Source organism: Polaromonas sp. UC242_47 (assembly GCF_044452385.1).
Taxonomy (GTDB): Bacteria; Pseudomonadota; Gammaproteobacteria; order Burkholderiales; family Burkholderiaceae_C; genus Polaromonas.
This window is the reverse complement of sequence record NZ_JBIOAO010000001.1, coordinates 1682953-2138043: the sequence shown is the minus strand read 5'-3', so window position 1 is coordinate 2138043 and position 455091 is coordinate 1682953. Positions and strand designations below refer to the sequence as shown.

Genomic DNA, 455091 nt, shown 5'->3' with positions numbered 1-455091 from the left:
ACCCGGCTTGGGGAAATTGCGCGGCACATAAAAAGCGGCCTGGCGCGCGTAGTCGAAAGGACTGCCGACGCGCAACACTTGCGCTTCGGCCAAACCACAGGGCTCGGTGAACCAGCTTAATTGCTCGTCATCGCCCAGAGTGGCCGAGGTGAAAATCCAGGACTTGGCCGCAGCCTTGTCATCCGTGAACACCTTGGCCTGGATCGCGTTGGCAATGTCCAGCGGTGACTCCACCAGGCGCAACTGCATGCCCACGTCCAGCCAGCGGACCCCGCCCGGCTCTGCAGGACCCGTGAATGCCTGGGCCCGCGCCGACAGCTCCGTGGCACGCTCCTGCAAGCGAACAAAGTCGGGCGCCATGTCGCTGACGGTATTGAGCGCTTCACAAGCCTCGGTCAAGGCGGTAGACACCGCCGCCAGCGCCGAAATCCAGGCCTCAGGGTCCAGGCTTTCCGGCACCGGCTCTGTCCAGCGCAACTTGCTGCCGGGATAGGCTTTGCCCACACACAGGCGTAGTTCACGCGCGGTGTGTTCGACCGCACCCGCCAGCGACTGCCAGTCCTGCAGACCGCGCGCCAGTTGTAAACCGGTGCCCAGGATGTCGCGTGAAAAATCCAGCAATTGCCCGGTCGAGAGGTTTTTTCCCAGAAACTGCACGCCAGTTTCATTGAGCTGGTGGGCCTCGTCAAAAATCGCGATACGCACCGTCGGCAACAGTTCGGCGACGCCCGATTCGCGTACCGCCATGTCGGCAAAAAACAGGTGGTGGTTGATCACCACCACGTCTGCCGCCAGGGCTTCGCGGCGGGCATGGTTGACATGGCAGGCACGAAATTTGGGGCATTGGGAGCCCAGGCAGTTTTCCCGCGTGGAAGTCACCCAGGGAATCACAGGCGATTTTTCATCCAGGCCGGGAAGCTCCGCCAGATCACCGGTGTTGGTCCCGCGTGACCATTCCTCGACTTTGGTGAGAGCGCGAAGCGAAGTGCGCTCCGGAAAGCCGGCGTCATGGCGGGCCATCTCCATCCGGTGCAAGCAGAGGTAACTGCCGCGCCCCTTGAGCAAGGCGGTGCTGACCGGCACACCCAAGGCTTTCACCAGGGCCGGCAGGTCGCGCCCGTACAACTGGTCTTGCAAGGCCTTGGTGGCCGTGGACAGCAACACACGCTCGCCGCTCAACAGTGCCGGCACCAGGTAGGAAAAGGTTTTTCCGACGCCGGTGCTGGCTTCCACCACCAGAGGGTAAGCACCTTCAATGGCGCGTGCCACGGCCAGCGCCATCTCGGTCTGCCCGCTGCGGGGAACAAAGTGATCGGCGGCACGCGACAACACGCCTTCAGGGTCGAAGGCCGCCAGGACTTGAGACTCCAGGTTCATCAGGCAGGTTCAGGGGGGTCCAGGGAGAGCTCGAGTTTGGATATCTCGTCGCGCAGCAACAGGCGGCGTTTTTTAAGACGCCTGAGCATCAACTCGTCAATCGGGATGGCGTGTGAAGTGAGGTCCACCAGGGCATTGAGGTCCGCGTGTTCGATTTTGAGGTCAATCAGGCGGCGCTCCGGTGAGTGTAAATTTAAGTCCAAGGTTTTTTATCCGCGCAGGCTGCTTCATCTGATAATACGTCGATTACGGAGAGAAATCGAGTCCACATGACTCGACCCATTTCAAAATGTCCAAAGGTCATCGAATCACAGCGTCCACCGGTATCCACAAGGGAGACCGCGACTACCAGCAGGACCAGGTGGCCCTGCTCAGTCATCCGCGTATTGCCGGTTGCATGCTCGGCATCGTCGCCGATGGCATGGGCGGCCGAAGCGGCGGGCGCAAGGCGTCTGACCAGGTCATGCTCACCGCCAAACAGCTGTTTGAACGTTATTCGCCGGCGACGGACGACACGGTCTCCATGCTCAAGCAACTGGTGGAAGAAGCCCACCTGGTGATCAAACTCACGGCGATTTCTTCCGAGCAGGAACCACACAGCACGCTGGCTGCGTTTTTGATCAACCCCGGCGGCGACTGCCACTGGGTGCATACCGGCGACTCGCGCATTTACCACTTCCACGGCGCCAAGCTCGTCTCACGGACCATAGACCACTCCTATGTGCAGACACTGGTCGATAAGGGTGAACTCACCGAAGACGAAGCCAATGTGCACCCGCAGTCCAACATCCTGATGGGCTGCCTGGGCACCGAGGAAGTTCCACCTGTCAGCCAGCATTTCATTCCGCAACTGCGTCCCGGCGATGCGCTGATCGCCTGCAGCGACGGGATCTGGCACTATTTCAGCCCGAATGAAATAGGCTCGGCACTGTCCATGTTGTCCCCGCGCGAGGCCACCGAATTCCTGATCCAGAAAGCCAGGTCACGCGCGCATGGCGCCGGCGACAACCTGTCGCTGGTGATTGTCAAACTTGAAGCGCTGGCTTGACCCGCGCTGCCAACAGGCCGCAGCCCGCGAAGGCTGAGTAAAGACTAGTTGGGTGTTGGCAGGGATGGCGCCGGAGGCTTGGTCTGCTCGCGCCGCTTTTTCTCATTGGCAGCTTTTTTCTCCGCGACTTCCTGCTGCTTTTCATTATATTTTTCACGCTCTTCCGCCGCCGCCGCACGTTTGTCCGCGCGGGCTTGGGCCCTCTCCTGCGAGCCCTTGGCCTTGTCCGCCGCACTGGCGGCATTCAGCGCCTCGTTTTTCTGGAGGTCAAGACGTTCATCCGCCTTTGTTTGCGAGCGTTCGGTGCGCGCCTGCGCATCCTGCAGGGCTTTGGTCCGACGCTCGGCCGCTTGCTGCAAGACTTCGGGTGAAGATTTTTCTTCGATTTTCTGGATTTGCTCTGCCGCTTTTTGCTTGCGCTTCTGGTCGTTGAGTGCAACTTCCTGTAGCCGCAGCTGGGCCATCGCCTCACGCCGCAGGGGCTTGATGGCGTTCAGACACCTGTTGACAGCAAACTTCTTGTAACAGGCCGCCTCTTCCGCATTAAAACGCGCTTCGAGTTCCATGCGCTCCGCATTGATTCGCTCCCGCTCACGGTCAGCCGCGACCGAGGCAAGGTCTTCGCCGGGCTGCGCCATGGCCGAGAAGCCGATGGCACCAGCAAACCACAAAAGAAAGAGTTTTTTCATGTCAACGTTGTATCCACATTTCTGCGCTCCAGCGCCAGAAACTCGGCGGACTGCATTTCATTGAGCCTGGAAATCGTCCGGGGAAACTCATGCGCCAAGGGGCCTTCGGTGTACAACGCCTCGGGCGCCACTTCCGCCGACATGATGAGTTTCACGCGGCGGTCATACAACACATCCACCAGCCAAGTGAAGCGCCGCGCTTCCGAGGCCATACGCACGGGCATATGCGGCACATCGCTGAGCAAGACCGTATGAAACTGGCTGGCGATCTCCAGGTAGTCGTTTTGAGAACGCGGCCCGCCACACAGGGTTTTAAAGTCAAACCACACCAGGCCACCGGCCTTGCGTCTGGCCTGGATTTTCCGGGCCTCGATATGCAAAATCGGCGACTCGTCGTGAGACTCCGCCAGGCGCTCAAAAGTTTCCCGCATCTCTGCATCGGCCTGTGCGCCCAGCGGCGTATGGTAGAGCTTGACCTGTTCCAGCGTGCGCCTGCGGTAGTCGGTGCCGTTGTCGACACTCAATATCTCCAGCTTCTCCTTGAGCAAGGCGATGGCCGGGAAAATGCGGTCACGGTGCATGCCGTTGGGATAGAGGTCGTCGGGATGGAAGTTGGACGTTGTGACAAAACCCACCCCGTTGTCGAACAGCGCCACCATCAGCCGATGCAGGATCATGGCGTCGGTGATGTCCGCCACATGGAATTCGTCAAAACAGATCAGGCGGTAACGTTTGGCAATCCGCTTGCCCAGTTCGTCCAACGGATTGGCCATGCCTTGCAGATCACGCAGTTCACGGTGAACCTCACGCATGAACTCGTGAAAATGCAGGCGGGTCTTGCGTTTGAGCGGAACCGCGTTGTAAAAGCAGTCCATCAGAAAACTCTTGCCGCGCCCCACCCCGCCGTGCATATAAACACCGCGCGGGATCTCCGGCCGATTGATGAGTTTCTTCAGCGCGTTGGAGCGTTTTGCCTTGAACTCGGTCCATTCATTGGCACAACGCTCCAGCGCGTCCACTGCACGCAACTGGGCTGGATCGCTGGCATATCCCCGCGCCTTCAGCTCAGACGCGTACTCTGAACGCACAGACATCGTTGATGATGTTCCGGGCTTCAGAAGTTCAGGGTGCGCTTGTCAACAGCCAGGGCCGCTTCCTTGGTGGCTTCGCTGAGCGACGGATGTGCGTGGCAGATTCGTGCAATGTCTTCCGCGCTGGCCCGGAACTCCATCGCCACCACACATTCGGCAATCAGCTCGCTGGCCATGGGACCCACGATATGCACGCCCAGGATTTCATCGGTCGCGGCATCGGCCAGCATCTTCACCATGCCGGTGGTGTCGCCCAGCGCCCGCGCACGGCCGTTGGCCATGAAGGGGAAGGTACCGGCCTTGTAGGCACGGCCGGCGGCTTTAAGCTGCTCTTCCGTCTGCCCCACCCATGCAATCTCGGGATTGGTGTAAATCACCCAGGGAATGGTGTTGAAGTTGACATGACCGTGTTGGCCGGCGATGCGTTCAGCAACTGCCACACCTTCTTCCTCGGCCTTGTGCGCCAGCATGGGGCCGCGCACCACGTCGCCAATCGCCCAGACGTTGGGCAGATTGGTTTTGCATTCGTCGTCGACCAGCACCGCGCCACGTTCGTCGAGCTTCAGACCCACAGCCTCAGGCGCCAGGCCAATGGTGTTGGCAACCCGGCCAATCGAGATGATGAGTTTGTCGACTTCAAGAGTCTGCGCATCGCCCTTCGCATCCGTATAGGCAACACTGACGCCTTTTTTGCTGTTCTTGACCTCGCCAACCGTCACACCCAGCGCAATCTTCAACCCCTGTTTGTCAAAGGCTTTTTTGGCTTCCTTGGCGATCTGCTGATCAACCGCGCCCAGGAAGGTCGGCAGACCTTCCAGCACGGTGACTTCGGCACCCAGGCGGCGCCAGACCGAGCCCATCTCCAGACCGATCACGCCGGAGCCGATCAGGCCGAGTTTGGCCGGAACCGCGCCCATGCGCAGCGCACCGTCGTTCGACAAGATGTTTTCTTCGTCAAACGGCGTGCCGGGCAAGGCCCGTGCGTTGGATCCCGTGGCCACGATGATGTGTTTGCCGGAGATGGTTTCCTCGGCCGCACCCGCCACCTTGATCTCATACAGGCCATCTTTGGCGGCAGCAAAAGAGCCGCGGCCGTGGAAGAAGGTGACCTTGTTCTTTTTGAACAGGTAGACAATGCCGTCGTTGTTTTGCTTGACGACCGTATCCTTGCGGCCGATCATTTTCGCCAGGTCCAGGCTCAGGCCTTTGACCTCGATGCCATGCTCGGCAAAGTGGTGGCTGGCATGGTCGAAATGTTCCGACGACTGCAGCAAGGCCTTGGAAGGAATGCAGCCGACGTTGGTGCAAGTGCCACCCAGGGCCGGGCCGCCTTTGGCGTTTTTCCACTCGTCGATACAGGCCACGTTGAAACCCAGCTGGGCTGCGCGAATGGCGGCAATATAACCGCCTGGGCCGCCACCGATGACGACCACGTCAAATTGTTTGGACATGTGGTGCTCCTTAGATGTCAAACAACAGACGTGCCGGATCTTCCAGCGCTTCTTTCATGGCCACCAGGCCGAGCACGGCTTCGCGGCCGTCGATGATGCGGTGGTCGTAGGACATGGCGAAGTAGTTCATCGGGCGCACCACCACTTGACCGTTTTCGACCATGGCACGGTCCTTGGTGGCATGCACGCCCAGGATCGCGCTTTGCGGTGGGTTGATGATGGGGGTGGACATCATGGAGCCGAAGGTGCCGCCATTGCTGATGGAGAAGGTGCCGCCCGTCATGTCTTCAATGCCGAGTTTGCCGTCACGCGCTTTCTGGCCGAATTCAGCGATTTTTTTCTCGATATCGGCAAAACTCATCTGGTCGGCATTGCGCAGAATCGGCACCACCAGGCCGCGCGGCGAACCGACGGCGATACCGATGTCGAAGTAGCCGTGGTAAACCACATCATTGCCGTCTACCGAGGCGTTCAGCACCGGGTATTTTTTCAATGCGTGCACGGCCGCCTTGACGAAAAAGCTCATGAAACCCAGCTTGACGCCGTATTCCTTCTCGAACTTCTCCTGGAAGCGCTTGCGCATTTCCATCACCGGCGCCATGTTGACCTCGTTGAAGGTGGTCAGGATGGCGTTGGTCGATTGCGATTGCAGCAGGCGCTCGGCGATGCGGGCACGCAGACGGCTCATGGGCACGCGCTGCTCGGGACGCTCGCCCAGGTCGTTGGCCTTGGTGGCAACTGTCACTTGAGGCAAAGAAGTGGTCGGAGCCCCCGTTGGAATTGCGCTAGCAGCTACCGTTTTAGGAGCAGAACTGGCGGCAACCACACCCAGCACATCACCCTTGGTGACACGGCCATCACGGCCGGTGCCGGGCACCGAGCCGGATGCCAGCTGGTTGTCGGCCATCAGCTTGGCGGCGGCGGGCATGGCCACACCAGCCATGCTGCCACCGGCCACGGCCGTGGCGGCAGCTGGCGCTGCGGCTGCAGCAGATGCCGCGGCAGGTGCAGCTGCGGCGGGCGCGGCGGCAGCAGCCTTGCCTTCGGTGTCGATTTTGGCAATCAGCTGTTCGGCCAGGACCGTGCTGCCATCGGCCATCACGATTTCGGTCAGCACGCCGGCGGCTGGTGCGGGGACTTCAAGCACCACTTTGTCGGTCTCGATTTCGATCAGGATTTCATCGATGGCAATGCTGTCACCGACCTTTTTCTTCCACTGCAGCATGGTGGCTTCGGCGATGGACTCGGACAACTGCGGAACTTTTACTTCTACGATAGTCATTTGACTTCTTTCGTGTGTTGTTTCTGGACGGCCAGGCCTCAGGGCTTGGCCTTTTCATTTATTTGGACAGGACAAAGCCTTTGAGCTTGCTGAAAGCACCGTCGACCAGCGCTTTTTGCTGCTCCTGGTGCAGGTGCGAATAACCCACGGCCGGCGAAGCCGACGCGGCGCGGCCGGAATAGCCGAGCTTCTGGCCTTCGGCCATGTTTTCGTGGATGTAATGCTGCACAAAGAACCAGGCGCCCTGGTTTTGCGGCTCGTCCTGGCACCACACGATCTCGGCGAGATTCGGGTACTTTTTGAGCTCGGTGGCAAAGGCCTTGTGCGGGAAGGGGTACAACTGCTCGACGCGCAGGATGGCGACGTCGTCAATTTCTTTTTCTTCCCGTTTTTTGGCCAGGTCGTAATAAACCTTGCCGGAACAGGCGATCACACGTTTGACCTTGTCGGCCTTGAGATCCTTGTTCTCCGGAATCACCGTCTGGAAGCTGCCCTTGGTGAACTCGCTGAGCGGCGAAGTCGCATCCTTGTTGCGCAGCAGCGACTTGGGCGTCATGATCACCAGCGGCTTGCGCAGGTTGCGCACCATCTGGCGACGCAACACGTGGAAGATCTGGCTGGCCGTCGTCGGCTGCACCACTTGCATGTTGGTGTCGGCCGACAGCTGCATGAAGCGCTCCAGGCGCGCCGAGCTGTGCTCCGGACCCTGGCCTTCGTAACCGTGCGGCAGCATCAAGGTGATGCCGTTGACACGGCCCCACTTGACTTCGCCGGAGGCGATGAACTGGTCGATCACGACCTGCGCACCGTTCACAAAGTCGCCGAACTGGGCTTCCCAAATCACCAGGGTGTTGGGATCGTTGGAGGCGTAACCGTATTCGAAAGCCAGCACGGCTTCTTCGGACAGGATGGAGTCGATGACCACAAACGGGGCCTGGTTTTCGGCGACGTTTTGCAGCGGCACATAGGTGCCGGTATCCCACTTCTCGCGGTTCTGGTCATGAAGCACCGCGTGGCGGTGCGTGAAAGTGCCGCGTCCGCAGTCTTCACCGGACAAACGCACCGGGTAGCCGCTGGCCACCAGCGAGGCAAAGGCCATGTGTTCGCCCATGCCCCAGTCCACAGGAATGTCGCCGCGGCCCATGGCTGCGCGGTCGTCATAAACCTTTTTGACCAGTTGGTGCGCGGTCACGGTGGCGGGAATGGTGCTGACTTTCTCAGACAGGCGTTTCCACTCGGCCATAGGGATCGCGGTGTCGCCAGCGTCGGTCCATTTTTTGCCGAGGTAAGGACGCCAGTCCACCGCGTAATTGCTCTTGAAGTTGGTCACGACCGGGTCAAAGGTGCTCTTGCCGGCGTCCAGTGCGGCGCGTGTGGCCTTGACCATGTCGTCACCCAGCGTCTCACCCATGCCCTGGGCCGACAGCTTGTCGGCGTACAGGCGGCGGGTGCCGGGGTGTTGTGCAATTTTTTTGTACATCAGCGGCTGTGTCAGCGCCGGGGTGTCCTGTTCGTTGTGGCCCAGCTTGCGGAAGCAGATGATGTCGACCACGACATCTTTCTGGAAGGCCATGCGGAAGTCGAGTGCCAGCTGCGTGGCCAACACCACGGCTTCCGGATCATCACCATTGACGTGCAGGACCGGGGCTTCAATCATCTTGACGACGTCGGTGCAATACAGCGTGGAACGGCTGTCGCGCGGATCGCTGGTGGTGAAACCGATCTGGTTGTTGATCACGATGTGCACCGTGCCGCCCGTGGAATAACCACGGGTTTCGGCCAGCGCCAGGGTTTCCATGACCACGCCCTGCCCGGCAAAAGCCGCATCGCCGTGCACCAGCACGGGCAACACTTGCAGGCCTTTGGGGTCGGCGCGACGGTCCATACGCGCACGCACCGAACCTTCGACCACGGGGTTGACGATTTCCAGGTGCGAGGGGTTGAACGCCAGGGACAGGTGCACCGGACCGCCTGGGGTGGTCACGTCGGAGCTGAAACCCTGGTGGTACTTGACGTCGCCGCTGGGCAGGTCTTCCGGCGCGGTGTGGTCGAACTCGGCAAACAGGTCAGCGGGCACTTTGCCCAGCGAATTGACCAGCACGTTCAAACGGCCGCGGTGCGCCATGCCGATGACAATTTCCTTCACGCCGATTTCACCGCCGCGCTGGATCAACTCGTCCATGCTGGCGATGAAACTTTCGCCGCCTTCCAGCGAGAAACGTTTCTGGCCGACGTATTTGGTGTGCAGGAAACGCTCCAGGCCTTCGGCCGCGCTCAGGCGGTCCAGGATGTGGAGTTTCTTTTCCTTGCTGAAACTGGGTTTGCTGCGAATGCCTTCGAGCTTTGTTTGCCACCAGCGCTTCTGCGCCTGGTCGGTCATGTACATGTATTCGGCGCCAATGGTGCCGCAATAGGTTTCGCGCAGAGCATTCATCAGCTCGCGCAAGCTCATGGTGTCTTTGCCGAAGAAGGTGTTGCTGGTGTTGAACACCGTTTCCTGGTCAGCGTCGGTGAAGCCGTAAAAAGACGGGTCCAGCTCAGGAATGTTGTCGCGCTCGGCGCGTTTGAGCGGGTCCAGGTCGGCCCAGCGGGCACCCACGTTGCGGTAGGCCGCAATCAGTTGCTGGACGGCGGTGCGTTTGCGACCCAATTCGGAGTCGGCGCTGGCGACCACCACCTTGGTGCCGCCCTGCTTGGCGCGTTCGGCAAAGGCATTGATGACCGGCAGATGCGGCACGTCTTTGGCGTTGCTGCCATCGACGGCGGGCACATTTTGCAGCGCGTCGAAATATTCGCGCCAGTTGTCGGGCACGCTGCCGGGATTGGCGAGGTAGTTTTCATACATCTCTTCGACATAGGGCGCATTGCCGCCGAAGAGATAAGTGTTGCCTTGATAGGCAGAATAAACAGACGAAGCTGTTGGGCTGGAACTCATATCCGCTGACCTCCGTTTCCCTTTGGGAAACATTAGCTGGTTAAAGCTGGTTAATTAACCTTCCGCAACACGGCTGGACCGATTAGCGGATGCGACTGTGGCAAGGAAGGGCCTGTCAGAAACAGGCCCAATTGTGCCACCAAATGTCGTGTGAACGGCTTGGCCCGCCCCTGTAACCACCTGTTTCAGGGCTCGGCCATCTCCCGCCAACTCATGCGTTTGTAGATCGCGACCAGGGCCTGGCCCTCCGCGCGCTCCAGCGCAATCGCCAGGCGCATGGTGGCCTCACCCAACTGCCAGATCAGAAATGCCGAGAACGCGATTTTTTCGGCATCGGCGCCGGGGGATACCCGCTGCATGGCGGCCGCCAGCAGCGCACCGCAAGCGCGGCTTTCCTCCAGCTCCAGCGCCATGAGTTGTTTGTCGGCCTGCATGCCCGACCAGATATCCCGCATCACCGGCTCCGCCAGCAGCAACTCGTAATACTGATCGACGAGGCTGTCGTAAGCGATACGCAGGCTCTCCAGGTCGTTCACGCTGGCCAGGGCTTCCGCTATGCAGCGGTGGCTTTCGGCGTTGTAACGCTGGGCCAAGGTCCGGACCACAGCACTTTTGTCCGGAAAGTACTGGTACAGCGAACCTATCGAGATATCCGCCAGGGCGGCGATCTCGCTCATCTTGACCCGGTCGCTGCCGGTCCCGGCGATCAGCTCCTTGGCCGCCGCCAGGATGCGGTCCAGCCTTTCCTGGCTGCGCTGCTGGGTCGGCTGGCGCCGGGCACCAGCCGTGGGGGGCTGCGAAAAAGCTTGGTTCATGGGCTTGACAGTTGAATGTGAGTGTTTATCATATTCATAAATATGAGATTTGCTCATATTTTAACTTCAAAGGTGACATCATGACTACCGAGCTTTCAACGGACGCAACAACCCTGGTTCTGGGCGGTACCGGCAAAACCGGCCGCCGGGTGGCGCAACGGCTTCTTCAGGCCGGCCATGCCACGCGTATTGGTTCGCGCCATGCCGCCTTGCCTTTTGATTGGGAAAACCAGGCCACCTGGGCGCCTGCCCTGCAAGGTGTCCATGCGGCTTACGTGGCCTACCAGCCGGATCTGGCGGTGCCGGGCGCCTTGGCCACTGTCCGGGCGTTTTTCCGGCTGGCGGCGGACAGCGGTGTGGGCAAACTGGTATTGCTGTCCGGCCGGGGCGAAGTGGAAGCCGAGCAGGCCGAAGAGGCGCTGCAAGCAACCGGCGGTGTCGACTGGACCATCCTGCGCTCCAGCTGGTTCAGCCAGAACTTCAGCGAAAGCTTCTTTCTGGAACCCATTCTGGCGGGCGAAGTCGCCCTGCCCTCCGGCTTGGCGGCGGAACCTTTTGTGGATGTGGAAGATATTGCCGAGATCGCTTTTCGCGCCCTCACGGAGCCGGGCCACGCCGGTCGCCTCTACGAAATCACCGGCCCCCAGGCCATCCGTTTTGCCGACGCGATTGCCGCCATCGCCAACGCGACCGGCCGCAGCATCTCATTTATCGAGGTCACGCCGCAGGACTACCGGGCGGCGCTGGTGCAGCAACAGGTTCCCGCTGAATACATTGATCTGGTCATGTATTTGTTCACCACCGTGCTGGACGGCAGGAACATTCGCCCCGGCGATGGCGTGCAGCGCGCCTTGGGGCGTGCGCCGCACAGCTTCACGGACTATGTGTTGCGCACGGCCGGCAGCGGCGTCTGGGGCAGCCGCAAGGCAAGCTCGCTATAACTTCCATAGCTGCTTGCGCCCGACCTGTCTGGGCTGGAGGCCTATTTGACCATTAAGCCAGGCCGGGGTTGCCGGCCATGCCGACCAGGCTGGGCACATTGAGCTTGGGCGGCTTGACGACTTTGTGTGCCTGTAAATAGGTCTCGACGACTTCCCAGACCGGCGGGCCGGCATTTTTGCTGGCTTCGGCAACGGGGGCCCAGCCGGCGACCTTGTAGCTCTTGTCGGCCTCGATCAGCTTGCCCTTGAGGCGCATGTCCTGAATCCGCGAGCCCATCTTGGCGCCGGGCTCGCAGCGGTAGCTCAAGCCACCGACCCGCACCATGTCGCCGCCCTGCTGGTAATAAGGATCGGCGTTGAACAGGTTGTCACCCACGTCTTCGAGGATGGTCTTGATCATGTCGCCGCGCATGTCGGTCAACGTGGTCCAGGGGTAGCTGATGGCGGTCTGGTCCATCACGTGTTCACGCGTGATGGCCTGGCCCGGCAACAACGAGGTGCCCCAGCGGAAGCCCGGCGAAAACGCGATGTCGGCGCCGCGCACGTCCATCAGCGCATCCAGGATGAGTTGGTCGAAGCTGCCGTTGAAGTTGCCGCGGCGGAACAAAGTGCCTTCCGTGACCGCCAGTTTTTCGCTGAGCTTGGCTTCGTAAGGCGCACGAATGTTGGTGATCAAGGCACTCATGGCCGCATCGGCGGGCAGGAGCTTGGAGAACACCGGCAACAGGCGGTAGTTGAAACCCACGACCTTTTTGTCTTTCACGTCCAGGTCCAGCACGCCCAGGAACTTGCCGTTGCTGCCGGCATTGGTCACGATGGTCTGGCCGCCCGGGTTTTTGACGATCACCGGCACCGGCACGCCATCATGCGTGTGGCCGCCCAGGATGGCATCGATACCGGTGATACGTGAAGCCATCTTCAGGTCCACGTCCATGCCGTTGTGGCTCAGCAGCACCACGGCTTGCGCGCCCTTGGCGCGGGCCTCGTTGACGGTTTCCTGCATCTCGCTTTCGCGGATGCCGAAGCTCCAGTTCGGCGTGAGCCAGGCCGGGTTGGCAATCGGGGTGTAGGGAAAGGCCTGACCGACGATGGCCACGGCCACGCCGTTCATTTCCTTGATGACATAAGGCTTGAACACCGGGTCGCCAAAATCATTGGTTTTGACGTTTTGCGCAACAAAATCGATCTTGCCGGCAAAGTCTTTTTCGACAATGGTCTTGATCCGTTCTTCGCCATAGGTGAAGTCCCAGTGGCCGGTCATCACATCCACGCCCAGCAGCTTGGCCGCATCGACCATGTCCTGGCCTTGCGTCCACAGCGCGGTCGCACTGCCCTGCCAGGTGTCGCCGCCGTCCAGCAGCAGCGCACCCGGGCGTCCGCCCTTGAGCTGTTTGACCAGGGTGGCCAGATGCGCAAAACCGCCGACCTTGCCGTATTGGCGCGCGGCGCGTTCAAAATTCAGATACGTAAACGCATGGGCTTCGGGTGTGCCGGCCTTGATGTGGGCGGCCTTGAGCAGATGTTCGCCGACCAGGTGCGGCAGCTTGCCCTGCATGGCGCCCACGCCCAGGTTGACCGAAGGCTCGCGGAAATACACGGGCATCAATTGCGCGTGGCAATCGGTCATGTGCAGAAAATGCACATTGCCGGTACGCGGCACCTCGTACAGGCTGCTCGCCTGTGCGGCGCTGGCTTCGCGCTGGATAGGAAAACCGGCGGCCAGGGCGGCGGCCATCACGGTGGAAAACTCTCGGCGCGACAAATTCATGACGTCAAACATCCCGCCCGATATTGCAGGCACAGGTTAAAAATACTATCAATTGAATAGCTGCCTGCGCCCGTGGAATAAGGGCTACAGGCAGAAAAGACACATAACTTGTCAACAAATCACTTGTTGACGGGCGACTTCGGGTCCAGCAGCAAAGCCATCACATCACGCAACTGGTTTTCGCTGAGGATGCCGCCGTGGCCAAAACGCGGCATGCCGGAGCAGGCGTTGTACGCCTTGGCATTCCAGAGCTTGCCCCAGGTGTAGTCGACGATGGGTTTGCTGGCTTCGGCCGCCGGGTCGGTCACACCGCGCAGCTTGCCGTAGTTGTACAGGCTGGGGCCGATGGAGCCGAAGGAGAGTTCTTCCTTGCTGATCTGATGGCAGTTGTAGCAGCTGCCGCCATTGACCGCGTCCGCCTTGTCCGACCAGGTCATGCCACGGCCGTTTTGTGCGATTTTTTCGCCCTCTTTCCAGTCGCCGATCAGTTTGCCGTTGGCCGGCATTTTCACGGTTTTCAGGTTGGCTTCTTCGATGGCTTTGGCCAGCTTTTCGTCCAGAGCGGCGCCCTGGGCTTCCGAACAAGCCTTGTTCGAGGCGTCCTGGTCCAGCCAGCTGACTTTGGCCATGCCTTCATCGCGAAAGGAAGACTTCAGCACTTTTTGCGTGGCTTCGCTCACATCTTGCGGCGATGGACCGGTGGCGCAGCTCGCGAGCAGAACCGTCATGGCCAGCAAACCGGCGTGTTGATAGGTTTTTTTCATGTCGATGTTTCCTGTTCTGATCAACGCTTGAGCGCCGGTGCCGTGGAGACACCACCCTTGCCATTCACACCCATGTAGACGCCCAGCGCAATGGTGACGTCAGAGGCATAACCAGGAAAAGGAAAACGCTGCTGGCGGAAACAATCGTTCAGGCGGCGCTGCATGCTCCAGAGGTCACCGCTGGAAACGCGGTAAGCCGGCCAGGCGCCAAAACCCTCACCCGCACCCGGATTTTTGGTCAGGTTGGGCAGGTCTTGCAGGCGAACCCGCTTGTTGTCTTCGCCATGGCAGGAGGCGCAGGAAAAGTCGTAGGGGCCGCCGCGCTGGTAAAACACCTGCTTGCCGACCGCATACATGAGTTTTTCTTCTTTATGCGCCTGCGGCAGGTTGAAGCTCATGCCGCGGGATTCGCCGGAAATGTAGGCGACCAGCGACTCGATGTTTTTTTGCTCGTCACGGCCAAACGGTGTTTTGGCGATGGTCGCGGCGTTAAAACCCTGCAAGGTTTCCATGCAGGTCAGCAGGCGCGACTCCAGGTCTTGCACCCGGCCGGTATCGGCAAAATAACGCGGCAATTCCACGAAAGCGCCTTTGACGACGCCCGGGCCTTTGCCCAGGTCGCACTGCGCGAGGCTGGCATTTTTTGGGCCGCGGGCCTGTTTCCACAGACCTTCGCCCTTGGCTTCGTACAGCTCGGCCGGGTTGCCGTCGGCCAACATGGCGCGGTATTCGGCAATGCCCTCGGCCGTGCTTTTTTGCGCCGCCGCCAACATAGGCAACAGGCCCAGGGCTGCCAGCCCCAACAGTTTCCATTTCATCGTGCGCTCCTCGTGGTTTTTATGACGTTATTTTGTGATTCGACGAATCAGGAAATGACGGCTTCGTCGGTGCGTTTGTCGCCCTTGTTGTCGACCCAGCTGACAATGACTTTTTCACCGGCTTTGGCACCAGTGAAGCTGAACTGCATGAACGGGTTCTTGGAGACAGCCGGGCCCCACTGGGCGCTCATGACGGTCTTGCCGTTGTGTGTGGCGCTGATGTTCTGAATGAACCAGGCCGGCACGGTTTTACCGGCGGCATCCTTGCGCTGGCCGCTTTCCATTTCGTGGCTGACCAACACACGCACGGTGGTTTTGTCGCCTTGGGCCTGGGCCCGGATTCTCATCGGATCTGACATGATTTATTCCTTTAATTGTTTGTTGATAACGCCTTGCGGCGTAGCGAGGGGCTAGCAGCTTGGGCGCGGGTGACTGGAAACCGGAACGTCCTTCAGGGAGGCTGGCCGGCCCGGCCCGCAGCGCCGACTTAGCCGCCGCAGCCGCCCAGCGTGACCTTGACTTCCTTGACCGCGTAGAAGAACTTGTCGCCGACCTTGGCCAGCGCATAGACGTTGGAGGACTGGCCCATCTTCAGGTTGGTCGACACGTTGGCGTCGGTACCGGCGGGAATGTCAAACAGGGCGGCCAGGGCACTTGGGTTTTTCTCAACCACCAGGGCGACCTGCGTGGTGCCGGGGATGTTGCTCTGGGCGCCAACACGCACCACGCTGCCGTTTTCGGCGATTTCCGGCGCTTGCAGGATCAGATCCTTGCTTTCGACCGGTGCGCTGGTGGCGCCCAGTGCTTTGGCCGCCTCGGCCAGCGTCTTGCTGTCAAAAGCGGCCTTGTTCCAGCCTGCTGCAGCTTGCGCGTGGGCAGGCGACAAGCCGGCCGAAGCCGCCAAGGCCAGCGCGGTGGCGCCTGAACTGGTGGCTAGAAAATGACGACGTTCCATGCTCTGAACTCCTTTGGATATAACTTCAGCTTATTAAAAAACTTGAACTTGATTGGACACAAAAATCGGTGCAACGGACAGGGTGTTTCTCCCAAGCCGGTGCGCACACTCGTTTCGCCTCAGGGCGCAAAATCCCGGGTCAGCCATTGGGCCAACTGCGCGGCTTCGGCCTCACTCAAGGCCTGGGCCGGCATCGGCATGCTGCCCCAGACGCCTTGTCCACCAGCCTTGATTTTGCCCGATAGATACTTCACCCCGTCGGCCTGATCCTTATATTTGTTAGCTATATCTTTGAAGGATGGGCCAACGATTTTGCTGTCCATGCCGTGGCAGGCGACGCAGGCATTTTTTTGCAGCAGCGGCATCACCGCCGCCGTGGCCGATGCCGGCCCCGCAGCCGCCGCTGCCACCTTTTCAGGCGCCGCCTTTGCGGCTGGCGCAAGCGCTGCAACCTTGACAGGCCTCGCGCTACCCGCCGGCTGGCTGGTGTCGGTGCCGCGGCTGCCGCCTATCAGGCGGAACTGCTCGGACAACTGGCCATGGGCATTACGTGTGTAGTCCGGCAAAAAGCTTTTGACCTCCACGTCTTTTTTGCAGTCGCGCACACAGCTTGAGCCCTGCACGTCCGGCTGTTTGGTGCCGCCCAGTTCCGTGGTCGGCCACATCGCATGGGCGGTGGTCGTGCCTTTGCGGTTGGGCAGGCGTTCCTGGACTTCGCGGATATTGCGGTCGGACAGCGTGAAATCCGCGGGAACCACATTACCCAGGTTGAGGATGTAGGCCGTGACGGCATAGACCTCGTCGGCCGTCAGCGACTTGGGCGCGGTCCAGGGCATGGCGCGGTTGATGTAGTCCCACAGGGTGGACAAGGTCGAAACCTTCATCAAAGTTGTGCGCTGCGGCTGGTTGGAGCCCGGCAGCAGGCTGTCGACCTTGCCCGTCTTGATATCTTCGGCCGAGGTGCCGCCGGCAATCGGCGTGAAAATTTCGGACGACTCGCCAAAACTGCCGTGGCAGGATGCACATTGCGATTCCCACACGGCTTCGCCCTGGTGCACAGTCCCCTGGCCCTTGGGCAGGCCCTTGAAATCGGGACGCACGTCGATGTCCCAGGCTTTGACTTCCGTGGTGGTGGCGGTACGGCCTACGCCGGGAAACTTGTCACCCGCTTTTTCGCCGGCCTGCGCCCCGGCCATGAAAGACAGACACAGGAAAAATGCCGCGCTAGTGGTTCGCATGGGTTTAAGACAGCTGGACATTGTTGACCTCGCCGTTTTCGGTCAGCGCCCAGGACTGGATCGCGTTGTTGTGATAAATGCTGCGCGAGGCGCGCACCTTGCGCAACTCGCCATAAGTCGGCTGGATCTGGCCGGTCTCGTCAATCGCCCGGCTCTGGAAAAAGGCCGGTTTGCCGTCCCAGACAAAGTCGCTGTTGAAACGTGTCAGGCACTTGGACAAGACCGGGCCTTCCAGGCGCGCGGCTTTCCAGTTTTTGCCGCCGTCGACGGACACCTCCACCCGTTTGATCTTGCCGCGCCCGCTCCAGGCCAGACCGGTGACGTTGTGAAAACCTTTTTCCAGCAACACCTGGCCGCCGCTGGGCGAAGTGATCACACTTTTGACTTCCTGGATGCTGGTGTACTGGCGGTGCAGACCGTTGGGCATCAGGTCCACGTAGTGGATGGTTTCATCCTTGGTGGCATACGGCATGTCGCCCAGCTCGATGCGGCGCAGGTATTTGATCCAGCTCACGCCTTGCACGCCGGGCACGATCAGGCGCAGCGGGTAGCCGTTTTCGGGGCGCAACATTTCGCCGTTCTGGCCGTAGGCGACCAGCACTTCGCCGTTCATCACCATGCTCATGGGAATGGTGCGTGTCATGCCGGAGCCGTCGGCGCCCTCGCCCAAGACAAACTTGGCGCGTTTGAAGTCAGCGCCGCAGAGTTCGAGAATCGTGCGCAGCGGCACGCCGGTGAACTCGCTGCAACTGAGCATGCCGTGGGTGTATTGCACCGTGGGCACGGCCGCATTGCCCCACTCCATGCCGGTGTTGGCGCCGCATTCGATGAAATGCATGCGGCTCACGCTGGGCAGGCGCATCAACTCGTCCATGCTGAACACCATGGGGCGTTTGAGCATGGTTTCGTCCGAGCCGTTGACCATCAGGCGGTGTTGGGTCGGGTCGATGTCCCACCAGCCCTGGTGATGCCGCTCAAAATGCAGGCCGCTGGGCGTGATGATGCCGAACAGGCCTTGCAGCGGCGCAAAACTCACGCTGGATTGGGGCACACGGGTCAGGCCCGGGCTTTGCCGGCGCTGCAGGTTTTTCTCCCACTCGCTGGGCATGCCGTAAGCACGCGTGGCCACGCCCTGCCCCAGCCCTTTGCTGTGAGCCGGCAAATTGACAATCGCCGGGTCGTCCTGGGCCATGGCGCGTTGCGCCGCCAGGCTGCTGGCGGCGGCAGCGGCCACCGCTCCGGCCAGAAAGCCGCGACGGCCAGCACGAACCGACTTGATGTCGTCCTGGCTCAGAAAGTTTTCCGGCGCGCGCCGGATGAAGCGGCTCAACATGGGCAAGCCTCTGGATGTTTAAGGTTCATAAAAAGGTTCAGGTTGGGTGAGTGGGCGACAGGCTTTGCTCGGCCGAAACCGCGCCGGGCTCATCAAGCTCAATGGCAATCTGGGTGCAGACGCTGCGGCACAAGGCCACGGCTTTTTCGCTCTGCACACGGTAGATCACCTGGGTGCCTTCCTTGCGTTTGGCCAGCACGCCGGTGCGGTACAAGACCGCCAGATGCTGAGACAAATTGGGTTGGGTCGTGTCGATTTCAGACAACAGCTCGGTGACCGACTTTTCGCGGTCACACAAGGCGCTGAGCACACGCAGCCGCATCGGCGTGGCCAGCACGGCGAACAGTTCGGCGGCCAGCTCAAAAACCCGACCCTGCTCGGACTTGGCCCCGGCTTGAATCATGTCGTTCATGGGGGTGAATTCTTAAATATAAGTAATGACTGATATTACAACGATTTCAAGGGCGTTTATTCGTGGGGAATACCCCTAAGACGACAAATACCTGGAAGCGCGATGTGTGATTTCGAGGGCGTGCATGCCGAGCTTGTTAGCCGTCGGAAGCGTTGCCCCAGGCGCAAGACATTCGCCTGCACGCGAGCCAATGCCTAGGCCGCAGATGGCCAGGCTGGCTTCAAAGCTATCAATTCAGTAGCTGATGGTGCTTGTAGGACGAGGGCCAGAAACACATTTCATCAATAAGAACGTGCTTCCGGCCCAACCATCACTGCTCAAACTTGCACCGCCTTCATGCCTTGGCCAGATTCTCATGCAGCGGCAAGGTGCGTATCCGTTTGCCGGTTGCCGCAAACAAGGCGTTGGCCACCGCAGGCGCCACCAGCGCCGTCGCCGGCTCGCCTATGCCGCCTGGCTTTTCCGTGCTGGGCACCAGGGTGATGTCCATCACCGGTATCTCGTGCATGCGAAGCACCGGGTAGTCGCCGAAGTTGCTTTGCTGCACACGGCCCTTGTCCAGCGTGATCTGGCCGTTCAGCGCCGCCGTCAAACCAAACACGATACTGGACTGGATTTGCGCCTGCACCGTGTCCGGATTGATCATGCGGCCCAGGTCGGCCACCACCGTCACCTTGTGCACGGTGATCTGTTTGTCCTTGACCGAAATTTCAGCCACCTGCGCCATGTAGGTGTCGTAACCTTCCATCAGCGCGATGCCGCGAAAACGCCCTGCCGGCGCCGGAGTGGACCAGCCGGCCTTGTCCGCCGCCATCTTCAGCACATTGGCAAAACGCGGCTGTTTTTCCAGCAGAGACATGCGGTAGGCATAGGGATCTTTGCCTGCGCCCGCAGCCAGTTCGTCAATGAAACTTTCATTGGCAAAGGCATTGAGTGCATGGCTGACGGAGCGCCAGTAACCCACACGCAAACCGCTGTCGTGTTTGACGATTTCATGCCGCGTAGCGGGAATCTCGTAAGGCGCCAGTGCCGCCTCGCTCATCAGCGGGTCCATCGCCTCCGGCGGCAGGCCGAAGACACGGCCCGTGACAGACTGCGAGACCATGCGGAAAGTCATGGCGGTTGGTTTGCCGTCTGGCCCCACCGCAGCGGCCAGCTGGTGCACGGACATCGGCCGGTAAAAATCATGCGTCATGTCGTCTTCGCGCGACCAGAGCAGCTTGACCGGCTTGTTGACGGCCTTGGAAATTTGCGCGGCCTGCACGATGAAGTCCAGGTCAATGCGCCGCCCGAAGCCACCACCCAGAAACGTCGTTCGGAGCGTGATGTCTTCCGGCTTCATGCCCAGTGCCTGGGCCACCGCGCCCTGTGCGCCGTCCTGCCATTGGGTCGGACCTATCAGCGCCATCTTGCCATTGCTGTAGCTGGCGGTGAAGTTCATGGGCTCCATGGTGGCGTGCGCCAGCAGCGGCGACACGTATTCGGCTTTCACCACCTTGGCGGCGCCCTTGATCACCGCATCGGCATCCCCCACGGCCTTGAGCGGCAGCGGCTTGTCGGTGGCGTTGCGTATGCCTTCCAGCATGGACGCATTGTTGATAGCAGCCCCCGGCCCCTCATCCCACTGCACCGCCAGGGTTTCGCGCGCCTTCTTGGCATGCCAGTAGCTGTCGGCCACCACGGCCACGCCGTCGGGAATCTGCACCACGTCGATCACGCCCGGCATGGTTTTGGCCTTGGCCCCGTCAAAACTCTTGACCTTGCCGCCAATCACCGGGCATTGCTCCAGCGAGGCGTAAACCATGCCCGGCAGCTTGACGTCGATGCCGAACTCGGCCGTGCCGTTGACCTTGGCCGGTGTGTCCAGCCGCTTCGTCGGCTTGCCCACAATCTTGAACTCGCTCGGGTCCTTGAGCTTCACATCTTTGGGCACCGGCAGTTTGGAGGCTGCCTCGGCGAGCTGGCCGTAGCTCGCTTTTTTGCCACCGGGGCCGGTGACCATGCCGTTTTCGGCCTTGAGCTGCGAGGCGCTGACTTTCCATTTGTCGGCCGCTGCGGCCACCAGCATCTCGCGCACCTGGGCGCCCGCCACACGCAACTTCTCCCAGCCGTCGCGCACCGAGGTCGAGCCGCCAGTGAGCTGCGGGCCGCCCAGCAAGGCATTGCCGTAAACCTTGCCATCGGGCGGCGCGATCGCGACCTTGATGCGGCGGATGTCCACGTTGAGCTCTTCGGCGATCAGCATGGGCATCGCGGTGTACACGCCCTGCCCCATCTCCGAACGGGCGGAGATCAAGGTGATGGTGTTGTCGTCGGCAATGTGCACCCAGGCGTTCGGGGTGTAAAGCGTGCCGGCGGCCTGGCTGGCCAGCGGCAGGCCCAGGGTCACGCCCAACATCAGGCCACCGGTGACGGCGGACGAGCTGATGAGGAAATCGCGGCGATTGAGCGATGCGGCCTGGTCAGAAGCGTCTGTGTGGAAAGTTGTGTTCATGATGGTCTTCCTCAGGCTTTGCGCATGGTTGAAGCAGCATCCTTGATCGCGGCCTTGATGCGGGGGTAGGTGCCGCAGCGGCAAATATTGCCGCTCATGGCTGCATCGATGTCGGCGTCCGTGGGATTCTTGTTGGTGCTCAGCAGCGCTGCAGCACTCATCAACTGGCCCGACTGGCAGTAACCGCATTGCGGCACATCATGTTTGATCCAGGCCACCTGCAGCGGATGGGTGTTGCTCCGCGACAGGCTTTCAATCGTCGCCACCTTCTTGCCCGCCGCCGCAGACACCGGCGTCTGGCAGGAGCGCACGGGCTGTCCGTCGAGGTGCACGGTACACGCGCCGCACAAAGCCACGCCACAACCGAACTTGGTGCCGGTCATGCCCAGCTCGTCGCGTATGACCCACAAGAGAGGTGTGTCGGGTTCAGCGTTGACTGAAACGGCACGGCCGTTCACATTGAGTTTCGTCGTCATGGTGGCGTCCTTTGTTATCGTTGCAAACGTCCAGCGAACCGGATGCCCACAGCATGCGACGACTGCCCCACCACAGGTACTCAGTAGAAACCCTGGGTCGAAACAAAGTCATAACAACTTTTCTCAAGTTGAAACAATTTCAGGCAGGGTAAGGATGAGCCGGCTCGCCACAGCCGGCACCCGAAGGCCCCCCCAATCAGACGGCCTGCATCAGGACCTTGATTTGCTGCAGGGCCGCCGGGTCATCCATCGTGGTCAGGTCGCCCGCATCGCGGCCTTCACACACGGCCTGGATGGCGCGCCGCAGCAGCTTGCCGCTGCGGGTTTTGGGCAGCGCGCTCACAAAATACACACGGGACGGCCGAGCCACCGCACCCAGGTCGCCGTCAACACGTTTCATGATGTCGCCTTCAAGCTTGAGCGAAGCCGTTGCATCATCCAGCACGGAAGAATCCTTGGGCACAACAAAGGCCATGGCGACCTGCCCTTTCAGCGCATCGGCCACGCCGACCACGGCAACCTCGGCCACACCGGCATGACCAGAGACGCTTTCTTCAATCTCGCGCGTGCCCAGGCGATGGCCGGCCACGTTGATCACATCGTCGGTGCGACCGAGGATAAAGAAGTAGCCGTCTTCATCACGTATGCCCCAGTCGAAGGTGCTGTAGACCATCTTGCCTGGCACGCTTTTCCAATACGTGTTGACAAAACGCGCATCGTCTTTCCAGATGGTTTGCATGAAGCCCGGCGGTGTCGGACCGTCGATCACCACCACGCCTTTTTCATTGGGACGGGTCAGTTCCTCGCCGGTGGACTCGTGCAGAATTTTCACGCGGTAACCGTACATGGGCACACCAGGGCTACCGAACTTGCTGGCTTTTTTCTCGACACCGTTGGCAATGGTGATGATGGGCCAGCCCGATTCGGTCTGCCAGTAGTTGTCGATGATGGGCACGTTCAGCCCTTCGCCAATCCAGCGCCCCGTCGGTTCATCCAGCGGTTCACCGGCCAGAAACAAGGCACGCAAGCTGGACAGGTCGTGTTTTTTGAGCAGTGCCGGGTCTTGCTTTCTTAAAACGCGCACCGCCGTTGGTGCGCTGAACATGGCGGTGACTCTGTATTTTTCGACCAGACTCCACCAGATCGCGCCATTCGGCTGGCCGTCCATGCCCTGCGTCGGCAGGCCCTCGTACATGATGGTGGCCATGCCGGCGATCAGCGGGCCGTAGACTATGTAGCTGTGGCCCACGACCCAGCCAATGTCGCTGGTAGAAAAATAGGTTTCGCCGGCGCGGCCGTCGAAGATGTGTTTCATGCTGGCGGCCAAGGCCACGGCATAACCGCCGGTGTCGCGCTGCACACCTTTGGGTTTGCCGGTGGTACCGCTGGTGTAGATGGTGTAACTGATGGCGGTGGCATCCAGCCATTCACACGCAACGTTGGCATCCATGTGTTTTGCACGCAAATCAGCCCACAGATGATCACGTCCGGCAACCAAAGCCACGGGTGACAACTGGCGGTCGGCCAGCAACACCGCCTCGGGCTTGTGGCTGGACAGGCGGATGGCTTCGTCCAGCAGCGGCTTGTAAGCCACGATCTTGCCGCCGCGTGAACCAGCGTCGGCGCTGACAATCACTTTGGGCGTCGCGTCGTCAATGCGCGAAGCCAGCGAACCGCTGGCAAATCCGCCAAACACCACGCAATGGATGGCGCCTATGCGTGCGCAGGCCAGCATGGCAAACGCGGCTTCGGCCATCATGGGCATGTAGATCAACACCCGGTCGCCTTTTTGCACCCCCAGCGCCTGCAGGCTGGCCGCCATGCGTTGTACCTCCCTGTGCAGCTCTTTGAAACTGTAGGTTTTTTCAATACCGGTTTCACTCGACACGTAAATCAGCGCAGCCTGATCCGGTCTATCTTTCAGGTGTCTGTCCACGGCGTTGTGGCAGAGGTTGGTTTGCCCACCCTCGTACCAGTTGGCGAAGGGCGGCTTGTCGTAGTTGCAAACGCGGGTAAAGGGTTGATGCCAATCGATCAGCTTGGCTTGTTCGGTCCAGAAAGCCTCGGGCTGTTCTAGGGACTGGCGGTAAAACTCTGCATAACTCGTCATCTCTTGTCTCCGTTTTTTCTTCTTCAAATTTTCACGATCACGCGGCCTCTCACCTTGCCCGCCATCAACTCGGCGGCTTTGTCCACCGCACGGGCCAGGGGTACCTCTTGCACCATGGTGTCGAGTTTGGCCGGGTCCAGATCCAGCGCCAGACGGTCCCAGGCCTGCTGGCGCTTGGCCAGGGGCACCATCACACTGTCAATGCCGCAAAGTGTGATGCCGCGCAAGATAAACGGCATCACGGTCGCCGGAAAATCGGCCCCCTGTGCCAGGCCGCAAGCGGCCACCACACCGCCATGACGCATCTGCGCGCAGGCGTTGGCCAGGGTGTGCGAGCCGAGCGCGTCCACCACGCCGGCCCAGCGTTCTTTTTGCAGCGGCTTGCCGGACGCAGACAACTCGGCCCGGTCTATCACACTGCTGGCGCCCAGTTGTTTCAAATAAGTTTCTTCACTGGCTTTGCCGGTGGCCGCTACCACGCTGTACCCCAGCTTGCTCAGCAAGGCCACCGCCACGCTGCCGACACCGCCGGTCGCGCCCGTCACCAACACCTCGCCGCTTGCGGGCTTGAGGCCATGCTGCTCCAGCGCCAGCACACACAACATGGCGGTGTAACCTGCCGTGCCAATCGCCATGGCCTGGCGTGTGTCGAAGGCCACCGGCAGCTTCACCAGCCAGTCGCCCTGCAGCCGTGCACGTTCGGCCATCAAGCCCCAGCGTGTTTCGCCCAGGCCCCAGCCGTTGTGTACAAACCGGTCACCGGCTTTCCAGTTGGCATGGGTCGATGCCAGCACCGTGCCCGCACCATCAATCCCCGCCACCATGGGCCAACTGCGCACCACCGGGCTTTTGTTGGTGATGGCCAGGCCATCCTTGTAGTTGAGCGTGGAATAGTCCACCTGCACCAGCACGTCGCCAGGAGGCAAGGCAGCTTCGTCGAGGGTGGTGATGGCGGCCGAAAAACCGGCGTCGGTCTTGTTGAGCTGCAGGGCTTTGAACACGTTTGTCTCCGCTTGATGAGGTAGAAACTGACTTGATCATTATGAGGAACAGACTTGCGACAAGCTGACGTCCACGGTGGGGTCGGCCCGCCTGCCTGCGTACGCAGGAAGACAGCCAGACTGGCCGGCGGTCACTGGCCGATGAAACCAAATCCGACACAGGGCCACGCGGCCCACACGCCCTGAAAATTGCCGCTTACATCCCCGCGTCGTAGAAAAACTCTTCGCGAATGATTTTCCCGTTGCGGACCGTGTACAGGGCGGCTTCGGCCATCTGCATCCTCTTTCCAGAAGGCTTGTTTGTCACGTCGAATTCGAAGCCGACGATAAAACGGTCGCCATGTGGCCAGGGCCCCGTCACCGAGGCGGAATGGACCTCATGATTGTTGACCCACCATTCTCCTTTTGCCCTGACCGCCGCGAGGCCTTTCACCTCCTGCTGCGCCCCGGGCATGGCCACAGCTTCCACGCTCACCACCTCGTCCGCGAAAAGCGTGTCCAGCGCTTCCGCGTTTTTGCCTTGTTTGCAAAGCTCCACCAGTTTTTTGGCAATCTCCATCGTAGTCATGTGATTTCCTTTCGGCTCGTAGCTGCGACGAAACTGTCGCACTTTCCAGTCTACTGACTCCGCCGACCTTCGGCAGCAACGCGCACCTGGTCTTTGTAAAAGTTCCCGCGTGAAAGACAGGCATCGCCGGTCACCGGCGTCATCCCCATGGCCTTCGCGTCGCTCGACTCGGCGATCGCGAAGCCCTGACCGCTCATGCCGTGCCAGCGCCCCGGTATCTCCACGTCCTTGGGCGGCGTCCCCGGTCTCGGGAAAGCGCGCCACGGCAGCGCTGTACCCACCCTGCGGCAAGGTCCAGCTGGTGATGTATTTCATGACAATCTGTTCTTGTTTGTAAGGCGTTCAAGGCCTTCATTCCCTGGGCCTCTCAACCAGCGAATGAAAAGGACTTCCCCGTCTCGGGCTAAGCGCGTGTCGTGAGACTTGTGGTTGGCCGGCGACTTCGACAAACGCAGGGCAGGCCACGCTCAGCACGAACACTGGCGCGTGAAGGGCCGCCGCCTTGCTATGAATTCAATAGCTTCTTGCGTCCATCACATATGGGCCAGAGGCATAAAACTCCTAAAACTCAAGTACAAAATGCATCCGCGGCTCGTTTAAGCGGGCGCCCTCCACGCCGTCAAAGACCGCGTGAGGGGTGCGGTAGCCCTGCAGCGCCTTGACGGGGTCAAGCCGGCGCCAGACAATTTCCCGATGTTTTCCAAGCTGTTATCCGGTGCAGTACCCACCACCGCGTCACTGATGGTTGCCGTGGAATTCGCCCCCAGCCTGCGCCGCCATGTGGCCTGCGCGCCGCAGTCGGTTGCGCCAGGCAGCCTGCGCGAGGTGTTGGAGGCCGCGCTGAAGGCGGCGCCAGAGCTGGCGCACTATGTGTTTGACGACCAGCGCGCGGTGCGCAAACATGTGGCTGTGTTCGTGAACCGGCAGATGGTGCTGGACCGCATCCATTTGAATCAACCCTTGATGCCGGGGGACCGCGTGCTGGTCATCCAGGCCTTGACCGGTGGCTGAGCAGCCGCCGTTTTCACACCCGTCATCGCAAGGAGTCATCATGCACACACTGCTGGTCGCCAGCCGCAAGGGTTTGTTTGTCATCCGTGGCGAAGGCACGCGCTGGGACATCGCGTCGCACCACTTCGCCGGCGACCCGGTCAGCCAGGTGCTGGCCGACCCGCGCGACGGTAGCTGGTACGCCGCGCTGCGCATGGGGCATTTCGGCGTCAAGCTGCGAAAAAGCACCGACCAGGGCGCAAACTGGCAAGAGATTACCGCGCCGGCCTTCCCGAGCAAACCCGAGCAAGGCCCTTTGGCCGATGACCAAACACCCTGGAACGTGGACCTGATCTGGGCGCTGGCCGCCGGCGGCGCGGACCAGCCCGGCACGCTGTGGGCCGGCTGCATGCCTGCGGGCCTGTTCAAGTCCACAGACGGCGGCGCCAGTTGGGCGCTGAACACCGCCCTGTGGGAAGAACCCAAACGCCTGGGCTGGTTTGGCGGCGGTTACGACCACCCGGGCATTCACTCGGTGCTGGTGGACCCGCGCGATGCCAGCCACCTGACCCTGGCCGTGTCCTCGGGCGGCGTCTGGCAAACGCGCGATGGCGGCGCCAGCTGGACGCTGACGGCGGATGGCATGCGGGCCGACTACATGCCCGAAGAAAGCGCGTTCGACCCCAACATCCAGGACGTACATCGCCTGGTGCAGTGCGCGGCCCAACCCGAGGTGTTGTGGGTGCAGCACCATTGCGGCATCTACCGCTCCAGCGACGGCGCGCAGACCTGGCAGGCCGTTGCCGCGCCGCAGCCCTCGGGCTTTGGCTTTGCGGTGGCCTGCGATCCGCACAACCCGCAGCGCGCCTGGTATGTGCCGGCGCAGGCCGACACTGTGCGCGTGCCGGTCGACGGCCAGATGGTCGTCACCCGTACTGACGACGGCGGCGCCACGTTCAAGGTGCTGGCCGAAGGCCTGCCGCAACGCCAGGCCTACCACATGGTCTACCGCCACGCGCTGGACGTCACCAACGACGGCCAGACCCTGGCCATGGCCTCCACCACCGGCGGGCTCTGGCTCAGCGCCAACGCCGGCGAAGCCTGGCATTGCCTGTCGCGTGATTTGCCGCCGCTGGCAGCCGTGCGGTTTGTCAATTAGTCGACGCCGAGAAACCGCGGCGCCGTCCACCATGGCCGACCCTCACGACCTGCAGCGTTTTGTCCTGGCGCAAGACCCGGTTTACACCCAGGTTTGCGCTGAGTTGGCGGCCGGCGCCAAGACCAGCCACTGGATGTGGTTCGTGTTTCCGCAACTCAAGGAACTGGGCCGCAGCGCCACCGCGCAGCATTTCGGCATCGCGTCCAGGGCCGAGGCGCTGGCCTACTGGCAACACCCCGTGCTCGGGCCACGCCTGAAGGCGTGCAGCGAACGGGTCGTGGCCGTCGAGGGAATGTCGGCATGGGAAATTTTTCACTCACCGGACGATCTCAAGTTCCGCTCGTGCATGACCTTGTTTGCGCAGGTCGCACCGCAAGAGCCAATATTCCAGCGGGCGCTGGCCAAGTATTTCGAGGGAGCAGCCGATGCCAGGACGCTTGCCCTGCTGACATAGCGGGTGATTCACCGGCCCATTTCGGCCAAGACCTGCCAGCAACGCCATGGCCCGATTGCCGACCTTGGGGGAAACAGGGCTCCGCGCGCGTTTTGGCTCCTTCGGTGCCCCGCTGCGATGTCTTCAGACCCTCCCTAAAACTGGGTATTGCGCAATTTATTCTTTCTGTTTCAATAAAAACAGTTTCTTTCATCAACTGCTTGTGACGGGAGGTTCAGATGCGATTCGACCTTTTCCATACCCGCGTCGATGCTCACATTCGGAAAGCCCAGGAATACCTGCAACAGGCCAACATTGCCCGGCTGGAGCACCAGATCGCGGCAGACCATCATTCAGCGCTGGCATCCATGTACGCGCAACGCGTCGCCTGGCTTGAACAGGAACTGTCTGACTCGGTTTCTCGTTTTGGCCCGTCGCTGAGAGGCATTGTCTCAACGCCAGCCGATGGAGCGAAACGCGGCCCCGAATCCATCATGACCTTGTCACGAACGCAAAGAGCCGGCGCCATCGACGGCGCATAGCGGGCCGCCATCTCTCCGCAGCCCATGCACCGTCACCTCGCGCGCAAGGGACTCTGCCCCCGCGCCCAAGCCAGCTTGCGGGCTGAGCCACTGGGCCGATCCCGGCCAACGCCGGCTGGTGAGATCAACCCCGGCGCTGGCGGCCGCAGCGTCTATGGGGATGATCCTGATGGCCACAGGCTGGAGATACTCACCCGTCCCCATGGCAGTGGCAGCAGGCGTAGCGGCTGACCCGGCATCAGCCGGGTTCGGCGTCTTCGAGCAGTGAAAACAGCACAGGAAGAGTCTCCCGCGTCGATACCGCGCCACTGGCGTCTTTCTCGACCAGGATAAGTTGCTGTTCATCGGGCAGACCGGCGGGTATCACCATCTTGCCGCCCGGTTTCAGCTGGTAAATCAGCTGTGTCGGAATCAACTCCGGTGCCGCCGTGACCATCACCTTGTCAAACGGCGCGTGTTCGGGCCAGCCGCCGCAACCGTTCCCCATCTTGCAGCTGACATTGCCATGCCCCTGCCGGGCCAGCCGTTGCCGCGCCTGCACGGCCAGTTCTTCAATGATTTCGATGGTGTAGACGTGCTGCGCAAGCTCCGCCAGGATCGCCGTCTGGTAGCCCAGCCCGGTGCCGATCTCCAGCACCGTATCGGTCGGGTGCAGGTCAAGCAGGTCGGTCATGACCGCAACAATAAACGGCTGTGAAATCGTCTTGCCGAAGCCGCTTGGCAGCGGCCTGTCGGCGTAGGCGTAGGGCCGCAGTTCCAGCAGAACGAACTCGTGGCGTGGCACCTTGGCCATGGCGGTCATGACCCGCGGGTCCAGCGCCGCTTTACCCAGGCGCGCACTGTCATAAATCGTCTTAGCGGCGATTTCCGCAAGCATGATCTGGCGCAGCGCCGAAAAATCCGGGTCGGTCATGGTGCCTTCTGAAGGAAGCGGCACAAGGTCTTTATCCTACGCCCGCTCCCGGGGGGAGTACAAGAGCCTGAGCGCATGCGCACGACCAACGCGGCTTCCGGCTGAACTGACTATGATGAAACAAGGGCCAGCAGGAATGGCCAGGTTCTGCACGGACTTGGCGACGCGGGGCCCGGTTCTTCGGGAGCATTGGCCCATGGGCAAGGACGGTCGTCAGTGGGCGGAGTCATCGGAGGTCATTCCGATGTTTCCCAGCCTGGTCTGGAAAACCCAGATTGAGCAAAACCTGCATGAGGCCATGCGCGCGCGCATCCTGGCGGCGCTGGCCGAGATGAGACAGGACGCGCCCCCGCTCAAGCTGGGCCAGGGATGGCAATCGGGACACGATTTTCACCAACACGAGGCCCTGCGGGAACTCGTCTCGTGCATTGACCACTGTGCGGCGGGTATTCTCCGCTTCCTGCGCATAGGCACCGAGGGCTGCGAGATCACGGGCTGCTGGGCCACCGTGCTGGCGCCCGGAGCGTCCCATCAGTTGCACAGCCACCCCAACAACTTTCTCAGCGGCGTGTATTACGTCCGCACCGGCGAAGGCGCCGATACCCTCAATTTCCACGATCCCAGGAAACAGGCCAGCATCATCCGGCCGCCGGTCACCGAACTCACGGCCGAGAACACGGATCAGGTCGTGGTCCGGGTGCGCGAGGGCACGCTGCTCTTGTTCCCCTCCTACCTGGAGCACTCCGTCGATGCCAACAGGAGCGATGACGAGAGGGTCAGCATCAGCTTCAACCTGATGTTCTCCTCGTTCACGCAGCGGCTCAGCAAGCCGCTGTGGTGAGTGCACCCCAAGGCCCGCTGGACCGATCCGAGCCCTGAACCCCTGTCCGCCGTCGCGCAACGCCCCAGGCGACGGCCATCAGCGCCAGGCGCCGCGCACCCGCAGGCGCGACACAGAAACCGGCTGCGCCAGCAACCAGCCCGTGGCAGCATAAACATCCTGGGTGCGTTTGCCGTCCAGCATGTAATGAATCTCCATGCCGATGGCTTCGCCGAACTCGGGCAACAAGACCCGCAGCAGCAAGATGGCGGCAGCGACGTCGGTCACGCTGATGTCGATGCGGATATAGGCCGGCACACGGGCGCCATTGGGTTGCATCTCGCCCAGCGAGTCGCCCCAACCCACCACCCAACCCAGGCCTTTCTCGCGAAGCCCCTGGTCGATGCTGTCTTCCCGTCGGTGGAAGGGGTCGGCGTCCTGCTTGCCCACCGGGATCTTCACGTACACAAAAGGCGTTTCCCCGCGCGACATCGCTTGCGCGGTCTCATCGCCCGACGGAGGCGTGAAAGAAGGTCCGGAGGGAGGCGGCAGACTCATAAAAACTGATTCTAGCGATGCCGCAAAAAAAGGGAGCCTTCCGTGACACCACGCGCAATAGCTATTATTTTGATAGCATTCTTCACCCTAACAGCATGGGCTGGCGGCCTGTTTCACACATAACCCGTCTTCAGGCAGCCCGAACGCGTCTTGCTGACCTGGCGCCTACCGCAGCGACTTCCACCAGGCCACATTTTTCCTAGGCTGGCCCAGCGTCAACACTTCGCCAATCTCAGGTGTCGCCAAGGCAATGCCCTGTTTCCCGGCCAGGTCCGCCACCCGGTCCAGCGGGTCGCGCCAGGTGTGGAAGGCCAGATCGAAGGTGCTGTTGTGTACCAGGTAAAGCAGCTTGCCGCGTACGTCCTTGAAGGCCTGCACGGTTTCCTCGGGCGACATGTGGACAGACGGCCAGTAGTCGTCGTAAGCGCCGTTTTCCATCAGGGCGATGTCGAAACCACCCAGGCGCTCGCCGATTTGTTTGAAGCCCGGGAAATAACCAGAGTCCCCGCTGTAATAAATCCGCTCGGGCCCGCTCTGAATCACCCAGGAAGCCCACAAGGTGCTGTTGCGGTCCGATAAGGTGCGGCCGGAGAAGTGCTGCGCCGGCGCCGCCGTGAGTTCGACCTCCCCGTGCTTGCCCTTTTGCCACCAGTCGAATTCCTCGATGCGTTCTGGCGCCACACCCATGTCCCTGAGCCGGGCGCCCACGCCCAGCGGCACGAAGTAACGCTGCACCTTGCCCCGCAGGGACTCGATGGTGGCCGTGTCGAGGTGGTCGTAGTGGTCGTGCGAAAGAATCAGCCCTTCTATAGGCGGCAAATCGGTCAGCGGCAACGGCGTGGGATGAAAACGCTTGGGGCCAACCCATTGGACCGGCGAGGCCCTGTCGCTGAACACCGGGTCGATCAACCAGTATTTGCCACGCAGCTTGAGCAAATGCGACGAGTGACCCAAACGCACGATGTGGTTGGCAGCCGGGTCGAGCGCGTCAAGCGCGGCCTTGTCGAGCCGGCGCACCGGTATCGGATCGACCGGCACCGTGCCCTCCTTGTTCGCCGTGAAAAAGCGGCTCCAGATTTTCCAGGTGGTCTGGCTCGGCTTGGCATCCGGATTGGGCATGTTGCTGAAGCCGCATTTGCCGTCCGCCTGCGGCGAGGCGGCAAAGCGCGGGTCACAGGCGGTCTGGCTGAGGGCGCAGCCCGAGGCCAGACAGGCGATGCCTGCCAGGAGGCAGAGGAAGAACCCGCGTGGGAGAGGCGTCATGTCGTCGGCTTTCTGGAAGTGGCCTTGCTGTGCTGGATGAAACCACGGCAGCGCTTGGCCATTTTCAAGGCGTGCGTAGGCGTCACTTTCGGTCTTTCGGCGGATTGTGCGCCATCCCCTATGCCAAGCAGGTACGGTGCCTCTAGGCGGCAGCAAGCACCACGTGTACGACCGGATTATTCATTGTGGCGATGCCGGACCAAAGTTTTGATTCAATTTGCAGGCCACTGAGAGTATGCATACACGATGCCCAAGCAAAAGAGGGCTCCGAAGATGGACTTGTTGTGTCTTGCCAGCCACAAGGGAAGATAGATGTCGAAGTTGTCGTGCCGCTCTTCAGTGAAGCGACCGGCCAGCGAGGTAAGTGGGCAGCGCCACCCATTGATTACCAATATAGCGACTTCGACCAGAACGATGCCGATGAGCCAGGCCACCAGTGTGTGCTTGCCCAGCCACGAAGCAACCGGGATGGCCAGAATGCATCCAGCGAAGAACGCCCACGCGATCGTGTGCACGACCTTGACCGCCACCAAGATGCGCGCAGAGTGGGCGAATAGTGAACGAGGTGGCGACATGATCGTTTCGAGGTGCCTAACGTTGGAGCTGCCCGGCGCGCAGTAAGCGCCGCGAAGCGGCATCCTGTAGCTGCGTGTCCGTGCCGAGCGAAATGTTAGACCGCACTGCTGAGGTCCTCCAGTGTGATGTGAGTGCTCATGCCGTCCGTAGTAACGACAAGCTCAAGCAAAACGGACTTGCCGTTGTCTGCGGGCACGAAACATTCCACGAGCGCAAACAGCCCGGTGTCGCTCGCCTTGAAGTAGCTGACGCGAGGGTCCTGGCGATCTGCAGACACAACGGCCGTAGCTCCGAGTTCGGCAAGCGTTGCCGCGAGATCAGCGCGGACTGCATCGGCGCAGTCGCGACCCAGTGCACGCGCGTACCCAAACCGTTCAACGAGGGCATAAACGTTGTCGGCGACAAGCAAGCTTGCGGCGTCGATACCAAACGCGGCAAGCGATGCGCTCTCGGTTTGAATATGGTCGATCTGCACCTGCGGTCTAACGTTGAAGCTGGCCGGCGCTCAGCAAGCGCCGCGAAGCGGCATTCTGCTGCTGGGTGTCCGAGCCGAGTGAGGGTTAGACCGCATTCTTGAGATGCATTGTGCACTGCTCCAACTGCGCTTCGAAGGGAGCCATTGCAGCGCGAGGCAATACGAGTGCCTGCATTGCATCAATGAAGAGATAGTAGTTGACCTCATCTTCCTCGCGAGTGAGCACACCCGACCAAGGAATCTCTGAAATCCCAGTAGCGGAACTTACGTGTATCGATGTGGTCGATAGCGAAACGGTTTGAGGGGAGAGGAAGGCGCCGTTAGGAGCCAACATGTGCTTGCGCAGGGCACCCTGCGCAAGAATGGGTATTGCAACGATGGCAAGAAGAGCGATTGCTACCAAAACAGCTACGGTGACGAGAGGCCGCATGATTTCCGGATAATCGCGTACTACTCGCGCGAACGTAGCTCCAGCCAGGCCAATGCACATCCAAACAAGTACGCGAAGACCAAACTGCAAAGACAGGAGCCCGCGCTTCGTACGAAAGCGTTTGGCAACTACCTTCTGCAAGCGAGCGAAATCATCTACGGTAAGAGTGAAGGTTGTAGTCATGGGTGCGGGGTTGCGGTCTAACGTTCGAGCTGCCCGGCAGGCAACACTCGCCGCGAAGCGGTAACCTTCAGTTGGCTGTACGCGCCGAGCGACGGGTTAACCATCAAGCTCCTATCCACGGGAAGCAACCTTGATACCTTCACCGCCGATGACCCACCCAACATGCCCATCCTTTGTTTCCACTTTGAGCGCCTCAAAGTCTTTGCCATAGCGTACTCGAAGAACTCGCAAGTGCTCGCCTGGTCGCAAGGTTGAAACAAGTGGATTGGAGCTAGGGTATTCGTGCGGTGGAAGGGAGTAAAGCGGCGCCGCAGCAATCACGTCTGCTCGGTATTTCCGGTCACCAAGAACATCGCCGCCCCATAGGACCATGCCTATGACGACTACGAACAAAAGAGCAAAAGCACTGCGCTTCAGCATGGTCTGGCTTGATGGTTAACGTGAAGTTGAGCGGACGCCGTAGGCGGTCCGCTCGAATGGCATGTTATCCCTCATCGCTTTCCTTGCCGAGAGGAACTAAGTCGAAGACTCCTGGCCATGAATATCGCTGCGGGACGTTCGGTGGCGTTGAGCTGTTCGAGGACCAGCACCTCGCATGAGGTTGCGTTAATACAAGTGGACTAATATTGCCACCAAGCTTTTGAAAAAGAGACGCGACCATAAGGCGCCGCCATTTAACGAGAAGCCTCATGCGGCGGGGATAATAACCATCAATGCACTTTCGCTCGGCCACCAAAACCCGACGCAGATAGCGAGCTAACTCCTCACGGGGGAGGCGCTTCCAGCTTGTGCGCAAAATCTGTTCAGGCTTCCACTCAGGAATTGGTCCACGACGGTAGCACTTCATGAGAGATAACGTAATATAGGCCGCAAAGTACTGCGGTATAACGTGGCAACTTTAGGCACAAAAACTGGCATTGACGCCTATCCCACTTAAATAATTTGCTCTATTAAAAATAGCGAGAAACCCCGCAGCATCGTAGCTTTCGCGCCACGGGGCGTCAACCCGAAAACTGGGGTGAGCGGCAGCTTTGTGGGGAATTCGTGAATGGCCGGTTGTGGCCGTATTCTGCCTCACGATTCCGTCACCTTCTCGATGAAAACCGCCACCGCCTTTGCAGTCTCTTCTGGAGCTACCTGCAGGAGGCAATGTGGAGCGTCAAACGATTGAATTGTCATGTCCCGACAATGTTGCGCTACCTCCGCAACAGCAGACGATGGCACTAAACGGTCGCCTGTCGCCTTCATGTATAAAACCGGGACTTTGAGGGCGCGCGCCTGAGCCCGCACATCGACAGAAATTACCGCTCGGAGCCTCGCCCGCAGTACCTCCGGCTTTACGTTGACCAGTGCATCACGCAGTATTTGGCGCAGTCTTGGCGTCGCGAACCGGCCAAGGAGCATCGCGCTAACGATTGGCGATGGTGGAAGAGGTGACGGCATTGAAGCCAAGCCTCTGAGCCAGCGCAGGCCTGGTCTTGGGTTGCGAACGAACGTGCAGCACAGAACAACGCCCACGACACGCTGCGGGTTGGCGGCTGCTAACGAGATAGCTATTGGTCCAGAGAACGATTCGCCCAGCAAGACCACCGGGCCCTCATGCGGCAAAGCCCAAGCAGCTAAGTCTTGTAAGCCAGCATAGGTCTGCAAGCCACCTGAAGGCGGATAGGACACAACGCTAACTGAGCATTTATCCCCCAGCGATGCCACAAACGGCTCGAAGAGAATACCAGTTCCATCCATGCCGGGGAGGAGCACTAAGGTGACCGGCTTTGCCGCCGTAGGAAATGAGGGGGACTGCAAATTGGACCGTATGGTTGGGCGACCGCTTCTGGCCGTATTCTGCCTTTTTCTTAAGGCTCGACGGAGATGCCCTGAAACTTCATCGCTGCAACGAAGTTCTCACGCATTTGGGTTTGTTTGGTGGCCGAATTGGTTAACCGCAGATTGTCCCAGCGAGAGAACGCGTCAGGCTCTATGCTGACCGACGGTCCTCCGCCGAAGCTTCCCGGCTCCACTGCGACGGTCACGACCTGCGCACCCTCTCTATATTCAATGGAGAACCGGCCGACGCTTCGGACCACAAAGCCCTCGCTACTGCTAACGCCTTGCTTATTTAACCAACTGAACATGTTAATTGGGGTGTTTGGTGGAATGACCGCTGTTGGCCGATTTGCGTCATGGCAACTGCCGCTGGGCCGATCCAAATCAGTCATTACTCCTCTAGAGCGACTTGGTCATTTTTCTTATCTACGACAACTTGAATAAATTTACGGCCCGTCGGAGTAGAAAGCCAATAGCGAAACCGAGATCGATCTGCGCCGATCCGAAAGCTAGTGAGTATTGGGTTACTGTATTCGCTTGAGGCTGAGAGTAGGAAGGATTTTGCCCTTTGCGCATCAGTAGACCACCAAGCCGCGCTCCAAACACCAGTAAATGCAATAGTGCCAACGAGTATGGCAATAGCGAGGGGACGTTTCATAAGTTCGATTTAAGGTCCGCTTCTGGCCGATAGTCATCATGACAATGACCGCCTATGGGTAACAGGACCCCGCATATTATTTTCCGTTTGAAGAGTGCCAAAGCGACTTGCGCCCGACCACCCCAAAAACCACGGCGATTGAGCCATAGAAGAAGCCATTTAATATAAATGCCAATGCTGTAGAAAGCCATGACATTTCAATCTCTGGATCGCTAGAGGCAAACGGAAGAAATCCTGGATACACCAGGATGGCTTCAAGCATTGACTCACTGACATACTTGGTCGCAATGGACAGCACTATAAGTAGTGCGGGCACCAGCAGTCCAGCTAGAAATCCAATAGCGAAATGCCGCTTCAACATCATGCTCCTTTGCTTTACTTTGAAAGTCCGCGTCTGGCCGACACAAGGCGTCCATGGTGCAACCCTCGTAGGTCGCTTCCGGCCAAAAGCGGACATTAACCAATATGAAACTCGCGGTACCCAACGCTATCCTCTTTGTTCTTGACCCAAGCAACAAGAAGCTAGCGATTCCGGAATACGAAAACTTGGTATCGCACACCGATAGTTGCGTCAGTGTGGGAACACAGGCGGACGTGGACGGGGAGACTGAAGTCACGCTTGATAGCGTCGTCTCCGAAGGACTCAGTTGTGCTTTTGAAGGGGAAGTTCAGACTCCCGGATGTTCCATCGCCGTGGAGACTTCGGGAGGTACCTCGCTCGAACGCCTAGATGGACTTACGCAGTGCACTCGCATTTCGATTTGGGTCGATGACATGAAGTGGCCGTCGCGCATTTCAGTTGTGGTCAACGCTTAATCATGTCTGCTATTGGCTCACTCCAGCGGCGGGTACCATGACGTAAATCGGCCAGAAACGGGCATTCCGCAGGGGGATATTGATGGGCAAGAATAGAGCCGCAAGTCGGAAATTTGAAGGGGCGCTACAACTGCTGGACGGCGCCATTGGATTCGGATTAATTTCCGGAGCCGCCGTTGCGGTTTTCGTCGGGAAATTCATTCTTGGAGGCATCTTGGCCGTGCTGGCACTCGGCGTAGTCTTTCGATTCACACGGAGAAGCAGCAAGAAGTAATTATGTACATCGAGTACTTCCGGCCAGAAGCGGACGCTCAAGGCGGTCGTCCAACCACATCGATATATGCACGCCCAAGATAAGAACACCTACAACTCAGAAAATGTCATCCCAGGGTCGGAGCTCGATGGGTGGACGCTTGGGTATATCGGCATACCTTGGCCAGGACCTTGGCCAAAGAAGAGTGGCGACCTCGTTGCAGTTGACCCTATAGGCTGGCAAGCCGGTATAGCGTGGGAGTCAGATGGCCCCGACATTCTTCGAATCTCCGGCCCCGCTGAAGGGCGATTGGGTGTATTCCAAGTGCGCTTTCCGCTACCGGTCATGTCGGAGCGCGATTTGGTGTTGAACTTTCACCTTGTGCTGCCACTGCTGCAGAAGCAGCGTTCGCTACTGTCCTGACGGGACAAGCCGGTTATCGGGTTAGTTTCACTGTCCGCGTCAGGCCCAGCCTGCAACAGCTAACATGACGACATTCGGCCAGAAGCCGACATTCGAACATATGAAGACATTTATTGCGGATGCCGAACAGGAAGGCACGTTTGTTCTACCCCTGCAGGTCGAAGGTATCGCTAATGGTACGGGGCCAGTCGTACCACGTTCGGCAGGATGCGGCCAGAAGAGGACATTCGGCTGGCTATAAAACTTAAGTTCCATGACGCGTGAAAAGTTGACTCAATCTTCTTATTATTTAGATGTGCCCGAGCGCGCCTTAACAGAGCAGGAATTTGCGTTGGTAAAGCGTATGGCAGTTGACCTCCCCTCTGCGTTCCGAGACCAGTTGAAGCAGCTCATGGTTGTAGGGCGCTGTGGCTGCGGGAATTGTCCGACGATATTCTTTCGACGCCATACTCATGGAGCGAAAGAGGTTGACCTCGTATCTATGCAAGGCACTGATATTTCGAATGGCTTGGTTGGCGTCGTTCTCATGGCTGACGGCGGCATGCTTACGCAATTGGACTTCTATTCCATTGATGGGCATGAGCCATGGCTGCTGCCAAAGCTGGAAACTTTGTCTTTAATGCAATGACCGCTTCGGGCCTTGAGCTAATCATGAGCTGAGGCAGAATGCGGCCAATACCAGCCGGTGACAGCTAAAGAAAGCGGACGCTTAACGCCGAAGACAAACGGCGCCGAAGGCGTCCGCCTTGGGCGCCCTGTTAAACATCAATTCGACGCCCACGACGACTCCATTGAACAAGAGACAGTAGCTCGGGCCACGTGATGGCCAACAGACCAGCAACGGTCAGAAAAGTAGCAAGGTAAATCCCATGGACCTGCCCGGCTCTTGCGCCGAAATGGTCTACCACGGCGGGCGCGACCATAACGGTGCCGAGCAGAAAGACCGGCAAGGAGAAATACCTCAGTGCTCCTAGGACAACGGACCGCCACATCTGAAGCGGAACTGTCTTGACGGGCAGCGGTGCGACACCGATGAACGCGATGCCAGGAAAGATGGCTACATAGCCAAGCGTGCTGCCGAGTGCCACCGCGTTCGCAATTGATCCAACGTACACACCCAGGCTGCCGAATGCCGCCAAAGACACTGCGAGCCAAAAACGGAGGGACGCTGACATTGACGTTTAACGTCGGAGTTGACCGGCACGCACCGGCAAGGCGCCGCAAGCCGTGCGCGGGAGCATACGTCTTGCGGCGCCTTGCCGGTGCGTGTCCGCGTCGAACGACCTGTTAGACCGCACCGCCGCTCCTCCACTCCCGCTTCAAGAGTGAGTGCAGCATCAAGTCATGATGTGACCCGGCCCAATAGCCAACTTCTCGTAGGCACCCTTCCTCCACAAAACCGAGCCTCCTAAGCAAGGCTAAGGACGCTCGGTTGTCGGGATGCACATTTGCTTCTACTCGGTTCAACTCCATCTCCCTGAATCCCCAAGCAAGAACCGCAGCTAGAGCCTCACTCATATAGCCGCGGCCCTGGTGCAGTGGGGAAATTTCATAGCCCACCACGCACATTCTCCAGTTTCGGTTCCAGCGGAACAGGCCGCAAGTTCCAATCAGGCCGGGGACGCTTCTTAGCTGTATGCCCCAGCGAGTGCCGGACGCAGGTTCCTCACGCCATTTCGCAAACGTCTGGATCAGTCTTCTCGCCCCCTCGATGTCTGTTAAGGGATCTGATCCAAACCACTTCATGTGCTGGGCGTCGCCATGAATGCTCAAAAGATCTTCAGCATCAGTGTCAGCGATCTCCCGCAAAAGGAGATTCTGAGTCTCGAGCTCCGGGAAGTGGCTCATAGTGCGGTCCAACGTCGGAGTTGACCGGCACGCAGCGGCAGGGCGCCGCGAGACGTACGTTCACCTACACGGCTCGCGGCGCCCTGCCGCTGCATGTCCGCGTCGAACGACCTGTTAGGCCTAAACACAAACGTAACTCCGAAAATCTAACGCGCATGCTACTTGCTGCGGGAACGCACAAATGACTGCGGCGATGGAGTAGCTAGGTACCAGGACGTACAGCTTGCGCCAGCCTTCGAGGACACCGACGAGTTTCGGGCCAGCGTACACCGGAATGCGTTTAGTGAAAGTCAAACCAACAGAGACAAGGAGGAAGACAACACCGGAAAGGCGAAAAGCCTCTGCATCGCCCTCCCTCCCGCGTCCATAAAATGCGAGCAGTAAGGCAACCACGAAGATGAGGAATCCCCATAGCTGTGAAGAGGCAGGGCGTCGCATGGTGAGGCCTAACGTTGGAAGTAACCGGCGCCCACCCAAGGTGACCGCGCAGCGGCCGGACGCGTTTGGGCGTCCGGGTTGACTGACAAGTTAGGCGCCATCCGTCCCTCCTTTGCGCACAAGCTCGAATTCATGCGAGAGCAGGTACAGACCTCCGTGCGCGGTGTGTCCTTCGCGTTCCTCCCACGAAATGGAGACACTGACCTTGCCTTCCTCCGGTAGGTCGTCGATCTCGTACTCTTCGTTGAGCATCGATTGAATGTGTGGTCGCTCATCGTCTGCAAGTGATTCGATAATTTCGGGGGCTATCTCCAAAACTCGGACGATATCCCCGACGTCCACCAGATTTCCATGACGATCTCGCATCGATGACGCCTAACGTCGAAGGCAAGGCGACGCCGTAGGCGGTCGCCTCTTGGCCGACCTGTTAAATGGCTTAGTAGGCTGGAAGAAGAATGACCGCACCAACACACACCACCATTTCCAGAAGATGTTGAACTACTGCCCGCCAATATCGCTTGTATGCAAACCAACACAGCGAACCCAAAGCCACGATAAAACCGAAAAACAAAAACTGACCGGAAAAATGATAGACGATGAAATTGAAGGTTGCTGCAGCAAACCCACTATTGTCAAGAAAGCTGGGGCGGTCTAAGAAGTATGCGGACCAGGGCAAGAACACTAAGCCGAAGCACATGAGCGCCGTACTAACGCGAAACCGAAATCGCGGCAGAGTTTGACCTTGTGAGTTTGCCATTTAACGTTTGACTTAAGCGGCGACGTCAGGCGTCCGCTTGAAGGAAGGGTTAGGCATCACGACACCTCGGCCTTGGCGACCACAAAATGCGGCGATGCACCGTCGAATTCTTTCATTCTGTCACCCAGGTGAACGTGGTCGTAGGTATCGCCCATGCGCTCCATTTCAGCGGCGCAAGAGGCCAGGAATTCGCCCATTCGCCGGAGTTCGCTGGGCGTCGCACATAGGGTGATCTCCGCGAGCTGCTCTGGCACAACATGCTGTGGCTCCCAGCCCTGATTCATGTATCCGTAGATTTTCATGGCAGTGAATGATGCCTAACGTCGGAGTTGACCGGCACGCACCGGCAAGGCGCCGCAAGCCGTGCGCGGGAGCATACGTCTTGCGGCGCCTTGCCGGTGCGTGTCCGCGTCGAACGACCTGTTAGACCGCACCGCCGCTCCTCCACTCCCGCTTCAAGAGTGAGTGCAGCATCAAGTCATGATGTGACCCGGCCCAATAGCCAACTTCTCGTAGGCACCCTTCCTCCACAAAACCGAGCCTCCTAAGCAAGGCTAAGGACGCTCGGTTGTCGGGATGCACATTTGCTTCTACTCGGTTCAACTCCATCTCCCTGAATCCCCAAGCAAGAACCGCAGCTAGAGCCTCACTCATATAGCCGCGGCCCTGGTGCAGTGGGGAAATTTCATAGCCCACCACGCACATTCTCCAGTTTCGGTTCCAGCGGAACAGGCCGCAAGTTCCAATCAGGCCGGGGACGCTTCTTAGCTGTATGCCCCAGCGAGTGCCGGACGCAGGTTCCTCACGCCATTTCGCAAACGTCTGGATCAGTCTTCTCGCCCCCTCGATGTCTGTTAAGGGATCTGATCCAAACCACTTCATGTGCTGGGCGTCGCCATGAATGCTCAAAAGATCTTCAGCATCAGTGTCAGCGATCTCCCGCAAAAGGAGATTCTGAGTCTCGAGCTCCGGGAAGTGGCTCATAGTGCGGTCCAACGTAATTTAGACCGCAAAACCTGCGGTTTAACTTGGCAACTGCGGTTTAACCTGGACATAGAAATCTCCCGAAATCCTCTTGTTTATTGGACTGCAGGCAAATATACTGTATTTTTATACAGGTATAAATGCCCTTATGAAACCCGGCACCCCTCCGCTGCAATCAATCCGCTTGCTCGACCAGGTCAGGGAGCGGATTCGATATTTGCACTATAGCCTCAGCACCGAGAAGCTCTATGTGTACTGGGTGCGTTTTTTCATCCGTTGGCATGGCTTGAAGCATCCGCGCGACATGGGGGCCAAAGAGCTTGAAGACTTTCTAACTATGCTGGCCACAGAACGCAAGGTTTCAGCATCCACGCATAACCAGGCTTTAAGCGCGCTGCTGTTTTTGTACCGGGAGGTGCTTGGCGTCAACCTGCCCTGGCTCGACAACATCAACCGGCCCACCCGCGCCCGAAGGATTCCTTCAGTGCTGACCAAAAATGAAGTTGCCGGGTTGCTAGCCGTTCTGGATGGAGAGCCGGCCTTACTGGCCCGCTTGTTGTACGGCACGGGCATGCGGCTGATGGAAGGCATGCGTTTGCGCATCAAGGATGTCGACTTTGACCGCCACGTGATCATCGTGCGTGAAGCGAAGGGAAACAAGGACCGGGTCGTGATGCTGCCATGCTCCCTGGCGCCCGCGCTGCGGCTGCAAATGCTTGCCGCTCGTGCCACCTGGGAAGCCGACCGTCAGGCACAACGCGTCGGCGTGCAAGTGCCCGACGCATTGAGCGTGAAATACCCCAGACTGGGACAAACCTGGGGTTGGTTCTGGATGTTTCCTTCACCCACGCTGTCAACCGACCCGCGCAGCGGCATTGAGCGCCGCCATCATCTGTACGAAGAGCGTTTGCAGCGCAGCCTGAAGCAGGCAGTGGTGCGGGCCGGCATCGTCAAGCCGGTATCGGTACACACGCTGCGCCACAGCTTTGCCACCCATCTCCTGCAGTCGGGCACCGATATCCGCACGGTGCAGGAGTTGTTGGGCCACTCTGACGTGAGTACCACCATGATCTACACCCATGTACTCAAGGTCGCCGCAGGCGGCACGGCCAGCCCGCTGGATGCGCTGCTGGCTTGAAGCTCCTGCATCTGCGGCTTGAAGCTCCTGCATCTGCGGCTTCTTTTATGCTCTCTTTTTTATAGCTATCTGCGCACGCTGCATAAGGGCCAAAGTCCCTTTTCTCTTGAACCTTGGGGCCTGCGTCTTTCTCTGCGCACTACTTCACCAAACGCAGCACGGCATCAAAGTCCGGATGTTCGGCCGTGCGCAGCCACTCAAACGCGACCATCTCGGTGGTCACCAGTTCGGCACCGGCACCGGCCAGGCGATCGAAGGCGGCGTCGCGGTTGCGTTCGGTGCGTGAGCTGCAGGCGTCGGTGACGACCCAGACGTCGAACTCTTCTTCCAGCAAACCTAACGCGGTCTGCAGCAGGCAGACATGGGCTTCGCAGCCGGCGATGACGATGGTGCGGCGGCCTTCTTCTTCGGCCGGCGCGGCGCGTTGCAGGTGTTTGGGCAGGCTGCGGGCATTGCCACCTTGCGTGGGTTTGCGCGCCGGCGGGCGCAACCAGTCGCCCAGACCTTCGTCCACCGCGTTGAAATGCATCTTGCTCAGCGTTTTGCCGCCGGCCGCTTCAATGGCGGCCTGGATCTCTGGCGTATTGGGGCCCAGGCCCTCGGGGTTTTGCACCGTGCCCCAGACCGGCAGCGCCAGCAACTGGGCCATGCGGGCCAGGCGCAAGGCGTTGGCAACAATGAGTTCATTTTCAAAAATGGCGGGCATCAGGCGAACCTGGTAGTCCACCAATACGAGTTGGGAGTCATCGGCGTCAAGCAACATGGTTATTCCTGAAATTCTGAAGGTTGGAAAAATTGATCAAGGCCCGGGGCGTTCATCGCTGCAAGCGCTCCACCAGGCCGATCACATAGATGTCAAACAGCATGGTGGCGTCCTGCCCGAACATGCGGATACGGCCGGTGTGCTGCATCAGCAGCAAACCCACGCCGTGGGCAAACAAGGAGGTATTTTCGCGCAAGGCGTCTTCGGCATTCAGCCCCATGGCTTGCAAGGCCATTTCGCAGGGGCGCAAGGCATCGTGCAGACGGTCGTTCAATTGGTAATTCAGCTCTGCCGTCAGGCCGCGCGGCTGCATGCCCTGCACCAGGTAAAAACCCAGGTCCAGGTCGCGCGGGTTGGCGGCGTAAAAACCAAACCAGGCGCTGGCCTTGGCCTCCAGCAGATCGGCCGGGCTGGCGGCGTCCAGACCCGCCGCATCAACCACCGCATTCAGGCGTTCCAGCGACTCGGCCAGCAGCGCGCCGTAAATCGCCTCCTTGTTTTCAAAATAGGAGTAAATCGCGCCCGGTGTGTAACCGGCCTGTTTGGCGATTTCACGGATGCTGGCGCCCTCGATCCCCAACCGCTCAAACACCGAGCGGGCGGCGTCGAGCATCAGCGCCCGGCGCGAATCATTCATGGCTTGTTGGCGGGCTAGTCTGGCTTGCATCGGATGAATATACCCCCAAAACCCGGGCAATCTGGTTGGCTTTGAACACCAAAACAATGGATTGAACACTGTTTAATTTGTCACTAGAATGGCCAAAACAAACTCGGAGACACCCCCATGAATGCACCCGCCCCAGCCGCCACACTGATGTCCGGCGACGACTTTCGCGAGTCGCTGCGCCGCTACAAACCACGTGTGTTCCTCGATGGTCGGCTGGTCGATAACGTGGTGGACGAGCGTGGTTTTGGCCCGGGCATCAATGCCATTGCGCTGACCTACGATTACGCCCTCAAAGCCCAGTACGCGCCCATCATGACGGCGCTGCAGCACACCAGCGGCAAGCGGGTGAACCGCCTCACCCATATCAACACCAGCAGCGGCGACCTGCTCAACAAACTCGAAGCGGTGCGCCTGGTCTGCCAGGAAACCGGCTGCGCCCAACGTTACCTGACACATGACGCGCTCAACGCGATTGGCCAGGTATCAAGCCGCATCGATGACGCACGCGGCACAACCGAAAACACCGCACGTTTTTTGAACTACCTGCACCGCGTGCAGGACCAGGACCTGACCCTGGGCATCGCCATGACGGACGCCAAGGGCGACCGCAGCCGCCGGCCGCATGAGCAGGCCGATGTCGACAGCTATGTACATGTGGTCGAGCGCAACGCCAAAGGCATCGTTATCAGCGGCACCAAGGCCATCGTGACCGGCGCGCCCTATATGCACGAGTTGCTGGTCATGCCCTGCCGCAACATGGGCAAGGAAGACGCCGACTTTGCCGTCTGCTGCGCCGTGCCGGTGGACGCGCCCGGCATCACCATCGTTGCGCGCCCGGCGGGCCGGCCCGGTGAAAAGGTCGAACACGGCGCCGCCCTGTTCAGCCGCAAATACGGCCAGAGCACGGGCGTGGTGATGTTCGACAAGGTGTTGGTGCCCTGGGACAACGTGTTTTACGCGGGTGAATGGGAACACTCCGGCCACCTGACCTACAGCTACGCCACACACCACCGCCACACCTGCATAGGCGCGCGGGCCGGTTTTGGTGACCTGCTGATTGGCGCCGGTGCGCTGATGTGCGAAGCCAATGGTTTTGACCCGGCCAGGGAAACACATTTGCGCGAGCAGATGGTGGAACTCATCACCATCACCGAAAGTTTTTACGCCTGCGGCGTGGCGGCCAGCGTCTACGGCAAGCCCGACGAGCACAGCCAGACCTTCATGCCCGACCCGGTGTTTTCCAACATCGGCAAGTTGCTGCTGGCGACCAAGATTTACGACATGCACCGCATTGCCCACTACGTCAGCGGCGGCCTGATCGTCACCCTGCCCGGCCCCGACGAAGACCACAACCCCGAGACCGGCGCCAAACTCTCGGAAGTGTTACGCGCCAACCCCGATGTGCCTTATGAGCAGCGCATTGAAACGGCACGCTTCATCGAAGACCTGACGGCCGGTTACCAGGGCGGTTGGTACAGCGTGATCAGCCTGCACGGCGGTGGCTCGCCCGCAGCGATGAAGCAGGAGATTTACCGCAACTACCCGGTGGGCAGCAAGGTCGAACTCGTGGAGCGCATCCTGGAGCGCGGCGTGGCGCACGACCCAGACCGTGCGATTACAAAGAACCGCCAGCCCGGCAAATGCTGCGACACCGGCTGCACCACACCGGGTCAGCCGGTGATGGTGGACTTGCCGGCGGTAGAGGCCACACTGCCGTCCCGGCGCGGCACTTGAGCCCTGTTTGTGCATAAAACAGGCCCCTAGCCGGCGTGGCATGGCCGCAAGAAGCTATTGAAACGATAGCAAGAAGAGCGGCTTGCTTTAACGCCCGCGGCCTGACAGTGCGGCTTTCAGCCCGACAAAGCATGCCACGACAAAACCGTAAGCGAGCAGCAGGCCCACGGCGTTCAGCAGCGCGGTGCGGTAGCCGAGTTTGAAGACATCGACAAAATCGTAGGGATACAAACCGACGATCTCGCCGCGCACAAACACATACACCAGATAGGCCAGCGGGTACACCAGCAACCCTGGCACATCCGACCAGTGCACGGCGCGTGCCGGCGCGGCCCAGGCCCAGAAGAGCACGAACAGCAGGGGCATCAGGTAATGCAGCGTGGCATCGGCCAGAAACTGCGCGCCCTGCGGTTGCCACAAGTGACGCAGGATCAAAAAGTACACCGCGCCCACAATCGTGATGCAGCCCGCCACCGCCGTCATCGCCACCGGGCTGGTTGCCAGCCGGTAGCCCGCAAACCCGGGGCCGGCGCCAAAGGCCGACAGCACCAGTGCGGCCAGCAGGTTGGTCAGGATTGTGAAATAACCGAAGTACAACACCAGGGCCATTGCCGGACTGCGCCCCTGCGCCATCACCAGCGCTACCGTCAGCCAGAGTTGCAACAGCAGCATGGCCCACCCTATCAGCGCGCCGGCAGCGGCAAAGCTGCGCAAAGCCTTGCTGGCGCGGGGATCGGTGCTGGCTGGGATCATGCTTTTGCTATGCCTTTAATAGCTGCTTGCGCTTATCAGGCACCGGCTACAGCCCATTTTTATACAGAATCAGCTTTCTTTGGCAGGCAACTCGGCAAACCGGAGCAAGCGTGTGGCCAGCATGGTTTCAGCCAGAAAGCAGACCAGCGCCGCAAGAAAAACACACCACACCCGACAAAAAGGAGATGGTCGCGATTTTCAGAATCGGCAACTCGGCGGTCTCGCCCAGAAACAGCAAAATAATGGTGACGCCAATCAGCATGGCGCAAAACGTCAGCAAGGCCAGGCAGCTGTTGACCAGCCATCCGCGGTGCCTGAGCGCCCGCAGTTCGGCGTACATCTTGAGGGCACGTGGCGGCGCCACGCCGCCGTCCTCCAGCCGGTTTTCCAGGAAACGGGCACGATCGATGATGCGTGCCAGCCGGCCCGCCACGGCACCAATCATGCCGGCGACCGCCGTCAGAAGAAACACCGGTGCCACAGCCAGCTGTATGCCGTGTGTGACCGTTGAAAGATCAGTCGCAAAGTTCATCTGAAACTCCTCGCGGCAAGCAGGCTGCTCAGCCGTAGTGATAGGGAGGAACAAGGCACAAAGACCGGTTGAGGGCGCATATTCATGTTGTGTTTGTTATTGAATTTTTCAGCCCAAGTGTAGGTGCATGTCTGCGGCCTTTTTTGCCTGGCCTGGCGCCCTCGCTGGCATCAGCGTTCTTTTGAAACGGCGGCTTGACCCAGGTGTACATCGACCTCACTCAGCAGTTGCGGCCAGTGGTCGGCCCAGCAGCATTCGTGGCCATAGCCGGGTTTGACGATGACAGCCGGCCTGTTGTCCAAAGGAAACCGTTGGGCAAAGTCGATGCTCAGTGACGGAGGGATGGTTTTGTCCGCATCACCTGCAAAATGCGTTTGCGGAATGTGTTGCAGTTGAGCGATGGCATCCGCAGGGTTGAGCGAACCGGCCAGCGCTTCTATCTTCATCTTCTGCGTCCACGCGTGATGGTCCAGATTGCCCGCGACGGTGATCACTTGCGCAATATCTGAGCGGCGTGCCGCCAGCAGCAGCGCCACGGCGGCGCCGCCGGAATAACCCACCAGCGTGATTTTCCTCGCGCCAAACTGCTGCTTCACACCGTCCAGCGCCTGGCCGGAAGCCTCAATCACCTCGGGCGCAAAACGCCGGTGTGTCCAGTAGCGTTCGGCGCAGCCGGCGCTATCAGCCCCCACATACTGACAGGGGCGGCCCAGATAAGCGGCGTTGCCCTGGGGATGGGCCAGCGCCAGGCGCAAGGCCAGCGGGTTGTTGGGCGTGGGGTCCGACGACGGCTGCTGGCCATTGATCCAGGCCAGGCCATCGCCCTCGATATACACCGTCAGATGCTCGTCGGCGACATAGCTTGACGGCAGGTAACGCATCAGCCGGAACCTGCCCGCGTTGACCGTTGACGGCAACCACCCCCTGCTTACGGCCAACGTATCAGCACGCTGACTTCGCAACTGTGGCGCCGGCACGCTGCTACACGCGGCCAGCAGCCAGACACACAAGGCCAGGGGAAGGATGCGTTTCACGGTGTCAGAAGTTCCAGCGCAGCTTGAGCGACGCGGTCTGGTTCAAAAAGTGGTTGCGAAACTCGGCATCGTAACGCGCCGTGAGTTCCACGCCGCTGCTGAGCTTTTGCACCAACCCGGCCCCGACACGACCGATCCAGGGGTCTTGCGTCAGGCCATAAGTCACAAACGAAGCGCCGGGTGCGCCCGCAAACGCCGCCGTGATGCTGCTTTGCCTGTTCAAGGCGTCATAACCCACACCCGCATTAGCCGTCAGCGCCGTGCTGGAATTGAGCTGGTGGCTCAGCTTGCCGTCGACGGCCAAAATCATCTGATCGCTGCTGCGTTTGCCCACGGCCAGATTCAGCAGGCCGGCGCCACTTTCTTCGTACGCGCTATCCTTGATCCAGGTGTAGTCGGCACGCACGGATGGCGTGAACACCGTCTTGTCGGACAGCTGAAACACCTGGCCCAGCCCCACGCCGGCGTGGGTGGAGACGCTGCTGTAGTTGGCGCTGGCCACGCTGGACATGAAGCCAATCGTGCGGCGGGCATTGTTCCTGTTCAGGCCCGCATCCACCTGGAAATTCAGGTTGGTGGTCTCGTCCAGGCTGTGGCTGCCGTAAGCGATGAACTGGTAGACATCCACCGAGCTACGCTGCGGGACCGTGGCCGAGTTGCTGTCGACACCGCTGTTGGCATAGGCAAACGCCAGGCCCAGCCGGGTTTTGTCGGAGAAGGTGTCGTCCAGGCCGGCGGCCAGGCCGGAGGTGCTCGCCTTGTAGCCCGACACGCCGCTGACATCGCCCTGCCTGGCCCAGGAGCCAAAAGGCTTGATCCAGAAATGTTTGCCGCTGACCTGCTCGTCGCCGGAGGACAAACCACGGCTGGCCTCAATGCGAGCCTGCACCACGCCGTTCACCCCCGTCAGCGCCGCATTGGCCGACACCATGGAGCCACCCGTGAGCAGCGGCAAAGTCTGGGAGACGGCGTTGGAGACGGCCTGGTCACCAACCAGCCCCGTAAATAGGGCTTGCAGATTGGCATGGCCGTCGATGGCACGCGCCGCGCCGTAACTGGGGCTATTGCTCAAACTGGCGCTCGCTTTGTACACGCTAAAAACGGGACCGACTGCGCCAGGTACCTCTATGCCGAGCTGGCCAAAGTCAGGAAACAGCAGGTCCCAAATCCCCGCGCCGTTCTGCACCAATAGCCAGGTTTGGCCCATGTATTTGCCGGTCAAGGTGCCGCTGTTGAGCAAGGGCGCTGAAATCCCGGACAACACGCTGGTATAGGTCTTGGCCTGGACCGCACCGCTGTCGATGCCGAAACGCATCGGGCCGCTGGCGGACGCCGTGACACCGGTCGCGGCCATTTGCCCATAACTTGCCGCCGTGCTGCCCAGAGCGATGCTGTAGTTCACCGGCAGCTTTCCGCTATAGGTCAGGGCCGTGACATTGCCGCCTTGTCCGTTGATCAGCGTGGTGAGGTTGCCGAGGTTGCGGATCGAGTACCCGCCGACCGAAGAAAGGATGCCGTTGACGTTTCGGATGGTGCCTATCGTGGCCCCAGCGGTGTTACGGATGGCGTAAGCGGAAACACTGGCAGCTGTGACTGCGATCAAGCCTGAATTGTCGATCTGGGAAATAAATCCATCGTTTTCAAGCCCTCGCGATGTTGCACGCAATTGCCCCGTCACCACCAGGTTGGTGATGGCCCCCCCATATTTCGCACACCATAAAAGCTACCGCTGCGGTTTCCGGCGATGGTCAAGGTGCAGATCAGCCTGGGGCCATTGGGAGCGGCCGTGCCGCCGTCAATCACAACATCGTTTTGTACAGCCACGCTGCTGTTGGCGTTCAGCGTCAGATCGGCCGTTCCTGGGCCGGTACAGAAATAGTTCGCACCGCCCACACCGCCGCCATCCCAGAGGACAACATTTACGGAGGGGTCGCAGCTCACGGCGGCCTGGGCCAGGTTGGCGAGCAGCAGGCCGGGAATGGCCAGAGTCAGCGACTGGATGATTTTCAGCAAATGACCTGCGGGGGCTTTGGCGGAACATCGCTTGCTCTGGGCCAATGCGTGCCCATGCGTTTGACGCCGGATGAGGCGTGTGTATTTTTTTCATTCTGACAATTTCAAAGGTTGATGCGCGGATGAACAAAAGCGCGCGCCAGAAAGGCCATGCGGTCTGCGTCATCTGCTTGCGGGTTTAAGCGGGGCACAGCTCCGATAACGGCACGCCGGGCGGGTGACCATAGGGATTCCTCGCCGGAGAAATCTGAGCGAATCTGAGCGCTCAAACCTGCAAGAGCCCAGATCGCTATTTATTTGAGAGCATGTAGTGCACAACTACCAAGGGCTGGAGGCCTATTTCTTATACAAAGAGGAGCATTCAGCAAGCTGCAGCCCAGGCCAGCGCGCCGCAACACGCGCCACAGCCGACAATACAAGGCATGCAAACAATGGCTGGCACACACCCATGAACAAAAGCGGGATTCTTCTCCACATCGCCGGCCTGTGGCTGCTCTCGACGCTGGACGCTTCCGGCAAGTGGCTGGTCATGGCCGGCGTCCCGGTGCTGATGTTGTCCTGGGTACGTTATTCCGTGCACACCGCGCTGATGACGGCCGTGGTCCTGCCTTCACGCGGCCTGGCGATATTCAAAACCCAGTCGCTGGCGCGCCAGATGGTTCGCGGCGTGTTGATGATTGCCACCACCGTGCTGTTTTTTTCGGTGCTGGCCCGGCTGCCGCTGGCCGAAGCCACGGCCATGAACTTCCTGGCGCCGCTGTTCCTGATGGCGATGGCACCCTGGCTGCTGCATGAGCCGCACCGCCTGCACCGCTGGCTGGGTGTCCTGGCCGGTTTTGCCGGGATGCTGATTGTGGTGCGGCCCGGCGCCCAGCTCGACCCGGTCGGTGTGGTGCTGGGCCTGTTGACGGCCTTGACCTTTGCCTTGTTCCAGATCGCCACGCGCCGTGTCGCCCACGACGATCCGCTGACCACCAACTATTACGGCGGCCTGTTTGGCACGGTGGCGCTGACGCTGGCCCTGCCCTGGTTCTGGGAAATGCCGCAGCTGTCGCCCTGGCAGTGGGCGCTGCTGCTCTCCACCGGCCTCACCGGTTTTCTCGGGCATTGGCTGCAGATTGCCGCCTTCCGGAAAAGCCCGGCCAGCCTGCTGGCGCCTTTCAGCTATTTGCAAATTGTGGCCGCCGCCACCTTGGGCTGGCTGGTGTTCGGTCAGTTGCCGGGGCAGATCAGCAGCCTCGGCATCGCGCTGATCTGCCTCGCCGGCTTGGGCGTGGCGCTGACCGAGGCGCGTTTGTCGGTGCTCAGGTCACGCCGCCTGACGCCTTGATTTTTCGCCAGGCGCTCAGGCCGGGAACAGCGGCAAATCGGCCTTCTTCAAGGTGCGCAGCACAAAGCTGGACTTGCTGTGGCGTATGCCCTTGATCTTGTAGAGGCGCTCACGCAGCAGGCGTTCGTAGTCCCGGGTGCCGCTGACCGCAATGCGCAGCAAGTAGTCGTAGTCGCCGGAAACCAGGTAAGCCTCGATCACTTCCGGGATTTTGGCCAGGGTCTCGCCAAACTTTTCCAGGGTGTTGTCGGAGTGGCTGTCCAGCGTGACCTGCACCAGCACGGTGTCACTCAAGTCCAGCGCCGCGGCATTGATGCGCACGGTGTAACCCTCGATCACACCGGACTCTTCCATCTTCTTGATGCGGTTCCAGCACGGCGTGTGGCTCAGGCCCACGGCCTGCCCTATCTCCTGCAGGCTGGCGCGGGCGTTGGCCTGCAAGACCTGCAATATTTTTCGGTCGGTTTTATCCATTTGGCAAACTTTCCTTCATAAACAAGTTACTGAAGGAATTATTGCTTAATTGATTGCCTATCTGAAGAAATACAGAAGCACTTTCTCCGCCTGCACGCCGATACTTCTTTCTGGCAAGCGGATTTACCGATACGTGTTGCAAGGCAAATTCACCAGCGGGTTACCGCCCGCTGGTGTGTTTGGGCATCTCAGGCATGTGCCGGTCATCCCGGACGCCATTAAAAAAACCGTGTATGCATGCAGGTAAGCCCTGCCATGACCAAGCAGCGTTCTAGCCGAACTTGCGTAGCGCATCCAGCGCCAGACCGGCGCCAATGCTGCCGAACAAATCACCTTCGACACGCCGCGCCTGCGGCAGCAGCGCCGCAATGCGCTCGCGCAGCAAAGGCACGCTGCTGGAGCCGCCGGTAAAAAACACCGTGTCCACAGCGTCCGCCTGCAGGCCCGCGTCACGCAGCAGACTGGCCACGTTTTGCGCCACGGTGTCCACCAAGGGGGCAATCGCCGTATCAAAATCGGGCCGCTGCAACAACAAGGTTTCGCCGGGCGCAATGCGGCCCAGGTCCATGCGGGTTTCGGCCGCGCCGGACAACGCGATCTTGGCTTCCTCGACCTGCATCGCCAGCCAGTGGCCGGCGCGTTCTTTCACCAGGTTCTGCAGGCGCCCCAATTTGTCTTTGTCCTGCGCGTCGCGGTGCAGGTCGCTGATCTGCGCCCAGGCCTTCTTGGTGTAGGCGAAGTTGATGGTGTGCCAGGTCGCCAGGTTGAAATATTGGGCCGAGGGCAAGGCCAGCCCGCTTTTCAGTTGGCTGCCCAGGCCCAGCATGGGCATCACGCTGGCCAGGCTCAGGTATTTGTCGAAGTCGGTGCCGCCTATATGCACACCGCCGCTGGCCAGGATGTCGTCGCGCCGCTCCGCCCTGCCCGCACGTTCAGGCGCCAGGCGCACCAGCGCAAAGTCCGAGGTACCGCCGCCAATGTCCACCACCAGCACCAGCTCTTCGCGACTGATTTGCGACTCGTAGTCGAAAGCCGCGGCAATCGGCTCGTACTGAAAAGCAATCTCGCTCAGGCCAACACCGCGGGCGATCTCGGCCAGGGTGTTTTCCGCCTGTTTGTCGGCCTCGGCATCGCCATCCACAAAAAAGACCGGCCGCCCCAACACGGCGCGGCTGAACTCACGGCCGGCGGATGCTTCCGCGCGGCGCTTGAGCTCGCCGATGAACTGTGCCAGCAGCGCGCGAAACGGCAAGGCGCGGCCGGCCACTTCGGTTTGTTCGTCAATCAGCGAGGTGCCCAGCAAGCTTTTGAGCGAGCGCATCAAGCGCCCCTCGTAACCCGCCAGGTAGTCGGCCAGCGCGGCGCGGCCGTAACTCACATGGGCATCTTCGGCGTGAAAAAACACCACCGACGGCAAGGTCGGCTTGCCGTCTTCAAGCGACAACAGCGCCACCTGCCCGCTGGCGCCGACCACACCGCTGCCGGCCGTGGAGTTGGAGGTTCCGAAGTCAATGCCGCAGGCGTCTGGTAATACGCGCATGGCTCAGACCGGCTTTTGGAAATCGTTGTCGGCCCAGGCCGTGGCACTGGTCCGGCTCAGCTTGAAGGCCGGCGACACACGCCACTGCGCCAGTTGCTCACCGGTCTCGTCCTGTGCGCTTAGCGTCGCATAAGGGTTGTCTTCATCCGGCACGATGTCCAGGCAGACCGTGACACGGGCGCCGCGCGAACTCACTTCCACGCTTTGGTGCAGGGTGGCATGCAACTGCTGCTCATGGCGGCGCACAAACTCCGACGCGGTCTTCACCAAGGTGCTGAAAGCCGTGTTGTCCAGTGGTTTGGGATTTTTCTTGTCGCGCCCCATGGTCCAGGGCCCGACCAGCGCAGGCTCGGGTTCGCCGTCCTTGATCATGGCCACGGCCCAGCCGTCGTCGTCTTCGTTCTTGAGGACTTTGGCCGTCCAGCCGTCGCCGCACCACAGGCGGGGCTGCTGGATGGGGGCGTCCGAGTCGGCGGGGAAGTCGGGGGAGGAAGAGGCAATATCGGTCACGAAGGCGTCACTTGGGTCAAGAGGGAATCGGGGGAAGGCAGGCGGGCAGTCAGCCGCCCTCAGAAGAAATAGGCGAAACAGGCCGGCCAGGAGGCCGCCCGGTTCGGGGTCGCTGATTCTAACGGCGTCTCACGGCATCCTCGCGTAAACGCGGATGACGCCGCAGCGACGCGTCTATACGCTGGGGCCTCACATCCGACCCCGTCCACCTTCACGGAGACATTGCCATGACCCAGCGCCGCGATTTTATTGTCCGCACCACCGCAGCCGCCGCCAGCCTGGCACTGCCGGCCTGGGTCGGCGCCCAGAGTTTTCCCTCGCGCCCCATCAAATACATCTGCCCCTGGCCGGCCGGCGGTTCCACCGACGCGGTCATACGCTCCCTGGCCGACAGCGCCGGCAAAACCCTGGGCCAGACCATCATTGTCGAAAACAAACCCGGCGCGGGCGGCATGCTGGGCGCCATCGACATGCTGGGCGCCAAACCCGATGGCTACACCCTGACGCAACTGCCGCACGGCGTGTTTCGCATCCCGCACATGCAAAAAGTGGCTTACGACCCCTTGAAAGATTTCACCTGGATCGCCTGCCTGACCGGCTACACCTTTGGCTTGGTGGTGCCCAGCGACTCGCCGATCAAAACTATCCAGGACCTGGTGGCCTACGCCAAGGCCAACCCCGAAAAATTCTCCTACGGCTCCACCGGCACCGGCACCAGCCCGCACCTGGCGGTGGAAGAGTTTGCCCAGCGCGCCGGTATCAAGCTCACGCATGTGCCTTTCAAGGGCAATGCCGACAACATGCAAGCGGTGCTGGGTGGCCACGTGATGGGCGCCAGCGACGCCACCGGCTGGGCCCCGCATGTGGACAGCGGCAAGCTGCGCCTGCTGGCCACCTACGGCAGCAAACGCACCAAACGCTGGGCCACGGTGCCCACCCTGAATGAGCTGGGTTACCAGACCGTGTCGGACTCGCCTTTTGGCGTGTGCGGCCCCAAAGGCATGGACCCCGCCGTCGTGCGCGCGCTGCACTATGCCTTCAAGAAAACCCTGGACGATCCGGCCGTGCTGGCCACCTTCGACAAGTACGACCAGTCGGTGATTTATATGAACACCGAGCAGTACACCAAGTTTGCCCGCGACAGCTTTGCCTCTGAAAAAGCCACCATGGAACGCCTGGGCATGGCCAGCAAAAGCTGATCCCGGCCGCCAGGCGGTGTCCGCTTAATTCGCAGGCAATCTGTCGCAGGCCACGGCTGGCGTGGCTTTGCGAACTTTTCCCTGCGCTTATCCACAGCTTGACACACAGGATGCGTGGGTAACCTTGGCGACACCAGAGCCTTGTGGAGCTGCAAGCTGCGCCTGGATTGGGCTGGTGATTAAGGACCAGAAGAGAAATGGGATTTAACACCTACACTTCTTGACGGTATGTTTCATGTTGTTGCAAAACTTGCAAAAACACGGAACTTCTTTATTCAATCACCCACCTGGTATTGCTCATGACAAAATTGTTCGCCTCCCTGATTGCTTCGGCATTGATGGCTTTCGCCGCCACCTCGGCCATCGCCGCTGACGAATACAACAAACCACCGGCTGGCGACAAACAATACGCCCAGTGCGTGGTGACGTCCAACAAGAAGTGGGAAGGCGGCAACGACAAGAGCAATGTCAAGGGCCAGACCAACGCCCAGGCCTTCTGCACCTGCCTGTGGAACGAAACACCGGATGACTTCAAGGGCGGCCTGGCCACCTTCTCGGACACCCCCAAAGGCAAGACCATCAGCAAGATCTGCGAAAAGCACTCCGGCTGGGGCGAGTAAGACCCAGGGCGCGCCACAGCGCCTTGAGCGGGCCAGCCACGGCCATTGGCGCCAACAGGTTTTCCTGTTGGCGCTTTTTTTTGCCCCTGCTGCCGGCGTCCATGTTGTGGCACGGCCTGCAGATGCTGGCCATCATTGCGCACTATTCCGATAGACGCTGACCACGTCGCTGGCGTTGACTACTGAATGTCGGCTTCGGAGGAGGATCAAAAACGCCTTAGGGCCCGTTGCAGTCCTTCGGTGCTCCAAGGTAAATGTCGGCTCCGCAGCGGTAGCTGCCGTTGGTCAGTGTCTGCTTTACGGAAGCCCTACTGCGATTTTTGATTGCCGGTCAGATGTCGTTCGTGTCGGCCAGCAAGCGGCCAGATACGGCTGTCCACGAATGCCCGCTCCTCAGAAGAGCCCCGTTGAAGTGCTGCGCCGCTCATCACAGCGCACTCAAGTGGCCCGCGCACCGGTGAAGCTGCCATTAGGCGCGGCACCCTTCCGCGCGCTCGTTACGTTTCCAGTTTCCCTTTCGCCGGAGAAGGAAGTTCAAGGCTCGCGATCCCGAACCAGCCGGTCTATACTGTAATAGTCGGTCTTACCCGAGTACTCTATGAGCCCCGACGAGCACGACCACTCCGAACTGTCGCCGATCCAACTGCGGGTGCGCGCGCTCGAGACAATTCTGATCGAGAAGGGCTACGTTGACCCTGCTGTCCTCGACCTTATTGTCGAGCGATACCAGACCAGGATCGGCCCTCACATCGGAGCTAGAGTGATCGCCCGGGCGTGGGTCGATCCTGAGTTCAAGACCGCGCTGCTGGCAGACGCGACAAAGGCGATCACTTCGCTCGGCGTCGTCAGTCATGTGGGCGATCATCTGATCGCGGTGGAGAACACGCCGGGGCATCACAACATGGTCGTCTGCACGCTGTGCTCGTGCTACCCATGGGACGTACTCGGGCTGCCACCGGTCTGGTACAAATCGGCCGCTTATCGCTCGCGTGCCGTGTTGGATCCGCGCGGCGTGCTGGCCGACTTCGGTGTCGTCCTGCCAGAAAACACGCAGATCCGAGTCTGGGACTCGACCGCGGAGACCCGCTTCCTGGTGGTACCACCCCGCCCCGCCGGCACCGAAGGCTGGCCCGAGGAGCGCCTGGCGCGACTCGTCACCCGTGACTGTATGATCGGCACCGGCTTGCCCCGGCGTCTCGAGGAGATATCGCCATGAGCGGAGTTCATGACATGGGGGGCATGCAAGGCTTCGGCACGGTCCAGCCCGAGGCTGACGAACCCCCGTTCCACGCGCAGTGGGAGGAGCGCGTGCTGGCGATGCAGCGGGCCATGCGTTTCACGCGCGCCTGGAACATCGACATGTCTCGCGACGCGCAGGAGCGGCTGCCTGCCGCGGTCTACCTGTCGGCGTCCTACTACGAAAGATGGGCATTGGGAATCGAGCGCAACGCCGTCGAGCGAGGGCTGATCGACGCCGATGAAATCGCCGCAGGACACGCCCTGCATCCGGGCCAGCCCGTCGAACGGGTCATGACGACGAACGACATCGAGCACGCATTCACCCGAGGCTCTTTCGCTCGTCCGCCCAAGAAGCCGGCCAGGTTCAAACAGGGCGAGCGAGTGCGCACGAAGAACATCAACCCGCCCACGCACACGCGCTTGCCGCGGTACGCACGCGGCCATGAAGGAACGATCGAGGCGATCCGAGGTTGCCATGTTTTCCCGGACTCTGTCGTGATGGGCGCGGGAGAAGACCCGCAGTGGCTCTACACCGTCGTCTTCGAAGGCCGCGAGCTCTGGGGAAAGGACACCGACGCCACGCTCATCGTCTCCATCGAGGCATTCGAGCCCTACCTCGAATCAGCGTGAAATGAAGGTCGATCCAACCGCAGCGCGTGATGCCGCCGAGGCCGTACCAGGCGTTCCCCGTGACCAGGAAGGCCCGGTGTTCCGAGAGCCATGGGAGGCGCAGGCTTTTGCTCTGGCGCTGGTCTTGCACCAGCAGGGCCTCTACACCTGGCGCGAATGGGCAGCAACGCTGGCAGAAGAGATCAGGCGCGCGCGGCTTGCCGGCGATCCGGATACCGGCGAGACCTACTACCGGCACTGGCTTGCCACGCTCGAGAGCCTGGTGGCAAGCAAAGGCATCGCGAGCGCAGAGACGCAGACGCGCTACCGCGAAGCCTGGCATCACGCCGAGCATCGCACGTCTCACGGCACGCCTATCGAACTATCGCATGGCGATTTCACAGGAACCGAGGATTCATGATCCAGCTAGGCTGCCCCGGCGAGGAATAGCAAGCGCATGAACAACTCGCGATCTTCTACCGCGTTTGAGCCTCGATCGGCTGGACGGAGTTGATCTACAACCACATTCGCGTCGAGCAGGTACGGCAGATTCAGGGAATCGTCGAGGCGCTAGAACTCAAGGGCAGCGAGACCGTACGACTGCCGTGAACTGCGCCGCCTGACATCGACGCCCATTGAGCGACCGCTCTCCCGCAGTCGAACCGTCTAGTCGATTGACTGCTTGGGGTCGTGTGCGGGTGGCGGAGTATTCGAAATTCCCGCTATATTGCCGACGGTCAGGGTGCAGAAGTCAATGTCGGGTTTGGAGCGAGCAGGTCGAATGGGTATAGGTCAGCAACCAGTCTGGGCCCGGCGGTCAACGTTCTCCGAACCCGACATGTAGATTGCAGGTCTGCGATGGAACGGGATGCACTTCAGCAATGCAGCGCCTGCGGACGTTCGCCACCGGCAGCTTTCTGGAAGTTCAATTTCTGCGTTTTGCCGAACTGTCAGCAGCCATCCAACGATCGCCCGTATCGTGCCCCGAAACGTTCCCCCAAAACCCCAGCAGGCAGTAATCTGTGGGCTGCTTGCGGCGGAAAAATCCGTGAGGCCCCGAATCCCCAATGTCGAAAAATTTGACAATCGATGCGGAGTTTGCCGGTGCATTGGCCGTAAGAGGCTGATTCATAAGGAATAAATTATCCTGGCACAAAGAGTGCATGCAGCATTTGCCGTCCGTTAACGCCGGATCAGTCGCACCTGTCGTTCCGCAGGATTCATGCGCATTGAGGCGTCGAACTGGTTGCACAAACGGGGAGAGCATCGTGAAGCTGAATAAACTGATCCTTGGTACCCTGTCGTTTGTAATGGCAAACATGGCGCTGGCAGGAGGCGTTACGGTGTTGGGTACGCCATTGGGCATCACTCTGGGCAATGCGTTGGGTGCCGTACTGGGTCTACAACTGGGTACCGCTTTGCCTATCGCAGGCGGGGGCTTGCTGGCCGTCGCTGCAGTTAGTTTGGTGCTGGGTATCCGTATGGTGCGGCGCAAACAGAATCGTTAGGCCGCCATTCAAAGCGAATCGGGTCGCTGAACAATGGCTGAACAATTCGAAGTCCGGTATCAGCTTGTTTTTTTCTCGACCGTGGTTTTGCTTGTGCTGCTGGAAAGAGTGCGCGGATTTCAGCGCCAGCCGGTTCAGATGGCGAGGCGGTGGTCCAGCAATATAGGCTTGTTTCTGATCGGCAGCGTCGTTACCGCCCTCGTCATACCGGTCGGTATTTATGCCTTTGCCCTACATCAGCCACCAGGATTACTGGCACGACTGAGTCTGCCTTTCGTCGCACAGTTGCTGCTGACATTTCTGCTTATAGATTTTTGGCGCTATTGGGAACATCGCTTGTTCCACCGGGTTCCTGTTTTGTGGCGTCTACATCTGGTTCACCACAGCGACACACAGATCGACGTCACCTCGTCGGAGCGCCATCACCCGCTTGAATTTTTGCTCGGTACCGCCGTCATGCTGGCGCTGATCGGTGTCCTTGGCCTGCCCGCCCAGGCAGTGGGGCTGTATCTGTTGACCGCAACCGTGATCGCGCTTTACTCGCACGCGAATCTACGTCTTCCGGCTTCCCTGGAATGCCGCTTGAACCGGTTAATCGTCACGCCCGGCGTGCATGCGGTGCATCATTCTGACCTGCAAGCACAAACCGACAGCAACTATGGAACGGTTCTGACGCTTTGGGATCGCCTGTTTGGCAGCTATGTTGATCCTGCGCACGTCAAAATCCCGCATTTTGGTTTGGGCTATTTTCATCAGCCCAGGGACACCGGCCTGGCAAGGGTGCTGCAGCAACCTTTTTTATTCCATCCCCGCCTTGCGTATCCTGATCGGGACAACATGGATAGTCAGGCCGCCTCGATAGCGGCGGTCTTGGCGGAGCCGTCCGGTTCGGTGATGACTCAAGGCTGGAAAGACGCACTTTGGGGGGGAATGCTTGGCTGCCTGCTGGCAGCGTTGGCGTTGTGGCCCACCCTGTTGGACTTGGTGGCTTCCTGGCGCAATGGCGAGGCCTATCAATATGCCTGGCTTGTCATTCCGATGCTCGTTTATGTACTGGGTTGGCATCATCCTCAGATCGGGTTGGTGGTTAGCCCGCAACCTGATTTCACTGGCGTTTTGGTGACGGTTGGCGCTGCTGCCTGCTGGGGCGCTGCGGCTTTGATGAATATCGATGTTGGCCGGCAATTCGCCCTCGTTCTGACGGTGCAGGGCATCGCCATGTCAATGCTGGGCTGGCGTGCCTATTGGCGCTTGTTCCCGGCCCTGGCTCTGATGTTTTTGATGATCCCCAGTGGCGATTTGCTTCAGCCCCTGCTACGTTTATTGACGGTCAAGGCCATTGAGCTGTTTGCCCTTGTCGCCCATCTGCCCCACACCGTGGTCGGTTTCGTCGTCTACGTTGGCGCCAATCGGTACATTGTGGTGGATGAATGCGCCGGTCTCTCCTATGTGACCCTGGCCATTTTTCTTGGCTACAGCTTTGGTTTATTGTTGTACCGCTCGGTCTTCAAGATCGCGGCCCTCTCATTGTTGGGCGCCTTGCTCGGTATCTTTGCCAACGCGCTACGCGTCAATACGATCGTACTGATTGACTGGGTACGGGGTTCTCAAATGGAGCTGACCGCTCACGGCAATATCCAATGGATCGCCTTGTTCCTGACCTTGGGTTTGCTGTTTTATGTCTTGAGCCAGCTAAAAGCGGACACAGCTGTAGTGGCGCCAGTGATTCCACCACAAGATCAGGTCGGGCCGGTACGCCGGTTTGCCCCGGTGGTGGCCGGCCTGTCGGTGCTGTTGATTACCGGCACCGTGGTGAACTTGCCGACAAATGCACCGCGGTCGCCACGCGAAGCGCAGACTGGTTTGTATCCCCAGAATATATCGGGCTGGGAACTTGTTTCCCCTATAGCGGCTTGGTCCGTGGACCCGCAAAGCAACAATGAAACTTTAACCTTGACCTACCAGCGTAATGGTCAAGAGATGCACGTTGTGATCGTTGAAACTTTGTCGCCAGCGGCAAAACTTCAAGAATCCCGGCTCATCAGTGGCGACAAAAGTATCTGGCGAGAAAGGCGCGTCCAGAAACAGACAAGTTGTGTAGCTTCTGACTGTCTGACTCTGTTGCACACGACTTGGCAGCGCGATAGAAGCCGGGAATTGCGTCATGTTTTTTACGCCTACAGCATTGACAACTTCATCACGGACTCCAGGTTTGCGTTGCGTGCCGCGCATGGCTGGCACCGCTTGACCGGAAGCCGCAGCAATCCGCGTTTGATCGGGTTGGCGTTTGATGACGCCCCACCCGCCATCGATGACCTTGCTGCCGCATTCCGGATGCTCCAGTCCGCACTGGAGGCCGGGAATTCATAGCGGCACAGTCGCAGGAGGGGTTCCATTCCCATTTGCCAGGCTTTTGATAAGAACAAGGATCAACAAATTCATGACGTTCCCAGAATTGCAGAGCCGCCGCCGGCCGCGGCAGCTTTCTGGAAATCCAGCGGCATAGGGTGGAGCACCAGTCGACGGTGCGGTCACGGTGGGCCGCATGGTGCCTTCTTCGGCGTTCGTCGTCTGGAAAAGAAGACACTTATTTCGAGGCCAATGTCCTGATGTGCTGTGTACAGGCTCAGATGGCGAGCAAACCCTCGCTGGTGGCGCGGTGGACGGCCTGCGCGCGGGTCGTGCAACGCAACGCTTTCATGGCGCCAGCAACATGCATCTCGACGGTGCGCGGACTCAAACCCAGTTCGCGCGCAATCTGCTTGTCGGTTTGTCCGTGCGCCACGCTGGCGAGGATTTCTGACTGACGCGGGCTCAACTTGGCCGTGCTGGCGCCAGCCTTCACAGTCACGCCGAGGAAGGCCCGCACCTCGGCAAAAAATTGCACGGCCGCAGGCGCGCCGCCCAATAAAACATGGCTGTCACTCTCCAGCGGAACAAAGTGGGCACCGGCAATCCAGGCCGCCAGTTTGCGGCCTTGCTCAAATACCACCATCTGGTCCCCACGGGCGTGCAACACCAGTACCGGGCATTTCAGCTGTGCACATTCAGCCTTCACATCCATCTCGTAGTTCCTGCGCAGGTGCTGCTCAGCCATTTCCGGCGTCATGGACAGCCGCATGCGTTCGTCGATCCCGCGTCGCATTTCCGGCGTTGCATTACCCAATAACTGAGAAACAAACACTTGGCGGAAAACCGATTTTTCATTGCCCCAGCTGATCCGCGCACTGTTCAGCAAAAGGTTGGCCTCTTCCAACACCGCCGGCTCGGGATGCTTGGCGCTGAAATAGGCTCGCCCAAATCCATTGAGCAAAATAAGTCGGCTCACACGTTCCGGGTGCCGCGCTGCATAGGCGATGGCAACCGGTACACCGCAGGACAATCCGTACAAGGGTACCGGGTCCTGGGAGTGTGCATCCACCACGGCTCCCAGATCGACGACCAAGTCTTCAAACTGCAGCGGTGGAATACGCCGGTCTGACAATCCGCAACCGCGTGAGTCGTAGCGCACATAGGTGTGGTCGCGGCTGAACTCCTGGATGGTGGCCCAGGAATCAGCTTCGCGAACGTCGCACTCCAGATGGCTCAGCCAGGTCCCGACGCGAATCAGTGGAGGCCCTTCGCCAGTGGTGGCTGTCGCGAGCCGCACGCCGTCGGACGTCGTGCAAAAACGGATATCCTGTTTGGGCGCCATGGTGTCGGCCTCCAGAAGGTGACGGCCCATTGTAGGGAGGCGTCTCGTGCCCGACAAGCACCCGTCAACCCATCGCCTTGACACGCACCGTCACGACCTCGGCGCTGGCGCACTCGACGCTTCCCTGGAACACCTGGCATGCGACAACCGTTTTGCGCTCACCCTTGTCCGTGACACGCGCGCGCAGCTCCATCTCGCCGTCAATGACCACAGGCTTGAGGTAGCTGATCGACAGTTTGCCAGTCACGAAGGCGAACGGCGGTGGCCCATTTTCGATGTCATGGCCGACGTCCCGGCAGTATTCATCCATCGCCGTCCAGATGGCATGGCAGTCAACGATGGACGCGATGGTGCCGCCGTAAACGTAGCCGGGGTAGCCCATGTGGAAGGGTTCTGGTCGCCATCGGCAGACCACAACCTCACCTATCCGGTAACTCTTGATCTGAAGGCCGTGCGCGTTGAGCGCACCGCATCCGAAACAGTGGACCTTCAGCACATCTTGCAGCGCTCTGTCCATCATGAACCCTTCGAACATGCGGGTGCAGCCTGGACCACCCTTACCCGCGAGGCCTCAAACGCATGGATCAACGCCCGGCTGTTGCGGTCAGCGCAAAAGCGCTCGCCGGCTTCGATGACCGTGTCCCGAATGTCTCTATCGAACGTGATCCAGACACAGCCATTCAGGCACTCAATGACCGCGCCTTGCGGTTGCAAGACGGTGACGGTGCTGCCCTTGACCAGTTCATAAACATCGCGGCTTGCACCTGAGACAACCATGGGGCGGTGCACCGCCACGAGACGCGCAACACGCAACCAAGCGGCGAAAGGGTTGCCAGGGAGGGCGTGCAGGGGGTTAAGGGCGGGGTTCATGACTTTCTCCTGTGGGATGGTCGATGGAGGAAGTATGGTTTTGCCGGATCCCGCGCGCCAGTGTGTGCATTACGGTGTTCAGTCGCCGCGACTACGGTAGCGGCTACCGTAGTCGCTGCAAATGGGGTCCTCCCGGGTTCCAGGACACACGCATGGACCGCGACAAAAGAAATGACAGAACAGCTGCATCTAGTCGATAGCGGATGCCACCGTCATTGAAGTCACCGCCACATGACCGACTAACCATCTGTAGCCTGCAGTGACCGATTTGGAGCAGGTAGATCGAAAAGGTGTACGTCGGCAGTCAGCGATAGCCGGACATTGATGACCGGGCAATCCAAACTGGGACCTGATTCATGAATCGAAGCAGCCTACTCAGTTTTTAGACGTAAAAGTGGTCACCGGCAGCGCAATACCAACCTGCCCTGTGTGGGCCGCGTGGGTGCGTTATCCTGTGCGCTGTTTTTTCATGAGGCCACCCATGTTTTCCAAATCACGCCGATTCTCTCTCCTCTTCGCCGGGGTCCTGGCCAGCAGCTTGTTTGTCGCCGGCTGCAAGGACGGATCGGATGCCGGCAGTGCAGCCAAAGGCAGCACACCGGTGTCTCTCGCCGCCATCAATGCCGAAGCCACGGGTTTTGCCGTGGGCGCGCCCATGAGCGCACGCACGGTTTATGTGTTTTTTGATGCCCAGTGCCCACATTGCACGGTGTTGTGGGACGCGGCCAAACCACTGAAAAACCAGGCCAAATTTGTCTGGATTCCGGTCGGCATCCTCGGTGCCTCCAGCACCGCCCAGGGCGCCACCTTGCTGGCCGCCAAAGACCCGGTGGCCGCGATGGATGAACACGAAGCCTCGATGAAAGCCAAACGTGGCGGCATCAGCGCCGGCAGTGACATCGATGCGCAAAAAGCCGCCGTGGCGAAAAACACCGCGCTGCTGACACGGTTTGGCTTTGCGTCGATTCCGACCATTGTCGGCACCCACGCCCAGACCGGCGCGCTGGTCACACAGGAAGGCGCCATGCCCACGGCCGCGCTGGCGGGCCTGCTGGGCCTGCAGGTTCCGGCGCCCTGAAGACCAACGCCGGCCTATAGTGCCGGCGTTTGATTTTTATAAGGGAAAAAAGGCCTGCAGCCCAATCAGCATGGGCGCAGGCAGCTTCTGTTTTGATAGCGACTGGTCGCTACTTAGCTGATCAGAACAGGACCCGGCTGCGAATGGTGCCACGCACCTCGGCCAGTTTGGCCAGCGCCATATCTGAGTGTGCCGCGTCGATGTCTATCACCACATACCCAATGGCTTCGTTGGTTTGCAAAAACTGCGAAGCGATGTTGATGTTGTTGTCGGAAAACACCTTGTTGATCTCCGACAACACACCCGGCACGTTGCGGTGAATATGCAGCAGCCGGTGTTTGCCGGGGTGGGCCGGCAGCGCCACCTCGGGGAAATTGACGGACGAGGTCGAGGTGCCGTTGTCGCTGTACTTGACCAGTTTTTCCGCGACCTCGATGCCTATGTTTTCCTGCGCCTCCATGGTCGAGCCGCCCACATGCGGCGTCAGGATCACGTTGTCCAGGCCACGCAGCGGTGACTCGAACATCTCCTTGTTGCTGCGCGGCTCCACCGGAAACACATCGATGGCCGCACCCAGCAGTTTTTTGCCGCGCAAGGCTTCGGCCAGCGGCTCGATCTCGACCACGGTGCCGCGCGAGGCATTGATGAGCACACTGCCCGGCTTCATCGCGGCGATTTCGGCCTGGCCAATCATCCATTGGGTGGCCTGGGTTTCCGGCACATGCAGGCTGACCACGTCGCACTGACCCAGCAAATCGTGCAGTTGGGCCACCTGCCGCGCATTGCCCAGCGGCAGCTTGGTGACCACATCAAAAAACACCACTTTCATGCCCAACGCTTCGGCCAGCACCGACAACTGCGTGCCTATGGAGCCGTAACCGACGATGCCCAAGGTTTTGCCGCGAATCTCGAAAGCGTTGTCGGCCGACTTGAGCCAGCCGCCGCGGTGCGCGACCGCACTTTTCTCGGGCACGCCGCGCAACAGCAGAATCGCCTCGGCCAGCACCAGTTCGGCCACCGAGCGGGTGTTGGAAAACGGCGCGTTGAACACCGCGATGCCGCGCTCACGCGCCGCGTTCAGGTCCACCTGATTCGTGCCTATGCAAAAACAGCCGACGGCCGCCAGCTTGGACGCCTGGGCAAACACCTCGGCGGTGAGCTGGGTGCGCGAGCGGATGCCGACAAAATGGGCGTCGGCGATTTTGAGCTTGAGCTCCTCGTCGGACAAGGCGCCGTTCAGGCTTTCAATCTGCGTGTAACCCGCCGCCGTGAGCACCTCCACGGCAGAAGGATGAATGCCCTCCAGCAGGAGGAACTTGATTTTTTTCTTGTCGATCGAGGTTTTGCTCATGGGTCTGGGGGCGTCGGTAGGTGGTCGGGCATCAAGTATGAAGGAAAGTATTCCGGCCGGCTGCGGCCACCGCTTTTGTCCGCCATGCAGAAGGGTTGAGATCGCGCCGCGTTTCAGTCCACAGGCGCGGGTGCTACGCGTGCGCCGCGGCTGGTGAACTGCGCCAGCGCCACCCCCAGCAAGGTCAGCCCGGCACCGGCCAGCTTGATGCCGGTGTAATGTTCACCCGCAAACAGCCAGGCCACCAGGCCGGCGACTGGCGGCATCAAATACATCAGCGGCGCGGTGCGGGCCACGCCGCGCACCGCGTTGATCCAGCCCCAGACCAGCCAGCCCAGAAAAGCCGACACCGTCACCGACCAAATCAGGCCGGCCCAGACCTGCCAGGAAACGTCACCCCAGGGTACGGCCAGACCGGCCGGCAAGGCGAACAACAACACCGGCACGCTACCGAACAAGGTGGCGTAAGTCATGGTCACGATGCCGCCATGGCGCTCGATCAGCGGTTTGGCCGCCACCGTGTAATAGGAGAAAAAGCTGGCCGCAACCAGCAAAAACAAGTCGCCTCCGGTGGCCAGCCAGTGGCCGCCCAGCAGTTTGTCGGACAGGAAAATCAGCACGCCGGCAAAGGCCACGGTGACGCCGGCGATTTGCGCCCGGTGCAAGCGCTCCAGGCCCATGAGGCGCAGGATCAGCAAGGTGAAGATGGGGCCGCAGGCCAGGATCAACGAGCTTGAAAACGCGGTCGACCAGTGGATACCGTAACTCACCATGCCCACATGCAAAAAGTGGCCGGCCACGCCCAGCCGCGCCAGTTCCCAGAAATCCCGGCGCGAAATCCTGGGAAAATGCCGGCCATAACGCCAGACCAGCAGGGCCAGCGCACACAGCGGCATGATCAGGTAACGGGCAAACAAAAAACCGCCGGGGCCGACCGCATTAAACACAAACTTCTGCAGCGAGAAATTGATGCCCCAGATCACCACCAGCACCAGGGCGGCGGCTAAGGCGAGAGAGGCGTGGTGGCTGGGGGATGAAGGCGTGGGCGCAAGGCTCATGAAGCGGGGTGTCGTGGAGGGTTAACAGTAAAAACTGCCTCCAGCCCAATAAAATAGGACGCAGCCAGCTATCATTTTCGAAGCTTACCAGCTTCACAAGCAGTCTGCAGGCTGCTGCCCCTCACCCAGCCCCTTGCCGGGTCACCCTCGCCGGCGTGATACAAACAGCGCCTGCCTTGAAAGGAACATCTTGAAATTCAAAATGGCTGAAAAGTCACTCTTCGCCATCTTGCTGCGCTCGCCGTGGTGGATCAGTCTGGTCATCGCCCTGGGCCTAGGCTTGGCCGCCGCGGCCTTGCTGCCGCCCAAGTATTTTTTCTTCGGCGCCATGGGCGGCCTGCCCTTTCTGGTGATCACCGTGATTGCCGGCTACCGGCAGTTCAAGGCGCCCAGCACCGCCCATGTGGCCGGCACCCTGGCGCAGTTGGCCACCATGTCCTGGCGCGATTTTTCCAGCGCCATGGAGCAGGCTTATGTGCGCCAGGGTTACGAGGTGGCTCGCCTGGACGGCGCGGCGGCTGACTTTGTGCTCAGCAAGTCGGGCGGCACCACCCTGCTTTGTTGCAAACGCTGGAAGGCGGCCCGCCTGGGCGTGGAGGTGCTGGAAAGCCTGGAAGCCGCCCGCGCCGCGCGCAAGGCGGATGGCTGCCTGTTTGTCACCCTGGGCGAGGTCTCGGACAAGGCGCGCGAGTTTGCCGTCGACCATCGCATAGGCGTGATGCAGGGCACGGACCTGGCGCAGTTTCTCAGGCCCGTGCTCGCCGCGAAATAGGCAGCACAGCCCACTCGCTCTGCTTTTGATAGCTGCCTGCGCCCGATCCCAAAGGGCTGGAGGCCGATTTGACTAGAAAAATCAGCGCGGCGCCCTGCCCGCCACCGGGTAGGCGCTGACCATCCACAGGTATGCCAGCGCGCCGGCCAGCAAGCTGGCGCCGGCAATCTCCAGCGACAAGGTGAACCCTTCGCCCAGGTTGCGGCTGTGTTTGAGCAGCAGCGCCACCAGCGGCGGGCCGGCAATTTGGCCTATGCCATAAGCCGCCGTCAGCAAACCCATGGCGCTGGCCGCGGCCTGCGGTCGCAAACGCCGCACCTCCTGCATGGCAAAAAAAGTGATGGCCGTGAAAGGCATGCCCAGCAGCAAACTGCCAATCGCAAAGCCCGCCAGCGTCGGACTGAAGACACTGGCCGCAATGCCTAAGGCCTGCACCAGGTAACAAACCGCCAGCAGATACCTAAAGTCATGCCGGGCCGGCACGCGGGTCGCCAGCAACGCCCCACTGAACACGCCGAGGCCGAAGATGGGCCAGAAAAAATCTATCCAGATCGAGCCCGGCATGGCTTCGCGCGCAATCACCGGCAAAAAGGTGGCGGTGATGATGTAGCCAAAACCCGCCAGACCGTAAGTCAGGGTCAGGAACACCATCTGACTGGGGCCGGCCGGCGCGCTTGGGCTCGCCGCCGCAGGGGCCGTGGCAGCGCCAGCCCCGATGGCCTGCAGCGGGCGCTCGTTAAACGTGCGCCAGACCATGGCCGTCATCACGGCCGCCAGCCCGCCAAAAATCAGCCAGCCCGCCGCCGCTGTCCAGTGCAAGGCCACCATGCCGCTGGCGAACAGGCCACTCAAGGCAATGCCGGCGCCGGGACCGGCGTAAATCACACCGCCCAGCGTCGGTGCGCCCAGCCTGGCGAGTTGCGACAAACACCAGCCTGAGGTGTAGACAAACACCACCGCACTGGCCACACCGGCCGCAAAACGCAGCAGCGGCCAGGCCAGGGGCAGATACACGGCCATGCCCAGGGTCAACAGCGTGGTGGCGATCAGACCGGCACGCACCCAGGTCGCACTGGCGACCTCCGGCAAAAAGCCGAAACGTTTCCAGATCCAGGGCTGAAAGGTGCACAACAAGGCGCCCACCATGTAACCCAGATAATTGGCACTGGCCAGCCAGCTGGCGGCGGGCAAATCGATCACGCCGTCGCTGAGCATCATGGGCAGCAGCGGCGTGAAAGCAAAGCGCCCTATGCCCATGGCGATCGCCAGCGACAACATGCCGGCGATGGCCACCGTCCAGCGGCTCAGGTCCGTGCTGGCCCGGCTCAAGGCTGGAACCCCGTCGCGCCCGCGGCGGGTGTCTGAACCAGCGCGATACGGCGGCGCAGACGCGCAGCTGCTTCGGCATCCCCGCCCTTGTCGGCCAGCTGCGCCTGCACGCCCAGCCAGGCCAGCAAGGGCCGGCGCCAACCTTGGCTTGACGCGGTATCCACCGCCTCTTGCAACAGCGCCGGACTGGCACGGCCGGACTGGAACAAAACCGCCGCGGCCACCAGTTGGGACAGTGGATCACTGATGTTTTTCACGCCCGCCACATCACCCGCCGCGGCGGCGCGTTGCGGCGCGGGCAACAAGGCCAAGTCTTGCGGCGGCAAACGACCGGCCAGGTAATCGGCATACGCGCGTTCGGCGGCCGGCGCATCCTGCCGCAGACGCTCAAAACCGGCGCAGGGTTCGAACACCAGGCTGGCGACCCGGCTGGCGCAACGCAGCAACTCCACCCGCGCCGTCAGATCCATACGGCCGGTGCTGGACACCTCGCTCAATGCACGCCCGGCCTCCAGGGCCTCGACCCGCGTGTTGCCTTCCATGTAGGCGGCCACGGCCCGCTCCATGGATGATTTGGTCTCCATCTGCCAGTCGGCAGGTTGGGGGCCGCTGCTGCAAGCGGATAGCGATAAAAGCGCGGCCGCGGCAAGCACGGCGCTTGAAAAAGAACTCATGGCAGCTTGATCTCCGTGTCGCGTGCAAACGGCCACTTGCGGTTGATTTCATTGACCAGGCCATCGACCTTGCGCAGGCTGGACTCGACCTCGGCGCGCAGCGCACCCAAGTCGTCGGTGGCGGCGCGGGCATTGGCGCCCACGGCCTGGGCTTCGACCAGCACGGCATCGACTTTTTTCAGGCTGCCCCTGGCCTCACCCAGCAAACCATTGAGCTGTACCACGGTGGCACGGGTTTCCGGCATGACGCCATTGGCGCCAAACACCTGGGTGTCGGTTTTGGCGGCCAGGCCGTCAAGTTTGGCCAGCAAGGCATTGGTGCGGTCCAGCGTCAGCATCAATTTTTTGGCTTCGGCGTCATTGCCCAGCATCACACTCAAGGCCCCGCCCGGGCCGTTGAGCCGTTCGGTCAGCTTCTGCACATTGCCCAGGCTGGCGCCCAACGCGCCTTCGCTGCTGGTCAGGGTGTTGAGGTTTTCCAGCAAATCCTTGGCCGCGGCCATCAGCTTGGGCACCTCGGCGCCGGTGTCGCCGCGCAAAACTTCGCGCACCGCGTCCTTGGGCAGCGGCGGATCGGTCAGGATGCCGCTGTAGGCGCGGATATTGGTGCTGCCCACCAGGCCACGCACCAGGGTGAACACGCTGGAGGTGCGCAGCCAGTGGGCGTCCTTGGTCGGCACATCCACCACGATGCGGGCCTTGCCGTCAGCGGCCAGTTCGATGCGGCGCACGCGGCCAATCGGGAAGCCAGAAAAGGTCAGGTCCATGCCGACCACCACCCCTTCGGAATCGTCGGACACCAGCACCAGGGTCTGGGTTCTTTCAAACACGCCGCGGGCGTACAGCACGTAGAGGGCTGAACCGACCACCAGCGCGACCATGAAGATCAGCAGCAAGACCGCCTTGAACTCCAGGTTGGCCACGGGCGGCATGGCCACCGAGGTGTCGGGCAAGGGCGGGGAGGAAGATGATTTTTCGGGTTCGCTCATGGTGTGGCAGGACGCATGTTTTGGCGCTTGTTGGTTTTAATAATAGTTGCCCACCAGGGACACCACTTCGATGAGCAGGATCACGGCAAACATACGCACCAGCATGCGTAACTCGGCACTGGTACGCACACTGGACTCATGCGGGTCATACAGCGCCGAGGCCATGGGAATCAAGGACACCGCCAGGCTGAAAAACAGGGTTTTCATCACAAAAATCAGCGACACCTCGGGGCTGAACACCTGGCCGAACAGGCGCGTGTAAATCGGCAGGCCGGACAGCTCGAAACCATAGACCGCCAGATAAGCCATCACCAGCGCCACCACGCAACTCAGCGCGGCCAGGGTCACGGTGGAGAAAACACCTGCCGTCACACGCGGCAGCACTTCGCGCCGCACCGGGTCCAGGCCGCGTTGCTGCAGCGCTTCCAGCTCTCCGCGCCTGCGCATCAGCGACAACTCGACACCGCTGGCAATGGCGCAACGCAGCGCCACAAACAGCGCGGCGGTCAACGGGATCAGCTCCAGCACCAACACGCGTATCACCACTTGCAAGGCGTAGTGGGACAAGCCGTAACTCAGCGCGGTGGCAATCACGATGCGTGTGATGACCAGGGTGATCAGCGCACACATCAAGGTGAACCCCATCAGGTTGGGCGCGGTGTTGTGGTAGATGTGCCTGGCCATCACCAGCCGGCTTTGACGGCTGTAGCTGGACGGCGACAACATCAGCACCAGGATTTGCGCACCCAGGTAAACCAGGCGCCACCAGCCCAGCAGCCAAGTTTGCGCCTGGCGGTTCAGTTCCGTGAGAAGGTTAGGCCGGCTATCCAGAAGCGTCATGCGGCCATGATAGCGCTGTGCCTGCGCGGCTTCAGCCCAGCGGGCCGTCTTCCAGCGGTGGCGAGCCGTTCGGGATGCCGCCGGCCACCCCAAGTCTGGCGGCGCAGCGGCTGATCTCTTCGCGCTCACCCTGCCACAGGGCACACACATAAGCGCGATAGTCCGGGTGCCAGCCCTCGGCAGCGGCCAGGGCCGTGATGGCGCCGTCCACGTCCGTCAAGCCCTGCACATGCGCCGCGACTTCGGTGGCCAGGGTGCAGGTGGTGTTGATCACCTTGTCGAAATCATCGTCGTGGGGCTGCAGGGCCGTGATGCCAAACAGCGCCAAAACATTCGCCAAAGAAGCTTCGGACTCGGCGTCCAGTATCTCCAGGCCGGTCTGCGGGTCCCGTATTTTTTCGGCGGGGAAAGCCGCCTGTTCAGCCGCTGCCAGCAACTGCTCGCGAAATATGGCACTCATGCGGAATCTCCAAAATGACGGGGCAGAGCAAACAAGGAAAGGCCGTTCTCAGCGTTTAGGGACAGGGCTTGGTCAGGGACAGGGCTTGACCTCGATGTACAGGTCTTCCAGCGCGCCGGTATAACCTTCAAACGCCAGCAAGCGGGCGGCGACTTCGGCATGTTCCCAATGCTGGATGGCTTTTTTTTTCACCCAGACTGATGTCGGCGCCCGGCGTTTCATCCTGCCGGGTTTTGGCGTTGACCCAGGCGCGGTGCGCGGGCAAGACCTGCTCGGGGCCACCCAGGTGTTGCGCCAGTTCGTGGCTGTAACGCTGCTCGATGGCACGGCGCTGCGCTTCGGGAAACTTCTTTTTATCCATCAATTGGACGCTGTAGTTCATGGTTGCCCTCGCTCCCAGGCCCGCCAGTTGACAAACGGCCTGTTGCTTTGAAGTGGAAAAGATGATCCGGATGTTAATTCATCGGCATCCAGCGGCCAGCCTGGCAAGCTGAGGTTTAGAGATTGGCGCCTAGGAAAAATCATTGTTTCTGATTTTTCTTGAGCAAAAAAGGCCTGCAGCCCAAACCAGACGGGCGCAAACAGCTATCCAATCAATAGCACCTCAAGCTGCAGCGCTGCAGTCCGCCATTTCCTGGCCCAGCCGGACCGCAGCGCCTGGCGCCCAGGCCGGGTTGAAACGGCACGGCCCTTGGGGGAACAACAAAACCACGGTGGAGCCGAGCAAAAAGCGCCCCATCTCGTCGCCCTGCTGGAATTCGATGGGATGCTTGTCGTAAAACCACTCGCGCACCTGCTTGGTCCGCGGCGGATTGACCACGCCGTGCCAGACGGTGGCCATGCTGCCGACAATGGTCGCGCCCACCAGCACCAGCACAAATGGGCCACGCGCCGACTCAAACACGCAGACCACCCGCTCGTTGCGTGCAAACAGCCCGGGCACGCCGCGTGCCGTCGCCGGGTTGACCGAAAACAACTCGCCCGGCACATAAATCATGCGCACCAGGCGCCCATCGGCCGGCATGTGGATGCGGTGGTAATCCTTGGGGCTCAAATAAATCGTGGCAAAGCTGCCGCCCTCAAAACGCGCGGCCAGCTCGCGGTCACCGCCGACCAGGGCGGTGGTCGAATAATGGTGGCCCTTGGCCTGGAAAATCTGATCCCCTTCGATGGCGCCAAACTGGCTGATCGCGCCGTCCACCGGACAGATCAGATCGGCAGCAGCCAGCGGCCGCGCGCCGGGCTGCAAGGCGCGTGTGAAAAATTCGTTGAAGGTCGGGTAACTGGTGATGTCGGGGTTGGCCGCTTCGGCCATGTTGACGCCGTATTTGCCGACAAACCAGCGAATGATGCGCGTGGTGATGGCGCCGCCCCGCATGGAAGCGATGTGGCTGCCGAATTCTGTCAGCGCCTGCTTGGGCAGGAGGTATTGCAAGAGGACATCAAATCGTTCGGACACGCGGGCTCACTCTGGTCTGGAAAAGCGCTCATTCTATCGATGCAGGCGAGGCCTTCGAGATAAACTAAAACCGCAGGTGACACCCAAGGCCTTCAGGCCATCAATTCGGCAATAGCCGCAACAAGCGCCCGCGCGGGCTGTCGGTCAACACATACAACAGGCCGTCCGGACCCTGCCGCACGTCGCGTATACGCTCGCCGCCCTCCAGCAGCTTGTGTTCGCGCACGACCTTGCCCTTGAAAGGCTGCTCCAGCTCCAGCCGGTCCAGGTAGGCAAACTTCAGCGAACCGATGAACAGATTGCCCTGCCAGGCCTTGCCGTATCTGTCGCTGCTCAAAAAAACCATGCCCGAAGGTGCGATCGACGGCACCCAGTAATGCAGCGGCTGCTCCATGCCGGGCTGGGCCGTCAGGCCGTCGCCAATCTTGCCGCCGCCATAGTTTTCGCCGTAGGTGATCACCGGCCAGCCGTAGTTGCGGCCTGGCTGCGGTAAATTGATTTCATCGCCGCCCTGCGGCCCGTGTTCGTGGGTCCAGAAGGTACCGTCAGGCGCCAAGGTGGCGCCCTGCATGTTGCGATGGCCGTAACTCCAGATTTCCGGCAAGGCGCCAGCCCGTCCCACAAAGGGGTTGTCCTTGGGCACACTGCCGTCCTTGTTGATACGGATGACCTTGCCCAGGTGGTTGTCCAGCTTTTGCGCGTCCAACATGCGCGAATAACGGTCGCCCAGGGTCAAAAACAAGCTGCCATCGGGTTTACCATCTTTCAGTACTTCGACAATGCGGCAGCCAAAATGCGCGCTGCTGGCGACCTTGGGTTTCTGGCTAAAGATCACCTGCACCGCTTCCAGCCGGCTGTTGTCCGCCGACAGCGTGGCACGGGCCAGGGCCGTGCTGTTGCCGGGGCCGGACGCGGCCGGTTCTGAAAAGCAGAAATAAATCCGCCGGTTGCTCGCAAAGCCGGCATCCGTGATCACATCCAGCAAACCACCCTGCCCGCCCGCGGCAATGGCCGGTAGGCCGGGCAAGGCCGGACCCAGCCGGCCGTCGGCCTCCACCACACGCAAACGGCCCGGACGCTCGGTCACCAGAAAACGCCCTTCCGGCAAAAAAGCCAGCGCCCAGGGGTGTTGCAAATCGCCGGCGACCAGTTCCGGGCGCACGCTCTGGGCCTGCGCGCCCAGGCTCGCAAACGCTACGAAAACAATAGCTATTTGCGCCCGAAATATAAGGGCTAGAGGCATATTTCTCTCCTAAAAATACAAAAAACAGGCCGCCAACAAAAACAACACCGCCACGCCTGAACAGACCCCAACCAGCACCGCCAAGTGTCCGCCAAAGCGGTTGGCTCCTCGGCCCGTTTTTTCTCGTTTTGTATAAAGTCGTTACAAATCAAGGGCTTAGCACCCATATCTAGAAAAACTTTAGCTTGACGTAGGACAGCACCTTCAAGTACCCTAGCGGCCATGCGTTTAACCCTGCTTGCCACATGCCTTCTGCTTGCCGCCACCGCGCACGCAGCCCCGGATCAACCGGCGGGCGACATGGACAAATTCCTGGCCGACAAAGGCCTGCTCAACAAGATAGACCAGGTGCGCCAGTCGGTCGGTAACAAAACCTCAGAACTGGTTGTCAATGCCATGGGTTTCCTGGGCGTTCCCTACAAACGCGGTGGCAATACCGTCGAAACCGGCTTTGACTGCAGCGGTTTTGTACGCGCCATTTACGAACAAAGCGTCGGCCTGTTGCTGCCGCGCCGCGCCGAACAGCAAGCCGCAGCCACCCAGAACATCGACAAAAACGATCTACAACCCGGCGATCTGGTGTTTTTCAACACCTTGAAACGCGCTTTCAGCCACGTGGGCATTTACGTGGGGGACGGCAAGTTCATCCACTCGCCCAAGCCGGGCGCCGAAGTGCGGGTCGAAAGCATGGGTGTCGCCTACTGGGCTCGCCGCTTTGACGGCGCCCGCCGCGTACCGGTCACCTCGCCCGCCGACAACAACGGCGAATAAGCCGTCCGTCCTGCGGGTTTAGTCGGCCTTGACGCCGGCATCCCGTATCACCTTGCCCCATTTGGCCGTTTCCAGCGCAATAAAGGCGTTGAACTCTTCCGGCGTGCCACCGGCGGCAAAGGTGCCCATGGCGTCCAGCCGAACCCGCGTTTCATCGCTGCGGATGATGCGAGCCACCTCCTCCGACATACGTTTGACAATGTCTTTTGGCGTCGCGGCCGGCGCCAACATGCCGGCCCAGGTGCTGCCGGTGAAACCCGTGAAGCCTTGTTCGATAAACGTCGGCACATCCGGCACGGCCGGCAAACGCCTGTCGCTGGCCACGCCGATCAGCCGCACCTTGCCGGCCTTGCCCTGGTTGATCAGCCCGGTGGCGGCATCAAAAAATAGCTGGATCTGCCCGCCCATCAAATCCGTCAGCGCCGGCACCGCGCCGCGATAAGGAATGTGCACCATGTAGGTCTGGGTCTGCGACTTGAGCAGTTCGCTGGTCAGGTGGGCGGCCGAGCCGTTGCCGGAGGAGCCAAAACTGACCTTGCCCGGATGGGCGCGCGCATAGTCCACCAGCTCTTTCGCATTCTTGAACGGTGCGTCGTTGTTGACGGCGGCCAGCAGCGGCGACACACCCATCAGCGAGACGCCGGTCACGTCCTTGCGCGGATCGTAAGGCAGCTTGGGATACAGCGTGGTGTTGGCCGCGTAGGCGGCGATGACGACCGCAAAAGTGCTGCCGTCGGCCGGCGCCTTGGCCAACATGTCCACGCCGATGATGCTGTTGGCGCCGGGTTTGTTGTCGATGGTGACCGGCTGCTGCAGCCGGTTTTGCAAGCCCACTTGCACCAGTCGCGCCATCTGGTCGGTGAAGCCGCCCGGCGTGTAAGGCACGATGATACGAATCGGTTTGTTCGGCCAGGCCGATTGCGCCAGCAGGGGCGCACACACCGCGCTGGCGCCGGCCGCAACGGCCAGGGTAAAACGGCGGCGCGACAAGGAGGACGGGGACTTGGCATCAGACATGGCTTCTCCAGACAGGGAAGTTCATTCTGGGCCAGCCCCGCGTTCGCCGGCCCCCCGGGTTTGCCCCGAAGCCGACGGTCTTGCCTGCCCGTCTGGCTAGGGCCAGAGCGCGTATTTTCCCGGCCCGGTGATGGCCAGCAGCAGCAATCCGCCCATGATGCTGAGGTTTTTAAGGAAGTTGATCTTGTTCCCCTCGCGCTCCGCGCCCGACTGCGTCCAGAAGTGATGCCCCATCAGCGCCGTCGCCAACGTGAAGACCACATACAACAAGGCCAGCGGACGGGTGTACATGCCCAGAACCAGCGCGATGGCGCCGAAAAATTCCACGGCAATCGCGACCACCGTCGAAAGCTGGGGCAGCGGCGCACCGGTGGAGGCCATATAACCCACGGTGGCGGTGAAGTTTGTCAGCTTCTTCCAGCCGGTCACCAGGAACAGCGCCATCAGCAGCAGGCGTGCCAACAGGATCAGGAGGTCGTTTTGTTGGCGCAGCAGGTCGTTCAACATGTCGCTTCCCCTGAGTTGGGCGTCCTGGTGGACAAAAACACGGATGCAATCTTCGAAGCCGGGAGCGCTTTAAAACGGCACACCTTCGAGTCGCCCCATGGCGCCGCTGGCAAAGTCGCGCTTGGCTTGCGCGAGGCGCTCCGGCGTGTCCATGACAAACGGCCCGCCGAACAAAATCGCGCCTTGCACCGGTGCACCACCCAGCAAGGCCACATCGGCGCCCTCCCCCGTCGCGGCCGTCAGGGTCAGCGACGAACCGGCCGACAAGAGCGCCAGCGCGCCCGATCCCAGTGGCGCACCACCGGCTTGGCCTTCCAGGCGACCGTCCAGCACATACAGACCGAGTTCAAACGCCGCATCGACCGGCAAGGTCACACTGGCGCCAGGGTCCAGGCGGATGTGGGCAAAGACCGTGGGACTGGTGGTTTGCATAGGGCCTGTGACATCGCCCAGGCGGCCCGCGATGACCCGGACCCGCGCGCCGGCAGAGCGGATCTCGGGAATGTCGGCGGCGCGAAACGAGGCGTAGGCCGGGTCGGCCAGCTTTTGTGCCGGCGGCAAGCTGGTCCAGAGTTGCAGGCCGTGGCGCCCGCCGCTGGGCTGCTCCGCATGCAACATACCGCGCCCGGCGCGTATCCATTGCGCATCACCGGCTCCCAGCGTGTCCTTGAAACCCAGGCTGTCGCGGTGCGCTACCCCGCCTTCCAGCAGGTAACTGATGACTTCGATGCCGGCATGCGGATGCGGCGAGTCACCAATGCCGCGCCGGCTCTGGTGCCGGTAGTGGTCGATGAAAACAAAGGGGCCGAGCGAGGTACGCCCGTCCAGGGGCAAGGCGCGCCACAACAACATGTCGCCATCATCGATGATGCGCTCCGAGGGAAAAATGTTTTCAATAATGCGTTGCATGGTGGGCACCCTCGGTTCGTGACAGGACATTCAACCGGACCAAGACCAGTATCTGCCAGATGGGCAGGATATTCAACTCGACAGCCATCGCGCTTGTGACGGCCCAGACATAAAAAAGCCCGATCCGTTGAAGGTTCGGGCTTGGCCTTGCTGCTTGAACGCCTGGCTGACTTGCGCACCGGCGGCAAATCCGTGCAACTGCCATGCGCCACTTCCGCCGCCATGCCAATGCTCTCGCCCAGCGTCGGGTGCGGATGAATGGTTTTACCGATGTCGACCGCGTCGGCACCCATCTCGATAGCCAGCGCGATTTCACCAATCATGTCACCGGCATGGGTACCGACAATGCCGCCGCCCAAAAAATTTGGCCGTGGCCGTGCGCCTCGTCGCTGTCGTCAAACAGCAGTTTGGTGCATCCTTCGTCGCGGCCGTTCCACTTTGGGGTCGGTGTAGGCCACGCTCGGGATCACACGGACGTTGAGGGCCGCGGCAAGTTCCTGCTTGCCCTGCCGTTCACCGGCGATCAAATCAAGGGCAGCACCAGATCACCAAGAACACAGTTGCCTACAGGTAACGGCTCAATGCAGCGACCGCACCGCCCAGCGCAACTTGGCAGACGTTGAGCGGAGGTTGCTGCGCTGCTCGTCATACGAAGCGCGAATCGGGTCGGAGGCCACGCTGCTGAAAGTGCCCTTGCTCTCCGATACATTAGGCGCCGGGGAAGAGTTCAGCATCGAGCCGGGCCTACATCTGTCCATGCCCCCCAGACATGCCCACCGTCTGCGCCGAACTGCTGGCCGATGTGGCGCGGCGCGAAGCCATGGCACGGGCCGCGCAGGCCTTGCTGGAGGCGCGTTTCACGCCTGCCGCTTGGCGCGGGCAGATGCCGACCATGGTCGAGGGCCTGGTTTGAGTGACTCAGGTGATTGACCCCGCTATCAATTAAATAGCTTCCTGCGTCCGCCATGACTTGTCTACAGGCACTTTTCATCTAGAAAAATCTGACGAGAAAGCAACCCAAAGCCGCCGATTGCGATCCGTCTGCTTTCACAAGCCCGGTGCAGCGTAAACCAGCACCTTCAACGCCCTCGCCTCGTCCACATCCGCAAACACCGCCGGATTTGCCACGCGCTCCACAAAGGTCAGCTCGGGCGCCAATTCCCGCATCTGGTCCTGCAAAAAATCCACGCCCAGTTCGGGCGCATTCAGGCACAGCAAGACATGGCCACCCGGCATCAGCAAATCGTGCAATCGGTGCATCAGGCGGGCGTAATCCTTGGTGGCCACAAAACTGCCTCTCTGAAAGCTAGGCGGATCAACGATCACCAACTCATACGGGCCGCTGCGCTTGATCTTGCCCCAGCTGCTGAAGATGTCATGCGCCAGAAAACTGGCGCCACCCGACAGGCCATTGAACTGGTGATTTTGCTGACCGATGGCGATGGCGCCCCGGCTCATGTCCACATTGACCACCTGTTTGGCGCCGGCCTGCAGCGCCACCACCGAGAAGGCACAGGTGTAGGCAAAGAGGTTCAGAATCGTCGCCCCGCGGCCGCCCACCGGATGCGCCGTCACATAGTCACGCACCCAGCGCCGGCCCTCGGCCATGTCGAGGAACAGGCCGTGGTTCTGCCCCTTGAGTACGTGTACGCGAAACTCCGCGCCCTGCTCCGTCACCACATGCGGCTCGGGCACCTTGCCATCCATCAGCCGCGTCTCGGTGCGGCCTTCGTGCCGGCACTGAAACACCCAATTGAGCGGCTCGCCGGGCGCCAGTTGCTGCCAGCGCGTGGCCAATGCCGTGCCCACGGCGGCCAGCTCGTCGTCGCTGGCGGGCTGAAAGCTCGTCAGCACAAAGACCGGAGGGAAAGCGTCCAGCGCCCACTGCTCGCAGCCCGGGTATAGGCCGCCCCGGCCATGGAAGATACGTTGGGCGTCGGTAGGCAGGTCCATCGTGGCGATGGCGTTCAGCAAGGCTTGCATGGAGTTCGGAATCCGGTGTACGGAAAAAATATCAAAGAAAAAGCCGCGCAGCCCTTTCGGAATCTACGCGGCCAGCTACTGATTCAGTAGCAATTGTGCATCAAACCAGCATCACGTCCTGGTTGGTGAAAAATCGGTGCAGCTGCCGTGCGCCACTTCCGCCGCCATGCAAATGCTTTCACCCAGGCTCGGATGCGCGTGAATGGTTTTGCCGATAGCCACCGTATCGGCGCCCATGTCGATGGCCAGCGCGATCTCGCCAATCATGTCGCCGCCATTCAAGGGCCACACCCGATCACCAAGAACACCGTTGCCTATAGGAAAGGGCTCAGTGCAGCGCCCGCACCGCCCAGCGCAACTTGGCGGACGACGAACGCGGGTTGCTGCGCTGCTCGTCATACGAGGCGCGAATCGGGTCGGCGGCCACGCTGCTGAAAGTGCCGTTGCGCTCGCCGGTTTGAAAGCACTTTTTCACGCGCCGGTCTTCCCCGGAGTGAAAGCTCAGAATAGCGACGCGCCCACCGGGCTTCAGACAGGCGGGCAGGTTCAGCAACATCGTGTCCAGCACACCAAACTCGTCATTCACCTCAATGCGCAGCGCCTGAAACGTGCGCTGCAGCACTTTTTTGGTTTCGGCCAAGCGCTCGTCCTCAGGCATGCTGCGCTTGAACGCCAGCGCCATGGTGGCCCGCACTAGGTCCGCGAGCTGCACGGTGGTCTCGAGATACTGGCCTTGCAGGGCTGCGGCCAACGGCTGGGCAAAGGGCTCGTCCGAGTTGTCGGTCAGCAGATCGCGCAGCCGGTGGCGGGTTACGCACAACAGCAGCTCGCTGGCAGACTGGCCGCTGGTCGGGTCCAGGCGCAAATCCAGCGGCCCATCAGCCCTGAAACTAAAGCCCCGTGCCGGGTTGTCAATTTGCATGGACGACACCCCCAGGTCGGCCAGCACAAAGTCGAAGCCACCGCCCGCCTGCGGAAGCAAAGTGGCCAGTTCGCTGAAGTTGGCGCGGTGCACGCTGAGCGTCTCTTCGCCAAAACCCAAGGCACGCAGCCGTGCCGTGGTGCGGGGCAGCTCAATCGGATCAACATCCATGCCAAACATGCGCCCGCCTGGCTGCACCAGCGGCAGCATGGCCAGCATGTGACCGCCAAAGCCCAGGGTGAGATCCACGCCTGTTTCGCCAGGCAAAGGTTTCAAGATGGCGAGGATTTCGTCAACGCAAATGGAGCGGTGCATGCCCGCAGGCGTTTGCCCGCGCTGCATGACCTTGTCGACCTCGGCCGCATGGCGCGTGGGGTCCAGTTCTTTGTACTTTTCTTCAAACTGGCGGGGGTGGGTGCCAGCGTAACGCACGCGGCGCTTGTGGGGAGGGGAAGCATCTGTCATCGGCCATTATGCGGCCGCGCGCTTGCGCCCGTAGCAGAAGGCGATCAAAGCATTCTGCAAGCGCGGTCAAACCGCAAGGTATTTAGCCCCAATAAAAAAGCCACACCGCCCTTGCGGGGTCTGCGCGGCCAGCTACTGAATCAGTAGCAATTTGTCCTTACTGGCGTGTCGGTGGCAAGTCCGTGCAGCTGCCGTGCGCCACTTCTGCCGCCATGCCAATCGACTCGCCCAGTGTCGGGTGCGGGTGGATGGTCTTGCCGATGTCCACCGCGTCGGCGCCCATTTCGATGGCCAGCGCGATTTCACCAATCATGTCGCCGGCATGAGTAGGCGAACTGAGGGACTTTGGCCATGCGGCCACACCTGTTAGCCAGACCGACTATGGCAACTGACTTAACCCCAACTCTTTCAGGAAGCCGTTGTGCTTTTGTTTTGCCGCGGCAATGGCTTTCTCAATCTCCGCCAACTCGCCATGCGCCGCTTTCAGGTCAATCTCTGCTTCGTCCATCGCCGTGCTGATGTAGCGGGAGATGTTCAGGTTATAGCCTTCCTCCGCAATCCGCTCCATCGAGATTCGCTTTGAATATCGCTCCTCTTCCTTACGGAATTGGTAGGTCTCGATGATCTTGGCAATGTGCTCTTCCGTTAGTTGGTTTTGGCGCTTGCCTTTGACGAAGTGCTCGGCGGCGTTGATGAAGAGCACGTCGTCCGGCTTCTTGCATTTCTTGAGCACCAAAATGCAAACCGGGATACCGGTGGAATAAAAAAGGTTGGATGGCAGGCCGATGACGGTGTCGATGTGACCGTCCTTAAGCAGCTTGGTGCGGATGCGTTCCTCAGCACCGCCACGGAAGAGCACCCCATGTGGCAGGATGATGGCCATCACTCCCTCATCTTTCAGAAAATGAAAGCCGTGCAGCAGAAAGGCAAAGTCGGCGGCAGATTTGGGGGCGAGGCCGTGGTTCTTGAAGCGCACGTCGTCGGCCAGGGCGTCGGTCGGCTCCCAACGGTAGCTGAAGGGTGGGTTGGCGACGACGGCGTCAAACGCGGGTTTCCTGGCGGGGTAGGCATTGAAGTAAAGGGTGTCGGCGTTACCTCTGTTTCGACGCTTGCCCGCGTCCTTAAACTCCATAGAGAGGCGCGTCTTCCCGGTACGGTTGGGTTTCGCCTTCACGGGGGAAAAGCTGCTGCATCAGCCCTTTTTTTTTGGTCTTGAGGGCGTCCAGTTTCCGGACTTGCTCGGCAATCAGCTCGTCCACGGAGTTCAAGCACTCGGCGATTTTTTGTTGTTCGTTTCGCGAGTGTGGAAACGGAATTTTGATCTTCGCAAGGCGGCCTCCGGAGAGGCCAAGAACCTTAGTCCCTTGAGACTCTTTTTGAATCTGAGTGCGGACCCACTTGGATTTGAACAGGTGAGGGCCTCGAACTTTTCGCGGAAGTTGCGCTCCAGTGATGCGCGGTCACGAATGTCGGCGCGGTATTCGTATTTGAGACCTTGAAGTTTGCCGATGAAGCCGTATTCGATGTGCTCCTCTCTGACGACGGGACTCGGCGCGCTAGATGGCTGGTCGTAAGTGAACTTGGATGAAGGCATGGGTTGGCGATTGACGTTATCGACTGATTAAAGGCTATTTGCTTTATGGTATCCACGATTGTGACTGCTTGATTCACCACGCCTATGCATATCCGACCCCACAAGGCAAAAAACCCGAACCGGTAAGGGCTCGGGCTTTGCAGGGTAGCTTGGATGCTTGGTCTACTTGCGCGCGGGCGGCAAATCCGTGCAGCTGCCGTGCGCCACTTCGGCCGCCATGCCAATGCTTTCACCCAGCGTCGGGTGCGGGTGAATGGTCTTGCCGATGTCCACCGCGTCGGCGCCCATCTCGATGGCCAGTGCAATCTCGCCGATCATGTCGCCGGCGTGGGTGCCGACAATGCCGCCGCCCAGGATCTTGCCGTGGCCGTGCGCTTCGGGGCTGTCGTCAAACAGCAGCTTGGTGAAACCTTCGTCGCGGCCGTTGGCAATGGCTCGGCCCGAAGCCGTCCAGGGGAACAAGCCCTTTTTGACCTTGATGCCCTGGGCCTTGGCCTGGTCTTCCGTCAAGCCGACCCATGCCACTTCGGGGTCGGTGTAGGCCACGCTGGGGATCACACGGGCGTTGAAGGCGGCGGATGCCAATTCCTTGTTGCCCTGCAGTTCGCCGGCAATCACTTCGGCCGCCACATGCGCTTCGTGCACGGCCTTGTGGGCCAGCATGGGCTGGCCGACGATGTCGCCGATGGCAAAGATGTGCGGCACGTTGGTGCGCATCTGGATATCCACGGGGATGAAGCCGCGGTCGGTCACGGCGACGCCGGCTTTGTCCGCAGCAAGCTTCTTGCCGTTGGGGGTGCGGCCCACGGCTTGCAACACCAGGTCGTAGACCTGCGGCGCGGGCGCGGTGCCGCCCTCTTCTGCCGCGGCAAACGTCACCTCGATGCCTTCGGGCGTGGCCTTGGCGCCCACCGTCTTGGTCTTGAGCATGATGTTGTCAAAACGCGGGGCGTTCATCTTCTGCCAGACCTTGACCAGGTCGCGGTCGGCGCCCTGCATCAAACCGTCGAGCATCTCGACCACGTCCAGGCGCGCGCCCAGCGTGGAATACACCGTGCCCATTTCCAGGCCGATGATGCCGCCGCCCAGGATCAACATACGTTTGGGCACTTCTTTCAGCGCCAGGGCGCCGGTGCTGTCCACCACACGCGGATCGTTGGGCATGAAAGGCAGGCGCACGGCTTGTGAACCGGCTGCGATGATGCAGTTCTTGAACGCGATGGTCTGTGTCTTGCCGGTTTTTTCCTGGCCTTCAGCACCGGTGGTTTCTTCGACCTGCAGGTGGTTGGCGCCGACAAAGCTGCCGATGCCGCGCACGGTGGTGACCTTGCGCATCTTGGCCATGGCGACCAGGCCGCCGGTCAACTTGCCGACGACTTTTTCCTTGTGCGTGCGCAGCTTGTTGATGTCCACCGTGGGTTCGGCAAACCTTACACCCAGCGCTTCAAAATGTTTGACCTCGTCCATCACCGCCGCCACATGCAGCAAGGCCTTGGACGGGATGCAACCCACGTTGAGGCAGACGCCACCCAGGGTGGCGTAACGCTCGACCAGCACCACTTTCAGGCCCAGGTCGGCAGCGCGGAAGGCGGCGGAATAACCACCGGGGCCGGCGCCCAGCACCAAGACGTCGCAGTCCAGGTCGGCCGTACCGGCGAAACTGGCGGCGGCCGGCGCCGCTACTGAATTAGTAGCTGCTTGCGCAGGTGCAGCGGGGGCTGGGACCTGTTTTGACTCTGAAACCGGCGCTGCAGCGGGCGCCGCGGCCCCGGCGGCGTCCAGTACCAGCACCACCGAGCCCTGCTTGACCTTGTCGCCCAGCTTGACCTTGAGCTCTTTCACGATACCAGCGTGGCTGGATGGAATTTCCATCGAGGCCTTGTCGCTCTCCACCGTCATCAGGCTCTGGTCGACCAGGATGCGATCGCCGGCCTTGACCAGCAACTCGATCACGGTCACTTCGTCGAAATCGCCGATGTCGGGAATTTGAATGTCTATCAATGCCATGTTTTTGGTCTCCGCTTACTTTTTCAGCTTGATCGTGAACAGCTCCACCGGTCCGGCGGAGTTTTTGTCGAATTCGCAGCCCGCGGTCACCCCGGCCAGGGCCACTTCGCGGGCTGTTTTGGCCTTGCCCCAGCTGGCGTGCATCGCACCCAGCGCAAAACTGCGGCCCGACCCTATGCCCCAGAACTCCTTGAACTCAAAGATTTCGCGGTAGCTGTAGAGGCCGTAGATGCCACTGGCGTTGGCAATCAGCACGCTGAACTGGCTGGACTCGTAGGGGTCGTTGTCGTCTTCCTTGGTCTGCAGGAAAAACGCGTCCTTGAGCACCGGGTGCAACTTGTGGAAGGTGTCAAACACCTCGTCCTTGCTGCCGAACTTGAGCTGGGCCTTGGGCAAGGTCTCCATGGCTTTGCGCAACACCGGGAAATGCGCCACCGTCCCGGCCATGCCGATGTAGCTGCGCCCCGTCGGCGTGTCCACCTTGAAGATTTTGCTGTTGGCCTCGTAACGGCTGCTCAGGCGTGTGTCGCCGAAAGTGATGAGCGCGTCCGTAGCAATCACGGCCTGCCCGGCTTTCTTGACAACAACCAGGGTGGTCATGCCGGGATTCCCTTCAAGCCAGGGCCGCGGGACTGGCTCTGCCAGACCGCAGGCGCAGCGGCCCCCTCGGGGGGCAGCGCATGACACGAAGTGAAAAGCGTGGGGGTCACAGTAATACGCGACGGAAATCACCCAGGATCTGGCCCAGGTAGGCGTTGAAACGCGCGGCCGATGCGCCGTCGATGACACGGTGGTCGTACGACAGCGACAGCGGCAAACTCAGGCGCGGCACAAACTGCTCCTTGTCCGCGTTCCACACCGGTTTCATCGCGCTCTTGGACAGGCCCAGGATAGCGACTTCAGGCGCATTGATGATGGGGGTGAAGTGGGTGCCGCCTATGCCGCCCAGCGAAGAAATCGAGAAACAGCCGCCTGTCATTTCGGCGGGCGACAGCTTGCCGTCGCGCGCCTTTTTGGCCAGCTCGCCCATCTCCAGGCTGATCTGCAGAATGCCTTTTTTGTCGGCATCACGCAGCACCGGCACCATCAGGCCGTTGGGCGTGTCGGCCGCAAAACCGATGTGAAAATACTGCTTGTAGACCAGCGCATCACCGTCCAGGCTGGCGTTGAACTCGGGGAATTTTTTCAGCGCCGCCACCACGGCCTTGATCACAAAAGCCAGCATGGTGACTTTCACGCCCGACTTCTCGTTTTCCTTGTTGGTCGACACGCGGAAGGCTTCGAGATCGGTGATGTCGACCTCGTCGTTGTTCGTGACGTGCGGAATCATCACCCAGTTGCGGTGCAGGTTGGCGCCGCTGATTTTCTTGATACGCGACAAGTCCTTGCGTTCGATCGCGCCGAACTTGGCGAAATCGACCTTGGGCCAGGGCAACAGGTCCAGACCGACACCGGAGCCGGCTGCGGCGGCAGGCCCCTTGGCGGCTTGGGCCTGGGTGCGCAGCTCGCCGGCCATGACGGATTTGGTGAAACCCTGCACGTCGTCCTGCGTGATACGGCCTTTCGGGCCGCTGCCTTTGACTTCGGCCAGCGGCACACCCAGCTCGCGCGCAAACTTGCGCACCGAGGGCGAGGCATGGGGCAACTGGCCGGTAGGCGCTGCGGGTTCATGCGCGGGCAAGGCGGCGGCTGGTGCCGCGATCGCCACCGGAGCGCTGGTCACGCTGACAGCCGGTGCGACGCTGGCCGCAACGGCGGGCGCAGCAGGCGCGGCCGAACTTTCCAGCACCACCAGCAGATCGCCGATGTTGAGCTTGTCGCCCAGCTTGGCCTTGATCTCCTTGATCACGCCGGCGTGGCTGGACGGAATTTCCATCGAGGCTTTGTCGGATTCGACCGTGACCAGCGACTGCTCGGCGCGTATGGTGTCGCCGACCTTGACCAGCACCTCAATGACCACCACATCCTTGAAATCACCGATGTCGGGGACGTGCACGTCCACACGACCAGCCGCGGCGGTAACCGGAGCCGCTACCGTTTTAGTAGCTTCTTGCGCAGGTGCAGCGGGGGCTACAGCCTGTTTTGGCTCTGAAACCGGGGCTGCGGCAGCGGCCTCAGCCTCCAGCACCAGCACCACCGAGCCCTGCTTGACCTTGTCGCCCAGCTTGACCTTGAACTCTTTCACAACCCCGGCCTGGCTGGAGGGAATCTCCATCGAGGCCTTGTCGCTTTCGACCGTCATCAGGCTCTGGTCGGCCTTGATGTGGTCGCCGGGTTTGACCAGCAGCTCGATGACCGTCACTTCGTCAAAGTCGCCGATGTCGGGAATGGTGATGTCTACCAATGCCATATGTATGTCTCCGTTCTTGCTACGCGTGGTGTTCAGGCGTAGAGCGGGTTGATCTTGTCGGCCTGGATGCCGTATTTGCTGATCGCTTCGGCGACCTTGGCGACCGGCACGCTGCCCTCTTCGCTCAGCGCTTTCAGCGTCGCCACCACGATGTAGTGGCGGTTGATTTCAAAATGCTCGCGCAGCTTGCTGCGGAAATCGCTGCGGCCAAAACCGTCGGTGCCCAGGACCTTGAAGGTGCGGCCCTTGGGCACAAAGGGGCGAATCTGCTCGGCGTAGGCTTTCATGTAGTCGGTCGAGGCGACCACCGGGCCGGCGTGTTTTTCGAGCTGCTGGCTCACAAAAGACACACGCGGCGCTTCCAGCGGGTGCAGCAGGTTCCAGCGTTCGCAGTCCTGGCCTTCGCGGGTCAACTCGTTAAAGCTTGGGCAGCTCCAGACGTTGGCGGCCACGCCCCACTCTTTTTCCAGCAGCTCTTGCGCAGCGATGGACTCGCGCAGGATGGTGCCCGAACCCAGCAGTTGCACGGCGCCTTTGCCGTTGCTTGCTGGCTTGCACAGATACATGCCCTTGATGATCTGCTCTTCGGTGCCGGGCGTGAGGCCAGGCATCGCATAGTTCTCATTGAGCAAGGTGAGGTAGAAATAAACGTTGTCCTGCTTTTCCACCATGCGTTTGAGGCCGTGGTGCAGGATCACGCCGACTTCGTGGGCAAAGGTCGGGTCGTAGGAAATGCAGTTCGGAATCGTGCCGGCCAGGATGTGGCTGTGGCCGTCTTCGTGCTGCAGGCCTTCGCCGTTCAGCGTGGTGCGGCCCGAGGTACCGCCCAAGAGGAAACCTCGCGCCTGCATGTCACCGGCCGCCCAGGCCAGGTCGCCAATACGCTGGAAACCGAACATTGAGTAATACACATAGAACGGCACCATGATGCGGTTGCTGGTGCTGTAGCTGGTGGCGGCGGCGATCCAGCTGCTCATGCCGCCGGCTTCGTTGATGCCTTCCTGCAGGATCTGGCCGGCCTTGTCTTCCTTGTAATACATGACCTGGTCCTTGTCGACCGGGGTGTATTGCTGACCTGCGGGGTTGTAGATGCCGATCTGGCGGAACAGGCCTTCCATGCCGAAGGTACGGGCCTCATCCACCAGGATGGGCACCACACGTGGGCCCAGGGCCTGGTCGCGCAGCAGTTGCGTCAGGAAACGCACATACGCTTGTGTGGTCGAGATTTCGCGGCCTTCGGCCGTGGGCTCCATGACCGACTTGAAGGTGTCCAGCGAAGGCACGGTGAACTGCTCGTCGGCCTTGACGCGGCGGTGCGGCAGGTAACCACCCAGAGCCTTGCGGCGCTCGTGCAGGTACTTCATCTCCGGTGTGTCGTCGGCCGGTTTGTAAAAGGGGATGTCCGCGATCTGGCTGTCCGGAATCGGGATGTTGAAGCGGTCGCGGAAGGCCTTGATGTCTTCGTCGCTGAGCTTTTTGGTCTGGTGAACGTTGTTCTTGCCTTCGCCGATCTTGCCCATGCCAAAACCCTTGACGGTCTTGATCAGCAACACGGTGGGCTGGTTTTTATGTTCGTTGGCCGCATGGAAGGCCGCGTAAACCTTTTGCGAATCATGGCCGCCGCGGCGCAAGTCCCAGACTTCGTCGTCTGTCATGTGGGCGACCATTTCCAGCGTGCGCGGATCGCGGCCGAAGAAATGTTTGCGCACGTAGGCACCGTCGTTGGCCTTGAAGGACTGGTAGTCGCCGTCGTTGCACTCCATCATGATCTTGCGCAAGGCACCGTCCTTGTCGCGCGCCAGCAGGTCGTCCCAGCCCTTGCCCCAGATCAGCTTGATGACGTTCCAGCCCGAACCGCGGAACTCGCCTTCGAGTTCCTGGATGATCTTGCCGTTGCCGCGCACCGGGCCGTCGAGGCGCTGCAGGTTGCAGTTCACCACAAAGATCAGGTTGTCGAGTTTTTCGCGCGCCGCCAGGCTGATCGCGCCCAGCGATTCGACCTCGTCCATCTCGCCGTCGCCGCAGAAGACCCAGACCTTGCGGTTTTCGGTGTTGGCAATGCCGCGTGCGTGCAGGTATTTGAGGAAACGTGCCTGGTAGATTGCCATCAGCGGGCCCAGGCCCATGGACACCGTGGGGAACTGCCAGAAATTGGGCATCAGCTTGGGATGCGGGTAGCTGGACAAACCTTTGCCGTCGACTTCCTGGCGGAAGTTGAGCAACTGCTCTTCGCTCAGCCGGCCTTCGAGATAAGCGCGGGCATACACACCGGGCGACACATGGCCCTGGATGTACAGGCAATCGCCGCCGTGGTTTTCACTCTCGGCGTGCCAGAAATGGTTGAAGCCGGCGCCAAACATGGAAGCCAGCGAGGCAAAGGAGCCGATGTGGCCGCCCAGGTCGCCGCCGTCGGCCGGATGCAGGCGGTTCGCCTTGACCACCATGGCCATGGCGTTCCAGCGCATGTAGGCGCGCAAACGCCGTTCGATGTCGAGGTTGCCGGGCGAGCGTTTTTCCTGCGAGGACTCGATGGTGTTCACATAGCCGGTGTTGGCGGAGAACGGCATGTCAATGCTGCTCTGACGCGCATGCTCGAGCAGTTGCTCCAGCAAGTCATGGGCGCGCGCCGGGCCCTCACTTTCAATGACGGCGGTCAGGGCATCCAGCCACTCGCGCGTTTCCTGTAGGTCCTGATTCTGGGCATCGTTGGCAGCACTGTTCAAAGTATCGACACGTGCTTGTTCCGGATTTGCAGCCATGGTTTGTCTCCTGCTGGTAGCTAGGGTCGCTAGCCTGTGTTGAGTGGCTTCTTCATCACGTTGTAACGCAATTTAGATTCAAGGCTCTAGTTTCTCATAATTTTTTCGTGATTTCAAATAGCGCATATTGATTTCACATTAAGAAATTTCAGATGGGTAGATGCTTTTCAAAGGCGCGAAGAGACCCTGTTTCAGAGAAAAAGAATGCCGCATCCCATACATCGGCGGGGTATCTCTCGTCCCTTAAACTTGAGCACCCACCATGACACCAAGCCCGCCCCCCTCTTCCGCCAGCCCATCCGCCACCGCACCGCTGGCCCGCTGGCGCCACTGGTGGCGCAAACAATCCCCGACGCGGCAGGATCGCTTTGTCACCCTTGGGCCTTTGCTGGCCGTGATGCTGTTTCTGGCGGCCGTGATTGCAGCCTTTGGTTACCTGCGGATTGAAGAGATAGACCGCGAACAACAAGCCGTCAAGCGGGATGCGGAGTACGCCCAGCAAAGGTTGCGCCTGCGTCTGCTGGAGCGCCAGGAGCAGTTGATGCGCCTGGGCCGCGATGTGTCCAACCGCGACGTGGACACCGAAGAATTTATTGCGCAAGCCGAATCGCTGGTCAACCAGTACCCCGAGCTGCTGGCCGTGACCTGGGTGGACGCGCGCCGCAAGGTCAAGGCGGCTTATGTGTCACCCAGCGCCAACGCCACGCAGGTGCGGGCCTCGGGCGAACAGCTCAAATACGGCGAGACCGAAGGCACCTTCGGTCTGGCGCGCGATTTGCGCCAACCGGTCTACTCACGCCCCCTGACCCCCAAGGACGACGCCAGCTACAACGGCCCCAGCCTGCAACTGCAGATCCCGCTGGACGACCAGGGCAAGTTCGACGGCGTGATCATGGGCGAATACGCCATCGACGGCCTGCTGCGTTTTGGCGTGCCGACCGAGGTCAGCGCCAAATACGCGGTGGCGCTGCTGGACGACAAGGGCAAGCTGCTGGCCGGCAGCCTGCCGCCGCCACGCAACAAGGCGGCCAAACTGCTGCCCTGGTCGGACGAGGCGCCAGAGTATGAAATCCCGGTCTCCCCGGTTGGCAACGGTTTGCTGCTCAAGGCCCAGGGTTACCGGGCGTCGCTGGGGGTGATCGGCAGCGGCTTTTTCTGGCTGGTCAGTGCGCTGAGCGCCCTCACGGTCTGGATGCTGCTGGGCACCTGGCGCCACACGCGGCGCCGCGTGCAGGCCCAGCAGGCTTTGATCTCGGAAACCAACTTCCGCCGGGCCATGGAAAACTCCATGCTGACCGGCATGCGTGCGCTGGACTTGCAGGGCCGCATCACTTATGTGAACCCGGCCTTTTGCCAGATGACGGGCTGGAGCGAGGCCGAACTGGTTGGCCGCACGCCGCCCTTTCCTTATTGGCCTGACCAGGACCACGAAGCCCTGGCGGCGCGGCTGGACGACGAACTGGGGGGGCGCGCACCGCCCGGCGGCCTGGAAGTGCGGGTCAAGCGCAAAAACGGCAGCATTTTTGATGCCCGCATGTATGTCTCGCCGCTGATTGATCCCCGCGGCCAGCAAACCGGCTGGATGACCTCGGTGACCGACATCACCGAACCCAAACGGATTCGCGAAGAACTCTCCAACTCCTACGAACGTTTCACCACCGTGCTGGAAGGGCTGGACGCCGCCGTCTCGGTCGCGCCGCTGGGCAGCGAAGAGCTGCTGTTTGCCAACCGCCTGTACCGCTCCTGGTTCGGCGGCGAGGTCTCCGGCCACATGAATCTGATCGCCCAGGCCGGTGTACCGCCCGTCACGGCGACCGAGGACACACTGGATGCGGTCGATGGCCTGGCCGGGTTTCCGACCGACACCCTGACCGCGGCGCAAACCGCCAATGCCGAAATTTTTGTGACCGACCTGTCCAAGTGGCTGGAGGTGCGCTCGCGTTACCTGACCTGGGTCGATGGGCGTCTGGCACAAATGGTGATTGCCACCGACATCACGCCGCGCCGCCACGCCGAAGAACAGGCCGCGCTGCAGGCCGAGCGGGCCCAGTCGGCCAGCCGCCTGATCACCATGGGCGAGATGGCCTCCAGCGTGGCGCACGAGTTGAACCAGCCGCTGACGGCCATCAACAACTATTGCAACGGCATGGTCTCGCGTATCAAAGGCCAGCAGATCAGCAACGAAGACTTGCTGGTCGCCCTCGAAAAAACCGCCAAGCAGGCGCACCGCGCCGGGCAGATCATCCAGCGCATACGTTCCTTCGTCAAACGCAGCGAACCCAACCGCAGCCTGGCCGATGTGGCCACCCTGGTCAGCAACGCGATGGAGCTGGCCGACATCGAACTGCGTCGCCACAACGTGCGGCTCAGCCACTACATCGCGGCGCGCCTGCCGCAGGTGATGGTGGACCCCATCCTGATCGAGCAGGTGCTGATCAACCTGATGAAAAACGGCGCCGAGTCGATTGCGCAGGCACGCCGGCCCACCGCCCGCCGCCGGGTGGAACTGCGCGTGGTGCCCAAACAGATTGAAGAGCAAAGCGTGGTCGAGTTCTCGGTGATGGATTCGGGCAAGGGCTTGTCGCCTGAAGTCATGGGCCGGCTCTACGAAGCCTTCTATTCCACCAAGGCCGAAGGCATGGGCATAGGCCTGAAACTGTGCCGCAGTATTGTCGAGTCGCACCAGGGTCGGATGCTGGCCGAGAACCTCTACAATGGCGACGAAGTGGTGGGCTGCCGGTTTACTTTCTGGATCCCGGTGACCCCCCTGCTTTCTCCAGCCCCGGCTGCGGCGGAAACGCCGTCACCGCCGGCCGGCGTTCACTGACAAGGTCCTTGTATCGTCTACTCAAAAGGTTTGGCATGAGCTTGATTCCCAAAAAAGGTACCGTGTATGTCGTCGATGATGACGAAGGCGTGCGTGATTCGCTTCAGTGGTTACTCGAGGGCAAGGACTACCGGGTGCGCTGTTACGACTCTGCCGAGACCTTTCTGAGTCGTTATGACGCCCGCGAAGTCGCCTGCCTGATTGTTGACATCCGCATGGGCGGCATGACCGGCCTGGAGCTGCAGGACAGACTGATCGAACGCAAATCCCCCCTGCCCATCGTGTTCATCACCGGCCACGGCGACGTGCCCATGGCCGTGAACACCATGAAAAAAGGCGCGATGGACTTTATCCAGAAGCCTTTCCAGGAAGACGCCCTGGTCAGCCTCGTCGAACGCATGCTGGACCAGGCCAAGGACGCCTTCAGCGAACACCAGCAATCGGCCAGCCGCGACGCGCTGCTGGCCAAGCTGACCTCGCGCGAAGCCCAGGTGCTGGAACGCATCGTGGCCGGCCGCCTGAACAAACAAATTGCCGACGACCTGGGCATCAGCATCAAGACGGTGGAGGCGCACCGCGCCAACATCATGGAAAAGCTCAACGCCAACACCGTGGCCGACCTGCTGAAAATTGCCCTGGGCTCGAACGCACCCAAGACCTGAGCCTCACTCTCGGTCGCTATCCTTTCGATAGCTGCTTGCGCCCGTGGTTCCTGGACCAGCGGGCGTTTTTATTTGAAAGAATTGAACCATGACTGCACAACTGATTGACGGCAACGCCCTGTCGAAACAATTACGCGCCGACGTCGCGAAACGGGCCGCCGCCCTGCACGAACGCGGCATTGTTCCCGGCCTGGCCGTGGTGCTGGTCGGCGACAACCCGGCCAGCCAGGTGTATGTCCGCAACAAGGTCAAGGCCTGCCTGGACAGCGGCCTGCATTCGGTGCTGGAGCAATACCCGGCCTCCCTCAGTGAAGCCGAGTTGCTGGCCCGCGTGGACGCGCTGAACCACGACCCGGCCATCCACGGCATCCTGGTGCAGTTGCCGCTGCCGGCCCACATCGACGCGCAAAAAGTCATCGAAGCGATTTCGCCGGAAAAAGACGTGGATGGTTTCCACGTCGCCAGCGCCGGCGCCCTGATGGTCGGCCAGCCGGGTTTCTGGCCTTGCACGCCTTACGGTTGCATGAAGATGCTGGAAAGTATCGGTTACGACCTGAAAGGCAAACACGCCGTGGTGATTGGCCGCAGCAATATCGTCGGCAAACCCATGGCCCTGATGCTGCTGCAGAAGAACGCGACCGTCACCATCTGCCACAGCGCCACGCCAAACCTCAAGGCCATGACCCTGCAGGCCGATGTGATTGTGGCCGCCGTGGGCAAGCGCAATGTGTTGACCGCCGACATGGTCAAACCCGGCGCGGTGGTGATCGACGTCGGCATGAACCGCAACGATGAACACAAACTCTGCGGCGATGTGGATTTTGCGGGTGTCAAAGAGGTGGCCGGCTACATCACACCCGTGCCTGGCGGTGTCGGCCCCATGACCATCACCATGCTGCTGGTCAACACCATGGAAGCCGCTGAAAGAGCCCCCACGGTTGTTCACTCCGTGTAACGCCCTGCCCCCCTAGGGGGCCGCTGCGCCTGCAGGCCGGCAAAGCCGGACCCGCGGCCCCTGCTTGAAAAGAAAAGAGTGGCGCGGCCCCTGGTAGCGCCGGCTATGCAGCGCCATCCTTCGTCGAACGGCTCAGGCGCCACAAGGTCCAGCCTGCGGCCAACCACTGGCCCAGGTACATGGCACTGCCCAGCCCGTGCCAGAGCTGAAGATTGCCGCCCTCGGCGCGCGCACTGACGATACGCGGCGCCACGCCAAACTCCACCAGCACCGCCAGCAGCAGCCCGGCCACTACATATTTCATAGCAGCTTGCGCTGATGGAGAAAGGGCTGAGGCCTTGTTTTTATTGAAAACCAGGAGCAGCAGGAAGGTGCAGGCAATGCTGAGCCAGGTTTGCGCCGTGAAAAGTTTGGCGGCCATGGCGCCGGCCTCGGCCGGACTGCCCAAAAACTTGAACAGCATGGGCACAACCACAAAACCCAAACCCGTCAGGCTGCCCCACCAGAGGGCGGCCAGCAGGATGCACAGGCGTGATTTCATGTGCGCAATCTAGACATTAGATATACATGACCGCGATGATCTCGTAGCGCCGGATGCCGCCTGGCGCCTGCACTTCGGCGGTGTCGCCTTCGTCCTTGCCGATCAGGGCGCGGGCAATCGGCGACCCGATGTTGACCCGGCCAAATTTGATGTCGGCCTCGTCTTCGCCGACGATCTGGTAGGTCACCTTGTCGCCGGTGTCTTCGTCTTCCAGCTCGATGGTGGAGCCGAACACCACTTTGCCACCCGCGTCGAGTTCTGACGGGTCAATCACCTGCGCGGCCGACAGTTTGCCTTCAATTTCCTGGATGCGGCCTTCGATAAAACCCTGACGGTCCTTGGCGGCATCGTACTCGGCGTTTTCGCTCAGGTCGCCCTGGGCGCGCGCTTCGGAAATCGAGTTGATGACCCAGGGGCGGTCCACGGTTTTGAGCTGGTGCAGTTCAGCCTTGAGCTTTTCCGCGCCTTTTTTTGTAATGGGAATGGTTGCCATTGTTTGAGTCCTCCAAAAAGCGAAACCGCCACCAGTCACCTGGCGGCGGCGTCATTGTCCTGCTTTTAGTTTAATGCAAATACGCCCGTCTGGGCTCGGTAATTGCCCCGAGCTCAGGCCAGTTGGGCGTGCAATTCCTGGATCGAATACACGGTCAGGTTGTCCAGGTATTTCATGCCTTCCACGGCGGCTTCCGCGCCCGCGATCGTGGTGAAGGTCGTGACCCGGGCCAGCAGCGCCGAGGTGCGGATTTGCCGCGAATCGGCAATCGCATTGCGGCGCTCTTCCACGGTGTTGATGACCAGCGCAATCTCGTTGTTCTTGATCATGTCCACCACATGTGGCCGGCCTTCGGTGACCTTGTTGACCACGCCGCAAGAAATACCGGCTGCCGTGATGGCTGCCGCCGTGCCCTTGGTCGCGACCAGGTCAAACTTCAGCGCCGCCAGCGCACGCGCCACTTCCACTGCGCGTGGCTTGTCGTTGTTTTTCACCGTCAGGAAAACCCGGCCGGCGGTCGGCAGCTTGGTGCCGGCGCCCAGTTGCGACTTCACAAAGGCTTCGCCAAAAGTCTTGCCCACACCCATCACCTCACCGGTGGACTTCATCTCGGGGCCGAGAATCGTGTCCACGCCGGGGAACTTGACGAAGGGGAAGACGGCTTCTTTGACGCTGAAATACGGTGGCGTGACCTCTTTGGTGATGCCCTGCGAAGCCAGCGACTGGCCGGCCATGCAACGCGCCGCCACCTTGGCCAGCTGGATGCCGGTGGCCTTGCTGACAAAAGGCACGGTACGGGAAGCACGCGGGTTCACTTCCAGCACGTAGATCACGTCTTTGCCATCCACATGCTGGATCGCAAACTGCACATTCATCAAACCCACCACGTTCAAGGCCTGGGCCATGGCGGCGGTCTGGCGCTTGATCTCGGTGACGGTTTCTGCGCTCAGCGAATACGGCGGCAGGGAACAAGCCGAGTCGCCGCTGTGCACGCCGGCCTGCTCGATGTGTTCCATCACGCCGCCAATGAAGGTGGCGCCCACGCCGTCGCGGATGCAATCGACATCACATTCAATCGCGTCGTTGAGGAAACGGTCCAGCAACACCGGCGAGTCATGGCTGACCTTGACGGCTTCGCGCATGTAACGCTCGAGGTCGCGCTGCTCGTGCACGATTTCCATGGCACGACCACCCAGCACATAGCTGGGGCGCACAACCAGGGGGTAACCCAGGGCCGCGGCTTTTTCCAGCGCTTCCGGCTCGGTACGGGCCGTGGCATTGGGCGGCTGGCGCAGCTTGAGTTCGTGCAGCAGTTTCTGGAAACGCTCACGGTCTTCGGCCGCGTCAATCATGTCGGGCGAGGTACCTATGATGGGCACGCCGTTGGCTTCCAGGTCCAGCGCCAGCTTCAAAGGTGTCTGGCCACCGTACTGGACGATCACGCCAAAGGGCTTTTCCTTATCGACAATTTCCAGCACGTCTTCCAGCGTCAGCGGCTCGAAGTACAGGCGGTCGCTGGTGTCGTAGTCGGTGGACACGGTTTCGGGGTTGCAGTTGACCATGATGGTCTCGTAACCGTCTTCGCGCATGGCCAGGGCCGCATGCACGCAGCAATAGTCAAACTCGATGCCCTGGCCGATGCGATTCGGTCCGCCGCCCAGCACCATGATCTTTTTCTTGTCTGTCGGTGCGGCTTCACACTCGCTGCCTTCGGCCTCATAGGTCGAATACATGTAGGCGGTGTTGGTCGCAAACTCGGCGGCGCAGGTGTCCACCCGTTTATAAACCGGACGCACACCCAGTGCCTTGCGCTTGTCGCGAATCGCGGTGTCTGTGGTTTTCAGCTGTTTGGCCAGGCGTCTATCCGAGAAGCCTTTTTGCTTCAAGCTGCGCAGCGTAACGGCGTCGATCTTGTCGAGGGACGTGGTTTCCAGCTCCAGCTCGATCTTGACGATCTGCTCGATCTGCACCAGGAACCAGGGGTCTATCTTGGTCAGCGCAAACACTTCGTCCACGCTCATGCCCATGGCAAAGGCGTCACCCACGTACCAGATGCGGTCCGGACCGGGCGCGCCCAGTTCCTTCTCAAGCACCTCGCGGTCTTGCGTCTTCTCGTTCATGCCGTCCACGCCGACTTCCAGGCCGCGCAAAGCTTTCTGGAAGGACTCCTGGAAGGTGCGGCCCATGGCCATGACTTCACCGACCGACTTCATCTGTGTGGTCAAGCGTGAATCAGCAGCCGGGAATTTTTCGAACGCAAAACGCGGAATCTTGGTGACCACGTAGTCGATGCTGGGCTCGAAACTCGCGGGGGGTGGCACCACCGGTGATTTCATTGCGCAACTCGTCCAGCGTGTAGCCCACAGCCAGCTTGGCCGCGACCTTGGCAATCGGGAAACCCGTGGCTTTGGAAGCCAGTGCCGAGGAACGCGAGACACGCGGATTCATCTCGATCACCACCATGCGGCCATCGACCGGGTTGATGGAGAACTGCACGTTGGAACCACCGGTGTCCACGCCGATCTCGCGCAACACAGCCAGACTCGCATTGCGCAGTATCTGGTATTCCTTGTCGGTCAGGGTCTGGGCCGGCGCCACGGTGATGGAGTCACCGGTGTGTACACCCATGGGGTCCAGATTTTCGATCGAGCAAACGATGATGCAGTTGTCGGCCTTGTCGCGGACCACTTCCATCTCGTATTCTTTCCAGCCGAGCAGCGACTCCTCAATCAGCAGCTCGTTGGTCGGCGAGGCTTCCAGGCCGCGCTTGCAGATGGTCTCAAACTCTTCCGGGTTGTAGGCAATGCCGCCACCCGTGCCGCCCAGCGTGAAGCTGGGGCGGATCACCGTAGGGAAACCCATGAGCTTTTGCACCGCCCAGGCCTCTTCCATGCTGTGGGCAATGCCGGAACGCGCGGAACCGAGACCAATCTTGGTCATCGCGTCCTTGAACTTCAGGCGGTCTTCGGCCTTGTCGATGGCTTCGGGCGTGGCGCCAATCAGCTCGACCTTGTATTTGTCGAGCACGCCGTTGTGCCACAAATCCAGCGCGCAATTCAGCGCGGTCTGGCCACCCATGGTTGGCAGGATGGCGTCGGGCCGCTCCTTGGCGATGATCTTCTCTACCGTCTGCCAGGTGATGGGCTCGATGTAGGTGACGTCGGCCGTGGCCGGGTCGGTCATGATGGTCGCCGGGTTGCTGTTGATCAGGATGACCTTGTAGCCCTCTTCACGCAGCGCCTTGCAGGCCTGCACACCGGAATAATCAAACTCACAGGCCTGGCCGATGATGATGGGGCCCGCGCCAATGATGAGGACCGATTTGATGTCTGTACGTTTTGGCATTATTTTTTCCCTCCATGCTGTTCCATGAGGGCCGTGAAACGATCAAACAAATACGAAATATCGTGCGGGCCGGGGGATGCTTCCGGGTGACCCTGAAAGCAGAAAGCCGGCTTGTCGGTACGGGCCAAACCCTGCAAGGTGCCGTCAAACAGGCTGATATGTGTGGCACGCAGATTGGCCGGCAGATTCTTGTTGTCCACCGCAAAACCGTGGTTCTGGCTGGTGATGCTGACGCGGCCGTTGTCCAGGTCTTTCACCGGGTGGTTGGCACCGTGGTGGCTGGACTGCATCTTGAAGGTGGTTGCACCGCTGGCCAGGGCCATGATCTGGTGACCCAGGCAGATGCCGAAAACCGGGATGCCGGTTTCAATCAGTTCGCGCGTGGCGGTTATCGCGTAGTCGCAGGGCTCGGGATCGCCAGGGCCGTTGGACAGGAAGATGCCATCGGGTTTGAGCTTGAGCACGTCGGCCGCAGGCGTCTGCGCCGGCACCACCGTGATACGTGCACCACGCTCGGCCAACATGCGCAAGATGTTTTTCTTGACACCGAAGTCATAGGCAACCACATGGAATTTCGGCGTGATCTGCACGCCGTAACCCGAGCCGAGTTTCCACTCGGTCTGGGTCCACTCGTAGGTCTGTTTGACCGACACAACTTTAGCCAGGTCCAGCCCGGCCATGTTGGGCGCGCGCCTGGCCGCGGCGATGGCCTTGTCAATGACGGCTTGGCTGACAGCCTCACCCTGGGCCAATGCCAGGATGCAGCCGTTTTGTGCACCTTTGGTACGCAGAAGACGGGTCAACTGGCGCGTATCAATGCCGGCGATGGCGACCGTGTTTTCCTTGACCAGGTATTCCGTCAAGGTCATGGACATGCGGAAGTTGGACGCCAGCAAAGGCAAGTCCTTGATGATCAGGCCGGCTGCGTGGACTTTTTCGGCTTCGACGTCTTCGGCATTGATGCCGTAGTTGCCGATGTGGGGATATGTGAGGGTGACGATCTGCTGGCAATAACTGGGATCAGTCAGGATTTCCTGGTAGCCGGTCATCGCGGTGTTAAACACCACTTCACCGACGGTGGAGCCTGCTGCTCCAATGGAATTGCCAATAAAGACCGTGCCGTCTGCGAGCGCCAAGATGGCGTGAGGGGAATTTCCCTGTAGAGACAAAAGCACTGGGTTCTCCGGGTTGGTTACGGGTACGCCCAAGCGTGCTCAAGAGGTGACTCTTGGTTGCTGCTTTTATTAGGGAGTTGGCTTGAATGCGCTAGGCGTACTGGGGTTTGCGGGAAAGCCCTTGATTATAGCCGAGAGGCGGCCTCTTTGCCTTCGCAGCGGCCGCTTTACCTGCCGCACAGCCCCGCAACATGTGGGCATTTGCCTTTAAATGCGACGCAAAGAACTCGCGTAAAGGCAAATCGCGGCCGCAGCCGCCACGTTCAGCGACTCCTCGCCACCGGGCTGGTCTATGCGCACCTTCAGGCTGGCCCTGGCCATCAAATCGTCGCCGACGCCCTGCCCTTCATGGCCCATGGCCCAGGCACAAGGCATGGGCAGGGTTTGCTGGTGCAGGAAACTGCCCATGTGGGAACTGGTCACGATGATGGGCACCGTCAAGGCTTCCAGCGCCTCGGGCAGCAGGCCTTCCAGCAATTGCAAACCAAAATGTGCACCCATGCCGGCGCGCAAGACCTTGGGCGACCAGAGCGCGGCCGAGCCCTTGAGCGCAATCACCTGGCTGAACCCAAAGGCGGCGGCGCTGCGCAACATGGAACCGACATTGCCGGCATCCTGCACACGGTCCAGAATCAGGGTGGCCGCGCCTGGCTGCAGCAGACCGGGCACCGGCAGTTCCATCACAAAACCCATGGGGGCCGGTGACTCCAGCCCGCTGATCTCGGGCAGCAGCGCATCGGCAATCACTATGTTTTTAATAGCTGCTTGCGCCCATTCGGCGGGGGCCAGAGGCCAAAAAGACTCTGAAAAAATAGCAATCTGGGGTTTCAGGCCACGGGTCAGCGCGGCGCGGCACAAATGGTCGCCCTCCAGCCAGACCCGGCCCTGCTTGCGGTAAGCCGTGCTGTCTTGCGACAAGCGGCGTAAATCCTTGACGAGGGCGTTGTCGCGCGAGCTGACAAAAACCGGCGCGCCCGATGCTGCCGCGCTCAACGCAAGACCTCGGCCACCGGGCTGAAAGACTTGCGGTGCTCAGGACAAGCGCCGTGTTCGCGCAGCGCGGCCAGGTGTTCGGCCGTGCCATAACCCTTGTGACCGGCAAAACCGTATTGCGGGTACTCCAGGTGGTACTGCTGACACCAGTGATCGCGGTAAACCTTGGCGAGAATAGAGGCAGCCGAAATCGCCGGCACCAGGGCATCACCCTTGACAATGGCTTCGGCCAGCATGCTCAGTGTCGGCAGGCGGTTGCCGTCGACCAGCACCTTGTTGGGCTTGAGCCGCAAGCCCTCTACCGCGCGTTTCATGGCCAGCATCGTGGCCTGCAAAATATTCAGTTGATCAATTTCTTCCACGCTGGCTTGCGCGATGGAGAAACACAAGGCCTTGGCACGGATTTCGTGGTACAACTTTTCGCGCCGCAAGGGGGTGAGTTTTTTGGAATCCGCCAGGCCCAGAATCGGCTTCAAATCGTCCAGGATGACGGCAGCGGCCACCACCGGTCCGGCCAGCGGCCCGCGCCCGGCCTCGTCCACACCGGCCATCAGGCCGGGTGTGTCCCAGGACAAGGCGACCTGTTCAGCCTTCAAGAATTTTCTGGATCGCATCGGTGGCTATTTTGGCGGTATCGCGCTGCAGTTCTTCATGCAGCTTTGTAAATCGTTGTTCGACAGCCCGTATTTTTTCGGGAGCCGAGATTTTCGCATCCATCCACTGCAACACACCCGCGGCCAGCGCTTGCGGCGTGGCGGCGTCCTGCAGCAGTTCAGGCACGACAAAGTCCTGGCACAGGATGTTGGGCAGGCCAACCCAGGGCTGCAGTTGTTTGCGCCGCATGATTTGCCAGGACAACCAGTTCATGTTGTAGGCGATCACCATGGGGCGCTTGAACAGCGCCGCCTCCAGCGTGGCGGTACCGCTGGCAATCAAGGTGACATCACAGGCCGCCAGCACCGCGTGGGATTGCCCGGACACGATCTGGACATCGGCCAGCACGCCGGCCGCGCGCGCCGCCTGCTCGATGCGAGCACGCAAGGCGGGCACCGCAGGCACTACGATTTTGATAGCTGCTTGCGCGCGCTTGATAAGGGCTGCCGCCTGAAAGAAGCGATCAGCCAGATACTGGATTTCAGAAGCACGGCTGCCCGGCAAAATCGCCAGCACGTTGTCGTCCGGCTGCAAACCCAGTTGTTGCCGGGCAGCGGCCTGGTCGGGCAGCATCGGGATGACGCTGGCCAGCGGGTGGCCGACATAGGTCGCAGCAATGCCGTGCTCTGCCAGCAAGGCCGGCTCGAACGGGAAAATGCACAAGACGTGATCACAGCTGCGCCGGATTTTCTCCACCCGGTCCGCGCGCCAGGCCCAGACCGAGGGGCAGACAAAATGAACCGTCTTGATGCCCGCGGCTTTGAGCGCGGCTTCCAGGTCGAGATTGAAATCGGGCGCATCCACCCCGATAAAAACATCCGGGCGTTGCTGCAGCAGTTTTTGTTTGAGCTGCTCGCGGATGCCGACGATTTCACGGTAGTGCCGCAACACTTCCACATAACCGCGCACCGCCAGCTTGTCGCTGGGCCACCAGTTCGCAAAACCGCGTTGCGCCATCTGCGATCCGCCAATGCCGCCGGCCCGCAGGTTCGGCCAACGTTCGCGAAAACCGTCGAGCAACAAACCCGCAAGCAAATCGCCAGAGGTTTCGCCGGCCACCATGGCCAAGGCGGGAGAGGTTAGATCACCAGCCACTCCACGGGCCGGCAGAGAGCTGGGTGCGCTGGGCATGAAAGCCTAACGCACGATGCCGCGTTGCGGCGAGGTGTCGGCGAGAAAGGACAACATCATCTGCACATCCGGCGCGGCGTCGGGATGTTTTGCCAGCAGTTCGGCAATTCGCACTTTCGCCTGTTCCAGGGTCAGGCCATCGCGGTACAGGGCTTTGTGCATGCCCTTGACGGCCGCAATGCGGTCCGCGGAGAAACCGCGGCGGCGCAGCCCTTCAAAGTTCATGGAACGCGCTTCGGCCGGCTGGCCCTGGCACATCACAAACGGCGGCAAGTCGGCAAACAACAAGGCGCACATGGAGGTCATGCTGTGCGCGCCCAGACGGACAAACTGGTGCACCACGGTAAAGCCGCCAAGAATCACCCAGTCGCCAACCTGCACATGGCCGGCCAGTTGCGAGTTGTTCGCAAAAATGGTGTGGTTACCAACATCACAGTCATGCGCCAGGTGCACATAAGCCATGATCCAGTTGTCGTTGCCCACCCGCGTCACACCGGTGTCGCCGGGCGAGCCGATGTTGAAGGTGCAAAACTCGCGGACGGTGTTGCGGTCGCCAAGGATCAGCTCGCAAGGCTCACCCGCGTACTTCTTGTCTTGCGGAATCGCGCCCAGCGAGTTGAACTGGAAAATCCGGTTGTCACGGCCTATCGTGGTGTGGCCTTCGATCACGCAATGCGCGCCTATCGTGGTGCCCGCGCCTACCTTGACGTGCGGGCCTATCACCGTGTAAGGCCCCACACTGACACTGCTGTCGAGTTGCGCCTTCGGGTCAACCAGGGCCGTGGAATGAATACCGCTCACGAGAATTTCTTCTTTCAGGAACAGATCAGGCAATGCTGCGCATGGTGCACATCAGCTCGGCCTCGCAAGCCATCTTGCCGTCCACATGGGTCGTGCCCTTGAACTTGAAGACGCCGGCTTTCAGCCGGTCCAGTGTCACTTCCATGATCAGCTGATCACCCGGCTCCACCGGTCGCTTGAAACGTGCGCCGTCGATGCCGGCAAAGTAATACACGGTTTTGTCGTCTGGCGTCACGCCCTGCATGTCGAACGCCAGCAAGGCCGCAACCTGCGCCATGGCTTCCAGCATCAACACACCCGGCATCACCGGACGGTGCGGGAAATGGCCGGTGAAAAAAGGCTCGTTGATCGTGACATTTTTCAGCGCCTTGATACGTTTGCCCTTGTCGAGCTCGAGCACGCGGTCCACCAGCAAAAAGGGGTAGCGGTGCGGCAGCTGTTTGAGAATTTGGTGAATATCCATCATGATTTTTCTTGGGTCTTTCCAGAGGCTTTGACAGTCGTGTGCTCCAGCGCCTTGAGGCGTTCACGCAAACCGTGAAGCTGCTTGAGCGTGGCTGCATTTTTTTCCCACTGCGCATTGTCGTCGATGGGAAACAGCCCTGTGTATTGCCCAGGCTTATGGATGGAGCGCATCACCACCGAAGCCGCCGAAATATGCACATGGTCGGCCAGGCTCAAATGACCCAGCACCACCGCGCCACCACCCACCGTGCAGTGGGCGCCAATGTTGGCGCTGCCCGCCACACCCACACAACCAGCCAGTGCCGTGTGTTGGCCAATCCGCACGTTGTGGCCAATCTGGATCAGGTTGTCCAGCTTGACGCCGTCTTCGATGACCGTGTCTTGCAAGGCGCCCCGGTCGATGCAGGTGTTGGCGCCTATCTCCACGTCGTTGCCGATGTGCACACCACCCAGTTGTTCGATTTTTTCCCAACGGCCTGCATGCTGAGCAAAACCAAAACCGTCGGCGCCTATCACGGCGCCGGGATGCACAATGCAGCGCTCGCCGATCACACAACCGTCGGCCACGGTCACGCGGGCCGACAGACGCGTTTCAGCGCCAATATGGACGCCAGCGCCAACCACAGCATGTTCACCGACACGCACACCCGCGCCCAGCACCGCGTTGGCGCCTATGCAGGCAAAGGCACAGACGGCCACATCAGGCGCCAGCCGGGCCAACGGATCAATAAAAGCACTGGGGTGAATACCGCTCGGCCCGGGCGGTGAATGGTGTTTTTTCCACAGCTGCGTGAGCCGGGCGAAATAGAAATACGGGTCGTCGACAATGATGCACGCGCCGCGCTGCGTGGCGACTTCGGCCGCAGCAGGTGCCACCACCACGCAGGCCGCCGCTGACTGGCTGAGTTTGCCCTGGTACTTCAGGTGACTCAGGAAGGACAGATCGGCAGCGCCGGCGGACTCGATGGGGGCAAGCCTCTCAATCAGAAGCTCCGGGTCACCCACCAGCCTGGCATCAAACTCGCCTGCCAGCGATGCAACCATGTCCCCGAGTCTGAGCGTCACACCGGACCTGTCCTGTGCCGCTTATTTGCTCGCGTTGAGCGCTTTGATGACCTTGTCGGTGATGTCGTGCTTGGGATTGGCATAAACCGCTTCCTGCAACACCAGGTCGTATTTTTCAGCCTCGGCCACCGTCTTGACAACCTTGTTTGCGCGCTCGATCACCTGCTGCAGCTCTTCATTTTTGCGCGCATTGAGATCTTCCTGGAATTCACGGCGCTTGCGCTGAAAATCCCTGTCCTGCTCGACCAGTTGTTTTTGGCGCGTGGCGCGCTGGCTTTCCGACAAGGTAGGCGCCTCGCGCTCAAACCTGTCCGCCTGTGTCTTCAAGGTCGTCCCCCAGGTCGCCAAGCTCTTTTTCACGCTTGCCGAATTCCTGCTCCAGCTTGGCCTGCGCCGCCTTGGCGCTGTTGGCTTCGCGGAAGATGCGATCAATGTTGACGATGCCGATCTTGAACTCCTGCGCACTCGCAGCACACGCAGCCAAGGCCATCACGGCAGCTACAAATAACTTGTATGAAATAGATTTCATTAGAACGATGTACCAATTTGGAATTGCAATCTCTGGATTCTATCGTCTGCCTTCCGACCCAGCGGATTGGCAATCGCGAAACGTAACGGACCCAGCGGCGAGATCCAGCTGATGCCCAGGCCGACCGATTTACGCAGCTCGCCCAGACTGTAGGGCTGATTTTCCGCGAACACATTACCCGCGTCCACAAAACCGAAAAGCCGCAAGGTCCTGTCATTGCCTGCCCCCGGGAACGGGGCCAGGATTTCGGCATTCATCGTAATCTTTTTCGGTCCGCCAAGGGCATTGCCCTGGGCATCACGAGGGCCTAGCGTGCCTGGTTCAAAACCACGCACTGAACCCAGGCCGCCGGAGTAGGAATTTTTAAACACCGGGAAAGGTTGGCCATTCAAACCTTTGCCCCAGCCCAATTCGCCATTCAAGGCGATGGTGAATTGTTTGTTCAGCGGAATGTACTGCTGAACCTGGTAGTTGCCGCGCACAAAGCGGGCATCTCCGGCAATACCCCAATCACCATAAACGCGCTGGTAACGCCCCTTGCTCGGGACCAATGCGCTGTCGCGCTCATCACGCGACCAGCCTACCGTCAGAGGGAGGGACGTACTTTTGGCGCCGAACTTGTTGATGTAATCCTGGTAAACCAGCGGAAGCACGGGACCGGAAATATCGATCTGCTCCACGCCGGCACCGAAATAGACCCGATCGACCTCGCTGAAGGGCACACCGAAACGAATGCTACCCCCCGTCGTTTTGAGGGCATAGTCACCGCCCTGGCTAGAGTACGGACGCGTCGTGCGCGAATAAATATCAAGCGTCCGCGAGATACCATCGGTCGTGAAATAAGGGTCCACGGTGCTGAGCACGAACTGCCGGTTGTACTTACCGGTGTTGACCTCCAGGCCCAGGTAGTTGCCGGTGCCGAATGCATTTTCCTGCTTGAAGCCGAAGATGAAAGACAGCTTTTCGGCACTGGAAAAACCGGCACCGAGCTGCAGGTTGCCCGTTGGTTTTTCAACCACTGTCAGGTTCAAATCCACCTGGTCCGGCGTTCCCGGAACTTCCTGCGTGTCAATATTGACTTCCGTGAAATAACCCAGGCGGTCAACGCGGTCGCGCGACAGGCGAATCTTGTCGCCGTCATACCAGGACGACTCAAACTGCCGGAACTCGCGACGCACCACTTCGTCACGCGTGCGGTTGTTGCCATTGACGTTGATACGCCGGACGTAAGCACGGCGCGAAGGATCACCCTGCAGCACAAAAGCCACGCGGTTGTTGGCCCGGTCAATCTCGGGCCGGGCCTCGACCTTGGCAAACGCAAAACCAAAGCTGCCGTAATAGTCGGTAAAGGCCTTGACGGTTTGCGCGACCTGGTCGGCGTTGTAGGGGTCACCCGGCTTGATGGTGATCAGCGATTTGAACTCATTCTCTCGCTCCAGGAAGTTGCCTTCCAGCTTGATGCCGGACACGATGAAACGCTCACCTTCGGAGATGTTGATGGTGACCGAAATATCCTGCTTGTTCGGCGAAATCGCGACCTGGGTGGAGTCGACCTTGAATTCGAGGTAGCCCCGGGTCAGGTAATAAGACCGCAGGGTTTCGATATCGGCGTTGAGTTTGGCCCGTGAATAACGATTGGACTTGGTGTACCAGCTCAACCAGCCGCCGGTGTTCAGGTCGAACAGATTGCGCAGCGTGGACTCGCTGAACGCCTTGTTGCCGACGATGTTGATTTCCTTGATTTTGGCGACATCGCCTTCGACCATGCTGAAGGTCACATTGACCCGGTTGCGCTCGATAGGCGTGACGGTGGTCACCACCTCGGCGCCATACAGGCTGCGGTTGATGTACTGGCGTTTGAGTTCCTGCTCGGCGCGGTCCGCCAGCGCCTTGTCAAAAGGTCGGCCATCGGCGAGCCCGATATCACGCAAGGCTTTTTTCAACACCTCCTTGTCAAACTCCTTGGCGCCAACGAAATCCACGTCGGCCACCGTGGGTCGCTCTTCAACAATCACCACCAGCACGTCGCCATTGACCTCCAGGCGCACATCCTTGAACAGGCCCAATCCGAACAAGGCCCGGATGGCGCTGGCGCCTTTGTCATCGGTATAGGTTTCGCCCGTGCGAAACGGCAGCGATGCAAAAATGGTTCCTGGCTCGACCCGTTGCAGGCCTTCGACGCGGATGTCGCGCACGGTGAACGGATCCACGGCCCAGGCAGCATGCGCGATTAGAAAACTTGCCACAATCGCGGATACGCTGCGGACCTTGAATCGGTTGATTTTTTTGTGCATGAAAAAAGTAAGGAATTAACCCAAAAGCCGGGAGACATCGTTAAAACAGGGCAACAGACATCATGCCCAGCAGAATTGCAACGCCTCCGCGCTGCAACCGGTCCATCCAAGCGTCAGACACGCTTTTGCCGGTTATCGCTTCCCAAAGATAATACATCAGGTGCCCACCATCCAAAACCGGCAGCGGCAGTAAATTCAGCACACCCAGGCTCACGCTGATCAATGCCAGAAACAGCAAATAGGCACTCAAGCCGAGGCTGGCCGATTTCCCGGCGTAGTCGGCAATCGTCAAGGGGCCACTGAGGTTTTTCAGCGAAGCTTCGCCGATGACCATTTTCCCCATCATCTTCAGCGTCAGCACGGACACGTCCCAGGTGCGAACGACGCCGTTCCACAAACCATCCAGTGGTCCGTAACGCACCGTGAGCATCGCAGGTGCCGCCCCCACATAAGCACCGATCCGGCCCACCGACTGACCGCCATCCAGTTTGATGTCCGGCGTGACGACCAACCGCAGCGCCTGCCCTCCCCGCAGAATTTGCCAGTCCTGAACGCCGACCGACGCGCGTATGGTTTCACGCAACTGCTGACCATCCACGATGGGCTGGTTGCCAATTCGCAGCACCACGTCGCCATGGCGCAAGCCGGCCTTTTCCGCCGCTCCGCCGGGCATCACATCACCAATCACGGCTTGCGTCCACGGACCCAGAATACCGATCTTGCGAAACAGCTGCGCATCGGCGTCAGCGGCAGGAAGCTGACTCAGCGGCAACAACACGCTGCGCTCAGACGCAGAATCCGAAGCACTGTATTTGACCTGCAGGCGCACATCGCGGCCACTCAGCGCGGCCTGGGGTCAGGCGCCAGCGCAAGTCTTCAAAGGAGCGAACATCCTCCAAGGCTTCATCGTCAAACGCGGCTTGTTGCACTCGTTCTCCACCGCGCAGACCGGCACGTTCCGCGATGGAGCCTGCCACCGGGCTGGCCAGAACTGCCTGGGGCTCCTGCAGGCCGCTCCAGTTGACGATGGCGTACAAGACGATGGCCAACAGCAGGTTGGCGGCCGGGCCGGCGGCCACGATGGCAGCGCGCGCGCGCAAAGGCCGGTTGTTAAATGCCAGATGGCGTTCGGCCGGGTCCACCGGCCCTTCCCGCTCATCCAGCATCTTGACGTAGCCGCCCAGCGGCAACAGGCCGATGGAAAATTCGGTCGGGCTGTTTTTCAGCCGCCTGGTGTAGATGGGCTTGCCAAAACCCACCGAGAACTTCAACACCTTGACACCGCAGGCCACGGCCACGCGATAGTGACCGTACTCGTGAACGGCGATCAGAAAGCCAAGCGCAACAACAAAGGCGACCAAGGTCAGCATGGCAAGACTCCTGTCAAGTTTTCAGGTTTCCGGCAATTTGTGTGGCCGTGGCACGCGCTTGCGCATCCAGTGCCAGTAAGTCCCCGATACCGTGAATGGCGGGAACAACCATGACATCGAGTGTGGCGCGGTTGACCTGGTGAATCTGATCAAACCGTATCCGTTTTTCAAGGAAGGCGGCCACCGCCACCTCATTGGCCGCATTCAGCACCGCAGGGGTGCCGGCCGGCGCATTGAGCACTTCCCAGGCCAGTGGCAGACCGGGGAAATGTTCATTATCTGGCACGGCAAAAGTCATGCTGGCCAGCGCTTTGAAGTCAAGCGCCTGAGCGCCTGAGCTGATGCGGCCTGGCCAGGCCAGGCCATAAGCGATAGGCACACGCATGTCGGGCGTACCGAGCTGGGCCACCACCGAGGTGTCGCGGTACTGCACCATGGAATGGATGATGCTTTGCGGATGAATCACCACCTCGATTTGCGCCGGATCCAAGCCGAACAGGTAACGCGCCTCGATCACCTCCAGCGCCTTGTTCATCATGGTGGCGGAATCGACCGAAATCTTGCGGCCCATGACCCAATTGGGATGGGCGCAGGCTTCGTCGGGTGTGACATCGCGCAGGGTTGCCGGTGCGCGGGTGCGAAACGGCCCACCCGAGGCAGTCAGGATGATCTTGTCGATACGCTCGGCCCAGACCGCCGGGTCTTCCGGCAAGGACTGAAAAATGGCGGAGTGTTCGCTGTCAATGGGCAGCAGCTGGGCGCCGCCTTCACGCACCGCCTGCATGAAAACTTCACCGCCCACCACCAGGGCTTCCTTGTTGGCCAGCAACAAACGTTTGCCGGCCCGGGCCGCCGCCATGCAGGGCCCCAGCCCGGCAGCCCCCACGATGGCCGCCATCACGGCGTCGACCCGCTCGTCAGACGCTATGATTTCAAGAGCGTCTTGCGCAATCAGGACCTGGGTTTGAAGCCCACTATCCTTAAGACTTTGGGCCAAAACGTGGGCATGCGGCGTGCTCGCCATGACGGCATAGTGCGGCTTGAAGCGCAGGCATTGCGCCAGCATCAGGTCGGTACGCGTCGCTGCGCTGAGCGCAAAAACTTCAAAGCGATCCGGATGAGCGGCGATCACATCCAGGGTATTGACGCCGACCGACCCGGTCGAACCGAGCACAGTGATTCGTTGTTTCTTGTGTGTCATGGAATCAGCCTAGACGGTCAGCAGCATCATGGCCAGCGGCAGGACGGGTACCAGCGCATCGACCCGATCCAGCACACCACCGTGCCCCGGCAGCAGACCGCTGGAATCTTTGGCACCGGCGCTGCGTTTGACCAGAGACTCGACCAGATCACCGACCACACTCAAGGCGGCCAGGAAAACCACGGCCAGCAAAGTCACGACCAGGCCATGCTGCGCGACCAACCGTGCATACAGGTTTTGTCCCGAGGCATCCAGCGCGAGCCAGGCGAAACACAACACCAGCACGCCCACCATGCCACCCCAGACGCCTTCCCAGCTTTTGCCCGGGCTGATCGCCGGCGCCAGCTTGCCTTTGCTAAAGCGTCCGCCAAAAGCCTTGCCAGCAAAATAGGCGGCAATGTCGGCGACCCACACCAGCAGCAACACCGACAGCAAGAAATTGATACCCATGACACGTGCTTGCGCGACAGCCAGCCAGGCCAGCCAGAGCGCCAGAACGCCAACCACCAGGCGAACGGTTCGCGGAATACGTGGCCAGCCCGTGACACCGCCACGCAACAACCAGGCACCCAGCAACACCCAGGCCGCACCGGCCAGGCGCCAGAGCAAAGGCAGCGGCTGCTCCAGCAGGCCCAAATCCCAGGCCATCACGCACAGCAACACACAGGCAAAGCCGGCCCCCAGCGAAGCCATGGGGCCGTAAGCGTTCAGGCGCGCCCACTCCCAGGCCCCGGCGGCAATCAGCACCAGGGCGACGACGCAAAACGGCACGGCCGTGCGGTAGAAAAGCGCAGGCAGCAGGATGGCCAGCAGCACGATGGCGGTGATCACGCGTTGCTTGAGCATCAGGCAGCCTTCTTGGAGGTTTTTTTGCGGTCCGGGCCGATTTGCGCGGAGGTCTGGCCAAAGCGCCGTTCACGGCTGCGGTAGACGGCAATCGCTTCGTCCAGCGCAGCGTCGTCAAAGTCGGGCCAGAGTTTGTCTGAAAAATGCAGTTCGGAATAAGCCGCCTGCCAGAGCAGGAAGTTGCTGATGCGTAGCTCACCCCCGGTGCGGATCAACAGGTCCGGGTCTGGCACATGGGCCAGCGCCAGCGCGCGGTCCAGCGCCATTTCCGTGATTTCTTCGCCGCGCTCGGCGAGCTTGCGCGCTGCCTGGGCGATATCCCAGCGTCCGCCGTAGTTGAAACAGACGTTGAAGACCAGGCGCTGATTGTCTTCGGTGGCGCGTTCGGCCTGTGCCAATCCGGCCTGGACCTTGTCCGACAGGCGCTGCCGGTCACCCACAAAATGCAGTTGCACCCCGTTGGCCTTAAGCGAAGGGACTTCGCGTCCCGAAGACAGCGCCAGCAACTCCATCAAGCCGGAAACTTCCTCAGCGGGCCGATTCCAGTTTTCCGATGAAAAAGCAAACACCGTGAGCACACCGATGCCGCGGGCAAGACAAGCCTGCACACAACGGCTGAGAGCACCGACACCTTGCTGGTGACCAGCAACACGCGGCAGAAAACGCCGCGTGGCCCAACGGCCATTGCCGTCCATCACGATGGCGACATGGTGCGGGACTTGGCTCATGGCATAACTCGCGAGGAAGTCCTCAGGAGACAAGAAGCCACGTGCATTGAGCGCATGTGGAAGAAGATTTTTCCGCCGGGCCGCCCCAAGGAAAAAATGGCCCCCTCGGGGGGCAGGGAGCTACACGCAGTGAGCGACCGTGGGGGCAAGTCAAACCGCCATGATGTCTGTTTCTTTGCCCGCGACCAGCCTGTCGACGTCTGCAATGAAACGGTCGGTGAACTTCTGGACATCGTCATGGGCGCGGCGCTCATCGTCTTCCGACGCCAGTTTGTCCTTGACCAGCTTTTTCACGCCTTCATTGGCGTCGCGGCGCAGATTACGGATCGCCACCTTGGCATGTTCACCTTCGCCGCGGACCACCTTGGTCAACTCTTTGCGTCGCTCTTCGGTCATGGCCGGCATGGGCACACGAATCAGGTCACCCTGCGAAGCCGGATTGAGTCCGAGGTCGGAGTCACGAATGGCTTTTTCGATTTTGGCGCCCATGCCTTTCTCCCAGGGCGCCACACTGATGGTGCGCGCATCCAGCAGCGACACATTGGCCACCTGGCTGATAGGCACCATGGCGCCGTAGTAGTCCACATGCACCGTGTCCAGCAAGCCGGGGTTGGCACGCCCGGTGCGAATTTTGGTCAGTGCATGCTTGAAGGACTCCACCGATTGCTGCATCTTCTGCTCGGCGTTATTCTTGATGTCAACAATGCTCATGATTCAATCTCCGGATGGATTTTTATGCTTGCAAAAAGTCGGGGAAACCCGGTCGGGTCCGAAGCAGCTTCAGACGTGGACCAGCGTTCCTTCGTTTTCGCCCTGCACCACGCGTTTGAGTGCGCCGTGCTTGAAAATGCTGAAAATCTTGATCGGCAGCTTCTGGTCGCGACACAGCGCAAAAGCCGTGGCGTCCATCACTTCAAGATTTTTGCCCATGGCCTCGTCAAAGGTGATGTTGGTGTAGCGGGTCGCCAAAGGATCTTTCTTCGGATCCGCGCTGTACACGCCATCGACCTTGGTGGCCTTGAGCACGATCTCGGCGCCGATTTCAGCGCCGCGCAAGGCGGCCGCGGTATCGGTCGTGAAAAAGGGATTGCCGGTGCCGGCCGCAAAAATAACGACCTTGCCCTCTTCGAGGTATTGCAAGGCCTTGGGCCGCACATAAGGCTCGACAATCCGCTCGATGCCGATGGCCGACATGACACGCGGCGTGAGACCGGCCTTGTCCATGGTGTCGCCCAGCGCCAGGGCGTTCATCACCGTGGCCAGCATGCCCATGTAATCGGCCGTCGCCCGGTCCATGCCGACAGAACCACCCGCCACGCCGCGAAAGATATTGCCACCGCCGATCACGACGGCCACCTCCACGCCCATGCGTGTGACTTCGGCAATTTCCTCCACCATGCGAACAATGGTCGCGCGGTTGATGCCGAAGGCATCGTCTCCCATCAAGGCTTCGCCTGAAAGTTTCAACAAGATTCGCTTGTAGGCTGGCATGAGGGGAGTTCCTGTCGTTTTTATGGGCGTAAGTTTAGCGGCCTTCCGGTTTGGCGGGGGCAATCAGGCGGCTTTGGCGGCAGCCACTTGGGCGGCAACTTCAGCGGCGAAATCGTCCACCTTTTTCTCGATGCCTTCACCAACCACGTACAGCGTGAACGCCTTCACGGTCGTGCCTTTTTCCTTGAGCATCTGCTCAACGGTTTGCTTGTCGTTTTTAACGAAAGGCTGGTTGAACAAAGACACCTCTTTGAGGTATTTCTGCACGCCGCCTTCGATACGTTTTGCAACAATTTCATCGGACTGCACGGGCTTGCCGGCGGCGGTCGCGACAGCCGCGTCTTCTGCAGCCTTGGCGGCGGCAACCGAACGCTCTTTGGCGACCAGCTCTGCAGGCACCTGGTCGCTGGACAACGACACCGGCTTCATGGCGGCCACATGCATGGCGACGTCTTTGGCTGGGGCTTCTTCACCTTCGAACTCGACCACCACGCCGATGCGTGTGCCGTGCAGGTAAGAGGCCAGCTTGCTGCCTTCAAAACGCTTGAAGCGACGCACGCTCATGTTTTCGCCGATCTTGCCGATCAGGCCCTTGCGCACATCTTCGATCGTCGGGCCAAAGCCGTCGAGCGAAAAAGGCATGGCGCCGACGGCTTCCACATCGGCCGGGTTGTTTTTGACGATGCCTTCGGCAACCGCCTGGGTGAACGCCAGGAAGCTGTCGTTTTTAGTCACAAAGTCGGTTTCGCAATTGACTTCAACCAGCGCACCCACAGCGCCTTCGCTGTGATAGGCGATCACGCCTTCGGCGGTGATACGGGAAGCGGCCTTGCCGGCCTTGTTACCGAGTTTGACGCGCAGGATTTCTTCGGCTTTTTCAAAATTGCCTTCGGCTTCCGTCAAGGCTTTTTTGCATTCCATCATCGGGGCGTCGGTTTTTGCGCGCAACTCTGCGACCATGCTTGCTGTGATTGCCATCTTCAGTTCTCCGTGTGTCGTGTTGACTTCAATTAAATACGTTTTGCCTTGGGTAAGGCTGTGAAAAAGGGGCTACGCGAGCCCCTTTTTCGCGTCAGGCGCAGGGCCGGAACAATCAGGCAGCTGCGTTGTCCACTTCGACGAATTCGTCAGCGCTCTCGGCAGAGACCATCTTGACAACTTCGTTACCCGCGCTGGCGCGGCCTTCGATGATCGCGTCGGCGATGCCGCGGGCGTACAGCGCCACAGCCTTGGACGAGTCATCGTTACCGGGGATGACGTAGTCAATGCCGATAGGGGAATGGTTGGAGTCAACCACACCGATCAGTGGAATGCCCAGCTTCTTGGCTTCCAGCACGGCGATCTTGTGGAAACCCACGTCGATCACAAAAATCGCGTCGGGCAAAGCGTTCATATCCTGAATGCCGCCGATGTCTTTTTCCAGCTTTTCCATTTCACGCTTGAACGTGAGCTGTTCTTTCTTGCTCAGGGAGTCGAGGCCGACTTCCTGCTGGGCCTTCATTTCCTTGAGGCGCTTGATCGAGGTCTTGACCGTCTTGAAGTTGGTCAACATGCCGCCCAACCAGCGCTGGTCGACAAAAGGCACGCCAGCGCGTTTGGCTTCGGCGGAAACCAGCTCACGGGCCTGGCGCTTGGTGCCCACCATCAGGATGGTGCCGCGGTTGGCGGACAGCTGCTTGGCGAACTTCATCGCTTCCTCGAACATCGGCAGCGATTTTTCGAGGTTGATGATGTGAATACGGTTGCGGTGACCGAAGATGTACGGGGCCATCTTGGGGTTCCAGAAGCGGGTTTGATGACCGAAATGGACGCCGGCTTCCAGCATTTCACGCATGCTTGTTGACATAGATTTACTCCAAAGGTTGTGTCTAAAATCAGCGCTTATCGCCGGGAACATCCCGGACAACACCTTGAATGGCTGATTTGCGATTTATTGCACGAAGGCCGAACTGCCTCTCGCACAACCCGCTGAGTATAACATCCCCGCCACTGTTGCCGCAGCCACCGGAGCACTATTTAGCTACCGCCGGTGACAAACACCCACCCAGACCGCTTCGCCAAGCCCTAAAAAATGATAGCTGCCCGCGCCCGTCCGGCGGGGGCCAGCCACCGATTTGACTAGAAACCCCATGAATCCCCCGCCCCTTAGCCTTCTCAACCCCTTGCGCCAGGACGGCACCGCATGAGGGTCGCCGTCATAGGCGCCGGCATCATCGGCATCACCACCGCCTGGGAACTCGCCCTGGACGGCCACGACGTCACCGTGTTCGAGCGCCGCAGCGCGGCAGCCGAAGAAAGCAGCTTTGCCAACGCCGGTGTGGTCGCCCCGGGCTACGTCACGCCGTGGGCAGCACCCGGTATGCCGGGCAAGGTGCTGGGCCACCTGTTCAGCCGCCATGCCCCGGTCAAACTCGGCCTGCCCCTGTCCGCCCGCGAAATCGCCTGGATCTGGAAATGGTGGCGCGCCTGCAAGCTGGAAACCTACCTGGCCAACCGCGCCCGCCTGCAGCGCCTGGCTTTTTACAGCCGCGAACGCCTGCACGCCCTGACCGCCGAGCGACAACTGGTGTACGACGGCAGCCTCGGCTACATGGTGCTGCTGCGCGCCGAGGCCGACGCCAAGCTGGTCGAACCCGGCCTGCAGGTGTTGCGCGAGGCCGGTGTGGGTTTTCGTCAGATTGACTCCGACGAGGCGCGCAAGATCGAACCCGCCCTGAACCCGGATACGCCGCTGTTGGGGGCAATCCACCTGCCCGAGGACGAAGTGGCCAATTGCCGCCAGTTTGCCCTGCTGCTCAAGGCCGAAGCCCAGCGCCTGGGCGTGAAATTTGAATTCAATACGACCGTAGCCCATATAGAACGGGCGCAAGCAGCTAGCCTTTTCATAGCGGGTGAAACCGCGCCGCGACGTTTTGACGCCCTGGTGATGTGCGCCGGCCTGGCGTCGGCGTCCTTGCTCAGGCCGCTGGGCCTGAAAATCCCGCTGGCCGCCGTTTACGGTTACTCGATCAGCGCCCCGCTTCGCGAACCGCTGAACGCGCCGCGCAGCGCGCTGATGGACGAACGTTACAAGGTCGCCATTTCACGCCTGGGCAATCGGGTGCGGGTCGCCGGCAGCGCCGAAATCGGCGGCGCACCTAGCAAAAAACGCGCGACCTCCATCCAAACCCTGTACAAGGTGCTGCAGGACTGGTTCCCCGGCGCGGCCCACACCGCCCATAGCGGCGCCAGCGTGCAGGAGTGGAAAGGCGCCCGCCCCATGCTGCCGGATGGTCCGCCCGTCATCGGTGCCAGCGGTATCCCCGGCCTGTGGCTCAACCTCGGCCACGGCTCCAGCGGCTGGGCGCTGAGCTGCGGCAGTGCACGCGCCGTGGCCGACCTGGTCGCGGGCAAAACCCCGGACATCGACATGGACGGTCTGGGCGTGACCCGACTCCTGGGCTGAGGCCGCACAATCGGCCTATGCAGAAAGTCTCCAGCGCCCTCACCTTGCCGCTGTACGGCGTGGCGGCGACGCGCCGGCTGGAGCAAGGCGCGGCGGCCGCCCTGGCGCCACACACCCTGATGCAGCGTGCCGGTCTGGCGGCCGCACGTTTGAGCCTGGCGCTGGCGCCGCATGCGCAACGTTTCTGGGTCGCCTGCGGACCCGGCAACAACGGCGGCGACGGCCTGGAAGCGGCCATTCACCTGCACCAGTGGGGCAAAACCGTGGTCGTGACCTGGCTGGGCGCCAAAAACGGGCGCCAGGTACCGGCCGATGCGCTGGCCGCGCTGGTGCGCGCACGCACTGCGGGTGTGCCTTTCGCCATGACGGCACCACAAGACTACGATTTCGCCATTGATGCCCTGCTCGGCCTAGGCGCCGCGCCGCGCCCTGCGGTCCTCCCGGCCAAGGCCGATCAGCTCGGCCAGTGGCTGGTTTTGCTGCAGGCCAGCCCACTGCCCGTGCTGGCGCTGGATATCCCCAGCGGGCTGGACGCCGACACCGGCACCGTCTTCGCTCCTGAATCCATAGCTGCCTACGACCGTTCCATCAGGACTGGAGCCCGATTTTGCTTAAGTTTTTTGACATTGAAGCCGGGTTTGTTCACAGCCGCCGGCCGGGACCGGGCCGGCCAAGTCTGGTGGGATGACCTGGGCGTGACGGCGCCAGCGGATCTGGCGCCCGACGCCTGGCTGCTGGGCCAGGAGCGCGCCAGCGCCTCAAGCCGCGCAGAAGCCGCCCATGCCAGCCACAAGGGCAGTTTTGGTGATGTCGCTGTCATTGGCGGTGCATCAGGCGCCGGCACCCACATGGTGGGCGCCGCCCTGCTGGCCGGTCGTGCGGCCCTTCACGCCGGCGCGGGCCGGGTGTTTGTCGCCCTGCTGGGCACGCCTGACATGACCGTCGACCCACAGCAGCCGGAATTGATGTTTCGCAGCCCGGCCGCGCTAGACCTCAAAAATCAAGTCGTGGTCTGCGGCTGCGGCGGCGGTGAGGCCATTCGCGGCGCCCTGCCCCAGGTCTTGTCTACGGCCCAGGCACTGGTGCTGGATGCCGACGCGCTCAACGTTATCAGCCGTGACACGCAGCTGCAAACCCAACTGCTGGCCCGCCAGGGCCGCAGCTGGCGCACCGTCTTGACCCCGCATCCACTGGAAGCCGCGCGCCTGCTGGGCAGCAGCACGGCGGCTGTTCAGGCCAAGCGTCTGCGAGCCGCCCAACAACTGGCCGCGCAATTTCAGTGTGTGGTGGTGCTCAAGGGCTCCGGCACGGTGATTGCCGCGCCAGGCAGCATCCCCTGCATCAACCCGACCGGCAATGCCCGTCTGGCCACGGCCGGCACCGGCGATGTGTTGGCCGGCATGCTGGGCGCTACGCTGGCCGGCGGCGCATCAGCGCTTGACGCGGCCTGCAGCGCCGTATTCCAGCATGGCCGGCTGGCGGATCACTGGACAGCCCGCCATGGCGGGCTGCCGCTGACCGCTTCCGGCTTAGCCCAGAACCATCAGGCCGATCTGCAATAAAAGCAGCAGCGCCAGCGCCGATAAATCGACCCCGCCTATGGCCGGAAGAACGCGGCGCAGTGGTGTCAACATCGGCTCGGCCAGCCGGCCCAACAAACCATACAGCGGCGAGCCGGGCTGCACCCAGGACACAATCGCGTAGGCCAACACCACAACAAACGCGGCCTGCAGGGCCACGCGCACCAGCATCTTGAGGGCAAACAGCAACACGGCGGGCACCAAGGCCGGCCCGAAGCCGGACATGGCCGCCAGCCCGCCGGTCAGCGCCCCGAACAAGACCACCCATAGCAGCCCGTAGACCAGCGCCAGCAGCAAGGCGGCCAGCACACTGGCCCAGTCCACGCGCGACTGCGCCAGGGCCTTGGGCAACACACGCCGTAGCGGCTTGACCAGCCAGTCGGTCACGGCCATCACAAAGTAGCCCGGCTGGGCACGCATGTTGACACGCAGGTAGTTCATCCAGGCCCGCAGCAGCGCCGCCGCGATCAGCACAAAAAACAGGGTTTCAAGAAGAAAAGACAGGATTTGGATCAGCATCGGTTTTCAATCTGCACGGGAACGGGTCGGCTCATCTCATCCACGCCTGGGTTTTTTACTCGACTTGCGCCCTGCGCTGGCCGCCGATTTTTTAGCCACGGCCTTCAGCGCCTGAATCGGCGACTTGGGCGCCCGGCTGTCCGACGAACTGCCGCCACGCGCACCGGCGCGCGAGTCACCCCGTTTGCCCGTGCGTTTCTCGCTGCCGCGTTTGTCGCCCGCGACACGCGGCAAAGCCCGCTCCTGCTCGGGCAGCTCGGCTGTGCGACCGCCGGTTTTGTCTTTCATGGCGCGGCTGATCAGCTCTTCGCCCTCGCGCACCAGGCGGAAGTCAATTTTCCGGCCGTCCAGATCAACCCGGCTGACCTGTACCCGCACCCGTGTGCCTATCGCATAACGGGTGCCGGTGCGCTCGCCGCGCAGTTCCTGGCGCGCCTCGTCAAAGCGGAAATATTCGCCGCCGAGTTCGGTGATGTGCACCAGGCCTTCGACATACATGGCATCCAGCGTCACAAAAATGCCAAAACCAGCCGCCGAGGTGACCACACCGCCGAACTCTTCACCCAGATGCTCGCGCATGTATTTGCATTTGAGCCAGGCTTCGACATCACGGCTGGCTTCGTCGGCGCGGCGTTCGTTGGCACTGCAATGCAGGCCGGCCGCCAGCCAGGCAAGCTGGTCCACGCTGGTTTTCTTCGGCTTTTCCTCCGGGTCTTTCACGCGTGATGCCAGCCGCTTGGACAACTTGGCCACGGCTTCGCCCGGTGTGGGCAAGGTCGGCAACACGTACTTGGTCTTGTTCAGGATGGCCTTGATGACACGGTGCACCAGCAAATCCGGGTAACGCCGGATCGGGCTGGTGAAGTGCGTGTAGGCCTCGTAGGCCAGACCGAAGTGGCCGTTGTTCATGGGCGTGTAAATCGCCTGCTGCATGGAGCGCAGCAACATGGAGTGGATTTGCTGCGCATCCGGCCGGTCTTTGGTGGCCACGGCAATTTGCTGGAACTCGCCCGGGGTCGGGTCGTCGGAGATGGTCATGCCCAGGCCCATGGCCTTCAGGTAGTTGCGCAACATGTCTTTTTTCTCGGCCGTCGGGCCTTCATGCACCCGGAACAAACCCACATGTTTGCTCTGCGCGATGTAGTCCGCCGAACAGACGTTGGCCGCCAGCATGGCTTCCTCGATCAGGCGGTGTGCCACATTGCGGGTGCGCGGCACGATTTTTTCGATGCGGCCGGCGTCGTCGCAGACGATCTGGGTTTCGGTGGTTTCAAAGTCCACCGCGCCGCGCACGCTGCGCTCCTTGAGCAAGGCCTGATACACATCATGCAGGTCCAGCAAATGCGGCACCAACGCCTTGCGCTGGGCAGCTTCCGGCCCCCGGGTGTTGGCCAGGATGGCGGCCACTTCGGTGTAGGTGAAACGCGCGTGGCTGAACATCACGGCCGGATAAAACTGGTAGGCGTGAACCTCGCCCTTGGCGTTGACCAGCATGTCGCAGACCATGCACAGACGCTCAACACTGGGATTCAGCGAACACAGGCCGTTGGACAGTTTTTCGGGCAGCATGGGGATCACGCGGCGCGGAAAATAAACGCTGGTGGCGCGATCGTAGGCGTCCACATCAATCGCGCTGCCGGTTTCCACGTAGTGGCTCACGTCGGCAATCGCCACCAGCAGGCGCCAGCCCTTGCCGCGACCGACCTTGGCCGGCTCGCAATACACGGCGTCGTCAAAGTCCCGGGCATCTTCACCGTCTATGGTGACCAGCGGAATGTCGCTCAGGTCCACGCGGTTCTTTTTGTCGGCGGGACGGACCGTGTCCGGCAAGGTGCGGGCCAGCGCGAGCGCGGCCTCGCTGAACTCATGCGGCACGCCGTATTTGCGTACCGCGATTTCAATCTCCATGCCGGGATCGTCGATCTCGCCCAGCACTTCCTTGACCCGGCCGACCGGCTGGCCAAACAGTGCCGGCGGTTCGGTCAGCTCGACCACCACAATTTGCCCGGTTTTGGCCGCGCCGGTGGCACCTTTGGGAATCAGCACGTCCTGGCCGTAACGCTTGTCTTCGGGTGCCACCAGCCAGACACCGCTTTCCTGCAGCAGGCGGCCGATGATGGGGTTGGGCGAACGTTCGATGATCTCGGTGACCCGGCCTTCGGGGCGATTTTTGCGGTCATGCCGCACGATGCGCGCCTTGACGCGATCCTTGTGCAACACAGCGCGCATTTCATTGGGCGGCAGGTAGATGTCGGCTTCGCCGTCATCACGCAGAACAAACCCGTGACCATCGCGGTGGCCTGACACGGTGCCTTCAAATTCGGCGAGCAGCCCGGCGCCCTGGCCGGTGGTGGTTTGTGTAGTGGTTTTGATAAGTAATCTCTTTTCTTCTTGAGATGGTTATATTGTAAAAATCGCGGTGCCGCTTTTAAAGCCGCCCGTGATTCGTCATGTTGGTTATGTTTTAAGCGTCAAAAAATTAGTCGGCGCAGCATCGGTTCACAGCAAACCCGATCTTCGCGCAATCTTGTGACGAGTGATCACGCAGAAAGATCGAAATTTTTTAAGGTCCGGTCCAGAAAAGCGATTTGGTGATGGTACACTTTGCTGCATGTGCCCGGGTGGCGGAATTGGTAGACGCGCACGGTTCAGGTCCGTGTATCGCAAGATGTGGAGATTCGAGTTCTCTCCCGGGCACCAGATACACCAAGTCAGCGAAAGCTGGCAAACACACAAAAAGGCCACTGCCAAAACAGTGGCCTTTTTTGTTGCCCAAAAGATTTATCAGGCGCTTGCCAAGCGCCTTTCCAAACCGTGCCTTCAGACCGGCACAGCCACCAGATCATGGCCTTGTGTTCCGACAACACGGGCCTTGGTGAATTCACCCACCTTCAATGTTTTGCTGATTTTTTCAGGCGGCAACAATTTCACAATGCCGTCGATCTCGGGCGCATCGGCATAACTGCGGCCTATGCCGCCTTTTTTACCCATACCTGGCGCCGAATCCACCAGCACCTGCATGGTTGCACCCACACGCTCCTGCAACTTGCTGCTGGACACCGCCTCGGCCACCGCCATAAAACGCGCCCTGCGCTCTTCTCGCAACTCCAGCGGCAACATGCCGGGGATGTCATTGGCTTTGGCGCCGTCGACCGGGCTGTAGGCAAAACAACCCGCACGATCTATCCTGGCCTCGCGCATGAAATCGAGCAGGTGCTCAAATTCCGCTTCGGTCTCGCCAGGAAAACCCGCGATAAACGTGCTGCGGATCACAATCTCCGGACACATCTCGCGCCAGCGCGCAATACGCTCCAGGTTTTTCTCGCCGCTGGCCGGACGTTTCATGCGTTTGAGCACATCGGGATGGCTGTGCTGCAGCGGCACATCCAGGTAAGGCAAGACCTTGCCGCTGGCCATCAGCGGAATCACCTCATCCACACTGGGGTAGGGATAAACGTAATGCAGGCGCACCCAGGCACCATAAGGCTCGGCAATCTCGCCCAGCGTTTGCACCAGCTCCAGCATGCGCGTCTTGACCGGCTTGCCGTCCCAGAAACCAGTGCGGTATTTGACATCCACACCATAGGCCGAGGTGTCCTGGCTGATCACCAGCAGTTCCTTGACGCCGCCTTCAAACAAGGCGCGCGCTTCGCTGAGCACATCACCGATAGGGCGCGACACCAGATCACCCCGCATCGACGGGATGATGCAGAAGGTGCAGCGGTGGTTGCAGCCCTCGCTGATTTTCAGATAGGCATAGTGACGAGGCGTGAGTTTGATGCCGGCGATGCCAAAAGAATTTGGAACCAGGTCCACAAACGGATCATGCGGCTTGGGCAGGTTGAGGTGAACCGCATCCATGACTTCTTGCGTCGCGTGTGGCCCGGTCACGGCCAGCACACTGGGGTGCATTTGTCGCACCAGGTTGCCACCATCATCGCCGGCTTTGGCGCCCAGGCAGCCGGTCACGATGACCCGGCCGTTTTCGGCCAGCGCTTCACCAATGGTGTCCAGGCTTTCCTTGACGGCATCGTCGATAAAACCGCAGGTATTGACGATTACCAGGTCGGCGCCTTCAAAGGTTTTCGAGGTCTGGTAACCCTCGGCGTTCAATTGCGTGAGGATCAGCTCCGAATCGGTCAGGGCTTTGGGGCAACCCAGGCTGACAAAACCGACGCGCGGAGCCTTGTTCGGGGTGGAAGAAGGAGTGGAGGAAAGGGCTTGGCTCATACCCTCTATTGTCTCAGAGCCGGCCTGTGATGCGCAGACGGCGTCTAAAAGCACTTTATTACGCTGTCAGCGCTTCAAACCCAGAGCAGCCAGCATCTGCTCGCTTTGTTTTTGCATCTGCTCCTGCATTTGCGTGAACACGGTTTTTGACTGCTCCACATAACTGCCCATCATGCCCTGCATCATCGGCGACTGGGCATTGATGAACTGCGCCCACATTTCCGGCGTCAGCCCCTGGGACTGTTCGGCCATCTTGACCTGCAGATCCATGAAGGACTGGACGTTTTTTTCAAGATAAGCGCCCATGAAACCCTGCATCGCATGGCCGTAGAAACGAATGATGTTGCCCAGCACCGCTTCGGTGAACATGGGGGCGCCACCGGTTTCTTCTTCCAGAATGATTTGCAGCAAAATGCTGCGCGTCAGGTCTTCATTGGTTTTGGCATCGCGCACGACAAAGTCGGCCGTATCCATCACCAACTGCTTGACGTCAGCCATGGTGATGTAGGTCGAGGTATCGGTGTCGTAGAGACGGCGATTCGGGTATTTTTTGATGATGCGCGTCTTGGCGGCCTTGCCGCTCCGACCGCTTGCAGCGGCATCGCCCGAAGGATGCGTCGAGTCAGAAGACTGACTACCCGACGAACTGGTGGGCTTGCTTTTTGACACTGCACGAACTCCTCAGATTTCTGCCTGTGCTGGTTGCACAGGTCTGGTATGCATTCTAGGAAGTATGCATACCTACAATCACCTTGGTTTACCCTGTGTCATCTGTACTGACTACAGATTGACAGAGGAAAACTTCAGGAAATTGGTAGGCGCGATTGGACTCGAACCAACGACCCCCACCATGTCAAGGTGGTGCTCTAACCAGCTGAGCTACGCGCCTAAGGACTGTTCGATCTAGCAATTGTAGCAGGGCAAAACGCCTTCTTTGGCTCCGGGCGAATTTTTTTAAAAAGACTTCAGCGCCTTCGTGCGGAACGAACCCCAGCCACCTCGGCCACCACGGACAAAACCTGGTTGAGTCGGCCCGAGTCCGCGACCTCTACCGTGAAGGTCATCCACGCCGTGCCGCCGCGGTTGTCCTTCACCGATTGGGTCTGCACACCAATCACATTCATTTTTTCCTTGGCAAACACCTCTGAAATATCGCGCAGCAAACCTTGCCGGTCTGCGGCTTCAACAGCCACGTCCACGGGGTAAACCGAACCATCACCACTCTTGGGCTGGCTCCACTGCACCTCGATCACACGGTCCGGGCTACCGCTCGCCATATTTTTGAAGTTGCTGCAGTCGCCGCGGTGAATACTCACGCCTTTGCCCTTGGTCACAAAGCCAACAATGACATCGGGCGGCGCCGGTTTGCAGCACTTGGCCATTTGTGTCAGCAGCGAGGCGATGCCCACCACCAGCACCCCACTCTTGCGTTTGCGCTCACCGCCTTTGTCCAACTGTTTGGCTTTTTTGGCCAGCACGTAATCGTCTTGTGTGGGCGCCGGCTCGGGCGGCTTGAGCATGTTTTCAATGGTGCGCAAAGACAACTCGTCCTTGCCCACCACTTCAAACAAATCTTCGGCGCTTTTGAAGCCGAGTTGTGACGCGAGGTCCTCCAGCTTCATCGCGGTTTTGCCCTCGCGCTGCAGCAGTTTTTCCACCGCCTCACGGCCACGCGCCACGGTTTGGGCCATGGCTTGTGCATTGAACCAGGCGCGCACTTTCGACTTCGCCCTGTGGCTGGCCAGGTAACCCAACTCCGGATTTAACCAGTCGCGCGACGGGCCGCCCTCCTTCGTGGTGACCACCTCCACGGTCTGGCCGTTTTGCAGCGGCGTGTTCAGCGGCACCATGGCGCCGTCAATCCGTGCACCGCGGCAACGATGGCCCAGGCTGGTATGCACGCTGTAGGCAAAGTCCAGCGCCGTCGCGCCTTGCGGCAACTCCACAATGGCGGCATCCGGCGTCAACACATAAATGCGGTCCTCAAACAAGCCCTGGTTCGTATCACGCGCCTTGGCCGCCAGCGGCCCCGACAGATCCCGCTCCCAGGCCAGCAGTTGCCGCAGCACGGCGATTTTGGCGTCGTATTCGCCACTCGCCGAGACGCCGCCGTAACCCTTGGCGCCAGCTTCCTTGTAAGCCCAGTGTGCGGCCACGCCGTGTTCGGCATGGTCGTGCATGGCCTGGGTCCGGATCTGGATTTCCACTGCGCGCTGCTGCGCGTCGCGCACCACGGTGTGCAGAGACTGGTAACCATTGGATTTGGGCTTGGCAATGTAGTCGTCAAACTCCCCTTCCACCGGTGTGAAATGTGAATGCACAAAACCAAGCGCGGCATAACAGCCCTTCACATCGGCGGCGATCACACGCATGGCACGGATGTCGAACACCTGCTCAAAGTCGAGCGACTTGCCGCGCATTTTTTTGACAATGCTGTAGATGTGTTTGGGTCGCCCCTGCACCAGCGCGGCAATGCCGTTGATGTTCAGATCGCGTTCCAGCTGCGCGCGCAAGGCCTCCATGAAGCCTTCGCGTTCGGCGCGTTTTTTCATCCAGCAGGCGGGCAATGTGTTTGTAGGTGTCGGGCTCCAGGAAACGGAAAGCCAGGTCTTCCATTTCCCATTTGATTTGCCAGATGCCCAGGCGGTTGGCCAGCGGCGCAAACACATGCAAGGACTCGCGCGCCACTGCCAGCGGTGCCGGTTGCCGGATGGCCGCAAAGTGGCGCAAGGTCTGCAGCCGGGAAGCCAGGCGCAACATGACCACGCGCAAATCGCGCGAGAAGGCCAGCAGCATCTTGCGCACGTTTTCGGTTTGTGCGGCCGGGTCTTCCGTCAATTGCGCCTTGGCATTGGCGGCCCTGGCCTGCTTTTGCACATTGACGAGTTTGGTGGTTTCAATGGCCAGGGCTGCAAAATTGGCGCCAAACGCCTTGGCGATCACCTCTTGCGGCTTGTTCAGGTGCGCGCAGGCATGCACCAGATAAGTGGCGGCCTGCATGGCTTCGGAGCCGCCAATGGCCTTGAGGATGGCGGCAACCGCGTCTGCGTGGGCCAGAATGTTTTCGCCGGTGTCCAGGACTTCACTGGCGATCAGCGGCTCGGCAAAAGCCCGGGCGCGCGCCAGCGCATGCGGCTGGTCCGGCAGGCTGTCCGCGGTGGCCGTCACGATGGAGGCATTGACAGTGGGCGCTGTGGACGGTGTACCCAGTCCGGCCCCGGTATTTTTCATGGCAACTCAGTCAGATTTCAAAAAAACAATTCAGACAAACAGAAAGTCACTCACCGTGCTGACCTGATCCATCGCCACCAGCGTGGGCGCATGCCCCACCCCGTCGAACTCCACCAGCCTGGCCCTGGGCCCGCGCTGCGTCATGGCCAGCGCCGTCTCGCGGCTGAGCAGGTCCGACTGCGCGCCGCGCATGATCAGCGTGGACGCCTTGATGTTGTCATACAGCTGCCACAACATGGCTTCACCCTGCTGGGCCGCGGTTTCGGTCGTGGCGCGCACGGGCACCGCAATCGCCGGGTCATAGTGCAGCCTCAGCGGCCCATCCGGGCCGTCAGCCGACACCGGTGTCACCATGTGGCGCGACAGCTCCAGCCATTGTTCCGGCGTGTGGGGACGAAAGCTGGTCGACACCGCCCACATTGCATCGGCGGCTTGCTGCAGGGAACTGAAGTGTCCGGCCTTGCCAAGGTAGGCCGCGATACGTTCAATCGCCTGCCAGGCGATGGCCGGACCGACGTCGTTGAGCACCAGTTTGTGGATTGGCGCCGGCAAAAGCGCTGGCGCGCCCGTCGCGGCATCGGAAATACTCAAACCCGGCTGGCCAGCAATCACCATGCCGATCAGCCCCCCCATGCTGGTGCCGACCCAGTCCAGCGTGCGGATCGGCGACTGCTGGTGCAACTGGGTCAGCAGCACCAGCATGTCGGCCGCATACAGCGGCACCTGGTAAGCCATCGAATCTTTGAGCCAGTCGCTTTGGCCGCGGCCCACCACGTCGGGGCAGATCACCCGCGCATCATCCTGGAGGTAACGCGCCAGCGTGTCGAAATCCCGGCCCTGGCGCGACAAGCCATGCACACACATCACCACGCGCGGATTGGCCGGATCGCCCCACTGCCAATAAGCCATGCGGTGGCCGCCCGAGGCGTCAGGACAAGGTACGTAGTTCAGCGTAGGTTCATTCATTGCAGGTGAATCCGGGTTCGAGGCTTGATAATTGCCAAAGCTGCTTTTCAGCGTTTCTTTTGCATCGTAAATCATCCGGAGAAAATTTCATGCTCAAAGGTAAAACTGCCCTCGTGACCGGCTCCACCAGCGGGATCGGCCTGGGGATCGCCAAGTCGCTGGCCGCACAAGGCGCCAACATCGTGCTCAATGGTTTCGGCGATGCCGAAGGACCCAAAGCGGAAATCGCCGCGCTGGGCGTGAAGGTGGCTTACCACGGTGCGGACATGAGCAAACCCGCCGAGATCGAAGACATGATGAAGTTTGCCGCGAGCCAGTTCGGCCGCGTGGATATTCTTGTCAACAACGCCGGCATCCAGCATGTGGCCAGAATCGAAAACTTCCCGGTGGACCGCTGGGACGCCATCATCGCCATCAACCTGAGCAGCGCCTTTCATGCCACACGCCTGGCCCTGCCGGCCATGCAGGCAGCCGACGGCGGCAAGGGCTGGGGCCGCATCATCAACATCGCCTCGGTCCACGGCCTGATCGGGTCGGCGGAAAAAGCCGCCTATGTCGCCGCGAAACACGGCATTGTGGGCCTGACCAAAGTCACGGCGCTTGAAAACGCCACCTCCGGCATCACCTGCAACGCCATCTGCCCGGGCTGGGTGTTGACGCCACTGGTGCAAAAACAGGTCGATGCCAAAGCCGCGGCAGGCGGCCTGTCCAACGAACAAGCCACGCAGCAATTGCTGGGCGAAAAAGAGCCATCGATGCAATTCACCACGCCGGAAGAACTGGGCGCACTGGCCGTATTTTTCTGTTCACCCGCCGGCAACAACGTACGCGGCGTGGCCTGGAACATGGATGGCGGCTGGGCAGCCCAATAAACGGAGAAGGCCGCACTCACAACTGCGGCCTCCTCCCCAATTTTTAATGAAATTGGCCTCTAGCCCTTATACAGTGAGCGCAACCAGCTATTGATTCAATAGCAGATCGCAACCATGCGATGGCGAAGACAGCCTGAACGGCCATCCCCTCAGACGCTGAAAAATACCGTTTGAGTATGGATCGGCCAAAGAAAAAGCCTCAAGTCTTGACGACTTGAGGCTTTGATTCTGGTGGGCGGTGCAAGTTTCGAACTTGCGACCCCTGCAGTGTGAATGCAGTGCTCTACCCCTGAGCTAACCGCCCTATTTGTTCAGCCTTCAATTATAAGCTGTTTTTGAGGGCTTATGCCGCAGCACGCCAGACTGTTTTTCCTTTGCTGGCTTTATCGATGTCGCTCAGCAGGTTTTCGTGGGCGGCGACTTCCTGTTCGTTGGCCAGCAGCAGGGGCAAATCAAAACCGCGGAGATCCATCGCCACGACTTCGCCACCGTCCGGCGTGCTGCTGTCCATGTCCATCACCAGCGAGTTTTGCCCACGCGTCAGGTTGATGTACACATCGGCCAGCAGCTCGGCATCCAGCAAGGCGCCGTGCAGGGTTCGGCCCGAATTGTCGACCTCCAGGCGGTCGCACAAGGCATCCAGCGAATTGCGTTTGCCCGGGAACAACTCCTTGGCCATCATCAGACTGTCGGTGACCTTGGCCACACAATGCTTGATGGGCGGGCGACCTATCAGTTCCAGTTCCTTGTTCAGGAAGCTGATGTCGAATGGCGCGTTGTGGATGATCACTTCGGCATCCTGCAGATAGGCCAGCAATTCATCGACGATGGCGCCGAACTTGGGTTTGTCCTGCAGAAACTCATTGCTGATGCCGTGCACCTTGAGCGCGTCTTCATGGCTCTCGCGCTCGGGGTTCAGGTAGAAATGTTTGTTGTTGCCGGTGAGCTTGCGGCCCAGCAACTCGACACAGCCGATTTCAATGATGCGGTCGCCGTTGGCGGCGGAAAGACCGGTGGTTTCGGTGTCTAGAACAATTTGGCGCATTTTGTAATGGTAACGGAGCGATGAAGGGTCGCCGCCGTAGCTAGCATTGGGGGCTAGTGATTCTCTTTGGCGTGGTTGATCGAGTATTTGGGGATCTCGACCGTGACATCGGTCTGTGCCAGAAAAGCCTGGCAGCTCAGGCGGGAGTTGGGCTCCAGGCCCCAGGCCCGGTCCAGCAGATCTTCCTCGGCTTCATCCAGCTCATTGAGCGACTGCATGCCTTGGCGCACGATGACGTGGCAGGTGGTGCAGGCGCAACTCATGTCGCACGCGTGTTCAATGTTGATGTGGTTGTCCAGCAGTGCCTCGCAGATCGAGGTACCGGCCGGTGCCGACACCTCGGCGCCGTTGGGACAATATTCAGGATGAGGCAGTATTTTGATGATGGGCATGGGGTGCTTCCGTGCGGTCTCAGACCGTCGCGATGTTTTTACCGGCCAGGGCCTGGCGGATGCCGCGGTTCATGCGCTGGGCGGCAAAATTTTCAGTGCCGTTGGCCAGGAGCTTGATGGCCGCTTCGATTTGCGCGGCATCGCCGTTTTGCCGCGTGTCGGCCAGCTCCGCCATCAGGCGGTCGATCTCGGCTTTTTCTTCGGGTGTCAGCAAATCGGCATCGGCGGCCAGCGCACTGCGCGTAGCCAGAATCATGCGGTCGGCATCGACCTGGGCCTCGGCCAACGCACGTGCCTGCATGTCCTGCTGGGCGGTGGAAAAACTCTCCTGCAACATGCGGGCGATGTCCTCGTCGGACAGGCCGTAAGACGGTTTCACGTCAATGCTGGCTTCCACACCACTGCCCTGCTCTTTCGCACTGACGCTGAGCAGGCCATCGGCATCGACCGTGAACGTGACACGGATACGCGCCGCACCGGCCGCCATGGGCGGAATGCCGCGCAGTTCGAAACGCGCCAGGCTGCGGCAGTCGGCCACCAGGTCGCGTTCGCCCTGCACCACATGCAGCGCCAGCGCGGTCTGGCCGTCCTGGTAGGTGGTGAAGTCCTGCGCCATCGCGGTGGGAATCGTCTGGTTGCGCGGCACGATGCGTTCGACCAGGCCACCCATGGTTTCAATACCCAGCGACAGCGGAATCACATCCAGCAGGAGCAGATCGGTGCCGCTGTGGTTGCCGGCGAGCTGGTTGGCCGAAATCGCCGCGCCGAGCGCAACCACTTCGTCCGGGTTCAGGTTGGTCAGGGGTTCGCGGCCGAACAGACCGGCGACGGCGCGGCGCACCTGCGGCATGCGGGTCGAGCCGCCCACCAGCACCACGCCTTTGACATCGTCCTTGGTGAATTCGGCGTCGCGTAAAGCCTTGCGCACAACGGCCAGGGTGCGTTGCGTCAAACCGGCGGCGGCCGTTTCGAAATCCTCGGATTTCAGTTCAAAATTGATCGCAGCCCTTGTCAGACGGGCGGAGAATGCTACGGAATTGGAAGCAGACAGCGCTTCCTTGCTGGCCCGCGCAGTCTGCAGCAAGATGGCCTTGTCGGATGGGGTCAAGGTATCGGCCGCCAAGCCGGCCTTGGCCAGCACCCAGTCGACCAGCGCGCGGTCGTAATCGTCGCCACCGAGTGCAGAATCGCCGCCGGTGGCCACGACCTCGAACACACCTTGCGTCAGGCGCAGGATGGAAATATCGAAGGTGCCGCCACCCAGGTCGTAAATCGCGTAAACCCCTTCACTGGCATTGTCCAGGCCATAGGCAATGGCCGCGGCCGTGGGTTCGTTGATCAGACGCAACACCTTGAGGCCGGCCAGTTGGGCCGCGTCCTTGGTCGCCTGGCGTTGCGCGTCGTCAAAATACGCCGGCACGGTGATGACCGCGCCGTAAACATCGTCGTTGAAGGTGTCTTCAGCGCGGAAACGCAGCGTGGCCAGGATTTCAGCGCTGATTTCGACCGGGCTCTTTTCGCCTGCCACGGTTTGCAGGCTGACCATCCCAGGTTTGTCGACCAGTTGGTAAGACAGTTGCGCGCGGTCACCGATGTCCTGGATGCCACGCCCCATCAGGCGTTTGACCGATGCGATGGTGTTTTGCGGGTCCAACACCTGCGCGGCCAGGGCCTCAGCGCCGATCTGGCGGCTGGTGGCACCGCTGGCGTCCAGCAAATAACGCACCACGCTGGGCAGCAACACACGGCCTTGCTCGTCGGGCAGGCATTCGGCCACGCCGTTGCGCACGCTGGCCACCAGCGAATGGGTGGTCCCCAGATCAATGCCAATGGCAATACGTCGCTGATGCGGATCGGGCGTCTGGCCGGGTTCGGATATTTGCAGTAATGCCATGAATATTCTGGGGGCGAAAGAGGGGGAAAAGCCGTAAGGGCTGTAAAAGTCTATTGTCCCAGCGAGTCGATGCGTGCATCGACCTCACTGCCAAAACGCTCAATAAACATAAGGCTTCTGACCTGCTGGGCCGCTGCCGCGAAGTCTTTTTGCTGGTCCAGGATTCGCTCTATTTTTGATAGCTGCTCACGCTTTCTGGACATGGCCTGGGAGGCTATTTCTTCCAAATTCTCCAGCCCCTCGGCATCTTCCAGCGCTTCGCGCCATTGCATTTGCTGGACCAGGAAGTCCGGCGGCATCGCGGTGTTGGTCTCGGCCCGGATCGGCGCCCCGTGCAACTCGCACAGGTACATCGCTCGTTTCAGGGGATTCTTCAGGCGCTGGTAGGCCTCGTTGATACGCACCGACCACTGCATGGCCAGGCGCTGGGCCGCAGCGCCCTGGGCCGCAAACTTGTCGGGATGGGCTTCGCGCTGCAGCTCTTTCCAGCGCGCGTCGAGGGCGGCCGGGTCCTGTGCAAATTGCACAGGCACGTCAAAGAGTTCGAAATCGTTGGATTGAAGGTTCATGTCAAGAAAATGCCGCCAGCACCGGGGGTGAAGGCGGCATAGGCCGGTGAGGGTCCGGCGCCGTCAAACCCGAAAGCTTTCTCCACAGCCGCAACGATCACGCTCGTTGGGGTTGATGAACTTGAAACCTTCGTTGAGGCCCTCGCGCACGAAGTCGAGCTGGGTGCCATCGATGTAGGCCATGCTTTTCGGATCGACCAGCACCTTCACGCCGTTGTCTTCAAAAACAACGTCTTCAGGCGCGATTTCATCGGCATATTCCAGCTTGTAGGCCAGGCCGGAACAACCGGTGGTTCGCACGCCCAAACGCACACCCACGCCTTTGCCGCGCTTGCTCATGTAGCGGGTGACGTGCCGTGCTGCGGCGTCAGTGAGGGTAACGGACATGGAAGGCTCGCCGGTCAATAAGGATTAATGGGTGTGCTTTTGCTTGTAATCGTTCACGGCTGCCTTGATGGCGTCTTCGGCCAGGATGGAGCAGTGAATTTTCACGGGCGGCAGGGCCAGTTCTTCGGCAATCGCGCTGTTTTTGATGCTCGCTGCTTCGTCCAGCGTTTTGCCCTTGACCCACTCGGTCACCAGCGAGCTGGACGCAATCGCCGAGCCGCAGCCATAGGTCTTGAAACGTGCATCTTCAATCACGCCGGTCAGGGGGTTGACCTTGATCTGCAACTTCATCACGTCGCCGCAGGCCGGTGCGCCCACCATGCCGGTGCCTACCGTGTCGTCGCCTTTTTCAAACGAGCCGACATTGCGGGGGTTTTCGTAGTGGTCCACCACTTTTTCGCTGTATGCCATTTTGTTTACCTCTTTAAGCTGTCTTGTGTTGCTGGCCGGCCTTAGTGGGCGGCCCACTGGATGCTGGAAATATCCACACCATCCTTGAACATTTCCCAAAGCGGCGACAGTTCACGCAGCTTGGCCACGTTTTCCTTGATCGTCGCCACGGCGTAGTCGATTTCTTCTTCTGTACTCCAGCGGCCAATCGTCATGCGCAGGCTGCTGTGGGCCAGCTCGTCGCTGCGGCCCAGGGCGCGCAGCACATAGCTGGGCTCCAGGCTGGCCGAGGTACAAGCCGATCCGCTGGAAACGGCCAGCCCCTTGATACCCATGATCAGGGACTCGCCCTCGACATAGTTGAAACTCATGTTGAGGTTGTGCGGCACACGTTTGTCGGCGTGGCCATTGAGGAAAACCTCTTCCACGTCCTTCAGGCCGGCCAACATGCGATCGTGCAGGGCTTGAATGCGCTTGTTTTCCTCGCGCATTTCAGCCTTGGCGATGCGATAAGCCTCGCCCATGCCCACGATCTGGTGTGTCGGCAAGGTGCCCGAACGCATGCCACGCTCGTGGCCACCGCCGTGCATCTGCGCCTCCAGGCGCACGCGGGGTTTGCGTCGCACGTACAAGGCGCCGATGCCTTTGGGGCCATAGGTCTTGTGCGAGGTCAGGCTCATCAGGTCGACCGGCAAGGTCGAAAGATCGATGTCCACCCGCCCGGTGGCTTGCGCCGCATCGACGTGGAAAATAACGCCTTTTTCGCGACACAAGGCGCCGATCGCCGGAATGTCCTGGACCACGCCGATTTCGTTGTTGACGTACATGACGCTGACCAGAATCGTGTCGGGGCGAATGGCCGCTTTCAACACCTCGAGGTCGAGCAGGCCGTCGGCCTGCACGTCCAGATAGGTCACTTCAAACCCCTGGCGTTCGAGTTCGCGGCAGGTGTCCAGCACAGCCTTGTGCTCGGTCTTGACCGTGATCAGGTGTTTGCCCTTGGACTTGTAGAAATGCGCCGCGCCCTTGATCGCCAGGTTGTTGGACTCGGTCGCACCGCTGGTCCAGACAATTTCGCGCGGGTCGGCACCAATCAGCGCCGCCACTTGTTCGCGGGCTTTTTCGACGGCGGCTTCAGCTTCCCAGCCCCAGGCATGGCTGCGCGAAGCGGGGTTGCCGAAATGCTCGCGCAACCAGGGAATCATGGCGTCCACCACCCGCGGGTCACACGGGTTCGTGGCACTGTAGTCCATATAAATAGGGAAGTGTGGGGTTTCCATTTGGCTAGCTTTTCAGTTCACAGCGCTGGCTTGCAGCATAAAAACGAGCCGGCAAGGCAAAAATGCCGGCGATACCTGATCAGGATTTCGAGAATGCGTTGCCCAGGGCAAACACCGAGTTGGGTGCATTGATACGCATGGGTTTGGCCACCGGCGCGGTAAAGATGGCTTTTTTCACCATGGGGGTGTTTTCCACCACGACACCCTTGGCCAGCTGGTCGTCCACCAGCTTTTGCAGGGTCACGGAATCGAGAAACTCGACCATGCGGCTGTTCAGCGATGCCCACAGCTCGTGTGTCATACAACGGCCACCGTCACCGAGACAGTTTTCCTTGCCACCACACTGGGTGGAGTCAATCGGTTCGTCCACCGACACAATGATATCGGCCACCGTGATGTCGGCGGCCTTGCGGCCCAGCGTGTAGCCGCCACCAGGGCCACGGGTCGACTCGACCAGCTCATGGCGACGCAGCTTGCCGAACAACTGCTCCAGATAGGAAAGGGAAATTTGCTGGCGCTGGCTGATAGCCGCCAGCGTGACGGGACCATTGTTCTGGCGCAAAGCCAGGTCGATCATTGCTGTGACCGCAAAGCGGCCTTTGGTAGTGAGGCGCATTTTCAAGCTCCTTTTGAAGTTGGCTTGACTATCGTTTGGCTCACCCTGTAGAGCTTATGGCTTACAAGGAACTTTTTCTCCACCCACCCCGGCCAATCGGCCTGCTTGGCGACGGGGTCTTTTTTGTCACATGGTTGTTCTTGACTGTTTTCGTCAAGTATAACACAGGTGACTCGCCGACTCGGCCAAGGCGGGTCCGGGACACATGGCCCCGGGGTTCCCTGACACCCAGAGCCGGGTTTGATCCAGTTTCTGGCGGTCTGTTCCGTCGAGGTCGCTTTGCGCCGCTTTCAGGCCCCTCCCCGCCCGCCTGACCAGCCCCCTTAAAGCGGCACGTTGTCTATGCCCGGGGCGCCAAACGCCTGGGCCTTGAGCACATGCAACTGGTCACGGACTTTCGCGGCTTTTTCAAATTCCAGGTTTTTCGCATGCTCGATCATCAGTTTTTCCAGGCGCTTGATCTCTTTGGCGATGTCTTTTTCGCTCATATCCTCGACCAGGGCTTTCTGGATTTCGAGTTTTTCGGCCTCTTTGCCTGATTTTTCGCTGTAAACGCCGTCGATCAGGTCTTTGATGCGTTTGACGATGCTGCGCGGCGTGATGCCATGCTCGAGGTTGAAAGCGATCTGCTTGTTGCGGCGGCGTTCGGTTTCGTCCATCGCCTTTTTCATCGAGTCGGTGATGCGGTCGGCGTACAAAATCGCCCGGCCATTCAGATTACGGGCCGACCGGCCTATGGTCTGGATCAGGCTGCGCTCGGAACGCAAAAAGCCTTCCTTGTCGGCGTCCAGAATCGCCACCAGGCTGACCTCGGGAATATCCAGGCCTTCACGCAGCAAGTTGATGCCGACCAGCACGTCGAACGTGCCCAGCCGCAGGTCACGCAGGATTTCCACCCGCTCCACCGTGTCCACATCACTGTGCAAATAACGCACCTTGACACCGTTGTCGGTCAGGTAGTCGGTCAGTTGCTCGGCCATGCGTTTGGTCAAGGTGGTGATCAAGACGCGCTCGTTTTTATCGACGCGGATGCGGATTTCCTGCAACACGTCGTCCACCTGGTGCGTGGCCGGCCGGACTTCGACTTCCGGGTCGACCAGGCCGGTGGGCCGCACCACCTGCTCGACCACCTTGCCGGCATGCTCTTTCTCGTAGGCGGCCGGCGTGGCCGAGACAAATACCGCCTGGCGCATCTTGGCTTCGTATTCCTCGAACTTCAGCGGCCGGTTATCCAGCGCGCTGGGCAGGCGAAAGCCGTATTCGACCAGGGTGGTCTTGCGCGCGCGGTCGCCGTTGTACATGGCGTTGAGCTGGCCAATCATGACGTGGCTTTCGTCCAGGAACATCAGCGCGTCCTTGGGCAGGTAGTCACACAAGGTCGAGGGCGCCGAGCCGGGCGGCGCACCGCTGAGGTGGCGGGTGTAGTTTTCGATGCCTTTGCAATGGCCGATTTCGCTGAGCATTTCCAGGTCAAAGCGCGTGCGCTGCTCGATGCGCTGGGCTTCGACCAGCTTGCCTTCGCTGACGAACTGCTTGACACGTTCGGACAACTCGATCTTGATCGTTTCCACCGCAGCCATGACCTTGTCGCGCGGCGTGACGTAGTGGCTTTTCGGATAAACCACAAAACGTGGGACTTTCTGGCGAATCCGGCCGGTCAGCGGGTCAAACAGCTGCAGCGACTCGATTTCATCGTCAAACAGCTCGATGCGGATCGCCAGCTCCGAGTGTTCGGCTGGAAACAGATCGATCACGTCACCGCGCACCCGGAAGGTGCCGCGCGAAAAATCCTGGTCGTTGCGCGCGTATTGCATACGAATCAGGCGCGAGATCACATCGCGCTGGTTCATCTTGTCGCCGGAGCGCGCGATAAATCGCATCTGCGTATAGTCTTCCGGTGCGCCTATGCCGTAAATCGCGCTGACGGTGGCCACGATGATGGTGTCGCGCCGCTCCAGCACACTTTTGGTGGCCGACAGCCGCATCTGCTCAATGTGTTCGTTGATCGCCGAGTCTTTTTCAATAAACAGGTCGCGCTGCGGCACATAGGCCTCGGGCTGGTAATAGTCGTAATAACTGACGAAATATTCCACCGCGTTTTTCGGGAAAAACTCGCGGAACTCGCTGTACAGCTGCGCGGCCAGGGTTTTGTTGGGCGCAAACACAATCGCCGGCCGGCCCAGCCTGGCGATCACATTGGCCATGGTGAAGGTTTTGCCCGAGCCGGTCACACCCAGCAGGGTCTGAAAGACCTCACCGTCGTTGATGCCTTCCACCAGTTGCTCAATTGCCACCGGCTGGTCGCCCGCCGGCGGGTAAGGCATGAACAGCTCGAAGGGCGAGTCGGGAAAGGTGGCAAACCTGCCCACAGGTGGGGAATTGGGTGAATCAAACGTATTAGTAATGACGTCCACAGCTTCTGGCATAAAAACCTCAGTCCAGCCCCGCTAAAATTACGGGCAACCGAGCAGCATACGACTTTTTTACTTTTTAAGGATCTCCATGTCTTTGTTCACTGCAGTCGAAATGGCCCCCCGCGACCCCATCCTGGGCCTGAACGAACAATTCAATGCCGACACCAACCCGGCCAAGGTCAACCTGGGTGTGGGCGTCTATTACGACGACAAGGGCAAGCTGCCGCTGCTCAAATGTGTGCAGGCCGCCGAAAAAGCCATGATGGAACACCCCAAACCACGCGGCTACCTGCCCATGGACGGCGTGGCCGCCTATGACGCGGCCGTCAAGGCCCTGGTGTTTGGCGCCGACAGCGAGCCGGTCAAAAGCGGCCGTATCGCCACGGCCCAGGGCATAGGCGGCACCGGCGGCCTGAAGATTGGCGCCGACTTCCTGAAAAAACTCAGCCCCAACGCCAAAGTCCTGATCAGCGACCCCAGCTGGGAAAACCACCGCGCCCTGTTCGCCCAGGCCGGCTTTGTGGTGGAAAGTTACCCTTACTACGACGCGGCCAAACGCGGCGTCAACTTCGACGGCATGCTGGCCGCTCTGAATGCCGCGGCCGAAGGCACCATCGTCGTGTTGCACGCCTGCTGCCACAACCCGACCGGCTATGACATCACCAGCGCCCAGTGGGAGCAGGTGATCGCCGCCGTCAAGGCCCGCAAACTCACGGCTTTCCTCGACATGGCCTACCAGGGTTTTGGCCACGGTATCAAAGAAGACGGCGCCGTGATCGGCAAGTTTGTCGCGGCTGGCCTGAACTTTTTTGTCGCGACCTCATTTTCCAAGAGTTTCAGCCTCTACGGCGAACGTGTCGGCGCCTTGTCGGTCCTGTGCGAAAGCAAGGAAGAAGCCGACCGCGTCCTGTCGCAAATGAAGGTGGTGATTCGCACCAACTACAGCAATCCGCAGATCCACGGCGCCACCGTGGTGGCCAATGTGCTGAACGACCCTGCCCTGCGCGCCCAGTGGGAAGAAGAACTGGCCGAAATGCGTGTGCGTATCAAGGCCATGCGCCAGAAGCTGGTTGATGGCCTGAAAGCCGCTGGCGTGAAGGAAGACATGAGCTTCATCACCACCCAGATCGGCATGTTCAGCTACTCTGGCCTGACCAAGGACCAGATGGTGCGCCTGCGCAATGAGTTCGGCGTCTACGGCACCGACACCGGCCGCATGTGTGTGGCCGCGCTGAACAGCCAGAACATAGACCACGTCTGCGCGTCCATCGCCAAGGTGCTGTAAAGCGCCATGGACGCCTTGCAGCAGCGTTTTGTGCAGGACGCGCTGCACAATAATTGCAACCGCGTCCTGCTGGAGCGTCTGGCCGAGCTGGCTCTGCTGGACGCCTGGCTGGTCGGCGGCTGCCTGTTCCAGACCGTGTGGAACCGGCTGTCCGGCCGGCCGCCGCAAGCCGGTATCCGCGATTACGACATCTTTTATTTTGACCCGGACGATTTGTCCGAAGCCGGCGAGTTGGCCATCAACCAACGGGCCCAGACCTGTTTTGCCGGCCTGGATGCGCAGCTGGAACTGAAAAACCAGGCCCGGGTACACACCTGGTACCCGGCTTATTTCGGCCGGCCCTGCCCGCCGCTGCAAAGCGCCTGCGCAGGCATAGACCGCTTTCTGGTCGGCAGCACCAGTGTGGGTTTGCGCCAGCAAGACGGCCAGACCACGGTGTACGCCCCGTATGGCCTGGACGATTTGTACCAAGGCATGCTGCGGGCCAACCCCTCCGTCGATCACGGTCCCTTGTACGAAAAGAAAGTGCGGGACTATCAGGCGCGCTGGCACTGGCTGCGCATGCCGGATCCGGCCGATACCGCGCCCTCAGCCGCTCTTTATGTATAAAAAATGCCTCTAGCCCTTATCCAACGGTCGCAAGCAGCTACTTAATTTATAGCAAAGGCTACTCCGTCAGCGCGGCGACGGGGTCGTAGAAAAAGCGTTCTTCCACAATTTTGTCGCCCAACCAGCGCTGGTGCGCCAGTTCGTCGATACGCATGGTTTTGCCCGACAGCCGTGTGAACTCGAAGACCCAGTGGATCACCACAAAATCGCCATCGACCAGCCAGGACTCGACCGGCAAGGTACGCATGGCGCTACAGGCCGCCATCACGGCGCGTTCATAAGCCAGCAGCGTCTCCCGGCCACGACGCGGCGGCTGGCTGTTTTCCTGCATGCTGGCGTCAGGCGCGTAAAACTGTTCGATCGCTTCAAGATACTGGCCCTGCTCCACCAGCGCGATGAAGTCCTGAACCGTTTGGCGGCTTGGCATGTGCTTGTCTCCTGCGGGGCGCGGCGCGTAAAGATCAGCCCCAGACCACGGAGCGCATGGAAATCGAACCGCCCTGGAAATTGGTGTTGAAAAAGCGCGGCGGCTCTTTGGCATCCACCGCACCCGCCGCATACAACAGCGGCAGGAAATGCTCATGGGTCGGGTGCGCCATTTTGGCCAGCGAGCCCAGTTTCTGGAAGTTTTGCAAACTGTCCAGGTTGCCCTGCTGCAAATAACCGCCCATGGTCTGGTCGAACTCCAGCGCCCAGTCGTACGCCTGGTTGCCGGCCGCGCCGCGCTGCATCTGGCGCAGGTTGTGCACGATGTTGCCGCTGCCCACAATCAACACGCCACGCTCGCGCAAGGCCTTGAGCTGTTTGGCCAGCGCATAGTGCTCGTCAGGCGCACGGCCGTAATCCATGCTGAGCTGGATCACCGGGATGTCCGCGCCGGGAAACATGGGCTTGAGCACCGACCAGGTGCCGTGGTCCAAACCCCACTCGCCCACGTCCAGGCCCAAAGGCGCGGACGCCCGCTGGCGCACCAGGTGGCTGATGGCCCGCGCGGCCGTCGGATGGCCTGGCGCCGGGTATTGCTGGTCAAACAGCTCCTGCGGGAAGCCGCCAAAGTCATGGATGGTTTTGGGCTTGTCCATGGCGGTCAACCACCAGCCCTCGGTCAGCCAATGCGCCGAAATACACAAAATCAGCTGCGGCACCGGGTATTTGCTGCCGAACTCGGCACCCAGCACCTGCCAGCTGCGCCGGTACTCGTTGTCGCCAATCGCATTCATGGGGCTGCCGTGGCCCACAAACATCACCGGCATGCGGTCGGTTTTTTTCAGGGAAGTCAGCAGGTCTTGCGCGGAAGCGCCGGCGATCTCGGTCATAAACAGTCCATTCGGTACAAGCAGGCTGCCGGCGGCAGCTTTTGTGAAATATCGGCGTTGCATGGTAAGTCTTTATCAGTATTTTCTCAAAAGGCAATAACAAGGGGTGGCGCCATGCCTCCCGCTGAAATCGTGACAAAGCGGACGGATGGCCAGGCGGGTGCCTGTATTGGTGTTTGCCCTCCAAAAATTAATAAGCACACCTGCTATTATTTGCTGCAGCGCAACATATTCCGTTGCATAAAGGTTTTTGCCATGCTTTACCAAGTCTATGAAACCCAGCGTTCGCTGATGGAGCCCTTTGTCGACTTTGCCCAGGCCGCGGCAAAAATCTACAGCAACCCGTCCTCGCCTTTGGGCCAGAACCCCTTCGCCCAGCGCATGGCGGCCGGTTACAACCTGATTTACCGCCTCGGCAAAGACTACGAAAAACCCGCTTTCGGCATCACCACGGTGGAGGCCGAGGGCGCCAACATCGCCATCCACGAACGGGTGGAGATCGACAAACCTTTTTGCGAACTGCGCCGTTTCAAACGTTTCACCGACGACCCGGCCACCCTGACCCAACTCAAGGGCCAGCCCGCCGTGCTGATTGTCGCGCCCTTGTCGGGCCACTACGCCACCCTGCTGCGCGACACGGTCAAAACCATGCTGAAAGACCACAAGGTCTACATCACCGACTGGAAAAACGCCCGCACCGTGCCGCTGTCCGAAGGTGCTTTCCACCTCGACGACTACGTCAACTACGTGCAGGAGTTTATTGCCCACCTGCAGGGCATTTACGGCAACTGCCACGTCATCAGCGTCTGTCAGCCCACCGTGCCGGTGCTGGCAGCGATCTCGCTGATGGCCAGCCGCGGCGAGACCACGCCGCTGTCCATGACCATGATGGGCGGGCCGATTGACGCACGCAAGTCACCCACGGCCGTCAACAACCTGGCCACGAACAAGAGTTACGAGTGGTTTGAGAACAACGTGATTTACCGCGTGCCGGGTAACTTCCCCGGCGCCGGGCGCCGCGTCTACCCCGGCTTTTTGCAACACACCGGTTTTGTCGCGATGAACCCGGACCGCCACGCCAGCAGTCACTTTGACTACTTCGAGAACCTGCTCAAGGGCGACGACGCCAGCACCGAAGCCCATGTCAAGTTTTACGACGAATACAACGCCGTGCTGGACATGGACGCGGACTACTACCTGGACACCATCAAGACCGTGTTTCAGGAGTTCAAACTGGTCCACGGCACCTGGGATGTACGCGCTGTCGACGGCCAGCTGGAGCGCGTGCGACCAGAAGACATCACGACCACGGCCCATTTCACGGTCGAAGGTGAACTCGACGACATCTCCGGCGCTGGCCAGACCGAAGCCGCCCACGACCTTTGCTACAACATCCCAAAAGCCAAACAAAAACACCTGGAAGTTCCGGGTGCAGGTCACTACGGCATCTTCAGCGGCCGCCGCTGGCGCGACGTGGTGTATCCGCAGGTCAAGGCCTTCATTCTTGAGAATAATCAGGCTGCAGCCCCCACCAGCCGTGCGCAAGCAGCTCCCAAAAAGAGAGCACCCAAAGCGGCCGGCAAAGCCTGATGCTGCGCCCTGCTTCTTATATGATGGCCCCGTGAACCTGCTCGCCGAAAGAATCAACGCCGTCCTGCCGCAAACCCAGTGCACCCGCTGCGGCTACCCTGACTGTGCGGCCTATGCCGAGGCGATTGCCGCCGGCCAGGCCGAGATCAACCAGTGTCCGCCCGGCGGCGCCGAAGGTATCAGCCGGCTGGCGGCCATCACCGGCCGGCCGGTGACCGCCCTGAACCCCGAGAACGGCAGCGAAGGCCCGCGCCAGCTCGCCGTTATCGATGAAGCCTGGTGTATAGGCTGCACCTTGTGCCTGGACGCCTGCCCGACCGACGCGATTGTCGGCAGCAACAAACTCATGCACACCGTGATTGAGCCTTATTGCACCGGCTGCGAGTTGTGTATTCCGGTCTGCCCGGTGGATTGCATCAGCCTGGAAAACGTCACGGGCGAACGCACCGGCTGGGCCGCCTGGTCAGCGCCCGAAGCTGCGCAGGCTGGCAAACGCTATGAATTTCATAGCTTGAGGCGCCTACGCAGCAAGGGCGAGAACGATAAAAGGCTTGAAGAAAAAAGCGCAGGCCAAGCTTGCCGACCTGCCGGCCCACACGCAACACACCGATCCGGCCGTGATCGACAAAAAGCGCGCCGTGATCGAAGCCGCCCTGGCCCGCGCGCGCGCCAAGCGCGATCCCGGTACAAGCGGCGGTTAGAGCCTGCGCTCAGCCCAGCGCATCGTTGAGCGAATCCCGAAACTCGGCCAGGCTGGCGGCGCTGTCAATCTCGCGCGGCAAGGCATCACGGATCGAGAAAACACCCAGGATCTGACCCGTCGAAGAAACAATCGGCAAATGCCGGAAGCCGCGCTCCAGCAGGATCAGGACGGCGTCCGACACCGTCATCTCGGGCGGGACACATTGCGGGTGGTGCGTCATCACCTCGGACACCAGCGTCTTCGCCGCATCCAGGGACTTGGCCAGCACGCGGGTCATCAGGTCACGCTCGGTCAGAATGCCCAACATGACGCCTGCGGTATCGATGATCAGCACGCTGCCGCAGTTGGCCCGGGTCATGACGCAGGCCGCCTCCCAAACGTTGGCCTGCGGCGGCAGGCTGACCACATGCCGGTGCGGGATGGATTGAAACACGGTACGTTCAGCCATGGCGACCCTCCTGTCGAGAGACAAGTCAGCGCAGGGATTGGTTGACCTTGTCCAGGGCCTGCGCGCCCGGACACAGCGCGGCGGCGTCCAGCCGGTTCAGCGGCGTCTCGCTGGTGTTCAGCGCCACATGTAAATCGGTCGCCAGCGGGTCCAGGTAAAGCAGGCCGGTGACCACCTCGCCACGGGCCTGGTGCGCATTCATGTAGGCCAGCGCCGCGTAGCGGTCGGTCGGATCGTAGTCCTCCCGCAGCTTGCGAAAACGCAGGCTGGAGCCATCGTGTTGCACCACCTCGACCACCTCGCCCGGCGCATAACTGGTGGTGATCTCGTCACGCGCACTGATGAAATCGATGCGGCTGACCGCCTCGTTGTGCTCGCGCACATAGTCGTAACTCTTGGTGCTGCCCGCATGGTTGTTGAAGGCCACACAGGGGCTGACGACGTCGATGAAAGCCGCACCGCCGTGCGCGATGGCGCCCTTGATCAAGGGCACCAGTTGCGCCTTGTCTCCTGAAAAACCGCGCGCCACATAGCTGGCGCCCAGTTGCAGCGCCAGGGCCACCAGGTCCAGCGGGTTGTCGCTGTTAACCACACCCTTCTTGCTCTTGGAGCCCTGGTCCGCCGTGGCCGAAAACTGCCCCTTGGTCAGGCCGTAGACGCCGTTGTTCTCGACGATGTAGACCATGTTGACGCCGCGCCGCATCGCATGGGCGAACTGGCCCAGGCCAATCGACGCCGAATCACCATCCCCCGACACGCCGAGGTAGAGCAGCTCCCGGTTGGCCAGGTTGGCGCCGGTCAACACCGAGGGCATGCGGCCATGGACCGTGTTGAAGCCGTGGGAGGCGCCGAGAAAATAATCCGGCGTCTTGGAGCTGCAGCCTATGCCCGACAGTTTGGCGACGCGGTGCGGCTCGATATCCAGCTCCCAACAGGCCTGGATGATGGCGGCCGAGATTGAGTCGTGGCCGCAGCCCGCACACAAGGTGGAGATTTTCCCTTCGTAGTCGCGCCGGGTGTAACCGACCTTGTTCTCGGTCAAGGAAGGGTGGTGCAGCCGCGGTTTTGCCAGGTAGGTCATGATGCGCTCGCTTTCGACATTTTCGGCGGGTTCACCCCAGCGCCCTGCAGATGTTGCGAGATGGCCTGGGTGATGAATCGTGCGGTGATGGGTGTGCCGTCGTAATGCAGCACCCGCACCAGGCGGGCCGGCTCCGCGCCGCCCTCGTTGACCAGCAAGCAATGCATTTGTGCATCGCGGTTTTGCTCGATCACAAACACCTTGTCGTGCGCGGCCAGGAACTGCGCCACGCTGGCCGGAAACGGAAAGGCCCGCAGCCGCATGGCGTCCAGATGGATGCCGGCTTCGCCCAGCACGTCCAGCGCCTCATGCATGGCGGGACTGGTGGAGCCGAAATAAATAACACCCAGCCGGGTCTTGCGCGCGGCGAGGCGCAACACCGGCTGCGGCACCAAGGTGGCGGCGGTCTCGAACTTTCTCAACAGCCGCTGCACGTTGTAGATGTAGTCCGGGCCACGCTCGGAATACTGTGCGTAGGCATTACGCGTGGTGCCGCGCGTGAAATAACTGCCCTTGGTCGGATGGGTGCCGGGCAAGGTGCGCCAGGGTATGCCATCGCCATCGACGTCCTTGTAACGGCCGAAGTCCTTGCCCGCCTCCAGTTCCTCGGCCGTCATCACCTTGCCGCGGTCATAGCTGCGGCTGTCATCCCAGTTGAAGGGTTCGCACAGGCGCTGGTTCATGCCGATGTCCAGGTCGGTCATCACAAACACCGGCGTTTGCAAGCGGTCCGCCAGGTCCAGCGCCGCCGCCGCATGTTCAAAACACTCGTGGGGGTCTTCGGGAAAAAGCAGCACATGCTTGGTATCGCCATGCGAGGCATAAGCGCAGGAGATCAGGTCGGCCTGCTGGGTGCGCGTCGGCATGCCGGTCGATGGTCCGCCGCGCTGCACATTGATGATGGTGACCGGTATCTCGGCGAAGTAAGCCAGCCCGAGAAACTCGGTCATCAGCGACACCCCAGGCCCCGAGGTGGCGGTGAAAGCGCGTGCGCCATTCCAGCCCGCGCCCACCACCATGCCTATGGAGGCGATTTCGTCTTCGGCCTGCACGATGGCGTAGTTGTGCTGGCCGGTCTCGGGATCCACCCGGTATTTGGCGCAATAGGACTGAAAGGCCTCGGCCACCGAAGAAGACGGTGTGATCGGGTACCAGGCCGCCACGGTGGCGCCGCCATACACACAGCCCAGCGCCGCGGCACTGTTGCCATCGACAAAAATCTTCTGGCCCACCTTGTCGCTGCGCTGCACACGAATGCCCAGCGGGCCCTGCAAGTGTTCGCTGGCGAAGTCGCGCCCCAAATGCAGGGCCTGCACATTGGAAGCCAGCAGTTTTTCCTTGCCCTTGTATTGCTCGGCAAACAGTTTTTCCAGCACCTCGGCTTCTATCTGCAACAGCACCGACAGCGCACCCACGTAAATGATGTTCTTGAACAACTGGCGCTGGCGCGGGTCTGAATACACCGCATTGGAAATTTCCGTCAGCGGCATGCCTATCACATGAATGTCGTCGCGAAACTTGTCCGGCGGCAGGGGCCGCGTGCTGTCGTAAAACAGGTAACCGCCCGGCTCCAGCTCGGCCAGGTCGGCGTCCCAGGTTTGCGGGTTCATGGCCACCATCATGTCGATGCCGCCGCGCCTGCCCTGGTAACCCCTGTCGGAAACACGCGCCTCATACCAGGTCGGCAGGCCCTGGATGTTGCTGGGAAAAATATTGCGCGGGCTGACCGGCACACCCATGCGCAAAATGGCTTTGGCAAACAACTCATTGGCCGAGGCCGAGCCCGAACCATTGACGTTGGCGAACTTGATGACAAAGTCGTTGACGGCTTCTATTCTTTTCATGCGGGAACCCCTCCTGCGCGAACCACAGGTTTGCTTGCATCGCGGCAGGCCGGACCGGCCTGCACCGGCTCCAGCAAAAACTTCTGCATGTCCCAGGCGCCGGTCGGGCAACGCTCGGCGCACAAACCGCAGTGCAGGCAGACATCTTCGTCCTTGACCATGACACGCCCGGTCTTGAGTTCGCCCGAAACATACAGGTCTTGCGCCAGGTTCAGTGCCGGCGCCTTCAGGCGGGTGCGCAAGTCGGCCTCGTCGCCGTTGTCGGTAAAACTGATGCAGTCCATCGGGCAGATATCGACGCAGGCATCACACTCGATGCAGGCCGGCGCGGTGAACACCGTTTGCACGTCGCAATTCAGGCAGCGCCCGGCTTCCTTGAAGGCCGTGGCGGCGTCAAAACCCAGCTCCACCTCCACCCGGATATTCGCCAGCGCCATTTCGGCCTTGGCCCAGGGCACCTTGAAACGTGCGTCGTTGGAGGTGTCGTTGTCGTAACTCCACTCATGGATGCCCATCTTGGTGGACATCAAATTGGTCATGGGATCCGGCCGCTGGCGGATGTCTTCGCCATTCAGAAAACGGTCTATCGACACCGCCGCCTCATGCCCATGCGCCACCGCCGTGATGATGTTTTTTGGCCCCAGCGCCGAGTCCCCGCCAAAAAACACTTTGGCCACCGTCGACTGGAAGGTCTCTTTGCCCAGCACCGGCAAACCGTGTTTGTCGAAGTTGATACCGCTGTCGCGCTCTATCCAGGGGAAAGCATTTTCCTGGCCCACGGCGATCAGCACGGCATCACAGTCAACCAGCACATCCGGCTCGCCGGTAGGCACCAGGCTGCGTTTGCCCTCTGCGTCATAAACCGCCTTGACCACTTCGAAGGTCATGCCGGTCAACTGGCCATGGGTGTGCTCAAAGGATTTGGGCACGTGAAAATTGATGATGGGAATACCTTCGTGCTGGGCGTCTTCTTTTTCCCAGGGCGAGGCCTTCATCTCGTCGAAGCCGCTGCGCACAATCACCTTCACGTCGGTGCCGCCCAGGCGCCGCGCCGAGCGGCAGCAGTCCATCGCCGTGTTGCCGCCCCCCAGCACAATCACACGTTTGCCTATGCTTGTGACGTGACCAAAAGACACCGAGGCCAGCCAGTCGATGCCGATATGGATGTTGTCCGTAATGTCCCGGCGGCCGGGAAGCTCCAGATCGCGCCCACGCGGCGCGCCGCAACCGACAAACACCGCGTCGTAACCGCCGTCGGTTTTATCCTCCAACAGGCCTTTTATTGACTCGATACGCTGGCCGCTTTTAAAAATCACGCCCAGGTCCAGGATGTAGCCAGTCTCTTCGTCGATCACCGATTCGGGCAGGCGAAAACGCGGGATTTGTGTGCGGATAAAACCGCCGGCTTTGGCTTCGCCATCAAACACCGTGACCTCGTAACCCAGCGGTGCCAGGTCACGCGCCACCGTCAGCGAGGCCGGGCCGGCGCCTATACAGGCAATCCGTTTGCCGTTTTTCGGCGCCAGTTTGGGCATGCGTTTGCTGACGTCGTCTTTCATGTCGGCCGCAACACGTTTGAGCCGGCAAATCGCCACCGGTTCGGGCTGCTCGCCGCCGCCCTCCTCGACCCGGCTGCGCCTGCATGCCGGCTCACAGGGTCGGTCGCAGGTGCGGCCCAAGATCCCGGGGAAGACATTCGAGACCCAGTTGACCATGTAGGCATCGCTGTAACGCCCCTGGCCAATCAGGCGTATGTATTCGGGAACCGGCGTGTGGGCCGGACAGGCCCACTGGCAATCGACGACCTTGTGGAAATACGAGGGCTTGGCTACGTTGGTTGGCTGCAAGTGCGTCTCCTTGCCTCCTGCGGCGGCACAACAAAGGCCAGGAGGCCTGACCAGTTTACGCCTCGCCAGCCGGAAACCGCTCTCGGGTGAATCCCTCAGTGATCGGCCCTCGCCGGCAGGCGCGTATCACCGGCGTTGGGGCGCCCAAACAACCGCCGCCTACATCCAAAGTTGCCCTGCTGCAATGTGTATGCTACCGATGGAAAACCACACGCGATTTGATAAGCTTGCTTAGTAATTCAATCCCTTTGACCCCACCATGCAAGCTTCCCAGGAACCCGCCACCGCCACCGGGCCGGTGCGCCGCTTTATCACCCCCGGTCATGTGCCACAAGCCCAGACCCTGGGCGAGTTGCGCGAAAAAATAGACAGCCTTGATGAACAAATCGTGGCGCTGCTGGCCCAGCGCGCGCTGTGCGTGCGTGACGCCACACGTTTCAAGCTGGACGCGTTCCAGGTCTCCGCGCCCGAACGCCAGGCCGCCGTGTTTGCACGGGTGCGGGCGCTGGCCGCGCCGCACGAGTCCGGCTTTCCGGGACTGCCCGACATCGTCGAATCCGCCTACCGTACCCTCGTCGCTGGTTTTATTGCCGGCGAAGGACGTTTCTTTCACGACACCGAATTGATCCAGCCATGATGCACTTCAAAAAACGCCCCGCCCTCTCCCTGCTCAAAGGCTGCGCCGCGCTGGCGCTGGCCTGCGCAAGCGCAGCTGTCCTGGCCCAGTCGACCGGCTGGCCGAACAAACCCATCAAGCTCATCGTGCCTTACGGCGCCGGCTCATCCCCCGACGTCATTGCACGCATCGTGGGCGAAAAGCTCGGACCCCGCCTGGGCCAGCCCGTGATCATTGAAAACCGCGCCGGTGGCGGCGGCAACAACGGTACCGGCCTGGTGGCCAAGTCGGCCGGCGACGGTTACACCTTTCTGATCAGCACCAACGGGCCGCTGGTTTACAACACCGTGCTTTACAGCAAGCTGTCTTACGACCCGTTCACCGAACTGCGGCCGGTGGTGCTGGCCGGCGGCCAGGCCAATGTCTGCGCCGTGCGCGCCGACTCGGGCATCCACACCTTGCAGGACCTGGTCGCGGCGATGAAAAAGAACCCCGGCAAGTTCAACTTCGCCTCCACCGGCGTCGGTAGCCTGTCGCAACTGGGCGTCGAGCTGCTCAAGGTCAAGACCGACACCTACGCCGTGCATATTCCCTACGCCTCATCGCCGCTGGCCATCCTGGCCATTTTGCAAGGTGACGTGCAGTTTGCCTGTGTGCCCGCCGTGGCCGTGATCCCGCAAGTCAAGGCCGGCAAGCTGCGCACCCTGGCCGTGTCCACGGCCCAACGCAGCCAGCTCACGCCTGACATCCCCACCATGAAAGAAGCCGGTCTGTCCGGGATAGAAAACCTGGCCTGGATGGCCTTGATGGCGCCGGCCACCACGCCAACGGACATCGTGCAGCGCATGAACCAGGAAATCAACACCGTGCTGGCCATGCCCGAAGTTCGTGAAAAATTACATGCCCAATACATGGAGCCGATTGGCGGCTCGGTGGATTCGCTGCAGAAATTCATGCAACAGGAACTGCGCGTGATGACCCCCGTCATCAAACGCACCGGCGTCACCATCGACTGATGCTCAGCCTGCAAACCAGCCGGCGCCCCGCCACCCAGGGCGAAGCCGAACAGGCGCTGGCGCAACTTGACCATCAGGCGGGCGCCTATTTCGGCTGTGATGCCGGTATCGCCGGCCTGCACCCGCTGCAGGCCACCCTGCTGGACCGGCCGGCGCTGTCGCTGCGTTTGTATGGCGACGGGCTGGTCATCCAGGTCCATTCGGCGCTGGGACAAGCACTGCTGGCCCAGCCCGAGTTGTCCGCGTGGGCCGGGACCGCCAGCCGCGGTCAGGGCTGCCACCCGATTCACAGCCTGCGCGCCTTCATGGCGGCGTTTGCACCAACACCCGACGTCATCCTGCTGGGGGCCCTGCCTTTTAACGCGCACCGCCTGGCCGCACCTGAACCGGGCTCTGATGATGAATCGCTGGGCCTGCTGTTTTTCGCGGAGGCTTATTGGCAACGTGCCGCAGACCAAAGCTGGCAACGTATTGAGCTGACGCTGACGGATGTTGCGGTCGCAACGCCAGCGGCCGTGACGCCGACGCGCCGCAAAATCAGTGAAGCAGAACCGCAGGACGACTACCCGCCCGGCGCGTATGCCGAGATGGTGGCGCGTGCGCTGGTGCACCTGCGTGAGCAGGCGCTGGTGTCGCTAACCCTGAGCCAGAGTTACCGGCGCCGCGTGTCACCCAGCCTGTCACCAGCCCAGGCTTTTGCCCGGCTGCGCCAGGCCAACCCGGCACCGGCCGCTTTTTTCCTCAATGACGGCCAAGGCCAATGTTTGTTCGGCGCTTCACCCGACCTGCAGCTGGTGCTGCGCCAGCGTGTTGTCGAGGCCTTGCCGGTCTGCGGCACCGTGGCCCGCGGTGCCGGCCCGGTAGGTGAAGCCGAATCGTTTCGTGAACTGGTCAACGAAGACGTGGATGCGGCTTCGCTGGCGGTGTGTACCGATGCGCTGCGCAACGACCTGGCGCCGCTGTGTGAACCCGGCTCGCTGCGTCTGCTGGACCGGCGCCGGCCCATGTCGCTGTCCACCGTGGTGCATACGGTGGACCGATTCAGCGGGCGGCTGCGCGAAGGCGCGGACGCCTGGGATGCGATTGTGGCGACCGCCGCGCCGGTGATGGTCACGGGCACGCCGCGCCAGCACGCCCTGGCCGCGATTGCGCAACTGGAAGCCAGCCCGCGCGGCTGGTACGGCGGGCTCATGGTGCGTGTGAGTGCCGATGGCGACGCGCTGGCCGGCACCATACTGCGCGCGGCCGCCATCCGGGATGGCATGGCCGAAGTCCGCACCGGTGGCGACCTGATGGCCGACTCCACACCGGCGCGCGAAGAGCAGGAATCGCGGCTCAAGGCGATTTCCTTGTGGCGCGCACTTGGGATAGAGGCAACAGCGCAGGCCAAGTCCAGCATGCCTGCCGCCGTCAAGCTGCCAGCCCGTGTCGCCCTGCACGATGCGGGGGATCCTTTTCCCGCCGCGGTGCGGGAAACACGTCAAGGCCTGGGCCTGCTCATCGATGCGGAAGCGCCGGTCGATGTGCTCATAGGCGCAGATGCTGTGGCCTGTCAGCGCTTGCTGAGCACCCACTCAAGGCGACCCCTGTTGGCCATCGGTGATGCGGCCCTGCGGGTGCTGGAACAAGCCGGCTTCGCCGTGACGGCCATCGCACCCGAACACGGCCGCATCATGCGCGCCACCTTGACGGCGGAGGCGCCGGAAGCCGGCGAACGTGGTTTCATCACGGCGCGTTATGCCAGCCTGGCGCTGGCGAATCACGCCGCCCTGTTGCCGGGGTGGACCGTCTGGGCCCACGATGAACATCAAGGGGCGGTGCTGCTGGCGCATCCACAAGACCGTGTGGTTTGCCTGTTGTACCGGCCGGACTCACTGCTGTCCGGTACCGCAGCGTTGCACAGCTTGCGTGCTGCGCTGGCCTGGGCGGCCGAAGGCCTCTGAGGCCTTTGCTGTACCTGGCCGGCCCACGCCGTGCTTCAGTGCGGCGCGCCCTGCAGGCTGGCAAAAGCAGCCACCACCTCGGGCGGCGCCTGCACCAGTTCGATCAACACGCCTTCCCCGGCGATGGGAAATTCCTCATTCGCCTTGGGGTGTAAAAAGCAGATATCAAAACCTGCGGCCCCCGGGCGAATACCACCAGGGGCAAAACGCACGCCCTGGGCCGTCAGCCACGCCATGGCCTTGGGCAGATCGTCAATCCACAAACCCACGTGGTTCAGCGGTGTGGTGTGCACCGCCGGTTTTTTGTCCGGGTCCAACGGCTGCATCAGGTCGACCTCCACCTTGAACGGGCCGCTGCCTATGGCACAAATGTCTTCGTCGACGTTCTCACGCTCGCTGACGAAGTTGCCAGTGACGTCCAGCCCCAGCATGTCTACCCACAGGGTGCGCAAGCGGTCCTTGCTGGGAGCGCCGATGGCGATTTGCTGGATGCCCAGCACTTTGAAGGGACGCGTCATATTATTTTCCTCAACGAACAATCACAGCCGCGGATCACAAACGCGGGGAATCTCCCACCAAGCAGGGGCCGCGGAACCGGCTTCGCCGGGCCGCAGGCGCAGCGGCCCCCTCGGGGGGCAGCGCAGTACACGCAGTGACAAGCGTGGGGGCCACACCTAGACAAACTCCACAATCGGCTGGTCCACGGTCAGCGATTCGCCCTTGGCGGCCAGCACCTTGCCGACCACGCCGTCGGCCACGGCAAACAACACGTTTTCCATTTTCATGGCTTCAATCACCGCCACACGTTCACCGGCCTGCACCTTTTGGCCCACCTGCACGGCAACATCCACCAGCAGGCCGGGCATGGGTGACAACACATAACGGCTCATGTCGGGCGCCGCCTTGAAAGGCATCAGCCGGTGCAACTCGGCCGCACGCGGCGACAACACCATGGCGTCAAGCCGTGTGCCGTTGTGGGCCACACGGATGGCCAGCGGGTTGCGGCCCACGCCGCGTTCCACCTGCGCGGCAAACGGCTCGCCATTGACGGTGCCGCGAATGCGGGCGCCGCCCAGATGCCAGTTGCTACATATTTCATAGCTGCTTGCGCCCGTGTCTATTCGGCTGGAGCCCGATTCGGCTTGATAATCCCGCACCAAGACCGGTTGCGGCGCATTTTGCCCGTCAGCCCCTAGGCCGATGACCACAAACTCTTCCCCCACCGTCACGCCGTGGCCGGGCAACTGGCCACTGATGCCGGCCGCGCGGCCCAACATGCGGCGGTTGACATAAGCCGCCAGCGCCACCAGGAAGGCCGGATCGGCATGCGGCACGTCTTCGGCATGGAAACCCTTGCCGTAGTTTTCGGCAATAAAACCGGTGTTGAAGTCGCCCGCGACAAATTTCGGGTGTGCCAGCAAAGCCGCCTGGAAAGGAATGTTGCTGCTGATGCCGCGAATCACAAAAGCGTTCAGCGCCTCGCGCATCTTGGCGATCGCGTCTTGGCGGTCCTTGCCGTGCACGATGAGTTTGGCAATCATCGAGTCGTAAAACATCGGAATTTCGCCGCCGTCCTGCACGCCGGTGTCCACACGCACACCCATCAGTTGCGCCGTGTCCGCTGCAAACATGGTTTGTTTGGGCGGCTGGAAACGAACCAGACGACCTGTAGAGGGCAAGAAGTTGCGGAACGGGTCTTCGGCATTGATGCGGCACTCGATGGCCCAGCCATTGCGTTGCACGTCTTTTTGCGCCAGCGGCAACTTTTCGCCGGCCGCCACACGAATCATCAGCTCGACCAGGTCCAGGCCGGTGATGCATTCGGTCACCGGGTGTTCGACCTGCAGACGGGTGTTCATCTCCAGGAAATAAAAACTCTGGTCCTTGCCGACCACAAACTCCACCGTACCGGCGCTCTGGTACTTCACGGCCTTGGCCAGCGCCACGGCTTGTTCGCCCATGGCTTGGCGCGTGGCGTCGCTGATAAAAGGCGATGGCGCTTCTTCAATCACCTTCTGGTGACGGCGCTGGATGGAACATTCACGCTCGTTCAGGTAAATCACATTGCCGTGGCTGTCGCCCAGCAACTGGATTTCGATGTGACGCGGTTCTTCGACAAATTTCTCGATGAACACACGGTCATCGCCAAAACTGTTGCGCGCCTCGTTGCGGCAGGACGTGAACCCTTCAAAGGCTTCCTTGTCGTTGAAGGCCACACGCAGGCCTTTGCCGCCACCACCGGCACTGGCCTTGATCATCACAGGGTAACCAATCCCCTTGGCAATCTCGACGGCTTTCTCGGCAGTTTCGATCGCGTCGTTAACACCCGGAATGCAGTTGACACCGGCCGCGCCGGCCAGCTTCTTGGATTCAATCTTGTCGCCCATGGCGGCAATCGAATAATGTTTGGGGCCAATAAAGATGATGCCCTCTTCTTCGACCCGTTTGGCAAAACCGGCGTTTTCGCTCAGAAAACCATAACCCGGATGCACCGCCTGGGCGCCGGTCTGTTTGCAAGCCGCAATGATTTTGTCGGTCTGCAGATAACTGTCACGACTCGGCGCCGGGCCGATGTTGACGGCTTCATCGGCCAGTTCGACATGGCGCGCGTCTTTGTCGGCATCGGAATACACCGCGACGGTTTTGATGCCCATCTTGCGGGCGGTGAGGATGACGCGGCAGGCGATTTCGCCGCGGTTTGCGATCAGAATTTTGGTGAACATTTCACAACCCATTTTCTTGAATGATTCGTTTGAGCTGTTGGAGAGCTTCTGCACTGAAGCGCAAACTTTGGCTCTTCTTCCCGGGAATAACGCGTTCAGCAGACCCATAGGTATCTAGCTGAAGACACTTTTTTTCATTCACACTCACCACTGTGTATGTGCACTCCACCGTCGAGTGTTTTGACACTGCTTGAAGTGCCTGAGATTTGATATTAGTAACGAAGGCCATTGCAACTCCTTACAGCGGAATGTTGCCGTGTTTACGCCACGGGTTTTCGATCTTCTTGTCACGCAGCATGACCAGCGAGCGGCAAATGCGCTTGCGTGTTTCATGCGGCAGTATCACGTCGTCGATAAAACCACGGGCGCCGGCCACAAAGGGGTTGGCAAAACGTGCCTTGTATTCGGCCTCTTTGGCGGCCAGCTTGACCGGGTCGCCCTTGTCTTCGCGGAAGATGATTTCCACCGCGCCCTTGGCGCCCATCACGGCGATCTCGGCATTGGGCCAGGCGAAGTTGACGTCGCCGCGCAGGTGTTTGGAGGCCATCACGTCGTAGGCGCCACCATAGGCCTTGCGCGTGATGACCGTGATTTTTGGCACCGTGCACTCGGCGTAAGCGTAGAGCAGCTTGGCGCCATGTTTGATGATGCCGCCGTATTCCTGCGAGGTGCCGGGCATGAAGCCGGGCACATCGACAAAGGTGATGACCGGGATGTTGAAGGCATCGCAAAAACGCACAAAACGCGCGGCCTTGATGCTGCTCTTGATATCCAGGCAACCGGCCAGCACCAGCGGCTGGTTCGCGACGATGCCGACCGACTGGCCTTCCATGCGCGCAAAACCGATGACGATATTTTTAGCGTACTCGGGCTGGATCTCGAAAAAGTCGCCATCGTCCACCGTCTTGACGATGAGTTCCTTCATGTCGTAAGGCTTGTTCGGGTTCTCGGGCACCAGCGTGTCCAGGCTCAGGTCCATGCGCCCGGCCGGGTCGGCGCTGGGGCGCACCGGGGCTTTTTCGCGGTTGTTCAGCGGCAGGTAGTTGTAGAGCCGGCGCAGCATCAAAAGCGCTTCGACGTCGTTTTCAAAGGCCAGATCGGCCACACCGCTTTGGTCGTGTGCGTGATGGCGCCGCCCAGTTCTTCGGCGCTCACCTCTTCGTGCGTGACGGTTTTGACCACCTCGGGGCCGGTCACAAACATGTAGGAGCTGTCTTTCACCATGAAGATGAAATCGGTCATGGCCGGCGAATACACCGCACCGCCAGCGCTGGGGCCCATGATCATGCTGATCTGCGGAATCACGCCGCTGGCCATCACGTTGCGCTGAAACACATCCGCATAACCGCCCAGGGACGCAACACCTTCCTGGATACGCGCGCCGCCCGAGTCGTTCAAACCAATCACCGGTGCGCCGACCTTCATGGCCTGGTCCATCACCTTGCAGATTTTTTCGGCATGCGCTTCGCTGAGTGCGCCGCCAAACACCGTGAAATCCTGGCTGAAGACAAACACCAGGCGGCCATTGATCATGCCGTAGCCAGTGACCACGCCGTCACCCGGAATCTTGTTGTCCTGCATGCCGAAGTCGGTGCAGCGGTGCTCGACAAACATGTCCCACTCTTCAAACGTGCCTTCGTCGAGCAGCAGCTCCAGCCGTTCACGCGCCGTGAGTTTGCCTTTGCCGTGCTGGGCGTCAATACGTTTCTGGCCACCGCCCAAGCGTGCTGCTGCGCGCTTTTTTTCGAGTTGTTCGAGGATGTCTTGCATGGTTTACCTTCTGTGTACTTTGGAGACGCTACTTATTTAATAGCTGCTTGCGCCCGTCCCGACTGGGCTGAGAGCAGATTTCTTGCTGCAGTGGAGGCCGGGAGCTGGCCGTTTTCAACCTGCGCCATCAAGGCCGGCAACATGGCACTCACCGCCGGGTCGTGCCGGAAGGCCTGTTTCAGCCCCGCATCTATACGCTCCCACATCCAGGCCAGCGACTGGTGGCGGCGGCGTGCAGCCAGCTGGCCGTTGCCGGTTTGAATCGTCCTGAACTGCGTCACCGCCGCCCAGAAAGCATCCACGCCTTTGTTGTGCAGGGCGCTGAGCTGGACCACCTGCGGATGCCAGAGTTTGTCGTAGTTGGCCGCCTGCTCGCTGCCCATGGCGTTGTTGACCAAGCCAAACAGGCGCATGGCCGAGGTGATCTGCGCCTCGGCACGCGTCGCGGCATCGGCATCAATATCGGCCTTGTTGATGATCACCAGATCGGCGAGCTCCATCACGCCTTTTTTGATGGCCTGCAAATCATCACCGGCATTAGGCAGTTGCATCAGCACAAACATATCGGTCATGTTGGCCACGGCGGTCTCGGACTGGCCCACACCCACGGTTTCGACAATCACCACGTCGTAACCCGCCGCCTCGCAAACCAGCATGGCCTCACGGGTTTTTTCGGCGACACCGCCCAGGGTGCCGCTCGACGGGCTGGGACGGATGTAAGCGCGCTCGTGCACCGACAGGTGTTCCATGCGGGTTTTGTCGCCGAGGATGGAACCGCCGGAGACGGTGGAAGACGGGTCAATCGTCAGCACGGCCACGCGGTGACCCTGCGCGATCAAATACAGGCCCAGCACTTCAATAAAGGTGGACTTGCCGACGCCGGGCACACCGCTGATACCCAGGCGAAAAGCCTGGCCGGTGTGTGGCAGCAAGGCCGTCAGCAGTTCGTCGCCCTGGGCGCGGTGGTCCGCGCGGGTGGACTCCAGCAAGGTGATGGCTTTGGCGATGGCGCGGCGCTGCGCGGCGGCATCACCGCGCAACAAGGCATCCATCCTGGCGTCTGGGCTCACTTCAATGCAGCCCTGATCTGCTCCAGCACATCCTTGGCGCTGGCCGGAATCGGCGTGCCCGGGCCGTAAATGCCTTTGACGCCAGCGTCGTAAAGCATCTCATAGTCTTGCCGGGGGATCACGCCGCCTACAAACACAATGATGTCGTCGGCGCCCTGCTTTTTGAGTTCGGCGATGATGGCCGGCACCAGGGTTTTGTGGCCTGCCGCCAACGTGGACACACCCACGGCGTGTACGTCATTTTCAATCGCCTGGCGCGCGCATTCTTCGGGTGTCTGGAACAGCGGCCCCATGTCCACGTCAAAACCCAGATCGGCAAAGGCGGTGGCGACAACTTTGGCGCCGCGGTCGTGGCCGTCCTGACCGAGTTTGGAAATCATCACGCGCGGGCGCCGGCCTTCGGCATCCGCAAACGCATTGATCTCGGTTTTGAGGGTCTCCCAGCCTTCGGCCGAGTCATAAGCGGCTGCATACACACCGGTCACCTTTTGTGTATCGGCGCGGTGGCGCCCGTAAACTTTCTCCAACGCGTCGCTGACCTCACCCACCGTGGCGCGCAGGCGCACGGCCTTGATGCACAGGTCCAGCAAGTTGCCATCGCCATTCTCGGCGGCGGCGGTCAAGGCGTCCAGTGCCACCTGCACGGCTTGGGCATCACGCTGGGCCTTGATGGCTTTCAGGCGTGTGATCTGCCCGTCGCGCACGGCCACGTTATCGATGTCGCGGGTTTCAATCGCGTCTTCGGTCTTGAGTTTGTATTTGTTGACACCGACGATCACGTCCTTGCCGCTGTCAATCCGCGCCTGCTTCTCGGCCGCTGCCGCTTCAATCTTGAGCTTGGCCCAGCCACTGTCCACGGCCTTGGTCATGCCGCCCATGGCATCGACCTCGGCGATGATGGCCCAGGCCGCGTCGGCCATGTCCTGCGTGAGTTTTTCCATCATGTAGCTGCCGGCCCAAGGGTCGATCACATGCGGAATATGGGTTTCTTCCTGGATGATGAGCTGGGTGTTGCGGGCAATGCGCGAGGAAAACTCGGTCGGCAAGGCAATTGCCTCGTCAAAGCTGTTGGTGTGCAGGCTTTGTGTGCCGCCAAACACAGCGGCCATGGCCTCGATGGTGGTACGCACCACATTGTTGTAGGGGTCCTGCTCGGTCAGGCTCCAGCCCGAGGTCTGGCAATGCGTGCGCAACATCAAGCTCTTGGGGCTTTTCGCGTTGAACTCCTTCATGATGCGGCACCAGAGCAGGCGCGCGGCGCGCATCTTGGCCACTTCCAGGTAGAAGTTCATGCCAATCGCCCAGAAGAAAGAGAGGCGGCCGGCAAAACCGTCGACGTCCAGGCCCTTGGCAATCGCCGTCTTCACATACTCCTTGCCATCGGCCAGAGTGAAAGCCAGTTCCAGCGCCTGGTTGGCGCCGGCTTCCTGCATGTGGTAACCCGAGATGCTGATCGAGTTGAACTTGGGCATGTGCTGCGCCGTGTACTCGATGATGTCGCCAATGATGCGTATGCTGGGCTCTGGCGGGTAGATATAGGTGTTGCGCACCATGAACTCTTTGAGGATGTCGTTCTGGATGGTGCCGCTCAACTGGTCCTGGCTCACACCCTGCTCTTCGGCGGCCACCACATAACCGGCCAGCACCGGCAACACCGCACCGTTCATGGTCATGGAGACGCTGACCTTGTCGAGCGGGATCTGGTCGAACAGGATTTTCATGTCCTCGACCGAATCAATCGCCACGCCGGCCTTGCCAACGTCGCCGGTCACACGCGGGTGATCGGAGTCATAACCCCGGTGTGTGGCCAGATCAAAAGCCACCGACACACCCTGCCCGCCGGCCGCCAGCGCCTTGCGGTAAAACGCGTTGGACTCCTCCGCCGTCGAAAACCCCGCGTACTGGCGAATCGTCCACGGACGCACTGCATACATCGTGGCCTGCGGGCCGCGGATGAAAGGCTCGAAGCCCGGCAGCGTATTGGTGTACGGCAGGTCCTTGATGTCTTCGGCGGTGTAGAGCGGCTTGACGCTGATGCCGTCAGGCGTTTGCCAGTTCAGCGCGTCCACGTCGCCGCCAGGGGCAGACTTGGCGGCCGCCTTGCTCCATGATTCCAGGTTCGGGGTCTTGTTCATGTTTTTTCAATCACATCTGTCATAACCTTGCAATCTTCGCAAAAATAAGGACGATCGACAACGGGTAAACTAAGAATGTACGGGCAATTTTCCGTGTAAATTTGCAAAGTTTGCGAAGATGACCAAAACCTATATGGGTGTCCGCCTCAAGACCTTGCGGGAACAGCAGGGCCTGACGCAGGCCGCCCTCGCCGCCTCGCTCAAGATTTCGCCCAGTTACCTCAACCAGATCGAGAACGACCAACGCCCGTTGACGGTGCCCGTGCTCTTGCGGCTGCAGGCGGCGCATGGCATCGACTTGCAGCTGTTCTCGGACGACGAGAGCGCCAGGCGACTGAGCGAACTGCAGCCGGTATTCTCGGATGGCTCGCAGGCCCATGCGGTGCCGCTCGCAGAAGCCAAGGTCGTTGCGTCGCAGTTGCCCTCGGTCGCCAGGGTACTGCTGAACCTGCACAGGCGCTCGCGCGCCGTCGAGGAACAGCTGTCCTCGATCGTCGCCGACGGCGACCGGCTCGCCGGCGACCCGGCGGCCCGCCTGCAGCCCTATGAGGAAGTGCGCGAATTCTTCTATGCACGCCACCACCACATGGCCGTGCTGGATGAGCTGGCGGAACAGCTCCACGAAACGCTGATGACCGGGCTGCCGCCCGGTACGGTGAGCGCCGCCGAACTGCGCTCCCGCCTGCAGGACAGGCTGCTGAAGCGCCACGGCATCCAGGTGTGCATCCAGGAGCGCCAGGACGCGGCCAACCGCGCCTCGGACCAGGCGCTGCGCAGCTATGACGCGGCCACCGGCACCATGTCCCTGGCGAGCGACATGGACCCGGGGCAGCAGGCTTTCCAGCTGGGCGTGCAGCTCGCGTTTCTGGAGATGGGCGAGCGCATCGACGCCTTCACGACGGCTGAATCGTTCACCACCTCGCAGGCCCGGAGCCTGGCACGGCTCGGTTTCGCCAACCACTTCGCCGGCGCGCTCGTCCTGCCGAACCGCTTGTTCCAGGACGCGGCGCAGGCACTGCGCTACGACATCGAGCTGCTGAGCGCCCGTTTCGGCGTGGGCTTCGAGACCATCGGGCATCGTTTATCGACCATGCACCATGCGCCGGGGTGCGGGATCCCGTTTTTCTTCGTGCGGCTGGACCGCGCGGGCAACGTGTCCAAGCGGCAGTCCACCGCCGATTTCCACTTCTCGCGCCACGGCGGCACCTGCCCGCTGTGGAACGTCTACGAAGCCTTTTCGCAGCCCGGCGCCATCCTCACGCAGCTGTCGCGCATGCCCGACGGCCGCACCTACCTGTGGATCGCGCGCACCGTCGAACACCGGCGCGGCGGTTACGGCACGCCCAGGCGCATGTTCGCGGTGGCCCTCGGCTGCGACGCGCGCTACGCCGATCGCTTGGTCTACGCCAAGGGCGTCAACCTGATCGACCCGGACGCCGCCACCCTGATCGGTGCCGGCTGCAAGGTCTGCGACCGCGCCGATTGCACGCAGCGCGCGTTTCCGCCGCTGGGCCGCACCCTGCAGATCGACGAGAACCAGCGCGGTTTCGCGCCCTACGCCTCCGGCATGTGAAGGACAGCCCGCCATGCGCGACATCGACCCCGTTTCCATCCGTCTCTTCCTCGCCACGCTGGAGGAAGGCAGCATCGCCCGCGCCGCGGCGCGCGAAAACATCGTGCCCTCGGCCGTCAGCAAACGCATCTCCGAGCTGGAGGCCGAGCTGCGCGTGCTCCTGCTGGACCGCAGCGTCAAGGGCGTGCAGGCCACCCCCGCCGGCGAGGCGCTGGCGCGCCATGCCCGCGCGCTGCTGCAGGGCATGGACCGGATGCAGCGCGAAATGGCCGGCTATGTGGACGGCGTGCGCGGCCTCATCAAGGTGCTGGCCAGCGTGACCTCGCTGTCGGGCGAGCTGCCCGACGACATCATGCAATTCCGCGCCCAGCGCCCGCAGATCGAGATCGACGTGGAGGAGCGCACCACACCGGCCATCTACCGCAGCGTGCGCGAAGGCCTGGCCGACGTGGGCGTGGCGTCCGAGTTCGCGAGCCACGAGGGCCTGCAGGTCTTCCCGTACCGGCGCTACGCCTTGGCCGCGGTGCTGCCCGCAGGGCACGCGCTGGCGGGCGCGCCGCAGGTCGTCTACGCCCAGTTGCTGGACAACGACCTGATCGAGCTCAACCGCGACAGCGGCATCAGCCATGTGTTCGACGACGCCGCGCGTGAGGCCCGCACCTCGCGCACGGTGCGGGCGCGCGTCAGCTCATTCGAGACCATCTGCACCCTGGTGGCGCGCGGCCTGGGCGTGGGCGTGGCGCCCTTGTACCTCCAGGCCACCAAGGAAAAGACGATGGGCCTGCGCTTCGTGCCGCTGGCCGATGCCTGGGCCCAGCCGCGCAGCTTCATTGCGGTGCGCGACCTCGACACCCTGCCACTGGCGGCACAGGCTTTCGTCGCCCACCTGCGCGCCAGCGCCCCGGCCACGGACTGACCAGCGGACGAACAGCCGCGGGTTTTCACCAGCCTCTTCAAACGAGAAAGCGACAGTTCCGAACCACCACTTTTGCAATCGTCGCGTCCGGGGGATGATCGCTGGATCAGCACTGCCCCGAACGAAACCCCGACCTTCCTGCCCGATCACGACCTGCCGCTGCGAGGCATCAAGGTGCTGGAGCTGTCGCACATGATCATGGGGCCAGCCGGGGGCCTGGTGCTGGCCGACCTGGGCGCGGAAGTCATCAAGGTCGAGCCGCTGGACGGCGACCGCACGCGCCGGCTCAAGGGCTCGGGCATAGGCTACTTCCCCGTGTTCAGCCGCAACAAGCAGAGCCTGGCGGTCGACCTCAAATCGCCCGAAGGCCAGGCCCTGGTGCGCCAGCTGGCCCTGGGCTGCGACATGCTGGTGGAGAACTTCCGCGACGACAGCCTGACGCAGTACGGCCTGGACTACGCTTCGCTGTCCGCGGAAAACCCCGGCCTCATCTACGTCTCGCTCAAGGGCTTCCTGTCGGGGCCGTACAAGCAGCGCACGGCCCTGGACGAGGTGGTGCAGATGATGGGCGGCATGGCCTACATCAACGGCGGCACCGGCGCGCCGCAGCGCGTTGCGCCGTCGGTCAACGACATCCTGGGCGGCACCTTCGGCGTGGTGGGCGCGCTGGCCGCACTCCACGACCGCCAGCGCACCGGCCGCGGCCGCCACGTGCGCGCCGGCCTGTTCGAGAACAACCTGCTGCTGGTGGCGCAGTTCATCGCGCAATACCAGCTGACCGGCACGCCGCCCATCCCCATGGGCGACAAGCGCACGCCGCCCTGGGGCGTCTACGACATCTTCGACACGCAGGACGGCCGCGTCTTCGTGGCCGTAGTGAGCGACGCCAACTGGCAGACCTTCTGCCGCGACTTCCTGCCCGAAGGCTGGGCCACCGACGAACGGCTGCGCACGGCCGTCCAGCGCGAGGCCGCCCGGCCCTGGCTGGTGCCCGAGGTTGCGGCGATCCTGAAACACTGGAAGACCGCCGATCTGTGCGCCGCGCTGGAGGCTTCCGGCCTGTCCTATGGCCCGATCCGCCAGCCGCACGAGCTGCTGGACGACCCGCACCTGAACGCCGGCGGGGCCTTGATCCCCACCACCATGCCGGACGGGCAGCAGGTGGCGGCCGCGGCGCTTCCCATCGAATTCGACGGCCAGAAGGTCGGCAAGCGGCTCGACCCTCAGCCCATCGGCGCGCAGACGCACGACATCCTGCGCGGCCTCGGCCTGGACGACGCGCGCATCGCACAACTGGTAGATCAGGGCATAGTGGCGGTCAGCCTTCGCCGGGGGGCACCCAGCGGCGCCTTCACGCGGCGAAAGAAGAATGAACCAAGCAAAAAGGACAGGAGACTACTGACATGAAACGACGCAATTTCAACCTGATGGCCCTGGCGAGCGCCGCCGGGAGCTTGGCATCCCTGTCCACCTGGGCGCAGGCCTGGCCGGCCCGGGCGATCCGCATGATCATCCCGTCCACACCCGGCGGCGGCACCGACTTCACGGGCAGGCAACTCGCCACCAAGCTCTCGGAAATGAACGGCTGGCAGGTCGTGCCCGACAACCGCCCCGGCGCCGGCACCGCGCTGGGCTTGGCCGAAGTGGCCCGGGCCAAGCCCGACGGCTATGAGCTCGTGATCGCGCAGTCGGACAACGTCTCGCTGATTCCGCTGCTGATGAAGGTGACTTACGACCCGATCAAAGACCTGACGCCGATCGCGCTGGCCGCCGTCACGCCGCTGATCATCCTCGTCAAGGACGACTCGCCCTTCAAGACGCTGGGCGACTTGATCAAGGCCGCCAAGGCCGAACCGGGCAAGCTGTCGTATGGCACCTCGGGCACCGGTGGCGGTGTGCACATTGCCATGGAGCTGCTGCAGCTCACCGCCGGCTGCACGATGCAGCACGTGCCGTACAAGGGCTCGACGCCAGCGCTCGCCGACCTGATGGGCGGCCACCTGAGCTTCGCGGGCTCGTCGATTTCGTCGGCCGCCACGCTGATCCATTCGGGCAAGCTCCGCGCCCTGGCCGTGACCTCGGCCAAGCGCAACGCCACCCTGCCCGACGTGCCCACCGTCGCCGAGTTCGGCTACAAGGACTTCAACGCCGTCAGCTTTTACGGCGTGATGGGTCCGGCCGGCATCCCGGCACCGGTGGTCGCGCGCCTGAACACCGACGTCAACAAGATCCTGGCCCGCCCCGATATGAAAGCCGCCTTCCAGGCACAAGGCTTCGACGCCGCCCCTGTCTCGCCGGAAGAGTTCGCAGCCCTCATCAAAGCCGACATCCAGAAGTCACGCGAGATCATCACCACCGCCCGAATCAAGGTCGAATAACACCTGCGAGGAGCATTCCATGGCAAAAGCCGTCAACATCTGCGAAGTCGGGCCGCGCGACGGCCTGCAAATGGCCCAGGGCCGAATGGCGACGGACACCAAGCTGCGCTGGATAGCGCAGCTGGCAGCGGCGGGCCTGAAGGAGATCGAGGTCGGCAGCTTCGTGTCGCCGCGCATGATTCCGCAGATGGCCGATACCGGCGACGTGGTGCGCGGCGCGCTCGCCATCGAGGGCCTGACGGTCTGCGCCCTGGCCTGCAACCTCAAGGGCGCAATCGCCGCGCACGAGGCCGGCGCGCACGTGCTGGCCATCCCGATCTCGGTGAGCGACACACACAGCCACGCCAACGTCAACAAGGGCACGGAGGCGCAGGTGGAGATGGTGCGCAGCATCGTCGACTGGGTGCGCGCGCAGCCGCGCCCCATGCGCATCGACGCCGCCACCGCCACCGCATTCGGCTGCTCGATGGAAGGCGGCGTGCCGCTGGACCGCGTGGCCCGGGTGGCCGCGGCGCTGGCCGCCATCGGCGTGGACCGCATCGCCCTGGCCGACACCGTCGGATACGCCCACCCCGCCCTGGTGCGCGACACCGTGCGCGCGGTGCAGGATGCCATTGGCGACCGGCTTCACAAGCTCCACCTGCACGACACCATGGGCCTGGGACTGGCCAATGCGCTGGCGGGCCTCAACGAAGGCATCCGCGACTTTGATGCCTGCCTGGCTGGCCTGGGCGGCTGCCCGTTCGCCCCCGGCGCATCGGGCAACGTGGTGACCGAGGATCTCGTCTTCATGCTGGAGAGCATGGGCTTCCCCACCGGGATCGACTTGCAGCAACTGGTCGGCGTGCGAACCCTGCTGGCCCAGTCGCTTCCCGGCGAAACCCTGCGCGGCGGCGTGGCGATGGCGGGCATCCCCCAAACGTTTCAACCCCAGGCGGCATAGCTGGTAGCTGGCCCCCCCGCCCGGCAAGCTGGTCAGGACGCCTTGCAGCCCAGCTTCTCAAAATCTGCTTTGCCCGTATACGACGAAGACGGGAAATACGGCCCCAGGGTCGCGGCCTCATCACCCGGCTTGCGGGTCGCAAACAGGCTTTGGGTGAAATCAGCCGATGGCATCATGTGCCGGATGGCCAGAAAACCGCCAGCCGCATTCCCCATGCCGTCACCCGCGGCGCCCCAGTCCAGCCACGCCACCCCGCAACTGGCCGTGGCATTGGCCGGGCGCGCTGCGGCCGTGGACACCACCATCGTGTAGCTCCTGTCAGCAGTCAAGGGAATTTGCTCGTCGTACAGGCACCCATCCACCGCCGTATCGGACAGCGAACGGTTTTTGCAGATGGACCAATAACGCAGTTGGGCGGGCTCCATGACCTGGGCGCCGGCAAAGGTGCGCGGCGTAGTGGGCGCCTTGCCCCGCAGCACCAACACCTCGCCGAAGCGGCGGTCTATATATGCCGACATATAAGTGTTGTCCAGCGTGCTGTAAAAACCGCCGCGCCGGCTGGCGTCGAGCCGCGCGCGTATCCCCTCGTAGGGCGTGCCGATCAGCAGGTTGGTCGCCGACAGTGGCGCGTTGAAAAACGCATTCCAGGACGGCGGGTTTTGCGCCGGATGGTAGGCCGAGGTCGCCCCCGCCAGGGCGAACATGGGTTTCAGCGCCTCTGTCGGCACACGCACATCACGAAGCGTGCCCTCTTTGACGACGATCTCGCCGCACACCGCGTCGCCTTCGAGCCGGCGCCCATCGGCCAGTTGCAGCACGGGTACGGGCAGCGGCACAGCCCCCTTGAGGTCTGCGCCCTGGTCGGGCACATAGACCCGGTACCAGAGCTGCACTGCCGCATCCTGAGGCGCGTACAGCGTGTTGGTGGGCCGGCTGGCATCATCGACGCGCGTCCCTGCCGTCACGGCGGCCTGCGTCAAATTCACATGGTAGTCGCGCTGCGCTGCATCGCGCCGGGCATGGGGCCTGAAGGGATTGGCCGAGCCGGCGTTGGGCGCCATCATCAGGTCGTTGAGGCGATCGACCGGCTGGCCGGCTTCGTCATAAGTGTTCAGCGAAATGTGGCGTGCTTTGGGAAACTGGCCGCGCAACGAGAGGCTGGCGCCCGGCGGCAGGCGGTACTGCGAGACCCAGTAGACAACACCGCTGTCGGGGATCAGGATGTTGAACGTGGAAGGACTCACGGTGGCGGGCCAGAAACAGCTGGTCAGGCCGGACTGTTTGCCCACGCGCTCCATGTCCGCCACCGGAATTTTCTCGACACGCGGTCGGATCTTGCTCAGGTCAGGCTGCGCAGCGGCCGTCAGCGCCAGGCTGCACAACACAAGTGCACCCAACTGGCTGCTCATCTTCATGATCTTCATTGCAGCTTCTTTCAAAAAAAGACTCAGGGCTCGACAACATTGAACATGGGCTCAAACTCTTCCAGCATGCCCAGCAGCAAGTGCACTTTGAACAAGTCGCCCTCTACCGATATATTCCCCTGTTCAATACCCTGCGCCATCGCTTGAGCGATACCTGACTCGTGCCCCAGCAATTCGGCCAGCCGGGCATGGGGAACGATCATGGTGGCCTGCGCCGCAACCGGCGCCTGGACACGCCTGTAGGTCAACGCCGAGTGGTCCAGGCTTAACAACCAGCGCTGATCCAGATCGGGCAGATGCCAAACCATCTGCAGGCTGTGGCCCGTCGCACGCGGTGCCACCAGGCGAATCGCCAGGCAATCAAAAAACATTTCCATGGGCACAACCTTGAGCAGGTCGTAACTCATGCCCCGCCGTTTGGTCTGGGGCACACCCTGGCGTAGTTCGCGTGCCGCCAGCAAGTAGGCATTGCGCCAGGTGGCCGATTCGGCGGCAAAACCAAGTTGCTCCAAGGCGTTGGCACACAGCGCCCGCGCCGCCGCATGACCGGGTTCGGCAAACACCAGGTGGCTGGTGACCTCGGCCACCCAGCGGTGTTCGCCGCGTTCAAAATCCAGTGTCGCGCGCGCCAGCAGCGCGTCGGCGCCGCCCATGTAAGCCACATACCGCGGCCCGCTGTCTTCGGGCGGCAAGGCATGCAGGCGCGCCGGGTTGCCGTCGTACCAGCCCAGGTAGTGCTGCACCACGGCCTTGACGTTGTGCACCAGGCTGCCGTAATACCCCTGCACATGGATTACTTCGGCCAGCGCCGGCGGCAGGCGCAATTCTTCGGCAATCTCCACCGCCGTGTGGCCCTGGTTCATCAGCCGCACGGTCTGGTCGTGTGTGTATTTATAAAGGTCGCGCTGCTGGGCGATAAAGCTCGCGATGGCTTCGCTGCCCCAGGTGGGCCAGTTGTGCTGGGCAAACACCACGTCGGCATGCGGCGCAAACTCGTGCAGCGCCTCGTCAAGGTAACGCGACCAGAGCCTTGCATCGCGCACCTGCGCGCCACGCAAGGGACACAGGTTGTGCATGGTGGGCTGGCCGATCTCGGCCAGGTTCAGCGCGCGCAACTGCCGGAAGAAGAAAAAACATCTCCGACGGCGCTTCGCTTTCCGGCGCCAGCGCAAACACAATCTCCACGCCGTCGATCACATGGCGTTCGCGCTCTTTCTCGATGGTGCGTGTGGGCGGAATCAAGGTGATGGTGCCGTTGGGCATGTTTTTACCGAGGCCGCAATCGACCTGGGCGCATGCACCACGCGCCAGGGTGTGGCCAAACTGGAACTGCGAACGCCGCGACATGGCGTTGCCGGCGATCATGTTTTCCGACACGGCGTGCCACAAGAATCCTGCCGGCGCGATGATAGGAATGCCCTGGCGGATCGCCTCCTGCTCATCCAGCACCCCGCGCACGCCGCCGAAATGGTCCACGTGGCTGTGGCTGTAGATCACGGCCGTCACCGGGCGCTCGCCGCGCTGCTGGCGGTACAAGGCGAGCGCCGCCTGTGCGGTTTCGGCGCAGGTCAGCGGGTCAATGATGATGACGCCGCGCTCACCTTCAATCAGCGTCATGTTGGACAAATCGAAACCACGCACCTGGTAAATTTTGTCAGTCACCTGGAACAGCCCATGCGCCAGGTTGCGCCGCGCCTGTTGCCACAGCCCGGGGTGCACCGTGGGTGCCGGCTGCTCGTCCTGCAAAAACTCATACCCTGCCATGGTCCAGACAACACGGCCGTTTGCGCCCCGGATTTCGGCCTGCGGCCAGGTTGCGATAAAACCGCGCAGGGCGGCGTCTTGTTCATCAATCATGTGGGTGCTCGTCATGTTCATGCGGCCTTGTTCATCAATCGAGCTTGGCACCCGAGACCTTGACCAGCCGCTCCCAGACCGGCCAGTCCTCGGCGTAACGCTGGCGGAACTGATCAGGCGTGTTGCCCACACCCACCATGCCCAGGGCTTCGAAACGTTTTTTCAGCTCCGGCGAGTTAACGGCTTGCTGCGCCACCTGCTGCAAGCGGTTAACCACAACACGCGGGGTCGCGATCGGTACCAGCAAGGCGATCCAGCCGGTCACGCGGTATTCGGCATCTGGCATGCCGCCTTCGGCAAAGGTCGGCACGCTAGCCAGCACCGACACACGCTGGTCGCCGCTCACGGCAATCGCGCGCAGCCTGCCGCCGTCCATATAAGGCTTGGCCGAAACCAGGCTGGCCACCGCAAACGTCAGTTGCCCGCCCACCAGGTCTTGCAACATGACTGCTTCGCCCTTGTAAGGCACGTGCGTGATTTCGGTCTTCAGCGAAGACGCCATGTGGGCGCAAGCCAGGTGCGGGTAAGAACCCGCGCCCCAGGAGCCGCAACTGGCCGCCGCTTTGGACGCTTTCAGCATGCGGCTCAGGTCAGCCAGGTTTTGCACCGGTGAATTCGCCGGCACCATCAGCAGCAAGGGCGCGGTGGCGATCAGGGACACAAAGGCAAAGTCCTTGCGCGGGTCGTAAGGCAGCTTGGCATAGAGGAAGCGGTTGGTCAACACCGACTGGGTCAGCCCGACCAGCACGGTGTGACCGTCCGCCGGCGCCTTGGCCACCGCGCTGGTGCCCAGAATGCCGCCGGCGCCGGGTTTGTTGTCGATCACCACGGGCTGGCCCAGCTGTTTCGCCATCTGCTCGCCCAGCGTGCGGGCCACGATGTCGGTGCCACCACCGGCCGGATACGGCACGGTGAAGGTGACGACCTTGCTGGGAAACTCCTGTGCCGCCAGGGACAGGTTGAACAACAGGCCCAGACACAACAGCAAGCCACGCTTGCCGAATCGAAAGTTTCCCATGGCGCGTCTCCGGAATTGTTGGAATGCCCTGATTCTGGAAGCGTATAAAATAAAAATCCAATGCAAAATATTTATCTACTTTTTGCAATAAACGCAAAATGCAATTACGCAAATTGAGCCACCTGGTGGCCCTGGCCGACCAGGGCAGCTTTGGCCGGGCGGCCGAAGCCGTGCACCTCTCACAGCCGGCCCTGTCGCGCAGCATTGAAAGCCTGGAAGAAGATTTCGGCGCGACCCTGGTCGACCGGGCTTATGGCCAGGTGCGGCTGACCGCCGCCGGCGACCTGGTACTGGCGGGCGCGCGCCGCCTGCTGGCCGATGCACAACAAATCCAGCGCGACGTGCAACTGCTGCAAGGGCTGGCCATGGGCCAGTTGCAGGTAGGCCTGGGCCCGTTTGCCGCCGCCATGCTGGGCCAGCCCGCCCTGTCGCGGCTGATCCAGCAACACCCGCAACTGACGGTGAAGATCGAGGTGGCCGACCCCGCCAGTTTGTGTGAACAACTGAACCAGCAACAACTGGACCTGTTTGTGGCGGACACCCGCGACCTGAAAAAACAGCCCGGCCTGCAGTTCAAACGCCTGCCCAATGTGGCCGTGGCTTTTTTTGTGGGTACCGGTCATCCGTTGCTGGCGCTGGGTGAGTTGTCGCTGGAGCAGTTGATGGACTACCCGGTCGCCTGCCCCCAGTTGCCGGACCTGGTGCTGCGCCATTTTGAAGGCCAGATCAAACGCACGGATCGCGCCCTGTTCAGCGTGGTGTGCAACGACATGAGCACCTTGCGGCAACTGGCGCTGTCGGCCCAGGGCGTGATCCTGGCGCCCGACTCGGTTGGATTGAACCACGGCGCCGAGTCCCTGGTGCGGCTGCCGGTCAAAAAACTCAACACCATGCTGACCCACTACAGCATCGTCACCCTGACCCGGCGCACCATGTCGCCGGCGGCACGGGCTTTTTCTGCGCTGATTCATGACATGATGGCATCCAGCAGTGTGGCCTGACAAATTTGCTATTTTTTTAATAGCTGCTTGCGCCCGCTCCTTCTGGGCCAGGGCTCGTTTTTTCTTAAGAAACTGGCTGAGGCCATGTTGGCGGCTTGCGAGGCCAGGCCATGGCAAGGAGATACCACGCGCCCCACTATGATCTAGGGTTTCCCCTGACCCCCAGTCAACACGCCATCCCGATGGCCAGCGCGCCGGCCTGGGACAGCCCGTGCCGCCGCACCCCTTCCTGAACGGTTGAATTCATGACTCCCGCTATCTCCACCATCAACGACGTGCAGACGCTGCCCCAACTGCTGGCTTTTCGCGCCAGGCTCAGTCCGCAGGGCGAGGCGTACCGAACTTTTGACAACAGCAGCGGCCAATGGCAAAGCCTGAACTGGGCGGGCACCCTGGCGCGTGTGGGCCGCTGGAGCCGCGCCCTCGCCGCCAGCGGCCTGCCGAACGCGGCACGTGTGGCCATCCTGCTGCCCAACGGGCTGGAGGCCATGAGCATGGACCAGGCGGCGCTGGCCACCGCTTGTGTGCCTGTGCCTTTGCACGCCATCGACAACCCCGGCAGCATGGCCTACATCCTGGCCGACTGCGAAGCCTCCTTGCTCATCCTGGAGCATGCAGCGCTGTGGGAAAAAATTTGCGCCGTGGGCCTGCCGCTTCCGGACCTGAAAACCGTGGTGGTTGTGGATGGCAAACACTCCTCAGTGGCTACCGGCGGTGATGCCGTCACCGTGCTGAGTCTGGCCGACTGGCTGGCGCTGGGCCAAAACAACACGCCGCTACCGGCGCCGCCCAAGCCGGACGACCTGGCCGCCATCGTCTACACCTCGGGCACCACCGGCAAACCCAAAGGTGTGATGCTGACCCACCACAATGTCGTCGCCAATGTGCAGGCGGTGTTGGCGCGCGTGCACGCCACGACGGAAGACGTTTTCCTGTCCTTTTTGCCGCTATCGCACACCTTCGAACGCACGGCCGGTTATTACCTGGCCATCGCCACCGGCAGTTGTGTGGCTTATGCACGTTCGGTCGCCCAGTTGGGTGAAGACCTGAAAACTGTGCGGCCCACGGTGCTGATCTCGGTGCCGCGCATTTACGAACGGGTGTACGCCAAACTGCAGGAAAAACTGGCGCCATCGCCCCTGAAAATGCGGCTGTTCGCGGCGGCGCAAACGATCGGCTGGCGGCGTTTTTGTGCGGCGCAAGGCCTGCCGGCGCCGGACAGGGCAACGGAAAGCGCAACAGCGCCCTGGACTCTTCTGCCGTGGCCGCTGCTGCAACACCTGGTGGCCAAACCGCTGCTGGCGCAATTGGGCGGCCGGGTGCGTGTGGCCGTCAGCGGCGGCGCGCCGCTGTCGCCGGCCATTGCCCATTGTTTTCTCGGCCTGGGCCTGCCGCTGCTGCAGGGTTATGGGCTGACCGAAACCTCACCCGTGGTGGCCGCCAATGGCCTGGACGACAACGATCCCGCCACCGTCGGCCGGGCGCTGACCGGCATCGAGGTACGCATAGGCGACAAACAGGAATTACAGGTGCGCGGCCCGTCCGTCATGAAAGGTTACTGGAAGCGGCCGGAAGACAGCGCACGCATTCTGTCGGCCGACGGCTGGCTGGCCACGGGTGACCAGGCCGAGGTCACGAACGGACGCATACGTATCCTGGGCCGCATCAAGGAAATCATCGTTACGTCCACCGGGGAAAAAGTGCCCCCTGGCGACCTGGAGCTGGCGATCACCGCCGACCCGCTGTTCGAGCAGGCTTTAGTGGTCGGTGAAAACCGGCCCTTCATCGCCTGCGTGGCGGTGTTGCAGCGCGAGGAATGGCAGCGGCTGGCGCAGGCGCTGGCGCTGGACCCGCAGGACCCGGCCAGCCTGCAGCAGCCGGCTGCCGAAAGGGCCGCACTGGTGCGTATCGAGCGGCAAATGGGCAGTTTCGCGCGTTATGCGGTGCCACGCGCCGTGTGCCTGACCTTGACGCCCTGGACCATAGAAAACACCTTCATGACACCCACGCTCAAGCTCAAGCGCAACAACCTGATGGCGCATTTCGAGTCGCAGATTGATGCGATGTACCAAAGGCCGGCCTCGCGCTGAAATAGGCCTGACGCCTCATTCCGTTTCCAAAGCATTCGTGAAGGCGAAGGCGAAGCGCAGACAGTACAGACGTACGGCCAGCGAAGCCGACAAAGTGCACGGGGGATTTGGGCATGGACTCAGACGTGTGGCGGCTCCGCCTCCCAGTGCCTGAGCACTTTGCCGTGTTTGTCCACACTTTCGAGCTGGACACGGAAGCCCCACAGGCGCGCCACATGTTTCATCACTTCCTGCACGTCGTCGGTGAGCGGCCTGTCGTTGTGGCGGGTGTGGCGCAAGGTCAGGGAACGGTCGCCGCGCACATCCACATTCCAGACCTGGATGTTGGGCTCGCGGTAACTCAGGTCAAACTGGCGTGACAAGGCCTCGCGCACATGGCGGTAACCCGCGTCATCGTGGATGGCCGCCACTTCGAGCTCCAGCTCGGTCGCATCGTCCAGCACGGAAAACAGGCGAAACTCGCGCATCAGGTGGGGTGAGAGGTATTGCCCGATAAAACTCTCGTCCCGGTAGTCGCGCATGACAGCATGGAGGGTCTTGAGCCACTCCGAGCCCGCGATGTCGGGAAACCATAACCGGTCTTCTTCCGTGGGTGTCATGCAGATACGTTTGAGGTCGCTGAACATGGCAAAACCCAGGGCATAAGGATTGATGCCGCTGTAGGCCGGGTGTGTGACCGGCGGCTGGTAAATGACGTTGGTGTGGGAGCGCAGGCATTCAATCATGAAACCGTCGGTCAGCAAACCCTCGTCGTACATGGTGTTGAGCAAGGTGTAGTGCCAAAAGGTGGCCCAGCCCTCGTTCATGATCTGGGTCTGCCGCTGCGGATAAAAATACTGCGCGACCTTGCGCACAATACGCACCACCTCGCGCTGCCAGGGCTCCAGCAGAGGCGCGTTTTTTTCAATGAAGTACAGAATATTTTCCTGCGGCTCAGCCGGAAAACGCCGGCCGACTTTTTCAGCTTCTTTTTCGGCCGACTTGGGCACGGTACGCCACAGGTCGTTGAGTTGCTGCTGCAGATAGGCTTCGCGGTCCTTGCGCCGCGCTTCCTCTTCGGCCAGCGAGAGTTTTTGCGAACGCCGGTAACGGTCCACGCCATGGCTCATCAAGGCATGGCAGGAGTCCAGCAACTGCTCCACCGCATCCCAGCCGTGGTGCTCTTCACACTCCGCGATATAGGCCCGCGCATACACCAGGTAATCGATGATGGAGCTGGCGTCTGTCCACATCCGGAACAGGTAATTGCCCTTGAAAAAGGAGTTGTGGCCGTAACAGGCATGCGCCATCACCAGCGCCTGCATGGGCATGGTGTTTTCTTCCATCAGGTAGGCAATGCAGGGATCGGAGTTGATCACGATTTCGTAGGCCAGTCCCATCTGGCCTCGGCGATAACTTTTTTCGGTGGCGATGAACTGTTTGCCGAAAGACCAGTGCCGGTAGTTCACTGGCATGCCTATCGCCGCGTAGGCATCAATCATCTGCTCGGCCGTAATGACTTCGAGCTGGACCGGGTAGGTGTCCAGGCCAAAGGCCGCGGCCGTGCGTGCGATTTCGGCGTGGTAAATCTCGATCAGCTCAAAGGACCAGTCCGACGGGCTGGGCAGACGCGCGCGCCTGCCCGCGGCACCGGGCAAGCCGGGTGCCGGCACAGGGGTGTGCTTGCGGGATTCCCGGGTCATGTGGTGCTGCTGCCTTTCTTGAACAAATCCCGGAACACCGGGTAAATCTCCGAGGCTTCGTTGATCTTGCGCATGGCGAAGTTGCTGCTGGTGGCCAGGACCTCGGTGTACTCCTGCCAGAGGTTCTGGTCTTCATCACCCACCTGCACATAAGCAAAGTAACGGGAAAGCGGCAGCAGCTTGCCCGTCAGCAACTCGCGGCACTTGGACGAGTCCTGGTGCCAGTTGTCGCCGTCGGAGGCCTGGGCACCATAAATATTCCATTCGCCCGACGGGTAACGCGCCTGGATGATCTGGTGCATCAAGGTCAAGGCGCTGGACACCACGGTGCCGCCGGTCTCGGCCGAGTGGAAAAATTCATCTTCGGAGACTTCCGCCGCCTGCGTGTGGTGGCGGATAAAAACCACGTCGGTACGTTCGTAATGCCGCTGTAAAAACAAATACAGCAGGATAAAAAAGCGCTTGGCGATGTCTTTGCGTGCCTCGTCCATGGACCCCGAAACGTCCATCAGGCAAAACATCACCGCCTTGGCGGTGGGCAAAGGCACCCGAACCCGGTTGCGGTAACGCAGGTCAAAGGGGTCGAAAAACGGAATCCGCCGGAGCCTGCGACGCAGGACGTCGATCTGTTCCTGCAGCGCCGCCACTTCACCGGGCTGGCCGGGGCCGAAACGCAAGACCACAGCCAGTTGCGCCTCCAGTTCGCGCAGTTTGCGCCTGGCTTCACCACTCAGGGCAATACGCCGGCTCAGCGCCACCCGCATGGAGCGCACGACATGCAGATTGGTCGGTGTGCCATCCGTGACAAAACCGGCACGCCTGGAGGTCCACTCCGGCGCATTCGGCAAGAGCTGGGTACGCACCAGGTGCGGCAAGGCCAGGTCATCGAAAAAATACTGCATGAACTCTTCGCGGGTGATGCGAAACACAAAATCGTCCTCGCCGCTCCCGTCCTGACTCGCCCCCTGACCCGACCCGCCCGCACCACCACCCTGCGGGCGGGCTATGCGGTCGCCGCGTATGTATTCCTGGTTACCGGGATGAACGGTTTCACGGGTGCCGCCGTCGCCATGACCAAACACCGGCTCGGACACGTCGCGCCGCGGCAAGGTGATGTCCTCGCCCTGCTCGATGTCATGGATGCTGCGGCCGGCCACGGCGCGGCGAACCGCCTCCCGGATCTGCCCGCGGAAGCGACGCAAAAACCTCTCCCGGTTGCCGATGGACTTGTTCTTGCCCGAGAGACGCCGATCAATGACTTGCTGCAGCATGGTGATCCCCGGTCGGCTACCAATGACGCGTTGGTGCTACATCCCTTGAAGTTCAGGAACTCTTGCGAACCCGCAGGTACCAGTCGCACAACAAGCGCACCTGCCGCGTGGTGTAACCCTTGGAGACCATGCGATTGACGAAGTCCTCGTGTTTTTGCTGCTCGTCCGCGCTCGCCTTGGCGTTGAAGGAGATCACCGGCAGCAGGTCTTCGGTGTTGGAGAACATCTTCTTCTCGATCACGGTGCGCAGTTTCTCGTAACTGGTCCAGGTCGGATTTTTACCCGCGTTGTTGGCCCGCGCACGCAACACGAAGTTGACAATCTCGTTGCGGAAGTCTTTCGGGTTGCTGATGCCGGCTGGTTTTTCAATTTTTTCCAGTTCGGCATTAAGCGCCGAGCGGTCGAAAATTTCACCCGTGTCGGTATCCCGGTATTCCTGGTCCTGGATCCAGAAGTCGGCGTAGGTGACGTAACGGTCGAAAATATTCTGGCCATACTCCGAATACGACTCCAGATAAGCCGTTTGGATTTCCTTGCCTATGAACTCGGCATAACGCGCAGCCAGGGTTTCCTTGATGAAGGCCAGGTACTTCTGTTCGGTTTCCGGCGGGAACTGCTCGCGTTCGATCTGTTTTTCCAGCACATACATCAGGTGCACCGGGTTGGCGGCGATTTCGGTCGAATCGAAGTTAAACACCTTGGACAAAATCTTGAAGGCAAAACGTGTCGAGATGCCGCTCATGCCTTCGTCCACGCCGGCGTAGTCGCGGTACTCCTGGTAACTCTTGGCCTTCGGGTCGGTGTCCTTGAGGTTCTCGCCGTCATACACCTGCAGCTTGCTGAACATGCTGGAGTTCTCCGGCTCTTTCAGGCGTGTGAGCACCGCAAACTGTGCCATCATCTTCAGGGTGCCGGGCGCACAGACGGCGTTCAGCAGCGAAGAGTTGCGTATCAATTTTTCATAAATCTTGACCTCTTCCGACACCCGCAGGCAATACGGCACCTTGACGATGTAGATACGGTCCAGGAAGGCTTCGTTGTTGCGGTTGTTTTTGAACGCTTTCCACTCGCTTTCGTTGGAGTGCGCCATCACGATGCCGTCAAAGGGAATGGCGCCAAAACCCTCGGTGCCCTTGTAATTGCCCTCCTGCGTGGCGGTCAGCAGCGGATGCAAGACCTTGATAGGCGCCTTGAACATCTCGACAAACTCCAGCAGGCCCTGGTTCGCCAGGCACAAGCCGCCGGAGTAGCTGTAGGCGTCCGGATCATCCTGGGCGTAAGTCTCCAGCTTGCGGATATCGATCTTGCCCACCAGCGAAGAAATGTCCTGGTTGTTCTCGTCGCCGGGCTCGGTCTTGGAGATGGCGCATTGTTTCAGGATGGACGGGAAACGTTTGACCACGCGGAACTGGCGCACGTCACCGCCGTATTCCTCCAGTCGCTTGACCGCCCACGGTGACATGACGCGTTGCAGGTAACGCGCTGGAATGCCGTACTGGGATTCCAGCACGGGCACGTCTTCGGCGTTGTTAAACAGGCTGAGCGGCGACTCGTTGACAGGTGATCCCTTGAGCGCGTAAAACGGCACTTTTTCCATCAGCTGTTTGAGCCGCTCGGCGATGGACGACTTGCCGCCACCCACAGGCCCGAGCAGGTAGAGGATTTGTTTTTTCTCTTCCAGGCCCTGCGCCGCATGGCGGAAGTAGGACACCACCTGCTCTATCGGATCTTCGAGCCCGTAAAAGTCGCGGAAGGCCGGGTAGATCTTGATGACCTTGTTGCCGAAGAGCCGCGACAGGCGCTGGTCATGCCGGGTATCGACCATCTCAGGTTCACCCACGGCCGCGAGAATCCGCTCGGCCGCCGTCGCGTAGACAAGGCGATCTTTTTTGCAGGCTTCGAGGTACTCCTCGATGGACAGTTCTTCTTCCCGCGTCTGTTCATAACGCGCCAAAAAATTGCGAACGACATTCATAGGGCCTCCTATGTACGCTGCAACCGAAGCATCACTGACCCGTGGAACAAACCCGCTTCAGCTTACCGCGCGACGACTCGACTGTTAGCTCTGATCGTTGTGCCTGATAGATAGCAGGGTCAGGGGAAAAGTTCCAGCATCTCAGACTACAGCGTACAACGTTATGGCTTGCTCTGCTGTGAAAAAAATCCGGTTCACGCCTTTTATGGCGCCAAAAACAACAAGCTCGAAGTGCCCTGAAAAAGCACACACTCAAGGAAAAACTGTGCGCATCAAAATCGTGATACGCTCCACATTTGATAGCTGCTTGCGCCCGTCCTGTCTGGGCCAGAGGCCTTTTTTTCATAATTTCTCACTTAAAGGCGACCTTCCGCCGCCTGGCCCAGCCACACACCGTCCCGCGACCGCCGCTGACAAGAATGCAGCGGTCTGAAAACTCGGGCTTGACGCCATACACCGGCGCATAAGTTCATAACGCAGCGGCAACTGTTCGCGACGACCTTGGGATACAAACATTTGAGCCTCGCCTGACGGACCTGCGCGCCGAAGCCCTTACACCCTCGCGACACAGCGGAACGACAAACCGGAAACGCCGTCCCGACTTGTCCATAAAATGGAACGTTGATTTATGAAACCCCAACCTGCCCATTCACCGAGTAATGCATGACAGACGACACACCGACCCAGCCCAAAGATGAAGTCAGCGCCCTGGCCCGGGGCCTCGCCGTCTTGCGCGTGGTCTCGCAGGCTGACAGGCCTTTGAGCAACCGCGAACTGGCCGAAGCCACAGGCATCCCCAAGGCCACGGTGTCGCGGCTGGCGGCCACGCTGGTAGGCGCGGGTTTTTTGCGGCAGCTGGCGGACAGCGAACGTTTCAGCCTGAGCGCCGCGCTGCTGGAACTGAGCAATGCCTACCTGCGCAACTTCGACCTGCGCAGCCATGCGCGGCAACACCTGACGGAGCTGGCCGAACAGGCCGGCGCCGCGGTGCACCTGGGCGTGCGCGACGGCCTGGACATTGTGCTGATTGATCACATCCGCCCGCGTTCCGCCGTCATCCTGTCCAACCTGGACGTGGGCTCGCGCATGGCGATTGCCACCTCGGCCTCGGGCCGCGCCTACCTGGCCTCGGTGGATGAACCGGAACGCCAGGCCTTGCTGGAAGGCATACGCACGGCCAGCGGCAGCAACTGGCGCGCCGTGAAGACGCGTTTGGACGCGGCGCTGCTGGAACACGCCCGGCTGGGTTATTGCACGTCTTTTGGTGAATGGCACAACGACATCAACGCGTTGGGCCTGGCGTTGCGCGGCCCGCGTGGGGAGTTGTATGCCGTGAGTTGTGGCGGCCCCGCTTACCTGCTGCCTAAAAAAATGCTGCTCGACAAAATCGCGCCCAAGCTGCTGAAGACGGCCAAACTGATCTCCGAAGAAGCCGGCACCAGCCACTGAGCCGGGCGAACCGCCCGCCGCGGCTCAGGTGGCGGGTACCAGCACGCGTCGCACCACCACCTGGCCCAGCAACACAAAACCAGCGGCCAGCAGCAGCAAGGCCCCGGTCAGCCCCAGGCTGTGCATCAGGGCGCCAAAAGCAGCGGCCCTATGCCCTGCCCCGCAAACAAACCGCAGGCAAACAGCGCCACCGCCGATCCCCGAGCGGAAGGCGCCAGTTCGGTCACCTGTGTCTGCAGCGAGTTGTGGATCATGTAAAAGCTGAATCCCGCGACCAGCATGACCAGCGCATCCACCCACCAGAAGGAGGACAAGGTCAGCGCGGCGTAACAAGCTGCCGCCACCAACGAGCCGATCAAACACATGCGACTCACCCCCAGCCAGCCGATCAAGCGGCGGACAAGGATGGCATAGAGCAGGCCCCCGATGCCGAAAGCCCCCAGGATGAGCCCTGCCCGGCCCGATACCGAGGCGGCGGCCACCGTCGTGTGCTCCAGCAGCAAGGCGCCAACGTAAGGAAAGAAGCTGAAAAACAGCGTGCCTTCGGCCAAAGCACAGGCGTACAGCCAGATCGCCCGCGGGTTCTGGAACACCCGGCCATACAACGCCCCCATGGACAAGGCGGCGCCCTTTGATGCGGTCGACGCACTGGACTCGGGCCTGGCCTGCCACAAAAACACGGCGCCAACGGCAGCTAACAGCGCTGAAATAACCAAGGCACTGTGCCAGCCAAAGGCTTCATTGGACAGACCGGAAACCACGGAACCCAGCATCTGCCCGGCGATGATCGCAAACAACATGCGGCCTATCATGACTTGGCGCTCCGCCATGTCATATTTCTCTCCGAGCGAGGCCAAGACCAAGGGGATCAGGCCGCCAGCGAAAATGCCCGCCACGATACGCGTGCCCACCAGCCAGGTGAAGGATGGCGCCAACAGGCCCAGCACCAGCGCCAGCGTCAGCCCGGTGCAGCAGACCTGCATGCAACGCAGTTTGCTGAAGCGGTCGCCCAGCGGCCCGAGGAACAACTGGGCCACGGCGTAGGGCAAGGCATAGGCGGTGTTCAACATCGCGGCCATCTCGGGCGGCACCGCATAGTGGGCGGCCAGGGGCAACACAATCGGATCAATCACCCGCAGCGCAAAACCACTGGCGAAAACACAAACAGAAAAAACCAGAAACAGCGGCATGGTCAAGCAACAATCCGGCCACCCGCGGGGTGACACTTGAAAGCCGGTCTAGAGGCATAGCCCCTTCGACGCGGCAGAAAACAAAAGGAGCCGCACCCGCGGCTCCAGCGTCAAAACAGGCCCAACTCAATCCATGCGGATGCCGAGCCGGCGGATCACGGCACCCCACTTCTCCGAGTCTTCCCGCATCATGCGGGCATGCTCCGCCGGGGTGCTGGCGACCAGGGTGGAACCGCCACGCAGCAGCAGCTCCGTCACCTCCGGCGAACGCACGGCTTTCATCAGTTCGACGTTGAGCGCATCCGCAATCTTTTTGGGCGTTCCGGCTGGCGCAAAAAACTGTTCCAGACCAGGCAGGTCCAAGCCGGGCACGCCGGCTTCGGTGATGGTGGGCACGTCCGGAATCGACGGCAAGCGTTCCTTGTCCGGTACACCGAGAATTTTTACCAGTCCGGCCTTGGCATTGGTGATGGCCGTGGCCGGCCCGTCGAACACCAGCTGGATCTGGCCGCCCAGCAAGTCGCGCACGGCCTCGGTGCTGCCTTTGTAAGGCACGTGGACAATGTCGATGCCGGCATTTGCCTTGAGCAGTTCACCATTGATGTGGCCCGACGAACCTATGCCGTAGGAGCCGTAATTCACCTTGCCAGGGTTGGCCTTGGCATAGGCCACCATCTCCTTCAGGTTGTTATAAGGTGCATTGGCCGTCGCGACCAGAATGGTACGTGTGCGCGATGCGACGCCCAAAGGTGTCATGTCCTTAAAAACGTCGAAAGGCGGCTTGGCATACAGGTGCGGCAACTGGCTGGTGGTCACCGTGATCGTGTACAGCAGCGTGTAACCGTCGGGCGGCGAACGCATCAGTTCCCGCACGGCAATCGCCGTCGAGGCGCCGGGTTTGTTCTCGACGATCACCGGCACACCCATCTGCTGGGACATGCGACTGGCAATGGCCCGCGCCTGGATATCCGACGAACCGCCAGGCGACAGCGGCGTGATGATGCGAATCACCTTGCCTTTTTGCGGAAAACTGGCGTCCGGCGCCGCCAGCGCGGGCGAGAGCAAGATCGGCACGGCGCACAGAGCGCTCAACAACCGGCTGATGACCTTCATGGTGTGTCTCCTTTGACTTGTATCGGTGTACCCAGGGGATTGGGCGCTGCCGCTGCGGCGCCCCGGATCAAATGCCAGGGACTGGGAAAAGCCCCGGTCCTTGCTTCGATAAGTGCTGGCCGGCGTGCCGCGAGCGCGCTGGCCAGCGCGCCGGACAACTCGGCGGGATGGGACACGCGCACGCCATCGACGCCAAAGGCTTTCGCGAGCTGCATGAAATCCGGATTGGTCAGCTCCGTGGCATAACTGCGTCCGAACTGGCGCTCCTGCAACAGACGGACATTGCCGAAAGCCTCATTGTTAAAAACCACCAGCACCACCGGCAACTGGTAACGGCGCGCGGTGGCCAGCTCCTGCAAGGTCCAGCCAAAACCGCCGTCGCCGGCAATCGCCACCACCGCGCGATCGGGATGCGCCGCGGCGACACCCAGCGCCGTGGTGTAGGCATAACCCAGGGTGCCCTGGTAACCCGGGCTGATGAAGGTGCCCGGCTCATACACCGGATAAGCCAGGTGGGCCGGGTAACCGACCTGCGTGAGGTCGCTGACCAGAAAACCGTTGTCCGGGATGGTTTTGCGCAAGGCACGCAGCCACTCACACTGCGGCGCAATGTCGGCCAGTTGCGTGGCGGCCCAGTCCCGCAGGGTCTGTACGTCCTGCGATTGATCGCTCCTCGGTCGGTGGCCCTCCAGCGCGGCAAGCAGCGCCTCCAGCGCCGTGTGTGCGTCCGCATGGATCGCCACGGCAGGTTCGCGCGGTGCGCCCAGGTCCTGCGCGTCGGCGTTGACCAGGATCAGGCGCGCATCGGCACGCAGGCGCGGCGGCACACCCTGCGGGTCGATGAAACGACTGCCCACCGCCAGCACCACGTCGGCATGTGGCAGCAAGGCGCGCGAGGATAACCAGTTCAGCGCCAGCGGATGGCGGGATGACAAAGCCCCGGTGCCGTTCTCCGTGACCAGCACCGGCGCCTGCAGCCGCTCGGCCAGGCGGGCCAACGCGGCCGATGCACCACCCGCAACAATGCCGCCGCCAGCCACGATGACGGGCCGGCGTGCACCGCGCAGCAAAGCCGCGGCACGTTCGATCATGGTTTCGTCGCAAAGCCAGGGCTCAGGCGCCTGGGTGGTGTCGGCCAGCGCCACGGCCTCCGCACGCTGCAACACGTCTTGCGGAATTTCGATACCCACCGGCCGCGGCCGGCCGCTGTGAAGCTGCTGCACCGCGTTGCGCACCACGCCCGGCACCGCCGCCGGTGTTTGCGCCAGACCATGCCACTTCACCAGACTTTTGAGAATGCCCGTCTGGTCCGGCAACTCGTGCAACATGCCCAGACCGCGCCCAATCTTGTCGGACGGGATTTGTGCGGTGAGAAACAACATGCGCGAGCTACAGGCATAACCGGTCGCCAGGCCAGACAACGCATTAAGCATGCCGGGACCGGGCACCACCATGCTCACCCCCACCCGCCCGCTGGAACGCGCATAACCGTCGGCCATGTAGGAGGTGGCTTGTTCGTGCCGCGGCACGATAAAACGCAACTCCTTCTGCATGCCGGCCAGCGCGTCCACGGCCCAGTCGAGCTGCACACCCGGCACGCCGAAAATATCGCGTACGCCTTCGCGCACCAGTTGCTGGGCCAGGGCCTCGCCGCCCGTCATCAGTGATGGTGCGTGGCTCGGTGTGGTGGATTCGGTCATGAGGTACTCTCTTCCAGCAATGCGGCGCCTATCGCCTGATGAATAAGGGCTGCATCGTCCACCTGTTTCATCAGCAACAGGGTCAGGCGCGCCAGCACGGCCGGTGTCTGGGCCTCACCCGCGTCGGTCAGCGCGTAACACAGCCGGGTGTAAACATCGTCGAATTCCTGGTCAGACATCGCAGACCTCCTCTTGCAGGCTGAGGGCCTGCTCAATGGCAGAAACAAGGGCCCCGGGGTCGGCGTCCAGCCAACGCGCCATCACATGGCCATCGGGACGTACCAGGTAGAGACTGCCCACCTGCGCGCCGTACATAGACAACAAATGACCCTGCGCGTCCAGCGCGCCTTCGCCCGGGGCTGTCCCGCGACGGGCAATCACCCGCAACTGGAAGGGCACACGCGTCGCCAGTTCGTCACACGCCGCCGCCAGCGTGGCGGGTACCTCCCCCGCTTCGCTGAAATAAAACGCGGTGAAATGTGGCCCCAGCAAATCACTCAGGAAGCCGGGCTGGCCGTTGATCTCCAGCGGGCACTCGCGCAAAATGTCTCCCGGCGCCGGCCCGGCGCGGAAAGCCGCCGACTCTGGCAGGCTGGCATTCAGTGGCGAGTCATGCAGCGGAATCGCTGCATGCTGGCGCGGGTTCATCAGGCTGGTGATCCAGGGATGGCGCTCCGACAGCGACAACACCGCATCCCGCATGAGGCGGAACGGGGCCGACGGCGGCGCCATGAATTCCGCGCCTTTGGAGGCGAAGCGGTGGTTCTCGCGGGCCGCGTGCACACGCTCGCTGCTGTAACTTTCCAGCAAGCGGGTCCCGGCCAGGCCCTTGGCCACAAAAGCCAGCTTCCAGGCCAGGTTGTGCGTGTCGTCGATGGCGGAGTTCATGCCGCGCACGCCAAAGATAGGCACCAGATGCGCCGCATCGCCGGCAAACAGCACACGCTCATGCAAGTAGCTGTCCAGCGTCAACGCGCTGGCGCGGTACAAACTCATCCAGACCGGTGTCCATTGGCGCTCAATGCCCATCATCTTGAGGTGCTGGTCCACCTGCGCAAACACCCGTTCGGGTTTCATCTCCTCGACCTCATCGTCGTCGTCATTCAGCTGGTAATCAAAACGCAACATGTTGCCCGGTTTTTTGTACATCAGCAGCGTGCCACCCGGCTTGGACGGCGGATCAAACCAGCAGCGCCGGCCGACCGGCAGGCCTTCGGTGTCGATGCGGATATCTATGATCACGTAACGCCCCTCGTGGCGCTTGCCCTGCATGCGCAGGCCAAGCAGGTCGCGCACGGTGCTGCGTCCGCCGTCGCAGGCCACCACCCAGTCGGCCTCCAGCGCGTAGCTGCCGGCTGGCGTCTCGACCTCCAGGCGCGCGCCCTCAGCGTCTTGCTGCAAGGCTTTCAGTTGCGTCTTCCAGCGGATGTCGATCAGGTCGCCGAGCTGTTGCGCCCGCTCCACCATGCAATGTTCGATGTAGTTTTGCAAATGGCTGATCGCAGGCGGGTATTTCTGGTTCGCGTCATGCGGCATGTTGAACTGGAACACCTCCTTGTCGCGGTAATAAGTCCAGCCCGTGGTCCAGCCGTGGCCAGTGCGCATGACCTCGTCGATGACGCCGAGTTGCTCCAGAATTTCCAGCGTGCGGCGTGTGAAGGCGCCGGCGCGGCTGCCGCTGCATACCGTGTCGTCGGCCTCCAGCACCACCACCGGAATGTTGTAGTTGGCCAGCCCGAGCGCCAGTGCCAGGCCGGTGGGCCCGCCGCCCGCAATCACCACGCGGTGCCGGACCGGATCGCAGCCCTGCCGCAACGACGACGGGATGCGCGCTTCGTGGTGCTGGTATTTGAAATATTCGTCGAAAGTGATTTCCATAAGTCCTCTGTATCACCCGCCTTTTTGGCTTGCGACCAGCATATATTATTTTGGAACATCATTTCATTTTATTCATACAAACCCTAATAGACCCCGGCTTTCCAAAAAATTACGCTCAGCAGCGCGAATGCTTTTTGTGTTTTTTGAACGATTGGGATGTGCCTATGCCTTACTTCATGCAAGTCGGCGAGATACCGCGCAAGCGCTTCTCGCAATTCCGCCGCCCCGACGGCAAACTCTACGCGGCCGAGGTCATGGGCGAGGAGGGATTCTCCTCAAACATGTCCCTGCTTTACCACCGCTCGCCGCCCTCGGCGGTACTCAAGGTCGCGGCCCTGCCGCACCCCGCGCCCGACCTGGTGGACAACCATCCCCTGTTGCCGCGCCTGTTGGGCACCAGCTGGTTGCAGGACAGCGGCGACATGATAGGCAACCGGCATCTGTTGTGTGGCAACAGCGACGTGCTGGTGTCGTTTGCAGTGAGCCACCAGCCCTCGCCGCTGTACCGCAATGCAGGTGGCGACGAGTTGCTGTACATCCACGACGGCGCCGCGCGGCTGGAGACGGTGTTCGGTGTGCTGGAGGTACGCCAGGGCGACTACGTGGTCATCCCCAAAGGGGTCACCCACCGCTGGTTGCCGCAAGGCGATGCCGCCCTGCGCGCGCTGGTGTTCGAAACGGCAGGCCATGTCCGCCCACCGAAGCGTTACCTCACGGCCAACGGCCAGTACAACCAGGAGTCGCCCTATTCCGAGCTGGACCTGCGCCGCCCCGAAGGCCCCTTGCTGGCCGAAGGCAGTGACGTCGATGTGATTGTCAAAAACCGCAACGGCCTGACCTGCTACACCTACCAGACCCATCCCTTCGATGTGGTGGGCTGGTTCGGTTGCAACTACCCCTATGCGCTGAACATCGCCGATTTTTCCCCCATCACCGGCAGCTTTCATCGCCCGCCACCGGTGCATCAGGTCTTCGAAGCGCCCAACTGCGTGTTCTGCAATTTTGTGCCGCGCATGCTCGACTACGACCCGCGCGCGATGCCCATCCCCTCCTTCCATTCCAACGTCGATTCGGACGAATTGATTTTTTACGCGGAAGGCAACTTCTTCAGCCGCAAGGGCAGCGGCATAGAACGCGGCGCCCTGTCGCTGCACCCCGCCGGCCACATCCACGGCCCACAACCGGCCGCTTATGAATCCGGCCCTTCGCGGGTGGGACAACACACCGAGGAATGCGCCGTGATGCTGGACACCTTCAAGCCGCTGCTGCTGGGGCGCGCCGCCTTGGCCGCGGAAAAAGCCGATTATTACCAGTCATGGAATGCACGCTGAATCATGGATAAAACACCCATCAATCGCCGGGAGCTGCTGGCCGTCCCCATGCAAAGCGCCGGGGCCATGGATGTCCAGTCTGGCGTGGCACGCCGCGCCGGGGTCTTGTGGTGCACGCGGCACCGGGCAGCCGGTGTCGGCGGGCCGCGCGCCGCCACGGCCGTGGTGGTGATCCACCCGTCTTCCAACTTCATGGGCCATTACGCGCTGGAGACGCTGGCCGAATGCGGCGTGGATGCCATCGGCATGACCACACGTTACATCGGCAACGAAGCCATGCTGCTGCTGGAGCATTGTGTGGTCGACATCGGCTCGGTGGTCCGCCACCTACGCAACGAGGGTTACCAACGTGTGGTGCTGGTCGGTAACTCGGGCGGCGGCGGCCTGGTGGCGCTGTACCAGAACCAGGCCGAACACCCGACCATCACCGCCGCGCCCGCAGGCGGCCCACCGGACCTGACCCGTGCCGACCTGCCCCCGGCCGACGGGCTGATCATGCTGATGGCGCATCCCGGGCGCAACATCGTGCTCACTGAAAAACTCGACCCGGCCATCCTCGACGAGAACGATCCCTTTCAGCGCGACCCGGCACTGGACATGTTCAACCCGGACAACGGGCCACCCTACACGCCCGACTTCCTGGCGCGTTACCGTGCGGCGCAAGTGGCGCGCAACGAACGCATCACGCAGTGGGCCATCGCGCAACTGGCCGCGCTGAAAGAGCGCACCGGCGGCCGCGTCGACGACCTGCCTTTTGTGGTGCACGGCACCATGGCCGACCCGCGCAACCTGGACCTGTCGCTGGACCCCTCGGACCGCGCGGCCACCACACAATGGGGCGACCCCTATGTGGCCAACCTGGTGCCGGCCTCCATCGGTCACTACACCAGCCTGCGTTCCTGGCTGTCGCAGTGGAGCACCTCCCTGTCCAACGGCAACGGCCCCGACCGGTTGCAGACCGTGAAGGCACCGGTGCACGTGATTTACGGCACGGCCGACCCCGGCTGTTACCCGGGGCACGCGAAGATGTTGTACGAGGCCGTGCCGCATGACAACAAGTTGCTGACCCCGATACCTGGTGCCAAACACTATCTGTTCGACCAGCCCGAACACAAACGCACGTGTTGCCGCCTCATCGCTGACTGGTCGTTATCCCTCGCCTGAGGGACTAGCGACCTGCCGACACATTTCAAAAAATCAGAAAGAACAGTCATGTACACCAACGTTCAGCTTTTTATCAACGGCGCCTGGTGCGACGGTGCCAGCGGCAAGAGTGAAGCCATTCTCGATCCCGCCACCGGCCAGACGCTGGCCCGGCTGGCCCATGCCGACCGCAGCGACCTGGACCGTGCGCTGGCCGCCGCCGATGCGGGTTTTCGCAGCTGGCGCCAGGTCTCGGCTTTTGACCGCTACAAAATCCTGCGCAAGGCCGCCGACCTGATGCGCAGCCGGGCCGACCACATCGGCCACCTGATGACGCTGGAACAGGGCAAACCGCTGGTCGAGGCCAAGGCCGAAGCCGCCTCGGCCGGCGACCTGATCGACTGGTTTGCCGAAGAAGGCCGGCGCACCTACGGCCGCCTCATTCCAGCACGCGCCGAAGGTATCAGCCAGATGGTGGTCAAAGAACCGGTGGGCCCGGTGGCCGCCTTCACGCCCTGGAACTTCCCCATCAACCAGGCGGTGCGCAAGGTCTCGGCAGCCCTGGCCGCGGGCTGCTCGGTCATTCTCAAGGGCCCGGAAGAAACACCGGCCAGTTGCGCCGCGCTGGTCCAGGCTTATGTGGATGCCGGTGTGCCTGCCGGCGTGCTCAACCTGGTGTTTGGTGTGCCCGCCGATATTTCCAGCTACCTGATTGCGCACCCGGTGATCCGCAAGGTCACCTTCACCGGTTCCACCCCCGTAGGCAAACAGCTGGCAGCATTAGCCGGCCAGCACATGAAACGCGCCACCATGGAGCTGGGCGGCCACGCCCCGGCGATCGTCTTCGAGGACGCCGATGTGGACGCGGCCATTGCCTTGCTGAGCGGCGCCAAATTCCGCAACGCGGGCCAGATCTGCGCCTCCCCGACTCGCTTCTTGGTGCATGCCTCGCTGTATGAGCGTTTTGTTGACGGTTTTGTGCGCGCAGCCCAAAGTGTCAAGGTCGGCAGCGGCCTGGACCCGGCGACCCGCATGGGCCCGCTGGCCAATGCCAGGCGTGTGCAGGCCATGGAACGGCTGGTCGATGACGCCGTGTCCAAAGGCGCGCGCCTGCTCACCGGGGGCAAACGCATAGGCAGCGCGGGCAACTTCTTCGAACCGACGGTGCTCACCCATGTCAGTGTGAACGCCCAGATCATGAATGAGGAGCCCTTTGGCCCGATCGCGCCCATCCAGCCCTTCACCCATTTCGACGAGGCGATCCAGGAGGCCAACCGCTTGCCTTATGGCCTCGCGGCTTATGCCTACACCCGCTCGCTCAAGACCGCCAGCGCCGTCAGCGCCGCGCTTGAAAGCGGCATGGTGACCATCAACCACCATGGTTTTGCCCTGCCCGAAGTGCCCTTCGGCGGCGTGAAAGATTCGGGTTATGGCTCGGAAGGCGGCTCGGAAGCCATCGAGGCCTACCTGAACACCAAGTTTGTGACCCAGGTCGGCGTCGGCCCCTGAGCGCGCCTACGGGCGGCCCGGCGGGGGTCGCCCATACGCTTCACTTTTGATAGCTGCTTGCGCCCGGCCTACCTGGGCTAGCGGCCTTATTTACTTAAATTTTTGGCGCACAGGCCGTTACGCGGCTTCTTGCACCGTTTCGTGCGCCAGGGCCATCACATCGCGCGGGTGCAGGCTTTTGAGCTTGTGGTCGCTCCAGACCTGGCGCCAGCGCCGGCTGCCCGGCAAGCCATGGCGCAGACCCAGCATGTGGCGGGCGATGGTGCTCCAGGGTGTGCCATGTGCCGCGGCTTCACGCGCCATGTAGGCCACCATGGCTTCCTCGACTGCTTCGCGGCTCAACTCAGACGGTTGGGCGCCAAAAAAGTCCGCATCCCACGAGGCCAGCCACCAGGGGTTGTGATAAGCCTCGCGCCCCACCATCACACCGTCCAGTTGCTGCCACTGCGTACGCACCAGTTCAGCGGTATTGAGGCCGCCGTTGATGGCGATGTGCAGGTCCGGGAACTCGGCCTTGAGGCGGTGCACCAGCTCATAACGTAGCGGCGGCAGTTCGCGGTTTTCTTTCGGGCTCAGGCCCTTGAGCCAGGCGTTGCGCGCATGCACGATAAAACCCTTGCAACCGGCGTCGCTCACGGTGCCGATAAAGTCGCGCACAAACTCGTAACTCTCGGTTTTGTCGATGCCAATGCGGTGTTTGACCGTCACGGGTATATCCACCACGTCGAGCATGGCCTTGACACCGTCGGCCACCAGTTGCGGCTCGGCCATCAGGCAAGCGCCAAACGCGCCGCGTTGCACACGTTCGCTGGGGCAGCCGCAGTTCAGGTTGATCTCGTCGTAGCCCCACTGCTCGCCAAGTTTGGCGCAATGGGCCAGGTCGGCCGGCTCGCTGCCGCCCAGTTGCAGTGCCACCGGGTGTTCTTCGGCATTGAAGCGCAGATGCCGTGCGACATCGCCATGGATTAACGCGCCCGTGGTCACCATCTCGGTGTACAACAAGGCGTGGCGCGACAAGAGGCGGTGGAAATAACGGCAATGCCGGTCGGTCCAGTCCATCATCGGTGCGACGGACAGGACTTTCCCGGTATTTTTCAAAAATTCAGCGTTCTCACTCATGACCCCCTAGTTTCTCATATGGTCAGCGCTGAGAAGGGCCGGCACAAAATGCCCCCAAGGGTGGCCACCGAAGCGGTCAGGCGGCAGGCCGGATAATATGCCAGCAGACCTCCAACCACAGACCAGCCCATGCGGATGACAAAACCAACAAACGCCCCCTCCTCCTCCGCCTCGTCACAACCGGGCTGGCGGCCTGACCGGATGCGTGTTGGCCTGGTCCTGCCCTGGCTGCTGGCGCTGGCGGCCTGTACCTCGGTGCCGTTGCCACCGTGGCCGACCTCTTCCGGTGCGGCCAAAGCGCCGCCAGTCGCGGTCGCCCCCGCGCCGGTACAAGCCGAGCCTGCCAGGCCGGCCGTGGTGGTCGGTGCCGGCACCGCTCCCGCGGCTGCCCCGGAAGCGCCTTACAGTGCCGCCGTCGCCGCTCGTTTCCCGGCGCCCACCGTGGTCTACAACACCCCCGGCCTGCAGGCCGGGCGCAGCAGCTTCACCTCGAATGCGGAAATCCAGAGCTGGCTGCGCGACCTGGTGGCCTCGGCCGCACCGACGTCCAAACTGAAAGCCGCCGTGTTGCCGATGGGCGAATCCCAAGGCGGCGAAGCGCTGGAAGCCCTGGTGCTGACCCATGGCACCGACACCAGCGCCGCCGCCCTGGCCGCCTCGGGACGCCCCACCGTCTTGCTGATAGGCCAGCAACACGGCAACGAACCGGCCGGCAGCGAGGCGCTGCTGGTGGTCGCCCGCGAACTGGCGCAAGGCCTGTTGCAGCCCTTGCTGGAACGTGTCAACGTCATCATCGTGCCGCGTGCCAACCCCGACGGTGCGGCCGAGCACAAACGTGTAACCAGCGGCGGGCTGGACATGAACCGGGACCACTTGCTGCTCAACACGCCCGAAGCCCGCGCGCTGGCCAAACTCACACGCGACTACCACCCGACCGTGGTGGTGGATGCCCACGAATACACCGTGGTCGGCCGCTTTCTGCAAAAGTTCGGCGGCGTGCCAAAGTACGATGCGCTGCTGCAATACGCCACCACCGCCAACCTGCCCGAGTTCCTGACCAAGGCCGCCGAAGAATGGTATCGCCGCCCGCTGCTGGCAGCGCTCAAGGCCCAGGGCCTGAGCACCGAGTGGTACTACACCACCTCCACCGACCTGGTGGACAAAAAAATCTCCATGGGCGGCACCCAGCCCGACACCGGCCGCAACGTCAACGGCCTGAAAAATGCGGTCAGCCTGCTGATCGAAACACGCGGCGTTGGCATTGACAGGCTGCACATCCAGCGCCGCGTGCACACCCACGTGACCGCCATCAGCAGCGTGCTGGCCAGCACCGCTCAGCGCGCCAGTGAACTGGGCCAGTTGCAGCCCTATATCGAGAAAGAACTCAGCGCCTCGGCCTGCAAGGACGAAGCGGTTGTGCAAGCCGGCCCGACCACGATTCCCTACGAGTTGCTGATGCTGGACCCGGTCACAGGCGCAGACAAAATGCTGCGCGTGGAATGGAACTCGTCACTGACCTTGCGCAAGATCAAGGCGCGTGTGCGACCTTGCGGCTACTGGCTGTCGGCGTCGTCGAAAACGGCCGTGGAGCGCCTGCGCCTGCATGGTGTGCAGGTCTTGCGTGTGATGGAGCCCAGCGCCCTGCTGGGCGAGGTGTACCGCGAAACCGCGCGCTCCGCCGGCGTGCGCCAGGATGTGCGCGGCACCATTGCCGATGCCGGTCATCAGATCATCAACGCCGAAGTCGCCCTGATGCGCGGCGTGATTGACGCCCCGGCCGGCAGTTATTACGTGCCCCTGCACCAGCCGCTGGCCAACCTGGTGATCGCGGCCCTGGAGCCGGATACCCAAAGCAGCTTTTTTGCCAACCAGTTGTTGGACGGCCTGCCCAGCACCGCGCGCGTCCTGACGGAGCCCGCACTCAAGGCCGAAGAACTGCCCTGAAAAGGCCCTGGCGCGGCGCAAGAAAAATGTGCCACGCCTGGCGCAATCACTATCAAATTAATAGCTGATTACGCTCGCCATCAAAGGGCTGGAGCCCGATTTTATTCATAACCGCCGCCACCGCCGTGCGCCAGGCTTTCAAACTTGGTGATGCTGTTCTTGAACGCCAGCTTGACGGTGCCGGTCGGCCCGTTACGCTGCTTGCTGATGATGACCTCGGCCACACCGGGCTCCTTGCAGGCGTCCTTGGTGTAGTACTCGTCGCGGTAGATGAACATGATGATGTCGGCATCCTGCTCGATGGCGCCGGATTCGCGCAAGTCACTCATCATGGGGCGTTTGTCGGTCCGGGCCTCGACGCCACGGCTGAGCTGCGACAGCGCGATGACGGGGCACTGCAACTCCTTGGCCAGCATCTTCAAGCCGCGTGAGATTTCACCAACAGCGGTGGCACGGTTTTCTTCGGCCATGCCGCTGGACACACTCATGAGCTGCAAATAGTCGACCACGATCAGGCCTAACTTGCCGCACTGGCGCGCCAGCCGCCTGGCGTTGGCGCGCAACTCGCTGACGGTCAGGCCGGCGGTTTCATCGATGTGCAGCGAGATGGTGCGCAGCTTTTCGATGGCTTCCGTCAGGCGCGGCCACTCGTCGTCGGACAGTTTGCCGGTGCGCAGACTGGACTGGTTGATACGGCCTATGGAGCCGACGATACGCACGGCCAGCTGGGAGGCGCCCATTTCCATGGAAAACACGGCGACGGGTAGCCCTTCGTTGAGCGCCACATGTTCGGCGATGTTGATGGCCAGCGCGGTTTTACCCATGGACGGACGCGCCGCCAGAATCACCAGGTCACCCGCCTGCAGGCCGGAGGTCATGTTGTCCAGGTCGTAAAAGCCGGTGGGCACGCCGGTGACGTCGTTCGGGTTTTCCGACATCTCGGTCACGCGGTCCAGCAGATCCACCACCAGGGTGTCCATGCTCTGGAAACCCTGCTTCATGCGCGAGCCCTGCTCGCCGATCTTGAAAATCTTCTGCTCGGCCTCGTCCAGAATCGAGGCCACATCCCTACCCTGCGGATTGAAGGCGTTGGTGGCGATTTCGTCGCTGGCCGCCACCAGCTTGCGCAGGATGGCGCGCTCGCGCACGATCTCTGCGTAACGCCGGATGTTGCTGGCGCTGGGCACGTATTGGGCCAGCGAGTTCAGGTAACTCAGGCCGCCCGCTTCGTCGGCTTTGCCCAGGTTCTGCAGGTATTCGTAGACCGTGATCACGTCGGCCGGTTTGCTGGCATTGATCAATGCCCCCGCGGCCGCGTAGATCAGCTTGTGTTCGAAGCGGTAAAAGTCCTCGTCCACCAGCAAATCGCCCACCCGGTCCCAGGCGCCGTTGTCCAGCAACAGACCGCCCAGCACGCTGGATTCGCTCTCTATCGAATGCGGCGGAATACGCAGCTGTTCGATCTGTTTGTCCGAGGTGTAACGGGGAGAGGAAGCGGTGGAGAGGACGGCGGACATGGGTTTCCTTGACAGCTCTACATACTAGCGCCGGGAGCAGCCGGCGTCACTGCGTAACGCTGTTGATAAGTCGTTGATAACAAGGGGACAACCCTGTACAAGATGTGAATTGACACACCATTGAAAAAGCCGCTCTGGGAGCGGCTTTTTCTGGAGGCGGAAAACGCGGATTAAGCGGTTTCGCCGTACACGGTCACCGTGATGTCCACGGTCACGTCGGTGTGCAATGCCACGCTGACAGCGTGATCACCAACGGTCTTCAGAGGACCGTTAGGCAGGCGGATCTGAGCCTTGGACACAGGGAAGCCCTGCTTGGTCAGCTCAGCCGAGATGTCATGGTTGGTGACGGAACCGAACAAACGGCCGTCCACACCGGCTTTTTGCGTCAACTTGACGGTGGTACCGCCAAGTTTTTCGCCTTGGGCTTGCATTTCGGCCAGTTTAGCGGCAGCAGCTTTTTCCAGTTCGACGCGCTTGGCTTCGAATTCGGCCTTGTTCGCTGCCGTGGCGCGACGGGCGCGGCCGGAAGGGATCAGGAAGTTGCGTGCGTAACCGTCTTTAACTTTGACGACTTCACCCAGATTGCCCAGGTTGACGACTTTGTCGAGCAGAATGATTTGCATGGTCGTGTTCCTTACAGGCTACGGTGCTGGTCGCTGTAAGGCAGCATCGCGAGGAAGCGAGCGCGCTTGACGGCGGTGTTAACTTGGCGCTGGAAAATCGCGCGGGTGCCGGTCAGGCGTGCGGGGATGATTTTTCCGTTTTCGGCTACGAAATCGCGCAGGGTGTCGATGTCTTTGTAGTCGATTTCTTCAACGCCAGCGGCTGTGAAACGGCAAAAACGCTTGCGTTTGAACAGCAGGGATTGGGTATTGCGCTTTGGGCGCTTGTCTTTATTGAAACGTTTTGGTCCGGGCATGATGGACTCCTTAAATGGGGTTCAGTACTTGATCGAAAGCTTGGATATGAAAAACAACGCTTTTGCTGGCGCGCGCATTGACCAGAAAACCGGTGAACCTGAAGGCTTGGCCCAAAGAAAGTCGGCTTGATTGTTCAGCCAACACTCCAAAAGCAACCGCCTTGACCGTCAATTTGACCTGGCGCTTGGTACCTGCCTCCACCATTTCCGACTCGTGTTCGAGGACGAAATTGGCGACGGGGATGCCAGCGGGCGTGTAACGAAGAGGACTTAGCTCTGCGATACCGGCGGTCAATTCAACGTGGTTCACTGCAGGATCAATCACGCAGCAGCGAGTCGTTCAACAGCATGGTGACGTCTTACGACGCCGCATACTCCTGCTGCTGGGCTTTACGGGCTTCTTCCCTCTCGACGTTTCTCATCATCAGGGATGGGCCGGTTTCAGCCTTTTTCTTGACCACGGTCAGGTGGCGCAACACGGCGTCATTGAACTTGAATGCATGTTCAATTTCGTCCATCACGGCCTGGCTGGCTTCGATGTTGATGCACAGGTAGTGTGCTTTGGCGAGTTTCTGGATCAGGTACACCAACTGGCGACGGCCCCAATCTTCAACACGATGCACTTTTCCACCGCCGGCGGTAATCATGCCCTTGTAACGCTCCAGCATGGCTGGCACTTGCTCGCTTTGATCCGGGTGGATCAGCAAGACGATCTCGTAATGACGCATAAACTCTCCTTGTGGTTAGATAAAAGCTGCCCCAGCGTCGTTAAGGGTGCAGCAAGGCGAAGCCCATGATTATATACTGCCCCACGATCGCTCGCTTTGCGTAGCTCTCTGCCCCCGAGGGGCCGCTGCGCCTGCGGCCCGGCAAAGCCGGTTCCGCGGCCCCTGCTGGGTTGAATCGCCCCCTCCCACGAACAAACGTGGGCTTCTATCCCTATAAGGGTTTTAGGTCGGGATAACGGACCTTGTCCACCATGTCCCTGGCTTTCTGGCTGGGGGGCCGGGTCAGCAGGCTGACCAGCACAATCACCACAAAACCGACCGGCACGCCGAACAGGCCGGCGGAAATCGGGTCTATGCCCCACCAGAGCTGGATAGGCGACTGGATGTTGAAGATGGCGCGCAGCCAGGGCTGGTTGGCGACCATGTAATAGGAGGTCACGCCCAGCCCGGCGATCATGCCCAGCGAGGCCGCCACGCCGGTTGCGCGTTTCCAGAAAATGCCCAGACTCAGCGCCGGGAAAAAGGATGCCGCCGCAAAGGAAAAAGCCGCCGACACCAGAAACAGGATGTCCGCGGGTTTCTGCGCGGCCACGTAGGCGGCGAACAGGGCCACGATCAGCAGCAGGATTTTGGACACTGTCACCCGGCTCATGGTCGAGGCGTTGGGGTCTATCATTTTGTAATACAGGTCATGGCCCAGCGCATTGGAAATCGTCAGCAGCAAACCATCCGCCGTCGACAGCGCGGCGGCCAGCCCGCCGGCCGCGACCAGCGCTGAAATGACATAAGGCAGGCCCGCCAGTTCCGGGCTGAGCAACACAATGATGTCGCCGCCTATGGTCATTTCATTGAGTTGCAGGATGTTGTCCTTGTTCACATCCACCACCGACAGCAGCGCCTTATCCACCTTGCTCCAGGCATTGACCCAGGCCGGCAACTGATCAAACGGCGTACCGACCAGCACCGTGAAGATTTCATATTTCACCAGCACGGCCAGCGCCGGCGCGGTGAAATACAGCAAAAGAATAAAAAACAGCGACCAGGTCACCGACTGCCGCGCCTCCCGCACACTGGGCACGGTGTAATAACGCATCAGGATGTGGGGCAAGGCCGCAGTGCCCACCATGAGGCAGAAAATCAGCGCCAGAAAATTGCGGCGCGAAGTGTCGTACAGCGCTTTTTCCTGCGGCGTCCCGTCCGGGTCGCCAGAAAACTGGGCCGCGTGGGCCGGCATGCCATTAAGCGGCAAGGTTTTGACGTCCACCGCGGCCTTGGCGGTCGTCCAGGCCTGCACGGCGGCGGCCTCGGTTCTTGGCAAGGCCGCCAGTGACTTGGCGGCAGAAGAAATTTCCGCGACGGAAGCATCCGCACTTTTAAGCTGCTCTATTTTTTTGCCCGCGGCCGCCCGGTCAGCCGCCAGCGCCGTCGCCGGATGCGCCAGCTTGTCGGCCAGGACGTCGGACTGCTGCTTGAACAAGGCCCGCACCGCCAGCTCCCCGGGATCGCTCAGCAGTTCTTTTTCCCTGGCACTCACCTTCTCCAACTGAAAGCCGTAAATCAGTTGCGGCACGGGCACGCCGGTTTGTTTGACGGACAGCCAGACCACCGGGATCATGTAAGCCACGACCAGAATGATGTATTGCGCCACCTGGGTCCAGGTCACCGCCCGCATGCCTCCCAGAAAGGAACACACCAGAATGCCGCCCAGGCCCAGGAAAATCCCCAGCTCGAACGCAATCCCCGTGAGGTAGGACGTGATCAGGCCCACGCCATAAATCTGCGCGACCAGGTAGGTGAAGGAACACAGAATGGCGGCCGACAACCCGATAAAACGCGGCAAATGACCGCCATAACGCTCGCCCAGAAAGTCCGGGATGGTGAACTGGCCGAACTTGCGCAGGTAAGGCGCCAGCACCAGCGCGACCAGGCAATATCCACCGGTCCAGCCCATGACAAACGCCAGGCCGCTGTAGCCGGTGAGGTACAAGGTGCCGGCCATGCCGATGAAGGAGGCAGCGGACATCCAGTCGGCGCCTGTGGCCATGCCGTTGTAAACCGCCGGCACACGGCGCCCGGCCACGTAATACTCGGAGGCGTCGGTGGTCCGGCTCATCACGCCTATGCCCGCATACAGGCCAATGGTGGCCAGCAAAAACGCCGTGCCTATCCACAGCCGCGGCAAACCCATGCGTTCCAGCACCGCCAGCACCCCCACAAACAGCACCAGACCGACGGTGTACCAGCGGTAAACCCGGTCCAGTTGGGTCTTGAACTGCTGGCGGGTAAGAAGCGTGCCCTCGCGCGAGCCGAAAAAGCCTGCCATCTCAGTCCTCTCCGTCCGAGACGCCGTAGGCGACGTCCAGGCGGTTCATGTACCAGGCGTAAAAACCGATGATCAGGCCGTACACCAGCAACGCGCCCTGCGCCCCCATCCAGAAGCTGAAAGGCCAGCCCAAAAAAGTAAAACTCAGCGCGCGCGCGAAATAACTCACGCCAAAAGTCACGCCAAACCAGGCCAACAAAAGCAGCGCGGTCAACATGCGGGTTTTGCGCCAGTAACGGCGATGACTGTCAGTGAGCGGCATCGTGCGTAGGGAGCAAGGTGGCTGGCGGGCCCAAGCCGGTTTCGCGCGCCAACTGCTCGGCCAGTTGGGGCTCAAACCGCCGCAGGTGTGTGATGAGCTGACGCGCAGCATCCGGCTGCCCCATGGCCAGCCGCACCTGCGCGAGCCGGTACCAGCCATAAGGACTCAGGGGTTGTAAGGCCGTGTTTTTTTCCAGTGCCGCGACCGCCTCGCCAAACTGCCGCTGATGAATCAGCACCAGCGCCAAGCCGTACCAAGCACTGTCCAAACGCGGATCACAGGCCACAGCCTGGCGAAACGCCGGCCCGGCCTCGTCGTGGCGCCCGGCCTGTTGCAACACATAGGCGAGGTTGAACCAATGGGCCGCCGCTTGCGGCCAAGCTGCGACCAGTTCTTGCAGGCTGCTGATGGCTGCCGACAAATCATTCTGCTGGGCCGACACATGGGCCCGGCTGGCCAGCGCGTAGGCATCGCGCGGTCGCAGGGACAACATGTGATCAAAACGCGGCAAGGCAGCTTGCGGGCGGCCGCAAGCCAGCAGGCCCATGGCCAGGATTTTTGAAAAGTGGTAGTTCAGGGCCGACCTCAGCGACATAAGGCCATACCGATTTGCAGGCAGATGCTGATCTTGCCGATGGCGGCAACGGCCCAGACCATCAGCAAGAGGAAAAAAGCCACCAGGGGCACATGCCGGTCCAGCACCAAGCGCGGCGACAACCGGCGCGCCACCCACACCCAGGGCCGACCCAAGAGCTGCAGCAAGCGGTAAAAAGCATTGCGCTCGCGCGCCGCGCCGGCAAAAACGCCAATCACCCCCTGGCCCAACAGGGCCAGCAAGGCGATTTCAGCGATTAATTTGACGGTGGTGGCAAGGGCAAGCATGGCCTGTTGATTGTCGCCAACGGCCTTGCGCGTTGCTGACCGGGTGCGTCGTTGGCACCCGGGGTTTTCCCTCAGTTCGCCAACTGTTTCCAGGTGGCGATGACGGTGTCAGGATTCAGCGACAAGGAACCGATGCCTTCGTCCTTGAGCCACTGCGCAAAGTCCGGGTGGTCGCTGGGGCCCTGGCCACAGATACCCACGTATTTGCCCTGGCGTTTGCAGGCCTGGATGGCACGGCTCAACATGGCCTTGACGGCCGGATCCCGTTCGTCGAAGTCCTCGGCCAAAATGGCCAGGCCGGAGTCGCGATCCAGGCCCAGGGTGAGCTGGGTCAGGTCGTTGGAGCCGATGGAAAAACCGTCGAAGAATTCGAGGAACTCGTCGGCCAGGATGGCGTTGCTAGGCACTTCACACATCATGATCACGCGCAAGCCCTGCTCGCCGCGTTTCAGGCCATGTTGCGCCAGCAGGTCGGTGACTTTTTTCGCCTGGCCCAGGGTACGGACAAAAGGCACCATGACCTCGACGTTGACTAGGCCCATCTCGTTGCGCACACGTTTGAGCGCTTCGCACTCCATCGCAAAGGCTTCGCCAAAGTCGGGGCTGAGGTAACGCGAGGCACCGCGGAAACCCAGCATCGGATTTTCTTCTTCCGGCTCGTAACGCGAACCACCAATCAGCTTGCGGTATTCGTTGGACTTGAAATCCGACAAACGCACAATCACCGGCTTGGGCCAGAAAGCGGCCGCGATCGTCGCCACCCCTTCGGCCACCTTGTCGACGTAAAAAGCGCGCGGCGAGGCATGGCCCCGGGCCACACTTTCAACGGCTTTTTTCAGGTCGGCATCGACATTTGGGTAGTCCAGGATGGCCTTGGGGTGTACGCCGATGTTGTTGTTGATCACAAACTCCAGCCGCGCCAGGCCCACGCCGTGGTTGGGGATCTGGCAGAAATCAAAGGCCAGCTGGGGGTTGCCGACGTTCATGGTGATTTTCAGGTCGATGGGCGGCATGGCGCCGCGCTGCACCTCGGTCACCTCGGTTTCCAGCAAACCGTCATAGATGTTGCCGGTGTCGCCTTCGGCGCAGCTGACCGTCACCAGCATGCCGTCTTTCAACGATTCGGTGGCGTCGCCGCAACCAACCACCGCCGGGATGCCGAGTTCGCGCGCAATGATGGCGGCGTGGCAGGTACGGCCACCGCGATTCGTGACGATGGCGCTGGCGCGTTTCATCACCGGCTCCCAGTTCGGGTCTGTCATGTCGGTGACCAGGATGTCGCCGGGCTGGACCTGGTCCATGTCCTTGATGTCGTGCACGATACGCACGGCACCGGTGCCAATTTTCTGGCCAATCGCACGGCCTTCGGCCAGCACCGTGCCCGTGCCCTTGAGCTTGTAACGCATCTCGGCCTTGCCTTTGGACTGGCTTTTCACCGTCTCGGGCCGCGCCTGCAGGATGTACAACTGGCCGTCGGTGCCATCCTTGCCCCACTCGATGTCCATGGGACGGCCGTAATGGTCTTCGATGATGAGGGCGTAACGCGCCAGTTGTTCGACGTCGGCATCGCTCAGCGAATAACGGTTGCGCAGCTCGGCCGGCACATCGGTGGTTTTGACCAGTTTGCCGCCGGTTTTTTCTCGTCCGCCGTGGTGAACTCCATCTGCAGCAGCTTGCTACCCAGATTGCGGCGGATCACGGCGCGGTGGCCGGCCTTGAGCATGGGTTTGTGCACATAAAACTCGTCAGGATTGACGGCGCCCTGCACCACGGTTTCACCCAGGCCGTAGCTGGAGGTGATGAAGACCACGTCTTCAAAACCACTTTCGGTGTCTATGGTGAACATCACGCCGGCCGCGCCCAGGTCGCTGCGCACCATGCGTTGCACACCGGCCGACAAGGCCACGTCGGCATGGGCAAAACCCTGGTGCACGCGGTAGCTGATGGCGCGGTCGTTGTAAAGCGAGGCAAACACCTCTTTCATCTTGTGCAACACGTCTTCGATGCCGACCACGTTCAAAAACGTTTCCTGCTGGCCGGCAAACGAGGCGTCGGGCAGGTCTTCTGCGGTGGCGGACGAGCGCACGGCGAAGCTGGCCTGGGCATTGCCGGCGCTCAGCGTGGCAAAACTGCTACGTACGGCTTTTTCAAAGTCAGCCGGGAAAGGCTGGGCTTCGACCAGCGCGCGGATTTGGGCTCCGGCCTCGGCCAGGGCACGCACGTCGTCGGTGTTGAGCGCGTCCAGCACGCCGTTGATTTTTTTGTCCAGCCCGTCATGGGCCAGGAACACGCGAAAAGCATGGGCCGTGGTCGCGAAACCGGTCGGCACACGCACGCCTTGCGGGCCGGTGGGCAGTTGCGAGATCATTTCGCCGAGGCTGGCGTTTTTACCGCCAACGGCCTCGACATCGCTCATCCTCAGGTTTTCAAACGGTACGACTAAAGCGGTCGCCTCAAAAAGGTTGGACATAGAAATACTCCGGGAGGTTTAAAAACCGGGACGTGGCGCATGCGCGGCGAGCAACCTTGTTGTAGTTCTAAGGGGTTGAGGCGGGGCATGGCTGGGAATATCGGGATAATTGCGGTGATTGTAGGTGCCTCCAGCCGGATGTGCCCGCGCCCGGCTTTCACCACCCTGACCACTGCCCATGTCCAATCGCACCGTGTTTTTTATCTCCGACGGCACCGGCATCACCGCTGAAACCTTTGGTAACGCCATCCTGGCGCAGTTTGAGTTCAAGCCGCGCCATGTGCGCCTGCCCTTTATCGACAGCGTGGACAAGGCGCACCAGGCGGTGCGCCAGATCAACCACACGGCCGAGTTGGAGGGCAACAAGCCGATTGTTTTCACCACCTTGGTGAACATGCAGATCCTGGAGGTGATCAAGGCCAACTGCCAGGGCATGATGCTGGACATGTTCGGCATGTTTGTCGCGCCGCTGGAGGCCGAGCTGGGCATCAAATCGAATCACCGGGTCGGGCGGTTTTCGGATGCCTCCAAAAGCAAGGAATACGACGACCGCATCGAGGCCATCAACTTCTCGCTGGCGCATGACGACGGCCAGAGCAACCGCGACCTGGCCGGCTCGGACGTGATTCTGGTGGGCGTCAGCCGCAGCGGCAAAACCCCGACCTCGCTGTACCTGGCCATGCAATACGGCCTGAAAGCATCCAACTACCCACTGATTCCTGAAGATTTCGAGCGCCGCCAGTTGCCGCCGGCGCTGGTGCCGCACCGCAAGAAAATCTTCGGCCTAACGATTGCGCCCGAACGCCTGGCGCAAATCCGCAACGAACGCCGGCCCAACTCCAAATACGCCAGCCTGGTCAACTGCCGCGACGAAATCCACGAGGCCGAAGCCATGATGCGGCGCGAAGGCATACGCTGGTTGTCGACCACCACCAAGTCGATCGAGGAAATCGCCACCACCATCCTGCAGGAAATCCGGCCTGAACGGCTGGAGTATTGACAAGGCAGCGCTTCGCTCTGTTTTTAATAGCTGCCAGCACCCGTTTTGATTGGGCTGCAGCCATTTTTCCTTAAGGAATCGGCCTGGGAAGGCGCATCCGGCGGCGCAGCCACCACAGCCAGGTGCCGCTGAGGCCGAAGCCGAACAGGATGGCGCCGGCGGCGGCCGTGGCCACCAGGCCAACCACCCCGGCCAGCAGGCCGGCATGTAGCGGGTAAATCCAGGCGTAGAGCCGCGCACCCATGTCCAGTTGCGTCCAGTGATCAACCCGCAGCACTTCCCCTGTCCGCGGATGCAGCCAGACCGACGACAGGCCGTTGGGGTGCGGGTCATCATCCAGTTTCTTGCGCACCCGCACGGCGGCGGCCGGTTTGGCCGGCAGGCCCAGGTAACCCACGATGCCGCCGGGCAAGGCGGCGTTGGCGGCGGCGATCATCTCGTCGGCCGTGGCGGCGCGCGCTGGCGGCGCGGGTTTCACCGGTGGCGCCATCACCGGCTTCTGGCCGGCAACCTGCGTCACCCACTGCGAGATAGGCCGCCAGGCCATCCAGGCGCCGGTCGCGACACACACCATGATCCACAGGCCCAAAATAACGCCGCCCACGCGATGCAGATCGAACAGGCCGCGCAGCAATCCGCCTTTGACGCTGATGGACAACGCGCCGCGCCAGCGCCTGGGCCACCACAACAGCAGGCCGGTGACCAGCATGGCCAACATGATCAGGACGTTGAAGGCCAGCACACCCTTGCCCGTGTCGCCCAACAGCAACGCGGAATGAAATTCAAACAAGGCGTTGGCAAAGCCTTCATGTTCGGCCCGCGCCCCCAACCGGGTCCCGGTGTAGGGATCAAAATAGGCCTGCCCCGCCCAGTTGTCGCTGCGCACGTACACCAGGATGGACTCATCCGCCCGCCACGGCGGGCGTAGCGTGAAGCTGGCCTGGGACCCGAACTCTTTGACCAGCGACTGGCGCACATCCTCCAGCGGCACCGTCTCTCCCCCCACAGGCACCGCGAACAGATGCGCATTAAGCACCCGGTCCAGCGGGCGGCCGCCCAGCATCAGCGAGCCGGTCAGCGCGTTGAGCATCAGCAGCAGGCCGGCCGTCAAGCCCAGCCAGCGATGCACCTTGAGGAGTGCTGGCCGCCAACGTCGCCAGGACATCAGAGGTCGAACCTGGCAGCGACGCGCAGCGTGCGCGGCGCGCCGACGCCGAGCAAACCGTTGCCGGCGGTGCTCCAGTAGGTTTTGTTGGTCACGTTCTCCAGGTTCGCCTGGAGGACGGCATGGGTACCAAACAGGCGCGTGCGGTAACGTGCGCCCAGGCCAAGCAGACCGACCCCGTCGATGTCGGCCTGGTTGGCATTGTTCACCGGGCGTTTGCCGGTGTAATACCAGCCCGCACTAAGTGCCAGCCCCGGAACCGTGGGCATACGGTATTCACCAAACACGCTGTAGGTCACCTTGGGCGCGTTCTCGGGCGTCTTGCCCAGTTCATTGGCGACCGTGGTTTTAACGATCTTCGGGTCCATCAGCAAGGCCGAAGCCACCAGTGACCATTGGCGGTTGATCTCGCCCGAGGCCGCGAACTCCATGCCTTTGTAACGGGCCTCGCCGCCGACCACAAAGAGGTTGCTAGGCGCGTCGACCGTCGTGTATTGCCGCTTCACGTCAAAGTAGGCGGCCTGCAGCAGCAAGCCCTGCGCCACTTCAGCCTTGACACCCAGTTCGACCTGCTTGTTGACGGACGGCTGCAACACCTCGCCCGCGTTGGCACGGTTGGCCGGCGCCGTGCCGCTTTCCTCCATGCCTTCGATATAGCTGGCGTAGACCGAGGTGCGCGGGTCGGGTTTGTACATCACGGAAACGGTTGGGCTGGTTTTTTGGGCGGCATAACGTGTGGTGGTGGTTTCACTCAGGTAGTCGGAGCGCCGCACGCCGGCGAGAAGCTGCCACTTCTCGGAGAGCGCCATGCGGTCATACACATACAGGCCCTTGTCGGTGATTTTTGACGGCGTGCTGCCGTTGGCCGCGACGCTGCGCGGGGTGAAGGGAATCAGCACGGGGTTGTAGAGGTTCTGCGCAAAAGCAAGCGTCGGTATGCCAGCGCGGGTGTCCTGTGCCCGCTCGTTGCTGGTGTAACCGATGGACAGTTCATGCGCCAGCGAACCCGTCAACACGCGCCCACCAAGTTCCGCGCGAGCGTTGTTGTTTTCGAAAGTCTGCCCGTCCTGCTGGCTGACCGTGAGTGTGCCGGCACCAGTGACCAGGTTCGCCAGCGCAAACTGCGAGAAACGCCGATCGCGGGTGTTGCGCGCCTGCCCGAGCTCGAAGGTCGCCAGCCAGTTGTCGTTGAGCGCCACGTCGGCGCGCGCCAGCAGGTTGGTTGCATCGGCCACGTAACGCTGCCACTCGCCGGCCAGGTTGGTCTTGTTGCCGGGCGTGCGCGGCAAGGTGATCACGCCGCCGACGGCCGTGGGCAGCGTGATGCCGGCCTGCTCGGACGAGTCTTTCTTGTAGTACTCGGCATCGAGCTTGAGGTTGACAGAGGACGAGACCTTGAAGTCCAGTGCGGCCGACAACAACTCGCGCTTGCCCGAAAAATTGTTGATGCCGATGTCTTCGCGCCCCGCCGCCGCATTGATGCGAATGCCCAGGGCGTTATCGATGCCGAAGCGGCGCGCGATGTCGACATGGAGGTCCACGGCGCCGTACTGGTTCAGCGACGTGGCCACACTGGTCACCGGCTGCGCGCCGGCGCGCTTGGTCACGTAGTTGACGATGCCTGACGGCGGCACAAAGCCGTAATACAGCGAGGAAGCGCCTTTGAGCACTTCGACGCGCTCCTTGTTTTCCAGCGGCACGTCCACCAGGTTGATGATAGGCAGCGAACCGTTGAGCCGGTAGTTACCGCGGTTCTCGACCAGGATGCCGCGGATCGCGACGTTGTCGTAGGTCGAGCCGTTGAGCTGCGAGCGCGTCACGCCGGCAGTGTTGCGCAGCGCGCCGTACAGCGTGCGCTGGCCCTGGGCGTCCAACACTTCACGCGTGATGACGTTGCTGGTCAAGGGCACGTCCAGCGGGCTCTGGTCACGGAAGGTGCCGACCTGCACCGTGTTGGAGCCGAAGCTGCCCTGACGCTCGCCGCTGACGATGACCTCGCCGAGGGTGGCCGCCACGGGCTCGGTCTGCGCGCGGACAGCGGATATGCCCATCAGGGCCAAAGCGGCAGCCAGCGGCGCCAGTGAAAAACGGGAAGCGGAATGAAGTTGCATAAAGCCAACCAGAAATGAAGAAGCCATGGAATTGGCTGGCATGGCAGGCGCACTGCGCTGTTGGCTGGCTTCGGCGAAATTATAAAAGTAAAAGGCTTGCGCCAACCGGCAAAGGCCCTGTGACCGGGCCGAATTTGCTACGTTTTTAATAGCTTCCTGCAACCGTTCTGATTGGGCTGCAGCCTGATTTCATCGAACATCTCAGGTAAAACCCATTCCTGCGGCATCTGGAATCTGAATTTGTCCAAAAAAAAAAATGCCTGCAACCCAATCAGGGTGGTCGCAGGCAGCTACTTTATTAATGGCACGCGGGATCAGCCCAACACCGCCACACCCTTGACCTGGGCATACACCGCGCTGCCCGGCTGCAACTGCAAAACCTGCGCCGATTTTTGCGTGATGCGCGCCAACAAGGTGCTGCCGCCCGCGTCCAGGCTCACCATGAGCTGGCCCGGGCTGTCGGGCGACAGGCCGGTGACGGTCGCCGCGATGCTGTTCAGCACACTGCTGCCTTCCTGGCGCTGCAAGGTCAGGCTCACGTCGCGCGCCTGGACACGCACCCGCACGCGCTGCCCGGGCAACAAGGCCTGACTCGGCAAGCTGATGCTGCCGCCTGAAAACGCGAGATGGCTCAAATGCCAGGCCGGCTCCAGATGCGTGACCGTGGCCTCAATCACGGCCGCCGCCGCGTCGCCATGTGCCAGCGGCAAATCAAGCCGGGTCATCAGCTCGCGCGTGGACCGACCGCCGTCACGCGGCCCGCGGCCATCAACACCAGGTGGTCGGCCAGCCGCGCCACCTCGTCGGGTGCGTGGCTCACATACAAGATGGGAATGTCCAACTCGTCGTGCAGGCGTTCCAGATAAGGCAAGACGTCGGCCTTGCGCTGGATGTCCAACGAAGCCAGCGGCTCATCCATCAGCAGCAGTTGCGGGCTGGTGGCCAGCGCACGCGCCATGGCCACACGCTGGCGTTCGCCGCCCGACAAGGTGCCGGTCTGGCGCTGCATCAGTGGGGCAATGCCCAGCAACTCGATCGCCTGGTCCAGCGACACACGGCGCTGTGCCGCCGGCACACGGCGCAAGCCGTAGTCCAGGTTGCGCCGCACGTCCAAGTGCGCAAACAGGCTGGCCTCCTGGAACACATAAGCCAACGGACGCCGGTGCACCGGCATGAAGATCTTTCGGGCGTCGTCCTGCCAGACCTCGCCATTGATCTCCAGCCGGCCCACACGCGCCCGCTCCAGGCCGGCGATACAACGCAACAAGGTGGTTTTGCCCGAGCCCGAGGTTCCAAAAAACGCCGTCACGCCGCGCCCCGGCAAATCCAGCGCCACGTCCAGTGAGAAATCGGCGTAGACCTGCTGGAAAGCTAGATTGATGCCGCTCATACGCCCTGACCCCGGCGCCGGCCTGTGGGCTGCAAGGTGTACAGCGCCAGCAGCACCAAAAACGAAAACACCAGCAGCCCGGCCGCGAGCCAATGGGCTTGCGCGTATTCCAGCGCTTCCACATGGTCGTAAATCTGCACCGACATCACCCGCGTCTTGCCGGGAATGTTGCCGCCCATCATCAACACAATGCCGAACTCGCCCACGGTGTGGGCAAACCCCATAACCGCGGCGGTCAGGTAAGCCGGTTTGGCCAGCGGCAACACCACGCTGAAAAACGTGTCCAGCGGCGAGGCGCGCAAGGTGGCGGCCACTTCCAGCGGCCGCTCGCCCATGGCTTCAAACGCGTTTTGCAGCGGCTGCACCACAAAAGGCATGGAGTAAAAAACCGAACCCACCACCAGACCGGCAAAACTGAAAGGCAACAAGTCCCAACCCATTGACTGCATCAGCTGGCCCACCGGCCCGTGCGGCCCGGTCAGCACCAGCAGATAAAAACCCAGCACCACGGGCGGCAACACCAGCGGCAAGGCCACCAAGGCGCCCACCGGCCCCTCGAGCCAGGAACGTGTACGCGCCAGCCACCAGGCCAGCGGTGTGCCGACCAGCAACAACACCGCCGTGGTGGTGCCGGCCAGCCTGGCGGTCAGGGCGATCGCCTGGAAACCGGCTTCGTCAAGCATGTGTTCCAGGCCTCAGGGCTCGTAACCGAAGGAACGGATCACGGCCTTGGCTTTCTCGGTTTTCAGAAAAGCCATCAGCGCCACGGCGGCGGGGTTGTCCTTGGCTTTGCTGAGCAGCACGGCATCCTGCCGGATAGCGCTGTGCAACTTGCCCGGGACGATCCAGGCCGAGCCGCTCTTGATTTTGCCGCCCTCATACACCTGCGAGAGCGCGACAAAACCCAGCTCGGCATTGCCGGTGGAAACAAAGCTGTAGGTCTGGCCAATACTTTCACCCTGCACCAGCTTGGGCAGCAGCTTGTCCATCAGGCCGAGCTGGGTCAAGGTCTCGACCGCGGCCGCGCCATAAGGCGCAAGTTTGGGCGCGGCGATCGCAATTTTTTTGAAGTCGCCTTTTTTCAGCACCTCGCCCTGATCGTCCACCAGGCCGGGCTGGGCCGACCACAAGACCAGCTTGCCGGTGGCATACGTGAAGCGGCTGCCGCTGACGGCCGCGCCTTCTTTTTCCAGCTTGGCGGGTGTGCTGTCGTCGGCCGACAGGAAAACATCAAACGGCGCGCCGTTGGTGATTTGTGCGTAAAACTTGCCGGTGGCGCCGAAAGACAAGACCGTCTGGTGGCCGCTTTCTTTTTCAAACTCCGCCGCGATCAGTTTCATGGGCGCGGTGAAATTGGCGGCTACCGCCACCTGGACTTCAGCGGCCAGCGCCGAAGCCGACACCAGCGCCAGACACAAGGCCGGCATCCATCGAAATACAGCGTGGGACATCAAGAGGACTCCATTGGTTAAAGTTGGGGATGGCGACCATTCGCCTTTTATTTCGCTATTCTATTTTAGAATAGCGCCACCCCACCGCCACGCCAACACCAGCCTTGATGCCACCGATGAAACCAGCCGCGCCGTCTTTCGCCAGTGCCTTTTCCCATGAGCCGGCGGACAAACGCATTGAAATCCTGCGCCTGGTCGGCGACAGTGGCTCCATCTCGCAAGCGGCCCGGCAAGCCAAGGTCAGTTACAAGGCCGCCTGGCAAGCGATAGACACCTTGACCAATCTGGCCGGCGTGGCGCTGGTGGAACGTGCGGTGGGCGGCTCGGGCGGCGGCGGCGCCACCCTCACGCCGGCGGGCCAGAAGTTGCTGGCCGTCGCCAAGCTGCTGAGCGAAACACGTGGCCAGATCCTCGCCAAGTTCGGCGCCAACGAGTTGCTGCTGCCGCGCGCCCTGCCGGTGTTGTCCAACATGAGTGTGCGCACCAGCATGCGCAACCAGTTGCCCTGCCAGGTCGACAAACTTGAGCGCAAGGGCCAGATCGTGCGTGTGCATTTGCGGCTGGCCGGTGATGCCTTGCTGGTGTCACGCATCACCAAGGCCAGCGCCGAGTTGTTAGGCCTGCAAAAAGGCCAGAGCGTGCTGGCCTTGTGCAAGGCCACGGCGGTGGTCGTCACCCCTGACACGACCGCAGGCCTGGGTGGCCAGGCCCTGCGCATCAGCCGGGGCGCCAGCGGCGACGAGGTCTCGCTGCAACTGGACGGCGGGCTGCAACTGGTCGGTTTTGCCACCGCCGGCAGCGGCATCAAAACCCAAACCCGCGTCAAGGCGTTGATTGACGAGGCGGCCGTGGTGATTGCGCTGGCGGCTTGAGGCTTAAGGCTTCTGCAGTCGCTATCACTTCGATAGCTGCTTGCGCTTACCCCCTCTGGGCTGGAGCCCAATTTTCCTCTCAAACAGGTTCAAACACATACTGAAGCCTGTGCGCCAAACCGCCAAGCGCCGGCACAGCTTGCGCATGCACGCCCCAGACTTTCGCAATACACGCCGGAGTCAAAACCTTGGGGGTGAGGCCGCTGGCCACCACCTGCCCGCCCTGCAACACCACACAGCGCTCGCTGTAACGCAGCGCCAGGTTCAGGTCGTGCAACACCGCCACCACACCCACACCTTGCTCACAAGCCCAGTCACGTGCGAGTTGCAACATGCGGTGCTGGTGTTGCAGGTCTAACGCGGCGGTAGGTTCATCGAGTAACAGCCAGCGGGCACTGTGATCACCCACGTTGTCCCAGACCTGCGCCAAAGCCCGCGCCAGGTGCGCCCTCGCCTTTTCGCCGCCAGACAGTGTGTTCAGCGCTCGCTCCGCCAGATGGTCGACCTGGGTCGCCTGCATGGCCTGCAACACAATCGCGGCTTCGTGCCGGCTCGGCTGGCGGCGGTGCGGGTAACGGCCTAGTTCCACCACCTCGCGTACCGTGAATTCGAAAGCGACCTGCGTTTCCTGCGCCACGCAGGCGCGCACACGGGCCAGATCGGCCAGCGTATGCGCCGCCAGTGTTTGCCCGGCCAAGCAAACCTCGCCGCTGCTGGGCTGGCGTTGCCCGCTCAGCACCGCCATCAAGGTGGACTTGCCGGCACCGTTGGGCCCCAGGATGGCCGTGACCTGGCCGGCGGAGAACTGCGCCGATACGCCCTGCAGCAAGGTTTTGCCCGGCAGCGCGACGACCACATCGACGGCCTCGAGCCGGCCAGTCAGCGTTGAAAAATCAGTCAGGGTACGTGCGTTCACAGGCGGCCTTTGAAGTGGCGCAACAAGAGCAGGAAAAACGGCACACCCACAAACGCCGTCAACACCCCCAGCGGCAACTCGGCCGGTTGCACGGCGGTGCGCGCCACGCTGTCGGCCGCCAGCACCAGCGCGGCACCCAGCAGGGCCGACCCCGGCAACACGATGCGGTGGTCCGGCCCGGCCAGCAGGCGCACACAATGCGGCGCCATCAGGCCGATAAAACCGATGATGCCGGTGGTCGCCGTCACGGCCCCCACCGCCAGCGCCGTGACCAGCACGGCAAAACGTTTGACCCGCTCCACCGGCACCCCCAGCAAGGCCGCCTGCGCCTCGCCCAGCGCAATCGCATTCAGGGGTTTGGCCAAGGTCAGGCCGGCACAAACGGCGGCGCCCACGACGGAAAAGACCAGGGCCACGGCGCTCCAGCGCGCCCCCCCAGGCTGCCCAGCAACCAGAACTGGATGTTGCGCAACTGCTCATCGCTGGCCAGAAACGTCAGATAACCCAGGCCGGCGCCCGCCAGGGCATTAACGGCGATACCGGCCAGCAACATCAGGCCGACCCGGGTGGCACCGTCCTGCTGCGACAGCGCATACACCAGCAAGGTCACGCCCAGGCTGCCGATAAACGCCATCAAGACCAGCGTCCAGCTGCCCAGGGTGCGCGGCATCTCCGGAAACCAGACACTGCCCAGCACAATCGTCACCCCCGCTGCCAGCGCCGCACCGCTGCTGACGCCAATCAGGCCGGGATCCGCCAGCGGGTTGCGAAACAAGCCTTGCATCAGCGCGCCAGACAAGCCCAGCGCCGCACCGGCAGCCACACCCAGCAGCAGCCGCGGCAGGCGGATGTTCATGAACACCAGGTGTTCAGGTGAAGGCTGGGGGCTGCCCGCCAGCAAATCCATCAGCACATTCCACAACTGAAAAGGGCTGATAGCGTAAGCGCCACGGGCGCTACCAGCTATAAAACTGATAGCGAGCAAGAAAACCCCGAGACTCAGCACGGCCCGCGCCGACCAGCGCCGGCGCTCGCCCAGAGGCATGATGGCGCTCATGCGCGTGCCTGGCGCAGCACAGGCTGCAGGGCCGGCTGGACCAGCCGCAAGCGGTTGCCGTCGCAATCACTCAGGCACCACTCCGTGCCCCAGGCCTGCTCAACCAGGGTCTGTGGCGTTTGGCCCGGCGCCGATACCAACGCCAGTTGCCACGGCAGCAAACGGTCCACCACCAGGCGGCACGTTTGGGCTTGGGCTTTCATGTCGACGCGGCGCTGCCAGAGCTGCAATGTCAGCGTTTCACGCACCAGCACGGCCATCACACCCGGCACGTATTGCCTGCGCGCAAAACCCCAACTGCCTTCATAAAAAGCCAGCGTGCGGCCCAAGTCGGGGCCGCACAACACGGCCGGTGCAGGCGCGCACAACACTTCCGTCATGGCGAGTTTCATGCCGTCACCTTCAGCGCCGCCTGGTGCAGTTCGCCAACGGCCTGCGGCAGGCGCGGGCCAAAACCGATCAGGTAAAGCGCATCCAGGGCGACCAGCGCACGGCGTTTGTAGGCCGGGGTCAATTCCAGGCCGGGGCGTGACCAGAATTTTTCCAGCCCGCCACTGGCCTCTATGCCCTGGGTCGTCGTGACGATCAGGTCGGGCGCGGCGGCCACCAGGGCTTCGGCCGTCATGGGCCGGTAGCCGCTGAAAGGCCTGGCCTGACCGGCGCCGGCCAGCGCATTGTCCAGGCCCGCGTAGTTCAGCATGGCGTGTGCGGCGGTTTTGTTGCCGGCCACCTGCGGGCTGGCCGAATGCGAAAGGATAAAAATCGCCCGGGGCCGGCGGCCGTTTTGGCGCCCGACGCTCGCCAGCACCTCGGCCCACTGGGCATCCAGCCTGGCTTGCAGCGCCGCCGCCTGCGCGCTGCGCCCCGTCGCGCGCCCCACCACCGCGACCTTGCGTTGCACCTCGGCCCAGCTGTGGTCGGCCTCCACCAGTTCCACCTGGACCCCGGCGCTGCGCACCTGGTCCATCACCACCGCCGGGCCGGCTTCGCTGGTACCGATCAAGGCATCAGGCTTGAGCGACAACAAACCTTCGGCGGACAACGCACGCATATAACCCACCTTGGGCGTGCCCAAGGCCGCCGCCGGGAACAGGCTGGTGGTGTCAGTCCCGACCAGTTGCTGCTCGGCGCCCAGCGCGTAGACGATTTCCGTCAGGGAGCCGTTCACCGACACGATGCGCGGCGGCTTCGGGGCTGTCTGGGCCCACACAGCAGGCACAGACAAGGCGCAAGCGGCGGAAGCCGCCGGGAGTGAAAAAAGACGCAAGGCGTCGCGCCGGCGCAGCAGGTAGGAGATGGTCACGGGAGCCTTTGGAAGGTGAGGTTTTCATGCGGTGTGTCAGGCCGATACGGACTCAGGCCTGGGCCTGCAGCCGCGGCAGGCGCGCCGCGATGTCGCGCCAGGCCTGCTGTTCGGGCACGCCGGGTTTGCGGCTGCCAAAAAACATGGCCATCAGGTCGCCCGCGTCATCAAACACTTCCACCGAGGTCACCACACCATCGGCCGTCGGTTTTTTCACAATCCAGGCCGTGGCCATCATGTCTTCACGCAGGTGCAAATTGAAACCCGGGTCCAGCACGTTGAGCCACTGCGCGGTCGGCGTGACCATGGGTTCTATGCGTTTGACCGGTCCGCTGTGAATCTGGATACAGCCGCTGCTGCTGACAAACACCATGATGGACGTGCCATCCATGGCGGCTTCGTCGAGCAACTGGCGCACCACGCCCAGCTCGGCGCGTTCGCTAAAGTGCCCTTGCACCAGCCGGAAAGCCTGCTGGCGCTCCGCGCCAAACTTGTGGATCAAACCGAAAAACTGGTGCGTATCCGTCATCTCGCGCCAGCCTTGCAACAAGCCGGCCGCATCCATGTCGGTGTCGGGCGGGATGAGCGGCTTCAGCGGGGCCGGTGTGAAGGCATAACTTTTATCCGCAGCACTGAACTGCTCCACGATGTCGTTAAAGGCCTCGCGATCGGTTTCCGGGCGCACATAAATTTTGTGCACGGCCACACCATGGGCATCAAAAAACTGCAGGCTTTGTGAAGGCGGGTTTTTCGCATCGTTGGCCGGCTCGCGCACGGCAAAACCCGCGTGCCAGCGGCTGAAAAACAGGCGCAGGTCAATGGCTTCGCCGAGGGCCAGCCCCATGTGGCCGGTGGCCGTGATGTTTTCATAGACACCGGTTTTTTCGTGCACGGTGGACTGGTTGCGCGTCAAGGCCATCAACGGGCCGCAGAGCTGCAAAGCCTGCAACAACTCGACCCAGGGGCCTTGCAAAGGCATGGCCTGGAGGCTGTGCTGATGCGCACCGGCATGGGCCGCGATGGCCTCACCTTCACTCACGCCCAGGCTTTCGGCGGCGTCCTTGGCGCGTTTGCCGGCGCTGCGGGCCGCGCTGAAACGTTCACGCAGGCTGGCGGCGTTCAGTGCCACGGGATCGGACGAAGCGGCAAGCCGCGTCGATGTTTGCAGAACGGCGCTCATGGCAACACCTCCGAAATGGCCAGCAAGGTCTGGTCGCGCTGGACATCGGGATCGTTGATGCCGTGGTCGGGCAAATGGGTCATGGATTGAGTCATGGACAGGCCTTTCATAAGACAGTTAAAACAGCGCAGGATCAGAAATCAGCCACCAGCGACACATTGAAGTGCCGGCCCGGCTGGGTGTAGGCGTCTATGGCCGCGGCATTGACGGCCTGGCCGCGTACGTCGGACCAGTTCCAGTACTTTTTGTCGCTCAGGTTGACGATGCTGGCGTTGAGGCGCAGCTTTTTGTTGATGCGCCACTGGCCGCTGAGGTCCAGGGTGGTGGCGGCCGGCACCACAAACTGGGTCGCGGGGGCTTTCACATAGACATCGCTGGCCTTTTTGCCGGAATGCCGGCTGGCGTCCAGGCGCACATCCCAGACCGCGGTGGCGTATTTCAGACCGACGTAAAGTTTGGCCGGGTCTATGGAGTTGAGCGGCTGGCCGGTGGCCGTGTCCTTGCCGCGGGTCTGTCCATAACTGAAAGGTGTGCTGAGCCGGCCGTCCGCCAGCTTGCCCCAGTCCATCGCGCCCTTGATCTCAAAACCGCTGATGGTCGCGTTGCCGATGTTGATGGACTGGAACACCGTCGGGTTGCCGAACACACCGGCACCACCCACGGTCACATTGTCTTCAATCAGGTTGTTAAAACGGCCGGTGAAGGCGGCCACGTCCAGCGTCAACTGGTTCAGGCGGCCACGCACGCCGACTTCAAAGTTTTTGCTTTTTTCCGGCTTCAGGTTGGGGTTGGAAATCGTCTTGTAGAACTGGTTGACGTTTTCAAAAAAGCCATTGAGCTGGCCCGCATTGGGTGCGCGGAAACCGCTGGCGTAGTTGCCGAACACACTCCATTCAGGCGTGGCGCGAAACAACACACCAACCTTGGGCGAGACCGCCGAGCCCGACAAGGAGGCTGCGGGCGCGTTAAAACCAAGCTGGCTGGCGCCCAGATTGAAGCGGTCCACCCGCACACCCGGCGTGATGCTCCAGTGGTCGCTGATGAATTCATCCTGCAGATAAACAGCGCTGCTGGACTCGGTGGTGTCCGGAAAACGTTTGAGCGGGAAGGTTTCCGGCGGCGTGGGCCCGATACCGGTTTGCAGGTTGACGATGTCGGCCCGCACGTAGTCAAAGCCATAGGTGATTTTTTGCGCCCAGTCGGGTGACAGGCGGAGGGTTTTGTCGGCCTGGATGCCGGCCTGCAAGGTCCGCTCGTCGTAGGTCATGTCGCGCACCCGGTCCGCGGCGGTGTTGCGGTCTTCGTAGGTGTATTGGCGCGACGCGGCCTCCTGGTAACTCAAGACCGTCTGCAGGTTGTCCGCCAGCAGGCTGTCCACCTTGTAACGCGCGTCCCAGGTCAGGCGGGTACGCTCGGCGGTCGTCAGCGCATTGCCTTTCAGCACCGAGGTCGCCACCAGCGGCGGTTTGGCACGGGTGGTCAGCAAGTCGTAGTCGGATTTTTTCTCCACACGCTCCAGGGTCAACACATGTTTCTGGGCGCTGCTGGGTTTGAGCACCACCTTGGCCAGCAAGGCGTTGCCGCGATCGGACTGTGGATTGGGCCGGGTGCGGTCCACGTTAGCCGAGGCGTTGGTGCCCATGTTGTCCAGTTCCTGGCCGCGGCTTTGGGAGGCCGACACCAGCCACTCCAGCGACTCGTTGGCGCGCCCGGCGATTGTGGCGCCCAGCGTCACACCTTCGTTGTCGCCGCTGTAACTGATGGAGGCCCGCCCGCCCAGGGTTTTGCCGTCGCTCAAAAAGTCGGCCGGCTCATGGGTGATGAAGTTGACCAGCCCGGCCAGGCCGTCCGAGCCGTACAACACGGACGCGGGGCCGCGCACAATTTCAATGCGTTTGAGCAAATCGACGGAAAAGGAGTCGCGCCCAAAGGCATAACTGCTGAACACATAACTGCGCGGCGCGCGTATGCCGTCCACCAGCAGCAACACCCGGTTGCCGTCCAGGCCGCGTATGTTGAAACCCGCATTGCCGTCGCGCCCGTCGCCGCTGCCGCCTATCAGCCCGAAACGCGCCGGGGCCCGTTTGACCGAGACATTGGGCAGGTTTTTGGCCGCGTCACGGATGTCGCGAATCTGCCCTTCCTCGATGTCGGTCGCGTTGATCACGTCCATGGACATCGGCAACTCGTCCATGGCCTGTTCGTGGCGCGAGCCGCTGACCACCACTTCCTGCAAGGCCTTGGCGGCCGCCAGTTGTGCGACCGGTTGCGCCTGAACCGTCAACACCGAGCCGCAGGCCAGGGCCGTGAGCCAGGGGAGTTTGCGCAAGGCAAACGGAAGCGGGGAGAAAGATGCGGGACGAACCGACAGAGCTGCCGGGAAGATGAATGCTGCCACGTTGATGCCTTAAAACAGTTGAAAACAACCGCTGGCTGCAAACACCGGGCAAAAATTCCGGCTTAGTGGCTAGCTGAAAAACAAGTGGTGCAATTATATGCGAATAATTCTCATTTAGAATTAATGACGATAGCCATACTGCATTGATTTAATTGATTCAATTAATTGGATTAATGACTGCTCACCCCTTAAGCTATCCATGTCGTTAATTTTTACGTCACTACTTAAAGAGGAAACCCTGCATGTCCCTGATCAATACCCAAGTCCAACCGTTCAAAACCCAAGCCTTCCACAACGGCAAGTTCATCGAGGTTTCTGACGAATCGCTCAAGGGCAAATGGTCGGTCCTGATTTTCATGCCAGCTGCATTCACCTTCAACTGCCCGACCGAAGTCGAAGATGCGGCCGACAACTACGCCGAATTCCAAAAGGCAGAGGCAGAGGTCTACATCGTGACCACCGACACCCACTTCTCCCACAAGGTGTGGCACGAAACTTCGCCTGCCGTGGGCAAGGCCAAATTCCCGCTGGTGGGTGACCCTACCCACACGCTGACCAACGCCTTTGGCGTGCACATCCCGGAAGAAGGCCTGGCCCTGCGCGGCACCTTTGTGATCAACCCGGACGGCATCATCAAGACCGCCGAAGTGCACTCCAACGAGATTGCCCGCGACGTCAAGGAAACCCTGCGCAAGCTCAAGGCCGCTCAGTACACCGCGGCCCATCCTGGCCAGGTCTGCCCCGCCAAATGGAATGACGGCGCCAAGACCATCGCTCCGTCGATTGATCTGGTCGGCAAGATCTAAGCAGCGCTAGCTCCAAAGCCCGGGCGCTGATCTGGCCCCGGGCTTTTTTGTTCCCTTTATTTGACGAAAGTGAGTCCACCATGCTCGACGCAAACACCAAAGCCCAATTGAAAAGCTACCTCGAACGCGCCACGCAGCCGATTGAAATCGTTGCCTCGCTCGACGACAGCCCGGCCTCGGGTGAGCTGCAGTCGCTGCTCCAGGACGTCACCGATTGCTCGCCCCTGGTCAGCGTCACGGAAAGCCGTGATGACAATCAGCGCAAGCCCTCTTCTCCATCAACCGCCCCGGTGAAAACCACGGCCCGCGTTTTGCCGGCCTGCCCATGGGCCATGAATTCACCTCGCTGATCCTGGCCTTGCTCCAGGTCGGCGGTTACCCTCCCAAGGTCGACGACGCCGTGCTGGAACAAATTCGCGCGCTGGACGGCGACTTCGACTTCGAGATCTACGTCTCGCTGACCTGCCACAACTGCCCCGATGTGGTCCAGGCGCTGAACCTGATGGCGGTACAAAACCCGCGCATCAAGGCCACCATGATTGAGGGCTCCCTGTTCCAGGACGAGGTCAAGGAACGCCAGATCATGGCCGTGCCCACCGTGTTCCTGAACGGCACCGAATTCGGCCAGGGCCGCATGAGCCTGGAAGAAATCCTGGCCAAAATCGACACCAGCGGTGTTGAACGCGAAGCCAAAAAAATCGCCGCCAAAGACCCGTTCGATGTGCTCATCGTTGGTGGTGGCCCGGCCGGTGCGGCAGCGGCCGTGTACGCCGCGCGCAAAGGGATTCGCACCGGCATCGCGTCCGAGCGTTTCGGCGGCCAGGTGCTGGACACCCTGGGCATAGAAAACTTCATTTCGGTCAAGGAAACCGAAGGGCCCAAGTTTGCCCACGCCCTGGAAGAACACGTGCGCAATTACGACGTCGACATCATGAATCTGCAGCGTGCCAAGGCCCTGGTGCCCGGCCCTGACTTTTTCGAAGTGCAACTGGAAAGCGGCGCCTCGCTGAAAAGCAAAACCGTCATCATCTCGACCGGTGCACGCTGGCGCAACATCAACGTGCCCGGCGAACAGGAGTTCAAGAACAAGGGCGTGGCCTACTGCCCGCACTGTGACGGTCCGCTGTTCAAGGGCAAACGTGTGGCCGTGATTGGCGGCGGCAACTCCGGCGTCGAAGCCGCGATCGACCTGGCCGGCATCGTCGGCCATGTCACGCTGATCGAGTTCGACACGCAACTGCGCGCCGACGCCGTGCTGCAGCGCAAGCTCAAGAGCCTGAAAAACGTCGACATCTTCACCAACGCGCAGACCACAGAGATCACCGGCGACCAGAAGGTTAACGGCCTGGTCTACAAGGACCGCGCAACGGGCGAACTGAAGAAGGTCGAGCTGGAAGGTGTGTTTATCCAGATCGGCCTGGTGCCCAACACCGACTGGCTCAAAGGTGTGGTCGAGTTGTCCAAACACGGCGAAATCATCGTCGACGCACGCGGCCAGACCTCGGTGCCCGGCGTTTTCGCCGCGGGCGATGCCACCACCGTGCCTTTCAAGCAAATCATCATTGCGGCCGGTGATGGCGCCAAAGCCGCCCTGGGGGCTTTTGACCACCTGATCCGCAGCAGCGCGCCGGCCCTCTGACGGGCCAGCCCCGCCATCCCGCCAGCCGCGGGTTGGCGGGCTGCGTGATGCAGCGCAATACGAACAGTTATCACAATCACACGCAAGCAGACCGCGCCAGTGGGGGAATGCTTGAGTTGAGGCGCATGCCGGGGGACAATCGCCCGATCACAACATAACGATAAAGGGAATCCCATGAAAGGCGACGCACAAGTCATTGCCCACTTGCAGGCTCAGCTCAAAAACGAGTTGACCGCCATCAACCAGTACTTCCTGCACTACCGCATGTACAAGCACTGGGGCCTGGACAAGCTGGCCAAGAAGGAATACGAAGAATCCATCGGCGAGATGAAACACGCCGACAAACTGATGGACCGCATCTTCATGCTGGACGGCCTGCCCAATCTGCAGGACCTGGGCAAGCTGATGATCGGCGAAGACGTGCCGGAAGCCCTGAAGTGCGACCTGGCCGCCGAAACCGGCGCGCAGGCCACCATCAAGGACGGCATGGCGCATTGCGAGTCCGTGCGTGACTACGTCTCGCGCGATCTGCTGCAAGGCATTCTGGACGACACCGAAGAACACATCGACTTTCTGGAAACCCAGATTGACCTGATCGACCGGGTCGGACTGCAGAATTACCTGCAAAGCCAGATGGGCGAACTCGGCTAAGCCCTTGCTTCTTTCTGCCACCCGCTAAAAAAACCAGCTCAGGCTGGTTTTTTTACATCGCAAACGATAATCATTCTCATTGTAAAGTTACAATAAAGATTGTCGCCAGCCAGCGTTGCCCAACGTACAAGCCAGCCAGAAACCGTTCTGTCCCTGAGCTTCGCCGTGACTCTCCCTACCTGCTTCCCGCCTCGATTTTTTCAGTCAAATCCATCTCCAGCCCTTGCCAGACGGGCGCAAACAGCTAGCAAATTTGCAGCAGCCTTCGCCCTCACGCCGCTGGCCTTGTGCGCCGTGCAACTGGCGGCGGCGCAAACCCTGCCAACCCTCACCATCCGGGCGGACACAGAACAAGGCTACTCCCCGTCCACCAGCAGCACGGCTACCAAGGGCAGCGCGCCCTTGCGCGACATCCCGCAATCGGTCAACGTGGTGCCGGGCCAGTTGCTGCGCGATCAGGCGGCACGCTCGATGGAAGATGTGCTGCGCAATGTGCCCGGCGTGGCAGCCAGCCATGGCGACGGCCAGCGCGACCAAGTAATCATTCGCGGCTTCTCTGCCATCACCGACCAGTTTGTCGACGGCGTGCGCGATGACGCCCTGTACTTTCGCGACCTGTCCAACATCGAACGGGTGGAAGTGCTCAAGGGTCCCTCGGCCGTGTTGTACGGGCGCGGTTCCTCGGGCGGGCTGATCAACCGCATCACCAAGAAACCCAAGTTCGGTGAAACCTCGGGCGAGGTGGCGTTAAGCCTGGGCAGCCACAGTCTGAAACGTATCGAGGGCGACCTGAACCTGTCCCTGGGTGAAGCGGCCGCCTTTCGCCTGAACGTGGCGCGCGAGGACTCGGGCAGCTACCGCGACCAGCAGTTTGTGGACCGCTACAGCTTTGCACCATCGCTGGCCTTGAAGCTGAGCGCGCAGACCGATGTGCTGCTGCAATACACGAAGGCGCGCGACCAGCGCGTGACGGACTTCGGCATCCCCGCATTGAACGGCCGACCCGTCGCCGTGCCGGCCAGCACATATTACGGCTCGGGCAACGCCAGGCGCGACGACACCAGCACCAGCCTGGTGGACGCCTACACCGCCACCGTGAACCACCACTTCAACGATGCGCTCAGCGTGCGCAACATCAGCCGCTACTACAGCTACGAGCTGGACCGCTACAACACCATGCCCAGCGGCACCACCGACCCGGTGGCGCTGACCGTGGGGCGCACCCGCAGCAGCGTCCTGCGCGATGAATCGGGCTGGTTCAACCAGACCGACTTCACTTACAAAAACACCTTGGGCGGCTTCAAGCAGGAGTGGCTGTTCGGCCTGGAGCTGGGCCAGCAGAAGCGCCGGTTGGAGTCGATCTCGGGCGTCACGGACCGGGTGTCCCTGTTCAACCCCGGCGGCGTGGTGCCGCCGGCCTTTACAGCGGCAAACTACGCGGCCGACAGCGCCATCCCCAACCACACCCAGCAAGACGTCCTGGGCCTGTACCTGCAAGACCAGATCACGCTGGCGCAGAACTGGAAGGCGCTGGTCGGCGTGCGTTATGACGAGTTCAAGCAAGCCACCCGCTGGGACCGCAAGCTCGGCCCCCTGGCACGCACCGACCGCAGCTTCAGCCCACGCGCGGGCCTTGTGTGGCAACCGGCCGACGCACAGTCTTACTACCTGTCCTACAGCCGCTCGTACCAACCCTCGGCCGAAGCCTTTGCCCTGGCTGCCAACAACACGGACAACGCGCCGGAAGTCACGCGCAACGTCGAGGTGGGCAGCAAGCTCGATTTTCTGGACGGCGCGCTCAGTGTGACAACCGCGCTCTTCAACCTGGAACGCAGCAACATCAAGAACACCGATCCGGCCAACCCGACCCTGCAAATCAACGTGGGCAAGCAGCGCACCAACGGGCTTGAGCTGGCCGTCAGCGGCCGCCTGCCGGGCCGCTGGGACGTGAGCGCGGGTTATGCCTACCTGGACGGCGAAATGGTGGAGTCCCTGGCGCGTGTCACATCGCTGCAACTGCCCACCGTGTCGGTTGCCTCCCTGGGCAAAGTCCCGGCACTGACGCCGCGCCACTCGGCATTTATGTGGGCCATGAAAGACCTGGGACGCGGTTTCAGCCTGGGCGGCGGCCTCAACTACGTGGGTGAACGTTTCACGTCCCTCACCAACCTGGTCACCCTGCCGTCCTACCTGACGGCCGACTTGGCCGGCAGCTACAAGACCGGCCGTTATGAGGTGGGCCTGAACCTGAAGAACATCACCGACAAGCAGCACTTCATCTCCAGCCACGGCAGCAACGACAACCTGATCCTGCCCGGCCCGCCGCGCCAACTGCTGCTGACACTGCGTACCAAGTTCTGAATTCACTCTGAAATAAGAGAGAAACAGGCCATCATCCCTTATGCGGCGGTCGCAAGCAGCTATCAAACCAGTAGCACCTTTTGCCTTGCTGACCCGCCCGCCCATCTTTTTATTCAGCTGGAATCCGCATGACCCGCAAAATCCTGTCCGCCCTGCCCGCTACGCCGAGCACCATGCATTGATGACCTGGAACGGGTTTTCAGTTTTTCTGCGCATCACCGCTGCGCTGCCGGGCGGCTACGCCTTCAGCGCCGCCTGCGTGGCCCTGCTCACCGCCGGGCTGCCGCGGCTGGGCCTGTCGCGCAGCGAAGCCGTGGCAAGCGCGGCGATGGCGGGCTTTGTGCTCTACCTGCTGGTGCTGCTGTGGGCCTTCAGCGTGCGCAGCCTGGCCCGCTTGTGGGCCGTGCTCGCGGCCGGCACGGCGCTGGCCTGCGGCCTGCTTTTTCTCATTCGCTAAAGGAGGCCGGCGATGGAACCCACTTTCCGTAAATCCATGGCCTGGCTGCACACCTGGGCCGGCGTCGTGATGGGCAGCCTGCTGCTGGCCATTTTCTGGATGGGCACGCTCAGCGTCTTCGACCGCGAAATCGATCGCTGGATGATGCCGGGCACGCGCCTGGCCCCCAGCCTGGCCGCGCAGTCCGTCAAACTCGACGGAGCCATCACCGCGCAAGCCCAGCGCCTCGCCCAAGGCGCGTCGCAATGGTCCATCCGCCTGCCCAGCGAGCGGGTGCCCGCCGTGGAGCTGCGCTGGCGCAATGCCAAGGGCGAGAACGAGCGGCGCTACCTGCATCCGCAAACCGGTGCCGTGCTGACGCACACCGACACACTGGCGGGCAGCGGTTTCATTTTCCCGTTTCACTACAGCTTGCACATCAAGTGGATGGACGTGGGTTATTGGCTGGTGGGGCTGGCCGGCATGGCCATGCTGCTGCTGGTCGTGAGCGGCGTCATCATCCACCGCAAAATCTTTGCCGACTTCTTTTTGTTTCGGCCCCAAAAACACCTGCAGCGCGCCAGCCTGGATCTGCACAACCTCACCGGCGTGCTGGCCATGCCGTTTCACTTTGCCGTCGCCCTGTCGGGTATCGTGATTCTGTTCAGCATCTACTGGCCCAGTGCCCACCACGCCGCTTACCCGCAGGCCAAGGATGCGCGGCAGGCTTTTCTGGCCGAAGGTTTTGGGCAATACCGCCGCGCCAAGGCCAATACGACCGGCCAGCCCCTGGCTTCGCTCGACGCCATGCGGGCCGGCGCCGAAAAGCAGTGGCAAGGCGGCCAGGCCGACTTCATCCGCGTCTGGCACCCTGGCGACGCCAACAGCCATGTGGAGCTGCGCCGCGCTTATACCGACATGGTGACGATGAACCTGGACCAGATCTACCTGGACGCCGCCACCGGTACGGTGCTCCAACGTTTCGAGGCCGCGCCGGTGATACGTGTGCAGCGTTTCATCAGCGGCCTGCATTTCATCCAGTTCGAGCATTGGACGCTGCGCTGGCTTTATTTCCTGGCCGGCTTGTCGGGCTGCATCATGATCGCCACCGGTTTTCTGTTCTGGCTGGAATCGCGCCGCGCCAGCCATGCCAGAAAGGGCCTGGCCGGGGTGTGGGTGGTGGAGGCACTCACTGTGGCCAGCGTGCCGGGCATCGTCATTGCCACGCTGCTGTTTTTTATCTCCAACCGGCTATTACCCCTCGATGCCACCCTGGCGGGCCACGGCCGCGCCGCCCTGGAGATGTGGGCCTTCTACCTGGCCTGGCTGGCCACCTTGGTCCACGCCGCATGGCGCGCCCGCGCGGCATGGCAGGAGCAAACATGGGCCGTGGCCGGACTGGCCCTGTTGGCCGTGGCGCTGAACTGGTTGACCACCGGTCAGCACCTCGTCCACACGCTGGGCCACGGACTTTGGGCCGTGGCTGGCATGGACTTGCTGCTGCTGGCCGCCGCCGGCCTGGCGGCCGGCATGGCACGGCGCCTCACGCGCAAAGCGGCGCGCGCACAAGCCGCCCCTGTCACCGCGCGGCGCGCCAGGGGCGCGGACAGCAGCACAAGCCATGCGTGAGCCCATGCTGATGCTCGCCGCCTGTTTGCTGGCCCTGTGGGGATTTTCGCTGCTGGCCTTGAGCCAGGAGCGCCACCTTGAACGTGTTTTTGGATCAAATGACTATCCGGCCCTTAAGCTGCGAGCGCAACGCGCTATATCTTTCATAGCGATCAGTCTCAGCCTGATAGCCTGCATTGCCGCGCAAGGCGCCAGCTTCGGCATCCTGTTGTGGGTACTGCTGGTCTGCGCAGCGGCCATGGCCATCGCGCTGACCCTCACTTGGCGGCCGCAATGGCTGCGGCGATTGCCTTGTCCAGGCCGTCCACGATGGTGCTGACAGCGCGCCGAGTGCCGCTGAAAGCCTGTTCGCGATCTCCAGGGGGCCACGTTCGGACGCAATCAGGACCATTTCGTTCCCCCCGAAGGGCATGTGCCGTTTCGGGCGCTCTGACACGGGGCCAAAGCCCCGTCTTTACCGGAAGTTGACACCCTGGGGAAGCGTTGTTTCATTTACAATGCAAATAATAATGATTCTCATAAAGAGTGGCATACGAAGCCGACCGGCCATGCCCGAAACCGCCCTATGACCCCTGCCGCGATGCCGTCCTCCCCAGCCCTGTCCACAGCCGCTTTATTGCTCGCCGATCTGGCGCCGAACCAGGTGACCACCATCCTCGGCCTGACGGCAGCCCAGGGCGAAGACGGGACCCCGGCTTTGCTGCAGCGACTGGCCGAACTCGGCTTCATGACAGGGGAAATCGTCAGCGTGTTGCAGCGTGGCCCGGGCGGCCGCGAACCGATTGCGGTCCAGGTCGGCGACACGGTGTTTGCCCTGCGCCTTCATGAAGCCAGTTGTATCCAGGTGAAGGTGCCCGCATGAGCGCCGCCGTCCACCCCGTCACCAGTGCCGCCTTGCCGCGTATTGCCCTGGTCGGCAACCCCAACTGCGGCAAGACCGCGCTGTTCAACCTGCTCACCGGTGCGCGCCAGAAAGTCGCCAACTACGCCGGCGTGACGGTAGAACGCAAGGAAGGTCATACCCGCCTGCCCGACGGCCGCGAGTTGACCGTGATGGACTTGCCCGGCGCCTACAGCCTGAACCCGGCCACCGCCGACGAAACCATCACACATGACGTGGTGATGGGTCTGCGCAGCGGCGAAAGCCGGCCCGACGGCATCATCGCCGTGGTCGACGCCACCAACCTGCGCATGAACCTGCGCCTGGTGCTGCAGCTGCGCGCCCTGGGCCGGCCCATGGTGCTGGCGCTGAACATGATGGACGTGGCGCGGGCGCGCGGCCTGCAGATCGACATCCAACAGCTGTCGGCCGAACTCGGCATGCCGGTGGTGGAAACCGTCGCGGTGCAAAGCACCTGGGGCGGCAAAAAACATGGCAACGGGCGCGAGGCCTTGCTGCAGGCGGCCCAAGACGCCTTTTATGCCGTCCCGCAGGCGGATCATGAAGGTTTTAGGCCTCCAGCCCAGACCCCACCTGCGCAAGCAGCTATCAAAAACATAGCGACCGAGCCGCAAGACGCGGCCGCGCTGCAGGTCCAGGTGCGCGCCATCCTGGCGGCGGCGGTGCCCAACGCCGGCCAGGTCAAACGTTTCAACCACCGCATCGACGCCATCGTGATGCACCCGGTCTACGGCCTGCTGTTGCTGGCCACCGTGCTCTTCCTAATTTTCCAGGCGGTGTTTGCCTGGGCCAACCTGCCCATGGACCTGATCAAGGACGGCGTGGCCGCGGTTGGCACGCTGATCCAGAACAACCTGGCGCCCGGCCTGTTGCAAAGCCTGCTGGTGGACGGCATCGTCGCCGGCGTCGGCGGCGTGCTGGTGTTTTTGCCGCAGATCGTGATCCTGTTTTTCTTCATCCTGATGCTGGAAGACTCCGGCTACCTGCCGCGCGCCGCCTTTTTGCTGGACAACGTGATGGGCAAGGTCGGGTTGTCGGGCCGCGCCTTCATCCCGCTGCTCTCGAGTTTTGCCTGCGCGATTCCCGGCATCATGGCCACACGCACCATCCCGCACTCGCGCGACCGGCTGGCCACCATCATGATTGCGCCGCTGATGACCTGCTCGGCCCGGCTGCCGCTGTACGCGCTGCTGATAGGCGCTTTCATCCCGGACCGCGATATCGGCTTTTTCAACCTGCAAGGCCTGACCCTGTTTGCGCTGTATGTACTCGGCATTCTGTCGGCCATGGCCGTGGCCTGGGTCTTCAAGCGCACCTGGGCCAAAAACAGCTACCAGCCGTTGATGCTGGAGCTGCCGCCCTACCGCGTGCCGAATCTGCGCAACCTGGCGCAAGGCCTGTGGCAACGGGTGCAGATTTTCATGCAGCGTGTGGGCACGATTATTTTTGCGTTGATGGTGGTTTTGTGGTTTCTCTCCACCTTCCCCGGCCCGCCCGATGGCGCGACCGGGCCGGCCATCCAGTACAGCTTTGCCGGCATGATTGGCAAGGCACTGGGAGTGATTTTTGCGCCCATCGGGTTCAACTGGCAAATCTCCATCGCCCTGGTGCCCGGCATGGCCGCGCGTGAAGTCGCCGTCGGCGCACTCGGCACGGTCTACGCGTTGTCCGCCACCGGCGACGATACCGCCGTGGCGCTGGCGCCGCTGATTGCCCAGAGCTGGTCCATCGCCACCGCTTATTCGCTGCTGGCCTGGTATGTGTTTGCGCCGCAATGTATCTCGACCCTGGCCGTGGTCAAACGCGAAACCAACTCCTGGCGTTACCCGCTGCTGATGGCCGCCTACCTGTTTGCACTGGCTTATGCTGCTTCGTTTGTCACCTACCGCGTCGTGCTGGCGCTCACCACATGATGACGATTCCCCTGCAATCCCTGGTGGTCTACACGGTGGTCGCCTTGTGCGCGGTCTACAGCGTATGGATATTCCTGCCGGCCAGCCTGAAGCGGCGTATCGCGACGGCCTTGATGGCCAGCTCCAGCCGCCTGCGGTCCTCGCGCAGGCTGCAAACGCTGGCGCAAAAACAAGGCGGCTGCGGCTCCGGCTGTGACAGCTGCGGCCCGGCCAAACCGGTGCAGGAACACAAGATCCAGCTGTTCCGGCGGCGTTGAGCGTCGCGGGTCTGCAAAGCCCCCGATTCGGACCAACGTAACGAGCCCCCGCGGCTTCAGCAGCGTCGCAAAGACAAGCAGAACGGATGACGGCAAGGCAGCGCTATAAGCGCAGGCGCTCATCTTTGGGGCGCCCAAACATGGGTTCGGCCTCAAGTGCGGAAGGATTTTGCTTTTTCGCAACACCCGCCAAAGAACTTAGTGCGAATCATTATCATTTGACATACAATTTCTAACGAAACTTAACGCGCCAGCCAACTCTCGTCCCTGTGGACCGCTGAGTCCAGCCAAGCCATTTCTGAAACCCGGTTCCTTGCCGTCACAAGGCTGAACCCCGCTTGGAGGCCATCTTGGCACACCCTTCCGTTCCAGCGTCACGCTCCGCTCGAAACAAAAAATCCCGCTCCGCCGCCCCCGCTGGCAACACCCGTAACACATCTGCTGCGTCGGAAAAAGGCATGCTGCCACTGGGTGCACTGATGCTCGCGGCGTCCGTGAGTGGCTGGGCGCAAAGCAATGCAGCAACTGGCGCGGAGGCAACACTGAAAACGGTGACCGTCACCGAAAAAGTGGAAGGCAAGGATGCCTTGCAGACCAAAAAAACCAATATTGGCAAGGGCACGCAGGATATCCGCGACATCCCGCAATCGATCAGCGTCGTGACCGAAAAGCTCATTGATGACCGCAAGCTCGACACCCTGAAAGATGCGCTTCACCACACCGCAGGCATCACCTTTGCTGCGACCGAAAACGGCACCGACCAGGACATCCGCCTGCGCGGTTTTCCTGTCGCCACCGTGGGTGATTTGCTGATCGACGGCATGCGTGATCCATCGCAATACGACAGGGACACCTTCAATTACGACCGCATTGAGATCTTGCGCGGTTCGGCCTCCATGTTGTTCGGCAGGGGCTCCACTGGCGGTGTCATCAACCAGGTGACCAAGCAGCCCATGCTGCTGGACCAGAACGACGTCGAGACCACCATTGGCTCACGCGGCTACGTGCGTTCCACGGCCGACTTCAACATCAGGACCGGTGAAGAAGCGGCGTTGCGCCTCAACGTCATGGTGAACAAGGCCGACAACGGCGGTGCAAAAGTCGACAAATACGGCATTGCGCCCACCTACCGCTGGGGCATCGGTACCCGCGACGAATTCAGCGTGGGCCTGTTTCACCTGAAAGTGGACAATATCCCCCAGTCCAGCATGCGTTACCTGGGCGGCAATGTGCCCAACGTCAAGCCAGGCAACTTTTATGGCACCCAAAGCGACTACCTTCTGGGCGAGGCCACCTATGGAACCGCCCAGCACATCCATCGTTTTGATGAAGGCGGCGAACTTCGCAGCCAGGTCCGTAGCGGCGTCTTTGACAGGGCGCAATGGGGCACCAATGCCGCTTTTGCGGCCGCCCCCCTGAACCCTGTGACGGTCACGGCCGCGAATCTCAACCCATCCACCGTGCTGCAGCGGCAAGGCCTGACGCCACGCAAGGACCAGTTCAAGGGCACCTATTTCCAGAGCGACTATTCCAATGAGGTCAACTGGTTGGGGATGAAACACCAGATCCTGACTGGGGTCGATGCCTCCAGCGAGCGCGCCAACCGCTATCTGGCCAACAACGGTATTGGTGCCAACTTCGACAAGGGCAATACCACCATAGGCACCCCCAATGATGGGCGTACTTTGGCTGTCTCCCCGATTTATCGTGATTCGAGCAATTATTCGGCCTCGTCCATGGGCGCGTATGTCCAGGACCTGGTACAGATTGCCCCGGACTGGAAACTGCTGGGTGGCGTGCGTTATGACCGCTTCAAAGGCGACTTCAACAACCTCGTTTACGCCGCCACCACAGGTAACACGCTGACCAGAACTGACAACTCCCAGATGTCCATCGGGGCCTTCAGCTACCGTGGCGGTGTGTTGTACCAGCCAACGACCACCAGTTCCTTCCACTTTTCCTATGGCACGTCGTTCAATACCAACGCGGACACCTACCAGTACACGACGCCGCAAACCGCGAACACGCCGCCTGAAAAAAGCCGCAACATCGAACTCGGTGCCAAGCTGGATTGGCTGAACGGCAAGCTGTCGACCCGCGCAGCCTTGTTCCGCACCGAAAAATACAACGAACGCACCACCGATGCCGACTTTGCCGGAACGGCATTCCTGTTGTCCGGTAAACGGCACACGGCCGGCGTTGAATTTGATGTGGTGGGCCGTCTGACACCGCAATGGGAAATCTACCTCTCGTATGCCTACACACCGATCGCGAAAATTGACGCGGCCGGTACGGCGGCCCAGGCAACCATTGGCCAACGTGTGGGCCTCACACCCAAACACAGCGGCAGCGCATGGGTCAGCTACCAGGCGACACCCAAGCTGCGCGTGGCAGGCGGCATCAATGGCAGCAGCGAAAACTTCGCCCTTGCCGGCACCAGCGGCGCGGCGCAGCTGACCGCCCGGGCCGCCGGTTACATGTTGGCCGACGCCATGATGGAATACAAGTTCACCCAGGACACGTATATGCAGGTCAACGTCAGCAACATCGCCAACAAGATTTACGGCGACCAGCTGTATCCCGGGTTTGTGATTACCGGTGCGCCGCGCACGTTCAAAATGACCGTCGGCACACGTTTCTGACCTTATCATTCCTAAATGCTTCTGCAGGTTCCTGACATCCTGAGTCCTGACGAGATCCGTCAGGCGCGTAACGTGCTCGCCCGAGCCCCCTGGGGCAGCGGGCGCATCACGGCAGGAGAACAATCTGCGCAGGTCAAAAACAATGAGCAGTTGCCCGAAACCAGCCAGGAAACGCGCGAGCTACAGGCTTTGGTCTTGGCCGGGCTGGAGCGCCATCCGGTTTTTTTCTCGGCCACACTGCCCAAACAGATCTCCCCGCCACTGTTCAACCGCTACGGAGGCGCGGCGAACCACTTCGGCAACCATGTCGACAGTGCCGTGCGTTACCTGCGCAATGGCGCGGGACGCGTGCGTACCGACATCTCCTGCACGCTGTTTTTATCCGAACCCGAAGAATACGACGGCGGCGAACTGGTGATTGAAAACACCGGCGGCCAGCAGCAACGCATCAAGTTGCCGGCTGGCCACATGGTGATTTACCCCGGCACCAGCGTGCACCGCGTGGAGCCCGTCACGCGCGGCCATCGCCTGGCGAGTTTTTTCTGGATCCAGAGCATGGTGCGCAGCAACGAGCATAGACAACTGCTGTTTGACATGGATGCACATCTGATACGCCTGCGCAGCACGATAGGCGAAACCGATGCTTCCGTGATCGGCCTGACGGGCACTTATCACAATTTGCTGCGCACCTGGCTGGATGTCTGACGTCCGTCACAGCGCAAATCCGAAAACCACCCTCTCCACCCGTGAGAAAAAGGAAATCCATGAAACAAGCTTCAATCCTTTCCCTGGCCCTGCTCTGCATGGCCGCTGCCGGCACAGCCCAGGCGCATGGCGACTTTCGCTGTGATGTGCCCAAAGCCGAATGGAAAACGCAGATGGAACTGCAGCGCAAACTGACGGCAGACGGCTGGAAAGTTCGCCAGGTCAAAACCGACAACGGTTGTTACGAAGTCTATGGCTTCGACGACAAAGGCCAGCGTATCGAAATTTATTTCAACCCCAAGACGTTTGAAAAAGTGGGCGAGATCAAGCAGCCCTCTTAAGCCTGAGCACCGCCAGGATGTCCGGCTTGACCGCACCCATCAAGGTCTGGGACAGGCTGATTCGCCTGCTGCACTTGGTGCTCGTGGCCTCAGTTGTGGTGGCCTGGAGCAGCACACTCGGCCAGGGCTTTGTCAAGGCACATGAACCTGCTGGCTATATCGCCCTGGCCGTCGTCGCCATCCGCGTGATCTGGGGGTTCTGCGGTAGCCACTACGCGCGTTTTTCCCAGTTTGTCTGCGGTAAGGGCGAGGTCTTGCACTATGCCGACCAGCTGCGAACCGGCAAGGAACCCCGTTATATCGGCCACAACCCCTTGGGGGGCTGGATGGTCCTGCTCTTGCTGGGCCTTGTCGCCAGCCTGGGCCTGACCGGCTGGCTTTACACCACCGACTACTTCTGGGGGATGGCCTGGCTGGATACGCTGCACCATGCCCTGGCATGGGCGCTGCTCGTCCTTATTGCGCTGCATCTGGCCGGTGTGGCCTTCACCAGCCTGCGCCACCGGGAAAACCTGGTCGCAGCCATGTTCAGCGGACGCAAGCCCGCACCCGATCCGGGTGACTCAGTCTGATGAACCCGGTTCCTGAGCTCGGAAAAATCCCGCCGGGCGTCGTCACGCTGGCAGACCATGAGGCGCACGCCCGCACCGTGCTGGACGACAACGCCTGGGCCTACTTCAGTGGCGGTGCGGCAGACGAAATCACGCTGCGTGCCAACAACAGCGCCTGGAATGCACTTTCCCTGCAGCCACGTGTCCTGCGTGCGATGACTGGCGGCCATACCCGCGTGACATTGCTAGGCCGAACCCTGGCCCATCCGGTATTGCTGGCCCCGGTAGCCTTCCAGCGCATGGCGCACCCGGACGGTGAAATGGCAAGCGCTTATGCCGCCGCCGCACAGGGGGCCGGCTTGGTGCTCAGCACACAGTCCAGCACCCCGCTCGAATCGGTGGCCCGTGCGGTACTGAGCGAAGCACAGCGTGGGCCTTTGTGGTTTCAGCTTTACATGCAGCATGACCGCGGTTTCACGCGCGAACTGGTCCAGCGCGCCGAACAGGCAGGCTACGAGGCGCTGGTGCTGACCGTGGATGCGTCCTGCAGCGGCGCACGGGACCGCGAGCGCCGCGCCAGCTTCTGCTTGCCGCCGCATGTCTCGGCGGTCAACCTGGAAGGCCTTGGCGCCCCCGCCCCCATCACCTTGCAGCCGGGCCAGAGTGCCCTGTTTGATGGCTTGCTGGCCACCGCGCCCACCTGGTCCGACGTCGAATGGCTGCAAGCCCAAACCCGTCTGCCGGTGCTGCTCAAGGGCATCCTGCATGAAGAGGATGCGCGCCAGGCCGCCGCCCTGCAGCTGGCCGGCATCATCGTTTCCAACCATGGCGGCCGTACGCTGGACACTACACCCGCCACGGCCCATGTTTTGCCGCGTATCGCTGACGCCACCAAAGGCGAGCTGCCCCTTCTGGTCGATGGCGGTATACGCCGCGGCACCGACATCCTCAAGGCCATGGCCCTGGGGGCCTCCGCCGTGCTGGTTGGACGGCCCTACCTCTACGGCCTGTCGAATGCGGGCGCATTGGGCGTGGCTCACGTGTTGCGTCTGCTGCGTGATGAACTGGAAATTGCGATGGCCCTCAGCGGCTGCGCGACCCTGGAGCAGACATCGCGGGCCCTGCTTTTCAGGCTGGATTAACCTCGTTGGCGTCAATGTATTGCAAATGCGATAGATTCGCATTTATAATCCCATCACCGAATGACCAACCAGCAAGCCAATCCATGATCGTCTGTGTCTGCCGCCGAATCTCCGACCGAGAAATTGCCCGCCATGCCCATGCCGGTATGGGTTTCGACGAGATCCAGTTCGAACTGGGTGTGGCCACCCAGTGTGGCCGGTGTGAAGGTTGTGCCCGTGACGTGGTGGCGCAATGCAGCGCCAGCCGCCCCACAGCCAACATCAAGCTCGCCACCAACACCCTGGAAGGCAGCCCATGGCATCCTCTTTCTCCCTCTTTGCAGCTCTCGCCGGCAGCCTGATACTGGCCCTCATCCCACTCTGGTGGATTTTTCGCCGCTAAGGGCAGCCACCGCATGTTCTGCATTGCGCGCCCGCCTCCACTAGACTCCTGATGAACGCTCCCGCCTTTTCGCCCTCTTCAGCCCCCTCACAGCCCGTGCGCCTCCCTCTGAATCGCAATCTGGTCATTGCCGTGAGCGTGATCGCGTTTCATGTGCTGGTGTTGTGGGCCATGCAAAACGGCTTGTTGCGCCGGGCCGCGGAAATTGTGGTGCCGGTCGAGCTCCTGACCCGCATCATCGAGATCGAGCCGCCCAAGGTCGCACCGCCGCCACCACCGCCCCCGCCGCCGGCCAAACCGGCGCCCAAAACAGCCAAGCTGCCGCCACCGCCCATGCCTGTGGCCATCCCGGATCCGGTGCCGACGCCGAATGCACCCACCGGCGTGGTCGCGCCGCAACCGCCGGCTCCGCCCGTTTTGACCCCGGTCGCACCAGCCCCCGCGCCGCCCGCCCCACCGGCCGCGCCGCGCCTGGTCGAGGTCACCCAGGGCGAAACCGAATACATCCGGCCGCCGCGTGTGGTTTATCCGTCGCTGAGCAAACGCAGCGGCGAAACCGGCGTGGTCATCATCAAGGTTTATTACAACGCCGCCGGCCGCGCCGTGCGCGGCAGCGTCTTCAAGTCCAGCGGTTTTGAACGCCTGGACCGTGCCGCCTACGACGCGGTGATGGCCTCGCAGGTCACCCCTTTCCGCCGTGCAGGCACCGATGCCAACACCGAGTTTCTGCTCAAAGCCCCGATTAATTTTGTTCTGGAGTAAGTAAGTTATGAATTCACAATTTGGTTTGATGAGCGTCTGGACGCAGGGCGACTTTGTCACCAAGAGCGTAGCCCTCCTGCTGCTGGGTATGTCGCTAGCCTCCTGGATCGTGATCCTGATCAAGACCCTGGACCTGATCAAGTACAAAAAAATCTCGCGCGTCGCCGAAGACTTCTGGCACAGCGAAGACTTTGCCGCCGGCCTGGCCAAGCTGGATAACGACCCGGCCAACCCCTTCCGCCTGTTGGCCATCGAAGGCCGCGAAGCCACGGCCCACCACCGCAACACCAAGGTGCACTTGCATGATTCGCTGGATGTGAGCGACTGGGTCACACGCAGCCTGCGCAACACCATGGACGAGTTCACCTCGCGCCTGCAGTCCGGCCTGGCCATCCTGGCCTCAGTCGGTTCCACCGCGCCCTTCGTCGGCCTGTTTGGCACGGTCTGGGGTATTTACCACGCGTTGCTGAGCATTGGCACGGCCGGCCAGGCGACCATCGACAAGGTCGCCGGCCCCATCGGCGAGTCGCTGATCATGACGGCGTTGGGCCTGGCCGTGGCGATTCCGGCGGTGCTGGGCTACAACGCGCTGGTGCGCGGCAACAAAGGTGTGCTCCAAAAGCTCAACCGCTTTGCGCATGACCTGCATGCCTACTTTGTCACCGGCGCCCGCGTCAACAGCAGCGGCCCGGCCAATGTTGTGCCGATGAAAAAAGCCTAAGCGAGGCACAGCATGGCTTTTGGAACCCAGGACGACACCGACGAGGTGATGAACGAGATCAACATGACGCCCCTGGTGGACGTGATGTTGGTGCTGCTGATCATCTTCATCATCACCGTGCCGGTGATGAAACACGCGGTCAACATCGACTTGCCGCGCGCCACCAACGAGGCGCAAGTCATCAAGCCCGAAACGATTCGGCTGACGGTGGATGCGCAAGGCGCGTATTACTTCAACGAGGCGAGAATCGAAGACGCCGACCTGGCGCCGCGCCTGCAGGCCGCCGCCGCGCAAAACCCGCAGCCCGAGCTGCATATCCGCGGCGACAAGGCGGTGCGTTACGAAAAAGTGGCCCAGGCCATGGCCGCCGCCCAACATGCCGGCCTGCACAAGATCGGCTTCATCACCGAACCCGACCTGCCCTGAGCCCTTCCGGCCCATCGGCTGGCGTGAACGCCTGGCTCCGCAAGGAGGCCAGGCGTTTTTTATTGGGGCATCCCCCGCGCCTGCCGTCTGCAGGCTGGGTTCAGCGCTATCCAGCTCACCGAAGACCGGAAAAACAAGCCATCTCCGAAAAAATATCCGGCTTTTTTATTGACTTTTAATTGCGAATCATTATCATTACGGAAACGACAGCCCAACAGGTAAACACCATGTCCCTCGCCCTTGACGCCACCACCCTGAGCCTGCCATCTCGCGCACACCGCCAGCCGGATGTGGCGACTTCTGCCGCGACGGGTCGCAACGAGTCGAGCATCGCACTGGACAGCACCGAGATCCTGCGCGGCCAGAAGGCCGTGGAGATCAAACACAACGGCCTGACCTACCGCCTGCAGGCCACCCGGCTGGGCAAGCTGATCCTGACCAAATAGACCCGAGGTACACCCCCTCCTCCCAGTTTCATCGTGGGGCGATCCGAGGTTTGAATAACCTCAAAGATCGTTTTTTGCCAGCCAGCCATCCGCTTTCGGGCGCGTGTTGTAGCCAGGCTTTTTTTCTCCACTGCCAGATGCAAAAAGCCGACTCGAAAGTCGGCTTTTTTGTGCCTGAATCAGGCTCCAGCCCTTGATGATCGGGCGTAGATAGCTATCAATTCAGTAGCATCTGAAGCTTGTGCTCAGAGGCTTATAGACCGATCGCAGCCATGCCGGCACGTGCGATCTGTGCATCTTCGCTGGACTTCACACCGCTGACACCGACCGCGCCCAGGCACTGGCCGTCTTTCATGATGGGCACACCGCCTTCGAGCAGGCCCTTGAGGTCGGGCGCGCTCAGGAAAGAGACGCGGCCGCCGTTGACCATGTCTTCGTAAATCTTGCTTTCACGCCGGCCCAGCGCGGCCGTATTGGCCTTGGCCGGTGCGATGTGGGCCGAAATCGGCGCCGCGCCATCCAGGCGCTGCAGATGCAACAAATGGCCGCCGTCGTCCACGATGGCAATCGTCACCGCCCACTTGTTGGTGACAGCTTCTGCAGCGGCAGCGGCGGCAATGGCCTGCACATCGGCAAAGTCCAGCACTGATTTTGATTTCATGTTTCTTTCCAGAGTTGTTGAGCAAAGGGCCAAGCATACGCAAATTTTTTGCCCTTCCCGCGCCGCATTGCCTGCCTGCGGGCATCAACAGCCCTGACAAAAAGGAGGCAGTCCGCAAGGGCATTGCTTGAAAATCCAGGCATCACCCCTAAAATGTAAGCACCTGCATATGCAGGCTTCTATGGAGAAGACCCTCATGAATGAGAATGTTCAAACACTCGACTACGGCCAAGTTGCTTCCCTCGAGCAGCGCAACAAGGTATTGCGCAACACCTACTGGCTGCTGGCGCTGAGCCTGCTGCCCACGGTGCTGGGCGCCTGGGTTGGCGTGGCCACGGGCATCACCCGTTCACTGTCCGGTGGCTTGGGCATGGTCGTGTTCCTGGCCGGCGCCTTTGGCTTCATGTACGCCATCGAAAAAACCAAAAACTCGGCCGCTGGCGTGCCGGTGTTGCTGGGCTTCACCTTCTTCATGGGCCTGATGCTCTCGCGCATGATTGGCATGATCCTGGGCTTCAAGAACGGCGCCGAATTGATCATGACCGCCATGGGCGGCACCGCCGGCGTGTTTTTTGTCATGGCCAGCCTGGCCAGCGTCATCAAGCGCGACATCTCCGGCATGGGCAAATGGCTGTTTGTCGGCGCCATGGTGGTCATGGTGGGCGGCATCATCAACGTGTTTGTCGGCTCCACCGCCGGCATGATGGCGATCTCGGTTGCCGTCATCGGCATCTTCAGCGCCTACATGTTGTACGACCTGAAACAAATCCTGGACGGCGGCGAAACCAACTACATCAGCGCCACGCTGGCCTTGTACCTGGACCTGTTCAATGTGTTCCAGGCCCTGTTGGCCTTGCTGGGCATCATGGGCGGCGAGCGCGATTAAGCACCGGGCGGGCTGCGCCTATTGTTTCGATGAAAAGGGTCCATGCGGACCCTTTTTTTTGACTGAATTTTGGAGTTTTTTCACGTTTGACCGTCGGCTTACGCCCCCGACAAGAGAAAAATACGGATCAACACTTAGTTAGCGATTTTCCATCAACCACGTGATGCCGCAATGCCTGCGGTATGCATTGAATTTGAGAGCAGCATGACTCCACAACAAATCGTCGGTTTGGCTGTACGACTTTTCTCGATATGGCTTGTCTTCTTGGCCCTGCAAGTTATTGGTTACGGCAGCGAGGTAAATAGTCAGCCAGGTCTTGGATCGACGAATGCTCACTACCTCGTAAGTGGCGTGGTTATTCTTCTTGCCATCTTTTTGTGGTTCTGCCCCATGCTTGTTGCGCACAAACTCGTGCCAAAAACAAAATTCGATAACGTTCTTCGTGTACCCGCTCACGAGGCTGTGGTGGTGGCCTGCATAGTTTTTGGACTTGGACTTTTCTTGGCCAAGGTACTGCCAGCTCTTGCGTTCTATATCCCGCTTTTCGTCGTCATTGTTCGCGACAAACAATCCATCGAAAATGCTGAGCAGTTCCACTTCATGCGGGTGGCGCCTATTGTTATTCAGCTTGCCGTGGCGATGCTTCTTGTATTCAAAGCTCACGCCATTTCTAAATTCCTACTCACACCCAAAGAGCAGCAAGAAGACGAATAAGGTGTTGCCTGACATTGCGGTCAAGCGAGGCTCTTTGCCCCTTCATATCTCTCAAATACCGCGATGGACTCCAAGTGCGCCGTATGCGGGCTTTTGGCCTGACCCGCCCTAAGTGAGCCTTCTTTGAGTCGATATCGTGACGTGTTTAACATGACAAAAGCAAAAATCTACGAAGGTGGTTGCCTGTGCGGCCATATCCGCTTTTCAGCAACGAGCCCAGTGCTTCAGCCCCACACCTGTTCGTGCCGGCAATGCCAGCGGCATTCGGGCGCGCTCACACAAACCTGGGTCGAGTTTGCGCGCGATCAGCTGCAATGGACGGGCCCGGGTGGCGCGCCCTCCCGCTGGCGCTCATCCCAAGGGTCCAGCCGTGCTTTCTGCCCCGTCTGCGGGAGCACCCTGGGCGCCCTTGACGACAAGCCCACACTGGCGATTGCCGTGGGTACCTTTGATTCGCCCAATCGCAAGGAGCTGGCGCCCTTGGCGCACTCACATGTTTCCAAACGCCCCAGCTGGTGGGGCCTCTGTGATCCACGAGAGGCCTGATTCAGGCCTTCGCCATAGTCACTGACACCCGCTCAAACACCGCAATCGACTCCACATGCGCGGTATGCGGAAACATGTTGACCACGCCAGCCGCCGTGCAACGATAGGCGCCGCTGTCCACCAGCACACCCGCGTCACGCGCCAGGGTCGCCGGGTTGCAGCTCACGTAGACAATGCGCTTGGGCAAGGTCCAGTCGCCCAGCACCAGGTTTTGCTGCTGGCCTGCGTCGTCGCAAGGCACACCGGTCACGATTTGCTGGTGCAAGGCAGCCAGGGATTTGAACAACTCGAACGCGCCTTCACGCGGCGGATCGACCAGCCATTTGTCGGCGGCGCCGTCTTTCACCAACATGCCCGGCGTCATCTCGAACAGGTTGCGCGCTACAAATTTTGTAGCTGCCAACGAACGTGCCCTCTGGCCTGGGGCATTGTTGGAGGCATAGTTTTCGCGCGAGCGGGCGACCAGCGCCTCGCTGCCTTCAATACCCAGCACCTCGCGCGCCTGCGTCGCCAGCGGCAAGGTGAAGTTGCCCAGGCCACAAAACCAGTCGATCACCCGCTCCTGCGGCTGGACGTCCAGCAGGCGCAATGCGCGCGAGACTAACACCTGGTTGATGTGCGGGTTGACCTGCGTGAAGTCCGTCGGCCGAAACGGCATGGTGATGCCGTAGGCCGGCAGCGCGTAAGCCAGTTGCTGCGCCGGATCGCTCACCTCATCAAGCAACTGGACCGTCTCCAGCCCGCCGGGCTGCAACCACCACTGCAGGCCGGGATGGGCCTGGGCAAACGCCCGCAGCCGGGCCAGGTCGGCGTCGGACAAGGGCTCCATGTGGCGCAACACCATGGCCGTGATGTCATCGCCGCAGGCCAGCTCGATCTGCGGCAGGGTTTCTTTCGCGTCCATGCCGGCAATCAGCGCACGCAATGGCAGCAGCAAATCACTCACATGTTTGGGCAACACATGGCATTCGCGGATGTCGGCGACGTAACCACTTTTGCGCTCATGAAAACCGACCAGCACCTCGCCCTTTTTACGCACAAAACGCACCGACAGGCGGCCGCGGTAACGGTAGTTCCAGGCCGGGCCTTCGATGGGCCTGAGCACGGTGTCGGCCTTGAGTTTGCCCAGGTGCCAGAGGTTGTCCTCCAGCACGCGCTGCTTGACGGCCACCTGCGCACCCACGTGTAAATGCTGCATCTTGCAGCCGCCGCAGGCACCGGTGTGCTGGCCGAAATGCGGGCATTGCGGACGCACCCGCTGCGAGGACTCGCGCAACACAGCCATCAACGTGGCTTTTTCAAAACTGGGCTTTTTGCGGTAAACGCTGGCGCTGACCAGCTCGAAAGGCAAGGCGCCTTCAATAAAAACGACCTTGCCATCGTCCCGGTGCGCAATGCCCTGGGCTTCAATATCAAGCGACTCAATGGTGAGCAGATCCGGCGGGTACTCGGCCAAGACAGGCGCCGGTTTGTGTTGTGGCGGGTTGTGTTTTCTTCTGGACATGCCTTATTGTCTCAGGCCGCGCCGCCGCAGCAGATGCTATGAAATAAATAGCTCCTTTCGACCACTCCATAAGAGCCACAGGCCTTTTTGACCTAAAAATCCATAAAAAAAGGGAGCCCTGCAGTGCAGAACTCCCTTGGGCGTGAGACGCGGGGTCTTTATTTGGCTGGCAGGTATTTGGCCGGGTCCACCGGTTTGCCCTGGCGGCGAATTTCAAAGTGCAGCTTCACGCGGTCGGCGTCGGTGCTGCCCATTTCCGCGATTTTCTGACCCTTGCGCACCGACTGGTCTTCCTTGACCAGCAGCGTCTGATTGTGTGCGTAGGCAGTCAGAAAGGTGTTGTTGTGCTTGAGGATGATCAGGTTGCCGTAACCGCGCAAGCCGGCGCCGGCATACACCACGCGGCCGTCGGCCGAGGCGATGACGGGGTCACCGGCCTTGCCGGCGATGTCCATGCCCTTGTTTTTGGCATCGTCAAAATTGGCCAGCACCGTGCCCGCGCCATGCACCGGCCAGATCCAGGCGACGTCGTCTTCACCCGCGCTGGCGGCAGGCGTGGCTGCCGGGTTTGCTGCCGGTGTGGCGGGCTTGGCCGCAGCCGCGGCACTGGCGGCGGACGCGGGTGCCGGGGCCGCTGAGCCACTGGGCACCGGACTGGCGGTCACCGTGCCGGAGCTGATGGGCCGTGCCACTGCCTGGCTGTTGTCCACCGGCGGCACCACACGCAGCACTTGGCCGACCTCGATCAGGTTGGGGTTCTCCAGATTGCTCCAGCGCCCGATGTCGCGCCAGTTCTGGCCGGTGTCCAGGCCGATACGGATCAGCGTGTCACCGGGTTTGACGGTGTAATAACCGGGCTTGCCGGCGTTTTCAGCACCGGGCAGCAACTTGGCGCTGCCGTTGTCCTCGGCGCCCTGCATGGGGCGCGTCATGCCGGTGCCGCGGTCTTCGACCGGGGCGCGTGTCAGGCTGCGGGGGCCGCAAGCCGACACCAGCACCACCGTGGCGGCCAGCAAGCAGGTCAAAAGCAGGCGACTGGCCGGCTTCTGGGGACGCTGGCCTTCGGCCGCCGTGTGGAAAGACACTGCCATGGCTGACCCTGTTGTTTGATTCATGGCTTGATTTACCTTTTGCAACTGCGGCGTGTTGTCACGCCGTAAGACGCTGTGCGCAGACTGAGGTTCATGGCAATTTGCATCGCGACCTGTCCAACCCTGCGCACTAGCTTGTTCCTGATTTTAAAGGCACAAAGTGCACGGCCTCCAGAACCGTTTGTGTGATGCCTTGCGCGGTTTTGTCCAGCACCACCAGCGCCTGCGCGCCGCCGGCCATGTGCATGGGTGCCACCAGGCGCCCGCCCACGGCCAGTTGTTCAACCCAGGCTGGCGGAATCGCCTCGCCACCGGCCGCCGCAATGATGGCCGCATAAGGCGCGCCCTTGGCATAACCGGCCATGCCGTCGCCAAACAACAAATGCACATTGGCCAGACGGAAAGCGCGCAGGTTCTCGCGTGCCTTGTCGTGCAGGCCACGCAAGCGCTCTATGCTGTAAACCTCGGTCGCCAGCTGGCCCAGCACCGCGGCCTGGTAGCCGCAGCCGGTGCCGATTTCCAGCACCCGGCCCAGCTTGCCATCACTCGCGCCCAGGCTTTGCCGCAGCAATTCGAGCATGCGCGCCACCACATTGGGTTTGGAAATAGTCTGGCCCAGGCCAATCGGCAAGCTGGTGTCTTCATAGGCCTGGTTCGCCAGCGCCGTATCGACAAAACGGTGACGCTCGACCTGGCCCATGGCGGCCAGCACCTGGGCGTCGGTGACACCTTGCGCGGCCAGCTTCTGCACCATGCGTGCGCGCACCGCCCGGGAATCCAGCCCGACGCCGCTGGGCAACATGGCTGGCGCTGGTTTCTTCAAGTCAAAAATGCCTGTAGCCCGCTCTGGATGAGCGCGACCAGCTATATTTTTGGTAGCGGATGGCGTGCCCGCATCGGGCGCCAGGCGCACCGGGAAACCCGGTCGCTTGGCAGCGGCAGCCTCAGGCTTGGCGGACGGATTGAACGGCGGCTTCAGCGTGGGTTTCATGCGGCGGTGGGCGGCACGGTGGTGCCGTGCGTCAGTTTGGCCGCGGTTTGTGCCCAGTAAGGCAGGCGTTCATGGTCGGTCAGGTCCACCTGCAGCGGCGTGATCGAGATAAACCGCTGCTGGGTCGCGTGAAAGTCGGTGCCCTCGCCCTCTTCCTTGGCCGGTCCGGCACCGCCTATCCAGTACATGGTGTCCCCGCGCGGGCTGGTCTGCGTGATCACACGTTCGGCCGCATGGCGCCGCCCCAGGCGCGAAACCTTGAAACCCTGGATCTGGTCGTCGGGCAGGTTGGGGATGTTCACATTCAGCAGCCAGGGCGCCTGCGTCGGCGACGCGCCGGGGGGCGATGGCTTCCAGCGAAGGCATCAGTTGCAGCACCAGGTCGCGCGCCCGCCGGCCCGCCACATCGATGTGGCCCCAACCTTTTTGGGTTTGCGAAAACGCGATCGAGGGGATGCCAAACAGATAACCCTCCATGGCCGCGCCCACGGTGCCGGAATAAATCGTGTCGTCGCCCATGTTGGCGCCGTTGTTGATGCCGGAAACCACCAGGTCGGGCCGGTAACCCAGGAGGCCGGTCAGCGCAATATGCACGCAGTCGGCCGGTGTGCCATTGATATAACGAAAACCGTTGGCCGCCGTCTGCACATACATGGGCGAATGCAGGGTCAGCGCGTTCGATTTGGCGCTGTTGTTCTGCTCGGGAGCCACCACCTCGACGTCGGCAATGTCTTTCAGCGCTTCGTAAAGGGCGATGATGCCGGAAGCCTGGTAACCGTCATCGTTGCAGATCAGGATTTTCATGAATTCATTTTAGGGCCTGTCTACGCTCGCCATGGGGTCGCGCAGGCGTCTTTTCAGGATGGGCTGCAAGGCGCGGTGCGCCGCCAATAGCTTGCTCTATTGGCAAGCGCCGCAACGCCGCAGAGCGCCCGAAAAGACACCTGCCCTTCGGGTTGGGGCGAAATCGGGCGATTTGCCCACCAAATCCCTTGCATGGGCATCAGCCCATGCTGCGTGATCTTGGCGAGCAACTCATCCCGATTGCGTCCCAACGCGACCCCATGGCGAGCATAGACAGGCCCTCAGGTCTCACGGGTGACAAACGGCGGCCTGGCCCCCTTCTATTTGCCGGCCTAACCTGCCTATGATGCGGATTCAACCCTGAACCACAACGGAGAAACCCATGCATGCCTGGCTTTGTGAAGACCCCACCGGCGTTGACGCCCTGAACTGGAAAGAGCTGCCCACCCCGGCGCCCAAGGCCGGCGAAGTGCTGATTGAAATCAAGGCCGCCAGCCTGAATTTTCCGGACCTGCTGATTGTCCAGAACAAATACCAGATCAAGCCGCCCCTGCCCTTTGTGCCCGGCTCCGAATACGCCGGCGTGGTGCAGGCCGTGGGTGAAGGCGTGAAACACCTCAAAGTCGGCCAGGACGTGGCCTGCCTCTCGGGCACAGGCGGATTTGCCACCCACACCATCGCGCCGGCCGCCTTGTGTATGCCGTTGCCGGCGGGTTTTCCGTATGTGGACGCCGCCGCTTTCATCATGATTTATGCAACCTCCCACCACGCGCTGGTGGACCGGGGCTCAGCTCAAGGCCGGCGAAACCGTGCTGGTGCTGGGCGCGGCCGGCGGTGTCGGCACCTCGGCCATCCAGATTGCCAAGGCCATGGGCGCACGCGTGATTGCCGCCGCCTCCACCGATGAAAAATGTGCGCTCTGCAAATCAATAGGCGCAGATGCCACCATCAACTACAGCACCGAAAACCTGCGCGAAGCCATCAAGGCGCTCACCGACGGCAAAGGCCCGGACGTGATTTACGACCCGGTGGGCGGCGAGTTTGCCGAGCCGGCCTTCCGCTCCATCGCCTGGCGCGGGCGTTACCTGGTGGTGGGTTTTGCGTCCGGACCGATTCCTTCGCTGCCACTGAACCTGACCCTGCTCAAGGGCGCGTCCATCGTCGGTGTGTTCTGGGGCGGCTTTGCCAAAAACGAGCCCAAGGCCAGCGCCGCCGCCATGGCCGAACTGGCCCAGTGGTATGCCCAGGGCAAGATCAAACCGGTGATAGACCGCACCATGCCCATGGCCGACCTCAAGGCCGCGTATGCCCACATGGGCTCGCGCGGCGTCAAGGGCAAACTGGTAATGGTGAACTGAGCAGCAATTTGGGTGTTTATCGCCGGATCAAGACCCCGTGCCTGACTCATATAGTCACATGGAATGATTCAGAAGGTAGATTTAATGCTCAATCCCGCGAGGCCAGCCACCAGCGTGCCCACCATGCTGGTGGTGGAAGACAACCCCGACCATCTCGAATTGACTTTGACCGCCGTGCAGGAAAACGGCTCCAACCACGACATCGTGGTCGCCCGCGATGGCCTGGAAGCCTTGAACTATCTGTTCTGCCAGGGCCCGTACCGCGACCGCAACCCCGCGCACCAGCCTGAACTGGTGCTGCTCGACCTCGGGCTGCCCAAGATCAATGGCCTGGAACTCATGCAACGCATGCGCGAAGACCCCCGGACTTTTTCTGTGCCCGTCGTCATGCTGACCTCAGGCAATGAACAGTCGGATGCGGTTCAGGCACTCCAGGGTGGCCTCAACAGCTTTGCCTGCAAGCCGCTGGACTACCGCGAGTTCAAAGACAAACTCAGGCAGGTCAGGGAATACGCACGCTCCACCAGACTGGCCCCGTTCAGCGCCATCCAGCACACCTGATCGGCAACAACGGGCCACAAGGCCTCTCGGTGCCACGGCTCATGATGCAAATGGGGGCTGATGCGCTTGCGGTGACAAGGCAAGGCGCACCAAAAGAAAAAGCCACCGCAAAGGGTGGCTTGATATTCAAATGAAGTCCAAATTTTCTGCTGAATCCTTGCAAACTAGTAGTCTGTAAGAGAGAAATTTGGAGCGGGAGAAGAGTCTCGAACTCTCGACCTCAACCTTGGCAAGGTTGCGCTCTACCAACTGAGCTACTCCCGCATTTTCAAGATTGAATTATACGATGCCAGACAGGCGTATTTGGACTGAGGCTGAAAAAACCGTCAGATGTTTTGCAAATCTGCGCGCGCCCGCATCAGGACATACGCTTAGATCAGCACGCTGGCCATCAAGCGCCTGAAAAAGGCAAAGGCCAGACGCGGAATTGGCGGCGGTTAAGCAGCCGTCGCAACGCGTGCCTTGATTGATCAGACTGGCGCGTGCCACTTCTGCGGATTAGTTTTTGAACCCCGTGCTGAGGAATCACATCTGGTCCTGGAAACCACGCAAGCCGACGATGGCACATGGTTGGCCAAAAGAAAAGCCTCAAGACTCACATCTTGAGGCATCAGTCCTTGATCCCACATCAGGCAACCCATGCCATCGAGACCGGCGAGCTGGCCCGCCTGATTCCTGATTTGCTGGAAACGCTGAGCGACGATCTGCTGAGCGCAGATCAGTGACCCAGGTTGGCAACCAATACATCTGCCGCCTGAACGGCCTCGTCGCGAGTGGGCCAAGTCTTGTCGCTGCCCTGCAAGGGCGCCAGAGATTCGACGTGAATGACCGCTATATACCAAGGCCCGTCAGGGAGGTGGCACAACTTGGCCATGTAGTGCCGGCCGCTTGCAACGCCAGGGACGTATTCTTCTATCGGCTCGGGTTCTTCGATGTCCATAGGGTTTCTTTCCAAATCCCGATTATCCGCAACCCATCCCAGCCTTCTGGCGGAGTTCCTGTTTCTGAGGGCATCGTGAACGCAATGGATCTTTTCGCAAGCGCTGGCGGCTTCAGCACCGGCGCCGTCATGCTGCCTGGCCTGCCGTGGGGAGACTGAGCACTGCTCAATCCTTGAGAGCCACCCCTAGCCCAGCAAGCTTTTTCGCATACGAATCTCTGCGTTTGGCGGCCTTTGCGGCGGTGTCGACGGCCGCCTGAATCGCCTTGGGGCCCTTGCTTGCAACCGCCTTGATCAATCCGAACTTGTGAGCAGCCTCTGCCTCCGCCCTCTTGAAAGTAGCCATGAGTTCAGCATGCGTAGCGGATTGATTCACAGGCACCTCTTTTTCTAAAGCGTCATTTTCTGCGCTTTTTTCGATACACGGAAAGTCGATGCTCGCCCTGCGCGAGCTGTACGGGATGCAGCGCCTCCCCGAGAACCATCTTATCAACCGCGGCGCGGCCAAGCTGAGCGCCCCCAAGTGAACCCCGTCGCCTGCGGGCTTGCTCGGCCTGGAGGGGACTTAGCAGGTTGAATTGCGACAGATGAGCAACAACCGGCCGCAATGAAAAAAGCCCACTATCGAATGGATAGCGGGCTTTTCTTTATCTGGGGTGGCTGATGGGGCTCGAACCCACGACAACAGGAATCACAATCCTGGACTCTACCAACTGAGCTACAGCCACCGGAACCTCAAATTATAACGAGAACTTGGCGCCTTATTTGCCTGAAGGCCTTTTATGTGCCGATTTTCTGCTCGGCAGGCTTGGCAACCTTGATGTCGGCCTTGAAACGTTCTTTCAGAATGTTGTAGTAAGCCAGGCCTTCAGCCGAGGTCCACCACTGGCTGTACTGCGACTGCTCTTGCTGGGCGATGGCGGCTGTGGGCGTGTCGCGCGGCAACACCTTGAGCACCTTGAGCACGGCGTAACCTTGAGCACCCAGATCCACGCCCACCCACGCTGGCAAGGCCGCGGTATCGGCACTCATCGCGGCCTTGAGCGCTGCTATCGGGAGTTGTTGCGCCTGCTCACGCGACACAAGCACAGCCGCGGGCAAAGTCGCTGACGCCGGATTGGCCTTCCAGGCTGCGAGTTTTTCAGCGCCGTCCTTGCGCGCCAGTTCGGCGCCGCGCTGCTGCTGCAGACGCTCACGCACGATGGCCTTGACCTCTGAGAAAGGCAAAGTTCTGGCCGGTGTGTATTGCGTGATGCGGCCAGAGACCAGCTGGCTGGGGCCGATTTCCAGCGCTTCGGTGTTGCGTTTTTTCTCCACCGAGTCAGGCGAGAACAAGGCTTCCCGGAATTTCGGGTTGGCCAACACACCGGTGCTACCCTGAACCGGACTACGGGTCAGCTTGCTGGCCGTTTTGACGTCCAGTTTCAGACGTTCGGCAATCGGCCGCAAGCTGTCGGACTGCTCGTACACCGAATTGCTGAAGGACTCGGCGGTCTCCGCAAATTTCTTCTGTGCGAGTTGTTGCTTCACCTCGGCTTCCAGCGTGGGCTTCAACTCTTCGTAACTTTTCTGCTTGGGCGTCTTGATGTCCGTCAGCTTGATGATGTGGTAGCCAAACTCGGTTTCCACCACGTCGCTGATATCGCCCTTTTTCATGGCAAAAGCCGCATCGGCAAAAGGCTTGACCATGGCCTTGCGCGAGAAGAAGTCGAGGTCACCGCCGGCGGCGGCGGAGCCGGTGTCGCTTGAGTTTTTACGAGCCAGCTCGGCAAACGAGTCGGGCGCCTTTTTAACGGCGGCCAGCAACTGCTCGGCTTTTTCCTTGGCCTTCTGACGCTCCGCAGCCGGGGCACTGGCGGGCGCAGCGATCAGGATATGGCTGGCACGACGTTCTTCAGTACCTGCCAGTTGCGCCGCGTTCTGCTCGTAATAGGTTTTCAGATCTTGCTCGTTGACGGTGACGCCTTTTTTCACGGCCTCCATATCAAGCAGGACATATTCAATGTCGGCCTGTTCAGGCGCCTGGAACAAAGCCTGGTTGTCCTTGTAGAACTGCTCCAGCTCGGCTTCGCTCGGGTTGACCTTGGCCGCGTAGTCAGCCGTGTTGAAGCGGGCGATCTGCACCTCGCGCTTTTGAAAAAAGGCATTGAGCGAAATATCTGCCACCGCTTTGGTAGCAAACCCGCTGCCGGCCACGGACTGCAGGACTTGCCGCGCCGACAAATCCGCGCGCAGGCCGGCTTCGTAAGCCTCGGGAGTCATGCCGGTTTGCGACAGGAAGCCCGCACGGTCGAATTTTCCGTCAGCCAGCCTGAAGGCGGCAATCGCCGGATCTTCGGCGTACAGCCTGTGCAACTTTTGATCCGGGACCACCAGATTGCTTTTGGCAGCCGCGGCCGCCAGCACCCGTTCGCGCACCAGGCGCTCCAGCGTGCCATAACGGGCTTCAGGGGTATCGAGCAGTTTGGCATCCAGCGTCGGCATCGATGCCCTGAGCCGGGTCACCTCGTTTTGATGCGCGACATCCCACTCATGCTGCTGGATGTCCTGGCCATTGACCTTGGCAACCACGACGGTGTTTTGCTGCGAACGGTTGTAGCCGTCCAGGCCGAACAACACAAAGGACGGGACAATCAGCAAAAACAGCAAGCCCATGGTGATCTTGGTGTGCTTGCGAATGAAATCAAACATCTCGAATTTCCTTGCGGCTGTCAATCGGCCATTGGGGTTAAGCCATCAATGAAAAAGGCGAACCATTTGTTCGCCTTTGTCTAGTCTTTGGTGGTGGGTGCTGACGGGCTCGAACCGCCGACCTACGCCGTGTAAGGGCGCTGCTCTACCAACTGAGCTAAGCACCCCACCTCAACTTTTACTTCATGTGCATCAGTTCAGTGCGTCCTTGAGCGCTTTGCCTGGACGGAACTTTGGCACTTTGGCTGCCTTGATTTTAATCGCATCGCCGGTGCGTGGGTTGCGGCCGGTACGGGCAGCACGTTTACCCACTGCAAAAGTGCCAAAACCCACCAGAGACACAGCGCCTCCTTTTTTCAGTGTTGTTTTGACAGCACCAATGGTGGCCTCCAGTGCACGCGTCGCGGCAGCTTTGGAGATGTCAGCATGTTTGGCAATGTGCTCGATCAGTTCAGTCTTGTTCACAAGGAGCCCCTCGTTGATAAAAAAAGTTAATCTGGTTGTCTCTTGAATCTCCCTGGACACCTGTGAAAAGATGGCAGCGGAGCGGCATGTGCAGATCTTCTGCTGATTCCAATTAGAGCCATGGACTCCTATCGTGTCAATACAACATCAGATTTTTACAACGTGCGGTGGCGGATTCTAGTCTTTTTTTTCAAGCTTTCTCCGCCCCATCGTATGCATGCCCTGTATTTCAGGGGCCGCCAAGAGGTTCGCAGACCTGTCGTTTCAGCCCAGCGCCATCGCGATGGCCTTGCCCACATCGGTGCCGGTGGCGGTGCCGCCCAGGTCAGGCGTGCGGGGTGCACCGCTGCCGGGACTGAGCACTTTCTCAATGGCAGCGAGAACCGCATCATGCGCATCCTTGTGCCCCAAAAACTCCAGCATCATGGCGCCGCACCAGATTTGCCCGATCGGATTGGCGATGTTGCGGCCGGCGATATCCGGCGCCGAGCCATGCACCGGCTCAAACAGCGAGGGGAAATTGCGCTCCGGGTTGAGGTTGGCACTGGGGGCAATGCCAATCGTGCCGGTACAGGCCGGGCCCAGGTCGCTCAGAATGTCGCCGAACAAATTGCTGGCCACCACCACATCAAAAAAGTCCGGGCGCTGGACAAAATGCGCGGTCAGGATATCGATGTGAAATTTGTCGAGTTTCAGGTCGGGATAACCCTTGGCCATCTCGACCACCCGCTCATCCCAATAAGGCATGGTGATCGCAATCCCGTTGGACTTGGTTGCGCTGGTCAGGTGTTTCTTGGGGCGCGACTGTGCCAATTCGAAAGCAAACTTCAGCACGCGGTCCACACCGACGCGGGAAAACACACTCTCCTGCATCACGATCTCGCGCTCGGTGCCGGCATACATGCGGCCGCCTATGCTGGAGTATTCGCCTTCGGTGTTTTCACGCACGATGTACATGTCGATCTCGCCAGGCAGGCGCGGGCTGCCGTCACGCCGCACCACCGGGGCAATGATGCCGGGCATCAGGCGCGCGGGACGCAGGTTGATGTATTGGTCGAACTCGCGGCGGAACAGCAGCAGCGAACCCCACAGCGACACATGGTCGGCGATTTTTTCGGGCCAACCCACGGCGCCAAAATAAATCGCATCGTGGCCGCCGATCTGGTCTTTCCAGTTGTCCGGCATCATCTTGCCGTGTTTTTCAAAATAGTCCCAGCTGGAAAAATCGAAATGATCGAACTGCAGGTCTATCCCGAACTTGGAAGCCGCGGCCTCCATCACCCGGATGCCTTCGGGCATGGTTTCCTTGCCAATGCCGTCGCCGGCGATCACGGCAATTCTCTTTTTGCCGGTATTGGGGGTCATGGGTTTGCTCATGGGTGATCCTTTGATTTAGGGGATGAAAAAATTCAGGGCTTGGGCCAACAGCAGCGCCGGCGCCTCTTCGGCAATGTAGTGCCCGCAAGGCAGGCTGTGCCCCGACACGTCGACGGCGCGCTCGCGCCAGAGCGCAAGCACATCGAAACACTGACCCACCGCGCCATGTTCGCCCCACAACACATGCAGCGGCGGCGTCAGTTGGCGTCCCGCGGCCACATCGGCACGGTCGTGGTCCAGGTCTATGCTGGCGGAGGCCCGGTAGTCCTCGCAGATGCTCATGGCTGTACCTGGAATCTGCGCGCAACGTTCGTATTCAGCCCATGCTTGCGGCGCAAAGGCGGCCAGTCCGGCGTGGCGCTTGCCCATCACGCTGCGCAAATAACGCACAGGGTCGGACTCGATCAGGGCTTCCGGCAAGGGCGGCGGCTGGATCAGAAAAAACCAATGCCAATACGCACGCGCAAAAGCCTGGGAGGTGTTGTCGTACATGGCCAGCGTGGGGGGCGATATCCAGCAGCATCACCCGCTGGACCCTGGCCGGATGGTCTTGCGCCAGGCGATGCGCCACACGTGCGCCACGGTCATGCGCCAGCACCTGGAATTGTTCAAAGCCGTGATGCCGCATCACGGCCAGAGCATCCAGTGCCATGGCGCGTTTTGAATAAGGGCTGTGCTCCGCGTCACTGACAGGCCGGGCTGAATCGCCATAACCACGCAAGTCCATCAACACCACGGTGAAGTGACTGGCCAGGTCATTGGCCACCCTGTGCCACATGACATGGGTTTGCGGATGGCCGTGGATCAGCAAAAGCGGCGCGCCGTGCCCAGCACGCAAGGTGCGCAGGCGCCCTGCGGGGCCATCGATGTCGGAGGCAACAAAACCTTCAAACATCAAGCGGCCTTGTTGCCCTTGGTGATGGAAGCAACCTGTGCGTGGTTCATGCCTGTCTCCTGTGATTTTCTGTGTTGGGTCGATTTTGCAGAAGACGGCCACCCGATTCAAGCAATAATCAGGCAATCAATTATTTCCTTTCAGGAACGAATGGACCGCAGCGATCTGGAACTTGTACTGGCCGTACGCAACCACGGCAGCCTGAGTGCCGCCGCACTCAGCCTGGATGTGGCGCCCCCGGTGGTGACCAAACGGCTCGCCGCGCTGGAAGCGCGGCTGGGCCAGCGCCTGTTCCAGCGCACCACCCGGCGCGTGAGCCCGACCGCCGAGGGCGAAACCGTCTGCGAACGTGCGCAAGTCCTGCTGCGCGGTTTTAGCGAGCTGGAAGCGGAACTTCAGGAGCGCAAGGCCGAACCCACGGGCCTCATCCGGCTGGCCGCGACCTTTGGTTTTGGGCGGCTCTGGCTGGGACCGGCGCTCGCCAGCTTCCAGGAGCGTTATCCGCGCATCAATATCCAGCTGCAACTGACCGAGCAGTTGCCGGACCTGGCCGCCGACGGGTTTGACGGTGCCATCTGGCTCTGGCAGGTCGAGGGCCGGCAGGCCGCGCAATGGGTGTCACGCCGGCTGGCGCGCAACCAGCGCGTGCTGGTGGCCGCGCCCCGCTACATCCGGCAGCATGGCGTACCCATCAGCCTGGACGACTTGCAAAACCACGCCTGCCTGATTGCGCGCGAAAACGGCAATGCCACGGGACAACATTTTGATATCTGGCCGCTCTACAAAGACCGGGACAAAACACCGGCGCGGGTACGTGTGCAGGGCCCGCTGTCGAGCAACTCCGGCGAGCTGGTCCGCGACTGGTGCCTGGCGGGCCGCGGCATCATGCTGCGCAGCCTCTGGGATATCGCCCCGCAACTGGCCTCGGGCGAGCTGGTACGTGTGTTGCCAAGCTACGCCATGCCCGACGCCGACATCCACTGGCTGGCGCCCTACCGCGCGGATTCACCGCGGCGTATCCGCCTGTTGATTGATTTTTTGCTGACGCAGTTTCAGGGCGCGCCGTGGAAGACCAGTGCAGTGTTGCGCGCTGGCAGGCACAAATAAAACCGTTGGATTTTTGTTCAGGGCAAGGCGCAACCCGCAGCCATAGCCCAACTATGGCGAGGATTTGCAACGCCGCCATGAGCGAAAAGACGCGGTTTTATGTGCCTGATGGCGTGCAATACTGCGCTAGGCCACCGGCTTCGCGGGCCGCACCACGAGGCTAACGCCCAGCGCCGTGAGTGCCGTGCCCACCACCGTGGCCGCGGTGATGGACTCGCCAAACAGCAGCCAGGCCATCAAGGCCGTGGTGGGCGGCACCAGGTACAAGAGACTGGTCACGGCGGTGGCGGCGCCGCGCTGGATCAACATGTACAGCAAGGAGCTGCCGCCCAGCGTCAGCCCCAGCACCGACCAGGCCAGTGCGCCCATGAAGCCGGCGGTCCACTGCACGGGCTCGGTCTCCAGCAAGGCAAAGGGCAGGGTCACCAACAAAGCTGCGCCGAGCTGGATGGCATTGGCGCTACGAACATCGGCCGCCTGGACAAAACGCTTCTGGTACAAGGTGCCGATGGTGATGCTGAACAGCGCAAACACCGCAAAACCCAGGGTGTACAAGGTGACTTCGTTGCCCGTGCCGAATTTGCGCGACACCACCAACAGCAAGCCCCCCAGACCCAGCACCAGGCCCAGCCACTGCCTTGCGCTGACGCGGCTTTCGCCCTGGCCGGACTCCCCCATCCGGGAAACCCAGACGGCGGTCAGCACCGGCTGCAAACCCACAATCAGCGCCGACAAACCGGAACCCATGCCACCCTTGATGGCCGACCAGACCCCGCTCAGATAACCCGCGTGAATCAGAATGCCGGTGACAGCCAGGTGCAGCCACTGGGCCCGACTGCTGGGCCAGGCGACACGCGCGACGGCGATCCAGACCAGAAAACAAAGCAGCGACAAGGCATAACGAATCGCCAGAAAACTCAGCGGCGGCGCGTAAGGCAGGCCGTATTTGGCGACGATAAAACCCGTGCTCCAGATCAGCACAAACACGGCGGGCATCGCCTTGATCAAGGCCGCGTTGGACCCAGACGTGCTCATTTGGTGCGGGCGCGAATTTCTGGAATGGCTTTTTTCAGGTAATAAATCATGGACCAGACCGTCAGGACGGCAGACAGCCAGATCAGCCAGGTGCCCCACAGATGGGTGTTGATGACGCCGAACAGAATGCCGTCAAACAGCAGGAAAGGAATGGCCACCATCTGCACCGTGGTCTTGACCTTGCCCAGCATGTGCACCGCCACACTTTTTGTCGCGCCTATCATCGCCATCCATTCGCGCAAGGCCGAGATCGCAATCTCGCGCCCGATGATGATGAGTGCCACAAACACATCGGCACGCTGCAGATGCACCAGCACCAGCAAAGAAGCGCAGACCAGGAACTTGTCGGCCACCGGATCCAGAAAGGCGCCGAAGGATGAGGTCTGGTTCAGCTTGCGCGCCAGAAAACCATCCAGCCAGTCGGTGGCAGCAAAAACCACAAACATCACGGTGGCGATCAGGTTGCGACTGGCCGGAGAAATGTCGAGGTAGAAGATGCCCACAATCAAGGGAATCGCAACAATGCGGGTCCAGGTCATCAAGGTGGGTATGGTCAGAAACATGCGCTGATTTTGGCATGAGCCAGTCGGCACAGGTTGACACGCCCCAAAGCAGCCCCGAAATAGCCCGACTTTGCCCGCGTGCGTTGCGCAAAAACGTCTGCTGTTTCCTGCGCGATGCGCTGACAGCTTCAGTGCAAGGCGCGGTAGATTTCTTCCGCCAGGTCCCGTGAAATGCCTTCCACCGTGGCGATGTCTTCGGCGCTGGCCGAACTCACACCGCGTATGCCGCCAAAACGCTGCAGCAAGCTGGCGCGTCGTTTCGGGCCAATGCCGGCAATGTCTTCCAGCCGACTCGCACCGACCCGCACCTTGGCGCGTTTGGCACGCATGCCGGTGATGGCAAAACGATGGGCTTCATCGCGGATCTGCGCAATCAGCATCAAGGCGGCCGAGTCGCGGCCCAGATAAACTTTGTCGCGGCCATCGGCAAACACCAGCTCTTCGAGTCCGACCTTGCGACCTTCACCTTTTTCCACACCAGCGATCAGGCCCAGGTCCAGGCCCAGCTCTTCAAACACCTCACGCGCCATGGACACCTGGCCCTTGCCGCCGTCGATCAGCACCAGGTCGGGCAGCCTGGCCGTGTTGTTGCGCGCCGCTTCCGCCAGCTTGCTGTAACGACGCATCAAGACCTGACGCATCGCCGCGTAATCATCGCCCGGCGTGATGCCTTCTATGTTGTAGCGACGGTATTCGGCGCTTTGCATCTTGTGGCCATGGAACACCACACACGAGGCCTGGGTCGCCTCGCCGGCCGTGTGCGAGATGTCAAAACATTCGATACGCAGCGCCTCCAGGTTGTCCAGCGGCAACTCCATCGCTTCGGCCAGTGCCCGCGTGCGGGCCTGCTGCGAGCCCTGCTCGGCCAACAAGCGGGCCAATTGCAGGTCGGCATTTTTCTGCGCCATCTCCAGCCAGATGCGCCGCTGCTCACGCGGCTGGAAAATCGCATTGACCTTGCTGCCGGACTGCAGCGTGAGCGCGCTGATCAGCTCCTTGTCCACCGGCTCGCTGCAGACCAGCACCGGCGGCACCGGCACATCAATGTAGTGCTGGGCAATAAAGGCTTCGAGCACCAGCGCTTCCAGGCGCTTGGCCTGACCGCTGACGGGAACCTCGCCGCCCTCCCCGGCGCCGGCTTCATCCAGACCGGCGAGATCGGCCGCGTGTTCAACATGGGTCGGAAAATAAGGCCGGTCGCCCAGATGCCGGCCGCCGCGCACCATGGCCAGGTTCACGCAGGCCTTGCCGCCTTGTAGTTTGACCGCCAGGATGTCCACATCCTTGTCGCCACCGGTTTCCATGGACTGCTGGTGCAAGACCTTGGACAGGGCCGCGATCTGATTCCGAAACTCGGCCGCCTGCTCGAACTCCAGCTTCTCGGCATGGCCCTGCATCTGTTTTTCCAGCTCGCTCAGAATCTCCTGCGCCTGCCCCTGCAAAAAACGCTCGGCGTTGGCGACATCCAGCGCGTATTGCTCGGGCGACACATGGCCCACACAGGGCGCCGAGCAGCGTTTGATCTGATACAGCAAACAAGGCCGCGTGCGGTTGTTGAACACCGTGTCTTCGCAGGTGCGCAGCTTGAACACTTTCTGCAGCAGCAAAATGGTTTCTTTCACCGCCCAGGCGCTGGGATAAGGCCCGAAGTAGCGGTGTTTTTTCTCGACCGCGCCGCGGTAATAAGCCACCCGCGGAAAATCGTGGGACGCCAGCTTGAGATAGGGATAACTTTTATCGTCCCGGAACAGGATGTTGTACTTCGGGTGCAGCGTCTTGATCAGGTTGTTTTCCAGCAGCAAGGCCTCGGCCTCGGAGCGCACCACCGTGGTTTCCATCCTGGCGATCTTGGTCACCATGTGGCCTATGCGTGTGCCGCCGTGGTTCTTCTGGAAATAGGTAGACACGCGTTTTTTCAGGTCGCGCGCCTTGCCGACGTACAACACCGTGCCGTCCGCGTCAAAGTAGCGGTAGACGCCCGGCATGGCCGGCAACGCGGCGACCTCGCTGAGCAGTTGGGGATCAAATTCGTGAGTTTGGGTCATGGTTGTGCAGAGACCGCTTGGAACGGTCCATGCCATATTGTGGACAATCCGGGAATGAATCGCAGCCTGCAGTGGGACATTTTTTGCAAAGTCATCGATAACCATGGCGACATCGGCGTCTGCTGGCGCCTGAGCGCCGAACTGGCGACACGCGGCCATCGCGTGCGGCTGTGGGTGGATGACGCTTCGGCTTTGCGCTGGATGGCACCCGAGGGCTGCGAGGGTGTCACGGTCTTGCCCTGGCTGGAACCGCTGGGCATGAACATGCTGCGCCTCCATGCGGCGCCCTGCGACGTGCTGGTGGAGGCCTTCGGTTGCGAGGTCGCTCCTGAATTCATAGCTACCTGCGCAGACCAGATAAGCGATACAGACCAAAAACCTGTATGGCTCAACCTCGAATATCTGTCCGCCGAGCCCTATGTGGAGCGCAACCACGCCCTGCCCTCGCCGGTGCAGCGCGGCCCGGCGGCGGGCTGGAACAAATGGTTTTTTTACCCTGGTTTCACCCCCGCCACCGGCGGCCTGCTGCGCGAACCCACACTGCTGGACCGCCAGGCCGGTTTTGACCGTGCGGCCTGGCTGGCGGCGCGCGGCATCGCCTGGCAAGGTGAAAAGCTGGTCTCGCTGTTTTGCTACGAACCACCCGCGCTCGCCGGCCTGCTGACCCAGTTGTCGCAACACGGCCTGGACGGCCAGCCGGTGCGGCTGCTGGTGGCGGACGGGCGCGCCAGCCACGCCGTCAAAGCCGTTCTTAATGATGAAAAGTGGCTCCAGCCCAGGCAGGACGGGCGTGAGAAGCTATCAATTTCATACCTGCCGCTGCTCAGCCAAATCGACTTTGACCACCTGCTCTGGGCTTGCGAGCTCAACTTCGTGCGCGGTGAAGATTCGGTGGTGCGCGCCCTCTGGTCTGGCCAGGCCCTGGTCTGGCAGATTTACCCGCAAGCCGACCAGGCCCACCAGGTCAAGCTGCAGGCCTTTCTGGACGAGCTGGACGCGCCGGCCTCGCTGCGGCATTTTCATGCGGCCTGGAATAACCTGGAGGACCAGGTGCCGGCGCTGGACCCTGGCGCCTGGTCAGCCTGGACAGCCACGGCCAGGCAGCGCCTGCTGAGCCAGGACGACTTGTGCACACAGCTGATCCATTTTGTCGCGCACCATCGCCAGCCCACGCCATGAGGTTATTGCTGATCGAAGACGACACCATGATTGGCCGCGCGGTCCGCCAGGGCCTGGGCGACGCCGGCTTCACCGTGGACTGGGTCATGGACGGCCTGGCCGCCGAACGGGCGCTGGCCAACGACGTCTACGACCTGGCCTTGCTAGACCTGGGTCTGCCGGGCCAGGATGGCATGGCCGTGCTCCGGGGTTTGCGCACACGCGGCAATGCCATTCCGGTGCTGATTATCACGGCCCGGGACGCGGTCGCCGACCGCATCGCCGGGCTCAACGCCGGCGCCGACGACTACGTGCTCAAACCGTTCGACCTGGACGAACTCGTCGCCCGTGTGCGTTCCTTGCTGCGCCGCCATGCCGGCGGCGGCTCACCCCTGCTGCAATGCGGTGATCTGATTCTCGACCCAATACACAAACAAGTCAGCCTCAAAGGCGAGACCGTGGAACTGTCGGCCCGCGAGTTCGCGCTGCTGGAAACCCTGATGCAACGCCCTGGCGCCGTGCTTTCGCGCGAGCAGTTGGAAGACTCGATTTACGGCTGGACCGAAGAGATCGGTAGCAACGCGGTCGAAGTGCATCTGCAGCAAGCTGCGTCGCAAGCTGGGCGCCGACACCATACGCAATGTGCGCGGCGTGGGTTACAAGGTGGTGGCGCCGTGAACACACGCCCGGTTCAATCCATTCAGCGCCGCGTGCTGGTCTGGGCCATGGGCGCGCTGGCCCTGGGCGCCAGCCTGCTGATCGCCAGCTCCTACCTGACTTTGATTCGTGAGATGGACGAGGTCTTCGAAGACAACCTCAAGCAGGTGGCGCTGGCCGTGGCCAATCACCACGGCACCTATGGCATGACGCGTGTCCCGCGCATCGCCGACCAGTTGCCCAAGGTTTACGAGGAATACGGCAGGTTTGAGTTTGTCACCGCGGCCTGGACGCGCAACGGCACCTTGCTGCACAGCTCCGCCCCCGTGATCCCCCTGCCCTTTCGCTCACGCAGCGGGTTGAGCCTGGTCAAGATTGGTACCGAACAATGGCATCTGTACACCATCGTGCTGGAGGACGGTATTGTCCAGGCGGCGCAACGCGACAGCGAGCGCCAGGCGCTGGCGCGCGCAACCAGTTCCAAGCTGATCCTGCCGGCAGTGTTGATGCTGATGGTGCTGGCGGCCCTGCTGACGCTGGCCCTGCGGCGAGGGCTGGCGCCGCTGGCGCTGGCGGCCGGCGAGATCACGGGCCGCAGCGCCCGGGCCCTGCACCCGATCGCGCTCACCGCCCATCCGCCGGAATTACACCTGCTGATAGGGTCGATCAACGACTTGATGGCCAGGCTTGGCGCCGCGCTGACGCTGCAACGGCATTTTCTTGCCGATGCGGCCCACGAATTACGCACGCCAGTCACCGCTTTGCGACTGCAACTGCAGTTACTTGAGCGTGCGGACGATGAAACCCAGCGCACAGCCGCCATGGCTGCCTTGCGCGCCGGCATAGACCGGGCCCAGCACCTGATCGAGCAATTGTTGCAGCTGTCGCGGCTGGCACCCGAAACGCCGGCCTTGCACCGCGAACCGGTCGACCTGGCCGGCCTGGCGCGCAGCAGCGTCAGCCGTTTCAGCGCCCGCGCCGATGCCAAAAACATTGATCTGGGCGCCGTGGCCGAAGGCATGCCGGCCGTCGCCGCCGATGTGCAACAACTGACTATTTTGCTGGACAACCTGGTGGACAACGCCTTGCGCCACACACCGGTGGGCGGCCGCGTTGACGTCGGGGCGAGTCTGGAAAACGGCCTGTCCTGCCTGTCGGTCACCGACACCGGACCGGGCATCGCGGCTTCAGAGCGGACCTGGGTGTTTGATCGCTTCTACAGAGGCCAGAACAGCCAGGACGCCGACAAGGCCGACAACACCACCCCACACGGCAGCGGGCTGGGCCTGGCCATCGTGCAGGCCGTCGCCGAGCGTCACGGTGCCGCCATCCAGCTGGAAGACGGGCCTGGCGGCATAGGCCTGCGGGTCACGGTGCGTTTCCCGGCCCCTTGAGCGCCAGCGCAGGAGCGGGCCGGCAGGGTGCAAACAAATCGAGCTTGGGGTTGTATGCCTGGGTCTCGACGTCGAGCACCCCCAGCAGCGAATGAAACAGGTTGTCATGGCTGACCTCGGCGCCGGCGTGCGAGCGCATGCAGTCCTGATTCACCTTGAAGCTGTCGCGAAAAGCGGATGACAACCACATCACCAGAGGCACGCGTTTTTGCACATCGGGCGCAATCGGGTAAGGCATGCCATGCAGATACAGCCCGTTGTCGCCCAGCGACTCGCCATGGTCCGACACATACAGCATGGCGGTGTCGTAGTTCTTCTGCGAGCGGTCCAGGAAGTCGATCACCCGGGACAAAAAGAAGTCGGTGTACAGCAGCGAGTTGTCGTAGGCGTTGACGATTTCAGCGGCCGAGCAACCGCGCAAATCTTCGTTTTCGCAGGCCGGGGTAAACCGCTTGAACACCGCCGGATAACGTTTGTAATAGGCCGGCCCGTGGCTGCCGAGCTGGTGCATGACGACCACCAGGTTGCTCGCCGCATCCCGCGCGATACCCTCCATACCGTGCAGCAACACCTCGTCCAGACATTGCCCTTCGGCACACAACGCCGGAACGCTGGCATGGTCCATCTGTTCGGTGGGCAGACCGTCGCAGACGCCCTTGCAACCCGACTGGTTGTCGCGCCAGAGCACCTTGAAGCCGGCACGCGCCAGCACATGCAGCAAGGATTCGTGTGAGCGAATTTTGTCCTCGTCGTAGTTCGCGCGGCCAAAAGGCGAAAACATGCAGGGCAAGGAAACCTCGGTCGAGGTACCGCAGGCGGTCGCGTGCGGATAGTTGATCACGTCGCGCTGCGCCAGTTGCGGATTGGTTGGCCGGGCATAGCCATTGAGCGAAAAATTCTGCGCACGTGCCGTCTCCCCCACCACCAGCACAAACAGCAGCGGCCGGCTGCGGCCGCTCCAGGCCGCGCCCATCTTGGCATCCGCCCCCACGGGCAGCCTGGCTTGGTTGGGGCGCTGGACGCTGCCCCAGGTATTCGCGATCAAGGAGGCCACCACATTGCCCGGCGTCAGCAGGTGGCGCACTTCGCGGTGGTTGCGCATCAGCGACGCAAAATCCGCAAACACCAGCAGCAAGCTGAGCACCCCCACCACCAGGGCCGCGGCGACCCACGCCAGTCGCAAGGCGAACGCACGGCGCAGGCTGCGCGGCTTCAACCGAGGCCACCACAACAAGGCGACCGGCAGGACACCCAGCAGCAGCACGTGCGGCACCATGCCCCAGACCAGCAGTTCCCTGGCTTCCTGGACATTGGTAGCCAGCACATTGCGCAACATGGCCCGGTCCATGTAGATGGCATACCGGTCCATGTACCAGGAGGCAAACGCCGTGCACAGGACCAGCACGGTGAGCAGCGGCTTGACCGTCAGACGGGTAGACAGCAGCGCGACAAAAGCGAAATAAAAGGCCGCGAAGGCGCAGAACATGGCGGCGGCAAAACCCCAGGTGGAAGCATCTTCCCAGCTGCGCCCGACCATGGCCGCGCGCCAGAACGGCCCGTTGCCGGCCAGCAGGAAAAAACAGACACACAGCAGCACCAGGGTCTCCAGCTGCAGGGTCGGCCGCTGCGGCCAGCGCCGCGAAGAGGGGGCGCCCAAGGGCTTCAGCGTAGCGGCCGAGGAGCTATTCATGATGCGGGTGTGGCACCCGGGGACGGGCACGTGGAGTCAGTGAAGGCCAGAGCTTGCAGGGGGCAGACTTAACCTGGCCTTAAGACATAGTGAGCCCCGCGCCAGCCCACAGGACCCCAAGGCTGTCGGAAAGCCGGCTTGGGGGCTGTCCAAAATAACGGTAAAATACAGGGCTTTGCATTTTCCAGTTTGGACAATGCCGCATTCCTGCCGCGGACCTGCATCATCACAGACCCACTGGCGGCCAACACTCTACTAGAAATTGTTATGAAAATCGCTCAAGAAATACGCGCTGGCAACGTCATCATGCACGGCAAGGACCCGATGGTGGTGCTCAAGACCGAATACAGCCGCGGTGGGCGTAATTCCGCCACGGTGCGCATGAAGCTGAAAAGCCTGCTCAACAACTTCAACACCGAAGTCGTGTTCAAGGCCGACGACAAGATCGACCAGGTCATCCTCGACAAAAAGGACTGCACCTACTCCTACTTCGCCGACCCGATGTATATCTGCATGGACGCCGATTACAACCAGTACGAAGTCGAAGCCGAAAACATGGGCGACTCGCTGAACTACCTGCAAGACGGCATGGAACTCGAAGTCGTGTTCTACGACGGCAAGGCCATTTCGGTTGAGCTGCCCACCAGCGTCCAGCGCGAAATCACCTGGACCGAGCCCGCCGTCAAGGGTGATACCTCCGGCAAGGTGCTCAAGCCCGCCAAGATCGCCACCGGCTTTGAAATCGGTGTGCCTATTTTTGTCGCTCAGGGCGATGTCGTCGAAATCGACACGCGTACCGGCGAGTACCGCAAACGTGTTTAAACAGGTCTTGCCCGGCAAGACCCCACAAAAAGGCTCCCTGGTGGAGCCTTTTTTTATACCCCGGCCCCCTAGGGGCGAGCCAGCACCGCCAGCCTTTTCACCTGCCTGACTGATTTTCATGGAACTCCTGCAGCGTATTACCCAAGTCATCATTCCGGTTTTTCTGATCGTCGGTATCGGTTATTTTTATGCGCGCCGGCATCAGCCGGACATGAGCACCTTCAATCGCATCGCCCTGGACGTGCTGGCCCCGGTGCTGGTGTATTCGGCGCTCGCCTCACGCGACTTTCACCTGACCCACCACCTGCCGCTGTTGCTGGGCGGGGCTTTGCTGATCGTCGGCACCGGCTTGCTGGCCTGGCCGCTGGCACGTGCTTTTGGGGCCCAGCCGCGCACCCTGGTCCCGGTGGTGATGTTCAACAACTGCGGCAACATGGGGCTGCCGCTGGCCCTGCTGGCGTTTGGCCCGGAAAACCTGGGTGCGGCGGTGGCGCTTTTTTCCATCAGCAACCTGCTGCACTTTTCCGTCGGGGCCCGTATCACCAGCAGCCATGCCCACACCAAGGACTTGCTGCTCAGTCCCTTGATGCTGGCCACAGCCCTGGGGTTTGCCAGCGCGCTGACCGATGTCCGCCCGCCCGACGTGTTGCTCTCTGGCCTGCGCCTGCTTGGCGACGCCATGCTGCCCATGATGCTGTTCGCGCTTGGCGTGCGGCTCACGGCCTTGACCCGCTCCGGCGTCGCCATCGGCATGCTGGGTGCAGTGGCGCGCCCGCTGCTGGGCTTACTGGTGGCGCTGCCGCTGGTGTGGGTGCTGGATCTCCAGGGCGTGGTCAAAGGGCAGTTGTTGCTGTTTGCGGCCTTGCCGCCCGCCGTCATGCAGTACCTGCTGGCCGAGCGTTATTACCAGGAACCCGAAAAAGTCGCGGCCATGATCCTGCTGGGCAATGTCCTGGCTGTGCTGTTCATCCCGCTGGCGCTCGCGGTCGCGCTTTAACTTGCTTCACAATGCAGCCATGGAAAACACCCAAGACCTGAAACAAACCCGCCTGGCCGATGCCTGGGCTGAACTGCAGGCCTATGCCAACGATGGCAACCCCTTGCAGGCCAATGCCTACCGCCTGGCTTTTGCCGACCCCGAGTTTTTATTACGCCGCGAGACCCGGGGCATCCGTTTTCAGCTGGAAATGCTCAAGCCGGACATGGAGCAAATCTCCCAGGGCATTGAGAACACCATTGTGGTGTTCGGCAGCGCCCGTTTTCCGGCGCCGGAAGAGGCTGCGCAGGCCCTGAAACAGGCGCGGGACGCCGGTGATGCGCAAGCGCTGGCACTGGCCGAGCGGCATGTCCGCAACGCCCGCTACTATGACCAGGCACGCCTTTTCGCGCGGCTGGTGGCGGCCTATAGCAAACCCCGTCCGACCCAGGACCAGCTGTTTATCTGCACCGGCGGCGGGCCCGGCATCATGGAAGCGGCCAACCGCGGCGCGCACGAAATGGGCGCACCCACCGTGGGCCTGAACATCGCGCTGCCGCATGAGCAAAGCTCCAACCCTTATGTGACGCCCTCGCTGAGCTTCAAGTTTCATTATTTCGCCCTGCGCAAAATGCATTTCATGATGCGGGCCAAGGCGCTGGTGGCGTTTCCGGGCGGCTTTGGCACGCTGGACGAATTGTTCGAGGTCATCACCCTGGTACAAACCGGCAAGGCCAAGCCGGTGCCCATTATCCTGTTCGGCTCGGACTACTGGAAACGGCTGCTGAACTTTGATGTCCTGATCGAAGAAGGCGCGATCTCGCCCGACGACCTGAAGCTGTTCCAGTATGTCGATGATCCCCAGGTCGCCTGGGACGCCATCAAGACTTTCTACCAGCTGTGATCATGCATGCCCTCTCTCGGGAGGGGGCGTTTTCCTAAGGGTGGCCCGTCGGAGCATGTTCTGTCTTGTCCTTCAGCAGCCACGCGACGCGGGAACCGGTGCCGACCAGCGCACCGGTGGCCCAAAACACACCGGCAATGCCCACCACAGCGCCCATGGTGCCGAACAACATGGGCATCAACACACTGGAGGCGTTGATTGCCATCAGGCGCAGACCCAGGGCCTCGCCATGGCGGGCCTCGGGGGTGATCTGGTGCAACATGCTCATGATCATGGGTTGCACCGTGCCCAGCGCAAAGCCCAGCAGCACCGAACACACACCCATGCCCAGCGCCGTCCGCATGAAGGGGTAGATACCAAACAGCACGGCCGTCATCAACATGGCGCCGGCCAGCACCCGCCACTCGCGCAGGTGGGCGGCCAGCAGCGGCATCACCATACGAATGGCGGCGGCCGCCATGGCAAACGCACCCAGGATGGAACCAATCACCGAGGCGCTGATGCCGCGCTCAAAACCCAGCACCGGCACGACAAAGGTGTGCACATCCCAGCAGGACGATAAAAACCAGTTCACCAGCATGAGCCGCCGGAAACTGGGCTCGCGCAACAGGTCCCAGGCCTTGGGCGGCACGCTGCCAGCGGCGACGACCACAGGCGGCAACTCACGGGTGTGCCGCACCAGAAACCAGGTGGCCAAGGGCAACACCGCCATCAGGAAAAAGGCTGCGCGGTAGCCGAACAAACTGCCGGGCATGGCGCCGGCGTGGTCAATCAACAGGCCGGCCGTGAACGGCCCGATGAAATTGGAAACGGCCGGGCCAATCGACAGCCAGCTGAACACCTGCCGGAGCTGCAAAGCACCTTCCGCGGCCCGCCCGACGTGGCGCTGCAAGGAAATCACGGCGACCCCGGTGGCGCCGCCCGTGAGCAGCGCGGCCAGGCACAACACCGGGAACACCGGAAAAGCCACGGCCATCCCCGCCCCCAGCACGGCGGCGACCACGCTGTAAGCAAGGGGACGTTTGAGGCCATTGCGATCGGCAAAACGACCTGCCGGAAGGGCCAGAAAAACCTGCGTCAAGGCAAACAAGGCCAGCAGCACACCGACCGCTGCCGGGCTGTAGCCCTCGCGCAGCGCCAGCAAAGGCGCGGCCATGCGTGTGCCGGCCATGCAGGCGTGCAGGCAGACCTGCGCCAGAATCAGGCGGGCAAGTTCAGGGGTCATGAATCACGCATCAGTTGTCGTCCACATCTTTATCCAGAGGAATCAGACGGGCGGACTCGATCTCGGGCAAGGCCTCGACATTGCGCAAGGCCTTGCCCATCACGCGGCTGCGCTGCTCGGCGCTGCTGAGGGTGTTGAGCACGGTTTCGGTCTGCGACTTGACCTTGGCCAGCACGTCGCCGAACTTGCCGAACTCGGTCTTGACCGCGCCCAGCACTTGCCAGACTTCGCTGGAGCGTTTTTCCAGCGCCAGCGTCCTGAAACCCATTTGCAAGGAGTTCAACATGGCCAGCAAGGTGGTCGGACCGGCCAGCGTGATGCGGTGGTCGCGCTGCAGGCTTTCCATCAGGCCGGGCCGGCGCAAGACCTCGGCGTACAAACCCTCGGTCGGCAAAAACAGGATGGCGAAATCGGTGGTGTAAGGTGGCTCAATGTATTTTTCGGAAATCGATTTGGCTTCCAGCCGAATCCGCACCTCAAGCGCCTTGCCCGCGATGTCGGCCGCCGGCCCATCGGCGCGTTGCTGCGCATCCAGCAAGGCCTCGTAGTCGGCGCTGGGAAATTTTGCATCAATCGGCAACCACAAGGGCTCGCCCGAGTCGGAGCGGCCGGGCAGCTTGATCGCAAAGTCCACCGGGTTTTTGCCGCCCGGGCGCGTGACCACCTGCGCCGCGTACTGATCGACGGTAAACACCTGCTCCAGCAGGGCCGACAACTGCGCCTCGCCAAAAATGCCGCGTGTCTTGACGTTGGTCAGCAAATGTTTGAGGTCACCCACACCTTGCGCCAGCGTCTGCATTTCGCCCAGGCCCTTGTGCACCTGCTCGAGACGGTCCGCCACCTGCTTGAAACTTTCACCCAGCCGGGTTTCCAGCGTGGTTTGCAGTTTTTCGTCGACCGTCTTGCGCATTTCGTCGAGCTTGGCCGAATTGGTCTGCTGCAGCTGCGCAAGCTGTTTTTCCAGCGTTTCCCGCACTTCGCCCATGCGCCGCGCATTCGATTCGCTGACCGACTGCAGCTGCGTGCTCAAGGTGTCGGACAGCGTTTTTTGCAGCAAGGTCAGTTGCTGCGAAAACGCATCGATCTGCGCGTTCTGGGTGCGGATGGCCTCGGCGCTTTGCTGCACCAGCGTTTGCTGGAAGGTCGCAAAGGTGGTGGCCAGCTCCTGGCGGCTGGCGCGCGAATTTTCACTGATCTCGCGCCGCAGTTCACGCTCGACCTTGTCGTGGCCCGCCGCCATGGCGGCCAGCAGTTCCGCGTGGCCGCTGTCCGCCGGCTGGCGCAGCAGCAGCCAGACCAGCAGGAACAGGGTGGCCGCGGAAAGAAGCAGCAGCGGCCAGGTTTGCAACAAATTCATGCTCGCTATTTATTTCGTAGCTAGCACCGCTGGATTCAAGGGGGTCAGAGGCCTTTTTTCCTTAAAGAAACCGATCAGGTTGTCGACCGCCAGGTTGGCCATGGCCAGGCGTGTCGGCACTGTGGCGCTGGCGATATGCGGGGTCAGAACGACATTGGGCACGGTCAACAGATCGGGATGCACCTTGGGCTCGCCTTCATACACGTCCAGCCCCGCGGCGGAAATCGTTTTGTCGCGCAAGGCCTTGGCCAGCGCCGCGTCGTCCACAATGCCGCCACGGGCAATGTTCACCAGCGTGGCCGTGGGTTTCATCAGCGCCAGTTCGGCCGCGCCTATGGTGTGGTGCGAGGCCGGTGAATACGGCAGCACCAGCACCACGTGATCCGCGGTTCTCAGCAGTTCTTCCTTGCTGACGTAGCTGGCCTTGCACTCGGTTTCCAGCGCCGCGTCCAGGCGCGAGCGGTTGTGGTAAATCACCTTCATGCCAAAGCCGTGCGCACCGCGCTTGGCAATGCCCTGCCCGATCCGCCCCATGCCCAGCACACCCAGCGTGCTGCCATGGATGTCCGAACCCGCGAACATGTCATAACTCCACTTGTTCCACTTGCCGGCGCGCAGGTAATGCTCGCTCTCTGTCACCCGGCGGGCGGTGGCCATCAACAGGGCAAAACCAAAGTCGGCGGTGGTTTCGGTCAACACATCGGGGGCGTTGGTGGCCAGCACGCCGGCGGCGGTCATCGCATCGAGATCGAAGTTGTTGTAACCCACCGCCATGTTGGCGCAAATCTTCAAGTTCGGGCAGGCGGCCAACACATCGGCATCGATGCGGTCGCTGCCCGTGGTGAAAGCACCATCCTTGCCCTGGAGCTTTTCAATCATCTGCGCTTTGGACCAGGACTCGTCGGTGAGGTTGGGCTCGACCTCGAAGTGCTGCTCCAGACGGGCGATGACTTCAGGAAAAATCGCGCGGGCGACAAGGATTTTCGGTTTGCTCATGGGGCCTCTTTTTGACTTTGAATTTTGATTTTGAACAGTGAAAAGGGGATGCCTGAATTTACCTGAACCAGATAAAGGTCATCACCACAAACAGCGGAACCAGCACCCCGCCCGACCAGGCCATGTAGCCGAAAAAGCTGGGCATCTTGATGCCGCGGTCTTCAGCAATGGCCTTGACCATCAGGTTGGGCGCGTTGCCGATGTAGGTGTTGGCGCCCATGAACACCGCGCCGGCGGAAATCGCGGCCAAGGTTGGGGCCAGCGTGGTCATCAGGGTCTGCGCATCACCCCCGGCGGTGTTGAAAAACACCAGGTAGGTGGGCGCGTTGTCGAGAAAGGAACTCAGCAGCCCGGAGGCCCAGAAATACATGGCCGGATCGGGCTGGCCGTCGGGCCGGGTCACGGCGGACACCACGGCGCCGAAGGGACCGTTCAGGCCCGCCTTGAGCATGGCAATCACCGGAATGATGGTCAGGAAAATGCCGGCAAACAGCTTGGCCACTTCCGCCATGGGCCCCCAGGAAAACTGGTTGTCCTTGTGGACCTTGTCGGCCGTCATCTTCAGCGACAGCAAGGTGATGGCCACCAGGCCGACGTCACGCACCAGGCCCGGCAGGCCGACTTCCGTGCCGTACACATCAAACACCACGGCCGATTTCCAGAAACCGCTGAGCAGCACCAGCCCGGCCACACCCGCCAGCAACACAAAGTTGAACGCGCCATCAAAGCCGAAACGCGGCGTATCCGGCGTCGGGTCGACCGGAAACACACCCTCCTTGCGGTAATACCAGCTGTCCAGCACGTAGAAAATGGCCAGCAGGCTGCCGGTCAAAAACAGGGTCTCGGGAAAAATGTGCTTGACGGTCCAGAAAAAATCAATCCCTTTCAGGAAACCCAGAAACAGTGGTGGATCACCCAGCGGGGTCAAGGAGCCGCCGACGTTGGAGACGATAAAAATAAAAAACACAACAATGTGTGCGCTGTGACGCCGGTTGTCATTGGCCCGGATCAAGGGGCGAATCATCAACATGGAGGCACCGGTCGTACCCATGAAGCTGGCAAGGACCGCACCAATCAACAACAGCCCGGTATTCAGCCCAGGGCTGCCGTGCAGGTTGCCGCGTATAAAAATGCCGCCCGCCACCGTGAACAAGGCCGTCAGCAAAATGATGAAAGGGATGTATTCGGCAACGAGCGCATGCACCAGGCTGCTGCCGGCCAGCGCCGGACCGAAGGTCAGCGTGAAGGGCAGGAAAAAAACCAATGTCCAGGCTGCGGAAATCTTGCCGAAATGGTGGTGCCAGAACGCCGGCGCCAACAGGGGAAACACGGCGATGGATAACAACAGGCCGGCAAAAGGAATGCCCCACAAGGACGACAACTGGCCGCCGTCAAAGTCTGCCGCCAGGGCGATACCGGGCAAAAGAAGCAGCCCGGCCAGGGCTGCGCCGCAACGCAAAGTCTTCATGAGTTCTCCATTGTTGTTATGGACCGGATGAAGCCCGGCCGAGCCGGGTCCCGGTCACGCAATTTCAAAAACCTGGCGCAGATAGGCCAGGTATTTCTCGTCCTCACACATACTCTTGGACGGTGTGTCCGACAGTTTGGCGACCGGCTGGCCATTGCAGCGAACCATCTTGATCACAATCTGCAGCGGCTCGTAGCCCAGATCATTGGTCAGGTTGGTGCCGATACCAAAGGCCAGCAGGCAACGCCCCTTGAACTGCTGGTACAACTCGATGGTGCGCGGCATGGTCAGGCCGTCACTAAAGATCAGGGTTTTGGTCAAAGGATCCACGCGGTTTTTCGCATAATGCGCAAGCATGCGTTCGCCCCACTGGAAAGGGTCACCGCTGTCGTGGCGCGCGCCATCGAAGAGCTTGCAGAAATACATGTCAAAGTCGCGCAAAAAAGCGCTCATGCCATACACATCCGACAACGCAATACCCAGGTCGCCCCGGTACTCCTTGGCCCAGGACTCAAAACCAAACACCTGGCTGTCACGCAAACGCGGCCCCAGGGCCTGGCAGGCCTGCAGGTACTCATGCGCCATGGTCCCCAAGGGGATCAGGCCCAGCTTCATGGCGTACAGCACATTGCTGGTGCCCGCCAACTGCCCCTGCCGCCCCGTGCCCAGGCGCGCCATCAAGGTGCGCAAGACCTCTTCGTGCCAGGCCTTGCTGAAGCGCCGGCGCGTGCCGTAATCGGCAATTTTGAGCTCGCGCAGACCGTCGGCCTGCAGTTCCAGGATTTTGGCGTTCAAACGCTCGCGGCCCTGGCTCAGGTCTGGCTTTTTGTGGGTGTTGCGAAAGTAGACCTCGTTGATGATGGCCAGCACCGGAATCTCAAACGGGATGGTATGCAGCCACGGCCCCTTGATGGAGACCTCGATCTCGCCCGTCGGCAAGGCCGTGACATCCACATATTTTTCATTGAGCTTGAAGATGCCCAGAAAATCAACAAAGTCACTTTTGATGAAGCGCAGGCCCTTCAGGTAGGCCAGTTCGGCATCCTGAAAACGCAAGCTGCACAGCCCACGAATTTCCTCACGAATTTCATTGACAAACGGGGCCAGCGGCGCAATGCCAGGAGCCCCTGCATTGCGACACTTGAACTTGTACTCGACCTCCGCCGCGGGAAACTGATGCAGGACGGCCTGCATCATGGTGAACTTGTAGAGGTCGGTATCGAGCAGGCTGGTGATGATCATGAGGGAGCCAGGTGGCGCTGGGCGATGCAGTGCTTACGAAAAAATCAGGTCCCCAGGAAGTCCACTTCGAACAGCAGGGTGGCGTTCGGCGGAATCACGCCGCCGGCGCCGCGTGCGCCATAACCCAGAGCCGCTGGAATCACCAGGCGACGGGTGCCGCCCACGGACATGCCCTGCACGCCTTCGTCCCAGCCCTTGATCACCTGGCCGGCACCCAACGAAAACTCGAACGGCTGGCCGCGGTCCTTGCTGGAATCGAACTTGGCGCCTTGCACGCCGTCGTTGTACAGCCAGCCGGTGTAATGCACCTTGACGTTCTGACCGGCCTTGGCGATGGCGCCCGTGCCTAAAACGGTGTCTTCATATTGCAGGCCGGAGGGGGATGTGATGAGGTTGGTCATAGCCGTGTCTTTCCAAAAATAAAGGGGAAGCGCTGTTTGCGCGAACCCCTGACTTTACCCGCAAGCAGGCCCCCGGGGGCGCCCTTCGACAGGCTCAGGGCGAATGGAGAGGAGGCAAGTGCCCGCGAGGGTCCCATCCCCCTCAAGCAAGGGCCGCGGAACCGGCTTCGCCGGACCGCAGGCGCAGCAGCCCCCTCGGGGGGAAGGGAGCTACACACAGTGAGCGACCGTGGGGGCCCTTCAATCCAGCCAGGTGGCGAAGGCTTCCGGGCTGACGCGCGGCGTGTGATAGCTGTTGACCAGGGCGCTTTCGTCGGCATAACCCAGCGCCATGCCGCAGACCAGCATTTCATGCTCGCCGGCGCCCACGTGCGGCAGGATGATGTTGGCAAAACCGTTCCAGGCGGCCTGCGGGCAGGTGTGTAGGCCGTGGCCACGCGCCGCCACCATGATGTTTTGCAGGAACATGCCGTAGTCCACCAGGCTGCCGCGGCCCATCACGCGGTCCAGCGTGAACATCAGGCCCACGGGCGCATCAAAAAACTGGTAGTTGCGGTGATGCTGGGCATGCATCTTGTCCTTGTCGCCCTTGCCTATGCCCAGCAGGCCGTACAAGCCCCAACCATTCTCCCGGCGCCGGTCGATATAGGGCGAGACCCATTTTTCCGGGTAGTAGGCATATTCTTCCCGGTACTGCGCCGCCAGTTCAGGGTTGGCGCGGATCGCGTCATGGGCGGCGCAGACCTTGTCGACCAGGCTGTCGCGGCTGGCGCCCTGCAACACATAGACCTTCCAGGGTTGGGTGTTGGTGCCCGAGGGCGCACGGCTGGCGATGGCCAGCAGATGCGCCAGCGTTTCGCGCGGCACCGGTGTCGGCAGGAAGGCACGTGTCGACATGCGGCTGTGGATGGCGGCATCGACCGCGTTCAAGGGCTGGGTCACTTCAAGGTCTCCAATACAGTCAGCAACTGGGGTGGCAAAGGCACAGGCCGGCGGGTGTGCCGGTCCACATACACATGGATGAAATGGCCCTTGGCGGCGCTTAATTCCGCCGCCGGGTCACCGGCGCGGCCGGAGAACAAGCCGACCTCATAACGCACACTGGACGAGCCCACATGGGCGACACGAATGCCGGCCAGCACCGGGTCGGGAAACGCCAGCGGTGAAAAATAATGGCACTGGGTCTCGACCACCAACCCGATCACGCTGCCCGCATGAATGTCTATCGCGCCGGCCTCAATCAGGTGGCCATTCACCGCGGTGTCGAACCAGCTGTAATAAACGACGTTGTTGACGTGGCCATAGACATCGTTGTCGGACCAGCGCGTGCCAATGGGACGAAAGATTTTGTACGCGCTGCGGGCTTCGGCTTGGGGGCGTGTCGGTGAGCTCATGAGGACTGATTCTGCCAGCGCTGCCAGTAGTCCAGCGCCACGCGGTAGGTGTTGACCTGCACCTGCACGGTCTCGTCGATATTGACGCCATAACCGCCGGCCATGGCAAACGCCATGGGAATGCGCCTTTGCCAGGCCCAGTCGAAAACACGCCGGTCCCGCGCTTCCAGTCCATCGAAGCTCAGGCTGAGCCGCCCCAGCCTGTCCCCTTCAAACGGGTCGGCGCCGGCCAGATAAATGACCAGGCCGGGCGCGAAACGCTGGTCGAGTTCGTCCAGCGCGTGTTCCAGCGCCTGCAGGTAAGCGGCATCGGTGCAGCCGTCGGGCAGATCCACGTCCAGGTCGCTGGCCTCCTTGCGGAAGGGAAAATTTTTTTGGCCATGCATGGACAGCGTGAAGACGCTGGGGTCGCTGCTGAAAATACTCGCCGTGCCGTTGCCCTGGTGCACGTCCAGGTCGATGACCGCGACCCGCAGCGGCTGATGGTGGCTGCGCGCCCACTCCGCCTGCATCAGGCGGGCCGCCACGGCCGCATCGTTAAACACACAAAAACCGCCGCCCTTGCCCGCCGACGCGTGATGTGTGCCACCGGCCAGATTGGCGGCCAGGCCCTGGGCCCGTCCCTGCGACCCCAGCGACACGCGTGCCGCCGCAATCGTGGCGCCGGCCGAACGACGTGAACGTTCGACCATCTCGGGGCTCCACGGAAACCCGATCTCGCGCACGGCCGCCGGGCTCAGCGTGCCGTTCGCCACCGCCTGGATATAAGCCGGCTCATGCGCCAGCGCCAGTTCGCCGTCGCTGGCCCGCGGCGCCACACCCATCTGCACCCGCGGCAACTCGTGCGCCAGGCGGTCGCGCAGGCGCTGGTACTTGGCCATCGGAAAGCGGTGCCCGTCCGGCAAAGGCAGAACAAAGTGGTCGGCGTAAAAGGCTTGCAAGGTCGTGGGCAGCTAGAAAGAGAGAGGGAGAACCGCGGGTGATGCCCCTGAGACTGCATTGTGTCCGGATCAAGAAAACCCGCATGTCCCCTTTGAAGCTAGAGCCTGATCCCTAGAATGCTGCACTGCAGCAAAAATCGCTTGCAATCGCTCCGCCAATCCCTATACTTCAAATTATGTTGCAGTGCAGCAATTGACAAATGAGCAAACAAATTGTCCAGCAGCGCAACTAATTGAAATTGTTAAACCCCATTTATATATTGGAGATTTGAATATGTTGACCGCTGAACAAATTATTGCTTCCCACAAAGCCAACATCGAGACCCTGTTTGGTCTGACCAGCAAGGCTTTTGAAGGTGTTGAAAAGCTGGTGGAACTCAATGTCCAGGCGTCCAAAGCGGCCCTGGCTGAAACGGCCAACCATACGCAATCTCTCCTGGGCGTGAAAGACGCACAGGAACTGCTGGCCCTGCAAGCCGGCCTGTTCCAGCCCCTGGCTGAAAAAACGGCCGCTTACAGCCGTCACCTGTACGACATCGCCACTGCCACCGGCGCTGAAGTCGGCAAGTCGATTGAAGGCCAGGCGGCCGAAGCCCAAGCCAAATTCATGGGCCTGGTGGACAGCGCTTCCAAAAACGCACCGGCCGGTTCCGAAACCGCCGTGGCTGTGATGAAAAGCGCCGTGGCTGCTGCCAACAACGCTGTCGAATCCATGCAAAAAGCTGTCAAGCAAGCCACCGACATGGCCGAAGCCAATTTCACTGCTGTGACCAACACCGCTGTGAACGCTTCCAAGACCGCTGCCAAAAAACGTTAATTACAGGGCTTGAATTAGCTGGCACAGCCGCCAGCTGATTCATACCGGGTTGGCCAGCCAGTGCTACGTTGACGTTTTGGCTGGCGCGCCAACCCTGAAGATTCAGGCACTTGGTTTCGATCATCCCTTATCGAAACCAAGTTCCAACCCCTTGTCTCCTCGGGTCCTTCCAGAAATTCAGTTTCACGGACCCCTTAAAGCCCGATTGCAAGATCGGGCTTTTTTTTGGCCCATCCAAAACCACAACACCCTCCCGCTCAGGCCGCAGAATTATTGATCAAATCGGCCTCCAACCCAGAAGCAACGGGCGCAAGCAGCTATCAATAACTGATCGTCAGCGGGCCTGCAACGCTTCCAGCCTGGCCTTGAGCGCCGGCAGCGCGGCCAACATCGCTGCCCGGCCGGCGTCAATGGCGCGCTGGCGAGCCGAAAAATCGGCGCTTTTCAGGCCTACCTGCGAGGGCGAAACCACCAGGTCGGCGTCCTTGAGTTCGTACTGGTTGATGCTTTTGCCCATGATGGCAAAGGTTTGCAGCAGGATTTGCAAGGTGCCGCTGGCCGGGTTCGCCTCGGGTGGGCTGGAAATGTCCACCGCAATCACCAGGTCGGCCCCCATTTGCCGCGCAAAACGCACCGGCACCGGCGACACCAGACCGCCATCCACATACTCGCGCCCGTTGATCTTGACCGGCACAAACACCGCCGGCACGGCGCTCGAGGCACGCACCGCGGTGCCGGTGTCGCCGCGCTGGAACAACACGGCCTGGCCGCTGTTCAGGTCGGTCGCCACAATACCCAGCGGGATCACCATGTTTTCAATGGTCCGCCCCTTCAGCAACTCGTTGACATAACGGCTCAGCGCCTCGCCACGGAACATGCCGCGCCCGAAAATCGGCAGCATCCAGTCGGTGATGGCGACCTCATCCATGTTCAGCGCCGTCTGCTGCAACTGCGCGCTGCTTTTGCCGCTGGCGTACAGGGCCGCGACCAGGCTGCCGGCCGAGGTGCCGACCACCACGGCCGGTTTCAGGCCGGCCTCTTCCAGCACCGCAATCACACCCACATGGGCAAACCCACGGGCCGCGCCGCCGCCCAGGGCCAGGCCGATCTTCACCGGTTTGGGCGCAGGCGCCGTCACCGGCACGGCCGGTGTGGTCGCCGGTTGACCCGGACCCTGGGTCGCACAACCGGCCATCAGCAGCGCACCGGACAGCGCGAGCAGACTCCCGCCTCGAATACTCATAAAACGATTAAGAATAATTCGCGTTTGTATTAAAATCTCACACATCACTAGCTTCACGGACTGTTGCCTTATGTTTAAAACGTCATCTTCATTGGCCGCCATGGCCCTGGCCACCGCCACCCTGCTGGGCGCAGCAGGCGCTGCCAGTGCGCAGGAACAGGTCGTCAACCTGTATTCTGCACGCCATTACCAGACCGATGAAGGCATGTACGAAGCCTTTACCCGCACCACCGGCATCAAGATCAACCGCGTGGACGCCGACGACGCCGGCATCGTGGCGCGCCTGAAAGCCGAAGGCGCCGCCTCCCCGGCCGACGTGATTTTGCTGGTCGATGCCGCGCGCCTGGCGTCGGCCGACGCCCAAGGCCTGTTTCGGCCCTTCAAGTCCAAGGTGCTGGACGCCGCCATTCCGGCCAACCTGCGCGCCGCCGCCACGCCAGAAGGCGTGACCTGGACTGGTTTTTCGACCCGCGCCCGCGTCGTGGTTTACGATCCGGCCCGCGTCAAGGCCAGCGATGTGGACAGCTACGAAAAACTCGCCGACCCCAAGCTCAAGGGTTTGCTCTGCACCCGTTCCGGCTCGCACCCCTACAACCTCTCGCTGTTCAGCACCGTGGTTGAACGCCTGGGCGACGCCAAGGGTGAAGCCTGGCTCAAGGGCCTGGTGGCCAACATGGCACGTGCCCCCAAGGGCGGCGACACCGACCAGGTCAAGGCCGTGGCCTCCGGCGAATGCGGCGTGGCGCTGACCAACAGCTACTACGTGGCGCGCCTGATCAAGTCCGACAAGGCTGAGGACAAAACCGTCATGCAAAAGGTCAAAGTCATGTTCCCCAACCAGGCAACGGCCGGTACCCACGTGAACATCGCCGGCGCCGCCATGGCCAAACACGCCAAAAATCCGGACAACGCGGTCAAGTTCATGGAATTCCTCGCCAGCCCGTTTGCGCAAGACTATTTTGCCAACGGCAACAACGAGTTCCCGGCTGCCAAAGGCGTGAGCGCCAGCAACCCGGCGATTGTCGCCATGGGCGGTTCCAGCTTCAAGCAGGAAAACATCCCGCTCGGCGTGATCGCCAAAAACCAGACCAAGGTGCAGCAGATGCTGGACCGGGTTGGTTATAAGTAAGCTCACATCCTCTTGCAAAGCCCGGTCCGCCGGGCTTTTTTTATGCGCGATAATCCGTTTTGACGTTGACGTTAACGTCAACCAAAAGTCACCCGTTTTTATTCTTCCAAGGACACACAATGGACATCGCAGGCAAAGTATTCATCGTCACCGGCGGCGCCTCCGGCCTCGGCGAAGGCACGGCACGCATGCTGGCCGCCAAAGGCGGCAAGGTCGTGATTGCCGACATGCAGGTTGAAAAAGGCGAAGCCATCGCCAAGGACATAGGCGGCGCTTTTGTCAAATGCGACGTCAGCCAGGAAGCCGATGGTCAGGCCGTGGTGGCCAAGGCCGTGTCCCTGGGCAAACTCATGGGCCTGGTCAACTGCGCCGGCATTGCGCCAGCGGAAAAAACCGTCGGTAAAAACGGTGCCCACAGCCTGGCCGTGTTCAGCAAAACCATCACCGTCAACCTGGTGGGCAGCTTCAACATGATCCGCTTGGCGGCCGACGCCATGTGCAAAAACGAACCCGAAGCCACCGGCGAGCGCGGCGTGATGATTTCCACCGCCTCCGTCGCGGCTTATGACGGCCAGATCGGCCAGGCAGCCTACAGCGCCTCCAAGGGCGGCATTGTCGGCATGACCTTGCCCATCGCGCGCGATCTGGCGCGCAACGGCATCCGCAACATGACGATTGCCCCCGGCATCTTTGGCACGCCCATGATGTTCGGCATGCCGCAGGAAGTGCAGGACTCGCTGGCCGCGTCGGTCCCCTTCCCCAGCCGCCTGGGCACGCCGCAGGACTATGCCAAGCTGGCGCAGCACATTTTTGAAAACGACATGCTCAACGGCGAAGTGATTCGCCTGGACGGCGCGATCCGCCTGGCGCCACGTTAAGGCGCTGCAGCGCAAACGCTATCGAATAAATAGCTGCTTTCGCCCGTCCCACGGGGGCTAGGGGCCGATTTGACTGTTAACCCAGGCAGATCGGCCTTTTTTCGTGGCAAAGGCCATCCACTGGCGGCGCCTGCCCCGTCAGGTCGCTACCGGCTTGCGCGGGTTTAACATGCCATGCACCCCGGAACACCCATGACCAGCCCTCGCCCCCTGACCCTGCCAGCCTTCCCACGCTTTGCCTTCCCTCTGGCCGCGGCCCTGCTGCTCGCGGGCTGTACATCGGCCCCGCCTTTCAGCGCCAACACGCCCGAGCAACCCGAAGCCGCGTCGGGCTACGACGCCAAACAAGGTTGGGCAAGCACACGCTTTGCCGTGGCGGCCGCCAACCCGCTGGCCACCGACGCCGGCTACCAGGTGCTCAAGGCCGGCGGCTCGGCGGTCGACGCCGCCGTGGCCGTGCAGATGGTGCTGAGCCTGGTCGAGCCGCAATCGAGCGGCATTGGCGGCGGCGCCTTCCTGTTGCATTTCAACGGCAAGACCGTCGAAGCTTTTGACGGCCGCGAAACCGCGCCGGCGGCGGTCGACGACAAACTTTTTCTGGGTGCCGATGGCAAACCCGTGGCCTTTTACGCAGGTGTGGTCGGCGGCCGTGCTGTCGGCGTGCCGGGCGCGGTGCGCATGCTGGAGATGGCGCACCGGCAACACGGCAAGCTGCCTTGGGCCCAGCTGTTGGCGCCGGCTATTCGCCTCGCCGAAGAAGGCTTTCCGGTCAGCGTCCGCCTGCACACCCTGCTCAAGAGCGACCGTTACCTGAAAAATGACAAGGCGGCCGCCGTTTACTTCTACCAGGCCAGCGGTCAGCCATGGCCGGTCGGCACCGTGCTGCGCAACCCGGCGTTGGCCGATGTCCTCCAAAAAATAGCCGACCAGGGCTCACGCGGACTGCTCGAAGGCGAGGTGGCCCAGGACATCGTCCGCAAGGTCCAGGGTCACCCCAGCAATCCCGGCAAGCTGGCGCTCAGCGACCTGGCCGGCTACCAGGCCAAAAAACGCGAGCCGCTGTGCCACGACTACCGGGCGCAAGCCAGGGATTACCGCATCTGCGGCATGCCGCCGCCAAGCTCGGGCGCCATCGCCATCGGCCAGATCCTCGGCATGCTGAACAACACCCGGGCCGCCAGCCTGCCCTTGGCCACTGGCACAGCCGGCACACCCGGACCCGCCCCCTCGGCGGAGTGGCTGCACCTTTACACCGAGGCCGCGCGCCTGGCGTTTGCCGACCGCGCGCAATACATCGCCGACCCCGACTTTGTGCCGCCTCCCGCCGGCAGTTGGATGAGTCTGCTGGCGCCGGCCTACCTGGCTGAACGGGCGAAACTGATTGCGCAGCAACCCGGGGGGAAAAGCATGAAGGATGCCCCGCCCGGCAAGCCCGGTGGCATACAAGCCGCTTATGCCCCCATGCCCGCGCAGCCCGAATACGGCACCTCGCATATCAGCATCGTCGATGCCCACGGCAACGCCCTGGCCATGACCACCACCGTCGAAAACCAGTTCGGTGCGCGCCAGATGGTGCGGGGCTTTTTGCTGAACAACCAGCTCACCGATTTCAGCTACGCGCCCACCGACGCGCAAGGCCGTCCCGTCGCCAACCGCGTGCAGCCCGGCAAACGGCCGCAATCGGCGATGGCGCCCACCCTGGTGTTTGACAAGGCCAGCGGCCAACTCCTCATGAGCGCCGGTAGCCCGGGCGGCGCGCTGATCATTCACTACACGGCCAAAACGCTGTACGGCGTCTTCAACTGGGGACTGAACGTGCAGCAGGCCATCGACCTGCCGAACTTTGGCCTCCTCAGCGGCCCGCTCCTGCTGGAAGACAAACGTTTTCCCGCCGCAACAACAGCGGCCTTGCGCGCCCGTGGCCACGAGGTACACGAGCAGGCCCTGACCAGCGGCCTGCAGGGCATCCAACGCACGGCCACGGGCTGGTTTGGCGGCGCCGACCCGCGCCGCGAAGGCCGGGTGATGGGCGATTGAGCGCTGCGGACGACGCCGTCCCCGGGTCGCGTCCGCCGGTTTGTGCGAACATGCTTCGAAGCCACACACCCGATAATGACGCTCAATTTCCGGAGACCCGTATGCTGAACCTGTTTAAAAAACCCCTGCTCGCCACCTGTGCCCTGGTGGCCCTGGCAGCCCCAGCCCACGCCGGCAAAACGCTGGAGGCGATCAAGGCGCGTGGCCAGCTGGTGTGTGGCGTGAGCAGCGGTGTCGCCGGTTTTTCGCAGGCCGACAGCAGCGGCAAATGGTCCGGCCTGGATGTGGACGTCTGCCGCGCCATTGCCGCCAGCGTACTCGGCGACGCCAACAAGGTGAAATGGGTGCCGCTGGTATCGCAGCAACGGTTTGCCGCGCTGCAATCCGGCGAGGTGGACATCCTGTCGCGCAACACCAGTTGGACCCTGACGCGTGATGCCTCGCTGGGCCTGGCCTTCACCGGCGTGACCTATTACGACGGCCAGGGTTTCATGGTGCCGGCCAAAAGCAAGGTCAAAAGCGCCAAGCAGCTGAAAAATGCCACGGTCTGTGTGCAGTCCGGCACCACGACTGAAAAAAACCTGAGCGAGTTTTCACGCATCCACCAGTTGAACATCAAACCCGTGGTGTTTGAAAAGTTTGACGCCGCCAACGCGGCTTATTTCTCCGGCCGCTGCCAGGCCTACACCACCGATGCCTCGGGTCTCGCCTCGATCCGCAACAAGGAGGCCAAGACACCGGCCGAGCATGTGGTGTTGCCGGACCTGATCTCCAAGGAGCCGCTGAGCCCCGCCGTGCGGCGCGGCGATGACGAATTTTTCGCAATGGCCAAATGGGTGGTCTTCGGCCTGATCGAAGCCGAGGAATATGGCGTGACACAAGCCAATGTCGATGCCTTGCAAAAAGACAGCAAGGACCCCAACATCGGCCGCCTGCTGGGCACCACCGAAGACACCGGCAAGCTGCTGGGCCTGGACAAGGACTGGCTGGCACGCGCCGTCAAGGCCGGCGGCAACTATGGCGAAATTTTTGAACGCAACGTCGGCCCCAAAAGCCCGCTGGGTCTGCCGCGCGGCAGCAACAAGCTCTGGTCGCAAGGCGGCCTGATGTACGCACCCCCCGTGCGTTGATGCCCGAGCCCTCAGTTCCCCTGATACCGCCGCGCCCTGCCCCTGCGGCAACGCGGCATTTTTCGTGGCGCGGCCGAAAGGCGCGCAGCGTGGCCTACCAGGTGCTGGCCGTGGGGGTGATAGGCCTGCTGGGCTGGCTGCTGGTCAGCAACACGCTGGCCAATATGCGTCTGCGCGGCATCCAGAGCGGTTTTGATTTTCTCTGGCAGCCGGCCGGTTTTGACATCGGCGAGGGCTGGCTAACCTACGACGCGACCAGCCCCTACTGGAAAGCCTTTCTGGTCGGCATCGTCAACACCCTGCGCGTGGCGCTGATCGGCTGCGTGCTGGCCACGCTGCTGGGGACGCTGCTGGGCATCGCCCGCTTTTCGCGCAATGCGCTGCTGCGGGGCTTGAGTTATGGCTACGTCGAGCTGTTCCGCAACATCCCCCTGCTGCTGCAGTTGCTGATGTGGTACCTGCTTTTCATCGAGTACCTGCCGCCGCCCGATGCCGCCTTGAGCCTGGGCGATAGCGTCTTTCTGAGCAAAAACGGCATCGCCTTTCCGTCGCTAAGCTGGGCAGATGGACATCTGCAGTTTGAAATCCCGCGGATCGGCGAGATGCAGGTGGAAGGCGGCGCGGCGCTCAGCCCCGAATTCATGGCCGTGCTGCTGGGCCTCGTGCTCTACACCGCCGCTTTTATTGCCGAGGTGGTGCGGGCCGGCATTGCCTCGGTCCCCAAAGGCCAGCATGAAGCCGGCGCGTCGATCGGCCTGTCACGGGCACGCGCCATGCGCCTGATCGTCTTGCCGCAGGCGCTGCGCCTGATCATTCCGCCGCTGACCAACCAGTACCTGAACCTGACCAAAAACTCGTCCCTGGCCGTGGCCATCGGTTACCCCGATGTGGTGTCGATTGCCAACACCTCGCTGAACCAGTCTGGCCGCGCCGTGGAATGTATTGCCATCATCATGTTGGTCTATCTGACGCTATCGCTCATCACCTCCGCCTTGATGAACTGGTTCAACCGCCGTGCGGCGATCAAGGAGCGCTGAGCCATGCCAGATCAAGCACAGGCTTTTCAACCCATTCCCCCCAGGCCGGCGCCGGTGCATACCGTCGGCGCCATCGCCAGCCTGTGCCGCAATCTTTTCTCCAGCCTGCCCAACACCGTGCTGTCGCTGCTGCTGATGGCCTTGTTCGCCTGGCTGGTGGTGAAAGGTTTCAGTTGGGGCCTGGTGAATGCCGTGTTTGCGCCGGATGCAGACCGTTGCCAGGCGGCACGCGGACTGGGCGCCTGCTGGGGCGTCATCCATGAAAAAGCCCGCTTCATCTTGCTGGGCCGCTACCCGCAGACCGAGCAGTGGCGGCCCGTGCTGGCCACCTTTGCCTTGCTGGCACCGGTGCTGGCCAGTTGCAGCACGCGTTTCTGGAAACCGTCGCTGGCCCTGATCTGGGCGGCAGGGCTGGCACTGTTTTTTGTGCTGATGGGCGGCGGTGTGGCCGGCCTTGAAAAAGTACCGACCGATGTCTGGGGCGGCCTGCCGCTGACCCTGATGCTCAGCGTGATCTCCATGGTGCTGGCTTTCCCCATCGCGGTGGGGGTGGCGCTGGGCCGACGTTCGGACATGCCGGCGATACGCTCCTTATGTGTGGTTTACGTTGAGCTGGTGCGCGGCGTGCCGCTGATCTCGGTGCTGTTCATGGCCTCTTTCATGCTGCCGCTGTTTTTGCCGGTGGGCAAGTCGCCCGACGTGCTGGTCCGCGTGATTGTCGGCATCACGCTGTTTGCCGCAGCCTACATGGCCGAGATCATTCGCGGCGGGCTGCAGACGGTGGGCCGTGGCCAGGCGGAAGCCGCCGCCAGCATGGGCCTGAGCTACTGGCAGGCGCAGCGCAAGATCATCCTGCCGCAGGCGCTGGGCGCGGTGGTGCCCAGCATCGTGAACAACTTCATCTCGCTGTTCAAGGACACCTCGCTGGTCACCATCGTCTCGCTCTACGAACTCACGGGTGCGCTGTCGCTCGCGCTGGGTTCGGACCCGAACTGGCGCCCTTTCAAGATCGAGGCCTACCTGTTTATCGCCGCCATCTATTTCGCCTTCTGCTACGCCATGTCGCGTTACAGCCTGCGGCTGGAAAAGCGGCTGGCCAGGAACGGGAAGTAACGGGACATCAAAGGACAAGAACGTGAGCAATCCCATCATCCGTTTCGACAAGGTCAACAAGTGGTTTGGCAGCTTTCACGTGCTGCGCGACATCAAGCTGTCGGTCCAGCCGGGCGAGCGCATCGTGATCTGCGGCCCCTCCGGCTCGGGCAAGTCCACGCTGATCCGCTGCATCAATGCGCTGGAAGACTACCAGGAAGGCACGCTCACCGTTGCCGGCACCGTGCTGGGCGACAACCTCAAGGCGATTGAAGCCGTGCGCCGGCAGGTCGGCATGGTGTTCCAGCAGTTCAACCTGTTCCCGCACCTGACGGTGCTGGAGAACCTGACGCTGGCACCGGTCTGGGTGGCCGGCCTGCCAAAGAAAGAAGCCGAGCAGATCGCCATGGCGCAGCTGGAGCGTGTGCGTATTGCCGAGCAGGCGCACAAATACCCGCTGCAGTTGTCGGGCGGCCAGCAGCAGCGCGTCGCAATTGCCCGCTCGTTGTGCCTCACGCCAAAAATCATGCTGTTTGACGAACCCACCTCGGCGCTGGACCCGGAGATGATCAAGGAGGTGCTGGACGTGATCGTCAGCCTCGCCGATCAGGGCATGACCATGCTGTGCGTCACACATGAGATGGGTTTTGCGCGCGCCGTGGCCAACCGTGTCATCTTCATGGATGAAGGCCAGATTGTTGAAGAGAACACGCCCGAGGCCTTTTTTGCTGCACCCAGAACGGATCGCAGCCGCGATTTCCTCTCAAAAATTCTCGGCCACTAGGCGTTCTCCAGCCACGCCAGCGCCTTGTCATCATCGGCAAAGGGAAAATGTCTGACTTCGGCCGAGATGAAGTGCTTGCCGAGTAGCTCTGCCATGCCGGCCAGCGGGCTGTCCGTGACCACCGCGACGCGTTCGACCTGCTTGTGGTGCTCGCGGACGAAGTGCATGTGAGCGGTGAAGCCCTCGAAATCTTCCCAGCCGGGAAAGCCCTTGGCGTGAACCAGCACGCCGTGCAGCTTGGCGTTCTCTGCGAGGTAGGCGTCGACGTCAGCGCTGAGGCCGGCAAAGTCTTCTTTGCGCAGGGGCGCGCTGGGGTTGAGCCGCAGAATGCCGCCTGGCCGCGTGATGGAATAGTGGAGCATGAGATTCTCCTGAAGTTAAGAGCCTGTTTACGGTCTAAAGGGGGTCGCGCAAGTGGATTCTCGGGATGGGATGCAAGGCGCGAAATCCAAGCCAAGGCTGGAGCCTTGGCTGATTTTGCAACGCCGCAGACCGCCCAAGAATCCACTTGCTCTGCGGGTTGGGACGAAATCGGGCGATTTGCCCACCAAATCCCTTGCATGGGCTCTGGCCCATGCGACGAGATGCTGGCAGGCAACTCATCCCGATTGCGTCCCAACGCGACCCCCTTTTGACCGTAAACAGGCTCTAAGCTTCACTGTAGACCGTTCCGGGCGCCATGGCACGCCTGATGGCATCGCGGCGCGGTCGCCTCATTCCACCCGCCGGGCCAGACTCACACGCAAATCGTTGCCGCTGGGGCTTTGGTACAGGCGCAGGCCAAATTCGGGAAGAATCGCCAGCAGGTGGTCAAAAATGTCACCCTGCACACTCTCGTAAGCCACCCAGGCCGTGGTGGCGGTAAAACAATACAGCTCCAGCGGCACGCCCTCAGGCGTGGGTTCCAGCGAACGCACCATCAAGGTCATGCCCTGGTGCACACCCGGGTTGGCCCGCAGGTAAGCCTCGACGTAGGCGCGGAAAGTCCCGATGTTGGTCAGGCGCCGCTGGTTGGCCAACAACTCGGCCCTGTCACCCAGTTCGGCGCGCGCCTGGGCATTGGCCTCGCGCACCGCCACCATCTTGGCGTCCATGTAGGACTGCAGCAGACCGATGCGCGAAAAATAAGTCATCTCCTTCTCGTCCAGGAAACGCACCGAACTGGCATCCAGCCGCAGGGTGCGTTTGATGCGCCGCCCGCCGGACTCGCTCATGCCGCGCCAGTTCTTGTAACTTTCGGACATCAGCCGCCAGGTCGGAATGGTGGTGATGGTTTTGTCCCAGTTCTGCACCTTGACTGTGTGCAGCGCAATGTCCACCACGTCGCCGTCGGCGCCGACCTGCGGCATTTCGATCCAGTCGCCCAGACGTAACATGTCGTTGGACGAGAGCAACACCCCCGCCGTGAACGACAAAATGGTGTCCTTGAACACCAGCATCAGCATCGCCGACATGGCGCCCAGGCCCGACAACACAATCATGGGCGAGCGGTCCAGCAGGGACGCCACCGCCACAATGGCACCGGCCATCATCAGCACCAGCTTGGCCAGTTGCACGTAACTCTTGATGGACCTCGCCTTCTGTATCGCCGCCTGGGAGCCGTCCTGCCCCTTGGCTTGTTGCAACAGCAACACGGCATCCAGCATGGCTGTCAGTGCGCGCGCCACCTGGATCGCCATGAAGGCCACGGCCACGTTGCCCACCACGGTGGCAACCGTGCCATCCAGATGCGGCACCTTGTCCACCCCGGCGCGCACCACGATCAAAGGCAGAATCCGCGCCAGGCGGCGCAACACCTCGTCGTGCAGGACCACATCGGTGAGCCTGGATTGCGCGCGCACACGCACCCGCCTGACCACGGGCATGAACAGCCACAAGGCCAAAAGGCGGATGACCGTGGCCAGCGCCAGCAGCAGCGCGAGACCGGCGATGGCCTGCAACCAGGGTTCGGCCTGCGCCAGAAAGGTCAATGACAAGGTAGACGCCTCCAAAACTCAAACAAAAAGAAGACGGTAGCGGCCGTCAAACATCGATCGCCGCCGCCGAGCCGGCCTGCTTGCGCAGCTCGAACTTCTGGATCTTGCCGGTCGAGGTTTTGGGCAATTCGCCAAACACGACGGCACGCGGCACCTTGAAGCCGGCCAGGTGTTTTTTGCAATGCGCCACGATGTCTTCGGGCGTGGTGCGCGCGCCGGCCTTCAGTTCGACAAACGCGCAGGGGGTTTCGCCCCAGCGTACATCGGGCTTGGCCACCACAGCCGCGGCCAGCACATCGGGGTGGCGGTACAACACGTCTTCGACTTCGATGGAAGAGATGTTTTCGCCGCCGGAAATGATCACGTCCTTGCTGCGGTCCTTGATCTTCATGTAACCGTCGGGGTACATCACGGCCAGGTCACCGCTGTGAAACCAGCCCCCGGCAAACGCCTCTTCGGTGGCCTGGGCGTTTTTCAGGTAACCCTTCATGGCGATATTGCCCTTGAACATGATCTCACCCATGGTTTCGCCATCCAGGGGCACGGGTTGCAGGGTCAAGGCGTCCAGCACCCGCACATCGCGCTCCAGGTGATAACGCACACCCTGGCGCGCATTCAGCCGGGCGCGTTCGCCGATGTCGAGTTTCTCCCAGCCGTCCTGCGCCGCGCATACTGTCGCCGGCCCATACACCTCGGTCAGACCGTAGACATGGGTCAAATCAAAACCCAGCGCCTCCATGCCTTCGATCATGGACGCCGGCGGCGCTGCGCCGGCCACCATGGCCTTGACGCCGCTGGGCAGGCCGTGTTTCATGCTCTCGGGTGCATTCACCAGCAAGCCATGCACGATGGGGGCGCCGCAATAATGGGTCACGCCATGCTGGCGGATCGCGTCAAAAATCGCCTGGGCTTCAACCTTGCGCAGGCAGACGTTGACACCGGCACGCGCCGCCACCGTCCACGGAAAACACCAGCCATTGCAGTGAAACATGGGCAATGTCCACAAATACACCGCATGTTTGGGCATGTCCCATTCGAGGATGTTGGACGCGGCGTTGAGCGCCGCGCCGCGGTGGTGATAGACCACGCCCTTGGGGTTGCCGGTGGTGCCGCTGGTGTAGTTCAGCGCAATCGCATCCCACTCGTCGGCCGGCAACTTCCAGGCGTAGCCGGCATCGCCGCCGGCCAGGAATTCATCATAACGGATGCTGCCGATACGCAGCACCGGCCCGGTGTACATCGCGTCTTCCACGTCAATCACCAGCAGCGGCGCCGTGGACTGGCGCAAGGCCAGGGCTTGTTGCATGACAGTGGCAAATTCCGGATCGACGATCACCACCTTGGCCTCGCCATGGTCCAACATGAAAGCAATGGTTTCGGCGTCCAGCCGGGTGTTCAGCGCATTCAGCACCGCACCCGTCACCGGGATGCCGAAGTGGGCTTCGACCATAGGCGGGGTGTTGGGCAACATCACGGCCACCGTGTCACCCTTGCCGACGCCATGCCGCTCCAGCGCACTGGCCAATTGGCGGCAACGCATGAACACCTCGGACCAGGTCCGGCGCAAACCGCCATGCACCACCGCCGTACGCTGCGGGTAAACCTCGGCGGCGCGTTCAATGAAGGACAGCGGCGACAAAGCGGCGTAATTCGCCTCGGTGCGTGGCAGGTCCTGGTCAAAAATGCTGGGCATGGGCAATTTACTCCGATAGTCAGGTTTAAGAGCCTGTTCCCGATCTACAGGGGGTCACGCAAGTAGATTGTCGGGATGGGATGCAAGGCGCAAAATCCAAGCCAAGACTGGCGCCTTGGCTGATTTTGCAACGCCGCAGACCGCCCGAGAATCCACTTGCCCTGCGGGTTGGGACGAAATCGGGCGATTTGCCCACCAAATCCCTTGCATGGGCATCAGCCCATGCTGCGTGATCTTGGCGAGCAACTCATCCCGATTGCGTCCCAACGCGACCCCCTGTAGATCGGGAACAGGCTCTTTAGAGCCATCGTAGCCGCAGAACCGGACGCTGGCCCCCAAGCTGCTTTTAAAACAAGGTCTCGTTCGTTATGCCAGCGCTTCCCCATGAGGCTGGAGGCACAATACGGGCGTGGCCATTCCCCAATCATTTATCCAGGAGCTTTTAGCGCGCGCCGATGTGGTCGACATCGTCGGTCGTTATGTGCAGCTCAAAAAAGGCGGCGCCAATTTTATGGGGCTGTGCCCCTTTCACGGCGAAAAATCACCCTCTTTCAGCGTCAGCCCGTCCAAGCAGTTCTACCACTGCTTTGGCTGCGGCAAAAACGGCAACGCCATCAGTTTCCTGATGGAACACGGCGGCATGACCTTTGTCGAAGCCGTGAAAGACCTGGCCCAGCAATACGGCCTGCAAGTGCCCGAAGACGATGTATCGCCGCAAGAGCGTGCGCGGGCAGCGCAGGCGCGCGAGCAGCAGGCGACGCTGACCAGCGTGCTGGAAAAAGCCGCCATCGCCTACATCAAAAATTTGCGCACCTCGCCGCGCGCGATTGATTATTTCAAGGGCCGCGGCCTGTCCGGTGAAGTCGCCAAAACCTTTGGCCTGGGGTATGCGCCCGAAGGCTGGCGCGCGCTGGCCAGTGTTTTTCCCGACTACAACGATGCACTGCTGGTCGAAAGCGGCCTGGTCATCACCGGCGAACCCGGTGAAGAAAACGCACAGGGTGAGGCCAAACGTTACGACCGCTTCCGCGACCGGGTCATGTTTCCCATCCGCAACGTCAAGGGCGAATGTATTGGTTTCGGCGGCCGGGTGTTGGGCGACGAAAAACCCAAATACCTGAACTCGCCGGAAACCCCGGTTTTCAGCAAGGGCCGCGAGCTGTATGGCCTGTTCGAGGCGCGTACCGCCCTGCGCGAACACGGCTACGCGCTGGTCACCGAAGGTTATATGGACGTGGTGGCGCTGGCCCAACTGGGTTTTGCCAACGCCGTCGCCACCCTGGGCACGGCCTGTACGCCCGACCATGTGCAAAAGCTGTTTCGTTTCACCGACGCGGTGGTTTTCAGCTTTGACGGCGACGGCGCCGGCCGCCGTGCCGCGCGCAAGGCGCTGGACGCCGCCTTGCCCTTTGCCACCGATGTGCGCAGCGTCAAGTTTTTGTTCCTGCCGGAAGAACACGACCCCGACAGTTACATCCGCGAACATGGCAAGGACGGTTTTGCGACCTACGTCAGCAAGGCCGTGCCGCTGAGCAAATTCATGCTGGAAGCCGCCGGCGAAGGTTGCGAGCTGGACACCGCCGAAGGCCGCGCCCACATGGCCAGCAACGCGCGCCCGCTGTGGAGCTTGTTGCCCGACGGCACGCTCAAGCGCCAGTTGCTTGCCGAGATCGCCGACAACGTGCAGATCGACAGCCGCGAGCTGCTGCAGCTCTGGCAACCGGCCGCCGCCGCTGGCTATAAAAACAATAGCGACTCACGCCCGTCCGGCAAGGGCCAGAGGCTAAAACAGCCCGAATATTCGGCGCCCGAGGAACATTTCGAGGAGTTTTCCGGCAATTTTGCCGACTTGCACGACGAAGACGCTTATGCCGCCTCGTTTTCGGCCGCGCCCAGCGCACCCTCTACCGGCGGCTCGTCCGGCCGTAGCTTCCGGCGGGACGCGTCCGCCCCCCGCGCACCGCGCCGCGTCGCCGGGCGCATGCTGCCCGCCAGCCGCGAGGACCGGGTGCTGCGCCTGATGCTGACCGCGCCGCAAAGCTGGGACAAGCTCAGTAACGAGGAACATGTCTTGCTGTCGGAGTTGCCGGCGCCGCACGGCCCGCTGTTTGTCTGGCTGGAGAGCCAGTTGCATGAACACGGCCCGCAGCCCTGGGCGGCACTGCGTGAAGGTTTGCGCGAGCACCCGCAGGAAAACTACGCGGTGCAGCAACTGGCCCAAATTCCCGAAGGCATAGAGGCCGACTGGAACGAGGTGCGCAGCATCGTGCAGCAGTTGGGCGCGCTCAAACGCCAGCAAACCCTGCAGGAACTGGCCGAAAAAGCCGCCACCGACCCGGCCGCGATGCAGGCCTACCGCGAATTGCTGGCACGCTCAAAAAGCGTCTAAAAACAGCCCGCCGAGCGCCGAAAAACAAGGCTTCAGGGTATAATCCGATTTTTCCGCTACGGCAAGCGCGACAGCAGCACCTCCGGCACCAGCCCCCCGCGACATCGGGACCAACAGGTAACAGGGCCCCCTTCCCGCAAGGACTGCACACCAAATGTTCGCCCAGACAGCTTGCCCACAATGCCCAGCCTGACGGCGCGGGCATTTTTTGTGCCCGTGCCTTGATGCCCCTCAAGCGCCGGGAGCCTGTTTGAATACGACGTTTTGACATCTGGAGTTCGCCATGCCTGCTCGCCAGTCCGACAAGTCCGCCAAGCCCGTTGTGAAACCCAAGGCTGCGGCCCTGGCATCTGGAAAGCCGCTTGCCAAGGCAAGCGCCAAGGCCGGCAAGCTTGAAAAACCCGGAAAAACCGCCATATCCAAACCAGCTCCTGGCCGTCCAGCCACGGCGCCCAAAGCGGCCCAGAAATCCGACAAGCCCCCGAAGAAAGCCCTCACCGTGACCCCCAAGTCCAGCCAAGCCAAGCTCATCGAAGCCGCCAACGCCCTGCTCGCCGCAGCCGCGCCAGCCAAAAAGAAACCCGGCCGCCCGCCCAAAAACCCGGCTGCCGCTGTAGAAGGCGCCGCACCGGCTGCCGGCGCCAAGCGTGGCCGCAAGCCTAAAGCGACCATCAAGGGTGACGGCGAGGAAGACATGTCCGACATCGAGGACGATCTGGCCGGTGAGCCCGTGGTGGAAACGACTGAAAAGGTCAAACCATTACGCATGAAAATCAGCAAGGCCAAAGAACGTGCCTTGATGAAGGAATTCGGCCTGGACGAAACCGTGCTGTCCGAAGAAGACATGCTCAAGCGCCGCATGCGCCTGAAGGCGCTGATCAAGCTGGGCAAAACCCGCGGCTACCTGACCCACGGCGAAATTTCCGATCACCTGCCCGACAAGCTGATCGACGCCGAGACGCTGGACGCGGTGATCGTCACCCTGAACGACCTGGGTGTGGCTGTTTACGAGCAGACGCCTGACGCCGAAACCCTGCTGATCACCGCCAACGCGCCGGCCGGCTCCACCGAAGAAGAGGCTGAAGAGGCCGCCGAAGCCGCCCTGTCCACCGTGGACAGCGAGTTCGGCCGCACCACCGACCCGGTCCGCATGTACATGCGCGAAATGGGCACGGTCGAGCTGTTGACACGTGAAGGCGAGATCGAGATCGCCAAACGTATCGAAGGCGGCCTCATGAAAATGATGGAGGCCATCTCCGAGAGCCCGGCCACCATCGCCGAAATCCTGCGCCTGGGTGAAGAAATCCGCGAAGGCAAGGTGGTGATCTCCACCATCGTGGACGGTTTCTCCAACCCCAACGAAGCCGACGATTACGTGGCCGAGGAAGACTTTGACGAGTTCGACGAAGAAGACGACGACGACGGCAAAGGCGGCTCCAAGGCCCTGACCAAAAAACTCGAAGAGCTGAAAAAAGAAGCGCTGAGCCGCTTCGACAGCATCGCCGTCCTGTTCGACAAGGTCCACAAGACCTACGACAAGGAAGGTTACGGCACACCGACGTATGCCAAGGCGCAAAAAGCCCTGAGCGACGAGCTGATGACCGTGCGTTTCACCGCCAAGACGATTGAAAAGCTCTGCGACCTGCTGCGCGGCCAGGTGCTGGATGTGCGCAAAAAAGAGCGCGAACTGCGCCGCATCATTGTCGAAAAATGCGGCATGCCGCAAGAAGTCTTCATCAAGGACTTCCCGCCCAACCTCTTGAACCTGAAATGGGTGGAAAAACAGGTCGCCTCCGGCAAACCCTGGTCCACCGTGATGGCGCGCAACATTCCGCCGATTCAGGAACTGCAGACCAAGCTGGCCGAGTTGCAAGCCCGCGTGGTGGTGCCGCTGGCCCACCTCAAGGACATCAACAAACGCATGAACGAAGGCGAGTCCAACTCGCGCGACGCCAAGAAAGAGATGATCGAGGCCAACTTGCGCCTGGTGATCTCGATTGCGAAAAAGTACACCAACCGCGGCCTGCAGTTCCTGGATCTGATCCAGGAAGGCAACATCGGTCTGATGAAGGCCGTGGACAAGTTTGAATACCGCCGCGGCTACAAATTCTCGACCTACGCCACCTGGTGGATTCGTCAGGCCATCACGCGTTCGATCGCCGACCAGGCCCGTACCATCCGTATCCCGGTGCACATGATCGAAACCATCAACAAGATGAACCGCCTGTCGCGCCAGCATTTGCAGGAATTCGGCTTCGAGCCGGATGCCAGCATCCTGGCCGAGAAGATGGAGATTCCTGAAGACAAGATCCGCAAGATCATGAAGATCGCCAAAGAGCCGATCTCCATGGAAACGCCAATTGGTGACGATGACGACAGCCACCTGGGTGACTTCATCGAAGATGGCGCCAACACCGCACCGCTGGAAGCCGCGATGCAGGCCGGCCTGCGCGATGTGGTCAAAGACATCCTCGACAGCCTGACACCGCGCGAAGCCAAAGTGTTGCGTATGCGTTTCGGTATCGAAATGTCCACCGACCACACGCTGGAAGAAGTCGGCAAGCAGTTCGACGTGACGCGCGAACGTATTCGCCAGATCGAAGCCAAGGCGCTGCGCAAACTCAAGCACCCTTCACGTTCGGACAAACTGCGCAGCTTTATCGATACGCTGTAAATTGCAGTAAACGCTGCAAGGCCCAAAACAAAGGCCGCCATCCGTTTCGACGGGTGGCGGCCTTTTTCATTTGGGGTTACTGCAGGCACTGGTCATCGTTGAGCATCATTCTGGTGGACGCTGAGCAGTTTGCCGGTGTTGACCACTGAATGTCGGCGTCGGAGGAGGATCAAGGACGCCTTAGGGCCCGATGCGGTAGTTGCCGCTGCTCCTAAGCGGACATTCGGTGGTCAGCACCAGCGAGGTGGTCAGCGTTTACCGGAATGGTAGCGGCCGTGATCCATGGGTTTGCTCACTAGAAACCAATTTTTTCCCTGCGCAGATGCTCCACCATTTCCTTGGCGCACCCCTTGCCTAGCAGGAGATCCAGATAGGCCTGGATCGGGCTTGCCAGCCAGGCATCCTCAACTCGCTCGCGGTACAAAAACTCACCGGGTGAATTTGCCTGGGCGATCAGCAAATTGGCCCCCTCGGTGACCACGCGCGCATCCAGCTCTTCCATGAGCTGCTTCTCACCAAGCAGGAACACCAAGCGAACAAATCTATGATGATTTGTGTCTCTGGTTGCCGTTCTGGCAATCTTGTGCTCGACGGTTAGATTCATCGAGATACATCGCCGGTGAACCATTGCCGATTTTAGGAATAAACAGCGCGCGAGTTCGTGTCCGAGAGGCGGGCTGGACCACTATTCTGGTAGGGGCTAACCACTCCGCTGATGCTGACTACCAAATTGCGGGCAGCGCACAGCGTCTGCCAACGGACATACGCGGGCAACCGTGGTCATATTTCATGAAAATGCTCCTCGGGGAAAAACCTGCCGATTCCATCGGCAGGCAGGAGACGTGGTCCTTGGAGGATCCTTGTGTGAGAGATGTCGATAGCGCAGGCGCTCAGTGGCTGGAAACCAGCTTGAGTCCGATCACGCCGGCCAGGATGAGCGCAATGCAAAAGATCCTGAGCGGCGCGATGGAGTCGCCCAGCACCGCCATCCCCAGGATCGCGGTGCCCGCCGCGCCGATACCGGTCCAGACTGCATAGCCCGTACCCATGGGCAGCGTGCGCAGCGAGAGTGAAAGAAGCACCACGCTCGACAGGCCGGTGGCGACCGTGAACAGCGAAGGCCACAGACGCGTGAAGCCCAGGGATGACTTCATGCCAAAGGCGAATGCGATTTCGAGAATTCCGGCGATACCGAGCAGTGTCCATGCCATAGGTGAGTCCTCCCTGGGTTGATCCGGGGTGCGGGTGTTTCAGGCCTTGGCGGCAGAGGGGGTTAAGCGAAACGCAACGCCAAATCGGTTGAAGGCATTCATCAAGCCGATCGCATAGGTGAGGTCCGCCAGCTCCTTCTCGCTGAACTCAGCCGCAGTGGCTTCGTATTCGGCGTCAGGCACGCCCGTTTGAGCCACGCACGTGACGGTTTCCGCCCAGGCGAGCGCGACGCGTTCACGGCGGGTGAACACGTCACCGGCTTCGCGCCATACCGGTACCAGGACAAGCTTGTCCACCGCCAGGCCGGACTTGAGCAAGTCGCGCGAGTGCATGTCGATGCAAAACGCGCACCCATTGATTTGCGATACCCGCAGGTACACAAGATCGACCAGACCTTTGGCCAGGCCGCTTTTTTGAAGATTGACGTACACCCCGCCAAAGGCCTTGTAAACTTCGGGCGAAACCTGTGCATAGTCGATGCGATTGCTCATGACGAATCCTTGAATGTGCTAATTGAAGGACTCTATCGTGCTGCATCTTGACCTACCTTGAAAGGTCCATGATCCGCCTTGAGTGCTAGGCCATGATCCTTCCAGTTTTCAGCTTCCGACGCGTCTTCATACGGTAGTTTCCTGAAGTCAAGATCCTCTTGCCTTCGTCTCCACAGGTTACCCGTGCGCTTAGGGGGCGGCAGGAGCGCCGTTGACTCGTCCATGCTCTCCGCCCAGATTTTCAAAAAAATGAAGTGTCGCGGCTTCAAGTTCGTAGGGTTGGCCATCGTTTGCACATGCATGCAACGCGCGGGCGCTGCCAACGATCATGCCGCTAGGTGCTTGCTGCCGACAAGTCATGACCAAATGCAAGGCTTCGATGCGTGATCGGTCCGTCCGTGGAATGCCCACTTTATCCATGATGATTCCGTGGTTGATGCGCGACCCCGAAATATGATGAACATCATAAAATGATACATTACTCCCATGCCTTCCAAACCCACTCGCAGCGAAACCACCCACGAGCGCATCGTCGAAGTCGCGGCGCGCACGCTGCGGCGTCATGGCTATGGCGGCGTCGGCGTCGCTGACGTGATGAAACAAGCGGGGTTAACGCACGGCGGCTTCTATGCCCACTTCGACTCGCGCGACGCCCTTCTTGCCGAGGCGATCGAGCGGGCCGGCCGCGACAGTGCTGCGGTGATGAATCGGCGCATCGATACCAGCCGTGCGCGCGGCCAGAGCCCATTGCGGGCGCTTGTCGAAGGCTATCTATCCGAGACCCATCTCCGTGGTGTCGAGGGTGGCTGCGTGGTTGCCGCCCTTAGTTCCGAGATGCCCCGCCAATCGCCTGTGCTGCTCGCACTCTCGACCGACCGTGTGCGCAGTCTCATTGAGATGGTGCAGCGCGCCTTGCCCGAAGGCGGCACCCCAGAGCAGGCGATGGTCATTGCTGGAGCGATGGTCGGCACCTTGCAGATGGCACGCACGCTGGGCGCCAACGCGCAAGGCAAGGCCATGCTCGCTGCGGCCCGCAGTGCACTGCTGTCGCAGTACGACACTGCATAAACGCCCACAACGCGCCGTGCTTATGTTTCTTTTCTTTCGCCTACAAATATGATGATCATCATATTAACTAATCTTTTTTTCAAAGGAGCAACCCATGAAACTAGCTAATGCCACCGTCCTGATCACCGGCGCCAACCGCGGCCTCGGTCTGGCTTTTGCCCGCGAGGCGCTGGCTCGCGGCGCACGCAAGGTCTACGCGGCGGCGCGCGATCCATCCAGCGTGACGCTGCCGGGCGTGGTGCCCATCAAGCTTGATGTGACGAAGCCCGACGACATCGCCGCTGCCGCGCGCGATTGCCCTGACGTGACGTTGCTGATCAACAACGCCGGCATTGCTGCGACCGGTGGTTTTCTGAGCGACACCAGCCTGGCCTCGGCGCAGCGCCACTTCGACACCAACGTCTTTGGCCCGCTGCGCCTGACCCAGGCCTTCGCTCCGGTGCTCGCGGCGCACGGCGGCGGCGCCATCCTGAACGTGCTGTCGATCGCCAGCTGGATCAACGGGCCGCTGCTCGGCGTCTATGGCATGAGCAAGTCGGCGGCGTGGGCTATGACGAACGGCACGCGCATCGAGTTGCATGACCAGTACACGCAGGTTCTGGCGCTGCATGTCGGCTTTATCGACACCGATTTGACGCGCGGCCTGGATGTTCCCAAGCTGGCACCCGACGACGTGGTGCGCACGGCGCTGGACGCGCTGGAGGCCGGTGCAAGCGAGGTGCTGGCCGACGACTTGACGCGACGTGTGCACGCAGGTCTGACGGCAGATCCAGCGGTCTACTTGCAAGCGCTTGACCGGTGAGCACGCCATGACCGCCTCCACTGCACAGGCAACGGTGATCGTCGCCGCCAAGCCACACGCGTCTCCCTGGCCTATCTTCTGGATCGCCAGCATCGCCGTGTTTCTGGTCTCGCTCGACACGACGATGCTGTTCGCCGCGTTTCGGGCCATACGCGCCGGCTTTCCCGGCACATCGGCGGCCGACATGTCCTGGGTTCTGAATGCCTACACCGTCGTCTACGCAGCGATGCTGATTCCGGCCGGTGGATTGGCCGACACCCATGGCCGCAAGAAGGTGTTCATGCTCGGCGTCACCTTGTTTCTCGTGGCCTCGGCCGCCTGCGGGCTGTCTGGCACGGTCGGCTGGTTGATCGCGGCGCGTGTCGTACAGGCCGTCGGCGCAGCGATGCTGACGCCTGCGTCACTGTCCATCGTGCTCGACGCCTTCCCGCACAGCAAGAGGGCAGTGGCGGTGAGCCTGTGGGGCGCAGTCGGTGGCCTCGCGGCGGCGATCGGGCCGAGCGTGGGGTCGTTCATCATCGATGCGGTGGGCTGGCAATGGGCCTTTTATCTGAACCTGCCGCTGGGCGCGTTGTCCCTGTGGCGCGGAGCCGTCTTGCTAAAAGAGGCGAAGAAGCCCGAGAGCCGGCGCCCGGTCGACGCGGTCGGCATGGGCTTGCTGATTGTTGGCGTCGGCGCGCTCGCATTGAGCATCGTGCAGTCGGAGTCACCGCACTGGTCCGCAACCGAGTTGGCGGCCGCTGCCAGCACCGGTATCATCGCGCTGGTCGGCTTCGTGCTATGGGCCCGCATCGCCCCCGCACCGCTGGTCGACCTGCGGCTCTTCAAGCACCGGACCTACACCTTTGTGAATCTGGCAACCCTGGCCTTCGGCATTGCCTTCTCAATGATGTTCTTTGCGTTCTTCTTCTACATGACCGAGATCTGGCATTACACGCTGCCACAGGCCGGCCTTGCAATCACGCCGGGGCCTTTGCTCGTGATTCCATTTGCGATCATCTCCGGTCGCCTGGCGGCCCGCCTCGGGCACCGACCATTCCTCGTCGGCGGGGGGGTGATCTATGCCTGCAGTGGTTTGTGGTTTTTGCTCGTGCCCGGCGCCCAGCCGGCCTACCTGACGCACTGGCTACCTGGACTGGTCTTGTCCGGCGTTGGTATCGGGCTGGTGTTGCCGTCGCTATCGGCGGCGGCCGTGAACCGTTTGCCGGCTGACCAATACGCCGTTGGCAGTGCTGTGAACCAGGCGACACGTCAGATTGGCTCGGTTATGGGTGTGGCAATTACGGTGCTGATGCTCGGTCACGCGGGATTGACACATCAGAGCTTCGTCCCGCTGTACGTGTGCCACGCGTCGCTGGCGCTGTTGACGGCCCTGCTGTGCTTGCCGGTCAACACCAAGCCGCAACAGGTCCTCAAAGCCTGAGGTGTTACTTGCTGCAGGGCTGTCTCCGACATTGCCCTGGCCAGCAGGGATTAGCTAAGCCTGTTAATTTCCAGCTGTTGTGTCCACACATGCAACCAAAGGACTTGGATTCATGAACACAGTTACTTAGCGATGACTGCATCAGGCAGAAAGCCGCCGTCAATGAATATGACCATAGCGAGTGATGACTACATACCTTGCAACTCCGCGCGAATCCTTGAATGTGTTGATTGAAGGACGTTATCGCGCGGCATCATGGACCATGCAAAAAGTGTGATTATTGGCATCAATTACTGGACCATGACCATGACGCTCTTCCAGCGTGCGAGCCACCCGAAGAACGGGCCCGCCGTCGCCCTCACAGCAAACGCAGGATGCGCTTTCCAAGCTTCTCGGCGGTGGCCTCAGAGTCGATGTTCGTGAAACCGAGTAGCAAGGCCGAAGCGATGTCCGTGCCCGCCGCCCAGTCAGCCAGCGCTTCTGCGTACAGGCCATCTTCCCGCATGCGCGCGACCAGCCGGCGATCCGATCGGAGCCCTTGCAGCCGCAAGACCAGATGCATGCCGCCAGGTGGTGAATCGATCGTCATGTGTTTGCCCAGCACGCTGACCAGGCCGGCTGTCGCTGCCTCCCTGCGCTCGGCATAGAGCTTTCGCATGCGCTGGATATGACGGGCGAAGTGCCCCTCCGTGATGAAGGCCGTGACGATGCCCTGCGTAAGTGCGGGGCTGCCGCCGGCAAAGACTTCACTGATCTGCTCGAAGCGCTCCACCTGCGTTTCCGGCACGACGAGATAGGCGAGCCGGATGGCCGGGAAAAGCACCTTGCTGAAGGTGCCTGCATAGAGCACGCGCCCGTCGCGATCCAGGCTTTTGAGCGCAGGCAGGGGACGGCTGACATACCGGTATTCACCGTCGTAGTCGTCTTCGATGATCCAGGCTTGGTTTTGCGCAGCCCAATCCAGCAAGGCCTGGCGCCGTGGCAGGGACAAGGAGACGCACATCGGGCTCTGGTGTGCCGGCGTGACCACGGCAGCTCGCGCCCGTGGCGCCACCTTCGTTCCATGGGAAACCATCATGCCCTCCCCATCCACCGGCACCGGGACGGTGGCAATGCGCATGTGCCCCAGCAGTTCCCGCGTGGGAGGGTAGCCGGGATCTTCCAGCCATACGCGATCTCCCTCTTTCAGCAATGCCTGTGCGATCAACTCCATCGTTTGGCGATAGCCCGACGTCACGAACACCTGGGAGGGAGAGCAATTGATGCCACGCGACACCTGGAGATAGGCGGCGATTTCGGCACGCAGGGCCTGCAGGCCCTGCACGGAAGGGTGCGCCATGTCCGAGGGTTGCATCGAACGCACGCAGCGCGCGCCCAGGCGCGCCCATATCTTGCGGGGAAACGCATCCAGGGCGGGCAAACCCATCTGGAACGGAAGAATCGAATCGGGGCGAAAACTCGCCGCGGCAATGCCGCTGCGGGATGGCGGCTTCGTCAAAGCAACGGGCATTCGCGGCTTAAGCCCCGGCGTCACGATGGTCCCGGCCTGACCGCGGGCCTGAATGTAGCCCTCGGCGGCCAACAAAGAATACGCTGCTTCGATCGTGCCCCGGGCCAGGCCCAACTCCTTCATCAGCGCCCGTGCCGAGGGTATTCGGTCACCCGGCTTCAATACCCCGTTGCTGATGGCGCCGCGAACCCGGTCATAAATCTGTCGGTAGAAGGGCTCAGCCGATGACGAGTCCAAGGGTGAGATGGGACTGGAGTGGGCTGTTCTCATGGACCAGCAATTTTATCCATTCATGGATCTTTTTGTTGGACCATCCTTATCCAAGAATAAGACCTCTCGCGATTCCGATGGACATCGCGTAAGGGAGTGGCCCGTGGCCTTCAGCGCCGGGGCATTTCGGGACCTTAGACCTTCATCTGAAATTGGTTGGAAATGAAAATTTTGCATGTCAGTTGCAGCCCTCGCGGGCAAGCCTCCGAGAGCCACAGGCTTGCTCGGAAAATCATCGAGCTCTTGCAACGAGGCGAGCCCGCGGCGGTCCTGGTCAACCGGGTGGTGGGCGGTGGTTCCCTGCCACATGTTGACGAAAATTACGCAACCGCCCTGGGTGCTGCACGAGCCTCGCCCGCGGAAACAACCTGCGTGGGCTCCATCGCCAGGTCCGAAGCGCTCATCCAGGAACTGGAGAGTGCGGATGTGGTGGTCATTGGAATGCCCATGCACAACTTCACCGTGCCCTCAGCGCTGAAGTCGTGGATCGATCACGTCGTTCGAGTTCGTCGCACGTTCGATGTGGGCAGGGAAGGAAAGGTCGGCAAGCTGCGCGACCGACCGGTCTTTGTCGCCGTGTCATCCGGCGGCATCTTTTCGGGGGATCGCGCGCGCCAACCCGATTTTCTTACGCCGTATCTGAAAGCCATCTTGACCATCATCGGATTGCACGATGTCACCTTCTTCTCTGTGGAAGGGACAGCCCTTGGTCCGGATGCTTTGGCTGAGGCCAGGGCCAGGACAGATCGAGCGCTACAACGGCACTTTGGGCCAGTGCTCCATCGGAGAGGTGCACCCTAGCGTCGAATGACGGCACCTTGGGTGCCCGCTCTTGTCGTCATCTAACGGCCGCTCCGGGCCCAAAGCGGTAGTCGGTGTTTCCTCAAAGCGGCCGTTCGCTGAGCCAGCTGGACCTTACAGCCAGCGGCTGTCGCTCAACTCGAAGCAGTCTGAAGTTGAGGCTCGTCCTTGCTCAGAACACTAACGCAGTCATCCACACCGATGACCAAGAACTCACGAAGGTCTTCATACATGCGGCCGCTTACGAAATGCGCACGTTGAAGTTCGAGCGCCTTCCATCCGCCGTCTGTGACCTCGAACAGCCAGCCAGTCTTCATTGAGCACTGTGACCAGAACTCTGTCAGGTCAAGCTCGTCGAGGACTCGGAATCCCCAGACTGAGGGAAACACAACGTCGGTGTAAGCCATTGCTGCCTCTACCCTTATCGTCAGGCCGCCGGCCGCATAGGAGATGGACACGACCTCACAAGCTGAGTCGGGCTGAAACGGGCCCGCCAGAACCCTCACGGCGGGCGTCAGATGAATCAACTCGCTCATACTTTCCTTGGCTTTCGTATGGCCTGGCTTGGTTATGACGGACGACGGAAGACCCGCTTTTGGCCGGCTCCGGACCTATTGGTTGGCCATCTGCTCAGCGACATTCCTCAAGATTCCGGCCCACCAGACACCGCGCGGAAACCGGCTCGCTGTCCGTACCAGAACGCACCCCGTGTCGCGTGACACGTAGACGTGAGCGCCCAGCGCTCCCATCGCGAACAGGTCATGAACACCGTGACGAGGCATGTAGTGCCACCAAAAGTCCTTGTATCCGAACTTGCCTGAGGATAGAGGTCGGCCCCAGGGAAGGGACTCGTAGTAAGCGAAATCGCGCGCCGAATTCCAGCCGCTCGAAAGGTCATCCAGGCGACCGAGCCAAGCCGCCGGAACGAGTTCCTGGCCATTCCAAACCCCACGCTGGAGTACCAACTGACCAAGGCGGGCGAGTCCATGTGGCGTCGCATTGAAACCGCTCTCGAGATGGGCCAGCTTGCCCGTGTGGCTATGGTCGAGGGTCATCGTGGCCGGCCCGGCGTCCAAGGGGGCCCAGAGGTCCTTCGAGAGCAACTGGGCAACGCTGGCATCGCTCGCATTTTCGAGCACCATCGCAATCAGCAGAGGATGCCAATCGTTGTAGTGGAAATGCTTGTCCACGGGGTCCACAACGCGAACCCGTCGAGCGGCTTGGCGCAATCCCGAACCATGGTAGACGAGCGCGTCGTCGCTCCAAGGCGTCACGCCTTCACGATAGCGGATGCCGGACGACATGCGCATCAGTTGCTCAACGGTCATCGCGGCCACGCGCGGGTCCACCAAGCCCGGCAACAGGTCGCCAAGGGATGCGTCAACAGAAAGGCGCCCATCGCCCACAGCCTGACCGACCAGCAGCGAGGCGACCGACTTGGTCACGGAAAGAGTACGCGTAACGGTGTCGGCACCGAAGTTCGGAGCGTACCACTCGTGCGCCAACTGTCCATCGCGCAAGACCAGGAAGGACGTAGTTCCCGTGCCCGCGAGCAGCGACTGCAGCGAGCCACCCTGCCACGCGCCAGCGGCGGGGACCGTCAACTGCTCGGCGGCAGCGGGCCTTGGATGATTCGGCAGTGTCGCCATCGGGCCCGTGGAGCGAACCCGTTCAAACGGAAAGCGAAGGTGGTCCTGGTCCGTGGGCCTGCGCCACCGAACGCAGCGTCCGAGATATGTCTTGGTCAGCACGGTTCGAGTTGCTGGTTGTTGTTGTGCACGTGCGCTCGATTTTAGCCGGTAGAAGGTGAAGTCGAATGTCGGGTTCTGGCCGATTTCTGCCGTCCCACATAGAGTAGACGCCTCATGCACCGTCGAGCGTCGGCTCATGACAGGCCACGCAAAGCTTGTTCCCGTCCGGGTCGCGAAAATACGCGCCGTAGTAGTTGTCGTGGTACTGCGGGCGCAGCCCTGGCGGGCCGTCGCAGGTGCCGCCATTTTCCAAGGCAACCTGATGCGCCGCCCGGACGGCCGCCCTGGAGGCCGCGGCAAAGGCAACCATCTGGCCATTTCCGGGCTGATGTGGCTGCCCGTCATAAGGCTGGCAGATGACGAAGAAGGGGCGCGTCCCACCCGCGCAGTGCCAGCCCGCCCAGGGTTTGTCGCGCTCGCAGAAACGCAGCTCAATACCGAGGCTGTCCATCACTGCGCCGTAGAAGTGCAAGGCGCGCTCGAAATCGCTGACGCTGACAAAGACATGGGAAAACACCTTGGCTCCTCAGGCAATTTGCAAGGCAGCTTAACCCACGCTGATCGGCGCAAGGCGCCAATCGCACCAGAAGACGCGACTTATAAGCCTTTTAGGCCTCTGGCCCTTATGACATGGGCGCAAACAGCTATCAATACAGAAGCAACTCAAGCCCTACTGGCGCCAGGTCAGGCTGCAAATTCCTCGGTGTCCACTTCGCTGGCGCTTTGGGCGCTGTAACGATGACCTGTCACCGTGTCCTGGTTGATCAGTGCGTCGACCCTGGCGAACAAGTCGGCACCGAGCTGGACCTTCGCCGTGCCCAGATCCTCATGCAAATGCTCGACGCTGGTGGTGCCGGGGATGGGAATGATATGCGGTGCCTTGTGCAGCAGCCAGGCCAGCGCGAGCTGGGCCGGTGTGCAGCCCGCCTCGGCGGCCAGGGCTTTGTAGGCCGGCAGCAGTTTCAGGTTGGCGGCGTAGTTGTCTGGCGCAAAGCGGGGCATGGCGCGGCGGATGTCTTTCGCGTCCAGGGTGGCGACATCGTGCACCGCGTCGCACAGAAAGCCGCGCGCCACGGGACTGAAGGCCACAAACGCAGCGCCCAGCTCACGGCAAGTTTCAAGCACCGCGATTTCGGGGTTGCGCGTCCACAGTGAATACTCGGTCTGCACGGCCGCGATGGGGTGCACCGCATGGGCTTTGCGGATGGTTGTCGCCGAGACCTCGGACAGGCCGATGGCGCGCACCTTGCCCTCACGAACCAGGTCGGCCATCGCGCCCACGCTGTCTTCGACGGGCACTTTTTTGTCCCAACGGTGCAGGTAATACAGATCAATCACATCGGTCTGCAGACGCCGCAGGCTGTCTTCGCAGTTCTTGCGCACGGTCTCGGGCCGGCCGTCGATGACGCGCTTGACGCCATCCTCAAACTGCACACCGGCCATGCCGCCCTTGCTGGCCAGCGTGAAACGGCTGCGGTGCTGCGACAACACCTTGCCCACCAGGGTTTCGTTGGCGCCAAAGCCGTACAGCGCCGCGGTGTCGAACAAGGTGACACCAGCGTCGAGCGCCGCCAGCAACACACGCTCGGCCTGCTCGGCCGAAGGCGGCGTGCCGTAGGCGTGGCTCAGGTTCATGCAGCCCAGGCCGATGGCCGAGACCTCAAAGGGGCCGATGGTGCGTGTTGGCATGGTGGATTTCCTTCTGAAAAAACGACTTGGGGTCAGCCCACATTGCCACGCTGCGGCAAGTGATCCGACCCCAAGATCAAGATGGGGACAAGGCCCCTATTGTGACCAGCCGGGTGACGGCTCAGCCCTTGAGCTGCTGCTCCAGATCGTGCAGCACCTGGTAACACGGCAACACTTTGGTGACGCTGGAATTGGGCTCACGGCCTTCCCGGATCGCGGCGAAAAACTCGCGGTCCTGCAGTTCGATGCCGTTCATGGACACGTCCACTTTGGACACATCGATTTTTTCTTCCTTGCCCGTGAACAGGTCGTCGTAACGCGCCAGGTAAGTGGCGCTGTCGCCGATGTAACGAAAGAAGGTGCCCAGCGGGCCATCATTGTTGAAGGACAGGCTCAAGGTGCAAATCGCGCCGTTGGCGGCCTTGAGCTGGATGCTCATGTCCATGGCAATGCCCAGGGTCGGGTGAATCGGACCCTGGATGGCATTGGCCTTGACGATGGGGCTGCCGCATTGGTAGGCGAACAGGTCCACAGTGTGGGCCGCGTGGTGCCACAGCAGGTGGTCGGTCCAGGAGCGGGCCTGGCCCAGCGCATTCATGTTGGTACGGCGGAAGAAATAGGTCTGCACATCCAGTTGCTGGATGTTGAAACGGCCGGCGGCAATTTCCTTGTGCACGTACTGGTGGCTGGGGTTGAAGCGGCGGGTGTGGCCACACATGGCCACCAGGCCGGTCTGCTTTTGCAGAGCGACCACTTCTTCGGCGCCCTTGAGTGTGTCGGCCAGGGGGATCTCGACCTGCACATGTTTGCCGGCTTTCATGCAGGCGATGCTTTGCTCGGCGTGCATCTGGGTCGGCGTGCAGAGAATCACGGCATCCACCTCGGGCAGCGCCAGGCTGTCAGCGAGATTGGTGGTGACGTGGCCGATGCCGTATCTGGCAGCCACTTCTTTTGTCTTCTCCAGGTCGCGGCTGATCAGCGAGATGACTTCGACGCCGTCTATGTTCTTGATGCCGTCCAGGTGTTTGATGCCAAAGGCACCCGCGCCCGCCAGGGCGACTTTGATGGTCTTGCTCATTTAATTGTTCTCCAGGATTAGGTGGCCGACGGCCGTGTTCGAGGCCGGCACATGGTAGAAACGTTGGGCCACTGTGGGCGCGGGGCCGCCGGCCACGTCGCTCATGGCGCCGCGTGCAATCAGCCACATCACCAGCTCGATGCCTTCGGAGCCGGCTTCGCGCACGTAGTCGATGTGGGGCACACTGGCCAGGCCGTCGGGGTCGGCGATCAATCGGTCGAGGAAGTTATTGTCCCACTCCTTGTTGATCAGGCCCGCGCGCGGTCCCTGCAACTGGTGGCTCATGCCCCCCGTGCCCCAGATCTGCACGTTGAGTGGCCGGTCGAAAGACTCCACCGCCTTGCAGATGGCCTTGCCCAGCTCGAAGCAGCGCCGGCCCGAAGGCACGGGGTACTGCACCACGTTGACCGCGAAGGGAATCACAGGACAGGGCCAGGCCTCAGGCTGACCACACATCAGTGACAGCGGCACGGTCAGTCCGTGGTCCACGTCCATCTTGTTGACGATGGTCAGGTCGAAGTCCTGCTGGATCACCGACTGCGCGATGTGTGCGGCCAGCTCGGGATGGCCCATGACCTTGGGCACGGGGCGCGGTCCCCAACCTTCGTCGGCAGGTGTGTACTCGGCTGCGGTGCCGATAGCAAAGGTCGGGATCATGTCCAGGCTGAAGGCCGTGGCGTGGTCATTGAAAACCAGGAAGATCACATCCGGCTTGTTGTCCTTCAACCACTGCTTGCCAAACTCATAACCCTGGAACACGGGCTGCCAATAAGGCTCCTGCGTTTTGCCCAGGTCGAGGGCGGCGCCTATGGCTGGCACATGGGAGGTGTAGACGCTGGCGGTAATTTTTGCCATGTTATTTGTTCACTTTCTGTCCGGCCTGGCCGGACTGGCCTGCAGAGCCTTGCGGCTGGCGGTTCGCCTGGGCATCACCGTCTTCACCCACCACGCGGTTGCCCTGGACCGAACGCCCCCCGGCCACCATCATGTTGCGGTATTCCTCTTCGGTCATGCCGGTCATGCTGCCGGCCATCTGCTGAAAACTCTTGCCGTCGGTGGCACCTATCTTGGCCAGGAAGTAAATGTTGCCGCCCAGCGCGATGCAGCGGTTCAGGTCACGCGCCAGCACCGCCTGTTTCTGCTCCTCGGTCATGGCCCACTCGTCGAGGTAGGCGCGTTCATTGGCCTTGAAACGCACGCGGTTCTCGGCCTTCATGAGGGACATGCAGAACTGGTTCAGGTGGTAACCCAGACGTGACTGTTCCGCGTCGAAAATGGTGGTGCCGGGCACATTCAGATAAGGTTTTTCAAGCGACATGTTTCAGGCTCCCCAGTACAGGCGGGTCGGGTTGTCGACCAGCAGCTTGTGCTGCAGCGCAGGGGTCACTGCGATCTGCGGAATGTAGTCCACCAGCAGGCCATCGTCAGGCATATGGTCTTTCAGGTTGGGATGCGGCCAGTCGGTGCCCCACAACACGCGATCGGGGAAGGTTTCCACCAGATGTTTGGCGAAAGGCACGACGTCCTGGTAGGCCCGCTGCTCCCCGTTCAGGGCCTTGGGGCCGGTCAGGCTCAGGCGTTCGGGGCAGCTCACCTTACTCCAGATGTTGTCGTGCTCGCGCATCATCTTCAGGAACAGGCCGAACTCCGGCCCGTCCACCGGTTTGCTCACATCGGGGCGGCCCATGTGGTCCACCACCACCGTGGTCGGCAAGGCGGTGAAAAAATCGTAGAGCTCGGGCAGATCCTGCGCCTCGAAATAGATCACCACGTGCCAGCCCAACGGCGCGATGCGGTTGGCGATCTCCAGCAGCACCTCACGTGGCGTGAAGTCGGCCAGGCGTTTGACGAAGTTGAAACGTGTGCCGCGCACACCGGCGGCGTGCATCTCCTGCAATTCGACATCGGTGACATTGCGATTCACGGTGGCCACGCCACGGGCCTTGTTGTTGGAATGCTTGAGCGCATCGACCAGCGCGCGGTTGTCGCTGCCGTGGCAGGTCGCCTGCACGATCACGTTCTTATCGAAGCCCAGGTGGTCGCGCAGTGCAAACAGCTGATCTTTCGACGCATCACAGGGCGTGTACTTGCGTTCGGGCGCATAGGGAAACTGCGCGCCCGGGCCGAACACATGGCAGTGGGCATCCACGGCCCCTGCGGGCAGTTGGAAACGGGGTTTACTGGGGCCGGTATACCAGTCCAGCCAACCGGGGGTTTTGGTGAATTCCATGCGGTGCTTTCTGCTTAGTCGAGAGAAACGTTGGCTTTTTTGATCACATCGCCAAAACGCTGGCTCTCGTTCTTGACGAACTGGTTGAACTGCGCACGTGTGGTCGGAAAGGCGTCATAACCAAAACTCTTGAATTTCTCCGCCACATCGGGCTCCGCCAGGGCTTTCTCGATGTCGCGCTTGATCTTCTCGGTCGTGGCAGCAGGCAGGCCGGGCGGCACGGCGACGGCATTCCAGCCTGTCACCTCGAAGCCCTTGGGACCGCCCGACTCACTCACGGTGGGCACATCGGGGTAAGCGCTGGTGCGGGTGGGTGAAGCCGAGGCCAGCAGGCGCAGCTTGCCGGCGCGGTACAAGGGCCCGGCGGTGGCCGCGCTACCCAGCGCAAAAGCCAGCTCGCCGGTCGCCACCGAGGTGTAGAGCTGGGTGGTTTCCTTGTAGATGATGTGCTCCATCTGGGTACCGGTGGAGGACTCAAACAGTTCCGAGCCCAGGTGCACCGGGTTACCGATAGACCAGGAGCCGTAGTTCAGTTTGCCGGGATTGGCCTTGGCGTCGGCGATCAGGTCGCCCACGGTTTTGTACTTGCTGTTGGTCGGCACGGTGAAGAAGAAATAGGTCTTGAACAAGGGCAGCAGCGTGTCGAAGTCCTTGGCCGCGTCATAAGGCAGCTTTTTGAACAGGCTGGGATAGGCCGCGAGGTGGACGTTGTCGAGGATCAGCATGTCGGTGCCGTCCTTGGCACCACGCTTGAACGCATCGATGGCGATAAAGCCGTTGCCGCCCGGGCGGTTCTCCACAATCACCGGCTGGCCCCAGGTGCGCGACAACTTGTCAGCCACCAGGCGCGCCACGCCATCGGGTCCGCCGCCTACAGGAAAGGGACTGATGATACGCACCGGTTTGGTGGGAAATTCTTGCGCTACGCTGGTGCCGGGCAACAAAGCCAGGGCAGCGGACAGGCCGAGAATGGTACCGGCAGTGCGGCGGGACAAAGAAGTCAGGGAAATTGTCATGGGGTCCAGGGATCTACAAAAAAAACGTATCGCTATCGTGATGGCCGGCTCTTTCCGTCCGGCCAGGGCTTGCTCAATCAGGCTTGATGTTGGCTTCGCGCACCAGCTTTTCATAACGCTGGCGTTCGCTGCGAATCAGCTTGGCCACCATCTCCATGCTGCCGGGCAGCACCTCACCACCCACGGCCGTCATGCGCTGCTGAACCTCAGGCGTCTTCAGCGCTTTCTGGACCTCGGCATGCAGTTGGGTGACGATGGCTTTGGGCGTGGCGGCAGGTGCCATCAGCGCGTACCAGACCGAGGCCTCGAAGCCCGGAAAGCCGGACTCGGCAATGGTCGGCACGTCGGGGAAGATGGCCGAGCGGTTCGGGCTCAGCACGGCCAGCACCTTGAGCTTGCCGCTCTTGACGTGCGGGCTCACCTCGAGGGCATTCATTGCCAGCAGCGGCACCTGGCCGCCGATCACGTCGGTGATGGCCTGCGCACCGCCGCGGTAAGGAATGTGTTGCAGCGACACACCGGCGGCACGCGCAAACAGCTCCACCGCCATGTGCGGCGTGGCGCCGTTGCCGGGGCTGGCAAAGGCGATCGTGTTGGGCTTGGCCTTGGCCGCCTCGATCAGCTTGCCGATATTGGCATACGGTGCGTTGGCGTTGGCTGCAATCACGACGGGTACGCGACCCACCAGCGAGATCGCCACCAGGTCGCGCTCGGCGTCAAACGGTGCGGGCTGGTACAGCGACATGTTGGCTGCCAGCGCATTGGCCGCCAGCATCAGCGTGTAGCCGTCGGCCGGCGCATCGATGACCTGCTTGACTGCGATGTTGGTGCCGGCGCCCGGCTTGTTGTCGACGATGAAGGGCTGACCCAGGCTGCCGCCCAGGCTTTGACCCAGCGTGCGGGCCACGATGTCCACTGCGCCACCAGCGGAGTAGCCAACGACGATTTTCACGGGTTTGGAAGGATAGGCCTGCGCAGCAACCTGCAGCGGCAAAACGGCGGCCGTCGCAGCCAGCAGGCCAAACAGGCCCGAGCGAAAAAGTGAAGTGTTCATGGGGATGTCCTGTCAAATGAAAATCAGCGGCTCGGTGAAGCCCATGTGTGTCTCTTGATCAATCCGGCTTGCGCGTGCCGCGCAGGCCGGCCTTGGCGATGAACGACTGGAGCTGTCCACCCGATTGCATGTCCTGCGCAAACTGGCGCACATAGGGCATGGCCGCTTCGCGGCCCTTGGGGATGGCAATCGCCATGTTCTCCACGCCCCAGCTGCCCGGCAGGATCTTGAAGCCCGGCAGGCTGTCGAGCATTTCGCTCAGGATGCCCTTGTTGGTGGCAAAAGCCTCCACCTCACCGCGGCGCAGCATGTCCTGCGCCTGCTTGAGCGAATTGGCGGGAACGAGCGTCACCTTGTTCTTGTACAGGCGCGCGAGCGCCGCCTGCGAACTGCTGCCCTGACTCACGCCCAGGCGGCGGCCGTCCTTGTCCATCTCGGCCACCGAGGCGATAGTCGACTGCAGGGGCAGCAGGTAACCCAGTTCCACCTGCAGCAGGACGGGCGTGAAGTTCATGTCACGCGCACGTACCTCGCTGGCATTGGTGAAGGTCACATCGACCGCACCGGTCTTGACCGCATCGACCACAAGTGCGAGGCGCTCGTATTCGACGATCTGCACCGGCACGCCCATGCGCTGCGCCAATGCCTGACCGAGCTGGTAGGTGACGCCGGCCTTCTCGCCCGTCTGGGGGTGGGTGACCGTGGACGAGGGGCTGCCGGGATAGACGCCGACACGCAAGGCGCCCGAAGGCGCAAGCGCCTGGCGAACGGAAGGATCGGCGGCGGGCGGTGTCGCCGCGCAACCGGCCAGGAGGAGTGCACCGGCCGACGCCAGTACAAGGAGTTGCCTGCGAAGCATGTTGATGGCGATCAATCGATGTATTTGAGGCCGGCCTTGGCCAGCGGCTCGCGCATGTTGTACATGTCCAGGCCCAGCACGCCAGCGGCCAGCTTGTCGCGTTTGGCGCCTTCGTTGGCCTCACGCGCCTGCGCCGCTTCCAGGGTCTTGGCGACCAGAAGCCGGGGCACCACCACCACGCCATCGTCGTCGGCCACAATCGCGTCGCCGGGATGAACGGACATGCCGGCGCAAACCACGGGGATGTTGACCGAACCTATGGTGGCCTTGATCGTGCCCTTGGAACTGATGGCCTTGCTCCAGACCGGGAAGTTCATCTCCTTGAGCGTCTTCACATCGCGGCAACCCGCATCGATGATCAGGCCGCGCGCGCCGCGCGCCTGGAAGCTGGTGGCCAGCAGGTCGCCGAAATAGCCGTCGGTGCAATCAGCCGTGATGGCCGCGACCACAAAGTCGCCGGGCTGAATCTGCTCGGCCGCCACATGCATCATCCAGTTGTCGCCGGGGTGCAGCAGCACCGTGACGGCCGTGCCGCTGACCTGCACGCCCGGGTAAATGGGTCGCATGTAGGGCTTCATCAGGCCGACACGGCCCATGGCCTCGTGCACGGTGGCCGAGCCCAGCGACGCCAGCGCGTCGGTGGCCGCGCGGTCCGCGCGGGTGATGTTGCGATAAACCACGCCAAGTTCAAACATGATCACAGTCCTTTCGATGTCAGCAGCGCATCCAGGCGCGGGAACACGCGGCGCGTGTTGGCTTCATAAATCTGGTGCTTGTCTTCGGCGCTCAGGATGGTCGAGGCCTCGATGTAGCGTTTGGTGTCGTCGTAATAGTGGCCGCTTTCCGGGTCGATGCCGCGCACGGCGCCAATCATCTCGGAGGCGAACAACACGTTTTTCACCGGGATCACGGTGTTGAGCAGGTTGATGCCCGGCTGGTGGTAGACACAGGTGTCGAAAAAGACGTTGTTCATCAGGTGCTCGGACAACAACGGTTTTTTCATCTCCTGGGCCAGGCCACGGAAACGGCCCCAGTGGTAAGGCACGGCGCCACCGCCATGGGGGATCAGGAAGCGCAGGGTCGGGAAGTCCTTGAACAGGTCGCCCTGGATCAGCTGCATGAAGGCCGTGGTGTCGGCGTTCAGGTAATGCGCACCCGTGGTGTGGAAGCAGGCGTTGCAGCTTGTGCTGACGTGGATCATGGCGGGCACGTCGTACTCCACCATTTTTTCGTAGATGGGGTACCAGTGGCGGTCAGTCAGCGGCGGCGAGGTCCAGTGGCCACCCGACGGGTCCGGGTTCAGGTTGATGCCGACGTTGCCGTATTCCTTGATGCATTTTTCCATCTCGGGAATACAGGTCCTGGGGTCCACGCCCGGCGACTGCGGCAGCATGGCGACCGGCACGAAGCTGTCGGGAAACAGCTGGCTGACGCGGTAACACAGCTCGTTGCAGATGGCGGCCCAGGTCGACGACACGTTGAAGTCGCCGATGTGGTGCGCCATGAAACTGGCGCGCGGCGAGAACAGCGTCAGGTCGCTGCCGCGCTCCTTCATCAGGCGCAGCTGGTTGCTTTCGATCGACTCGCGCAGTTCGTCGTCGCTGATTTTCAGGTCCGCCACCTTGGGCATGACGGACGGGTCCTGGATGCCGGCGATTTGCTGGTTGCGCCAGTTTTCCAGCGCCTTGGGCGCCGTGGTGTAGTGGCCGTGGCAGTCGATGATCATGGGTTTCTTCATAGGGGGTCTCCTGATGGTCGAAAAGTAGGTGGGAGCCGGCGAAGCGCGCGTATCAGGCCGGGTCCATGCCCTGGCGGCGCTTGGCCTCGGCGGCCTCGGGTGTGTTCATGTCGGCGAGCATGGCGCGCACCGCCTCGGCCTGTGTGCTGCCGCTGCAGACCCCGGCGGAAAAGGTGGTGATGATCTGGATGGCCGGCGGCAAGGGGCCTAACACGCGGATGCCGTCCAGGTGCATCAACTCGCTCAGTTGCTGGAAACCCAACTCGACCTCGCCACGCGCCACCAGGGTGCCCACGGGCACGCCCGGCGGGGCCTGCACGATGCGGCCCTGAATGTCGCCGGCAATACCCCAGCGCTCGAACAGGCGGGCCAGTGCCACACCGCTGGGCCCGGTCGAATAACTGATGCTGCGCGCCGCCAGCACGGCCGCACGCACGGCGTCTTCGGACGAGATGTCGGGCTGGGGCGCGTCCGCGCGCACGGCCACGGCCACGCCCGAACGAACCAGGTCCACCTTGCTGCCGGCCAGCACATGGCCGGAAACGATCAGCTTGTCGATGGCGTCGGACGCCAGGATGACCACGTCAAACGCCTCGCCGGCCTGCACACGTTTGGCCGCATCGACGCCGCCCACCGACTCGATCGCCACGCGACAGCCGGAGCGTTGCTCAAACGCTGCCACCAGCTCGCTCAACACGAGACGGGTCGCCATGGAAGAAATGCCTTTGATCACTGTCGTCATGCGAGGCTGGAAGTGGAGATGAACATGCCAGCGATTGTGGCCTTGGCGCTGCCCTTCGCCAAGGCAGCGCGGTTTCTAGCTGATATAACATATCGGCATTGATCGACACCAGTTATTCCCAATAGGCCAGTTCAACGCCCCTCCCCTGCCATGGATCTGAAACAACTTGAGTACTTTGTGCGCGTGGCCGAACTGGGCAGTTTTACCCGTGCCGCCATCGCCCTGGACGTGGCACAACCCGCCCTCAGTCGCCAGATCCGACTGCTGGAAGTGGAACTGCGGCAAAGCCTGCTGACGCGCAACGGGCGCGGCGCCATCCCCACGGAAGCGGGCAAGCTGCTGCTCAAACACGGGCGCGGCATCCTGCACCAGGTGGACGTCGCACGTGAAGAACTGGGTGCCGCGCGCGGCGCGCTGGCCGGCCGGGTCTCCATCGGCCTGCCGCCCAGCCTGTCCAAACTCATCACCGTCCCGCTCACCCGAACCTTCAGGCAGCAGTTGCCACAAGCACAACTCACCCTGACCGAGGGCTTTTCCGTGCTGATGCATGAGGGCTTGCGCGTGGGCAACCTGGACCTGGCCGTGCTCTACAACTCCGAACGTTCGCCCGAGCTGGAAATCACCACGCTGCACTCGGAAGAGCTGGTGCTGATTTCGCGCAAAAGTGATGACCTGCCCGCCAGCGTCCTCCCCGCGACCCACGGCAAACACCAGCCCATCAGCCTGGCCGAGGTCGCCGAGCTGCCGCTGATCCTGCCCAGCCGTCCCAATGCTTTTCGCATCCTGGTGGAAGGTGAAATGATCGCCATCGGCCGCAAACCCCAGATCACCCTGGAGGTCGATGGCCTGAATGCGATTTTGAGCCTGGTCAAGGAAGGCCTGGGCCACGCCGTGTTGCCCAGCTACACCCTGAGCAACTTCGACGACTCCGAACCCTTCACCCTGCGCAGCATTCACAACCCGCCCATCATGAGCCAGTTGATGCTGGTACGTTCCTCACGCCGGCCCAGCACGGAAACGCAAAAAAAGGCCATCGAGGTGGTGAAGTCTGTCCTGTTGGAGGCCATGAAACCTTATGCCTGAGCCGGTCGGTATGAGCTGCGGCACCAACCCGCTGAAGCAGCAGGCGCTCGGCAAGACGGAGGTTAAAGTACGGCCACGGCAACCCGGCAAAAGCCTCACCCTCCCGCTGCCGTTCTGACCCCTACCTGCAAGCAGCCACCCGACCCCCCATGATGTTCAAAACGCCACCTGCTGCTCAGCACCCTGCTCTTCGCCGCCTCCCCTCTGTTGCTGGCGCAAGCCTGGCCGACCAAGCCGATCCGGCTGGTGGTGCCCTTCACGCCGGGCGGCAGCTCAGACATCCTGGCGCGTGCCGTCGGGCAAAAACTCACCGAGGCCTGGGGCCAGGCGGTGGTGATCGACAACGTGCCGGGCGCCGGTGGTTCGCTAGGCGCCGACCGCGTGGCCAAGGCCGCACCGGACGGCTACACGCTGCTGATGGCCCACATCGGTACGCTGGCGGTGAACCCGCTGATTTATCCCAAGCTGCCCTACGACCCGGTCAAAAGTTTCAGCCCGGTGGCCTGGGTCGCCAGCGTGCCCAATGTGCTGGTGGTCCATCCCTCGGTGCCGGCGACATCGCTGAAAGAACTGGTGGCCCTGGCCAAATCCAGACCCGGCCAGCTCAACTACGGCTCAGGCGGCAACGGCAGCGCCGCGCACCTGGCCACCGAATACCTCAAGCTGCAAAGCCAGACCTTCATGGTGCATGTGCCCTACCGCGGCACGGCGCCGGCCGTCAACGACCTGATGGCCGGACAGATCCAGCTCTTGTTCACGGGCGCGCCGGCGGTGGTGGGCCAGGTCAAGAACGGCCAGCTGCGGGCTCTCGCCGTGTCGTCGCCCCAGCGTCTGGCCGCCCTACCCGACGTGCCCACGGTCGCCGAAAGTGGCTACAAGGGTTTTGAGGCCGACCAGTGGTATGGCATCGTGGCGCCGGCAGGCACACCCCGCGAGATCGTGCTCAAGCTCAATACCCAGATCAACCAGGCCCTGGCCTCCAGCGAGCTGAAGGCACGGCTGCAAAACGAGGGCGCGATTGCCATGCCCAGGCCACCGGAAGTGTTCGGCGAACTGATCAGCAGTGAACTCGCGCGCTGGCGCCCGGTGGTTCAGGCCGGCCGCATCAAACCGGACTGAAATTGGGCTCCCGCCCAGATGGGTCGGTCGTGAGCAGCTACTTTTTTAATAGCGACGGCTGCAGCAGTCGATCGGCATAATCCTGCCATCTGGCATCCTTGCCGAGCGTGTCGAACACCCCGGCGCGGGCCTACTCAGCCACCCAGCAATGGCCCCGGCCATGAAGGGCTCAAAGCCGGCTTCACGCACGGTGTTGGCCGCTTCGCGCATGCCCTCGGCGCGGCGCTGGCCGTGCTGCACGACGCGGCTGAAAAAATAAGCGCCCTGTTGGTCCCCGTCTATGCCGGGAAAAGTCTCGGCCAGCGTGGGCAACACGTGGTCGTCCACGCCATAGGCCCGGGCGGTGCTGTAGCTCTCGATCACCAGGGCTTCGAGGCCCTTGCCCCGGTGTCTCTGTTTATTGGGTCGGGATCCTGGCGCGGACGATCACCTCGCCCCAGCGTTTGGTTTCGCTGGCCAGCAAGTCGGCAGCCTGCTCGGGGGAGCTGGAACGGGCTTCGACGTTCAGGTTCTGCAGCTTGGCCTTGACGTCCGGCGAATTGACGGCGGCGGCAATGTCCTTGTTCAGGCGGGCAATCACGCTTTTAGGCGTTTTTGCCGGCGCGGCCAGCGCGTTCCAGCTCGATGCGACAAAGGTGGGCAAACCGCTTTCCCTGGCCGTCGGCACCTCGGGCAACACGGCGGCGCGTTTGTCACCCGTGACCGCCAGCGCACGCAAGGCATTGGCCTTGATTTGCGGCAGGATGGGGCCCAGGATTTCCACGGCGGCATCAATCTGCCCGCCGCGCAAGGCGGTGATCACCGCCGGTGTGCCGTTGAAGGGCACGATCTGCACGTCCACGCCCGCGCTGGTCTTGAACAGCTCGGCCGCCAGGTTCTGGGTGCTGCCGATGTTGATGCTGCCGACGTTGAGCTTGCCCGGGTTGGCCCTGGCAAACGCCAGCAGTTCACCCAGCGTTTTGAACTTGCTGTCCTGCGGCGTGATGATCGCGATGTCAAAAAAGCCCAGGGTGGACACCGGCGCAAAATCGCGCAGCGTATCAAAAGGCAGCGACTTGAACAGGCCCGCGCTGACCGCCGTGCCGTTGGACATCAGCAGCAGCGTGTGGCCGTCAGGCTCGGCCTTGGCCACGGCGTCACCGGCGACCACACCGCCCGCGCCGGGTTTGTTCTCGATGATCACGGGCTGGCCCAGGGTCTCGCCCAGTTTTTGCGCCACCGTGCGCGCGGTCAGGTCGGCCACGCCGCCGGCACCAAAAGGCACAACAATCCTGACGGGTTTGCTGGGAAAGGTTTGTGCGGCGGCCAGCGAGGCCAGCATCAGGGAAGCCAGCAAAGCGCCAGCCAAACGTTGAAAGGACATGGTGTCGCTCAGGTAATGTGAAGAGAAGCCCGCTATTTTGGACCATCCCGCGCCACAGCAACGAAACCCTGTCGCTCCGGCAAAAAATTAAAAGAAAAATAGCCGCAGCCCCCGTCAAAACTGCGCAAGAAGCTATTGATTCAATAGCAAAAAAAACAGCTAGCGCGCAACCCCCAGCAGGTGCTCCAGCAACTGCGGCTGCTCACGCAACTGCTGCGCCGTGCCGGCATGCACCACGCTGCCGCGGTCCAGCACCACCGCGCTGTCGGAGATCGCCAGCACCGCCTGCGGGTGCTGCTCAACGATGATGGCCGACAGGCCTTCTTCACGCGTGATGCGGCGAATCGCGCGCAGCAACTCTTCCACAATGATGGGCGCCAGGCCTTCCAGCGGTTCGTCCAGCAGCAACAGACGCGGGTTCAGCACCAGCGCGCGGCCCACGGCCAGCATCTGCTGCTCGCCGCCCGACAGTTGCGTGCCCAGGTTGGTCTTGCGCTCGGCCAGGCGTGGAAACATCTCGTAGACGCGCTCTGGCGTCCAGCGGCCGGGGCGGGCCACCGCCGTCAGGTTTTCATGCACCGTCAGCGATTTGAAGATGTTGCGCTCTTGCGGCACCCAGCCTATGCCGGCCGCCGCCCGCTCATGCGAGGGCCGCTTGTGCAAAGCCAGACCGCCCAGGCTGATGCTGCCGCCGTGCTGGCGCGTGGCGCCGGCCAGGGTGTTGATCAGGGTGGTTTTACCTGTGCCGTTGCGACCCAGCAGCGCCAGGGTTTTGCCTTCGTCCAGCGTCAGCGAAATGTTGTTGAGCACCACGGCTTCGCCGTAACCGGCGCTGAGGTTGTCGACTTTCAGCAACTCACTCATGTTGGGCCTCCTCGCCATGGCCCAGGTACACCGCCTTGACTTGCGGGTCGTTGGCGATCTGGTCCGGGTCACCTTCGGTGAGCACCGTGCCGTTGACCAGCACCGTCATGCGTGTGGCGAAACTGAAGACCAGGTCCATGTCATGTTCAATCAGCAACACCGACACATCGGCCGGCAAGGCCGCGACGGTCTGCAGCAATTCTTCGCGCTGGCCGGCCGGCACGCCGGCCACCGGTTCGTCCAGCAGCAACACACGCGGCTCGCAAGCCAGCGCAATCGCAATTTCCAGCAGGCGACGTTTGCCGTAGGCGAGTTCGCGGGTCGGCTGGTTCATCACCTCGGTCAGGTGAAACTGCTCCAGCAGTTGTTCGCAACGCTCGGTCACAACCCGATTCCGGCCCAGGGCTTGCCACCAGCGCAAACCCAGGCCGCGCTGCTGCGACAAGGTCAGCGCCAGCGTCTGCAGCGGCGTCAGGGAATCAAAAAGCTGGTTGATCTGGAAGGTACGCACCAGGCCGCGCTGCACACGCTGGTGCGGCGCCAGTTGTGTGATGTCTTCGCCCAGCAGGCTGATCTGCCCCTCGGTCGGCTGCAACACCCCGGTCAAGAGATTGATCAAAGTGGTTTTGCCAGCACCGTTGGGGCCGATCAAGGCGTGGCGTGCGCCTTGTTGCAGCTTTAGCGTGACATTGTTGGTGGCCGTGATGCCGCCAAAACGCATCACCAGGCCACGCGCCTCCAGCACGGGGGCGGTCATGCGCCACCCCGCTTCTTGAACCAGGTCCAGGGCCGCAGCAGGCGTTCACGGCCCACGAGCACCAGCACCACCAGGAACAAACCTATCCAGAAGGTCCAGTATTGCGGCGTGATGTTGGACAAGGTGTCCTGCATCAGCTTGAACACCACCGCACCCACAATGCCGCCGTACAACCAGCCGACACCACCGACCACCAGCATCAGCATCACATCCGCCGAGCGGTGAAACTCGAACAGGTCCAGCGACGCAAAACCCGTGGTCTGGGTCAGCAAGGCGCCGGCGGCGCCGGCCACACCGGCCGCCACGGTATAGGACAAGGCGAGCCGTGACGACACCGGAATGCCAATCGCCATGGCGCGCAGCCGGTTGTCGCGAATCGCGGTCAGCGTGGCGCCAAACGGGGAATGCACGATGCGGCGCATCAGCAGAAAGAAAACCAGCAGCACAGTCAAGGAGTAATAAGCCGCCGTGCGGCCGGTCAGGTCAAACTCGAAACGTCCCAGCACCGGCCCCATGACCACACCTTGCAAACCATCGGCGCCGCCTGTGAGCCAGTCCAGCTTGTTGGCCAGTTCCATCAGGATCAGGCCCGCACCCAGGGTCACCATGAGGCGTGTCAGGTCACTGCCGCGCATGATGGTCAGCGAGAACAACGCACCCGTGAGCGTGGCCACGGCAATGCCAAAGGCCAGACCGACCAAGGGATCGGGCATGACCAGCTTGGCGAACAAGGCCGCGGCATAACCGCCCAGCCCGAAGAAGGCGGCATGGCCCAGCGAAACGATGCCGGTGTAACCCAGGATCAGGTCCAGCGATATCGCAAACAGCGCAACGATGGCGATTTCGCTGATCAGCATGGCATGGCTGGGCAAGGCCACGGGCGCGGCAAAGGCCAGCAACCAGAGCAGCGGCTCCCAGGCTTTCCAGCGGTTTTTGTTGAGCAGGGATTGTTGGGCAGTCATCTCACTTGCCTCCCTTGCGCACAAACAGGCCTTGCGGGCGCCAGATCAAAATCAGGATCATCAGGCTGTAAACAATAAAAGCGCCCAGCTTGGGGATGTAGTATTTGCCCGCCACGTCGGCAATGCCCAGCAGCAGCGCCGCCAGCAAGGGCCCGGTGATGGACGAGGTGCCGCCCACGGCCACCACGATCAAAAAGTAAATCATGAATTTCAGGGGAAAGGTCGGATCCAGGCCCAGCACCTCGGCACCCAGCGCGCCGCCCAGACCGGCCAGGCCCGAGCCAAAAGCAAAGGTTGAGAGAAACACCAGGTTGACGTTGATGCCCAGGCCCGCGGCCACGCGCTGGTCATCGACCGAGGCACGCAAGCGGCTGCCGAAACGGGTACGCGCCAGCACATATTGCAGCGCCACCGTCAACGCCGCACACACGGCAATGATGAAGAGCCGGTAATGCCCCATGCCCAAGATCCAGTCGCCGCTGCCGATTTCGGTACGGCCCTTGAGCCAGGTTGGGAGCTGGATGATCTGCTGGGTCGAGCCTATGAAATAGTCCACGCTGGCCACCGCCATGAAAACCAGGCCAATGGAAAATAACACCTGGTCCAGGTGCGGCTTGTTGTACAGCGGTCGGTACAAGGTGCGCTCCAGCACAGCACCCAGCAGCGCCGAGCCGATGAAGGCGATCGGCAGGCACCACAAAAAAGGCACATCCAGGCGCTGCATCAGCAGCACCGTGATGTAGCCCCCCACCATGGCAAAAGCGCCGTGCGCCAGGTTGATGAAATTCATCAAGCCCATGGTCACGGCCAGGCCCACCGCAAGAATGAACAGCAGCATGCCGTAGGCAATACCGTCAAAAAGAATGGTCAACATGTTTTGGCCAGATAGTCAGAAGCTGCTTGCAGAGGCCATTCCAGGAACGCCGCGGAACCGGCTTTGCCGGGCCGCAGGCGTCACCCCCTGCAAGGGGGAAACAGGCTACACGCTGTGAGCCTGGATGGGGGTGTTCAATTACTTGACCTTGCCGGGGTCCTTGACGTCCTTGATCACGTCAAATTCCACGTTGTACAGCTGGCCATCTTTTTTCTCGACCTTGCGCAGGTACACGTCCTGCACAATGTCGCGCGTCTGCGCATCAATGAAAATTTTGCCGCGCGGGCTCTCGAAGATCTGGCCCTTCATGGCCTCCAGCAAGGCATCGCCGCCGCCCTGCCCCTTGCTGGTTCTGAGCGCTTCGTAAATCACCCGCATGCCGTCGTAACCACCCACGGCCATGAAGTTCGGACGCAAGCCCTTGTTCGCCTTCTCGAAGGCTTCAACAAACTTCTTGTTCATGGCCGAGGGATGGGCCGCCGAATAATGGTGGGAGGTGACCACACCCAGCGCGCCGTCACCCATGTCGTTCAACTGGTCGTCGTCGGTCACGTCGCCGGTGGCGATCAGCTTGATGCCGGCCTTGTCCAGGCCACGCTCCAGAAACTGCTTCATCACCGCCGCACCTGCGCCGGACGGCACAAACACAAACAGCGCATCGGGCTTGCCGTCACGCACTTTTTGCAGGAAAGGCGCGAAGTCGGGGTTGCGCATGGGCACACGCAGCGCTTCCGTCACCTGGCCGCCGTTAAAGGTCAGGCGTTCCTTGAAGTATTTTTCAGCGTCCAGGCCGGGACCGTAATCGGACACCAGCGTGATGACTTTCTTGATGCCGTTTTTGGGCGCCCAATCAGCCAGCGCGACCGACACCTGCGGCAGCGTGAAGCTGCTGCGCACGATATAAGGCGAAGCCTGGGTGATGCTGGACGTGGCCGCGGCCATCACCACCATGGGGGTCTTGGACTGCGTCGCAATCGGGGCCGTGGCCATGGCCGACGGTGTGATGCCAAAGCCGGCCAGCACGTTGACCTTGTCATTCACCACCAGTTCCTGCGCCAGCCGGCGTGTGACGTCAGGCAGGCTGGTGTCGTCCTTGACGATCAGCTGGATTTTTTTGCCGGCAACGGTGTCGCCGTTTTGCGCCATGTACAGACGGGCGGCCGCTTCGATCTGGCGGCCGGTGGTGGCTTGCTGCCCGGTCATGGGCAGGATCAGGCCGATCTTGAAGGTGTTGTTGGCCTGCGCCACAGCGCTGCCAGCGGCCAGCGTGGCGACGGCAAAGGCGACCGCGCCCAGAAATACTCGTTTTTGCATGATGTCTCCAGAGAGTTCAAGAAAGGTTGAAAACGTCCGCCATGACTATCGCCCCCCCGGCAAAGATGCGCAAGAGAGATTTCAGCCTTCCAGTTATAGCAAATCCAGATACCAGCAGCAGGGCTTGTTGTGGCAAACCCGTAATCCCTGAGGACGCTGCGGCAAGCCGTGCGCATCCGGCATTGGCCGCCCGCGCGATCGAAAGACGCTGCAGCGGCCTGCGGTTCAAGCGCCGTCACCGTTGCGCACCACCGACGCCTCACTGCCTATACTTGCCCGCTATCGTTATACGACGCAACCATTTCGCGAAGAACCAAGGAGCTTTCTCATGACCCGTCGCCTTCTGCAGACCTGTCTCGCTGCAGCTTTCTTCACGGCCGCCACGGCGGCCCTCCCCGCGTACAGCGCAGACATCGTTCTAGGCCAGGTCGGCCCCTTCACCGTGATCCCCGTGCCCGATGCGCCCGAGATCAACCAGGGCATCAAGGCCTACATGAACAGCGCCAACAAACAAAGCCTGCGCGGCCGCAGCTTCAGTCTTTTCGAGCTGGATGACAGGTACTCGTCGGACGGTTTTGCCGAACAGTTCGCCAAGGCGATGGAGAAAAAACCCATCGCCCTGCTCTCGCCGATTGGCTCGGACGCGCTCAAACGTTTGCTGGACGACAAGCTGCTGGACAAAGCCGACGTGGTGGTGATGAACGCGATTCCGGGTGCCGAAAGTTTCCGCTCGCCCGGTCATCCCAGGTTGTTCCACATCCGCGCCGGTGACAAGCAGCAGATCGAAAAAATGGTGAATCACTCGCGCACCATAGGCATGACCCGTTTGTCGGTGTTGTACCAGGACCTGTCCATAGGCATCTCGGGCATGGCGGTGGCGCAGGAGGCCGCAGGCCGCGTCGCCGGTTTGGACGTCAAGGGTGTGAAGTCCGGTCTGGATGCGGCGGCACTGGCCGCCGCCGCCAAACAGGTCGCCACCCTGGGCGGCCAGGGCGTGCTGGTGCTGGGCGCGCCGCGTTTCATGGCCGACGGTGTGGCGGCGCTGCGCAAGGCGGGGGTGTCGCAATCGCTGTTTGTCTTGTCTTATGTGCCGGCAGGCTTGATTGTCAAACTCGCCGGCGTGGAAGGCGCGCGGGGCGTGGGCATCGCGCAAACCTATCCCAACCCGAACGGCCGCACCCTGCCGGTGCACCGCGACTTCCAGGCCGCGATGAAAGCCTCGTACCCGGAACTGACGCAATACACGTCCTTTCACCTGGAAGGTTACCTGTCGGCACGCACCGTGGCCGAGGCCTTGAAACGCAACACCGAAAAAGAACCGACCGCCGCTGGCCTGGCCAAAACCCTGCGCACCATGGGCGAGCTGGACTTTGGCGGCTTCCGCGTGGATTTTTCCAAGAGCAATGTCGGCAGCAACTTCGTCGACATCGGCGTCATTGGCAGCGACGGCAAGCTGCGGTATTAAGAGCCTGTTCACGATCTCCATGGGGTCGCGTTGGGACGCAATCGGGATGAGTTGGTCGCCAACACCTCGCCGCACGGGCTGGTGCCCATGCAAAAGGTTTGGTGGGCAAATCGCCCGATTTCGTTCCAACCCGGAGGGCAGGCGCCTTTTCGGGCGCTCTGCGGCGTTGCGGCGCTTGCCAATAGCCAGCTATTGGCGGCGAACCGCGCCTTGCTGCCCATCCCGAAAAGTCACCTGCGCGGCCCCATCGAGATCGTGAACAGGCTCTAGGCCGGCTCCAGGGCCTGGCGGGCGGCAGGCCGGGGCAAATCGTCGGGCCGCCAGGCGGAATCCAGCGTGATGGCGCCCACCACCCGCGAGACGCAAGCGCAGATGCGCCGGTTCTCCTGCTTTTCGTGCGCGCTGAGAAACACGTCGCGGTGATCGGCCTCGCCGTCCAGCGCCAGCACATCCATCACACACAAGCCACATTCACCGCGCCGGCAATCGGACAGAGTTTCGACGCCGGCATTCTCCAGCGCGTCCAGCAAGGTGGTGTCGGCCGGCACCATGATGTCGACCTGGTGGCGCGGCACCCGCACGCGAAAACTCTGCGCGGCAAACCGTCCGCTGCTGCCAAAGGTTTCAAAACGCAGGTCGGCCGGCACACGCCCGGCATCGGCCCAGGCTTTCTTGATCGCTTCCAGCATGGACACCGGGCCGCAGGTGTACAACTGCCCGCCGGCGGGCAAGGCCGCAATTTCGGCGGCCAGGTCCATGCTTTCGCCGCGCTCGGCCACAAAGGTCTGCAAGGACTCGCCCAGGGTCTCGCGCAGCAGCGGCAAAAACGCCAGTTCATCCTGCGTGCGTACGCCGTACAACATACGCAGCGTGGCACCGGCTCGGCGCGCGTGGGCCTGCAACTGCTGGGCCATCATCACCAGCGGTGTGATGCCTATACCGCCGGCCGCCAGCAGGTAATGCGGCGCAGAAAAATCCAGCGGGAAGTGGTTTTGCGGCTCGCTGATTTGCAAGCGGTCACCGACGGCCAGTTGCCACATCGCGCGTGAACCGCCCCGGCCATCGGCCATGTGTTTGACGGCGATGTGATAAGCCTGCCCATCGGGCACACCCACCAGCGAATAAGAACGTGTCTGCACCTGGCCATTGACCAGCACTTGCACCTGCAAATGTGCGCCCGCATCCCAGGGCAAGGCCGCGCCTTGCACCGGACGTATCTCGAATTCGCGCACGGTGGGCGTGACATCGCGCAGCGCGACGATGGTGGCCTCGTAAAGGGTCTGACTGCTTTTCATGATTCATCAATGGTTGGCATCTGTCTCTTCAAGCCGGGGCCGCAGGCGCAGCGCCCCCTCGGGGCTGGCGCCTGCGGCTCCGAACCTGCCTGCGCAGGTTTGGACAGGCGCCAGAAGCGAAGCCTCCGGCGAGCGGCGGCCTGCAAGGTGCAGCGAAGCACACGAAGTGGCGAGCGTGGGGGGTCATATTTAGCCGCGCCTACGAATCAGCTTCATGGCTTTCATGGAGGCCGGCATCTGTGCGCCGCCCTGGCCCGACAGCGCATGGCGCAGGTTGCGCTGGGCCAGACGCGAGTGTTCGCGCATCAGCGCTTCGGCACGTGTGCCCTCGCCGCGTTCAATCGCGTCCAGCACCTGCCAATGCTGGTCTTGCGCCACGACCAGCATGTCACGCGCCTGCGGCGAGTTCGACTGCACCACCACAAAGGCAGACGGTGATGCAAACGGCAGACCGGCCACGCGCGCCAGTTGTTTGACCGTGACCGGGCTGTCGGCCATCTCATACAGCAGGGTGTGAAAACGCTGGTTCAAATCCACGTAGGCGGAAAACGCTTCGTCGCTCAGCGCGGTGTCGGCCAGCACGGCATCCACCTGGCGTAAACAGTCCTTGGCTTCGGCCAGCACCACGGCCGGTGCACCGCGCTCGGCCGCCAGCCGCACCAGCAGGCCTTCCAGCGTGCCGCGCAACTCGATCGCGTCGGCGATGTCGCGTTCTGAAAACGTCTTGACTGCATAACCGCCGTTGGGCAGCGCTTCGAGCAGGCCTTCCTGCTCCAGCCGCATCAGGGCCGCGCGTATGGGTGTGCGCGACACGCCGAGACGCTCCACGATCGCCAGCTCGGCAATGCGTGTGCCGCCGGCCAGCTCGCCGGAAAGAATCAGCTCGCGCAGCCGCAGCAAGGCCCGCACCTGCGCACTTTCAGTGCCAACTTGGCCCTCAGCCCTTTCCAGGTCAGCGTCGATAGCTCTGTTTTTGATAGCGTTCACCATGGAAGTCCTTGCTCTGCGTTGCGGGTTCAGGCGGCCAGCCGAATCGGGATCACCGGAGTGGGTGATGTTTCCTGCGCCACCATCTTGTCGATCAGTCGGCGTGCCCACATGGAACCGGCGTCGATGTTGAGGTTGTAAAACTGGTGGTCAGGGTGTTCGTCCATCGCGATCTGCTGCGCCTCCAGCACATGTTCGTCTTCGCGGAAGATGGTGGCCACCCCTTCGCGCAGGCGATGGGTGAGGCTTTGCTCCCCCAGGCAGTAGTTGCGGGCAAAGGCCCAGAAGTAGTGGCAGGTGCCGTCGGTCTCGGGTGTGATGGTGTTGAGCACAAAACCGTTCACACCCTTGCTGCGGTCACCGGGATGATCGCCCCGGGGTTGTGCGCCGCTGCCGGCTTCCGCCACGCCCACGTCAATGGTCACCGTGCATGGCGCTTCAAAACGGATCACCTGCCAGCGGTCCACAGCCCCGCTGTAGCCGCGTGCATGCTGGATCTGTCCGGCCCAGAACGGCGGGGCCTCGATGTTGTCCATCCAGCGTGTCACGGTGGCCGTGCGCTCGCCATGCGTCGCCACAAACGGCGCTTCCGCCACCTCGCGGTTGCCAATGCTGGAGCCGTGTACAAAAGCTTCGTGGGTCAGGTCCATCAGGTTATCGACCACCAGGCGGTAGTCACACTTCACCGTGATGAGTTTGCCGTCGCCAGCCCAGGCCGGATCGTCGTTCCAGTGCATGTCGGGCACCAGCGCCGGGTCGGCCTTGGCCGGGTCACCGGGCCAGATCCAGACGAAGCGGTGTTTTTCCAGCACCGGGTAGGCACGCACGCAGGCGGAGGGGTTGAGTGTTTCCTGGCTCGGCATGTGGGTGCAACGGCCCTGCGCGTTGTAAACCAGGCCGTGGTAACCGCAGGTGAGTTCATCCCCATCGAGCCGGCCCATGGACAGCGGCAGCAGCCGGTGCCAGCAGGCGTCTTCCAGCGCCGCCACCGTGCCATCGGTCTTGCGGAACATCACGATTTTTTGTTTGCAAATGGTGCGCGGCAACAAGCTGCGCGCAACCTCCACGTCATACGCGGCGGCATACCAGGCATTGAGCGGAAACAGGGGTTTTTCGGCTTTCATGAATACACACTGTATACATTTATCCTAAAAAATCAAGAATTTTTGGCTTAAAACTGCCTTTTCAGGCTTGCAATGTATTCATAAATAGCATTTCAAGATGCCTTAATATTCCAGCTTCGATCCAGAATCTCAAAGGACTTTCCATGAGCACCCCCGCCCTGCATCTGCCGGCCCACTACGACCATGTCGGCAGTTTTCTGCGTCCCAAATACCTGCTTGAAGCGCGTGAACAACAAGCCAAAGGCGAGATCACGCCCGAGCAGCTGCGTCTGGTGGAAGACAAGGCCATCAGCGAAATCGTGAAGTTTCAGGAAGACGTGGGCCTGAAAAGCATCACCGACGGCGAGTTTCGCCGCACCTACTTTCACATCGATTTCCTGGAGCAAATTGGCGGCGTGAAAACCGATATCCCGGTCACCGTGATCCGGCCCGACGGCACCCAGGAGCTGGCCCCGCCGGTGATGCGTGTGGTCGACAAGGTGCGCCACGTCAAGGACATCCAGCTCGCCGACTTCCAGTACCTCAAGAGCCAGGTGTCTGCCGGCAACACGCCCAAGGTGACGATTCCCTCGCCGACCATGCTGCATTTCCGCGGCGGCCGCGCCGGCATCAGCAAGCAGCACTACCCCGAGCTCGATCCAGAGTTTTACCAGGACGTGGCCAATGCCTACGGCGACGAATTGCGCAGCCTGGCCGCCGCCGGCTGCACCTATGTGCAGATGGACGACACCAACCTGGCCTACCTGTGCGACGAAAAAATGCGCGAAGCCGCCCGCCAGCGCGGCGACGACCCGAATGAGCTGCCACACCGCTACGCCAAGTTCATCAACCTCGTGGTGGCGCAAAAACCCGCCGGCATGACCCTGGCCATGCACCTGTGCCGCGGCAACTTCAAGAGCACCCACGCCGCCGCCGGCAACTACGAACCCGTGGCCGAGGCCCTGCTCCAGGAAATGAACCTCGACGCCTACTTCATGGAGTACGACGACGCTCGTAGCGGCGACTTCAAACCCCTGCGTTACCTGCCCAAAGGCAAAACCGTGGTGTTAGGCCTGGTCACAACCAAGTTCGGCACCCTGGAAGACAAGGACGACCTGAAACGCCGCATCGAAGCGGCCGCCATGTACGCGCCGCTGGAGCAACTGGCGCTCTCACCGCAATGCGGCTTTAGCAGCACCGTGCACGGCAACGACATCGCCGTCGAAGCGCAACGCGCCAAGCTGCGGCTGGTGATCGAGACGGCGCAAGAGGTTTGGGGGTAAGCCTGAACAGCTAGCCTGAATGCTCAAAAGCCGCCTTTAAGGCGGCTTTTTTATGCCAAATTGGCCTCTAGCCCAATCCGTACGAGCGCTAGCAGCTATCAAATCATGAGCATATAGCCAGCATCACTCCCCCCGATTCGGGTCGCTGATCTCCGTGTATTTCTGGCTGGAGCCGCGTACACGGTCCACCGGATATTTCTCGGCATTCACGACCATCTTCAAACGCGCCGCCTCCAGCAAATCGATCTGCAACTTGTCGCAGAGCTGCAGCAGGTACAGCAGCACATCCGCAGCCTCCGCAGCCACCTCGGCTTTTTTTGGCGCAGCAAGGTTGCGGCTTTGCTCTTCCGTCAGCCACTGGAAGTGCTCCAGCAATTCCGAAGCCTCCACCGTCAGGGCCGAAGCCAGATTTTTAGGCGAGTGAAATGGCTCCCAGTCGCGTGCTTTGGCGAAATCGCGCAGGGATTGGGTCAGGGATGCAAGATCGTTGTTCATGGGAAATGGCGTTCACAAAATCGGATTAGACCTCACGATGGTGGGGCCGCGCCAACCTGCCCAGGCTACCCTTGAGTTGGTCGCGAAGGTCTGCGGCTTTGGCTTCGGCCTTGATTGCAGAGCAGCTTCCTCCTCCACCGTATTCACATAGAGATCACGAATGTGACGAATACTGCAGGTAGCCGTCCACCATGACCGACATTTGCTGGCCCTGGTCGTCAACGATTTTGAGGAAGAACATCCAGCAGAGCTGGGAAAGGCGTTGGGCGTCGCCGTCGACACCTGCGTCTTTGCGCATGATGTCTTGAATGGACTTAACGGTATTTCTTGCGGACATGAATTCTTAATTTATCGACTTATGCATTGTTAGTTTCGGCTTCCATGGGAAGGCCTAAGCCCGGCTCCGTTTCGGGACCACTCTGTTCAAAAATGCTTTCGTCAATCTTGAACAAAGGGACTGGGCTCCTCTTGACACCCACTTCGTGTTTGACAAACAGTTCCAACAGCTTGTCGCCATCAATCAGGGTGATGGGTGCAGCACCGGGAAAAATTGCTGCATCCTTACACCCTTGCGCAAATTTACCCAAGGTGATGATCGTGCCGCGTATAGCCTGGTGATACGGAAGCGCGCCCCTCAGTTGATCCAGCACTGGCCGAGTGATCGAGCCCTGGTGTCGCTTGACCTGCACCACCTCTTTGACCTGGGTGATGCCGAACTGGAAGTAGCCCACAACGTCCACGCCCTTGTCTCCGCTCTGCTTGGTGACGATCACGTCTTCATAGTCCATCGCTTCGAGCAGATCTCTGATCAGCATCTCAAAGTGGTACGGGTTCATCTTGCCTAGCCGTTCCCGAAATTCCACCACTTCGCTATCGTTGTGTTGCTTGATAGCGGCGAGCACTTGTTGATGCGCGCTAACGGCCTTGATACTCGCTCCATTTGCAGCGTAAGCAATACCCTTATCCGTGATGGTGTAGGTATTTCCCTCCCTGCTGATGAAGCCGCGCTCCACCAGATTGAGGATTCGACGGCGGAGCGTGTCTTTTATGGTGGAAGTGGTACCGAACTTGGAATGAGCCAGAAGAAATTCGCCCCACTCTTCCAGCAAATCACCGCGCTTCGCTGGGGAATGTGTGGCCAAAATCGCAAGTAGTTTTGGAAGCCCTTCTGCTTCGTCAAGCTTGCGCACCGTTGCCGGGTCATCGGCCATGAAGAGCTTGCCGGCCTCTGTTTCCTGAAACACGCCGGCGGCGTCTGCTTTCAGAAGACCGTATCTATTGATGAAGAGGTAGGCGCCATAAACGTGTCGCGGGTTGAGCAACTTTTTTGTCTGCTCCCAGATTCGCAGAGCCAACGTGCGGCTGCTGCCGGTCAGCCGCTCAGGGATCCATTCATCAGGCTTACTCCAGTCCACCGGGTTCTGCGGCGTACCGGTCTGGTCCCAGATAGCGTTCAGGAACAGCAAAAATTCGGCTTTTTTGACGACGCCCGAGAGAGCGCCCATCAGCATTCGGGTTTCCGAATAACTCTGGAACAGCGGGGTATGGACCACGTTGTCCTTTTTATCTGTCGTGTTCATGCGGATTTCTCGTAAAGGGCAAACTGCAGTTCATGCACGGCTTTCTCAAAGCCAGCCTTGAAGTTGTGCTTGGCCTCGATCAGTGCAATTGGAAAGTGCTGGTAATACAGCACATAGTCGGCCCGCTTGGCCTTGCTGCGCGTGACCAGCTTGCCACGCACGATGATGCGCCCCGCCGTGAAAGGCACTTGGCGGCGAATGACCGCCTCGTCCCACCCGGCCTGGTAAGGCGCAGGCGTGATGAACTTGGCACTGGTGTCGTCCTCATTGAGATTCTTCTTTGTTGCCATGGCTCCCCCTGTGGGCCATTCTAGGTGAGCGCCAGTCAGACGTTACCCCTCGATCAGGGGACACGTCACAAGTGCCTTGTGAACACCTCCGAAATCCGTTCTCACAAGAAGTTGGATACCAAAATGGCCTCCAGCCCTTTTATAGCGGACGCAAGCAGCTATGTAATTTATAGCAACACATCAGACTCACACAGTCATGACGATCACTTCAGCGGCACCGCAAACCCTCGCACCACCGCAGGCCGCGCCATCATGGCCCGATACCAACGCTGCACATGCGGAAAGTCGCCGAGGTCCACCTTGTGCCGCTCATGCCGCCAGGCCCAGCCGACGATGGCGAAGTCAGCGATGGACAACTCACCCGCAAAAAACTCGTGATCAGCCAGGCGTCTATCCATCACGCCGTAGAGGCGACGCGTTTCGGCCGTGAAACGCTCCAGCCCGTAGCGCCGGTCGGCCTCGTTCTCCAGTGCGATGAAGTGATGTACCTGGCCGGGCATGGGGCCGAAGCCGCCCATCTGGAACATCAACCATTCCATGACGGCCGTTCGCGCGCGCAGGTTCTGCGGCCAGAACTTGCCGGTTTTCTCGGCCAGGTAATACAGGATGGCGCCGGACTCGAACACGCTGATGGGCTGACCGTCCGGGCCGTTGGGATCCACAATCGCGGGGATTTTGTTGTTGGGGCTGATCTTCAGGAAGGCCGGGGCGGTTTGTTCGTCCTTGGTGATGTCGACCACCTGCACCGCGTAGGGCAGCCCCATTTCTTCCAGGGCGACACTGATCTTGCGGCCGTTGGGGGTGGAGCTGGATGGTCATGGGGTGTCTGTGTTGTGTGGATGGATGCCGTGAGGCGCGCTGCCCGAAACAGTCTGCCACAGGATGTGGATCGGGGACATGGATCCCGGATCGCGTCCGGGATGACAAAGCGGGGGCAGAGATGACTAATGCTGCTGCCGTGTGTCGGGTTGGCGCCGGCGGCCGACACAGCGATACTCGCGTGATGACCCGCCGCCTCCCCGCCTTTGCCGCCTGCTGCATTGCCATGCTGCTGGCCCTCGTCAGCAGCCTCGGCTTCGCCGCCCCGTCTCCCAACGACACGCTGCGCATAGGCTCCAAACGTTTCACCGAGTCCTACATCCTGGCGCAGGTACTGGCGCAAACGGCGGCGCCGCACACGCCCACGCCGCCGTCGGTGTTGCAGGGCCTGGGCAACACGGCGATTGTTTACGAGGCGCTGCGTTCGGGCCATATCGACCTGTACCCGGAATACGTCGGCACCATCAGCCAGGAAATCCTCAAAAGCAACACGCCCCTGACCCTGGACGCGATGAACACCGCCCTGGCACCGCTGGGCCTGGGGGTGGCCATTCCGCTGGGCTTTAACGATGGTTATGCGCTGGCCATGCGTGCGGACCAGGCGCAGCGCCTGGGCATCCGGTCGCTCAGCGATCTGGTGCGGCATCCGGAGTTGAAGCTGGGCTTGTCCAATGAATTCATAGGCCGCGCCGATGGCTGGCAAGGGCTGGCGCAACGTTATGGCGCGCCGCAGGTGCCTACCGGACTGGACCACGGCCTGGCCTACGATGCGCTGGCGCAAAAGCAGGTGGACGTGATCGACATCTACACCACCGACGCGAAGATCAAACACCTGGGCCTCTACGTGTTGCAGGACGACCGCGCTTATTTTCCGCGTTATGACGCGGTGGTCTTGTACCGGCTGGACGTGCCCACACGCTTTCCGCAGGCCTGGGCGGCGCTGCAAAAACTCAGCGGCAGCATCGACGAAAACGCGATGATCACCATGAACGCCCGGGCCGAGTTGCAAGGTGTGGCCTTTGACATCATTGCCCGCGACCATCTCGCAGCCAAGGCCTCGGGAAGTGCCCTCACCGCCAGCGCCAGCACCGCCGATCCCTCACAACGCGGCTTCTGGGCCAAACTCTAGGCCCCGACCTGGCGCGCCTCACCCGTCAGCACCTGGCCTTGACTTTGGTGTCGGTGGCCCTGGCCGCGCTGCTGGGTGTGCCGCTGGCGGTGCTGGTGTTTCCCCATCCGCGGCTGCGCGGAGTAGTGCTGGGCAGCACCGGCCTGCTGCAAACCGTGCCCTCGCTGGCCTTGCTGGCGATGCTGATTTCGGTGATGGGTTTGATAGGCACCGTGCCGGCGCTGATCGCATTGATGCTGTACGCGCTGCTGCCCATCATGCGCAACACCGTGACGGGCCTGGCCGAAGTGTCGCAAGGCCTGCGCGACGCCGGCCAGGCGCTGGGCATGACGGGGCGCCAGCGCATGCGTTTGATCGAGTTGCCGCTGGCCTTGCCCACCATCGTCGCCGGGGTACGCACGGCGACCTCCATTGCCATTGGCACGGCAACGATTGCCGCTTTCATAGGCGCAGGAGGTTTTGGTGAACGCATCGTCACCGGCCTGGCCTTGAACGACGGCCAGTTGCTGCTGGCCGGCGCCCTGCCCGCGACCTTGCTGGCGCTGCTGAGTGAAGCGCTGTTTGAGTTGGTGGAGTATGGGCTGCGGCGGCGCAGGGCTTGAGCAAGCCCTTCACGCCCGCCTTGACATTTTTCTCGGTGGATTGGTGATCAAATAGGCCTCTAGCCCTTTACCCACGGACGCAAGCAGCTATTGAATCAGGAGTAACGCCTCAATCCAGCTTGATGCCAGCCTGTGTCACCACCTCGGCCCAGCGTTTGCGTTCCTGGTTGAAAAACTTGTCCTGCTCGGCCGGCGCCATGGTCACCACCTCGGCGCCCTGCCCGCTGAGCTTGGCGCGAATCTCGGGACTGCGAATGATCTTGATCAGCTCGGTGTTGAGCCGGTTCACAATCGCCGCCGGTGTGCCATTGGCCACCAGCATGCCTTGCCAGGTGCCGGACTCGAAACCACTCAAGCCTTGTTCCTGCAAGGTCGGCACGTCGCCGATCAGCGGCATACGCGTGGCCTTGGAAACGCCGAGAATCTTGAGCTTGCCGCTTTGCACAAAAGGCAAGGTGGCCAACATGCCATTCATCAAGACCTGGGTTTGCCCGGCGATGGTGTCGGTCACGGCTTGCGAGCCGCCTTTGTAGGGGATGTATTGCCACTTGGCTTTGCTGGCACGCTCCACCGCCACACCGGCAAGGTGCGGCGCGCTGCCCATGGCGGTGACGGCAAAGTTAAGCTGCGACTTGTGCGACAGCGCGACCAGTTCCTTGAGGTTGTTGGCCGGCACCGAGGGGTGCACCACCAGCAAATGCGGCGAATAAGCCAGCATGGTGACGCCGCGCAAGTCCTTGCTCGGATCAAACGCCAGCTTGGTATAGACCGAGGGGCTGATCGCCAGCGCGCCGGTGTCGCACAGCAGCAAGGTGTAGCCGTCGGGTGCCGACTTGGCCACCACATCGGCGCCCAGGTTGCCGTTGGCCCCAGCCCGGTTTTCCACAATCACCGGTTGCTTGAGCGCTTCCGACAGCGCCTGGCTGATGGAGCGGGCAATGATGTCCGACGAGCCGCCGGGCGGGTAAGGCACCACGATACGTATCGGTTTGGCCGGCCAGGTCTGCGCTTGCACGCCGGACGCGGCCAGACCCAGGGCCAATGATGTGGCCAGAACTTTGCGGCGGTTCACAGACATGACAACTCCTCGAACAGATTAGAAAAAAAAGAGGGCCACGTGGCCCCCTGTGGCTTAAGCCTTGGCAACCTCGTGGTTGGCCATCAGTTCCAGTGCACGCACCAGCGCCGAGTGGTCCAGGTCCTGCATGCCATTGGCGCTGCAAACCTGCATCAACTGGGCGGCACTGGCCGTTTGCGGCAGCGCCACACCCAGGGTGCGTGCGCCGCTGAGCGCCAGGCCCAAATCCTTCTGGTGCAGGCCGATGCGAAAGCCGGGGTTGAAGGTGCGTTTGATCATGCGTTCGCCATGCACTTCCAGAATGCGCGAAGAGGCAAAACCACCCATCAGCGCCTGGCGGACCTTGGCCGGGTCGGCACCGGCCTTGCTGGCAAACAGCAGGGCTTCACCGACGGCTGCGATGTTCAGCGCCACGATGATCTGATTCGCCACCTTGCAGGTCTGGCCGTCGCCGTTGCCGCCGACCAGGGTGATGTTTTTACCCATCAGTTCAAACAGCGGCTTGACACGCTCGAACGCTGCATCGGGGCCGCCAATCATGATGGTCAGGCTGGCCGCCTTGGCGCCGACTTCGCCGCCGGAAACCGGCGCATCGAGGTAGTCGCAGCCCAGCTCGTTGATCTTTTTCGCAAACTCCTTGGTGTCCATGGGCGAGATGGAACTCATGTCGACCACGGTTTTGCCTTTGCTCAGGCCGGCCGCCACACCTTGGTCGCCGAACAGCACTTTGGCCACATCGGGTGTGTCGGGCAACATCATGAAAATGATGTCGGCTTTTTCAGCAACCTCTTGCGCCGAGCTGCAGGCCGTGGCCTTGTCGGTCAGCAACTCTGCCGGCACCTTGCTGCGGGTGGTCAGAAAAACCTCGTGGCCGGCCTTGACCAGATGTGCCGCCATTGGCGCGCCCATGATGCCCAGACCGATAAAACCTAGCTTGCTCATTGAAAATTCTCCGTTGATTGTCAAAAAAATACCTGTGGCCATGACCCGCGGTTCAGAAGGCGGGGGCATGGATCCCGGATCAGGTCCGGGATGACAGAAAAATTAAATGGTGTACTTGTCGTGCAAGGCCTGCGTGGCCGCGCGGAAAACGCCCAGGTCGCTGCCGACACCAACAAAGGTGGCGCCCATTTCCATGTAGCGGCGCGCATCGGCTTCCACCGGTGCCAGGATGCCAACTGGTTTGCCGTGGGCTTTGGCATCGGCAAAAATGCTGAGCATGGCCGCCTGCACTTCCGGGTGGCCGGCATTGCCCAGGTGGCCATAACCGGCGGCCAGGTCCGAGGGGCCGATAAAAATGCAGTCGATGCCGTCCAGCGCGGCAATTTCACGCGTGGCGGCGACACCGGCGCGGCTCTCGATCTGCACCATCACGCAGATGTGATCGTTGATGGACTTGAAGTAGTCAGGCACCGTGCCGTAACGGTTGCTGCGCTGGGACACCGACACGCCGCGAAAACCTTGCGGCGGGTAACGTGTGGCGGCCACCGCATTGCTGGCTTGCTCGGCACTTTCAACAAAAGGAATCAGGAAGTTGTAGAAGCCGGCATCGAGCAGGCGTTTGAGTTCCACCGCGTTGTTGCTGGAAGGACGCACCACGGGCGCACTTTTGCTGTCCTTGAGCGCCATCAGCTGCGGAATGTAGGTGGCCATGTCGTTGGGCGAATGTTCGCCGTCCAGCAAAATCCAGTCAAAACCGGCCACACCCAGCACCTCGGTGGTGATGGCATTGGACAGCGAGGACCAGCAGCCGATCAGCTTCTTGCCGGCCAGCAGGTCGCGCTTGAAGGTATTGGGAAACGATTGGTAAGGCGTGGGTTGTGTCATGGGGTCTCGCTTGAAAAAATAATCTAAAAATCTGCGTGTGCAGGGTTCAGGTGATAGGTGCCGGGTTGAACAACACCAAGGCGTTGTGCAGCTTCCAGTGTTCGGCCCAGGTTTTCTTGCGGCCGCTGGCCACTTCCAGCATCAGGTGGAACAGCTCCCAGCCCACGTCTTCGATGCTGGCCTCGCCATCGGAAATCCGGCCGGCATTGATGTCCATCAGGTCGTGCCAGCGCCTGGCCAGATCGCTGCGTGTGGCCACCTTGATCACCGGCACTTCGGCCAGACCATAAGGCGTGCCGCGGCCTGTGGTAAACACATGCAGGTTCATGCCGGCCGCCACCTGCAAGGTGCCGCAAATAAAATCGCTGGCCGGCGTTGCGGCGTAGGTCAGGCCTTTTTGTTTGAGCTTTTCGCCGGGGGCCAACACACCAGTGATGGGCGCTGTGCCCGACTTCACGATGGAGCCCATGGCTTTTTCGACAATGTTGGACAAGCCGCCTTTTTTGTTGCCTGGCGTGGTGTTGGCGCTGCGATCGACCAGGCCTTTTTGCAAGTAGGCGTCGTACCAGGCCATTTCGCGGATCATGGCCTGCGCCACGTCCGGGCTGCTGGCGCGTGCGGTCAACTGGTCAATGCCGTCGCGCACCTCGGTGGTTTCAGAAAACATCACACTGGCGCCGGCGCGCACCAGCAAGTCGGTGGCAAAACCGACGGCTGGATTGGCGGTGACGCCGGAGAACGCATCACTGCCGCCACACTGCACACCAACCACCAGCTCGCTGGCCGGCACGGTTTCGCGGCGTCGTGCATCAAGCTTTTCCAGGTGCAACACGGCCGCCTGCATGATGGAATCAATCATGGACATGAAACCGACATGGTGTTCCGACTGCAGGCACACCACGTCGAGCACAGCATCGGCATTGGTGCCCACATCGGCCACATTGCGTTCATCCACGATCTGGATCGTGCCCGGCGGCAGCAGGCGCTCGGGCTGCAGTTTTTCGCAGCCCAGGCTGACCACCATCACTTCGCCGCCGAAGTTGGGGTTCAGCGTGATGTTGCGCAAGGTGCGTATCGGGATGATGGCGTCGGGCGCATCAATCGCCACGCCACAACCGTAGCTGTGCTCCAGGCCCACCACGTCGTCCACGTTGGGAAAACGCGGCAACAGTTCTTCCTTGATCCGTTTGACGGCAAATTCCACCACACCGGCCACACATTGCACCGTGGTGGTGATGGCCAGGATGTTGCGGCTGCCAACCGACCCATCGGCATTGCGGTAACCCTCGAAGGTGTAACCCTCCAGCGGCGGCAAGGGCTCGGCCCGCAGCGTCGCCATCGGCAAGCCGACGAGTTCGCGTGCGGCCGGCATCTCCAGCAAACGCTCATGCACCCAACTGCCGGCGGGAATGTCTTTCAGTGCATAACCAATCGGCACGTTGTAACGCAGCACCGCGCTGCCCATGGGCAGATCGACCAGCGCGACCTTGTGGCCCTGCGGCACCCGGTCACACAAGGTCAGGCCGTCGGCAAACCTGGCGCCAGGCGCCAGGCCGCCGTCGTTGGCGACGATGGCCACATTGTCGGCCGGGTGCATGCGGATGTAGAGTGGATCGGTCATGGTTCAGTTCTCTTAGTGCGGTATCCCAGGCTCACTTGTACAGAGACGGCAACCAGAGAGAAAACGCCGGCACGTAAGTCACGAGCAACAGGCAAACACCCAGTGCGCTGTAAAACGGCAAGATGGAGCGCATCACCTGGCCCACAGATATCTCGCCAATCGCGCAACCGACGAACTGCACCGAGCCGACCGGCGGCGTGTTCAGGCCAAGTGCGCAGTTGATCAGCATCACGATGCCGAACTGCACCGGGTCCATGCCGAATTGCATCGCAATCGGCATGAAGATGGGTGTGCAAATCAGTATGGTGGCGGCCATGTCGAGAAAGGTGCCGAGGATGAACAGCAGCACATTGATCATCAGAAAGATGACCCAGGGTTCGCTGCTGACCGACTTCATCAGATCGCCGGTCAACTGCGGCACTTCATACAGTGCCATGAAATAACCGAAGGCCGACGAGATGCCGATCAACAGCAACACCACCCCGGTGGTTTTGCAGGCCTTGGCGCAGGCCTTGAGAAAGTTTGTCCAGGTCAAGGTCTTGTAGACCAGCACCGTGATGGCCAGTGCCCAGGCCACGGCGATCGAGGCCGACTCGGTGGCGGTGAAGGCCCCCGACAAGATGCCGACCAGGATGATCACCACCACCAGCAGCCCCGGCAAGGCGGCGCCGAAGGCGCGCATCACTTCCCGCCATCCGGGAAAGGTGCCGTGGGTCGGATAACCGCGTTTGACCGCCACGTAATAGGCCGCACCGAGGTTGCACAAGGTCAGAATGATCGCGGGCACCAAACCGGCAAGAATCAGACTCAGCACGCTGACCGAGGCAATGCCCGAGGTGGCCAGCGTGAAGATGATCATGTTGTGCGAGGTCGGCATGATCGCCCCGACCAGCGCGGCGTGGGTGGTGACGTTGACCGCATAGTCGGCGTCGTAACCTTCCTTCTTCATCAGCGGGATCATCACCGAACCCATGGCCGACACGTCGGCCAGCGGGGAACCGGCAACACCGCCAAACAGCGTGCAGCCGATGACGTTGCTCATGCCCAGGCCGCCGCGCACGTGGCCGACCAGGCTGTTGGCAAAACGCACAATGCGCTCGGCAATGCCGCCGTAGAGCATCAACTCGCCGGCAAAAACGAAAAAGGGGATGGCGAGGAAGGAGAACACCTGCATGCCGCCGACCATCTTCTGAAACACCACCGCAACAGGCAAACCCGCCGCAACAATGGTGGCCACCGACGACAGGCCAATCGCAAACGCGACCGGCACGCCGATGACAAGTAAGAGCGTGAAGCTCAGGGCGAGTACGGTCAGTTCCATGCGGGCTCCACTGTTTGGCCGCGCACCAGCGCGATGATATGTTCAATCGAAAACAGCACGATCAGCACGCCGGCAATCACCAGCGGCAGGTAATCGATGCCGTCGGGGACGGGCATCATGGGTTTTTTTTCATCCCACTTGGCGACCATCCACAACCAGCCGCCCTGCACCATCAGCACGCCGAAGAGGCCGACCAGCCCATGGATCAGGATTTCAATACGGTGCTGCCATTTTTCGGGCAGCAGTATGACCAGGGACTCCAGGCCGATGTGGCCGGCGTCGCGCACGCCAACCGCCAGGCCGAAGGCCGTGACAAACAGGACCAGCAGCAGCGCCAGATTTTCGGCCCAGGTTGGCGTGTCGTTGAAAACATAGCGCCCAATGACCTGCCATTGAACACACAGGACGATCGCAATCAGTCCGATCACGGCCAGGATCAGGCTGAGCTTGGACAGCATCGCGCAAAATTTTGTATACATATGATTTCTCTGCTTGCCCTTGCCGCAACGCTCCCGCCAACGGGTGAAGCGCCGCTCACCCTGTCCTTTTCGGGAGAGGATGAGGGCGTGCCAGGTGATGCTTACTTGGTGTCCTGAATGGCCTTGACCAGGCGTTTCAGGTCGGGCGTGCTCATGAACTTGTCATAAACCGGACCCATCACCGACTGGAACGAGGCCTTGTCAACCTCGACGATCTGGGCTCCGCCAGCCTTGACCACGGCCAGCGATTTGCCTTCCTGCTCGTCCCACTTCTTGCGCTGGACCGCGACTGAGTCCTTGGCCGCGCTGCGGATCATGTCCTGGTCAGCCTTGGGCAACTTGTCCCACACCACCTTGGACATCAGCAGCATTTCTGGCGCCATCGAGTGTTCGGTTTTGGAGTAGAACTTCACGGCCTCATAGTGCTTGGACGTATCGAAGGAGGGGATGTTGTTCTCGGCGGCGTCGATCAGGCCGGTTTTCAGGCCCGTATAAACCTCGCCGTAAGGCATGGGTGTTGCGTTGCCGCCCATGGCGGCAATCAGGGCCACCCACAGGTCTGACTGCTGGACGCGAATTTTCATGCCCTTCACGTCGGCCACGGTCTTGATCGGCTTCTTGGCGTAGATCGAGCGCGCACCGCTGTCGTAAAAAGCCAGGCCAATGAAGCCGGCCGACTCGCAGCTTTTCAGGATCTCCTCGCCGGCCGGGCCGTCCAGCGACTTGCGCATGTGTTCGACCGAGTGGAACAGGAAAGGCATGGTCGGCACCTGCGTCTTCTGGCAGATCGCGTTCATCGGGCTGATGTTCACACGCGTGAGGTCCAACGCGCCTATCTTCACCTGATCGATGGTTTCCTTCTCGGTGCCGAGCGCGCCCTTGTTGAAGACCTTGATCTTGTATTTGCCGCCGCTCTTTTTGTCCATCACCTCGCTCATGTATTTGACGGCGACCACGGTCGGATAGTCGTCGGCGTTGTGGATGTCGGCGGAGCGGAACTCGGCGGCGAAACCGGCCAAGGGAGCCATGGCCAGCGCTGCGGCAACGGCAAACAGTGTTTTTTGAATCTTCATGTCATCCTCTAAGTGGTGGTGGAATTACTAATGAACACTTTTTAATGCAGGCACGCAGCCTCGGGCAGCCCGCGCACGCCGGGGCGCAGCGCGAACACACCACCGGCCAGCGGCTGGTCAGATAAATCGACTCCATCAGGGCGAATCGATGTCACGAACAGGGTATCCAGGCCAGCGCCGCCAAAGGCGCACATGGCCGGTTTTTTCACGGGCACGGCCAACGACCGGTCCAGCTTGCCGTCGGGTGTGAAGCGGTGCACCAGGCCCGCATCGTTGCCGCAAATCCAGTAACAACCGTCTTCATCCACGGCCGCACCATCAGGCCGGCCCGGAAAAGCATTCATGTCGACAAACACCCGACGATTCGAGGGCGTGCCGGTGACCGTGTCGTAGTCAAAGGCCCAGATCATCTGCACCGAGGGATGGGAATCCGAGAGGTATAGGGTGCGGCCGTCGGGGCTGAAGCCCAGGCCGTTGGGCGTGATGAAGCCATCCAGCATTTTTTGCAAGCCATTCGGCTGCGCATAACGGTACAAAGCACCGGCGCTGGAGGCCAGGCCCATGTTCATGACCATGGTGCCGGCCCAGAAACGCCCTTGGCGGTCGCAACGGCCATCGTTGAAACGCATGCCAGGCTGGGCGTGATTCACACCGGCCAGCAACTGGCTGCGTAACTCGCCGCCGGGCTGTATCTGCAATTCAAAGATGCCGGTTTCCAGACCTGCCACCCATGTGCCCGGACGCTGGCCCTGCGCGATACAGGCCAGCATTTCGGGCGCAGCCCAATTTGTGACCTCCCCGGTGGCCGCTTGCCAGCGGCAGAGTTGGCGGGCCGGGATATCGACCCAATACAGCGCTTGTTCAGCGACCTGCCAGACCGGGCTTTCGCCGGTCGCGTTGCGGCTGTCCAGCACGAGTTCCGCTTGGGTACTCATCACGTCAATCGGCGAAAGGGCCGGCTTTGACAAAACCGCCGCCCTGAAACTGAACCGCCGGGTCGTTCAGATCAGGCGCCGGCGTACGCGCGTAAACCGCTTCGCGAAAAATGTCCGAGCTGTCTTGTGGCTGGTAGCCAATATGTTTGGCCCGGCTGTTGTCCCACCAGGTCACGGCGTTGTCGGACATGCCGAACACAATGCTGTGGCCCAGCACGGGGGGTGCTCAGGCAGGCGGTGATCAGGCGGTGCAAATCGTCAAAACTCAGCCAACTGGCCAACATGCGCCTGTCCTTGGGTTCGGCAAACGAGGAGCCAATCCGCACACAGGCGGTTTCAATGCCATAACGGTCAAAATAAAAGCGCGATAAATCCTCGCCAAAAGCCTTGCTCACGCCATACAAGCCGTCAGGGCGCGCAGGTGCGTCGGCCGTGAGGGTCTCGCTTTGCCGGTAAAAGCCGGTCACATGGTTGGAACTGGCAAACACCACGCGTTTGACGCCGTGTTTACGCGCCGCCTCATACAGGTTGTAAAGGCCCAGGATATTGGCCTGCAGGATGGGGCCGAAAGGTCCTTCGACCGACACGCCGCCCAAATGAACAATCGCGTCCACGCCCTGCACCATCACATCCACAGCCGCGGCATCGGCCAGATCGGCCAGCACCACTTCTTCCTGCGCACCGGCCACGCCCAAGTCCACCCGGTCCGACAGGCGCAAGACCGTGCAATTCGCTTTCAGGCGCTCGCGCAAGGCCTGACCCAAGCCGCCGGCAGCACCGGTCAACAGCAATTTTTTGTGAACCTGGATTGTCATAAGGTCTCTTTTTAGATACTTGCCTGGGTGCATCACTGGACTTTTTTACCCAGTTTGCTACAGTGGCCTGAATTGATCAACACATCAGTCATATGTTGTCTGATGACCAAGAATTTTAGTGACGCGCCTTCGTCTGTCAACAATTTTCTGGCGACACTATGGCAAACCCCTACCCGAGCAAACCCGATGGAACCCAAGCCGAGCAGCCCCCTGATTGACGAAGCCCCGCGCATGCGCCGCCCGCGCGGGCTGGTGACGGAAATCGTCGAAAGCCTGGCCGCCAGCATTCGGGAAGGACAACTCCAGCCCGGCGACAAACTGCCGACCGAAGCCGAAATCATGGTCCGTTTTGACGTCAGCCGGACCGTGGTGCGTGAATCCATTTCCAAGCTGCAGGCCTCCGGCCTGGTCGAAACAAGGCACGGCATAGGCACGTTTGTGCTTCAACAGCGGGAGTCCGGCAACTTCAAGATTGCCGCCGCCGACTTCGCCACGGTGGCCGATGTCATCTCGCTGCTGGAGCTGCGTATCAGCCTGGAAACCGAGGCTGCCGGCCTGGCCGCCCAGAGGCGAAGCACGGAAAATCTGGAAGCCATGGCCAATGCGCTGCGCGCCTTCCAGGACTCTATCCATGCGGACTCCGATGCGGTGCCGCCCGACTTCCAGTTTCATATGGAAGTGGCGCGCGCCACCGGCAACCGGCATTTTGCGGACCTGATGACCTACCTGGGCACCATGATCATTCCGCGCACCCGTGTGAACACGCCGCAAAGCGCACCCGAGGGCCGGCTGAACTACCTGCAACGTGTCAACGGCGAGCATGAAAACATTTACAACGCCATCCGCAACCAGGATGCGGACGCCGCCCGGGCCGCCATGCGCACCCACCTGTCCAACAGCCGCGAACGGCTGCGCAAAGGCCAGAACACCGAGTCCACGCCGGTTCGCTGAGCCGAAAACGGGGTTTGCGAGCCAAATGAGGGAATTCCCCGATTGGCAGAAAATCCGACCAAGTTGTACGATGACTGATCTATTTTGACAGTTTGATGCACCGCTCCCCCGACTTCTGAATCTCGAACACGCATGCCCTGAACGCTGGCCACAGCGAAAGCGTGCGTGAGCCGATCCAGGGGCCTCCCGCAAGATCGTTCACCCTTGCACGCCTGCCTTTTCGTCCTAAACAACAGCCTGGAGACAACATGAAACGCCGCTCACTGATTCACACAGCCCTCGCCTTGGCCGCCCCGGTCGTTCTTGGTGGCGCCGTTGCGTTGCCGGCCTGGGCCCAGGACAAATGGCCTTCCAAGCCGATCAACTATGTCGTGCCCTTCCCCGCTGGCGGCACCACGGACATTCTGGCGCGCCTGATCGGGCAAAAGCTGGGCCCGGTGCTGGACACCACCGTGGTGGTCGAAAACCGCGGCGGCGCTGGCGGCAGCGTGGGTTCGGAGATCGCCTCGCGTGCGCCGGCCGACGGTTACACCCTGTTGGGCGGCACCATCAGCTCGCATGCGATCAATGTCAGCCTGTATCCCAAGCTCGGCTACGACCCGATCAAGTCTTTTTCGCCGGTGGCACTGATTGGCTCGAACCCGGTGGTGTTGATCGTCAAAGCGGACAGTCCTTACAAGACCTTGCAGGACGTGCTGAACGCGGCCAAGGCCAAACCGAAAACCGTCACCTCGGCCTCGGCCGGCAATGGCACCTCGCAACACATGACGCTGGAACTGCTGGGCTTTCGCTCGGGCACGCAGTTCATCCACGTGCCTTACAAAGGCAGCGGCCCGGCGATCCAGGACGTGATTGGCGGCCAGGTCGACATGATGTTTGACACCACCGTGGTCGCCGGCCCCCACATCCAGAGCGGCAAGGTGCGCGCCATCGCCGTGAGTTCGGCCAAACGCCTGGACTCGCTGCCTAACGTGCCGACGATTGCGGAGTCCGGCGTGCCCGGTTTTGAAGTGGTGTCCTGGCAAGGCATTTTTGTGCCCGCCGGTGTGCCCAAACCCATCGTGGACCGCCTGCACGCCGAGACCATGAAAATCCTGCAGACCACAGAGATGCAGGATCGCCTGAAAAGCCTGGGCATGCAGCCCTCCAGCATGACGCCGGACCAGGTCGCCACCTTCCAGAAAGCCGAGGTCGAGAAATGGGCCCAGGTCATCAAGGCGGCAGGCATCAAACTTGAATAAAAGCGCCAGCACAAGAATGCGGGTTGCCGTGGTCGGTGCGGGCCAAGCCTCGGCCCCGCATCTGCAAAGCCTGCAGGACCTGGGCGCCGAGCTGGAGCTGGTCTGGCTGGTGGCCCGCAGCACCGAACGACTGGCCGGACTGAATCTGCCAGCCGGCACCGCCACCAGCACCCGGCTGGAAGACGTGCTGGATGACGCCTCGGTGCAGGCCGTGCTGGTCCTCACGCCACCCAACACCCATGGCGACATCGTGATGCGCCTGGCCCAAGCCGGCAAACATGTGCTGGTGGAAAAACCGCTGGACGTCAGCCTGGACAAGGCCGAACAGATGGTGGCGATTTGCGAGCAACACGGCGTCAAGCTCGCCGTGATGCTGCAGCACCGCCTGCGCGACGCGGCCCGCGCGCTGGCGCAACTGATTGAAAGTGGCGTCCTTGGCAGCCTGGTCAGCGCCTCGGCCAGCGTGCGTTGGTGGCGCCCCCAAAGTTATTACGACGAGCCGGGCCGTGGCACCTTGGCACGGGATGGCGGCGGCGTCTTGATGACACAGGCCATTCACACATTGGACCTCTTGCTTTGCCTGACCGGCATGCCGGACAAGGTGATCGCGCTGGCCAGCACCAGCGCCTTGCACCGCATGGAATGCGAAGACACCGTGGCCGCCCTGCTGCATTACGCGAATGGCGCCGTGGCCAACATCGACGCCACCACGGCCGCCTACCCCGGTTTTCCGGAACACATCGCCCTGAACTTCACTTTAGGCAGCGCCACACTGGAAGCCGGCGAGTTACAGGCCGAGTTGCTGGATGGCCGAAAAATTCACGCCGGCGAAAGGCAGACTTCGGGCTCGGGCGCCAACCTGATGGCTTTTGACCACCAGGCCCATCGCGCGGTCTTGCAGGATTTTGTGAACGCCATCCGTACCAACACCGAACCCGCGGTGACCGGACGCTCCGCGCTGCAGGTGCACCGGCTGATCACGGCCATGATGGCCTCGTCGGCAAGCGGCGCCGCCGTGTCTCTCGTTCGCTGAAGCGCCCGGGCCGGCGCAGCAATCGCTATTGTTTCAATAGCTGCTTGCGCCCGGGGGATATGGGCCAGAAGCCTTTTTTCCTAAATTTTCATGCCGGGCGGGATTCATCCTGCCCCAAGCCCAGCAGCCGCATCGCATTGCCCTTCAGAATGCCGGGCATCACCTCGGGCTTGAAGCCCGCGTCTTCAAAATCTTTCATCCAGCGGTCCGGCGTGATCAGCGGGTAATCGCTGCCGAACAGCACGCGGTCTTTCAGCAAGGTGTTGGCGTATTGCACCAATTGTTTGGGGAAATATTTGGGGCTCCAGCCCGACAGGTCAATCCAGACATTGGGTTTGTGCGTGGCCACACTCAGGGCTTCGTCCTGCCACGGAAAGCTCGGGTGCGCCATGACAATTTGCATGTCGGGGAAATCGATGGCCACGTCGTCCAGGTGCATGGGGTTGGAATACTCCAGCCGCAGCCCGCCGCCGCAACGCATGCCGCTGCCTATGCCGCTGTGCCCGGTGTGGAAAATCGCCGGTAATTTGTAGGCGTTGATCACCTCGTAAATCGGCCAGGCCATCTTGTCGTAGGGGTGGAAACCTTGCACCGTGGGGTGAAACTTGAAACCCTTGACCCCGTACTCCTTGATCAGGCGTTCGGCTTCGCGTGCGCCCATCTTCCCTTTGTGCGGGTCGATGCTGGCAAAAGCCATCATCATGTCGCTGTTTTTTTGCGCGGCTTCTGCAATTTCTTCGTTCGGAATACGGCGCCGGCCCAGCTTGGACTCGCTGTCCACCGTGAACATGATCAGGCCTATCTTGCGTTCGCGGTAATAGGCAATGGTTTCTTCAATCGTCGGCCGGCGGCTGTTTTTGAAATATTTGTCGGCGGCGCGGTCGTATTCCTCGCCATAGTTGTCAAACGGGTTCCAGCAACTCACTTCGGCGTGGGTGTGCATATCAATGGCGATGAGGTTTTTGTAGTCCATGGTGTTTTGGGGCTAGTTCGGCGTCTTCCGTGTGCATGCGGGTTAACACCGAGAAATAAGGTCTGAAAATCGATTGAATTGGTTATTGTTTATAACAATAATTCAGTCACTTTGCAAACCTCACCATGACGTCTAAAACCCCCTCCAAAGATATCCAGCTTGAGTTTCGCGGCGCCGACCAGGAGGTCGCCGTGGTTCGCCTGAACCGCGCCGCCAAACGCAACGCCCTCAATGACGGCCTGATCCTGGCCTTGCGCGATCTGTTCGAAAACCTGCCCGCCACCGTGCGGGCCGCCGTGATCCATGGCGACGGCGGGCACTTCTGCGCCGGCCTGGACCTGAGCGAGCTGCAGGAGCGCGATGCAGGCCAGGGCCTGCACCATTCCCGCATGTGGCACGCCGCGCTGGAACGTGTGCAGTTCGGCCCGGTGCCTGTGATTGCGGCCCTGCATGGCGCCGTGGTTGGCGGCGGCCTGGAACTGGCCAGCGCCTGCCACATCCGTGTGGCCGACGAATCCACGTTTTACGCCTTGCCCGAAGGTTCGCGCGGCATTTTTGTCGGCGGCGGCGGCTCGGTGCGTATCCCCAAACTGATAGGTGTGGCGCGCATGACCGACATGATGCTGACCGGCCGCGTCTACAACGCGCCCGACGGTGAACGTGCCGGTTTTGCGCAATACCTGGTGCCCGAAGGCCAGGCTTTTGACAAGGCCCTGGAGCTGGCCCTGCGGGTCGCACAAAACGCCCCCCTGACCAATTACGCCCTGATGCACGCCCTGCCCCGGATTGCCGAACAACCGGCCGACCAGGGTTACCTGACGGAATCGCTGATGGCGGCGATTGCCCAAAGTGCGCCGGAAGCCAAACAACGCGTACGCGCCTTCCTCGACGGCAAGGCCAACAAAGTCAAGACCGTCTAAAGCACAAAAGAACAAGAACATGAGCGAGACAACATCCCCTTCTTCCCCGCGTTACCGTCCGCTGGAATTCGGCGTCACACGTGTGGCCCTTCGCGACGGCGACAACGGTGTTCGTTACCTTCAGGCCGACCAGCCGCTGTCGAGTTATGCGGCGCGCATGACCGACCGCTTTCTGCACTGGGCGCACACCGTGCCGGATCGCACCTTCCTGGCGCGTCGTGTCAAAAATGCCGATGGCAGCCTGGGCGACTGGCGTCACCTCAGTTATGGCGAGGCGCTGGTGCAGGCCCGCGCTGTTGCTCAAGCCTTGCTGAACCGCGGCCTGAACGCGGAGCGCCCGGTGGTGATTCTGAGTGAAAACAGCATTGAACACGCACAACTGGCGCTGGGCTGTCTGTACGCCGGCATTCCCTACTGCCCGGCCTCGCCGGCCTACAGCGTGGTCAGCCTGGACTACGACAAGCTGCGACATATCTTCAAGACTCTGACCCCGGGCCTGATCTTCGCCAGCGACACCACGCGTTATGGCAAAGCCATCCAGGCCACGGCCAACCCCGGTGTGGAAATCGTGTGGTGTGAAGGGTCGCTGGATGGCTTGCCCAGCACCTCGTTCGCCTCGCTGCTGGCCACCACACCCACGGCGCAAGTCGATGCCGCGCTGCAGGCGACCGGGCCGGACACCATCACCAAGTTTTTGTTCACCTCGGGCTCGACCAAGATGCCCAAGGCCGTGATCAACACCCACCGCATGTGGTGCGCCAACCAGCAACAAATGCGGCAATCGATGCCGGTGCTGACCGAAGCGCCGCCGGTGCTGGTCGACTGGCTGCCCTGGAACCACACCTTCGGCGGCAACCACAACGTCGGCCTGACGATTTACAACGGCGGCACCTTGTACATCGACGACGGCAAACCCACACCGGCGCTGATGGGCGAAACCCTGCGCAACCTGCGCGAAATAGCGCCCACCTTGTACTTCAACGTGCCCACCGGTTTCGAGGCCATTGCCAACGCGATGAAGACCGACGCCCAGTTGCGCCAGACCTTGTTGTCGCGCGTGAAGATGTTTTTCTACTCGGGCGCCGCGCTGGCGCAACCGATCTGGGACAGCCTGCACGCCACCCAGGAAGCCGAAGTTGGCGAACGCATTGTCATGGGCACGGGCCTGGGCATGACGGAGTCCGCGCCGTTTGCCGTGTTTGTGACCAGCCCCAATGTGAAGGCCGGCGACATCGGTGTGCCCACGCCGGGCGTGGAGCTCAAGCTGGTGCCCACCGACGGCAAGACCGAGGTACGTTACCGCGGTCCCAACATCACGCCGGGTTATTGGCGTTCGCCCGAAGCCACGCAAGAGGCTTTTGACGAAGAAGGTTTTTTCTGCACCGGCGACGCGGTCAAATGGATTGACGAACACAACATCCACCAGGGCCTGAAGTTTGACGGCCGGATTGCCGAAGACTTCAAACTCGCCACCGGCACCTTTGTGAGTGTCGGCCCGTTGCGCGCAAAAATCATCGCGGCCGGCGCGCCCTACATCCAGGATGCCGTGTTGACCGGCATCAACCTCAAGGAAGTCGGCGCCCTGATTTTCCCCACGCCCGCGGTGCGTTCGCTGGCCGGGCTGCCGGCCGAAGCCAGCCTGCAGCAGGTACTGGAAAGTGCGGCCGTGCAGGCGCATTTCCAGAAAGTGCTGGACCAGCTCGCCGCCAGCGCCACCGGCAGCGCCAACCGCGTTGTCCGCCTCCACCTGATGCATGAACCACCCTCCATCGACAAGGGCGAGGTCACGGACAAAGGGTCGATCAACCAGCGCGCCGTGCTCAAACACCGAGAGGTACTGGCCAACACGCTGCACGACGGCAGCCTGCCCTTTACCCTCCAAGCACAAGGAAACCCGGCATGAACATCCAGGGACAAACCGCCATCGTCACCGGTGGCGCCTCCGGTCTCGGCGAAGCCACCGCACGCGAACTCGCCCGCCTGGGCGCCAAAGTCGCCGTGTTCGATATCAACCTGGCCCTGGCCCAAAAAGTGGCCGCCGAGATAGGCGGCATTGCCTGCGCCTGCGACATCACCCACACCGACAGCGTGAGCGCGGCCCTCGCCCAGGCGACGGCAGCCCACGGGCCGGCACGTATCTTGATGAACATCGCCGGCATAGGCAGCGCCAAACGGGTGGTGCAAAAAGATGGCTCGGCCGCGCCACTGGAAGACTTTGCCAAGGTCATCCAGGTGAACCTGATCGGCAGCTACAACATCAGCCGGCTGTTTGCCGCCGAATGTGTCAAGCTCGCGCCGCTGGAAGACGGCGAACGCGGCGTGATGATGTTCACCGCCTCGGTTGCCGCGTTTGACGGCCAGGTCGGCCAGCAGGCCTACAGCGCCTCCAAGGGCGGGCTGGTCGGCATGACCCTGCCGATGGCGCGTGACCTGGCGCAATACGGCATTCGGGTCTGCACCGTCGCACCTGGCTTGTTTGCCACGCCGCTGATGAAACAGTTGCCGGAAGCCGTGCAGCAGTCGCTGGCCGCCTCCATTCCTTTCCCCGCGCGCCTGGGCAAGCCCGAGGAGTTTGCCCAACTGGCGGCCCACATCGTGACCAACACTCACCTCAATGGCGAAGTGATACGCCTTGACGGCGCGCTGCGCATGGCGCCGCGCTGAGGTTTTTTTTCTTCACCCACCCGCAGGAGACATTCCCATGACATTCAAAAAAACAATCATCACCGCTGCCGTGGCCCTGGTCGCCGCCGGCAGCGCCCTGGCCGATATCACCATTGGTGTGAGCCTGCCCTTGACGGGCCCCACCTCCGCGCTGGGCATCCCGATCAAGAATGCCATCGCGCAGTGGCCCTCCAGCATAGGCGGCGAAAAACTCAACGTCATCATTCTTGACGACGCCACCGACCCGACCAATGCCACCAAAAACGCCCGCCGTTTTGTGACCGACGACAAGGTCGACATCCTCATGGGTTCGGCCGCCACGCCGCCGGCCAACGCGGTCGCCGCCGTCGCGTCTGAAAGCGGCACCATGCATTTCACCTTCGCGCCCATCGATGTGTCCACGGCCAAGTCGCCCTGGTCCTACAACATGCCGCAGTCCACCCTGGTGATGTCGCATGCCATCGTGGCGCATATGAAAAAGACCGGCGTCAAAACCGTTGGTTTCATCGGTTACGCCGATGCCTATGGCGAGTTGTTCCTGCGCGACATGAAGGTCAAGATGGCCGGCACAGACATCAAGTTTGTCTCCGAAGAACGTTTTGCCCGCACCGACACCAGCGTCACCGGCCAGGCCCTGAAGGTCACCGCCGGCAACCCCGACGCCATCCTGATCGTCGCCTCGGGCAGCGGCGCGGCCATGCCGCACAAAGCGCTGATCGAGCGTGGCTACAAGGGCAAGATTTACCAGACCCACGGCGCGGCCTCACGCGACCTGATGCGCGTCGGCGGCAAGGATGTGGAAGGCGCGTTTGTGGTTGCCGGTCCGGGCGTGGTGGCCGAGCAGTTGCCGGCCGATCACCCGAGCAAAAAGGTCGCCATGGCCCACGTGATCGCCTGGGAAAAAGTCTACGGTCCCAACAGCCGCAACCCCTTTGCCGGCCATGCTTACGACGCTTCCGTGGTGCTGCAGAAAATCATTCCTATCGCGCTCAAGACCGCCAAGCCGGGCACCAAGGAGTTCCGCGCCGCCCTCAAGTCCGCGCTGGAAAACGCCGGCCCGATTGCGCTGTTCCACGGCACCGTCAACTACACCGCCAGCAACCATGCGGGTTACACCGATGACACCGGCGTGATCATGCAGATCGTGAACGGCGACTGGAAGCTGCAGCCCAAATAAACGCGGCATTTCTCCGGCTCTCCCGGGCCGGACCGCCCACGCGCGGTTCGGCCCGAACAGGTTTCACGGGCACCCCTGAAGGTTTTTATGGATTTTTCAATTGCCAGCATCCTGCTGGTTGACGGCTTGACCAATGGCGCGATTTACGCGCTGCTGGGCCTGGCCACGGTACTGGTGTTTGCCGTCACGCGGGTGATTTTTATTCCGCAGGGCGAGTTTGTGACGTATGGCGCACTCACCCTGGCCATTCTGCAAACCGGCAAGGTGCCGGGCACCATCTGGCTGCTGTTGCTGCTGGCCGGTCTGGCGGCGCTGACCGAGTCCTGGCACACCTGGAAAAGGCACAAACAAGCGCTGGGCGCCTTGCGCGCCGGACTCAAGGTGCTGGTGATGCCGGTCGTCGTCGCGCTGATCACGCTGTGGGCCGCGCCGCAGCAGTTTTCGCTGCTGGTGCAAGCCTTGCTGTCGGTCTGTATCGTGACCTGTTTCGGACCGCTGGTCTACCGCCTGGCCTACCAGTCGCTGGCCGATGCCAGCTCGCTGGTGCTGCTGATTGTGTCGGTCGGCGTGCACTTTGCATTGACCGGCCTGGGCTTGGTGTTTTTTGGCGCCGAAGGTTTTCGCAACCCGCCCTTCTGGGATGCACGTTTCAGCCTGGGGGCGGTCAACCTGTCCGGCCAGGCCGTGATCATCGCGCTGGCCTCGATGGCGCTGATTGTGTTGTTGTGGCTGTTTTTTGAACGCACCTTGTACGGCAAGGCCTTGCGTGCCACCGCCGTCAATCGTCTGGGCGCACGCCTCATGGGTATCTCCTCACAAACGGCCGGCCAGTTGACCCTGGCCATGGCGGCCCTGATAGGCGCGCTTTCTGGCCTGCTGATAGGCCCGACCACCACGGTGTTTTACGACTCCGGCTTTCTGATCGGCCTCAAAGGTTTTGTGGCCGCCGTGATTGGTGGTCTGGCCAGTTACCCGGGCGCGGCCATAGGTGCCTTGCTGGTCGGTGTGATCGAGGCTTTGGGTTCTTTCTGGGCCAGTGCTTTCAAGGAAGTGATTGTGTTCACGCTGATCCTGCCCGTGCTCTTGTGGCGTTCGCTCACCAGCGGCCATTCGGACGAGGAGCACTGACATGACGCTTCGCAAATGGGGCGGCTGGCTCCTGATCGCCGCGTTGGTACTGGTCTGCATCCTGCCCGTGCCCGAGTTCTGGATCACCCAGCTCAACTACATCGGCATCTCCAGCCTGGCGGTGCTGGGTTTGATTCTGCTGACCGGGGTGGGTGGCCTCACCTCCTTCGGCCAGGCCGCGTTTGTCGGTATAGGTGCTTACACCAGCGCTTACCTCACGGTGAACGCCGGTCTCTCGCCCTGGCTCACGCTGTTTGTGGGCCTGGGCCTGACAGCCCTGTGTGCGGTGGTGCTGGGCTGGATCACGCTGCGCATGTCCGGCCACTACCTGCCGCTGGCGACCTTGGCCTGGGGCCTGTCGCTGTACTACACCATGGGCAACCTGCAGGCGCTGGGCAAATACGACGGCATCCTGGGTGTCACCGGCCTGTCCATCTTCGGCTGGGAACTGGGCCAGGGACGGGTCTACCTGCTGCTGACCTGGTCGCTGGTCTTGCTGGGCAGCTTGAGCCTGTTACACCTGCTGGACTCGCGTGTCGGCCGGGCCATTCGTTCGCTCAAGACCGGCTCACACATGGCCGAGTCCATGGGGGTGGACACCTTGCGTTTCAAGATCGGCATCTTCCTGATCGCCGCCTTGTTTGCCTCCCTCTCCGGCTGGCTGTACGCGCATTTCCAGCGTTCGGTCAACCCCTCGCCCTTCAGCGTACATGTGGGCATCGAGTACCTGTTCATGGCGGTGCTGGGCGGCGCCGGCCATGTCTGGGGCGCCATCACCGGCGTGACCATCACCAAGCTGCTGGCCGACCAGCTGCAGGTCTTGCTGCCCAAACTGCTGGGCACCAGCGGCAGCTATGAAGTGATTGTGTTCGGCGTGTTGCTGGTGCTCACGCTCAAATACGCACCCGACGGCATCTGGGCCTTTGTCGACCGCAAGCTGCCCAAAGCCAGACGCAAGGTGGACTGGCAGGACGCAGCCCCCCTGCCGGCACGTGCCAAACCGGCGGCCGGTGAAATCGTGCTGCAGGCCAGCAACATCCGCAAGGAGTTTGGCGGCCTGGTCGCGGTCAACGACATCAACTTCTCGGTCGCCTCGGGCCAGATCGTCGGCCTGATCGGCCCCAATGGCGCCGGCAAATCCACCACCTTCAACCTGATCACCGGCGTGTTGGCCCTGACCCGCGGCAGCGTGAGTTTCCGCGGTGAAACCATCAGCAGCCTGCCGTCGCGCGAAATCGCCAAACGCGGCATTTCGCGCACCTTCCAGCATGTCAAGATGATTGCCGACATGACCGTGCTGGAGAACGTGGCGCTGGGCGCCCACCTGCGCGGCCACAAGGGCGCGACGGCTGCGATGCTGCGGCTGGATCGCGCGGAAGAACAAGGCCTGCTGCGTGAAGCCGAACACCAGTTGCGACGGGTTGGCATGGGTGAACATATCCACGAGTTGGCCGGCAATCTGGCCATGGGCCAGCAGCGCTTGCTGGAGATTGCCCGGGCGCTGTGCAACGACCCGGCCCTGCTGCTGCTCGACGAACCCGCGGCCGGTTTGCGTTACCTGGAAAAACAGGCGCTGATCGAGGTCTTGCGCCAGCTCAAGAGCGAAGGCATGAGCATCCTGCTGGTCGAACACGACATGGACCTGGTAATGCAGGTGACCGACCGCATCGTGGTGATGGAGTTCGGCACCCGGCTGATTGAAGGCACGCCCGAAGAAATCCAGGCCAGCCCGGCGGTACGCGCCGCCTACCTCGGCACCGAACACTGAAGGTTTCCCCCTCATGAGCACCCCTCTTCTCAAGGTCCACAATCTGCACGCCGGTTACGGCAAGGCCGAGGTCTTGCGCGGCATAGACCTGCAGGCCGACAGCGGCAGCATCATCACCGTCATAGGCCCCAACGGCGCGGGCAAGTCCACCCTGCTCAACGCACTCATGGGTGTGTTGCCAGCCACCGGCAACATCGAATACGCCGGCCAGTCCATCATCGGGCTGCCGCTGGAAGAACGTGTGATGCTGGGCATTGCCCTGGTGCCGAAAAACGCGAGTTGTTCGGCAGCATGTCGGTCGAAGACAACCTGGTGCTGGGCGCTTTTCGCCAGGTGCGCTTGCGCAACAAGGATTGGCGCGACCAGATGGCCGTGGTCTTTGATCTGTTTCCGCGCCTCAAGGAGCGCCGCGCCCAGGAAGCCGGCACCTTGTCGGGCGGCGAACGACAAATGCTGGCCCTGGGCCGGGCCCTGATGTCGCGCCCCCAGCTGCTGATGCTGGACGAACCCAGCCTGGGCCTGGCGCCGCTCATCGTCAAGGAGATTTTCCGCACCATCGAAGCCTTGCGCAAAACCGGCGTGACCACCCTGCTGGTGGAACAAAACGCGCGCGCCGCACTGGAAGCGGCCGACCACGGCTATGTGCTGGAGATGGGCGAAATCGGCCTCAGCGGCCCGGCCGCCGAACTCGCACGCGACCCGCGTGTGGTCGACACCTACCTGGGCGCCTCGCGCAAAAACGGGGCGCCGGCCTGAGGCCGCAAATGGCCATTTCACCCCATTGATGCATAAAAACAGACTCTAGCCCATACCGCATATGCGTAAGAAGCTATTGAATTTATAGCAAACTTCAGGCGCCAGCCAACCGAAGGAGACACCCATGCCCCACACCGTCACCCGCTTGGCAGCCAGCGCCGCCGGCCTGCTGCTGCTGGCCGCCTGCAGCAGCACGCCGCCGATGCGGCCTGCCGCCACCGGCGCCAGCGCCGTCGTGGCCTGCGAAGGGCTGGCGGCGGGTTTCAGTTTTGCCGGCACACGCATCCTGTCGACGCAACGGGTGGACGCCGGACAACTCAAACTGCCAGGCATCGCAGAGGCCATGCCCGCGCATTGTGTGCTCAAAGGGGCCATGCATGAACGCATAGGCCCGATGGACGGCAAGCCTTATGCGATCGGTTTCGAGATGCGCCTGCCCACGGCCTGGAATGGCCGCTTCTTTTACCAGGCCAACGGCGGCCTGGACGGATTCCAGACGCCGGCTTATGGCGACATCCTGGGCGGTGGCCCGATCAGTAACGGCCTGCTCAAGGGTTTTGCCGTGATCAGTTCGGACGCCGGCCATGCCTTCGACCGAAACACACCGATAGGCGGCGCCACCTTCGGGCTGGACCCGCAGGCGCGGCTGGACTACGGCTACAACGCCGTGGCGCAACTCACACCTATGGCCAAGGCGCTGATCAAGACCTATTACGGCAAAGGGCCCGACACCTCTTACCTGGTGGGCAGTTCCAACGGCGGGCGCCACGGTTTTGTCACCGCCTCGCGCCTGCCGGCGGCCTACGACGGTATTCTGGTCAGCACACCGGGTTACCGGTTGCCGCTGGCGGCTGCGGCGCAGGTGTGGGGGGCGCAGCAGTTCGCGCGCATCGCCAAAACCAGTCCCGCCACCGGCCGGCCCGACCTGAGCACGGCCCTCACGCCCGCAGACCTGGCTCTGCTGGCGCGGCAGGTGCTCGCGCGTTGTGATGCCCTCGATGGTCTGGCCGACGGCATCGTCGCCGACCTGCAGGGCTGCCAGGCGGCCTTCAACATCACCCGCGACGTACCCAGTTGCGCCGCCGGCACGGCGCCCGACGGGCATTGCCTGAGTGCTGTGCAAAAAACAGCGATGGCCAGTGTCGCCCACGGACCCGTGACGGCCGCAGGCCAACGTGTCTATGCCGGCCTGCCCTGGGACCCAGGCATGGCGGGTCGCGACTGGGCGAGCTGGAAATTTGTCAACAGCGTGGGCCCGCGCGATGCCATCGCACTGGCCTTTGTGATGAGCACCCCGCCGGCTTCACCCGCCGTGGTCACGGGCCAGGGCAACACCTTGATCGACTACGCCCTGCAGTTCAACATCGACCGCGACCTGCCGCGCCTGTCGGCCACAGCCGGGCCTTACCAGGAATCCGCCATCAGTTTCATGACGCCGCCCGACCCCACGCTGCGCAGCTTCGTGGCCAGCGGCGGCAAGTTGCTGGTCTTTCACGGCACGGCCGATCCGGTGTTTTCCGCGCTGGACAGCATCAGTTGGTATGACAACTTCCGCCAAGCCCATGGCGCCGCCGCTGACAGCCATGCCCGCCTCTTCCTGGTGCCGGGCATGAACCACAGCCGCGGCGGTCCGGCCACCGACCAGATGGACATGCTGGAGGCGCTGGTGCGCTGGGTCGAACTCGGCCAGGCGCCACAAACCGTGGTGGCGCAGGCGCGTGGTGCTGGCGCCGCCGTGCCCAACCCCGAAATACCCGCCAGTTGGAGCCCGACCCGCACCCGTCTGTTGTGTCCTTACCCGCAGGTGCCGCGTTACCAGGGCAGCGGCGACAGCGAAAATGCGGCCAGTTTCAGTTGCCGCTAAAAGAAAGAAAGCCGTGAAGCACCAAGCCGTCCTTGCCCGGCAGCGGCGATACTAACGCCCCTCCCCACCACCCGCAGACCCGCCCTCACCCATGCCAGAAAAATTGCCCCCGGCTGTCGAAACCGTCGATACCCGCTACCTGGAAAGCCTGCTCGGTTACAACGCCAGGCGCGCCGCGGTGGTTGTGATCGAAAGTTTCCTGGAACGCATGGCGGTGTATGACTTGCGGCCTGTCGATTTTTCTGTGATCTCGCTGATCACACACAACGCTGGTATCACCTCGCGCCAGTTGTGCGCGGCGCTGAACATCCAGCCGCCCAACCTGGTCGGCATGATCAATGCGCTGGAACGCCGCGAGCTGATTCAGCGCAAACCACACCCGCGCGACGGCCGGGCCTTTGGCCTGCACCTGACCCCCAGCGGCCAGAAACTGATGCGCCAGGCCGAACAAACAGCGCAGGAACTGGAATCCGACGCCGCCGCCCGCCTGAGCGCCACCGAACGCAAAACCCTGCTCCGCCTGCTGCAGAAAATTTACCTCTGACGCCCAGGTCGTGAACGGAGCGTGGGGGCTTACCCCATCCTTCCCGAATTTTCAAGCCCTTTTGGCCCCCAGGCTACACTGCGCGGGCACAGGCAGCTACAAAACTAGTAGCAGTCCAAAATTTCCGTTATATTTCGCATCAAGCCCGTGCTTACCGATTAACCGTGACAAAAACGTGACCAGGAGATCCCCCTAATGAGTTCCAAAGAAAATGCCGCCGTCGGCCAGCTGTTTGAACTGCTTGAATCGCGTTACGCCTTGCGCGTGTTGTGGGCCCTGAAAGACGGTCACCCACAAACCTTCCGCCTGCTGCAGGACAGCATCGGCAGCATCACGCCCAACACCTTGAACACCCGCATCAAAGAGCTGCGCAACGCCGGCCTGATGGGCCACGGCAGCGAAGGCTACACCGTCACCACCCTGGGCGCCGACCTGCTCAAGCGCCTGAACGACATGCAGGCTTTTGCCGCCAAGTGGACCGCCAGCCAGGTCAAGGCCGCTGCCGCCGGCACCCCCGTCAAGAAAAAATAAACCGTCCCCCCTCCTGAAAGACAGGCCTGGCGCCTGTCTTTTCATTTGGGCGCCACCTGGCTGGGTGCTTGATTTTTTTGTATAAAATTCGCCCTTGGCCCTTTTCCTGCGTGCGCAGGAAGCTATTTATTTCATAGCATGTTGACGGCGCCCGCTAACGCAGGCGCACGTTGCAGGTCAGGCATCCGGGCACAAACCCTTGCCTTGAAAAGGGCTTTGCTGCCCCCAGCTAGCTCACTTGTCCTTTTGAATAACCGCCTCCGACCATGCCAGAAAACAATCAATCCGAACAAAATCAAGTACTTACAGGCGCTCCCAGCCCGGAAGAACTGGAAGCCGCCCAGGCCGCCAACGAAGCCGATGCCTTGACGGCGGCACAAGCCGAACTGGCCGTGCTGCAGGCCAAAAACAGCGAGTTGGCCGACAACTTCCTGCGCGCCAAGGCCGAGGCTGAAAATGCCCGCCGCCGCGCCGACGATGAAATTGCCAAGGCACGCAAGTTTGCCGTCGAGGGTTTTGCCGAAAGCCTGCTGCCAGTCGCCGACAGCCTGGAAGCCGGCCTGTCCATCAAGGACGCCAGCGCCGAGCAGCTGCGTGAAGGCACCGAAGCCACACTCAAGCAGCTCAAAAGCGCGCTGGAACGCAACAAGGTGGTCGAGATCAATCCCGCCACCGGCGACAAATTTGACCCGCACCAGCACCAGGCCATCAGCATGGTGCCGGCCGAGCAGGAAGCCAACACCGTGGTCAGCGTGCTGCAAAAAGGTTACCTGATCGCCGACCGCGTCTTGCGTCCGGCGCTGGTGATGGTGGCCGCCCCCAAATAAATCCCTGTCCAGACAGATGCGGCACTTGAAACAATCCAAGTTATCCACAAGTCATCAACATAGTCATTCACAGCGGCTGGCCTGAAGGGCCATCCCCGCTGGGTTCAATCAAGCAAATAGAAAATTTAGGAGTAAACGATCATGGGAAGAATCATCGGTATCGACTTGGGCACGACCAACAGCTGCGTGTCCGTCATGGAAGGCAACACGCCACGCGTCATTGAAAACTCGGAAGGCGCACGCACCACGCCCTCCATCGTTGCCTACCAGGAAGACGGTGAAGTGCTGGTCGGCGCCTCGGCCAAACGCCAGGCCGTGACCAACCCCAAGAACACGCTGTATGCCGTCAAGCGCCTGATCGGCCGCAAGTTTGCCGAAAAAGAAGTGCAAAAAGACATCGGTCTGATGCCTTATTCCATCGTGGCGGCCGACAACGGCGACGCCTGGATCGAAGTACGCGGCAAGAAACTGTCGGCCCAGCAGATCAGTGCCGACATCCTGCGCAAGATGAAAAAAACCGCCGAAGACTACCTCGGCGAGCCGGTCACGGAAGCCGTGATCACCGTGCCTGCGTATTTCAATGACGCCCAGCGCCAAGCCACCAAGGACGCCGGCCGCATTGCCGGTCTGGATGTCAAGCGCATCATCAACGAACCCACGGCTGCGGCCCTGGCTTTCGGCATGGACAAGCAGGAAAAAGGCGATCGCAAGATCGCCGTTTATGACCTGGGCGGCGGCACCTTCGACATCTCCATCATCGAGATTGCCGACGTTGACGGCGAAAAACAATTTGAAGTGCTGTCCACCAACGGCGACACCTTCCTGGGCGGCGAAGACTTCGACCAGCGCATCATCGATTTCATCATCGACGAGTTCAAGAAGGAATCCGGCGTCAACCTCAAGAACGACGTGTTGGCCCTGCAGCGCCTGAAAGAAGCCGCTGAAAAAGCCAAGATCGAGCTGTCCAACAGCGCGCAGACCGACATCAACCTGCCCTACATCACGGCAGACGCTTCGGGCCCCAAACACCTGAACATCAAGCTGACCCGCGCCAAGCTGGAAGCCCTGGTGGAAGAGTTGCTGGAGCGCACGATTGCCCCTTGCCGCGTCGCCATCAAGGACGCCGGTGTCAGCGTGGGCGACATCCACGACGTGATCCTGGTTGGTGGCCAGACGCGTATGCCCAAGGTGCAGGAAATGGTCAAGGCCTTCTTCGGCAAGGACCCGCGCAAGGACGTGAACCCCGACGAGGCCGTGGCCGTGGGCGCTGCCATTCAAGGTCAGGTCCTGTCCGGCGACCGCACCGACGTGCTGCTGCTCGACGTGACCCCCCTGTCCCTGGGTATTGAAACCATGGGCGGCGTGATGACCAAGATGATCAAGAAAAACACGACCATCCCGACCAAGTTCGCGCAGACCTTCTCGACCGCTGAAGACAACCAGCCGGCCGTGACGATCAAGGTGTTCCAGGGTGAACGCGAAATCGCCTCGGGCAACAAGGCGCTGGGCGAGTTCAACCTCGAGGGTATTCCGCCAGCCGCACGTGGCACGCCGCAAATTGAAGTGTCCTTCGACATCGACGCCAACGGCATCTTGCACGTGGGCGCCAAAGACAAAGGCACCGGCAAGGAAAACAAGATCACCATCAAGGCCAACTCGGGTTTGAGCGAAGCCGAGATCCAGCAAATGGTAAAAGACGCCGAGCTGAACGCCGAAGACGACAAGAAAAAAGTCGAGTTCGTGACCGCCAAGAACAATGCCGAAGCCATGGTTCACAGCGTGAAAAAATCGCTGGCCGAATACGGTGACAAGCTCGAAGCCGGCGAGAAGGAAAAAATCGAGACCGCCATCACCGAGATGGAAGAAGCCCTCAAGGGTGACAGCAAGGAAGCCATTGACGCGAAAAACACCGCGCTGATGGAAGCCAGCCAGAAACTCGGCGAAAAAATGTACGCCGACATGCAGGCGACACAGGCGGCTCAGGCCGGCGGTGCAGCCGGTGCCGAAGAAACGACGGCGGCCAAACCGGCGGCCGACGACAATGTGGTGGATGCCGAAGTCAAGGAAGTCAAAAAGGGGTAATGCCCATTTTTGAGGCATAGCCTCGATGCAGCGAAGCGGAAGCCAGGGTTCACCCCGGATTCCGCTTCGCCATATTCGGGCCGCAAGAATTTCTCCCTACTGAACACGCAATTTCCATGGCCATCAAAAAAGACTATTACGACACGCTGGGTGTTCCCAAAAACGCCAGCGACGAAGACATCAAGAAAGCCTATCGCAAGCTGGCGATGAAGCACCACCCGGACCGCAACCAGGGCGAGACCGGGAAAGCCTCGGAAGAAAAATTCAAGGAAGCCAAAGAGGCTTACGAGATGTTGTCCGATGCGCAAAAACGCGCAGCTTACGACCAGTACGGCCACGCCGGCGTGGACCCGAACCGCGGCGGCCCGGGTGCGGAAGGTTTTGGTGGTTTCGCCGAGGCCTTTGGCGATATCTTTGGCGACGTTTTTGGTGGCCAGCAGGGACGCGGCGGCCAGCGCGGCGGCCGCCAGGTCTACCGCGGCGGCGACCTCAGTTATGCGATGGAAGTCACCCTCGAAGAAGCCGCCACCGGCAAGGATGCCCAGATCCGCATCCCAAGCTGGGACGACTGCACGACCTGCCACGGCAGCGGCGCCAAGCCCGGCACCAAGGTGGTCACCTGCACCACTTGCCACGGCCACGGTGCGGTGCAGATGCGCCAGGGCTTTTTCAGCGTGCAGCAAACCTGCCCACAGTGCAAAGGCACGGGCAAGCTGATTCCCGAGCCTTGTGTGGCCTGCCACGGCGTGGGCAAGACCAAAAACAACAAGACCCTGGAAGTCAAGATTCCGGCCGGCATCGACGACGGTATGCGTATCCGCTCCACCGGCAACGGCGAGCCGGGCACCAACGGCGGCCCGCCGGGCGACCTCTACATCGAGATCCGGCTGAAGAAACACGACATCTTCGAGCGCGACGGCGACGACCTGCATTGCGTCGTGCCCATCGGCATGGCATCGGCCGCACTCGGCGGCGAAATCGAAGTGCCGACCCTGGCCGGCAAGGCGGCCATCGACATTCCGGAAGGCACGCAGTCCGGCAAGCAGTTCCGGCTGCGCGGCAAAGGCATCAAGGGTGTGCGCTCCAGCTACCCCGGCGATCTGTATTGCCACATCACGGTGGAAACACCGGTGAAACTGACCGAGCACCAGCGCAAGCTGTTCAAGGAACTCGACGAGTCCCTGAAAAAAGGCGGCGCCAAACATTCGCCCAGCGGCGAAAGCTGGACCGACAAGCTGAAAAGTTTCTTCAGCGCCTGATTGATTGCCGAGGCGAGCATCGCGCCAAGCTCAATGAAGCTTCTTCTTGAATGCCGGACTTGATCCGGCTTTTTTTCGTTGAAACCCATTCGGCTTACCCGCCGCTCGTCTGCTGACACACCGCTGCCGTCATCCGTCGCTTAGGATCAATCCTTTTAACCGGGGGAAGAATGCCATGACCGTATCGACAAAAAATCCCGCGCAGCAGCGGATCAGTTTGCTCACACTGGTGGCCGGCAGCCTACTGCTGGGCGCCTGCAGCATGAGCGATACGCGCCATAGCGCCGGCCTGCCCACGCTGGACGGCAAGGCACCGCTGGTGATCGCCCACCGCGGCGCATCGGGCTATGTGCCTGAGGAAACGCTGGAAGCCTATGCGCGCGCGATTGAGCTCGGCGCCGATGTGATCGAGATGGACCTGATCTCGACCAAAGACGGCGTGCTGATCACCCGCCACGACCCCAACTTGGCCATCAGCACCGACGTGGCCAAACATCCTGAATTCGCATCGCGCAAAAAAATCATCCAGGTCGATGGCGAAACCCAAACGGGCTGGTTCAGCAATGACTTCACGCTGGCCGAAATCCGCACGCTGGGCGCGATTTCCACCGACGCAGAGCGCCCGCAACAGTTCAACGGCCTCTACAAGGTGCCGACGTTCCAGGAAGTACTGGACCTGGCCAAAGCCAAATCGGCGCAAACCGGCCGCAGCATTGCGATTTACCCGGAAACCAAAAACCCAACCTACTTCCGCGCGCTCGGCCTGCCGCTGGAAGACAAGTTGATCGCCATCATCAAGGCCGCCGGCTGGAACAGCAAGACCGCCCCCGATTTTTGTGCAGTCGTTTGAACCCGGCAGCCTGAAGTACATGAAAAGCAAGGGCCTGAACACGCGCCTGGTCCAGCTGATTGACGGCGACGGCGTTGACATGAAAACCGGCGCCGTGACTTTCGCCGTTCCCAGCGACCGTCCCTATGATTGGACCCAAGCCGGCGACAAGCGCTTTTTCGACGCCATGGTCACGCCTGCGGGCCTCGCTGAAATCAAAACCTATGCCGACGGCATCGGCCCCTGGAAGCGCTTCATCATCAGCATCAAGGGCACGATAGGCGCAGACGGTAAGGCGATGGACATGAATGGCGACGGCAAGGTCAACGACGCGGATGCAACCTCGACCACCGCCACGACCCTTGTAGCAGACGCCCACAAGGCGGGCCTGTTTGTTCACCCCTTCACCTTCCGCAACGAGTCGCGCCGCCTGGCCGCCGACTACAAGGGCGATGCCAAAAATGAATATCTGGCCTACTACCGCCTGGGTGTGGACGGCGTCTTCACCGACTTCACCGACACCGCGCTGGCCGCGCGCGCGCAGCACCTGAAAGAAGCCGGCCGCTGACATCTGCGTTGAGAGAGCCGGGGTTTTCGCAACACGGCTTTCGCTATTAAATTGATAGCTGCTTGCGCCCATTCACCAAGGGCCAAGTGGCTATTTTTTATTGAACACCCGGCTTCTTGAGCGGCCACACGATGCGGCGCATATTTTCTCAAAATTGAACACCTGCTGCAGGATTTTCGGCGCTGACAGCACACGACCTTGCGGGGACTGGCTTATAGTGCCTGTTCGCTTATTTCTTCCCCTCAGCACGAGTCCCACCCCATGAAAACCAAAGCCGCCGTCGCCTGGAAATCAGGCGCACCCCTGACCATTGAAACCGTGGACCTGCAAGGCCCGAAATTCGGTGAAGTCTTGGTCGAGATCAAGGCCACCGGCATTTGCCACACCGACTACTACACACTCTCGGGCGCGGACCCGGAAGGCATCTTCCCGGCCATCCTGGGCCATGAAGGCGCGGGCATTGTGGTCGACGTCGGCCCCGGCGTGACCACCTTGCAAAAAGGCGATCACGTGATTCCGCTGTACACGCCGGAATGCCGGCAGTGCAAGTTCTGCCTGTCGCGCAAGACCAATTTGTGCCAGTTGATTCGCGGCACCCAGGGCAAGGGCCTGATGCCCGACGCCACCTCGCGTTTCAGCCTGGACGGTAAACCCATCTTCCACTACATGGGCACCAGCACCTTCAGCAACTACACGGTTGCGCCTGAAATTTCGCTGGCCAAAATCCGCAAGGACGCCCCTTTCGACAAGGTCTGCTACATCGGCTGCGGCGTGACCACCGGCATTGGTGCGGTGTTGTTCACAGCCAAGGTCGAGGCCGGCGCCAACGTCGTGGTGTTTGGTCTGGGCGGTATTGGCCTGAATGTGATCCAGGGCGCCAAGATGGTGGGTGCCGACAAGATCATTGGTGTGGACATCAACCCGGCGCGTCAGGAAATGGCGCGCAAGTTCGGCATGACACATTTCATCAACCCCAAGGAAGTCGAGAACGTGGTCGATGCCATCGTGCAACTGACCGACGGCGGCGCCGACTACAGCTTTGAATGTATTGGCAACACCCAGGTGATGCGCCAGGCCCTCGAATGCACCCACAAGGGCTGGGGCCGCAGCATCATCATCGGTGTGGCCGAAGCCGGCGCCGAGATCAGCACGCGGCCCTTCCAGCTCGTCACCGGCCGCAAGTGGGAAGGTTCGGCCTTTGGCGGCGCACGCGGCCGCACCGATGTGCCGAAAATTGTCGACTGGTACATGGAAGGCAAGATCAATATCGACGATTTAATTACGCACACGATGCCGCTGGAAGACATCAACAAAGGTTTTGAGCTGATGAAAAGTGGCGAATCGATTCGCGGCGTGGTGTTGTATTAGCCCCCACGCTCGCTCACTGCGTGTAGCTCCCTGCCCCCCGAGGGGGCCGCTGCGCCTGCGGTCTGGCGAAGCCAGTCCCGCGGCCCCGGCTGATGAAGAGGTAGTCCCACGTGCGCTGGTAGCATTCCTGCTTGAACTGAAAGAGCCCTATGAACCCGCAAATGGAACTCCTCAGCGACCATGCCTGCTTCGGCGGTGTGCAGCGTTTTTACCGCCACGACTCGCGCGAAATCGGCTTGCCGATGAAGTTTTCGGTGTTTCTGCCGCCGCAAATCCTGATCGACAAGGCCGGCGGCAAGGTGCCCGCGCTGATCTACCTGGCGGGCCTGACCTGCAGCGAAGAAACCTTCATGATCAAGGCCAGCGCCCAGCGGCTGGCCGCCATCCTGGGCCTGGCGCTGATCACACCCGACACCAGCCCGCGCGGCGCCAACCTGCCCGGTGAAGCCGACCACTGGGACTTTGGCGTGGGCGCCGGTTTTTACCTCGACGCCACACAAGCGCCCTGGTCGCAGCACTACCGCATGGAAAGTTACATCACGGCCGAACTGCTGCCGCTGCTGACGCAGACCCTGCCTATCCAGCCCGGCCGCATCGGCATTTTTGGGCACTCCATGGGCGGGCACGGCGCCTTGACCCTGGCCCTGCGCCACCCGGCGCTGTTCAAGTCGGTGTCGGCTTTTGCGCCTATCTGTGCGCCCCGCCACGGCCCTTGGGGCCGCAAGGCCTTCACCGGTTACCTGGGGGCCGATGAATCCACCTGGGCGGAGCACGACGCCACGGCCTTGATGGCGAAACTGAACGCGGCGCCCTACCCCGGCGGCATCCTGATCGACCAGGGGCTGGCCGATCAGTTTCTTTCGGAGCAACTGCAGCCGCATCTGTTTGAAGCGGCCTGCGCCAAAGCCGGCCAGGCGCTGCAACTGCGCTGGCATCCGGGCTACGACCACGGTTATTACTTCATCGCCACCTTCATGGCCGACCACCTGAACCACCACGCCCGACAACTGTCGGAGTAAACGCGAGAAGTTCTCTCAGGCGCGCAACTTGCGCCAGAGTGTGGCCCGGCTGATGCCCAGCCGCTGCGCGGCCTCTGCCTGATTACCGGCGCATTCCGATAACACGGCCTGCAAATGGGCTTTCTCCGTCTGCCGGGTGAGGGCCTTGAGATCGGTGGTGCCGAACGCGGCTGTTGCAGGAGGCTGGACGCCGCCGCCAGCAAGGCGCGGCCCATGCAACTCGGGCAGCAGGCGCTGCAAATCGTCCGGGCTGGGGATGCCGTGGAGGGCGATGCAACCTATGGCCAGCCGTTCGGCGGCATTTTCCAGCTCCCGCACATTGCCGGGCCAGCTGTGGGACATGAACAAGGGCAGCACCGCCTTGATGATGTCGCGCGCCTCGTCCTGCAGACCAGCACGTTTGAACGCGGCATCGAACAGCGTCACGGCCAGCAGCGCCAGATCTTCCGGGCGTTGCCGCAGCGGCGGGATCACCACCTGCAGGATGTTCAGGCGGTAAAACAGGTCTTGCCTAAACTGCTGCGCCCCCACCATGGCCAGCAAATCGCGGTGGGTGGCGGCAATGACTCGCACGTCGACCGGAATGGACTCGCGGCCGCCGACCCGCATCACCTCTTTTTCCTGCAACACACGCAACAGCCGGGTCTGCAGCGCCAGCGGCATTTCGCCTATTTCATCCAGAAAAATAGTGCCCAGATGCGCCGACTCGAACAGGCCGGCCTTGCCGCCCCGGCGGGCGCCGGTGAACGCGCCGTCCTCGTAACCAAACAGTTCACTCTCCAGCAGCGATTCCGTGAACGCGCCGCAATTGATGGCCAGGAAAGGCTCTGCGGCACGCCGGCTGGCATTGTGAATTCCCTGCGCAATCAGCTCCTTGCCGGTGCCGCTTTCGCCTGAAATCAAAACCGTGGCGTCGCTGCGCCTGGCATAGGTCTCGCACAGGGTGACCAGTTGTTTCATGCGCGGGGACACAGCCGCCACCTGCTGCAGGTGGTAACGCGCGTGGCGGGTCTTGACCTGCTGGTGCAGGCGCAAACGGCTGGTGACCTGCTCAACGTCGCCCGAGTCAATGACGGTCAGCACGGCGCCGGTTTGCACGCCTTGCTCAAACACCGGAACCCGGTTGATGACCAGCGTGCGCTGGCCGACCTGTTCCACACTGCCCAGGTCGGGCCAGCCCCGCGTCAGCACCGAGCCGGCGCGAACGGCCGGCAGCACCTCACGCAGCGGCTTCCCCAGCCATTGCGCCATCGGTGTGTCCGGGCTGCCCGCCAGGCGCAACATGGCCGGGTTGACGGAGAGCACCTGCTGCTGCATATCTATGGCGACAACGCCGTCGCTCAGATGCTGCAACACCGCATCCAGCTGCGCATGGCGCGAAGCCTCCACATGTTTGATGCGGGCGATCTCCACGGCGTCCGAAAAAGCCTGGCGCGCCGAATCCGGGGCGTAGAGAAACACGCCGTGCAGGCCCAACTCGTCGGCCAGGTTGGCGACCAGTCCCGGACCCACCACCACGTCCATGCCCTGGGCCGCCAGCGCCCGTATGCAATCCCTGGCCTGGTCGGCCGTCTCGTAGGCGCGCTCCTGAATCGGCAAATCGAACAACTGAATGAATTGACTCAGTTCCGGCGCCGTGGTTTTATGGGTCACGATGGCGATGCGCTCCGACACCTGGCGCGCACGCGTCAGCGCGGCCAGCAGGTCAAAGCCGCCGACCTTGAGCAGCACCAGAGGCAGCGCCAGATGCTGGCGCAAATAGGCCCCGTTGGAACCGGCCGCCACAATCACATCGCAGCGTTCATGCCTAAGGCGCGCCTGAATCTCCTCCACCGCGTCCGCGAAGCCTTTGTTGATGATGTGGATGTCGGCCTGCGCCGAAAACTCCGGCGCGATGCTACGAAAAATGTCGGTCAGGCGGTAGGCGCTCACCGCCCATATCACAGGGCGGCTACTTGTGTCTTTAAGGCTCATGGGACTGTCCAGGAATGCTGAGTAGGTGCTTTGGATTATGGTGCTTATGTTTCAATTTTGAAAAATAAACCATCTTTGCAACAACAAAAATGAAACACAAATGCCACCCTGCTTGAAGGCATAGAAAAATCCTCAATCAAATCAATGCCTTTCATGCTTTTCTCCAAAAGCATCTTCCAGGCACAGCTTTTGCGCTTAACGGCTAGCCTCTACCTGGAGGCAAGTCATTCAATAAATATTAGGAGACCTGATATGAATCCAGACATCACGCGTCGAGATTTCGCTACGCTGGCGCTTGGCGCCCTGGGCGCACTTGCGGCCCCAGCCAGTTTTGCGCAAAGCGGCAGCTTCCCGATGAAACCCATCAAGATCATTGCGCCCTTTGCCCCCGGCGGCGGCACCGATTACATTGCGCGCGTGGTGGCCAGCAAGCTGGGCGAACGGCTGGGCCAGCCTGTGATCGTAGAAAACCGTCCCGGTGCCGGCGGCATTCTGGGCACGGAGTTCGCGCTCAAGTCCCCGGCGGATGGCTACACCTTGCTGCTGGTGGCCGGCAGCTACACCGTCAACCCGGGTGTCTACAAACTCAACTTCGACCCCATCGCCGACATGACACCGGTGATCCAGCTGTCTCGCGGCGCTTATGTGCTGGCGGTCAACGCGGCCGTGCCAGCCAAGGACCTGAACGAGTTGCTGGAGCTGATGCGCAAGGCACCGGGGAAAATCACCTACGGCTCCAGCGGCCAGGGCGGCCATCTTCACGTCGTCACCGAATACATGCTGGACCTCGCCAAGGTCAAGGCCACCCATGTGCCCTACAAGGGCACCGGCCCCGCGATCACGGACCTGATCGCCGGCAACATACAGATGATGTTCGCGGGCACAGAAGCCGTGATGCAACATGTCAAATCGGGCAAGCTGCGGGCGCTGGCCGTCGGCACGGCCAAGCGGCTGACCGCCTTCCCCAACATCCCGACCGTGGCCGAGAGCGGCCTGAGCAGCTACGACGTGGTGGCATGGCATGGCCTGATCGCCCCCAAGGGTGTGCCGGCCCCCATCATTGAAGCCCTGAACCGTGAGATCAATGCGACCCTGGCATCCAAGGAAATGGAGGACAGGCTTGCCAGCAACGGTGTGGGCACGGCAGGCGGTTCGCCGGCGCAGTTCGGCAGCTTGTTGCAGGCCGAAGTGGAACGTTACGGCAAGGTGATTCGCCAGGCCGGCATCAAGGTGGACCAATGAACATGCCAACATCCTTGCCACGCCTCTCCGCAGGCGCCGCCTTTCGCACGGCAGTCGACCGGGAAGCGCCGCTACAGATCGTAGGCGCCATCACGGCCTACACCGCCCGCATGGCCGAGGCCTGCGGCTTTCAGGCCCTGTATATCTCGGGCGGCGGTGTCGCCGCCAATTCCCTGGGCATGCCGGATCTGGGCATCAGCACCATGGAAGATGTGCTGGTGGATGTGCGCCGCATCACCGACGCTACCACCTTGCCGGTGCTGGTGGACATAGATACCGGCTGGGGCGGCGCCTTCAACATCGCCCGCACCATACGCTCCTTCAGCAAGGCTGGCGCCGCCGCCGTGCATCTGGAGGACCAGGTCAGCCAGAAGCGCTGCGGCCACCGGCCCGGCAAGGAGCTGGTGGACACGGCCGAGATGGTGGACCGCATCAAGGCCGCTGTCGATGCCCGCACCGACGAGAGTTTTGTGATCATGGCCCGCACCGATGCGGCCGCAACGCTGGGCCTGCAGGCCGCGATAGACCGCGCCTGCGCCTACGCCGAGGCCGGTGCCGACATGATTTTCCCCGAAGCCATGACCGAGCTGGCGATGTACGGCCAGGTCAAAAAAGCCGTGCAGCGGCCGGTGCTGGCCAACCTCACCGAGTTCGGCGCAACGCCCATCTTCTCGCTCGACGAGCTCCGCTCGGTCGATGTCGACATGGCGCTGTATTGCTGCGGGGCTTACCGCGCCATGAATGCCGCAGCCCTGAATTTTTACCAGGTCTTGCGCCGCGACGGCCACCAGAAAGCAGCCATACCAACCATGCAGACGCGAGCAGATCTGTACGACTATCTCAATTACCACGCCTACGAGCAAAAACTCGACGCCCTTTTCGCCTCCCAAAAATAAGCAACCACACCATGTCAGATTCCATCTCCAACGTCCGCCCCCAACCCGACCAGGTGCTGGTCGATATCGCCGACTACGTCAGCCAGTACATCGTCGACAGCCCGCTTGCCTATGACACCGCGCGCACCTGCCTGATCGACACCCTGGGTTGCGGCCTCGAAGCCCTTGAATACCCGGCCTGCACCAAGCTGCTCGGACCGGTGGTGCCCGGCACCGTGGTGCCCCACGGCGCCAAGGTGCCAGGTACGCAGTTCCAGCTGGACCCGGTCGCGGCCGCCTTCAACATCGGCACCATGATCCGCTGGCTGGACTTCAACGACTGCTGGCTCGCCGCCGAATGGGGCCACCCCAGCGACAACCTGGGTGGCATCCTGGCCACCGCCGACTGGCTGAGCCGCCAAGCCGTCGCGGCCGGCAAAAAACCACTGACCATGCGCGACGTGCTGACCGCCATGATCAAGGCGCACGAAATCCAGGGCGTGATTGCGCTGGAAAACTCCTTCAACAAGGTGGGCCTGGACCATGTGGTGCTGGTCAAGGTCGCCTCCACCGCGGTGGTCGCGCACATGCTGGGTCTGAGCCGCGACGAGATCATCAACGCGGTGTCGCTGGCCTGGCTGGACGGACAAGCGCTGCGCACCTACCGCCATGCACCCAACACCGGCTCGCGCAAAAGCTGGGCCGCTGGCGACGCCACCAGCCGAGCGGTGCGCCTGGCGCTGATCGCCCGCACCGGCGAAATCGGTTACCCGAGTGTGTTGAGCGCCAAGACCTGGGGCTTTTACGACGTGTTGTTCAAGGGCCAGCCCTTCAAGTTCCAGCGCCCCTACGGCAGCTACGTGATGGAACATGTGTTGTTCAAGATCAGCTACCCGGCCGAGTTCCACAGCCAGACGGCGGTCGAAGCGGCGATGACGCTGCGCGGACAACTCGCCGCATTGAACAAGACCAGCGACGACATCCGGCGCGTGACGATACGCACCCACGAGGCCTGCCTGCGCATCATCGACAAAAAAGGCCCGCTGAACAACCCGGCCGACCGCGACCACTGCATCCAGTACATGGTGGCGGTGCCGCTGATCCACGGCCGCCTCACGGCCGCCGATTACGAAGACCAGGTCGCCGCCGACCCGCGCATCGATGCCCTGCGCGACAAGATCAGCTGTGTCGAGGATCCGCAGTTCACACGGGACTACCACGACCCGGAAAAACGCAGCATCGCCAACGCCCTGACGGTTGAACTCAAGGACGGCACCGTGTTACCCGAGATCGTGGTCGAGTACCCGATAGGCCACAAGCGCCGCCGCGCCGATGGCCTGCCGCTGCTCGAAGCCAAGTTCCGCACCAACCTGGCCCGGCGTTTCCCCAAGAAGCAGCAAGACCGTATCGCCGCGGTCAGCCTGGACCCGCAGCTGCTGGATGCGATGGCGGTCAACGATTATGTGGACCTGTATGTGATCTGAAGCGCCGCGCGGTTGGCACTAGGGCGCTGAGGTTCTTCTATGCGGAACTCAGCGCATGCCGGTCGCCGCGGCAAAACGATCCACCGTCCAGGCCTCGCCCAGCAAGATCATGCGGGTGTGCAAATCGTCCAGGGTGCGCGCGGGCACGTCCCGGCCCAGATAAGTCAGGGTCTTGTTGCGCAGGTCCACATAACCCAGCTCATGGCGCCTGGCCAGCGCATGCCACAAGGCATGCGCGCCCGTCGACTGGCGTGCGCCCGAGACCAGGCACAAGCCCGCGCCCAGGCCCCACTGGTAAATGCTGCTGGCCAGGCCGCGCCGCTGGTAGGCCTCGTCGTAGCGGGAGTGTGGTGCCCGTATATAGCGGTCGGCGCGGCGATTCACTTCGATCAGGCGGTTGAACACCGTGTAACCGGCCAGCCGCTTGTGCCGGATATCTTCCACGTACACATAAAACTCGCCATCGGCCTCGCGGAAACGAATCATCAGTTCGGGTTGGCCGGGCAGTTCCATCGCAGGGATGCCGTGCAAACGGTCGCCCGGGGTGTACATACGATCGTAGAGGGATTCGAATTCATCTTCGGCCGGTTTGTGGCTGACGTCTATGCGCAGCTCCATCGGGCGGTTGAACCACGACGACAAGGCCGACCAGGACGGCCAGGGCGGCAGACCGGGAAACAAGGGGGGCATGGCAAGCACCATGAAAAACTCCAGACGTGCAAAGGCCGCGGCCAATCACAGGCGGCCGTAACAAGACCTTGGGCAGCCAGCCAAAACTAGTGCTGCCGAAAAGGTGCGCGAAAGGTGTGTTGATGGCGCGTGAGGCGTAAGGCGAACCTGCCCCTGGGCGCTGGATGCGTCGACCTGCCACACTCAGGTCGACGCTGACTTAGCGTGCGGCCTGGGGTCCGTCGATATAGCGTGGCACGGCAGCGCCGTGGCGGCTGCGGCCACGCGGGAGAGTCATGAGCAGGCAGGCGGGCACCCAGGCCCCTGCCCGGCACGGGCACAGGTTTGCCATGAAATGCAAGCCGTGCATGAATCCACTTCTCCACAAGTGTTGCCTGCGGCCACAGGCAGGCTGCGGCGAGGCGGGTTGGACAAAGTCCGGTATCTTAGCCAGCTCGCAATATCGCACGTTGGCAGTGCGATATTGCGTCTGGCGAGCGGTGCAGTCGCCCAAAAACTCAGAACAGACTGGCCTGGCCCGACGCGCTGGGCGGTCTGAACCGGCTCAGGTCCAGCTCGACACGGGCGCGGTTCAAACCCAGGCGCTGACAGGTTTTGGAAAAACGCTGGGCAATCAACTCGGCCCACAGGCCGCTGCCCTTCATGCGCGAGACGAAGTCGCTGTCGTAATCTTTGCCGCCGCGCATCTCCTGGATACGCGCCATGATGCGTGCCGCACGCTGCGGGTAATGTAGCTCCAGCCATTGCTTGAACAAGGGTGCCACCTCCCAAGGCAGGCGAACCACGGTGTAAAACGCGGTGCGTGCGCCGGCTTGCCAGGCGGCCTCCAGCACCTTCTCCATGTCGTCGTTCACAAACGGGATCTGCGGCGCGACGCTGACACCAACAGGTATGCCCAACGCCGCCAGGGTTGCTATGGTGCGCAGCCGTCGATGCGGCGCGGCGGCACGCGGCTCCAGCTTGCGCGCCAGTTCGCCGTCCAGCGTGGTGATGGTGATATACACCGCGGCCAGCTTGTCGGCCGCCATGGGTGCGATCAGGTCGAGATCGCGCTCCACGCCGCTGGACTTGGTGACCAGCGAAAACGGATGGCGCGCCTCCTGCAAAACTTCAATCACGCGGCGCGTCAACCGCAACTCGCGCTCCGCCGGCTGGTAACAGTCGGTGGCCGAGCCGATGTTGAGCAGCTTGGGCACATAACTGCGTTTAGCCAGATCCGCGCGCAAGACCTCGGCGATGTTGCGCTTGGCAATGATTTTGGTTTCAAAGTCCAGGCCCGGCGACAAATTCAGGTAGCTGTGGGTGGGCCGCGCGTAACAATAAATGCAACCGTGTTCACAGCCCCGGTAAGGGTTGAGGCTGTAGTCAAAAAAGATGTCGGGCGAATCGTTGCGCACGATGGCGCTGCGCGCGTCTTCAAACAAAACTTCGGTATCCAGACGCCGTTCCTCTTCGCCCGCTTCTTGAAGCGTGCCCCAGCCGTCGTCGTAGGCGGCCCGCGTATCTTTCTCGAAGCGGTGCGCGATGCGTGTGGCCGTGCCTCGGCCCTTGATGGCGTGGAGGGAAATGATCGCGTCGCTCATGGCAGTTAGCATTGACTGTATAAATATACAGTTATTTTATCCAACACCCCTGACGACTTCAGAAAAACCATGCTGGCCTGACAATCAAAGCTTCTTTTTCATAGCCCTGCCCTCGCATGACCCAACGCCCCCAAAACATCTACGACCGCTACCACGCCCATGTTTATTTCGGCCCGGATACCGTGGAACAGGCACGTGCCTTGTGCCAGCAGGCGGGCGCAATTTTCAAGGTCACTGTAGGGCGCGTGCATGAACGCGAGGTTGGCCCGCATCCGCACTGGAGTTGCCAGCTGGCCTTTGACAGCGCGGAGTTTGAGCGCCTGATCCCCTGGCTGGAGCAACACCGCAACGGGCTCGATGTGTTTGTGCACGGCCTCACGGGCGACGATCTGGCCGACCACACGACCCATGCCAGTTGGCTGGGCCAGGCCTCGGTGCTGAAGCTGGATATGTTCAGGCGCTGAGCGGACAGCCTGAATCGCTACTTATTTGATAGCTGCTTGCGCCCATCAGCTGTTGGCTGGAGGCACTTTCACTCAAAGAAGCACCTGTAGCGGGCGTTACTGCGGCATCAGGCGGTTTCTGCGCCAGGCGCGCAAAGGCGCATGCGGCGACTCAACACCGCGGTACAGCGCTGCACCGGCCAGCAGGGACAGCAGAAACGCGGCCAGCAAACCCAGGGTATTGGCCAGCAACTGCGTTGGCCAGAAATGGCTGACAAAGGCATTCACCAGCAGACACACCGGGAAGTGGATCAGGAACACCGAATACGAAATTTGCCCAAGCTGCAGCAGCCCAGGCGCTTGTAACCAGCGTGCGGTCCACAGGCCGCGCTGCAGCCCCACCAAACCCAGCGCCACCACCACGGCCACGAGTATCCGGCCCCTGAAATCAAGCGCCAGCGCCAGCCCGCCCAACACGGCGATGGCCAGCAACCAGCGCGCCGGCTGGGTGCTGCGCGAGGCCCACCAGGCCAACATGCCCAGCGCGTAAGAACCAAAAAAGTACAGCCCCGTCGCGTCCAGTCCGGCAACCCGGTTGACATACAACAAGGACACCGCCGCCAGGGCCAGCACCAGCCAGCGGTGCCGCGTATCACGCAGCAGCGACAACACGGCCACGCTGATCACAAACAACTGGAAATCAATCGCCACATACCAGATGCCGGCCGACAAGGCCTCCTGACCCAGAACGTCCTGTAGCAAAAAGATGTGGCTCAGCAATTGCCAGAAGGTGGGCGCGTCCGGCACCGAATCACCGGCCAACCAGGGACGCACCAGGGCCGCGACCGCGACCGTGATGAACACCGCCACCATCAAGGGCAGCGCCAGCCGGCGGTAACGGCGCAGGATCAGGCGACCGGGTTGCTGGAACACCGCGACACCCTTTGGCGCCAGGGAACAGGCCGCGAGAAAACCGCCGACCACCAGAAACACCTGCACCGCCATGCGGCCATAGGTGTAGAGCCAGTCCATCAGGCCGGGTGCGGCGTGGTGCACCACATCCGACATCGGGCCGTAAAAAGCCAGGTGGTGCCAGATGATCAACACGCAGGCCAAGGCCTTGAGCGCGTCGATCCCGGGCAGGCGCTGCGCAGGCGGCGCCGTGGCGGCGGCCGGAATAACCATGCGGCGCGAGGCCTAGACGCCCACCCGTTGGCGTGCGTGCTGGTACTCGCGTTTGAGCTGAGCCACATAGTCGGCCGTGCTTTGCACCTTGTTGACCGCGCCTATGCCCTGGCCGCAGCCCCAGATGTCTTTCCAGGCTTTTTTGGCGTCGCCGCCGAAGTTCATCTTGCTCGCATCACTCTCGGGCAGATTGGCCGGGTCCATGCCGGCGGCGATGATGGACGGCGCCAGGTAGTTGCCGTGTACACCCGTGAACAGGTTGCTGTAGACGATGTCGTCGGAGCTGCTGTCCACGATGGCCTGTTTGTAGGCATCCGCGGCGCGGGCTTCATCGGTGGCGATAAAGGCCGAGCCGATGTAGGCAAAGTCGGCGCCCATGGCCTGCGCGGCCAGCACGGCGCCGCCGGTCGAGATTGCGCCGGACAAGGCGATCGGGCCGTCAAACCACTGGCGGATTTCCTGGATCAGCGCAAACGGGCTTTTCACGCCGGCATGGCCGCCGGCACCGGCCGCCACGGCCACCAGGCCGTCCGCGCCTTTTTCAATCGCCTTGCGCGCGAACTTGTTGTTGATCACGTCGTGCAAGACCACGCCGCCGTAGCTGTGCGCTGCGGCATTGATGTCTTCGCGCGCACCCAGCGAGGTGATGTAAATCGGCACCTTGTATTTGACGCACATTTCCATGTCGTGGTCCAGCCTGTCGTTGGACTTGTGCACGATCTGGTTGATGGCAAACGGCGCGGCAGGTTTGTCGGGATTGGTTTGGTTGTAGGCAGCCAGGGTCTCGGTGATTTCGGCCAGCCAGTCTTCGAGTTGCGCCGCCGGTCTGGCGTTGAGCGCGGGCATGGAACCCACCACACCGGCCTTGCATTGTTCAATCACCAGCTTGGGGTTGCTGATGATAAAAAGCGGCGAAGCGATGATGGGCAGCGTGAGTTTGTCGAGCGGAGCAGGCAGTCTGGACATGGTGTTTTCCGTGTGTAGAAGCAAGAATTTATGAAGAAAGAGGCTGTAGCCCCCGTCTTATGGACGCAAACAGCTACTCTTTTAATAGCGATTTCAGCAAGCGCCGGTTTAAAACGCTTCCAGCGCCAGCGCCGTCACGCTGTCCGCACCTTCAACAATGCTGTCGCGCAGGCCGGGCGCCTTGCTCAGCAAATGGTCGGCGTAAAACACCGCGGTGATGATCTTGGCTTTCATGAAGTCGGCGTCGTTGCCTTTGGTCAGCTCTTCTTCCGCCACCAGCAGCGAACGCGCCAGTTGCCAGCCGGCCACCAGGTTGCCGGCCAACATCAGGTAAGGCACGCTGCCCGCAAAAACAGCGTTCGGGCTGGCTTTGGTGTTGCCGGCGACAAATTCCACCACGTCCACAAAAGCCTCGCGTGCAGCTTTCAGGCGTTTGGCCACGGCTTTTGCGGCCGCGCCGCCCTGCTTGATCAGCGCCGCTTCCGTCTTCTCGATCTGGCCGGCAATGCCTTTGGCCGTCTGGCCGCCGTCACGCGCGGTTTTGCGGCCCACCAGGTCGTTGGCCTGGATGGCCGTCGTACCTTCGTAAATCGTCAAAATTTTGGCGTCGCGGTAATACTGCGCTGCGCCGGTTTCTTCGATGAAACCCATGCCGCCATGCACCTGCACACCTAAGGAGGTGACTTCCAGGCTCATCTCGGTGCTGTAACCCTTGACCAGCGGCACCATGTATTCGTAGAAAGCCTGGTTTTGCTTGCGCACGTCCGCATCGGGATGGTGGTGCGACGCATCGTAGGCGGCGGCGGCCACCGAAGCCATCGCGCGGCAACCTTCGGTGTAGGCGCGCATGGTCATCAACATGCGTTTGACGTCGGGGTGGTGAATGATGGGCGCGCTGGCAGCGATCGAGCCATCCACCGGCCGGCTTTGCACCCGATCCTTGGCGAAAGCCACGGCCTTCTGATAGGCACGTTCGGCAATCGCAATGCCCTGCATGCCCACGGCGTAACGCGCCGAGTTCATCATGATGAACATGTATTCGAGGCCACGGTTTTCCTGGCCCACGATATAACCCACGGCGCCGCCGTGGTCACCGTATTGCAACACCGCCGTCGGGCTGGCCTTGATGCCCAGCTTGTGTTCGATACTGACGCAATGCACGTCGTTGCGCGCTCCGAGTGCGCCGTCTTTGCCGACCATGAACTTGGGCACGACAAACAGGCTGATGCCTTTCACGCCTTCGGGCGCACCGGTGACCCGTGCCAGCACCAGGTGCACGATGTTTTCGGCCATGTCGTGTTCACCATAGGTGATGAAAATCTTGGTGCCGAAAATTTTGTAAGTACCGTCGGCCTGCGGCTCGGCGCGACTGCGCACCATCGCCAGGTCGGAGCCGGCTTGCGGCTCGGTCAGGTTCATGGTGCCTGTCCATTGGCCGCTGACCAGTTTTTCCAGGTAGGTGGCCTTGAGTTCGTCCGAGCCGGCCGTCAGCAGCGCTTCAATCGCGCCGTCCGACAACAAGGGGCACAGCGCAAAACTCATGTTGGCCGAGTTGAGCATTTCGCCGCAGGCCGCCCCTATGGTTTTGGGCAGGCCCTGGCCGCCAAAATCCAGCGGATGTTGCAGGCCTTGCCAGCCGCCCTCGGCATATTGTTTGTAGGCGTCCTTGAAGCCGGGTGTCGTCGTGACTTCACCGGATTGAAAGCTCGAAGGATTGATGTCGCCTTCGCGGTTCAAGGGTGCCAGCACCCCTTCATTGAACTTGGCACATTCTTCCAGCACCGCTTGCGCGGTGTCAAAACCGGCTTCTTCAAAGCCGGGGATTTGCGCCACGGCATCGATGTCGGCCAGGTGCTTGATGTCAAACAACATGTCCTTGAGGGGGGCTTTGTAGCTCATGTCTTGTCTCCAGTATCCAGATATCGATTGGCCAGAAAAAAGGCACCGCGAACGATGCCTTGTCCAAGCGCTTGGTTACAGCGCAGCCACCAGCTCAGGCACGGCCGTGAACAGGTCCGCTTCCAGGCCGTAGTCGGCCACCGAGAAGATGGGTGCTTCCGGGTCCTTGTTGATCGCCACAATCACCTTGCTGTCCTTCATGCCGGCCAGATGCTGGATCGCGCCGCTGATACCGGCCGCGATATACAGCTGCGGCGCGACGATCTTGCCGGTCTGGCCGACCTGCCAGTCGTTGGGCGCGTAACCCGCGTCCACCGCAGCGCGGGAGGCGCCCAGGGCGGCACCCAGCTTGTCGGCCAGCGGCATCATGACTTCGTTGAACTTCTCGGCGCTGCCCAGGGCGCGGCCACCGGAGACGATGATTTTGGCGGCGGTCAGCTCTGGCCTGTCGTTTTTGGCAATTTCGCTGCCCACAAAGCGGGACTTGCCGCTGTCGGCCACGCCGCTCACCGTTTCAATGGCTGCCGCGCCGCCGCTGGCGGGGGCGGCGTCAAAGCCGGTGGTGCGCACGGTGATGACTTTGGTGGCGTCCAGGCTTTGCACGATGGCAATGGCGTTGCCGGCGTAAATCGGGCGCTCGAAGGTGTCCACCGCATCGACCTTGGTGATGTCGGAGATCTGACCCACATCCAGCAAGGCGGCGACGCGGGGGGCGATGTTTTTGCCGGAGGCGGTGGCCGGGAACAGGATGTGGCTGTAGCTGCCGGCCAGGGCCAGCACCTGGGCGGCCATGTTTTCGGCCAGGCCGTGTTCGAAGTGGGCGGCATCGGCGTGGATCACCTTGGCCACGCCGGTGATCTGGCTGGCGGCCTGGGCGGCGGCGGCGGCGTTCAGGCCGGCCACCAGCACATGCACCTCGCCACCACATTGGGCGGCGGCGGTGACGGTGTTCAGAGTCGCCGGCTTGATGCTGGCGTTGTCGTGTTCTGCAATAACAAGTGCGGTCATGTCGTCGGTTCCTTAGATGACTTTGGCTTCGTTGCGGAGTTTGTCGACCAGGGTGGCGACGTCGGCGACCTTGATGCCGGCGCTGCGTTTGGGCGGCTCGCTGACCTTGAGGGTCTTCAGGCGGGGTTTGACATCGACACCCAGGTCTTCGGGCTTGAAGTTGTCGAGCTGCTTTTTCTTGGCCTTCATGATGTTGGGCAAGGTGACGTAACGCGGCTCGTTCAGGCGCAGGTCGGTGGTGATGATGGCGGGCAGCGTGAGCGACAGGGTTTCCATGCCGCCGTCGACTTCGCGCATGACCACGGCCTGGCCGTCAATGATGTCGACCTTGGAGGCAAAGGTGGCCTGGGGCCAGCCCAGCAGGGCGGCGAGCATCTGGCCGGTCTGGTTGCAGTCGTCGTCGATCGCCTGTTTGCCCAGGATCACCAGCTGGGGTTGTTCTTTCTCGACCAGGGCCTTGAGCAGTTTGGCCACGGCCAGGGGTTGCAGCTCTTCGGCCGTCTCGACCAGGATGGCGCGGTCGGCGCCTATGGCCATGGCGGTGCGCAGGGTTTCCTGGCATTGGGCGACGCCGCAGCTGACGGCAATCACTTCAGTCGCCAGGCCTTTTTCTCTCAAGCGCGTGGCTTCCTCGACGGCAATCTCGTCAAAGGGGTTCATGCTCATCTTGACGTTGGCGATATCCACGCCGCTGCCATCACTCTTGACGCGCACCTTCACGTTGTAATCGACGACGCGTTTGACCGGGACCAGGACCTTCATGGGAGAACTCCAGAGTTTATTGATTGACGTTCACGTAAAGCTTTTGATTCTATGCTGCACCTGCACAATGTCCCGAAAAATAAGCCTCTTCGGAGGAGAATCCGCCAGGCCAGCAGAAAAAAGAACGATCGTTCTATTTCATTATAAAGACCTGCCCGGCCCGAATTAGAGCCACACATCCATCATTGTTGCTCTGGCGACAATTAGCAGACCGATGGGTCGGTTAATTCGGGTAAGTAAGGACAGACCGGCGCAAATCGCGGGCTTAAAGTGCTTATTCCGAATGCATCAGGTGGCAACCGCTGCCGCGTCGGCCCCCTCATCCCCCGTGAGACCACCCCGGAGTGTTTATGAACATCAAACCCATCGCCGTCGCGCTGTTGACTGTTTGCAGTGGTCTGGCCTCTGCACAAACCGTGTTCACCGTTTCCAGCTGGCTGCCGCCCACGCACGCCTTGAGCCTGGCCCAGAAAGAATGGTGCGACCTGCTGGAAAAAAACACGGCGGGCAAGATGAAATGCAACATCCTGCCGCGTGGTGTCACGGCCGCGCCGGGTACTTTTGATGCGGTCAAAAATGGCCTGGCCGATGTGTCCTACACCGTGCACGGTTACACCCCGGGCCGTTTTGTCTACACCCAGATGGCCGAATTCCCCTTCCTGGGCAACACCTCCGAGCCGATTTCCGTTGCCTTCAACAAGGTGGCCATCCAGAACCCGCAGTTTCTGGCCGAACACCAGGGCGTGAAGGTGATTTCCTTCTTCACCCATGGCCCGGGCATCGTGTTCAACACCAAGCGGCCGGTGACCAGCGTCGAAGAACTGGGCGGCCTGAAGTGGCGTGTGGGCGGCGGCATGGTCAACGAAATTTCCAAGGTGCTGGGCATGAATGTGACCCTGAAACCGGCGCCCGACTCTTATGAGTTGTTGTCCGGCGGCGTGATGGACGGCACCTTGTTCCCGGCCGAGTCCACCGAGTCCTTCCGGATCGACAAACTCATCAAATACGCCACCACCTTTCCCGGCGGCCTGTACAACACCAGTTTTGTCTTCATGATGAACCAGGGCAAATACGACAAACTCACGCCCGACGAAAAAAAGGCCGTGGACGCCATCTCCGGTGAAGTGGCCGCCCGCATGTATGGCCGCGGCTGGGACCGGATGGACAGACGCGCGACGGCCTTGATGCAGGCCAACAACGTACAAATCGTCAAGGCCGACGCCAAGTTTGTGGCTGAGGTCAAAGCCAAAACTGCACCGCTGGAGCAAAAGTGGGTCAAGGATGCCCAAGCCAAGGGCCTGAAAGACCCCCGCCAAAATCCTGGCCGAGTTCCGCGCGGAAATCAGCCGCCAGGAAAAGTAAGCCTCTTGCCAGCGAAGACCCGGGTTTGACAGCGCGGCCTCATGCCCATGAGGCCGCGCTTTTTATTGATCGAGGCACACAGATTGAACAAGCTCATTGAAACCGTGTGCGGCCTGCTGGCCGCCGCCGCCCTGTTCGCCATCATGGCGCTAACTTTTTTTGACGTGGGCGGGCGCAAATTGTTTTCCAACTCCATCACGGGCTCACTCGAACTCACGGAACTGCTGATGGTGGTGGTGATTTTTGCGGCCTTGCCGCTGGTGTCGCTGCGCGGCGAACATGTGGTCTTCGATTCGCTGGACCATTACCTGCCCGAGACGGTACGCAAGTTCCAGCGCGCCTTGATGCACGGCCTGTGCGCGGCGGCCTTGCTGGGCCTGGGCTGGCTGATGTGGGATACCGGCGGCCAATACCTGGAGACCGGCGAAACCACCGCCCAGTTGAAAATCCTGAAAGCCCCGTTTATGTACGGCATGGCGGTCTTGTGCGGGGTGGCCGGCTTGATTCATCTGGGCTTTGTGTTCCGGCCCGCGGCGGATCAACAAGCCGGCGAAGGGGCCACCCTGTGACCGCCGCCCTGCTTGGTTTTGCCGCCATTTTTATCCTGGCGCTGATGCGCCTGCCACTGGCTTTTGCCATGGGCCTGGTCGGCATCGTCGGTATGGGCCTGACACGCGGCTGGCACCCGGCCCTGGCCAGCACGGCCCAGGTCGTGCATGAGACCGGTTTTGCCTACACCTTGTCGGTCATCCCGCTGTTTATCCTGATGGGCAATTTTGTGGCCCGGGCCGGGCTGGCCCATGAGCTGTTTCATGCGGCCTACGCCTTCATCGGTCACCTGCGCGGCGGCCTGGCCCATGCCACCATCGCCGCCTGCGCCGGTTTTGGTGCCATCTGCGGCTCGTCGATCGCCACCGCCGCCACCATGAGCAAGGTGGCTTATCCGTCCATGAAAAAACTGGGTTACAGCGACTCGTTGTCCACCGGCGTGATTGCTGCCGGCGGTACCCTGGGCATCATGATTCCACCGTCGACCATCATGGTGATTTACGGCATCGTCACGGAAACCAATATCGGCAAGCTGTTTGCGGCCGGCGTGATTCCCGGCATCCTGACCGCCCTGCTGCTGATGATCGCCGTGTTATTCATGACCTATCTGGACCCGGACCACGCACCGGCCGGAGAAAAATCCAGCTGGCCAACACGCTGGAAAGCCGTACGCGGCATCTGGGGCGTGTTGCTGCTGGTGGTGCTGGTGCTGGGCGGCATTTATGGCGGCATTTTCACCGCTACCGAAGGTGCGGGCATAGGTGCGGCAGGCGCCTTTTTGTTTGCGCTGGCGCGGCGCCGGCTGAGCTACAAAACCACGCTGGAGGTGTTGGTGGAGTCGGCCCGCACCACGGCCATGTTGTTCACCCTGCTGATCGCGGCCACCATTTTTGCCAACTTTGTGAACTTCACCTCCATGCCCAACGACCTGAAGGAGTGGATCACCCACCTGGGCCTGTCGCCGCTGATGGTGGTCGCTGCCATGATGGCGATTTATGTGCTGCTGGGCACGGTGATGGAAGAACTGACCATGGTGCTGCTGACCATTCCACTGTTTTTCCCCATCGTGGTGTCGCTGGGTTTTGATCCGGTCTGGTTTGGCGTCTTGATCGTGATGGTCATCCAGATCGGGCTGATCTCGCCGCCCGTGGGCATGAACCTGTTTGTGCTCAATACCTTGCTGCCCAAGGTCGGGCTGGGCAAGATATTCCGCGGGGTCTGGCCTTTTGTGTTCATGCAGGTGGTGGCGCTGGGGATTTTGTTGTCCTTCCCCTCGCTCAGCCTCTGGCTGCCTTCGTTTATGAAGTAGTACGCTGCAGCAGGACGCTGGGTGCACGTATGCTGATGCCGTTCTCGCGCAGCGACTGCAAAACAATCAGGTTGATGCGTGAACGCAGCGCCAGCGCGCCGCTTTCCGGGCTGGTGATCGAATAAGTCAGGGTAAATTCCAGGCCCTCGGCGCCAAAGCCGGACAAGGCCGCATACGCAGCCGGTTCGCGCAACACGCGGTCCTGCCGGTTCGCAGCTTCAACCAGCAACCGCATCACCAGGTCCACATCGCTGTCATAAGCCACCGACACCACCGTGGTCTGCGCCGCAAAGGGATCGGCACGCGACAGGTTCTCCACCCGGTTGATGATCAACATTTCATTGGGCACGATGGACTCGCGACCATTGAGGGCCCGGATCACGGTGTAACGCGCATTGATGTCGGTGATGCGGCCTTCGTAGTTGTCCACCTTGACGTTGTCGCCTATGCGCAACTGGCGCTCCGCCAGGATGACAAAACCGCTGACATAGTTGGATGCCAGTTTTTGCAGGCCAAAACCCACACCCACACCAATGGCACCACCCAGCACCGACAAGGCGGTCAGGTCAATCCCCACGGCCGACAAGGCAATCAGCAGACCCACAAACATCAGCAACACCCGTGTGGCGTTGCTCAAGGCCTTGCGCAGCGACAACTGGCCGCCAGTCGCCGAGCGGAGCAGGCGCCGCTCGATCGCCGAGGAAATCCACAAGGCGATGATCAGCACAATGCCGGCCGTGAGCGCACCTTCGAGCAAGGTGCGCACCGACATGGTGGAATTACCGACTTTCCAGCGGATGTCGTCCAGTTCGTCCAGCAACAGCGGCAACAGGTCGCTGACCCAGAGCACCATCGCCAGCCAGGCGACCCAGGAAATGCTGCGTTCAAGCACCCGCACAAAAGGCGCGTCGGCAAACACCACCTGCAGCACTTTCACGCCCAGGCGAATCACCGCCAGCGCCACCAGCACCGGCATGGCGATCTTGAAAACCGCCAGCGGCAACCAGCGCGCCAGCAAGAGGAAAGACAGGTAAGTCAGGGACAGCAGCAAGAGCGGAAACATCACGCCGTCGATGATTTTTCGGCCAAACCAGATGGAGTGTTCGTCAACCTTGCCCGCGGCCCGGCGCACCAGCCAGACCAGCGCCCAGGCGGCGCCCACACACAGGGCCAACACAGCCAGCTCGGCCAGCGCGCTGGGCTGGGCCATGGCGCTGAGCCAACTGTTGAGGTCGTCAATCCGGACGCTGGGTTTCACCGCGACCATTGCGGCGCCCTTTTGTCGATGAAGGCCTGCACGCCCTCCTGCGCCACGGCATGCACCATGTTGCAAGCCATGGCCTGGCCGGCCAGTTGGTAGGCGGCCGCCACGCCGGTTTCACGCTGCTGGTAAAAAAGCGCCTTGCCGATGGCAATCGCTTCGCGCGGTTTGGCCAAAATGGATTGCAGCAACTGCTCGATCTCGGCATCCAGCGCCTCCAGCGGCACCACGCGGTTGACCAGGCCACGCACACGGGCTTCTTCTGCCGTGATGAAGCCACCGGTCAGCAACATTTCCATAGCCTGCTTGGCCGGAATGTTGCGCACCAGCGGCACGCTGGGCGTGGCGCAAAACAGGCCCACATCGATGCCGTTGACACCAAAACTGGCGTCGTTGCTGGCCACGGCCAGGTCACATTGCGCCACCAGCTGGCAGCCGGCCGCCGTGGCCACACCCTGCACCCGGGCCAGCACCGGCACCGGCAGGTTCTGGATGGACAACATCATGCGTGTGCACTGGGCAAACAGCTTCTGGTAATAGGCCAGCTCGGGCTGGGCCCGCATTTCCTTGAGGTTGTGGCCGGCGCAAAAGGCCTTGCCCTCTGCGGCCAACACCACGATGCGGGCGTCCGGGTCTTGGGCCACCGCGTCCAGCGCGGCCTGCAAGGCCGCCAGCATTTCTTCGCTCAGGGTGTTGTAACTCGCGGCGCGGTTCAGCGTCAGCCAGTTCACGCCGCGTTCATCACGTGTATGCAACACGGGGGCTGATAAATTTTCCATGGCAAGGTCCAAAAAACAGATTACAAATCGGCCAACACACGAATGTGCGCTTCCACGCTGCGCGCCAGCGCGCCCAGGTTGTAGCCGCCTTCCAGCGAGGACACGATGCGGCCCTGGGCGTGACGTTTGGCAACGTCCTTGATACGCTGGGTGATCCAGGCGTAGTCCTGCTCGTTCAGGTTCATCTGGCCCAGGTCATCGTCGCGGTGCGCATCAAAGCCGGCGCTGATAAAAATCATTTGCGGCTTGAAGGCTTCCAGACGTGGCATCCACGCGATGTCTATCAGCTCGCGCACCTGCTGGCCTTTGGTGTAAGCCGGCACCGGCAGATTCACCATGTTGTTGGCCAATATGTCGGCGCCCGAGTAGGGATAAAACGGGTGCTGGAAAAAGCTGACCATCAGGATGCGGTCGTCGCCGCGAATGATGTCTTCCGTGCCGTTGCCGTGGTGCACGTCGAAATCCACAATCGCCACCCGCTCCAGGCCGTGGCGCTCCAGCGCGTATTTGGCGGCGACCGCGATGTTGTTGATAAAACAAAAGCCCATGGCCTTGTCATGGCAGGCGTGGTGACCCGGCGGACGCACCGCGCAAAAAGCATTCTCGATCTCGCCGGCCATCACCGCATCGGTGGCGGCCAGCGAGGCCCCAGCGGCGCGCAAAAACCGCGTTCCAGGTGTGGACGTTGAGCGCGGTGTCGGGGTCGATCTGCGCATATTTGGGCCCACCGGCCCGCAGGTCGTCGGCCAGCTGGCTGCCCAGGCCGCGTATGGCGGCAATCATCATGCGGTCGTGGCCTAATTCCAGGTCACCCAGGGAGGCCAGCGGCGCTTCGCGCCGCTGCAAAACGTCGCCAACACCCGACATCAGCAGGCGGTCCTCGATGGCATCCAGCCGCTCCGGGCACTCGGGATGACCCGGCCCCATTTCATGTTTTCGGCAATCCGGATGGGTGAAATAAGCAGTGGCATTCATAGCGAAAATTTTGCGGTAAGGTTGGTGGCATGAACGCGAAACAAAAAATTCAGACCTTATTGAATCAGCTTAACACGGTCATTGTTGGCAAAAGCGCCCAGGTTCAGGACTGTGTGGCCTGCCTGCTGGCCGGTGGCCATTTGTTGATCGAAGACGTGCCTGGCGTCGGAAAAACCACGCTGGCGCATGCCTTGTCGCGTTCCTTCGGGCTGCAGTTTTCACGCGTGCAGTTCACTGCCGACCTGATGCCCAGCGACCTGACGGGCGTGTCGATTTATGAGCGCCAGAAGGAAAGTTTTGTGTTCCATCCCGGGCCGGTGTTTGCCCAGGTGTTGCTGGCCGACGAGATCAACCGGGCCAGCCCGCGCACACAAAGCGCGCTGCTCGAAGCCATGGAAGAAAAACAGGTCACGGTGGAAGGCGAAACTAGGCCCCTGCCCATCCCGTTTTTTGTGATTGCGACGCAAAATCCGCACGACCAGCTGGGCACATACGCCCTGCCCGAGTCTCAGCTGGACCGTTTTCACATGCGGATTTCGCTGGGTTACCCGGACCGCGCCGCCGAACGGGAACTGCTCAGCGGCAGCGACCGCCGCGACATGGTGGACAAACTGGACACCTTGCTGATGCCGCATGACTTGCTGGAACTGCAGCAGCAGGTCTTGCACGTGCATGCCGCGGAGCCCTTGCTGAACTACCTGCAGGACCTGATCGCCGCCACCCGTTCGGGCCGCTGGTTCCTCCAGGGCCTGAGCCCGCGCGCCGGCATTGCGGTGATGCGCGCGGCCCGTGCCCAGGCCTTTTTAAGCGGTCGTGATTACGTTGCGCCCGACGACATCGTGGCCATCCTGCCGCAAACCGCCGCCCACCGCTTGGTCCCGGTGACGGATGCCGGACGCGGCTCGGTGGAGCAGGTGCGCGCCATGCTTGAGGCCGTGCCTCTGCCATGAAGCCTCCGGCAGGAAGAGAAAATGCGAGCAACGTGGCAAGGCAATTTCCCGCCGGGCCGCCCCAAGGGAAATTAGCCCCCTCGGGGGGCAGCGCAGTACGCGAAGCGACCAGCGTGGGGGCCACATTCCTGCGCGGTCGCTTCCAGCAGTGGTGGCAAAGCCGCCTGCCGCTGAGCGACAGCGTGGTGTTGACCCAGCGCAACGTGTATATCCTGCCCACCCGGCCCGGCCTGATGCTGGCTCTCACCTTGCTGGTGTTGCTGGTCGCGGCCATCAACTACCAGTTGAACCTGGGTTATCTGCTGACCTTTTTGCTGGCCGGCAGCGCCGTGGTGGGCATGCATGTGTGCCACGCCACCCTGCGCGGGCTTGCCATGAATTTGATAGCGCCTCCCGCCCAGTTTGCGGGGGCTCTGGCTATTTTTGATATCAAACTCACGAACAACAGGCGCGCCACCCGCCATGCCATCGGTCTCAGTGTGCTGGATACGCTAGGCGACCCGGGCGCTCGGCACTGGGCCTGGACCGATGTGCCGGCGCAAAACAGCAGCACCGTGCAAGTGGCCTTCACGCCGCGCCGCCGCGGCCAGCACCCCCTGCCCACCTTGACCGCCGAAACCCGTTTCCCGCTGGGCACATTTCGCGTCTGGACCATCTGGCGTCCTGCCGCGCAGATTCTGGTCTACCCGAGACCAGAGCTGCAAGCCCCACCCCTGCCGCCGGGCGAACCGCGCGCGGGCGGTGCTGCGGCGGCGGCCCGGGTGCCCAGCAGCGGCGACTTCGACAACATCCGCAACTACCGCCGCGGCGACCCGCTCAAACTGGTGGTCTGGAAAAAAGCCGCCAAGGCCGATGAGCAGGGCAACGGCCTGGTGGTGCGTGACGCCCAACAAGCCCAGCGCCATGAACTCTGGCTGGATTTTGTGCAGGCCGGCTCGCTGGATACCGAAGCCAGGCTCTCGCGCCTGTGCGCCTGGGTGTTGCAGGCTGATCAGTTTGGCCTGCGTTATGGCTTGCGCTTGCCGGGTTTGCTGATCAAGCCTGCCAGTGGGGAGGCGCATAAGCGGCAATGTTTGGAGGCGCTGGCTTTATGTTGAGTTTTGTTGAGGCCGTCTCTGATTTGAGTGCTTGTGGTTTGCCTGCAAGCCGGGTCTCGCCCCGGCGGGCGACTTACTTTTCTTTGCTTCGCCAAAGAAACCTAAGGAAAAGAAAGGCGACCCGACTGTCTGGGTCCCTTCGCTGCGCTACGGGCAACCTGCGGTGCTCGTCAAAAGCGGGGTCGAGCTCGAACTCGGCTTCGCCTCAGACAATCGCTCGCCCTGATCCGCTTTTGCCTGTGCTCCTCGGCCCAGCCAAACGGGCTTGGGGGAAGAATACGGATGCGGGGAGACGAGGACGCGCAAAGCGCGTCCTCGTCGGAGTCCGGTTTCGGTACCCGCTCCCCCACCCCTTCTGTCTGCGCCGAGGAGCACAGGGCCAGCCGGATCAGGGCGAGCGATTGTCTGAGCGCAGCGAGTTCGAGCTCGGCCCCGGCTGGACCGAGCACCGCAGGTTTCCCCCGTAGCGACAGCGAAGGGGGACGCAGACAGCAGGGTCGCCTTTTCTTTTGCTTACTTTTCTTTTGGCGACGCAAAAGAAAAGTGAGTTGCCGCCGGGCAACCCCCGGCCAACCGGCGCAACCCTCCTCAGGACCGGGCAAAGAATGTTAGCCCGCCTCAACACCCTGCCCCGCGACACCCGCGACACGCTGTTCCTGCTGACCGTCATCGCCTGGGTACTGCTGCCGCAAGTCAATGAATTGCCGCTGTGGTGCAGCGCCCTGGCCACCGGCATGTTGTTCTGGCGCGGCAAGCTGGCCCTACACAACCAGGCGCTGCCCAACAAATGGTGGCTGCTGGGTCTGCTGGCCCTGGCTGTGGGCGCCACATGGCTGACCCACAAAACACTGCTGGGCCGCGACGCCGGGGTCACGCTGATTGTGATGTTGCTGGCACTCAAAACGCTGGAGATGCGCGCCAGGCGGGATGCCTTCGTGATTTTTTTCCTGAGCTTTTTCACCATGCTCACCAACTTCTTTTATTCCCAGTCGCTGCTGACGGCGTTCAGCATGTTGCTGGGCCTCTTGGGTTTGTTGACGGCGCTGGTCAATGCGCACATGCCTGTGGGCAAACCGCCGCTGCGCCAGGCCGCCCAAGCCGCCGGCTGGATGGCGCTGCTGGGAGCGCCTGTGATGGTGGTGCTGTTTCTGCTGTTCCCGCGTCTGGCGCCGCTGTGGGGGATTCCCAGCGATGCCATGACAGGACGCAGCGGCTTGTCGGCCAGCATGCAAGTCGGCAACATCGCCAGCCTGGCGCTGGACGACAGCATTGCCATGCGTGTGAAGTTCGAGGGCGCGCCGCCCGCGCAGCGCGACCTGTATTTCCGCGGCCCGGTGTTGACGACCTTCGATGGCCGCGAATGGCGACCGCTGCAGCCGCGGCTGGGTTCGGGGTTTTATCCGGCCGCAAGGTGTGTCGCAGCTACAGGTCTTCGGCACGCCCGTGCGTTATGAAGTGACCCTGGAGCCGAACAGCCGTCCCTGGCTCCTGGTGTTGGACGCTACCCCGCGCGCGCCGGTGAGTCCGGCGCTGGAAACCCTGGGCACGTCCGAGCTGCAATGGATAGCCACACGGCCGGTCACCGACTTGCTGCGTTACCAGGCCGAGAGTTATTTCCAGTTTCGTTATGGCCCGCAGACCAGTGCCGCCGCGCTGCCGCCGCAATACCTCGAACTGCCGGCCAACTTCAATCCGCGCACGCTGGCGCTGGCGGCGGAACTGATGCGCGGCAACCCTGCCGGGCCGGCCGACAAGGCGACGCTGGTGCAAGCGGCCATCAAACGCTTGCAGACCGGCGGCTACACCTACACGCTGGAGCCCGGCGTCTACGGCCAGCACACGGCCGATGAATTCTGGTTTGACCGCAAGCAAGGTTTTTGCGAACACATCGCCTCAGCCTTTGTGGTGTTGATGCGCGCCATGGGCATTCCGGCGCGTATCGTCACCGGCTACCAGGGCGGCGAGCTCAACGGTGTGGACGGCTTTTGGGTGGTGCGGCAGGCCGATGCCCACGCCTGGGCCGAGGTCTGGCTGGCCGGCCAGGGCTGGGTGCGCGTCGACCCCACCTCGGTCGTGGCCCCCGGGCGCACCGGCGCTTTCCAGAGGCTGGCGGCGCCGCAAGGGCTGGTCGGTCAGGCGCTGGGCAGCTTCAGCCCGACCTTGGCAGCGCGGCTGCGGGCCACTTGGGAGGCGGTCAACAACGGCTGGAACCAGTGGGTGCTCAATTACACCCAGAGCAAACAGCTCAACCTGCTCAAAAATCTCGGTTTTTCGTCGTCGAGCTGGGAAGACCTCAGTTATGTGCTGATAGGCCTGGTGGTGCTGCTGAGTTTGGGCGGTGCCGGCTGGGCCTGGTGGGAACGTGTGCAACACGACCCCTGGCTGCGCCTGCTGGCCAGCGCCCGCCAACAACTGGCCCGCGCCGGTCTGGCCAGCCAGGCCGCGAGTTCACCGCGCCAGTTGGCGCAACAGGTCTTGCAAAGACAAGGCGCCCAGGGTCAGGCCATACACGACTGGCTGCTGCAACTCGAAGCGCAGCGTTACGCCAACCAGGCCGACACCAGCCTGGCGCAACTCAAAAAACAATACCGGCAACTGCGCTGGCCAGGCTGATTTTTTCAGCCCCGGGCGCGTACTGGTTTACGCTTGTGGCCCTAGGGTTGTTTTCCGCCTCATTTTTTCAGGACCTGTCTTCTCGCATGATCGCTTCTTCATTCTTCAGGCTGGCTGCTGGCCGCCTTTTGCTCGCTCCTCTTTTGATAGCTATCTGCGCAGGCACGGCGGGGGCTAACCCACAAAAAGACTCAAAACTCAAAAAAACAGCCAACCGACCCGCGGCCACACAGGGGCCGGCTTACGCCAGCCGTCCCGAGGCCATGCGTTTCGCCGACGACCTGGCGGCCAGGCGCGATCTGGATGTGCAATGGGTGCGCCAGGTCATAGGCCAGGCGCGTTTTAACCCCACCGTGGTCCGGCTGATGCAGCCTCCCGCCAAAACATTCACCAAAAACTGGCGCGTCTACCGCAGCCGTTTTATCGACCCGGTGCGTATCGCGGCCGGCGTGAAGTTCTGGCAGGACAACCAGGCCAGCCTGGCCCGTGCTGAAAACGAATACGGCGTGCCGGCCGAGATCATCGTCGGCATCATCGGCGTGGAAACCATTTATGGCCGTGACACCGGCAGCTTCCGGGTACTGGACGCCCTGGCCACGCTGGCTTTTGACTTCCCTGCGTCGCACCCGCGCGCGGCCGAGCGCAGCGAATTTTTCAAGGGCGAAATCGAGCAGTTCTTGAGCCTGCAAAGCCGGCAGAATACCGACCCGATGCTCCCACGCGGCAGTTTTGCCGGCGCCATGGGCATGCCGCAGTTCATGCCTTCGAGCTGGGTCAAATACGCGGTGGACTTTGACGGCGACGGCAAGGTCGACCTCTGGAACAGTCCCAGCGACGTGATTGGTTCGGTCGCCAATTATTTCAAGGCCTTCAACTGGCAGCCCGGCATGCCCACGCATTACCCGGTCAGTTTTGACAACAGCCGCCTTGACATGGACGCCCTGATGGCGCCCGACATCTTGCCGACCTTTAGCGTCGCCAGTTTCACGGCCAAGGGCGCGGTGCTGGAAGGTGCGGCGCTGCAACACAGTGGGCCGCTGGCGCTGGTGGAATTGCTCAATGGTGATCCAGACAAAGGCGGCGGCGCACCCGTGTATGTCGCCGGTACCGAAAATTTCTACGCCATCACGCGTTACAACTGGAGCAGTTATTACGCCATGGCGGTGATTGAGTTGGGGCGTGAGGTGAAGGCGCGGCTGGCGCCGTAAATTCGCGCGGATTCAATGCAAAGTCCGCCCCCCACGCATCTTGCGCAACTGGCCTTTAGCGGCGGCAGAAAATGATCAAACTCAGTTGGGTGAATTGTCTGGAACAACCAGCAACCAGCCGCTAGCGCAACTTTGAATCTCGGGGTAATAACCACTCGGGTCAGGGCAGTAATAACTGTCGTTCACGACAGGCGCCACATAGGCTGGCGAAGGCTGCCCAATGTACAAAGGCGGAGCGTAATAAGGCGGCCAGAAAAAAGGCCCTCCTATGACAATGACGCCGACAGACCGATGAAAATGGGCGGGCCTGCCAACCCCCTGGGCGTGCCCAAACCCATGATGCACAAATCCCTGGTGCGACCCCATGCCCCCACGGCCATGCGCCGCAGCCAAACCCATGCCCGCTGCCCCTATCAGCGCGACGATTGCAAGCCATGAAACCACAGCTTTCTTCACAGCAACACCTTTGACGCTTATCGCCTTTTAAGCGCTTGTTCGACTGACACACCCTCGCCCCACTGGGGTTGGATACGGTTCTCCGAAGACGGTTCCCTGAACGACCGATGCACATCCGTGAGGCGGAAACCCTGAACCGGCATCCGCCGGCCCTGCACCGTCATTCCGCGAAGCGCACGCCGGGGAAGATGCCGGAGAGCCAGGACCGGTGCGGGGAAATCCGGGTGAACCAGGATTCCTCGCCATAATTCGCCGTCCCCGAGCCATTGGAGTTGACCACCACCAGCACCCAACGCCCGGGGACGGGCTGCATCCACGCGGAGCCCCCGCTGTCGCCCGAGCCCAGCAAGCCGACCAGGCGCGTCGCGGGTTTGGCCGCACCACCATACGGGTTCGGCAGGCTGCCGTCTTCCCTGGGCAGGTAAATGCCCAGGTAGTTGCCGCCGTCACCCAGGCGCTGCAAGGGTTTGGCTGGCGCCACCCATTGGTCCACCACACCCTGCGCTGCCGCCTTGTCGGAACCGCGGTAGAACCTGTCCTTCTCGCCGGTGGAGCCTATGCCGCGACTGCCAAAACCGACAAAGGTGATCAACTGACTGGCCTCCGCCTGGCCGCCGTACAGCAGCGGCGGCACACCCGCACCCGACAAGGGCGCAGGCAAACGCAACACCACCAGGTCAAAACCCGTGCGTGTGTCGGTATCGCCATTCCATTGCGGGTGTACCCAGATCCGGTCCGGCTGCAGGATGCGGCCATCCGGCGAACGAACCGCATAGGCCTCGGGTTTGGCCGGCAGTTCGTAAATGTGGGCCGAGGTCAGGATGTAAGCGTGTTTGTCATCGTTGCCAAGCCAGGTGCCTGACGCCTCACCCCAGGTTTCCCCATCGGTGGACAACGCCAGGACAGGGCGAAATTGCGGCTGCGCCGCCGGCCGCAGATGCGCCCGAAACCCGCCGATTCCCGCCCCTTGGCGCCGCCCTCCTCGCGCCAGGTCGAATCCAGAATGGTCACGGCGCCGGCCGACAGGGTCAGCAGGGACAAAACCGCCCCCAGCGCCAGGACAAGTTTTTTGCAGCCAGCTTGGCGGCGGGCGCGGTCATCGGGTTGCATGCAGGTCGTTGACAAAAGGGGAATTGATTTTCCACAAAGCATAAAGGCTTCAGCCGCCAGCGTGGCCAAGCCTGTTCAGACCGGCACGATGGTGATGTCCACCGTCATGCTTTCTTCCCCACCGCCCTGCCGCACCCCCTTGATGGGCGGGCAGGCGTTGTAGTCGGTGCCCATGGCCAGGCGCACATGGCGCTCGTCGATCAGGCAACTGTGGGTCACGTCTATGCTGACCCAGCGGCGTGTGGCCACATCCAGACACACATCACACCAGGCATGGCTGGCCAGGTCGGGTTCGTTGGCGGCGTAAAAATAACCGCTGACATAACGCGCCGGAATTCCCAGGCTGCGGCAGATCGCCACCATCACATGGGCCTGGTCCTGGCACACACCAGCCCCCGCCTCAAATGCCTGCAGCGCCGTGGTGGTGACATTGGTGCTATTTTTTCGATAGCTGACTGCGCCCGCCACACCTTGGCTAAGAGCCAAAAGCATGCCCAAATCGACACGACCGGCTGTTGCCGGCGCGGTGACAAAGCCACGGCCGAACTCGGCCAGGCGGGCATGGGGCGCGGCCAGCGCGGTGGAACGCAGGAAAAAAGCCGGGTGAGGCATCGTGTCCGCATCGGTGAACTCGGCGACGCCGAAAGTTTCCACATCGCCTGCGGCGTTCACCAGGCTCCAGCGCACGTTGTCCGCGACCTGGCCGACAAAGGTGTAGGAATGAACGCTGTTGCCAAACGCGTCGTGTTGCTCAAACAGTTGTTCGGGCGCGCCCAGGCTCCAGAAATGCACGGTTTGCGCCGGCCCTGACTGCGGCGTGAGCCACATCGTTTGCACCGCGTAACGCAGCGGCTCGGTGTAGCGGTAATCAGTAGTGTGTTTGACGTGCAGCTTCATGACATACGAGCCCCCACGTTCGCTCGCTGCGCGTAGCTCTCTGCCCCCCGGGGGGGCCGTCGCTTGCTCGGGGCGGCCCTTCGCTGCGCGGTTACCCCCACGTTCGCTCGCTGCGCGTAGCTCTCTGCCCCACTAGGGGGCTGGCCTTGCTTGGGGCGGCCCGGCGCGGCGGCCGTGGCGTGCTCATCGTTCACGTGGTCGCCGGCATCAAAAAATCACGGCTGATGGCCGCGCCCAGCGCATTGACGCGGTCCAGAAACTGCGTCAGGTAGGCGTGCAGGCCGGTGGCCAGAATTTCGTCGATGCGTGCGTATTGCAGATCGGCGCTGAGCTTGCCGGCGCGGCGCACCGTCTCGCAGGTCTGGTCGTCGGTCACCCGCGCCAGGTTGCTCACCACCTCTTGCAGACTGGCGGCCAGCGAACGCGGCATGTCGGCGCGCAAGATCAGCAGCTCGGCCACCCGTTCGGGCTTGATCACGTTGCGGTAGACCCGACGGTAAATCTCGAAGGCGCTGACACTGCGCAAAATCGCGCTCCAGTGGTAGAAATCGTACTCTTGGTCCTTCACGCTGGCGGTGCCATAAAAGTCGCTTTGCACGGCATGAAACTTCACGTCGACCAGGCGTGCCGTGTTGTCGGCGCGTTCCAGGAAGGTCCCCAGACGCATGAAATGCAGGGCCTCGTCCTGCAACATGGTGCCCACGGTGACACCGCGTGAGAGGTGTGAACGAAACTTGACCCACTCGAAAAACTGGCTCGGGTCACGCTCGAACTCGCCCTCACGCAACATGCGCAAGACCTCGAGGTAGGTCTGGTTTTGTGTTTCCCAGACTTCGGTGGTCAGGGTGCCTCTGACGGCGCGTGCATTTTCGCGCGCGTTTTTCAAACAGGAGATGATGCTGGAGGAATTTTTTTCGTCGCGCACCATGAAGTCCATCACGTCACGGGCATTGATCGCGCCGTATTTGGTTTCGTAGGCGTCCGACAGCTCGCTGATGCTCAGCAAGCCCTGCCAGCCGACCTGCGCCACCGCCGCCGATTGCGGCAACAGCGAGGTCTGGTAGTTGACGTCCAGCATACGCGCGGTGTTTTCGGCGCGTTCTGTGTAGCGGGACATCCAGAATAGGTGATCGGCGGTTCTAGATAACATTTTTTCTCCTTGGCCTCAAACACCGAAAGCGCTGGCGCGCTTTGCGTGTTTTGGTGATGACCTCACAAGCGCTGCGCGCAATTGATGAGTCATCCCCGCGAATGCCTGCGGCATGTCGCCGGCGCGTTCTGTGTAGCGGGACATCCAGAATAGGTGATCGGCGGTTCTAGATAACATTTTTTCTCCTTGGCCTCAAACACCGAAAGCGCTGGCGCGCTTTGCGTGTTTTGGTGATGACCTCACAAGCGCTGCGCGCAATTGATGAGTCATCCCCCGCGAATGCCTGCGGCATGTCGCCCGCACGCTCCGTGTAGCGGGACATCCAGAAAAGATGGTCGGCGGTTCTTGAAAGCATGTGGACTCCCTTACTGCTATGCCAGCGGCTGGCTTGGCGACAGACCCGATGTGTCGCCATCTTCCAGCACCCAGGTGTCCTTGGTGCCGCCCCCCTGCGAGGAGTTGACCACCAGCGAGCCGTCTTTCAGCGCCACGCGGGTCAGCCCGCCCGGCACCATCTGCACGGTTTTGCCGCTCAGCACAAAAGGCCGCAGGTCGATGTGGCGCGGCGCGATGCCGCTGTCGACATAGGTCGGGCAAGTCGACAGACTGAGTGTCGGCTGCGCGATGTAGCCGGCCGGGTTGGCCAGCACGGCTTTGCGAAAGTCCTCGATCTCGGCCTTGGTGGACGCCGGGCCGACCAGCATGCCGTAACCACCGGCACCATGCACTTCCTTGATCACCAGGTCTTTCATGTGGGCCAGGGTGTATTTGAGGTCCTCCGGGTTGCGGCACATATAGGTCGGCACATTGTTCAGAATCGGTTTTTCGCCAAGGTAGAACTCGATCATTTTCGGCACATAGGGATAGATGGACTTGTCGTCCGCCACCCCCGTGCCGATGGCGTTGCATAAGGCCACATTGCCGCTGCGGTAGACATTGAGCAGGCCGGCGCAGCCCAGCGTCGAGGTCGGCCGGAAGGCCAGCGGGTCGAGAAAATCATCATCCACGCGGCGGTAAATCACATCCACACGTTTGGGGCCGCGCGTGGTGCGCATGTACACAAAGTTGTCCTTCACAAACAGGTCTTGTCCTTCGACCAGCTCCACACCCATTTGTTGCGCCAGGAAGGCGTGTTCAAAATAGGCCGCGTTGTACATGCCGGGCGTCAGCACCACCACGGTCGGTTCGGCGCGGTGCGCCGGCGAATTGGCGCGCAGGGTCTCCAGCAACAAATCGGGGTAATGCGCCACCGGCGCCACGCGGTTTTCGCTGAACAGGTCGGGAAACAGCCGCATCATCATCTTGCGGTCTTCCAGCATGTAGCTGACGCCGCTGGGCACCCGCAGGTTGTCCTCCAGCACGTAATATTCGCCCTCGCCTTGCGCGTTGGGCGCGCGCACGATGTCGATGCCACTGATGTGCGAGTAGATGTTGCCGGGCACCTTCACGCCCATCATTTCAGGGCGAAACTGCGCGTTCTGGAAAATCTGCTCCGACGGGATCACGCCGGCCTTGACGATCTCCTGGCCGTGGTAGACGTCGTGGATAAAACGGTTCAACGCGGTGACACGTTGCACCAGGCCCAACTCCAATTTTTTCCATTCATGCGCCGGGATGATGCGAGGGATCAGGTCAAAGGGAATCAGCCTTTCGGTGCCGCCGGTGTCCAGGTTGCCGTCGTCCTTGTCGCCATAGACGGCAAACGTGATGCCAACCCGGCGGAAAATCATCTCCGCCTCGGCCCGCCTGGCCTGCATGACAGTCGCCGTCTGCCGCGCCAGCCAGCGCTGGTAACCCTGGTAGTGTTCACGCACCCCGCTATCGGCGGTATTCATCTCGTCAAACTTGAGTCGGCTCATCGGCTTATCTCCGGAATGTGTCTTGAGTATGTCGATGCATCCAGCTTAGCAAGTAATGCGCCAGTATGCTGTAAGGCTGCGCCCTATTTGCCCGGATCAGGCGCTCCCGGCGAAGGCTGGTGATGCCAGTAACGCAGACCCACCTGCCGCTGGCAGCGGATGAGGCCCGGCTGCTGGCTGCTCCAGCTGGCCGCGCCGCACACCGGGGAAGCAAACACCGCAATGCCGCGTTCGCGGTAACGCGCCAGCACAGGCGGTGCCGGGTGGCCAAAGCGGTTGCGGTAACCGGCCTGCGCCAGCGCCAGTCGGGGCTGCACGGCATCCAGAAACACCGCGCTGGACGAGGTCTTGCTGCCATGGTGCGGCACCAGCAGCACATCGGCCTGGACAGGTGCGCCCGCCGTCACCAGGCGCTGCTCCTGCGCCAGTTCGATGTCGCCGGCCAGCAAGACACTGCTATGGCCATTGGAGATACGCAGCACACAACTCATGGCATTGGATTTGTTCGGCAAGGCGTAATCCTCCGCCGCCGGATGTAACACCTCAAACTGAACACCATCCCACCACCAGCGCTGGCCGGCCACGCAGCGTGTCGAGGGGCGCAAGGCCTGCAGCGGATGACTCGCTTCGATGGAACTCAGCAGGGCAGCCTGCGGCTGCATGGCCAGCACCGCCGGTGCGCCGCCTATGTGGTCGCTGTCCCGGTGGCTCAGCATCACGGTGTCCACACGGTCACCCAAGGCCCGCAGCAAAGGCACCAACACCCTGTGCCCGGCATCACTTTCGCGCGAGAAGCGCGGGCCGGTGTCATACACCAGCGTGTGGCCGGCGGTGCGGACCAGCAAGGCATTGCCCTGCCCCACGTCGGCGGCCAGCAACTCAAACTGACCAGGCTCCGGCCGCAACGCCTGCCATAACAAGACCGGCAGCAGCAAGGGCACACCCAGCACCCGCCAGTGCCAGGGCAGGCGCATCGCCAGCAACACGCCGCCGGCCACCCCCGCCAGCGCACACCACAGCGGCGCAGCCGCCACACTGATGCTGGCCAGCGGCCAGGCGGCCAGCCACTGCAAAAACACCATCAGCCCGGCCACGGCCGCCGCCGCGCCATCCCAGGCCGGCGCCCAGAGCACGCCTAACATGGTCAATGGAGTCACCAGCAAGGTCACCCAGGGAATCGCCAAGGCGTTGGCCAGCAGGCCGACCAGGGAGCCCTGGTTGAACAGCAGCAGCGACAAAGGCGTGAGCGCCAGCGTGACCACCCATTGCTCGCGCGCGGCCCGCCCCAACGCACCCGCTGCCCGCGCCAGCCAGGACATACGCCAGATCGTGAAGGGCTGGCTTTCGGCATCCAATTGGCCGCCAGCCCTCTCCCCATGGACACTAGAAGCTCCTGAATTGCTAGCAAACAACACACTCACCGCCACAAAAGACAACCAGAACCCCGCCTGCATCAAGGCCCAGGGATCCAGCGCCACCACCGCCGCCATGGCCAACAAGCAGACTTGCGGCCAGGGCCAGCGCTTGCCGCTTTGACGCAACAAGACCATCACCGCCAGCATCCAGACCGTGCGTTGCGCCGGCACACCCCAGCCCGAAAACAGCGCATAAGCCGCCGCCAGCAACAAGCCACCCCAGGCGCCGGCTGTGCTGGCCGGCAAGGCCAGACATAACCGTGGCGTCCAGCGCACAGACCGCCGCCACAGCCAGGCGATGCCGCGCGCCGCCAGCCAGGCGAACATCGTGATATGGAGCCCTGAAATGGACATCAGGTGGGCGACCCCGGTGGCACGAAATACATCCCAGTCGGCACGTTCGATCGCGTTCTGGTCACCGACCAACAAGGCCGCCACCACGCCGGCCAGTTGACGGTCGGCCACACGCGTAAACACGGCGTCACGCACAGCCTGGCGCGCCCGCTCGACCGGGTGGCGCCAGCCATTGGCCAGTTTGATGGGCGGGACATCATGCGACCCCACGCGCACATAACCCGTGGCCTGCAAGCCCTGTTCCCACAACCAGAGCTCGTAATCAAACCCGTGCGGGTTGCTGTTGCCGTGCGGCGCCTTCAGGCGCACCGTCATGCGCCATGTTTCACCCGCGCGCAGGGGCTGTGGCTGGCGCTGCAGCGCCAGTGTCGCGGCCGGAGTCGCGTCAGTCTCAGGGTTGTCCGGCCCGGTGGTGGAAGGCGCAGCCTCGCGGCCGCCAAATCCCGCGTACCAGCCCAAGTAGATCTGCGCCGGCAACACCACGGGCCGCCCGTCCAGCCGGGCCGACGCGACGGCAAAACGAAAACGCAGGCCATCCTCACTGCGTTGCGGCATGGCCAGAACCCGGCCGGTCACCGTGATGTCTTGGCCTTCCAGCGCCGGGTTCAGCGCACCTGCCTGAAAAATCGCGGCGCGCAAGCCCGTCAGCCCAAAACCGAAAATCAGCGCCAACAAAAGCGTCGCCGCAGCGACCAGCGGAAACCCGGCTTTCCTGCCCATCCACCAACGCGCCAGCCCGGCGGCCGAGGTCAGCACCAAGGCCACCAAAACGGCATACAGCCAGGAATCCAGCAACGCCCGCTGCTGCAACTGCAGGGCTGCGCCCGCAACAAAGCCGCAAAAAACCAGGCTCAACAGCCTGCCCGGCGGTGTGGCTGACATCGTTCGACGCACTGGCCTCCCCTGGTTGACGACTTGTGTGCCCGCGGCACGAAGCGGTTCAAGGGCGCGCTATGCGCCCTGCCTGTATTAAAGCCTTAAAGCCGTGATTGGGGGAGCAGAAGCATGCCGGACCTTGTTTCTGTACATCCCGCCACCGTCAAGCAAGACCGGGAACGCGCAGAAAGGCATACTTGGCACACCGTGAAAAACAACCCATCTCCTCTCGCCGCCGCGCTGGCGCTGCCAGCTGCGGATGGCCATTTTGACGAGCTTCGCGGTGCGCCTTCGGACCAGGCCCCCAACCCGGCACTGGCCCCCCCATGGAAACAGTTCTTCGACTTGCTGGGCCCCGAGGGTCTGGACGATCTGGACCACCGCACGGCCAACCTGCATAAACAAATCCGCGATAACGACGTGAGCTACAACGTCTACGCCGATGCCGATGGCCCGCAGCGGCCCTGGCCGCTGGACCTGTTTCCGCTGATTCTTGGCGCCCAGGACTGGGCGCAGATCGCCACGGGCGTGCGCCAGCGCGCCCGGCTGCTGGACCGCATCATGGCCGATGTGTACGGCCCGCAACAGTTGCTGCAACAAGGCCTGTTGCCCGCCGCACTGGTGCAAGGCCACCCCGGCTACCTGCGTGCCATGCACGGCGTGTTGCCGGTGGGCGGCACGTTTTTGCGCATCGCGGCCTTCGACCTGGCACGTGGCCCCAACGGACACTGGTGGGTGGTCGCGCAAAAAACCCAGGCGCCGTCCGGCCTGGGTTATCTGCTGGAAAACCGCGTGGCCATTTCGCGGCTGTTTCCGCAGGCTTTCCGGGAAATGCGGGTACAACGTGTGGCCGCGACCTACAAGGCCTTGGTCGACGGCATGAAAGCGGCCAGCCCGGCCCCGCCCGGCGAAGACAGCCGCATCGTGTTGCTAACCCCCGGGCCCTACCACGAGACTTATTTCGAACACGCCTACCTGGCGCGCCACTTGGGCTTGAGCCTGGTCGAAGGCAGCGACTTGCTGGTGCGCGATGACAGGCTGTACCTCAAGACCTTGCAGGGGCTGGAGCCGGTACACGGCCTGCTCACACGCCTGGACGACGAATTTCTGGATCCGCTTGAATTGCGCTCGGACTCCACGCTGGGCGTGCCCGGCCTGCTGCAGGTGATACGCGCGGGCCAGGTGCTGGTCGCCAATGCGCCGGGTTCGGCCTTTCTCGAATCCAGTGCGCTGCTGGGATTTTTGCCGGCGCTGTCGCGCCACCTGCTGAACGAGCCGCTGGCCTTGCCCTCGCTGGCCACCTGGTGGTGTGGCGAACAGGCCGCGCTGCAGCAAGCCCTGCCGCAGCTCCAGGACCATGTCATCAAGGGCACCTACCCGGATGCCGGCATCACATCGGTGATGGCGCAAAACCTGCCGCCCGCTGAGCTGGACGTCTGGGCCGAGCGCCTTGGCAAACGCAGCGGCGATTACACCCTGCAAGCCTGTCTGCCGCTGTCCCAGGCACCGACCTGGCACAAGCACAAAATCACCCCGCGCTCCACCATGCTGCGCGTGTTTGTCGTGGCCGACGGCGCGGGCGACTGGCAGGTCTTGCCGGGCGGGCTGGCGCGGCTGGGCGGGTCCCACCACAAAACGGCGTCCATGCCACAAGGCGGCAGCAGCGCCGACGTCTGGGTCTTGTCCGAGCCGACGCCATCTTCGGCCACCACCGCCGACACCGCCCCGCTGGTCTGGCCCAGCCTGCCGGCGCGGCACAAGCCGCCGGTGTCCAGCCGTGCTGCCGAAAACCTGTTCTGGCTGGGTCGCTACACCGAACGCACAGAAAACACCATCCGACTGGCCCAGTTGACCCTGCGCGCCCTCAGCGGCGAGGACCAGTCCTCACAAGCCTTGCTGGCCTGGTTGTCGGCGCTGGCGCTCAGAAACGGCCTGCTGCCCCATGCCGTTCCGCCGGCCACGCAGGCGCGCCGAGAGTTCGAACGGGCCTTGATCGCCGGCCTGACCGACACCGCACATACCGCCAGCGTTGGTTACAACCTGCGCGCGCTCAAGGACACCGCCTCGACAGTGCGCGAACGCTTGTCGCAGGAACAGTGGCATGTGATCCTGCGCGCCGAGGCGGATTTTTTCCGGCGCTGCGAGGCCTTCAGCGGCCAGCATCACCCGGTGCCTTCGGCCCTCGACTATTCGTCGGTGGAAGCCTTGCGTGCGCTGGAGTCGGCCAGCGGTTTTCTGGCCGCCATGACAGGCGCACAAACCGACCGCATGACACGCGACGACGGCTGGCGCCTGCTCAGCATAGGCCGCCATCTCGAACGCCTGAACACGCTGGCCGCCGCGCTGATCCTCGGTTTTGAAACCGGCGCGGTGTACGACGACAGCGGCTTTGACGCCATCCTCGCCCTGTTCGACAGCAGCATCACCTTCCGTGCGCGTTACCAGCAGCAGCGCGACGTGTCGGCGCTGCTGGATTTACTGGTCCTCGACCGCGACAATCCGCGCTCGCTGGGCGGCGTGATCCAGACCTTGCGCAGCCGGCTCGCCAGGCTGGCGAAAAACACCGCTGAACCATCGCAGTCGCCACCCGACTTGGGCGCGGCCCTGCCCGACCCCGGCAGCTGGCCGTTGGCCGACCTGTGCCAGTCCAGCACTCCGCAAGCGCAGCGTGACGAGGCGCTGCTGGCGCATCTGGCGCAATGCTGCAACGCAGCGTTCACGCTGTCGGACAGCCTGGGCCGCCGTTATTTCAGCCACGTGGCGCCAGACGCGCACAGCCTGGGCGCCTAGGACGTCTACCACGCCATGCTGCTTCACCTCGTCCACGAAACCCGGTACACCTACACGCCCCCCGTGGAGCATGCCCACCATGTGCTGCATCTCAAACCGGCCAGCCTGGCAAACCAGCAACTGCTGCACCACCAACTCACCATCAGTCCGCAGCCGGCGCAATTACGCGAGCTGCCGGATGTGTATGGCAACATCCGCACGTTTTTTTCCTTGCATGCCCCGCACGATCAGCTGACCGTGGTGGCCGACAGTGTGGTGGCCACGCAGGCGCCGGCGCCCAACGTCCAGCCGGGCCTGCCCTGGGAAGACGTAGGCCAGCAGTTTTGCTACCGGGCCGGCGGCCGCTACAACAGCGCGGCCGAGTTTGTGTTTGCCTCGCCTTATGTGCCTTACGACGAGCAGTTTGCGGAATTTGCACAACCCAGCTTTACCCCGGGCCGGCCGCTGCCGCAAGCCGCGCAGGACCTGATGGAACGTATCCACCAAAACATGCGTTACGACAGCGACAGCACGGATGTCGGCACCCCGGCGCTGCAGGCGCTGCAACTGGGCAAAGGGGTGTGCCAGGACTTTGCCCACATCATGGTCGCCTGCTGTCGCGCCATGGGTGTGCCGGCGCGTTATGTCAGCGGCTACCTGCTGACCCAGCCGGCGCCCGGCCAGCCGCGCCTGATCGGCAGCGACGCCTCCCACGCCTGGGCCTCGGTCTACTGCACCACGGCCGATGGGACCGGCGCCTGGCTGGACTTCGACCCGACCAACAACCGCGCGCCCGGCGAGGACTACATCACCCTGGCCACAGGCCGCGATTTTCTGGACGTCTCGCCCATGCGTGGCGTGATACGCGGCGGCGCGCGCCATGTGCTGGACGTGGCGGTGACCGTGACGCCCATGGACACAGCGCCCGCGCCTGGGTCAGGCGCAAGCAGCTAAACTGCAAGCAGCGAGTTCGCCCGCTCTCGCTACCATTTTCATAGCTGATTGCACCCGTCCCTCAAGGGCTGGAAGCACTTTTTATCATCAAACTGCGCTTGAATGGCGCTTCAGGAGTTCCCATGACCACATCCTCGCCCAACGTTTACGACACGCTCAAAAACCTGGGGATCACCCTGCCGCCCGTCGCCACGCCGGCCGCGGCCTACGTGCCTTATATGCAGACCGGCAAACTGTTTTTTCTGAGCGGCAACATTGCCAAGAAGGATGACAAGCCCTGGGTGGGCCAACTCGGTAAAACCATGGAGACCAAAGAAGGCCAGGCCGCAGCGCGCGCCATCGCCATCGACCTGATGGGCACCCTGCATGCGGCCCTGGTGGCCATTGGCAAGGACCTCAACGACGTCAAACAAATCGTCAAACTCATGAGCCTGGTCAACTCCACCAGCGAGTTCACAGAACAACACCTGGTGACCAACGGTGCCAGCGAATTGTTCGGGCAAGTCTTTGGCGCCAAGGGTGCCCACGCCCGCAGCGCGTTTGGTGTGGCGCAAATCCCCCGCGGTGCTTGCGTTGAAATTGAACTGATCGCTGAAATCAACTGATCCACAGCTACCGCCGGCCTGCGCGGTAGCACCGGCGACACGTGTATTTTTGATCCGCTTTAGAATAAACCGTCCCCGTAACCATCCGGGGCAAGCGTTCTCAGGGCGGGGTGAGATTCCCCACCGGCGGTGTTTGCGGTCAAACGCATCAGCCCGCGAGCGCCTGGCTTTGTTAGCAAAGCCAGGGTCAGCAGATTCGGTTCAACTCCGAAGCCGACGGTCACAGTCCGGATGAAAGAGATCGCGAAGTTCATGGCCCCTGCCGTGGGCTGGTGCTTTAGCGCCGGCCTGCAGGTGGGCCGTAGACTCGTGCGCCCTGATACCGGTTATTGCTTACCGTTTTCAGGAGAAACCATGAGTGACAGACTTCCCCAGGCCGCTATCCAGCCGCAAGCCCATCCCGCCCGTTATGCCTTTATCCAGGCGACCTGGCACGCCGGCATCGTCAACCAGGGGCGCGACGCGTTTTTGGCGGAAATGGCCAAAAACGGCGTGTCGCCCTCGGACATCGATGTGTTTGAAGTGCCAGGCGCTTTTGAGATTCCCCTGCATGCGCAGTTGCTCGCACGCACCGGCAGCTACACCGCCATCGTCGCCTGCGGCCTGGTGGTGGACGGCGGCATTTACCGCCATGAGTTTGTGGCCGATGCCGTGATCAGCGCCCTGATGCGGGTGCAGCTCGACACCGGCGTGCCGGTGTTCTCGGCCGTGTTGACGCCACACCATTTCCATGAACACGAAGAACATCGCCGTTATTTCAGCGAGCACTTCCTGGTCAAAGGCACGGAAGTGGCGCAAGCCTGCCTGCGCACCGTGGCGAGTTTGCGGCAGCTGGCGGATCGGGTCGCGGCCTGAGGAGTTTTTGTTGCGTCCGCTGCTTCCGCGGGCGCAACAGGTGTCAGCCGCGATCAGGCGATCAGGCGCGTTCGGTGACCCAGGCCTGGACAGACTTCAACGCATCACTCAGTTTGGAGGCATCTGTGCCGCCGGCCATGGCCATGTCGGCCTTGCCGCCGCCTTTGCCGCCCACTTGCTGGGCCACAAAGTTGACGAGTTCGCCGGCCTTGACCTTGCCCACGCTGTCAGCCGTCACGCCGGCGGCGATCTGCACCTTGTCGCCGTCCACGGCGGCCAGCACAATGACCGCGGTTTTCAGCTTGTCCTTGAGCTTGTCCATGGTGTCGCGCAGGGTCTTGGCGTCCGCACCTTCCAGGCGTGCGGCCAGCACTTTCAGGCCCTTGATATCCACCGCTTGCAGCATCAACTCGTCGCCTTGCGATGAAGCCAGCTTGCCCTTGAGGGCGGCCACTTCTTTTTCCAGCGTCTTGACTTGGTCCAGCACCTGGCCAATGCGGTTTTGCAGTTCGGACGGGCTGGCCTTGAGTGTGCCGGCCGCCGCCTGCACCGTGGATTCCAGCGACTGCAAATAAGCCAGCGCGTTGTCGCCGGTGACGGCTTCAACACGGCGCACACCCGCCGCCACGCCGCTTTCAGCCACGATCTTGAACAGGCCGATGTCGCCGGTACGTGTCACGTGCGTGCCGCCGCAAAGTTCCTTGCTGGAGCCAATGCTGAGCACACGCACCTTGTCGCCGTATTTTTCACCGAAAAGCATCATGGCACCGGTTTTCTGCGCGGCTTCCATGTCCATCTCGCTGGCGTCGGTCGCCACATTGGACAAAATTTCGGCATTGACACGGGCTTCGATCTCGCGGATCTGCTCGTCCGTCACCGGCGCGTTGTGCGTGAAGTCAAAACGGGTGCGTTCGGCATTCACCAGGCTGCCCTTTTGCTGCACATGCTCCCCCAGCACTTCGCGCAAGGCCTTGTGCATCAGGTGGGTGGCGCTGTGGTTGCGCACGGTGGCGGCGCGCACGGCAGTGTTGACCTGCGCCGTCACGGTGTCGCCGACCTTGAGCGTGCCTTCGGACTGCGTGCCATGGTGGCCAAACACGTCGGCCTTGATCTTCAGCGTGTCCTCCACGGTGAAGGTCGCACCACCTGCCGTCAACCGGCCCTGGTCACCGACCTGGCCGCCGCTTTCGGCATAAAACGGCGTGGTGTTCAAGACGACCACACCGCTTTGCCCGGCATTCAGCGCCTGCACGGCCACGCCGTCGGCATACAGCGCGACCACCTTGGCGGGCTCTTCCAGCAACTCGTAACCGGTGAAGGCATGGCCCTCGCCCGTGTATTCCAGTGCGCGGTCCATCTTGAACTTGCCGGCGGCACGTGCCTGGTTTTTCTGCTTGTCCATCGCGGCCCTGAAGCCGGCCTCATCGACTTCCACGCCGCGCTCGCGGCAGACGTCGGCCGACAGGTCCAGCGGGAAGCCGTAGGTGTCATGCAGCTTGAAAGCCACCTCGCCCGGCAACACCTTGACACCACCGGCCAGCGCCGTGTCCAGAATCGTCATGCCGATTTCCAGCGTTTCGAAGAAACGTTCTTCTTCGGCCTTGAGCACCGCTGTGATACGCGCTTCATCCGTCTTGAGTTTGGGATAGGCGTCGCCCATCTGCACCACCAGTTCGGCCACCAGTTTGTGGAAAAACGGCGTCTTTTTGCCCAGCTTGTAGCCGTGGCGAATTGCGCGGCGGATGATGCGGCGCTGCACATAACCGCGGCCTTCGTTGGACGGATTCACGCCGTCACTGACCAGGAATGACGTCGCGCGGATGTGATCAGCGATGACAAACAGACTCTTGTTGCCCAGATCCGGCTCACCGGTTTCGCGCGAGGCGGCCTTGATCAGCGCAGCAAAAATGTCGATTTCGTAGTTGCTGTGCACATGCTGCAGGATGGCGGCCAGGCGCTCCAGCCCCATGCCGGTATCCACGCACGGTGCGGGCAGCGGCGTGACGGAACCGTCTTCGGCCATGTTGAACTGCATGAACACGTTGTTCCAGATCTCGATGAAGCGGTCACCGTCTTCATCCGGGCTGCCCGGCGGTCCGCCGGCAATGTGGTCGCCGTGGTCGTAGAAAATTTCAGAACAGGGGCCGCAAGGCCCGGTGTCCGCCATCATCCAGAAGTTGTCGGACTTGTAACGCCCGCCCTTGTTGTCGCCGATGCGGATCACACGTTCCGGTGGCAGGCCGATTTCCTTGGTCCAGATGTCGTAGGCCTCGTCGTCCTCTTCGTAGACCGTGGCCAGCAGGCGGTCGGCCGGCAGTTTGTAGACCTCGGTCAGCAGCTCCCAGGCCCACTTCAGCGATTCACGCTTGAAGTAGTCGCCAAAACTCCAGTTGCCCAGCATCTCGAAAAAGGTGTGGTGGCGCGCGGTGTAACCGACGTTTTCCAGGTCGTTGTGTTTGCCGCCGGCACGCAGGCAGGCCTGCACCGACGTGGCGCGCACATAAGGGCGCTTGTCGGTGCCGAGGAACACATCCTTGAACTGCACCATGCCCGAATTGGTGAACATCAGGGTCGGGTCGTTGCCCGGCACCAGCGAACTGGACGGCACCACGGTATGGCCCTTGGACGCGAAGAAATCAAGAAAGCTCTTGCGGATGTCGGCGACGGTGAAAGTGGGTGTGCTCATGTTTTGGTAGTTGCTGATGCCATCGGCGCCGGCCGGGCAAATGGCCTGGCGCGGCCGACCGCACCTGAATGCTTGATTTGCCTGAGCTTTGGATTATAAGTTTGGCCGGGCCTTGTCCGGTTGATCGCCCCTCTGCACCAAACCGGCTGACGCGCTATGCTCGCTACCCACACGCCGCACCAGAGCGTCCCCAACCGAAAGAGACATTGATGGACATGACAACCTCCCCCCTGGCCCTGCTCAAAGACCCCAGCCTGCTCAAGACCGATGCCCTGATCAATGGCCAGTGGGTGGCGGGCACCAGCCGTTTTGACGTGAATGACCCGTCCACCGGCCTGAAACTGGCCGACGTGGCCAACCTGGGCGCCCAGGAGGCCGAAGCCGCGATTGCCGCCGCCAACGCCGCCTGGCCCGCCTGGCGCAGCAAAACCGGCAAGGAGCGCCATGCCATCCTGCTCAAGTGGTACCAGTTGTTGATGGCCAACCAGGAAGACCTGGGTCGCATCCTGACCGCCGAACAGGGCAAACCTTTTGCCGAGGCCAAAGGCGAAGTCGCTTATGGCGCCAGTTTTGTCGAGTGGTTTGCCGAAGAAGCCAAACGGGTCAATGGCGAAACCCTGCCGCCTTTTGACAACAACCGCCGCCTGATGGTGATCAAACAGCCGATTGGTGTCTGCGCCGCCATCACGCCCTGGAATTTTCCGCTGGCCATGATCACACGCAAGGTCGCCCCGGCGCTGGCCGCCGGTTGCCCGGTGGTCATCAAACCGGCTGAACTGACACCCCTGACGGCGCTGGCCGCGGCCGAACTGGCCGTGCGTGCCGGCATTCCGGCCGGTGTGTTGAACGTGCTGACGGCCGACAGCAGCAACTCGATTGCCGCCGGCAAGGTGTTTTGCGCCAGCGACGTGGTACGCCACATCAGCTTCACCGGCTCCACCGAGGTCGGCCGCATCCTGATGGCGCAAAGTGCGCCTTCGGTCAAAAAACTCGCGCTGGAACTGGGCGGCAACGCACCTTTCATCGTGTTTGACGATGCCGACATCGACTCGGCCGTGGAAGGCGCGATGGCCAGCAAATACCGCAACGCCGGCCAGACCTGCGTCTGCGCCAACCGCATTTATGTGCAGGACGGCGTCTACGACCAGTTTGTTGAAAAATTCGCCGCCAAGGTCAAACTGCTCAAGGTCGGCAACGGTTTTGAAGACGGCGTGTTGCAGGGTCCGCTGATCGAAGATGCCGCCGTTGAAAAAGTGCAGCGCCACGTGGATGACGCGTTGGCCAAGGGCGGCAAGCTGCTGGCTGGTGGTCACCACATCCAGGGCCAGTTTTTTGAGCCTACCGTGGTGGCCGACGCCACGGCCGACATGTTGTGCGCCCGGGAGGAAACCTTTGGCCCGTTTGCACCGGTGTTCCGCTTCAAGCACGAGCAGGAAGCGATTGACGCGGCCAACAACACCGAATTCGGCCTGGCCAGTTATTTCTACAGCCGCGATGTGGGCCGCATCTTCCGCGTGGCCGAAGCGCTGGAATACGGCATGGTCGGCATCAACGCCGGCGTGATCGCCACCGAACATGTGCCTTTCGGCGGCGTCAAGCAATCGGGCCTGGGCCGCGAAGGCTCACGCCACGGCATGGACGAGTACCTGGAGATGAAATACCTCTGCCTCGGCGACATGCTCAAGTGATACGTCCACAGCTGCTGGGCCTGGCCCTGGCCGCCCTGGTGGCGGCTGTTGCGCCCGTGCGCGTCCTCGCGGCGCCGCTCCAGCCCTTTCTGGATCGCCTGGTGAAGCAGGAAAAACTGCCGGGCGCTGTCTTGCTGGTGTCTGGCCCGCAAGGGCGCGAGGTGGTGGCCGCCGGCTTCGCCGATTTGAAAACCCGCGAACGCATGACGCCGAAAACCCGCTTTTACATTGCCTCCAGCGGCAAGCTGATCACCGCGGCGGCCACGCTGCAGCTGGTGCAGGAGCAGCGCTTCAAACTGACGGACCCGGTGTTTCCCTGGGTCAAAAACGTGCCCGGCATCACCAAGCTGCGCAACATCCAGACCGTCACAGTAGAGCAGTTGCTGCAGCACCGCTCTGGCCTGGCCGAATATTTCACCGATGACTTTGAAAGCGAAGCGGCCAAGCAACCCGAGAAGCAGTGGAGCGCCGAAGAATCGCTGGCCTTTGCTTTTGGCGAAAAAGCCCAGGCACGCCCCGGCCGCGAACACATCTACACCAACACCAACTATGTCTTGCTGGGTCAGCTGATCAGCCAGGCCGACCGGCTCAGTTACGCCCAGTCCGTGCAAAAGCGTATTTTTGAGCGTGTGGGCATGCCGGCCACCAGCATAGGCGCGCGCAAGGAAGCCAGCGGGCTGGCCCATGGCTACACCGTCAACGAAAGCAACAAGCGGCAGGACGTCAGTTATTCCGGCTGGAGCGCCATCACCGGCGACGGCGCGGTGGTCACCACAGCCGCCGACTACGAAGCCTTTTTGTTCGCCCTGTTTCGCGACGGCAAATTGCTGCCACGCAAAACCGTAGCGCAGATGTGCAGCGTGCAGGAAGAAGATGTCGACAGCGGCTACGGCCTGGGTTGCTCGGTCCAGGACACACCCTGGGGCGAGGCCTGGGGGCATAACGGTTCGATCTCGGGTTTCAACGCCGACACCTGGTACATCCCCAAGCTGGGCGTGAGTGTGGTGTTCATGACCAATGGCGATTTTCAGTCCGATGAGCCCGACCTCATGGTGCGTGCGGTCAAGGTTTACCTCAAACAATAAGGTGTGACCCTGGCCGGGGTAAACCACTGGAAAGGCTGGTGCTGGACTACCGCCAGGACGAACTCGAGTTCAGCAACACGCAACACAGCGTGACGCTAGACGGCTAGTCCGTCGGTCTGGTCGAGTTGTCCAAGGACGCGGTCAATGCCTGGCGCGGCGAGGAAAACACCCGCGTGAAAGCCGCACTGGTGGTCAAACGCAAACAGAAAAGCCTGCTGGCCACGATCTTCGTGCCACTGTTTGTCCGCTGCTGGTCTTCTGGCTGAACCGAATCGACGAAAACGGCGAATTTGCGGTCGACGCCTTCGAGCTGACCAACATCAGCATAGGCGGCCTGTTTGCCGTGGTGGCCCTCAACTTCACCGTCAACTCCAGCTTCGTGAAGCTGGCCACGGGCGACAACCCGGTGATGCGTTTGTTCGGGTTGAACTATTTTTTGCTGGCCGTGAGTTTTGCCGTGGGCATTCTGCTGTACCGCTACAGCGGGGTCAAACGCCTGTTCGGCACCCATGTGCAGCAGGGAGTTTTACAGCTACATCAACTGGGCCATTCCGGTGCTGGTCTTCCGCACCGCGACGGCCATGGTGCTGATGGCGGTGTTCTATGCGCATCCTTCGAACCACCTTGTCAGTCGCGGCAAGGTGGTTTGCACGGCGCTGGCCGCTATGGTGAAATACGCTCTCTTTCTCCCGGAGACATCCCCCATGAACCGCAGATCTTTTATCCAGGCGGGCGCTTTCGCCTCGCTGGCCGCAACCACTCCATTTTTGATAGCTGCTCACGCCCAGTCAGCGGGGGCTACAGGCCAAAAACGTCAAAAAGTCGTGATCCAGATGAGTGACGGCGACCCGGCCAAGTGGAACCTGGCGCTCAACAACGCCAGAAACCTGCAGGAAGATGTGGGCGCCGCCAACGTGGACATTGAAATCGTCGCCTACGGCCCCGGCATAGGCATGCTCAAGCTCGACTCGCCGACTGGCGCCCGTATCGCCGACGCGATGAAGGCCAACGTCAAGGTGCTGGCCTGCGAAAACACCATGCGCGGGCAGAAGTTGAGCAAGGACGATATGTTGCCCGCCATCGCTTATGTGCCGGCCGGCGTGACCGAAATCGTGAAGAGGCAGAGTGAAGGCTGGGCTTACCTGCGGCCCTGAGCTTTTCGATCACGGCCAAAGCCGGAGGCGACTGCGCGGGCATTTTGCGGGCCTCGCGTTTCCTGCTCCGGCGCAGTACCATGGTTTGATCCCGCGTCCCGACAGACGCGACGGACCTCGCCATGGAAATCGAACTCAAGCTGCAACTGCCCCCCTCAGCGCTGGCCGCGCTGCGCGCCGACCCGCTGTTGGCGCCACTGCGCAGCACCCGCCAGCAGCTCGAGAACATTTACTTCGACACCGAACAGCACGCCCTGGCGCAGGCCGGCATCAGCCTGCGTCTGCGCAGCGACGGCCAACACTGGCGACAAACCGTCAAGGGCCGCGGCAGCAGCCAGGCGGGCTTGCACCAGCGCGAAGAAATCGAGTTTGCGGTGGCCGGCCCGGCCCTCGAATGGCAGCCGCTGGCAGGAACAAGCTTTGAGCCCACGCTGACAGCGCTGCGCGAGCCCCTGCGGCCGCAGTTTCGCACCCGCTTCGAGCGCCAGCTTCAACTGCTTTGCGGCGCCACGGGCGCCCACGTCGAACTCGCCATCGATCAGGGCGAAATTCTCGCCGGCGATCGCCGTGAACCGCTGTGTGAACTGGAGCTGGAACTCCTAGATGGGCCCGTGGACGATGTGTTCTCGCTGGCCCTGTTGCTGGTCGAAAGGCATCCACTGGTGCTGGGCCATCGCAGCAAGGCCGAACGCGGCAACCGGCTGGCCCACGGTACGCCGCCAAGCGCTCCGATACTTAAAGCGGCCAAGCCAGCGCTGCAACCCGGGGCCGATGCGCAGGCCGTGGCCCGTCAGGCCATCACGCAGTCCCTGGCCCAGTGGCAGAGCAACGAAGCGGGTTTTCTGAATCCACCCGACCACCAACCTTACGACAGCGAATCCCTGCACCAGGTCCGAATTGCCGTGCGGCGGCTGCGGGTGGCTTGCGGCCCCCTGGCACGCGCAGCCGAATGGAACACCGCCGAGCTCACACCGGTGCGCGACGGTTTACGGACCTTGGGCCAGCGGCTGGGCGCGGCGCGCGATTGGGATGTCTTCATCGAGGAAACCTGGCCACCGCTGGTTAACGCCCTGCACGATGCCGCCTTGCGCCAAAAGTTGCAAGAAGCCGCCGCCCTGTTGCAAAAGACGGCGCACCTGCAAGCCAGTGCCGCCCTGCAAGGACGGGAGACCCAGCGCCTGTTGTTGCAACTGGGCCGCAGACTGGCGCAACCAGACGCGACCGCGACCCTGCCCACGGATGCACTCGCGGTGCGGCTGGACAAACTGGCCCACCCCTTGCGACAGGCCCTGGCCCGGCTTGAACACCTGAGTCCGGCCCGCCTGCACCGCTTGCGCATCGCGGCCAAACAATTGCGTTACCTCACCGAATTCATAGGCCAGCAGTACGACCCGCAAGCCACAACGTTGTGGCTGGACTGGCTGAAGAAAGCACAAGCCGTGCTGGGCGCGCGCAATGACCGGATGGCGGCAAAAATTCACCTCCGAGCCCTGTGCACCGACCTGGACCGGCCCGCCGCCCGTCAGGTCCACAAACAACTCCTGTCAGCCCTGCAGAAACACGCGCTGCCGGAGCTCGCGCTGCCGCCGTTGCCGGCCCCTTACTGGCGACGTTAAGGCCAGCTGATTTCGGCGTGTAAAATGCGCACAAACCTGCCATCCATGACCAGGTTTTAGAGAAAAGCTTGCTGGCAAGCTTTTAGACGCGGGTGTAGTTCAATGGCAGAACTTTTGCTTCCCAAGCAAATAGCGTGGGTTCGATTCCCATCACCCGCTCCATTTCTTCGCACACCGCGAATCATCGCTGGCCGAAATGGACAATCACCTGGCCACGGCAGCGATCTGGTCTTCCGTCAAACCCAGGGTGAAATAAAACTCCGCCCCCTGATCTTCGACGGCGTGGGCCCAGATCCGGCCGCCATGCCTGAAAACGATGCGCTGCACGGTGGACAGACCAATACCGCTTCCTGAAAAATCTGACGCCGAATGCAGGCGCTGGAAAGTGCCAAACAGCTTGTCGGCATAACGCATGTCAAAACCGGCGCCGTTGTCCTTGACGAAATACACCAGCTCGCCGCCTGCACCTTGCTCGCAACCCACCGCAATCTGCGCGACGGGCCGCTTGGCGGTGAACTTCCATGCATTGCCCAGCAGGTTTTGAAGCATCGCCAACAACAACACCGGGTCGCCTTGCACCAGCATCTTGTCCTGGATCTGCAGCTGGACCTCGCGCCCGGGTTCCCGCTCGCGGCATTCCTGCGCAGCCTGCCTGGCAAGGACCGAAAGATCGACGCGCTCGGAATGCAGCTTGTCCTGTGAGGATTTCGCCATGGCCAGCAGGCCGTCGATCAGCGCCCCCATCTGCCGCGCGCCCGCGCGAATCCGGCCCAGGTAATGTTTGCCCTTTTCGCCCAGCTTTTCCGCATCCATGCGGTCCATGAGCTGGCTGAAACCATCGATGGTATTGAGCGGCGAGCGAAGATCGTGCGACACCGAATAGGAGAAACATTCCAGGTCCCGGTTCAAGGCTTCGAGCTGGGCGGTACGCTGGCGCACACGTTCTTCCAGTTCGGCGTTGAGGCGCAGAATACTTTCTTGCGCCTGCTTGCGTTCGGTGATGTCCTGGCAGGAGCCGTGAATCCGGGTGATTTTGCCGCTCTCGTCCCGCAGCGCTTCGCCAATGGCGCGAATCCACAGCCGGTGCCCATGGTGGTTGATGATTTCCATCTCCAGATCAAACGGCGTCCCGTCATCGGCACAAGCGGTGAAGACTTCGTTGATTTTCTCCTGCCACTCCGGCGCGTTGTAACGCTGCGACTCACTTCGCAGCGGTTTGCTGCCCAAGGGAACGCCATGGATTTTGCAGATTTCGTCCGACCAGACCACGTGGTCAGCCGACAGGTCCAGCATCCAGCCGCCCAGCCTGGCCGTGCGACCAGCGATCGCCAGCAGCATTTCGCTCTGGCGCAAACGCTCCTCGGTCGCCCGGCGCGCCGTGATGTCCTCGACCACGGCGATGACATGTGTCGGCTCCCCATCCATCGAACGCACCAGCGACACCGTGGCATTGATCCACACAAAACCGCCATCTTTTTTGACGCAGCGCTGCTCGTCGGAGAAAGTATCGAACTCGCCGGCCATCATCCGCGCCCTGAGCCCTTCGTAACGCGGAAGGTCTTCAGTGAACGTCCGCTTGCGCATGTCCATGGTCCGCAGTTCGCCTTCCGTGTAGCCGGTGATCGCGTAATAAGCAGGATTGGCCATCAGAAAACGGCCATCGGGCGTGTTCATCACCAGGCCGGCGGCCGCGGTGCCAAACATCAGCTGAACCAGTTCCTCGCTGACCTTGAGTTGCTGCTGCACCTCGGTCCGGCGCGTGACTTCTTCCTGCAATTGTTGTGTCCGCTGGCGCACGTTGCGGCGAATCTGCACATTCCAGAGAAACACCAGCGCCACCAGCACACCGCCGGCCAGGCCACCGCCCATGGCCCAACGCAAGATTTGGGGATTGACCCTGGCATTGGGCTCATACATCAGCCCCGCCAGCGAATAGTCCGCTCGGACCAGCCCCAGATCCGCGAGCGTGCGGGCCGTATGCCCGAGCCGGGCCGGGTTCATGTGCCCGATCTCGACCACCTCCGGCAAGATGAAGGGGCGCATGCTGCGGGCTTCCGCGATCAGAAGTTCGCGCGTCAGTCCGCGTTGCGCCACCCCCGCCATGCCCAGGATCAAGCCGGCGATTTCATCCTCATGCGCCATGGCGTAATCCCAGCCCTTGCGGGTCGCGCGCAGAAAGGCTGCCGTTGTTTCAGGTGATTTCTCCAGCTGGGCTTCGGTGGTGACCAGCACATCGCCATAAAAATCCACGCCATAGTCCGGGCTGAGCATGAAGGCCGACGCAACGCCACGTGCACGCATCAACAGGGGCTCCACCGTGGCATAAGCCGACATGGCATCGACCTTGCCCTGGATCAAATCTTCAAGCTTCCATGAGTGCGGAACAATGTTGACAAGTTTCTCGTCAATTCCCTCGCGCGCCAACATGGCACGCAGTTGAATGCCGCCCTGATCTTCCGACAACATGACGGTTTTCCCGACCAGATCGCTGGGCGTGCGTAAATGGCTGTCCTGCCGGCTCAGGATCACATACGGAGAATGTTGAAAAATGGCCGCCAGCGCCACAATCGGCTCGCCGTTGATACGGTTGATCAACAGGTCCGAATCGGCAATGGCGAACTGGGCCTGGCCACCCACCACGCTGGCCAGACCTGGTTTGCCCTGTCCGCCCTCCTTGAGGGTGACGTCCAGCCCTTCGTCCTTGTAAAACCCTTTGGCCTGCGCCGCATAAAAGCCGGCAAACTGGAACTGGTGCAGCCACTTGAGTTGCAGCGTCACACGCTCCAGCGGCTTGGCACCTTCCGCGCCAAAAGCCGGGCCGGCGGCAAGCGTCCAGAATGCGAGCATTGTGAAGACGAGCAGACCTGTCGCAGGCCACCCCCCCCGGGACGCCACGGGCCGAGAAAAAAAGAGGTGGCGGAACATCGTGATTTCAGTCTAACGCCTCATTATCTGTGCTCAAAAAGTTGTAACCTTGTATCAGTTTGTCAGAACAGCACGATCTGCAAACACCCGTCAGCAAGCGGTCAGCGTCCTGCAATCCCAAAAAAAGTCAAAAAAAAGCGGCAATAAATGCCGCTTTTCTAACCCGTAGGCGAAGATTTATCCGCTTTTAATGCAGCTTGCAGCCGGTCTTGGCTTGCAGGGCTTCCAGCGTCACGCCGGGCGCCAGTTCCACCACTTTCAGGCCTTGTGGTGTGACATCCATGACGGCCAGGTCGGTGATGATGCGGTTCACGACGCCCACACCGGTCAAAGGCAGGCTGCATTTTTCGAGGATTTTCAGGTCCTCGGTGCCGTCCTTCTTTTTGGCCACATGTTCCATCAACACAATCACACGTTTGACGCCAGCCACCAGGTCCATGGCGCCGCCCATGCCCTTGACCATCTTGCCGGGAATCATCCAGTTCGCCAGGTCGCCGTGTTCGCTGACCTGCATGGCGCCCAAGATGGACAGGTTGATCTTGCCGCCGCGAATCATGGCAAAACTGTCATGGCTGCCAAAAATCGACGAGCCCTTGATGGTGGTCACGGTTTGTTTGCCGGCGTTGATCAGGTCGGCATCCACCGCGTCTTCGGTCGGAAAAGCGCCTATGCCCAACATGCCGTTTTCCGACTGCAGCCAGACTTCCTTGTCCTGGGGCACAAAGTTGGCCACCAGGGTCGGGATGCCTATGCCGAGGTTGACGTAAAAACCGTCTTCAAGCTCTTGCGCCGCACGTGCGGCCATCTGGTCTTGGTTCCAAGGCATATCAGGCTCCCGCTTTCTCGGTAATGGTTCGTTTTTCGATGCGTTTTTCAGGCGTGGCATTGAGCACGATGCGGTGCACATAAATGCCGGGCAAATGGATCTGGTCGGGCTCCAGCTCGCCAGTTTCGACAATTTTTTCGACTTCCACGATGCAGATCTTCCCGGCCATCGCCACCGCCGGGTTGAAGTTGCGTGCGGTCAGGCGGAACTGCAGATTGCCGGCCTTGTCGGCCACATGCGCCTTGACCAGCGACACCTCGGGCATCAACGCGCGTTCCATCACATAGGTCTCGCCGTCAAACTCGCGCAACTCCTTGCCTTCGGCCACCTGGGTGCCAACACCGGTTTTGGTGAAAAAAGCCGGAATGCCCGCACCGCCGGCGCGCAGCTTTTCCGCCAGCGTGCCCTGCGGGGTGAACTCCAGTTCCAGTTCGCCGGCCAGGTACTGGCGCTCGAACTCCTTGTTCTCACCCACGTAGCTGGAAATCATTTTCTTGATCTGCCGCGTCTCCAGCAGTTTGCCCAGGCCAAAACCGTCCACGCCGGCGTTGTTGGAGATGACGCTGAGATTCTTCACGCCGCTGTCACGCAGCGCCTGAATCAAAGCCTCGGGAATGCCGCACAGGCCAAAACCACCAACAGCCATCAGTTGGCCATCCTTGACGACCCCCTGGAGAGCCTGGGCAGCGGAGGGAAAAAGTTTATTCACAAAAATCTCCTGCAGAACTTCAACACAAACTTTGAAAACCTGACGATACTACCTAGCCGCATACGTAGTACCCCTTAAAGTTTAACCCTCACCAGCGCCGGAACGCAAAAACATAATGGACATCGATTACCGTCTGGCCTTCGACATGGCACCGGTCGGCCTGGTGCTTTCGCGCAACCGGGCCATTGTGGACTGCAACCTGCACCTGTGCGAAATGTTTGGCGCGGCGCGCGAGCAGCTGATAGGCCAGTCTTTCCAGATTCTCTACCCCAGCGTGGACGAATACGAGCGTATAGGCGCGCGCATGTTGCCGATTCTCAACACCAAAGGCCATTACGCCGACGACCGCATCATGAAGCGGGTGGATGGACGCCTCAAGGGCGAGACTTTCTGGTGCCATGTCACCGGCCGCGCGCTGAACCGCGCCGCGCCACACGAGTCCGGCATCTGGACTTTTGAAGACCTGAGTTCGCGCCGACCGGTGAAGGCCGAACTCACGGCGCGTGAACGCGAGGTCGCGGCCCACCTGATGGACGGCATGACCTCCAAGGAAATCGGCCGCGCACTGGTCATCAGCCACCGCACCGTGGAGATTTACCGCGCCCGCCTGATGCGCAAATACAAGGCCTCCACCACCGCCGACCTGGTGCACAAGCTGATGGTGGGCTGACCCCCCCCCAAACGCTACTAATTTGATAGCTTATTACGCTTGTCACACGGGGGCTATGGGCCTAGAATCCTTGAAAACTCCTCAAGGACAGGCATGAACACAACGACGGCCACCCGCCCCGACAGCGCCCTGTCCCACCTGCCGGTCAGCCTGTTCGGCGCGGTCATGAGTTTGTGCGGCCTGTGTATGGCCTGGCGCATCGCCGGCGTGGCCTACAACCTGCCGGCACTGATCTCGGAAACCATAGGCGGGGTCGCCGTGCTGACCTTTCTTGGGCTGTGTGCCGCCTACGGAGTGAAACTGGTGCGTGCACCGGCCGCCGTGCGGGCCGAGTTCATGCACCCCGTGGCCGCCAACTTTTTCGGCACCTTCATCATCTCGCTGCTGCTCTTGCCGGCCGTGTTGCTGCCTTATGCGCGGCCGCTGGCCGAGGCCTTGTGGGTGCTGGGCGCGCTGTTGATGATGCTGTTTGCCTGGTGGATGGTCACACGCTGGATGAGCGTGCGCCAGAAGTTCGCACAAGCCACGCCGGCCTGGATCGTGCCCGTGGTCGGCACGCTGGACATCCCGATTGTCGGCAACCTGCTGGGCTGGCCCGGCCTGCACGAAGTGGCTTTGTTTTCGCTGGCGGTGGGCCTGTTCTTCACCATCCCGCTGTTCACCCTGATCTTTGCGCGCCTGCTGTTTGAAGAACCCATGCCCGGGGCGCAGCGGCCTTCGCTGCTGATTTTGATGGCACCGTTTGCCGTGGGTTTTTCGGCCTATGTGGGCACGGTGAGGCAGATCGACCTATTCGCCAGCGCCCTGTTTTACCTCGCGCTGTTCATGCTGGTCGTGCTGCTGCCCAAGCTGCTCGACTTGCCGGGCACTTGCCCGTTTCGTGTGTCGTGGTGGGCCGCAGGTTTTCCGATGAGTGCCATCGCTATCGCCGCGCTGAACTACGCGTCCTACCTGGGACCTGGCTTGGTCCACATCCTGGCGCTCATGTTGCTGGGCTTCACCACCCTGTTGGTGTTAGGCCTGGCCTGGCGCACGCTGCGCGGCATCGCGCAAGGTGAGCTGGCCACCATCACGCTTATCTGAGGTTTCCTGCGGGCGGCACAGTCGCTATTTTTTCAATAGCATACTACGCACATCCCACCTAGGCTACAGCCCTAAAACTCTTAAAACCCCAGGTATTCAGGTGTTTCCAGGGGCGTCCACCACCTCGGCCGCGCTGCGAAACGCATCCACCGCCGTGGGCACGCCGCAATACACGGCGGCATGTAACAACACCTCCTGCAGCTCGGCCGGTGTCACGCCGTTGTTCAGCGCGCCACGCACATGGGCTTTGAGTTCATGTTGCTTGCCCAGGGCCGTCAGCATGGCCACGGTGATCAGGCTGCGGGTCTTGAGGTCCAGGCCGGGCCGTTGCCAGACATCGCCCCAGGCCTTGGCCGTGATGTGCTCCTGAATCGGCTGGGTGAAATCGGTGGCCTTGCCCAGGGCATTGGCCACAAAGTCTTCACCCATCACCTGCTTGCGCGTGGCCAGGCCTTTTTCAAATTGGGAATTCATTAACATCTTCTCCTGAAAAAGCCCAAGCATAGCCACACCACGCCCCCTATCGGCGCCTTGAGAAATTACTATGGCCGCGCGCTTGCCTCCTGGCGGGTGATTGAACACAATGAAACGACCCAGCACCATTTCAATCACCGAAACAAGGAAAGCAGCCATGAGCAAACTCACCACCGCCGCAGGCGCACCGGTTGTTGACAACCAGAACACGCAAACCGCAGGACCGCGCGGCCCGGTATTGCTGCAGGACGTCTGGCATCTGGAAAAACTCGCGCATTTTGCGCGCGAAGTGATTCCCGAACGCCGCATGCATGCCAAAGGTTCGGCGGCCTACGGCACTTTCACCGTCACACATGACATCACGAAGTACACCAAGGCCAAACTGTTTTCACAGGTGGGCAAAAAGACGGAGCTGGTGCTGCGTTTCTCCACCGTCGCCGGCGAGCGCGGCGCGGCCGATGCCGAACGCGACATCCGCGGCTTTGCCGTCAAGTTTTATACCGAAGAAGGCAACTGGGACCTGGTCGGCAACAACACGCCGGTGTTCTTTTTGCGTGACCCCCTGAAGTTTCCCGACCTGAACCGCGCCGTCAAACGTGACCCGCGCACCAATCTGCGCAGCGCCGAAAACAACTGGGACTTCTGGACCCTGCTGCCTGAAGCCCTGCACCAGGTCACCATCGTGATGAGCGACCGCGGCCTGCCCAAGTCTTACCGCCACATGCACGGTTTCGGCAGCCACACCTTCAGTTTTTTGAATGCGAAAAATGAACGTTTCTGGGTCAAGTTCCACTTTATCTCGCAGCAAGGCATTGAGAATCTCAGTGATGCCGAGGCCGCGGCACTGGTCGGCCACGACCGCGAAAGCCATCAGGCTGATTTGCTGAACGCCATAGATAACAAGGACTTCCCCGCGCTGGAATCTGAAGATCCAGGTCATGCCCGAGAAAGACGCCGCGACTTACCACTTGAACCCGTTTGATCTGACCAAGGTCTGGCCGCACAAGGACTACCCGCTGATTGACGTGGGTATGCTGGAACTGAACCGCAACCCGGAAAATTATTTTGCAGAAGTCGAGCAACTCGCGTTTTCGCCCGCCAACGTGGTGCCCGGCATCAGCTTCTCGCCGGACAAGATGTTGCAGTCGCGCCTCTTCAGCTATGGCGATGCGCAGCGTTACCGCCTGGGCGTGAATCACCACCAGATTCCAGTGAACGCGCCCAAATGCCCTTTCCATAGCTACCACCGCGACGGCAGCATGCGTGTGGACAACAACAATGGCGCCGAGGTCGGTTACGAGCCCAACAGCAAGGGCGCGCTGCAGGAGCAACCCGACTTTGCCGAGCCGCCGCTGTCGATTGAAGGCGCGGCCGACCACTGGAACCACCGCGTCGACGAGGACTATTATTCGCAGCCAGGCAATCTGTTCCGCCTGATGACGCCGGAAAAGCAACAACTGCTGTTTGACAACACGGCACGCGCTGTCGGCGGCGCCTCCAAAGCCATCCAGGAACGCCACATCGCCAACTGCAGCAAGGCGGATCCGGCTTACGGCGCTGGCGTGGCCAAGGCCCTGGCCAAACTGGCTTGAGCTGAAGCGACCATCTCTTGATACAAGCGCATGGTTGACCGCCATGCGCTTTTTTTGTGGCTGGCTATCATGGCTGTAGAAATGATTCATTCCAACAGAAGGAGACACGACCATGACCACACGTTACCCCGCCCCCGACATCAACGACCTGCCCGAGGACATCAAGGCCAAGGTGCTGGAGGTGCAGGAAAAAGCCGGGTTTGTGCCCAATGTGTTTCTGGCCCTGGCGCGCCGGCCGGCCGAGTGGCGCGCGTTTTTTGCTTATCACGATGCCTTGATGCTGCGCGAAGAGTCCGGCCTCAGCAAAGGCGACCGCGAGATGATTGTGACGACCACCAGCGCCGCCAACAAATGCCTGTATTGCGTGGTGGCGCACGGCGCGATTTTGCGGATTTATGAAAAGAAACCGCTGGTGGCCGACCAGGTGGCGGTGAACTACCGCAAGGCCGACATCACGCCGCGCCAGCGCGCCATGCTGGACTTTGCGATGAAGGTGTGCCAGAAATCGGACGAGGTCGAGGACGCCGATTTTTCCGCCTTACATGCCCACGGCTTCAACGACGAAGACATCTGGGACATCGCCGCGATCACGGCTTTTTTCGGCCTGTCGAACCGCATCGCCAGCTTCTCCAGCATGTTGCCCAATCCGGAGTTTTACCTGATGGGGCGTGTGCCCAAACAGAAGTAGGCCAGGCTTTGCTTGATGGAGCGGCCAGCAGTCGCTCCTGATTTAATAGCTGCTTGCGCCCAGCGCTTATGGGTTGGAGGCCTGTTTCAGGCTCAACTGACGATGTCGCGCATCCAGTCCGGCAAGGTGGCCGCTTTCTGGCTCGGAAAGTCCACCCAGATGGTGGTGCCGCCACCGGCAGCGTAAATCACGCCGGGCTGGTCGCTACGTTCCATGATGCCCCAGGTCTCAAAGGTGGTGCGGCCGGGGTCGCTGACATACATCTTCAGCAACACATCGCCCGGGTATTCCAGCTGTTTGTAGAAATTGCAAAACGCATTCACGATCACCGGCCCCTGGCCCTTCGGGGTCGGGCAGACAGCCGATGGAATACAGCCAGTCGATACGCGCCGTCTCCAGGTAACGGAAATAACTGGCGTTGTTGACGTGGCCCATGGCGTCCATGTCGCCCCAACGGATCGGCAGGCGCATTTCAAAAACCAGTTTTTTGTTCTCGGGAATGTCGATTTTCATAAGTTGAATTTTTCAGCGATGCGCCCGGATGGAGGCGAGGATGCCCCCTGTGAATAAGACACAGGCGGCCAGTTGGGCCGGCGTGGGCCAGTGACCGTCCCAGACGAAAGAATACAGCAGCGCAAACATGGTTTCGCTGACGATCAACTGCCCGCACAGGCTGGCACTGAGCTTCTGGCTGGCCAGGTTCCACAAGATGGTGGCCAGCCAGGTCGAGCCGAAACCGGCCAGCACACACAGCAGGATAAACACGGACCAGTCCTCGCGCGCAGCCAGCACGCGCAGGTCCGAGCCGGCGGCCAGCCACATCAACACCGCCCCCAGCCCGGTGGCCACGCCCAGCCAGTTGGCCCAGTCGGTGGCATTGACCTCGGGGTGACGCCGCAACCAGGCGGAGTTGAGAATGGCAAACGCCGTCCAGCACAGCAGCGAGGCGGTGGCCAGGGCCAGGCCACGCCAGAAATGCGCGGCATCGCCACTGGGCGTTCCCTGCGCGGACGCCATCATGAGCACCAGACCGGCCAGCGTGAGCACCAGCCCCAACCACAACGATGACCAGCGCAAGCCTTGTGGTTTGCCCAGCAACATCACCCACAGCGGGATCGTGCCAATGATGAGCGTGGGCACTTCGGTGCCGGCATCACGAATCGCGAGCACCAGCAAGAGGTAGTAGCCGCTGAAACCCAGCAGACTCATGAGCCCGGCCGCCAGCGCCTGTCGCAATGTGGGCAGACGCCGTTTGCCCCGCTCCGACAGCCCCAGCAACAGCATCACCCCAGCGGCCACCAGGCCATACACCGCAAAACGCCCGGCCGTGAGGTCTACCGACGAATAAGCGCCCTCGCCCATGGCCAACATGCGCGGCGCAACAAAGACCAGGCCCCACAGGGCCCCCGCGGCCAGGCCAGCCAGAATACCCGTCAGCATCCCAATACCACCAGCGCGGAGCGCGGGGACGCAGCGCCGGGCCGCCCCAAGCAAGTCCAGCCCCCTCGGGGGGCAGCGCAGCACACGCAGTGGCAAGCGTGGGGGCTATGTTCAAGCCCCAAAGCCATCATCCGCCGCAATGACCGCACCGTTGATGAAATGGCTTTGACCGCTGGCCAGCATCACCAGCAAGGCGTCCAGGTCCTCGGGCTTGCCGACCCGTTTGCGCGGCAACATCTGCACCAGTTTTTGGCCCTGCTCGGTGTCCCAGTGGTGGTGGTTGATCTCGGTGTCGATATAACCCGGGCAAATGGCGTTGACGTTGATGCCGAAGCGGCCCCACTCCAGCGCCATGGCCTTGGTCATCTGCACCACGGCCGCCTTGCTCATGCAATACACACCGATTTGCGGCAACACCCGCAGGCCGGCCATCGAGGCGATGTTGATGATGCGGCCACCGGAAAACGTGCCTGGCGCTGTCCCGCGTGCGCGCGCCAGCATGCGTTTGCCGACCTCTTGCGCCACAAAAAAAGCGCCTTTGACATTGGTGTTGAAAATGAAGTCGTAGTCTTCTTCGCCCACGTCCTGAATCCGCTGGGTGGTGCTGACGCCCGAGTTGTTGACCAGGATGTCTATCGGTCCGACCTCGGTTTCGGCATGGGCGACGGCGCCCTTGATGCTCAGGGTGTCCGTCACATCCAGCAAAACCACATGGGCGTGGCCGCCTTCGGCCTCGATCTGCGCGCGCAAGTCCTTGAGCCTGTCCAGCCGGCGGCTGGCCAGCACCACCGCAGCACCGGCACGGCTCAGTGTTTTAGCAAACTGAGCGCCCAGGCCGCCGGAAGCGCCTGTCACCAGAGCGACGCGCCCCGACAAATCCATGCTGTAGGCCATAGCAGACTCCTGTTGGTAATAATGGGCAGCCGTTTTTTTCTGCTTACATTAGCAGAATAAAATCAGCCGCCACACCGGCAATCCGTTCCGCAATTCATTATCAGCGAGCCCCACTATGAACAACGAAGAGATACTGGCCCAGTTCGGCCCCCGCGAAGCCATGGAATACGACGTGGTCGTGGTTGGCGGCGGCCCCGGCGGGCTGGCCAACGCCATTCGCCTGAAACAGCTGGCGGCTGAAAGAGGCACGGAGATCTCGGTGGTGGTGCTGGAAAAAGGCTCGGAGCCCGGCGCACACATCCTGTCCGGCGCCGTGATGGACCCCCGTGCCATCACCGAACTGATCCCGAACTGGAAAGAGCTGGGCGCCCCGCTGAACCAGCCCGTCACCAGCGACGAAGTGTTATTCCTCAGCGAAACCGGCGCGACCAAGACACCCAACTTCCTGGTGCCCGACTGCTTTCACAACGAAGGCAATTACGTCATCAGCCTGGGCAATGTGGTGCGCTGGCTGGCGCAACAGGCGGAAAACCTCGGCGTTGAAATTTTCCCCGGCTTTGCCGCGGCCGAAGTGCTTTACAACGGCGACGGCTCCGTCAAAGGGGTGGCCACCGGCAACCTCGGCGTGGGCAAGGACGGCGAACCGACCGAAAACTTCCAGCTCGGCATGGAACTGCATGGCAAATACACGGTGTTTGCCGAAGGCGCACGCGGCCACCTGGGCCGCCAGCTGATTGCCAAGTTCAAACTCGACGAAGGCAAGGACCCACAGGCTTATGCACTGGGTGTGAAAGAACTCTGGGAGATCGATCCGGCCAAACACAAGCCCGGCCTGGTCGTGCACACCGCCGGCTGGCCCATGGACAGCCAGACCTATGGCGGCGGTTTCATGTACCACCTGGAAGACAACAAGGTCACACTCGGTTTTGTGACCGGCCTGGATTACAGCAACCCTTACCTCAGCCCGTTTGAAGAAATGCAGCGCTGGAAAACCCATCCCAGCATCAAGAAGTACCTGGAAGGCGGCAAACGTATCAGCTACGGCGCACGCGCCATCACGGCCGGTGGTGCCCTGAGCCTGCCCAAAACCGTGTTCCCCGGCGGCGCCCTGGTCGGCTGCGAAGCCGGTTACCTCAACGCCAGCCGTATCAAGGGCAGCCACGCCGCCATCAAGACCGGCATGTTGGCCGCGGACGCCGCTTACGCCGCGGTAACGGCCGGCCGCCAGCACGACGAACTGGGCGCCTACCCCGAGGCCTACGCCAAGAGCTGGCTGGCGCAGGAACTGAACCAGTCGCGCAACTTCAAGGCCTGGTTCAAGAAGGGCGTCTACATGGGCTCTTTCATGACCGGCATCGAGCAGTGGCTGTTGCCCAAGCTGGGCATCAAAAGCCCGCCGTGGACCATTCACCGCACGCAGCCCGACTACGCCATGCTCAAGCCGGCGGCCGAATGCACGCCCATCATCTATCCCAAGCCCGACAACAAGATCACCTTTGACCGCCTGAGTTCGGTGTTTGTCTCCAACACCAACCACGAAGAGCAGCAGCCGGCGCATTTGACGCTGAAAGACGCCAGCGTTCCGGTCGGCATCAATCTGGCTAAGTACGCCGGCCCCGAAAGCCGTTATTGCCCGGCGGGTGTCTACGAGTTTGTGAAGAACGAAGACAACAGCGATCGCCTGCAGATCAATGCGCAAAACTGTGTGCACTGCAAGACCTGCGACATCAAGGACCCGACGCAAAACATCGTCTGGGTCACACCCGAAGGCGGCGGCGGGCCCAACTACAGCGGGATGTAAGTCAGCGCGAACCCGCCGGTAACAGCGGCTGCCGGCGGGTTCGCGTTTTCCCTGTATTGCTTGATTTTTCCTGCCGTACAGCTGGGCTTTGCGCTATAACGGGCCAGACTCAACAGGAAGCCCCCTGTGCGCATGGCAAAGCTGTATCAACGTAAATGGCTGCTGATTCGCTTGCCTGTCGTGCTGGCGGCGCTTGCGGCAGCCGCCTACCTGTGGATTCAGGTCTGGCCCATGCCGCCCGACCGGATAAGCATCACCACGGCGGCCACCGACGGCGCCTATTACCTCCATGCGCAGCGTTACGCCGAAAAGTTTGCCCAACACGGCGTCACCCTGGACATACAAAGCTCCGCCGGCTCGCAACAAAACCTGGAGCGCCTGCGGCGTCCCGACGCCGGCAGCGACCTGGCCTTTATCCAGGGTGGTTTTGGTTACCTGGGCACCTCCTTCGAAGGCCGGGACCGCAGCCGCGTGCAGACCCTGGCCAACATCGATGTTGAACCGGTATGGATTTTCTCGAAAAACCGGGAGATCGAGTCACTCCAGCACTTGCAGGGCCTGCGTCTGGCGATAGGGCCGCAAGGCAGCGGCCATCGCCGGGTTGCGCTCAAACTGCTGGAACAAGCCCGGATGAGCGACAGCGATCTGACGCTGTCGGCCCTGAGCGGCAATGCCGCGGTTCAGGCCATGCGTCAGGGCACGATTGATGCGGCCTTGATGGTCGCCGCGCCCGAGTCCGCCGCGCTGCAAAACATGCTCAGTGTGCCGGGCATACACATCGCCAACCTGAAAAAAACATCGGCCATCACCGAACGCAATCCTTATCTGGAGTCGCGCCTGCTGGCACAAGGCACCCTGGACACCCGGCTGCCACCGCGGGACCAGACGCTGCTGACCACCTTAACCAGCCTGGTGGCGCGCGAAGACCTGCATCCGGCCCTGCAGCGACTGGCCGTGGCCGTGGCCACCGAGGTGCATGCCGGCAACGGCCTGTTCCACAGGACTGGCGACTTTCCCGCACTGCGGCGCATCGACTTTCCGATCTCCGAACAGGCCCGGCCCACACTGGCCCATGGCTTGCCGCTATTGGAAGGTCTGCTGCCTTTCTGGTGGGCGCAACTGGCTGAACGTCTGCTGCTGATCGGCCTGCCCCTGGCCTTGCTGGCGCTGGCCCTGATGCGCCTGATTCCGGCTTATCTGCGCTGGGTGCTCGAAAGCCGTGTCAACCGCTGGTATGGCGAGCTGAAGTTTATTGAAAACGATTTGTCGCAGTCCAAACCAACGGGTCTGGAATTGAGCAAGTTCCTGCTGCGCCTGAACAGCATCGACAAAACCTTGCTGGCCTTTGCCACCCCCAAGGATTTGATCGCGCGCTGCTACACCTTGCACCAACACATCGAGTTTGTCCGGCAACGGCTGTACCGGATGCGCGGGCGATGAAACTTTTGCTGCTCTACCGCCGACGCTGGGGGCTGTTTTACCTGCCGGTGTTGCTGCTGGCCTTGGCCGTGTTGTGGTGGTCGGCCACGGTCTGGAAAACGCTGCCGCCCGCCAAGGCCGTGATCGCCGGCGGGTCACCGCAAGGCAGCTACGCCAAACTGGCCCAGCGTTATGCAGAACAACTGGAGCGGCTCGGACTGGCGGTCGAGATTGTTTATTCCGACCGGCAACAAGGCTCGCTGGAGCGTTTGCTCACCCGCAGCGATGTGGCGGACATCGGTTTTGCACATGGCCTCTACGCCAGCCCCAGTGCGCCTGTGCAAGCCCTGGCGGTGATCGGCCAGGAGCCGGTCTGGATTTTCACCAATCTTCCGGGCCTCACATCGCTGTCGCAAGCCAAAGGCCTCAAGGTCGCCGCCGGCGCCAGCAACACCTCGTCCTTCAGTGCGGCCAAGGCTTTGCTGGCCCATGCCGGGCTGCGTGATACCGACGTGCAATTCGCTAACACCTCTGGGCTCGAGGCGGCCAATACACTGCTGGACGGAAAAATCGATATTCTTTTTGAAGCGGCCGGGGAAAATTCCCAGGCCATTCAGTTGCTGCACCAGAAAAACACAATTCATTTGTTAGGTGTGGAACGTGCCGGCGCCTTGTCGGCACAAGAACCCCGGCTGCAGTCCATCCTGCTGCCGCAAGGTGCGATAGAACTGCGCGGCGACGTGCCTGCACACGACCTGATCCTGGTGGGTTTGCAAACCCATCTTCTGGTGCGCCCCGACATGCACCCGGCCTTGCAGCGCGTGCTGCTGGATGCGGCCCATGACATCCATCAATTCCCCAGTTTTTTGCAGCGCCACGGGCAGTTCCCCAGCTTTAGAGGCAGCGACTTCCCGCTCTCACCCGAGGCCAGGGCCTACAGCCTGGGCAGCCGACCTTGGCTGGAGACCTTGCTGCCCTACGGCCTGGCGCAATGGGCGGAGCTGATCCTGTACGCAATGCTTCCCGTGCTGGCACTCACCCTCTTGGTGCTGGCCTGGATTCCGCGCCTGTTTGACTGGCGCATCAATGCAGCGATGCAGAACTTCTATGGTGAGCTCAAGTTTCTTGAAACCGAAATGGACAGCACGGCCAGCAACAACCCGATCGCGCTGCGCCGCTTGCTCGCAAAACTCGACCACATCGAAAAACAAGTCACCCAGCTGGACTTGCCGGCCGAATATTCCGAGCGCTGGTACACCTTGCGCGAACATCTGGCTGCGGCGAGGGAAAAGTTGCTGAAACTCCGGGCACGCTAGACTTTGCGTCAGCCGCGCAATCCACGGCCCCCGTCCCTACATCGTGAAAGTTTAAAAAGCATGAACATTGTCATCACCGGCGGCGCCGGATTTCTGGGCCTTCGCCTGGCCCGCACACTGCTCCAGCAAAATACACTCGCGCTTGCCGGCAGCACAGCCCAGGCCATACGCCGCCTCACCCTGGTTGATCGCGTGGCACCGCCGGCCGACCTGCTGGCCGACAGCCGGGTACAGGTCCTCGAAGGGGATTTGAATGCCCTGCTGGCGTCGTCGCCCGTCATCACCGAAGGCACGGACCTGGTTTTCCATCTGGCCGCAGCGGTCAGCGGTGAATGCGAAGCCGACTTCGACCTGGGCATGCGCAGCAACATCGACGCCACACGCGCGCTGCTGGAAGCCTGCCGCCAGCTGAAACATGCGCCTACCGTGGTGTTTGCCAGTTCACTGGCGGTGTTCGGCAACTCGCCCGAGCAGCCGCTGCCCGCGGTGATCACCGACACCACGCTGCCGACGCCGCAAAACAGCTACGGCATCCAGAAATTTATCGGCGAGCAACTGGTGGCCGACTATGCACGCAAAGGGTTTGTACGCGGGCGCAATGTGCGACTGATGACCGTCAGCGTGCGACCCGGCAAACCCAACGGCGCAGCCTCCAGCTTTTTGAGCGGCATGATCCGCGAGCCGTTGGCCGGTATCCGCGCGGCATGTCCGGTGCCGCCGGAAACACCGGTGGCCTTGTCGTCGCCCAGCCGCACCATTCGTGGCCTGATCCGCGCGGCCGAAGCCAGTGATGCCGACTGGGGCGCACGCACGGCCATCAACCTGCCGGCTCTCAAAACCACCGCGGGCGAGATGGCCGCGGCGCTGGAACGCGTGGCAGGCTCCGCCGTCGCTGCCCTGATCGACTGGACGCCCGACGCGGCGATTGCCAACATCGTCACCAGTTGGCCAGCCCACATCGATGCCGCGCGCGCACGCCAACTGGGACTGCTGCCGGATGCCAATTTCGACGCCATCATTGCCGAGTACCTAGAGCCTGTTGACGATCTCCATGGGGCCGCGCAGGTGTCTTTTCGGGATGGGCTGCAAGGCGCGGTGCGCCGCCAATAGCTGGCTATTGGCAAGCGCCGCAACGCCGCAGAGCGCCCGAAAAGGCACCTGCCCTTCGGGTTGGGCGAAATCGGGCGATTTGCCCACCAAACCTTTTGCATGGGCATCAGCCCATGCTGCGAGGTCTTGGCGATCAACTCATCCCGATTGCGTCCCAACGCGACCCCATGGAGATCGTCAACAGGCTCTTTAGCGAAAACCCCGACACCAGCCGGCTAAAGCAACAGTAATAATGCAAAGTGCACTTACGGTCTGGTCCACGCTGCGGCCGGTTTTCCTTATCCTCCCGGAGACTCCATGAAACTCAGCAAGCTCATCATCGGCATGTCCATCGCCATCGGTTTTGTGGCCAGCGCCACAGCGCAGACCACAATGCGAATCAGTATCTCGACGGCACAGAACTCGCACCAGGGCGTGGCGATTGATACCTTTGCCAAGGAAGTGGAAAAACGCACCGGTGGTCGTTACAAGGTCCAGACCTTTTACAACGGCTCCCTGGGCGGCGAACGCGAGTCGATTGAGGCGGTGCAACTGGGCACCCAGGAGCTGGCTTTCAGCTCGACCGGCCCCATCCCCAACTTCGTGCCTGAAACCAAAATCCTCGACGTGCCTTTCCTGTTTCGCGACAAGGCCCATGCACGTGCCGTGCTGGACGGCCCCATCGGCCAGGACATGTTGACCAAGTTCGACGCCAAGGGTTTCAAGGCGCTGGCCTGGGCCGAAAACGGCTTCCGCCACATGACCAACAGCAAGCGCGACGTAAAAGAGCCAGCCGACCTCAAGGGCCTGAAGATGCGCACCATGGAAAACCCGGTGCATATTGCCGCCTACAAGGGTTTCGGCATCATCACCACGCCCATGGCTTTCCCCGAGGTCTTCACCGCCTTGCAACAGGGCACGGTGGATGGCCAGGAAAATCCTTTGTCAGTCATCATTTCGGCCAAGTTTGACCAGGTGCAAAAACACCTGTCGCTGACCGGCCACGTTTATTCGCCCTGCATTTTTGTGATGAACAAGGCCTCGTTTGACAAACTCAGCGCGGCCGACAAACAGGCTTTCCTGGAAGCCGCCAAAGAAGGCGCCAAGGTCAACCGCGCCCGCGTGGACGAGGACGATGCCAAAGGTGTGGCCGACCTGCGCGCCAAAGGCATGACCGTGATCGACACCCTGGACAAAGCCAAATTTGTCACCGCCCTGGCCCCGGTCAATGCCGATTTCGAAAAGCAGTTTGGCAAGGCCAACATCGACAAAATCCGCAGCGTCAAGTAAACGCTACGATTTTGATAGCTATCTGCGCCCGCAGTCATTGGACTGGCGGGCGTTTTTATTCTCAAGCTAGCGAGACATCATGAAGCAGGCTTTTTTAAGGTTCGAGCGCCGGAGCACCGGTCTGGCCATGGTCGGCGCGTGCGCCATGCTGGCGATCGCGTCGACGCTGGGCATGTTCCAGATCATCACGCGTTTTGTACTTGAGCAACCGGCCGAGTGGACCGAAATCCTGATCCGCCTGAGCCTGATCTGGATGGTGTTTCTCGGCATTCCCGCTGCCTTTAGGCAAGGCGCCATGGTCAGCGTGGATGTGTTGTACCGCTGGAGCCCGCCCAAAATCAAACGTGGGCTGGACTGGCTGGTCTGCCTGGCCGCGCTGACACTGATCGCCGTCATCATCTGGTGGGGCTGGGACTATTCCCTGCGCGGCCGTGTTCAGTCCATGGCCGGACTGGAATCCATCTCGATGTTCTGGGGTTATGTGGCCATGCCGGTGGGCGGCCTGTTCTGCGTCATCGGCATCATCGGCAACCTGATCGATCCCCAGCGCCAGGAACTGGAAACCGCCACATGAGCCACGCACCAACCAACGCAAATCGCCGCATGTCTGGCACCGTATTTTTCAAGGGAATCGCACAATGACCGCTGTCATGTTGACCACCATGATCGTGTGTTTCGCACTGACCATTTCCGTGGCCGTCTCCATCGGCCTGGCGGCCGTGTTTGGCATTCAGGCCAGCAACGCCAATATGCTGATCTCGGTGAAGGAAATGTTCTCCGCGATCAACAAGTTCCCGCTGGCCGCGATTCCGTTTTTTATCCTGGCCGGCAACCTGATGGAAACCGGTGGCATTTCGCGCCGGCTGGTGGAGTTTGCCAAAAGTATCGTCGGCGGCGTTCAGGGCGGCCTGCCCATGACCTGCGTGTTGACCTGCATGATTTTTGCGGCGGTTTCGGGCTCTTCGGTGGCCACCACCTTTGCCGTCGGCGCCATCCTGATCCCCGCGCTGATCAAACACGGCTACCCGACCAGTTACGCCGCAGCCTTGCAGGCGACCAGCGCCGAACTGGGTGTGATCATCCCGCCGTCCATCCCCATGATTCTGTACGGCGTCAGCGCGGAAGTCTCGATCGGCGAGTTGTTCATTGCCGGCGTCGGCCCGGGCATTTTTATCAGCATCGCCCTGATGGCCTTTGTCTACGTGTATTGCAAACTCAAGGGCTGGGGCAAAAACGACGGTGACGGCCGTCTGAGTTTTGGCAAGGCCACCTGGCAGGCAGGCTGGGCCTTGCTGATGCCAGTCATCATTCTGGGCGGCATTTATGGCGGCATCTTCACACCGACCGAGGCCGCGGCCGTGGCCGTGTTTTACGCACTGGTGGTCGGCGTGGTGATTTACCGCGAGATCAGCCTGCCGAACCTGGTGCAGGTCCTGCGCAAATCCGTGATCTCCAGCGCCGTGATCATGTTCATCATTGCCAATGCGGGGCTGTTTGCCTTCCTGATCACCCGCGCCGGTGTGCCCGATGCGATTGGCCGCTGGCTGCAAGAAGTGCTGCAGTCGCCCGCGCTGTTCCTGCTCGGGGTGAACGCCGCCTTGTTCATCATCGGCATGTTCATCGAAACCAGCGCCGCCATCATTGTGCTGGCGCCCATCCTGGCACCAGTGGCCATGCATTTCGGCATCGACCCGGTGCATTTCGGCATGGTCATGGTGGTCAACCTGGCACTGGGCATGATCACGCCGCCGTTCGGGGTGAACCTGTTTGCGGCCTGCACGGTAGCGCGGATTTCGCTGGATCGGATCGTCACTCACCTGATACCTTTTGTGCTTGTGATCCTCGGCTGCCTTATGGTGATTACCTACTTCCCGGCACTTTCCTTGACCCTGCGCGACCTCGTTTACGCCAAATAAACAGGGCCCCAGGTGCGCCCACCTCGTGGGGGTTCGCGGCCCGCCGAGGGAGCGCATTTTTCCTTGGGGCGCTCCCTCGAAAAATTGACTTCCATGCGCGGACGCCCCCCAGGGCTTGGGCTACACTTACCCGGTCAGGAGAGAGTTTTCACATGAAAACCGCCGAAGGCGCATGCACCCCCTTTCTGGTGTGCTGAACGCTCAGGCAAAAGGACTGGCAACCGTTGTTGGGCATGTGCTGCCGGCAACGTTCCCTACTGGAGAGAGGCTGCCTTCAAGGCAGCCCACCGAAGGAGCAAACCTGCATCGCCAGGTGAATCTCTCAGGTAAAGCGGACAGCAGGGGCAGCCCATGATTTTTTATCATGGATAACGCTTTGCCCCGGAGAACGCCTGTGTCCGCTACCGATTCCCCTCTGCTGAAAACACCGCTGCATGAGCTCCATGTAGAGCTTGGCGCACGCCTGGTGCCGTTTGCGGCTTACGCCATGCCGGTGCAATACCCGGCCGGCCTGATGGCCGAGCACCACCACACCCGCAAGGCCGCCAGCCTGTTTGATGTGTCGCACATGGGCCAGTTGCGCCTGGTCGGACCGGATGCGGCCGCCGCGCTGGAAACCTTGATGCCGGTCGATGTCATGGACCTGGCGGTCGGCAAGCAGCGTTACGGCCTGCTGCTCAATGACGAGGGCGGCATCATCGACGACCTGATGTTTTTCAACCGCGGAGATGATATTTTTGTCATCGTCAACGGCGCCTGCAAGGTCGGTGACATCGCGCATATCCAGGCCAAAATCGGCAGCCGCTGCGAGATCATCCCCCTGCCCGACCTGGCGCTGCTGGCACTGCAGGGCCCACAGGCCGTTACCGCACTGGCGCGCCTCGCCCCCGATGTTGAAAAACTCGTTTTCATGACCGGCGGTCATTTCAAGATCGCGGGTTGCGACTGTTTCCTCACACGCAGCGGCTACACAGGCGAAGACGGTTTTGAAATCTCGGTGCCGGCGGCACAGGCCGAGACACTGGCCAGAGCCCTGCTTGCCCAACCCGAAGTCAAACCCGCCGGTCTGGGCGCACGCAATTCATTGCGCCTGGAAGCCGGCTTGTGCCTGTACGGCAACGACCTGGACACCAGCACCACGCCGGTGGAAGCCGGCCTGAACTGGGCGATGCAGAAAGTGCGTCGCAGCGGCGGCGCACGCGCCGGTGGTTTTCCGGGTGCCGACAAAGTGCTGGCGCAACTGGCAGACCCCGCGGCCCTGACACGCAAACGCGTGGGCCTGATCGCGCTGGAACGTGTGCCGGTGCGCGAACACACCGAGTTGCAAAATACCGACGGCCAGCGTATCGGCGAAGTCAGCAGTGGCCTGCTGGGGCCGACAATCGCCCAGCCAATCGCCATGGCTTATGTGGCGCCCGCGTATGCCACGCTGGGCACCAAAGTCAACGCCATCGTGCGTGGCAAACCCGTCGCCATGGAAGTGACGGCCATGCCTTTTGTTCCCAACCGCTATTTCCGCGGCTGATATCAACCGACTCTAACGACCTCAATTAACGGAGAAAACCATGATCAAGTACACCGAAGACCACGAATGGCTCAGCGTGACCGGCGACATCGCCACCGTCGGCATCACCGTCCATGCGCAAGACGCATTGGGTGACGTGGTGTTTGTGGACCTGCCTGCCGTCGGCAGCACGTTTGCGCAAAAAGCCATTGCCGGCGTGGTGGAGTCGGTCAAGGCCGCCGCCGATGTTTATATGCCTGTCAGCGGCGACATCACCGAAGTCAATGAAGCCCTGCGCGACGACCCGTCGCTGGCCAACAGCGACCCGCTGGGCGCCGGCTGGTTCTTCAAGGTCAAGCTGTCGGATGCCAAGCAGCTGGACGCGCTGCTGGACGAAGCGGCTTACGCCGCGTTTGCCAAAGACGCATAAATAGCTGCCCCCACGCTTGTCGCTTCGCGGGCCTTCGGCGTTGCGCTGCCCCTTTCACCCGGAGAAGGGGCCAATTTTTTTAGGGCGGCCCGCCGAAAAATTGCCTCGTCCCCATTCAATGGAAAGAATCCCCATGTTGATGTCAACCGCCAAGCCGCTGGGCGAGCTTGAAAATCCTGCTGAATTTATCGCCCGCCACATCGGCATTGATGCGGCGGACGAGGTCCACATGCTCAAGGTGGTGGGCTCCGCCTCGCGCCGCGAGTTGATCGACGGGATTGTTCCGCGCTCCATCGCGCGCCAAAGTGCCATGGCGATTCCGGCGCCGGTGACCGAGGCAGCAGCGCTCAAGCAGCTCAAGGCGATTGCGGCCAAAAACCAGGTCTTCAAAAACTTCATTGGCCAGGGCTATTACGGCACCTACACACCGGGCGTGATTTTGCGCAACGTGCTGGAAAACCCCGCCTGGTACACCGCCTACACGCCTTACCAGGCCGAAATTTCGCAGGGCCGCATGGAGGCGCTGGTCAACTTCCAGACCATGGTCTGTGACCTGACCGGCATGCCGATTGCCAACGCGTCCATGCTCGACGAAGCCACCGCCGCCGCCGAAGCCATGACCCTGGCCCAACGCAGCGTCAAAAGCAAAAGCAATGTGTTCCTGGTGGCCGGCGACTGCCACCCGCAAACGATTGAAGTGATCCAGACCCGCGCCAAACCGCTGGGCATCGAGGTCAAGGTCAGCACCGCTTCCAGCACCCTGCCCATGATGATGGCCGAGGGCAATTATTTCGGCGTGCTGGCGCAGTACCCCGCCACCACCGGCAGCATCCATGACTTGCGGCCGCTGGCCGGCCACGCCCATGCCGATGGCGCCGCCCTGTGTGTCGCCGCCGACCTGCTGGCGCTGACCCTGCTCACGCCGCCTGGTGAGTGGGACGCCGACATCGTGTTAGGCACCACCCAGCGTTTTGGCATGCCCATGGGCAACGGCGGCCCCCATGCGGCTTACCTGGCCTGCCGCGACGAGTTCAAACGCTCACTGCCCGGCCGCCTGGTCGGCGTCAGTGTCGACAGCCACGGCAACCCAACCTACCGCCTGGCACTGCAAACCCGCGAGCAACACATTCGCCGCGAAAAAGCCACCTCCAACATCTGCACCGCCCAGGTGCTGCCCGCGGTGATGGCCAGCATGTATGCGGTGTATCACGGCCCGCAAGGCCTGAAACGCATCGCCGAACGTGTGGCGGCCTACACCGCGATTTTTGTGCAAGGCCTGAAGGAGCTGGGTTACGAGATCACCAATACCGGCGCCTTTGATTCGGTCACCATCAAGACCGGAGACGCTACTAATTTAATAGCTGATCGCGCCCGCCAGTCGGGGGCTAACCTGCGATTTCGCTTAAACAATCACCTGGGTGTGTCGCTGGACGAAACCACCAGTCGCAAAGACATCGAGCTGCTCTGGTCCTTTTTTGCCCAGCCCGGCCAGACCCTGCCGGTGGTGAGCAGCTTCGAAAAAGGCATCACCTCCCTGATCCCCGAAGCACTGCGCCGCAGCAGCACCTTTCTCACCCATCCGGTGTTCAACACGCACCACTCCGAAACCGGCATGTTGCGTTACATCCGCATGCTCAGCGACAAGGACCTGGCGCTGGACCGCAGCATGATCCCGTTGGGCTCTTGCACCATGAAGCTCAACGCCACCAGCGAGATGATTCCCATCACCTGGCCCGAGTTTGCCAACATCCATCCCTTTGCACCCGCCGAGCAGTTGCAGGGTTATGCCGAACTCGACAAACAACTGCGTGACTGGTTGTGCCAGGCCACGGGCTACGCCGGCATCAGCCTGCAGCCCAACGCCGGCTCGCAGGGTGAATACGCCGGCCTGCTGGTCATCAAGGCCTTCCATGAAGCACAGGGCCAGGGCCACCGCAACATCTGCCTGATCCCTTCGTCGGCTCACGGCACCAACCCGGCCAGCGCCCACATGGCCGGCATGACGGTGGTGGTCACGGCCTGCGATGCGCAAGGCAATGTGGACATGGCCGACCTGCAAGCCAAGTGTGAGCAACACAGCGCCAATCTGGCTTGCGTGATGATCACCTACCCCAGCACGCACGGCGTGTTTGAAACCCAGGTCAAAGAGTTGTGCCAGCTGGTGCATTCGCACGGCGGACGCGTTTACGTCGATGGCGCCAACATGAATGCCCTGGTCGGCGTGGCCGCACCCGGCGAGTTCGGCGGCGACGTGAGCCACCTTAATTTGCACAAGACTTTTTGTATCCCGCACGGCGGCGGCGGCCCCGGTGTCGGTCCCGTGTGTGTGGTGGCCGACCTCGTGCCTTATCTGCCCGGCCATGCCACGGCAGGTTTGCCGGTCAACGGTGTCGGGGCCATCTCCGCCGCACCGCTGGGCAATGCCGCGGTCTTGCCCATCAGCTGGATGTATTGCCGCATGATGGGCCCCGAAGGCCTGCAGCAGGCGACCGAAGTGGCCATCCTGAGCGCCAACTACATCAGCGCGCGCCTGAAAGACCATTACCCGACCTTGTACGCCAGCGCCAACGGCCATGTTGCGCACGAATGTATCCTGGACCTGCGCCCCCTCAAGGAAACCAGCGGCGTCACCGCCGAAGACGTGGCCAAACGCCTGATCGACTACGGTTTTCATGCCCCGACCTTGAGCTTCCCGGTCGCCGGCACCCTGATGGTGGAGCCCACCGAAAGCGAAACGCTGGACGAGCTGGAGCGTTTCATCACCGCGATGATCGCCATTCGCGAGGAAATCCGCCGCATCGAAAAAGGCGAGTGGCCACAGGACGACAACCCGCTGAAAGCCGCACCCCACACGGCCTTGAGCCTGCTCAAGGGCGAGTGGAAACATGCTTACAGCCGCGATGTGGGCGCGGCCATCCTCAGCACCACCCAGCATGCCAAATACTGGCCGCCTGTGGGCCGCGTGGACAACGTCTACGGCGACCGCAACCTGTTCTGCAGCTGCGTGCCCATCAGCGACTACGCGTCCTGAGCCGGCCCCGGCTGACGCATGGACTCGCAAACGCTGATCATCATCGCGGGCGCCATGGCCGCGGGGTTTGTGCAAGGCCTGTCGGGTTTTGCCTTCGGGCTGGTGTCCATGTCCTTCTGGGCCTGGACCCTGGACCCGCGCCTGGCCGCCGCCCTGGCGGTGTTTGGCTCGCTGACCGGGCAAATCATCGCCGCCGTCACCGTGCGGCGCGGTTTTGATCTGAAACGGCTCGCGCCTTTTGTACTCGGTGGCCTGCTCGGCTTGCCGCTGGGCCTGCTTTTGCTGCCGCGGCTGGACGTGCAAGTGTTCAAGGCCTTGCTGGGCGCGCTGCTGCTGGTCTGGTGTCCGGCCATGCTGCTGAGCGCGCAATTGCCGCGTATCACGCGTGGCGGGCGTGTGGCTGACGGACTGGTAGGCGCTGGCGGCGGCCTGATGGGTGCGCTGGGTGGTTTTACCGGCGTCTTGCCCACTTTGTGGTGCACACTGCGCGGCCTGGAGAAAGATGCGCAGCGCGCCATCATCCAGAACTTCAACCTGTCCATGCTGGCCGTCACCTTTGCCAGTTATGTCGCCACCGGCGTCATCAGCAGCGCCACCCTGCCCTATTTCGCCATCGTCGCACCGGCCATGCTGATACCCTCGCTGCTGGGTGCACGGCTGTATATCGGCATCAGCGAAGCGACCTTTCGCAAGGTGGTGCTGAGCCTGCTGACGGGTACCGGCGTGGCGCTGCTGGCGTCGTCGCTGCCGGGTTTGTTGCAGCGAATCGGCTAGCCCTGGCAATCGCTATCAAATCGATAGCAACCTGCATCCAGACCTCCAAGACCGGAAGCCGATTTCGTTTAAAATCAAGGGTTTAACGTAGGATGGGCGCTGTCTGCCAGTGGCAAACGGTCAAACGCGTGCTGCGGAATACCCGAAGACAGCCAGCGGTCATACGGTCGCCCTGACCGAGAGATGAATCATCTCCGGTTGCAGGGATGGGACGGCTCAAGTCCCGACAGACCTTATTTCAAAGTTCAAAAGCGTCTTTTGCCGGTGTCTGCCGTGGTGGACTCGACTAGGGACGCGTTGTCGATGACTTGGGCGACTCAGGTCGCGTCCAACAGCTCTTGCGCCCAGGTTTCAACGTCAAAGGAATGTATTTGCACAGGAATTTCAGCAGTTCAAGACTGGTTCGGCTGCTTGGTGATTTGGCCTCCGTGGAGGTTGAGGCGTCCAAGCAGGACGTTGCGGAACGACTGGGCGAGTGGCTGAACGTTTTCGATGCCATCACGCTCCATGCGGCGCACCAGGCGATTGATGCGGGTAACGACAAGAAGCCATCGGATGCACGGTTGGCCAAAGCCCCCGCCCTGGAAGAGGAATTTCATCGGGTGCGAACGACCCTGGCCAAAGCCATCACGGCAAGCGACGCCCCCCCTGGCGGCAACCAAACCAGGAACGCCCTGCCCCAGCCGGAGGCCGCCCTGGAAACGGACGCAGGTTATGCACCGCATCGCCAGCGTTATCTCGGCCAGCAGCGTCAGATGGTTTTGAGGATTGAGGCCTTGCGTGCCTATGTCCGGGATGCCATGACCCGGGTCTCGCCCGAGCTCGGGCAACTGGCCAGCTTCGATGCCGTGATGGACGAGCGGCTCGGCGCCCGGGAGCAAAAACTGCTCTCGACAGTGCCTGTGCTGCTGGAACGGCGTTTCAAGCATTTGCGGAATACCCAGCAGCAGGACGTCTTCGGCTTGGAGATGCAGGAGGTCTTGCTGGCGGAACTGGAAGTCCGGCTGCAGCCGGTGGTGGGATTGATAGAAGCATTCAGTAACGAGGTCAAGAAGCAGCCATGAACAGAGTTTTTTTTGCAGTCGCCTTCGCCATCGGTCTGATCACCGTGGCCTGGGTGGGCGTGGGGTTTGTCGGTACGAGCTGGATGGCCCTGGTCATGACGGCGGTGATTGCCGGTGTGTATTTGCTGGGCGCGTTTGAACTCAAGCAGTTTCGCGCTGCCACGGCCTCCCTGGCGAAGGCGCTGGCCGACATTGCGCAGCCGCGGCCTGATATCGGCGCATGGCTGGGCGGTGTCCACCCTTCCCTGCAAAACGCCGTGCGTTTGCGTATCGAAGGGGAACGGGTCGGCTTGCCGGGCCCGGCGCTGACACCTTACCTGGTGGGGCTATTGGTGATGCTGGGCATGCTGGGCACCTTCCTGGGCATGGTCGTGACCTTCAAGGGCGCCGTGTTTGCGCTGGAAGGTTCGACAGATCTGCACGCCATACGCTCGGCGCTGGCCGCCCCCATCAAAGGCCTGGGACTGGCCTTTGGCACCTCGGTGGCCGGGGTGGCCTCGTCGGCCATGCTGGGCCTGCTGTCGGCCATCAGCCGCCGTGAGCGGGTGGACGTTGCGCGGCAGTTGGACGCCCGTATCGCGACCGTCTTTCGGCCGCTGTCGCTCGCTCACCAGCGTCAGGAAACCTTCAAGGCGCTGCAGCTGCAGGCCAATGCCTTGCCTGAGGTGGTCGACAAGTTGCAGGCCATGATGGAAGGCATGGAACGCCGTAGCCAGCAGTTGAACGAGCAACTGCTGGGCAGCCAGGCCCAGTTCCACAGGGAAGTCAGCGTGGCCTACACCGGTCTGGCCGACAGCGTGGGGCAGACCCTGAAAGACAGCCTGACGGCCAGCGCCAGGGCAGCGGGCGAAAGCCTCAAGCCCGTGGTCGAGGCGGCGATGACGGAAATCGCGCAGGAATCAAAACGCCTACACGAACGTGTGAGCGACGCAGCGCAGACACAGCTGAACGGCCTCAGCAGCGCCTTCAGCGCCACCGCCCGCAGCGTGTCCGAGGGCTGGACAACGGCGCTGCAAACCCATGCCCGCACCAGCGAACACCAGGTCCAGGGCCTGGACCGGGCACTGGCCAGCTTCACGGACAGTTTCGAGCAACGCGCCAGTGCCTTGCTGACCACGGTCAACGAGGCCGCGACCCGCTCGCAATCGGACCAGGCCGCGGCGGACAGCCAGCGACTGGCGAGCTGGACCCAGGCGCTGGAAGCCATGGCGGCCACACTGCAGAGCGAATGGCAGAACGTCGGGGCACAGACCCTGGCCCAGCAGCAGGCCGTGTGCGAGACGCTGGAGAAAACCGCCGGCGAGATCAACGAGCGTGCCAGCCAGCATGCGAGCCAGACCCTGGGCGACATGACCAAGCTGCTGGCGCAGTCCGAAGAACTGACGCGGGCCCGTATCGACGCCGAAGCCCGCTGGATGCAACAGCACGGCGAGCGCATGGAGCAACTGGCCAGCTTGCTGCGCACGGAGCTGGGCGCGCTCCGAGACGACGAGGCCACGCGCGGCAACGCCGCGGTGGAGCGGCTGGGCGAACTGCAGGCGGCGCTGGCCGGTCATCTGCTCACCATCAACGAGGCCGCGGCCAGCTCGCAGGCTGAGCAGGCATCGACCGATCAGCAACGGCTGGCCGCCTGGTCGCAGCAGCTGGAGCACATGGCCGCCACGTTACACAGCGAATGGCAGCGCGCCGGCGTGCAGATGCTGGACCAGCAACAGGCCGTCTGCCTGGCACTGGAGAAGACCGCCGCCGACATCACGGAACGCACCAGCCACCAGGCCAGCCGGACCCTGGACGACATGACCCGCCTGCTGGACCGCTCCGAGGAGCTGGTTCGTTCGCGCATAGCGACCGAAGCCGATTGGACGCAGCAGCAGGGCGAGCGCATGGATCAACTGACCAGTGTCTGGCGCACGGAGCTGGGCGCGCTTCGCGACCAGGAGGCGATACGGGGCAATGCCGCTGTCGAGCGCCTGGGCGAGCTGCAGGCGGCATTGGCCACCCATCTGGCCACACTGGGCTCGGCGCTGGAAGCGCCCATGACCCGCCTCATGCAAACGGCCTCCGAGGTGCCGCAGGCCGCGGCCGAAGTGATTGCGCAGTTGCGGCAGGAAATGAGCCGTATCACCGAGCGTGACAACCTGGCACTGGAGGAACGCGTCGCCGTGATGGACAAGATCAATGCGCTGCTGCAGACCATCAACCAGTCCTCGGGCGAACAGCGCGTGGCCATCGAGTCGCTGGCTGCCTCTGCGGCGGCGGTGATGGACCAGGCCAGCCAGCAGTTTGCCGACACGCTGGGCGCGCAGGCCGGCAAGTCCGCCGAACTGGCGGCCCAGGTGGTCGGCAGCGCGGTCGAGCTGGCCAGCCTGGGTGAATCCTTCAACCACGGCGTGCAGCTTTTCAACACCAGCAACGAGAAGTTGATCGACAGCCTGCAGCGCATGGAAGGCAGCATGAGCCAGTCCATGGTGCGCAGTGACGAACAACTGGCCTACTACGTGGCGCAGGCGCGCGAGGTCATCGATCTCAGCATCAGCTCGCAGCAAGGCATTGTCGAAGACCTGCGACAGCTCCACAGCAAGCAGGCCGCATTGCCCGAGGGAGTCGCTGGATGAGCGAGCTTGACGACAACGGCGACGGCGTAGAACAGACCGCGCCGGTCTGGGCCGTTTTCGGCGACCTGATGTCGGGCTTGCTGGGCGCTTTTGTGCTGATCCTGGTCGGGGGTGCTGGTGGTCCAGATGGACCTGATGACCAATCTGGAGTCCGAGGTGCAAAAGCGCCGGGTCGAAGAGCAGCGCCGCATGGCCCTGGAAAAGGCCCTGGCCGTTCCGCTCGCCACGGGCCGGGTCACGCTGAACAACGGACGCATTGGCATCAGCGGCAGCGTGTTGTTTCCCCTGAACTCGGACCAGTTGCGGCCCGACGGCCGCTTGCTACTGAAAAGCCTGGTGCCCCCCCTGCAGGTCTACCTGGGTGAACGTGATGAAATGTTGATGGTCAGCGGTTTTACCGACGACAAACCCATCCAGGAAGGCAACCAGCGTTTTGCGGACAACCTGGAGCTGTCGGCCCAGCGCGCGCTGACGGTGACCCGCGCCCTGATCGAGGAAGGCATGCCCTCCTCACGAGCCTTTGCCGCGGCCTTTGGCGCAGAGCAGCCGGTGGCCTCCAACACCAATGACAAGGGCCGCGCGCTGAACCGGCGCGTGGAAATGGCGCCGGTGCCCAAGTCCGCCAATCTGAAACCCTCTACCCCATGAGTGAGTCGGGTCTCGCCGATAGGCCGCATCTGCTGCAACAGGGAGAGCCGTCGCTGCTATCGTGGCAAACGTCCTTGCGCAACCAGGGCGCCCAGTACCTTGATCCCGCACGTTTTCATTACCTGGAAGTGCTGTCGCAGCGTTTGGACACAGCGCCAGCCGAGGTGCGGCGCATCCTGGAGGGCAAGTTCAAAGTTGCGCTGGCGGACTATGAGCAACGTTTCAGGCAGGCAAAAAAGGCGGCCAGCGACGAGTTGGCAAGCCTGTCCGCCCAACATCCGGAGCTGGCCCGTGAACTGCAGCGGCTTTTCGTGGCCGGCGATTTCAGGGCAATGCGGCGGCTGGGCGGGTCCTCGGCCATCAACCGGCCCTGCGCGCCGCTGGCCCAGCTGAACCAGCACATCCGGGACGTAAAAAAAGACAGCGTCGACCATCACCCGGGAAGCGATCTGGGGAGCAGCCTGGTCAGCGATATGGCAGCCAATTCTGAAATGGCGAGTGTGCGTCGCTTCAGGGAGACGTGGTCCAAAATTGCGGCCGAAGGCCAGGTAGCCCAGTCCGTCGATCGAGGACCGGTCAATGCCGGCCCGCTGAATTCACACATGCTGGTGCTTCGCTCCCTCGCCTTGATGCGCAAGCTGTCACCCGACTACCTGCGGCGTTTTCTGTCGCATGTGGACACCTTGCTCTGGCTCGATCAGGCGAACCAGCAAGACATACCGCTGAAAGCGAAGCCGGTGCGTCGCAGCCGGACCAAAAAATGATGGCGGGTCGCTGCTGATCTGAGTCCTGTGGCCTGTCCCACCAAGGGATGGGGTATTCAAGTCTGACTATGATCGCTCAAACTGCCATCCCAGTCTGAAACAAAGGATGGCCTTGCTCATGACGACTACGCTGCCCCCCTTCCCCATACGCACCGAATGTCCACCCGGTGCCTGCAACTGCGGGCGCGATGCGCTGCTGGCAAACCCAAGCGGCGACCTGCGCGTATTGCGACTGACCCGCGAGGATGAAAAACGCCTGTTGCAGCGGTTGGAAAACTTGAGCAGCCTCAGCGATCTGCGGCGCATGGAAGAACGGATGGAACAGCAAGTCGGCATCCGGTTGAGCATCAACACCAGCCCCAATGTTGTCCGCAGCCTACGCGGCATCACGATCCTGGTCCATGAACAACCCGGCCTGTGCCGAAAGACGCGGCAGGCTATCCCGGCGGCCATCAAGCGCAGTTTGGAGCAGCGGCCTGAAATTGCGCACGATATTTTGAACATCGGGGGATTGTTCGAGAACGAGTGACTTGGTTGCCCTTGTTCCGCTGGCGATGCATATGCTGTCGCTGCTGGTTTTGCCGGCACCAGGCTTGTTGTGGCAGCTGACTCAGGGCCTCATGACGCCACAAAATAGATAGCAAACTACAACCTGTTCAAAAGCCCTGGAGGTCAATCTTCTTAAAAATCCAGGCCAACACGGCATGCGGGTGGCTCAGCCCAACGGCAAACCGCCCATGCCGTGCCGCCGAATAGCCGCTATAGACAGAGGGTGTTTAATCCGGGTCGCACAATGTGGATAAAGAATGTGATTGCCCCATATTTCATTTCCTGGCGCATAATCCAGGTGCGCGAGTACCAAAATGCCCGCGCAGGTTAGGTGAATGGTCAGTTTCGCGCGCCACGGCGGTACTTCTTGGGTTTGTTGTGCTTTCGGGACCCCATCGCTTTTTTTTAGTGTTTTTGAGGAGTCCTTATGGGCAATAAACTTTACGTCGGCAATCTGCCTTATTCAGTGCGCGACGAAGATCTGCAACAGTCTTTCGGCGAATTCGGTTCCATCACCAGCGCAAAAGTCATGATGGAACGCGACACCGGTCGCTCCAAAGGCTTTGGCTTTGTGGAAATGGGCAGCGATGCTGAAGCTCAAGCCGCAATCGCCGGCATGAACGGCCAGTCCCTGGGCGGCCGTAGCATCACTGTGAACGAAGCCCGTCCGATGGAGGCACGTCCTCCCCGTACCGGCGGCTTCGGCGGCGGTGGTGGTGGTTACGGCGGTGGTGGCGATCGCTCCGGCGGTGGCGGCTACGGCGGCGGCGGCGGTCGCGGCGGCTACTAAGCCCTGCGAACCCCGTCAACGGCAGCCATGCCGTTGCCAAACAGCTAACTCAGCCTTGCGCTGAGCCAAGCATCAAAGGCTTCAGAACTTCGGTTTTGAAGCCTTTTGTCGTTGGCAGGATGACATTCGGCATCGAAATGGGCCGCATGACCGTCAGCCCTGGGCACTCAGCCCCTGCAACCACCCCATCGCCTCCACCAGCTCCTGCTGGATGATCTCGTGTGCACTCGGGTATTCGGCGTAAGACAAATCAATCGGCAGGCTTGCCACCAAATCCCGGATGGCATGGGCATTTGCGAGCGGAATCACCTGGTCACGCGTGCCGTGGCTGAGCCAGAGCTGTTTGCCTTGCAGCACCGCTGCGGGTGCCAATTGCGGCAACATCTGCTGCAAGAGGCGGCTGTGCATCACCATCGCGCCGTGCATCAGCGCCGGTTGCGTGAGCAGCAGGGACAGCGACATGATGCCGCCCTGGCTGAAACCGCCCACCACCACACGTTCGGGCGGAATGCCTAATTGCTGCGCCGCCGCGGCCAGTGTTTGCGCGACGAGCTGCCGGCTGGCGGCTTCCTGGGCTTCGTTGATGTTGCGGCCACCCTGCGGGGTGACCGAAAACTCGAACCAGCCGTAGGCCGACGGCCCCATCACATACGGTGCGCGCAGGCTGAGCACGTGGAAAGGCTTGGGCACATAAGGCGCGAGGCCGAACAGGTCTTGTTCGTTGCTGCCGACGCCGTGCATCAGCACCAGCAGCCAAGGAGACGGAAAAGCCGAGGTATCGGCGGGCCGGTGTAAAAAAGACAGGGGAATTTGGAGCATGGCGAAAACCCGGTTGATGGACCCCTGATTATCGACAGTTGATGTCGACCCACGCCATGCCCAGTCGCTATAAATTCAATAGCTGCTTGCGTCCACCCCTTATGGGCCAGAGGCCTGAAACACCAAAAATCTCCACTGAAACCGCTTATTCGCTGACTTTGCCGCGCGAGCTTTTGATCTCGGAGCGCTGGCTTTTTCCGGCCAGGCGGCGCTGCTTGGAGCCGTAGGTCGGCTTGGTGGCGCGCCGCGCCTTCTGCGGGATGGAGACGCCGTCAACAACCTCCTGCAGCCGCGCCAGCGCATCGGCGCGGTTCATCTCCTGGGTCCGATGCTGCTGCGCCTTCAGCACCAACACGCCTTCCTGCGTGATGCGGCTGTCGCTCAGGCACAGCAGCCGCTCCTTGATTGCCTCGGGCAGCGATGAAGCCATGATGTCAAAACGCAGGTGAATCGCGCTGGAGACCTTGTTGACGTTTTGCCCGCCCGCGCCCTGGGCACGGATGGCGCTGAACTCGACCTCGCGTTCGTCCACCAGGAATTTCGGCAAGGTGGACATGGCAGAACTTGTTAAGCAGATCAGGCCAGATCGGCCAAACCAGCAATCGCCAGGGCATAACCCTTGACGCCGAACCCGGCCATCACGGCTTTGGCCACGGGCGAGATGTAGGAGTGGTGGCGAAACGCCTCGCGCGCATGCACGTTGCTGATATGCAGCTCGATCAGGCTCACGCCCGCCCCCTTGATCGCGTCATGCAGCGCGACGCTGGTGTGGGTGTAGGCACCGGCATTCAGCACCACGCCGACCAGGGTGCCGGCGGCCTGGGCGCGCCCGGCTTCCTGGATCGCGTCGATCAACACCCCTTCGTGGTTGCTCTGGCGAAAGTCGAGCTGCAAGCCATGGGCGGCACAGGTTTTGGCACACAAGGCCTCCACGTCGGCCAGGGTCTGCGAGCCATACACCGCGGGCTCACGGGTACCGAGCAGGTTGAGGTTGGGGCCATTGAGGACGAGAACTGTTTTCATGAGATCAGGTTTTCCATGTGTGAGCGGGCATTATCCAGCCTGCCGGATACCGTGTAGACATGTATGCAGCCAGCGGACAAAAATTTCGGACCGCCCCTGGCCTTCTTTTGTCCCGTTCAAAACCGCTGTTGCCATGGCTTGTGGTGCTCGAGGCGCGTCATTGCGCCAAGCGCGGCGACACCCGCAAAGCGACCGGTGCTGAAGAAAAAATCCTCGAAAATTCGCATGCCACATTCCAGGCAGAAGACCCGGGGACGGGCCGTGCCTCACAATGCAAGCTCCCATGCACAGCCGCCACTTTCTCCAACTCCTTGCCTTGTCCGCGCTTTGGGGCGCGTCCTTTCCCTTCATCCGTATCGCCAGCCCGGCGTTGGGTCCCTGGGGTCTGGCAGGCCTGCGTTGCGTGCTGGCGGCGCTGGTGCTGGCCGGCTTGATGACACTGCTGCGCGAGCGCTGGCCGGCACGCAACGCCTGGCCGCGCCTGGTGCTGCTGAGTGTGCTGACGGTGGTCGCACCTTTTGTGCTCTTCGGTTGGGCCGGCCTGCATTTGCCCGCCGGGTATTCCGCCGTGCTGAACGCCACCGCGCCGCTGTTCGGCGTGCTCGCCGCCGCCGTGGTGCGTGAAGAACGCCTCACGCTGCGCCGCCTGCTGGGTTGCGTTGTCGGTTTTGCGGGCGTCGCCTTGCTGGTGCGCCTGGGGCCGGTGGCCGTGACCACCCCAGTGTTGATCAGCGCCCTGGCCTGTGTGGCGGCCGCGGCCTGTTACGCCTGCGGCGCGATTTTGATGAAACGCGCCAGCCACACCCACCAGCCACTGCCCGCCTCGGCCGCCGTGCATGTGGCGGCCGCCTTGCTGCTGTTGGTGCCGACCGGGCTGTCGGTGCCGGCCATGCAGCCCAGCACAGCCGCGCTGCTGTCGGTCGCGGTGCTGGGGCTGGTGACCAGCGGCTTCATGTACTGGATCAGCATGCGGCTGATGCGCGAAATCCAGGCCAGCGCCGCGACCTCGGCGGCCTTCATGATCCCGCTGTTCGGCATCGCCTGGGGCGGCCTGTTTCTGGGCGAACCTGTCACCTGGGGCATGGCACCGGGTTGTGTGCTGGTGCTGGCGGCCACCGTGATGATCACCGGCTTCAACCCGTTCAAGACCGCAGCAACGCGCTAAAACGCTACACAATCCATAGCTGCTTGCGCCCGTCCCTCATGGGCTGGAGGCCTGAAAGGCCTAAGAATCAGGGTGCTGGGGCCGCTGCAGCATCCAGTCGTCGCTGCAAAGACCAACTGCGGTAAGCACAAGCCATTGCCACCAGACTGGCCGCCGTGCAGGCCCAATAAACACTCACCAAGCCAAAAGCCGAACTGAGCACACCACCGGCCAAACCGCCCAGCACGCCCGGAAAACCATAAGCCATCACCACGTACAAGGCCTGCCCGCGACCGCGCAGGCGGCCGGGAAAATGGTGCGAAAGCAAGGCAATACACACGGTGTGGTGGGTCGCAAAAGTCAGCGCATGCAGCATCTGCGCAAACAGCAGCAAGGCCAGCACCCCGGCGCCGGTGGCGGTGATGCTCATGCGTAGCGCCATGGCGACGGCGCACACCACCAGCCAGGCGTTCAGGCTGAATTGGGGCAGCCAGCGGCCTTGGGTGTAAAACCAGCCGATCTCGACCACCACCGACACTGCCCACAAGATGCCAATCATGGCTTTGCTGTAACCAATCGAGTCCAGGTACAGGGAAAAGAAGACGTAAATGCCGATGTGCGCCAACACATGGAAAAACGCCGAGGCAAAAAACCACTGCACCACAGGCCGGCGCAGGATGGGTCCTACCGGAATTTTTTCTTCATGCGGGCTGACGGATTCCTTCAGATCGGGCAACAGCCAGACGCTGATGGTCACCGCCAGCAGCGTCACAAAGGTCCAGGCCGGGAAGTGTTTCATGCCGAAAACCTCGAACCAGCTGCCGGCGACAAACACCGTGACCAGAAAACCCAGCGAGCCCCACAAACGCACACGCCCGTAACGCCGGGCGTCAAACGCGCCGCCGTGGCTGATCAGGTGGGCCATCGCGGCCTCGCTCAAGGACATCATGGAACTGGTGTGGGTGAACATCAGCAGCAACACGGCGCTCAGCCACCAGATGCCGGATTCAGAACCAAAGTCCATCCACAGGCCCAGCGAGGCGATCAGCGCCACGCTGGCGCCGAAACGCAGCAACTTGACCCGTTCACCGGTGTGGTCGCTGAGCGCGCCCCAGCCATAAGGCGCAAACAGCCGGGTCGCGGCCTGCACCGAGGTCAGCAGGCTGATGGCCAGGATGCTGAAACCCAGCTCCTTGAGCCAGAGCGGCAGATACGGGTTGAAAAACCCGATATGGGCGAAATAACTGGCCGACAGCGCCGCAAACGGCGCCAACTGGCGGCGCCGCGCCGCAGCCTCAGGCATGTGCCGCGGCCCCTTAGGCGGAAGCGTTGATGGCCCGCATCGGCGAGATGACGTCGCCACATTGCGCGCGCTGGCGCAAGGCGTGTTCCATCACCACCAGCGCCAGCATGGCTTCGGCAATCGGTGTCGCGCGTATGCCGACGCAGGGGTCGTGCCGGCCTTTGGTCACCACGCTGGTCGTCGCGCCAGCCATGTCGATGGACTCACGCGGCGTGATGATGGAGCTGGTTGGCTTGATGGCAATCGACACTTCCAGGTCCTGGCCGGTGCTGATGCCGCCCAACACGCCACCGGCGTTGTTCGACTTGAAACCTTCGGGCGACAACGAATCGCCATGCGTGGTGCCGCGCTGTGTGACGCTGGCAAACCCGGCGCCGATTTCCACACCCTTGACGGCGTTGATGCCCATCATCGCAAAAGCAATGTCGGCGTCCAGCTTGTCAAACAGCGGCTCGCCCAGGCCCACGGGCATGCCGCTGGCAGTCACGCGGATACGCGCGCCGCAGGAATCGCCGGCCTTGCGCAAGGCGTCCATATAGGTTTCGAGCCTGGACACATCGGCCACGGGCGCAAAAAACGGGTTGTTTGGCACATGGGCCCAGGACTCGAAGTCCAGCGGCATCTCGCCGATTTGTGTCATGCAGCCGCGAAAGGTCGTGCCGTATTTTTCAAACAGCCACTTCTTGGCCACCGCACCGGCCGCCACCATGGGCGCCGTCAGCCGGGCCGAGGCCCGACCGCCACCGCGCGGGTCGCGAATGCCGTATTTCTGCAGGTAGCTGTAGTCGGCATGGCCGGGCCGGAAGGTGTTGAGGATGTCGCCGTAGTCCTTGCTGCGCTGGTCGGTGTTTTTGATCAGCAGACAGATTGGCATGCCCGTGGTTTTGCCTTCGTACACGCCGGACAGGATTTCCACCGCGTCCGGCTCGTTGCGCTGCGTCACATGCCGGCTGGTGCCAGGCCGGCGCCGGTCCAGGTCGCCCTGGATGTCCGCCTCGCTCAGCGCCATGCCGGGCGGACAGCCGTCAATCACACAGCCAATGGCCGGGCCGTGGGATTCACCGAAGTTGGTGACTGCGAATAAGGTTCCGAAGGTGTTGCCGCTCATTCTGGGGATTATCCCAGACGATGCACCGCCGGCCAATCACCAACAACCCCATTTACTCGATTCCGGCTCGGGTTCGGCATCACGCTGCTTATGTGGCTTGCCTGGGACAGTAGGCCTGACTCCCCACTCCCACTCCCACCCCTCCCTCGCCCCGCTGGGCGATGGAGGGGGACTTCATTTGGCTACGTGTGCTGCGCTCGCGTGCATGAACGACGGGCTCTTTGTCTCCCTGACCGGATTCCCGCCCCCGCGTCTCCCCCCTTCTGCCTGCGCCGAGGAGCACAGGGAAAAGCGGATCAGGGCTCGCGATTGTCTGAGCCGAAGGCGAGTTCGAGCGAGACCCCGTTTTTGCAGAGCACCGCAGGTTGCCCCGAAGCGCAGCGAAGGGGACGCAGACAGCGGGGTCGCCTTTTCTTTGCTTACTTTCTTTTGGCGAAGCAAAAGAAAGTGAGTTGCCGCCGGGCAACTCCCGGCTTGCTCGAAGCACTATGGCCGGTCCCAGATACTTCGAACTGCGATGGTTTTAGCCTGCTCAGTCAAAAGAGATCACGTCCCACAGCATGAACAGGCCAATTGCCGTCAAGACGAAGAACAAGAAACCGAGCGTTGCATAGCCGCCATCGCTGAACTCCTGCTGCACCAAACCGGCGCTGCGAAGCACTCGCCATACGACGCGTCCGAGCCCACAAAAAAGCAGGTCAATCAGACCTGCCAGGAGGGAATCCACAGCCCAACTCAGCCTCAGAGCTTGGTCTCAGGCGTCTCTTCTTCCTCAGAAGGCCAGTCCCGGATATAAGCCTTGAGCATCTTGTTCTCAAAGTTCTGCCCATCGACCACGGCCTTGGCCACGTCGTAAAACGAAATCACGCCTTCCAGCACTTTTTTGTTCAGCACCGGCATGTAGCGGGCATGACGGCCCAACATCATGCGCCGCACTTCGTCGATTTCGGTGTCGGGCGTACAAGTCAGCGGCGCATCGTCCATCGCGCTGCGTACCACCATGGTGCCCACCGCACCGTCGTTTTTGACCAGGGCCAGAATCACTTCGCGAAAGGTCAGCATGCCGACCAGGTCGCCGTGCTCCATCACCACCAGTGAGCCGATGTCTTTGTCGGCCATGACTTTCACGGCGTTGGCCAGCGCTTCGTCTGGGTGCGCGGTGTAAAGCGTATTGCCCTTAACACGCAGGATATCAAGGACTTTCATGAGGTGCTCCTTTGTGTATGGCCTCGGCCAACTGCCCATTTTCAGCAGTGCCGTCAGGCGAAAAATTCAGTTCAAATATAGCCCACAATCGGCTGGCAAGCCATTGCGATTTGTTTCAGGGCCGCTGCGGCGGGCCCTGCCATTTGTTCCGTCCTTACTGGAGACTCCATGTCTGGCTACTCTGACCCCGGCTTTGACACGCTGGCGCTGCACGCCGGCGCCGCGCCCGACCCGGCCACAGGCGCTCGCGCCGTGCCGATTCACCTGACCACCTCTTTCGTCTTCGAGTCCAGCGACCATGCCGCCGCGCTGTTCAACCTGGAACGGGCCGGCCACGTGTATTCGCGCATCAGCAACCCGACCAACGCGGTGCTGGAGCAACGCGTGTCGGCGCTGGAAGGCGGCATAGGCGCGATCGCCACGGCCAGCGGCCAGGCCGCGCTGCACCTGGCCATCGCCACCTTGATGGGGGCCGGTTCCCACATCGTGGCCTCCACCGCGCTGTACGGCGGCAGCCAGAACCTGCTGCACTACACCCTGCGCCGCTTCGGCATAGACACCACTTTCGTCAAACCCGGCGACATGGACGGCTGGCGCGCGGCGGTGCGGCCCAACACCAAGCTGTTTTTCGGCGAAACCGTCGGCAACCCCGGCCTGGACGTACTGGACATGCCCACGGTTGCCAACATCGCGCATGAGGCCGGCGTGCCGCTGCTGGTGGACTCGACCCTGACCTCGCCCTGGCTGGTCAAACCGTTCGAGCATGGCGCCGACCTGGTTTACCACTCGGCCACCAAGTTCTTGAGCGGTCACGGCACGGTGATAGGCGGCATCGTGGTCGATGGCGGCAGCTTCGACTGGGAAAAGTCCGGCAAATTCGCCGAACTGACCGAGGCTTATGACGGCTTTCACAACATGGTGTTCAGCGAAGAAAGCACGGTAGGCGCATTTTTGCTGCGCGCCCGCCGCGAAGGCCTGCGCGACTTTGGCGCCTGCATGAGCCCACACACCGCCTGGCTGATATTGCAAGGCATCGAAACCCTGCCGCTGCGCATGGCGCGGCACATGTCCAACACCGCCAAAGTGGTTGAATTCCTGGCGGCCCAGCCGTTTGTCTCACGTGTCGGTCACCCCATGCTTGAAAGCCATGCCAGCCATGCGCTGGCGCAAAAACTGCTGCCGCGCGGCGCCGGTTCGGTGTTCAGCTTTGACATCAAGGGCAACCGCGAACAGGGCAAAAAGTTCATCGAAACGCTGAAGGTCTTCAGCCACCTGGCCAATGTGGGCGACTGCCGCAGCCTGGTCATCCATCCGGCCAGCACCACGCATTTCCGCATGAGCGACGAAGCGCTGGCGGCGGGCGGCATCACACAAGGCACGATACGTCTGTCCATAGGACTGGAAGACCCGGACGACCTGATCGACGATCTGAAACGGGCGCTGAAGGCGGCGGAAAAGGCCTGAACACAGAGTCATGGCGGGCTGCCCGCCATCCATGGGTTCCGGCGCAGTCCGGGATGACACACAGAGGAAACACGATGTATTTGCAAGTCAACGGCCACAACACCTACTGCTACACCGGCGGCAAACCTTTTGACGCGGCCAAACCCACGGTTGTTTTTATCCACGGCGTGCTCAACGACCACAGCGTGTGGATTCTGCAAACCCGGTCCCTGGCCAGCCACGGCTGGAACGTGCTGGCCGTGGACTTGCCGGGCCACTGCAAAAGTCAAGGCGAGGCGCCCGCCAGTGTGGAGGAAGCGGCCGACTTCATCGCCGCGTTGCTAGATGCGGCGGGCGTGGCCAAGGCGGCGCTGGTCGGCCATAGCTGGGGATCATTGATTGCGCTGGAAGCCGCGGCCAGGCTCAAGGAGCGAATCAGCCACCTGGTGCTGGTCGGTACCGCCTTCCCGATGAAGGTCTCGTCCGCCTTGCTCGAGACCTCGCTGAATGAGCCCATGAAGGCCTTGACCATGATCAATGTGTTCTCGCGCAGCACCCTGGCCCCGCCGCCCTCGGCACTCGGTCCGGGCACCTGGGTTTATGGCGCCGGCCTGGCGCTGGGTCGCCGCGTGTTGGCCAGCAACCCCCAGGTCAATGTGTTTCACCGCGGCTTCAAGGCCTGCGAAAGTTATGCCAATGGCGAAAACGCCATCGCCCAGATCAGTTGCCCGGTCCTGTTCCTGCTGGGTGCACAAGACCAGATGACCCAGCCCAAAGCCGCGCAACTGCTGATCAAGCAGGCCCAAAGCAGCGGCAAAACCGTGCAAGTGGTCAGCCTGCCCGTGGGCCACAACCAGATGAGCGAGGCGCCGGAAGAGACGCTGGCCGCGATCCGCGACTTTCTGGCGTAGCCGGTTATAAGTTAATAAGCACGCGTATGATTGCGAGGTTTGGCCTCCAGGGAGGAGGCTGCGCCCCGCCTATTCATCACAAAAAAAGCTTCATGCCCTCCGAGACTCCGCTGACCGAACCGTCGCCCCCCTCCCTGCATCGGGTACTGACCTCCCGCCACCTCACCATGATCGCGATCGGCGGCTCGATCGGCACCGGGCTGTTCGTCGCCTCGGGCGCCACCGTGTCGCAAGCCGGCCCCGGCGGCGCACTGGCCGCCTACCTGCTGATAGGCGCGATGGTGTATTTCCTCATGACCAGTCTGGGCGAGCTGGCCGCTTACATGCCGGTCTCGGGATCGTTTGCGACCTATGGCGCCTTGTATGTGGACGAGGGTTTTGGCTTTGCGCTGGGCTGGAACTACTGGTACAACTGGGCCGTCACCATCGCCGTGGAACTGGTCGCGGCGCAACTGGTCATGCAGTACTGGTTTCCGGGCAGTTCGGGCGTGTTGTGGAGTGCGCTGTTTCTTGGGCTGATGTTCCTGATCAACGCGATTTCCGTGCGGGGTTTCGGTGAGGCGGAGTTCTGGCTGGCGCTGATCAAGGTCGTCACCGTGGTGGCCTTCATCGTGATTGGCATCCTGATGATTTTCGGCATCCTGCAGGGTGACCATCCGCCGGGCGGGCTGGCCAACTTCACGGTCGGTGACGCGCCCTTTGTCGGCGGCCTGCCGGCCATGATGGGTGTGGCCATGATTGCCGGTTTTTCCTTCCAGGGCACTGAACTGATAGGTGTGGCGGCCGGCGAGTCGGCCGACCCGGCCAAAAACATTCCGCGCGCGGTGCGGCAGGTGTTCTGGCGCATCCTGCTGTTTTATGTGCTGGCCATCCTGGTCATCGGCCTGCTGATCCCCTACACCGACCCCAACCTCATCAAGACCGACCTCGGCTCCGTCAGCGTGAGCCCCTTCACGCTGGTGTTCCAGCATGCCGGCCTGGCCTTTGCCGCGAGTGTGATGAATGCCGTGATCCTGACGGCCGTGTTGTCGGCCGGCAACTCGGGCATGTACGCCTCGACCCGCATGTTGTTCAACCTCGCGGTCGACCGCCGCGCCCCGAAATGTTTTGCGCAACTGACCCGTGCCGGCGTGCCGCTCAACGCGCTGCTGGCCACCACGGCCGTCGGTGCGCTGTGTTTTCTGACCTCGCTGGGCGAAAGCCAGAACATCTACCTCTGGCTGCTCAACCTCTCGGGCATGACGGGATTTGTGGCCTGGCTGGGCATTGCCGTCAGCCACTACCGCTTCCGCAAGGGCCTGCTGGCTCAGGGCCTGGACCTGGGCCTGCTGCCTTACCGCTCGCCCTTTTTCCCCTACGGTCCTTTTTTCGCGTTCGGGCTGTGCCTGATCGTGACGCTGGGGCAAAACTATGCCGCCTTCATAGGCGGCAAGATTGACTGGGTCGGGGTGCTGGCGACCTACATCGGCATCTTCGTCTTCCTGGGCATGTGGCTGGGCTACCGGCTGGTCCGCAAGACCCGCATCGTCGCCTACGCGGACATGCCCTTCCCGGGACTGCGCCCCGCCCCCACCCAAGCGCGCACACCGGCACACCTGGCGGCGGCCGCCGCCTCGGTGGACCCTTGATCGCCTTCCTTTTTCCCGTCCCCCTAAAACTATCCCAACAGGAGAACTCATGAAAAAACATTTGCTGCAACCCCTCGCGGCACTGGCCGCGACCATGGCACTGGCGGCCGGCGCGGCCCAGGCGGCGCCCACGCTGGTGGACCACGTCCAGGGCTACACCTTCAGCCAGGACAAACTCACCACCTTCACCGGCCTGGTGTTCGACCAGGGCAAGGTGTTGCGTGTTGGTGATGCCGCCGCGCTGGCCAAGCAATACCCCAACGCACGCCGCGTGAACGGCCAGGGCAAGACCCTGCTGCCTGGCCTGATCGACGTCCATGGCCACGTCTTCCGCATCGGTTTTCGCCGCAGCGAAGTGGTGGTGACAGGCACCCAGACCTTGCCGGAAGCGCTGGAGCGCATCAAGACCTACGCCCAGGCCAACCCGGCACGCCAGTGGCTGGTAGGTTCGGGCTGGAACCAGGTGATCTGGAAGCTGGGCCGTTTCCCCACGGCCGCCGAGCTCGACACCGCCATTGCCGACCGCCCCGCCACGCTGCGCCGCGTGGATGGCCACGCTACCTGGGCCAACAGCAAGGCCTTGCAACTGGCCGGCATCACACGTGACACGCCGGACCCGGATGGCGGCCGCATCGAACGTGATGCCCAAGGCAACCCGAGCGGCGTGCTGGTCGACAAGGCGCAGGCCTTGCTGGCCAAGGTCATGCCCCCGTACACCGACGAAGAACGCCGCCTGTCGCTGGACTCCGCGCAGCGCCACTTCAACTCGCTGGGTCTGACCTCCGTGGGGGATGCCGGCGCCGGTGTCAACGAAGTCCGCATCTACCGCGAATTCGCCGACCAGAAAAAACTCACAACACGTATCTACGCCATGATCGGCGACGTCGGCGACGACTACAAGGCACTGGCCGCTCAAGGCCCGATCAAGGGTTATGCGGATGACCGCTTCAACCTGCGCGCCGTCAAGCTTTACGCTGACGGTGCCCTGGGCAGCCGTGGCGCGGCCCTGCTGGAGCCCTACTCGGACGACCACAGCAACAAGGGTCTGCTGTTCATGGACGACGCCACGATACAGGCCAAGACCAAAACCGCGCTCAAGGCCGGCTACCAGGTCAACATCCACGCCATCGGCGACGCGGCGAATCGTCAGATCCTCAACGCCTATGAGGCGGCCTACAAGGAAGTCGGCGGCGCCGAGCAGCGCAACCGCGTCGAACACGCGCAAGTGATCTCGCTGGCCGACATCCCGCGCTTCAAGACCTTGAGCCTGATCGCCTCGATGCAGCCCACCCATGCCACCAGCGACATGAACATGGCCGAAGACCGCATCGGCAAGGAGCGCATCAAGGGTGCTTACGCCTGGCAGACCATGCTCAAGCAAGGCACCGTGGTGGCCGGCGGTTCGGACTTCCCCGTCGAGTCGGCGAATCCGTTTTTTGGCCTGCATTCCGCGGTGAACCGGACCGACCATGACGGCAAACCCATCGCCGGCTGGCACCCCGAAGAAGCCATGACGCTGACGCAGGCCTTCCGCGCCTTCACGCTGGACGCGGCCTACGCCCAGCACCAGGAAAAAGTCATCGGTTCGCTGGAGCCCGGCAAGTGGGCCGACTTCATCCTGGTGGATCAGAATCCGTTCAAGATTGATCCGTCCAAGCTCTGGAACACCCAGGTTCTGGAGACCTGGCTGGCCGGGGAACGCGTCTACAAACAGGCCCCCGCCAAGCGCTA

At 61.6% G+C, this 455091-nt stretch carries 398 protein-coding genes, 7 tRNA genes, 30 pseudogenes and 3 riboswitches (2 of these 438 cut by a window edge); of the genes and pseudogenes, 170 read left to right on the top strand and 265 right to left on the bottom strand.

Features of this window, described 5'->3' with window-relative positions; all coding sequences use genetic code 11:
• Positions 1–1377: the 5' portion of an ATP-dependent DNA helicase gene (locus ACHMXK_RS10495; RefSeq protein WP_397440069.1), read on the bottom strand. The gene continues 630 nt to the left of window position 1, outside the view; 1377 of the gene's 2007 nt are visible here — the first part of the coding sequence; the start codon lies at positions 1375–1377; its stop codon lies beyond the left edge, outside the window.
• Positions 1377–1580, bottom strand: a complete 204-nt coding sequence (locus tag ACHMXK_RS10490; RefSeq protein ID WP_397440067.1) for a DUF465 domain-containing protein — start codon at positions 1578–1580, stop codon at positions 1377–1379. The genes ACHMXK_RS10495 and ACHMXK_RS10490 overlap by 1 nt, the downstream gene beginning before the upstream one ends.
• 86 nt (positions 1581–1666) lie before the next feature.
• On the opposite strand from ACHMXK_RS10490, the gene ACHMXK_RS10485 reads away from it, so the two are divergent.
• Complete coding sequence (locus tag ACHMXK_RS10485; RefSeq protein WP_397440065.1) at positions 1667–2425, top strand: PP2C family protein-serine/threonine phosphatase; 759 nt, start codon at positions 1667–1669, stop codon at positions 2423–2425.
• A gap of 44 nt (positions 2426–2469) precedes the next feature.
• On the opposite strand, the gene ACHMXK_RS10480 is transcribed toward ACHMXK_RS10485, so the two are convergent.
• From ACHMXK_RS10480 to ACHMXK_RS10455, 6 genes are all read right to left on the bottom strand, one after another.
• On the bottom strand, positions 2470–3114 hold the full coding sequence (locus ACHMXK_RS10480; RefSeq protein WP_397440063.1) for a hypothetical protein: 645 nt from the start codon (positions 3112–3114) through the stop codon (positions 2470–2472).
• Positions 3111–4208, bottom strand: a complete 1098-nt coding sequence (gene zapE, locus ACHMXK_RS10475; protein ID WP_397440061.1) for a cell division protein ZapE — start codon at positions 4206–4208, stop codon at positions 3111–3113. Before zapE ends, ACHMXK_RS10480 begins: the two co-directional genes overlap by 4 nt.
• A gap of 20 nt (positions 4209–4228) precedes the next feature.
• A complete protein-coding gene (gene lpdA, locus ACHMXK_RS10470) occupies positions 4229–5656 on the bottom strand; it encodes a dihydrolipoyl dehydrogenase (RefSeq protein ID WP_397440059.1) in 1428 nt (475 codons plus the stop codon).
• A gap of 10 nt (positions 5657–5666) precedes the next feature.
• Positions 5667–6938 (bottom strand): 2-oxoglutarate dehydrogenase complex dihydrolipoyllysine-residue succinyltransferase, encoded by a 1272-nt coding sequence (gene odhB / locus ACHMXK_RS10465; RefSeq protein WP_397440058.1) that lies wholly within the window; start codon positions 6936–6938, stop codon positions 5667–5669.
• A 58-nt stretch (positions 6939–6996) separates the two neighbouring features.
• Positions 6997–9873, bottom strand: a complete 2877-nt coding sequence (locus ACHMXK_RS10460) for a 2-oxoglutarate dehydrogenase E1 component (RefSeq protein ID WP_397440056.1) — start codon at positions 9871–9873, stop codon at positions 6997–6999.
• A gap of 185 nt (positions 9874–10058) precedes the next feature.
• A complete protein-coding gene (locus ACHMXK_RS10455) occupies positions 10059–10688 on the bottom strand; it encodes a TetR/AcrR family transcriptional regulator (RefSeq protein WP_397440054.1) in 630 nt (209 codons plus the stop codon).
• Between the two features lie 80 nt (positions 10689–10768).
• Between ACHMXK_RS10455 and ACHMXK_RS10450 the strand changes: the two genes are divergently transcribed.
• A complete protein-coding gene (locus ACHMXK_RS10450; protein ID WP_397440052.1) occupies positions 10769–11629 on the top strand; it encodes an NmrA family transcriptional regulator in 861 nt (286 codons plus the stop codon).
• Positions 11630–11681: 52 nt separating this feature from the next.
• On the opposite strand, the gene soxB is transcribed toward ACHMXK_RS10450, so the two are convergent.
• The 13 genes from soxB to ACHMXK_RS10385 all read right to left on the bottom strand — a co-directional run bounded on the left by soxB (position 11682) and on the right by ACHMXK_RS10385 (position 25566).
• A complete protein-coding gene (gene soxB / locus ACHMXK_RS10445; protein WP_397440050.1) occupies positions 11682–13397 on the bottom strand; it encodes a thiosulfohydrolase SoxB in 1716 nt (571 codons plus the stop codon).
• Between the two features lie 119 nt (positions 13398–13516).
• Positions 13517–14161 carry a sulfur oxidation c-type cytochrome SoxX gene (gene soxX, locus ACHMXK_RS10440; protein WP_397440048.1) on the bottom strand — a complete coding sequence of 215 codons (645 nt, stop codon included), beginning with the start codon at positions 14159–14161 and terminating at the stop codon, positions 13517–13519.
• Between the two features lie 20 nt (positions 14162–14181).
• On the bottom strand, positions 14182–14979 hold the full coding sequence (gene soxA / locus ACHMXK_RS10435; protein WP_397440046.1) for a sulfur oxidation c-type cytochrome SoxA: 798 nt from the start codon (positions 14977–14979) through the stop codon (positions 14182–14184).
• A 47-nt stretch (positions 14980–15026) separates the two neighbouring features.
• Positions 15027–15338 (bottom strand): thiosulfate oxidation carrier complex protein SoxZ, encoded by a 312-nt coding sequence (gene soxZ, locus ACHMXK_RS10430; protein WP_397440044.1) that lies wholly within the window; start codon positions 15336–15338, stop codon positions 15027–15029.
• A gap of 128 nt (positions 15339–15466) precedes the next feature.
• Positions 15467–15934, bottom strand: a complete 468-nt coding sequence (soxY, locus tag ACHMXK_RS10425; protein WP_397440042.1) for a thiosulfate oxidation carrier protein SoxY — start codon at positions 15932–15934, stop codon at positions 15467–15469.
• Between the two features lie 119 nt (positions 15935–16053).
• Positions 16054–17172 (bottom strand): c-type cytochrome, encoded by a 1119-nt coding sequence (locus ACHMXK_RS10420; RefSeq protein ID WP_397440040.1) that lies wholly within the window; start codon positions 17170–17172, stop codon positions 16054–16056.
• A 4-nt stretch (positions 17173–17176) separates the two neighbouring features.
• Positions 17177–18505, bottom strand: a complete 1329-nt coding sequence (gene soxC, locus ACHMXK_RS10415; protein ID WP_397440038.1) for a sulfite dehydrogenase — start codon at positions 18503–18505, stop codon at positions 17177–17179.
• A gap of 37 nt (positions 18506–18542) precedes the next feature.
• Complete coding sequence (locus tag ACHMXK_RS10410; RefSeq protein WP_397440036.1) at positions 18543–18917, bottom strand: ArsR/SmtB family transcription factor; 375 nt, start codon at positions 18915–18917, stop codon at positions 18543–18545.
• A gap of 334 nt (positions 18918–19251) precedes the next feature.
• Positions 19252–21411, bottom strand: a complete 2160-nt coding sequence (locus tag ACHMXK_RS10405) for a molybdopterin cofactor-binding domain-containing protein (protein ID WP_397440034.1) — start codon at positions 21409–21411, stop codon at positions 19252–19254.
• 11 nt (positions 21412–21422) lie between these two features.
• Positions 21423–21887, bottom strand: a complete 465-nt coding sequence (locus ACHMXK_RS10400) for a (2Fe-2S)-binding protein (RefSeq protein WP_397440032.1) — start codon at positions 21885–21887, stop codon at positions 21423–21425.
• Positions 21888–22083: 196 nt separating this feature from the next.
• Entirely contained in the window at positions 22084–24024 is a 1941-nt protein-coding gene (locus tag ACHMXK_RS10395) for a propionate--CoA ligase (RefSeq protein WP_397440030.1), read from the bottom strand.
• Positions 24021–24998, bottom strand: coding sequence for an MDR family oxidoreductase (locus ACHMXK_RS10390; protein WP_397440028.1), 978 nt, complete (start codon positions 24996–24998; stop codon positions 24021–24023). Before ACHMXK_RS10390 ends, ACHMXK_RS10395 begins: the two co-directional genes overlap by 4 nt.
• 196 nt (positions 24999–25194) lie before the next feature.
• Entirely contained in the window at positions 25195–25566 is a 372-nt protein-coding gene (locus ACHMXK_RS10385) for a SnoaL-like domain-containing protein (RefSeq protein WP_397440026.1), read from the bottom strand.
• A gap of 693 nt (positions 25567–26259) precedes the next feature.
• Between ACHMXK_RS10385 and ACHMXK_RS10380 the strand changes: the two genes are divergently transcribed.
• From ACHMXK_RS10380 to ACHMXK_RS10365, 4 genes are all read left to right on the top strand, one after another.
• On the top strand, positions 26260–26577 hold the full coding sequence (locus ACHMXK_RS10380; protein WP_397440024.1) for a MoaD/ThiS family protein: 318 nt from the start codon (positions 26260–26262) through the stop codon (positions 26575–26577).
• A gap of 40 nt (positions 26578–26617) precedes the next feature.
• On the top strand, positions 26618–27715 hold the full coding sequence (locus ACHMXK_RS10375) for a WD40/YVTN/BNR-like repeat-containing protein (RefSeq protein ID WP_397440022.1): 1098 nt from the start codon (positions 26618–26620) through the stop codon (positions 27713–27715).
• Positions 27716–27746: 31 nt separating this feature from the next.
• Complete coding sequence (locus ACHMXK_RS10370; protein ID WP_397440021.1) at positions 27747–28169, top strand: DUF1810 domain-containing protein; 423 nt, start codon at positions 27747–27749, stop codon at positions 28167–28169.
• A gap of 218 nt (positions 28170–28387) precedes the next feature.
• On the top strand, positions 28388–28690 hold the full coding sequence (locus ACHMXK_RS10365; RefSeq protein WP_397440019.1) for a hypothetical protein: 303 nt from the start codon (positions 28388–28390) through the stop codon (positions 28688–28690).
• Between the two features lie 238 nt (positions 28691–28928).
• Here the strand turns inward: ACHMXK_RS10365 and ACHMXK_RS10360 are convergent, their stop codons facing one another.
• The gene (locus tag ACHMXK_RS10360) at positions 28929–29627 is read right to left on the bottom strand and encodes a protein-L-isoaspartate(D-aspartate) O-methyltransferase (RefSeq protein WP_397440017.1); all 699 of its coding nucleotides are present in this window, start codon (positions 29625–29627) and stop codon (positions 28929–28931) included.
• Positions 29628–29847: 220 nt separating this feature from the next.
• On the opposite strand from ACHMXK_RS10360, the gene ACHMXK_RS10355 reads away from it, so the two are divergent.
• Positions 29848–30444, top strand: a complete 597-nt coding sequence (locus tag ACHMXK_RS10355; RefSeq protein ID WP_397440015.1) for a 2OG-Fe(II) oxygenase family protein — start codon at positions 29848–29850, stop codon at positions 30442–30444.
• 78 nt (positions 30445–30522) lie between these two features.
• On the opposite strand, the gene ACHMXK_RS10350 is transcribed toward ACHMXK_RS10355, so the two are convergent.
• The 9 genes from ACHMXK_RS10350 to ACHMXK_RS10310 form a co-directional block, all read right to left on the bottom strand.
• Positions 30523–30981, bottom strand: coding sequence for a hypothetical protein (locus ACHMXK_RS10350; RefSeq protein WP_397440012.1), 459 nt, complete (start codon positions 30979–30981; stop codon positions 30523–30525).
• Between the two features lie 165 nt (positions 30982–31146).
• Positions 31147–32244 carry an MBL fold metallo-hydrolase gene (locus tag ACHMXK_RS10345; protein WP_397440010.1) on the bottom strand — a complete coding sequence of 366 codons (1098 nt, stop codon included), beginning with the start codon at positions 32242–32244 and terminating at the stop codon, positions 31147–31149.
• Positions 32245–32456: 212 nt separating this feature from the next.
• Positions 32457–32819, bottom strand: a complete 363-nt coding sequence (locus tag ACHMXK_RS10340) for a hypothetical protein (RefSeq protein WP_397440008.1) — start codon at positions 32817–32819, stop codon at positions 32457–32459.
• Positions 32820–32914: 95 nt separating this feature from the next.
• A complete protein-coding gene (locus ACHMXK_RS10335) occupies positions 32915–33295 on the bottom strand; it encodes a hypothetical protein (RefSeq protein WP_397440007.1) in 381 nt (126 codons plus the stop codon).
• An 85-nt stretch (positions 33296–33380) separates the two neighbouring features.
• Positions 33381–33908 (bottom strand): YcxB family protein, encoded by a 528-nt coding sequence (locus ACHMXK_RS10330; protein WP_397440005.1) that lies wholly within the window; start codon positions 33906–33908, stop codon positions 33381–33383.
• Positions 33909–34019: 111 nt separating this feature from the next.
• Positions 34020–34328, bottom strand: coding sequence for a hypothetical protein (locus tag ACHMXK_RS10325; protein WP_397440003.1), 309 nt, complete (start codon positions 34326–34328; stop codon positions 34020–34022).
• 654 nt (positions 34329–34982) lie between these two features.
• On the bottom strand, positions 34983–35666 hold the full coding sequence (locus ACHMXK_RS10320) for an alpha/beta fold hydrolase (protein WP_397442498.1): 684 nt from the start codon (positions 35664–35666) through the stop codon (positions 34983–34985).
• A 95-nt stretch (positions 35667–35761) separates the two neighbouring features.
• Positions 35762–36124, bottom strand: coding sequence for a hypothetical protein (locus ACHMXK_RS10315; protein WP_397440001.1), 363 nt, complete (start codon positions 36122–36124; stop codon positions 35762–35764).
• A gap of 342 nt (positions 36125–36466) precedes the next feature.
• Positions 36467–36748, bottom strand: a complete 282-nt coding sequence (locus tag ACHMXK_RS10310) for a hypothetical protein (RefSeq protein ID WP_397440000.1) — start codon at positions 36746–36748, stop codon at positions 36467–36469.
• 1387 nt (positions 36749–38135) lie between these two features.
• Here ACHMXK_RS10310 and ACHMXK_RS10305 point away from each other — a divergent pair.
• A complete protein-coding gene (locus ACHMXK_RS10305) occupies positions 38136–38510 on the top strand; it encodes a hypothetical protein (protein ID WP_397439998.1) in 375 nt (124 codons plus the stop codon).
• A 659-nt stretch (positions 38511–39169) separates the two neighbouring features.
• Here the strand turns inward: ACHMXK_RS10305 and ACHMXK_RS10300 are convergent.
• Both ACHMXK_RS10300 and ACHMXK_RS10295 read right to left on the bottom strand, forming a co-directional pair.
• On the bottom strand, positions 39170–39730 hold the full coding sequence (locus tag ACHMXK_RS10300; protein WP_397439990.1) for a GNAT family N-acetyltransferase: 561 nt from the start codon (positions 39728–39730) through the stop codon (positions 39170–39172).
• A 528-nt stretch (positions 39731–40258) separates the two neighbouring features.
• Positions 40259–40534 carry a hypothetical protein gene (locus ACHMXK_RS10295; RefSeq protein WP_397439996.1) on the bottom strand — a complete coding sequence of 92 codons (276 nt, stop codon included), beginning with the start codon at positions 40532–40534 and terminating at the stop codon, positions 40259–40261.
• 49 nt (positions 40535–40583) lie between these two features.
• Here ACHMXK_RS10295 and ACHMXK_RS10290 point away from each other — a divergent pair, with 49 nt between their 5' ends.
• Positions 40584–40823, top strand: coding sequence for a hypothetical protein (locus ACHMXK_RS10290; RefSeq protein WP_397439994.1), 240 nt, complete (start codon positions 40584–40586; stop codon positions 40821–40823).
• Positions 40824–40981: 158 nt separating this feature from the next.
• On the opposite strand, the gene ACHMXK_RS10285 is transcribed toward ACHMXK_RS10290, so the two are convergent.
• Both ACHMXK_RS10285 and ACHMXK_RS10280 read right to left on the bottom strand, forming a co-directional pair.
• Entirely contained in the window at positions 40982–41227 is a 246-nt protein-coding gene (locus tag ACHMXK_RS10285; RefSeq protein WP_397439992.1) for a hypothetical protein, read from the bottom strand.
• Between the two features lie 121 nt (positions 41228–41348).
• A complete protein-coding gene (locus ACHMXK_RS10280; protein WP_397439990.1) occupies positions 41349–41909 on the bottom strand; it encodes a GNAT family N-acetyltransferase in 561 nt (186 codons plus the stop codon).
• 148 nt (positions 41910–42057) lie between these two features.
• Here ACHMXK_RS10280 and ACHMXK_RS10275 point away from each other — a divergent pair, with 148 nt between their 5' ends.
• Complete coding sequence (locus ACHMXK_RS10275; protein WP_397439988.1) at positions 42058–43047, top strand: integron integrase; 990 nt, start codon at positions 42058–42060, stop codon at positions 43045–43047.
• Positions 43048–43186: 139 nt separating this feature from the next.
• Here ACHMXK_RS10275 and ACHMXK_RS10270 read toward each other — a convergent pair whose 3' ends face one another.
• Positions 43187–43810, bottom strand: a complete 624-nt coding sequence (locus ACHMXK_RS10270; protein WP_397439986.1) for an isochorismatase family protein — start codon at positions 43808–43810, stop codon at positions 43187–43189.
• 52 nt (positions 43811–43862) lie between these two features.
• Complete coding sequence (locus ACHMXK_RS10265) at positions 43863–44447, bottom strand: TetR/AcrR family transcriptional regulator (protein ID WP_397439984.1); 585 nt, start codon at positions 44445–44447, stop codon at positions 43863–43865.
• A 147-nt stretch (positions 44448–44594) separates the two neighbouring features.
• Here ACHMXK_RS10265 and ACHMXK_RS10260 point away from each other — a divergent pair, with 147 nt between their 5' ends.
• A complete protein-coding gene (locus ACHMXK_RS10260) occupies positions 44595–46211 on the top strand; it encodes a 4-hydroxyphenylacetate 3-hydroxylase family protein (protein WP_397439982.1) in 1617 nt (538 codons plus the stop codon).
• An 87-nt stretch (positions 46212–46298) separates the two neighbouring features.
• On the opposite strand, the gene ACHMXK_RS10255 is transcribed toward ACHMXK_RS10260, so the two are convergent.
• From ACHMXK_RS10255 to ACHMXK_RS10235, 5 genes and pseudogenes are all read right to left on the bottom strand, one after another.
• Entirely contained in the window at positions 46299–46964 is a 666-nt protein-coding gene (locus tag ACHMXK_RS10255) for a Pr6Pr family membrane protein (RefSeq protein WP_397439980.1), read from the bottom strand.
• A 69-nt stretch (positions 46965–47033) separates the two neighbouring features.
• A pseudogene (locus ACHMXK_RS10250) lies at positions 47034–47496 on the bottom strand (DUF2721 domain-containing protein).
• 170 nt (positions 47497–47666) lie between these two features.
• Complete coding sequence (locus tag ACHMXK_RS10245) at positions 47667–48530, bottom strand: alpha/beta hydrolase (RefSeq protein ID WP_397439978.1); 864 nt, start codon at positions 48528–48530, stop codon at positions 47667–47669.
• A 4-nt stretch (positions 48531–48534) separates the two neighbouring features.
• Complete coding sequence (locus ACHMXK_RS10240; protein ID WP_397439976.1) at positions 48535–50133, bottom strand: autotransporter outer membrane beta-barrel domain-containing protein; 1599 nt, start codon at positions 50131–50133, stop codon at positions 48535–48537.
• Between the two features lie 71 nt (positions 50134–50204).
• Complete coding sequence (locus ACHMXK_RS10235; RefSeq protein ID WP_397439975.1) at positions 50205–50543, bottom strand: hypothetical protein; 339 nt, start codon at positions 50541–50543, stop codon at positions 50205–50207.
• A 448-nt stretch (positions 50544–50991) separates the two neighbouring features.
• Here ACHMXK_RS10235 and ACHMXK_RS10230 point away from each other — a divergent pair, with 448 nt between their 5' ends.
• A complete protein-coding gene (locus ACHMXK_RS10230; RefSeq protein ID WP_397439973.1) occupies positions 50992–51873 on the top strand; it encodes a DMT family transporter in 882 nt (293 codons plus the stop codon).
• 15 nt (positions 51874–51888) lie between these two features.
• Here the strand turns inward: ACHMXK_RS10230 and ACHMXK_RS10225 are convergent, their stop codons facing one another.
• The 3 genes from ACHMXK_RS10225 to ACHMXK_RS10215 all read right to left on the bottom strand — a co-directional run bounded on the left by ACHMXK_RS10225 (position 51889) and on the right by ACHMXK_RS10215 (position 54397).
• A complete protein-coding gene (locus ACHMXK_RS10225; protein ID WP_397439971.1) occupies positions 51889–52347 on the bottom strand; it encodes an Lrp/AsnC family transcriptional regulator in 459 nt (152 codons plus the stop codon).
• A gap of 271 nt (positions 52348–52618) precedes the next feature.
• Positions 52619–53887: an Hsp70 family protein gene (locus ACHMXK_RS10220; RefSeq protein WP_397439969.1), complete on the bottom strand. Its 1269-nt coding sequence runs from the start codon at positions 53885–53887 to the stop codon at positions 52619–52621.
• Between the two features lie 3 nt (positions 53888–53890).
• Positions 53891–54397: a hypothetical protein gene (locus tag ACHMXK_RS10215; RefSeq protein ID WP_397439968.1), complete on the bottom strand. Its 507-nt coding sequence runs from the start codon at positions 54395–54397 to the stop codon at positions 53891–53893.
• A 227-nt stretch (positions 54398–54624) separates the two neighbouring features.
• Here ACHMXK_RS10215 and ACHMXK_RS10210 point away from each other — a divergent pair, with 227 nt between their 5' ends.
• The 7 genes from ACHMXK_RS10210 (at position 54625) to ACHMXK_RS10180 (ending at position 61942) form a co-directional block, all read left to right on the top strand.
• Complete coding sequence (locus ACHMXK_RS10210) at positions 54625–55596, top strand: tripartite tricarboxylate transporter substrate binding protein (protein WP_397439966.1); 972 nt, start codon at positions 54625–54627, stop codon at positions 55594–55596.
• Between the two features lie 299 nt (positions 55597–55895).
• Positions 55896–56216: a hypothetical protein gene (locus tag ACHMXK_RS10205; protein ID WP_397439964.1), complete on the top strand. Its 321-nt coding sequence runs from the start codon at positions 55896–55898 to the stop codon at positions 56214–56216.
• A gap of 598 nt (positions 56217–56814) precedes the next feature.
• Positions 56815–57432, top strand: coding sequence for a nitrile hydratase subunit alpha (nthA, locus tag ACHMXK_RS10200; RefSeq protein ID WP_397439962.1), 618 nt, complete (start codon positions 56815–56817; stop codon positions 57430–57432).
• On the top strand, positions 57429–58085 hold the full coding sequence (nthB, locus tag ACHMXK_RS10195) for a nitrile hydratase subunit beta (RefSeq protein WP_397439960.1): 657 nt from the start codon (positions 57429–57431) through the stop codon (positions 58083–58085). The genes nthA and nthB overlap by 4 nt, the downstream gene beginning before the upstream one ends.
• A gap of 1 nt (position 58086) precedes the next feature.
• On the top strand, positions 58087–58485 hold the full coding sequence (locus ACHMXK_RS10190; protein WP_397439958.1) for a nitrile hydratase accessory protein: 399 nt from the start codon (positions 58087–58089) through the stop codon (positions 58483–58485).
• Positions 58486–59332: 847 nt separating this feature from the next.
• The gene (locus ACHMXK_RS10185) at positions 59333–59572 is read left to right on the top strand and encodes a hypothetical protein (RefSeq protein WP_397439956.1); all 240 of its coding nucleotides are present in this window, start codon (positions 59333–59335) and stop codon (positions 59570–59572) included.
• Between the two features lie 33 nt (positions 59573–59605).
• On the top strand, positions 59606–61942 hold the full coding sequence (locus ACHMXK_RS10180; protein ID WP_397439955.1) for an archaeosortase/exosortase family protein: 2337 nt from the start codon (positions 59606–59608) through the stop codon (positions 61940–61942).
• Positions 61943–62198: 256 nt separating this feature from the next.
• Here the strand turns inward: ACHMXK_RS10180 and ACHMXK_RS10175 are convergent, their stop codons facing one another.
• The 3 genes from ACHMXK_RS10175 to ACHMXK_RS10165 form a co-directional block, all read right to left on the bottom strand.
• A complete protein-coding gene (locus tag ACHMXK_RS10175; RefSeq protein ID WP_397439953.1) occupies positions 62199–63266 on the bottom strand; it encodes an alpha/beta fold hydrolase in 1068 nt (355 codons plus the stop codon).
• A 64-nt stretch (positions 63267–63330) separates the two neighbouring features.
• Positions 63331–63801 carry a PaaI family thioesterase gene (locus tag ACHMXK_RS10170; RefSeq protein WP_397439951.1) on the bottom strand — a complete coding sequence of 157 codons (471 nt, stop codon included), beginning with the start codon at positions 63799–63801 and terminating at the stop codon, positions 63331–63333.
• A complete protein-coding gene (locus ACHMXK_RS10165; protein WP_397439949.1) occupies positions 63783–64136 on the bottom strand; it encodes a DUF2917 domain-containing protein in 354 nt (117 codons plus the stop codon). Before ACHMXK_RS10165 ends, ACHMXK_RS10170 begins: the two co-directional genes overlap by 19 nt.
• 481 nt (positions 64137–64617) lie before the next feature.
• Between ACHMXK_RS10165 and ACHMXK_RS10160 the strand changes: the two genes are divergently transcribed.
• Entirely contained in the window at positions 64618–65214 is a 597-nt protein-coding gene (locus tag ACHMXK_RS10160) for a DsbC family protein (RefSeq protein ID WP_397439947.1), read from the top strand.
• Between the two features lie 121 nt (positions 65215–65335).
• Here ACHMXK_RS10160 and serA read toward each other — a convergent pair whose 3' ends face one another.
• Entirely contained in the window at positions 65336–66565 is a 1230-nt protein-coding gene (gene serA / locus ACHMXK_RS10155) for a phosphoglycerate dehydrogenase (protein WP_397439945.1), read from the bottom strand.
• Between the two features lie 113 nt (positions 66566–66678).
• A complete protein-coding gene (locus ACHMXK_RS10150) occupies positions 66679–67623 on the bottom strand; it encodes a DMT family transporter (protein WP_397439943.1) in 945 nt (314 codons plus the stop codon).
• Positions 67624–67825: 202 nt separating this feature from the next.
• Between ACHMXK_RS10150 and ACHMXK_RS10145 the strand changes: the two genes are divergently transcribed.
• Entirely contained in the window at positions 67826–68395 is a 570-nt protein-coding gene (locus tag ACHMXK_RS10145; RefSeq protein WP_397439941.1) for a restriction endonuclease, read from the top strand.
• Positions 68396–68476: 81 nt separating this feature from the next.
• Here the strand turns inward: ACHMXK_RS10145 and ACHMXK_RS10140 are convergent, their stop codons facing one another.
• The 5 genes from ACHMXK_RS10140 to ACHMXK_RS10120 are packed head-to-tail and all read right to left on the bottom strand — an operon-like array spanning position 68477 to position 72687.
• The gene (locus ACHMXK_RS10140; protein ID WP_397442497.1) at positions 68477–69673 is read right to left on the bottom strand and encodes a YbfB/YjiJ family MFS transporter; all 1197 of its coding nucleotides are present in this window, start codon (positions 69671–69673) and stop codon (positions 68477–68479) included.
• 47 nt (positions 69674–69720) lie between these two features.
• Positions 69721–70398 carry a hypothetical protein gene (locus ACHMXK_RS10135; RefSeq protein WP_397439939.1) on the bottom strand — a complete coding sequence of 226 codons (678 nt, stop codon included), beginning with the start codon at positions 70396–70398 and terminating at the stop codon, positions 69721–69723.
• On the bottom strand, positions 70395–71387 hold the full coding sequence (locus tag ACHMXK_RS10130) for an MlaD family protein (protein WP_397439937.1): 993 nt from the start codon (positions 71385–71387) through the stop codon (positions 70395–70397). The genes ACHMXK_RS10135 and ACHMXK_RS10130 overlap by 4 nt, the downstream gene beginning before the upstream one ends.
• 36 nt (positions 71388–71423) lie before the next feature.
• Entirely contained in the window at positions 71424–72227 is an 804-nt protein-coding gene (locus ACHMXK_RS10125) for an MlaE family ABC transporter permease (RefSeq protein WP_397439935.1), read from the bottom strand.
• A 31-nt stretch (positions 72228–72258) separates the two neighbouring features.
• Positions 72259–72687, bottom strand: coding sequence for a hypothetical protein (locus ACHMXK_RS10120; protein ID WP_397439933.1), 429 nt, complete (start codon positions 72685–72687; stop codon positions 72259–72261).
• Between the two features lie 175 nt (positions 72688–72862).
• Here ACHMXK_RS10120 and ACHMXK_RS10115 point away from each other — a divergent pair, with 175 nt between their 5' ends.
• Positions 72863–73120 carry a hypothetical protein gene (locus ACHMXK_RS10115; RefSeq protein ID WP_397439931.1) on the top strand — a complete coding sequence of 86 codons (258 nt, stop codon included), beginning with the start codon at positions 72863–72865 and terminating at the stop codon, positions 73118–73120.
• 171 nt (positions 73121–73291) lie between these two features.
• On the opposite strand, the gene asd is transcribed toward ACHMXK_RS10115, so the two are convergent.
• The gene (asd, locus tag ACHMXK_RS10110) at positions 73292–74146 is read right to left on the bottom strand and encodes an archaetidylserine decarboxylase (RefSeq protein WP_397439929.1); all 855 of its coding nucleotides are present in this window, start codon (positions 74144–74146) and stop codon (positions 73292–73294) included.
• Positions 74147–74246: 100 nt separating this feature from the next.
• Positions 74247–75389: a PQQ-dependent sugar dehydrogenase gene (locus ACHMXK_RS10105; protein ID WP_397439928.1), complete on the bottom strand. Its 1143-nt coding sequence runs from the start codon at positions 75387–75389 to the stop codon at positions 74247–74249.
• Between the two features lie 222 nt (positions 75390–75611).
• On the opposite strand from ACHMXK_RS10105, the gene ACHMXK_RS10100 reads away from it, so the two are divergent.
• Positions 75612–76160 carry a C40 family peptidase gene (locus ACHMXK_RS10100; protein ID WP_397439926.1) on the top strand — a complete coding sequence of 183 codons (549 nt, stop codon included), beginning with the start codon at positions 75612–75614 and terminating at the stop codon, positions 76158–76160.
• 18 nt (positions 76161–76178) lie between these two features.
• Here ACHMXK_RS10100 and ACHMXK_RS10095 read toward each other — a convergent pair whose 3' ends face one another.
• The 4 genes and pseudogenes from ACHMXK_RS10095 to ACHMXK_RS10080 form a co-directional block, all read right to left on the bottom strand.
• The gene (locus ACHMXK_RS10095; RefSeq protein WP_397439924.1) at positions 76179–77177 is read right to left on the bottom strand and encodes a tripartite tricarboxylate transporter substrate binding protein; all 999 of its coding nucleotides are present in this window, start codon (positions 77175–77177) and stop codon (positions 76179–76181) included.
• A gap of 96 nt (positions 77178–77273) precedes the next feature.
• Positions 77274–77684, bottom strand: coding sequence for a DoxX family protein (locus tag ACHMXK_RS10090; protein ID WP_397439922.1), 411 nt, complete (start codon positions 77682–77684; stop codon positions 77274–77276).
• A 69-nt stretch (positions 77685–77753) separates the two neighbouring features.
• Positions 77754–78593 (bottom strand): pirin family protein, encoded by an 840-nt coding sequence (locus tag ACHMXK_RS10085; protein WP_397439920.1) that lies wholly within the window; start codon positions 78591–78593, stop codon positions 77754–77756.
• A gap of 170 nt (positions 78594–78763) precedes the next feature.
• Positions 78764–79129 (bottom strand): annotated as a pseudogene (locus ACHMXK_RS10080) (dihydrolipoyl dehydrogenase); the annotation flags it as partial.
• 233 nt (positions 79130–79362) lie between these two features.
• Here ACHMXK_RS10080 and ACHMXK_RS10075 point away from each other — a divergent pair.
• Positions 79363–79506, top strand: a complete 144-nt coding sequence (locus ACHMXK_RS10075; RefSeq protein WP_397439918.1) for a hypothetical protein — start codon at positions 79363–79365, stop codon at positions 79504–79506.
• Between the two features lie 134 nt (positions 79507–79640).
• Here the strand turns inward: ACHMXK_RS10075 and ACHMXK_RS10070 are convergent, their stop codons facing one another.
• The 11 genes and pseudogenes from ACHMXK_RS10070 to aceE form a co-directional block, all read right to left on the bottom strand.
• Positions 79641–80576, bottom strand: coding sequence for a class I SAM-dependent methyltransferase (locus ACHMXK_RS10070; RefSeq protein WP_397439916.1), 936 nt, complete (start codon positions 80574–80576; stop codon positions 79641–79643).
• 111 nt (positions 80577–80687) lie between these two features.
• A pseudogene (locus ACHMXK_RS10065) lies at positions 80688–80891 on the bottom strand (dihydrolipoyl dehydrogenase); the annotation flags it as partial.
• 13 nt (positions 80892–80904) lie between these two features.
• Positions 80905–81963, bottom strand: coding sequence for a 16S rRNA (cytosine(1402)-N(4))-methyltransferase RsmH (gene rsmH, locus ACHMXK_RS10060; RefSeq protein ID WP_397439914.1), 1059 nt, complete (start codon positions 81961–81963; stop codon positions 80905–80907).
• Between the two features lie 157 nt (positions 81964–82120).
• Positions 82121–82291, bottom strand: a pseudogene (locus tag ACHMXK_RS10055) (hypothetical protein); the annotation flags it as partial.
• A 51-nt stretch (positions 82292–82342) separates the two neighbouring features.
• Positions 82343–83095 carry an N-6 DNA methylase gene (locus tag ACHMXK_RS10050; protein ID WP_397442496.1) on the bottom strand — a complete coding sequence of 251 codons (753 nt, stop codon included), beginning with the start codon at positions 83093–83095 and terminating at the stop codon, positions 82343–82345.
• The gene (locus ACHMXK_RS10045; protein WP_397442495.1) at positions 83085–83345 is read right to left on the bottom strand and encodes a restriction endonuclease subunit S; all 261 of its coding nucleotides are present in this window, start codon (positions 83343–83345) and stop codon (positions 83085–83087) included. Before ACHMXK_RS10045 ends, ACHMXK_RS10050 begins: the two co-directional genes overlap by 11 nt.
• Entirely contained in the window at positions 83228–83557 is a 330-nt protein-coding gene (locus ACHMXK_RS10040) for a hypothetical protein (RefSeq protein ID WP_397439912.1), read from the bottom strand. The genes ACHMXK_RS10045 and ACHMXK_RS10040 overlap by 118 nt, the downstream gene beginning before the upstream one ends.
• Positions 83558–83719: 162 nt before the next feature.
• Entirely contained in the window at positions 83720–85564 is a 1845-nt protein-coding gene (lpdA, locus tag ACHMXK_RS10035) for a dihydrolipoyl dehydrogenase (protein WP_397439910.1), read from the bottom strand.
• Positions 85565–85579: 15 nt separating this feature from the next.
• Positions 85580–86164: an MFS transporter gene (locus ACHMXK_RS10030; RefSeq protein WP_397439908.1), complete on the bottom strand. Its 585-nt coding sequence runs from the start codon at positions 86162–86164 to the stop codon at positions 85580–85582.
• Between the two features lie 106 nt (positions 86165–86270).
• Complete coding sequence (gene aceF / locus ACHMXK_RS10025; RefSeq protein WP_397439906.1) at positions 86271–87914, bottom strand: dihydrolipoyllysine-residue acetyltransferase; 1644 nt, start codon at positions 87912–87914, stop codon at positions 86271–86273.
• Positions 87915–87946: 32 nt separating this feature from the next.
• Complete coding sequence (aceE, locus tag ACHMXK_RS10020; RefSeq protein WP_397439904.1) at positions 87947–90673, bottom strand: pyruvate dehydrogenase (acetyl-transferring), homodimeric type; 2727 nt, start codon at positions 90671–90673, stop codon at positions 87947–87949.
• Between the two features lie 262 nt (positions 90674–90935).
• Between aceE and ACHMXK_RS10015 the strand changes: the two genes are divergently transcribed.
• The 3 genes from ACHMXK_RS10015 to folD all read left to right on the top strand — a co-directional run bounded on the left by ACHMXK_RS10015 (position 90936) and on the right by folD (position 95117).
• Positions 90936–93500: a PAS domain S-box protein gene (locus ACHMXK_RS10015; protein ID WP_397439902.1), complete on the top strand. Its 2565-nt coding sequence runs from the start codon at positions 90936–90938 to the stop codon at positions 93498–93500.
• 35 nt (positions 93501–93535) lie between these two features.
• Positions 93536–94162, top strand: coding sequence for a response regulator transcription factor (locus ACHMXK_RS10010; RefSeq protein WP_397439900.1), 627 nt, complete (start codon positions 93536–93538; stop codon positions 94160–94162).
• Between the two features lie 88 nt (positions 94163–94250).
• The gene (gene folD / locus ACHMXK_RS10005; RefSeq protein ID WP_397439898.1) at positions 94251–95117 is read left to right on the top strand and encodes a bifunctional methylenetetrahydrofolate dehydrogenase/methenyltetrahydrofolate cyclohydrolase FolD; all 867 of its coding nucleotides are present in this window, start codon (positions 94251–94253) and stop codon (positions 95115–95117) included.
• A 103-nt stretch (positions 95118–95220) separates the two neighbouring features.
• On the opposite strand, the gene ACHMXK_RS10000 is transcribed toward folD, so the two are convergent.
• The 20 genes and pseudogenes from ACHMXK_RS10000 to rpsB all read right to left on the bottom strand — a co-directional run bounded on the left by ACHMXK_RS10000 (position 95221) and on the right by rpsB (position 116085).
• Positions 95221–95658 carry a DUF4149 domain-containing protein gene (locus ACHMXK_RS10000; protein WP_397439896.1) on the bottom strand — a complete coding sequence of 146 codons (438 nt, stop codon included), beginning with the start codon at positions 95656–95658 and terminating at the stop codon, positions 95221–95223.
• A 16-nt stretch (positions 95659–95674) separates the two neighbouring features.
• Positions 95675–96151: a transcription elongation factor GreA gene (gene greA, locus ACHMXK_RS09995; protein WP_397439894.1), complete on the bottom strand. Its 477-nt coding sequence runs from the start codon at positions 96149–96151 to the stop codon at positions 95675–95677.
• A gap of 113 nt (positions 96152–96264) precedes the next feature.
• Positions 96265–99496, bottom strand: a pseudogene (gene carB, locus ACHMXK_RS09990) (carbamoyl-phosphate synthase large subunit).
• The gene (gene carA / locus ACHMXK_RS09985) at positions 99496–100671 is read right to left on the bottom strand and encodes a glutamine-hydrolyzing carbamoyl-phosphate synthase small subunit (RefSeq protein WP_397439892.1); all 1176 of its coding nucleotides are present in this window, start codon (positions 100669–100671) and stop codon (positions 99496–99498) included. The pseudogene carB and the gene carA overlap by 1 nt, the downstream one beginning before the upstream one ends.
• Positions 100672–100878: 207 nt before the next feature.
• Entirely contained in the window at positions 100879–101664 is a 786-nt protein-coding gene (locus tag ACHMXK_RS09980; RefSeq protein WP_397439890.1) for a TrmH family RNA methyltransferase, read from the bottom strand.
• Positions 101661–102278, bottom strand: a complete 618-nt coding sequence (gene rnhB, locus ACHMXK_RS09975; RefSeq protein WP_397439888.1) for a ribonuclease HII — start codon at positions 102276–102278, stop codon at positions 101661–101663. Before rnhB ends, ACHMXK_RS09980 begins: the two co-directional genes overlap by 4 nt.
• The gene (gene lpxB / locus ACHMXK_RS09970) at positions 102250–103380 is read right to left on the bottom strand and encodes a lipid-A-disaccharide synthase (protein WP_397442494.1); all 1131 of its coding nucleotides are present in this window, start codon (positions 103378–103380) and stop codon (positions 102250–102252) included. The genes rnhB and lpxB overlap by 29 nt, the downstream gene beginning before the upstream one ends.
• Before the next feature lie 75 nt (positions 103381–103455).
• Entirely contained in the window at positions 103456–104250 is a 795-nt protein-coding gene (lpxA, locus tag ACHMXK_RS09965; protein WP_397439886.1) for an acyl-ACP--UDP-N-acetylglucosamine O-acyltransferase, read from the bottom strand.
• A gap of 25 nt (positions 104251–104275) precedes the next feature.
• Positions 104276–104716, bottom strand: a complete 441-nt coding sequence (gene fabZ / locus ACHMXK_RS09960) for a 3-hydroxyacyl-ACP dehydratase FabZ (protein ID WP_397439884.1) — start codon at positions 104714–104716, stop codon at positions 104276–104278.
• Positions 104713–105780, bottom strand: coding sequence for a UDP-3-O-(3-hydroxymyristoyl)glucosamine N-acyltransferase (lpxD, locus tag ACHMXK_RS09955; protein WP_397439882.1), 1068 nt, complete (start codon positions 105778–105780; stop codon positions 104713–104715). Before lpxD ends, fabZ begins: the two co-directional genes overlap by 4 nt.
• A 21-nt stretch (positions 105781–105801) precedes the next feature.
• A pseudogene (locus ACHMXK_RS09950) lies at positions 105802–106309 on the bottom strand (OmpH family outer membrane protein).
• Positions 106309–108603: an outer membrane protein assembly factor BamA gene (gene bamA, locus ACHMXK_RS09945; protein WP_397439880.1), complete on the bottom strand. Its 2295-nt coding sequence runs from the start codon at positions 108601–108603 to the stop codon at positions 106309–106311. Before bamA ends, ACHMXK_RS09950 begins: the two are co-directional and overlap by 1 nt.
• 15 nt (positions 108604–108618) lie before the next feature.
• A pseudogene (rseP, locus tag ACHMXK_RS09940) lies at positions 108619–109973 on the bottom strand (RIP metalloprotease RseP).
• A gap of 13 nt (positions 109974–109986) precedes the next feature.
• On the bottom strand, positions 109987–111174 hold the full coding sequence (gene ispC / locus ACHMXK_RS09935) for a 1-deoxy-D-xylulose-5-phosphate reductoisomerase (protein WP_397439879.1): 1188 nt from the start codon (positions 111172–111174) through the stop codon (positions 109987–109989).
• A gap of 9 nt (positions 111175–111183) precedes the next feature.
• Positions 111184–112020 carry a phosphatidate cytidylyltransferase gene (locus ACHMXK_RS09930; protein WP_397439877.1) on the bottom strand — a complete coding sequence of 279 codons (837 nt, stop codon included), beginning with the start codon at positions 112018–112020 and terminating at the stop codon, positions 111184–111186.
• The gene (gene uppS / locus ACHMXK_RS09925; protein ID WP_397439875.1) at positions 112020–112748 is read right to left on the bottom strand and encodes a polyprenyl diphosphate synthase; all 729 of its coding nucleotides are present in this window, start codon (positions 112746–112748) and stop codon (positions 112020–112022) included. The genes ACHMXK_RS09930 and uppS overlap by 1 nt, the downstream gene beginning before the upstream one ends.
• A 150-nt stretch (positions 112749–112898) precedes the next feature.
• On the bottom strand, positions 112899–113459 hold the full coding sequence (gene frr, locus ACHMXK_RS09920; protein ID WP_397439873.1) for a ribosome recycling factor: 561 nt from the start codon (positions 113457–113459) through the stop codon (positions 112899–112901).
• Between the two features lie 69 nt (positions 113460–113528).
• On the bottom strand, positions 113529–114239 hold the full coding sequence (pyrH, locus tag ACHMXK_RS09915; RefSeq protein ID WP_397439871.1) for a UMP kinase: 711 nt from the start codon (positions 114237–114239) through the stop codon (positions 113529–113531).
• A 63-nt stretch (positions 114240–114302) separates the two neighbouring features.
• Positions 114303–115217 (bottom strand): translation elongation factor Ts, encoded by a 915-nt coding sequence (tsf, locus tag ACHMXK_RS09910; RefSeq protein ID WP_397439869.1) that lies wholly within the window; start codon positions 115215–115217, stop codon positions 114303–114305.
• Positions 115218–115332: 115 nt separating this feature from the next.
• Positions 115333–116085, bottom strand: a complete 753-nt coding sequence (gene rpsB, locus ACHMXK_RS09905; protein WP_397439868.1) for a 30S ribosomal protein S2 — start codon at positions 116083–116085, stop codon at positions 115333–115335.
• Between the two features lie 336 nt (positions 116086–116421).
• Here rpsB and ACHMXK_RS09900 point away from each other — a divergent pair, with 336 nt between their 5' ends.
• Both ACHMXK_RS09900 and ACHMXK_RS09895 read left to right on the top strand, forming a co-directional pair.
• Complete coding sequence (locus tag ACHMXK_RS09900; protein ID WP_397439866.1) at positions 116422–117684, top strand: D-amino acid dehydrogenase; 1263 nt, start codon at positions 116422–116424, stop codon at positions 117682–117684.
• Between the two features lie 17 nt (positions 117685–117701).
• Positions 117702–119246, top strand: a complete 1545-nt coding sequence (locus ACHMXK_RS09895) for an NAD(P)H-hydrate dehydratase (RefSeq protein WP_397439864.1) — start codon at positions 117702–117704, stop codon at positions 119244–119246.
• Here ACHMXK_RS09895 and ACHMXK_RS09890 read toward each other — a convergent pair.
• Positions 119214–119783, bottom strand: a complete 570-nt coding sequence (locus ACHMXK_RS09890) for a YggT family protein (RefSeq protein ID WP_397439862.1) — start codon at positions 119781–119783, stop codon at positions 119214–119216. The genes ACHMXK_RS09895 and ACHMXK_RS09890 overlap by 33 nt on opposite strands.
• 36 nt (positions 119784–119819) lie before the next feature.
• Positions 119820–122114, bottom strand: coding sequence for a ribonuclease R (gene rnr / locus ACHMXK_RS09885; protein WP_397442493.1), 2295 nt, complete (start codon positions 122112–122114; stop codon positions 119820–119822).
• A 284-nt stretch (positions 122115–122398) separates the two neighbouring features.
• On the opposite strand from rnr, the gene ACHMXK_RS09880 reads away from it, so the two are divergent.
• Positions 122399–122483 (top strand) — tRNA-Leu (locus ACHMXK_RS09880).
• A 120-nt stretch (positions 122484–122603) separates the two neighbouring features.
• On the opposite strand, the gene rimO is transcribed toward ACHMXK_RS09880, so the two are convergent.
• The 5 genes and pseudogenes from rimO to ACHMXK_RS09855 form a co-directional block, all read right to left on the bottom strand.
• Positions 122604–124013, bottom strand: a complete 1410-nt coding sequence (gene rimO, locus ACHMXK_RS09875; RefSeq protein WP_397439860.1) for a 30S ribosomal protein S12 methylthiotransferase RimO — start codon at positions 124011–124013, stop codon at positions 122604–122606.
• Positions 124014–124079: 66 nt separating this feature from the next.
• Positions 124080–124571, bottom strand: a complete 492-nt coding sequence (phaR, locus tag ACHMXK_RS09870; RefSeq protein WP_397442492.1) for a polyhydroxyalkanoate synthesis repressor PhaR — start codon at positions 124569–124571, stop codon at positions 124080–124082.
• A gap of 254 nt (positions 124572–124825) precedes the next feature.
• Positions 124826–124902: transfer RNA gene (locus tag ACHMXK_RS09865), tRNA-Val, on the bottom strand.
• A 76-nt stretch (positions 124903–124978) separates the two neighbouring features.
• Positions 124979–127244: pseudogene (locus tag ACHMXK_RS09860) on the bottom strand (RelA/SpoT family protein).
• A gap of 30 nt (positions 127245–127274) precedes the next feature.
• The gene (locus ACHMXK_RS09855; RefSeq protein ID WP_397439858.1) at positions 127275–128210 is read right to left on the bottom strand and encodes an alpha/beta fold hydrolase; all 936 of its coding nucleotides are present in this window, start codon (positions 128208–128210) and stop codon (positions 127275–127277) included.
• 89 nt (positions 128211–128299) lie between these two features.
• Here ACHMXK_RS09855 and ACHMXK_RS09850 point away from each other — a divergent pair, with 89 nt between their 5' ends.
• On the top strand, positions 128300–129082 hold the full coding sequence (locus tag ACHMXK_RS09850; RefSeq protein WP_397439856.1) for a 3-hydroxybutyrate dehydrogenase: 783 nt from the start codon (positions 128300–128302) through the stop codon (positions 129080–129082).
• A 229-nt stretch (positions 129083–129311) separates the two neighbouring features.
• On the opposite strand, the gene ACHMXK_RS09845 is transcribed toward ACHMXK_RS09850, so the two are convergent.
• The 10 genes from ACHMXK_RS09845 to uvrB all read right to left on the bottom strand — a co-directional run bounded on the left by ACHMXK_RS09845 (position 129312) and on the right by uvrB (position 138081).
• Positions 129312–129386: transfer RNA gene (locus tag ACHMXK_RS09845), tRNA-Val, on the bottom strand.
• A 39-nt stretch (positions 129387–129425) separates the two neighbouring features.
• Entirely contained in the window at positions 129426–130127 is a 702-nt protein-coding gene (gene dnaQ, locus ACHMXK_RS09840; RefSeq protein WP_397439854.1) for a DNA polymerase III subunit epsilon, read from the bottom strand.
• Between the two features lie 53 nt (positions 130128–130180).
• Positions 130181–130519, bottom strand: a complete 339-nt coding sequence (gene fdx / locus ACHMXK_RS09835) for an ISC system 2Fe-2S type ferredoxin (RefSeq protein WP_397439852.1) — start codon at positions 130517–130519, stop codon at positions 130181–130183.
• A 19-nt stretch (positions 130520–130538) separates the two neighbouring features.
• Entirely contained in the window at positions 130539–132413 is a 1875-nt protein-coding gene (gene hscA, locus ACHMXK_RS09830; RefSeq protein WP_397439850.1) for a Fe-S protein assembly chaperone HscA, read from the bottom strand.
• Between the two features lie 50 nt (positions 132414–132463).
• Positions 132464–132982, bottom strand: coding sequence for a Fe-S protein assembly co-chaperone HscB (gene hscB, locus ACHMXK_RS09825; protein WP_397439848.1), 519 nt, complete (start codon positions 132980–132982; stop codon positions 132464–132466).
• A gap of 63 nt (positions 132983–133045) precedes the next feature.
• Complete coding sequence (gene iscA, locus ACHMXK_RS09820) at positions 133046–133369, bottom strand: iron-sulfur cluster assembly protein IscA (RefSeq protein ID WP_318404871.1); 324 nt, start codon at positions 133367–133369, stop codon at positions 133046–133048.
• 24 nt (positions 133370–133393) lie between these two features.
• The gene (gene iscU / locus ACHMXK_RS09815; RefSeq protein WP_318404872.1) at positions 133394–133780 is read right to left on the bottom strand and encodes a Fe-S cluster assembly scaffold IscU; all 387 of its coding nucleotides are present in this window, start codon (positions 133778–133780) and stop codon (positions 133394–133396) included.
• A gap of 41 nt (positions 133781–133821) precedes the next feature.
• On the bottom strand, positions 133822–135039 hold the full coding sequence (locus ACHMXK_RS09810) for an IscS subfamily cysteine desulfurase (protein WP_397439845.1): 1218 nt from the start codon (positions 135037–135039) through the stop codon (positions 133822–133824).
• A gap of 79 nt (positions 135040–135118) precedes the next feature.
• Positions 135119–135655 carry a Fe-S cluster assembly transcriptional regulator IscR gene (gene iscR / locus ACHMXK_RS09805; protein ID WP_305599100.1) on the bottom strand — a complete coding sequence of 179 codons (537 nt, stop codon included), beginning with the start codon at positions 135653–135655 and terminating at the stop codon, positions 135119–135121.
• Between the two features lie 323 nt (positions 135656–135978).
• Positions 135979–138081, bottom strand: coding sequence for an excinuclease ABC subunit UvrB (gene uvrB / locus ACHMXK_RS09800; RefSeq protein ID WP_397439842.1), 2103 nt, complete (start codon positions 138079–138081; stop codon positions 135979–135981).
• Positions 138082–138157: 76 nt separating this feature from the next.
• On the opposite strand from uvrB, the gene ACHMXK_RS09795 reads away from it, so the two are divergent.
• Entirely contained in the window at positions 138158–139354 is a 1197-nt protein-coding gene (locus ACHMXK_RS09795) for an amino acid aminotransferase (RefSeq protein ID WP_397439840.1), read from the top strand.
• Between the two features lie 6 nt (positions 139355–139360).
• Positions 139361–139963, top strand: coding sequence for a nucleotidyltransferase family protein (locus ACHMXK_RS09790; RefSeq protein WP_397439838.1), 603 nt, complete (start codon positions 139361–139363; stop codon positions 139961–139963).
• 58 nt (positions 139964–140021) lie between these two features.
• On the opposite strand, the gene ACHMXK_RS09785 is transcribed toward ACHMXK_RS09790, so the two are convergent.
• Positions 140022–140390 (bottom strand): nuclear transport factor 2 family protein, encoded by a 369-nt coding sequence (locus ACHMXK_RS09785; RefSeq protein WP_397439836.1) that lies wholly within the window; start codon positions 140388–140390, stop codon positions 140022–140024.
• A gap of 34 nt (positions 140391–140424) precedes the next feature.
• Positions 140425–141279: a 4,5-DOPA dioxygenase extradiol gene (gene ygiD / locus ACHMXK_RS09780; protein WP_397439834.1), complete on the bottom strand. Its 855-nt coding sequence runs from the start codon at positions 141277–141279 to the stop codon at positions 140425–140427.
• A gap of 255 nt (positions 141280–141534) precedes the next feature.
• Here ygiD and ACHMXK_RS09775 point away from each other — a divergent pair, with 255 nt between their 5' ends.
• Positions 141535–142869, top strand: a complete 1335-nt coding sequence (locus ACHMXK_RS09775) for a polyhydroxyalkanoate depolymerase (protein ID WP_397439832.1) — start codon at positions 141535–141537, stop codon at positions 142867–142869.
• A 31-nt stretch (positions 142870–142900) separates the two neighbouring features.
• Complete coding sequence (gene rsxB, locus ACHMXK_RS09770) at positions 142901–143599, top strand: electron transport complex subunit RsxB (protein WP_397439829.1); 699 nt, start codon at positions 142901–142903, stop codon at positions 143597–143599.
• Here the strand turns inward: rsxB and ACHMXK_RS09765 are convergent.
• Genes ACHMXK_RS09765 through ACHMXK_RS09750 form a run of 4 tightly spaced genes read right to left on the bottom strand, consistent with a single transcriptional unit; the run spans position 143580 to position 148792 of the window.
• Positions 143580–144020 (bottom strand): cyclic nucleotide-binding/CBS domain-containing protein, encoded by a 441-nt coding sequence (locus ACHMXK_RS09765; protein WP_397439827.1) that lies wholly within the window; start codon positions 144018–144020, stop codon positions 143580–143582. The genes rsxB and ACHMXK_RS09765 overlap by 20 nt on opposite strands.
• 25 nt (positions 144021–144045) lie before the next feature.
• Positions 144046–145101 (bottom strand): 2-oxoacid:ferredoxin oxidoreductase subunit beta, encoded by a 1056-nt coding sequence (locus ACHMXK_RS09760; protein WP_397439825.1) that lies wholly within the window; start codon positions 145099–145101, stop codon positions 144046–144048.
• The gene (locus ACHMXK_RS09755; protein WP_397439823.1) at positions 145098–146945 is read right to left on the bottom strand and encodes a 2-oxoacid:acceptor oxidoreductase subunit alpha; all 1848 of its coding nucleotides are present in this window, start codon (positions 146943–146945) and stop codon (positions 145098–145100) included. The genes ACHMXK_RS09760 and ACHMXK_RS09755 overlap by 4 nt, the downstream gene beginning before the upstream one ends.
• Positions 146942–148792 (bottom strand): FAD-dependent oxidoreductase, encoded by a 1851-nt coding sequence (locus ACHMXK_RS09750; RefSeq protein ID WP_397439822.1) that lies wholly within the window; start codon positions 148790–148792, stop codon positions 146942–146944. The genes ACHMXK_RS09755 and ACHMXK_RS09750 overlap by 4 nt, the downstream gene beginning before the upstream one ends.
• A 259-nt stretch (positions 148793–149051) precedes the next feature.
• Here ACHMXK_RS09750 and ACHMXK_RS09745 point away from each other — a divergent pair, with 259 nt between their 5' ends.
• Genes ACHMXK_RS09745 through ACHMXK_RS09735 form a run of 3 tightly spaced genes read left to right on the top strand, consistent with a single transcriptional unit; the run spans position 149052 to position 152367 of the window.
• Positions 149052–149429, top strand: coding sequence for a chorismate mutase (locus ACHMXK_RS09745; RefSeq protein WP_397439820.1), 378 nt, complete (start codon positions 149052–149054; stop codon positions 149427–149429).
• Positions 149426–150424, top strand: coding sequence for a Bug family tripartite tricarboxylate transporter substrate binding protein (locus ACHMXK_RS09740; protein ID WP_397439818.1), 999 nt, complete (start codon positions 149426–149428; stop codon positions 150422–150424). The genes ACHMXK_RS09745 and ACHMXK_RS09740 overlap by 4 nt, the downstream gene beginning before the upstream one ends.
• Positions 150424–152367 (top strand): chorismate-binding protein, encoded by a 1944-nt coding sequence (locus tag ACHMXK_RS09735; RefSeq protein WP_397439816.1) that lies wholly within the window; start codon positions 150424–150426, stop codon positions 152365–152367. Before ACHMXK_RS09740 ends, ACHMXK_RS09735 begins: the two co-directional genes overlap by 1 nt.
• Before the next feature lie 35 nt (positions 152368–152402).
• Here ACHMXK_RS09735 and ACHMXK_RS09730 read toward each other — a convergent pair whose 3' ends face one another.
• The 6 genes and pseudogenes from ACHMXK_RS09730 to scpA form a co-directional block, all read right to left on the bottom strand.
• Entirely contained in the window at positions 152403–152885 is a 483-nt protein-coding gene (locus ACHMXK_RS09730) for a VOC family protein (RefSeq protein ID WP_397439814.1), read from the bottom strand.
• A gap of 156 nt (positions 152886–153041) precedes the next feature.
• Complete coding sequence (locus ACHMXK_RS09725; RefSeq protein ID WP_397439812.1) at positions 153042–155090, bottom strand: acetyl-CoA carboxylase biotin carboxylase subunit; 2049 nt, start codon at positions 155088–155090, stop codon at positions 153042–153044.
• 1 nt (position 155091) lies between these two features.
• A complete protein-coding gene (locus ACHMXK_RS09720) occupies positions 155092–155319 on the bottom strand; it encodes a hypothetical protein (RefSeq protein ID WP_397439810.1) in 228 nt (75 codons plus the stop codon).
• Positions 155320–155328: 9 nt separating this feature from the next.
• A pseudogene (locus tag ACHMXK_RS09715) lies at positions 155329–156860 on the bottom strand (acyl-CoA carboxylase subunit beta).
• A 32-nt stretch (positions 156861–156892) separates the two neighbouring features.
• Positions 156893–157912: a methylmalonyl Co-A mutase-associated GTPase MeaB gene (gene meaB, locus ACHMXK_RS09710; protein ID WP_397442491.1), complete on the bottom strand. Its 1020-nt coding sequence runs from the start codon at positions 157910–157912 to the stop codon at positions 156893–156895.
• Between the two features lie 14 nt (positions 157913–157926).
• Positions 157927–160065, bottom strand: a complete 2139-nt coding sequence (gene scpA / locus ACHMXK_RS09705) for a methylmalonyl-CoA mutase (RefSeq protein ID WP_397439808.1) — start codon at positions 160063–160065, stop codon at positions 157927–157929.
• Positions 160066–160183: 118 nt separating this feature from the next.
• Here scpA and ACHMXK_RS09700 point away from each other — a divergent pair, with 118 nt between their 5' ends.
• The 5 genes from ACHMXK_RS09700 to ACHMXK_RS09680 all read left to right on the top strand — a co-directional run bounded on the left by ACHMXK_RS09700 (position 160184) and on the right by ACHMXK_RS09680 (position 165875).
• Entirely contained in the window at positions 160184–161638 is a 1455-nt protein-coding gene (locus tag ACHMXK_RS09700) for a short-chain fatty acyl-CoA regulator family protein (RefSeq protein WP_397439806.1), read from the top strand.
• A gap of 13 nt (positions 161639–161651) precedes the next feature.
• Entirely contained in the window at positions 161652–162554 is a 903-nt protein-coding gene (locus tag ACHMXK_RS09695; RefSeq protein ID WP_397439805.1) for a LysR family transcriptional regulator, read from the top strand.
• 105 nt (positions 162555–162659) lie between these two features.
• Entirely contained in the window at positions 162660–163961 is a 1302-nt protein-coding gene (locus ACHMXK_RS09690; RefSeq protein WP_397442490.1) for a CaiB/BaiF CoA transferase family protein, read from the top strand.
• Positions 163958–164932, top strand: coding sequence for a Bug family tripartite tricarboxylate transporter substrate binding protein (locus ACHMXK_RS09685; RefSeq protein WP_397439803.1), 975 nt, complete (start codon positions 163958–163960; stop codon positions 164930–164932). Before ACHMXK_RS09690 ends, ACHMXK_RS09685 begins: the two co-directional genes overlap by 4 nt.
• A 19-nt stretch (positions 164933–164951) precedes the next feature.
• On the top strand, positions 164952–165875 hold the full coding sequence (locus ACHMXK_RS09680) for a hydroxymethylglutaryl-CoA lyase (protein WP_397439802.1): 924 nt from the start codon (positions 164952–164954) through the stop codon (positions 165873–165875).
• Between the two features lie 32 nt (positions 165876–165907).
• Here ACHMXK_RS09680 and ACHMXK_RS09675 read toward each other — a convergent pair whose 3' ends face one another.
• The 4 genes from ACHMXK_RS09675 to ACHMXK_RS09660 are packed head-to-tail and all read right to left on the bottom strand — an operon-like array spanning position 165908 to position 170174.
• On the bottom strand, positions 165908–167299 hold the full coding sequence (locus ACHMXK_RS09675) for a hypothetical protein (RefSeq protein ID WP_397439800.1): 1392 nt from the start codon (positions 167297–167299) through the stop codon (positions 165908–165910).
• A 23-nt stretch (positions 167300–167322) separates the two neighbouring features.
• On the bottom strand, positions 167323–168414 hold the full coding sequence (locus ACHMXK_RS09670) for an alkyl sulfatase dimerization domain-containing protein (RefSeq protein WP_397439798.1): 1092 nt from the start codon (positions 168412–168414) through the stop codon (positions 167323–167325).
• On the bottom strand, positions 168308–169177 hold the full coding sequence (locus tag ACHMXK_RS09665; protein WP_397439796.1) for an MBL fold metallo-hydrolase: 870 nt from the start codon (positions 169175–169177) through the stop codon (positions 168308–168310). Before ACHMXK_RS09665 ends, ACHMXK_RS09670 begins: the two co-directional genes overlap by 107 nt.
• Before the next feature lie 13 nt (positions 169178–169190).
• The gene (locus ACHMXK_RS09660) at positions 169191–170174 is read right to left on the bottom strand and encodes a Bug family tripartite tricarboxylate transporter substrate binding protein (RefSeq protein WP_397439794.1); all 984 of its coding nucleotides are present in this window, start codon (positions 170172–170174) and stop codon (positions 169191–169193) included.
• Positions 170175–170272: 98 nt separating this feature from the next.
• On the opposite strand from ACHMXK_RS09660, the gene ACHMXK_RS09655 reads away from it, so the two are divergent.
• Positions 170273–171175: a LysR family transcriptional regulator gene (locus ACHMXK_RS09655; RefSeq protein WP_397439792.1), complete on the top strand. Its 903-nt coding sequence runs from the start codon at positions 170273–170275 to the stop codon at positions 171173–171175.
• A gap of 245 nt (positions 171176–171420) precedes the next feature.
• Entirely contained in the window at positions 171421–173265 is a 1845-nt protein-coding gene (locus ACHMXK_RS09650) for an AMP-dependent synthetase/ligase (RefSeq protein ID WP_397439790.1), read from the top strand.
• Positions 173266–173384: 119 nt separating this feature from the next.
• Here ACHMXK_RS09650 and ACHMXK_RS09645 read toward each other — a convergent pair whose 3' ends face one another.
• Genes ACHMXK_RS09645 through ACHMXK_RS09635 form a run of 3 tightly spaced genes read right to left on the bottom strand, consistent with a single transcriptional unit; the run spans position 173385 to position 178193 of the window.
• Positions 173385–174947: a SpoVR family protein gene (locus ACHMXK_RS09645; protein WP_397439788.1), complete on the bottom strand. Its 1563-nt coding sequence runs from the start codon at positions 174945–174947 to the stop codon at positions 173385–173387.
• On the bottom strand, positions 174944–176218 hold the full coding sequence (locus tag ACHMXK_RS09640) for a YeaH/YhbH family protein (protein ID WP_397439786.1): 1275 nt from the start codon (positions 176216–176218) through the stop codon (positions 174944–174946). Before ACHMXK_RS09640 ends, ACHMXK_RS09645 begins: the two co-directional genes overlap by 4 nt.
• 52 nt (positions 176219–176270) lie before the next feature.
• The gene (locus ACHMXK_RS09635; RefSeq protein ID WP_397439784.1) at positions 176271–178193 is read right to left on the bottom strand and encodes a PrkA family serine protein kinase; all 1923 of its coding nucleotides are present in this window, start codon (positions 178191–178193) and stop codon (positions 176271–176273) included.
• Between the two features lie 663 nt (positions 178194–178856).
• On the opposite strand from ACHMXK_RS09635, the gene ACHMXK_RS09630 reads away from it, so the two are divergent.
• The gene (locus ACHMXK_RS09630; protein ID WP_397439782.1) at positions 178857–179642 is read left to right on the top strand and encodes an IclR family transcriptional regulator; all 786 of its coding nucleotides are present in this window, start codon (positions 178857–178859) and stop codon (positions 179640–179642) included.
• A 125-nt stretch (positions 179643–179767) separates the two neighbouring features.
• Here the strand turns inward: ACHMXK_RS09630 and ACHMXK_RS09625 are convergent, their stop codons facing one another.
• The 5 genes from ACHMXK_RS09625 to ACHMXK_RS09605 all read right to left on the bottom strand — a co-directional run bounded on the left by ACHMXK_RS09625 (position 179768) and on the right by ACHMXK_RS09605 (position 185523).
• Positions 179768–180832, bottom strand: coding sequence for an MFS transporter (locus ACHMXK_RS09625; protein ID WP_397442488.1), 1065 nt, complete (start codon positions 180830–180832; stop codon positions 179768–179770).
• Positions 180833–180958: 126 nt separating this feature from the next.
• Positions 180959–181945 (bottom strand): Bug family tripartite tricarboxylate transporter substrate binding protein, encoded by a 987-nt coding sequence (locus ACHMXK_RS09620; RefSeq protein ID WP_397439780.1) that lies wholly within the window; start codon positions 181943–181945, stop codon positions 180959–180961.
• Positions 181942–183645, bottom strand: coding sequence for a thiamine pyrophosphate-dependent enzyme (locus ACHMXK_RS09615; protein WP_397439778.1), 1704 nt, complete (start codon positions 183643–183645; stop codon positions 181942–181944). The genes ACHMXK_RS09620 and ACHMXK_RS09615 overlap by 4 nt, the downstream gene beginning before the upstream one ends.
• Positions 183642–183824 (bottom strand): DUF2783 domain-containing protein, encoded by a 183-nt coding sequence (locus ACHMXK_RS09610; RefSeq protein ID WP_397439776.1) that lies wholly within the window; start codon positions 183822–183824, stop codon positions 183642–183644. The genes ACHMXK_RS09615 and ACHMXK_RS09610 overlap by 4 nt, the downstream gene beginning before the upstream one ends.
• Positions 183817–185523: an FAD-dependent monooxygenase gene (locus ACHMXK_RS09605; RefSeq protein WP_397439774.1), complete on the bottom strand. Its 1707-nt coding sequence runs from the start codon at positions 185521–185523 to the stop codon at positions 183817–183819. Before ACHMXK_RS09605 ends, ACHMXK_RS09610 begins: the two co-directional genes overlap by 8 nt.
• A 164-nt stretch (positions 185524–185687) precedes the next feature.
• Between ACHMXK_RS09605 and ACHMXK_RS09600 the strand changes: the two genes are divergently transcribed.
• Genes ACHMXK_RS09600 through ACHMXK_RS09590 form a run of 3 tightly spaced genes read left to right on the top strand, consistent with a single transcriptional unit; the run spans position 185688 to position 189506 of the window.
• Entirely contained in the window at positions 185688–186854 is a 1167-nt protein-coding gene (locus ACHMXK_RS09600) for a homogentisate 1,2-dioxygenase (protein ID WP_397439772.1), read from the top strand.
• A 3-nt stretch (positions 186855–186857) separates the two neighbouring features.
• The gene (locus tag ACHMXK_RS09595; RefSeq protein WP_397439770.1) at positions 186858–188018 is read left to right on the top strand and encodes an alpha/beta hydrolase; all 1161 of its coding nucleotides are present in this window, start codon (positions 186858–186860) and stop codon (positions 188016–188018) included.
• Positions 188019–188066: 48 nt separating this feature from the next.
• Positions 188067–189506: an NAD-dependent succinate-semialdehyde dehydrogenase gene (locus ACHMXK_RS09590; protein WP_397439768.1), complete on the top strand. Its 1440-nt coding sequence runs from the start codon at positions 188067–188069 to the stop codon at positions 189504–189506.
• Between the two features lie 117 nt (positions 189507–189623).
• On the opposite strand, the gene dusA is transcribed toward ACHMXK_RS09590, so the two are convergent.
• Entirely contained in the window at positions 189624–190625 is a 1002-nt protein-coding gene (dusA, locus tag ACHMXK_RS09585) for a tRNA dihydrouridine(20/20a) synthase DusA (protein ID WP_397439766.1), read from the bottom strand.
• A 135-nt stretch (positions 190626–190760) separates the two neighbouring features.
• Between dusA and ACHMXK_RS09580 the strand changes: the two genes are divergently transcribed.
• Positions 190761–192569, top strand: coding sequence for a M14 family metallopeptidase (locus ACHMXK_RS09580; RefSeq protein ID WP_397439764.1), 1809 nt, complete (start codon positions 190761–190763; stop codon positions 192567–192569).
• Between the two features lie 101 nt (positions 192570–192670).
• Here the strand turns inward: ACHMXK_RS09580 and dnaB are convergent, their stop codons facing one another.
• The 10 genes and pseudogenes from dnaB to ppsA form a co-directional block, all read right to left on the bottom strand.
• Complete coding sequence (dnaB, locus tag ACHMXK_RS09575) at positions 192671–194086, bottom strand: replicative DNA helicase (RefSeq protein ID WP_397439762.1); 1416 nt, start codon at positions 194084–194086, stop codon at positions 192671–192673.
• A gap of 170 nt (positions 194087–194256) precedes the next feature.
• Positions 194257–194709, bottom strand: coding sequence for a 50S ribosomal protein L9 (gene rplI / locus ACHMXK_RS09570; protein WP_318404944.1), 453 nt, complete (start codon positions 194707–194709; stop codon positions 194257–194259).
• An 11-nt stretch (positions 194710–194720) separates the two neighbouring features.
• The gene (gene rpsR, locus ACHMXK_RS09565) at positions 194721–195005 is read right to left on the bottom strand and encodes a 30S ribosomal protein S18 (protein ID WP_318404945.1); all 285 of its coding nucleotides are present in this window, start codon (positions 195003–195005) and stop codon (positions 194721–194723) included.
• A 10-nt stretch (positions 195006–195015) separates the two neighbouring features.
• Positions 195016–195315, bottom strand: coding sequence for a primosomal replication protein N (priB, locus tag ACHMXK_RS09560; RefSeq protein WP_397439759.1), 300 nt, complete (start codon positions 195313–195315; stop codon positions 195016–195018).
• Positions 195316–195364: 49 nt separating this feature from the next.
• A complete protein-coding gene (gene rpsF, locus ACHMXK_RS09555; RefSeq protein ID WP_397439757.1) occupies positions 195365–195733 on the bottom strand; it encodes a 30S ribosomal protein S6 in 369 nt (122 codons plus the stop codon).
• A gap of 211 nt (positions 195734–195944) precedes the next feature.
• Positions 195945–198056 (bottom strand): sodium:solute symporter family protein, encoded by a 2112-nt coding sequence (locus ACHMXK_RS09550; RefSeq protein ID WP_397439755.1) that lies wholly within the window; start codon positions 198054–198056, stop codon positions 195945–195947.
• A gap of 1 nt (position 198057) precedes the next feature.
• Entirely contained in the window at positions 198058–198318 is a 261-nt protein-coding gene (locus ACHMXK_RS09545) for a DUF4212 domain-containing protein (protein ID WP_397439753.1), read from the bottom strand.
• A complete protein-coding gene (locus ACHMXK_RS09540) occupies positions 198305–198913 on the bottom strand; it encodes a tetratricopeptide repeat protein (RefSeq protein ID WP_397439751.1) in 609 nt (202 codons plus the stop codon). The genes ACHMXK_RS09545 and ACHMXK_RS09540 overlap by 14 nt, the downstream gene beginning before the upstream one ends.
• Entirely contained in the window at positions 198904–199200 is a 297-nt protein-coding gene (locus tag ACHMXK_RS09535) for a hypothetical protein (protein WP_397439749.1), read from the bottom strand. Before ACHMXK_RS09535 ends, ACHMXK_RS09540 begins: the two co-directional genes overlap by 10 nt.
• Before the next feature lie 71 nt (positions 199201–199271).
• A pseudogene (ppsA, locus tag ACHMXK_RS09530) lies at positions 199272–201670 on the bottom strand (phosphoenolpyruvate synthase).
• Positions 201671–201848: 178 nt separating this feature from the next.
• Here ppsA and ACHMXK_RS09525 point away from each other — a divergent pair.
• Positions 201849–202670, top strand: coding sequence for a pyruvate, water dikinase regulatory protein (locus ACHMXK_RS09525; protein WP_397439747.1), 822 nt, complete (start codon positions 201849–201851; stop codon positions 202668–202670).
• 70 nt (positions 202671–202740) lie between these two features.
• Here ACHMXK_RS09525 and ACHMXK_RS09520 read toward each other — a convergent pair whose 3' ends face one another.
• The 5 genes and pseudogenes from ACHMXK_RS09520 to modA form a co-directional block, all read right to left on the bottom strand.
• Positions 202741–203835, bottom strand: coding sequence for a PepSY-associated TM helix domain-containing protein (locus ACHMXK_RS09520; protein ID WP_397439745.1), 1095 nt, complete (start codon positions 203833–203835; stop codon positions 202741–202743).
• Positions 203835–205946, bottom strand: coding sequence for a TonB-dependent siderophore receptor (locus ACHMXK_RS09515; protein WP_397439743.1), 2112 nt, complete (start codon positions 205944–205946; stop codon positions 203835–203837). Before ACHMXK_RS09515 ends, ACHMXK_RS09520 begins: the two co-directional genes overlap by 1 nt.
• Before the next feature lie 314 nt (positions 205947–206260).
• Positions 206261–207336 (bottom strand): annotated as a pseudogene (gene modC / locus ACHMXK_RS09510) (molybdenum ABC transporter ATP-binding protein).
• A complete protein-coding gene (modB, locus tag ACHMXK_RS09505; protein WP_397439742.1) occupies positions 207333–208019 on the bottom strand; it encodes a molybdate ABC transporter permease subunit in 687 nt (228 codons plus the stop codon). The pseudogene modC and the gene modB overlap by 4 nt, the downstream one beginning before the upstream one ends.
• A 12-nt stretch (positions 208020–208031) precedes the next feature.
• Entirely contained in the window at positions 208032–208787 is a 756-nt protein-coding gene (gene modA, locus ACHMXK_RS09500; protein ID WP_397439740.1) for a molybdate ABC transporter substrate-binding protein, read from the bottom strand.
• 116 nt (positions 208788–208903) lie between these two features.
• On the opposite strand from modA, the gene ACHMXK_RS09495 reads away from it, so the two are divergent.
• A complete protein-coding gene (locus ACHMXK_RS09495) occupies positions 208904–209659 on the top strand; it encodes a TOBE domain-containing protein (protein ID WP_397439738.1) in 756 nt (251 codons plus the stop codon).
• A gap of 79 nt (positions 209660–209738) precedes the next feature.
• Here the strand turns inward: ACHMXK_RS09495 and ACHMXK_RS09490 are convergent, their stop codons facing one another.
• The 6 genes and pseudogenes from ACHMXK_RS09490 to ACHMXK_RS09465 all read right to left on the bottom strand — a co-directional run bounded on the left by ACHMXK_RS09490 (position 209739) and on the right by ACHMXK_RS09465 (position 216513).
• A complete protein-coding gene (locus ACHMXK_RS09490; RefSeq protein WP_397439737.1) occupies positions 209739–210575 on the bottom strand; it encodes a heme ABC transporter ATP-binding protein in 837 nt (278 codons plus the stop codon).
• Positions 210572–211620: pseudogene (locus ACHMXK_RS09485) on the bottom strand (FecCD family ABC transporter permease). Before ACHMXK_RS09485 ends, ACHMXK_RS09490 begins: the two are co-directional and overlap by 4 nt.
• An 8-nt stretch (positions 211621–211628) precedes the next feature.
• Positions 211629–212024, bottom strand: a complete 396-nt coding sequence (locus ACHMXK_RS09480; protein ID WP_397439735.1) for a hypothetical protein — start codon at positions 212022–212024, stop codon at positions 211629–211631.
• Entirely contained in the window at positions 212021–212935 is a 915-nt protein-coding gene (locus ACHMXK_RS09475) for a hemin ABC transporter substrate-binding protein (RefSeq protein WP_397439733.1), read from the bottom strand. The genes ACHMXK_RS09480 and ACHMXK_RS09475 overlap by 4 nt, the downstream gene beginning before the upstream one ends.
• A 52-nt stretch (positions 212936–212987) precedes the next feature.
• Positions 212988–214115, bottom strand: a complete 1128-nt coding sequence (locus ACHMXK_RS09470; protein ID WP_397439731.1) for a hemin-degrading factor — start codon at positions 214113–214115, stop codon at positions 212988–212990.
• 133 nt (positions 214116–214248) lie between these two features.
• Positions 214249–216513 (bottom strand): TonB-dependent hemoglobin/transferrin/lactoferrin family receptor, encoded by a 2265-nt coding sequence (locus ACHMXK_RS09465; RefSeq protein ID WP_397439729.1) that lies wholly within the window; start codon positions 216511–216513, stop codon positions 214249–214251.
• Positions 216514–216755: 242 nt separating this feature from the next.
• Here ACHMXK_RS09465 and ahpC point away from each other — a divergent pair, with 242 nt between their 5' ends.
• From ahpC to hemP, 20 genes and pseudogenes are all read left to right on the top strand, one after another.
• Entirely contained in the window at positions 216756–217319 is a 564-nt protein-coding gene (gene ahpC, locus ACHMXK_RS09460; protein WP_397439727.1) for an alkyl hydroperoxide reductase subunit C, read from the top strand.
• 80 nt (positions 217320–217399) lie between these two features.
• A pseudogene (gene ahpF / locus ACHMXK_RS09455) lies at positions 217400–218958 on the top strand (alkyl hydroperoxide reductase subunit F).
• A gap of 174 nt (positions 218959–219132) precedes the next feature.
• Positions 219133–219609, top strand: coding sequence for a bacterioferritin (bfr, locus tag ACHMXK_RS09450; protein ID WP_397439725.1), 477 nt, complete (start codon positions 219133–219135; stop codon positions 219607–219609).
• 165 nt (positions 219610–219774) lie between these two features.
• Complete coding sequence (locus ACHMXK_RS09445) at positions 219775–221970, top strand: TonB-dependent receptor (protein ID WP_397439723.1); 2196 nt, start codon at positions 219775–219777, stop codon at positions 221968–221970.
• Positions 221971–222010: 40 nt separating this feature from the next.
• The gene (locus ACHMXK_RS09440) at positions 222011–222427 is read left to right on the top strand and encodes a hypothetical protein (RefSeq protein WP_397439721.1); all 417 of its coding nucleotides are present in this window, start codon (positions 222011–222013) and stop codon (positions 222425–222427) included.
• A 12-nt stretch (positions 222428–222439) separates the two neighbouring features.
• Positions 222440–224035, top strand: coding sequence for a PepSY-associated TM helix domain-containing protein (locus tag ACHMXK_RS09435; protein ID WP_397439719.1), 1596 nt, complete (start codon positions 222440–222442; stop codon positions 224033–224035).
• Positions 224028–224354, top strand: a complete 327-nt coding sequence (locus ACHMXK_RS09430; protein ID WP_397439717.1) for a DUF3325 domain-containing protein — start codon at positions 224028–224030, stop codon at positions 224352–224354. Before ACHMXK_RS09435 ends, ACHMXK_RS09430 begins: the two co-directional genes overlap by 8 nt.
• 246 nt (positions 224355–224600) lie before the next feature.
• A complete protein-coding gene (locus tag ACHMXK_RS09425) occupies positions 224601–224897 on the top strand; it encodes a ferrous iron transport protein A (RefSeq protein ID WP_397439715.1) in 297 nt (98 codons plus the stop codon).
• Positions 224894–226849 carry a ferrous iron transport protein B gene (gene feoB, locus ACHMXK_RS09420; RefSeq protein ID WP_397439713.1) on the top strand — a complete coding sequence of 652 codons (1956 nt, stop codon included), beginning with the start codon at positions 224894–224896 and terminating at the stop codon, positions 226847–226849. Before ACHMXK_RS09425 ends, feoB begins: the two co-directional genes overlap by 4 nt.
• Entirely contained in the window at positions 226846–227106 is a 261-nt protein-coding gene (locus ACHMXK_RS09415) for a DUF6587 family protein (RefSeq protein WP_397439711.1), read from the top strand. The genes feoB and ACHMXK_RS09415 overlap by 4 nt, the downstream gene beginning before the upstream one ends.
• A gap of 458 nt (positions 227107–227564) precedes the next feature.
• Positions 227565–229748: a TonB-dependent receptor gene (locus tag ACHMXK_RS09410; RefSeq protein WP_397439709.1), complete on the top strand. Its 2184-nt coding sequence runs from the start codon at positions 227565–227567 to the stop codon at positions 229746–229748.
• A gap of 15 nt (positions 229749–229763) precedes the next feature.
• Positions 229764–230453 (top strand): Fe2+-dependent dioxygenase, encoded by a 690-nt coding sequence (locus ACHMXK_RS09405; RefSeq protein WP_397439707.1) that lies wholly within the window; start codon positions 229764–229766, stop codon positions 230451–230453.
• Positions 230454–230512: 59 nt separating this feature from the next.
• Entirely contained in the window at positions 230513–230794 is a 282-nt protein-coding gene (locus tag ACHMXK_RS09400; RefSeq protein WP_397439705.1) for a PepSY domain-containing protein, read from the top strand.
• A 17-nt stretch (positions 230795–230811) separates the two neighbouring features.
• Complete coding sequence (locus tag ACHMXK_RS09395) at positions 230812–231366, top strand: cytochrome b/b6 domain-containing protein (RefSeq protein WP_397439703.1); 555 nt, start codon at positions 230812–230814, stop codon at positions 231364–231366.
• Positions 231366–232487 (top strand): alpha-hydroxy acid oxidase, encoded by a 1122-nt coding sequence (locus tag ACHMXK_RS09390; RefSeq protein WP_397439701.1) that lies wholly within the window; start codon positions 231366–231368, stop codon positions 232485–232487. Before ACHMXK_RS09395 ends, ACHMXK_RS09390 begins: the two co-directional genes overlap by 1 nt.
• An 83-nt stretch (positions 232488–232570) precedes the next feature.
• Entirely contained in the window at positions 232571–232828 is a 258-nt protein-coding gene (locus ACHMXK_RS09385; protein ID WP_397439699.1) for a bacterioferritin-associated ferredoxin, read from the top strand.
• 137 nt (positions 232829–232965) lie between these two features.
• Positions 232966–233631, top strand: a complete 666-nt coding sequence (locus ACHMXK_RS09380; protein ID WP_397439698.1) for an energy transducer TonB — start codon at positions 232966–232968, stop codon at positions 233629–233631.
• A gap of 7 nt (positions 233632–233638) precedes the next feature.
• Positions 233639–234352, top strand: a complete 714-nt coding sequence (locus tag ACHMXK_RS09375) for a MotA/TolQ/ExbB proton channel family protein (protein WP_397439696.1) — start codon at positions 233639–233641, stop codon at positions 234350–234352.
• A 12-nt stretch (positions 234353–234364) separates the two neighbouring features.
• Positions 234365–234778: an ExbD/TolR family protein gene (locus ACHMXK_RS09370; protein ID WP_397439694.1), complete on the top strand. Its 414-nt coding sequence runs from the start codon at positions 234365–234367 to the stop codon at positions 234776–234778.
• Between the two features lie 227 nt (positions 234779–235005).
• Positions 235006–235224 (top strand): hemin uptake protein HemP, encoded by a 219-nt coding sequence (gene hemP / locus ACHMXK_RS09365; protein ID WP_397439692.1) that lies wholly within the window; start codon positions 235006–235008, stop codon positions 235222–235224.
• A 253-nt stretch (positions 235225–235477) separates the two neighbouring features.
• Here hemP and ACHMXK_RS09360 read toward each other — a convergent pair whose 3' ends face one another.
• Positions 235478–235885, bottom strand: coding sequence for a heme-binding protein (locus ACHMXK_RS09360; protein ID WP_397439690.1), 408 nt, complete (start codon positions 235883–235885; stop codon positions 235478–235480).
• Positions 235886–236081: 196 nt separating this feature from the next.
• Between ACHMXK_RS09360 and ACHMXK_RS09355 the strand changes: the two genes are divergently transcribed.
• The 3 genes from ACHMXK_RS09355 to ACHMXK_RS09345 all read left to right on the top strand — a co-directional run bounded on the left by ACHMXK_RS09355 (position 236082) and on the right by ACHMXK_RS09345 (position 238031).
• Entirely contained in the window at positions 236082–236771 is a 690-nt protein-coding gene (locus ACHMXK_RS09355; protein ID WP_397439688.1) for a Bax inhibitor-1/YccA family protein, read from the top strand.
• A gap of 204 nt (positions 236772–236975) precedes the next feature.
• Positions 236976–237485 carry a hypothetical protein gene (locus ACHMXK_RS09350; protein ID WP_397439686.1) on the top strand — a complete coding sequence of 170 codons (510 nt, stop codon included), beginning with the start codon at positions 236976–236978 and terminating at the stop codon, positions 237483–237485.
• Positions 237486–237635: 150 nt separating this feature from the next.
• Positions 237636–238031, top strand: a complete 396-nt coding sequence (locus tag ACHMXK_RS09345) for a GFA family protein (RefSeq protein WP_397439684.1) — start codon at positions 237636–237638, stop codon at positions 238029–238031.
• Between the two features lies 1 nt (position 238032).
• Here the strand turns inward: ACHMXK_RS09345 and rlmD are convergent, their stop codons facing one another.
• The 4 genes and pseudogenes from rlmD to surE form a co-directional block, all read right to left on the bottom strand.
• Positions 238033–239535: a 23S rRNA (uracil(1939)-C(5))-methyltransferase RlmD gene (gene rlmD / locus ACHMXK_RS09340; RefSeq protein WP_397439682.1), complete on the bottom strand. Its 1503-nt coding sequence runs from the start codon at positions 239533–239535 to the stop codon at positions 238033–238035.
• Positions 239536–239693: 158 nt separating this feature from the next.
• Positions 239694–240626, bottom strand: a complete 933-nt coding sequence (locus tag ACHMXK_RS09335; RefSeq protein WP_397439680.1) for a peptidoglycan DD-metalloendopeptidase family protein — start codon at positions 240624–240626, stop codon at positions 239694–239696.
• A gap of 130 nt (positions 240627–240756) precedes the next feature.
• Positions 240757–241617: a protein-L-isoaspartate(D-aspartate) O-methyltransferase gene (locus tag ACHMXK_RS09330; protein ID WP_397439678.1), complete on the bottom strand. Its 861-nt coding sequence runs from the start codon at positions 241615–241617 to the stop codon at positions 240757–240759.
• Positions 241614–242421, bottom strand: a pseudogene (gene surE, locus ACHMXK_RS09325) (5'/3'-nucleotidase SurE). Before surE ends, ACHMXK_RS09330 begins: the two are co-directional and overlap by 4 nt.
• A 382-nt stretch (positions 242422–242803) precedes the next feature.
• On the opposite strand from surE, the pseudogene ACHMXK_RS09320 reads away from it, so the two are divergent.
• Positions 242804–243779: pseudogene (locus ACHMXK_RS09320) on the top strand (NADPH:quinone oxidoreductase family protein).
• Positions 243780–243863: 84 nt separating this feature from the next.
• Positions 243864–244340, top strand: a complete 477-nt coding sequence (locus tag ACHMXK_RS09315; RefSeq protein ID WP_397439676.1) for a response regulator — start codon at positions 243864–243866, stop codon at positions 244338–244340.
• 188 nt (positions 244341–244528) lie between these two features.
• Here the strand turns inward: ACHMXK_RS09315 and ACHMXK_RS09310 are convergent.
• The 10 genes and pseudogenes from ACHMXK_RS09310 to ACHMXK_RS09265 form a co-directional block, all read right to left on the bottom strand.
• Positions 244529–244604: transfer RNA gene (locus ACHMXK_RS09310), tRNA-Gly, on the bottom strand.
• 454 nt (positions 244605–245058) lie between these two features.
• Entirely contained in the window at positions 245059–245280 is a 222-nt protein-coding gene (locus ACHMXK_RS09305; RefSeq protein ID WP_397439674.1) for a hypothetical protein, read from the bottom strand.
• Between the two features lie 166 nt (positions 245281–245446).
• Positions 245447–245656, bottom strand: a complete 210-nt coding sequence (locus ACHMXK_RS09300; protein ID WP_397439672.1) for a hypothetical protein — start codon at positions 245654–245656, stop codon at positions 245447–245449.
• Between the two features lie 276 nt (positions 245657–245932).
• Positions 245933–246008, bottom strand: a tRNA-His gene (locus ACHMXK_RS09295).
• Between the two features lie 52 nt (positions 246009–246060).
• Positions 246061–247971 carry a SurA N-terminal domain-containing protein gene (locus tag ACHMXK_RS09290; protein WP_397439670.1) on the bottom strand — a complete coding sequence of 637 codons (1911 nt, stop codon included), beginning with the start codon at positions 247969–247971 and terminating at the stop codon, positions 246061–246063.
• A gap of 91 nt (positions 247972–248062) precedes the next feature.
• Positions 248063–248138, bottom strand: a tRNA-Val gene (locus tag ACHMXK_RS09285).
• 25 nt (positions 248139–248163) lie between these two features.
• The gene (locus ACHMXK_RS09280; RefSeq protein WP_318405219.1) at positions 248164–248436 is read right to left on the bottom strand and encodes an HU family DNA-binding protein; all 273 of its coding nucleotides are present in this window, start codon (positions 248434–248436) and stop codon (positions 248164–248166) included.
• 264 nt (positions 248437–248700) lie between these two features.
• Positions 248701–249801 carry a tartrate dehydrogenase gene (locus ACHMXK_RS09275; RefSeq protein ID WP_397442487.1) on the bottom strand — a complete coding sequence of 367 codons (1101 nt, stop codon included), beginning with the start codon at positions 249799–249801 and terminating at the stop codon, positions 248701–248703.
• 27 nt (positions 249802–249828) lie between these two features.
• Positions 249829–250305 carry a hypothetical protein gene (locus tag ACHMXK_RS09270; protein ID WP_397442580.1) on the bottom strand — a complete coding sequence of 159 codons (477 nt, stop codon included), beginning with the start codon at positions 250303–250305 and terminating at the stop codon, positions 249829–249831.
• A gap of 7 nt (positions 250306–250312) precedes the next feature.
• Positions 250313–250591 (bottom strand): annotated as a pseudogene (locus tag ACHMXK_RS09265) (alpha/beta fold hydrolase); the annotation flags it as partial.
• Positions 250592–250858: 267 nt separating this feature from the next.
• Between ACHMXK_RS09265 and ACHMXK_RS09260 the strand changes: the two are divergent.
• Positions 250859–251815 (top strand): LysR family transcriptional regulator, encoded by a 957-nt coding sequence (locus ACHMXK_RS09260; protein WP_397439668.1) that lies wholly within the window; start codon positions 250859–250861, stop codon positions 251813–251815.
• 126 nt (positions 251816–251941) lie between these two features.
• Here the strand turns inward: ACHMXK_RS09260 and ACHMXK_RS09255 are convergent, their stop codons facing one another.
• The 3 genes from ACHMXK_RS09255 to uvrC form a co-directional block, all read right to left on the bottom strand.
• Positions 251942–252850, bottom strand: coding sequence for a DMT family transporter (locus ACHMXK_RS09255; protein ID WP_397439666.1), 909 nt, complete (start codon positions 252848–252850; stop codon positions 251942–251944).
• Positions 252847–253413, bottom strand: a complete 567-nt coding sequence (gene pgsA, locus ACHMXK_RS09250) for a CDP-diacylglycerol--glycerol-3-phosphate 3-phosphatidyltransferase (RefSeq protein WP_397439664.1) — start codon at positions 253411–253413, stop codon at positions 252847–252849. Before pgsA ends, ACHMXK_RS09255 begins: the two co-directional genes overlap by 4 nt.
• A 128-nt stretch (positions 253414–253541) precedes the next feature.
• Positions 253542–255458 (bottom strand): excinuclease ABC subunit UvrC, encoded by a 1917-nt coding sequence (gene uvrC / locus ACHMXK_RS09245; protein ID WP_397439662.1) that lies wholly within the window; start codon positions 255456–255458, stop codon positions 253542–253544.
• A 54-nt stretch (positions 255459–255512) separates the two neighbouring features.
• Between uvrC and earP the strand changes: the two genes are divergently transcribed.
• The 3 genes and pseudogenes from earP (at position 255513) to ACHMXK_RS09230 (ending at position 258667) form a co-directional block, all read left to right on the top strand.
• The gene (gene earP / locus ACHMXK_RS09240; protein WP_397439660.1) at positions 255513–256637 is read left to right on the top strand and encodes an elongation factor P maturation arginine rhamnosyltransferase EarP; all 1125 of its coding nucleotides are present in this window, start codon (positions 255513–255515) and stop codon (positions 256635–256637) included.
• Positions 256634–257294 (top strand): annotated as a pseudogene (locus tag ACHMXK_RS09235) (response regulator). The gene earP and the pseudogene ACHMXK_RS09235 overlap by 4 nt, the downstream one beginning before the upstream one ends.
• Positions 257295–257341: 47 nt before the next feature.
• Positions 257342–258667, top strand: coding sequence for a sensor histidine kinase (locus tag ACHMXK_RS09230; protein ID WP_397442486.1), 1326 nt, complete (start codon positions 257342–257344; stop codon positions 258665–258667).
• On the opposite strand, the gene ACHMXK_RS09225 is transcribed toward ACHMXK_RS09230, so the two are convergent.
• Entirely contained in the window at positions 258642–260357 is a 1716-nt protein-coding gene (locus ACHMXK_RS09225; protein WP_397439658.1) for a phosphoethanolamine transferase, read from the bottom strand. The two genes, ACHMXK_RS09230 and ACHMXK_RS09225, sit on opposite strands and share 26 nt — an antisense overlap.
• Positions 260358–260624: 267 nt before the next feature.
• Here ACHMXK_RS09225 and efp point away from each other — a divergent pair, with 267 nt between their 5' ends.
• The 3 genes from efp to ACHMXK_RS09210 all read left to right on the top strand — a co-directional run bounded on the left by efp (position 260625) and on the right by ACHMXK_RS09210 (position 263059).
• Complete coding sequence (gene efp, locus ACHMXK_RS09220) at positions 260625–261179, top strand: elongation factor P (protein ID WP_397439656.1); 555 nt, start codon at positions 260625–260627, stop codon at positions 261177–261179.
• A 118-nt stretch (positions 261180–261297) separates the two neighbouring features.
• Positions 261298–262176: an AEC family transporter gene (locus tag ACHMXK_RS09215; protein ID WP_397439654.1), complete on the top strand. Its 879-nt coding sequence runs from the start codon at positions 261298–261300 to the stop codon at positions 262174–262176.
• A 19-nt stretch (positions 262177–262195) separates the two neighbouring features.
• Positions 262196–263059, top strand: a complete 864-nt coding sequence (locus ACHMXK_RS09210) for a TIGR00730 family Rossman fold protein (RefSeq protein ID WP_397439653.1) — start codon at positions 262196–262198, stop codon at positions 263057–263059.
• Positions 263060–263093: 34 nt separating this feature from the next.
• Here ACHMXK_RS09210 and ACHMXK_RS09205 read toward each other — a convergent pair whose 3' ends face one another.
• From ACHMXK_RS09205 to ACHMXK_RS09165, 9 genes are all read right to left on the bottom strand, one after another.
• Positions 263094–264284: an MFS transporter gene (locus tag ACHMXK_RS09205; RefSeq protein ID WP_397439651.1), complete on the bottom strand. Its 1191-nt coding sequence runs from the start codon at positions 264282–264284 to the stop codon at positions 263094–263096.
• A gap of 10 nt (positions 264285–264294) precedes the next feature.
• Positions 264295–265641 carry a DNA recombination protein RmuC gene (gene rmuC, locus ACHMXK_RS09200; protein ID WP_397439648.1) on the bottom strand — a complete coding sequence of 449 codons (1347 nt, stop codon included), beginning with the start codon at positions 265639–265641 and terminating at the stop codon, positions 264295–264297.
• A gap of 9 nt (positions 265642–265650) precedes the next feature.
• Positions 265651–266637 carry a 2-hydroxyacid dehydrogenase gene (locus tag ACHMXK_RS09195; RefSeq protein ID WP_397439646.1) on the bottom strand — a complete coding sequence of 329 codons (987 nt, stop codon included), beginning with the start codon at positions 266635–266637 and terminating at the stop codon, positions 265651–265653.
• A 58-nt stretch (positions 266638–266695) separates the two neighbouring features.
• Positions 266696–268105 carry a sodium:proton antiporter gene (locus tag ACHMXK_RS09190; protein WP_397439644.1) on the bottom strand — a complete coding sequence of 470 codons (1410 nt, stop codon included), beginning with the start codon at positions 268103–268105 and terminating at the stop codon, positions 266696–266698.
• Positions 268106–268159: 54 nt separating this feature from the next.
• Positions 268160–269347, bottom strand: a complete 1188-nt coding sequence (gene pncB / locus ACHMXK_RS09185) for a nicotinate phosphoribosyltransferase (protein WP_397439642.1) — start codon at positions 269345–269347, stop codon at positions 268160–268162.
• Between the two features lie 44 nt (positions 269348–269391).
• A complete protein-coding gene (locus ACHMXK_RS09180) occupies positions 269392–269748 on the bottom strand; it encodes an FKBP-type peptidyl-prolyl cis-trans isomerase (protein WP_318405065.1) in 357 nt (118 codons plus the stop codon).
• 240 nt (positions 269749–269988) lie between these two features.
• Entirely contained in the window at positions 269989–270645 is a 657-nt protein-coding gene (locus ACHMXK_RS09175; protein ID WP_397442485.1) for a nitroreductase, read from the bottom strand.
• A 41-nt stretch (positions 270646–270686) separates the two neighbouring features.
• Positions 270687–271142, bottom strand: coding sequence for an acyl-CoA thioesterase (locus tag ACHMXK_RS09170; RefSeq protein WP_397439640.1), 456 nt, complete (start codon positions 271140–271142; stop codon positions 270687–270689).
• A complete protein-coding gene (locus ACHMXK_RS09165; protein ID WP_397439638.1) occupies positions 271139–272083 on the bottom strand; it encodes a histone deacetylase in 945 nt (314 codons plus the stop codon). The genes ACHMXK_RS09170 and ACHMXK_RS09165 overlap by 4 nt, the downstream gene beginning before the upstream one ends.
• A gap of 274 nt (positions 272084–272357) precedes the next feature.
• On the opposite strand from ACHMXK_RS09165, the gene ACHMXK_RS09160 reads away from it, so the two are divergent.
• Positions 272358–272900 carry a phasin family protein gene (locus ACHMXK_RS09160; RefSeq protein WP_397439636.1) on the top strand — a complete coding sequence of 181 codons (543 nt, stop codon included), beginning with the start codon at positions 272358–272360 and terminating at the stop codon, positions 272898–272900.
• Positions 272901–273234: 334 nt separating this feature from the next.
• Here the strand turns inward: ACHMXK_RS09160 and ACHMXK_RS09155 are convergent, their stop codons facing one another.
• On the bottom strand, positions 273235–274143 hold the full coding sequence (locus tag ACHMXK_RS09155; RefSeq protein WP_397439634.1) for a patatin-like phospholipase family protein: 909 nt from the start codon (positions 274141–274143) through the stop codon (positions 273235–273237).
• Positions 274144–274213: 70 nt separating this feature from the next.
• On the opposite strand from ACHMXK_RS09155, the gene ACHMXK_RS09150 reads away from it, so the two are divergent.
• The 7 genes from ACHMXK_RS09150 (at position 274214) to ACHMXK_RS09120 (ending at position 282230) form a co-directional block, all read left to right on the top strand.
• Positions 274214–275272 (top strand): extracellular solute-binding protein, encoded by a 1059-nt coding sequence (locus tag ACHMXK_RS09150; RefSeq protein ID WP_397439632.1) that lies wholly within the window; start codon positions 274214–274216, stop codon positions 275270–275272.
• 119 nt (positions 275273–275391) lie between these two features.
• Positions 275392–276150, top strand: a complete 759-nt coding sequence (locus ACHMXK_RS09145; RefSeq protein WP_397439630.1) for a 3-hydroxyacyl-CoA dehydrogenase — start codon at positions 275392–275394, stop codon at positions 276148–276150.
• Positions 276151–276342: 192 nt separating this feature from the next.
• On the top strand, positions 276343–278187 hold the full coding sequence (locus ACHMXK_RS09140) for a gamma-glutamyltransferase family protein (protein WP_397439628.1): 1845 nt from the start codon (positions 276343–276345) through the stop codon (positions 278185–278187).
• A gap of 101 nt (positions 278188–278288) precedes the next feature.
• Positions 278289–279317: an amino acid ABC transporter substrate-binding protein gene (locus tag ACHMXK_RS09135; RefSeq protein WP_397439626.1), complete on the top strand. Its 1029-nt coding sequence runs from the start codon at positions 278289–278291 to the stop codon at positions 279315–279317.
• Positions 279317–280354, top strand: a complete 1038-nt coding sequence (locus ACHMXK_RS09130) for an amino acid ABC transporter permease (protein WP_397439624.1) — start codon at positions 279317–279319, stop codon at positions 280352–280354. Before ACHMXK_RS09135 ends, ACHMXK_RS09130 begins: the two co-directional genes overlap by 1 nt.
• A gap of 3 nt (positions 280355–280357) precedes the next feature.
• A complete protein-coding gene (locus tag ACHMXK_RS09125) occupies positions 280358–281467 on the top strand; it encodes an amino acid ABC transporter permease (protein WP_397439622.1) in 1110 nt (369 codons plus the stop codon).
• A gap of 22 nt (positions 281468–281489) precedes the next feature.
• A complete protein-coding gene (locus tag ACHMXK_RS09120; protein ID WP_397439620.1) occupies positions 281490–282230 on the top strand; it encodes an amino acid ABC transporter ATP-binding protein in 741 nt (246 codons plus the stop codon).
• Here ACHMXK_RS09120 and ACHMXK_RS09115 read toward each other — a convergent pair.
• The 3 genes from ACHMXK_RS09115 to ACHMXK_RS09105 all read right to left on the bottom strand — a co-directional run bounded on the left by ACHMXK_RS09115 (position 282227) and on the right by ACHMXK_RS09105 (position 285899).
• Positions 282227–282592: an STAS/SEC14 domain-containing protein gene (locus ACHMXK_RS09115; RefSeq protein ID WP_397439618.1), complete on the bottom strand. Its 366-nt coding sequence runs from the start codon at positions 282590–282592 to the stop codon at positions 282227–282229. The genes ACHMXK_RS09120 and ACHMXK_RS09115 overlap by 4 nt on opposite strands.
• A 351-nt stretch (positions 282593–282943) precedes the next feature.
• Positions 282944–284206 carry a mechanosensitive ion channel family protein gene (locus ACHMXK_RS09110; protein ID WP_397439616.1) on the bottom strand — a complete coding sequence of 421 codons (1263 nt, stop codon included), beginning with the start codon at positions 284204–284206 and terminating at the stop codon, positions 282944–282946.
• Between the two features lie 46 nt (positions 284207–284252).
• Positions 284253–285899, bottom strand: coding sequence for an acyl-CoA synthetase (locus ACHMXK_RS09105; protein WP_397439614.1), 1647 nt, complete (start codon positions 285897–285899; stop codon positions 284253–284255).
• Positions 285900–286308: 409 nt separating this feature from the next.
• On the opposite strand from ACHMXK_RS09105, the gene dnaG reads away from it, so the two are divergent.
• Both dnaG and rpoD read left to right on the top strand, forming a co-directional pair.
• Positions 286309–288288, top strand: coding sequence for a DNA primase (gene dnaG / locus ACHMXK_RS09100; RefSeq protein WP_397439612.1), 1980 nt, complete (start codon positions 286309–286311; stop codon positions 288286–288288).
• A gap of 283 nt (positions 288289–288571) precedes the next feature.
• Positions 288572–290962, top strand: a complete 2391-nt coding sequence (rpoD, locus tag ACHMXK_RS09095; RefSeq protein ID WP_397439609.1) for an RNA polymerase sigma factor RpoD — start codon at positions 288572–288574, stop codon at positions 290960–290962.
• Between the two features lie 295 nt (positions 290963–291257).
• On the opposite strand, the gene ACHMXK_RS09090 is transcribed toward rpoD, so the two are convergent.
• The 3 genes from ACHMXK_RS09090 to ACHMXK_RS09080 form a co-directional block, all read right to left on the bottom strand.
• Complete coding sequence (locus tag ACHMXK_RS09090) at positions 291258–291464, bottom strand: hypothetical protein (protein WP_397439607.1); 207 nt, start codon at positions 291462–291464, stop codon at positions 291258–291260.
• 388 nt (positions 291465–291852) lie between these two features.
• Positions 291853–292173: a DMT family transporter gene (locus ACHMXK_RS09085; RefSeq protein ID WP_397439605.1), complete on the bottom strand. Its 321-nt coding sequence runs from the start codon at positions 292171–292173 to the stop codon at positions 291853–291855.
• Between the two features lie 39 nt (positions 292174–292212).
• Positions 292213–292665, bottom strand: coding sequence for a carboxymuconolactone decarboxylase family protein (locus tag ACHMXK_RS09080; protein WP_397439603.1), 453 nt, complete (start codon positions 292663–292665; stop codon positions 292213–292215).
• Between the two features lie 222 nt (positions 292666–292887).
• Between ACHMXK_RS09080 and ACHMXK_RS09075 the strand changes: the two genes are divergently transcribed.
• The 4 genes from ACHMXK_RS09075 (at position 292888) to ACHMXK_RS09060 (ending at position 295958) form a co-directional block, all read left to right on the top strand.
• Positions 292888–293052 carry a DNA-3-methyladenine glycosylase I gene (locus tag ACHMXK_RS09075; protein WP_397439601.1) on the top strand — a complete coding sequence of 55 codons (165 nt, stop codon included), beginning with the start codon at positions 292888–292890 and terminating at the stop codon, positions 293050–293052.
• A 99-nt stretch (positions 293053–293151) separates the two neighbouring features.
• Positions 293152–293733: a TetR/AcrR family transcriptional regulator gene (locus tag ACHMXK_RS09070; RefSeq protein WP_397439599.1), complete on the top strand. Its 582-nt coding sequence runs from the start codon at positions 293152–293154 to the stop codon at positions 293731–293733.
• Between the two features lie 94 nt (positions 293734–293827).
• The gene (locus ACHMXK_RS09065) at positions 293828–294535 is read left to right on the top strand and encodes an SDR family oxidoreductase (protein ID WP_397439598.1); all 708 of its coding nucleotides are present in this window, start codon (positions 293828–293830) and stop codon (positions 294533–294535) included.
• A gap of 7 nt (positions 294536–294542) precedes the next feature.
• On the top strand, positions 294543–295958 hold the full coding sequence (locus ACHMXK_RS09060; RefSeq protein ID WP_397439596.1) for a DHA2 family efflux MFS transporter permease subunit: 1416 nt from the start codon (positions 294543–294545) through the stop codon (positions 295956–295958).
• Between the two features lie 358 nt (positions 295959–296316).
• On the opposite strand, the gene ACHMXK_RS09055 is transcribed toward ACHMXK_RS09060, so the two are convergent.
• Entirely contained in the window at positions 296317–297738 is a 1422-nt protein-coding gene (locus tag ACHMXK_RS09055; protein WP_397439594.1) for a PLP-dependent aminotransferase family protein, read from the bottom strand.
• A gap of 162 nt (positions 297739–297900) precedes the next feature.
• Here ACHMXK_RS09055 and ACHMXK_RS09050 point away from each other — a divergent pair, with 162 nt between their 5' ends.
• The gene (locus ACHMXK_RS09050; protein WP_397439592.1) at positions 297901–298539 is read left to right on the top strand and encodes an FMN-dependent NADH-azoreductase; all 639 of its coding nucleotides are present in this window, start codon (positions 297901–297903) and stop codon (positions 298537–298539) included.
• 134 nt (positions 298540–298673) lie between these two features.
• Here ACHMXK_RS09050 and ACHMXK_RS09045 read toward each other — a convergent pair whose 3' ends face one another.
• From ACHMXK_RS09045 to ACHMXK_RS08980, 14 genes are all read right to left on the bottom strand, one after another.
• On the bottom strand, positions 298674–299075 hold the full coding sequence (locus ACHMXK_RS09045) for a hypothetical protein (protein WP_397439590.1): 402 nt from the start codon (positions 299073–299075) through the stop codon (positions 298674–298676).
• Between the two features lie 75 nt (positions 299076–299150).
• Entirely contained in the window at positions 299151–300290 is a 1140-nt protein-coding gene (locus tag ACHMXK_RS09040; protein ID WP_397439588.1) for a serine hydrolase domain-containing protein, read from the bottom strand.
• A 112-nt stretch (positions 300291–300402) separates the two neighbouring features.
• Positions 300403–300807, bottom strand: coding sequence for a VOC family protein (locus ACHMXK_RS09035; RefSeq protein WP_397439586.1), 405 nt, complete (start codon positions 300805–300807; stop codon positions 300403–300405).
• A gap of 167 nt (positions 300808–300974) precedes the next feature.
• A complete protein-coding gene (locus tag ACHMXK_RS09030) occupies positions 300975–301979 on the bottom strand; it encodes an aldo/keto reductase (RefSeq protein ID WP_397439584.1) in 1005 nt (334 codons plus the stop codon).
• A gap of 121 nt (positions 301980–302100) precedes the next feature.
• Positions 302101–303057, bottom strand: coding sequence for a Gfo/Idh/MocA family oxidoreductase (locus ACHMXK_RS09025; protein ID WP_397439582.1), 957 nt, complete (start codon positions 303055–303057; stop codon positions 302101–302103).
• The gene (locus tag ACHMXK_RS09020; protein ID WP_397439580.1) at positions 303058–303912 is read right to left on the bottom strand and encodes a class III extradiol dioxygenase subunit beta; all 855 of its coding nucleotides are present in this window, start codon (positions 303910–303912) and stop codon (positions 303058–303060) included.
• Position 303913: 1 nt separating this feature from the next.
• Positions 303914–304375, bottom strand: a complete 462-nt coding sequence (gene ligA, locus ACHMXK_RS09015) for a protocatechuate 4,5-dioxygenase subunit alpha (RefSeq protein WP_397439578.1) — start codon at positions 304373–304375, stop codon at positions 303914–303916.
• 3 nt (positions 304376–304378) lie between these two features.
• The gene (locus tag ACHMXK_RS09010; RefSeq protein ID WP_397439576.1) at positions 304379–305287 is read right to left on the bottom strand and encodes an amidohydrolase family protein; all 909 of its coding nucleotides are present in this window, start codon (positions 305285–305287) and stop codon (positions 304379–304381) included.
• Between the two features lie 14 nt (positions 305288–305301).
• Positions 305302–306303, bottom strand: a complete 1002-nt coding sequence (locus tag ACHMXK_RS09005) for a Bug family tripartite tricarboxylate transporter substrate binding protein (RefSeq protein WP_397439574.1) — start codon at positions 306301–306303, stop codon at positions 305302–305304.
• A 73-nt stretch (positions 306304–306376) separates the two neighbouring features.
• Entirely contained in the window at positions 306377–307357 is a 981-nt protein-coding gene (locus ACHMXK_RS09000) for a Bug family tripartite tricarboxylate transporter substrate binding protein (protein ID WP_397439573.1), read from the bottom strand.
• 58 nt (positions 307358–307415) lie between these two features.
• Positions 307416–308216, bottom strand: a complete 801-nt coding sequence (locus tag ACHMXK_RS08995; RefSeq protein ID WP_397439571.1) for a transporter substrate-binding domain-containing protein — start codon at positions 308214–308216, stop codon at positions 307416–307418.
• An 11-nt stretch (positions 308217–308227) separates the two neighbouring features.
• Entirely contained in the window at positions 308228–308911 is a 684-nt protein-coding gene (gene ligK, locus ACHMXK_RS08990) for a 4-carboxy-4-hydroxy-2-oxoadipate aldolase/oxaloacetate decarboxylase (RefSeq protein WP_397439570.1), read from the bottom strand.
• A 2-nt stretch (positions 308912–308913) separates the two neighbouring features.
• Positions 308914–309942: an amidohydrolase family protein gene (locus ACHMXK_RS08985; RefSeq protein WP_397442483.1), complete on the bottom strand. Its 1029-nt coding sequence runs from the start codon at positions 309940–309942 to the stop codon at positions 308914–308916.
• A gap of 64 nt (positions 309943–310006) precedes the next feature.
• Positions 310007–310666, bottom strand: coding sequence for a substrate-binding domain-containing protein (locus ACHMXK_RS08980; RefSeq protein ID WP_397439568.1), 660 nt, complete (start codon positions 310664–310666; stop codon positions 310007–310009).
• 180 nt (positions 310667–310846) lie between these two features.
• On the opposite strand from ACHMXK_RS08980, the gene ACHMXK_RS08975 reads away from it, so the two are divergent.
• Positions 310847–311779, top strand: a complete 933-nt coding sequence (locus ACHMXK_RS08975) for a LysR substrate-binding domain-containing protein (RefSeq protein ID WP_397439566.1) — start codon at positions 310847–310849, stop codon at positions 311777–311779.
• Between the two features lie 207 nt (positions 311780–311986).
• Complete coding sequence (locus ACHMXK_RS08970; RefSeq protein ID WP_397439564.1) at positions 311987–312898, top strand: Bug family tripartite tricarboxylate transporter substrate binding protein; 912 nt, start codon at positions 311987–311989, stop codon at positions 312896–312898.
• A gap of 37 nt (positions 312899–312935) precedes the next feature.
• On the opposite strand, the pseudogene ACHMXK_RS08965 reads toward ACHMXK_RS08970, so the two are convergent.
• The 7 genes and pseudogenes from ACHMXK_RS08965 to ACHMXK_RS08935 form a co-directional block, all read right to left on the bottom strand.
• Positions 312936–313279: pseudogene (locus ACHMXK_RS08965) on the bottom strand (DUF1932 domain-containing protein); the annotation flags it as partial.
• Between the two features lie 16 nt (positions 313280–313295).
• Positions 313296–314261: a Bug family tripartite tricarboxylate transporter substrate binding protein gene (locus ACHMXK_RS08960; protein ID WP_397439562.1), complete on the bottom strand. Its 966-nt coding sequence runs from the start codon at positions 314259–314261 to the stop codon at positions 313296–313298.
• Positions 314262–314420: 159 nt separating this feature from the next.
• On the bottom strand, positions 314421–315125 hold the full coding sequence (locus ACHMXK_RS08955; protein WP_397439560.1) for an ABC transporter ATP-binding protein: 705 nt from the start codon (positions 315123–315125) through the stop codon (positions 314421–314423).
• A complete protein-coding gene (locus ACHMXK_RS08950; protein ID WP_397439559.1) occupies positions 315118–315882 on the bottom strand; it encodes an ABC transporter ATP-binding protein in 765 nt (254 codons plus the stop codon). Before ACHMXK_RS08950 ends, ACHMXK_RS08955 begins: the two co-directional genes overlap by 8 nt.
• Entirely contained in the window at positions 315879–316844 is a 966-nt protein-coding gene (locus tag ACHMXK_RS08945) for a branched-chain amino acid ABC transporter permease (RefSeq protein WP_397439557.1), read from the bottom strand. Before ACHMXK_RS08945 ends, ACHMXK_RS08950 begins: the two co-directional genes overlap by 4 nt.
• 1 nt (position 316845) lies before the next feature.
• Positions 316846–317718 carry a branched-chain amino acid ABC transporter permease gene (locus tag ACHMXK_RS08940; protein ID WP_397439555.1) on the bottom strand — a complete coding sequence of 291 codons (873 nt, stop codon included), beginning with the start codon at positions 317716–317718 and terminating at the stop codon, positions 316846–316848.
• A gap of 138 nt (positions 317719–317856) precedes the next feature.
• On the bottom strand, positions 317857–319032 hold the full coding sequence (locus ACHMXK_RS08935) for an ABC transporter substrate-binding protein (protein WP_397439553.1): 1176 nt from the start codon (positions 319030–319032) through the stop codon (positions 317857–317859).
• Between the two features lie 328 nt (positions 319033–319360).
• Between ACHMXK_RS08935 and ACHMXK_RS08930 the strand changes: the two genes are divergently transcribed.
• Entirely contained in the window at positions 319361–320497 is a 1137-nt protein-coding gene (locus ACHMXK_RS08930; RefSeq protein WP_397439551.1) for an ABC transporter substrate-binding protein, read from the top strand.
• Between the two features lie 266 nt (positions 320498–320763).
• Here ACHMXK_RS08930 and ACHMXK_RS08925 read toward each other — a convergent pair whose 3' ends face one another.
• The 3 genes from ACHMXK_RS08925 to ACHMXK_RS08915 form a co-directional block, all read right to left on the bottom strand.
• Entirely contained in the window at positions 320764–321792 is a 1029-nt protein-coding gene (locus tag ACHMXK_RS08925; RefSeq protein ID WP_397439549.1) for a PDR/VanB family oxidoreductase, read from the bottom strand.
• Between the two features lie 189 nt (positions 321793–321981).
• Positions 321982–322782, bottom strand: coding sequence for a GntR family transcriptional regulator (locus ACHMXK_RS08920; RefSeq protein WP_397439547.1), 801 nt, complete (start codon positions 322780–322782; stop codon positions 321982–321984).
• 26 nt (positions 322783–322808) lie between these two features.
• Positions 322809–323903 (bottom strand): Rieske 2Fe-2S domain-containing protein, encoded by a 1095-nt coding sequence (locus ACHMXK_RS08915; RefSeq protein ID WP_397439545.1) that lies wholly within the window; start codon positions 323901–323903, stop codon positions 322809–322811.
• A 143-nt stretch (positions 323904–324046) separates the two neighbouring features.
• On the opposite strand from ACHMXK_RS08915, the gene ACHMXK_RS08910 reads away from it, so the two are divergent.
• Positions 324047–325165, top strand: a complete 1119-nt coding sequence (locus tag ACHMXK_RS08910) for a 5-methyltetrahydropteroyltriglutamate--homocysteine S-methyltransferase (RefSeq protein ID WP_397439542.1) — start codon at positions 324047–324049, stop codon at positions 325163–325165.
• 123 nt (positions 325166–325288) lie between these two features.
• Here ACHMXK_RS08910 and ACHMXK_RS08905 read toward each other — a convergent pair whose 3' ends face one another.
• From ACHMXK_RS08905 to ACHMXK_RS08885, 5 genes and pseudogenes are all read right to left on the bottom strand, one after another.
• On the bottom strand, positions 325289–325660 hold the full coding sequence (locus ACHMXK_RS08905; protein ID WP_397439540.1) for a nucleotide pyrophosphohydrolase: 372 nt from the start codon (positions 325658–325660) through the stop codon (positions 325289–325291).
• A gap of 154 nt (positions 325661–325814) precedes the next feature.
• On the bottom strand, positions 325815–325958 hold the full coding sequence (locus tag ACHMXK_RS08900) for a hypothetical protein (RefSeq protein WP_397439539.1): 144 nt from the start codon (positions 325956–325958) through the stop codon (positions 325815–325817).
• Positions 325959–326016: 58 nt separating this feature from the next.
• Positions 326017–327240: a restriction endonuclease gene (locus ACHMXK_RS08895; RefSeq protein ID WP_397439537.1), complete on the bottom strand. Its 1224-nt coding sequence runs from the start codon at positions 327238–327240 to the stop codon at positions 326017–326019.
• 35 nt (positions 327241–327275) lie between these two features.
• Positions 327276–327530 (bottom strand): annotated as a pseudogene (locus ACHMXK_RS08890) (restriction endonuclease subunit R); the annotation flags it as partial.
• A 203-nt stretch (positions 327531–327733) separates the two neighbouring features.
• Positions 327734–328336: pseudogene (locus ACHMXK_RS08885) on the bottom strand (glutathione S-transferase family protein); the annotation flags it as partial.
• Between the two features lie 239 nt (positions 328337–328575).
• Here ACHMXK_RS08885 and ACHMXK_RS08880 point away from each other — a divergent pair.
• Positions 328576–330080: pseudogene (locus ACHMXK_RS08880) on the top strand (glycine betaine ABC transporter substrate-binding protein).
• Positions 330081–330189: 109 nt separating this feature from the next.
• Here the strand turns inward: ACHMXK_RS08880 and ACHMXK_RS08875 are convergent.
• From ACHMXK_RS08875 to ACHMXK_RS08835, 9 genes and pseudogenes are all read right to left on the bottom strand, one after another.
• Positions 330190–331158: a Bug family tripartite tricarboxylate transporter substrate binding protein gene (locus tag ACHMXK_RS08875; RefSeq protein ID WP_397439535.1), complete on the bottom strand. Its 969-nt coding sequence runs from the start codon at positions 331156–331158 to the stop codon at positions 330190–330192.
• 54 nt (positions 331159–331212) lie between these two features.
• Complete coding sequence (gene glxR / locus ACHMXK_RS08870; RefSeq protein ID WP_397439533.1) at positions 331213–332100, bottom strand: 2-hydroxy-3-oxopropionate reductase; 888 nt, start codon at positions 332098–332100, stop codon at positions 331213–331215.
• A 102-nt stretch (positions 332101–332202) separates the two neighbouring features.
• Positions 332203–332985, bottom strand: a complete 783-nt coding sequence (garL, locus tag ACHMXK_RS08865; protein ID WP_397439531.1) for a 2-dehydro-3-deoxyglucarate aldolase — start codon at positions 332983–332985, stop codon at positions 332203–332205.
• Between the two features lie 46 nt (positions 332986–333031).
• The gene (gene garD / locus ACHMXK_RS08860) at positions 333032–334606 is read right to left on the bottom strand and encodes a galactarate dehydratase (protein ID WP_397439530.1); all 1575 of its coding nucleotides are present in this window, start codon (positions 334604–334606) and stop codon (positions 333032–333034) included.
• Between the two features lie 31 nt (positions 334607–334637).
• Positions 334638–335927 carry a TRAP transporter large permease gene (locus ACHMXK_RS08855; protein WP_397439528.1) on the bottom strand — a complete coding sequence of 430 codons (1290 nt, stop codon included), beginning with the start codon at positions 335925–335927 and terminating at the stop codon, positions 334638–334640.
• A complete protein-coding gene (locus ACHMXK_RS08850; protein ID WP_397439526.1) occupies positions 335918–336406 on the bottom strand; it encodes a TRAP transporter small permease in 489 nt (162 codons plus the stop codon). The genes ACHMXK_RS08855 and ACHMXK_RS08850 overlap by 10 nt, the downstream gene beginning before the upstream one ends.
• A gap of 101 nt (positions 336407–336507) precedes the next feature.
• Positions 336508–337479 (bottom strand): TRAP transporter substrate-binding protein, encoded by a 972-nt coding sequence (locus tag ACHMXK_RS08845; RefSeq protein WP_397439524.1) that lies wholly within the window; start codon positions 337477–337479, stop codon positions 336508–336510.
• A 41-nt stretch (positions 337480–337520) separates the two neighbouring features.
• Entirely contained in the window at positions 337521–338414 is an 894-nt protein-coding gene (locus ACHMXK_RS08840; protein ID WP_397439522.1) for an SMP-30/gluconolactonase/LRE family protein, read from the bottom strand.
• A gap of 4 nt (positions 338415–338418) precedes the next feature.
• Positions 338419–339229: pseudogene (locus ACHMXK_RS08835) on the bottom strand (NAD-dependent epimerase/dehydratase family protein).
• A 186-nt stretch (positions 339230–339415) separates the two neighbouring features.
• Between ACHMXK_RS08835 and ACHMXK_RS08830 the strand changes: the two are divergent.
• The 3 genes from ACHMXK_RS08830 to ACHMXK_RS08820 all read left to right on the top strand — a co-directional run bounded on the left by ACHMXK_RS08830 (position 339416) and on the right by ACHMXK_RS08820 (position 342454).
• Positions 339416–340180 carry a FadR/GntR family transcriptional regulator gene (locus tag ACHMXK_RS08830; protein WP_397439520.1) on the top strand — a complete coding sequence of 255 codons (765 nt, stop codon included), beginning with the start codon at positions 339416–339418 and terminating at the stop codon, positions 340178–340180.
• A 248-nt stretch (positions 340181–340428) separates the two neighbouring features.
• Complete coding sequence (locus tag ACHMXK_RS08825; protein ID WP_397439518.1) at positions 340429–341421, top strand: Bug family tripartite tricarboxylate transporter substrate binding protein; 993 nt, start codon at positions 340429–340431, stop codon at positions 341419–341421.
• Positions 341414–342454 (top strand): Gfo/Idh/MocA family protein, encoded by a 1041-nt coding sequence (locus ACHMXK_RS08820; RefSeq protein WP_397439516.1) that lies wholly within the window; start codon positions 341414–341416, stop codon positions 342452–342454. The genes ACHMXK_RS08825 and ACHMXK_RS08820 overlap by 8 nt, the downstream gene beginning before the upstream one ends.
• An 88-nt stretch (positions 342455–342542) precedes the next feature.
• Here the strand turns inward: ACHMXK_RS08820 and ACHMXK_RS08815 are convergent, their stop codons facing one another.
• Positions 342543–343427, bottom strand: a complete 885-nt coding sequence (locus ACHMXK_RS08815) for an amidohydrolase family protein (RefSeq protein ID WP_397439514.1) — start codon at positions 343425–343427, stop codon at positions 342543–342545.
• 125 nt (positions 343428–343552) lie between these two features.
• On the opposite strand from ACHMXK_RS08815, the gene ACHMXK_RS08810 reads away from it, so the two are divergent.
• The 16 genes and pseudogenes from ACHMXK_RS08810 to fghA all read left to right on the top strand — a co-directional run bounded on the left by ACHMXK_RS08810 (position 343553) and on the right by fghA (position 362731).
• Entirely contained in the window at positions 343553–344347 is a 795-nt protein-coding gene (locus ACHMXK_RS08810; protein ID WP_397439512.1) for a crotonase/enoyl-CoA hydratase family protein, read from the top strand.
• Between the two features lie 19 nt (positions 344348–344366).
• Complete coding sequence (locus tag ACHMXK_RS08805) at positions 344367–346250, top strand: feruloyl-CoA synthase (RefSeq protein ID WP_397439510.1); 1884 nt, start codon at positions 344367–344369, stop codon at positions 346248–346250.
• Positions 346247–347011, top strand: coding sequence for an SDR family NAD(P)-dependent oxidoreductase (locus ACHMXK_RS08800; RefSeq protein WP_397439508.1), 765 nt, complete (start codon positions 346247–346249; stop codon positions 347009–347011). The genes ACHMXK_RS08805 and ACHMXK_RS08800 overlap by 4 nt, the downstream gene beginning before the upstream one ends.
• A gap of 37 nt (positions 347012–347048) precedes the next feature.
• The gene (locus tag ACHMXK_RS08795) at positions 347049–348188 is read left to right on the top strand and encodes an ABC transporter substrate-binding protein (protein ID WP_397439506.1); all 1140 of its coding nucleotides are present in this window, start codon (positions 347049–347051) and stop codon (positions 348186–348188) included.
• Between the two features lie 87 nt (positions 348189–348275).
• The gene (locus ACHMXK_RS08790; protein WP_397439504.1) at positions 348276–349316 is read left to right on the top strand and encodes a branched-chain amino acid ABC transporter permease; all 1041 of its coding nucleotides are present in this window, start codon (positions 348276–348278) and stop codon (positions 349314–349316) included.
• 1 nt (position 349317) lies between these two features.
• A complete protein-coding gene (locus tag ACHMXK_RS08785) occupies positions 349318–351084 on the top strand; it encodes an ATP-binding cassette domain-containing protein (RefSeq protein ID WP_397439502.1) in 1767 nt (588 codons plus the stop codon).
• 13 nt (positions 351085–351097) lie between these two features.
• Positions 351098–351840 (top strand): annotated as a pseudogene (locus ACHMXK_RS08780) (ABC transporter ATP-binding protein).
• A 124-nt stretch (positions 351841–351964) separates the two neighbouring features.
• Positions 351965–353704, top strand: coding sequence for a tannase/feruloyl esterase family alpha/beta hydrolase (locus ACHMXK_RS08775; protein ID WP_397439500.1), 1740 nt, complete (start codon positions 351965–351967; stop codon positions 353702–353704).
• Positions 353705–353795: 91 nt separating this feature from the next.
• Positions 353796–354248, top strand: a complete 453-nt coding sequence (locus tag ACHMXK_RS08770) for a MarR family winged helix-turn-helix transcriptional regulator (protein ID WP_397439498.1) — start codon at positions 353796–353798, stop codon at positions 354246–354248.
• Between the two features lie 195 nt (positions 354249–354443).
• On the top strand, positions 354444–354779 hold the full coding sequence (locus ACHMXK_RS08765) for a winged helix-turn-helix transcriptional regulator (RefSeq protein ID WP_397439496.1): 336 nt from the start codon (positions 354444–354446) through the stop codon (positions 354777–354779).
• Between the two features lie 266 nt (positions 354780–355045).
• The gene (gene grpE, locus ACHMXK_RS08760) at positions 355046–355606 is read left to right on the top strand and encodes a nucleotide exchange factor GrpE (protein WP_397439494.1); all 561 of its coding nucleotides are present in this window, start codon (positions 355046–355048) and stop codon (positions 355604–355606) included.
• A gap of 141 nt (positions 355607–355747) precedes the next feature.
• Positions 355748–357688, top strand: a complete 1941-nt coding sequence (gene dnaK, locus ACHMXK_RS08755) for a molecular chaperone DnaK (RefSeq protein WP_397439492.1) — start codon at positions 355748–355750, stop codon at positions 357686–357688.
• A 116-nt stretch (positions 357689–357804) separates the two neighbouring features.
• The gene (gene dnaJ / locus ACHMXK_RS08750) at positions 357805–358947 is read left to right on the top strand and encodes a molecular chaperone DnaJ (protein WP_397439490.1); all 1143 of its coding nucleotides are present in this window, start codon (positions 357805–357807) and stop codon (positions 358945–358947) included.
• Between the two features lie 175 nt (positions 358948–359122).
• Positions 359123–360344, top strand: a pseudogene (locus ACHMXK_RS08745) (glycerophosphodiester phosphodiesterase).
• Positions 360345–360605: 261 nt separating this feature from the next.
• Positions 360606–361712, top strand: coding sequence for an S-(hydroxymethyl)glutathione dehydrogenase/class III alcohol dehydrogenase (locus tag ACHMXK_RS08740; protein ID WP_397439489.1), 1107 nt, complete (start codon positions 360606–360608; stop codon positions 361710–361712).
• A gap of 149 nt (positions 361713–361861) precedes the next feature.
• Positions 361862–362731 (top strand): S-formylglutathione hydrolase, encoded by an 870-nt coding sequence (gene fghA, locus ACHMXK_RS08735; protein WP_397439488.1) that lies wholly within the window; start codon positions 361862–361864, stop codon positions 362729–362731.
• Between the two features lie 15 nt (positions 362732–362746).
• On the opposite strand, the gene prpR is transcribed toward fghA, so the two are convergent.
• A complete protein-coding gene (prpR, locus tag ACHMXK_RS08730; RefSeq protein WP_397439486.1) occupies positions 362747–364705 on the bottom strand; it encodes a propionate catabolism operon regulatory protein PrpR in 1959 nt (652 codons plus the stop codon).
• A gap of 252 nt (positions 364706–364957) precedes the next feature.
• Between prpR and ACHMXK_RS08725 the strand changes: the two genes are divergently transcribed.
• Genes ACHMXK_RS08725 through ACHMXK_RS08715 form a run of 3 tightly spaced genes read left to right on the top strand, consistent with a single transcriptional unit; the run spans position 364958 to position 368306 of the window.
• Positions 364958–365947: a tripartite tricarboxylate transporter substrate binding protein gene (locus ACHMXK_RS08725; protein WP_397439484.1), complete on the top strand. Its 990-nt coding sequence runs from the start codon at positions 364958–364960 to the stop codon at positions 365945–365947.
• Positions 365948–365949: 2 nt separating this feature from the next.
• On the top strand, positions 365950–366843 hold the full coding sequence (gene prpB / locus ACHMXK_RS08720; protein ID WP_397442482.1) for a methylisocitrate lyase: 894 nt from the start codon (positions 365950–365952) through the stop codon (positions 366841–366843).
• 11 nt (positions 366844–366854) lie between these two features.
• On the top strand, positions 366855–368306 hold the full coding sequence (locus ACHMXK_RS08715; RefSeq protein ID WP_397439482.1) for a bifunctional 2-methylcitrate dehydratase/aconitate hydratase: 1452 nt from the start codon (positions 366855–366857) through the stop codon (positions 368304–368306).
• Between the two features lie 48 nt (positions 368307–368354).
• Here ACHMXK_RS08715 and ACHMXK_RS08710 read toward each other — a convergent pair whose 3' ends face one another.
• Both ACHMXK_RS08710 and ACHMXK_RS08705 read right to left on the bottom strand, forming a co-directional pair.
• Complete coding sequence (locus ACHMXK_RS08710) at positions 368355–369008, bottom strand: N-acetyltransferase (RefSeq protein WP_397439480.1); 654 nt, start codon at positions 369006–369008, stop codon at positions 368355–368357.
• 485 nt (positions 369009–369493) lie between these two features.
• On the bottom strand, positions 369494–370579 hold the full coding sequence (locus tag ACHMXK_RS08705) for a PA0069 family radical SAM protein (protein WP_397439478.1): 1086 nt from the start codon (positions 370577–370579) through the stop codon (positions 369494–369496).
• 116 nt (positions 370580–370695) lie between these two features.
• On the opposite strand from ACHMXK_RS08705, the gene ACHMXK_RS08700 reads away from it, so the two are divergent.
• On the top strand, positions 370696–371043 hold the full coding sequence (locus ACHMXK_RS08700) for a DOPA 4,5-dioxygenase family protein (RefSeq protein WP_397439477.1): 348 nt from the start codon (positions 370696–370698) through the stop codon (positions 371041–371043).
• A gap of 96 nt (positions 371044–371139) precedes the next feature.
• On the opposite strand, the gene ACHMXK_RS08695 is transcribed toward ACHMXK_RS08700, so the two are convergent.
• The 5 genes from ACHMXK_RS08695 to ACHMXK_RS08675 form a co-directional block, all read right to left on the bottom strand.
• The gene (locus tag ACHMXK_RS08695) at positions 371140–372207 is read right to left on the bottom strand and encodes an acyltransferase family protein (protein WP_397439475.1); all 1068 of its coding nucleotides are present in this window, start codon (positions 372205–372207) and stop codon (positions 371140–371142) included.
• A 12-nt stretch (positions 372208–372219) separates the two neighbouring features.
• Positions 372220–373173: an NAD(P)H-dependent flavin oxidoreductase gene (locus tag ACHMXK_RS08690; RefSeq protein WP_397439473.1), complete on the bottom strand. Its 954-nt coding sequence runs from the start codon at positions 373171–373173 to the stop codon at positions 372220–372222.
• A gap of 108 nt (positions 373174–373281) precedes the next feature.
• Positions 373282–375072, bottom strand: a complete 1791-nt coding sequence (locus ACHMXK_RS08685) for an acyl-CoA dehydrogenase (protein ID WP_397439471.1) — start codon at positions 375070–375072, stop codon at positions 373282–373284.
• Between the two features lie 75 nt (positions 375073–375147).
• A complete protein-coding gene (locus ACHMXK_RS08680) occupies positions 375148–376080 on the bottom strand; it encodes an electron transfer flavoprotein subunit alpha/FixB family protein (protein ID WP_397439469.1) in 933 nt (310 codons plus the stop codon).
• 12 nt (positions 376081–376092) lie between these two features.
• Positions 376093–376842, bottom strand: a complete 750-nt coding sequence (locus ACHMXK_RS08675) for an electron transfer flavoprotein subunit beta/FixA family protein (protein ID WP_397439467.1) — start codon at positions 376840–376842, stop codon at positions 376093–376095.
• A 350-nt stretch (positions 376843–377192) separates the two neighbouring features.
• On the opposite strand from ACHMXK_RS08675, the gene ACHMXK_RS08670 reads away from it, so the two are divergent.
• Genes ACHMXK_RS08670 through ACHMXK_RS08660 form a run of 3 tightly spaced genes read left to right on the top strand, consistent with a single transcriptional unit; the run spans position 377193 to position 380062 of the window.
• The gene (locus tag ACHMXK_RS08670) at positions 377193–378233 is read left to right on the top strand and encodes a TRAP transporter substrate-binding protein (RefSeq protein WP_397439465.1); all 1041 of its coding nucleotides are present in this window, start codon (positions 377193–377195) and stop codon (positions 378231–378233) included.
• A 54-nt stretch (positions 378234–378287) separates the two neighbouring features.
• On the top strand, positions 378288–378773 hold the full coding sequence (locus ACHMXK_RS08665) for a TRAP transporter small permease (protein WP_397439463.1): 486 nt from the start codon (positions 378288–378290) through the stop codon (positions 378771–378773).
• A complete protein-coding gene (locus ACHMXK_RS08660) occupies positions 378770–380062 on the top strand; it encodes a TRAP transporter large permease (protein ID WP_397439461.1) in 1293 nt (430 codons plus the stop codon). Before ACHMXK_RS08665 ends, ACHMXK_RS08660 begins: the two co-directional genes overlap by 4 nt.
• Here ACHMXK_RS08660 and ACHMXK_RS08655 read toward each other — a convergent pair.
• The 3 genes and pseudogenes from ACHMXK_RS08655 to ACHMXK_RS08645 form a co-directional block, all read right to left on the bottom strand.
• The gene (locus ACHMXK_RS08655; RefSeq protein ID WP_397439460.1) at positions 380052–381329 is read right to left on the bottom strand and encodes a mechanosensitive ion channel family protein; all 1278 of its coding nucleotides are present in this window, start codon (positions 381327–381329) and stop codon (positions 380052–380054) included. The two genes, ACHMXK_RS08660 and ACHMXK_RS08655, sit on opposite strands and share 11 nt — an antisense overlap.
• Positions 381317–382102: an enoyl-CoA hydratase gene (locus ACHMXK_RS08650; RefSeq protein WP_397439458.1), complete on the bottom strand. Its 786-nt coding sequence runs from the start codon at positions 382100–382102 to the stop codon at positions 381317–381319. The genes ACHMXK_RS08655 and ACHMXK_RS08650 overlap by 13 nt, the downstream gene beginning before the upstream one ends.
• 20 nt (positions 382103–382122) lie before the next feature.
• A pseudogene (locus tag ACHMXK_RS08645) lies at positions 382123–383077 on the bottom strand (histone deacetylase family protein).
• 29 nt (positions 383078–383106) lie between these two features.
• On the opposite strand from ACHMXK_RS08645, the gene ACHMXK_RS08640 reads away from it, so the two are divergent.
• From ACHMXK_RS08640 to mltB, 4 genes and pseudogenes are all read left to right on the top strand, one after another.
• The gene (locus ACHMXK_RS08640; RefSeq protein WP_397439456.1) at positions 383107–384027 is read left to right on the top strand and encodes an AAA family ATPase; all 921 of its coding nucleotides are present in this window, start codon (positions 383107–383109) and stop codon (positions 384025–384027) included.
• Positions 384024–385124 carry a DUF58 domain-containing protein gene (locus ACHMXK_RS08635; protein WP_397439455.1) on the top strand — a complete coding sequence of 367 codons (1101 nt, stop codon included), beginning with the start codon at positions 384024–384026 and terminating at the stop codon, positions 385122–385124. The genes ACHMXK_RS08640 and ACHMXK_RS08635 overlap by 4 nt, the downstream gene beginning before the upstream one ends.
• A gap of 605 nt (positions 385125–385729) precedes the next feature.
• A pseudogene (locus ACHMXK_RS08630) lies at positions 385730–387737 on the top strand (transglutaminaseTgpA domain-containing protein).
• A gap of 86 nt (positions 387738–387823) precedes the next feature.
• Positions 387824–388945: a lytic murein transglycosylase B gene (mltB, locus tag ACHMXK_RS08625; RefSeq protein WP_397439453.1), complete on the top strand. Its 1122-nt coding sequence runs from the start codon at positions 387824–387826 to the stop codon at positions 388943–388945.
• Positions 388946–389561: 616 nt separating this feature from the next.
• Here the strand turns inward: mltB and ACHMXK_RS08620 are convergent.
• The 7 genes from ACHMXK_RS08620 to ACHMXK_RS08590 form a co-directional block, all read right to left on the bottom strand.
• On the bottom strand, positions 389562–390296 hold the full coding sequence (locus ACHMXK_RS08620) for a hypothetical protein (RefSeq protein WP_397439451.1): 735 nt from the start codon (positions 390294–390296) through the stop codon (positions 389562–389564).
• A 290-nt stretch (positions 390297–390586) separates the two neighbouring features.
• Positions 390587–391408 (bottom strand): transglutaminase domain-containing protein, encoded by an 822-nt coding sequence (locus ACHMXK_RS08615; protein WP_397439450.1) that lies wholly within the window; start codon positions 391406–391408, stop codon positions 390587–390589.
• Between the two features lie 190 nt (positions 391409–391598).
• Complete coding sequence (locus ACHMXK_RS08610; RefSeq protein ID WP_397439448.1) at positions 391599–392558, bottom strand: alpha-E domain-containing protein; 960 nt, start codon at positions 392556–392558, stop codon at positions 391599–391601.
• Positions 392559–392573: 15 nt separating this feature from the next.
• Positions 392574–392735 (bottom strand): alpha-E domain-containing protein, encoded by a 162-nt coding sequence (locus ACHMXK_RS08605; protein WP_372827379.1) that lies wholly within the window; start codon positions 392733–392735, stop codon positions 392574–392576.
• Positions 392725–392913 carry an alpha-E domain-containing protein gene (locus tag ACHMXK_RS08600; protein WP_397439445.1) on the bottom strand — a complete coding sequence of 63 codons (189 nt, stop codon included), beginning with the start codon at positions 392911–392913 and terminating at the stop codon, positions 392725–392727. The genes ACHMXK_RS08605 and ACHMXK_RS08600 overlap by 11 nt, the downstream gene beginning before the upstream one ends.
• A 16-nt stretch (positions 392914–392929) precedes the next feature.
• Entirely contained in the window at positions 392930–394417 is a 1488-nt protein-coding gene (locus tag ACHMXK_RS08595; RefSeq protein WP_397439443.1) for a circularly permuted type 2 ATP-grasp protein, read from the bottom strand.
• Between the two features lie 83 nt (positions 394418–394500).
• Positions 394501–397041 (bottom strand): DNA internalization-related competence protein ComEC/Rec2, encoded by a 2541-nt coding sequence (locus tag ACHMXK_RS08590; RefSeq protein WP_397439441.1) that lies wholly within the window; start codon positions 397039–397041, stop codon positions 394501–394503.
• A gap of 150 nt (positions 397042–397191) precedes the next feature.
• Here ACHMXK_RS08590 and ACHMXK_RS08585 point away from each other — a divergent pair, with 150 nt between their 5' ends.
• The 4 genes from ACHMXK_RS08585 (at position 397192) to ACHMXK_RS08570 (ending at position 402245) form a co-directional block, all read left to right on the top strand.
• Positions 397192–399852, top strand: a complete 2661-nt coding sequence (locus ACHMXK_RS08585; RefSeq protein ID WP_397439439.1) for a circularly permuted type 2 ATP-grasp protein — start codon at positions 397192–397194, stop codon at positions 399850–399852.
• A gap of 15 nt (positions 399853–399867) precedes the next feature.
• Positions 399868–400785 (top strand): transglutaminase N-terminal domain-containing protein, encoded by a 918-nt coding sequence (locus ACHMXK_RS08580; RefSeq protein WP_397439437.1) that lies wholly within the window; start codon positions 399868–399870, stop codon positions 400783–400785.
• Between the two features lie 122 nt (positions 400786–400907).
• Positions 400908–401390, top strand: coding sequence for a RidA family protein (locus ACHMXK_RS08575; RefSeq protein ID WP_397439435.1), 483 nt, complete (start codon positions 400908–400910; stop codon positions 401388–401390).
• Positions 401391–401482: 92 nt separating this feature from the next.
• A riboswitch (FMN riboswitch) is annotated at positions 401483–401637 on the top strand.
• 107 nt (positions 401638–401744) lie between these two features.
• Positions 401745–402245 (top strand): 6,7-dimethyl-8-ribityllumazine synthase, encoded by a 501-nt coding sequence (locus tag ACHMXK_RS08570; protein WP_397439433.1) that lies wholly within the window; start codon positions 401745–401747, stop codon positions 402243–402245.
• 61 nt (positions 402246–402306) lie between these two features.
• On the opposite strand, the gene alaS is transcribed toward ACHMXK_RS08570, so the two are convergent.
• Positions 402307–404931: an alanine--tRNA ligase gene (alaS, locus tag ACHMXK_RS08565; protein ID WP_397439431.1), complete on the bottom strand. Its 2625-nt coding sequence runs from the start codon at positions 404929–404931 to the stop codon at positions 402307–402309.
• A gap of 209 nt (positions 404932–405140) precedes the next feature.
• Here alaS and ACHMXK_RS08560 point away from each other — a divergent pair, with 209 nt between their 5' ends.
• Positions 405141–406619 (top strand): NAD-dependent succinate-semialdehyde dehydrogenase, encoded by a 1479-nt coding sequence (locus tag ACHMXK_RS08560; RefSeq protein WP_397439429.1) that lies wholly within the window; start codon positions 405141–405143, stop codon positions 406617–406619.
• On the top strand, positions 406616–407704 hold the full coding sequence (locus tag ACHMXK_RS08555) for a serine hydrolase domain-containing protein (RefSeq protein WP_397439427.1): 1089 nt from the start codon (positions 406616–406618) through the stop codon (positions 407702–407704). The genes ACHMXK_RS08560 and ACHMXK_RS08555 overlap by 4 nt, the downstream gene beginning before the upstream one ends.
• Positions 407705–407807: 103 nt before the next feature.
• Here ACHMXK_RS08555 and ACHMXK_RS08550 read toward each other — a convergent pair whose 3' ends face one another.
• Positions 407808–408215, bottom strand: coding sequence for a hypothetical protein (locus ACHMXK_RS08550; protein WP_397439426.1), 408 nt, complete (start codon positions 408213–408215; stop codon positions 407808–407810).
• On the opposite strand from ACHMXK_RS08550, the gene ACHMXK_RS08545 reads away from it, so the two are divergent.
• The 3 genes from ACHMXK_RS08545 (at position 408214) to ACHMXK_RS08535 (ending at position 410636) form a co-directional block, all read left to right on the top strand.
• Positions 408214–408858 (top strand): DsrE family protein, encoded by a 645-nt coding sequence (locus tag ACHMXK_RS08545; protein WP_397439424.1) that lies wholly within the window; start codon positions 408214–408216, stop codon positions 408856–408858. The two genes, ACHMXK_RS08550 and ACHMXK_RS08545, sit on opposite strands and share 2 nt — an antisense overlap.
• A gap of 122 nt (positions 408859–408980) precedes the next feature.
• On the top strand, positions 408981–410474 hold the full coding sequence (locus tag ACHMXK_RS08540; protein ID WP_397439422.1) for a CHAD domain-containing protein: 1494 nt from the start codon (positions 408981–408983) through the stop codon (positions 410472–410474).
• A gap of 88 nt (positions 410475–410562) precedes the next feature.
• Positions 410563–410636: transfer RNA gene (locus tag ACHMXK_RS08535), tRNA-Gly, on the top strand.
• Positions 410637–410678: 42 nt separating this feature from the next.
• Here ACHMXK_RS08535 and ACHMXK_RS08530 read toward each other — a convergent pair.
• Positions 410679–412343, bottom strand: coding sequence for a PAS domain S-box protein (locus ACHMXK_RS08530; protein WP_397442481.1), 1665 nt, complete (start codon positions 412341–412343; stop codon positions 410679–410681).
• A gap of 97 nt (positions 412344–412440) precedes the next feature.
• Here ACHMXK_RS08530 and ACHMXK_RS08525 point away from each other — a divergent pair, with 97 nt between their 5' ends.
• The gene (locus ACHMXK_RS08525) at positions 412441–412623 is read left to right on the top strand and encodes a hypothetical protein (protein WP_397442480.1); all 183 of its coding nucleotides are present in this window, start codon (positions 412441–412443) and stop codon (positions 412621–412623) included.
• Here ACHMXK_RS08525 and ACHMXK_RS08520 read toward each other — a convergent pair.
• The 3 genes and pseudogenes from ACHMXK_RS08520 to ACHMXK_RS08510 form a co-directional block, all read right to left on the bottom strand.
• Positions 412611–413321 (bottom strand): annotated as a pseudogene (locus ACHMXK_RS08520) (ABC transporter substrate-binding protein); the annotation flags it as partial. The gene ACHMXK_RS08525 and the pseudogene ACHMXK_RS08520 sit on opposite strands and share 13 nt — an antisense overlap.
• Positions 413322–413586: 265 nt before the next feature.
• On the bottom strand, positions 413587–414225 hold the full coding sequence (locus ACHMXK_RS08515; protein ID WP_397439420.1) for a CoA transferase subunit B: 639 nt from the start codon (positions 414223–414225) through the stop codon (positions 413587–413589).
• Between the two features lies 1 nt (position 414226).
• Positions 414227–414934 (bottom strand): CoA transferase subunit A, encoded by a 708-nt coding sequence (locus tag ACHMXK_RS08510; protein WP_397439418.1) that lies wholly within the window; start codon positions 414932–414934, stop codon positions 414227–414229.
• 115 nt (positions 414935–415049) lie between these two features.
• Between ACHMXK_RS08510 and ACHMXK_RS08505 the strand changes: the two genes are divergently transcribed.
• Together ACHMXK_RS08505 and ACHMXK_RS08500 are read left to right on the top strand one after the other, a co-directional pair.
• Complete coding sequence (locus ACHMXK_RS08505) at positions 415050–415604, top strand: LuxR C-terminal-related transcriptional regulator (protein WP_397439416.1); 555 nt, start codon at positions 415050–415052, stop codon at positions 415602–415604.
• A 93-nt stretch (positions 415605–415697) separates the two neighbouring features.
• Positions 415698–416687 carry an SLAC1 anion channel family protein gene (locus tag ACHMXK_RS08500; RefSeq protein WP_397439415.1) on the top strand — a complete coding sequence of 330 codons (990 nt, stop codon included), beginning with the start codon at positions 415698–415700 and terminating at the stop codon, positions 416685–416687.
• Between the two features lie 96 nt (positions 416688–416783).
• On the opposite strand, the gene ACHMXK_RS08495 is transcribed toward ACHMXK_RS08500, so the two are convergent.
• The gene (locus ACHMXK_RS08495; RefSeq protein WP_397439413.1) at positions 416784–417161 is read right to left on the bottom strand and encodes a carboxymuconolactone decarboxylase family protein; all 378 of its coding nucleotides are present in this window, start codon (positions 417159–417161) and stop codon (positions 416784–416786) included.
• Between the two features lie 157 nt (positions 417162–417318).
• Here ACHMXK_RS08495 and ACHMXK_RS08490 point away from each other — a divergent pair.
• Together ACHMXK_RS08490 and ACHMXK_RS08485 are read left to right on the top strand one after the other, a co-directional pair.
• Positions 417319–418753, top strand: a pseudogene (locus ACHMXK_RS08490) (catalase).
• Between the two features lie 112 nt (positions 418754–418865).
• The gene (locus ACHMXK_RS08485; RefSeq protein WP_397439411.1) at positions 418866–419441 is read left to right on the top strand and encodes a peroxidase-related enzyme; all 576 of its coding nucleotides are present in this window, start codon (positions 418866–418868) and stop codon (positions 419439–419441) included.
• Between the two features lie 92 nt (positions 419442–419533).
• Here the strand turns inward: ACHMXK_RS08485 and ACHMXK_RS08480 are convergent.
• From ACHMXK_RS08480 to ACHMXK_RS08470, 3 genes and pseudogenes are all read right to left on the bottom strand, one after another.
• Positions 419534–419954: pseudogene (locus tag ACHMXK_RS08480) on the bottom strand (acyl-CoA thioesterase).
• A gap of 12 nt (positions 419955–419966) precedes the next feature.
• Positions 419967–420881 (bottom strand): DMT family transporter, encoded by a 915-nt coding sequence (locus ACHMXK_RS08475; RefSeq protein WP_397439409.1) that lies wholly within the window; start codon positions 420879–420881, stop codon positions 419967–419969.
• 111 nt (positions 420882–420992) lie between these two features.
• Positions 420993–421775, bottom strand: coding sequence for an SDR family oxidoreductase (locus tag ACHMXK_RS08470; RefSeq protein WP_397439407.1), 783 nt, complete (start codon positions 421773–421775; stop codon positions 420993–420995).
• A 115-nt stretch (positions 421776–421890) separates the two neighbouring features.
• Between ACHMXK_RS08470 and ACHMXK_RS08465 the strand changes: the two genes are divergently transcribed.
• From ACHMXK_RS08465 to ACHMXK_RS08385, 17 genes and pseudogenes are all read left to right on the top strand, one after another.
• Positions 421891–423576 carry an electron transfer flavoprotein-ubiquinone oxidoreductase gene (locus tag ACHMXK_RS08465; protein WP_397439405.1) on the top strand — a complete coding sequence of 562 codons (1686 nt, stop codon included), beginning with the start codon at positions 421891–421893 and terminating at the stop codon, positions 423574–423576.
• A gap of 132 nt (positions 423577–423708) precedes the next feature.
• On the top strand, positions 423709–425016 hold the full coding sequence (locus ACHMXK_RS08460) for a TAXI family TRAP transporter solute-binding subunit (RefSeq protein WP_397439403.1): 1308 nt from the start codon (positions 423709–423711) through the stop codon (positions 425014–425016).
• A complete protein-coding gene (locus ACHMXK_RS08455) occupies positions 425013–426311 on the top strand; it encodes a TAXI family TRAP transporter solute-binding subunit (protein ID WP_397439401.1) in 1299 nt (432 codons plus the stop codon). The genes ACHMXK_RS08460 and ACHMXK_RS08455 overlap by 4 nt, the downstream gene beginning before the upstream one ends.
• A gap of 60 nt (positions 426312–426371) precedes the next feature.
• Positions 426372–427421 carry a D-erythronate dehydrogenase gene (denD, locus tag ACHMXK_RS08450; RefSeq protein WP_397439399.1) on the top strand — a complete coding sequence of 350 codons (1050 nt, stop codon included), beginning with the start codon at positions 426372–426374 and terminating at the stop codon, positions 427419–427421.
• A 297-nt stretch (positions 427422–427718) separates the two neighbouring features.
• Positions 427719–428690 (top strand): TRAP transporter substrate-binding protein, encoded by a 972-nt coding sequence (locus ACHMXK_RS08445; protein ID WP_397439397.1) that lies wholly within the window; start codon positions 427719–427721, stop codon positions 428688–428690.
• A 79-nt stretch (positions 428691–428769) separates the two neighbouring features.
• The gene (locus ACHMXK_RS08440; protein WP_397439395.1) at positions 428770–429264 is read left to right on the top strand and encodes a TRAP transporter small permease; all 495 of its coding nucleotides are present in this window, start codon (positions 428770–428772) and stop codon (positions 429262–429264) included.
• A 64-nt stretch (positions 429265–429328) separates the two neighbouring features.
• Complete coding sequence (locus tag ACHMXK_RS08435; protein WP_397439393.1) at positions 429329–430606, top strand: TRAP transporter large permease; 1278 nt, start codon at positions 429329–429331, stop codon at positions 430604–430606.
• A 125-nt stretch (positions 430607–430731) separates the two neighbouring features.
• A riboswitch (glycine riboswitch) is annotated at positions 430732–430833 on the top strand.
• Positions 430834–430853: 20 nt separating this feature from the next.
• Positions 430854–430955, top strand: a riboswitch (glycine riboswitch).
• A 15-nt stretch (positions 430956–430970) separates the two neighbouring features.
• Positions 430971–432131, top strand: a complete 1161-nt coding sequence (gcvT, locus tag ACHMXK_RS08430) for a glycine cleavage system aminomethyltransferase GcvT (protein ID WP_397439391.1) — start codon at positions 430971–430973, stop codon at positions 432129–432131.
• Between the two features lie 40 nt (positions 432132–432171).
• A complete protein-coding gene (gene gcvH, locus ACHMXK_RS08425) occupies positions 432172–432540 on the top strand; it encodes a glycine cleavage system protein GcvH (RefSeq protein ID WP_397439389.1) in 369 nt (122 codons plus the stop codon).
• Between the two features lie 133 nt (positions 432541–432673).
• The gene (gene gcvP / locus ACHMXK_RS08420; protein ID WP_397439387.1) at positions 432674–435571 is read left to right on the top strand and encodes an aminomethyl-transferring glycine dehydrogenase; all 2898 of its coding nucleotides are present in this window, start codon (positions 432674–432676) and stop codon (positions 435569–435571) included.
• Positions 435572–435589: 18 nt separating this feature from the next.
• Positions 435590–436345 (top strand): sulfite exporter TauE/SafE family protein, encoded by a 756-nt coding sequence (locus ACHMXK_RS08415; protein WP_397439385.1) that lies wholly within the window; start codon positions 435590–435592, stop codon positions 436343–436345.
• Positions 436346–436683: 338 nt separating this feature from the next.
• Positions 436684–437409, top strand: a complete 726-nt coding sequence (locus ACHMXK_RS08410) for a DUF3348 domain-containing protein (RefSeq protein WP_397439383.1) — start codon at positions 436684–436686, stop codon at positions 437407–437409.
• Positions 437406–440024, top strand: a complete 2619-nt coding sequence (locus ACHMXK_RS08405) for a DUF802 domain-containing protein (RefSeq protein WP_397439381.1) — start codon at positions 437406–437408, stop codon at positions 440022–440024. The genes ACHMXK_RS08410 and ACHMXK_RS08405 overlap by 4 nt, the downstream gene beginning before the upstream one ends.
• A pseudogene (locus ACHMXK_RS08400) lies at positions 440021–440672 on the top strand (OmpA family protein). The gene ACHMXK_RS08405 and the pseudogene ACHMXK_RS08400 overlap by 4 nt, the downstream one beginning before the upstream one ends.
• A gap of 74 nt (positions 440673–440746) precedes the next feature.
• Positions 440747–441436, top strand: coding sequence for a DUF2894 domain-containing protein (locus ACHMXK_RS08395; protein ID WP_397439379.1), 690 nt, complete (start codon positions 440747–440749; stop codon positions 441434–441436).
• 118 nt (positions 441437–441554) lie between these two features.
• The gene (locus tag ACHMXK_RS08390) at positions 441555–441965 is read left to right on the top strand and encodes a hypothetical protein (protein ID WP_397439377.1); all 411 of its coding nucleotides are present in this window, start codon (positions 441555–441557) and stop codon (positions 441963–441965) included.
• Positions 441966–442412: 447 nt separating this feature from the next.
• Positions 442413–442775 (top strand): RNA recognition motif domain-containing protein, encoded by a 363-nt coding sequence (locus ACHMXK_RS08385; protein WP_397439375.1) that lies wholly within the window; start codon positions 442413–442415, stop codon positions 442773–442775.
• A 153-nt stretch (positions 442776–442928) separates the two neighbouring features.
• Here the strand turns inward: ACHMXK_RS08385 and ACHMXK_RS08380 are convergent, their stop codons facing one another.
• The 3 genes from ACHMXK_RS08380 to aroQ all read right to left on the bottom strand — a co-directional run bounded on the left by ACHMXK_RS08380 (position 442929) and on the right by aroQ (position 444617).
• On the bottom strand, positions 442929–443594 hold the full coding sequence (locus tag ACHMXK_RS08380; protein ID WP_397439373.1) for an alpha/beta hydrolase: 666 nt from the start codon (positions 443592–443594) through the stop codon (positions 442929–442931).
• 145 nt (positions 443595–443739) lie between these two features.
• Positions 443740–444150, bottom strand: coding sequence for an alternative ribosome rescue aminoacyl-tRNA hydrolase ArfB (arfB, locus tag ACHMXK_RS08375; RefSeq protein WP_397439371.1), 411 nt, complete (start codon positions 444148–444150; stop codon positions 443740–443742).
• A 20-nt stretch (positions 444151–444170) separates the two neighbouring features.
• A complete protein-coding gene (gene aroQ / locus ACHMXK_RS08370) occupies positions 444171–444617 on the bottom strand; it encodes a type II 3-dehydroquinate dehydratase (RefSeq protein ID WP_397439369.1) in 447 nt (148 codons plus the stop codon).
• Positions 444618–444900: 283 nt separating this feature from the next.
• Here aroQ and ACHMXK_RS08365 point away from each other — a divergent pair, with 283 nt between their 5' ends.
• The gene (locus ACHMXK_RS08365) at positions 444901–445782 is read left to right on the top strand and encodes a DMT family transporter (RefSeq protein ID WP_397439367.1); all 882 of its coding nucleotides are present in this window, start codon (positions 444901–444903) and stop codon (positions 445780–445782) included.
• A 67-nt stretch (positions 445783–445849) separates the two neighbouring features.
• On the opposite strand, the gene ACHMXK_RS08360 is transcribed toward ACHMXK_RS08365, so the two are convergent.
• From ACHMXK_RS08360 to ACHMXK_RS08345, 4 genes are all read right to left on the bottom strand, one after another.
• Positions 445850–447064: an MFS transporter gene (locus ACHMXK_RS08360; protein WP_397439365.1), complete on the bottom strand. Its 1215-nt coding sequence runs from the start codon at positions 447062–447064 to the stop codon at positions 445850–445852.
• A 13-nt stretch (positions 447065–447077) separates the two neighbouring features.
• Positions 447078–448172 carry a chorismate synthase gene (gene aroC / locus ACHMXK_RS08355; RefSeq protein ID WP_397439363.1) on the bottom strand — a complete coding sequence of 365 codons (1095 nt, stop codon included), beginning with the start codon at positions 448170–448172 and terminating at the stop codon, positions 447078–447080.
• A 532-nt stretch (positions 448173–448704) separates the two neighbouring features.
• Positions 448705–448899 (bottom strand): hypothetical protein, encoded by a 195-nt coding sequence (locus ACHMXK_RS08350; protein WP_397439361.1) that lies wholly within the window; start codon positions 448897–448899, stop codon positions 448705–448707.
• Between the two features lie 14 nt (positions 448900–448913).
• Positions 448914–449378 (bottom strand): CBS domain-containing protein, encoded by a 465-nt coding sequence (locus ACHMXK_RS08345; RefSeq protein WP_397439359.1) that lies wholly within the window; start codon positions 449376–449378, stop codon positions 448914–448916.
• A gap of 168 nt (positions 449379–449546) precedes the next feature.
• On the opposite strand from ACHMXK_RS08345, the gene ACHMXK_RS08340 reads away from it, so the two are divergent.
• The 4 genes from ACHMXK_RS08340 to ACHMXK_RS08325 form a co-directional block, all read left to right on the top strand.
• Positions 449547–450842: an O-acetylhomoserine aminocarboxypropyltransferase gene (locus ACHMXK_RS08340; RefSeq protein ID WP_397439357.1), complete on the top strand. Its 1296-nt coding sequence runs from the start codon at positions 449547–449549 to the stop codon at positions 450840–450842.
• A 74-nt stretch (positions 450843–450916) separates the two neighbouring features.
• Positions 450917–451732 carry an alpha/beta fold hydrolase gene (locus tag ACHMXK_RS08335; protein ID WP_397439355.1) on the top strand — a complete coding sequence of 272 codons (816 nt, stop codon included), beginning with the start codon at positions 450917–450919 and terminating at the stop codon, positions 451730–451732.
• Between the two features lie 92 nt (positions 451733–451824).
• Positions 451825–453360: an amino acid permease gene (locus ACHMXK_RS08330; RefSeq protein ID WP_397439353.1), complete on the top strand. Its 1536-nt coding sequence runs from the start codon at positions 451825–451827 to the stop codon at positions 453358–453360.
• Positions 453361–453409: 49 nt separating this feature from the next.
• A protein-coding gene (locus ACHMXK_RS08325; protein WP_397439351.1) for an amidohydrolase crosses the window boundary here: on the top strand, positions 453410–455091 show its 5' portion. It continues 1 nt past the right edge of the window; 1682 of the gene's 1683 nt are visible here — the first part of the coding sequence; it begins with the start codon at positions 453410–453412; only part of the stop codon is in view: it crosses the right edge, with 2 bases visible at positions 455090–455091.

What these genes read in the sequence shown, in the direction of transcription:
- ACHMXK_RS10485 (WP_397440065.1), top strand. Translation starts at nt 1,667, where the DNA reads ATGTCCAAAGGTCATCGAATCACAGCGTCCACCGGTATCCACAAGGGA.
- ACHMXK_RS10480 (WP_397440063.1), bottom strand. Translation starts at nt 3,114, where the DNA reads ATGAAAAAACTCTTTCTTTTGTGGTTTGCTGGTGCCATCGGCTTCTCG.
- zapE (WP_397440061.1), bottom strand. Translation starts at nt 4,208, where the DNA reads ATGTCTGTGCGTTCAGAGTACGCGTCTGAGCTGAAGGCGCGGGGATAT.
- lpdA (WP_397440059.1), bottom strand. Translation starts at nt 5,656, where the DNA reads ATGTCCAAACAATTTGACGTGGTCGTCATCGGTGGCGGCCCAGGCGGT.
- odhB (WP_397440058.1), bottom strand. Translation starts at nt 6,938, where the DNA reads ATGACTATCGTAGAAGTAAAAGTTCCGCAGTTGTCCGAGTCCATCGCC.
- ACHMXK_RS10460 (WP_397440056.1), bottom strand. Translation starts at nt 9,873, where the DNA reads ATGAGTTCCAGCCCAACAGCTTCGTCTGTTTATTCTGCCTATCAAGGC.
- ACHMXK_RS10455 (WP_397440054.1), bottom strand. Translation starts at nt 10,688, where the DNA reads ATGAACCAAGCTTTTTCGCAGCCCCCCACGGCTGGTGCCCGGCGCCAG.
- ACHMXK_RS10450 (WP_397440052.1), top strand. Translation starts at nt 10,769, where the DNA reads ATGACTACCGAGCTTTCAACGGACGCAACAACCCTGGTTCTGGGCGGT.
- soxB (WP_397440050.1), bottom strand. Translation starts at nt 13,397, where the DNA reads ATGAATTTGTCGCGCCGAGAGTTTTCCACCGTGATGGCCGCCGCCCTG.
- soxX (WP_397440048.1), bottom strand. Translation starts at nt 14,161, where the DNA reads ATGAAAAAAACCTATCAACACGCCGGTTTGCTGGCCATGACGGTTCTG.
- soxA (WP_397440046.1), bottom strand. Translation starts at nt 14,979, where the DNA reads ATGAAATGGAAACTGTTGGGGCTGGCAGCCCTGGGCCTGTTGCCTATG.
- soxZ (WP_397440044.1), bottom strand. Translation starts at nt 15,338, where the DNA reads ATGTCAGATCCGATGAGAATCCGGGCCCAGGCCCAAGGCGACAAAACC.
- soxY (WP_397440042.1), bottom strand. Translation starts at nt 15,934, where the DNA reads ATGGAACGTCGTCATTTTCTAGCCACCAGTTCAGGCGCCACCGCGCTG.
- ACHMXK_RS10420 (WP_397440040.1), bottom strand. Translation starts at nt 17,172, where the DNA reads ATGCGAACCACTAGCGCGGCATTTTTCCTGTGTCTGTCTTTCATGGCC.
- soxC (WP_397440038.1), bottom strand. Translation starts at nt 18,505, where the DNA reads ATGTTGAGCCGCTTCATCCGGCGCGCGCCGGAAAACTTTCTGAGCCAG.
- ACHMXK_RS10410 (WP_397440036.1), bottom strand. Translation starts at nt 18,917, where the DNA reads ATGAACGACATGATTCAAGCCGGGGCCAAGTCCGAGCAGGGTCGGGTT.
- ACHMXK_RS10405 (WP_397440034.1), bottom strand. Translation starts at nt 21,411, where the DNA reads ATGAACACAACTTTCCACACAGACGCTTCTGACCAGGCCGCATCGCTC.
- ACHMXK_RS10400 (WP_397440032.1), bottom strand. Translation starts at nt 21,887, where the DNA reads ATGACGACGAAACTCAATGTGAACGGCCGTGCCGTTTCAGTCAACGCT.
- ACHMXK_RS10385 (WP_397440026.1), bottom strand. Translation starts at nt 25,566, where the DNA reads ATGACTACGATGGAGATTGCCAAAAAACTGGTGGAGCTTTGCAAACAA.
- ACHMXK_RS10380 (WP_397440024.1), top strand. Translation starts at nt 26,260, where the DNA reads ATGTTTTCCAAGCTGTTATCCGGTGCAGTACCCACCACCGCGTCACTG.
- ACHMXK_RS10375 (WP_397440022.1), top strand. Translation starts at nt 26,618, where the DNA reads ATGCACACACTGCTGGTCGCCAGCCGCAAGGGTTTGTTTGTCATCCGT.
- ACHMXK_RS10370 (WP_397440021.1), top strand. Translation starts at nt 27,747, where the DNA reads ATGGCCGACCCTCACGACCTGCAGCGTTTTGTCCTGGCGCAAGACCCG.
- ACHMXK_RS10365 (WP_397440019.1), top strand. Translation starts at nt 28,388, where the DNA reads ATGCGATTCGACCTTTTCCATACCCGCGTCGATGCTCACATTCGGAAA.
- ACHMXK_RS10355 (WP_397440015.1), top strand. Translation starts at nt 29,848, where the DNA reads ATGTTTCCCAGCCTGGTCTGGAAAACCCAGATTGAGCAAAACCTGCAT.
- ACHMXK_RS10350 (WP_397440012.1), bottom strand. Translation starts at nt 30,981, where the DNA reads ATGAGTCTGCCGCCTCCCTCCGGACCTTCTTTCACGCCTCCGTCGGGC.
- ACHMXK_RS10345 (WP_397440010.1), bottom strand. Translation starts at nt 32,244, where the DNA reads ATGACGCCTCTCCCACGCGGGTTCTTCCTCTGCCTCCTGGCAGGCATC.
- ACHMXK_RS10340 (WP_397440008.1), bottom strand. Translation starts at nt 32,819, where the DNA reads ATGTCGCCACCTCGTTCACTATTCGCCCACTCTGCGCGCATCTTGGTG.
- ACHMXK_RS10330 (WP_397440005.1), bottom strand. Translation starts at nt 33,908, where the DNA reads ATGACTACAACCTTCACTCTTACCGTAGATGATTTCGCTCGCTTGCAG.
- ACHMXK_RS10325 (WP_397440003.1), bottom strand. Translation starts at nt 34,328, where the DNA reads ATGCTGAAGCGCAGTGCTTTTGCTCTTTTGTTCGTAGTCGTCATAGGC.
- ACHMXK_RS10315 (WP_397440001.1), bottom strand. Translation starts at nt 36,124, where the DNA reads ATGACTGATTTGGATCGGCCCAGCGGCAGTTGCCATGACGCAAATCGG.
- ACHMXK_RS10305 (WP_397439998.1), top strand. Translation starts at nt 38,136, where the DNA reads ATGACGCGTGAAAAGTTGACTCAATCTTCTTATTATTTAGATGTGCCC.
- ACHMXK_RS10300 (WP_397439990.1), bottom strand. Translation starts at nt 39,730, where the DNA reads ATGAGCCACTTCCCGGAGCTCGAGACTCAGAATCTCCTTTTGCGGGAG.
- ACHMXK_RS10295 (WP_397439996.1), bottom strand. Translation starts at nt 40,534, where the DNA reads ATGCGAGATCGTCATGGAAATCTGGTGGACGTCGGGGATATCGTCCGA.
- ACHMXK_RS10285 (WP_397439992.1), bottom strand. Translation starts at nt 41,227, where the DNA reads ATGAAAATCTACGGATACATGAATCAGGGCTGGGAGCCACAGCATGTT.
- ACHMXK_RS10280 (WP_397439990.1), bottom strand. Translation starts at nt 41,909, where the DNA reads ATGAGCCACTTCCCGGAGCTCGAGACTCAGAATCTCCTTTTGCGGGAG.
- ACHMXK_RS10275 (WP_397439988.1), top strand. Translation starts at nt 42,058, where the DNA reads ATGAAACCCGGCACCCCTCCGCTGCAATCAATCCGCTTGCTCGACCAG.
- ACHMXK_RS10270 (WP_397439986.1), bottom strand. Translation starts at nt 43,810, where the DNA reads ATGTTGCTTGACGCCGATGACTCCCAACTCGTATTGGTGGACTACCAG.
- ACHMXK_RS10265 (WP_397439984.1), bottom strand. Translation starts at nt 44,447, where the DNA reads ATGAATGATTCGCGCCGGGCGCTGATGCTCGACGCCGCCCGCTCGGTG.
- ACHMXK_RS10260 (WP_397439982.1), top strand. Translation starts at nt 44,595, where the DNA reads ATGAATGCACCCGCCCCAGCCGCCACACTGATGTCCGGCGACGACTTT.
- ACHMXK_RS10255 (WP_397439980.1), bottom strand. Translation starts at nt 46,964, where the DNA reads ATGATCCCAGCCAGCACCGATCCCCGCGCCAGCAAGGCTTTGCGCAGC.
- ACHMXK_RS10230 (WP_397439973.1), top strand. Translation starts at nt 50,992, where the DNA reads ATGAACAAAAGCGGGATTCTTCTCCACATCGCCGGCCTGTGGCTGCTC.
- ACHMXK_RS10225 (WP_397439971.1), bottom strand. Translation starts at nt 52,347, where the DNA reads ATGGATAAAACCGACCGAAAAATATTGCAGGTCTTGCAGGCCAACGCC.
- ACHMXK_RS10220 (WP_397439969.1), bottom strand. Translation starts at nt 53,887, where the DNA reads ATGCGCGTATTACCAGACGCCTGCGGCATTGACTTCGGAACCTCCAAC.
- ACHMXK_RS10210 (WP_397439966.1), top strand. Translation starts at nt 54,625, where the DNA reads ATGACCCAGCGCCGCGATTTTATTGTCCGCACCACCGCAGCCGCCGCC.
- ACHMXK_RS10205 (WP_397439964.1), top strand. Translation starts at nt 55,896, where the DNA reads ATGACAAAATTGTTCGCCTCCCTGATTGCTTCGGCATTGATGGCTTTC.
- nthA (WP_397439962.1), top strand. Translation starts at nt 56,815, where the DNA reads ATGAGCCCCGACGAGCACGACCACTCCGAACTGTCGCCGATCCAACTG.
- nthB (WP_397439960.1), top strand. Translation starts at nt 57,429, where the DNA reads ATGAGCGGAGTTCATGACATGGGGGGCATGCAAGGCTTCGGCACGGTC.
- ACHMXK_RS10190 (WP_397439958.1), top strand. Translation starts at nt 58,087, where the DNA reads ATGAAGGTCGATCCAACCGCAGCGCGTGATGCCGCCGAGGCCGTACCA.
- ACHMXK_RS10180 (WP_397439955.1), top strand. Translation starts at nt 59,606, where the DNA reads ATGGCTGAACAATTCGAAGTCCGGTATCAGCTTGTTTTTTTCTCGACC.
- ACHMXK_RS10175 (WP_397439953.1), bottom strand. Translation starts at nt 63,266, where the DNA reads ATGGCGCCCAAACAGGATATCCGTTTTTGCACGACGTCCGACGGCGTG.
- ACHMXK_RS10170 (WP_397439951.1), bottom strand. Translation starts at nt 63,801, where the DNA reads ATGTTCGAAGGGTTCATGATGGACAGAGCGCTGCAAGATGTGCTGAAG.
- ACHMXK_RS10165 (WP_397439949.1), bottom strand. Translation starts at nt 64,136, where the DNA reads ATGAACCCCGCCCTTAACCCCCTGCACGCCCTCCCTGGCAACCCTTTC.
- ACHMXK_RS10160 (WP_397439947.1), top strand. Translation starts at nt 64,618, where the DNA reads ATGTTTTCCAAATCACGCCGATTCTCTCTCCTCTTCGCCGGGGTCCTG.
- serA (WP_397439945.1), bottom strand. Translation starts at nt 66,565, where the DNA reads ATGAGCAAAACCTCGATCGACAAGAAAAAAATCAAGTTCCTCCTGCTG.
- ACHMXK_RS10150 (WP_397439943.1), bottom strand. Translation starts at nt 67,623, where the DNA reads ATGAGCCTTGCGCCCACGCCTTCATCCCCCAGCCACCACGCCTCTCTC.
- ACHMXK_RS10145 (WP_397439941.1), top strand. Translation starts at nt 67,826, where the DNA reads ATGGCTGAAAAGTCACTCTTCGCCATCTTGCTGCGCTCGCCGTGGTGG.
- ACHMXK_RS10140 (WP_397442497.1), bottom strand. Translation starts at nt 69,673, where the DNA reads ATGTTGTCGCTGGCGATCGCCATGGGCATAGGGCGCTTTGCTTTCACG.
- ACHMXK_RS10135 (WP_397439939.1), bottom strand. Translation starts at nt 70,398, where the DNA reads ATGAGTTCTTTTTCAAGCGCCGTGCTTGCCGCGGCCGCGCTTTTATCG.
- ACHMXK_RS10130 (WP_397439937.1), bottom strand. Translation starts at nt 71,387, where the DNA reads ATGAGCGAACCCGAAAAATCATCTTCCTCCCCGCCCTTGCCCGACACC.
- ACHMXK_RS10125 (WP_397439935.1), bottom strand. Translation starts at nt 72,227, where the DNA reads ATGACGCTTCTGGATAGCCGGCCTAACCTTCTCACGGAACTGAACCGC.
- ACHMXK_RS10120 (WP_397439933.1), bottom strand. Translation starts at nt 72,687, where the DNA reads ATGAGTGCCATATTTCGCGAGCAGTTGCTGGCAGCGGCTGAACAGGCG.
- ACHMXK_RS10115 (WP_397439931.1), top strand. Translation starts at nt 72,863, where the DNA reads ATGGCTTTTTTTTTCACCCAGACTGATGTCGGCGCCCGGCGTTTCATC.
- ACHMXK_RS10105 (WP_397439928.1), bottom strand. Translation starts at nt 75,389, where the DNA reads ATGCCTCTAGCCCTTATATTTCGGGCGCAAATAGCTATTGTTTTCGTA.
- ACHMXK_RS10100 (WP_397439926.1), top strand. Translation starts at nt 75,612, where the DNA reads ATGCGTTTAACCCTGCTTGCCACATGCCTTCTGCTTGCCGCCACCGCG.
- ACHMXK_RS10095 (WP_397439924.1), bottom strand. Translation starts at nt 77,177, where the DNA reads ATGTCTGATGCCAAGTCCCCGTCCTCCTTGTCGCGCCGCCGTTTTACC.
- ACHMXK_RS10090 (WP_397439922.1), bottom strand. Translation starts at nt 77,684, where the DNA reads ATGTTGAACGACCTGCTGCGCCAACAAAACGACCTCCTGATCCTGTTG.
- ACHMXK_RS10085 (WP_397439920.1), bottom strand. Translation starts at nt 78,593, where the DNA reads ATGCAACGCATTATTGAAAACATTTTTCCCTCGGAGCGCATCATCGAT.
- ACHMXK_RS10075 (WP_397439918.1), top strand. Translation starts at nt 79,363, where the DNA reads ATGCCCACCGTCTGCGCCGAACTGCTGGCCGATGTGGCGCGGCGCGAA.
- ACHMXK_RS10070 (WP_397439916.1), bottom strand. Translation starts at nt 80,576, where the DNA reads ATGCAAGCCTTGCTGAACGCCATCGCCACGATGGACCTGCCTACCGAC.
- rsmH (WP_397439914.1), bottom strand. Translation starts at nt 81,963, where the DNA reads ATGACAGATGCTTCCCCTCCCCACAAGCGCCGCGTGCGTTACGCTGGC.
- ACHMXK_RS10050 (WP_397442496.1), bottom strand. Translation starts at nt 83,095, where the DNA reads ATGGAGTTTAAGGACGCGGGCAAGCGTCGAAACAGAGGTAACGCCGAC.
- ACHMXK_RS10040 (WP_397439912.1), bottom strand. Translation starts at nt 83,557, where the DNA reads ATGCCTTCATCCAAGTTCACTTACGACCAGCCATCTAGCGCGCCGAGT.
- lpdA (WP_397439910.1), bottom strand. Translation starts at nt 85,564, where the DNA reads ATGGCATTGATAGACATTCAAATTCCCGACATCGGCGATTTCGACGAA.
- ACHMXK_RS10030 (WP_397439908.1), bottom strand. Translation starts at nt 86,164, where the DNA reads ATGACCACCCTGGTTGTTGTCAAGAAAGCCGGGCAGGCCGTGATTGCT.
- aceF (WP_397439906.1), bottom strand. Translation starts at nt 87,914, where the DNA reads ATGGCATTGGTAGACATCACCATTCCCGACATCGGCGACTTTGACGAA.
- aceE (WP_397439904.1), bottom strand. Translation starts at nt 90,673, where the DNA reads ATGGCTGCAAATCCGGAACAAGCACGTGTCGATACTTTGAACAGTGCT.
- ACHMXK_RS10015 (WP_397439902.1), top strand. Translation starts at nt 90,936, where the DNA reads ATGACACCAAGCCCGCCCCCCTCTTCCGCCAGCCCATCCGCCACCGCA.
- ACHMXK_RS10010 (WP_397439900.1), top strand. Translation starts at nt 93,536, where the DNA reads ATGAGCTTGATTCCCAAAAAAGGTACCGTGTATGTCGTCGATGATGAC.
- folD (WP_397439898.1), top strand. Translation starts at nt 94,251, where the DNA reads ATGACTGCACAACTGATTGACGGCAACGCCCTGTCGAAACAATTACGC.
- ACHMXK_RS10000 (WP_397439896.1), bottom strand. Translation starts at nt 95,658, where the DNA reads ATGAAATCACGCCTGTGCATCCTGCTGGCCGCCCTCTGGTGGGGCAGC.
- greA (WP_397439894.1), bottom strand. Translation starts at nt 96,151, where the DNA reads ATGGCAACCATTCCCATTACAAAAAAAGGCGCGGAAAAGCTCAAGGCT.
- rnhB (WP_397439888.1), bottom strand. Translation starts at nt 102,278, where the DNA reads ATGCGATCCAGAAAATTCTTGAAGGCTGAACAGGTCGCCTTGTCCTGG.
- lpxB (WP_397442494.1), bottom strand. Translation starts at nt 103,380, where the DNA reads ATGGTGGCCGGCGAAACCTCTGGCGATTTGCTTGCGGGTTTGTTGCTC.
- fabZ (WP_397439884.1), bottom strand. Translation starts at nt 104,716, where the DNA reads ATGATGGATATTCACCAAATTCTCAAACAGCTGCCGCACCGCTACCCC.
- bamA (WP_397439880.1), bottom strand. Translation starts at nt 108,603, where the DNA reads ATGCACAAAAAAATCAACCGATTCAAGGTCCGCAGCGTATCCGCGATT.
- ispC (WP_397439879.1), bottom strand. Translation starts at nt 111,174, where the DNA reads ATGACACACAAGAAACAACGAATCACTGTGCTCGGTTCGACCGGGTCG.
- ACHMXK_RS09930 (WP_397439877.1), bottom strand. Translation starts at nt 112,020, where the DNA reads ATGCTCAAGCAACGCGTGATCACCGCCATCGTGCTGCTGGCCATCCTG.
- uppS (WP_397439875.1), bottom strand. Translation starts at nt 112,748, where the DNA reads ATGAGCCAAGTCCCGCACCATGTCGCCATCGTGATGGACGGCAATGGC.
- frr (WP_397439873.1), bottom strand. Translation starts at nt 113,459, where the DNA reads ATGAGCATTGTTGACATCAAGAATAACGCCGAGCAGAAGATGCAGCAA.
- pyrH (WP_397439871.1), bottom strand. Translation starts at nt 114,239, where the DNA reads ATGCCAGCCTACAAGCGAATCTTGTTGAAACTTTCAGGCGAAGCCTTG.
- tsf (WP_397439869.1), bottom strand. Translation starts at nt 115,217, where the DNA reads ATGGCAATCACAGCAAGCATGGTCGCAGAGTTGCGCGCAAAAACCGAC.
- rpsB (WP_397439868.1), bottom strand. Translation starts at nt 116,085, where the DNA reads ATGTCAACAAGCATGCGTGAAATGCTGGAAGCCGGCGTCCATTTCGGT.
- ACHMXK_RS09900 (WP_397439866.1), top strand. Translation starts at nt 116,422, where the DNA reads ATGAGGGTCGCCGTCATAGGCGCCGGCATCATCGGCATCACCACCGCC.
- ACHMXK_RS09895 (WP_397439864.1), top strand. Translation starts at nt 117,702, where the DNA reads ATGCAGAAAGTCTCCAGCGCCCTCACCTTGCCGCTGTACGGCGTGGCG.
- ACHMXK_RS09890 (WP_397439862.1), bottom strand. Translation starts at nt 119,783, where the DNA reads ATGCTGATCCAAATCCTGTCTTTTCTTCTTGAAACCCTGTTTTTTGTG.
- rimO (WP_397439860.1), bottom strand. Translation starts at nt 124,013, where the DNA reads ATGAGCCAAGCCCTTTCCTCCACTCCTTCTTCCACCCCGAACAAGGCT.
- ACHMXK_RS09855 (WP_397439858.1), bottom strand. Translation starts at nt 128,210, where the DNA reads ATGAATGAACCTACGCTGAACTACGTACCTTGTCCTGACGCCTCGGGC.
- ACHMXK_RS09850 (WP_397439856.1), top strand. Translation starts at nt 128,300, where the DNA reads ATGCTCAAAGGTAAAACTGCCCTCGTGACCGGCTCCACCAGCGGGATC.
- dnaQ (WP_397439854.1), bottom strand. Translation starts at nt 130,127, where the DNA reads ATGCGCCAAATTGTTCTAGACACCGAAACCACCGGTCTTTCCGCCGCC.
- fdx (WP_397439852.1), bottom strand. Translation starts at nt 130,519, where the DNA reads ATGCCCATCATCAAAATACTGCCTCATCCTGAATATTGTCCCAACGGC.
- hscA (WP_397439850.1), bottom strand. Translation starts at nt 132,413, where the DNA reads ATGGCATTACTGCAAATATCCGAACCCGGCCAGACGCCCGATCCGCAT.
- hscB (WP_397439848.1), bottom strand. Translation starts at nt 132,982, where the DNA reads ATGAACCTTCAATCCAACGATTTCGAACTCTTTGACGTGCCTGTGCAA.
- iscA (WP_318404871.1), bottom strand. Translation starts at nt 133,369, where the DNA reads ATGTCCGTTACCCTCACTGACGCCGCAGCACGGCACGTCACCCGCTAC.
- iscU (WP_318404872.1), bottom strand. Translation starts at nt 133,780, where the DNA reads ATGGCATACAGCGAAAAAGTGGTGGACCACTACGAAAACCCCCGCAAT.
- ACHMXK_RS09810 (WP_397439845.1), bottom strand. Translation starts at nt 135,039, where the DNA reads ATGGAAACCCCACACTTCCCTATTTATATGGACTACAGTGCCACGAAC.
- iscR (WP_305599100.1), bottom strand. Translation starts at nt 135,655, where the DNA reads ATGCGCCTCACTACCAAAGGCCGCTTTGCGGTCACAGCAATGATCGAC.
- uvrB (WP_397439842.1), bottom strand. Translation starts at nt 138,081, where the DNA reads ATGCCAGAAGCTGTGGACGTCATTACTAATACGTTTGATTCACCCAAT.
- ACHMXK_RS09795 (WP_397439840.1), top strand. Translation starts at nt 138,158, where the DNA reads ATGTCTTTGTTCACTGCAGTCGAAATGGCCCCCCGCGACCCCATCCTG.
- ACHMXK_RS09790 (WP_397439838.1), top strand. Translation starts at nt 139,361, where the DNA reads ATGGACGCCTTGCAGCAGCGTTTTGTGCAGGACGCGCTGCACAATAAT.
- ACHMXK_RS09785 (WP_397439836.1), bottom strand. Translation starts at nt 140,390, where the DNA reads ATGCCAAGCCGCCAAACGGTTCAGGACTTCATCGCGCTGGTGGAGCAG.
- ygiD (WP_397439834.1), bottom strand. Translation starts at nt 141,279, where the DNA reads ATGACCGAGATCGCCGGCGCTTCCGCGCAAGACCTGCTGACTTCCCTG.
- ACHMXK_RS09775 (WP_397439832.1), top strand. Translation starts at nt 141,535, where the DNA reads ATGCTTTACCAAGTCTATGAAACCCAGCGTTCGCTGATGGAGCCCTTT.
- ACHMXK_RS09765 (WP_397439827.1), bottom strand. Translation starts at nt 144,020, where the DNA reads ATGGCTGAACGTACCGTGTTTCAATCCATCCCGCACCGGCATGTGGTC.
- ACHMXK_RS09760 (WP_397439825.1), bottom strand. Translation starts at nt 145,101, where the DNA reads ATGACCTACCTGGCAAAACCGCGGCTGCACCACCCTTCCTTGACCGAG.
- ACHMXK_RS09755 (WP_397439823.1), bottom strand. Translation starts at nt 146,945, where the DNA reads ATGAAAAGAATAGAAGCCGTCAACGACTTTGTCATCAAGTTCGCCAAC.
- ACHMXK_RS09745 (WP_397439820.1), top strand. Translation starts at nt 149,052, where the DNA reads ATGCAAGCTTCCCAGGAACCCGCCACCGCCACCGGGCCGGTGCGCCGC.
- ACHMXK_RS09740 (WP_397439818.1), top strand. Translation starts at nt 149,426, where the DNA reads ATGATGCACTTCAAAAAACGCCCCGCCCTCTCCCTGCTCAAAGGCTGC.
- ACHMXK_RS09735 (WP_397439816.1), top strand. Translation starts at nt 150,424, where the DNA reads ATGCTCAGCCTGCAAACCAGCCGGCGCCCCGCCACCCAGGGCGAAGCC.
- ACHMXK_RS09730 (WP_397439814.1), bottom strand. Translation starts at nt 152,885, where the DNA reads ATGACGCGTCCCTTCAAAGTGCTGGGCATCCAGCAAATCGCCATCGGC.
- ACHMXK_RS09725 (WP_397439812.1), bottom strand. Translation starts at nt 155,090, where the DNA reads ATGTTCACCAAAATTCTGATCGCAAACCGCGGCGAAATCGCCTGCCGC.
- ACHMXK_RS09720 (WP_397439810.1), bottom strand. Translation starts at nt 155,319, where the DNA reads ATGGCCTTCGTTACTAATATCAAATCTCAGGCACTTCAAGCAGTGTCA.
- meaB (WP_397442491.1), bottom strand. Translation starts at nt 157,912, where the DNA reads ATGGATGCCTTGTTGCGCGGTGATGCCGCCGCGCAGCGCCGCGCCATC.
- scpA (WP_397439808.1), bottom strand. Translation starts at nt 160,065, where the DNA reads ATGAACAAGACCCCGAACCTGGAATCATGGAGCAAGGCGGCCGCCAAG.
- ACHMXK_RS09700 (WP_397439806.1), top strand. Translation starts at nt 160,184, where the DNA reads ATGACCAAAACCTATATGGGTGTCCGCCTCAAGACCTTGCGGGAACAG.
- ACHMXK_RS09695 (WP_397439805.1), top strand. Translation starts at nt 161,652, where the DNA reads ATGCGCGACATCGACCCCGTTTCCATCCGTCTCTTCCTCGCCACGCTG.
- ACHMXK_RS09685 (WP_397439803.1), top strand. Translation starts at nt 163,958, where the DNA reads ATGAAACGACGCAATTTCAACCTGATGGCCCTGGCGAGCGCCGCCGGG.
- ACHMXK_RS09680 (WP_397439802.1), top strand. Translation starts at nt 164,952, where the DNA reads ATGGCAAAAGCCGTCAACATCTGCGAAGTCGGGCCGCGCGACGGCCTG.
- ACHMXK_RS09675 (WP_397439800.1), bottom strand. Translation starts at nt 167,299, where the DNA reads ATGAAGATCATGAAGATGAGCAGCCAGTTGGGTGCACTTGTGTTGTGC.
- ACHMXK_RS09665 (WP_397439796.1), bottom strand. Translation starts at nt 169,177, where the DNA reads ATGAACATGACGAGCACCCACATGATTGATGAACAAGACGCCGCCCTG.
- ACHMXK_RS09660 (WP_397439794.1), bottom strand. Translation starts at nt 170,174, where the DNA reads ATGGGAAACTTTCGATTCGGCAAGCGTGGCTTGCTGTTGTGTCTGGGC.
- ACHMXK_RS09655 (WP_397439792.1), top strand. Translation starts at nt 170,273, where the DNA reads ATGCAATTACGCAAATTGAGCCACCTGGTGGCCCTGGCCGACCAGGGC.
- ACHMXK_RS09650 (WP_397439790.1), top strand. Translation starts at nt 171,421, where the DNA reads ATGACTCCCGCTATCTCCACCATCAACGACGTGCAGACGCTGCCCCAA.
- ACHMXK_RS09645 (WP_397439788.1), bottom strand. Translation starts at nt 174,947, where the DNA reads ATGACCCGGGAATCCCGCAAGCACACCCCTGTGCCGGCACCCGGCTTG.
- ACHMXK_RS09640 (WP_397439786.1), bottom strand. Translation starts at nt 176,218, where the DNA reads ATGCTGCAGCAAGTCATTGATCGGCGTCTCTCGGGCAAGAACAAGTCC.
- ACHMXK_RS09635 (WP_397439784.1), bottom strand. Translation starts at nt 178,193, where the DNA reads ATGAATGTCGTTCGCAATTTTTTGGCGCGTTATGAACAGACGCGGGAA.
- ACHMXK_RS09630 (WP_397439782.1), top strand. Translation starts at nt 178,857, where the DNA reads ATGACAGACGACACACCGACCCAGCCCAAAGATGAAGTCAGCGCCCTG.
- ACHMXK_RS09625 (WP_397442488.1), bottom strand. Translation starts at nt 180,832, where the DNA reads ATGCCGCTGTTTCTGGTTTTTTCTGTTTGTGTTTTCGCCAGTGGTTTT.
- ACHMXK_RS09620 (WP_397439780.1), bottom strand. Translation starts at nt 181,945, where the DNA reads ATGAAGGTCATCAGCCGGTTGTTGAGCGCTCTGTGCGCCGTGCCGATC.
- ACHMXK_RS09615 (WP_397439778.1), bottom strand. Translation starts at nt 183,645, where the DNA reads ATGACCGAATCCACCACACCGAGCCACGCACCATCACTGATGACGGGC.
- ACHMXK_RS09610 (WP_397439776.1), bottom strand. Translation starts at nt 183,824, where the DNA reads ATGTCTGACCAGGAATTCGACGATGTTTACACCCGGCTGTGTTACGCG.
- ACHMXK_RS09605 (WP_397439774.1), bottom strand. Translation starts at nt 185,523, where the DNA reads ATGGAAATCACTTTCGACGAATATTTCAAATACCAGCACCACGAAGCG.
- ACHMXK_RS09600 (WP_397439772.1), top strand. Translation starts at nt 185,688, where the DNA reads ATGCCTTACTTCATGCAAGTCGGCGAGATACCGCGCAAGCGCTTCTCG.
- ACHMXK_RS09595 (WP_397439770.1), top strand. Translation starts at nt 186,858, where the DNA reads ATGGATAAAACACCCATCAATCGCCGGGAGCTGCTGGCCGTCCCCATG.
- ACHMXK_RS09590 (WP_397439768.1), top strand. Translation starts at nt 188,067, where the DNA reads ATGTACACCAACGTTCAGCTTTTTATCAACGGCGCCTGGTGCGACGGT.
- dusA (WP_397439766.1), bottom strand. Translation starts at nt 190,625, where the DNA reads ATGAGTGAGAACGCTGAATTTTTGAAAAATACCGGGAAAGTCCTGTCC.
- ACHMXK_RS09580 (WP_397439764.1), top strand. Translation starts at nt 190,761, where the DNA reads ATGACAAAACCAACAAACGCCCCCTCCTCCTCCGCCTCGTCACAACCG.
- dnaB (WP_397439762.1), bottom strand. Translation starts at nt 194,086, where the DNA reads ATGTCCGCCGTCCTCTCCACCGCTTCCTCTCCCCGTTACACCTCGGAC.
- rplI (WP_318404944.1), bottom strand. Translation starts at nt 194,709, where the DNA reads ATGCAAATCATTCTGCTCGACAAAGTCGTCAACCTGGGCAATCTGGGT.
- rpsR (WP_318404945.1), bottom strand. Translation starts at nt 195,005, where the DNA reads ATGCCCGGACCAAAACGTTTCAATAAAGACAAGCGCCCAAAGCGCAAT.
- rpsF (WP_397439757.1), bottom strand. Translation starts at nt 195,733, where the DNA reads ATGCGTCATTACGAGATCGTCTTGCTGATCCACCCGGATCAAAGCGAG.
- ACHMXK_RS09550 (WP_397439755.1), bottom strand. Translation starts at nt 198,056, where the DNA reads ATGGCAGGCTTTTTCGGCTCGCGCGAGGGCACGCTTCTTACCCGCCAG.
- ACHMXK_RS09545 (WP_397439753.1), bottom strand. Translation starts at nt 198,318, where the DNA reads ATGCCGCTCACTGACAGTCATCGCCGTTACTGGCGCAAAACCCGCATG.
- ACHMXK_RS09540 (WP_397439751.1), bottom strand. Translation starts at nt 198,913, where the DNA reads ATGTCGCTGAGGTCGGCCCTGAACTACCACTTTTCAAAAATCCTGGCC.
- ACHMXK_RS09535 (WP_397439749.1), bottom strand. Translation starts at nt 199,200, where the DNA reads ATGCTTGCCCTTGCCACCACCGTCAAATTAATCGCTGAAATCGCCTTG.
- ACHMXK_RS09525 (WP_397439747.1), top strand. Translation starts at nt 201,849, where the DNA reads ATGTCCAATCGCACCGTGTTTTTTATCTCCGACGGCACCGGCATCACC.
- ACHMXK_RS09520 (WP_397439745.1), bottom strand. Translation starts at nt 203,835, where the DNA reads ATGTCCTGGCGACGTTGGCGGCCAGCACTCCTCAAGGTGCATCGCTGG.
- ACHMXK_RS09515 (WP_397439743.1), bottom strand. Translation starts at nt 205,946, where the DNA reads ATGCAACTTCATTCCGCTTCCCGTTTTTCACTGGCGCCGCTGGCTGCC.
- modB (WP_397439742.1), bottom strand. Translation starts at nt 208,019, where the DNA reads ATGCTTGACGAAGCCGGTTTCCAGGCGATCGCCCTGACCGCCAGGCTG.
- modA (WP_397439740.1), bottom strand. Translation starts at nt 208,787, where the DNA reads ATGTCCCACGCTGTATTTCGATGGATGCCGGCCTTGTGTCTGGCGCTG.
- ACHMXK_RS09495 (WP_397439738.1), top strand. Translation starts at nt 208,904, where the DNA reads ATGAAACCAGCCGCGCCGTCTTTCGCCAGTGCCTTTTCCCATGAGCCG.
- ACHMXK_RS09480 (WP_397439735.1), bottom strand. Translation starts at nt 212,024, where the DNA reads ATGAAACTCGCCATGACGGAAGTGTTGTGCGCGCCTGCACCGGCCGTG.
- ACHMXK_RS09470 (WP_397439731.1), bottom strand. Translation starts at nt 214,115, where the DNA reads ATGAGCGCCGTTCTGCAAACATCGACGCGGCTTGCCGCTTCGTCCGAT.
- ahpC (WP_397439727.1), top strand. Translation starts at nt 216,756, where the DNA reads ATGTCCCTGATCAATACCCAAGTCCAACCGTTCAAAACCCAAGCCTTC.
- bfr (WP_397439725.1), top strand. Translation starts at nt 219,133, where the DNA reads ATGAAAGGCGACGCACAAGTCATTGCCCACTTGCAGGCTCAGCTCAAA.
- ACHMXK_RS09440 (WP_397439721.1), top strand. Translation starts at nt 222,011, where the DNA reads ATGCGGCGGTCGCAAGCAGCTATCAAACCAGTAGCACCTTTTGCCTTG.
- ACHMXK_RS09435 (WP_397439719.1), top strand. Translation starts at nt 222,440, where the DNA reads ATGGAACCCACTTTCCGTAAATCCATGGCCTGGCTGCACACCTGGGCC.
- ACHMXK_RS09430 (WP_397439717.1), top strand. Translation starts at nt 224,028, where the DNA reads ATGCGTGAGCCCATGCTGATGCTCGCCGCCTGTTTGCTGGCCCTGTGG.
- ACHMXK_RS09425 (WP_397439715.1), top strand. Translation starts at nt 224,601, where the DNA reads ATGACCCCTGCCGCGATGCCGTCCTCCCCAGCCCTGTCCACAGCCGCT.
- feoB (WP_397439713.1), top strand. Translation starts at nt 224,894, where the DNA reads ATGAGCGCCGCCGTCCACCCCGTCACCAGTGCCGCCTTGCCGCGTATT.
- ACHMXK_RS09415 (WP_397439711.1), top strand. Translation starts at nt 226,846, where the DNA reads ATGATGACGATTCCCCTGCAATCCCTGGTGGTCTACACGGTGGTCGCC.
- ACHMXK_RS09410 (WP_397439709.1), top strand. Translation starts at nt 227,565, where the DNA reads ATGCTGCCACTGGGTGCACTGATGCTCGCGGCGTCCGTGAGTGGCTGG.
- ACHMXK_RS09405 (WP_397439707.1), top strand. Translation starts at nt 229,764, where the DNA reads ATGCTTCTGCAGGTTCCTGACATCCTGAGTCCTGACGAGATCCGTCAG.
- ACHMXK_RS09400 (WP_397439705.1), top strand. Translation starts at nt 230,513, where the DNA reads ATGAAACAAGCTTCAATCCTTTCCCTGGCCCTGCTCTGCATGGCCGCT.
- ACHMXK_RS09395 (WP_397439703.1), top strand. Translation starts at nt 230,812, where the DNA reads ATGTCCGGCTTGACCGCACCCATCAAGGTCTGGGACAGGCTGATTCGC.
- ACHMXK_RS09390 (WP_397439701.1), top strand. Translation starts at nt 231,366, where the DNA reads ATGAACCCGGTTCCTGAGCTCGGAAAAATCCCGCCGGGCGTCGTCACG.
- ACHMXK_RS09385 (WP_397439699.1), top strand. Translation starts at nt 232,571, where the DNA reads ATGATCGTCTGTGTCTGCCGCCGAATCTCCGACCGAGAAATTGCCCGC.
- ACHMXK_RS09375 (WP_397439696.1), top strand. Translation starts at nt 233,639, where the DNA reads ATGAATTCACAATTTGGTTTGATGAGCGTCTGGACGCAGGGCGACTTT.
- ACHMXK_RS09370 (WP_397439694.1), top strand. Translation starts at nt 234,365, where the DNA reads ATGGCTTTTGGAACCCAGGACGACACCGACGAGGTGATGAACGAGATC.
- hemP (WP_397439692.1), top strand. Translation starts at nt 235,006, where the DNA reads ATGTCCCTCGCCCTTGACGCCACCACCCTGAGCCTGCCATCTCGCGCA.
- ACHMXK_RS09360 (WP_397439690.1), bottom strand. Translation starts at nt 235,885, where the DNA reads ATGAAATCAAAATCAGTGCTGGACTTTGCCGATGTGCAGGCCATTGCC.
- ACHMXK_RS09355 (WP_397439688.1), top strand. Translation starts at nt 236,082, where the DNA reads ATGAATGAGAATGTTCAAACACTCGACTACGGCCAAGTTGCTTCCCTC.
- ACHMXK_RS09350 (WP_397439686.1), top strand. Translation starts at nt 236,976, where the DNA reads ATGACTCCACAACAAATCGTCGGTTTGGCTGTACGACTTTTCTCGATA.
- ACHMXK_RS09345 (WP_397439684.1), top strand. Translation starts at nt 237,636, where the DNA reads ATGACAAAAGCAAAAATCTACGAAGGTGGTTGCCTGTGCGGCCATATC.
- rlmD (WP_397439682.1), bottom strand. Translation starts at nt 239,535, where the DNA reads ATGTCCAGAAGAAAACACAACCCGCCACAACACAAACCGGCGCCTGTC.
- ACHMXK_RS09335 (WP_397439680.1), bottom strand. Translation starts at nt 240,626, where the DNA reads ATGGCAGTGTCTTTCCACACGGCGGCCGAAGGCCAGCGTCCCCAGAAG.
- ACHMXK_RS09330 (WP_397439678.1), bottom strand. Translation starts at nt 241,617, where the DNA reads ATGAAACCCACGCTGAAGCCGCCGTTCAATCCGTCCGCCAAGCCTGAG.
- ACHMXK_RS09315 (WP_397439676.1), top strand. Translation starts at nt 243,864, where the DNA reads ATGCTCAATCCCGCGAGGCCAGCCACCAGCGTGCCCACCATGCTGGTG.
- ACHMXK_RS09305 (WP_397439674.1), bottom strand. Translation starts at nt 245,280, where the DNA reads ATGGACATCGAAGAACCCGAGCCGATAGAAGAATACGTCCCTGGCGTT.
- ACHMXK_RS09290 (WP_397439670.1), bottom strand. Translation starts at nt 247,971, where the DNA reads ATGTTTGATTTCATTCGCAAGCACACCAAGATCACCATGGGCTTGCTG.
- ACHMXK_RS09275 (WP_397442487.1), bottom strand. Translation starts at nt 249,801, where the DNA reads ATGACCCCCAATACCGGCAAAAAGAGAATTGCCGTGATCGCCGGCGAC.
- ACHMXK_RS09270 (WP_397442580.1), bottom strand. Translation starts at nt 250,305, where the DNA reads ATGTACGACAACACCTCCCAGGCTTTTGCGCGTGCGTATTGGCATTGG.
- ACHMXK_RS09260 (WP_397439668.1), top strand. Translation starts at nt 250,859, where the DNA reads ATGGACCGCAGCGATCTGGAACTTGTACTGGCCGTACGCAACCACGGC.
- ACHMXK_RS09255 (WP_397439666.1), bottom strand. Translation starts at nt 252,850, where the DNA reads ATGAGCACGTCTGGGTCCAACGCGGCCTTGATCAAGGCGATGCCCGCC.
- pgsA (WP_397439664.1), bottom strand. Translation starts at nt 253,413, where the DNA reads ATGTTTCTGACCATACCCACCTTGATGACCTGGACCCGCATTGTTGCG.
- uvrC (WP_397439662.1), bottom strand. Translation starts at nt 255,458, where the DNA reads ATGACCCAAACTCACGAATTTGATCCCCAACTGCTCAGCGAGGTCGCC.
- earP (WP_397439660.1), top strand. Translation starts at nt 255,513, where the DNA reads ATGAATCGCAGCCTGCAGTGGGACATTTTTTGCAAAGTCATCGATAAC.
- ACHMXK_RS09230 (WP_397442486.1), top strand. Translation starts at nt 257,342, where the DNA reads ATGGGCGCGCTGGCCCTGGGCGCCAGCCTGCTGATCGCCAGCTCCTAC.
- ACHMXK_RS09225 (WP_397439658.1), bottom strand. Translation starts at nt 260,357, where the DNA reads ATGAATAGCTCCTCGGCCGCTACGCTGAAGCCCTTGGGCGCCCCCTCT.
- efp (WP_397439656.1), top strand. Translation starts at nt 260,625, where the DNA reads ATGAAAATCGCTCAAGAAATACGCGCTGGCAACGTCATCATGCACGGC.
- ACHMXK_RS09215 (WP_397439654.1), top strand. Translation starts at nt 261,298, where the DNA reads ATGGAACTCCTGCAGCGTATTACCCAAGTCATCATTCCGGTTTTTCTG.
- ACHMXK_RS09210 (WP_397439653.1), top strand. Translation starts at nt 262,196, where the DNA reads ATGGAAAACACCCAAGACCTGAAACAAACCCGCCTGGCCGATGCCTGG.
- ACHMXK_RS09205 (WP_397439651.1), bottom strand. Translation starts at nt 264,284, where the DNA reads ATGACCCCTGAACTTGCCCGCCTGATTCTGGCGCAGGTCTGCCTGCAC.
- rmuC (WP_397439648.1), bottom strand. Translation starts at nt 265,641, where the DNA reads ATGAATTTGTTGCAAACCTGGCCGCTGCTGCTTCTTTCCGCGGCCACC.
- ACHMXK_RS09195 (WP_397439646.1), bottom strand. Translation starts at nt 266,637, where the DNA reads ATGAGCAAACCGAAAATCCTTGTCGCCCGCGCGATTTTTCCTGAAGTC.
- ACHMXK_RS09190 (WP_397439644.1), bottom strand. Translation starts at nt 268,105, where the DNA reads ATGAAGACTTTGCGTTGCGGCGCAGCCCTGGCCGGGCTGCTTCTTTTG.
- pncB (WP_397439642.1), bottom strand. Translation starts at nt 269,347, where the DNA reads ATGATCATCACCAGCCTGCTCGATACCGACCTCTACAAGTTCACCATG.
- ACHMXK_RS09180 (WP_318405065.1), bottom strand. Translation starts at nt 269,748, where the DNA reads ATGACCAACCTCATCACATCCCCCTCCGGCCTGCAATATGAAGACACC.
- ACHMXK_RS09175 (WP_397442485.1), bottom strand. Translation starts at nt 270,645, where the DNA reads ATGTCGACACGTGCCTTCCTGCCGACACCGGTGCCGCGCGAAACGCTG.
- ACHMXK_RS09170 (WP_397439640.1), bottom strand. Translation starts at nt 271,142, where the DNA reads ATGAGCTCACCGACACGCCCCCAAGCCGAAGCCCGCAGCGCGTACAAA.
- ACHMXK_RS09160 (WP_397439636.1), top strand. Translation starts at nt 272,358, where the DNA reads ATGTTGACCGCTGAACAAATTATTGCTTCCCACAAAGCCAACATCGAG.
- ACHMXK_RS09155 (WP_397439634.1), bottom strand. Translation starts at nt 274,143, where the DNA reads ATGAGTATTCGAGGCGGGAGTCTGCTCGCGCTGTCCGGTGCGCTGCTG.
- ACHMXK_RS09150 (WP_397439632.1), top strand. Translation starts at nt 274,214, where the DNA reads ATGTTTAAAACGTCATCTTCATTGGCCGCCATGGCCCTGGCCACCGCC.
- ACHMXK_RS09145 (WP_397439630.1), top strand. Translation starts at nt 275,392, where the DNA reads ATGGACATCGCAGGCAAAGTATTCATCGTCACCGGCGGCGCCTCCGGC.
- ACHMXK_RS09140 (WP_397439628.1), top strand. Translation starts at nt 276,343, where the DNA reads ATGACCAGCCCTCGCCCCCTGACCCTGCCAGCCTTCCCACGCTTTGCC.
- ACHMXK_RS09135 (WP_397439626.1), top strand. Translation starts at nt 278,289, where the DNA reads ATGCTGAACCTGTTTAAAAAACCCCTGCTCGCCACCTGTGCCCTGGTG.
- ACHMXK_RS09130 (WP_397439624.1), top strand. Translation starts at nt 279,317, where the DNA reads ATGCCCGAGCCCTCAGTTCCCCTGATACCGCCGCGCCCTGCCCCTGCG.
- ACHMXK_RS09125 (WP_397439622.1), top strand. Translation starts at nt 280,358, where the DNA reads ATGCCAGATCAAGCACAGGCTTTTCAACCCATTCCCCCCAGGCCGGCG.
- ACHMXK_RS09115 (WP_397439618.1), bottom strand. Translation starts at nt 282,592, where the DNA reads ATGCTCCACTATTCCATCACGCGGCCAGGCGGCATTCTGCGGCTCAAC.
- ACHMXK_RS09105 (WP_397439614.1), bottom strand. Translation starts at nt 285,899, where the DNA reads ATGCCCAGCATTTTTGACCAGGACCTGCCACGCACCGAGGCGAATTAC.
- rpoD (WP_397439609.1), top strand. Translation starts at nt 288,572, where the DNA reads ATGCCTGCTCGCCAGTCCGACAAGTCCGCCAAGCCCGTTGTGAAACCC.
- ACHMXK_RS09090 (WP_397439607.1), bottom strand. Translation starts at nt 291,464, where the DNA reads ATGGAAGAGCTGGATGCGCGCGTGGTCACCGAGGGGGCCAATTTGCTG.
- ACHMXK_RS09085 (WP_397439605.1), bottom strand. Translation starts at nt 292,173, where the DNA reads ATGGCATGGACACTGCTCGGTATCGCCGGAATTCTCGAAATCGCATTC.
- ACHMXK_RS09080 (WP_397439603.1), bottom strand. Translation starts at nt 292,665, where the DNA reads ATGAGCAATCGCATCGACTATGCACAGGTTTCGCCCGAAGTTTACAAG.
- ACHMXK_RS09075 (WP_397439601.1), top strand. Translation starts at nt 292,888, where the DNA reads ATGCTCTCCGCCCAGATTTTCAAAAAAATGAAGTGTCGCGGCTTCAAG.
- ACHMXK_RS09070 (WP_397439599.1), top strand. Translation starts at nt 293,152, where the DNA reads ATGCCTTCCAAACCCACTCGCAGCGAAACCACCCACGAGCGCATCGTC.
- ACHMXK_RS09065 (WP_397439598.1), top strand. Translation starts at nt 293,828, where the DNA reads ATGAAACTAGCTAATGCCACCGTCCTGATCACCGGCGCCAACCGCGGC.
- ACHMXK_RS09060 (WP_397439596.1), top strand. Translation starts at nt 294,543, where the DNA reads ATGACCGCCTCCACTGCACAGGCAACGGTGATCGTCGCCGCCAAGCCA.
- ACHMXK_RS09055 (WP_397439594.1), bottom strand. Translation starts at nt 297,738, where the DNA reads ATGAGAACAGCCCACTCCAGTCCCATCTCACCCTTGGACTCGTCATCG.
- ACHMXK_RS09050 (WP_397439592.1), top strand. Translation starts at nt 297,901, where the DNA reads ATGAAAATTTTGCATGTCAGTTGCAGCCCTCGCGGGCAAGCCTCCGAG.
- ACHMXK_RS09045 (WP_397439590.1), bottom strand. Translation starts at nt 299,075, where the DNA reads ATGAGCGAGTTGATTCATCTGACGCCCGCCGTGAGGGTTCTGGCGGGC.
- ACHMXK_RS09030 (WP_397439584.1), bottom strand. Translation starts at nt 301,979, where the DNA reads ATGCCAACACGCACCATCGGCCCCTTTGAGGTCTCGGCCATCGGCCTG.
- ACHMXK_RS09025 (WP_397439582.1), bottom strand. Translation starts at nt 303,057, where the DNA reads ATGAGCAAGACCATCAAAGTCGCCCTGGCGGGCGCGGGTGCCTTTGGC.
- ACHMXK_RS09020 (WP_397439580.1), bottom strand. Translation starts at nt 303,912, where the DNA reads ATGGCAAAAATTACCGCCAGCGTCTACACCTCCCATGTGCCAGCCATA.
- ligA (WP_397439578.1), bottom strand. Translation starts at nt 304,375, where the DNA reads ATGTCGCTTGAAAAACCTTATCTGAATGTGCCCGGCACCACCATTTTC.
- ACHMXK_RS09010 (WP_397439576.1), bottom strand. Translation starts at nt 305,287, where the DNA reads ATGGAATTCACCAAAACCCCCGGTTGGCTGGACTGGTATACCGGCCCC.
- ACHMXK_RS09005 (WP_397439574.1), bottom strand. Translation starts at nt 306,303, where the DNA reads ATGACAATTTCCCTGACTTCTTTGTCCCGCCGCACTGCCGGTACCATT.
- ACHMXK_RS09000 (WP_397439573.1), bottom strand. Translation starts at nt 307,357, where the DNA reads ATGAACACTTCACTTTTTCGCTCGGGCCTGTTTGGCCTGCTGGCTGCG.
- ACHMXK_RS08995 (WP_397439571.1), bottom strand. Translation starts at nt 308,216, where the DNA reads ATGCTTCGCAGGCAACTCCTTGTACTGGCGTCGGCCGGTGCACTCCTC.
- ligK (WP_397439570.1), bottom strand. Translation starts at nt 308,911, where the DNA reads ATGTTTGAACTTGGCGTGGTTTATCGCAACATCACCCGCGCGGACCGC.
- ACHMXK_RS08985 (WP_397442483.1), bottom strand. Translation starts at nt 309,942, where the DNA reads ATGATCATCGACTGCCACGGCCACTACACCACGGCGCCCAAGGCGCTG.
- ACHMXK_RS08980 (WP_397439568.1), bottom strand. Translation starts at nt 310,666, where the DNA reads ATGGCGACCCGTCTCGTGTTGAGCGAGCTGGTGGCAGCGTTTGAGCAA.
- ACHMXK_RS08975 (WP_397439566.1), top strand. Translation starts at nt 310,847, where the DNA reads ATGGATCTGAAACAACTTGAGTACTTTGTGCGCGTGGCCGAACTGGGC.
- ACHMXK_RS08960 (WP_397439562.1), bottom strand. Translation starts at nt 314,261, where the DNA reads ATGTCCTTTCAACGTTTGGCTGGCGCTTTGCTGGCTTCCCTGATGCTG.
- ACHMXK_RS08955 (WP_397439560.1), bottom strand. Translation starts at nt 315,125, where the DNA reads ATGAGTGAGTTGCTGAAAGTCGACAACCTCAGCGCCGGTTACGGCGAA.
- ACHMXK_RS08950 (WP_397439559.1), bottom strand. Translation starts at nt 315,882, where the DNA reads ATGACCGCCCCCGTGCTGGAGGCGCGTGGCCTGGTGATGCGTTTTGGC.
- ACHMXK_RS08945 (WP_397439557.1), bottom strand. Translation starts at nt 316,844, where the DNA reads ATGACTGCCCAACAATCCCTGCTCAACAAAAACCGCTGGAAAGCCTGG.
- ACHMXK_RS08940 (WP_397439555.1), bottom strand. Translation starts at nt 317,718, where the DNA reads ATGTTGACCATTCTTTTTGACGGTATTGCCTACGGCATGCTGCTGTTC.
- ACHMXK_RS08935 (WP_397439553.1), bottom strand. Translation starts at nt 319,032, where the DNA reads ATGCAAAAACGAGTATTTCTGGGCGCGGTCGCCTTTGCCGTCGCCACG.
- ACHMXK_RS08930 (WP_397439551.1), top strand. Translation starts at nt 319,361, where the DNA reads ATGACCCGTCGCCTTCTGCAGACCTGTCTCGCTGCAGCTTTCTTCACG.
- ACHMXK_RS08925 (WP_397439549.1), bottom strand. Translation starts at nt 321,792, where the DNA reads ATGAAAAGCAGTCAGACCCTTTACGAGGCCACCATCGTCGCGCTGCGC.
- ACHMXK_RS08920 (WP_397439547.1), bottom strand. Translation starts at nt 322,782, where the DNA reads ATGGTGAACGCTATCAAAAACAGAGCTATCGACGCTGACCTGGAAAGG.
- ACHMXK_RS08915 (WP_397439545.1), bottom strand. Translation starts at nt 323,903, where the DNA reads ATGAAAGCCGAAAAACCCCTGTTTCCGCTCAATGCCTGGTATGCCGCC.
- ACHMXK_RS08910 (WP_397439542.1), top strand. Translation starts at nt 324,047, where the DNA reads ATGAGCACCCCCGCCCTGCATCTGCCGGCCCACTACGACCATGTCGGC.
- ACHMXK_RS08905 (WP_397439540.1), bottom strand. Translation starts at nt 325,660, where the DNA reads ATGAACAACGATCTTGCATCCCTGACCCAATCCCTGCGCGATTTCGCC.
- ACHMXK_RS08900 (WP_397439539.1), bottom strand. Translation starts at nt 325,958, where the DNA reads ATGCGCAAAGACGCAGGTGTCGACGGCGACGCCCAACGCCTTTCCCAG.
- ACHMXK_RS08895 (WP_397439537.1), bottom strand. Translation starts at nt 327,240, where the DNA reads ATGAACACGACAGATAAAAAGGACAACGTGGTCCATACCCCGCTGTTC.
- ACHMXK_RS08875 (WP_397439535.1), bottom strand. Translation starts at nt 331,158, where the DNA reads ATGTCTGTGAACCGCCGCAAAGTTCTGGCCACATCATTGGCCCTGGGT.
- glxR (WP_397439533.1), bottom strand. Translation starts at nt 332,100, where the DNA reads ATGAGCAAGCTAGGTTTTATCGGTCTGGGCATCATGGGCGCGCCAATG.
- garL (WP_397439531.1), bottom strand. Translation starts at nt 332,985, where the DNA reads ATGACACAACCCACGCCTTACCAATCGTTTCCCAATACCTTCAAGCGC.
- garD (WP_397439530.1), bottom strand. Translation starts at nt 334,606, where the DNA reads ATGACCGATCCACTCTACATCCGCATGCACCCGGCCGACAATGTGGCC.
- ACHMXK_RS08855 (WP_397439528.1), bottom strand. Translation starts at nt 335,927, where the DNA reads ATGGAACTGACCGTACTCGCCCTGAGCTTCACGCTCTTACTTGTCATC.
- ACHMXK_RS08850 (WP_397439526.1), bottom strand. Translation starts at nt 336,406, where the DNA reads ATGTATACAAAATTTTGCGCGATGCTGTCCAAGCTCAGCCTGATCCTG.
- ACHMXK_RS08845 (WP_397439524.1), bottom strand. Translation starts at nt 337,479, where the DNA reads ATGAAGATTCAAAAAACACTGTTTGCCGTTGCCGCAGCGCTGGCCATG.
- ACHMXK_RS08840 (WP_397439522.1), bottom strand. Translation starts at nt 338,414, where the DNA reads ATGAGTACCCAAGCGGAACTCGTGCTGGACAGCCGCAACGCGACCGGC.
- ACHMXK_RS08830 (WP_397439520.1), top strand. Translation starts at nt 339,416, where the DNA reads ATGGAACCCAAGCCGAGCAGCCCCCTGATTGACGAAGCCCCGCGCATG.
- ACHMXK_RS08825 (WP_397439518.1), top strand. Translation starts at nt 340,429, where the DNA reads ATGAAACGCCGCTCACTGATTCACACAGCCCTCGCCTTGGCCGCCCCG.
- ACHMXK_RS08815 (WP_397439514.1), bottom strand. Translation starts at nt 343,427, where the DNA reads ATGGACTACAAAAACCTCATCGCCATTGATATGCACACCCACGCCGAA.
- ACHMXK_RS08810 (WP_397439512.1), top strand. Translation starts at nt 343,553, where the DNA reads ATGACGTCTAAAACCCCCTCCAAAGATATCCAGCTTGAGTTTCGCGGC.
- ACHMXK_RS08805 (WP_397439510.1), top strand. Translation starts at nt 344,367, where the DNA reads ATGAGCGAGACAACATCCCCTTCTTCCCCGCGTTACCGTCCGCTGGAA.
- ACHMXK_RS08800 (WP_397439508.1), top strand. Translation starts at nt 346,247, where the DNA reads ATGAACATCCAGGGACAAACCGCCATCGTCACCGGTGGCGCCTCCGGT.
- ACHMXK_RS08795 (WP_397439506.1), top strand. Translation starts at nt 347,049, where the DNA reads ATGACATTCAAAAAAACAATCATCACCGCTGCCGTGGCCCTGGTCGCC.
- ACHMXK_RS08790 (WP_397439504.1), top strand. Translation starts at nt 348,276, where the DNA reads ATGGATTTTTCAATTGCCAGCATCCTGCTGGTTGACGGCTTGACCAAT.
- ACHMXK_RS08785 (WP_397439502.1), top strand. Translation starts at nt 349,318, where the DNA reads ATGACGCTTCGCAAATGGGGCGGCTGGCTCCTGATCGCCGCGTTGGTA.
- ACHMXK_RS08775 (WP_397439500.1), top strand. Translation starts at nt 351,965, where the DNA reads ATGCCCCACACCGTCACCCGCTTGGCAGCCAGCGCCGCCGGCCTGCTG.
- ACHMXK_RS08770 (WP_397439498.1), top strand. Translation starts at nt 353,796, where the DNA reads ATGCCAGAAAAATTGCCCCCGGCTGTCGAAACCGTCGATACCCGCTAC.
- ACHMXK_RS08765 (WP_397439496.1), top strand. Translation starts at nt 354,444, where the DNA reads ATGAGTTCCAAAGAAAATGCCGCCGTCGGCCAGCTGTTTGAACTGCTT.
- grpE (WP_397439494.1), top strand. Translation starts at nt 355,046, where the DNA reads ATGCCAGAAAACAATCAATCCGAACAAAATCAAGTACTTACAGGCGCT.
- dnaK (WP_397439492.1), top strand. Translation starts at nt 355,748, where the DNA reads ATGGGAAGAATCATCGGTATCGACTTGGGCACGACCAACAGCTGCGTG.
- dnaJ (WP_397439490.1), top strand. Translation starts at nt 357,805, where the DNA reads ATGGCCATCAAAAAAGACTATTACGACACGCTGGGTGTTCCCAAAAAC.
- ACHMXK_RS08740 (WP_397439489.1), top strand. Translation starts at nt 360,606, where the DNA reads ATGAAAACCAAAGCCGCCGTCGCCTGGAAATCAGGCGCACCCCTGACC.
- fghA (WP_397439488.1), top strand. Translation starts at nt 361,862, where the DNA reads ATGAACCCGCAAATGGAACTCCTCAGCGACCATGCCTGCTTCGGCGGT.
- prpR (WP_397439486.1), bottom strand. Translation starts at nt 364,705, where the DNA reads ATGAGCCTTAAAGACACAAGTAGCCGCCCTGTGATATGGGCGGTGAGC.
- ACHMXK_RS08725 (WP_397439484.1), top strand. Translation starts at nt 364,958, where the DNA reads ATGAATCCAGACATCACGCGTCGAGATTTCGCTACGCTGGCGCTTGGC.
- prpB (WP_397442482.1), top strand. Translation starts at nt 365,950, where the DNA reads ATGCCAACATCCTTGCCACGCCTCTCCGCAGGCGCCGCCTTTCGCACG.
- ACHMXK_RS08715 (WP_397439482.1), top strand. Translation starts at nt 366,855, where the DNA reads ATGTCAGATTCCATCTCCAACGTCCGCCCCCAACCCGACCAGGTGCTG.
- ACHMXK_RS08710 (WP_397439480.1), bottom strand. Translation starts at nt 369,008, where the DNA reads ATGGTGCTTGCCATGCCCCCCTTGTTTCCCGGTCTGCCGCCCTGGCCG.
- ACHMXK_RS08705 (WP_397439478.1), bottom strand. Translation starts at nt 370,579, where the DNA reads ATGAGCGACGCGATCATTTCCCTCCACGCCATCAAGGGCCGAGGCACG.
- ACHMXK_RS08700 (WP_397439477.1), top strand. Translation starts at nt 370,696, where the DNA reads ATGACCCAACGCCCCCAAAACATCTACGACCGCTACCACGCCCATGTT.
- ACHMXK_RS08695 (WP_397439475.1), bottom strand. Translation starts at nt 372,207, where the DNA reads ATGGTTATTCCGGCCGCCGCCACGGCGCCGCCTGCGCAGCGCCTGCCC.
- ACHMXK_RS08690 (WP_397439473.1), bottom strand. Translation starts at nt 373,173, where the DNA reads ATGTCCAGACTGCCTGCTCCGCTCGACAAACTCACGCTGCCCATCATC.
- ACHMXK_RS08685 (WP_397439471.1), bottom strand. Translation starts at nt 375,072, where the DNA reads ATGAGCTACAAAGCCCCCCTCAAGGACATGTTGTTTGACATCAAGCAC.
- ACHMXK_RS08680 (WP_397439469.1), bottom strand. Translation starts at nt 376,080, where the DNA reads ATGACCGCACTTGTTATTGCAGAACACGACAACGCCAGCATCAAGCCG.
- ACHMXK_RS08675 (WP_397439467.1), bottom strand. Translation starts at nt 376,842, where the DNA reads ATGAAGGTCCTGGTCCCGGTCAAACGCGTCGTCGATTACAACGTGAAG.
- ACHMXK_RS08670 (WP_397439465.1), top strand. Translation starts at nt 377,193, where the DNA reads ATGAACATCAAACCCATCGCCGTCGCGCTGTTGACTGTTTGCAGTGGT.
- ACHMXK_RS08655 (WP_397439460.1), bottom strand. Translation starts at nt 381,329, where the DNA reads ATGGTCGCGGTGAAACCCAGCGTCCGGATTGACGACCTCAACAGTTGG.
- ACHMXK_RS08650 (WP_397439458.1), bottom strand. Translation starts at nt 382,102, where the DNA reads ATGGAAAATTTATCAGCCCCCGTGTTGCATACACGTGATGAACGCGGC.
- ACHMXK_RS08640 (WP_397439456.1), top strand. Translation starts at nt 383,107, where the DNA reads ATGAACGCGAAACAAAAAATTCAGACCTTATTGAATCAGCTTAACACG.
- ACHMXK_RS08635 (WP_397439455.1), top strand. Translation starts at nt 384,024, where the DNA reads ATGAAGCCTCCGGCAGGAAGAGAAAATGCGAGCAACGTGGCAAGGCAA.
- mltB (WP_397439453.1), top strand. Translation starts at nt 387,824, where the DNA reads ATGATCGCTTCTTCATTCTTCAGGCTGGCTGCTGGCCGCCTTTTGCTC.
- ACHMXK_RS08615 (WP_397439450.1), bottom strand. Translation starts at nt 391,408, where the DNA reads ATGAAGCTGCACGTCAAACACACTACTGATTACCGCTACACCGAGCCG.
- ACHMXK_RS08610 (WP_397439448.1), bottom strand. Translation starts at nt 392,558, where the DNA reads ATGTTATCTAGAACCGCCGATCACCTATTCTGGATGTCCCGCTACACA.
- ACHMXK_RS08605 (WP_372827379.1), bottom strand. Translation starts at nt 392,735, where the DNA reads ATGTTATCTAGAACCGCCGATCACCTATTCTGGATGTCCCGCTACACA.
- ACHMXK_RS08600 (WP_397439445.1), bottom strand. Translation starts at nt 392,913, where the DNA reads ATGCTTTCAAGAACCGCCGACCATCTTTTCTGGATGTCCCGCTACACG.
- ACHMXK_RS08595 (WP_397439443.1), bottom strand. Translation starts at nt 394,417, where the DNA reads ATGAGCCGACTCAAGTTTGACGAGATGAATACCGCCGATAGCGGGGTG.
- ACHMXK_RS08585 (WP_397439439.1), top strand. Translation starts at nt 397,192, where the DNA reads ATGCCGGACCTTGTTTCTGTACATCCCGCCACCGTCAAGCAAGACCGG.
- ACHMXK_RS08580 (WP_397439437.1), top strand. Translation starts at nt 399,868, where the DNA reads ATGCTGCTTCACCTCGTCCACGAAACCCGGTACACCTACACGCCCCCC.
- ACHMXK_RS08575 (WP_397439435.1), top strand. Translation starts at nt 400,908, where the DNA reads ATGACCACATCCTCGCCCAACGTTTACGACACGCTCAAAAACCTGGGG.
- ACHMXK_RS08570 (WP_397439433.1), top strand. Translation starts at nt 401,745, where the DNA reads ATGAGTGACAGACTTCCCCAGGCCGCTATCCAGCCGCAAGCCCATCCC.
- alaS (WP_397439431.1), bottom strand. Translation starts at nt 404,931, where the DNA reads ATGAGCACACCCACTTTCACCGTCGCCGACATCCGCAAGAGCTTTCTT.
- ACHMXK_RS08560 (WP_397439429.1), top strand. Translation starts at nt 405,141, where the DNA reads ATGGACATGACAACCTCCCCCCTGGCCCTGCTCAAAGACCCCAGCCTG.
- ACHMXK_RS08545 (WP_397439424.1), top strand. Translation starts at nt 408,214, where the DNA reads ATGTGCAGCAGGGAGTTTTACAGCTACATCAACTGGGCCATTCCGGTG.
- ACHMXK_RS08550 (WP_397439426.1), bottom strand. Translation starts at nt 408,215, where the DNA reads ATGGGTGCCGAACAGGCGTTTGACCCCGCTGTAGCGGTACAGCAGAAT.
- ACHMXK_RS08540 (WP_397439422.1), top strand. Translation starts at nt 408,981, where the DNA reads ATGGAAATCGAACTCAAGCTGCAACTGCCCCCCTCAGCGCTGGCCGCG.
- ACHMXK_RS08530 (WP_397442481.1), bottom strand. Translation starts at nt 412,343, where the DNA reads ATGGGCGGTGGCCTGGCCGGCGGTGTGCTGGTGGCGCTGGTGTTTCTC.
- ACHMXK_RS08515 (WP_397439420.1), bottom strand. Translation starts at nt 414,225, where the DNA reads ATGCCTTGGAACCAAGACCAGATGGCCGCACGTGCGGCGCAAGAGCTT.
- ACHMXK_RS08505 (WP_397439416.1), top strand. Translation starts at nt 415,050, where the DNA reads ATGGACATCGATTACCGTCTGGCCTTCGACATGGCACCGGTCGGCCTG.
- ACHMXK_RS08500 (WP_397439415.1), top strand. Translation starts at nt 415,698, where the DNA reads ATGAACACAACGACGGCCACCCGCCCCGACAGCGCCCTGTCCCACCTG.
- ACHMXK_RS08495 (WP_397439413.1), bottom strand. Translation starts at nt 417,161, where the DNA reads ATGAATTCCCAATTTGAAAAAGGCCTGGCCACGCGCAAGCAGGTGATG.
- ACHMXK_RS08485 (WP_397439411.1), top strand. Translation starts at nt 418,866, where the DNA reads ATGACCACACGTTACCCCGCCCCCGACATCAACGACCTGCCCGAGGAC.
- ACHMXK_RS08475 (WP_397439409.1), bottom strand. Translation starts at nt 420,881, where the DNA reads ATGCTGACGGGTATTCTGGCTGGCCTGGCCGCGGGGGCCCTGTGGGGC.
- ACHMXK_RS08470 (WP_397439407.1), bottom strand. Translation starts at nt 421,775, where the DNA reads ATGGCCTACAGCATGGATTTGTCGGGGCGCGTCGCTCTGGTGACAGGC.
- ACHMXK_RS08465 (WP_397439405.1), top strand. Translation starts at nt 421,891, where the DNA reads ATGAACAACGAAGAGATACTGGCCCAGTTCGGCCCCCGCGAAGCCATG.
- ACHMXK_RS08460 (WP_397439403.1), top strand. Translation starts at nt 423,709, where the DNA reads ATGGCAAAGCTGTATCAACGTAAATGGCTGCTGATTCGCTTGCCTGTC.
- ACHMXK_RS08455 (WP_397439401.1), top strand. Translation starts at nt 425,013, where the DNA reads ATGAAACTTTTGCTGCTCTACCGCCGACGCTGGGGGCTGTTTTACCTG.
- denD (WP_397439399.1), top strand. Translation starts at nt 426,372, where the DNA reads ATGAACATTGTCATCACCGGCGGCGCCGGATTTCTGGGCCTTCGCCTG.
- ACHMXK_RS08445 (WP_397439397.1), top strand. Translation starts at nt 427,719, where the DNA reads ATGAAACTCAGCAAGCTCATCATCGGCATGTCCATCGCCATCGGTTTT.
- ACHMXK_RS08440 (WP_397439395.1), top strand. Translation starts at nt 428,770, where the DNA reads ATGAAGCAGGCTTTTTTAAGGTTCGAGCGCCGGAGCACCGGTCTGGCC.
- ACHMXK_RS08435 (WP_397439393.1), top strand. Translation starts at nt 429,329, where the DNA reads ATGACCGCTGTCATGTTGACCACCATGATCGTGTGTTTCGCACTGACC.
- gcvT (WP_397439391.1), top strand. Translation starts at nt 430,971, where the DNA reads ATGGATAACGCTTTGCCCCGGAGAACGCCTGTGTCCGCTACCGATTCC.
- gcvH (WP_397439389.1), top strand. Translation starts at nt 432,172, where the DNA reads ATGATCAAGTACACCGAAGACCACGAATGGCTCAGCGTGACCGGCGAC.
- gcvP (WP_397439387.1), top strand. Translation starts at nt 432,674, where the DNA reads ATGTTGATGTCAACCGCCAAGCCGCTGGGCGAGCTTGAAAATCCTGCT.
- ACHMXK_RS08415 (WP_397439385.1), top strand. Translation starts at nt 435,590, where the DNA reads ATGGACTCGCAAACGCTGATCATCATCGCGGGCGCCATGGCCGCGGGG.
- ACHMXK_RS08405 (WP_397439381.1), top strand. Translation starts at nt 437,406, where the DNA reads ATGAACAGAGTTTTTTTTGCAGTCGCCTTCGCCATCGGTCTGATCACC.
- ACHMXK_RS08390 (WP_397439377.1), top strand. Translation starts at nt 441,555, where the DNA reads ATGACGACTACGCTGCCCCCCTTCCCCATACGCACCGAATGTCCACCC.
- ACHMXK_RS08385 (WP_397439375.1), top strand. Translation starts at nt 442,413, where the DNA reads ATGGGCAATAAACTTTACGTCGGCAATCTGCCTTATTCAGTGCGCGAC.
- ACHMXK_RS08380 (WP_397439373.1), bottom strand. Translation starts at nt 443,594, where the DNA reads ATGCTCCAAATTCCCCTGTCTTTTTTACACCGGCCCGCCGATACCTCG.
- arfB (WP_397439371.1), bottom strand. Translation starts at nt 444,150, where the DNA reads ATGTCCACCTTGCCGAAATTCCTGGTGGACGAACGCGAGGTCGAGTTC.
- aroQ (WP_397439369.1), bottom strand. Translation starts at nt 444,617, where the DNA reads ATGAAAACAGTTCTCGTCCTCAATGGCCCCAACCTCAACCTGCTCGGT.
- ACHMXK_RS08365 (WP_397439367.1), top strand. Translation starts at nt 444,901, where the DNA reads ATGCACAGCCGCCACTTTCTCCAACTCCTTGCCTTGTCCGCGCTTTGG.
- ACHMXK_RS08360 (WP_397439365.1), bottom strand. Translation starts at nt 447,064, where the DNA reads ATGCCTGAGGCTGCGGCGCGGCGCCGCCAGTTGGCGCCGTTTGCGGCG.
- aroC (WP_397439363.1), bottom strand. Translation starts at nt 448,172, where the DNA reads ATGAGCGGCAACACCTTCGGAACCTTATTCGCAGTCACCAACTTCGGT.
- ACHMXK_RS08345 (WP_397439359.1), bottom strand. Translation starts at nt 449,378, where the DNA reads ATGAAAGTCCTTGATATCCTGCGTGTTAAGGGCAATACGCTTTACACC.
- ACHMXK_RS08340 (WP_397439357.1), top strand. Translation starts at nt 449,547, where the DNA reads ATGTCTGGCTACTCTGACCCCGGCTTTGACACGCTGGCGCTGCACGCC.
- ACHMXK_RS08335 (WP_397439355.1), top strand. Translation starts at nt 450,917, where the DNA reads ATGTATTTGCAAGTCAACGGCCACAACACCTACTGCTACACCGGCGGC.
- ACHMXK_RS08330 (WP_397439353.1), top strand. Translation starts at nt 451,825, where the DNA reads ATGCCCTCCGAGACTCCGCTGACCGAACCGTCGCCCCCCTCCCTGCAT.